Below are 455816 nucleotides of genomic sequence, written 5' to 3'. Positions count from 1 at the left end.
AGCGTCGATTCCGCTGGACGACGATCCTCGCAGATTCGATCGCGATGACCAGATGCAGCCCTGGTTCCTCCAGAGGCGGAGCTAGCTGCGGATCGGCCGCCGCCTCTCGATCGGCGCCGCCGGAACTCCGCTTCATCGGTGTCCAAAAAATTTGACACGTCGGGCAAATCACCGGCATATATTCATCATCGCAAAGACCAACAAAGCCCGCGCCGGGAAACCGGCCGCGGGCTTTTTCGTTCCCTGACTTGCCGAATCGGACGGCGGCCGCACGTCATGGCGCCACATCCTCCCATGCACCGCTGCCAGAAGCGTCGCAAGCGGGCCGCCGTCCGAGCCTTGTTGATCTGGTGGATGATCTGTTCGAAAGACGGTTCCCACTATTCTGTTCACGCTTATTTTTTTGCCGGCACGCGCGAACGCGCCGGCACGCGGCGTGGCAAGAGTCCACGCTCGCACGCGGCCCCGCCGCGACGATCCGCCATGCGGATCTCGCTTGGGATACGGTTCGCGCCGGAAATGATCGCTTCAAGCGATCATGCCGCACATTTCATTCATACCGAGGCAGGAGGCCGCATGACCTCATATCTGATAGCGCTCGCACTGGCGGGTCTCGTCACCATCGCGGTGTGGGAGGGATTCCAGTGAGTGCCGAGATCATCCAGTTCATGCCGCGACCGAAACACAACCGCGCGCCGGCCGGTTTTCCCAGGCTGGTCTTTCACTCAATCGCAAGGCCCGAAGATCGCGCCGAGGATCATGCCGACACGTCGCCTTGCGAATATGGCGGGGCAAATCCCGAAGAAATCCGGTTTGAAGATGGCTAAAGCACTCACTGAAATCCGCTCGCTGGCGCGAAGCCACACCCGAACCGCGCTCAACGTGCTGGTCGGCGTCATGCGCAGCAAGGATGCCACGGCAGCGGCGCGCGTCTCCGCGGCCAACGCCATTCTGGATCGCGGCTGGGGCAAGGCGCCTCAGGCGATTCAGAACGGCAACGACGGCGCGTTTGAACTGATCCACAGAATCGAGCGTATCATTGTCCATCCTGAAAATCCCGACAGCTAAGATCTTCGAGCCGCTGCTCGCGCCCGCCCGCTACAAAGGGGTATACGGCGGACGCGGCTCGGGAAAATCGCATTTCTTCGGTGAATTGCTGGTCGAGACCTGCCAGGCTGAGCGCGGCACGCTGGCGGTCTGCATTCGCGAAGCGCAAAGGACGCTGACGCAATCTTCCAAGCGGCTGATCGAGAGCAAGATCGTTCGCCTGGGCCTCGGTCACCAATTCCGGGTATTCAGCGACAAGATCGAGACGCCCGGCGACGGCGTCATCATCTTCAGGGGCATGCAGAGTTATACATTCAAGGCCATGATCACAGTGATCGTCACCGGTTTTGTCGGAGCGGTGTGGCTGGGCATCAAGGTCATGCTTGGCAAATGAGCTTGGCGCCCGTCCGGAAACTAGCTGGTGTGCCCCGGCCCCGAATTTCCGGACAACGCTATTTCCGTGTCGCGAGAGCATAGAGGTAGGCGAGGATGGCATCGACGTCCTCGTCGGAAAAGTCGATCTGCGGCATCGCCCTGTGCCTGGAAACCATGCCTTCCCTTAGTTCTGCCTGCAGTTCTCGCGGTGCAAACCGGGCGTAAATATCGCGCATCGGCGGAGCCTGCTTGAGCGGGCTCTCGCCAGCGGCTTCGATGGCATGGCAGCGACCGCAATTTTGCTGAAGGATGGCTCTACCTCTATTCCTCAGCTCGCTGGAATCGGCGGCTTCCGAGCTGGCGGACAAACCCAAAAGGAATCCAACGGCCAGGATCCTGGCCTGATGGGCGAAACGCGGTGTCATGTGTTGGAGCCTCCTTCGTCCGCATTGTCTTCAAAATAGAGAAATTGGGCAAGAAGACTTTATTTGAGGCGGCCTGTCGGATCTCTCGGGGAAGGCACAAAGCGCGACGCGCGTTGGAGCAAAGTGACTTTAGAGGCGAGGGTTTGTGGAGGTCTGGCCAATGTACTGGATACGTGAGGTCGATGGACACGACGATGAAGTCGCGGATACGCTCACCGATCTGCATCGCCTGACATTCTTTGATGGCGCTCCGATACCGGAATTCGAACTCGGGCATTGGTGGCTCGGCTTTCACCAGATGATCCCGATCGCGTTTGCCGGCATGGTTCCATCGACGCGCGCTCACAATTCGGGATATTTCTGTCGGGTCGGTGTGTTGAAGAAACACTGTGGCAACGCGCTTCAGTTGCGGCTGATGCGTGCAGTGGAATCACGCGCTCGTCGCAACGGATGGAGCTCTGTGGTCTCGGATACCACGGACAATCCAGCCTCTGCCAACAATTTCATCCGTGCCGGCTATCGGTTGTACCAGCCGTCATATCCATGGGGTTACCCGAACACGCTGTATTGGCGCAAATCGATCAGATAGGAACGCGGGCCTTCCACGCCTTCCGCAACTGTTTTCCCGCCCGGTGGCCTGACGGCCATCGGGCTTTTTTCGTTTTTGAGTCTGGATGCTTGATGTCCAGCTCCTGGTTGCCGCAGGCCAGCCGTTGGGTCTGACGAGAATTCGAAGCGGCTGGTTTCCTGACTTTGCTGCATAGCAAAATGCAACTGTCGCAAATAGTTCATACGCGGCCTATACTTGGTCAGCCTGCTAGCATTGAAATCGTTCCTGGCGAATATTCTCCCTGGAAATCGGAGCCATCAGCATGAAGACCGTCCGTTTTGCCCTGACATTGCTCATGCTGTCGCTGGTAGCGCCACTGCAAACCGCCAAGGCGGCTGATGTCATTTGCTACAATTGCCCGCCGGAATGGGCGGATTGGGCCTCGATGCTGAAGGCGATCAAGGCCGATCTCAACTACGATATCCCTCATGACAACAAAAACTCCGGTCAGGCGCTTGCGCAGATTCTGGCCGAGAAGAGCAATCCAGTCGGCGATATCGGCTATTTCGGCGTCACCTTCGGCATGAAGGCAAAGGCCCAGGACGCGCTGGAGCCCTATAAGCCCGCCAAATGGGACCAGGTTGCTCCCGGATTGAAGGATGCGGACGGTTACTGGACCACGATTCATTCCGGCACGCTCGGCCTGTTCGTCAACAAGGACGCGCTCGGCGGCAAGCGGGTGCCGGCCTGCTGGAAGGATTTGCTGAAGCCGGACTACAAGGGCATGGTGGGCTATCTCGACCCATCGTCGGCTGCCGTCGGATATGTCGGCGCCGTTGCGATCAACATGGCGCTCGGCGGCTCCGCGGCCAATTTCGATCCCGCGATCGGCCTTCTTCAAGGAACTCCGGAAGAACGATCCGATCGTACCCAAGCAGACGTCCTATGCCCGCGTCGTTTCCGGCGAGATGCCGATCCTGCTGGACTATGATTTCAACGCCTATCGCGCCAAATATTCGGAGAAGGGGAGTTTCGAGTTCGTGATACCCTGCGAAGGATCGGTGACATATCCCTATGTCGTCGGCCTCGTGAAGAACGCGCCAGACAAGGACAAGGCCAAGAAGGTGCTGGACTATCTTTTGTCCGACAAGGGGCAGGCGATCTGGACCAATGCTTATCTTCGTCCGGCGCGGCCGATCGAATTGCCGGAGGCGGTCAAGAAGAAATTCCTGCCGGACAGCGACTATACCCGAGCGAAGAACGTCGACTGGGGCCAGATGGAAACCATGCAAAAAGGCTTCGTCGACCGCTATCTCGCCGAGGTCCGCTGATGCAGTATGGTACCTCGTCTTAGGGGTGCCATTGGTTCATGCGGAATAGATCCTTCGTCTGGCTGTGTTTGCTGCCGCTTGCCGCGCTGACGACGGCGTTCTTTCTGCTGCCGATGGCAAGGCTGGTGGTGACGGGCGCCGAAGGACCGCAAGGAATGGCCGGATACCTGGCCATCCTGACCGAGCCTCGCTACCGGGCCACCCTGATCAACACCGTTCTGCTGGCCGCGGCAACTACGATCGTCACGCTCGTCATCGCGACCGTTGCGGGCATGTTTCTGCAACGCCATCGCTTTCCCGGCCGGGCCGTGCTGATTGCGATGCTGACCTTTCCGCTGGCGTTTCCCGGTGTGGTCGTCGGATTCCTGATCATCCTGCTCGCCGGACGTCAGGGCCTGATCGGCGATCTCTCGAACCGCATGTTCGGCGAGAAACTGGTCTTCGCCTATTCGATCTACGGGCTTTTTCTCGGCTATCTCTATTTCTCGATCCCGCGCGTCATCCTCACCATCATGGCGGCGGTCCAGAAGCTCGACGTCGGCCTCGAGGAAGCCGCGCGCTCGCTTGGCGCGAACCCCTGGGCCGTGCAGCGCGATGTGGTGTTGCCGGCGCTTGGGCCGGCTTTCCTTGCCTCCGGCGCAATTGCCTTTGCGACCGCGATGGGCGCATTCGGAACGGCATTCACGCTGGCGACCAATATCGATGTGCTGCCGATGCTGATCTACACCGAGTTCACGCTTGCCGCGAATTTCGCGACATCGGCTGCCTTGTCGGTCGGGTTGGGGATCGTCGCCTGGGCGATCCTGGCGCTTGCCCGCTCTTTCAGCGGCAGCGCGGTCGCTGCGGCTGGATGAGACCATGCGCGATCGCCTGATATTTGCTGGCCAGCTCCTGTTCACACTGCTCGTCGCCGCATTCCTGGTAGTGCCCGCGATCCTGTCGATCTCCGCCGGAGTCACGGTGAACTATTTTCGCGGCATCCAGTCGGGGGTAACGCTGCAATGGGTGTTTCAGGTCTGGGACTTGTATGCCGGCACTATCCTGCTGTCGTTCCTGATTGCATTCGCAACCCTTGCCGTCACGCTGATTGCGGGGGTACCGGCGGCCTACGCATTGCACGTGCGGGGAGGGCGCCTATCGCGCATCGTCGAGGAAATCATCACGCTGCCGCTGGCGATTCCCGGGCTCGCGATCGCGCTGGCGCTGCTGTTCACCTATCAGGGCTTCAGTGATTTTCGCCGCTCGTGGCTGTTTATCCTCACCGGACATGTCATCTTCACGATGCCCTTCATGGTGCGATCCGTGATGGCGGTGTTTGCAACCGTCGACATCAAGACGCTCGACGAAGGCGCGGCATCGCTGGGCGCGTCGCCCTGGCGGCGCTTTCACGACGTCGTCGTCCCCAATGCCGTGCCCGGCATTCTGGCAGGCAGCTTGATGGTGGTGACGCTCTCGCTCGGCGAATTCAATCTGACCTGGATGCTGCACACGCCTTTGACAAAGACCTTGCCGATCGGCCTTGCCGACAGCTATGCGTCAATGCGCCTGGAAGTGGCTTCGGCCTATACGCTGATCTTCTTCGTCATGATCATCCCGCTGCTTGTCGCGATGCAGATGTTTGTCGATAAGGAGCAATAAGGATGAGTGCAACTGCCGGGCATGGCGCATCGGTGCGCATCGAGACCTGCGGCAAGACGTTTGCCGATGGCACGCGTGCGCTCGAGCCCGCGACCCTCGACATCGCCCGCGGCGAAACGCTTGTGCTTCTCGGTCCTTCCGGCTGCGGCAAGACCACCATGCTGCGCATCATCGCCGGGCTTGAATTGCCGGATGCAGGCGGCCGAGTAATGTTTGACGGTAATGACATAACGTCAGTGCCGATCGAGCGGCGGAACGTCGGTATGGTATTCCAGTCCTACGCGCTATTTCCCAATATGAGCGTCGCCGACAATATCGGCTATGGCTTGAAGATCCGGGGGATCGAGAGGAAAGAGCGCGCATCGCGCGTCGCTGAACTGGTGGCGCTGACCAACATCTCCGGGCTGGAGAACCGTCGCGTCGACCAGCTTTCCGGCGGTCAACGCCAGCGCGTCGCGCTGGCGCGCGCGGTCGCGATCCGGCCGGGCATCCTGCTGCTCGACGAGCCGCTTACCGCGCTTGACGCCGCATTGCGCGACCGGCTGCGCGGCGAACTCAACCGGCTGCTGCGTGCGCTCGGCATCACCACGATTTATGTCACTCACGATCAGTCCGAAGCCATGGAACTCGGCGACCGCATCGTCGTCATGCAGAAGGGGGCGATCGCCCAGATAGGCACGCCGCGCGAGATTTATTTCGAGCCTAGGAACCGTTTCGTAGCGGAATTCATCGGCGCCGCGAACATCATCGAGGCGCCGATCGAAGACGGTCATCTTGTGCTGCCGGGCGGGCGACAGCCGATCGGCGGCGACGCAAGCCAAGCGGCCGCGGTCGCCATGGTTCGCCCCGAAACGATCCGGGTCGTCGAGGAGGGAGCGGCGCCGCTCTCCGGGACCATCGACAGCGTCAGCTTCATTGGCGACCGGCAACGCATGGTGGTCAGCGGGGCGTCCGATAGATTTCTCACCGTCGATGCGCCGAACACCATCGGGGCCCAAGCCGGCGAGCGGGTTGGGCTCTTGATCGCGCCGGAGGCCGTCCGCCTGTTACCGCTCGAAAATTGAAGACAAAGCCGATGACCCAGAACCCCGTTCTCATCGCGCAGATTTCCGATCTGCATATCAAGCCGCCCGGCGGGCTGGCATATGGCCGTGTCGATACGGCAGTGGCGGCGGAGCGCTGCGTGGCCGCCTTGAATGAATTCAGGCCGAGGCCAGACCTCGTGGTGATTTCAGGCGATCTTGCCGACACGCCGACGGTCGAGGAATATGACCACCTCAAGCAGTTGCTGGCACCGCTCGAACTGCCTTTTGTCAGCATTCCCGGCAATCACGACTTGCGCGAGATGATGCGCGCTGCGCTTCCGCAAGGCTACGCCTCTTCGTCGGGAGCGCTCAATCAGCGGGTTGAAGTCGGAGGGCTCGATCTCGTGCTGCTGGATTCTAGCGTGCACGGCAAGCCGCATGGTGAGCTCGATGCGCCGACCTTGCAATGGCTTGAGGCAACCTTGGCATCCTCGGGCAACAGGCCCGCGTTGTTGTTTCTGCACCATCCGCCGTTCAAGGCCGGAATCTGGCATATGGACCGGCAGAACCTCGCCAATGCCGGAGAACTTGCGCCTGTCGTCAGACGCCATCGACGTGTGCAGCTGATCGCCACGGGGCACATTCATCGGGCGACCCTGACGATGTTTGCCGGGGTCCCGACCACAATCTGTCCTGCGCCCAATCACGCAGTGGATCTCGACCTGGCGCAGCTGCGGGAGCCGTCGTTCAAAGTCGAGCCGCCAGCGTTTCACGTCCACTGCTGGTTTCCGGGCGAAGGCTTTGGCACCGTAGTCACCCATCAGGTCCAGATTGGGAATTTCGACGGGCCATATCCGTTTTTTGGACCCGACGGCAAGCTGCTTTAGGCGGGTGGCCGGATCGTTCAGCAGGACGGCTTGGTCACGAATTGCGGAAACATCTCGGCGACGATGGGTCCGTCGGTTCGCCAGGAATAGCAGCCGCCGATGAAGAACGGCCGCTCGGTAATGTTGCGCTGATGATCGAGAGAGCCACCGCCCTCCGGCGTCTTGCCGTAAGACATCGTCTGAAACAGCGCCGTGACGGCCGGGCCAAGCAGTTCCGACAAATGCGTGCAGGTTTCGAGCGGGCCGATCTTCTGCCGGACCAGCGCGCGCCATCCCTTGCCGATGCGTTCGCCGACCAGACGCTGCAGGATCGGTTCGACCTCGATGCAGGTGGGAAACGGCGTCGAACGCATGATCGTCTCGGCTTCGATAATGGTCATGTCGTCATTGACCGCAAGGCGCAGGGCGATGTCGTGAACGGGTTCACCCGGCCTAATCTGGCCACGGTAGCGGTCTTGTTGGGCAAAGGGCTTTGTGTCGATCAGCCGCGCTTCGACTTCCCAGAGCCCGTCGTCGCGCAAATAACCGTCGCATTCGACCGTGCGCTTGTGCATGCGGCGGCGCCGTTCGCCATTTTCTTTGTTCATTTGCGGCAACTGCTCCTGCCTTTGTCTGCTAAATTGCAAGCGCTCGCTAGCTGATCCTGACGACCATCTTGCCGAGCGCCGAACGGCTCTGCATGGTCCTGAATGCATCGCGGAAATCCTCGAACGCAAATATCTTGCCGACGACGGGTTCGAGTTTCTTCTCGGTGAGCCAGGTGAACAGCTGGGACATCACACGCTTGTGCGCCTCCGGCTCACGCCGGGGAATTTGTGCCAGATCGACGCCCAACAGCGCGCCGCCCTTCAGGAGCGGCAAGTTGAATGGCAATGCCGGAATACTGCCAGCGGCAAAGCCGATAACGAGATGACGCCCGTTCCATGCGATCGAGCGGAATGCCTGGAGGGAGACCTCGCCGCCAACCGGATCGAAGATCACATCTGCGCCGTGGCCATCGGTCAGAGCTTTCAGAGTATCGCGCCAATTTGCACGAGTATAATCCACTGTCGCTTCGGCGCCGTAGCGGATCGCGAACTCGCGCTTTGCCTTGGTAGAGGCCGCGGCAATGACACGGGCGCCCAATAGTCTGCCGATCTGGACCGCTGCAATCCCGACGCCGCCGGCCGCCCCCAATACCAGCAGATACTCGCCCTCGCGCAGCGCACCGCGCTCGCTCAACGCATAGAGCGATGTCAGATAGTTTGCGCGGAACGAAGCCGCGACCTCCGGCGCGATGCCGTCCGGCATGACGTCGAGCGCGGCTGCCGGCACGGATATGTATTCCGCCAGCCCGCCAGACCGCGCGATGCCCATGACCGACATGCCCCGCGCCAATCCCTGAACGTCCGCAGCCGCCTCGTCCACGACGCCGGCGAACTCCGTTCCAGGCGTGAAGGGGAGCGTATCCTTGGTCTGATACAACCCCTGCACCTTCAGGCCGTCGACGAAGCCGACGCTCGCAGCCCGAATTCTGACGCGCACCTGGCCGGCCGGCACCCCGGGAAGCGGAACTTGCTTCAGGGGGATGTTGTCGATGAGATCGTAGTTCTCGACCACGACGGCTTTCATTTCTTCCCCTTGTTCGGTGCGCTGAGGCAATGGCCGCTGTTTACCGCCTCTTGCCCACTCCCGTCACCAGCAGCTCCGGAAAATAATTAGACCGGCTGTCCGGATTATAGTAAGTCATGCCGTGCGGCCAATTTGCAAGCGGTAGTCAGGCTTGTTGACGGGATGTCGCCGCTACGCGGCGGCTGAGGAATATTCGCGATCGCGACGATCTCGATACCAGCCATGCCGACAGCGCCGACGTTGCATGAGCTGTCCGAATTGACTTTGAAACCTGCCCCGCGGCAAATGCCGGCAACGATTTCACGGAAGGAAACATCATGGTTGAGGCGCTGATCATCGACGCATGCAGAACGCCGCGGGGCATCGGCAAGGCCGGCAAGGGGGCGCTGGCAGGCATTCATCCGCAGCGCCTCGGCGCGACGGTGCTGCGGGCACTCGCCGACCGCACCGGGATCGATACCGCCGATGTCGACGACATCGTGTGGGGCTGCAGTTCCCAGCGCGGTCCGCAGAGCGGCGATCTCGGCCGGATGTCGGCGCTCGACGCCGGCTACGACGTGCGGACCAGTGGCGTCACGCTCGATCGCTTCTGCGGCTCCGGCATCACCAGCGTCAACATGGCGGCCGCCTCGATCATGTCGGGCTCCGAGGATCTCGTAATCGCTGGCGGTACCGAGATGATGTCGATGGAAGGCCGCCGTGGCGAAGGCCCTTTGATGATGGATGCCGGCAATCTGCACCTGCGGGCAATTCATCCGCAATCCCATCAAGGCGTCTGCGCCGACGCTGTTGCAACGCTTGAGGGCATTACGCGGCAGGATATCGACCGGCTCGGCTTCGAGAGCCAGCAGAAGGCTGCCGCCGCCATCAAGGCCGGCCATTTCAGCAAGAGTCTGGTTCCCGTCTACCATGAGGACGGCAGCCTCGCGCTCGACCGCGAGGAATATCCGAGGCCGCAGACCACGCTCGAAGGGCTGGCCGGTCTGAAGCCGGCCTTTCCGGCGATCGCGGACTACCCGCTCGACGACAAGGGCACGACCTATCGCAAGCTGATCCTGCAGAAATATCCCGACCTGGAGATCGATTTCATGCATCACGCCGGCAATTCATCCGGCGTGGTCGACGGTTCGGCGGCGATCCTGCTGGCATCGCCGAGCTACGCCAAGGCGCACGGCCTGAAGCCCCGCGCGCGCGTCGTGGCCATGGCCAATATGGGCGACTCGCCCACGCTGATGCTGAATGCACCGGTCCCGGCGACGCGCAAGGTGCTGGCCAAGGCCGGTCTCACGCTGGATGACATCGATCTGTTCGAAATCAACGAGGCCTTTGCGGTGGTGACCGAGAAGTTCATCCGGGATCTCGAAATCGACCGCGGCAAGGTCAACGTCAACGGCGGATCGATCGCGCTTGGTCATCCCATCGGCGCAACCGGCTCGATCTTGATCGGCACCATTCTCGACGAACTGGAGCGGCGTAACCTCAAGCGCGGCCTGGTGACCATGTGCGCCGCCGGCGGCATGGCCCCGGCGATCGTTATCGAGCGCGTCTAGTCGCGAAAGTAACGCGGCGGCTGGCGCGAGCGCCCGCCGCCGGTGTCAGCTTGCCTTGGCCATTTCCTCATCTTCCGGCGAGTTCAGATACATGCCAGACATGGTGTCGACCCAGCAGAGATGGTCGTGAACCTTCCTTACGCCGGTGACGTTCTCGGTGGCGACAACGGCGGCCTGCCGTGAACTCTCCTCGGTGATGACGCCGCTCAAATGCACGATGCCGTCGCGCACGATGACGTTCAGGCCGAACGGACACCAGTCGTTCTTCTCAAGGACGTCGATGATGCGATTACGAATGTGGTCATCGTCGGCGGTCGGGTCGGGGACCTGGCGGGCTAGACTCGCGACTGCTTGCAGCAGGTTGGCACGCGCCACGATACCGACGATCTTGTCACCGCGCATCACCGGCAGGCGTTTGATGTTGTTGTTCTCCATGCGCCGCACGATCTCCTCGAGCGGGGTATCTTCGGTGATGGTCACCGGATCTTGCGTCATGATTTCGGCGACCTTGCTGCCGTGCTCGTGAACGAAATCCGCTGCCGCCGCACTCGGGCCGAGTATGAATTTCAGGAATCGGCCGCGCTTGCGCTGAGTGCCGATCTCACTGCGGCGAATGAAATCGCCTTCGGAGATGATGCCAACCAGTTTGCCTGAAGCGTCGACCACCGGCAGCCCGCTGACGTGTTTTTGAAGCATGGTATTGGCGGCTTCGGCGATCGTGGTCTCCGGCGTGACGGTGATGACCGGCCGGGTCATGATCTGATGGGCGCGCATGGGGGCCTCCGCAGGGTTCGAAATTGGGGCTATTTTTTGAATATTATTCCCAATGGCGAGCCACATCTTGATGCAAGTCAAGGACGGACAGGCCCCGCCCGATTGATGCAGCTCAATGCGCCTCCCGGATCAGGTCGTACTATTCAAAAGCTGTAAGATGGGAGGGCACGATGCCTGAGCTTCCTGAACCAGCTGCCATGGTAGTCGAACAATCCGCGATTGACGCATCGGAGCGATTGACTAAGGCAAACCAGCGCGCGCTGGATTTGATGATGGGTGCGCAGAAGGTGATGCTTGAGGAGGTCGTTTTCGCGAGCAACGAGTTGCTCGACCGGGCGAAGACCGAGACGCACCTTTTCTCCGAATTCATCTCGAAAATGGCGGGATCGCATTCGGTCAAGGACCTGAATACGATGTGCAGGGAGTGCGGACAGCATCAGATCGATTTCATCCGCAGGGACAGCGATCGGATTTTCAAACACGGCGAGCGGATGATTGAAGTCACCTCGAAGTTGTTGAGCGGACGGCCCGATAACTGATCCGTCGGCGGCTGTCATGGATTTGAGGCGGAAATATTCTAAGTGAAACAGATGGAATCCGTGCAGCCGATGACGACTCTGCCAAAGGTCGATAGGCCGAGATTGCCGTGTCCGGCGCATGCCCCGGGTTACGGCGAAAACCGAGCCGTCGTTTCGGCCCCTCGCGCCGTACCAGTGTCCGAAACCGGGCAGAAATCCCCGCCTGAGGATCATGAGGCCGACCGCGCCTTTCATGCGATGCTGGCGCGCCTGACCGGCGGCATATCGCCGGTTGCGTTGTCGCTTGCCTTTATCGATTGGGCTACGCATCTGACGGCGGCGCCGCAGCGGCAGATGGATATTTCCCAGGAAGCATTGCAGACGGTGAGGCAGCTGCTCGAATCCTCGCTGCATTTCTCTTCGCCCAACCGGGGGCCGTGGGCCCTGATCAAGCCGCAGCCGCAGGATCGGCGCTTTGCCGCCCCGGAGTGGGAGCGTCCGCCGTTCAATCTGCTCGCGCAGGCGTTTCTGCTGCGAGAGCAATGGTGGCATAATGCGACGACCGGCGTCCGCGGCGTGGCGCCGGCAAACGAGGCGATTGTCGAGTTTTCGGTGCGGCAGGTGCTTGACGTGCTGGCGCCATCCAATTTCGCTGTCACCAATCCCGAGGTGTTGCAGAAGGCGTTCCAGAGCGGCGGCGAGAATTTCGTTTTCGGGCTGCAGAACTGGTACAGTGACTGGATGCGCATGCTGTCCGCCGGCAAGCCGTCCCAGGCGCATCAGGATTTTGTCATCGGCAAGAACGTGGCGACGTCGCGCGGCAAGGTCGTTTTCCGCAATGAGCTGATCGAACTGCTCCAGTACTATCCGACTACGGCCAAGGTGCATCCGGAACCGATCCTGATCGTGCCGGCCTGGATTATGAAATATTACATTCTCGACCTTTCGCCGCACAATTCCCTGGTGAAGTTCCTCACCGACCAGGGCTTCACGGTATTCATGATCTCCTGGCGCAATCCGGGACCGGGGGATCGCGACATCGCCTTCGACGATTATCGCGGGCTTGGTGTGGAAGCCGCGCTCGATACGATCGGGCGGATCGTGCCGGACCGCCATGTTCATGCGCTTGGCTATTGCCTGGGTGGGACCCTGCTTTCGATCGCCGCCGCCACAATGGGAAGAGACGGCGACAACAGATTAAAATCGATCACCTTGCTCGCAGCACAGAGCGATTTCACCGAGGCCGGCGAACTGACCTTGTTCATCAACGAAAGCCAGGTCGCTTTCCTCGAGGACATGATGTGGGAACGCGGCGTTCTCGACACCACGCAAATGGCGGGTGCGTTCCAGTTGCTCCGCTCGAACGACCTGATCTGGTCGCGGATCACGCGCGATTACTTGATGGGAGAACGCGCGCCGGCCAGTGACCTCATGGCCTGGAATGCCGACGCCACGCGCCTGCCGTACCGGATGCATTCAGAATATCTGCGCAAGCTGTTTCTCGACAACGACCTCGCGGGAGGCCGCCATGTCGTGGAAGGAAGGCCGATTTCGCTGTCGGATATTCACACCGCAATGTTCGTGGTCGGGACGCTTCGCGACCATGTGGCGCCCTGGAAGTCCACCTACAAGATTCATTACCAGGTGGACGCCGATGTGACATTCCTTTTGACCAGCGGCGGCCACAATACCGGCATCGTGGCGCCTCCCGGCGAGGAGGGCCACTCCTACCAGGTCAGCTGCAAGCCGGAGGATGCTCCCTATGTCGGTCCCGACGAGTGGCTGAAGACGGCGCCGCACACCGAAGGATCGTGGTGGGCAGAATGGGCCAGATGGCTCACGGCGCGATCCGGCGAGCCTTGCGAGCCGCCCCGGATGGGTGTCGGGCAGGTGGATGGCGGAAGTTTGCCTGATGCGCCCGGTGATTACGTTCATCAATGATTTCCCGCGGCCCCGGTCTCACTCCAGCGCGGCCAGTTTCCGATAGGCCGCGGCCGCAGTTCGTATCAGCCGCTTTTCGCGTTTAGGGCTGAGAAACTGCAAAGGAGCCCGGACGCCGGCTTTTTCCAGATCGACCGCGAGAGAATGACCTCTCGCATCGTCGTTCAACTGCCCGAGGGCTCTTTGTGCCTTGCGCAGGTGCTTCAGCGCAGTCCGTTGCGACGAAAATTTCCGGTCCGGAAACAGGTCTTCGAAGGATTCGATAGAATAGGCCAGCTTCTTGTTCAACAGACGCAGCCGATGTCGCTTCTCCGCCTCCATTTTCGCAAGCCTGTGACTCTTCTTCAGAAGCTTCCGCTGCCACTGCGCCAGTTTGCGCAGGCTGTAGGCGGCGACCGGGGATGCGCGCTTCCGGGCGGCTTCTTTTCCTTTCCTGATCGACCAGGGTCCATGTTCGATCCAGTCGGAGGTATTCTTGACCAGACGCCGATATCTGGCTGAGACGAGCGCTCTTGCCAGAAGTCGATGGGTAGCCGCGCGCTTCGCGGTCCATGCCTGGTGAGAGGGGATGGCCTGCGGCCGCCGTCTATTGGCTGTCTTCAGCCTTTCGATTGCAACGTCGATATCTCGCATGACCCCGAGATGGGCGTTCAGCCACTTCAGATCGGCCCTTATTCGTGTCCGCCTGGAGTCGGAGACCATCGGCGAGAAGAACAGGATGGCCGTGCGCAGATGCGTCAGCGCGATACGCATCTGGTGCAGGGCTGTCGGGTCACCATTGTATGTCGCTTCACGATTTTCGGTCAAAGCGGCGAGGGAGCGGCGCGCTATAATTCGAAATGCGGTATCGCACGCCATCGCAGCATTCAGCCGCGGAACAGGATCGTGGCGCCGTCCCTGCTTAGGTGCGGCGCGGGAAGCGGCTCGACTGCCTGATTTCGGGGATGGTGGCATGGCTGTTTCGCGCTATCGGCCCTGTGCTGCCTCTCCATTAGCGGATCCGGCTTCGGCAGTGTTCCAGAGTTTGCCCGGCTGTTCCAGATGCGTCGATGACGTCCCAATCGATCGCGCCGGTGTCATATTTCTCCTGGAGTCCGGCGATCTCGGGCGTGGCGTCGGACGCATCGCGCTGGCGGCGACCGACGCGGTTTATCCGGGTCGCGAGGTCGGCTACCAGAAAGAAGCCGGCAAACCTGATATTCAGCCTGCGCGCGACATCGTGGATCGCGGCTCGCTCCGTTTCTTGAGCGAATACGGCATCCACCACGACGGAATGACCCTGCGCAAGAACCCGCGCCGCGCGTTGCACGAGGATTTCGTAAATTTGTTCGGTAATTTCCGGCCGGTATGCGCTTTCGGGCAGCCGGTCGGTCTCGTTGGCCTTGAACAGCTGCTTGCGGAGCACGTCGCTGCGCAGCACGACCGCGCCCGGGAGCGGCTTGATATCGGGCGCGAGTGCTCGCGCCAAGACGGATTTTCCGGTTCCGGACAATCCGCCGATAGCAACCAGTATTGGCGCCGGGGGATGGATGATCTGACGCGCCAGCGCGAAATAGGTCCGCGCCGAATGCATGACCTCAGCTTTGCCGTGATTGTTCCGGTCAAGACGGGCGAGCAGCACGTGGGCGCGGATAGCCGACCGCAGCGACATGAACAGGGGAAGCGCGGCGAGCGCATCGAGATTTTCGCTTGCTGCCACCCCAAGATATCGATTGAGCAGCGCGTTCGCCGCCATTTGCCGGCCGTAGCGGATGAAATCCATCATCGGAAATGCAAGATCGTAGAGCACATCGACCGAGGCGATCGTTGCATCGAACTCAATCGCATCGAACAGCACGGGCTTGCCTTCGATCAGCACGATGTTCGCCAGATGCAGGTCGCCATGGCAGCGGCGGATGTATCCCTGTTGGCCGCGCTGTTCCAATAGCCCGCGGACCCGCGCAAACGCAGCCAGAGACCGATCCCTGAGGTCATCGATATCGCCGGCGGGAAGACAGGCTGCGGTACGGAACGCCTCGGCGTTTCCCTCGATGATCGAGGGGATTGACGCGATCCAGGGCTCGGCGGCTGCGCGCGGCGCGACAACATGAGAGGCAGCGATCGCTTCCGCGATGGCGTTGACGAGTGCGGGATCCGGCGGACCGGCTTCGGCCAGATGGTCGATGGTCTGGCGTTCGTCGAAGCGCGTCATTTCGACGGCGAATTCGACCGGAGTGCCGCCACCGTCGATAGCAAGCGATCCATCGACGCCTTGCGTGATCGGAATGACGCGGCGATAGATTTGCGGCGCGAACTGGCGGTTGATTCTGATCTCCTCGTCGCAGGCGGCTTTCCGCTTCTCAAGCGTCGAATAATCCAGAAACGGAAACCGGACGGCGCGCTTGATCTTCAGTGCGCGGTCGCCTTCAAGAAAGACCGACGCCGCATGGGTATCGATCCGATGAACATGCGGGTGCGTCGCGGGATCCGTGAGCAACGCGAACACGCGCTCCTGCAAGCGGGAGTTGGAGGTTGAAGTTGTCATGCGGACCGGGCCTCAGGGTTGGAGAACTGCGGCGCCCAGGATTTGGCCTGTCCGGAGCTTGGTCAGGACGTCGTTGGCTTCAGCAAGCGGAAATGTCGTGGTCTGGGTCCGGATTCCGGCCTTGGGCGCGATCTTGAGGAAATCCAGCCCGTCCTGGCGCGTCAGATTGGCAACCGAAACCAGCTGTCGTTCCTGCCAAAGCAGATGGTAGGGAAAGCTCGGAATATCGCTCATGTGGATGCCTGCGCACACCACCCGCCCGCCCTTGCGCACCGCGCGCAGTGCCGCGGGCACCAATTGTCCGGCAGGGGCGTAGATGATGGCGGCGTCGAGTGGAGCGTCAGGGGTCTGATCCGACGGCCCGGCCCACACGGCGCCGAGCCGTCGGGCAAAATCCTGCGCCGCGATGTCGTCGGCTCGCGTGAAGGCATAGACGGAGCGGCCCTGCCAGCGCGCGATCTGGGCGACGATGTGCCCGGCCGCGCCGAATCCATAGATGCCGAGCCGCGGTGCGCTGCCAGCCATCACCAGTGACCGCCAGCCGATCAGGCCCGCGCACAACAGCGGCGCGATCGATACGTCGTCGCCGTCTTCGCCGAGCGGAAAGGCATAGCGCGCATCGGCGATGGTGTGCGTGGCGAAGCCGCCGTCACGGGTGTATCCGGTGAACTGAGGGCGGTCGCAGAGATTTTCCATGCCCTCTTTGCAGTAGCGGCAGGCGCCGCAGGTGTAGCCGAGCCAGGGGATTCCGACGCGGTCGCCGATCCGGTGCGTCGTGACATTGCGGCCGACGAGATCGACGCGGCCGACGATTTCATGACCGGGAATCACGGGATACTTGATGCCGGGAAGTTCCGCATCGACGACGTGGAGGTCGGTCCGGCAGACGCCGCAGGCGCTAACCTTGACGCGAATTTCTCCGTCGCCGGGGGCAGGGTCCGCGCGTTCCTGCACCTGCAGCGGCTTCCCCGGTGCCGACAGTACCATCGCCCGCATCTGTTTCTCCGGAACCTGCCCGACGAACGAATAGTATGCATATGGCGGCGCGGTCGCGAGCCATTGACCTCAATCAAATGAATTCAAGAGGAATCATCCTATGAATTTAACGATATTTCTGTCGCCCTGGACTAATAATCAACGACGGCGCGACCAAAACAGTCATCGCACTGCCATGTGTTGGGTTATGATGTTTCTTGAGGCGGCCCGGTCACACGCAAGAGCGCGTCAGGAATCATAACACCTAGGCCGGCGTCAGCCGGGCAAATCAACTGATGTCAACCTATCGCCTGAAGAATGTGCTTTCGCCCCGTTCGGTCGCGCTGGTCGGGGCCAGTCCGCGGCCAAGATCCGTCGGGCGGGCCATTCTCGGCAATATTCGCAAAGCGCAGTTCCAGGGTGAATTCGGGATCGTGAATCCGCGCTATGCGGAGATCGACGGCGTTCGCACGGTCGGCAGCCTCGCCAAATTGCCGTTCGTACCCGACCTCGTGGTGATTACGGCGCCGGTAACCGCGATCGCGGGGCTGATCGATGAGGCAGGAAAGCTCGGCACGGCAGGCGCGCTGATTATCACCGCCGGGCTCGGCCATGGTCCGGGCTCGCTGGCGGAGGCGGTCGAGCACGTCGCGCGCAAGTACGGAATGCGGCTGATAGGACCGAATTGTCTGGGCGTGATGATACCCGGCGTAAATCTCAATGCCAGTTTCTCCGCGCATATGCCGGGTCCGGGAAACCTGGCGCTGATCTCGCAGTCCGGTGCCATTGCCGCAGGCATGGTGGATTGGGCGGCGCAGCGCGCGGTGGGATTTTCCGGGATCGTTTCGATCGGCGACCAGCTCGACGTCGATATTGCCGACCTGCTCGATTATTTTGCGCTGGATGGCAAGACACGGGCGATCCTGCTCTATGTCGAAGCGATCAAGGACGCCAGCAAGTTCATGTCCGCGGCGCGAGCCGCTGCCAGGATCAAGCCCGTCGTGGTCGTCAAATCCGGCCGCATGGTGCAAGGCGCGAGAGCGGCTACAACTCACACCGGGGCGCTGGCCGGTTCGGACGCGGTCTACGATGCCGCCTTCCGCCGCGCCGGAATTTTGCGGGTATCCGACCTTCGCGAGTTATTCGATTGCGCCGAAACGCTGGGGCGCGTCGAATCGCCGCCGGGCAAGCGGCTGGCGATCCTGACCAATGGCGGCGGCATCGGTGTTCTCGCGGTCGATCGGCTTGTCGAACTGGGGGGAGTTCCCGCTGCCATCACCCCTGAGACCAGGCAGAAGCTCGACGCCGTGTTGCCGCCGACATGGTCCGGATCGAATCCCGTTGACATCGTGGGCGATGCCGACCCCGCGCGCTACGCAGCGGCGCTGGAAGTCTTGCTGGCCGATGCGAGCATTGATGCAATCCTGGTAATGAATGTTCAAACTGCGATCGCTTCGGCTGACGATATCGCCGCCACGGTAACCGGCTTGGTCGGCAAGTATCGTGAAAAACATCGCCGCTCGGCGAAACCGGTGCTTGCGGTTTGGGTCGGAGCGCGCCACGAGATCGGGGATCTCTTGAGCGGCGCCGGGATTCCCAACTACCCCACCGAGGATGACGCGGTGCGCGGGTTCATGCACCTCGTCAGGCATCGCGAGGTGGTGGCGGAACTGGCGCAGGTTCCGCCGGCCATGCCGAGCGAGTTCGCGCCCGATATCGAGACCGCCCGTGGGATTGTTGCCGCCGCGCTTGCCGATGGCCGCCAATGGCTCGATCCGGTCGAGGTCAAGCGGCTGCTCGAGGCTTATGAAATTCCGATGGTGCCGACATTTGCGGCCGCCGACGCCGAGCAGGCCGTCGCCTACGCTTCGGAGCTGTTCGCACAGGGCGCTACCGTGGTGCTCAAGATCATGTCGCGGGACATCGTTCACAAATCCGATGTCGGTGGCGTCGTCCTCAATCTCACGAGCCCCGAGGCGGTGCGCGAAGCCGCGGCAAGAATCCTCGCACGGGCCAGAGAGCTTCGCCCGGAAGCCCGTATATCCGGCGTCATTGTGCAGGCGATGGTGGTTCGGCAGAAGGCGCGTGAGCTCATTCTTGGCCTCGCCGACGATCCGACATTCGGCACCGTGATCGTATTCGGCCGCGGCGGAACCGCGGTCGAAATCATCAACGACAAGGCGCTGGCGCTCCCGCCGCTCGATCTGCAATTGGCCCGTGACCTGATCGATCGCACCCGCGTTTCGCGGCTGCTGCGCGCCTACCGTGATGTGCCCGCGGTCAAGCAGGACGCCGTCGCGCTGGTTCTGGTCAAGCTGGCGCAGATGGCGGCGGACATTCCCGACATCCGCGAACTCGACATCAATCCACTGCTGGCGGATGAAGCCGGCGTGCTGGCCGTCGATGCGCGCGTCGCCATCGGGACGGTGGCGCGCAAGTTCAAGGGGTCAGGCCCCGGCAATTTTGCGGTGCGGGCCTATCCCTCGCAATGGCAGCGGCACATCGAGGCCAAGGACGGCTGGCGGGTGTTCGTGCGTCCGATCCGCCCCGAGGACGAGCCGTTGATCCACGAATTCCTGCGGCATGTCACCAGCCATGATCTGCGGTTGCGATTCTTTGCGCCGATGAAGGAGTTCACTCACGAGTTCATCGCGCGACTGACCCAGCTCGATTATGCCCGTGCAATGGCCTTTGTCGCGGTCGACGAAACCACCAACGAGGTGCTCGGCGTCGTTCGAATTCACTCGGATTCAGTCTACGAAAGCGGCGAATATGCGATCCTGCTGCGGTCCGATCTCAAGGGCAGGGGACTCGGCTGGGGATTGATGCAACTGATCATCGAATACGCGAAATCGGAAGGGCTCAAGGTGATCGCAGGCGATGTCCTTCAGGAAAACATCGTGATGCTGGAGATGTGCCGGAATCTCGGATTTGAAATAAAGGGCGACCCGCATGAGCATGGCATTTGCAACGTCAAGCTGAAGCTTTGAGCTGGTACCTCTCATTTCGGGGCGCGTCGAAGACGCGAGCCCGGAGTGGCTGGAGGTGTTAGGTCTACAGGTGCGACACCGATACGACCCGGTAGGTGTGCATTTTGTCGCCCTCGTTGATCGAGACATACTCGCCCGACACGAACCGTTCGTCCGCGAAGTGAAATCCCAGCGAATCCGGCTTGTTGGATTCGTAGTGCAGCACCCAGCCGCCGTCCTGACGATGAACGAGATGACCGTGGTCGTTCTCCTCGCCCGGCCGCAATCGCGTGATTCGGCATGCCTCGCGATTCGTTCGCCAGAGAGCCGGATCGATCTTGTCGTTGGAGTCGAGCGGAGCGACGATGACATAGGCGAAACTGGCGTCGCCTTCGGGATGACCAGGTTCGCGGGCAAGCTCGATACGGATCTGCCGGAACTGGGCTGGTAGGGACGTATTCAGGATCGGCTTGGGACTCTTTGACATAAGTGGGTAGCTCCTGGTTGACGATCTGGGGCCAGTCTTGGCCTCGCGATTATTTCTGCTCTGCCGCGGGAGCCGCGGCTGGAGCCGCCGGCTTTTTCAGACTTTTGATGATGATCGTGATAAGCGGCACGATCAGCAACGGCAAGACGCTGTTGAGCGGATGGTGGATCATCCCCGACACCTGCGATTGCATTGCTCTCGCCTCAAGCTGCAAGGCATCGACCGATGATCCATGGATTTCATTGGCGAGTTCCAGTTCGCGGCCGGACGGTGGCCTTCCCGAGATGACGAACAGGATTGCGGCAATCAGGAAATTGACCCCACCGAGGATGGCCGCGGCGGAAATAGCGCTCCAGATCTGCACCAGCGCGAAATAGGCCGACAGCTCCAGCATCAGCAGGCCGAAGGCCGCGATCAGCGCCGCAAACGCCCGTAAGCCCAGGCTAACCAGCATATGCCGCAGCCGGATATCGGCGATAATCCTGTCGGTGCGCCAGAGCACCCGCAGGTTTTTCACGATATTCTCTGTGTTCACGTTAATGCCTCCTCAGCATGAAGCCGATGACGACACCGAGCGCGAATGCGGAGGCCAGCGACGTGATCGGGCGCTCCGAGACGAGCTTCTCGACGTGATCTTCCTGCTCGCTCAGGGTCTCGCCGAGTTCATTCAGCGCCGCCTTGATCTGATCGGCGAGAGCTTCGGCGCGGTTCTTGGAGGTGTCGAAGATTCCTTCGCTTGTGGTATTGAGGAGCCGCGACACGTCACCCTTGAGCGCCAGTAGCTCATCTCTCAGCTCGGTCGAATCGAACATCCGTCTTGCCTTTGTTGCATAATCCGTTGGAAATTCTATGTGAGCCCGTGCCGGGGCTATTGATTTGCGTCAACAGCCCCGGAATCAGCCATGGCTGTCTTGAGGCAGGTCAATTGCTGTGCCGCGTCAGGCCTTAGGAATTGCGGGTCTCGGGAAAGCAAGTGCTTCGATTGAGGAGGAATAAGGATCTTGGCGACCCCACCTCTGCTAACGGCCGTGCCATCAGGCGATGTGCTTGAGTTGCATCCAGGCGGTTCCTGGACCGCGGCCAATGTGACGACCCTCGAGGCACTCTCCGACTCGGTCGCGGCCCAGCTCGACCGCTCCAAGGCCGTCAAGGTGGATATGGCCGGGGTACGCGAGCTCGATACGCTCGGGGCCTGGCTGATCGAAAAGATGTCCCGGCGCGCGACCGCGGCTGGTCATCGTATGGAGGTGGTCGGCGTTGCTGAGAATTATGCGGGGCTGATCGAAGAGGTCCGCCAGGTCAATCGCAGCAACCCTGCGCCGCTGCCTGCGCAAAACCCCGTCGTAGCCAAAGTGAACGAGATCGGCCGCTCCGCGGTCGGCGCGACGGAAGATATCAGCATATTCCTGCAGATGCTGGGTTCGCTTTTTCTGGCCCTCGTCGGCGTGCTGCGCAGGCCGAGGTCGCTGCGGCTAACTTCGTTTGTCTATCAATTATACCGGGTTGGCTGGCAGGCGATTCCGATTATGGCGCTGATCACCTTCCTGATCGGCGCTATCATCGCGCAGCAGGGCTTCTTTCATTTCCGCAAGTTCGGTGCCGATTCCTACGTTGTCGACATGGTCGGCATATTGGTGTTGCGCGAATTGGGCGTGTTGATTGTCGCAATCATGGTCGCCGGCCGCTCGGGGAGCGCCTACACTGCCGAACTCGGTTCGATGAAGATGCGGGAGGAAATCGACGCGCTGTCGACCATGGGCCTCGACCCCGTCGAGGTGCTGATCCTGCCCCGCATTCTTGCGCTGGTTTGCGCGCTGCCGATCCTGAGCTTTATTGGGTCCATGGCCGCGCTCTATGGCGGCGGTCTGGTGGCGCAATTCTACGGTGACATGGGCCCGGCGATCTACATCGCCCGCCTGCATGACGCCGTTTCCGTGACCAGTTTCAAAGTCGGCATCATCAAAGCGCCGTTCATGGCGCTGGCGATCGGGATCGTCGCCTGCAGCGAGGGCTTGCGAGTGAAGGGAAGCGCCGAGTCGCTCGGCAAGCAGACCACGACCTCGGTGGTGAAGTCGATCTTTCTGGTGATCGTGCTCGACGGGCTGTTTGCGGTCTTCTTCGCATCGATCGGAATGTAACGATGCAGCAAACGGCTCCTCAGTTCGCGATACGCGTCCGCGACCTTGTGGTCGGCTTCGGCAAGCAGGTCGTGATCGACCACTTGTCGCTTGACGTTCGCCGGGGCGAGATCCTCGGCCTGGTCGGCGCTTCCGGCGGTGGCAAGACGGTTTTGATGCGAACCATCATCGGGCTGATTCAGCGGCGAAGCGGAGAGATTGAGGTGATGGGGGCCCCAATCGGTGCAACCCAGGATCGCGTCACCCAAAGTGCGGCGGGCAAATGGGGCATTCTGTTCCAGCAGGGCGCTCTGTTTTCATCGCTCACTGTGCGGCAGAACATCCAGTTTCCGCTGCGCGAAAATCTGGTGCTGTCGCAGACGCTGATGGACGAGATCGCCATAGCAAAACTCGAAATGGTCGGGCTGTTGCCGGAGGATGGCGACAAGTTTCCTGCGCAATTGTCCGGCGGCATGACCAAACGTGTGGCGCTGGCCCGTGCGCTGGCGCTCGATCCCGCGATCGTGTTTCTCGACGAGCCGACCTCGGGTCTGGATCCGATTGCGGCGGGCGATTTCGACGCCCTGATCAAGACCCTGCAGAAAACGCTCGGGCTGACGGTGTTCATGGTCACCCATGACCTCGCCAGCCTGAACACGGTCTGTGATCGCGTGGCGGCGCTGGCGGACGGCAAGATCGTCGCCATCGGGCCGATGCGCGAACTGCTTCAATCCGAGCATCCCTGGGTGAGAGCCTATTTTCACGGCAAGCGTTCCCAGATGCTGCAACCCAAAGCGAGTTAGAGAGATGGAAACCCGCGCTCCCTTCGTCGTTGTCGGCGCCTTCGTGCTGGCGACCATCTTCGCCGTGTTCGGCTTCGTGTACTGGCTCCACAACACCGGCGGGCTCGGCCCGCGCGCGACCTATCATGTCCAGTTCGACGGCTCGGTGCCGGGATTGCTGATAGGCGCCGGCGTGCTGTTCAACGGCATCCGCGTCGGCGAGGTGACCGATCTCGGTCTCGCGCCGGACAATCCGCGCCGCGTCAATGCGACGATCTCGGTTGCGTCGACCACGCCGGTGCGATCCGACACCAAGGTCGGCCTGGAATTCCAGGGCCTGACCGGCGTGCCCGTCATTGCACTGGAAGGCGGCACGCTGCTGGCGAATTCCGGCCCGGTGCCGACGTTGATTGCCGAAGCCGGCGCGGGCCAGAGCATGACCCAGGCTGCCCGCGACGCGTTGCGCAAGGTGGATTCGGTGTTGACTGAAAATTCGGAGCCACTCAAGAAGACCATCGCCAATATGCAGACGTTTACCGATGGGCTGGCGCGCAACACCGGCAAACTGGACGGCATCATCGCCGGTCTCGAAAAGCTGACCGGTGGCGGCACGCCGGTGCAGAAGATCACCTACGATCTGCGGGCCCCGCAAGATCTCGGACCGGCAGGCAAGACCCTCAAGGGCCAATTGGCGATCCCGGAACCGACTGCGGTCGCGATGCTCGAGACCCAGCGCATGCTGTTCTCGCCGGCCAAGGAATATCCGGGGTTTGCGGATGTGCTGTGGGCCGACAGCATCCCCAAACTGCTGCAGGCCAGATTGATCGAGAGTTTTGAAAATTATGATATCGCGCATGCCCCGTTGCGCACCTCGGATATCGGGCAGGCTGATTTTCAGCTCCTGATTGATGTCCGGCGTTTCCGGATAGCAGTCGATGCAGGTCCGGCTGCCGAGATCGGATTGTCGGCGCGGATCGTCGACAAGAACGGAAAGGTGATCGCGTCGCGGCTGTTCGAGGAAGGCCAGAAGTTCGACAAGCTCGAGCCGCCGGCGGCCTCCGCCGCCTTCAGCGATGCGTTCGGTCGCATTGCGAAGGATATCGTCGCCTGGACCGTACAGGCGCTGTAGTTGCGGGATTCAGGAGAGCGCGAGTTCGAAGGGCCGGTGAGACTTTGCTGTGGGTATCTGCCGGCATTATTCGAGCGTCTTCAGGAATGACAGAAGGTCATTGATCTGGTCAGGCTCGAGCTGAAATTGCGGCATGGTCGGATGGCCGGTAACGATGCCCTCGGCAAGGGCCTCGGCGAGGGTTTCGATCGGGTACCGATTGTGCAGCGTGCGGAATGGTGGGGCGATCTTCAGCGGGCTCGAGGTCGTCCGGTCGATGGAATGGCAGCGCGCGCAATTGGTGAGGGCGAATGCCCTGCCGCGCTGCTCGGCAGGCGAGGCGGCCAAGGCCGGTCCGGTCAGCATAAGCACGGCCAGGACTTGGCACAGGGTAAGTCGCAGCATTCCCGATCAATCTCTTCCAAAGAAGGCAGGTCTTTGATAATGCAGCAAAACCGGTCGTCTTTGATCTGCATCAACCGCCAAATGGGCGATCCGTTAAGATGCAACCGACCTGCAGGGCTGGCCGCTACGGTTGCAGCCCGCCCGTCTCGGAGTGGTGCATGAAGATTTCCCTGGTTGCAGGCGAGCCGAGCGGGCAAGTCTGCACCGATTGCGCGATACGCCAGTTCAGCCTCTGCGCCGCGCTTGACAAGGCCGAATTGCGGGAATTGGAGCATCTGGGTCGCCATATCCATTTCGCATCCTGCGAGACCGTGTTCGCTCAGGAGGAGATGACGACGTCGTTCTACAATCTGATGGAAGGCGTCATGCGCCTCTACAAGCTGCTGCCTGATGGCCGCCGGCAGATCGTGGGTTTTTCCTTGCCCGGCGATTTTCTGGGGCTGGCGGCTTCCGCGCGGCACAGCCTGTCGGCGGACGCGATCGGCGCGGTTACGGTTTGCCGGTTTTCCAAAGTCCCCTTTGCACGATTCATCGAGGACAAGCCCCATCTCCTGCGCCGCATCAATGAATTGGCGGTTCGCGAACTGAGCCAGGCCCAGGACCACATGGTGCTGCTCGGCCGCCGTTCGGCCGAAGAAAAAGTTGCGACCTTCCTGATCGGCTGGCGCGACCGCCTGGTTCAGCTCAACGGGCCGTCAACGACAGTGGCGCTGCCGATGAGCCGTCAGGATATCGCGGATTTCCTTGGCCTGACTATTGAAACGGTGAGCCGGACCTTTACCAAGCTCGAACGCGATCGTGTGATCGGAATCATGCCGGGAAGCGTGAGCCTGCTGGATCCGGCACGCGCTGAGGCCATGGCCGCGGCCTGAGAGATATCTTATGCGCCCCTGCGAGGTGTCTGGCGAAGTTGATCCGCATCAACGGATAAAACTGCGCGCAATAGCCGGCTTGTAGATGTCCTCCTGTGCCGTGGCCGAGCCCCGTGCGGTGTGCTGCCCGGAAAGTTCATGGTGAGGTCCGATCCGATTGCCGCACCTTCTGGATGTGTTCAATGTAGGCAGCTACCACAGGGGCAACCGCACTCCGCTAAAATTGTCGCCCGATCGTTCTCATCCCGACAACTGCCACCCAGCGCTTGGCTTGCTCGCGCCCGCCCCATCCGCGATAAACGGATGCAAATGCTTGTTCCGCCATGATCTTTCGCTAATCTAAATCGGGTGGACGGAGGAAGACCAGGGTGTCCTGCCAAGTGTGTTTTTCTACCCTGAAGGCTGGCGACCTGTATTGCTCGTCCTGTGGAGCGGTCGTCCCCGACCATCCTCCGAAGCCCGCGGAAGTTCGCGGCCGGATCACCGGCGAGCGGAAATACCTCACTGTGCTCTGCGCCGATCTGCAGCGATCCACCGATTTGATCTCGGAACTGGACCCCGAGGCGGCCATATCGCGGCTTGAGCCGGCGCTGATCGCCATGCGCACCGCGGTGCGCCGCAACCGCGGAATCGTGAGCAAGGAGGGCGGCGACGGGCTGATCGCGCTATTCGGCGCTCCGCACGCCGATGACAATCACGCCGTGATGGCTTGCCACGCGGCTGTCGAACTGGTTCGCCGGGTCAAGCTGCTGAACGATCCGGCATTGCAGGTCCGGGTCGGCGTCCATTCCGGCTATGTGGTCGCCCATGTCATCGAGGCCGACTTCTCCTCGATCTATGAAGCGGGCGGTCCGGCGGTCCATCTGGTCAAGCGACTCGAGAGCGCCGCGCAGGCCGGACAAATCCTGGTCTCGGAATCCTGCCAGAGCCTGGCCGCGGGCCTGGTGACATTCAATGCGTTGCCTCCGAAACGGCTGGAGGGGTTCTCCGCGCCGGTTCCCTGTTACGAACTCGCCGAGATCAGCGGGCTTACCCGTTGGCGGGCCCGCTCGACCAAGGGGCTTTCCTCCTTCGTCGGCCGCAAGGAAGAGACTTCCCTGCTTGAGCGGGCAGCGCGGGAGACCGGTTCGTCCGGGCAGATCATCGCGCTGGTGGGCACGGCGGGCATCGGAAAATCCCGGATGGCCCACGAATTCGTCAGCGCGTTGCGGGAGAAGAACTGGCAGGTCCTCGAAGCGGAAGGCAGCCCGCTGGAGCAGGCGGTGCCATATGCATTGCTGAAGAAGCTGCTGCAGAGCGCGCTGCAGGTAGGCAACCTCACGCCTGCCAATCTGGCTGCCCTCGCCGAAGGGCAGGGACTTGCCCATTCCGACCTGTGGCCCGCGGCCCTCGGCTCCGTTCTCGACCAGCCCATCACCGACTCCCGCTGGCACGATCTCGAACCGCTGTTGCGGCGGCGCGCAATCATCGATGCCGCACGCCATGCGATCGAACAGGTGGTCTCGGCGCGGCCGACGACCCTGCTCCTGGAGGATCTGCACTGGATCGACGGCCAAAGCGAAACTGCCATCGAGGCCATGATGTCGCTGACGGCGAACCATCCGCTGCTGGTGTTGCTGACCTGGCGGACGGAGGATACGCCGGGATGGCTGGCCCGGCTGGACGTTCGCAGGATCTGGCTGCGGTCGCTCGATGTCCCCTCGGCGAACGCGCTGCTCGACGACCTTCTCGGTACCGCGGAGCACCTCGACGATCTCAAGGCGCACATCCTTCGCCACACCGGCCAGGTTCCGCTCTTTATCGAAGAGGTCGCACGGCAGCTCATCAATCGCGGAGTCCTCAACGCCGATCCCGGCCGATTTGCCGCCAATGCGCCGTGGGACGCGCTGGAGATTCCCCCGACCGTCCAAGGGGTCATTGCGTCCCGAATCGATCGCCTGCCGAAAGAGGACAAGGCCCTTCTCCAGCTCGCTTCCGTCGGCGGTCCGCACATCTCACCTCCCTTGATGGCGGCGGTGACCGGGATGCCCGCCGCACAGTTGCAAAGCCGGCTTTGGTCGCTGGAGATTCTGGACTTCCTGGTCGAGTCGCGTTGGCTCGCCGCCCCGGAATACGAATTCGCGCACGACCTCATTCGCGAAGTTGCCTACGATTCCATCCTCCGCCCGCAACGCGAGGAGCTGCACCGGCGGATACTGGCGGCACTGGAGGCTACTACCCTCGGTCACCAGGAGGATGTGGCCGAAGCGCTTTGTCATCACGCAGTCAAGGCGCAGGATTGGGTCAAGGCCGACAAGTACGGGTACATGGCAGCGAAGAAGGCCTTGGCCAGATCGGCGTTCCGGGATGCAACGGAATATTTCCAGATTGCGATGGACGCGGTCGACAAGCAGGCGGCCTCGACGGCGCGTGAGCAGCGCGCGATCGATCTGCGCATCGAGGCCCGGATGGCATTTTCGCCGTTTGGAAAAACGTCGGAATGGCTTGATCTGTGTCGCGACGCGGAAGCGCGCTCCGAGAAGATCGGCGATGAGTCGCGACGGCTTGCTTCGATCGCCGTGAGGGCAGCGGCGCTGAATTTCTATGGAACACCCTATGAAGCGATCGCGGCCGGGGAGGAAGCTGTGGCCTTGGCCAATCGGCTGGCAGATGCGACCTGGCTGGGGTTTGCCGAGTACGGCCTCGGTCAGGCCTATTTCCTCGCCGGCCGATATCGGGATGCGGAAGGGGTCTTGAATCAGGCGAGCGAGCGATTTGCGAATGCGCCCGGAAACGTCCCGCCAGGGACAACGGGATCGAGCCTTCTCGTGCTCTGTCATATGATGAAAGCGATCATCCATGCATCGATCGGCGAGTTCGATCCATCCCAGGAGTGCTCGAGGCAGGCAAGCAGCCTCGCCGAAAAGAGCGGCCTGTCATATGACATGATTGCTGCCGACTACGGCCGCGGCCTGTCGCAGCTGGTGCTCGGTAACCTCGATGAGGCGGAGGGTGCGCTCGATGAAGCCGCGTTCCTTTCGCGCGAGAACGAAGTCCGGCTGTTCTTGCCTCTTGTGTTGTGCGGACTTGGAAACCTCTATCTGCAGCGCGGGCGCGTAAAGGAGGCAAGAGATATCCTGCTTGAAGCGAGGAACGAGGCTGAGGCGCTCGGTCATTCGTCCAGTACCCTGCTGGCGTCGACCTATCTGGCTTCCGCGTATGCGCAGCTTGGAGATATTCCCCGCGGATTGGAGGTCGCGCGTGCCTGCCATGCGGGGGCGAAGCAGAAGGGCTACCAGGGGATCGAAGCCTTGGCTCTCCTTGCCGAAGCGGTCATTCTGTCCCTTCAAGGAGTATCCGTCTCGGCCGAGGCGATCGCACAATTGGAGCGCACGATTGAAATCGCCTCCAGGCTCGGGACCAGACCCCTGCTGGGATTGGCGAAGGGAACGTTGGCGCGTCTGCTGGCAGCCGCGGGCCGGAAGTCCGAGGCCAGGGATGAACTTGGGCAGGCGATCGAGCTTTTTGCCAGGTCGAAAATGACTATCCAACTGGAACGTGCTAAGGCAGCACTCTCCAGGTTCTCGAATTCATGACGATCGCCATCGCGGCACATATCGCCGCCTACCAGTGGAGTGAGACATGTCCGGACTTGTCTATGGTGGAAGATTTGAGCAGATGATGAATGAATTTTGCAGCCCCGCAAACATTGCTGCGACGGCAGCGAAATTCGCGGCGCTGGAAAAGCAGTACGGAACCTATACGTTCGGAAAATTCGTGAAATACTTCCTGCCCAGGCCGGCGGAATTTGCCAGCTGGGATAACGATGCAGGCGGGATATCCGAGCCGGTCCGCAACCGTCTTACCGAAATCATTTCAACCAATCTCAAAGCAGCATCGCCCCTGCCGATGTTGCTGAAGGTCGGCGACAACGTCGATGCTACCCACGACCTGATCGTCAAGACGTTTGCCCATAACGGTTACATCTACATTGGTCTCCACATGCTCTGTCCCAATCCGGAGCTGAAGTGATTGGGAGGCTCATGGGGTTGCCGGAGGCCAGGATTGGCACGTCTCCGGCACCTGCTCCCTGCGCCTATCTAAAATTGTTCGTTTAACATTCACGCCCTTGACGTGTAAGACTTTGAAAGGTCATGGTCATAATCAGGGCCCTTTCTTGCCGTGCGCTGCGCGCGGGAGTATAAATTACAGGTGCGGCGGATGATGGCTCTCTAGCCTTGCATTGAGCGCGACCCGCCGATCAAGGGCAACTCAGCAGATGGTCGTGACCGGCGTGCCCCAGGACGGAAAAGCTGCATCTCGGCCGGTTGCGAGCAGCAAGCTGGCGGTGCTGCGCAAGCATCCGATTTTCTGCGATCTTGACCCTGAGGCGCTCGACCAGCTCTGCCGTTACGCCAAGCACGCGACACTGAAGCGCGGAGCCACGATCTTTTCCAAGGGCGAACCCGGCACCAGCATGTTTGCGGTGATCAGCGGCACGGTAAAGATCAGCACCTCGTCCCCCGATGGCCGCAGCGCGATTCTGAACCTGATCGGCGCCGGCGAGATATTCGGGGAAATCGCCGTGCTTGACGGGCAGGCGCGGACCGCCGACGCGACGGCCAATACCAATTGCGAGATCTTCATCATCGACCGCCGCGAATTCGTTCCGTTCGTGAAGAGCCAGCCGGCGCTGGCGATGAAATTCATCGAGCTGCTCTGCACCCGTCTGCGCTGGACCAGCGAACAGGTCGAGCAGATCATCCTGCAGAACCTGCCGGGCCGGCTGGCCAACGCGCTGCTTCGCCTGACCGAGAAGCACAAGCTCGCGCCCGGCGGCCGCACCATCGCCGTTACCCAGCAGGAAATCAGTGAAATGGTGGGTATGACCCGGGAAAGCATCAACAAGCAGTTGCGGGTCTGGGCCGATCGCAGATGGGTGCGCCTCGAACACGGGGCCATCGTCGTGCTGGATGCCGAGCCGCTGCAGGCCCTGGCCGAAGCGGGATCGGACGACAGCGGCGATTAGCGCCAAGGCGCCGATCGGGATGATCGCGCGGGTTATGCCGTCGCGAGGTTGGCGCCGCGCTCGATCGTGAACTCGACGTCGATCAGCCCGCGCGAATGGTTCATATCGGATTGCGACATCAGAAGCGTGAGGTCCTTGCCCCTGAGCGACGCCAGCACTTCGGACAGCCGCTCGGAAAGCGCCGGCGCTATTCCCTCGAACGGCTCGTCGAGCAGCAGGCATCTGGTGCCGATGGCGAGCGCGCGGCCGAGCGCTACCAGCTTCTGCTGGCCGCCGCTCAGCAGCAGCGCCTTGCGATGGCGCATCTCCGTGAGTTCGCCGATCGCTTCGTAGACGAAGTCGAGCCGGGCCTTGCGGTCGAGGTGCTCGGCGACCCACAGCGGCAGCAGGATGTTCTCCTCGACGGTGAGTTGCGGCACCAGGCAGCGATCCTCCGGCATGTAGCCGATCCCGAGGGCGGCACGGGCGTGGCGCGGACGTGCGGCCAGATCGGCGCCTTCGAACCGCACGGTGCCTTGCGCCGGCTTCAGATGACCCATGATGGAGCGCATCAGCGTGGTCTTGCCGGCGCCATTGCGGCCGACCAGGCTGACCATGGCGCCCCGCGTCACCTTCATCGAGAAGCCCCGCAGCGCCGGCATCGACTGGATCTCGACGACCAGATTGTCGATCTCGAGCAGGGGAGGCGCCGCGTTCATTGTACGCCCCCGGTAACGTAACGGCGCACTTCCGGATCCTTCAAGACGTTGCGCGGATCGCCGTCGGCGAGAATGCGGCCCTGGTAGAACGCCACCACGCGGTCGGCGTAGCGGCTGACGATTTCCATGTCGTGCTCGACGAAGACGATGGTTGCGGCATCCGGCGCAACGGCATGAATCACGCGGTCCATGGTGGCGAACTTCTCTTCCGCCGACACGCCGGAGGTCGGCTCGTCCAGCAGCAGCAGTTTTGGCCGGCGCACCAGCGCCATGGCGATGTCGACCAGCTTGCGGACGCCGCCCGCAAGTTCCGAGATCGGCCGGTCGGCCATCTCGGCCAGTCCGAACCGCCCCAGCAATTCGAGCGCCTTGTCGTGACGGCCGTGCGCCTCCGCGGGCGAAAAGAACGACAGCGAATGCGCGCCGACGCCGGAGATCGCCACCGCCAGGTTTTCGGCCGCCGTGAGCTCGATGAACAATTGCGGAATCTGGAATGAGCGGGAAATGCCGAGCCGCGCCACGTTCCGTGGCGAGCGTCTGCCGATGTCCATTCCCTCGATTGCGATTGAGCCGGAATCGGGTTTGAGATAGCCGGTGACCATGTTGACGAAGGTCGTCTTGCCGGCGCCGTTGGCGCCGATCAGGCTGACCCGCTGGCCGGCAGGGATATCAAGGCTCAGGGCGTCGGCGGCGACCACCGCGCCAAAGCGCTTTTCGACCCCGCGCACGGAGAGGACAGGGGTCACGACGCCGCCCCTTCCTCGGTTGCGACCGACGTTGTGGCCGTTGCGCGGCGCTTTTGCCGCCGGTTCCTGATCCAGAGCGAGCCGATACCGCGGGGCAGAAACAGGATGACGCCGAGCAGGAAGAGGCCGAGCACGAGCTGCCAGGTGTTGGGTAGATACAGGTTCGAGAACGAGCGAACCAGTTCCAGCGCCATCGAAGCCACGAACACCGCGGCGACGCTCTGATATCCCGCCAGCACTGCGACGAACACGAATTCACCCGATGTGGTCCAATAGGCGAATTGCGGATCGATGTGTCGCTGCGCCATCAGGGCAAAGGCGCCGCTGGCGCCGGCGAACACGGCCGCAATGACGAAGTTGATGGTGATGACCCGGTTGGCCGAAATACCCAGATACTCGACCCGCAGATTGTTTTCGCGAACCGCGAGGCTGGCAAGCCCCAGTTCGGAACGGAACAGGATCGTCGCTGCGATGCCGGCGAAGCCGGTGGTGACCACCGAGACCGCATACAGCATGAAATCCGCCTCGCGGGTGTCGGTGAACACCATGCCGAACAGGCTCGGCCGGCCGACGTTGAAACCATCGGAGCCGCCGAGCGCGGTGGTCTTGACCAGCGCGCCGTAGAGCACCATCGATAGCGCCAGCGTCAGCATGCCGAAGAAGATGCCGCTGTAGCGGGCAATCAGGGGGCCGATCACCAGCCCGAGCAGGCCGCCACAGACGGCGCCGATGATCACCTGCGCCACCGCATCGGTTAGGCCCCAGGCGTTGGCGATCAGCGCCACGCCATAGCCGCCGGCGGCAAAGAACAAGCCCTGGCCGAAGGAGACGTTACCGGTGCGCGCCAGCACCACGATGCCGAGCGCGATCAGGGCGTTGGAGGCGGCGATGGTCGCGAGCGACAGCGTCCATGTCGGAAGCACGCGGCCGAACAGCGTCACGGCTGCCACCAGCGCAATCATCACGAGCGGGTGCAAACCTTGCTTCATCAGATTCGCCTCGCGGTTTCGCGCGTGAACAGGCCCTCGGGACGGAACATCAGAACCCCGGTCATGATCAGGTAGATCATGAACAGCTCCGCCTGCGGCATCAGATGCACCGACGCCGCGCGCGCCAGTCCGACCAGGACCGCGCCGACCGCCGCACCCTCGACGCTGCCCAATCCGCCGATTACCACGATGGCAAAACTCAGGATGATGACATCCGAGCTGAGGCCCGGCTGCATTGAGATTTTTGGCGCGGTCAGCGCGCCGGCGAGCGCTGCGAGCAGCACGCCGAAAGCAAAGGCGACCGCGTAAACCCGGTTTACCCTCACGCCCATGCTGACGCTCATTTCCTCATTGTGGATCACGGCCAGCACGATCTTGCCGGTGACGGTGCGATTGAGGCCGAACCAGACCGCAAGCCCGATAACGGCTGAAATCGGTATCAGCACCAGGTCGTAGCCGACGTAGTACAGACCGCCAAAGGCGACGTTGCCGAACAGCTCATAGGGTTGCGTCGCATAGATCGGGTTCACGCCCCAGATCAGCTTGGTGACGTCCTCGAGAATGAGAAACACCGCATAGGTTACCAGCAGCAGCACCACTTCGTCGCGGCCGTAAAACATTTTCAATAGGCCGCGTTCAAGCAGGAAGCCTACTGCTGAGGCGATCAGGGCTACGGAGACCAGCATCGCGACAAAGCCGACGCTGGGCGGAAGGCTGTGCGCCGCCACCATGGTCACCGCGGTCGCCGCGATATAGGCGCCGAGCGCGTAGAAGCTGCCATGGGCGATGTTGAGAATCTTCAGCACGCCGAATACCAGCGTCATCCCGAGGGCAACGATGAAAAGCCAGGACGCCTGAATCAGTCCGTCGACCACGATCGTCAGAAAGAAGTTCATCTGTGATTTTTTCGTACCGGACGTTGCGGGGGCTGACTGGGGAAGCGACAACGCTGATCGGATGCCGCAATAGTGGGGGGAGGGGGCGGCGCGAGCTTCGCACTCGCGCCGCCTCAACCCGCATTCAGATGCGGATACCCGTCAGTTGCACTTGGCGCCTTGCATGCCGCCCTTGATCCAGTCGAGCGACTTGACGCCCGGAGGCGGATTGACGCATTCGGCGGGGAAGTAAAGGACATCGACCAGATCGACCCGCTTCAGGTCCGGATTGTACTTGGTGCGGCTGAACGCGATTGACTGAATCGCCTGATGGCCGTCGGCGAGCTTCATCTGGATGAGCCCGCCGGGCGATTGCCATTCCAGCCCGGTCATCGCCGCGACCAGTTCGTCGGACGAAGGTTTCTTGCCGCCGTTCTTGGCCATGGCCTTCTCGACCGCCGCCTTCAGCCCGAGGATCGACTGCGTGATGCGGTAGGCCGCCTGCACCGGATAGACGCCATTGGCAGCCTCGTAACCCTTGAACAGCCAATCGTTCAGCGGCGACTTCTGCGACATCAGGCCGTAGGCGCCGCGCGCGCCGATGATGGTGCCGTCGGGCATCTTGTCGCCGAGCGGCGGCAGCACATGGTCGGCGGCGCTGAACACCAGTTGACTGCGCTTGGGCAGACCGCGGGGAGCAGACTGCAGCACGAAAGCCTGCAGATCGCCGCCCCACAGGCTCGAATAGACCACGTCGGAGCCGGCACCAACCAGTGCGGAGATTTCGGTGCCGTACTGGCCTGCGCCGAACTTCGGCAACAGGTCGGTCGCGAGCTTGACGTTGGGATAAAGTTGTTGGGCTGCGGCGACGAAGTCGGCCCGGCTGTCCTGGCCCCAGGCGTAATCCTGGTTGATGGCCGACAGCGTGTCCATCTTGACGTTCTTCGCCTTCATGTACCTGACGAGGCCGACATTATCCATGGTGGCGTGCGAGGCGGTGCGAAACACATAATTGTATTTCGCTTCCTCGAAAATGCGTGGCGTGCCGCAGTCCATCAGCACCAGCAACTTCTTCAACTCTTCGGCAATCGGCGCGACTGCAAGGCAATCGCCCGAGCTGATATAGCCGAGCACGGCATCGACATTGTCGCGCTGATAGAGGTTGCGCAGTTCCTGGACCTGCTTGGTGGCGCCGCCGTTCTCGTCGATGATCACGGGCTCGATCTTCAAGCCGCCGAAGCCGACCTTCTGGTAAGGAGCGGGGGCCGCACCCTTGTTCAACTGGTCGATAACGAACTGGCCGCCATTGCGGGCCGGCACGCCGAAGCTGTCGGCGGCGGGCCCGGACAGGAACGTCACGATGCCGAGCTTGAAGGTTTCTTGGGCGGATGCCGGCGCCGCCAGGGCGAGCGCAGTTGCGGTAACAGCAGTCAGCAGTGTGGCAGCGCGGTGAATCCGCGAAAATTGGTCCATGATTCTCTCCCTTTTTATTGCCGGCGGTTGAAGCCACCCGTTCGACCGCGCCGATTGTCCCCGGCGTCGGCGGTTATGGCCGCGAGTTTAGGCGGGCTTTTCCGGCGCGTCTATGGAGGCCGCCGGTTCAAGAGGTTTACCGGCTGCGGCATCTAGCCGTCGAGGATCGCCACCGCCCGGGTCCAGCCCGCCGAGGCTCGCTCGATCTTGACCGGAAAGCACGACACGGTGAAACCGGTCGATGGCAATTGCTCCAGATTGTGCAGCTTTTCGAGATGACAGTAGCCAATGTGCCTACCAGCCTTGTGGCCTTCCCAGATCAGGCTGGCGTCCTTGGTTTCAGCGTATTTCTTCGCGGTATAGATGAACGGCGCATCCCAGCTCCAGCCGTCGATGCCGGTCAGCCGTACCCCGCGCTCGAGCAGGTACATCGTCGCCTCGTAACCCATGCCGCAGCCGGAAGTGACGTAGTCCGGCCTGCCATATTTGGCGCCGGCGCTGGTGTTGACCACGACGATCTCCAGCGGCGACAGCGTGTGGCCGATGCGCTTCAGCTCGTTTTCGACGTCCTTTGCGGTTGCGACATAGCCGTCCGGTAAATGACGGAAGTCCAGCTTCACGCCGGGCTGCAGGCACCACTCCAGAGGCACTTCATCGATGGTCCATGAGCGCTCGCCGCGGTTCATGGTCGGGTGAAAGTGCCAGGGCGCATCGAGATGGGTGCCGTTATGGGTGGAGAGCTGCACTTGCTCGACCGCCCAGCCCTGTCCATCCGGCAAATCCTCAGCCTTCAGTCCGTCGAAGAACTGCAGCATCCGCGGCAGCCCCTGCTGGTGATCGATGTACTGGATGGTGGGGTGTCCTCCAGGAGGATCGGCCGGCACGTCGTTCTGCAGCGGCACGGAAATGTCGATCAGCCTTCGCGCCATGGCGCTTCCTTTCGGTGTTCTTGTTGTCCGAATTGTCGCGTCGTTAGTTCCGGACGTCAAGAAAGCCCGCTTCGATGCGCAATTGGCGCGCATCGACCGCCGTCAGCAAGTCAATCAGGCGCTGCGCTTGTGGTGCCGCAGCGGCCCGCGTAGTAACCGCCGCCGTATACACGGTCGCGAGGTCGCAGCCCATTGGCAGCGATCCCGACAGGGTGACGCCCTTCGTGCTGATAATCTCGGTCGATTGCGTGCAGCCGATCGGCCTCGCGGCGTCGGATAGAGCCAGATGGCGCATCGCGGTAGCGCCGTTCGGAAAGATCCTGAGCCGGGAGGCCACCTCATCGGCAATGCCGAGTTGCTGCAGCACTTTGGCGACATGGATCCCGGCCGTCGACGCCTTGGTGTCGGGGACGAAGATCGCATCCGCTGCAAGCAGCGCGGCGCGCAAGCCCGCGGCATCATTGACCGTAACCAAGGGATCGCCGGACCGCACGGCGATCGCGGTTTCGACCAGACCGATGTCGGATATCGAGGCGGGGACCAGCCAATTCTCCTGCGCCAGTTTGGTGACGATAGCCGATGTCAAAATGACGATGTCGGCCGGCATGCCCTGACGCAGTTTGTCGGCCATGGCGCCGACCGCGCCAAACTCGCCCGCGATGTCGAGACCGGTCTGCGCCTCGAATTTCGGTGCAAGGCTTGCGACCAGGCCCTGCGCCGCGCCGCCGCTGAGAACGTTGAGTGCCATGGCGTCAATTGCGCGCTCGGCCTGCATCTGCCTTACCTCCAGATATTTGCTTGGGCAGAAATAACATGAAACAGGTAAAGGGGTGTTTGACCTGACAGATATTTTGTTTGACTATTTCTTCCCACAACTCGGGCGAACGATATCCATCGTGAATATTGCCGACGCTTTTCAGTTCCAGGCATTCTATCATCCGACCTCGCTCGCCGTTTGCGTGCCCGGCTCGCACTACGGACCCGTCAGCTTTGGGCGCCTGCAGGCGATGTCCAACGCGATCGGTTGGCGCTGCCTCGCAGCAGGACTGAAGGCGGGCGAGATCGCTGCAATCCTGTCGAACGATCCGGTCTTCCATCTGGCCACAATCCTCGCGCTTGAGCGAATCGGCGTAGTGTCGGTCTCGACGGGGCAGCCGGACCTGCCGGACGAATTCACCATCGATGCGGCAATCACGGATACGCCGCAAGAGATCATTGGCTGCGGGCGGGTGTTGAGAGCGGATTGGAGCTGGACGATCGGCGACGACAGGTCTCTTCCCCGACATGACGACGTCGGAGGATACGGCACCGCGGCGGCGCGCATTGTCTTGACGTCGGCGACGACCGGCGATCCCAAAGGCATTGCGCTGACCCAGGAAATGCTGGTCAGACGTATTCATGCATGCGACGCCATTTTCGGCGACGTCGTTCCGACTTGCGCGCGCATTTTCATCGATATCGGGCTCACCACAAGTTGGGGCTATTTGTGGGCCATGAAGGTCCTGACGCGCGGCGGTGCGGTATTCTTTCGCGGCTCGGATCCCGCAGAGACCCTGCAGGCCTTCGGGCTTTACCAGGTCCAATGCATGATCGGTTCGCCTGCCAGCGCCGCCGAGTTCGTCGGCTATTATGAGAACTCTCCGGATTTTATCTGCCCGTTTGAAACCATGCTGTCTTCGGGGGGCATGCTCTCGGCGACGCTGTCGGAACGCATTCGCAGGCGGATGTGCACGCATCTGATTGCCACCTATGCTGCGACCGAAATCACGCCGCTAGCCTCCGCGCCCGCGCACCGCATCGCAGATACCAGGGGTGCCGTCGGCTACATTGCCCCATGGATTGGCGCGGAAGTGGTCGACGACGCCGACCAGCCCGTGGGGGCAGGCGAGCAGGGGCACCTCCGTTTTCGTGGCCACACATGTGTCTCGGGCTACGTTGGTACGCCTCGTAATGCCAAAGGAGTCTTCAAAGGCGGATGGTTTTACCCCGGCGATATCGGCATGATTACGCCCGAACGCCTGCTCGTTATTGCCGGACGGGAAAAAGCGATCATCAATGTTGGCGGCAACAAGATTAATCCGGAAGCCATCGAGTCCGTCCTGTTATCGTATCCGGGGGTGGTGCATGCCGGAGCGTTCTGTCGCACCAATGTTGCGGGGGTCGATGAAGTATGGGCCGTGGTGGCAAGCCAGGCGGATGTCGACATGCAGGGATTGCGGGCGCATTGTGCACAGATGCTTCCTCCATTATTCGTTCCGGTCCACATCGTGAGGGTCGCCGATATTCCACGTAACGATATGGGTCGTATTGTCCGAAACAAACTCGACGGGATCGTGCCCGCCCATTCGTAGGCTCACCCGCGACAGGAGGGTCATCATGTTTCCGCGGCGTCTGCTTTGCGGTATTTTTTTCGCTATCGCCGTCTCGACCGTTTCGGTCAGTTTAGCCGACCCGCAGCGCGCGGCGCTCCAGCCGATCACGATCGTGGTGCCTTTCCCGCCGGGCGGGTCGACTGACATCGTGGCCCGGGTGGTTGCCGAGCACATGAGTTCGTCGCTGGGCACCAGCGTTATCGTCGAGAACGTCTCGGGCGCCGGTGGATCCGTCGGTCTCAGCCGGGTGGCGCGGGCTGCGCCCGACGATCGAAGGACATGGCTCGTCGTCAGCAACTGGACGAGCCATATTGGAAGTCCGGTCCTCTATCCGGTGCAGTTCGATATCGAGAAGGATTTCCAGCCGGTAGCGCGCCTGACGAGCGTGCCGCTGATGATGATCGGAAGTCCAAAAATGCCGGCGCAAGATCTGAAGGCTGCGATCTCGTGGCTCAAGGGACATGCCGACAGTGCAACGGCAGCCACCGTTGGTGTCGGCAGCGCATCGCAATTGTGCACCATCGATTTCCAGAACAAGACACAGACCAGTTTCAAGCTGGTGCCCTATCGGGGCAATGCGCCGGCCGTCCAGGACGTATTGGGGAGCCAAGTCGATATCATGTGCGGTGAGGCGTCCGGCATGTTGCCCCATGTCCGAGCTGGCACAGTGAAGGCATATGCCGTTATGGCCGAGAAGCGTTGGTTCGCGGCGCCGGATATTCCGACGAGCGAAGAAGCGGGTGCGCCGGGCGCGGGGATTACCTTCTGGCACGGCCTGTGGGCTGCCAAGGTTACTTCCCGCGAGACCGTTCTGCGCCTCAGCCAGGCCGTCACCGAGGCCCTCGCGGATCCGGTTGTGACACGCCGGCTAACCGATGCGGGGCACGAAATTCCGGCGAGCGATCAGCAAAGCGCCGCCGCTTTGGATACTCTCTTTCACAGAGAGGCCGCGAAATGGTGGCCCATCATCAAGGCAGCCAACATCAAGGCGCAATAGAGCGCAAACCGGCTTGGCACTTACCAGCGATAGCTGAGGGCCAAACGTCCGATATTGGCGGTGTTCTTGAATTCTGTCGTAAATGTTCCGGCTGGTCCGCAGCAAAACGGTTGGCTCGTAATGGTGCTACGCGAAGTGCCGAGATCAACATGCATCGCCTCGGCGCGTACGGTCCATTTTGACATCAGCATCAGCTCAATGCCGCCGCCAAACACGTAGCCCGCCTTTGTGCCGCTCGTGCTGAATTGGGAGTCGCTGAACCTCGCATCGCCCCAGCCCCAATGGTTGTCAACCTGTCCGACGGCTAGGCCGGCCGTGCCAAAGATCATGATTTGGTCGAACGCGATGCCGACGCGTCCGCGATAGGTCGATAGCCAAGTCAGATCGTTGGTGGCCGAAACGCGGCAAGCCGGTCCGCAATTGATGGCAAGCGTATTGGGCGGCGTAAAGGTGCTTGATGAACCAATGTAGTTCAGATCAGTCTCCACGCCGAAGACAAATCTGTTGATCTGCCAATTGTAGCCGGCTTGGCCACCAAAGCTGGCGGTGGCCTTGTTCGAATTGAACCAAGGTGAGACATAGGGCGTGCCGCTCGAGCCCCAGCCGTTGAGGTCGGTTGTGGTGGCCTCGTGAAAAGCGCCGCCAATGTTGGCGCCAACATAAAAACCCGTCCACGAGACCGGGGGTGCCCCAGCGGCCTGCGCGTTGGTCACGCCCGCAAGAACAACCGTCGAGGCCGTGGCCAAAACCCAAGGATTTCGCACAATAAATTCCTCCAATAACTTTTTAAGCTACGTGCCGAATCTGAGATCGTCAAAGGGCAGGTTCCGGATTTTATGAGGGTGTTGCATTAGGGCATCATACCCAATTGGGTCGCGCAAGGGCTGAGGATCGTCGTCTCGACGCCATTGAGGCGGAAATGAACGCCAGGCATCGGGCTTGCGGCCTATTGCGGTTTGTCGGCTAATTTCTTCACAACATCGGCCCACTTCACAATATCGTCGCGCAGATATTTGTCGAACTCTTCGGGGCTCATCGACATCGCCACCGCGCCCTGTTGAGCCCAGAGCTTGACGATATCCGGCCGCTTGATCGCGGCGTTCACCGCGGCATTCAGTTTGTCGATGATCGGCTTCGGTGTGCCCGCGGGTGCCATCAATCCGAGCCAGATCGTCGTCTCGTAGCCGGGGACGCCGGCCTCGGAGGCCATCGGCAGATTCGGTAGCACGCTCGATCGTGACTTGCCCGTCGTGGCGAGTGCGCGCACCTGGTTTCCAGCGACATTTGGGGCCATCGCCGGGACCGCGTCGATCATCATCTGCACCTGTCCGCCGATCACGCCGCTACGCGCTTCGCCGCTGTTGCGAAAGGGCACGTGCACGACATCGATGCCGGCCATGGCTTTGAACAACTCGCCGGCCATGTGGTACGGCGTGCCCTGGCCGGACGAAGCGTAGTTCAGCTTTCCCGGCTGCGATTTGGCGAGCGCGATGAATTCGGCCAGCGTCTTGGCCGGAACTTGCGGATGCACCACGATCACGAGGTCGGAGTAGTTGACCGGCGCGATCGGCGCGAGATCGCGCATCAGTTCATATTTGCGGGTCGGCACCAGGGATTCGTTCGCGGTCTGGGTGTTCGACATCATCAACAGCGTATAGCCGTCGGGCGGCGACTTGACGGCTTCGACGGTGCCGATCACCCCGCCGGCGCCAGTGCGGTTCTCGATCACGAAAGGCTGGCCGAAACTCTCCTGCAGGATGCTGCCGATCTGGCGCGCCGTCACATCGGCCGGGCCGCCAGGACCGAAGGGAACGATGATCTTGACCGGTCGCGTCGGATAATCCTGCGCCACGCATTGCGTCGCAACAAGAACGGGGATCACGAGCAGAGCTGCCGCCAGCGCGAGCGCATACTTTCGGCCCGTCATTTCAACCTCTCAACCTCCCGAAATCGATCTTGTTCTGTGTTGGCCAAGTCTAATCTAATCTGATCAGGTCTGGCGGCAATGGCAATGAGCTTCCCGCAATAGACTCAATATGCGCTCCAGGAATAAAAGAGCAGATCCGGTGTACGGACGTCATCCCGAACCTGCGGATAGAATGAGCCCATGAAAATCCGTATCAGCGGCCAGGCGATCCACGCCAATGGCTGGGCCTATCTCGGCGCGTAATGCATGGCCCACGCGCGGTTTTTGCCGGCGCTTGCCGGATAAATGCGCTCGGCGCTCCCGATTTTTGATGCTAGCAATCGGGACATGAACCAGCAGACCAGAATCGACATCCGGCATTCCACCTGTCCGCACGACTGCCCGTCGGCCTGCGCGCTCGACGTCGAGGTGATCGATGGTTCCTCGATCGGCCGGGTGCGCGGCTCCAAGCTGCAGACCTATACGGCGGGCGTCGTCTGCGCCAAGGTCGCGCGTTACGCCGAGCGCATCCATCATCCCGAGCGGCTGACGCATCCGCTGCGCCGCACCGGGCCGAAGGGTTCCGGCCAGTTCGCGCGGATTTCCTGGGACGATGCGCTGGACGAGATCGCCGATCGCTTCAACGCGGCCGAGCGCGAATTCGGCGCCCAGTCTGTCTGGCCCTATTACTATGCCGGCACCATGGGGCTGGTGATGCGCGACGGCATCAACCGTCTGGCTCACGTGAAGAAGTATTCCCGCTATTACTCGACGATCTGCGCCAACGTCGCCCGCGTCGGATTTGCCATCGGCACCGGCAAGATCGCCGGCGTCGATCCGCGCGAGATGGGCGTCTCTGACCTGGTGGTCATCTGGGGCACCAACCCCGTCAACACCCAAGTCAATGTGATGACGCACGCGATGCGCGCCCGCAAGGAACGCGGCGCCAAAATCGCGGCGATCGACATCTACAACAACGACACCATGAAGCAGGCCGACATCAAGATCATCCTGCGGCCCGGCACCGACGGCGCCTTTGCCTGCGGCGTCATGCATGTGCTGTTCCGTGAAGGCCATGCCGACCGCGACTATCTGGCGCGGTACACCGATTGTCCCGGCGAACTCGAGGCCCATCTTGAGACCCGCACGCCGGAATGGGCGTCGTCGATCTGCGGCGTGCCGGCTACGGAGATCGAGGCCTTTGCCCGCGCCGTCGGGCAGACCAAACGCACCTTCTTTCGTCTCGGCTACGGTTTCACCCGCAGCCGCAATGGTGCGGCGCAGATGCACGCGGCGCTGTGCATTCCGGCGGTGACCGGCGCCTGGCAGTACGAGGGCGGCGGCGCGTTCTTCAACAATTACGCGATCTGGAAGTTCAACGAATCGATCATCGAAGGGCACGACGCCATCGACCACTCCACGCGGGTGCTCGACCAGTCCAGGATCGGGGCCATCCTGACCGGCGACCCGGAAGCGCTTCACAACGGCCCGCCGGTCAAGGCGATGCTGATCCAGAACACCAATCCGATGACGGTGGCGCCGGAGCAGGCGCTGGTGCGGCAGGGTTTTGCGCGCGAAGACCTGTTCATGGCGGTGCACGAGCAGTTCATGACCGAGACCGCCGCCATGGCCGACATCGTGCTGCCGGCGACGATGTTCATGGAGCACGACGATCTCTATTACGGCGGCGGCCACCAGCATATTTCGGTCGGCGCCAAGCTGATCGAGCCGCCCGGCGAATGCCGCTCCAACCATGAGGTGCTGCAGGGGCTCGGCCGGCGTCTCAATGCGGTGCATCCCGCCTTCGACATGACGGCGCGCGAATTGATCGACGCTACGCTCAAAAAGAGCGGCCATGGCGACATTGCGACGCTGGAGGCCGAGCTGTGGCGCGATCTGCAGCCGGATTTCCGCACCTCGCATTACCTCGACGGTTTCGCGCACAAGGATGGCAAGTTCCATTTCAAGGCGGACTGGGCGAACCCTCCGTTCGGCATCAAGGGTATGGGGCCGTGGCAGCAGATGCCGTCGCTGCCGGACCACTGGACCATCATCGAGGAGGCGGACGCGGCGCATCCGTTCCGGCTCGCCACCAGTCCGTCGCGGAGCTTCCTCAATACCAGCTTCAACGAAACGCCGTCGTCGATCGCGCGCGAAGGCGCGCCCTCGGTGATGATCCACCCGCAGGATGCGGCTGCGCTCGGGATATCCGACGGCGACGCCGTCACGCTTGGCAATACGCGTGGCGAGACCACGCTGACGGCGAAGCTGTTCGACGGCCTGCGCCGCGGCGTGCTGATCGCGGAATCGATCCAGCCCAACAAGGCCCATATCGGCGGCCGTGGCATCAATATGCTGACCGGCGCCGAAGCGGTGGCGCCGATCGGCGGCGCGGCGTTCCACGACAACAAGGTCTGGGTAAAGAAGGCGGCGCCAGCCACTGCGCGCAAGAGCTGATCTCGCTTGCAGTCCACCGCTATACTGCCGCAAATGTTTGTGAGCACATGAGCGAAACAGGCGAGTGGGACAATGACCGACAATACCAGCGTGATACGCGAGAAGCGCGGACAGGCGTTCTGGATCACCATCAACCGGCCCGACAAGCGCAACGCCCTCAATGGCGACGTGATCGCCGGCATCGCCAGGGGCTATCGGGAAGCGCATGACGACAAGGACGTCCGCGTCATCGTCCTGACCGGCGCGGGCGACAAGGCGTTCTGCGCCGGCGCCGACCTGCAGAACAGCGGCGCCGCCTTCGCGATGGATTTTTCCCGGCCCAACGTCGATTACGCCGATCTCTTGCGGCTGTCGCAGAACGCCACCAAGCCGGCGATTGCGCGGGTAGGCGGCGTCTGCATGGCCGGCGGCATGGGATTGTTGTGCATGACCGACATGGCGGTCGCCGCCGGCAATGTGATTTTTGGATTGCCCGAGGTGAAGGTCGGCGTGTTCCCGATGCAGGTGATGGCACTGTTGCAGTCGATCGCGCCGCGCCGCCTTGTCAACGAGTGGGCGCTGACCGGCGAGCCCTTCGACGCGCACACTGCGCAGGCTGCCGGGCTTCTGAACTACGTGGTGCCGGCAACCGAGCTCGACGCCAAGGTTGACTGGCTGATCGGCCGCATCACCGACAAGTCGCCGACCGCGATCCGGCGCGGCAAGTACGCCATGCGCGCGATCGCCTCGATGTCGTTCGACGAAAGCATCGCCTATACCGAAAGCCAGATCGCGCTGCTGGCGATGACCGAGGACGCCAAAGAGGGGCTCAAGGCGTTCGGCGAAAAGCGCAAGCCGTCCTGGCCGGGGAAGTAGGGGGAGTTGCGATGCTGGAATAGTGCCGGTGATTTGCCCGACGTGTCAAAATGTTTTCACGGGCAAAGGATCCATCCCGGCGACCCCTTCTTACTTTGCATGGGGTTGTTTTCGATATTTTTGCTTGGGAGCGGGAACCGCGCCGGCCTTGCGGCCGGGAAGCGTGGCTGGCCGAGCGGTGGCTCGCGCGCAGCAGGGCGTTTGCACCCGTTGAGCGATCGCACCTTGCGCCGAGTCCAGTTTGGCCAAAGGCCAGTGAGTAGTCTAGTCTGCTGTAGTGGCAAAATCGCCTGCCGGGGAGGGGAAACATGGATCGCCGTAATTTCATGGCCGGGTGCGCCGGTCTGGCGTTGTCAGCCAGAGCGGTCGATGCGTTCGCCCAGTCGGGGCCGCTGACCAGGATCGTCTTTCCCTTCGCGGCCGGCGGCGGCGGCGACGCGCTTTGCCGGATCGTGGCCCAGCACATCGCCCCGCTGCTCGATCGCAACGTCATTGTCGAGAACCGCACCGGCGGCGACGGCCTGATCGGAATCAAGTCGGTGATGAACGCCAACCCCGATGGCAGCACGATCCTGGTCACCACCGGTCCGACCATGTACCTGCTGCCGATGGTGGAGACGGTGCCGAGTTTCAATACGGCGAAGGATTTCGTGCCGGTCTCGCAGCTCGTGCGCTTCGAGTTCGGCGTCGTCGCGAGCCCGACCATCGGTGCCAAGGACTTCAAGCAACTGGTAGCCTGGCTCAAGGCCAACCCGGACAAGGCCACCTATGGCGTGCCGAGCAACGGCACCATTCCGCATTTCACGGGATTGAAGCTGGAAGAAGCACTCGGCATGAAAATGACCCGCGTGCCCTATCGCGGCAGCGCGCCGATCATCAACGACCTGATCGGCGGCCATCTGCCGTTCGGCGTCACCACCATCGCCGACGCGATTCCGCAGCACCGCGCCGGCGGCGTCAGGATTCTGGCGGTGAGTAGTGCTGCGCGTTCGCCGTTCCTGCCCGAAGTGCCGACGCTGAAGGAGAATGGCATCGAGCTGGTCGCAGACGCCTGGTACGGGATGTGGCTGCCGGCCGGAAGTTCGCCTGTCTTTGCCAAGAAGTTGAGCGAGGCGGTGGCCACCGCGCTCGCCAAGCCCGAGGCCCGGGACAAGCTGCTGGCGATCGGCCTGATTCCGGTCGGGACCACGCCTGAAGGCCTCACCCAGGAACTCGCCGCCAACACCGCGTTCTGGCAACCGATCGTCAAGGCCTCGGGTTACAAGATCACCAATTGAGCGATCCTAGGCGGGCGGGACGCCGATCTTCTTCCGGATCGCCGACAGCTCCGCTTCATCCCAGATTCCGATCAGAATGCCGTTCCTGACCTGGAGCTGTTTCTCCGCATAGGCAGCGATCTTCTCAGTGCTGGTGGTGATGTGGCCCTTGGGGTGCAGCGCCCATTCGAACAGTGCCGACTGCAGCCGGGCGATCACACCGGCGCAGGACGGATCTTCGCCGCGGTCGGTCAATTCCTGCGGATCGTCCTGGAGGTCGTAGAGCATCGGCCGGAAGCCGGAGGCGTGGACATATTTCCAGCGGCCGTCGAACACCATGAACAGCCGGCACTGCTCGATCGGCTGGTTCAACTTCAGCCGGACATCCTGCATGCAGTAGTCATATTCCGAGAAGACCACTTTGCGCCAATCCGGCGGCCGCTCGCCGCGTAGCAGCGGCATCAGGGAACGGCCTTCCAGAATATGATCCGGCGGCTTGCCGCCGAAATAGTCGATGAAGGTCGGCGCCAGGTCGATCGCCTCGATCAGCGCATCGCACACCGTGCCTCGCGTGGCGTCGGCCGCGGTGGACGGATCGATCACGATCAGCGGGATTTTCGCGGAAGCATCGTGGAACAGGTCCTTCTCGCCCATCCAGTGGTCGCCGAGATAATCGCCGTGGTCGGAGGTGAATACGATCATGGTGGTGTCGAGCAGGCCGCGGGCTTCGAGAAAATCCATCAGCACGCCCATCTGGTCGTCGATCTGCTTGATCAGGCCCATATAGGTCGGAATGACTTTTACCCGCGCCTCGTCTCGCGACATGTTGCGGGAGTAGCGCATGTCCATGTAGGCGGCGAACACCGGATGCGCGGATTGCTTTTCCTGCTCCGAGCGCACCGCCGGCAGCACGTCGCCGGGCCCATACATGCTGGCATAGGGCTCGGGCGCAATGTAGGGCCAGTGCGGCTTGATGTAGGACAGGTGCATGCACCATGGGCGCCCGTCCGCTTCCGCCTCGGTGATGAAATCCATCGCGCGGCGCGTCATGTAGGGCGTTTCGGAATCTTCCTCCGCGACGCGGGCCGCCTTGTCGGCGTGCACCAGCAGCCAGCCGTTCTGCAAGCTACCGTCGTCGTCCGCGCCGGAATTGGCCCAGTGCTCCCACGGGTTGGGCGCTTCATAGCCGCGCTCGCGCAAATAAGCGTCGTATTTCGGGCGCGGCCTGCCGGTCGGATGCAGGCCGTCGTCGCGCTCATAGGGCTCGAAGCCGCATTCGGCCACATGCACGCCGATGATCGAGTCCGGCGCGATCCCCAGCATCTTCAGGCCTTCGAGGTCCGGCGTCATGTGGGTCTTGCCGACCAGCACGTTACGCACCCCGATTTTCCTCAGGTGATCGCCGAGCGTCGGCTCGCCGACGCGCAGCGGCCAGCCGTTCCAGTGCGAGCCGTGCGAGCGCATGTAGCGGCCGGTATAGAACGACATCCGCGAGGGGCCGCAGATCGGCGACTGCACATAGGCGTTCGAGAACCGCACGCCGCGTTTGGCCATCGCATCGATATTCGGCGTCTTCAGGGTGGGATGTCCGGTGCAACCCAGGTAATCATAGCGAAGCTGATCGCACATGATCCAAAGGACGTTCTTGGGAGGTGACATGGTCAGATACTTCCGCGGCTTCAGACGCCACGATGCTGCGATATTGCAGGCGAAATGACAATCTGCCTCAGGAATTTGGCTGCGCGTGAAATCTTGAGCCGTACGCGGGAGGGCGGCTGGCTGGGGACCGTAACGGCGATCGTTCGCGGGACCGGAATTTCTCGAGCGTCATCGATCGGAGCGCGGTTTGCTGCGGAATCATGAGATTAAATCAACCTGCTCGACAGGTAAGCCGAGTTGACGAGGGTCGGCGACGGCGATCAAGGGCAGGCACGTCCATCCCAGCCTGACGATTTGGGGGCGCGCCAAGTTGAAATCGATGTTGACCCGGTCTGCTTCGATCGACAGCTGGCTGGATGAAATGCGCGCGCCATCGATGTAAAAGCGAAAATCGGATCTCGCGTCCGTCAGGTCACGGACCGGAAGACAATCAATGCGTACTTTATGTCGCCCCGCGGGAGCGGAAATAACTACGGCCGCCGCCGTTTCGCTCCATCGAAACTGAATTCCCTGATGTCGCTCCAGTGGATAAAAGCCGGTGGCCTCAAGCGTGAAGGCATCAAGGCCAAATCCGACGTAGCCCGGCCGTAACGTCGCCTGTTCTTTCCGGTGTTGCGTCTCGATGGTCGCGAGTCGTTGAGCCCTGATCAGCGCCGTGACATACTTCGTGAATCGGTGGTTCAGCCATTTCCTGGAGCCGATCCAGATCGCGAGCAGCAGGACTATCCGCGCATATGCAGCGGCTGCCGCCGCGGAAACCCGCGCAATCCTGTCGCCAAAAATTGCGGGAATGATCCAGCGTCCGATCCGGATCATCGACCTCGGTAAATCGCGATATGACTCTCGAAGCGGCCACAAGCTTTGCACCGCAATGCGCACCACGGCGCGTGCCGTATCGCGGTCGAAATTTCCCTGGCAAATCCATTCTGGCGGAATCTCGAAGAGTCGGCTATCGCGGCCGTCGTGCTCCCGGCCAAAATAGCGCATTTCTCCGGTCACGAAATCGAGCGTGAAGGCCTTCAGATCGCTTAGCGATCCGGAATAGTAGTGATGGAATCTTGCCTTCGGAAAGTAGCCGAGTTTGTAACCGTGCTGAAAATAATCGGCGGCAAGCAGCCATTCGGCGAAATGTCCAAGGCCGCTTTGGAAGCCACCGCAACGTTCGTAAGCGTCGCGGTCGGTTACGAAGCACTGGTCGAGGATTTTGCGCCATGGATGAACTTGCATGGCATACGCGATATCTGCCTCGTACATACCTGCTTCGGCTTCGGATAGCCAGTTGTGGGTGGTCGGTATCGATAGGCATGAGAATCCGACCCAGTCGGGATTGGCATCAATAGCCTCCTGACAGAGTTCGAGCGCGTCCGGTTCCGGCCAGCAGTGCGCCTCCGTGAAAACCAGGTATCTTCCGCGCGCTCTCGCCGCGCCTGCAACGCACAAATCCATGTCATGTGTGCCGGACGAGAATTCCAGACGACATCCAGAAAGCTCATTCAGGAGCCCTGGTTCCTGAAAATAGTGGGGGACGACCAGAATGATTTCGTAGATGGATTTGTCGACGGTTTGAGCATTCCAGGCTTGCCAGCACCGCTTCCACTGGCCACGGTGAAATTCCAACGGGATGATGATTGAAAATAGCGGATCCAATGGGTCAGGCTCCTCCCGCGGGTGGTCGCACATGATCTGCGCTCTTGGGACGCGACACCGCCTAAACTCCGGACTTGTTGCCGGGACCAGCGCACTCAAAGCCAACGGAAAACAGCGGTAGCCCGAGACGGCGGCCATGCGCGTTATCGGCGGGCGGCTCGGCCAGCTCTTGCACGATGACGACGATATCGATTTCGCCGGGCGGTGGCGTTGGAGCCTTGATAACGATCTTCAGGTTTCCGGCCTCATCGAGCGCGATATCCTGTGGCGACAGCATCCGTCCTCCGGCCACAACAACGATGTCCGACACATTGATACCGGGGCGGACATTTCGTGTTTCGAGGGCCAACACTCCCTTGCCGGCAACGAGTGCAAGGCGCAGCAGGAAAACCGGCTGGGTCCAGCGAAAACCCTCTTCGCCAGGATGCTCCAGGGCATGCAGGCCGACAATGGCATGCTGACCGATCGTGGCGATCGGCCACCTTCGCTTGCCGACCCGGGTTTGCAGGGATGGCAATGGATTGCGCGCTATCCAATACATCTGCTCGGTGCGAATGAGGCGGCTATGGGCCGCAAGAAACCGTGTCCACCGTATCCCGTCCGTAACCGGCAGGCGCATCACCACTGTTTCATCTGCACGGGTTCGCATGGCGAGCAGCCTCGCCCGGCCTCGCAAGCCCATCGATGCTGCCGGCCAAAGGGCGCAGGTCTGCTTTAACAGCTGGAAGGCCTCGCGCGGCCGGTGCAGCGCCGCCACTACCAGACCAGCGATCATGCTGCGCGCTTGCCGCGCCGACACGATCATGTCTGGACCCTGACCCGGCGAGGGGCCGAAATATCTCTCGAAAAAGGCGGGATCGTTCGCTGTCCGTGCAGCCATCTCCCCGCGCACGTAGTTCGCCGTATCGTCGTGATGAGCTGACATCTCCCGCGCGTCGTCATGCATGATGACGGAGGTCGGGATCGCGGAAATGACATGACCGGACTGGTCCATGCGGGCGGAAAGCAGCGGCGGCGCAAACTGCCCGTATTCCGCCTCAAAAGGTCCGATCTCCTCGAAGACGTCGCGCCGAATTGCGAACGCCGTACGATGGAGGCGCGGCCACGTCGATCGGGCGGCCCAACCGGACTGGATATCGGCAAACCATCGCCGCATGAGGCCGGCGACCAGATGACCGTTGATGTTTTCGATCCGGAAATTGCAGGCTTCGCCGTCGGGGTTTGCCGAAATCCAGGCGGCGAGGGCGGACAGACTGTCGCGTTGGGGCACGCCATGAGCCTCGACAAAGAGCAGCCAGGGCGTCTTCGCTTCGCGCGCTCCGGCGTTCCAATGATCGGCCTCGCGTCCGGTGCCCGGCACGCGCAGAATGGCATCCTGGCTTCGGAGCCCCCTTTGCAGAGATGCCTCGTCGAGGTCCGCGTCGGTGTCAGCAACCACCACGACGCGGTATAATTTGCCGTCTAGGTCCTGCCTCTCGATCCAGTGCCGGACGCGCTCAGCGACATCGCCGCGGACATCGAAGACGGGGAAAATGACCGTGAACAACGGAGACGATTCCATATGCGCTGCAGCGTCGCGCGCGGCATCCGGCAGGGATTCCCCCGTTGTCGTCGACTGGTCGGCCGGTGGCGTTTCTCCGGCCAGCCAGGTGCCTGTGGCGGCCAGCAGCTTGCGCTTGTTGTCAATTCCAACCGTCCAGTTTGCGTGGAACACGAACGGCAGAAGCTCACCTTCCATCGGACACGGACACTCGCCGGCATTCTGCAAATTTCGGTAGCCAAGCCCATTCAGGAATAGCGCCTCGGGCAGGAAATACATATCGCGCAGCCATGTGACGTCGTCTTCGATGAGCTGTTGGCAGGCGGCCTGATCGTCGAGGCTGGCGCCGCCGCCGAGCTGTGTGGAGCGAAGCGCGATCAAAGCATCGAGAAAGGCGAACGCCGTTTCAGTTTTCGCAAGCGACACAAATCCCAGGCACAGCGCAGGCGGGAATCGAGGTAACCCTTCGGTCTGGATGGCGATTGGATAGACCATCGCCACCTGAATGAGATACGGAAGCGGATTCCTCATCCAGGAAACGTCCAGGTCCGCATAGACCACACGCGGGTGAATCCCAATCAATTGCCGAAGGAAAAGTATCTTCCTCCATGAAATATCGGTAAATGGACGCGATCCGAAGCGGGAATACTCCGTCATCCCGCCCGCGTTCCCGGAGAGTTCCTGGCTGGAGATTACCTGAATATCGGAGGAATGCGATCTTGCGACGCTCTTCACCGATCTCTGCGCATTGAGGGGGCAACCAACATGGATTTGACTGGCCTCGACGCCTGTCTGCAAAATTCCCTTAATGGCGTTTGACAGGAAATCTTCCATCCCGCGCGTGCAGAACAAGGCGACGACAGGCCTAAAATCCGTTGGGTGAACAGCGCCAGTCATGTAGTCTTTCCCAGTCCGTCAACAGCCGCAGTCTCGTTTCTTTCAAATCACTGGATCCGATGATTCCGGCCGTGTTGACCGGATGCCTGCATTCAGACCGATGTTCGTATCATCTGCAACCTGGATATGCGATGGCCGAAGAAAGAGACTGCGGCGATGGCGCCGCCGAGGCGGATGCGCGGGGTTATTGGAGCTGCTCTGTCGAGGTGATACCGGTATTCTTTCGACCTCAGCAAGCTTACTCGGGCCGGTATTGCTTGTGGTAGGATAGATTTTTGTTTCAGGGATCCGTGGTTGTGCTCGAAAAACGAAACCCAACCAGCCAGTTTAATCTCGCGATCGCCGACTTCGTGACCGCCATCAAGCTGCGGCCGCTTTGGATCAAGCTTGGCTGGAATGACATCCTCTATCGATACCGACGTTCCACGCTGGGGCCGTTCTGGTCAACGGCGAACACGGCGATCACGGTCATTGCACTGGGGGCGATCTACTCGCAGCTATTCAACATGCCGATCCAGCAGCTGTTGCCATATGTCTGTGCTGGACTGATTGTCTGGGGCTTCATCAGTTCGATCCTGGTAGACGCCGGCACGCTGTTCTCGAGCTCGGAGAGTTACATCAAGCAGATCCGCTTGCCCTATTCGCTTCACGCCTTCCGCTTTGTCTTCAGCAAGGCGATCCTGTTTGCGCATGATCTGCCGATCTACATCGCGTTGATCCTGTATTTCGAGGTTTGGCCGGGAGCGGTCGCGCTGTACGCCATTCCGGCATTTCTGCTGCTGGTGTTCAACGCTCTGCTCGTCAGCCTTGCCATCGGAATGGTTTCCGCGAGGTTTCGCGATATCCCCCGCATCATAACCAGCCTCATCCAGATGGCGTTCCTGATCACGCCCATCATCTGGGCTCCGGAATTGCTCGGCTCGCGTGTATATCTTGCCTACGCAAACCCGCTGTTTCACCTGATCGAGAGCGTGCGTGCTCCCTTGCTCGGCTCCCTGCCGTCCGCGCAAACGGTCATGGCGACGCTGGCGATGACGGCGGTAAATCTCGTTGCGACAACTCTGGTCTTTGTCCGTTTTCGCGCCAGGATTGCTTACTGGATATGAGTTCGATGATGTCTGTAGGAGAGCGCGAGCCGATCGTCAGCCTGGACCGGGTGTCGGTTTCGTTTCCGGTCTATCAGGGAGGTTCGCGTTCCCTGAAGAAGCGTGTGCTCTTCCATGGATCGGCGGGCAAGATCGGGCGCGACGCGAATCACAAGATCATTATCGAGGCGTTGCGCGAGGTGTCGCTTTCGCTGTCGGCGGGAGATCGGCTGGCGCTGATCGGGGCCAACGGCGCCGGAAAGACCACGTTGTTGCGGACCATGGCGGGAATCTACGAGCCCATCGAAGGCCGTGTCGTCACGCACGGGCGGATTTCCCCGATGTTCGACATCAGTCTCGGAATCGATGCAGATCTGAGTGGCTATGAGAACATTCGCCTGCGAGCCCTTCTGCTCGGGTTGTCGCCCGGCGCGATCGAAGAGCACCTGCCGGACATCGTCAAATTCACCGAACTCGGCGATTACCTCGACATGCCGGTGCGGACCTATTCGACCGGAATGATACTGCGGCTCGGTTTTGCGGTCGCGACGTGCTTCAAACCGGAAATTCTGCTGATGGATGAATGGATCCTGGCCGGCGACGCGCATTTCATGGGCAAGGCCGAAGCGCGGGTCCAGAATTTCATTGAGCGCGCCAGCGTGATGGTGCTGGCTTCGCATGATCTCAAGCTGTGCAGCCGCTGGTGCACCATGGGCGTCTGGCTGGATCAGGGCCGCGTCAGGGAGCTGGGGCCGATCGGCAATGTCATCAAGCAATACACGGAGTCGGTTGCCGAAGGGCAATAGCGCCGATCAATGTCTCAAAAGACCGAGCCGGTAGCTCCAGTGACAAATAAACTGACGTAGCAAATAGGGCGCGATCGCACGGGATATTTCGAGCTGGGATGGGACGTAGCCGAGGTTTCTCAAGCGCAGCCTCTGCATCTCCTTTCGTCCGAGTTCGTAGTTCTTGGTCGTCTTCTGGGCGTCATGCACGCGAAAGCAGGCGAGAAATCGTCGCGCTCGCGCGAACTTGAATCCTGCGGCTTGCGCCCGCAACATGAAGTCCCAGTCCAGCGCATAGTGAAAGTTGCGGTCCATCGGTCCGACGGCGTCCCACACCCGGCGGCGCCAGAACATGGTTTCCTGCGGAACATAGCCGGCATAGCGCAGCGCCTCGATACTATGCGCCGGCAAGATGGCGCGACCGATTTCAGAGCCGGCATAGTCGATAAAGATGCGATGCCCGTAAACAACGTCGATGTCGGGTCGCTCTGCGAAGAATTTGGCGACATAGGTCAATGCGCCGGGGAGCAGGATATCGTCGCTGTTGAGGTACGCCATGATGTCGCCGTCGACGCCGGCGAAGCCCTGGTTGATCGCATCGGACTGTCCCTTATCCGGCTCGCTGCGCCAACTGATCTTGTCAGCATAGCCTTTCAGGATAGCCACGGTGTCGTCCTCGGATCCGCCGTCCTGAACATGGTATGACAGCGCCGGATAGTTTTGGCCGATCACGCTGTCGATTGTCGCTGCCAGGAACTGGCCGTGATTGAAACTCGGAGTCACGACTGCGATGGTGGGAACGTGTTTTGGCAGACTTGGTGGCGCTGGTAGTGAACGCAGGTCGAGCGGGCGAGGGGAGTGCTGTTCGAAGGTCCACATCGGCGGACGCAACCAGAACCTGCGGAGGTGCGCTCGAGACCTTGCGTATGCCTCCTGCAGCTGGCTCTGGCTGGTGTCCAGGCCGTCCAGCCGCTCCTCGATCGCTTTCAGTCTTTCCAGCAATTCACGCTTGAATTCGTCGTCCATTCACTCAGTGTCCAGGAAATAAATACAGAATAACCATGAATAATATGATGAATCACATAGCCAGGCTACGGCCTGTGCGGCATCTTAGAGGCTTTCCAATAGGCAATCGATCTTGGCTCGCAAGACGCGACGGCCAAGCGTAACCAAAGGACGTGTGCCTATGGAGCGAGCCATCGCCTCCGGTTGACGGCGCGTATCGGATCGGCACGACAGCCGATCGTTCTTGCGGAAATTGCAGAGGTGCCGTCTATCCCGCGTTGGCCTTCAAGCCGGCGGCCTCGATGCCCGCGATCGCGCAGATCTCGTCATTGTCAGATGTGTCGCCGCTGACGCCGACTGCGCCGAGCAGGGTGCTACCGTCCTGGACCAGAACCCCGCCGGGCACCGGGATCAAGCGGCCCTGCGCCATCGTATTCACCGCGCTGATGAAATAGGCCTGCTCCTGCGCGCGCTGGAACAGCGCCCGTGAACCCATACCCATCGCCAGTGCGCCGTAGGCCTTGCCATGGGCGACCTCGCTGCGCAGCAGGCTGGTGCCGTCCTGCGCCGCTGAGATTTTCACGCATCCGCGCGCATCGAGGACGGTGATGACCAGCGGTTTCAGTTTCTTTTCGATGGCCTTGGCAAGCGCCGCATCGAGAATCTTGCGGGCGACATCGAGGGTCAGTTCAGCCATGGATCGGATCCTTTGTGATCGGCGAGGAATAGGGGGTGGAGCGCGCGTTGTCGAGGCTCATCGCCAGCACGCGCGCGACATGCAGGGCGCCGCGCCCGGCGCCGTCCTTGATCTGGTGCCGGCACGAGGTGCCGTCGGCGACAACAAGCGTTGCGGCGTCGGCGCGCCTGACGGCGGGCAGCAGCGACAGCTCAGCCATCTCCATCGAGGCCTGGTAGGTCTCGGCGCCGTAGCCGAACGCGCCGGCCATGCCGCAGCAACTGGATTCGATGGTCTCGACATTGAGGTCGGGAACCAGCCGAAGCACCTGCTCGACCGGCTTGAACGCGCCGAATGATTTCTGGTGGCAGTGGCCGTGTACGATCGTCTTCGCGGCGACCGGTCCGAGCGGCAGTTGCAGCCGGCCGGCCTCGGCCTCGCGCACCAAGAATTCCTCGAATAGCAGCGCATGTGCGCTGATGCCCCTGGCGGTGTCGTCGGATCGCAGCGACAGCAGTTCGTCGCGCAGGGTCAGGAGGCAACTCGGCTCAAGGCCAATGATCGGCATGCCGCGCGTGGTGAACGGCGCATAGGTCGCAACAAGCCGGTCCAGCTCAGTGCGGGCCTGATCGACCAGCCCGGCCGAGAGGAACGTCCGCCCGCAGCACAGCGGCCGGCCGTTATCAACGGGTTTCGGAATGTGGACGCGGTATCCGCCCGCGACCAGCACCCGCAGCGCGGCGTCGAGGTTTTCGCGCTCATAGGCGCGGTTGAAGGTATCGGCGAACAATACGACTTCGCGGCCATCGGCCGGGCCGACCGTCTCGGCATCGGACCGGAACATGTCGCGCCGCCATTCGGGCAGGGCGCGCCGCGCGCTGATGCCGGCGAATTTCTCGAACAGCTTTCGCAACAGGGGACTGTTGTTGCGAAGATTGGCGAGCGGGGCGAAGCGCGAGGCCAGCGCGGCGTAGCGGGGGAGATAGCCCACCAGCCGGTCGCGCAACGAAAGCCCTTGCCGGGCTGCGCGCGCCGCCAGCACCTCGATCTTCATCTTGGCCATGTCCACGCCGGTGGGGCATTCGTGGCGGCAGGCCTTGCAGGACACGCAGAGCTTCATCGTGTCCATCATCTCGTCGGAGGCGAGCGCATCCGGACCCAACTGGCCGGAGATCGCCAGCCGCAGCGTGTTGGCGCGCCCGCGCGTGACGTCCTTCTCGTTGCGGGTGGCGCGATAGGACGGGCACATCACGCCGCCCTCGAGCTTGCGGCAGGCGCCGTTGTTGTTGCACATTTCAACCGCGCCCTGGAAACCGCCGCCGGCGCCGGGATAAGTGGACCAGTCCAGCGCCGTCTTCAGCTCAGGCACGCGGTAGTCCGGCGGATAGCGAAACAACGTGCGATCGTCCATCTTGGGCGCATCGACGATCTTGCCGGGATTGAGCACATTGTCCGGATCGAAGCGGTGCTTGACCTCGCGGAAGTCGGCGATGATGCGCGGGCCGAACATCGCCTCGTGGAATTCCGAGCGCACCATGCCGTCGCCGTGCTCGCCGGAATGCGAGCCCTTGTACTCGCGCACCATCGCAAAAGTGTCTTCGGCGATGGCGCGCATCGCCGCGACGTCTTTCTCCAGCTTCAAATTGAGTACCGGGCGCACATGCAGGCAGCCTTCGGAGGCGTGCGCATACATGGTGCCGCGGGTGCCGTGCCTGGCGAAGATCTCGTTGAGCCGGGCGGTATAGTCGGCGAGGTGCGGCAGCGGCACCGCGCAGTCCTCGACAAAGGAGACGGGCTTGCCCTCCTGCTTCATCGACATCATGACGTTGAGGCCGGCGGCGCGGAATTCGGCGATCCCTGTTTGCAGTGCGGGCTCTGTGATCTCGACCACGCCGCCCCATTTGCGCTGCGGGTTGTTCCAGCCGAAGCCGAGGTCGCCCATCAGCCCGCCGAGTTGTTTCAGGCGCCTGATATTCTCGGCCTGGTCCTCCTCGGCAAACTCGACGATCAGCACCGCATCGGGATCGCCGCGCACCGCGGTGCCGATGATCGGCTGGAACATCGCGATCTCGCGGCCCAACGCCAGCATAGTGCGGTCGACCAGTTCGACCGCGATCGGGCGCAGTTTCACCAGATGCTGAGCGGCGTTCATCGCCTCGTAGAAACTGCCGAAGTGGCAGACGCCGAGCACCTTGTTGCGGATCACCGGCCACAGTTTGAGCTCGATCTGGGTGGTGAAGGCCAGCGTGCCTTCCGAGCCGACCAGCAGATGCGCCAAGTTGTTGGGTGCATTGCGCGGCACCAGCGCATCGAGATTATAGCCGCCGACGCGGCGCTGCACTTTCGGAAATTTCTCGGCGATCTCGGCGGCCTCGCGCGCGCCGAGATCGAGCATGTCGCGAAACAGATCGGGGCCGTTGTCGCCGGGACTGACCTCGCCGAAATGCAGCTGCTTGCCGTCGGCCAGGGCCGCGTCCATCGCCAGCGTGTTGTCGCGCATGGTGCCGTAGCGCAGCGAACGGCCGCCGCAGGAATTGTTACCGGCCATGCCGCCGATGGTGGCGCGTGAGGCGGTGGAGACATCGACCGGGAACCACAGCCCATGCTTTCGGAGCTGCCGGTTGAGGTCGTCGAGCACGATGCCCGGCTCGACCACGCAAGAGCGGCTCTCGACGTCGAGCGAGACGATGCGGTTCAGGTGTTTGGAGAAATCGATGACGATGCCGTGATTGACGGTCTGGCCGCATTGCGAGGTCCCGCCGCCGCGCGGCGTCACGACCCGCCCGTCGTCGCGGACAATCGCGAGCGCCCGCAGCGCCTCGTCCATGGTCCGGGGGATCACGACCCCTGCCGGCATGAGTTGATAAAATGAGGCGTCGGTGGCGTAGCGGCCGCGGTTGAACGGGTCGAAAAATACGTCCCCGGTAATCTCGCGGGTCAGGCGCGCTGCAAGGGCGCTGTTTTCAGCCGAATTTCCAGACTTATCGGTCTGCGTTGCCGCCATCGGTCCAATCTCGTGATGTTTCCATGTCTTGCATTCGGGTCCTGCCTTTGCAAGGAATACCTCTGTGTCCGGCGTCCTCGACGGCCGATGAAGACCTGTCCATCAATCGGCCGGATCGCCATGGGCCCTCTCGAGCAGATCCACGTTGGAGACTCCGGCCACGAACCCGGGCCCGTGCCGGATCGCGTCGTCCGCAGCTTCTGGCACGGCCCGTTCTCACCCTATGAAGCGCTGTGCCTGTCGAGCTTCGTGGCCGCCGGAGTGGAGGTCGAGCTGTTCTCGGAAGCGCCGGTGCCGGGTCTGCCTGACGGCGTGAGGCGTCGCAATGCGCGGGAAATTCTCGACCAAGAGGTTGCTTTCTATCGGCACGAGTTCGACGGACCGAGTCCCTCTCTCCACTCCAATCATTTCCGTTACACACTTCTCGAGAAACTGGGCGGTTGGTGGATCGATACCGACGCGATGCTGATCGCCTCGTCGCTGCCCGCCGCCAACATCTTTATCGCGCGACAGTCGGATCGCGAATTGAACAGTTCGGTGTTGCGTTTTCCGCCCGGTCCTCCAATGATGAAGGCGGCGCGTCAGCGAACGGCGGCGCAGCTGGAGAACGCACGCTGGGGCGAGACCGGACCCAAATTGCTGACCGAACTGCAGCCGGCCTATGCGCCGGATATGCCGATCGCGCCACGCCAGAGTTGCTACGCAATCGGAGCGGAAGAATTCGAGAAGTTCCTGCTTCCGGAAGCGCGGGATGAGGTCGATGAGCGGACGTCGGATTCCACGTTTGTCCATCTGTGGAATGAGATGTGGCGAAAGGCCGGGGTACCCAAGAATATCGCGCCGCCAAAGGGATGCTGGCTCGATCGCATGTTCGAGCGTCTTCAGGTTCCCGTGGTTTGGTCCGATCGGCTGGACGCGACTTACATCAAGCGATGGGCGGCCTTGCGCCGCGACCGCGATCACGCCGGTCACCACAATCTCGTTTTCGACCGGGAATTGAGCCGTCTGCGCGCCGAAAGGGATGCACTGGAAAATGTGCGCAATTTCGGATTCAGCCGAATTGTCGGGGATTTGCGTACTCGCGTGAAGGCGCGCTTCAAGAGGGATCGCGACAATCCGAAATGAAAGGCCTGGCCGTCGCGGAATCGCGTCGTCGGTCGGGCAGGCCGCCGCGTCTGGGCTTCGCCAGCCAGGCTCGACGATATTGCAGTGCAATCATGCACGATTCCAAGGAGATAAAACGTTGATCTCTGTTGGGGACAAGCCTGCCGAATAGTGATATTCGAGCGGCTCGCGAAGCCAGAATACCCCCGGGAAGGACGCCATATGACCCTGCACACTGGTAGGCATTTTCTCCAGATTCCAGGACCGACCAACGTGCCCGATCGGGTGTTGCGGGCCATGGACATGCCCACCCTGGATCATCGCGGTCCCGAATTCGCCGAATTGGGTCATGCCGTGCTGGCGGGTTGCCAGCGGGTTTTCCGGACCAAGCAGCCGGTCATCATCTACCCGTCGTCGGGAACCGGGGCCTGGGAAGCGGCGATCGTCAATACGCTGTCGCCCGGCGACAAGGTGCTGATGGCCGAGACCGGCCAGTTCGCCGTGCTGTGGCGCGGCATTGCCGAGAAATTCAAACTCGACGTCGAATTTCTGCCGACCGACTGGCGGCACGGCGCCGACGTCGAGCAGATCGAGGCCAAACTTGCCGCTGACCGCGAGCACAAGATCAAGGCGGTGTGCGTGGTACACAACGAGACCTCGACCAGCTGCGTCACGCACCCGTTCGAGGTTCGCAAGGCCCTCAACCGCATCAACCACCCGGCGCTGCTGATGGTGGATACCATCTCTGGCCTCGCCTCGCTGGAGTACGAGCACGACGCCTGGGGCATCGATGTCTCCATCGCGGGATCGCAGAAGGGCATGATGCTGCCGCCGGGGCTCGGCTTCAACGCGCTCTCGGAAAAGGCGCTGGCGGCCTCCAAGGCCAACACATCGATGCGGTCCTACTGGGACTGGCACGACATGATCGCGATCAACAAGCAGGGCACATTCCCCTACACGCCGGCAACCAACCTTCTGTTCGCGCTGAAGGCGGCGATTGCGATGCTGGAGGAGGAGGGGCTCGACAACGTGTTCGCCCGCCACATGCGCCATGGCGCGGCCACCCGCGCGGCGGTCAAGGCATGGGGCCTGGATACGGTCTGCCTCGACCCGCATGCTTATTCGCCCGCACTGACCGCGGTCATGGTTCCGGATGGACACGACGCCGACGCCTTCCGCAAGGCGGTGCTGGAAAACTTCGACATGTCGCTGGGCACCGGTCTCGGAAAGCTCAAGGGCAAGGCGTTCCGGATCGGTCATATGGGGCACTTCAACGATCTGATGCTGATGGGCACATTGTCGGGTGTCGAGATGGGTCTCGACCTCGCCAAGATTCCGCACCGCAGCGGCGGCGTGCTGGCCGCCATGGAAGTCCTGAAGGGACGTGACGTGGTGGCGATGCCGAAATCCAAGGCGGCGGTCGCCTGAACGCGCCGAGCTTTCTGCCGTCGTTGCCAACGGGTCGCGCGAATGCGCGCCCGATGATGAATTCCACTGAGCAATTCCGACTTCCGCGCAAAGAGAGATGGATTGCTTCGTCGCTTGCGCTCCTCGCAATGACGCAAGAACAATAGAAAGATCATCCAGCCATGAACGCCCCGGTACCCGCCGCCGAAGACCTGATCTACACGGTCGAGAACGGCATCGCCCACCTGACCTTCAACCGCCCGCAGGCGCGCAACGCGCTGACCTTTGCGATGTACGAGCGCATGGCCTCGATTTGCGAGACCGTGAACGCCGACCGCTCGATCAAGGCGATGATCCTGACCGGTTCCGGCGACAAGGCGTTCGCGTCCGGCACCGACATTTCGCAATTCCGCGCCTTCAAGACCGCAGAGGATGCGCTCGAATATGAGGAGCGGATCGATCGCGTGCTGGGCGCGCTGGAGAAGGTCCGGGTGCCGACCATTGCCGCCATTGCCGGCGCCTGCACCGGCGGCGGGGCGGGCATCGCCGCTTGCTGCGATATCCGGATCGGCACTGCAGCGACGCGGATCGGCTTTCCGATCGCGCGCACGCTCGGCAATTGCCTGTCGATGTCCAATATCAGCCGGGTCGTCGCGCTGGTCGGGCCGGCGCGGACCAAGGACCTGATTTTTACGGCGCGGCTGATCGAGGCGCCCGAGGCGCTGGCGCTCGGTCTGCTCAACGAGGTGGTGCCCGACGTTCCGACGCTGCAGCGCCGCGCCGCCGAAACCGCAAAGCTGATTGCCGGCCATGCGCCGATCACGATGGAAACCGCCAAGGAAGCGGTGCTCCGCATCCGCCGCACGTTGACGCGCGAGGAGGGGCGGGACCTGATCCTGCGCGCCTATATGAGCGAGGATTTCCGCGAGGGCATGGACGCGTTCCTCAACAAGCGCACGCCGAACTGGAAGGGCAAATAGGTCCGCCAGCTCTTTCGCATGGTGCCAAAGTCATGAGCAGGGCCGCAGGGACCTGCTTGAACTCGCAGGCGTAACCCCGCACAATAGCGCCCAACAAGCCATGCCCGGAGTAACCGGGCCGAACGAGAACATAGGGGGATGGAACGTGCGAAACATCATCAGAGCCGCCGCCGCCGTGGCGACCGTGCTGGCGAGCGCGCCGGCGACCGCCGCCTGGGAACCGACCAAGCCGGTTGAAATCGTGGTCGCTGCCGGCGCCGGCGGCGCCTCCGATCAGATGGCGCGGATGATACAGGCCGCGATCCAGAAGAATAACCTGATGAAACAGCCGATGGTGGTGTCGCTCAAGGGCGGGGCCTCCGGCGCCGAAGCGCTGATGTACATGAAATCCGGCGAGGGCGACGCCAACAAGGTGCTGATCGCCTATTCGCTGATCTACATGCTGCCGCTGTCGGCGAAGATTCCGTTCAACTGGCGCGATCTGTCACCGGTGGCGGTGGTGGCGATGGACCAGTTCGTATTGTGGGACAATGCCGCCGGGCCGAAAACCGTGAAGGAATTCGTTGCTGCCGCCAAGGCCGCCCCTTCGCCGTTCAAGATGGGCGGCACAGGCTCCAAGCGCGAGGACCACGTCCTCACCGTGTTCATGGAACAGCGCACCGGCGCGAAATTCTCCTATCTGCCCTACAAATCCGGTGGCGAGGCGGCGACGCAGCTGGTCGGCAAACATACCGAAGCCAACGTCAACAACCCCAGCGAAAATCTCGAGGTCTGGCGCGCCGGCCAGGTCCGCGCGCTCTGCGTGTTCGACAAGGAGCGGATTTCCTACAAGACCAAGGTGACCGACACGCAGTCGTGGAACGATATTCCGACCTGCAAGGAAGAAGGTCTCGACGTCCAGTACCTGATGCTGCGCGCGATGTTCCTGCCGGGCAAGGTGACTGCGGAACAGACGGCCTTCTATGTCGATCTGTTCCAGAAGGTGACGCAAACCACCGAGTACAAGGAATACATGGAAAAGCAGGCGCTGAAGCCGATCTTCCTCACCGGCAAGGACATGCTGAAATTCCTCGAGGAGGACGACAAGCTCAACGCGTCGCTGATGAACGAGGCGGGATTCGTGGCGAAGTAGGTGATGCCGGGATGCCTTGCGACGGCGGGGCATCCGGTATTCCAGGGCGGTACGGACCAACATCGGTCACGCGGCTGGATCCCCGCGCTTTCGCCGATACCCGCCTTCTTCAATGCTTCATCGAGCCTGCAAACGCCTTTTTCTCCTTCCGGCAAACTCATGTCCAATACCGAAATTGAAATTGTCGTCGAGGATCCGACCGCGCCGGAGGCCGATTCGCCCGATGTGGCCAGTATCCGCGTCGTCGATGTTGCGGTGTCGCTGCTGCTGCTGGCGCTGGCCGCGACGCTCGGTTTCGACAACTGGCGCACCGGCATCGCCTGGGATTCCACCGGACCGCAGGCCGGCTATTTCCCGTTCTATCTGTCGGTGATCCTCGCCGGTGCCAGCCTCTATGGCCTCGTCGCCGCTTTCTTGTCGCGCAAGGAGGCTGCGGAAAGCTTCGTGACCCGCGCGCAGCTCCGCCGGGTCCTGCTGGTGTTCGTTCCGACGCTGCTGTTCTGCCTGGCCACGCAGTTCCTCGGACTCTATGTCGCGAGCTTCTGCCTGATCGCCGGCTTCATGCGTCTGGTCGGACGGATCGCGCTGTGGAAGTCGCTGCTGACGGCTTTCGTATTCACCGCCATCATGTTCGTGACCTTCGATATCACCTTTGACGTCATCATGCCGAAGGGACCGCTCGAAGCGGCCCTTGGCCGCTAGCGCCGCGCCAACCGAAACGGATTTTCGATGGAAGCTTTCGGCCTACTCATGCACGGCTTCGCCGTCCTGCTGACGTGGAAGACGCTGGCGCTGATGATGGTCGGGCTCGTGCTCGGCATCTTCGTCGGCGTGCTGCCCGGGCTCGGCGGGCCGAACGGCGTGGCGATCCTGCTGCCTTTGACCTTCACCATGGACCCGACCTCGGCCATCGTGATGCTGTCCTGCATTTACTGGGGCGCGCTGTTCGGCGGCGCCATCACCTCGATCCTGTTCAATATCCCCGGCGAAGCCTGGTCGGTCGCGACCACCTTCGACGGCTATCCGATGGCGCAGCAGGGCAGGGCGGCGGAGGCGCTGACCGCAGCCTTCACCTCGTCCTTCATCGGTTCGCTGGTCGCGGTGCTCCTGATCACGTTCCTGGCGCCGATGATCTCGTCCTTTGCGCTGAAATTCGGGCCGCCGGAATTCTTCTCGGTCTATCTCCTGACCTTCTGCTCGTTCGTCGGACTAGGTCGTGAGGCCAAGCACAAGACCGTCATTTCGATGTCGCTCGGCCTGCTACTCGCCGGCATCGGCATGGATACGGTGTCCGGCCAGCTTCGCATGACGTTCGGCACGAGCGAGCTGCTGCGCGGCGTCAATTTCCTGGTCGCGGTGATCGGCCTGTTCGGCATCAGCGAGATCCTGCTCACCATGGAAGAGCGCCTGGCGCTACGCGGCCACGCCGCCGGCATCAGCCTGCGCGTGGTGCTCAGGGTCTGGATGGACCTGCCGAAGTACTGGGTCACGTTGCTGCGTTCCTCCTTCATCGGCTGCTGGCTCGGCATCACGCCGGGCGGCGCGATCGCGGCCTCGTTCATGGGCTACAACCTGGCCAAGCGATTTTCCAGGGACCCGGAAAGCTTCGGCAAGGGCCGTATCGAGGGGGTGTTCGCGCCGGAAACCGCAGCGCACGCCTCCGGCACCGCGGCGCTGCTGCCGATGCTGGCACTCGGCATTCCCGGCTCCGGCACTGCGGCGATCCTGCTCGGCGGGTTGATGGTGTGGGGCCTCAATCCTGGCCCATTGCTGTTCGTCGAGCACAAGGATTTCGTCTGGGGCCTGATCGCCTCGATGTATCTCGGCAACGTGGTCGGCCTCGTGCTGGTGCTGACGACGGTGCCGGTTTTTGCTTCCATCCTGCGGGTGCCGTTCGCGGCCGTGGCCCCGATGATCGTGGTGTCCTGCGCCATAGGCGCCTATGCGATCCAGAACGCGATGTTCGACATCTGGCTGATGCTCGGCTTCGGCGTCGTCGGCTATGTCTTCAAGAAGATTGGGATTCCGCTGGCGCCGTTTACATTGGCGCTGGTGCTCGGCAACCGCGCTGAAGATGCGTTCCGGCTGTCGATGATCGGCGCCGGTGGCGACCTGAAGGTGTTCTGGTCGAACGGGCTGGTCGGCTCGATCACGACACTGGCGATCGTGCTGTTGTTCTGGCCTGTGATCGACAAGGCGTTCGGCAGTGTCGGGCGGTTGATGCGGCCGGCAAAGGCGCCCGGCTAGAGTGCGGTCGCGTCGGCCGGCGCCAGTTCATCCAACTTCATTGCTAAATCAATAGTTTGGGACGTTGCTCGAATTCTGGCCATGATGCGGCCTGGGTCGAACCCTGCCTTGGCGACCTCGGTCAGGCAGAACGTCGATGGAGGCGTCTCCGGTGGCCAGGTCGGCTACAACTGGCAGGTAAATCCGAAATGGGTGGTTGGCCTCGAATGCTGCTGACGTCCGCTTTTGTGATCATGTGTTGCGGGCGGGCTTCAACTATCAATTTACCTCAAGCCCGGTCGTCGCCAAATACTAGCCGCCGATCGGCGCGAGACGAAAAAGCCCCGGATCTCCGGGGCTTTTTTATTGAATCGCCGCCGCCCTGCGCGGCGTGTCGGACCCTCCCGGCAGCGAAGGCCCACAGATCCGTCTTGTCAAAATTCCTGCAATAAGGCGTAAGGTGCGCCCTCCAAAAGGTGCAGGGACCCTCTCAATGGCTGGACTGATCGGGTTTGCGCCCGTCTATGTTAACGGGGTGCTGGCGCTGCTTTTCGTCACGGTCCTTCCAGGCTTGGTTTTCGTTCGCGCGTTCAGTATCCCGGGTTTCCCGCAGCGATGGTTCGTCATCTTCCTGAGCAGCCTGACGGCCAATCATCTCCTGGTTACGCTGATCGCCGCGCTCCATCTCAACCCGGTCCAGACCTATCGCGCGACCGCGGTCGTCCTGATCGCGGCTCTGATCTTGCTGGCCGCGAGAGACAGAGCCGGATCCGGAACGCCGGGTCACCGAGGCGGATCTACCGTCCTGCTGTCGGACATTCGCTGGCTCGTACTCAGTCTCATCGTGCTCGGATTTGCCTACCTCAATGTCTGGAAGCACGGAGTTCCCAACATATTCGAAGCCGGCGACGTTTCCGTCAGCTGGAACACCTGGACATTGATCTGGTCGCAGGGGAGGTTTCCAACCTTTTCTGTTGGATATGCGCAGTTTATCCCCACGGTTTGGGCCGTCACCTATATCTTCACCGGCTCGCCCGAGCAGTATTTCGCGTTTTACATCTACCTTTTCCTGATCGTCGTTCCGATCGTCCTGCTGATGATGATTTTGGGACGTTCAGGCTGGTGGCAACCGCTGGTTCCCGCCCTCGCTTTGGTCTGGCTGATTGCTGAAATACGTGACCCATGGCTCAAATCCTGCTTGCCGCAGGGCTACCCGGATTGGGTTGCCGCGATTTTTGCCTTCGCCGGCTTCGTACTGTTCGTCTCAAACGTGGGTGAAGGCCGGAACGACAGGAAGGAAACGGCAGTCGATCTGATATCGCTGTGCCTGCTGTCGATCGCCGCAGCCACGAAACCCCATTACGGCCTGTTCCCTGCCGCCGTGCTCGTCAAGATTTGCGTCGATGCCGGGAAGTCTCTGCCGCCGCGTGAACGAACGCGACTTGTCATCGTGGCGATCGGGCTGGTCTCGGCGTTTGCAGCTGCCTACATCGTATATTTTCTGCATCTTGCGATCGTTCGGCTGCCCGAGCAGTCGCTGCCGATGTCGAGACTTGCCCACGCTTCCATGCTTTTCAATTCGAATTTTACGCTGCCGCTTCGAATTGTTGCGCTTGCAGGCCTGGCGATGTGTCCGTTCGTTGTGCGGGTTCGATGGCTGGCGCTGCCGTTGCTTGCAGGCTCCGTGTTCTGGGCAGCCGTGGCGAGCTACGACCTGCGAAACCTTATCGGGTTGTTGCTGATAGCCATTTACATTCCGCTCTTCTTGCTGGCCCGCGCCTATGCGCCGACGATGGTTTTTCACAACGCGCGGCAATGGCGGATTTCAGACGGCGCCGTCGCCGCCGGCCTGGCCGTGCTGTGCGTCGGCCTGACCTCAAGTCTGGCGAAGAGCGACAAGGAACTGGCGCAACGGTTCGCCACCGAGCAACTTACCAAGGGAGCGGGGCTTCAGATCAATCAGAAAATCGAACAGCTTCTTGTTCGCGGTTGCACGATCTTCAACGCCGATGACTATCTTTACACGATTTCCGCTTTCGAGCGGTTTCGAAACCAGATGCCTTCTTTCCATTTCGAAGCCCCGTTGACCGACGGGCTGGTAAATCAGGTCAAGCAAGCCTCCGGCTGCACCGGCTTCTTTTATCCGCCGGAACGCTCCCATGCGTCGATTGTGGGCTTTATTTCCGCGACCGCCACCGCGGGAAATTACACCAGGGTGATCGAGGGCAACGGCATGGAGTTGCTGGTATCGAGCCCAAGCCCGCCCTAGCTAGCGGTCGCGCCGGCGAGGGGGCTGCGTCAGACCACCTTGCCCTGCCGCAACGCGGCGATCTCTCCCGCGCTGAAGCCGAATTCGGCCAGCACCTCGTCGGTCTGCTCGCCGAATTCCGGCGGCCGCGCCGCCATGCTGGTCGGGGTGCGTGACAGAGTGAACGGCTGGCCGACCAGGCGGATGTGGCGGTTCTCCTTATTGGGCACGTCCTGCGCGATGCCGAGATGCTTGACCTGCTCGTCCTCGAACATCTGGTCGATCGAATAGATTGGCCCGCAGGGCACGCCGGCGGCGTTGAGTTCCTTTACCCAGGTGTCGGTGGTCTTCTTCTCGGTCAGCTTGCCGATCGCTGCGTTGAGCACATCGCGGTTCTTCGAGCGCGCCGGCGCGGTGGCATAGTCAGGATTGGTCACGAGTTCGGGCGCGCCGATCGCCTGCGCACAGCGCTCCCAGATCCGCCCGCCCGTGGTAGCGATATTGATGTAGCCGTCGGCGGTCTTGAACACGCCGGTGGGAATGCTGGTCGGATGGTTGTTGCCGGCCTGCTTTGCGACTTCCTTTTCCATCAGCCAGCGTGCGGCCTGGAAATCCAGCATGAAGATCTGCGCCTGCAAGAGCGAGGTCTGCACCCACTGGCCTTCGCCGGACACCTCGCGCTCCAGGAGCGCCGTGAGAATGCCGGTCGCGCACAACAATCCGGCGGAGAGGTCGGCCACGGGAATGCCTACCCGCATCGGCCCCTCGCCGGGGGCGCCGGTGATCGACATCAGCCCGCCCATGCCCTGCGCGATCTGATCGAAGCCCGGACGCTTGTGATAGGGACCATCCTGGCCGAAGCCGGAAATGCTGCCATAGACGATGCGCGGATTGATTTTCCGCACGCTCTCATAGTCGATACCGAGCTTGTTCTTCACGTCGGGGCGGAAATTCTCGACGATGACGTCGGCCTTTTCCGCCAAACGCTTGAATACCGCGAGGCCCTTCGGATCCTTCAGGTTGAGCGTCATCGCGCGCTTGTTGCGGTGCAAATTCTGAAAATCCGAACCCTGCCGCGGGCCGCCCGGCTGTTCGCCGGCGGCGTCCTCCATCAGGGCGTCGATCTTGATGACATTGGCGCCCCAGTCGGCGAACTGGCGCACGCAGGTCGGCCCGGAGCGAACGCGGGTAAGATCGAGTACAGTGAAGCGGGACAGGGCCTGCGAGGCGCGTGGAGAGGGCATTCAGGAGAGCTCCGGTGGCGAGTTTACCTTGATAGCTTCCGCCAGCCGGGTCCGCCAGCCGGTTCTAGATCCGGTCGGGGCGCCGCGAGCCGGGCCCGCAAGGCCCGTTCATAGAACCAGCCCAAATGATGCGGTAGTTCTGCAGGGGATGTGTTGCCATCCTGCCGTTTCGAGCGATGGAACAGCGGCAAGAGCCTTGGCGATGGCGTCCGGCGGTCCAAATGACGGCTTTTTTCAACGATCCACGTTGGGTTGGCGCTTCGACGAGTTGCCCGGGCGCGTTGAACCGGGTATCAGCAAGTATCAGTAGCATCGTCTTGGGCTAAGGTATTGGCAAGACGCGTTTTTGAAGGCTGCAGTCATGCCACTCCTGTCCATCATCATTCCCGCGTACAACGAGGCCGCGACCGTTGCCCAGGTCATTGGCCGAGTCGAGGCTGCCGAATTGCCGGATGGGTTCAGCCGGGAAATCATCGTCATCAATGACGGCTCAACCGATCAAACCGCGGAAGCGCTGAAGCCCTTTGAAGGCCGGCACACCGTTCTACACACCGAAAACTCTGGGAAGGGCGGCGCCTGCCGGCGCGGGCTCGCACTTTGCCATGGAGATTTCATCATCATTCAGGATGCGGACCTGGAGCAAAACCCCAATGATTTTCCGCAACTGCTGAAGCCCATTATGGACGGCGCCGCTGACGTCGTGTTCGGCTCGCGGTTCATGGGAACGTACAAGGCGTCGTCCCCGATCATGGCCATCCACTACTGGATCAACGGGCTGTTCTCGTTCACGACCAACATGATCACCGGCTTTCGCACCACCGACGTCTGGACCGGGTACAAGATGTACTCGCGCAAAGCGCTCAATGTGTTGCTTCCTCATTTGAGGTCGAACGGCATCGAATTCGAACTGGAAGTTGCCGTGCTGCTGGGCAAGTTCAAGATGCGGGTCGTCGATGTGCCGATTTCCTATGTGCCGCGGTGGTACAAGGAAGGCAAGAAAACCGACTGGAAACAGGGGACACGTTCTCTTGGAAAATTGATGGAGTTCAGGCTCCGGAAGATATCCTAGGGAGAATGTGTTGGCACCCGAGGTCGCTTGCTGGAAGATACCCCCAATGGAATTCGGACATGCCCATTCGGCCTCTGTGGCTGAAATCACGCGTTCTGAAACTGATGTTCAGTTGATCACGGGTGGGGGCTGTTATTAAGAGCGTGTTCATTACGGGAGGCAGCGGATTTATCGCGCCTCATCTGCTTCGTGCCCTGGACCCATCGTGCACCGTCACGTTGCACGTCCGGGACGCAGCCAAGTCTGCATCGATGGCGACGTCATTTCCCGGTGTTCATGTCATCTCCGGGCCGCTCACCGAAAGCGGGCTTGCCGCGAAAATTCCCGACGACTGCGAAACCGTGGTTCATCTGGCCGGCGCGGTGCATGGCCCCAGCGTCGAAGCCGTCCTCGACAGCAACGTTACCACCACGAGGAATGTGCTGCGGATCATGGAGCGACGGCATATTCCGCGTCTTATTTTCATGTCGACGGCAGCGGTATGGTCGGACACAGAGGGGGTCAGGTTGTCCGAATCGATGGAGCCCAATCCGCAAACGCTCTATGGATACGCAAAACTGTCCGCCGAACGGCTGATCGCCGATTCCCTTGCGCAAGGCCAAATATCGTCTGCGGTGGTTTTGCGCTGTAACAACACCTACGGTCCCGGCGGCTTTCAGGGCGCGGTGGCCAGCTTCGTGCAGCGCCTTCGTCGCGATTTACCGGTTCAGATCGAGGGCGACGGTTTGCAGATGAGGGAGCCGCTCCACGTCTCCGATACCGTCGATGTGATCAAGAAATCCTTTGCCGGGCGTCCTGGCATGAATGTCTACTCCATCAGCGGACCTGAAGTCGTAACCGTGCTCGCAATGGCTGAAACCATAGCGAAGGTGCTTGGCCGCAAGCTTGAGATTGAGTGGAAACCGCAAAACCCGGACCGTGCCCGGCACATCATCATGAATATTGAAAAAGCCCGTCGCGAGCTTGGCTGGGTCCCTCATACGGGATTTGAGGAAGGCTGCCGCAGGTACGTCGCAGCGTTGTAAGTCGTCCGCTCCGTCGGAGGGGGACACGGCCAGGTTCTCGCCTGGGCGAGCGCTCCAGGCGGCCGAAGTTTTGTTTTTCTGCGGAAACAGACTCCTGCCAATCGATCCCGCCGGTTGCCTGTTTTGTCGGATTGATCCTGGGTCGTAGTGCGAACGCGCGCGCAGAAAGCACCTGCGCGAGATCGCCGGGAGGGCAGGGGATGAGGCAAGCGGATATGGCGTCAGCTTGAGATAGCGACCTTGTCCCCCGCCTGTTGGGCTTGCCATCCTCGAACCTGTCGTCATCCGGCTTTTTCTGTTATTCCTGCAACAATCTGCAAGAGTGGGACTGTTGATGGTTTTTGTCGGTATACTTTTTCTCGAATTGCTTGGTTACACTCTCGCCTTGCGGATTTTCTTGGGCGTTCCTTTGGCCGCAGGCCCCGCCATTTATGCGGCTGCGATCATGGTCAGCCTCTATGTGTTCGATTTCATCGGCAGTCTCAGAATTGCGAGTCAGTTCATTCACGTAGGGGGCCTTGTTGCCTTGGCGGCCTCGGTTGCGATGGTGCTGCGATCGCCTCTTCCCGAATTCCGGATCGACGCGAAAAATATCGCTCGTGGCATTGCGGTTCTGCTGTGCGTCTTCCTCGCTGTTTCCTTCCTGTATCTGATCAACGAACGGGCGAGTTTCAGCAGATGGGACGAGTTCTCCCACTGGGGAACGGTTATCCGCGCTGTCTATGAAGCCGGCACATTCCACTTTCACCCGAACCCGCTTTATTTTCAGGATTATCCCCCCGGCGTTTCGTTGTTCAGCTACCACCTTCTCATATTGACGGGTTATTCAGAGGGGCTTGCATTTTTCTCCTGCGCTCTCTTGTTGCTTTGCTTTTCTTTCGGGGCTCCGGGCGTCGCGCTTCGGCTGGGGATCGCCCCGTTTCTGATCGCCTGCTATTTGGTCGATTACGCTGTCAAGGTGTTTGGCGTTGGTTGGTCGAGCGTTCTGATCGATCATCTGCTCGGTGCTGGATTTGCCGCGTGCGTTCTCACCTATTTCATCGCACGCGAAGCATCGAAGGGGTTGTTCGCCGTCCCGGTCGTGCTGGGGGCGCTCGTCCTCGTCAAGAGCGCGGGGGCAATGCTTGCCGTTCTTGCGGCGACGATCGGTGTGATGGATCTCCTAATCATTCGCTATTCCAGTTCCGGCGGCCTCCGGCAAATGCGGATTTCGGCGCTAGAACTTTCCTGGATAGCCGCGATGTTTGCAGTGCCGTGGGTCGTCAATCGGAGTTGGTACGCCTATGTGGTTTCCGAGGGGCTCGACCTGGGCTGGATCCGCTATTCGCCATTTGACGTCGTTAAGAACGTCCTCTCTTGTTGCAGTACCTCGCGGGAAATCGAGGTTGGCAGCAAGTTCTTCGCTCAGTTCTTCAATGTCAGCCCGTCAGTGCAATCGCCATCATCGTTGTTCGCGTTCTTCATTGATGCGTTGAGCCGGATATCGCTCTCTGGCTCTTTCGGAGGCAGCCAATGGTCGCCTGCCGCGGTCGTGGCAGCGCTGTTGCTGGCAGGAGGTGCCATGGCTGCTGCAGCGCCTAGCCGGCTTTGCAGGCAGCGCATCCTGGCCCTTACGCTGCTTATTTTTCTCGGATTCCTGGGCTACTTGGCGTCGCTGCTGTTAGCTTACCTGTATGCGTTTTCCGACTACGAGGGGCGCATTCTCATGTCATTTCCCCGCTACCTCAATGTATTATTCCTGGGCTGGTTCCTGATCAGTCTTGCCATCGCCGCCATGCTTGCGGCGACCATGTTGCGGTCCAGCAGGCCGCTGGCGCGCTGGGCAGTTGCGGCCTGTGCCGTGCTGGCGATCGGAGTTTCTTTCGCCGTCAACCCGTCGCCCCTTTCGTCACTGTTGACGGGCATGGCGCATCCGCAGGCGGCCGTCGAATCCATCAGAAGTACGGCGCCGGCACGCGCGCCATACCGGACAGAGGTGGCCTCGTTCACTGATCGCATCAAGCCGCAGATTCCCAAAGACGCGAAGGTCTACATCGTTTGGCAGCGATCAAACGGACTTCATCTGTTTGTGGCAAAATATGAACTCCTCCCCCATTTCACGAATCTCTATTGCTGGTCTCTGGGAGAGGCTCCGGACGTGGGCATGAGGCCATGCCAGTGGTCGGTTGCCGAATTGTCCGCCCGGCTGGCTCCATTCGATTATATTGCCGTCGGCAGGGGCCTGGCGGAGCTGCGCCAGCAGTATGGAGATATCTTCTCCGACGGGCCTGCTGACGGCGACAGCGGCCTCTATCGGATCCAGAAGCTCGGCGACCGCCTGTCGCTTGCCTATGTCGCGCCGTGATTTTGGTAATTCGCAGCGGCCTGGTATCGGAAGAGTCGTTTGACACCAGGGACGGATCCTGACGCGGTCCACTATCGACATCTTTCCGTTGGGCTGGTAACTCGCTCTCGATGCCTGAGAGGTCTTGGCCTTGATCGAAGAGCCGGTTGATGTGAGCGGCGCAGGTAGGGCTCCGTCGAAGGATTCTGGCCCGAGCCGGGCGCGGAGGCTGTTCGCGGGGTGGTCCGCAAATCTCTTCCAGATGATCCTGGGGGTTGCCCAGCAGGTCGCCCTTGTTCCGGTTTTCCTGCATTCCTGGACCAGCGAGATTCTGGCGGCGTGGCTCGTCATCTACGCGGTCGGCAGTCTTGTCCCGATCGCCGATAGCGGGCTGCAGTTTCGCGCCATCAATCGCTTTCTCGCACTCAAGTCGAGCGTCGATTGCGACGGCAGAACCGCCCGCTTCTATGCGGCGATGCTGTGGATCTATCTCGTACTTGTTGGATTTCTCGTCGTCCTGTCGCTGGCCGGCGCGGAGTTTCTTTCGCCTTCCGTCGCGCTGGGATTTCAGTCTGTTTCCGATTTTGATGCGGCCTTTAAGCTGATGGCGGCGGGGATGTTGGTGACGCTGCCGTCCGGTCTGGTGTCGGGCCTGTACCGTGCGCGCGGACTCTATGGTCGCGCGGTACGGATCCAGAACTGGGCGATGTTGGCCGCACAGCTTGGCCAATTGGCTGCGATCGTCGCAACCGGAAGTCTGTTGGCCGTGGCTGTTGCGTATGTGGTGCCGCAAGTTCTCGCCACCATCTATCTTGTCACAATCGATGCTCCGCGCCTGTTTCCGTTCCTGCGCGGGGTGGGCGCGAAGCCGTCATGGCCCTGGATTATCGGCCAGTTTCGCAAGGCTGTTCCGTTCGCCGTGGCGGGCACTACCGAGCTGGCATTGCTGAACCTGCCGGTGCTGCTGGTCAGCGCGCTGGTGTCAGATCGCGTGGCCGTGGCGCAATGGGGCCTCACCCGGGTCGTCGCCGGGCTGCTGCGGGCGCTCTGCATTCAGACAGCGCTCCCGCTCGCCGCCGAACTTGGCCACGACTACGCCGTCGGCCTGAAGGACCAGCTGCGGAGCCTCTACGCGCGCGGATCGGTATTCGTGGCCGTGCAGGCGAGCGTCGTGGTCTCCGGGCTGCTGCCGTTCTGGCGGGATTTTTTCGAGCTCTGGACCCATGGCACCGTAGGTTACGATCCGATGCTCGCGATCACGCTGCTGATCGGCACCAGTGCGATCGCGCCATCGATCCTGGCGCTGGGCTACGCCAATTACAGCAACCGCGGGGACCTTCTGGTGCGGACCAAGGGGCTTCAACTGGCCGTTTTCCTGGTGTTGTCGGCCCTGCTGATTCCGCCTATGGGACCGCTGGGCGCGGCAATCGCAGTGGTTGCAAGCGACCTGCTGGTTCAATTTGGCCTGCTAGGCCTCACCATTATCAGGCAAACGCTTCAGCGACCGCTCCAGCACGTCGCTTTTCTGGCAGCGATCATGGCCCTCGTGACCTCGGCAGGTTGGGCGTTGGGGACGGTCATTCGATCATGGGTGCCGGGTACGGGGCTGGTTCGTTTTGCATGCGAGTGCACGCTCTGGCTTGTCGTCGTCGCGCTGCTTGCAAGTCCGCTCGCCCAGGCAAGCGTTCGCAACCGGCTGATCGCGGTCATCCCACGCTAGACTTGCTCGTCACGACAACAAGCCCGCCTGGCGAACGAGATATTGCCCGTAAGCGGTGCCTTCCATCGGCCCGGCAAGCCGCAAAAGCTGCGCGGCATCGATGAACCCCTGGGCAAACGCGACCTCCTCCGGGCAGGCGATCTTCAGGCCCTGACGCTTCTCGACGATGTGAATGAACTGCGAGGCCTCGAGCAGCGATTCGTGGGTGCCGGCATCGAGCCAGGCGTAGCCGCGGCCAAACCGCTCGACGTGAAGTTCGCCGCGTTCGAGATACCATTGGTTCACATCGGTGATCTCGAGTTCGCCGCGCGCCGAGGGTTTCATCTCGCGCACCACGTCGACAACGCGCTCGTCGTAGAAATACAGGCCCGTGACGGCGTAGTTCGACTTTGGCGCCTTCGGTTTTTCGACGATCCGTAGCGGGCGATGCGCGGCATCGAACTCGATAATTCCGTAACGCTCGGGATCGTCGACCCAGCATGCGAATACGGTGGCGCCGCGGGTCTGCCGCGCGGAGTCGCGCAGCAGGGCGCGCAGATTGTCGCCGTAGAAAATGTTGTCGCCGAGGATCAGCGCCGAGGGGTTGCCGGCGAGAAACTCCCTGCCGATCAGGAATGCTTCGGCGATTCCGCCGGGATGTTCCTGGATCGCATAGGACAGCTCAATCCCCCATTGTCTTCCGTCGCCGAGCAGGCGCTTGAACTGCGAGATATCTTCCGGTGTAGTGATGATCAAGATCTCGCGGATGCCGGCAAGCATCAGCGTGGTCAGCGAGTAATAGATCAACGGCTTGTCGTAGATTGGCAATAGCTGCTTCGACGTCGCCAGGGTCAGCGGATAGAGCCGAGTCCCCCGGCCCCCCGCCAAAATGATTCCTTTGCGGTTCATTTGCGTTGCTCTTCTCGATCGCGATGACCCTGAGTTTGGTGCGGCCTCGTTAACACGCGGCATTCCACATCACAAAACGCTTTCATTCCCGATGCGCCGCGGTGCCGCTGGCTGAGCCGTGCCGTACTTTGATCACAGCAAGAATGTAATGATGTCAATAGCTTATGTCGACAGAGGGGCGCATTGCGACCTTGGGGCTGGTACTATACGAATGAACCGTTGCGACGCCCTGGCACCGCAACTTCGGCAGTCACCCCGGTGCGTTCCGCGACTTAACTCCCCCAAGGCATCATGTCAGAGCGCGTTTATTGCACGTACTTCGACCACAACTACCTGTCCCGCGGGCTTGCACTGTATGGCTCGCTTCAACGGCACGCCCCCGGGGCGCGTCTCTGGGTGCTTTGCCTGAGCGAAGCCTGTCATCGAATTCTCACTGCGCTCGATTTGCCCGGCATCGTGCCGGTGCGTCTGGCGGATTTTGAAGCCGCCGAGCCAGAGGTCGCCGCGACACGATCGACGCGCAGCCTGATCGAATATTACTTCACGTGTTCGCCGGCCTGGATGCTCTTCGTTCTCGGCAAGGAGCCGGATGCCGAGTGGGTGAGCTATCTCGACAGCGATCTGTTCTTTTTTGCGCCGCCTGATCCGATCTTTGCGGAAATGGAAGATTCCGCGTTCGGTATCATCCCGCACCGCTTTACCAGCCGGCTGGCGCATATGCGCAGGTTCGGAATCTATAATGTCGGATGGGTCAGCGTCCGTCGACGGGACGAAGGTTTCGCCGCGCTGCGCTGGTGGCGCGAACGCTGCATCGAATGGTGCTACGATCGGGTCGAGGGCGACCGCTTCGCAGACCAGCGCTATCTGGACCGGCTGCCCGAATTGTTCGGAGGCATTCACGTCATCGAGCATCTCGGCGCCAATCTAGCGCCGTGGAACATAGCAAACTATCGACTGGAATGGCGCGACGGATCGGTCAAGATCGAAGGGCGCTACCCATTGCTGTTCTTCCATTTCTATGGGGTAAAGCTTGCGGGGCGATATTATTACAACAGTCACCGCGTGTATCACGCGCCGTTTTCGAGCCTCGTGAGGCACCGGATCTATGAGCCCTATGTCGCCGCGCTCGCAGAAGCTGATTTGACCGTGGCCGCGCATCGCGATGACCAGGAAATCAAGGCAATCCGAAAGCCGAGCGTCCGCAGCTATCGCGATCGCTTACCCAATGCGTTACGCAAAGTGAGAGCAGCGACTATTCGGGGCCTTGATATCGTCACGGGGCGCGCTATTGCGTCTCCGGACAACCAGGGCAGGTAGCCCATGTCCTTGTTGCGAGATTCTTGAATGCGATTGCTGATCCTTGGATATTCGTCAATCGTGCAACGACGGGTGATACCCGCCGCAGCAAAGCTCCAGGCGATCGACGAAATATCGATTGCAAGCAAGAGCCGTCCGGAGCCGAAGGAGGGATGGCCGAAACGCGGTCGCTTTTTCGCCGATTACGACATTGCGTTGCGGGAAAGCCGCTCGGATATCGTTTACCTTTCGCTGCCGAACGCGTTGCATGAACGCTGGGCCCTGGCGGCGCTCGCTGCCGGCAAGCACGTGCTTGTCGACAAGCCGGCGATGACCAGCCGGGAAGCGTGCGAACGTGGCGTCGCCGAGGCGCGACGCGCCAAATGTCTTCTCGCGGAAGCTACCGTGTTTGGCTATCATCCGCATTTCGGGGCGCTGCAGCAGTTCATCGAAGAAAATGCTCCGCTCAGGCTGGTCGACGCCCAGTTCGTCATCCCGCCGCTGCCGATCGCCGATTTTCGCAACCACCGGGAGCTTGGCGGGGGGTGCCTGCTGGATATGGGCCCCTATGCCGTCGCTCTGATGCGGATATTCGGTGGCGGCCCGCCGTCGCACCTCACGGCATTGGCGGGCAGTCGCCATCCCGAGACCGGCGTCGACATGGGCTTCTCGGTGCAGGCGCGGCTCGCAAATGGCGGCATCTTTTCCGGCCATTTCAGCTTTGAGGGCGAGTATCAAAATCGCTTGCTCATCGTGACGGGTTCAGGCTCTGTGATGACGGAACGCGTGTTCAGCCCACCCGCCGATCACCGGATCGAGTGGCGCCGGCGCGTCCGCAATGTCGAGAGTTCGCTGACGTTCGAGCACGCTGACGTCTTCATGGGTTTTCTGGAGGCGGCGGTGAACGCAATCTCGGGCGGTGACCATGAGCCCCTGCACCGGGATCTTCTCGCTGACGCCGAGTGCCGGGACCGGATCGCCGATGCTCTCGAACCGATGCGCCAACAAATGTGAGAAAGTGATGCCGATTAACGTTTGGGACTATCTGCGGGAATACGACGAACTGCGGAATGAGATTCTCGCTGCGGTGGATCGGGTGTTCCGGTCCGGGCGGCTGATCCTGGGGCAGGAGGGCGTCAAATTCGAGCGCGAGATGGCAGCCTATCTCGGCGTTGCCGAGGGCGTCGGCGTCAACAGCGGGACCGACGCCATTTACATTGCTCTGTCGTCATTGGGCGTGAAAGCCGGCGATGAAGTGATCACGGTGCCCAATACGGCGGTGCCGACGGTTTCGGCGATCCGCACCCTCGGCGCCAAGCCCGTCTTTGTCGACGTCCGCCACGAGGACTTTCTGATGGACGTCGATCAGGTCGAGGCGGCGATTACGCCGCGCACCGCCGCCATCATCCCCGTCCACTTGTATGGTCAGTGCGTCGATCTTGATCCGCTGATGGCCATTGCCCGTCGCCATGGGCTCAAGGTGATGGAGGATTGTGCGCAGTCGCAGGGCGCGCTCTACAAGAACCACCAGTCAGGCAGTGTCGGCGACGCGTCGTCTTTCTCCTTCTATCCGACCAAGGTGCTCGGCGCCTATGGCGACGGCGGCATGGTCATGAGCAGCGACGAGGCGGTTATCCGCCTGGCGCGCAGCCTCCGCTTTTACGGCATGGAGACCGTGTATTATTCCGAACGGCACGGCTACAATTCGCGGCTCGACGAGGTGCAGGCGGCGATCCTGTCACTGAAACTGCCGCGGATCGATGGCTGGATCGAGCGCCGCCGTGCGATTGCCGCCCGCTACAACGAGGGCCTCGCCGGCAGCGGACTGGTGCTGCCGTACGAGAACGCGCATAGCCGCCATACCTATTATGTCTATGTCGTCGAGCATCCAACCGACCGCGACGGCGTGCTGGAGCGATTGGCCAAGCGCGACATCAACTGCAACGTTTCGTACCGATGGCCGATCCACATCATGCGCGGCAACGCCGATCTCGGCTATCGCGAAGGGCAATTCCCGGTGGCGGAGCGCAAGGCGCAGCGCATTTTCTCGTTGCCGATGTACCCGCATCTGAAGGACGAGGAAGTCGACACGGTGATCGATGCATTGAGGGAACTGGTCTGATGGCCGAACGCGCGCACCTCGAATGGTTTCGCGAACGCATCGCGGCGTCTTTGGCGATCGAGTCTAGGGATCCGGCGCCGATCCTGGCCTGGTGCGAAGAGCGACGCAGGTCGATCGAATTCAGGGCGGATCTGATCGGGCTGGATCAGGTTCGGGATTGGTCGCGCGACGCGCAGGGCAATGTCCGGCACAAGAGTGGGCAGTTCTTTGGCGTCGAGGGCGTCAGAATCGAGAGCGGAGACCTGCGCGAGGTAAAGTCATGGGATCAGCCGATCTATACGCAGCCGGACGGCGGCATTCTCGGCTTGATCGCACGCGAGACCGCGGAGAATGGCGTCGAATTTTTCCTGCATGCCAAGGCCGAACCCGGAAATATCGGAATCCTGCAGTTGGGCCCGAGCATTCAAAGTACGTGGTCGAACATCAGGCGCGCCCATGCAGGCAAACGCCCTCCGATGGTGGAGGTTCTTACCGCCGAGGCCGGTGTCCGGATCGTTTATCGGGCGGAACACAATGAAGAGGGCGGCCGGTTCTGGCGGAAATCGAACGACAATGTCGTCGCGTTTCTGGACGACGAGCGCGTGATCGAGACCGACACGACCATGTTTTGCTGGGCCAGCCTGAGCCAGATCAGGGAACTGGCGCTGATGGACAATGTGCTGAGCCCGTTCGTCAAGACGATTCTGTTTCCGCTCTAGCAACAACGCGCGACCGCTCGCGGCGATCAGGGCTTCGTTGCCTTCGAGAACAAGTAGGTCTCGGTCGCTGAATGATGCCCCGTTGCCTCCTGCACGTCATACGGGATGCAGGACCATTCACGCTCGAGGCGCAGGCCCGCGTCCTGGCATATCGAGATCAGTTCCTGCTTGTTGAACACCACCTCGACCACAGGCGCTCCATAGGCATATTTCCTCAGAAAGGTAGTTCGATGGGCATCGAATACCGGGACGGTATGGAAAATGCAGTAGCGCGCCGCGACGCGGGCGGCTTCGCGGATGGCGGCCTGATAGTCAATGATGTGCATCAGCGAAACGCCGTTGAAGACGATGTCGAAGGCCCCGTCGGCATACGGCAACCGGGTCGCGTCGGCGACTTCGAAGCTTACCGTCGGGTAGCGGGTGCGGGCGCGTGCGATCATGGCGTCGGAATAATCGATGCCGGTGTACTCCACGCCGCCGGGCAGCAGCGTAGCGAGCACTTCGGAATAATAGCCGCTGCCGCAGCCGACCTCGAGCAGCCGCGGACGAGCGATTTCCGTCGCCGCGACGGCTTCCGCCGCGACGCTGAAATCGAGCCGCGGCTCGCCCTGCTTCATGGCGGCGATCAGATTTTCATAGGCGCGTTGCTGCCGGGCGACGGTGCGCGCGGCAAGCCATCCGCCTGACGATGCAGCGGCAGTCTTCGCCTCGTCGATGCCGCTGAGCACCCGGTAATCGGTCGAGAACAGAATCTGGCGCCGGAGGACCGGTACCGATCGGACCACCGTCTTGGCCACTTTTCGGATGAGGCGGGGAAGCTTCATCGCTTCGTCCGCAGTTGTTCGGCAAAACCCAGAATCTCCCGGGTACGATGACGATAGGTATGCTGCGCCATGGTCCGGGCCTGGCCGGCGCGCGCGATCGCCGCGCGGCCCTGGTCGTCTTCCAGCGCGCGGCCGATGCCGGCAAGGCAGTCATCGTTTCCGCGCCAGACCGCGACTTCGCGATTCGGCTCGAACAGGGTGTGGAGATTGTCCTTGAAGTCGGTCAAGAGAAACGCGCCGACGCCGGTGGCCTCGAACAAGCGCATGTTGCCGGCCTCCCGGCCTGCAAGATCAATATGGGAGTTGAGCGTCACGCGGGAGCGCCGCAAAACCTGATACATGTCGGCGCCCCAGACTTCGCCCTGGAAGCAGCGGTGCAGCGGCGAGCTGGAGGGGAGCGCCTGCGGCCGGCTTCCGAATAATTTGAGATCGTAGCGGCCGGCCACCGCCTCCAGCAAGGCGATGCGCTGCCGGTGATCAGCCGACACCGTGCCGACGAAGGAAACATCGATATCCGTCGCGGGCGCTGCCGGCAGCGCGTCGAGGATTGCGGGTTCGAAGGCGAGGTGGTTGAGTTCCGCGCGAACCCCGAGACTTCGAAAGAAGTTCACCGTGGCCGACAGTTGCGACATCATGAGGTCGTAGACCGGCCAGTCCTCGCCGCGGGACGGCTCGATGCCAACCTGGCCGATCAGGATCGGGCGCCCGATACCCCTGATGCGCCGCACGAGGCCGGTGTTCACATGGAAGGTGTCCTGGTTGATGATCAGGTCGGGCCCAAAGTCCTCGATCTGGGCGAGCAGGATATTCTCGGCCTGGGCGTCGAGCGTGGGGCTCAGGCCGACCTTTCGGGCCAGTGGCCGCAGCAGCGGCTTGAACGGCGTGACGGCGCGCTGCAGCCATCCGGGAAGCGCCCGCGGCGCGGCCGTTCCCGGCGGCTCCGCCGTTTCGACCGCCATACCGTGCTCGCGCGCCCAGGCCGACTGCAGCCATGGATTGTTGACGTGGATCTCCGCCGCGGGATGACCCGATGCGCTGAAATTCCTGGAGTAGAAGTCGGCGACGCCGAACAGGCTGGCGTTTCTCGCCGCCATCTGCCCGGCATAGCCGGCGTCCTCGAGCCCGGGCTGGCGGCGGTAGAGCCAGGCCAGAAAGCGCGGATAGTCCGCGTTGAGCACGAGTATGCGCATGGCTGCCTAGACCGCGATCCGGAAGCTGTAATTCTTGTCGATCCAGGCCTTGTAGGCGCCGCTGGTCACCTCGCGCCACCAATCCTCGTGATCGAGGTACCAGTTGATGGTTTGACCGAGGCCGTCTTCGAAATTGACGCTGCATCGGTTGCCGAGTTCGCGGGCCAGTTTCGTTGCGTCGATGGCATAGCGGTGGTCATGGCCGGGACGGTCGGTCACGAAGCTGATCAGCGAGCGGCAGGATTTCCCCGATGCCGCGGGACATGACGGAAAGCGCGGCGCGAGGCTTGCATCGGTGGCGAAGGCGCGGTCGAGCGCGTCGCAGATCAGGCCGACGACATCCCGGTTGTTGCGCTCGTTGCCGCCGCCGACGTTGTAGGTTTCCCCGAGCCGGCCTCGCTCGATCACGGCCATCAGCGCCGCGCAATGATCGGACACATGCAGCCAGTCGCGGACATTGGACCCGTCGCCGTAGATCGGCAGCGGCTTGCCTTCCAGCGCATGAATGATCATCAGCGGGATCAGCTTCTCCGGATGCTGATAGGAGCCGTAATTGTTCGAGCAGTTGGTGATCAGCGCCGGCAGGCCGTAGGTCTCGACATAGGCGCGCACGAGGTGGTCGCTTGCCGCCTTGCTTGCGGCGTATGGCGAATTGGGACGGTACGGCGACGATTCCAAAAATGCGGGATCCGACGGTCCCAGCGAGCCATAGACCTCGTCGGTCGAGACGTGGAGAAAGCGGCTGTGCTCGATCGTTCCGGCCGCAAGCCATGCCTCGAGCGCGGTCTTGAGCAGTGTGAAGGTTCCGAGCACGTTGGTCTGCAGGAACGCCTCAGGATCGGCGATGGAACGGTCGACATGCGACTCCGCGGCAAGATGGGCGACGCGGGTGAATTTGTGTTCATCGAACAGCCGCCGCATCAGTGCCGCATCCTTGATGTCGCCCTTGACGAAAGAAATGCTTCGATCGGCGATCAGCGGCTCAAGGCTGCGGAGGTTGGCGGCATAGGTCATCGCATCGACGATGACCAGCCGGTCGGACGGCTCGGCTGCACGCCATGCGTGAACCAGGTTCTGGCCGATGAAGCCGGCACCGCCGGTGATCAGAACGCTTTGCATCCGGGCCTCTGGGTTGTCCTGTACTGGAACCTGGTGTGTTGAAGAGGTTAAGGCGTCACCGTTTCCAGTCGGGTTAACGGCACAGGAGGGGTAAAACGTGCTGTTTACCCCCCAACGGCGAAGCCCCTTATATTCGCTGCTTCGTCTGTCGTCACCCGATCTTATTTCCTGCCGAAAATCGCTCGGGGTTTGAATCGTCGATGGCGGGACGAGCGGTCGATCCCGCCGCGGGCAGGCCTATGTCCCGGCGAGGGACGGCTGCTTCGGCTGCTGCTGCTCAAACATCGATCGCGGCGTCAGGTACCACAGCAGAAAAAGAACCGCCGCGCCGTGCGTCAGCAAGGTGGTGGTCAGCGGCACGTTGAGCAGGATATGGGGAAGGATAGCTCCCGAGGTCAGAACGAAGCTCGGCGGCAACCCGGCGGAGAGACGATTGCCAAGCGCGATGACGAGTCCGCATACGAACACCGAGACCGGCGCAAACCACAGGCCGACCGAAGCAATTCCCTCGGTCGCGAGCAAGGACGCGTTGAAATTTCCCATTCCGTAGGTCTGCGACATCACGACTGACAGCGGCTCCGAATAGGGACAGGCAACGAGGCGCTTCAGGAACGATATCTGGCAAAAATATGTGAGGTCGTGTTTGGAGAAGAAGTCATTGTAGATGTCCATCGCAATTGATGGAATTGCCACCATCCGGTGATTGACGATGGACAAGAGCAGCGCGGCCTTGGCCTTGAACAAGACCACCAGAATCAGCACCGCAAGCAGCGGACCGGCGAGGGACAGGATGACGGCGATTCTGGCTTCGAAGAGTTTCGAAAGCAACAGAATGGCAACAAGCCAGAGCGGAGTAAAAAGGGCGAGCTTGCTCAGAGTAATGGGATACAGCAACAGCAGGAGCAGGAGAGCGGCGCCGGCGCCCCACCAGGACCTGCGTACTGCGAATCCCGCAAAGCAAAACGGCAACAATGAACTGGAAGTGATCCCGGTCAGGTAATTCAATATTGCGGGGGATTCCAGCTTGTCCCGGAATTGATAGATGTCTTCGATGGCCACAAGCCGGAAGTCATAGGCCGCGCCAGCGAGGATTGTCGCAGCACCCAGTGCCAGGATCGCCCACAAGACCCGGTCGAATGCCGCCGCCGACAGTGTGTATACCTGCCGGATCGGCGACGAAATGAACAGTGCGGGCAGCAAAAACGCGATGATCGACGCCACGGCGGAAAGCCCGGCCGGCAAGCGGTCGTAGTTCAAGTCGGAAAAGCAACTCAGCCAGAGATACCCAAGGATCATCGTGTAGAAATAGAATCCGACGAAAAAGCCGAAACTGAAACGCGCAAACAGAAAAAAAGCCGAAACAAGCGAAAAGCCCGTTACGACGGCGATGGCGACGTGCAATCGGGCCGGATCGAAGAAGAGATGAAACAACGCGGGTTCGAACGCGATCGCTCGACCTGCATCGGCGAGACGAATCAGAGATGCGCAGCAAATAACGACATGAACGAGTATCAAGGCTCCAAGTCTGAGACGTTCCTTTGCGCGTGGAAGATGATCATCCATATGCGGGTCGTATCATTCTGCGACGGGAGCCTTATGGAAGCGAGATAGCCCAATCGCCATCACCGCACAACCTGGAATTCCCCTGCTTGTCGTGCGCCGGCTCGGTCGATCGTCGCGATCGCGCCAATCAATGCGGCGGAGTGGCAGGGTTATCCAGGTTTTTGCTCGAACATCGAGCGTGGCGTTATGTACCAGAGCAGGAACAGAACGGCCATGCCGTGCGTCACCAGAGTCGTGGTGAGCGGCACGTTGAGTAGAATTTGTGGAAGAATGGCGCCTGAAATCAGGACGAAGTTTGCTGGCAGGCCCGCAGACGAGCGGTTTCCGATTGCGATGATGAATCCGGCCATCAGCGCCGACACCGGTGCGAACCAATTCCCAACCGAGGCAATGCCCTCGGTCGCGAAAAATGACGCGTTCATGTTGCCCAGCCCGTAGTTGTTCGCCATTTCGACCGATAGGGGGATGTCGAGGGAGCAGGGGACGATCGGCTTCAAGATCCAGATCTGGCAAAAATGCGTAAGGTCGTGTCTCGCGAAATATTCATTGTAGAAGTCCATCGCGCTCGATGGGGCGATGAGCATTCGCAAATTGACGATGTTGAAGTAGCGGCGTGAGATTTCGTGAAACGTAACGAACAGAATCACCCCGGCAAGCACGGGCAGCAGCAGGGACAATATGGTTGCTATTCTGGTTTCCGAAAACCTCGCAAGAACCGCAAGCACGACGAGCCATGCCGGCATGAAGAGGGCGACCTTGGTCAAGGTGATTGGATAGAAGGATACCGAGACCAGCAAGGCGGCGCCTGCCCACCAAAGGTTTTTGCGAGCGAGGAAGCAAGCAAACGCATAGGGGAGCAGTACGCTCATGATTACGGCGGTTGCATAATTGATTATTGTCGGAAAACGAAGCTGCTCGCGGTAAGCGTAAATCTCGTCGACGGAGATGAGCCTGAAATTATAGAATGCGCTGATGGCGGCGATGGCGGCAGAAAACAGCAGGATCGAAACCAGCAGGCGGTGCATCGCCCTGTCCGAGAGCGGATAGAACTGCTTGACAGGCGACGTGATGAATAGCGCCGGAAAGAGAAACGCCACCGCGGAAAGCGCTGCCGACGCGCCGGCCAGCTTATGATCGTATTTGAACGGCGAGAAACAGTTCAGCCAGAGATAGCCGAGGATCATCGCGTAGCAATAAAATCCGGCAAAGTAGCCAAAGCTGAAACGGGCAAATATGAAGAGCGGCGAGACGGCTGCAAAGGCCGCCACGGTGGCGATGGCGTAAGGCAGCCGTGCGGGATCGAAGAAAATGTAGGCCATTCCATAGTCGCGTGCGCCAAGCGCGAACGTCAGGCAGCATGCGATGATGAAGAGGCAGATCAGCGACGCGAGCCCGATCCGCCGCCACGATGATTTGTCGTTGGTGGCTATGTCCACGGTAACCATGCTGTCCTGTGCGAACCTGGCGGCTCTCGATCCAATAATATACCAAACGATGCATCGAAAGGCGTGATTGCCGGAAAACCCGGGATATTGTGGGGCGGCCGTAAGAGGCGGCCGCAACGCACGGCCATCATCGGATCTGTTGCGCTGGACCGGCGCCCGGTTGCCGGTGAAACGTAAAGGTCGCCACCCGAGCTTGATTTGCCGGGGCTTTTACTAAATATAGGTCCGGCGAGTGTCAACGAGGTTGAGGCGTCACCCCGGATATCGAGTGTCGCCACCATCAAAATCATTGCCGCATGTCGATGGGGGAATGAGGGCGTTTCATGATCAGATTTGGCTTGCTCGGCTGCGGGCGTATCGCAAAGCGCCACTCCGAGTTGTTGGGGGGCAATCACGTCGACCGCGCCAGTCTGGTCGCCGTCTGCGATCCCATCCGCGCGCGGGCCGACGCCATCGCTTCGAAGTTCAATGTTCCGGCGAGTTACGATATCGACGATTTTCTCGCGCGCAAGGATATCGACGCGGTGGCGGTGCTGACACCGAGCGGCATGCACCCGGAGCATGTCATCGCCTGCGCCAAAGCGGGCAAGCACGTCGTCGTCGAAAAGCCGATGGCATTGCGGCTGCAGGACGCCGACGCCATGATCCGCGCCTGCGACGAGGCCGGCGTCAAACTGTTCATCGTCAAGCAGAACCGCTTCAACGTTCCGGTGGTCAAGGCGCGCGAGGCGCTGGACGCCGGCCGGTTCGGGCGGCTCATCCTGGGCACCGTGCGCGTGCGCTGGTGCCGGGACCAGGCCTATTATGATCAGGACGACTGGCGCGGCACCTGGGCCTATGACGGCGGGGTGCTCACCAATCAGGCCAGCCACCACGTCGATATGCTGGAGTGGTTTTTCGGCGATGTCGTCAGCGTCCATGCCCGCGCGGTCACGGCGCTGGCGAAGATCGAGACCGAAGACACCGCGGTGGCGACGCTGAAGTTCAGGAACGGCGCGCTTGGCATCATCGAGGCAACCACCGCCGCCCGCCCGACCGATCTCGAAGGCTCGCTCTCGATCCTGGGCGAGAAGGGCACCGTCGAAATCGCGGGCTTCGCCGTCAATCAAATCCGGCACTGGCGGTTCGTCGATGAACTGGCGTCCGACAAGGACGTGGTCGAGAAGTTTTCCGTCAACCCGCCGAACGTCTACGGCTTCGGCCATCAGGCCTATTACCAGCATGTGATCGATTGCCTGGTCCATCAGCGGTCGGCATTGGTCGACGGTCTCGAGGGGCGCAAGAGCCTGGAACTGATCTCCGCGCTCTATGAATCGATCGAAACCGGCGAGGAAGTTCAGCTGCACTTCACGCCCCGGCTGTGCCGGCTCGGAGTGGCGTCGTGAACCAGCCGGAGCTGTACCAGGCGGGCATCCGCGACGTCGAATTCGGCGCGCGGGTCAAGCTGGTCGAGCCCTGCAACGTCTACGGCTGCAAGATCGGCGATGACTGTTTTGTCGGGCCCTTCACCGAGATCCAGAAGGGTGTACGGATCGGCGCCCGCACGCGGGTGCAGTCGCACGCCTTCATCTGCGAACTTGTGACGATCGGCGAAGATTGTTTCGTCGGCCATGGCGTGATGTTCATCAACGACACCTTCTCGACCGGCGGCCCTGCCCGCGGGCGCAGGGAGCTGTGGCGCGAGACGGTGATCGGCAACCGGGTTTCGATCGGCTCCAATGCCACGATCATGCCGGTTCGGATCGCCGACGATGTCGTGATCGGAGCGGGTTCGGTCGTGACCGGGGACATCGTGGCGGCGGGCACCTATGCCGGCAACCCGGCGCGCCGGCTCGTCCAGAGCAAGTAAGAAATAGGGAAGACGACGGATGCCGGTGCCTTTCGCGGATCTGCAGCTTCAGTACCAGACCATCAAGAGCGAAATCGACGGCGCGATCGCGGCGGTCATCCGCGACAACGCCTTCATTCGCGGCCCCTATGTCGACGCCTTCGAGCGCGAATTCGCCGCCGTGGCCGAGGTCAAGCACTGCGTGTCCTGCGCCAACGGCACCGATGCGCTCTATCTCGCGATGGCCGCGCTGAACGTCCGGCCCGGCGACGAGGTCATCACCACGGCGCATTCCTGGATCTCCACCTCCGCCATGATCACCCATGCCGGCGCCAGCGTCGTCTTCGCCGACACCGACGACACCACCTTCACGATTGATCCGGCGGCGATCGAAGCCGCGATCACGCCGCGCACGGTCGGCATCATCCCGGTGCATCTCTATGGCCAGCCGGCGGACATGGACGCGATCATGGCGATCGCGCGCAAGCACAAGCTCTGGGTGATCGAGGATTGCGCGCAGGCGCATCTGGCGCGTTACAAGGGCCGGCAGATCGGCACCTTCGGCCAGGCTGCGACCTATTCGTTCTATCCGGGCAAGAATCTGGGCGCGATGGGCGATGCCGGCGCCGTCGTCACCAACGACGGCGCGCTGGCCGAGCACATGACGATGCTGGCCCGCCATGGCGGGCTTGTGAAGCATCAGCACCGCATCGAGGGCATCAACAGCCGGCTCGACGGCATGCAGGCGGCGATCCTGTCGGCGAAACTGCCGCATCTGCCGGACTGGACCAGGGCCCGTCAGGAGGCCGCCAAGGTCTACGACGCCGGCCTCAATCAGATCGAGGACGTCGTGGTGCCCGCCGTCGCGGCCGGCCGCAGCCACGTCTACCACCTCTACACGATCCAGCATCCTCGACGCGACGCGCTGGCGGCGCATCTGAACGCCAACGGCGTGCAGACCGCGATCAACTATCCGACCGCCTTGCCGTTCCTCGCCGCCTACAGCCGGCTCAAGGCCCGCCCGGAGCAGTTTCCCAATGCGCACCGCGCGCAAGGCCGGATCCTGTCGCTGCCGATGTTCGCCGAGATCACGGCGGATCAGCAGCGTGAGGTGATTGACCTCATTCGCGAGTTTTGAGCCGCTCTCTGACGACATCGTTCTCGAATTGACCGGGATGCCCATTTTGGTAGACATTGGTTCAATATTCGAGGGGGCTATCGTCTGCACACTCCCCGATACGTTTCGCTGCTTCATGGGATCGGAGATCGATCTGCTCGTTGCTGGAAATTTCATGTTCCGCGACGGAGGTCAAATGCCGGCACTGAAGTCCGACTGTAAGAACCTTTTCGAGTTAGATTGATGCGAGCATTCGGGACGGCGGTTCTCATAGTTCTGATCAGCATCTTCATGCTCGAGGCGATCTGTGGACTTGCGTACACGATGACGCACGGGCGACACAAACCGCCGATCCTCGGGGGGCCCCCGCTGGAAACGCCCAAATACAAGGACGACTACGATTTCGATACGGTTGCAATCTGGACCAATCTCGAGGTGCCACGAACCGAAGGCCTGTATGCCCGTGAAAAGATCGCCATGCCCCCGAAAGATGGGGATTATTGGGTCTTCCTGGTAGGCGGATCCACCGTGGCAGACGTGCGCAAGCCCTTGGGGGATCGCCTTTCCGATCACATCGAGCGCGGCCTTGGGACGATCGACGGGCGCAAGGTTCGTGTTTTCAATTTCGGAGTGCCTGCCTATTCGACGTTTAACGCCCTTTCTCTGCTTGCAGGCAAGCTAACCGGCCTGAAGCCGGACATGGTGATCGCGTATGACGGTGTGAATGACGCCCACAACGGAGCACTCACGCCTCCAGAAATCTGGCGCGATAATTATTCAGAGACAGCGGAAAACTTCCGAAAGCGGTACACGGTCGATATCAACCTGCAACAGTCCGTAATGGAGCGCTTCACAAGCCTTTTGCACGGTGGCTCCTATGCCATGTTTTTTGCGACGGAGATCACCCAAGGCGCGGCGGTTAGAGCTGCACGCGACCCTGACAAATTCCATCCAAATGAATTCTCGCGGTGGTGGTCAGGATTGAGAGAGAAAGTCTGCTCGGCCCCTGTGGGAGACGCCAAACCCAATCCCGGACTTTCAACCGTCGCTCAGGCCAAGCAAGCGGCAGCCAATGCCTATGCCCGCAATATTCAGACCATGCAGGCCGCGACGGAATCAGTCGGAGCGAAGTTCGTGCACGTGGTGCAGCCGACAGCCCTCAACAAGAGAAAGCTTTTTCCTTGCGAAAGCTTCAGCCTGCGCTGGAACGAGAAGGCTCACGCGAACTTCAGGGTCGAATTGATGCGCCAGTACGCCATGTTGAGCGAAGCAGTTGCAAGAGTTGCCGCCAATCAATCCAGCGGGATATTTATTGATCTGGCGTCATCGACCGACGAGATCGACGAATACCTGTATGACGATTGGCATCACGCATTCGCGACGGGACGCCTGACGGAAATCGTCGGAGGATTGATCGCCAGGAATATCCGGGAGCAAACCAAGTGACTCGTTGTTCGCTGGTTCCATCGGCTGGAGTGGAATTGAGGCTGTCCTGAATCGATCTCGGCCCCTCCTGGAGGTCGTCAGCAGGGACTTATCCGATCGGCAAGGCTCAACATGCCTCTGTTGCCCGGGACGAGTCAGTTAATGCCGGATTAGCAGTTAGTTATCCCGTCTTTTTCCAGTTCGCCGTTCATCCCATGAACACAAAACCCTTGACGTTCACAGCGTGAACGCGGTAATCCGACCGCAACTTTAAGGTGGGGTCATTGGGTGCCGGACACTCTGCAGGATCGGGAGGCGGATAGCGGGATCATCCTCGGGCTTCTCAAGTCCGTGGAGCAGGACGGCGGCCAATCGCAGCGGCGGCTGGCGGCCGAATTGGGGATCGCGCTCGGCCTCGTCAACGCCTACCTGAAGCGGTGTGTCAGCAAGGGGCTCGTCAAGGTCCAGAACGTTCCGGCGCGGCGTTACGCCTATTATTTGACGCCGAAGGGGTTCGCCGAAAAGTCCCGTCTCACGGTCAACTATCTGACCTCGTCGTTCGGTTTCTTCCGGGAAGCCAAGGCCGACTGCCTGGTCATGTTCGAGACCGGCAGGTTGAGGGGCTTCAGGTCCGTGGTGCTGGCCGGCCGCTCCGATCTCGCCGAGATCGCGGTGATCTGCGCCATGGAATGCCAGATCGAAATCGTGGCGCTGGTCGATCCCAAATCGGCGCCGGGTCATTTTCTCGGCGTGCCCGTTGCCGCTTCGTTCGACGAGGTGGCCAAGAGCTTCGATGCGGTAGCTATCACCGATCTCGAAAGTACTTACGAGAGCTGGGATCGCGCCAGGCTGCGCTTTGGCGAAGGCCGCGTGCTGCTGCCCCGTCTTCTGGGCGTCATGAAAAGCCGGGAAAGCGGGGAGCAATGAAGGCGTCCGCGCAGCAATGGTTTGTCGTCCAGACCCAGCCGAATTCGGAGCGCAGGGCGGCGGCGCATCTGGCCCGCCAGGGATTCGAAGTCTACTTCCCGCGTTACCTCAAGCGCCGCAGCCATGCCGGCAAGGTCGATATGGTGGCAGCTCCGCTGTTTCCGCGCTATCTGTTCGTCGCGATCGATCTCGCCAGCCAGCAATGGCGGGCGATCCGATCGACCGTCGGCGTCGCGCAGCTGGTTTGTCATGGCGACCGGCCGGCGGCTCTTGCCGACGACATCATCGCCGATTTGCGCCGCCGTGAGGACGAGCGCGGCCTGGTCCGGCTGGATCGCAGCACCTTCAAGCCGGGCGAGAAGGTTCGGGTGGTCGGCGGTGCTTTCGCCGATCATCTCGGCATGTTCGAGGCCATGGGCGACAGCGAGCGCGTGGCCGTACTTCTTGACCTCCTGGGCCGCAAGGTCCGGGTGGTCATGAATATCAATGTGATCGAAGCGGCCTAGCACCCGTCTTTGCTCGTCGTGTTTGACTCAATTGGGTGAGGCGAGAGCAATCTCGTTTCACCCGAACTGCGGTAGCATGGAAAAATTGGTCGCGGGAGCGCTAAGACGTTGAAACCGACGCAGTGCAAGTTGTGACATCAACAGCAGGGACGATTGGCAATAGGCATGAAGGTGCTTGGACTAATTCCTGCGCGCGGGGGATCGAAGGGGATTCCACGCAAGAATATCAAGGTCATTGCGGGCAAGCCGTTGATCGCATGGACCATTGAGACTGCGTTGAAGTCAACCCTTCTAGCCGCCGTCGTGGTCAGCACGGACGACCAGGAAATTGGCGAAGCTGCCCGCCGTTACGGCGCAAAAATCCCTTTCGTGCGTCCCGCAGAACTGGCGCAGGATGACACGCCTGGGGTCGCGCCGGTGCTTCATGCGCTCGATGCCCTTCCTGAATTCGATGCTGTCTTGTTGATGCAGCCAACCTCACCGCTGCGCACCACCGAAGACATCGACGAGTGTATCCGGTTTGCCGAAGCAACTGACGCGGGCTGTGTTGTATCGGTGACGGAATCCGGCCAGCACCCGCAATGGATGTACCGCCTGGATGCAGAACAGAGATTGCAGCCATTGATTGCGGCAAAGCACGTCACGCGCCGTCAGGACCTTCCGCCGGTTTATGCCGCTAACGGGGCGTTGTATTTCGCCCGCCGGGAATGGCTGCAGCGCCAGCGAACGTTCATCACGACGGAGACTCTCGGCTACGTCATGCCGATCGAACGTTCGGTTGATCTGGACTCGGCGCTCGATTGGAAACTGGCCGAGCTCTTGTTGAAGGAGAGAGCGTGAGCAAGATACTGGTTACAGGCGCAGATGGCTTCATAGGATCCCACCTGACCGAAGCCTTGGTGCGCGCCGGCAGCGATGTTCGCGCTTTCGTTGCCTATAATTCCTTCAATTCATACGGCTGGCTCGACAATTGCGCGCCTGACGTCAAAGGTCATTTCGAGGTTTTTGCCGGTGATGTGCGGGATCCCAACGGGGTCAGGACGTCGATGCAGAATTGCGATGCCGTCCTGCATCTCGCTGCCCTGATCGCGATTCCGTATTCCTACCATTCTCCCGATACCTACGTGGACACCAACATCAAGGGGACGCTGAACATCGTGCAGGCTGCCCGCGATCTGGGTACGGCCAAGATCGTTCACACGTCGACCAGCGAAGTCTATGGAACCGCGCAATTCGTCCCGATCACGGAATCTCATCCGCTGCAGGGACAATCACCTTATTCCGCGAGCAAGATTGGCGCCGACCAGATAGCGATGTCGTTCTATCTGTCGTTTGGAACACCAGTTGCCGTCGTGCGGCCCTTCAATACGTACGGGCCGCGGCAGTCGGCGCGTGCGGTGATCCCGACGATCATTACCCAGATCGCTAACGGCAAGCGCAAGATAGCGCTCGGCGCGACCTCGCCGACGCGCGACTTCAACTATGTCAGCGATACCGTGGCCGGGTTCATGGCCGCGCTGAAATCCAATGGCGCTGTTGGTGAGGTGATCAATCTGGCCAGCAACTTCGAGATATCGATCGGCGATACCGCAGCGACCATCGCTGATCTGATGGAAGCGGAGATCGAAATAACGACGGAAGTGCAGCGACTGCGTCCGGAAAAGAGCGAAGTCGAGCGGCTGTGGGGCAGCAACAGCAAGGCCAGCGAGCTGTTGGGATGGCAGCCGAAATACGGTGACCTGGACGGGCTGCGCCGGGGACTAGGTGAAACGATAGCCTGGTTCACGAATCCGTCCAACTTGTCCCGCTACAAGTCTGACATCTACAACATCTAATTGGCGTTCCCGGCATTTCGGAGGTCATCATGCAAGAAGTAAACCTCGGTGGTCGCAAGGTCGGTCTCGAACACCCGCCGCTGGTGATTGCGGAGATGGGCATCAACCATGGCGGCAGCCTGAAAACCGCGTTCGAGATGGTGGACGCAGCGGCGAAGGCCGGCGTCGAGATGGTCAAGCACCAGACCCACGTCGTCGAGGACGAAATGAGCCATGCCGCCAAGCACGTCATTCCCGGGAATGCCGACGAGTCGATCTACGACATCATGGCGAAATGCGCGCTGAACGAAAGCGACGAGATTGCGCTAAAAAAGTACGTTGAATCGAAGGGCATGATCTTTCTCAGCACGCCCTTTTCCCGCGCCGCAGCCGAGCGCCTTCAGCGAATGAACGTTTCCGCGTTCAAGATCGGCTCCGGAGAGTGCAACAATTATCCACTCCTCAAGCACATTGCCGCTTTCGGCAAGCCCGTCGTTCTCAGCACCGGCATGAATACGATCGAGAGCGTCGCCAAGGCGGTCGATATTTTCGAGGCGGCGCGGATTTCCTACGTCCTGCTGCACACCACCAATCTGTATCCCACGCCGCCGCACCTGGTGCGCCTCGGCGCGATGGTCGAGCTTGCAAATGCGTTCCCACGTGCGGTGGTCGGATTGTCGGATCACACCACCGACAATCTGGCTTGCTTCGGCGCCGTTGCGCTGGGCGCGTCCGTCCTGGAACGGCATTTTACCGACAGCATGGACCGCAAGGGTCCCGATATCGTTTGTTCGATGGATCCGCAGGCGTGCAACGAACTGATCCGGGGCAGCCGCATCATCGCCGTGGAGCGTGGGGGCGAGAAGGGACCGACGGCGGAAGAGCAACCCACGATCAATTTTGCCTTCGCCACGGTCGTGACCATTGCCCCGATCCGCGCGGGCGAGGTCTACACGAAGGACAATATCTGGGTGAAACGGCCTGGCACGGGCGAACTGCTTGCCGATCGCTATGAGGACGTTCTGGGAAGACCCGCCCTGCGCGATCTGGCCGCGGACACCCATCTCTCGCTGCTCGATGTCAGCTGGTGAGATGAAATTGCCGGAAATCGTCGTGACTGGAGCGAGCGGCTTTCTCGGCCGTGCCGTCATGGCTCAATTGAGGCAATCCGGTTTGCCGGTCGTCGGAGTTTGCCGGTCGTCCGCGGCCGGCACGCGCCGGATTGCCGATTATTGCGATACGCCTTCGGCTGATGTTGTCATCCATCTGGCGGAGGAACCCGACCGGGCCGTCGTGAATGGTTCCGATGCGCCGTCTCGTCGGCAATCCGAAGTCGTTCGACGGCTTGTTGTCCGCGCCGGAAAGGTCATCTACGCATCATCCGGCGCGGTCTATGGTGACCGCGGCGGGGCGCCCTTCACCACCGATGATCCGGCAATCGGCTACGATTCCTACAGTCGCCTGAAACTCGCCAATGAGCGCATCGTGCTTGATGCCGGTGGAGCGGTCCTGCGGCTCGCCAATCTCTACGGCGCGGGGATGTCACCCAACAACGTGGTTTCGGATATCGTGCGGCAGATTCCCGGCACCGGCGCCCTGCGCATCAGGGATGACAAGCCGGTGCGCGACTTTCTCGGAGTGACCGACGCAGCCCGAGCCTTCCTGCTCGCCGCCGAAGCCTCTTGTGACGGCATCTTCAACATCGGTTCGGGCATCGGCACATCGATCGGAGCGCTGGCGCGTTTGGCGCTCCAGGCGGCGGACCAGGGACATCGGGAGGTCGTCGTGACCAATCCGTCCGGAAGACCCTCGGTCAATGTCCTGGATGTATCGGAATCGCAGCGGCGTCTTGGCTGGTCTCCAGCGTCCTCGTTGCAGGATTTTTTTTCACAGAGTTTCAGGAGCGAGGTGAAGGTTGTCGAGAGCTAAGCGCAAGGTCGCGGTGTTTACGGGAAATCGCGCGGAATATGGCCTGCAGTTTCCCATCCTCAAGGCCATCAACGAACACCCGGACCTTGAGTATCAGCTGATTGTGTCCGGTGCTCATCTCGATTCCAATTTCGGGCGTACGCTGGAAGAAATTCAGGGCGACGGCTTTCGAATCGACTCCGAGGTCAAGATCGACATGAAGGCCGACGTCCGCATTGCGACGGCGCAGGCCATCGGGTCCGGGGTATTGGGGGTCAGCATGGCGCTGGAAAAACTCTCGCCTGATCTGGTCGTGGTCTATGCCGATCGTTTCGAGGGGTTTGCGGCCGTGATCGCGGCGACGCAGATGAACATGCCGACTGCTCACATCGAAGGCGGTGATCTCACGGAAGGCGGCGCGCTCGACGATTCGGTGCGTCACGCCATGACCAAGCTCGCCCACCTGCATTTTACGACCAACCAGCAAGCTAGTAACCGGATTCTGGCGATGGGCGAGGAGGCGTGGCGCGTCCATACCGTCGGGTTTCCCGCCATCGACCTGATTTCCGACGGGCGCTTCGCCTCCGCCGACGAGGTCGTGAAACGCCTTGGGCTCGACCTCACGAGGCCGGTAGTATTGTTTACGCAGCACTCGGTCACGACCGAGTTTGAATTGGCGGTGCAGCAGGTCGTGCCCTCGCTGCAGGCGATCGAGCAACTGGCGCGCCGGGGCGTCCAGGTGGTTGTGACCTATCCAAACAACGATGCGGGTGGTCGTTCCATCATTGCCGCCCTGGCGGAGTTGGAAGCAAAGCAGCTTCCCAACGTGCAGTTTCATTCCTCGCTCGGGCGGTCGCTGTATCACGGCGTGCTCGCGCTGGCGTGGGACAGGAAACTCCGGATCGCGTGCGTTGGCAATTCCTCGTCCGGGGTCAAGGAGACGCCGGTGTTCGGCTGCCCGACCGTCAATATCGGATCGCGTCAGGAGGGCCGCCTGCGCGGCTCCAACGTGATCGATGCCAGCTATGACGCCGACGCTATTGTCCTCGCCGTTGAACGTTGCCTCCATGACGAGGCATTCCGCGCGACGGCGCATGCGACCGACAACCCTTATTTTCTCGGTGGCGCCGGCAAGAAGATCGCCGCTGTTCTAGCGGACGTGCCGATTGGGCAGAAGCTTCTAAGAAAATCGATGACTTTGAAGGGGGAGGTTCGCGATGGCTGGTATCGTTGATCCTGGCAAGAGAGCTTAACGTGGCAGTCCAGACTGACGATCCCGCCGATCGCTGGAAGAAGACGCTCGTGCCGGCGAACAGCACGATTGTCGAAGTCATCCGGAACCTGGAGCAGTCCGGTTTGCAGATTGCGCTGGTGGTGGCAGAGGATGGTTCGCTGATCGGCACGATGACCGACGGCGACATTCGTCGCGGGCTGTTGCGCAATCTGGACATGAACAGTTCGATCGAACCGCTGATCTATCGTTCTCCCTTGGTCGCTCCGCCCGATCTGGTTCGGGAAACCGTGCTTCAGATCATGCAGGCCAACAAGAAGAACCAGATGCCGATCGTCGACGAGAACCGACGTGTCGTGGGGCTGCATGTCTGGGGCGAACTCATGGCGCCGGTGAGACGGCCGAATTTGATGATAATCATGGCGGGGGGGAGAGGAGAACGGTTAAAGGAGCTGACCAAGGACTGCCCGAAGCCTTTGCTCCCGGTCCGAGGAAAGGCCATTCTCGAGCATATTATCGAGCGTGCCAAGGCTGAGGGGTTTGGCCGCTTCATTTTGGCAGTCCACTATCTAGGTCATATGATAGAGGAACACTTCGGTGACGGCAGCCGGTTTGACGTGCAAATTGACTACCTGCGCGAGGAGTCGCCGCTTGGGACGGCTGGCGCAATCAGCCTGTTTGAAGCCCGTCCCGACGCTGCCTTTGTAGTCTCCAACGGCGACGTCTTGACGGACATTCGCTACGGGGAACTCCTCGACTTCCATTTTCGTCATGCGGCAGCTGCGACGATGGCGGTACAACGCTACGAATGGCAGCATCCTTTCGGCGTCGTTCAGACCGAAGGCGTGGAAATCGTCGGATTCGAGGAAAAGCCCACTGTTCGCACCTACGTGAATGCCGGCGTCTATGTGCTTGATCCAGGAGCGTTCGATGTCCTGGTTCCCGGCGAACACTGCGACATGCCGACGCTGTTCAGCAGGATGAGAGCGCGCGGCCAGCGCACGATCGTATATCCGATGCACGAACCCTGGCTCGATGTCGGTCGTGTCGAGGATCTCGAACGTGCCCGCAACCCGGCGCAGCAGCGCTGACGAGAAAGCAAAGTATGATTGACGGCAATTCAAAATCGGAATTCCTGGCTCGCTTCGATCCGGAGCGTCGAGATCCTGACGCGCTCTACGGGCTGCCAAAACGCGTGATGTTTTGCCGCCACTGCGTCATTTCAAATCAACGGCCGAGCTCGACGGTCGAATATCAGAAAACCTCACAGTCGGCGCAGGAGACGATCCAGTTTGACGGTGACGGCGTTTGCGACGCCTGCCGCTACCAGGAGGTCAAGGCGGGCGAGATCGATTGGGAAAAACGCGAAACCGAACTGGTCGCCCTGCTCGACAGACACCGCAGGACCGACGGAGGCTACGATATCATCGTGCCGGGCAGCGGGGGCAAGGACAGCGCGTTTACCTCGCATGTCCTGAAATACAAATACGGAATGAATCCGCTCACCGTGACGTGGGCGCCGCACCGGTACACCGAGATAGGCTGGAAGAACTTCGAGAACTGGATTCACGTCGGCGGCCTGGACAACATTCTGTTCACGCCCAATGGGCGCCTGCACCGCTACCTGACCCGGCAAGCTTTCTTGAATCTGCTTCATCCGTTTCAGCCCTTCATTGTCGGGCAGCGGATCATCGGACCGTTGATGGCGCTTCGTTTCGGCGTTCCGCTGGTGATGTATGGCGAAAACCAGGCTGAATACGGCAACAACCGCGACGAAAACTTCAAGCCGGCAATGGACCGCAAGTTCTTCTCGGCCGAAGATCCGAATGTGATGGTGCTTGGCGGCAAGACAATCAAGGAAATCATCGCGGAAGAAGGATATAAGTTGAACGATTTCGCGCCCTACATTCCGCCGAAGGCGGAAGAACTCGAGGCGAAGAACGTCGAAGTGCACTATCTCGGCTACTACCTGAAATGGGACCCACAGGAATGCTATTACTACGCTACCGAACATACTGGATTTCAGGCCAATAGCGAGCGCACCGAGGGCACCTACTCCAAGTACAGCAGCATCGACGACCGTATTGATATGTTTCACTACTACACGACGCTGGCCAAATTCGGCATCGGTCGGGCGACTTATGATGCCGCGCAGGAAATTCGCAACGGAAAGATTACCCGCGACGAAGGTGTCCAGCTGGTACGGAAATTCGATCAAGAATTTCCCAAGAAGTATTTCCAGGACTTCATCGAATATATTTCGCTGAGCGAACGCGACTTTCATGCGACCGTAGATAAGTTCCGTTCGCCTCACTTGTGGAAGCACGAGAACGGTGTCTGGAATCTTCGGCACGCGGTCTGGCACGACGATGCGCTGTTGGCAGGCCGATGAAGAACGTTCGTCTCATGGCCCGCCTCGATATCAAGGGGCCCAATCTCATCAAGGGAGTGCATCTCGAGGGATTGCGTGTAATCGGTGATCCGCAGGATTACGCTCGCCGCTACTACGAACAGGGTGCCGACGAACTGATCTATATCGATGTTGTTGCGAGCCTGTATGGGCGAAACAAGTTGACCGACATAGTGAGTCGTGCGGCGCGGGACGTGTTTGTCCCGATGACGGTAGGGGGTGGTATCCGCAATGTCGAAGACGTAACCGATCTGTTGCGCAACGGTGCAGACAAGATTGCCATTAACACGGGTGCGGTTCAGCGCCCGGAATTGATCAGCGACGTTGCCCGGCGATTTGGATCGCAATGCATGGTCTTGTCCATCGAAGCCAAGCAGACGGGACCGGGCCGATGGGAGGTGTATACCGACGGCGGCCGGGAGAAATCCGGACTGGACGCGGTGGAGTGGGCCAAACGCGCGGCGGGACTCGGTGTCGGTGAGATGCTTGTCACTTCGATCGACCGGGAAGGAACGCGGAAGGGTTTCGATGTCGCGCTCACGGCGGCGATATCGCGGGCTGTCGACGTCCCGGTGATTGCAAGCGGCGGTTACGGCGAAATTCGGCACCTGGTGGACGTAGTCAATGAGGGTGGAGCAGACGCTGTCGCGATCGCGGATGCAGTGCACTACAACCGCACGACGTTGACCGACATCCGGTCGGCGGCCCGGGCGGCCGGCATTTCGTTGAGGCAGCTATGACGGCATCGGTTACCGTGATTGACTACGGGATCGGCAATCTCTACAGCGTCAGCCGTGCGCTCGAGCATGTCGGTGGTGATGTTGTGCTGAGCGCGGATCCTCATGTGATCGAAAACTCCGAGCGCTTGATATTGCCTGGTGTTGGCGCCTTCGAGGATGGAATGCGCGGACTGCGCGACCGCGGGCTGGTCGAGCCGATCAAACGGTATGCAGCCAAGGGGCTTCCGCTGCTGGGGATATGCTTGGGAATGCAGATGCTGGCGACGACAAGTGCGGAATTCGGCGAGCATGAGGGGCTCGGTCTCATTGCCGGAACGGTGGTCGCGGTTCCAAGCGCCACGACCGAGGGAGAGAGGCAAAAGATACCGCACATCGCGTGGAGTGCGCTTTCGCCCTCGGCCGGTGCTGAATGGCGGGGTACATTTCTGGAGGATACGCCGCCGGGTACGTCGGCCTACCTGGTCCATTCCTTCCATTTGGTTCCCGACGATCCCGCCCATTTGCTCGCAGATTGCTTCTATGGCAACCACCGGCTCACCGCTGCGGTTCGTGCGGGCAAGGTCTTCGGTGCGCAGTTCCATCCTGAAAAGAGCGGAGCGGCAGGCTTGCAGATGCTGGCTGCGTTTCTGCGGCAATAATTGGCGCCCGATACAAATCAGATGAAAGTCCTGAGTGCTGGTATCATCTACACGATCGGAAACGTGGCTTCGGCTGCAGTGCCGTTTGCATTGTTGCCGTTGCTCACCCGCCTGCTCAGCCCGGTAGAATATGGGAACGTGGTTGCGTTTGCGCTGGTCGTGACGTTGTGCATGCCGTTTGCCGGGCTGAACGTGCATGCGGCGGTCGGAGTGGCATGGTTCAACCGGCCGCGCGAAGAGTTGCCGGCGTTTGTCGGGACGGCACTCGCGATTGGAATCTCAACCACGGTGCTGACCGCGGTCGTGATCGCCACGCTCCTGCCGCTGCTGTCATCGGTGGCATTCGGCCTGGACCCCATATGGGGTGTGCTTGCGACGATCACAGCCGGCGCCAACGTCGTGCTTCAGTGCCGGCTCGGGTTATGGCAAAGCCAGCAGCGACCCGTCCTCAACGTCACGCTGCAGTTTATTGCGAGTACCCTGAACGTGGCGTTGTCGCTTTTCGCCGTCCTGGTCCTCGGCTGGGGCGGTGCAGGGCGCAACGTCGGCATCGCTGTGTCGGCTGTCTTGATGGCGTTGTGCGCCGTCGTTCTGCTTCTGGCGTCGCGCGACGCAATCTGGTCGTTCAGCCGCGATCACATCAAGGCCCTGGTGCTCTACGGTCTGCCGCTGATTCCGCACGTGCTCGGCGGTGTCTTGATCGGCACCGCCGATCGCTGGATCGTTTCCACGCAGCTCGGGTCCGAGATGCTGGGCATCTACGGTGCCGGCGCTCAGCTCGGCATGGTGATGACGATTTTGGCCGACGCATTCATCAAGGCCTACAATCCGTGGCTTTACGCGCGGCTTGGCTCATCGAGCCTCGATGACAAATATTCCGTTGTCGGTGCGATCTATATCGCGGTGCCGGTTTTCCTGTGTGCCGCGGTGATGGTCGGCGCCGGCCTCTATTTGACGAGCAACTTCCTGCTCGGCGCCCAATACCGCGCTGCCACTGTCGTGCTGCCCTGGTTCATGCTTGGCGGCGCCTTCATCGGCATGTACTTCTGCGTTTCCAACCTGTTCTTTTTTTCCGGCCGCACGTCGCTTCTTTCGCTCGTCACTACGTCTTCAGCGGTGCTTGGGACCCTGTTGATCTGGCTGCTTGCCGGGAGATTCGGGATCGAGGGAGCTGCTATGGGATACGCGGCGACTCAAGGATTGCTGGCCTTGATTGCGACTGCGGTTGCTTCCCGGCAATATGATCTGCCTTGGGGCGAGTTGCGTCGGTCCGTGGCCATTTGGTTTCGCGGCACGTTCCTCGTCGCCGCTCATCAGTCCGCAAAAGCTTAGGAAATAGTCTTCAATGTCCGCTCATGCTGCAGGTAAACGGGTCGCCGTAATTGGACTAGGACGAATGGGGTTGCGCCATCTGGAGGCGGTTAGCAAACTTGGCATGACGATCGTCGGCGTTGCGGATACTTCGGAAGTGGCGCGCGAGACGGCTCGTACGCGTTTTGGGGTCGATGAGTCCCAATGCTATGCTGAAGGCACGGAAATGCTGCGCAGCGTGCGGCCTGATGCGGTCGTGGTCGCAACCACAGCGCCGTCGCATGCCCCACTCGTCGTCGATGCAGCCGAAGCCGGCGTGCGCCATATCCTGTGCGAGAAGCCGATGGCAGTTTCGTTGGCGGAAGCGGATGAGATGATGACCGCATGCAAGCGCAGCGGTTCGGTCCTGGCTATCAATCATCAGATGCGTTTCATGGAGCAGTACACGCTGGTGAAGGCATTGATTGGTTCGGACGAACTAGGGCCGTTGGTGAGCGTTTTGGTCGCAGCCTCGAACTTTGGCCTGGCCATGAACGCCTGCCATTACTTCGAGATGTTTCGCTATCTCGGCGATGCCCCGATAAGCGGTATCCAGGCCTGGTTCGATCGGGCTCAGCTGGCTAATCCCCGCGGTCCGGAGTTCGAGGATCGCGCGGGGCGGCTATTGGCGCGAGACCCGGCCGGCCGTTCCATGTTTATTGACTTCTCGATGAATGCCGGGAGCGGCATCCATGTGACGTATATTTGCCGGAACGGACAAATTGTGGTCGACGAAATCAATGGAGACATGCGAGTGGTGGCACGAAAGAGCGAACACCGCGATTTGGCGACGTCGCGCTACGGTGCGTCAGCCGAAGTCCGGACCCAGGCCATCAAGCCAGTGGACGTGGTCGTGCCGACCGTCGATCTATGGTCGGCGATGCTGCAAGGCGAAACCTTTCCTGATGGAAATGCCGGCGCCCACGCCTTGGCCTGTTGCGTTGCAGCCCATGTGTCCCATGAGGCCGGCGGTCGCGAAATATTGCTGGCTGATCCGGCGTTACCGCGCGGTCGTCGGTTCAAATGGGCTTGAGCTGAGAATATGGCCGCGAAAATCTGGGGTATTGCGATTGTCGGTGCAGGCTATATGGCCGAAGAGCACGCGAGAGCACTGGCGTCGCTGCCGAACACCAAGATCGTGGGGGTTTGTGGCCGAACCCGCGCGCGCGCCGAGGTTCTGGCTTCGATCCATGGCACCAAGGCCTTCGACAGCATTGATGCAATGTATCGCGAGACTCGGGCAGACGCAGTCGTGGTTGCGGTGAATGAGCTCTCGATGCCTGACGTTTCCGCCTCTTGTTTTTCACATCCATGGGTTTGTTTGTTCGAAAAACCCGTTGGGGTGGATTTGCAAGTAGCGGAGCAGATTCTCGATCAAGGCCGCCGTGTCGGTGCTCGTGCCTTTGTCGCTCTCAATCGCCGCTCTTATTCGTCCACGAGGCAGGCGTTGCGGGAGCTGGCGAACGACGATGGTCCCCGCTTGATCTCTGTGCTCGATCAGGAAGACCAGGAAGCTGCGCGAGCATCGGGCCAGCCTGAAGAGGTTGTACGCAACTGGATGTACGCCAATTCGATTCATCTCATTGACTATTTCAGCTTCATGGCGCGCGGAGATGTTGTGTCGGTGACGCATGCCGCTCCATGGACGCCCGAGTCGCCACGTTTCGTTGCCGCGACGATCCAATTCTCTAGTGGCGATATCGGGATATATCAGGCTGCCTGGAACGCGCCGGGACCGTGGTCCGTGACCGTGACGAACGGCCATCTTCGCGCCGAGATGCGTCCACTTGAAAGACTCGCCATTCAGCGGCGCGGCGAGCGACGTCTTACGGACATTGTGCCAGACATCGTCGATTCCGAATTCAAGCCCGGATTGCGCTATCAGGCCGAGCAGCTAATCGGGTTTCTGGAGGGGCGGAACGCAAATCTTGCAACGCTGGAGGAAGCGCATCGCTCGATGGCCCTTTGCGCAAGGATTTACGGACTATTCCCGCAATCATGATGAGTGGCGAAGATCGGGCCGCGAAGATCGCGACGTTGTTTGCGCTGGAGCGCAAGCACGACCTCTTTTCATACCGAGTGGATGGTTGGTCGGCATGGCGCGTAATGCGGAATCCGGTCTACTGGATGGTTGCCGACCTGCCGCTGTCAAAGCCGGGCAAGTCGACCTTTGCGCGCATCCTTGAAGCTCTCCGTGGAACCCTGACCTTGGCAAGATTTGTCGCCATTCCAGGCCGGAGAGATCTGCTGATCAAGACCTGCCGATCCGCGCTGCGCATGAAGCGGGGCGCCCATTACGAGGACGTGTATTTCGACAGTTTGCTGCGTCGGGGCTATTCGTGCGTCAAGCTCGAAGAAATAAATAGTCCGGATTTCGAGGTGCAGGCTGCGGCTGCATGGAGGCCTGCCGATCTCAATCCCATCGTATTCACATTCTGGGGAAGTGTTCTTGGCCGCCTCTTTCCGGCCGATGCAATGTCGTTCTGCAAGTTTGTAGCGGAGGGCCTGAAAGATGAGCTCCAGGTGGTTGTCGATCCCCGTTGGTTGTTGATGCGTGTGTCGACGGTCTACTGGCAAGCAAGACTATACGGAATGTTGCTGGCCAGGATCAGGCCTCGTGCGGTTCTGGTGTCGGATACCGGGGAATATGGACTGCGGCTTGCGGCCCATCGCCATGACATTCGGTATATTGAGCTACAGCACGGCGTGTTCGATGCCAGTCAACCGGATGCGGTTCCCCTGTGGGTCGAGGGGGCGGTTGCTGAACTCATCCTTCCCGACGTGTTGGCGGCTCGCGGCGTGTATTGGAGCGAGCAACTGGCCGGTACACGTCAGGGCCGCGACCACGTCGTTGCGGTCGGCGATGCAGTCACTGACTCTGCGCGTGCGCAGCGCCATGCTAGGACAAAGGGCCACGGGGTTCATCTTGTGCTGACATCCCAGGGGCTTGACACGGCAAGACTCGTGGCCTGGATCGAAGATCTGGTGCGTTGTGCGCCGGCCTCGCTCGACTGGCGTTTGTCTATCAAGCTCCATCCGGTTTACGATTTCGATTCGTCGGCCTTCCGGCCCCTGCAGTCCGACAAACGGATCAGGATTGTCTCCGGCGCCGGACAACCCAATGTATTCGAATTGCTGGCGGAAAGCGATTTGCATCTGACTATAGCGTCTGCTTGTCATTTCGATGCCACTGCGGTCGGCGTGAGAAGCATGATCATTCCGCTTTCTGGGCATGAGCTGATATCGGGCACGGTTGATGACAGGTGGTTTTTTCTGGCCCGTGATCAACTGGATGTCTGGAATGTCGCAACAAGTCCGCCTCCGTTTGATCCTGCGCATGCGGATCGCTTTGCCGCTCCCGGCTATGTCGATAACCTGACGGCCCTGCTGCCGAACTCTGCCGTGACCGGCAAGGCGTCCGCCGAATGCTCGATTCCGTGAGGTCTCCCGTGCCTTCCAGCGGTTCGTATGCGGTTGCCAGTCCGTGGGTGCCGAGTCAGCGGCATTGGCCGATGCTGGCATTCGTGACCTTCTCCCTGCTCGTAACCATGTCGCTCTCGCAGACCGAAAGCTTTGTGCGAGGCTCTTTGCAATACTGGCTTGTTGTTGTGCCCGCGGTAGTTTTCCCCCTGTTGGGACTGCCGGACATTGTGAGGACGCTGTTTGGGCGCGGTAAGCTCCTGCTGATCCTCCTACTCTGGGCCGGCGGCTGGCATGCTGCAATGGGAGATGCGAGGGCAACCGTTCAGCTCTGCGCTACCGTACTGGCACTGACGTGGATTTCCACAGATCGCGCCGCAATCAACGTGCAGGACCTGACGCGCCTCTATTTGCTCTTGCTTGTCGTTGGTTTGTCGGTTTCGGCTTTTTCCAATTTCAATCGTTATGGTTTGATCCCCGGTTACTCAGATCCCGTCTATGGCCTTTGGCGGGTATCATTCTTTCCCAACATTGCGTACACCGGCGCACTTTCTTTGGTGATGCTGGTCGTGCTCACCCACAGCAAGGAGCGGGCGAGAAGGCATCCAGTTGTTCTCGCTATCGCGACCTATTTTTTTGTACTCTGTTTTGTGCGCGCGGCGTTGATTGCGGGATTGGTCTACCTCGTGTTGTACTTTTTCTTTTGTCGCAATAGCGCCATGCGACCTGCCCGGATGTTCTGGATAGCATTGGCAGTCGCGGTCGGCTTCAACGTCGCGGTCGTTTCGTCTGCCAATATTTTGTATGCCTTGCAGGACAATGTCTTCGTTTCGACGTTCCTTTTACGCGGCGAGACCAATTTATCGGTCAATGACATTCTCTACCAATTGTATCGGCCATGGTTGTGGAAGGCCCATTTGCAGCTTCTTTACTCAAGTCCGGCATGGATGGGGTGGGGCTCGCCCGAGTTCTATCAGTCGATGCTTGATGCATCAGGTCCGCCGCTGGCGACGATTGGCTCGGAATCTCTTCCGACAAGGCTGCTGGCGAGCTATGGCATCGCCGGTCTGCTGTTTACCTTGTATCTCATACAGCAATTGCGGAGATTGGCCTTTCGTGGTGATCGTTGGGCTTGCGCATGCTTTCCCGCCGTGTTCATCCTCATGATGAACTGGGGTGGCATTTTTCATCCAACCGACGGCATGTTCGCATTGCTGTTGCTGCCAATAACAAGAGGCTCGAACGGCTTCCTCGACGACCAAACAGGTTCTGTCGTGTCGCTGGCAGCGCCGGCAATCCCACCGAAATATGCAGCGTAGAAGAAACAGCGATGTGGCTTGAACCGGAAACCTACATACACCCAACTGCGGTAGTCGATGCGGGGGCCAAGATCGGCGCCTTCAGTTCGGTATGGCATTTTTCCCACCTGGAGGCCGGTGCCGTCGTCGGCGAGAACTGCAACCTCGGACAAAACACCTACATCGGAAACCGTGCCGTCGTGGGAAACGCCTGCCGGCTCGGAAATTCCGTCTCGGTGTTCTCGCATGTCGAGCTCGAGGATTTCGTGTTCTGCGCCCCATTCATGGTGTTCACGCATATCTCGTTTCCGCGCGCGGCCGTTAACAGGCGGGAGATTTTCCAACGAACGCTTGTCAAGACAGGGGCGACCCTCGGTGCAAACTCGACCGTGGTGCCGGGCATCACGGTCGGCGCCGGGACCTTTCTGGGTGCCGGCGCAGTTCTCACCAAGAGCGCGAAGGACTGGTCGTTGATGCTCGGCGCCCCAGCGCGCCAGGTGGGTTGGGTCAGCGCATTCGGCGAACGGGTAGAACTCCCGCTTTCCGGATCCGGCGAGTGGCGATGCCGGCATACCGACGACGTCTATGTTCTGAACGGTAGTGAGTTATCGAGGCGGCCCGGACCTGACGACATCCTGCGTTATGTTCCCGGCAAGAAGCTTGAGAGGCGGCAGGCCTCCTGAGCCTGATCCGAGCCGCTGCTTCAGGGCAAGGAACCGGGGGCACTGACGACGTTGCGAACGCGAATGGGAATTTGATGAAGGTTTTGTATCTGGACAGCGATGGACCGCTTGGCGGCGCATCGCGCAGCCTTTTCGAGGTGGTGAGGCCGCTGTCGCGCGGCGCGGTCGATCCGTATTTTGTCGCGGTGCAGGGGACTGCGCTGGATTTCTATTCGCAAATTGCGAAGGACATGGTGGTGACGCGCGGGCTCACCAAATTCGACAACACGCGTTACAGCTATTATCGGGGCGTGCGCTGGTTGATCCTGATCAGGGAAATCCTCTATTTCCCTTTCACAATCGTGGCGCTGCTGCGGGCGCGGGCCCGCTGGAAGACCGTCGACGTCATTCACATCAACGAGGTTCTGTGCGTCATCCCAGGCCTGATAGCGCGCTGGCTGTTCGGTGCCGCGCTTGTCGTTCATGTGCGCTCGCCAACACGGATGGACGACAAGTCGATAAGGTGCCGCTGGCTCTTCGAACGGCTGCGCAGGAACGCAGCCGCGATCATCGCGATCAATGAAACAACCAGAGCGACCCTGCCTGCATGGCTGAATGTGGACGTTATCCAGAATTCGTTCACGCCGAAGAAGCTGGCCCAGCCGGACGAGGCAATGCAGGCAAAGCTCGATGCGCTGCGCCCGACCTCGCTGAAGATCGGCTTCGTCGGCAACCTGCATCATTCGAAGGGGCTGTTCGATCTGCTGGAGGCGGCAAAGCTGGTGCGGGTGGCCGGCCGCGACGTCGAGTATGTGATCGTCGGCGGTGTAACCGTCGTCGATCGGGGGCTGAAGGCCCGGCTGCTGGCCGCGGCCGGACTTGCGCAGAACGTCCAGGAGGAACTGGCGGTGCGGGTCGCGGAAGAGGGGCTTTCCGATATCTTTCATTTGCTCGGTCCGACCGTCGACATTCAACGCGTCTATGAGCGGATCGACGTTATCGCCTTCCCGTCGCATTTCGATGCGCCGGGGCGGCCGGTGTTCGAGGCGGCATTTTCCTCGGTTCCGTCGATTGTCGCGATCGAAAATCCGTTTCCCGATACGCTCGTCGACGGGGAGACGGGGCTTGCCATTCCGGGCCGGAATCCGCAAAAGCTTGCTGCGGCGATCATGCATTTTGCCGATCACCCCGAAGATGTGCGCCGGATGGGCGCCCACGCCAGGGAACTGGCGGAAAAGAACTTCAATCCCGAGGCGAACGCCAAGAAATTGCTGGCGATCTACACGCGGGTTGTACAGAACAATCGCGCGCGCCCCTGAGATCAACCTTGTCCATCATCGACCGAAGTCAGCCCAGCATGAATGTTTCCTCGAAGCGCGCGTACCAGATCTGCACCAGCTGCATCATGGATACGTCGGACTCTAACATCACCTTCGACAGCCGCGGCTGGTGCGACTACTGCAACAACTACCATCGGAACATCCTGCCGAACTGGCATCCGGATGCGCGCGGCGAGCGCGAGATGCTGGCGGTGGCTGAAACCATCCGCAACCAGGGGCGCGATCGCGATCACGACTGCATCATCGGCGTCAGCGGCGGCGTCGACAGTTCATACGTCGCCTTGCTCGCCAAGGAAAAGCTGGGGCTGCGGCCCCTGATTTTCCACGTCGATGCGGGGTGGAATTCGCAGCAATCGGTCAATAACATCGAGAAGATGGTCGATGGTCTCCATCTCGATCTGCACACCGAGGTGATCGACTGGCAGGAGATGAAGGATCTGCAGCTCGCCTTCTTCAAGGCGCAGGTGCCGCATCTCGATACGCCGCAGGATCATGCCTTCTTCGCCGGCTTGTATAATTTCGCTGCCAGCCACGGCTTCAAATACGTCATAACAGGCGCGAACTATTCCACCGAGTGCGTGCGCGAACCGCTCGAATGGCACTATCACGCCACCGACCTGCGGCAGTTGAAGGACATCCACGCCCGGTTCGGGACCCGCCCGCTGAAGACGTTCCCGCTGACCGATATCTTCACCCACAAGCTTTACTACCGGTTCGTCAAGGGCATGCGGATCGTCAAGCCGCTCAACAACTTTCCCTACATCAAGGAAGACGCGATGCAGGAACTGGCCGACCGGTTCGGCTGGCAGAAATACGCCCACAAGCACTACGAGTCGCGCTTCACCCGCTTCTATGAGGGCTACTGGCTTCCGGTCAAATTCGGCTACGATAAGCGCCGCGCCCATTTTTCAAGCCTGATTTTGACAGGGCAGCTGTCGCGCGATGAAGCGTTGCGGCGGATCGCGCAGCCCGCCTATGATGAGGAGACGATGGCGCATGAATTCGAGTATGTCGCAACCAAGCTCGACCTTACCGTTGGGGAACTCCGCGCGCTGATGAACGGACCCAACAAGAGCTATCGCGACTACAAGTCGAGCATGCCGCTGATCGATCTCGGGACCAAGGTGCTGCGCGCGCTGGGCGTGCAAAAGATGATGGTGCGATGATTGCCATCGTCGATTACGGGCTCGGCAATATCGCGGCGTTTGCGAGCGTCTACAACCGGGCCAACATCAAGGTGGCGGTCGCCAGGACGGCCGGCGACCTGAAGGGGGCGTCGAAGCTGATCCTTCCGGGCGTCGGACATTTCGATCATGCGATGCGGCTTCTTCAGGAGTCGGGGATGCGCGGTGCGCTCGACGATATGGTGCTTGGGGACAAGGTGCCCGTGATCGGGGTGTGTGTCGGCATGCAGATCTTGGCGCGCTCCAGCGAAGAAGGAAGTCTGCCGGGCCTCGGCTGGATCGACGGCGAAGTCAGGGCCTTCAAGTCGACCGAGGCCATGAGGGACATGCCGGTGCCGCACATGGGCTGGAACGATGTGCGACCGCTGTCGCAAAGCAGGCTGTTCGATGAGCTGCATGACAACGCAAGATTCTATTTTCTGCATTCGTACTACATGAACTGCGACCGGCGGGAAGACGCGCTCGCAACCTGCAACTATGGGGCGGATTTCGTCTGCGCGGTGCAGTCGTCCAATATCTACGGCGTGCAGTTTCATCCCGAAAAGAGTCACAGTTTCGGAAATCGTCTATTGCGAAATTTCGCGGGGCTCTGATCGTGCTGCTGCCGAGAATCATACCCTGTCTCCTGGTCCACGACGGCGGGCTTGTGAAGACGGTCGCATTCAAGGAGCCGAAATACGTCGGCGATCCGATCAATGCCGTCAAGATATTCAACGAGAAGCAGGCGGACGAGCTTGCGGTGTTCGATATCGACGCCACCGTCCGGGGCGTCGAACCCGACTTCAAGATGGTTGCCAACCTTGCGGCGGAATGCCGGATGCCTCTGTGCTATGGCGGCGGCGTCAAGACCGTCGCGCAGGCCAGGCGGATCATCGGACTCGGGGTCGAGAAGATCGCAATCAGCTCGGCTGCGATCGAAACACCCGAGCTTGTTTCGGCGGCGGCTCAGGAAATCGGCGGGCAGAGCGTGGTCGTTGTCATCGATGCGAAGAAAGACCCGCGAACCGGCAGCGACCTGGCGTGGACCCACAACGGGACACGCAGTACCGGTCGCCCGGTCATCGATGTGGCGCAGGAGGCCGAGTCGCTTGGGGCCGGTGAAATCGTCGTTAATTCCATCGATAACGACGGTAGGATGAAGGGCTACGACCTGGCGTTGGCCCGATCGGTCAGGCAGGCCGTCAGGCTTCCGGTAACGCTGCTGGGCGGCGCCGGCTCGCTTGCGCATATCGGCGAACTGGTGGCATCGTGCGGCGTGGTCGGTGCGGCTGCGGGCAGCCTTTTTGTATTCAAGGGCCCTTACAGGGCGGTCCTCATTAACTATCCCGAGCCGCCAAAAAAGGATGAGCTTTTTCAGCTTGCTTTGCGGTAGGAATTGCTGGACGAGTTGCCGAGTCAACGCGAGTGACAATGTGCTGTGCAACCAGAAATGGGCGCAATAGGCGAGAGACAGACCCGATATCCGGAATTTCGAATGTTTGATGACAGGGTTCTATTGATAACGGGCGGGACCGGTTCGTTCGGCAAGGCAGTGCTGAAGCGCTTCCTTGCATCCGACATGCGCGAGATCAGGATCTTCAGCAGGGACGAGAAGAAGCAGGATGACCTGCGGAAGAAATATCCGGACCCAAAGCTGAAGTTCTATATCGGCGACGTGCGGGAACCGCGTAGCGTTGCCGCGGCGATGCGTGGCGTCGACTACTGCTTTCACGCGGCGGCGCTGAAGCAGGTGCCGTCCTGTGAATTCTATCCGATGGAGGCTGTCCGCACCAATGTTCTCGGTACCGAGAACGTGCTCGAAGCAGCGATCGCCGCGAACGTGAAGCGCGTCGTGTGCCTGAGCACCGACAAGGCCGTCTATCCCGTCAACGCAATGGGAATGTCCAAGGCCATGATGGAGAAGGTCATGGTCGCGGTTTCGCGCAATCTGCAGGGGACCGTGATCTGCGGAACGCGTTACGGTAACGTGATGGCGTCCCGGGGGTCGGTGATCCCGTTGTTCGTCGAGCAGATCGCCGCCGGCAAGCCGATCACCATCACCGATCCCGCAATGACCAGGTTCATGATGACGCTCGACGAGTCGGTCGAACTCGTGCTGCACGCGTTCACGCATGGGCAAAACGGCGACATCTTCGTCCAGAAGGCACCGGCTGCGACCGTCGCGGTGCTGGCGCGCGCCCTGCTCGAGGTGATGGGGCGGCCGGACCATCCGATACTTGAAATCGGCACGCGGCATGGCGAGAAGCTCTACGAAACGCTGTTGAGCCGGGAGGAGATGAGTCACGCCGAAAGTCGCGGCAATTATTATCGGGTGCCGCCGGACGGCCGCGATCTCAACTACGCGAAATTCGTCGAAGAAGGCGAGCGTCGCATCAGCGCGGGCCATGACTATAATTCCGAGAATACGGTCCAGCTCGACGTGCCCGCGATGAAGGAGCTGCTGCTTCGGCTCGAGTTCGTGCAGTCTATCGCGCGCGGCGAGCCGGTTGATCTGGACGATTGAGCCTGATGCGCATCCTGATTACCGGAGCAGACGGGTTTCTCGGCGCGAACTTGCGGATTCGCCTGCGCGAAGCCGGTTACCAGGACATTGTCGGCATCACGCGTTCCTCCTCGCCACAGGAACTGGTGGCCGGGCTCGCCGCTGCTGATTTCGTTTTTCACCTCGCCGGGGTCAATCGTCCGCAGACTGAGGACGAGTTCGTCCGGGGTAACCGGGATTTCACCGAGCAGCTCTGCCAGGCGCTTCGCAGCGTCGGTCGACGGACGCCGGTGGTGTTTTCTTCATCGTCGCAGGCCGCGCTGGAGAACCCCTACGGACGAAGCAAGCTCGCCGCGGAAAACATCCTGTTGAGCTACGGCCGGGAGAGCGGGGCGCCGGTCCTTCTGTTTCGCCTGACCAACGTGTTCGGCAAGTGGGCGCGGCCGGATTATAATTCGGTCGTCGCTACCTTCTGTCATAACGTGGCCCGGGGCCTGCCCATCCGCGTCGACGATCCGGCCGCCAAGCTCCGGCTTGTCTATGTCGATGACGTGGTGGATGCCATGCTCCGCTGTCTGGCCTCGCCGGGTCCGGCGGCGGGCCTGATGGAGGCTGGGCCCGTCTATGAAACGACGGTCGGCGAAGTTGCGGATATCATCCGCAGTTTCTTCATCAGCCGTTCGACACTATTGACCCCGCCGGTCGGCACCGGCCTGACGAGGGCGCTCTACGCAACTTACGTTACGCATCTTCCCGCAGCCTCATTCGCCTACCAGATCCCGCAATACGACGATCCGCGCGGCACCTTCGCGGAGGTATTGAAGACCCCGGACTGCGGTCAGTTCTCGTACTTCACCGCGCATCCCGGCGTCACCCGCGGGGAACACTATCATCACACCAAGGCCGAAAAGTTCGTGGTCATTCGCGGCAGCGCGAAGTTTCGCTTCAGGCAGATCGTGACCGGCGAATTTCATGAGATAGTAGTGCGCGGCGGCGAGGGATACATCGTCGAAACCATCCCGGGGTGGGCGCACGACATAACCAACGTCGGCGATGACGAGTTGATCGTCATGCTGTGGGCAAACGAGATTTTCGATCGCGCACGGCCCGATACGATAACCATGAAGGTGGTCGCGTGAGGAAACTGAAGGTCGTGACCGTCGTCGGCACCCGGCCGGAGATCATCCGTCTGTCGCGGGTGATGGCCAAGCTGGACATTCACTGCGACCAGGTGCTCGTCCACACCGGGCAGAATTACGACTACGAACTCAATGCGATCTTCTTCGAGGACCTCGGAGTTCGAAATCCCGACCGCTTCTTGGGCTGCGCGGGCGACAGCGCGATGCAGACGATCGGCAATGTGATCGCCAAGGTCGATGATGTGCTGGCCGAGGAGCAGCCGGATGCGATGCTGGTGCTCGGCGACACCAACAGCTGTCTCGCGGTGATTCCGGCGAAGCGCCGCAAAATTCCCATCTTCCACATGGAAGCCGGCAACCGCTGCTTCGATGAGCGGGTTCCCGAGGAGACCAACCGCCGCATCGTCGATCATACCGCCGACGTCAACCTGACCTATAGCTCGATCGCGCGCGAGTATTTGTTGCGCGAAGGTCTTGCGCCGGATCTCGTCATCAAGACCGGCAGTCCGATGTTCGAGGTGCTGTCGCACTATCGCACGAAGATCGACGCCTCGAACGTGGTGACGCAATTGGGGCTGACCCCTGAACAATACTTTGTCGTCAGTGCCCACCGCGAGGAAAATATCGAATCGTCACGCTCATTCGGCAAGCTGGTCGCCGTACTCAACGGCATTGCGGAAGATCACGGTCTGCCGGTGATCGTTTCGACCCATCCCCGCACACGCAAGCGGATCGAGGAGGACGGCACGAAATTTCACGGTCAGATCCGCCTGCTCAAGCCGCTCGGCTTCAGCGATTATGTGAAATTGCAGATGTCGGCGCGGACGGTGCTTTCCGACAGCGGAACGATCAGCGAGGAATCGTCAATCCTGAACTTTCCGGCACTGAATCTGCGCGAGGCGCACGAGCGGCCCGAAGCGATGGAGGAGGCGGCCGTGATGATGGTTGGCCTCGAGATCGGGCGGGTGCGTCAAGCGTTGTCCCTGCTGGAGCAGCAATCCCGCGGGCCGGTCAGAACCGGCCATCTGGTGGGCGATTACGACGTGCCGAACGTCTCGGACAAGATCGTTCGGATCATTCACAGCTACACGGACTATGTGAACCGAGTAGTCTGGCGTAAGTACGATTGAGCGAAGCAATTGCGGATTCTGATCGTCAGTCAATATTTTTGGCCGGAGAATTTTCGTATCAACGAGCTGGTGGCCGAACTCGTCGCGCGCGGACACGAAGTGACGGTGCTGACCGGAGTGCCGAATTATCCCTCGGGTCGAATCTTCGAGGATTTCCGCAAGAACCCCGGATGCTTTTCGCAATATGGCGGCGCGTCGATCGTCCGCGTGCCGCTGATCCCGCGCGGCCAGAGCCGTCTCCAGCTGGCCCTGAACTATCTCAGCTTCGTCATTTCCGGGTCGACCGTCGGCGCCTGGCGGCTCCGAGGCAGGTCATATGACGTGGTTTTTTCCTATCTGGTGTCGCCGATGACGGCCGCCTTGCCGGCCTTGCTGATCGGCCGGTTGAAGCGCGCACCGGTCACGATCTGGGTGCTGGATCTCTGGCCGGAAACCCTGGCCGCGGTTGGCGCGATCCGCTTCAAATTCATGTTGCGTTGGGTCGGCCATCTCATCGGCTTCATCTATCGCCATTCGGCTTGCGTGTTCGTGCAATCGAGGGCGTTCGTTGCCAATGTGGTACGCTATGGGGGTGATGCGACCCGCGTGAATTATCTTCCCGGTTGGGCTGAACAGGTTTTCGATGCATCCCCAGCCAGGCAGACCTCCGTCCCCGAATTCAGTCCATATGACGGAAAGTTCAAGATTCTGTTCGCAGGCAATATCGGCGAAGCGCAGGATTTTCCGTCGATTCTTAGCGCGATTGAAGCGTTGCGCGACAGAATCGACATTCACTGGATCATCGTCGGCGACGGACGGGCGAAAGCGCAGGTCGAAGCCGAGGTCGATGCGCGAGGCCTGCGCGACGTCGTGACGTTGCTTGGCCAGCATCCGATCGAACGCATGCCGTCGTTTTTTCGCGCCGCCGATGCGCTGCTGGTTTCGCTCAAGGCCGGTTCGATCTTCAGTATGACCATCCCCGGCAAGGTGCAGAGTTATCTCGCCGCCGGGGTTCCGATCCTCGGCATGCTCGATGGTGAGGGCGCTCGGGTGATTGAAGAAGCCGGGGCCGGACTGGTCTGTCCAGCCGGCGATGGGCCCGGACTGGTGCGTCAGGTGCGGCGCTTGATCGAAACCCCAGCCGCCGAACGCGCGGCGATGGGAACTCGCGGTCGTGCCTATGCGGGGCGCGAATTCAACCGCGAACATCTTGTCGACAGGCTGGAACAGGCGCTGGCCGAGGTGGTGCAGGCTCCCTGAGCGGGGCCGGGATCGATGGTCGTTTTTCGGCCAACGGGTCGGTCATCAACTTATCAATTGCGGGTTCGGCTGCGGCAAGCCACTATCACCCGGGAGTAGTTAGAATGTCTGGCGCGCTATGAATCAGAATTTCCCATCAACGCAAGGTTCGTTGTCGCAGCAAGAACCGCCCACGAGCGCTGAGGCTGACCCCTGGGCACTATTGCTCGACTCGCTGCTTGTCATTTTGCGACACTGGAAGCTCCTGATCATTGGTCCGCTGATCGCGGGGGCCGTTGCCTATGCCGGCAGCTTGCTGCTGCCGAAATCCTATCGGAGTTATGCCTATGTTGGCCCGCTGGAGGAGGCGATGGCCAAGAGGAGTTCAACGCTTATTCCGTCTCCGGTGGTCGTGGATGCGGTGCTGCGCAAGCTTTCCCAGCGGCAGCCATTTTCCTCGATGCCCCCGGAAGAAGGCAGGAGCTATCTGGCATCAAGAATCCAGTTCAGGCCGGTCCAGGGAGCCGATTCGAGGTCATCCTCGCTTTACGTTCTGGAAGTGTTGGACGCCGAGCCGTCACGCGCGCGCGATATATTGACCGCAACAGTCGATTCCTGGCTCGCCGCAATGAAGCCGCCGCCGGAAAAGCTCGCTTCCCTGCAGCGGCTGAGGGAGGCGCTCGAGGTTCAATCGGCCGATCTATCGACGGCAATTGCGCAGTTGATGGCTCATCCGGAGCTGTTTCGTCCCGACATCAAGACCGGATACGCTCCGGTCAATGTTGCCGATTTGATCAAGCTGCGTACCGATGGAGTCGCCAAGAGCGAGGAATTGAGATCGATCGTCGAAGGGCCGGGTCATGATGCCATCGTTCTGCCGCCGACCATGCCGGTAGATCCGGTTGCGCCGGCCAAAGGCCGGATTGCTCTCGTTGCCGCAGCGATCATGTTCGCCGGACTGGTCGTTATTCTTCTGTTTCGCGAGGTCCTCGTGCCTGCGCTCGCTTGCTCCAAGTATGCACTGGGGCTCCGTCGGCTCGGCGGCTTATTCCGCCGAGAGGAGAGCGCCGTCGGGTGAATCAGAGATCCCTGTGCGCCTGCGTCGAGAGACGGAGCGAATCCCGGTCGGCGTTTCGCCAGGGCGACGATCGCACCTGCATCGTCCAGCGCTGCCGCGGTTGGCAGGATAAACAAGTACGAAACTTCGGCAGCGCCATTCCGGGCCGGCAGCCGGGCGCCTCCGTTACAAGATCATGAGTTGAAAGGCTTGCAGGTGACTGACACACACTCGGAATTGATAACCAAGCTGAATCGGAAAGCCGCCAGGATCGGCATCATCGGACTGGGATATGTCGGTCTGCCGCTGATGCTCCGCTATTGCGAGGTCGGCTATGACGTCATTGGCTTCGACGTCGATCAATCCAAGGTGGACGCGCTGCGTAGCGGCCGGTCCTATATCGAACATATCGATTCCGGGAAATTGTCGCGGTTTGTCGGTCGGAGCCTCGAGCCGACCACAGACCTCACGCGAGTTTCCGAGGTCGACGCTCTCATCCTTTGCGTGCCGACCCCGCTCAGCAAGCACCGTGAGCCCGACCTGAGCTTTGTCCTGAGTACGATCGATTCCGTGCTGCCGTACCTGCACCGCGGCATGGTGCTCTCGCTCGAAAGTACGACCTATCCCGGCACCACGGACGAGGAGTTGAAACCGCGCATCGAGGCCCAGGGCCTCAAGGTCGGCGAGGACATCTTCCTGGTCTTCTCCCCGGAGCGGGAAGATCCCGGAAATCAGAGTTATTCCACCCAGACCATTCCAAAGGTGTGTGGCGGCTGTACAAGCCAGTGCCTGGCGGCCGGGATTGCCCTGTACAATCAGGTCGTCGACAAGGTGGTCCCCGTCAGCTCGACGCGCGCCGCCGAACTGACGAAGCTGCTCGAGAACATACACCGATCGGTGAACATCGGCCTGGTCAACGAAATGAAGATCGTCGCCGACAAGATGGGCATCGATCTTCACGAGGTTATTCGCGCTGCCGCCACCAAGCCGTTCGGTTTTGTCCCCTACTATCCCGGCCCGGGGATCGGCGGACACTGCATTCCGATCGATCCGTTCTATCTGACCTGGAAGGCTCGCGAATACGGCGTTCATACCCGCTTCATCGAACTCGCCGGTGAAATCAACTCCTCGATGCCGGACTATGTCGTCTCGAAAGTCGTCGACGCTCTGAACTCCAGGAAGAAATCGGTCAACGGCAGCAAGATTCTCGTGCTCGGCATCGCCTACAAGAAGAACGTGGACGATTCCAGAGAGTCTCCTTCGGTCGTTCTGATGGAACGTCTGCAAGGCCTCGGAGCATCGATTTCCTACAGCGATCCCCATATTCCGTCGTTTCCGAGGATGCGCGCACATCATTTTTCGCTTTCCAGCGTGGCGCTGACAAGGGAGACCATAGCCAGCTTCGACTGCCTGCTGCTGGCCACCGACCACGACAAGTTCGACTACGAACTGATCAAGTCGACTGCCCAGTTGCTGGTGGATTGCCGAGGAAAGTTTCTGGAGCCGGCTCCGAACATCATCAGGGCTTGAACTGGCGGCGGGCTCGTCTTTCAGGCCGCCAAACCGCTAGCTGCGCTCGTCCACAATGACCTTGCCGTCATTCGGCAATGAACCGCCCGCGACCAAACTAATCGACCCGCCGAGCTTGGTGACTGCGCGCAGTGTCGCGGCGAGTTCGCCGCGCAGCGCCTCGCTGGGCGAGCCGCATTCGGCCCTGAGCGTCATCACGTCGGCCTCGCCCTCGCGCGTCACCACCAGGCGCAGCCGCCCCAGTCCAGGATGGCGCTTGCCGATTTCCGCGATCTGCTCGGGACGCACGAACATACCCTTGATCTTGGTGGTCTGGTCGGCGCGGCCCATCCAGCCCTTGATGCGCATGTTGCTTCGTCCGCACGGACTCGGGCCGGGCAGCGCCGCCGTGAGGTCGCCGATGGCCAGACGAATCCAGGGGTGATGCGGATCGAGCGAGGTCACCACGATTTCGCCGACCTCGCCCCCGGCGACGGGGTCGCCGGTGCCCGGCCGCACGATTTCCATGATCAGGTCCTCGTTGACCACCATGCCGTCATGGGATGAGGTCTCGAAGGCGATCAGGCCGAGATCGGCGGTGCCGAACGCCTGGTAGGCGTCGATACCGCGGGATTTGATCTCGTCCTGCAGCGACTTCGGAAACGCCGCGCCCGACACCAGCGCGCGCTTGATCGAGGAGATGTCGCGCCCGGCGCTGTCGGCCGCGTCGAGCAGGATCTTGAGGAAATCCGGGGTGCCGCTGTAGCCGACCGGGCGATAGGCCTCGATCAGCTCGAATTGCGCTTCGGTATTGCCGGGACCGGCTGGGATTACCGCGCAGCCGAGCGCGCGCGCGGAGGCGTCGAAGATGAAGCCGCCCGGCGTGAGGTGATAGCTGAAAGTGTTCAGCACCACGTCTCCCGGCCTGAAGCCGGCGGCAAACAGCGCCCGCGCGCCGCGCCATGGGTCGGCCCGGGTGGTCTCGGGCTCGAAGATCGGGCCGGGTGATGTAAACAGCCTCCCGAACGAGCCTGGAGGGCCCGGGACGAGGCCGCCGAAGGGCGGGGCGGCCTTGTGCAGGGCAGGGAGGTCGGACTTGCGCAGCAGCGGCAGCGCTGCCAGCGCGGCCCGGTCAGTGACGGAAGCGGGATCGATTCCCCGGAGGCGCTCGGCATAGGTGGGCGCCGCCATCGCCTGGCGCAGCACGTCCGGCAGCCGCGAAAACAGCTCCGCCTCGCGTGCGGCGGGCTCGCGGGTTTCGAGGGCGTCGTAGTGGTTGGTCATATGTCACCTTCGTCATTCCGGGATGGTCCGCAGGACCAGACCCGGAATCTCGTGGTTCCCCGATGCGCATTGCACATCTGAGGTCCGCGCTTTGCGCGCCCCGGAACGACGGGGAAAGAAATCGGCTTCACAGCCACCGCTTCCGCCGCTTGAAGCTTTTCAGGTTCTTAAAACTCTTGCGCTGGTCGCCGGCGCCGCCGAGGTAGAATTCCTTGACGTCCTCATTGTCGCGCAATTCGGAGGCCGAGCCGTCGAGCACCACCTTGCCCTGTTCCATGATGTAGCCGTGGCTTGCCACCGACAGCGCGGCGCGCGCGTTCTGCTCCACCAACAGGATGGTGACGCCGAGATCGCGATTGATCTTGCCGATGATGCCGAACACTTCCTTGACCAGCAGCGGCGACAGTCCCATCGATGGCTCGTCCATCAGGATCATCTTCGGGCGCGCCATCAGCGCGCGGCCGATCGCCAGCATCTGCTGCTCGCCGCCGGAGAGATAACCGGCGAGGCCGGTGCGCTCCTTCAGGCGTGGAAAATAGTCGAACACCCTGTCGATGTCGGCGCCGATCTCGTTGTCGGTTCGGGTGAAGGCGCCGAGCCGCAAATTCTCCAGCGACGTCATGTCGGCGATGATGCGGCGGCCCTCCATCACCTGGAAGATGCCGCGGCGCACGATCTTGTCGGGATCGATGCCGTTGATGCGCTCGCCGTCGAACAGGATTTCGCCGCGGGTGACTTCGCCGTCTTCGGTCTTGAGCAGCCCCGAGATCGCCTTCAGCGTCGTCGACTTGCCGGCGCCGTTGGCGCCGAGTAGCGCCACGATCGCGCCCTGAGGCACCTCGAGGCTCAAGCCCCGCAGCACCAGGATGACGTTGTCGTAGACCACCTCGATGTTGCGCACGCTGAGCAGCGGGGCGACGGCTTGCGCCGCCGCTGCTGACGGGCGATCGATTTCAGTCGCTTCGGTCATGGTCGATCCTGACGTCGTCGTAAAACCACGCTTCGTAGCACCCACTGCCGTCATCCCCCGCTTTCGCGGGGGACCGACGGCCTGAGTGCGTTGGGCCGCCTCTCGGCGACCGCTAGCTTACCAGCCGAGCCATTCGGGCTTCCGCGGCAGGTCGATAGTCTTGACCTTCTCGAGCTTGATCACGCCGTTCTTGGTGAGCTCGTTGAGCGGCGCGTCGGTCGCACCGGCGATCTTCATGCGATACAGATCGACTTTGAGCGTGCCGCGGTGATCCTTGTCGGTAAAGGTCGACGGGTTGCAGACGCCTTCCATGCCGGCCGGCACCCAATCCTTCTTCTGGTAGAAGCCCTTCTTGACGTTCTCGCCGGTCGCGCCGCCGTTCTTGGCGGCCCATTCGACGGCTTCCTTCGTGTAGAGCGCGCTACAGACGCCTGCGATGTAGTGCACCGGCCGATAGGCCGTTCCGGCCGCATCCGACATCTTGGAGATTTCCATCAGGGTTTTCATACCCGGTGCGTTGCCACCCCAGGCCACCGCCGTGCGCAGCGGAAATACCACGCCATTGGCGGCGGCGCCGGCGGCCTTGGCGGCGTTCTCGTCCATGCCCCAGACGTTGCCGAGGAACTGCACGTCGACGCCCGCAGCCTTGCAGGCGTTCAGGACCGAGATGTTCGAGCCCGCGGTGTTGCCGAGATAGGCGTAGTTGGCGCCGGAGCTCTTCAGGGTCAGGCACTGCGCGCTGTAGTCGCCGGGCGTCAACGCGAACACGATCGGCGGCAACAGTTCGAAGCCGAGTTCGGCTGCGATGGCCTCACCCGCCGCCTTCGGCGCGTTCGGATACGGATGGTTGGCACCCATATGAACGAATTTCGGCTTGCCGGGCTTGCCCTTGGCCTTCCAGTCTTCGGCGGCCCAGGTCAGCATGCCGCGAACCGCGTCCGAATAACTCGGACCGTAGAAGAAGTTGTAGGGAGCGGGCTTGGCCTTGCCGCCCGCGCCGGTCGGGTCGGAGAGTGCGGCGGCGTAAGACGCCGAGATGTCGGGAATCTTGTCTTCGGCGAGAAAGCCGGTGAGAGCTTCGGTGTCCGCGGTGCCCCATCCGAGAATCGCGGCGACCTTGTCGCCGCCTGACCATTTCTTGTACTGGGCGATCGCGCGCGGCACCTGATAGCCGTAGTCGACGGTGTCGAGATTGACCTTGGCGCCGTTGACGCCGCCGCTCTTGTTGATCCAGGCGTAAGTGTCGACGATTCCTTGTCCGTAGGGCGTTCCGACGTCGGACGTCGGGCCGGAATAATCGACCAGATTGCCAAGCGGTATCGGCGTCTGGGCCATGGCGGGCGTGACGGCGGACATGCCGCCAAGCATCGCCGCCAAGGCGGCGCTGTTGAGAAGAGCTTTCATGTTCATAAGCATAATCCTCCGGTTTTCTTCTCGAGGTCTTCTTGTTGCCTGCCCGTTCCGACCTCAATGCGAGAACGGGTAGAGTTTCCAGTAAGCCTTGATCTGGCGCCAACGATGCGCGAGTCCATCCGGCTCGAAGACCAGAAAGACGATGATGATGATCCCGATGGCCATCTCGCGCAGGAATGCGATGTTGTTCTTGAGTCCGAGGAACTGGTCGATCGGGCTGTCGCGCAGCGCGACGCTGAGCCACTCCATCGATTCCGGCAGCAGCACCATGAAGGCGGTGCCCATCAGGGTGCCCATGATCGAGCCGAGCCCGCCGATGATGATCATGGCCAGGAATATGATCGAGCGGTCGATGCCGAAACCTTCGTTGGAAACCACTTGATTGTAGTGCGCATAGAGTGCGCCGCCGACGCCGGCAAAGAACGCGGCGAGGCCGAACGACAGCGTGCGATACTTCGTCAGGTTGATGCCCATGATCTCGGCGGATAGATAGTGGTCGCGCACCGCGACCAGCGCGCGGCCGTCGCGCGAGCGGATCAGGTTGGTCACCAGCAGATAGCAGACGACGACGTAGGCCAGCACGACGTAGAAGTATTTCTTATCGCCGCGCAACGAATAGCCGAAGATCGAGAACGGCTCGGCGCTGGCGGGAACGCTGCCGCCGGTGAACCATTCCGCGCGCGCGAAGAAATCGAGCAGGATGTATTGCGCGGCCAGCGTCGCGATCGCGAGATAGAGCCCCTTCAGGCGCGCGGCGGGCAGGCCGAAGACCAGTCCGACCGCCGCGGTGACGATGCCCGCGAGCGGAATGCAGAAGAACACCGGGATCGCGAGCCGGTTCGACAGATAGGCCGACGTGAAAGCTCCGAAGCCGAAGAAAGCGGCGTGGCCGATCGAGATCTGGCCGGTGAAGCCGACGACGATGTTGAGGCCGAGCGCGGCGATGCCGAAGATGCCGATCTGGATCAGGAGGCTGAGGCTGTATTCGTTCAGGAGGTGCGGCGCAAAGCAGATCAGGACGATGCCGGCGATCATCGCATTGCGGCTGGTCCTGGTCGGAAACACGGTGGTGTCCGCCGCATAGGTGGTGCGGAAATCGCCGGCGGGGATGAGGGTCTGGCCTGCCATGATGGATTACACCCGCTCGATGTCTTTGGTGCCGAACAGGCCGTAAGGCTTGATCATCAGAATAATGATCAGCGCATAGAATGGAGCGATCTCGTAGAGATTGCCCCAGTGCAGGTATTCGCTGTCGAGGAAATGCGCGAAGTTTTCCAAGAGTCCGATGATAATGCCGCCGAGCACCGCGCCGCCGACGCTGTCGAGGCCGCCGAGGATTGCCGCCGGAAATACCTTGATGCCGTAGGCTGACAGACCCGCGGACACGCCGTTGACGACGGCGACCACGACGCCGGCCACCGCGGACACCGTCGCCGATATCGCCCATGCCATGGCGAACACGCTCTTGACCGAAATGCCGAGCGACTGCGCCACCTGCTGGTTGAATGCGGTGGCGCGCATGGCGAGGCCGTATTTGGACAAGCGGAAGAACCACGCCATCCCGATCATCATCGCCACCGAGACTGCCAGGCTCATCAGATAGACGGTCTGCACCTGCAGTCCGAGGATGTTGACGTTCTGGGTCTCGAATATCTTCGGGAACGGCTGCAGATTGACGCCGAACATCCATTTCATCAGCGCCGAGAACACCGTGGACAGCGCGATCGTCACCATGATCACCGAGATGATCGGCTCCCCGATCATGGGACGCAGGATCACTACCTGGATCGCGATGCCGAACACGAACATGAAGACCAGCGTGATCGGCATGCCAAGCCAGAACGGCACCTGGTATTTGGTCAGCAGCGCCCAGCATACCCAGGCGCCCACCAGCAGCAGTTCGCCCTGCGCGAAGTTCACGACTTGCGTGGCCTTGTAGATCAGTACGAACGACATCGCGACCACGCCATACAGCGTGCCGACCACGAGGCCGTTGACCAGAAGCTGGATCAGAAGCTGGCTGTTCATTCCGCGGCCTCCGCGACGGGGGTGTCGTGGGTTAGGTCGACGACCTTGAGCGTGGTGCGAATGCGCTGGGTGGTGCCGTCCTGGAAGCGGATCACGGTATCGACCGGGATGTCGCGCTTGCCGCCATAGATCGCGTCGATGATGTCGGCGTATTTCTCGTTGATGACGCTGCGGCGGACTTTTCGCGTGCGCGTGAGTTCGCCGTCGTCGGCGTCGAGTTCCTTGTACAGCAGCAGGAAGCGCGAAATCCGCTGCGCCGGCGGCAGCGTGGCGTTGACGGTCTCGACCTCCCTGCGCAACAGCTCGTACACCTCGGGGCGCGAGGCGAGGTCGGTGTAGGTGGTGAACGAGATCCGGCTCTTCTCCGCCCATTTCGAGATGATCGAGAAGCGGATGCAGATCATGGCCGCCAGCGCGTCGCGGCCGGCGCCCAGCACCACCGCCTCGGCGATATAGGGCGAGAATTTCAGCTTGTTCTCGATGTATTGCGGCGAGAACCGTTCGCCGCGCGCGGTTTCCGCCAGATCCTTGATGCGGTCGATCACCACGAGTTGCTTGTCGGCGTTGAAGTAGCCGGCATCGCCCGAGTGCATCCAGCCGTCCTTGATGTCTTCGGCGGAGGCTTCCGGGTTCTTGTAGTAGCCGAGGAACATGTTGGGGTGACGCACCACGATTTCGCCGACGCCGTGGATATCCGGATTGTCGATGCGGATTTCGATGTTGTCGGCCATCGCCACGCCCGTGGTGTCGGGATCGACCTTGTCGATCGGATGCAGGGTGTAGGCGCCGAGCATTTCGGTCTGGCCGTACAGCGTGCGCAGCGGCACGCCCATGGCCTGAAAGAACTTGAAGGTGTCGGGACCGAGCGCAGCACCGCCGGTCGCCGCCGAACGCAGCCGGGTAAAGCCGAGGCGGTCGCGCAGGGCGCGGAACAGGATCATATCGGCGACCGCCGAATGCTTGCCCTGCGCCAGCGCCGCCAGTCCCGTCTTCATGCCGAGCTCATAGAGGCGCTGCTTGAGCGGGGAGGAGTCCATGACGCCGGCGCGCACGTCGGCCGCGATGGATTCCCAGAGCCGCGGCGCGAACAGCACGAAGGTCGGCGCGATTTCGCGGAAATCATGCATCATGGTTTCGGGCTGCTCGACGAAGTTGATCTTCATCCGGCACAGCAGGCCTTTGCCGAGCACGTAGACCTGTTCCATGATCCAGGGCAGCGGCAGCACCGAGACATATTCGTCGTCCGGCCCCTTGGGGTCGAACGAAAGATAGGTCGCGCAATGCCGCAGCACCCGCCCCGAGGCGAGCATCGCCAGTTTCGGATGCGCCGTCGTGCCCGAGGTGGTGCAGAGGATCGAAACGTCTTCGCTGCGGGTCGCATCGACCAGGCTGTCGTAGAGACCGGGCTCGCGTGCGGCGCGGGCGCGCCCCATCCCGGCGAGCTTGTCGGCTTCCATCAGCCGGGGGTCGTCATATTTCCGCATGCCGCGCGGATCGGAATAGACGATGTGCCTGAGCTGAGGGGCGCGGTCGGCCAGCGCCAGCAGCTTGTCGACCTGCTCTTCGTCCTCGGCGAACACCAGTTTGGCTTCGCCGTAGCTCAGCAGATAGGCGGCTTCTTCGTCCAGCACGTCGCGATAGAGGCCGAGGCTCATGGCGCCGATCGCGTGGGTGGCGATTTCGGCCGACACCCAGTCCGGCCGGTTGTCGCCGATGATGCCGATGACGTCGCCGCGGCCGAGGCCGAGTTCGAGCATGCCGAGCGCGAAATCGTGCACCCGGGTCTGGTAGTCGTTCCAGGTGAACACCTTCCAGAGCCCGAAATCCTTCTCGCGCAGCGCGATCTCGCCACCATGCTCTCTTGCGTTGAGGCGCAGCAGTTTCGGATAGGTATCGGCTTGGGCGGCGCGGCCGGCGTAATCCATCATGCCGCGCACTCCGGGGCGGCGGGCTTGTCGTCGGGGTCGACCAGGACCTCGTCCTCTTCGCCGAGATAGGCGCGCTTGACGTGGGGATCGGCGAGCACCGCGGCGGGATCGCCTTCCGCGATCTTGCGGCCGAAATCCAGCACCATGACGCGGTGGGAGATATCCATCACCACGCCCATGTCGTGTTCGATCATCATGACCGTCATGCCGAACTCTTCGTTGAGATCGACGATGTAGCGCGCCATGTCCTCCTTTTCCTCGAAGTTCATGCCGGCCATCGGCTCATCGAGCAGGATCAGCTGCGGCTCCAGCGCCATCGCGCGCGCGAGTTCCACCCGCTTGCGCAGGCCGTAGGGCAGGGTGCCGGCGGTGGCCTTGCGCACCGACTGCAGGTCGAGGAAATCGATGATCTCCTCGACCTTGCGGCGATGCTCGAGCTCTTCGCGCCGCGCGCCGGTCAGCCAGTACAGCGATCCCGTGATGAAGTTGTTCTTCAACAGGTGGTGCCGTCCGACCATGATGTTGTCGAGCACGCTCATATGATGAAACAGCGCCAGATTCTGGAAGGTGCGGCCGATGCCGAGCCGGGGCCGCGCGTTGGTATTGAGGGTGGTGATATCCTGGCCGCGATAGAACAGCTGGCCTTCGGTCGGCTTGTAGCGGCCCGAGATGCAGTTGACGATCGAGGTCTTGCCGGCGCCGTTGGGGCCGATGATCGAGAATAGTTCGCCGGCCTTGACGCCAAAGCTGACCTCGGTCAGCGCCCGGACGCCACCGAAGCGCAGTGACACCCCGCGCACTTCCAAAGCGTGTTCCACGCATTCCTCCGAGACACGGCGCTTGATGCGCTCTTTCTCTATCGTTTGCGACGACGGTCGCGATCCTATATCGGCCGCCATGGGTAGGCCACCCGACTAAGGGACGCCCCCTGCTCCAAGGATGCCCGCATCCGGCGGATTCGAGCATTTCCGCTGCGCCGGGCGCACCGGACGTAACGCCGCACCCAATCTCCGATTGGTCCATGCCGCGCTACGCGAGGTGGCCCTCAATAGGGTAAAGCGCTAGTTTGAAATGTCTTCTGCCTGACAATTCGTCGGCAAATTTCGCCAGCGGCCACGATTGGCGTTTTGTTGCGAGGCGTTGGCGCTGGGGGAGCAAGTTTTCTATTGCAACGCAACATAAGTATTGCGGACGCCTGGGGTGACGGTTCGACGATCATGATTGCAGCGGATTACCTCAAGCGCATCGCGGCCTGGTCGCGCGAACTGAACGAGCGGGAGTTGGAGATCGCGCGGGCCGGCATCATCGAGAAGTCATACCGCGCCGACGAATTCATCTTCATGCGGGGCGACCGGTTCGAGTACTGGACCGGCGTGGTCACCGGCCTTGCCAGGATGGGCATCGTGTCCCGCGGCGGCAAGGCCACCAGTTTCGCCGGCCTGACCTCCGGTGCATGGTTTGGTGAGGGCTCGGTGCTCAAGAAGGAGCCCCGACGCTACGATGTGGTGGCCCTGCGCGACACCCGGCTGGCGATGATGGACCGCGGCACGTTCTACTGGCTGTTCGAGAATAGCGTGGGGTTCAATCGTTTCCTGGTCGGGCAGCTCAACGAACGTCTCGGGCAATTTATTGGCTTGCTCGAATATGGCCGGACGCTGGATGCAACGGCGCGCCTCGCGCGTAGCATCGCCTCGCTGTTCAATCCCATTCTCTACCCGGACCTCACCATGCATCTGGAGATCACCCAGGAAGAAATCGGGGCGCTGTCCGGTATTTCCCGGCAGAATGCCAACCAGTGCCTGAAGCGGCTGGAGAAGGAAGGCCTGCTGAGGCTCGAATATGGCGGTGTGACCATCGTCGACCTCGAGCGGCTGCGCCGTTACGGCGAGTAGCCGGCCATTTCGGCAATAAATCTGCAATCCGCTGGCCCGGTGCCGGTATGCCGCCGGATGGCTAAGAGACTGATTCCAAACGGCTTTGACGTTAGACTCCGTGGCGGCCGGATGCTATGGCCTGCGCCGCTGGCGCAACGCCCCTTGCGCGCCGGATTTGGCTGGGCGAATGGGGGCAAGGATGGGGTTCCGCCGGTCAGGGCGGCCTCGCGTTAGGAGAAGACATGGCGGCTCAGGATTCGGCGGCTCAGGATTCGAAACGGCGCGTGGCGCTGATTACCGGCGTTACCGGCCAGGACGGCGCCTATCTCGCCGAATATTTGCTCGGCCTCGGCTATACCGTGCACGGCATCAAGCGGCGATCGTCCTCGTTCAACACCGCGCGCATCGACCACCTCTATGAAGACCCCCACCACGGCAACGTGCCGTTCCTGCTGCACTACGGCGACATGACGGATTCCACCAATTTGATCCGGCTGATGCAGCAGATCCGGCCGACCGAGATCTACAATCTCGCGGCGCAGAGCCATGTCGGCGTCAGCTTCGAGAGTCCGGAATATACCGCCAATGCCGACGCGATCGGCGTGCTTCGCCTGCTCGAAGCCATCCGGATTCTCGGCATGGAAAAGGAGACGCGGTTCTATCAGGCGTCCACCTCGGAGCTGTACGGCCTGGTCCAGGAGGTTCCGCAGAAGGAAACCACGCCATTCTATCCGCGTTCGCCCTACGGCGTCGCCAAGCTGTACGGCTACTGGATCACGGTGAACTACCGCGAGGCCTACGGCATGTTCGCCTCGAACGGCATCCTGTTCAATCATGAAAGCCCGATCCGCGGCGAGACCTTCGTGACGCGCAAGATCACGCGCGGCGTCGCCCGGATCGAGACCGGCCTGGAAGAAACGGTCTATCTTGGGAATCTCGAGGCCAAGCGCGACTGGGGCCATGCCAGGGATTATATTGAGGGCATGTACCGGATCTTGCAGGCGGAGGCGCCTGACGACTTCGTGCTGGCGACCGGCGAGACCCACTCGGTGCGTGAATTCATCGAACTGGCTTTCGCCGAAATCGGCCGTACCATCGAATGGCGCGGCAAGGGCGTCGATGAAACAGGCGTCGACCGCAAGTCCGGCAAGACCGTCGTGCGTATCGATCCGACGTACTTTCGTCCCACCGAAGTCGATCTCCTGATCGGTGACGCCAGCAAGGCGCGCGAGAAACTGGGCTGGAAGCCGAAGACGATGTTCGCAGAGCTCGTCAAGGAAATGGTGGCGGGCGACCTTGCGATTGCCCGGCGGGAGGTTGCCAATGGCAAGAACCCCGTTTGAGCTGAAGGGCAAGACCGTCTTCGTTGCCGGGCATCGCGGAATGGTCGGCGGCGCGCTGGTGCGCCGGCTCGAACAGGAAGACGTCCGGCTGCTGACGATCGGGCGCAGCGAGGTCGATCTGCGCGATCAGGCCGCGGTGTTCGGCTGGTTCGCCAAGCAGCGCCCGCAGGCCGTGTTCCTGGCGGCGGCGAAGGTCGGCGGCATCGTCGCCAACAACACGCTGCGCGCCGAATTCATCTACGACAATCTGATTATCGCCGCCAATGTGATCCACGCCGCGCATATCAATGGCGCCGAGAAGCTGATGTTTCTCGGCTCGTCCTGCATCTATCCCAAGCTGGCGCAACAGCCGCTGCGCGAAGATTCCATGCTGACCGGGCCGCTCGAGCCGACCAACGAGCCCTATGCCATCGCCAAGATCGCCGGCATCAAGATGGTCGAAGCCTATCGCAGCCAGTATGGTTCCGACTTCATCAATGTGATGCCGACCAATCTGTACGGGCGTGGCGACAATTATCACCCGGAATACAGCCACGTCGTCGCCGCCTTGATCCGCCGGTTTCACGAAGCGAAGGTTGCCGGCGTCGGCAATGTGGTGGTCTGGGGCACCGGCACGCCACGGCGGGAATTCCTCTATGTCGACGATATGGCGGACGCCTGTGTCCACCTGATGAAGAGCTATTCCGGCGACGATCTGGTCAATATCGGCACCGGCGAGGACATCACCATCGCCGAATTCGCGCGCGTGGTGGCCGCCACGGTCGGATATGCCGGCGAAATCGGCTTCGATGCCTCGAAACCCGACGGCACGCCGCGCAAGCTGCTCGACGTCGGCCGTCTCACCAAACTGGGCTGGCGCGCCCGCACCACGCTCGAAGACGGCATCCGGCTCGCCTATCAGGCGTATTTGAGCGAACAGAAATGATCGACCCTCCGGGCAAGTGTCGTTTATCCAGCTTGTAAGATGCGCCCGGCCGCATGTACGCTCGTGCCACAAGGCATAATGAGCGCGGCCGCATCGTTCCAAAGGGACTGCTGAGCCGCCGGCCAAGGTTTTGTTCGGGGGAGGCGTCATGAGACTACCGCGTCGTCAATTCTTGCATCTGGCCGCCGGGGCTGCCCTGCTGCCGGCCGTTTCCGGAAACGCATGGGCGCAAAGCTATCCATCGCGCCCGATTCGCCTGCTCGTCGGTTATCCTCCCGGCGGTTCGGCTGACATGACCGCGCGTCTGATGGGACAGTGGCTCTCGGAGCGGCTCGGTCAGTCATTCGTCATCGAGAACCGGGCGGGCGCCGGCACCAATATCGCCACCGAGGCGGTCGTGCGCGCAGCGCCTGACGGGTACACCCTCCTGCTCGTGGCGCCGGCAAACGCCATCAACGCCACGCTCTACGAAAAACTCAATTTCGACTTCCTGCGCGATGTCGAACCGATCGCAGGCATCATTCGTTTTCCGAACGCGGTGGTGGTGAACCCGTCGGTTCCCGTCAAATCGATCCCCGAACTGATTGCCTATGCCAAGGCCAATCCCGGCAAGCTCAACATGGCGTCGTCCGGCAACGGCTCGACCATTCATATGTCGGGTGAACTGTTCAAGATGCTCACCGGCATCAACATGGTCCACGTGCCCTATCGCGGCGGAGCGTTGGCGCTCACCGACCTGATCGCAGGGCAGGTGCAGGTCATGTTCGACAACGTTCCGACCTGCGCCGAGCACATCAAGTCAGGCAAGCTGCGCGGCCTCGCGGTCACCAGCACGACACGGTCGGACGTTTTGCCGGACCTGCCCACGGTGGCCGATTTCCTGCCCGGTTACGAAGCCAGCGCCTGGTACGGCCTCGCCGCGCCGAAGGGCACGTCTCCCGAAATCGTCGCGACGCTCAACAAGGCCGTCAACGCGATCCTCGCCGATCCCGCGGCGAAGGCCAGGTTCACCGAAATCGGCGCCATCCTGCTGCCGGGCTCGGCTGCCGATTTCGGAAAGCTGGTGGCGGACGAAACCGAAAAATGGGGCAAGGTGGTGAAGTTCGCGGGGGCCAGGGTGGAGTAGCCGGCAGGCCTTCAGTGGGCTTTGGCCGCGTTGCGCGGCGAAGTCTTGCCTAGTGTCGCCGCCATCGCCGAGATCAGCAGCTTCATGAAGAAGGCGTCGTTGGCGGGATAGATGTCCGTGCGCAGACCTTGGGATTTCAACTCGTCGGACACCACCGGCCCGACCGAGGCGATCGGCGTGCGCGCCAGCGCCTCGCGCAACCGGTCCTCAAATTACGGTGACAGCACTGTCACCGTAATTGCTGTCACCGCAATTGCCTCCACCACAACTGCCTCGAGTACACAAAGCAAGCCAAGTCAGATTGGTATTTTGCGAATATCAACAAATTTTGGATATCGTTTCAAGGGAGAAAAATCGACTTTCCAGATATCTAGTTCAAATAGCGTTCCAGAATCATCGACGTTGATCGTTGCGCTTACCAATACCCCGTCTTCATCGTCAAACTCTGCTTCTGCAATCTTCTTTCCGAATTTTCGAATGCGCCGTTCTGTGTTAGAGAACCGCAGGCTACCCATGCCTCCATCCTTCATGTCTTCAACGAGACGCTCGGACAATGAGCCAACAAGCTGATTCCCTTTGGGGCTCTCGCTTATCATAGCGGTGATCAGTTCTATTTCTTCGCTACGGAGCGGTCTATTCGCGCTCATGTTAGGGACCTGTTATTCTTCCAACATTGATCGTTCCGTCAGGCAGCCCGTAGGATGGGTTGAGCCCTTGCGAAACCCATCGCATGTCGCGATTGCCTCGATGGGTTTCGCTTCCACCTTCGCCGGGTTGAGCTTCAGCGGACGCGGACGCTCAACCCATCCTACGGACTTCAATTATCGAACGGATTTTTAACCTGCAGTCGCGCCAAATATCCCGTTGTCGGGCCGTGAGCATTTAGAAATTGCGTGATGATGCAATAGTGCCGCTGATTTGCCCGACGTGTCAAAATGTTTTCGCGGGATTCAAGGCCTCCAGCGCCCACGTCTTACTTTGCATGGGGTTGTTTTCGCGATTTTTGTAGAGGCCCAGTGGTAGGCGCTGCGCCGCGTCCGGGGCACCAGATCGTGGGTGCTTCGCGCTTGCGGCAAATCGATTCAAGCCCAACCCGTTGTGCTCTATTCTAGCGGGCCGGGTTGCGCGGCGAGGTCTTTCCGAGCGCCGTCGCCATCGCCGAGATCAGCGGCTTCATGAAGAAGGCCTCGTTGGCGGGCGAGATGTCGGTACGCAAGCCCAGCGATTTGAGTTCGTCGGAAACCACCGGCCCGACCGAAGCGATCGGTGTCCGCGCCAGCCCCTCGCGCAATCGCTGCTCACATCCGTGCGCCCGCGCGACCTCGACGAGCCGGCGAACCTGGCCCGAACTGGTCAGCGCGATCGCGTCGACCCGGCCCTGCGCCATTTCGTCGATCGCGGTGACGATGTTGGCGTCGGCGGCCTGTGCGTCATAGACGTAAGGCAGCACGGTATCGACCTCGGCGCCCTGCGCCTTGATCGCGCCGATCAGCGCGCCATGGTCCTTGTCCGGATAGAGCTGCAGGCCGAGGCGATGGCCTTTGAGATCGACGCGCGACAGCATCTCGGCGATGCCTTCCGAGGTCGGCTTCTCCGTCGTCACCTGCGGCTCCAATCCGATCTCGCGCAGCGCCCGGCCGGGCTTCGGGCCGCGTGCGAATTTGCGGGTCTTGCCGAGCGCTGCGATGAATTCCCGCTCGACGCCTATCCGCCGGACGACCTTCATCAGCCGACGCAGGCCTTCGCCGGTCATCAGCACCATGTCGTCGCACGGCTTGTCGATGAAACGGCGAATCCAGGCCTCGACAGGCGCGGAATCCGGCGCGTCATGGATGGTGAACATCGGGCATTGCAACACGTCCGCGCCCTGTTCAGCCAGCAGGCGCGAAAACTGCGCCTCTTCGCGGGTTTCCAGGATGAGAATGCGATAGCCGTTCAGCCTGTCAGCCATGTTCCGCTCTAACGCCGGTCGCCTGTTGTTTGTTCATCATGGCGCCTCGGCCGGGATTGGCGCAAGGGCTCTGCCGGTGATAGAGCAGGGCCCGCAAATCGCGTCCCGCCCTCGTCCCGAGAAGTGACCAAGTCCGCCCATGCCCGATCATCAGTTCGTCTTGACCCTGTCCTGCCCGGATCGTCCCGGCATCGTTTCGGCGGTATCGACGTTCCTTGCCCATAACGGGCAGAACATCCTCGACGCCCAGCAGTTCAATGACGTCGAGACCGGTCATTTCTTCATGCGGGTGGTGTTCAACGCCGCCGATCTCGCGGTCAATCTTCAGGCGCTGCAGACCGGTTTCGGCGCGATCGCCGAGCGCTTCGGCATGGACTGGCAGATGCGCGACCGCGCCACCCGCCGCCGGGTCATGCTGCTGGTCTCGAAATCCGACCATTGCCTCGCCGATATCCTGTATCGCTGGCGCACCGGCGAACTCGAGATGATCCCGACCGCGATCGTCTCCAACCATCCGCGCGAAACCTACAGCAATCTCGATTTCGGCGAGATTCCATTTCACTATCTGCCGGTGACCAAGGAGACCAGGCGCGAGCAGGAGGCGGCGATCTGGAAGCTGGTCGGCGACACCGGAACCGACCTCGTGGTGCTGGCGCGCTACATGCAGATCCTGTCGGACGAGATGTCGGCGAAGCTGTCGGGACGTTGTATCAACATCCACCATTCGTTTCTGCCGGGGTTCAAGGGCGCGCGCCCCTACCACCAGGCGCACGAGCGCGGCGTCAAGCTGATCGGCGCCACCGCGCATTACGTCACGAGCGCGCTCGATGAAGGCCCGATCATCGACCAGGACGTCGAGCGCATCAGCCATCGCGATACCCCCGAGGATCTGGTCCGCAAGGGACGCGACATCGAGCGCCGCGTGCTGGCCCGCGCCATGCGTCATCATCTGGAGGATCGCGTGATCCTCAACGGCCGCAAGACCGTGGTGTTCATGGACTGACTGGGCGGCGCTAAAGCGCGCTAATCGAACACCGGATTGAAGGCTCGCGGATTCCAGCCGAAGTCGCGGACCGCAGGTGTGGAGTCGAAAGTCATGTCCTTCATCATGCGGATACCCATCGCGACATTGGCGCCCGGGAACAGCGGCTTCGCCAGCATGAAACCGGCCCGCCACAGCAGAGGAGGCACCCAGATCGTGCGCCGCGGCAGCCGCAGGGCATCGAACAGCCGACCGATCATCTCCCGGTAGGTGAGCGTCTCGGCGCCCGGCAGCGAATAGAACCTGTTGAGCGCCGCAGGACTCGCGGCGGCGGCGATCGCTCCGATCGCCAGATCTTCCGCATGCACCGGCTGCCGCAAACCGGGTGCCCCGCCTACCAGCGGCATGAATCCGAACCTGCGAATAAGTCGCGACAACGGTGTGATGTTGGTGTCGCGGCCCGGAGCGTAGATCAATGTGGGACGCAATATCGTCCAGCCGACATTGCGCTGCTCGCAGGCGGCGGCGATCTTCTTCTCGGCCTCGGCGAGCTTTCGGATGGTGTCCCGCTCGCTGACGACCTCGGTGTCCTGCTTGGTGAGCACGCTGGTCGAACTGAAGGCGACAATTCGTCGCAATCCTGGATTGAACAATCGGGGCAGTGCTCCGGCGAGTAGCACGGCGTCGGCGGTGCAATACAGCGTGGCAAACGGCGGGAATTGCAGTGTGTCCGGCTTCGCCAGATCGCCGCAAAACCAGTCGACGCCCGGCCTGTTTTGTTGCGACCTCGACAAGGCAAACGGACGTTCGCCACGGCGCACGAGATTTTCGACGATGTAACCGCCGACCAGTCCCGTGCCGCCGATGACCAGACTGCCTGGTTTGCGGTCCTCGTTTTTTTCCAAGTCCACCTGGTCCAAGTCCGTCTGGCCCATCCGCGAGGCAACAATCGAATCGCGCTCTCCTGCAAGAGGAGAATTTGCACTTATAGAAGGTCAGCGCATGCGCACAATTGTTAAGCGGATTTTCGCCGGTTGATCAATTGCGATTGAGAACGTCGATGCGGTCCCGATGCTAACGCACGGGTTCCGATGACGACGTGCCAGCTTTGCCTGTGTCGTCCCTTGCGGCGGCGGGTTCCAGCCGCTTCCTTTCGCGCTCTTGCATGAAAGCGTCATATTCCGCGGTTCCGGGGCGAGGCGGCGCATCCCGCGGCAAGCCACCGGCCCATTGCGGAATTGTGTCGCTCATGCCGGCCGCGAGCTTCTCGTTGATGGTTCCGCAGCCGCCAAGGCTGAGCGCCGGGAGCATAGTGGCCAGGACGATGCCGAGACGGTGAAAGCCAGAACGCATATCTGAGGAACTTCGCATCCTTAAGCGGTGAATTAACGCGGGGTTTAGCCCGGTGCGGTTGATCTCGCGCCGGCAGAATCAACCGGCTTGGGAAGTCATTGATCTGTATTTGTTGCTAAATACACTTCCGGCGATTGCGGTTGTTGACGGAACTACGGAACCTTATCATAGGATGAGTCTTTCCGCTGAGTGAACTTTGGCGGGAACTCTGATTTCAGGACGAGGGATGTCATTTCGAATACTGGTCACCGGCTCTTCGGGCTTCATTGGCTCGGCTGTCACCGCTGCACTGGCAAAGGCAGGCCATAGCGTCAGGGCGGCGTCGCGCCGCCGAACCAAGGTTGCAGATCAAGACCGTATCGAATGGATGCGATTGCCCGATCTGGAGAGCGAGGTCGACTGGGTGCCGTTCCTCGACGGCATCGACATCGTCGTGCATCTCGCGGCCATCGCGCATCGCAGCAACGCAGACAGCGGCGACTATGCCAGGGCCAATCGTGTCGCGACGGCAAATCTGGCGCAGGCATGCAGCCGGCAGGGGATCAAACGCTTGATCTTCATGTCGTCGATCGGCGCGCAGACCGGATCCGCCGCCGATCACGTCGTCACCGAGGACGACGAGCCGGGGCCCATCACCGCCTACGATCGGGCAAAGCTCGCAGCAGAGGAGGAAATCCGGCGCTCGGGCGTGCCGTTCACGATTCTGAGGCCGGTCATTATCTATGGCCCGGGAGCCAAGGCCAATATCGCCCTGATCCTGCGCATCGCGGCCCTGCCGGTGCCGCTGCCCTTCGGCGCCTTCAGAAATCAGCGCTCGCTTCTTTCAATAGAAAACCTGGTGCAGGCGATCATGGTGTGCCTCGACGGCCCCGGGACGCTGAACCAGACTTTTATCGTTTGTGATGAAGAGCCGATTACGCTAGCGGAAATGCTGACGACGTTGCGCGAGGCGGCCGGGCGTCCGCCGCGGCTCATTTCGATTCCTCCCCTGGCGGTCAGGGCGATGGTCATTGCCGCCGGACGCCATGCGCTTTGGGACCGGATCGGCCGGGAACTGGTGGCAAGTTCGGCCAATCTTCGGAAGGCCGGCTGGTCGCCCCGGGTCGAGACGAAAGCCGGTCTGCGTGCCATGGTGAGGGCGTCCCTCAACGACGCTCGAATCGGAGTGATTGAAAAGTGATCGATAGATGAAGCGTTTGATCGACGTCTTGGCGAGCGCTCTGTTTCTTCTGTGTGCCTGGCCAATCCTGCTGATGATCATCGTCGTCATTCGATTCCAGAGTCCGGGGCCGGCGATCTTTGCTCAGGTTCGCGTCGGAAAAGGCGGGCGCCTGTTCACCTGCTACAAATTGCGGACGATGTACGCGGGGACGGCGAACCTCCCGACGCATGAAGTGGAGGCAAGGTCGGTTACGCCGCTCGGCGAACATCTCCGCCGCTTCAAGATCGATGAACTTCCACAGCTCTGCAACGTTCTGACCGGCGACATGAGTCTGGTCGGTCCCCGGCCCTGCCTGCCGTCGCAAACCGATCTCGTCGAGGCGCGGCGAAAGCTGGGAGTTCTCGCAGTGCGGCCCGGCATCACCGGGCTGGCGCAGGTCAACGGCGTCGATATGTCGGACGCCAATCGTCTCGCCGAAATCGATGCGCGATATGTTCGGACCCAAAGTCTTGCAGGCGACCTCAGGCTGATCTGGGCCACCCTGCGCGGGCAGGGCATCGGTGTCGACCAGGTCGTGTCGCACAGCTAGCGGCACGCCGCCAACGGCGGGTGCTTGAAGCGGCACGTGGTTGCCGAAGCGCCGCGGCGTACCATAGTACCTCTGTGCGCCCATGTGACCCCGGCCAGCCTTTGCCGTCGCTCCGGGGAGCGGGGGATGGCGCAGCTACCCATCGTTGCGATTGGAAACGCCGCGCCGCTGGCTCGCCATGCCGTGCCGGTATAAGACGTCATGCCGCGCCGACATATGGTTGCAAAATCTGGGTTATGGTACGGCAAAAGGCAGAGGCTCGGTTCAAAGCACGAAACCGATCAGGGGAGAGCGTTCATGTCCATTCGCAGTCAGATGTTGTCGCAGGCCGCAGCCGGCATTGCCGTTGCCGGCGCGTTTGGTTTGGCGACGGTTTGGGCGCCGGCGCAGGCGCAGGAGAGCGTGAAGGTCGGCCTGATCCTGCCGATGACCGGCGGCCAGGCGTCGACTGGCAAGCAGATCGACAATGCGGTCAAGCTCTACATGCAGCAGAAGGGCGACACCGTCGCCGGCAAGAAGATCGAGATCATTCTGAAGGACGACGGTGCGGTTCCCGATAACACCAAGCGCATCGCCCAGGAGCTGATCGTCAACGACAAGGTCAGTTTCATCGCCGGCTTCGGCGTTACCCCTGCAGCCCTTGCAGTGGCGCCGCTGGCGACGCAGGCCAAGATCCCGGAAATCGTGATGGCGGCGGGCACCTCGATCATCACCGAGCGTTCGCCCTACATCGTGCGCACCAGCTTCACGCTGGCGCAGTCCTCCACCATCATCGGCGACTGGGCCGCCAAGAACGGCATCAAGAAAGTCGCGACGCTGACCTCCGACTACGCGCCCGGCAACGACGCGCTGAATTTCTTCAAGCAGAATTTCACCGCCGGCGGCGGCCAGATCGTCGAAGAGGTCAAGGTGCCACTGGCCAATCCCGACTTCGCGCCGTTCCTGCAGCGGATGAAGGATTCCAAGCCCGACGCCGTGTTTGTGTTCGTGCCGGCCGGGCAGGGCGGCAACTTCATGAAGCAATATGCCGAGCGCGGCCTCGACAAGACGGGCATCAGGGTGATCGGCCCCGGCGACGTGATGGACGATGATCTCCTGAACGGCATGGGTGACGCCGCGCTCGGCGCCGTTACCGCGCATCATTACTCCGCCGCGCATCCATCCGCGATGAACAAGGAGTTCGTTGCCGCCTACAAGAAGGCGTACGGCAATCGTCCGGGCTTCATGGCGGTGAGCGGCTATGACGGCATCCACATGATCTATGAGGCGTTGAAAAAGACCGGCGGCAAGACTGACGGCGATGCGCTGGTCGCGGCCATGAAGGGGATGAAGTGGGAAAGCCCGCGCGGCCCGATCTCGATCGATCCGGAAACCCGCGACATCGTGCAGAACATCTACATCCGCAAGGTCGAGAAGGTCGGCGGCGAACTCTACAGCATCGAATTCGCCACGTTTGAAGCCGTCAAGGATTCCGGCAAGACCAAGAAGTGACCGCAGATCATCCCAGGCGCGGGCGTCAGCGCGAACCCGGGATATCGACATTGTTGCACAAGATTCCGGGTTCAGCGCCGCGCGCTGCCCCGGAATGACTAGAGCGTTTTCAAGCGAAGTGGATACCGGTTCGCGTGAAGAAAACGCGTCAAAACAAAAAAAGATAGAGCCCCGTTCCGATTCAATCGGAACGGCTCTAGTCCAGAGTTTTCCGGCACGCATTCATGACCACGCTGTTTACCATCCTGTTCGACGGCGTCGCCTATGGCATGCTGCTGTTCGTGTTGGCCTGCGGGCTGGCGGTGACGCTTGGGCTGATGAATTTCGTCAATCTCGCGCATGGCGCATTCGCCATGACGGGCGGCTACGTCTGCGCGGTGCTGGTCAATCAATCCGGCTGGCCGTTCTTTGCGGCGCTGCCGCTGGCCTTTGTCGTCAGCGCGGCGATCGGCGTGGCGCTGGAGCGCTCGCTCTATCGTCACCTCTACACCCGAAGCCACCTCGACCAGGTGCTGTTCTCGGTCGGCCTCGTCTTCATGTCGGTGGCGGCGGTCGACTACATCATGGGATCGTCGCGGATCTTCATCAAACTTCCCGCGGCCCTCGAAGGCCAGATCGATGTCTTCGGCGTCGGCGTCGGCCGCTACCGGCTGATGATCATCGTGATCTGCGGCCTCCTGACCGCCGGCCTCCAGCTGGTGCTGGCGCGCACCCGGTTCGGCAGCCGGCTGCGGGCGGCGGTGGACGATCCGCGCGCGGCCAGCGGGCTCGGCATCAACGTGCCGCAGGTATTTGCCTTTACCTTTGCGTTCGGCTGCGGTCTCGCCGGTCTCGGCGGCGCGCTCAGCGCAGAGATTCTCGGGCTCGACCCGTATTTTCCGCTGAAGTTCATGATCTACTTCCTGATCGTGGTCACCGTCGGCGGCTCCTCCAGCATCACCGGGCCGTTTCTGGCCTCGCTGCTGCTCGGGATCGGCGACGTCGCCGGCAAGTATTACGTGCCCAAGATGGGGCCGTTCGTGATCTACACCATCATGATCGTGATCCTGATCTGGCGTCCGAACGGCCTGTTCGGCCGCACGGCTGCGCGATGATGCCGACATGACCGCGCAAGCCGACGTTGGATATCATGCCAGGCAGCACGCGCGCTGGCGCCTGAGCGAGGTCGCGTTCTGGATTCTCGCGCTGGCCAGCGCCTTCCTGTTTCCATCGCGCTATCTGATCATGACCGACATCCTGCGGCTGGCGCTGTTTACGCTGTCGCTCGATCTGATCCTCGGCTATGCCGGCATCGTTTCGCTCGGCCACGCGGCGTTCTTCGGCGTCGGCGCCTATTCCGCCGGGCTGCTGGCGCTGCACGGCATCATCACCGAGCCGGTGGTCGCGCTGGTTGCCGCCGGTCTCGTCGCCACCGTGGTCGGCTTCCTCACCAGCTTCCTCGTGATCAGGGGCGTCGACCTGACCCGCCTGATGGTGACGCTGGGGATCGCGCTGCTGCTGGAAGCGCTGGCGGAGCGCTTTTCCAACATCACCGGCGGCACCGACGGGCTGCAGGGCATCGAGATGCAGCCGATCCTCGGCCTGTTCGCGTTCGACATGTTCGGCAAGGTCGGCTTCTTCTACTGCCTTGCGGTATTGTTCATCCTGTTCCTGCTGGCGCGCCGCGTCGTGCACTCGCCGTTCGGGCTGTCGCTGCGCGCGATCAAGAACAATCCGCTGCGGGCGGCCGCGATCGGCATCCCCGTCAACCGCCGCCTGATCGCGGTCTATACGCTGTCGGCTTTCTATGCCGGGATCGCCGGCGCGCTGTTCACCCAGACCACCGCGCTGGCCTCGCTCGACGTGTTCGCGTTCGAGCGCTCCGCGGACTTGATGCTGGTGCTGGTGATCGGCGGCACCGGCTACCTCTACGGCGGTTTGATCGGCGCCGTGGTATTCAAGATGCTGCAGGAAGTGTTCTCGACCCTGACGCCGCAATACTGGCAGTTCTGGATCGGCCTCGTGCTGGTGGTGATCGTGCTGGTCGGCCGGGCGCGCATGCACCGCTGGGCGCTGTGGCTGCCGAACCTGGTAATCCGGCAATTCGCCGGCCGCAAGGCCGTCGTTGCCGTTCCCGAAAGCGACGCGTCATGACGACTGCGCTGGAAACCAGAGGGCTGGAAAAGAAGTTCGGCGCGCTCCGGGTCACCCGCGAACTGTCGCTCAAGATCGAGCAGGGCGCCCGCCACGCGCTGATCGGCCCCAACGGCGCCGGCAAGACCACCGTGATCAACCTTTTGACCGGCGTGCTCAAACCCGATGCCGGCCGCATCCTGCTCGAAGGCAACGACATCACCGATTTGCCGGTGCATGCCCGCGTGCTGCGCGGGTTGTCGCGCACCTTCCAGATCAACCAGCTCTATGCCGATCTGACGCCGCTCGAGACCATCGGTCTGGCGGTTTCGGAACGGCTCGGCCGCGGCGGCGACTGGTGGCGCCGGATGGGCACCCGCGACGACGTCAATGCCGAGATTGCGGAGACTCTGGCGCGTTTCCGGCTGCTCGACGTGATGAACGACCTGACGGCGACCTTGCCGTACGGCAAGCAGCGCCTGCTGGAGATCGCGGTCGCAATCGCCGCCAAGCCGCGGGTGTTGCTGCTCGACGAGCCCGCCGCCGGCGTTCCCGCCAGCGAGCGCCAGGATATTCTCGCTGCCGTCGCAGCGCTGCCGCGCGACGTCACCGTGCTCCTGATCGAGCACGACATGGATCTGGTGTTCTCGTTCGCCGACCGCATTTCGGTGCTGGTCAGCGGCGGATTGCTGGTGGAAGGCCCGCCGGACCAGGTGGCGCGCGACCCCGCAGTCAAGGCGGTCTATCTCGGCGAGGCGACCGATGCCTGACCTGCTCGCCATCGAAAGCCTGCGCGCCGGTTACGGCGAAGCCGTCGTGCTTCCCGATATGTCGCTGCGTCTCGAGGAAGGCCAGGCGCTGGCGCTATTGGGGCGCAACGGCACCGGCAAGACCACGCTGATCAATTCGATTGTCGGGGTCACCCGCCGTTTCGGCGGCACCATTGCGCTGGGCGGGGTGGACATCACCGGGATGCGGCCGGACCAGCGGGCCCGGGCGGGCATCGGCTGGGTGCCGCAGGAGCGCAATATCTTCCGTTCGCTCACGGTGGAAGAGAACATGACCGCGGTGGCGCAGCCGGGCCTGTGGACGGTCGCCAAGGTCTACGAGATGTTTCCGCGGCTGAAGGAGCGCCGCAACAATTTCGGCAACGAGCTCTCCGGCGGCGAGCAGCAGATGCTGGCGATCGGGCGCGCGCTGACCCTCAATCCGAAGGTGCTGCTGCTGGACGAGCCGACCGAGGGGCTGGCGCCGATCATCGTCGAGGAGCTCTTGAAGGCGCTCGGCACCATTACCCGCGCCGGCGGCATTTGCTCCATCATTGTCGAGCAGCACGCGCAAAAGATTCTAGGGCTTGCCGACCGCGTTGTGATATTGGAGCGCGGCACGATCGTCCATGATGCGGCAAGTAGCACGCTGAAGGCCGATCCGGCGGTACTGGAACGCTTCCTCGGCGTCTCCGGCGCCGCCGCACACTAGTTCGTTCCTGACGCGTATTTCGTCACGCGAGCCGGCATCCAATGCGCTTGAAAACGCCTAAAATTTTCGGGAGTTGAGACCATGCAGCGAACCAAAGCCCCTTTCCGCGCCGATGAGGTCGGCAGCCTGTTGCGGCCGCCGCGCATCAAGGAGGCGCGCGCCAGACTGGAGAAGGGCGAGATCTCGGCCGACGACCTCCGCAAGGTCGAGGACATGGAAATCGAGAAGGTCGTGCACAAGCAGGCCTCGATCGGCCTGAAGCTGGCGACCGACGGCGAATTCCGCCGCTCCTGGTGGCATTTCGACTTTCTCGCCAAGCTCACCGGCTGCGAACTCTTTCACCCCGAGACAGGCATCCAGTTCGCGGGCGTCGAGACCCGGCATGACGCGGTGCGGGTGATCGGCAAGCTCGACTTCCCGGACAATCATCCGATGCTGGACCACTTCCGCTTCCTGAAGAAGCAGTGCGATACCGCTCATGTGATGCCGAAGATGACGATTCCGTCGCCGGCGGTGCTGCACTTCCGCGGCGGCCGCAAGTCGATCTCGAAGGACGTCTATCCCGATCTCGACGCGTTCTTCGAGGATCTCGGCAAGACCTACCGCAAGGCGGTCAAGGCGTTCTACGATGCCGGCTGCCGCTACCTCCAGTTCGACGACACGGTCTGGGCCTATCTCTGCTCGCAGGATGAATTGCGCAAAGCCCGCGAGCGCGGCGACAATCCCGACGGCCTGCAGGAGATCTACGCCCGCATCATCAACTATGCGATCGCAGAGCGCCCGGCCGACATGACCATCACCACCCATGTCTGCCGCGGTAATTTCCGCTCAACCTGGATTTCGTCCGGCGGTTACGAGCCGGTGGCGGAGACCATGCTGGCCGGCACCAACTACGACGGCTACTTCCTCGAATACGATTCCGAGCGCGCCGGCGGCTTCGAGCCGCTGCGCTATCTGCCGAAAGGCAACAAGATCGTGGTGGTCGGCGTCATCACTTCGAAATCGGGCGAACTGGAAAAGAAGGATGACATCAAGCGGCGGCTGGAAGAGGCGAGCAAGTTCGTTCCGCTCGATCAGCTCGCGGTATCGCCGCAATGCGGCTTCGCCTCGACCGAAGAGGGCAACCTCCTCACCGAGGAAGAGCAGTGGGCGAAACTGAAGCTCGCGGTCGATGTCGCAAACGAGGTGTGGGGCAAGTAGCTTCGCGCTCGTCCGGCCCGGCCAGAAACCGGCCATGAACCGGGCATGCCGCGGAGCCTGCATGCCCGAACCGGCCGCAGTCAAACCGCCTTGAGCTTGCGATAGGCGAACCAGACCATCTTCAGGAGCAGCCAGCCGTCGCGAAAGCGCGAGATCTGGGTTTCGCCGAAGGTGCGCGCCTTGTAGTGGATGGGCGTCTCGACAATCTTCAGGTTCTGCTTGGCGGCGCCGAAAATCAAGTCGAAATCGCCGAACGGATCGAAGTTGCCGAAATAGCCGCGCTCCCGCGCCAGCACCTCGTAGTCCTTGCGCAGCAGCACCTTGGTTCCGCACAGCGTGTCGGTCAGGCGGGTATTGACGAGATAGCTGAACAGATAGGCAAAGCAGCGGTTGGCGATGAAGTTCAGCGGGCGCATCGCTTCGTTTTCCATCGGGTAGACCAGCCGGGTGCCGTTGACGAATTCGGCTTTGCCGCTCTCGATCACCGCATGGTATTTCGGCAGCGCTTCCGGCGGCATCGTCAGGTCGGCGTCGAGGATCATCAGCACGTCGCCGGTCGCGGCGGCAAAACCCTTGCGAACGGCGTCGCCCTTGCCCTTGCCGTCCTGCTTCAGCACCTTGATGTCCCAGCTGTCCTTGTAGGCGTCGCGCACGCGCTCGCACTCCTCGAACGTGCCGTCGCTGGAGTTTCCCTCGACGAAGAGGATTTCCTGGGCGGAGCCGAATTTCGGCATGCGCCGGATCGCGTTTTCGATGTTACCCTTCTCGTTGCGGCAGGGAATGAGAATGCTGGCGGAGAATTTCCGGTCCGGAAACGGCCGCACCGGGCGCCCGACCAGGTAGGTTCGCAGGCACAACTGCCGGATGCCCGGCAGCGGCGCGATGAAGCGGTTGATGAACGGGCCGAGCCCGAGCCAGCGCCGCGGCAGCAATTGCCGCTGCTCCTGGCTGATCACCTCGAAATCGGCGAGGTCCATCAGGTTCCTGAAGTCGGCGGTGGCGATGTAGTTGATCTTGGGCTGCTTGCTGCGCAGGCCCATCGCCTCGGCGAGTTTCAGGACCGGCTCCCACAAATGGGAGTAATAGGCGATGATGATGCGCGTCGAAGGCGAGCACAAATTCTGCACGAGCCGTAACGTGCCGTCGATGTCCTCGAACAGGCCGATGGTATCGGCCATCACGATGTATTCGAACGGGCCTTCGATGGCGGCCAGCGTCGCCGGATCTTCGAAGTCGCCGTGGACGAAATTCAAGCCCGGATGCAGCGCGCGCGCCTTCTCGATGGCCTTGGCGCTGAAATCGATGCCGACGCCATAGGACGGCTCGAGCGCGGCCAGCAAATCTCCCCGGCTGCAGCCGAGTTCCAGCACCCGCTTTCCCGGCGGAATCAGGAACCGCATGAACTTGCGGTCGTCGTCGTGATAAGCGGCGTTGAATTCGCGCCAGCGATCCAGTTCCTCGCTGTTGGTCTCGAAATGGTCGAGCAGGTCGCGCTTGCGCTGGCTGGAAAGCTCGACTGAAGCCGTGGGGACGGATCGTGCGGGATTCATGACGGCCTCGGATGGAGTCAAAGTTTGGGGCTCTTGATCAGGGAAGGCGATCGGACAGGCCGCCGCGTTTCGCAAAAAACGCGGCCGCTTTCAATCGATGTCCCGCGTTTTAGACTGAACTGGCTGCAAACTGTACCGGAATTGGTCCCGCGGGGCCCAAAATCTGGCCGGAACCGCGCCGCCGGCCAACCCTCGCTACTTCTCCGCCAGATAGACCTCGCCGAGCAGGGAGGAATTCGACCACGGCACCTGTTTGGCTTTGGTCGCGGCGACGACTTCGGCGCGGACACGCGTCAGCATCTGCTGCACCTCGAGCCCTGATGTGCCGATGTGGCGCGACAGCGCCGCCGAGAACGGGCTGTTGGCGCCTTCGCCGTCGAGCGCGACCTGGCCCGGGGCGGTCGCAAACGCGATCAGCGTTCCCGCGCCCAGCGTCGCGCCGGCACCGAGCGCAGCCGGCGCCGCCAGTCCCGATCCGGCTTCGATGGCGCGGTTGGCTCCCGCAGAGGCAACCTGCGGCTCAAGCGGATTGTTGCGGCAGGCGTCCAGGATCAGGATGTTGGTGCGGACCTGGTCGTCGAGGCCGGCGAGAATCGTATCCATGTCGATCATGGCGTCCGTCATGCTGGCGCCGGCCTGCAGCCTGACATCGACCGGAACCAGGTAATTGCGGCCGTCGATCTGGACGCCGTGGCCGGCGTAATAAACGATGGCGACCTGCGCGCGCGCCGCCTCGCGCAGGAAATCGCGGGTCGTCTTCTGCATCGCCGCGCGGTCGAGATCGACGCCTTCGGAGACGGTGAAGCCGATTTCGCGCAGGCTCTTTGCAACCGAACGCGCATCGCTGGGCGGATTGGGCAGTGCCTTGACGTTGGCATAGGCGCCGTTGCCGATCACCAGCGCGACGCGCCGGCCGGCGAAACCAGCTCCGGCCGCGGCTGGCGGCGGCGCCGACGCCGCCTTCGGCTCGGATGCGGAGGGTGTCCCCGGTGCTGCGCGCGGCGTAGGCAAAGGTGGTGCGACCGGGTCCGACAGCAGCGAGAGGCGGACCTTTGCGGTGGCCTGATTGGCCTTGCTTGCGGCATCGACGGCGACGCCTTCCAGCGTTGCCTTGAAGTCTTCCCGGGCGTGCTCATAGTCGCCCTTCGCCTCATAGGCGAGGCCGCGCTGGACATAGGCCGATATCAGCACGCTGCCCGGCGGCGTCATGATGTTGACCGGCGCCCTGGCCTTGGCGAGCCGAATCGCCTCGGTGCCGTCGGCGATGGCGCGGTCGAAGTCGCCTTTGGCGCGCCAGATCACGGTGCGGTTGTTGAGCGGGGAGGGTAGCGTCGGGTTGATCCGGATCGCCTCGTTGATGTCGGCGAGTGCACCGTCGAGGTCGCCGAGCGCCTGTTTGGCGGAGCCGCGGTTCTGGTAGGTGTACGCATCCTTCGGGCCGAGATTGATCGCCGAATCGTAATCGGCGATGGCTTTCGCGTAATCGCCCTTGGCGCGAAAGGCGTTGCCGCGGTTGTGATAGATGATGCCGCCGGGTGGGCCGATCCGCAGCGCGTCGCTGAAATCGGCAATCGCGATGTCGTACTCGCCCTTGTCGTAATAGGCCGAGCCGCGCAGGTTATAGAGCGCGATATCGGGCTTCAGGCGCAGCGCCTCGGTGGCATCGGCGATCACCTGGCTATAATTGCCCTTCTTGTTCCAGCCCACCGCGCGCCAGAAATAGATCGTCGCCAGTTTCTCGCCGGAGAACACCTTCAGCGCGACGATCTTGTTGCAGGCGTCGATCTGCTGGTCGGCAGGCGTGGTAGCGGTGGTGCAGAGCGGCCCGAGCTGCGAGCGCGCTTGCGCGAGGGCGGGCGCCGACCACGGCATCATTGCGGCCAAGGCGAGCATCGGAATCAAATGGCGCATGAAATCCCCGGGCATCGAACAGCTTGCGCCGGTTTGTTGCCGGGGATGGTCCGGGGGTTCAAGGCGCTCATTCCATCGGTGGGCAGAAGGTGGTAGCAAGCACCCGCAATCCGCCGCTGCCCACCTGTCCGGCCCAAATCCAGCCCGATGAAGAACGACCAGATTCTCAGCCAGATTTCCGAGTTCTGCCGGCAGGCCGACATGGCGGAATCGACCTTCGGCCGCCGCGCCGTCAATGACGGCAAGCTGGTGCACCGCTTGCGCGAGGGCAAGCGTATCACCATCGACACCCTCGACCGGATCCATGCCTATATCGCAGCCGCCATGCCCGGCGGGGTGCCGCCGCCGCGCGGGCTCGAGGTCCCGCCCGAGAAGCGCGATCCCAGAGGCAATTTCCGGTTTTTCGAGAACCGGCAGAAATACCTGCTGTTCGTCCATACCTGCAGCGAGAAGCGGGTGATCGCGGACCGGGTGGGGCTGGAACTTTCCAGCATCCACCCCCGGCCGCCGGCGCTAAGGGTGTTCGATGCCGGTGTCGGCGACGGCACGGTGCTGGCGCGGGTGATGCGGTCGATGCACGGCCGCTTCCCCCATATGCCGTTCTATATCGCCGGTAAGGAGCTCAGCCTCGAGGATGTCCGGCTGACCCTCGACAAGGTGCCGGACCGGCTGTTCGAGCACCCGGCGACCGTTTTTGTGCTGACAAACATGTATTACGCCGAGGCGCCCTGGCTGACCCCGGCCTCGCCCGCGGCCGCCGCCGGGATGATCTGGCACGAGGTGGCGCTCCGGGGGGCTTCCTCGGGCGAATTCGAGGCCCAGATCGCCGAGCTGGGGCCGTTCCTGGAGCAGAACTGGCGGGCCAATGTCAGCCCGCGCTCGGGGATGCCGGTCTATGAGCGGCCGGTCGCCATCGTGTTGTACCGGGAGGACCACCGGTTCCTGCTTGATTCGATCATCCCCCGCGCCGGCCGTTCCGAGGCCAATTTTGACCTTATCATCGCTTCCCAGCCCTACCGGGCCAAATCCTCGGTTAATTTCCGGGCCAAGCGGATCATCGCACCGCTGGCCCGGGCGCTGCGGGCCGGGGGCCGTTTGATCGGAATTCACTCCCATGGCCAGGATCCCGGGATCGAGATCATCCAGGCGGTCTGGCCCGGAGAAAATCCTTTCGCGGTGAGCCGTCATGAGCTATTGCGCGCGGTGAAATACGAGCTGGGGTCTGCGGCCCGCGATCTTAACTTTAATGCGTACGCCGATAACCGTTCGATCTTCCGGTATGATATGGAAGCGCTGCCCAACGAGGTCACCGGCTCGATCGGAACCTCGACGGCCTTTGCAGCGTGGAATGCGGCGGTGTATGTCGCCCAGATCGAAGACGACCGGTTGACGGAAATGACTCAAAGCGGCCGTTACCTCGATGCCACCAGGGAAGTTCTGCGCAAGCATAACGGGCTCTGGTTCTACGACGAATCCTACGTCATCTCGCGCCGTCGCGACTGACATTTCAGGACACATTTCGAACGACCGCCGAGGTCTGGCGGAAACAAGGGGTTCTCTTGATGCGCGCGTCTTATCTGTTCACCTCCGAGTCGGTTTCCGAAGGTCATCCGGACAAGGTCTCGGATCAAATCTCCGATGCGATCCTCGACGCCTTCATCGAGAAGGACGTCAAGCTCGGTATTGCCGATGACAGTCTCGTCAATACCCGGCTCGGCTGCGAGACGCTGTGCACCACCAACAAGATCGTGATCGCCGGCGAAGGCCGCGGCCAGCTGTTCCGTACCATCCACGGCCAGTCGGTGGTCGACCGCGAGCTGATCACGCAGATCGCGCGCGATGTCGTCAAGGACATCGGATACGACCAGAACGGCTTCTCGTACCATGGCGCCGATGTCGAGGTTCTGCTGCACGGCCAGTCGCCCGACATCGCCATGGGTGTCGACGCCAAGAAAAAGAAGAGCGGCGAAGAAGAGGGCGCCGGCGATCAGGGCATGATGTTCGGATATGCCTGCACCGAGAGCGAGGTCTACCAGAAGGGCTCCTACATGCCCGCGCCGATCTACTTCGCGCACAAGATCCTGAAGGTGCTGTCGGAGAAGCGGCGCAACGGCCAGCTCGCCGACCTGCAGCCCGACGCCAAGAGCCAGGTCACGGTGAAATACGTCAACGGCAAACCGGTCGGCTGCACCAAGGTCGTGGTCTCGACCCAGCACAATGAGCGAAGCCGCAACAACAAGAAATATTCGCCGGGCCTGATCAAGGAGATGATCTCGACCGCGGTGGAGTCGGCGCTGCCGAAGGGCTGGATGCCGGCGAAGTCGTCCGACTTCCTGGTCAACCCGACCGGCAATTTCGTGGTCGGCGGTCCCGACGGCGACTGCGGCCTGACCGGCCGCAAGATCATCGTCGACACCTATGGCGGTTACGCCCCGCACGGCGGCGGCGCCTTCTCGGGCAAGGACCCGACCAAGGTCGACCGTTCCGCCGCCTACGCCGCGCGCTACCTCGCCAAGAACGTGGTTGCCGCCGGCCTCGCCGACCGCTGCACCATCCAGGTGGCCTACGCGATCGGCGTCGCCGATCCGATGTCGCTCCTGGTCGATACCCACGGTACCGGCAAGGTCGATGAGAAGAAGCTCGAGAAGATCCTGCCGGAGCTGTTCCGTCTGACGCCGACCAACATCCGTCGCACGCTGAAGCTCAACCGTCCGATCTACCGCCGCACCGCGGCCTATGGTCATTTCGGCCGCTCGCCGGAAAAGGATGGCGGGTTTTCCTGGGAAAAGACCGATCTTGCCGACGCGCTGAAGGGCGCGGTCTGACTTTCTCCGTAATTGTCTTGCGTATTCCGGAAAGCACGAATGCTTTTCGGAATATGCTTTTTTAAGGGATCCATCATATGACCGCCGCCGCCAAGAAGCCCGCCTTTACCGACTACATCGTCAAGGACATCTCGCTCGCCGAATTCGGCCGCAAGGAAATCTCGCTGGCCGAGACCGAGATGCCCGGCCTGATGGCGACGCGCGAGGAATACGGCCCGAAGCAGCCCCTGAAGGGCGCGCGCATCGCGGGCTCGCTGCACATGACGATCCAGACCGCGGTCCTGATCGAGACGTTGGCCGCCCTGGGCGCCGACATCCGCTGGGTCTCCTGCAATATCTATTCGACGCAGGACCATGCCGCGGCCGCGATCGCGGCGGCCGGCATTCCGGTGTTTGCGGTGAAGGGCGAGAGCCTGGTCGAGTATTGGGACTACACCGCCAAGCTGTTCGACTGGCACGGCGGCGGCACCCCCAACATGATCCTCGATGACGGCGGCGACGCCACCATGCTGGTGCATCACGGCCTGCGCGCCGAGAACGGCGACGTGAAGTTCCTCGACAAGCCGGGTTCGGAAGAAGAGGAAGTGTTCTTCGCGTTGATCAAGAAGCTGTTGAAGGAAAAGCCGAAGGGATGGTTCGCGGAGATCGCCAAGAACATCAAGGGCGTCTCGGAAGAGACCACCACCGGCGTGCACCGGCTCTACAACATGGAGAAGGAAGGCAAGCTCCTTTTCCCGGCGATCAACGTCAACGACAGCGTCACCAAGTCGAAGTTCGACAATCTCTACGGCTGCCGTGAATCGCTGGTCGACGGCATCCGCCGCGGCACCGATGTGATGATGTCGGGCAAGGTCGCGATGGTCGCGGGCTTCGGCGACGTCGGCAAGGGTTCGGCCGCCTCGCTGCGCCAGGCCGGCTGCCGCGTCATGGTCTCCGAAGTCGACCCGATCTGCGCGCTGCAGGCGGCGATGGAAGGCTATGAAGTCGTCACCATGGAAGATGCCGCACCCCGCGCCGACATCTTCGTCACCGCGACCGGCAACAAGGACATCATCACCATCGAGCATATGCGCGCGATGAAGGACCGCGCCATCGTCTGCAACATCGGCCACTTCGACAACGAGATCCAGATCGCAGGTCTGCGCAACCTGAAATGGACCAACGTCAAGCCGCAGGTCGACGAGATCGAATTCCCCGACAAGCACCGCATCATCCTGCTGTCCGAAGGCCGCCTGGTGAATCTCGGCAACGCCATGGGGCATCCGTCGTTCGTGATGTCGGCGTCCTTCACCAACCAGACGCTGGCGCAGATCGAGCTGTTCGCCAACAACAAGGACGGCAAGTACCAGAAGAAGGTCTACGTGCTGCCGAAGTCGCTGGACGAGAAGGTGGCGCGGCTGCACCTGGCCAAGATCGGCGTCAAGCTGACCGAGCTGCGCCCCGACCAGGCCGAGTATATCGGCGTCAAGCCGCAGGGCCCGTTCAAGGCGGATCATTACCGATATTGATTTGAGCGTCATTCCGGGGCGCGCGACGCCAAATATCAGGGGCCCCGGAGCGATCCGGGGCCTTCGTTTGTCGGTTGCATTTTCGCCCGGCTTGCTGGTTAAGTGATTGCAACCATACGGCAAGCCGAATTGCCGGAAGATTGTCAGGGAAACGACCATGCCAGCAGAACATTTCGACGTGCTGATCGTCGGCGCCGGGCTTTCCGGCATCGGCGCGGGCTATCACCTGCAGCAGAAGTGTCCGGGCAAGAGCTTTGTCATTCTCGAGGGCCGCGACTGTATCGGCGGGACCTGGGACCTGTTCCGCTATCCCGGCATCCGCTCCGACAGCGACATGTTCACGCTAGGCTATTCGTTCAAGCCATGGACCGAGGCCAAGGCGATCGCCGACGGGCCGCAAATCCTGAACTATGTCCGCGAGACCGCGGCCGAGAGCGGCATCGACAGGAAGGTCCGCTACCATCATCGGGTCAGGCGGGCGTCGTGGTCGACGCCGGAAGCGCGCTGGACGGTGGAAGCCGAACGCATATCGGGCGAGGGCACCACTGAAATCGTGCGCTTCACCTGCAATTTCCTGTTCATGTGCTCCGGCTACTACAAATACGAGGAAGGCTACACGCCGGAATTTTCAGGCCGCGAGAATTTCGCCGGCCGCATCGTGCATCCGCAGAAATGGCCCGAAGATCTCGACTACGCCGGCAAGCGCGTGGTGGTGATCGGCTCGGGCGCGACCGCGGTGACGCTGGTGCCGGAGATGGCCAAGAAAGCCGGTCACGTCACCATGCTGCAGCGTTCGCCGACCTACGTGGTGTCGCGTCCGGCGCAGGACCCGGTCGCCAACAAATTGCGGCGCAACCTGCCCTCGAAGCTCGCCTATCACCTGATCCGCTGGCGCAATGTGCTTTGGGGGATGTATTTCTTCCAGCTCTCGCGGCGCAAGCCCGATCGGGTCAAGCAACTGATCCTCGGCGGCGTCAAGATGGCGCTCGGTCCGAATTACGACATCGCCACCCATTTCACACCGCGCTACAATCCCTGGGACCAGCGGCTCTGCCTGGTGCCGGACGGCGACCTGTTCAACGCGATCAAGGAACAGCGTGCTTCCGTCGTCACCAGGGAGATCGACGGCTTCACCAGGAGCGGCATCAAGCTGAAGGACGGCAGCGAACTCGAAGCCGACATCATTGTCACCGCCACCGGCCTCGTGCTGCAGGTGCTCGGCGGTATGGAAGTCAGCGTCGACGGCCGCGCGGTCGATTTCTCGAAAACGCTGAACTACAAGGGCATGATGTATTCCGACGTGCCCAATCTGGCGTCGTCGTTCGGCTACACCAATGCGTCGTGGACGCTGAAATGCGACCTGACCTGCGAATATGTCTGCCGCCTGATCAACTACATGGACCGGCACGGCTACAAGCAGTGCATGCCGCACAATGTCGATCCCAGCATCACCGAACTGCCGTCGCTGGATTTCTCCTCCGGCTACGTGCAGCGCTCGATCGCGAAGATGCCCAAACAAGGCTCGAAGCGGCCGTGGCGGCTCTATCAGAACTACGCGCTCGACATCGTCACGCTGCGCTACGGCAAGGTCGATGACGGCGTGATGCAGTATTCGTAGGAGGTGCAGCAGGGGTTCGGGGTTTGCGCGCCAACGCCGCATGCGTTGTTTCGCGTATTCGCGCACCCAGGCGAATCGTTCATCGTGGCGACACGGTTAACACCGGATTAACCGGTGACTCCTAGGCTGGCGCGGCTGGGGCTTGAAACCGCATGAGGAAGCCCATGGACGCCCAGAAGATTGCCGTCGATGCCATCGTGGCGCTGACCGATTGCGACCGCGAGCAGGTTGCCGCCTTCATCCGCAGGCTCTACCTCACCGGCGTCAAGGACCCCAAGCGCCTGACCTTCAAGGGCCTGCAGGCGATGGCGCGGGGCTGAGGGGCCGGCAAAGAGGCCGGGCTCACAACGGTTGTTGGTAGACGTAGTGGCAGACCCTGATCGCGCCGCCGGGGCGCTCGCCGGATGACTTCCTACGGAAAGACCCTTCGAACTGGTCTTACGCTGCGACCGGCCAGGGGTGCCTTCTCCGCGCTGAGCCGGAAAACAGACTCGTTGACGTCAAGCTGAACCGAGCGATTGATAAGCGTCACGGGCGCGCGCACCCGGATGACGCAGACGGATTAGATCAGATGGAAGTCGCCGGCATGCAGGCCGGCAAGCGTCTTGTCTTGCAGCGTGATCGTATTGCCCTCATCATGGGCGATCACCACGTTGCCGCGCTCGTCGTCGGCGGCGTCAAAGAGGATCGCCGCAGCGCCTGCGAGAATGCTGTGGTCGATCTGAATGGTGTCCTGACCGGACTCGAAACTGGAGATCGTGTCCTTTCCAAAATTGGCTGCGAACACGAAGGTATCGCTGCCGCCGCCGCCCGCCATCATGTCATTGGCAGATGAACCGGCAATTGTGTTGCCTGCTTCGCTGTGAACTGTGTCGTTCGAGATCGGCGTGTTTGCCGACGCCGTCACCGTCGCGAATGCGGTCGCGGAAAACGTTCCGTGGCTATCGACGGTCTGCAACGCGATCGTGTCGTTGCCGCCCGCCAGGAATGCCCACTGGCTGAGCTGGCCGATCGGGATGCCGAACGCCTGGTTGTCGTTTTGCACGACGCCATTGAAGGTCAGGTGCCCACCGCCCGCCGAGCGGTCGCTGACCCAGACCTGCACCACGGAATCCCCGGCGTCCGGATCGGTCAGGCCGGTGAACAGCGTGCTCAGCGCCACCGATGTTCCGGACGCGACGGTCTGGTTGTTGGGGGTCGGGGTCGCCGGCGGATTGTTCGGCGCCGGCGCCGAGACGCTAACCGACGCGAATGCAGTTGCGGAAAACGCGCCGTGGCTATCGACGGTCTGCAACGCGATAGTGTCGGTGCCGCCCGCCAGAAACGCCCACTGGCTGAGCTGGCCGATCGGGATGCCGAACGCCTGGTTGTCGTTTTGCACGACGCCATTGAAGGTCAGGTGCCCACCGCCCGCCGAGCGGTCGCTGACCCAGACCTGCACCACGGAATCCCCGGCGTCCGGATCGGTCAGGCCGGTGAACAGCGTGCTCAGCGCCACCGATGTTCCGGACGCGACGGTCTGGTTGTTGGGGGTCGGGGTCGCCGGCGGATTGTTCGGCGCCGGCGCCGAGACGCTAACCGACGCGAATGCAGTTGCGGAAAACGCGCCGTGGCTATCGACGGTCTGCAACGCGATAGTGTCGGTGCCGCCCGCCAGAAACGCCCACTGGCTGAGCTGGCCGATCGGGATGCCGAACGCCTGGTTGTCGTTTTGCACGACGCCATTGAAGGTCAGGTGCCCACCGCCCGCCGAGCGGTCGCTGACCCAGACCTGCACCACGGAATCCCCGGCGTCCGGATCGGTCAGGCCGGTGAACAGCGTGCTCAGCGCCACCGATGTTCCGGACGCGACGGTCTGGTTGTTGGGGGTCGGGGTCGCCGGCGGATTGTTCGGCGCCGGCGCCGAGACGCTAACCGACGCGAATGCAGTTGCGGAAAACGCGCCGTGGCTATCGACGGTCTGGAACGCGATATTGTCGGTGCCGCCCGTCAGAAACGCCCATTGGCTGAGCTGGCCGATCGGGATGCCGAACGCCTGGTTGTCGTTTTGTACGACGCCGTTGAAGGTCAGGTGCCCACCGCCCGCCGAGCGGTCGCTGACCCAGACCTGCACCACGGAATCCCCGGCGTCCGGATCGGTCAGGCCGGTGAACAGCGTGCTCAGCGCCACCGATGTTCCGGACGCGACGGTCTGGTTGTTGGGGGTCGGGGTCGCCGGCGGATTGTTCGGAGCCGGCGCCGAGGCGCTCACTGTCGCGAATGCGGTTGCGGAAAACGCTCCGCGGATATCGACGGTCTGCAACGCGATAGTGTCGGTGCCGCCCGTCAGAAACGCCCATTGGCTGAGCTGGCCGATCGGGATCGGTCCATACGCCTGGTTGTCGTTTTGCACGACGCCGTTGAAGGTCAGGTGTCCGTTACCCGCGGTGCGATCGCTCACCCAGACCTGCGTCACCGAATCCCAGGCGTCCGCATCGGTCAGGCCGGTGAACAGCGTGCTCAGCGCCACCGAGTTCCCGGACGCCATGGTCTGATTATGGGGGGTCGGGGTCGCCGGCGGGTTGTTCGGTGCAATCGCAACCGTTTGGTCGTCAAAGGTCAGGGCTTCGACGTTGACCAGCATGTCGACGCCGTCGGAACCGGAAACCTGCACGGCCCCGCTGCTCAGAATGGTCACCTGATACGCCGAGCGTAGTCCAGCGAACACTGCCGTATCGGTGCCGCCGCCGCCATCGATCGTATCGTTCCCGATACCGCCGATCAGCGAATCGTTTCCGCTGCCGCCGTACAGGGAATCGATGCCGCTGCCGCCGTACAGCCTGTTGCCCGCGTCGTTTGCGATCAGCGTGTCGTTTCCGCTGCCGCCGATAGCAATTTCGATGATTGCGTTGAGTGCGATCCCGATGTTGTTGATCAATCCGCCCACCGAGCAAAAACTGCCGGCATGCAGATTGATGGTCTGGGCGGTTGAATAGCCGGAGCAATCCAGAGTGTCGTTGCCGCCGCTGTCGTAGATCGTCAGCGCGGGCGCCTGGGTATAGTTGTTGAAGTCGAATATCGATCCCGCGGTGTTGTGGAAGCCATAAACGGTATCGCCGGCGCGGGTGGTGGCGGCGCCATAGATCGCATTGACTGCGTAGATGTCGGCCATTTGCGGCGTGACCACGTATCGGTACGAGCCGCTGTAACTGTTTTGCGGGAAGTACGACATGACAGAGTACTGCCAGGTGTCGTCGGCATAGATCGCGTCGGTCGAATAGCTCGCGCTGCCGTTGTAGGGACCCTGGTGACCCAGGCCGAGCGCGTGACCGATCTCGTGGATGTAGGTCTGGTATCCGTAGCTGTCGATTCCGGTCCGGCCGTCATTTGCGCCGCCATCGTTCGTGATCCAGTCGGCGCTGATGTTGATGACGGCCCAATGGATGATTCCGGAGCCGCTGTCGTCGTCATATTCATAGGCGGTCATCGTGCCGTTGTGAGTGAACGTGATGTTCGCGGCGCCGGAGGTTTGAACGAAGGTCAGGTTGGCAACTTCGTGCCAGGCATTCAGCGCCGATTGCGCGAGCATCTGCTCGTTGGCGTTGAGGCCGCTGAGGTTGTAGCTGATGGTCGACGAGGCCCAGTGGTGGGCAGACGTGCTGTTGTATTGCCAGAAGCCGTTGATCAGGTAATCGGCGAGCTGCGGGATCGTTGCGACCGGCTTGGCTGCGCTGTTGACCGAATTGACCGTGCCGGCATCAACCGCTGCAGCCGGAGCGAGCGGGAAAGATTCGTCGCCATCGCCGACGGCGCCGAACCAGGACTTCTTCGAGAAGCTGCTCAAGTGACGCCTATCTCCAGATGTCGGACGCTGGAATTTTCCGCCGAATCGGTGCCAATGCCTTTTTCACCATATTACGGATAGCTTTTCGTTTAGAAACCTTTACGGCGGAGGCTTCAATTGCAGCAGAGCCGTCAAATGTGTCCGCAGAATTCCCCTGGCCTCAGCGGCGTACCCCGTAGTTCTCCTGGGGGCAGGATAGAGCGCGGCCGAGCCGGAATCGCCCGCCGCGACGCAAAAAAGGGCCCCGGACCGGGGTCCGGAGCCCTGTTGTCGGCGGCCTGGCCGCAAAGGGCCGGCTTATGCCGCCGGCTTGCCGATCGAAACCTTCAGCGTGCCGACGCCATCGACGCCGCATTCGATCTTGTCGCCGGGGTTGAGCTGGGAGACGCCGGCCGGCGTTCCCGTCATGATGATGTCGCCGGCGGCGAGCGCGACCTGCTGCGACAGCTGCCAGATGATCTCGGGCACGCTCCAGATCAGTTCGGTGAGGTCGCCCTTCTGTTGTTCCTTGCCGTTGACTGTGAGCCAGATCCTGCCCTTGGCGGGATGGCCGATCTTGGCGGCCGGCTGCAGCGCGGAGCAGGGCGCGGAATAGTCGAAGGATTTGCCGACTTCCCACGGCCGCTCTTTCTTGCGCGAAGCGATCTGCAGGTCGCGGCGGGTGAGGTCGATGCCGACCGCATAGCCGTAGACGTGATCGAGCGCCTTGTCGGCCGGTATGTTGAGGCCGCCGCTCTTCATGGCGACGACCAGTTCGACCTCGTGGTGCAGATCCTTGGTCAGCGGCGGATAGGGGATGGTGGCGCCATCCGGGACCAGCATGTCGGCGTGCTTGGCGAAGAAGAACGGCGGCGCCCGCTCGTCATTGCCCATCTCGCGGATGTGCTCGAGATAATTGCGGCCGACGCACCAGATGCGCCGGACCGGATAGGATTTCGTTTCGCCGACGACGGGAAGCGAGGGCTGCGGGGAAGCGGGAATGACGTAGGCTGTTGCGTTCATGACGGTCTCGGCGAGGGTTGAGGGCAGGAGTCGGCAGGTAGCTTTACGCGGTTGCGCTGATCGGCGCCAGCGTCAGCGGCCCCGCTTCGCGATGCTGCAGGCGGAAGAACGACGCATAGCGCCCGCCGCGGCGCAACAGATCGTCGTGCCGTCCGCGCTCGACGATCTCGCCGCCCTCGACCACCAGGATGGCGTCGGCGTGCATGATGGTGTGCAGGCGATGGGCGATGACGATGGTGGTGCGGTTCCGGCAGAGATGTTCGATCGCCTCCTGGACCTGCTTTTCGGACTCTGAATCCAATGCCGCGGTGGCTTCGTCCAGCAGGATGATCGGTGCGTTCTTGATCAGCGCGCGGGCCACCGCAATGCGCTGGCGCTGGCCGCCGGACAGCTGTGTGCCGTGCTCGCCGACCGGGGTGTCGTAGCCGAGCGGAAAGCCCATGATGAACTCGTGCGCGCAGGCGGCCTGGGCGGCAGCCACGATCTCGTCCTGCGTCGCGCCGATCTTGCCGAAGGCGATGTTGGCGCCGATGGTGTCGCGGAACAGGTAGACGTCCTGCCCGACATAGGCGGTCTGCTGGCGCAGCGATTTTCGCGATACGCCGGAAATGGCCTGCCCGTCGATCAGGACGGCGCCGTCGTTCACTTCATAGAGCCGCAGCAGCAGCGCCAGCACGGTGGACTTGCCGCCGCCGGAGGGGCCGACCAGTGCCGTCATCTTGCCGGGCTCGGCGACAAAACTCATGCGGTTGAGCACGGGCTCGTCCGGACGGTAGGCGAACGTCACGTCGCAAAACTCGACCCGCGCGTCGATCAGCTTGAGCGCCGGCTTGTCGTCGTCGACGGGCTCGCTGGAGGGGCTGTCGACGATCTCCAGCAATTTGCGAGCGCCGATCAGGTTGCTGTTGAGCTCGATATTGAGCCGCGCCAGCCGCTTGGCCGGCTCATAGGCCATCAGGAACGCGGTCAGGAACGAGAAGAACTGACCGGGCGTTGCGCCCATCGCGACCACGCTGTAGCCGCCATACATCAGCCCGGCCGCGACCGCGAAGCCGCCCAGCGTCTCCATCAGCGGGCTCGACCGGTTGGAGACCCGCGCCATCTTGTTGGCGTTGCGCTCGACTGCGGCGATCGAGGTGTCGATCCGCTCGCGCATGGTCTGTTCGAGCGTGAACGCCTTCACGGTGCGGATGCCCTGCAGCGATTCCTGCATGATTTCGAGAATGTCGGCGGTGCCGGTGAACTGGTTGTGCGCGAGGCCCTTGATCCGCTTCACCAGCTTGCGCAGCACCAGCATCGCCGGCGGCGCCACCGCGAAACCGAGTAGCGCCATGTAGGGGTCCTGCATCAGCATGACGGCGACGAGGCCGATCAGCAGCAGCAGGTCGCGGCCGAGCGCATTGATCAGGAGGTTGAGCACCTGCGTCACGGAAGCCGCGCCCGCGGTCAGCCGCGCCAGAAATTCCGACGAATGCCGCTCCGAGAAGAAGCCGACGCTCTCGCTCATCAGCTTGGCGAACAATCGGCGCTGGTTGTTGGCGAGAATGGCATTGGAGATCTTCGACAGGATCACCTGGTGACCGTAGGTCGCAACACCCTTGAGGATGAAGATCAGGACGGTGACCCCCGACAGGATCGCGATGCCGCGCACATCCTTGTCGACATAGGCCTTGTTGATGACCTCGCCGAGGATATAGGCCGACAGCGCCGTTGCGCCGGCCGAGACCGCCATCAGCACGAAGGCGAGCAGATAGCGCCGCCAGTAGGTCAGGCCCTGCTCGTTGATCAGGCGGCGAATCAGGATCGCTGCGCCATAGGGATCGTCAGTGATTTTCTTCGGAAATTCGGTCATCCGCGTTCCATTGACAGCGCCGGCAGGCTCCCGCCCGCGCGTCAGGGTTGGCTTGCGAAACGTCCGTCTCCTTGCCCGCTATATGCCGGTTTTTCAAGCCAAATCAGGGCTTGCGCCGCAGGAGATTTCAGGCCGAGTTTAGGCCGATGCCGCCTGCTGCAGGTCGCCATGGCGCTCGTGGAACAGTTTCTCTTCCCACGCCAGCGCATGCCTGGCGATGGTCTCGAGATTGTCGTATTGCGGCGTCCAGTCCAGCATGCTCTTGATGCGGGTGGTGTCGGCGATCATGGTCATGATGTCGCCGGGCCGGCGCGGCGCATATTGAACCGCGAAATTGCGCCCGGAGACGCGCCGAACCGCTTCGATAGTCTCCAGTACCGAATAGCCGCGGCCGTAGCCGCAATTCAGCGTCGCCGACTGGCCGCCGTCACGCAAATACGACAGCGCCGCGCGATGCGCCTGCGCGAGGTCGCTGACGTGGATGAAATCGCGGATGCAGCTGCCGTCCGGCGTCGGATAATCGGTGCCGAACACGTCGACCTTGGCGCGCTGTCCGGTGGCCGCCTCGACCGCGATCTTCAGGAGATGCGTGGCGCCGACGGTGGCAAGCCCGATGCGCGCCTTGGGGTCGGCACCCGCCACGTTGAAGTAGCGCAGCGCGACGTAGTTCATGCCGTGCGCGGTGGCGACGTCATGCAGCATGATTTCGCTCATCAGCTTCGAGAAGCCGTAAGGCGACAGCGGCCGCGTCGGCGCACTCTCGGGAACCGGAACCTGATCCGGATTGCCATACACCGCCGCGGTCGACGAAAAGATGAAGCGGCTGACGCCGCACTTCACCGCCGCGTTCAGCAGGCTGCGCGTGGTCATGGTGTTGTTGCGGTAATAGGCGAGCGGATCGCGCATCGAATCGGGCACCACCACGGAGCCGGCAAAATGAACGATGCTCTTGACGTCGTGCGCCGATATCACGCCCTCGACGAGGTTCTCGTCGCCGGCGTCGCCGATGAACAGCGGCACGCCTTCGGGCACGAATGCGGAGAATCCGGTCGAGAGATTGTCGACCACGACGACGCTTTCGCCGGCTTCCGCCATCGCAAGAACCGTGTGACTTCCGATATAGCCGGCGCCGCCGGTGACAAGCACAGTCATGAGCTCACCCATCTCCCGATTTATCCGCGCGATGCTATCCGGGGCGCGGTGAAGAGTGGGTTTCGGCGCAGGCGAACTGGTCACTATGCTTAATGTTGCGTATAGGAAATCTCGCGAAACGGAGCCCGACGTGGCAAACGAGAACATTTCCGCGGATAATCTGCAGCTGATCGTGCCAAATCTGCACAGGCGCTATTCCGGCGTCACCGCGACCAACCGCATGGTGGCGCCGAAGCTGGCGAAAATGTTCCGCGCCGGCTGGCTCGGCCCCGATGCGCCCGACGGCATCGCGCGGATCGGGGCTGCGGACCTCGTGAAATTATGGCGCCGCCGCGGTTCCCTGATCTGGCATGCACGGCGCAACAACGAGATGATCGTGGGCGTCGTGCTGCGGTCGCTCGGCTGGCCGCTGAAGCTCGTATTCACCTCGGCGGCGCAGCGCCACCACACCTGGATCACGCGCTGGCTGATCCGGCAAATGGACGCGATCATCGCCACCAATGACATCTCGGCATCGTTTCTCAAGGTGCAGGCGACCGTCATTCCGCATGGCGTCGATACCGACGCTTACGCGCCGCCGCGCGATCGCGCCGCGGCGTTTGCGGAGTCCGGATTGCCGGGCCGCTACGCCATCGGCTGCTTCGGCCGGGTGCGCGCGCAAAAGGGCAGCGACGTGTTCGTGGACGCGATGTGCCGGCTGCTGCCGCGCTATCCCGATTTCACCGCAGTCATGGTCGGCGCGATCACGCCCGAGCAAACCGCCTTCGCGGACGACTTGCGCAAACGGATCGAGGCGGCGGGCCTGCAGTCGCGCATCGTTATTTTGGGTGAACTGCCGATCGAGGAGGTGCCGCGCTGGTACCAGCGGCTGACGATCTACGCCTTCACCTCGCGCAACGAGGGTTTTGGATTGACCCTGATCGAGGCGATGTCGGCGGGCGCGGCGCTGGTGGCCTCGCGCGCGGGCGCGGCCGAACTCGTGGTCGAGGATGGCGTCACCGGCGTGCTGACGCCGACGGATGACGTCGATGCGCTGGTGGCCGCGCTGGAGCCGCTGCTGCGCGATCCCGCTTCGGCGATGGCGATGGGCGAGCGGGGCCGCGCGCGGGTGCTGGAGAAATTCAGCCTCGAGGCGGAGGCGAACCGGATCGCGGAAGTCTACCGCGCGCTGGTCTGAGCCATCACGCCGGCGACGAAGGCGTCGAGGTCGCCGCCCTCGAACAGAAATCCCGGAAGCCCTGCGGCCTCCGCCGCCTCGATATCGGTGGGGCGGTCGCCGATGACGAAGCTGCCTTCGTGGCGCACCGGCCAGTGTTCCATCAGGTCGTGGATCATGCCCGGCGCCGGTTTGCGCCAGTGATGATCTTCGAGATAGCCGGCGACCGTGCCCGCCGGATGGTGCGGGCAATACCGGATGTCGTCGACGCGGGCGCCCTGCGCCGCCAGTTCTTCGAGCATCCAGTCGTGCAGCTTGCCGACATCGTCCTCGGTGAAGTAGCCGCGCGCCACGCCGGACTGATTGGTGAAGAAGAATACGAAATAGCCGGCGTCATTGAGGCGGCGGATCGCCTTGGCCGCGTTCGGCATCCAGCGGATCCGCTCCCGTGTGCTCATATAGCCGTCGTCGTGATTGACGACGCCATCGCGGTCGAGGAAGGCGGCGGGGCGAGGCGTCGAGCGGGCGGGATCGGCGCCGCTCATTTTCGAAGCGCCTCGCGCATCATGGTCCGCTCGATCTCGTCGCAGATGCCGTGGGCGACCGCGAGGTGGATCTGCTGCACCACCGGCGTGTCGTCGGTCGGCGCGACCAGCAGGTGATCGCAGAGCGCGCCGAGCGATTCGCCCTTGAGCCCGGTGAAGCCGATGGTGACGAGCCCGATGTCGCGCGCCTTGCGCAATGCCGCCATGATGTTGGGCGAACGTCCCGAGGTGGAAAGCGCCAGCAGCACGTCGCCGCGCCGGCCGAGCCCTTCGACCTGCCGCGCGAACACCTGCTCGAAACCGTAATCGTTGGCGACGGCTGTTAGCACCGAGGTATCGGTGGTCAGCGCCAGCGCGGCGTAGCCGGGCCGGTCCTGCTTGTAGCGGCCGATGATTTCGGCGGCGATGTGCTGGGCGTCGGCGGCGCTGCCGCCATTGCCGATGATCATGAGCTTGTTGCCGGCGCGGAGTGCGGCGATCATGGCGGCCGCGATGGCGCGCGCGGCGGCGAGCAGGCCTGCATCCCTGGTCGCCCGCTCCAGCGCTGCGAGCGATCGGCCGAGATGGGCTCCAATCGGGTCTTTCGAATCTCGCGAATCGTTCGAATCTTGGCTCAACGCGCACCATCAGGGTTGGAATTGGCCATCTTGGTAATGACCGCACAGCGGCTGCGCAAGCGCGCGCTGTCAGCGTGCAACGCCGGCTCCGGCCTCGGCCAGCACACGCCCGGCGATCGCAACCACGTCGGAAGCGGGAATGTCGCGCATGCAGCGGTGGTCGTTCATGGTGCAGACCGGGCGGTGGCAGGGCTGGCATGGCACCGCGGTGCTGGTCTGCACCGTCGCGGCGAGGCCGTTCAGCGGCGCCCAGTGATAGGGGCTGGTGGGGCCGAAAATCCCCATGGTTGGCGTGCCGATCGCCGCCGCAATATGCATCAGCCCGGAATCGTTCGATATCGCGACGCTGGCCGCCGCCATCGCCAGAATGCCGTTGCGCAGGTCGGTGCCGGTGAGGTCGCGGACGCGAGGTCCGCCTGCGGCCACGATCTCGGCCGCCAGCGCCTTTTCGCCGGGGCCGCCGACCACCCAGACATCGAGGCCCCGTTCGGCCAGCAGGCGCGCGGCTTCCGGGTAGTAGGTCCAGCGCTTGGACGCGCCGACCGAGCCCGGCGCCAGAGCCACGGCAGGGCCCGTGCCAAGCCCGTTGGCCTGCCGCCAGCGGGCGCTTTCCTCAGGCGGCACATGGAGCTGCGGCACCGGCCATTCGCTTGGCAGCGGCGCGCCATCGGGTAGCGCCAGGGCCGCATTCTTGTCGATGAAGCGGGGCAGGGCCTTTTCGCCCCAGCGCCATTGGTTGATCAGGCCGAACCGGGCCTCGCCGACGAACCCCACCCGTTCCGGAATGCCGGCCAGCGCTGGCGCAATGGCGGATTTCCAGGTGCGGGGCAGCACCAGTGCGGTGCCGTAGCCCCTGGCCCTCAGCTGCTCGGCCAGGCCCCATTGCCTGGCCAGCGCCAGCCGGCTGCGCGGCAGGTCCCAGACGATCCCGGCGCGCACCCCCGGCATATAATCGACCAGCGGGGCGCACAGCGAGGTGACGAGCAGATCGACCGGCCGGTTCGGCCAGCGCTGCTTCAGCACCCGCACCACGGTATGGCCGCGGACGAAATCGCCGATCCACATATAGGGGACGATCAGGATCGGCCGGGTATCGCCCGGGTCCTCGATCGCCTTATGTGCCGAATCAAGATTCATACTTTGATGGTCGTCCTCGGGAGCATTTCACACCTGTCGGTACCGGCTCCTCCGGGCGAGGTAAAGTCACCGTCCGCGGGAAGCCCTCGTCTTCACCAAGCGGGACGCCCCAAGTTGCCTGCCGGGCCGGACTGGGGCAAAGCTGCCATCCCACATCAAGGGCAGGGTACGGAATGTTGCTGGTGACCGGTGGCGCCGGTTTTATCGGATCGAACGTCGTGGCCGCGTTGAACGACGCAGGCCGCGCGGACGTGGCGGTGTGCGATGTGCTCGGCCATGACGGCAAATGGCGCAATCTCGCCAAACGCCAGCTTGCCGACATCGTGCCGCCGGCGGAACTGATGGGCTGGCTCGAGGGCCGCCGGCTCGATGCCATCATCCATCTCGGCGCCATCTCCGAGACCACGGCGACCGACGGCGATCTGGTGATCGAAACCAATTTCCGGCTGTCGATGCGGCTGCTCGACTGGTGCACGGCCAATGCGACGCCGTTCATCTACGCCTCGTCGGCGGCGACCTATGGCGATGGCGCGCAGGGCTTCCGCGACGACCAGTCGATGTCGGCGCTGAAGACGTTGCGGCCGATGAATCTGTACGGCTGGAGCAAGCATCTGTTCGACATGGCGGTCGCCGAGCGCGCGGCCAGGAGCGAGAAGCTGCCGCCGCAATGGGTGGGCCTGAAATTCTTCAACGTGTTCGGCCCCAACGAATATCACAAGGGCGCGATGATGAGCGTGCTGGCGCGGCGCTTCGACGATATCAAGGCCGGCAAAGTCGTGCAGTTGTTCAAGTCGCACCGCGACGGCATCGCCGACGGCGACCAGCGCCGCGATTTCATCTATGTCGACGATGTGGTGCGGGTGATGATGTGGCTGCTCGCGACACCGTCGGTCAGCGGCATCTACAACGTCGGCACCGGCAAGGCGCGCAGTTTCAGGGATCTGATGCTTTCGGCCTATGCCGCGCTCGGCGCGTCTGCGAATATCCAGTATATCGACATGCCCGAGCAGATTCGCGGCAGCTACCAGTATTTCACCGAGAGCGATGTCGGTCGGCTGCAGCGCGCCGGCTACAACGGCGGCTTCACGGCACTGGAAGACGCGGTCGGGAGTTACGTCAGGGGTTTTCTCGATTCCGCCGACCGCTTCCGCTGACGCGCAACGATAACGAGTTCAGATGTTCGATTTTGAAGCCCTGTCGCATGCGATTGCCAGCCGGACGGTGCTCTGCGTCGGCGATCTCATGCTCGACGAATTCGTCTATGGCGAGGTATCGCGTATTTCGCCGGAGGCGCCAGCGCCGGTGATTGCGGTCCAGCGCAGCGAGATCAATATCGGCGGCGCCGGCAACGTCGCGCGCAACATCGCCTCGCTCGGCGCGCGCTGCATCTTTGTCGGGCTGATCGGCGACGACGATTCGGGGGCGACGCTGCAATCGGCGCTGGCACAGGAAAGCGGAATCGAAAGCGTGCTGGTGTGCGACCCGTCGCGGCCGACGACGCGGAAGGTGCGCTTCGTCTCCGAGCATTTCTCCACCCACATGCTGCGCGCGGACTGGGAGCTGGCGCAGCCTGCGGCAGCCGATATCGAGCAGAAACTGATCGACGCCATCCTGCCGCGGCTCGCCCGCGTCGACATCGTGCTGCTGTCCGACTATGCCAAGGGCGTGCTCACCGCTCGCGTGATCCGCAACGTCATCGACGCCGCGCGCAAACTCGGCAAGCGCGTGATCGTCGATCCCAAGAGCGCCAATTTCGCGATCTACCGCGGCGCGACGCTGCTGACGCCCAACCGCAAGGAATTCGCGGAGGCGACCCGCAGCCGCGCCGATACCGAAAACAGCATTGCCGCAGCCGCGGGGGAAGCGATGCAACTGGCGGACTGCGAAGCCATCCTGGTGACGCAGAGCGAACACGGCATGACGCTGGTGCCGCGCAACGGCGAGGCCATCCATGTGCCGGCGCATCCGGTCAAGGTGAGCGACGTCTCCGGCGCCGGCGACACCGTCGCCGCGGCGCTGGCGGTGACGCTGGCGGCGGGGGCCGATTGGGAGACGGCGCTTAGGATGGCTAATGCGGCGGCCGCGGTTGCCGTCGGCAAGAAGGGCACCGCCAGCGTGACGCCGGCGGAACTGCGGCGCAAGATTCTGCCGCATGCGTTCCTCGCGGCGGAGGAAAAGATCATCGCGGCAGGCGGCGGCCTCGACGCGCAGCTTTCGGATTGGCGCAAGCAGGGATTGCGGGTCGGCTTCACCAACGGTTGTTTCGACATACTGCATCCCGGCCACGTCAAGGTATTGACCGCGGCGCGCGCCGCCTGCGACCGGCTGATCGTCGGTCTCAACAGCGACGCATCGGTAAAGCGGCTGAAGGGCGAGGGACGTCCGGTCCAGGACGAGCGCGCCCGCGCCGAAGTGCTGGCGGCGCTGGAGGCGGTCGATCTCGTGGTCATTTTCGAGGAAGACACGCCGATCGGACTAATCACCGCGATCAAGCCGAGCGTGTTGGTGAAGGGGGGGGACTACAGCCGCGATCAGGTCGTGGGCCACGAGATCGTCGAAGCCGAAGGCGGCGAAGTGCTGCTGGTGGACGTGTTGCCGGGCTTCTCGACGACCTCGCTGGTCAATCGCGCGCGCGGAGACGGGGCGTGAGCGTCGTCGTCAGGGTTCCGGCAGCGGCGGCTGGCATACGCGCGCGGGATGAGCTATCAGCGGCCCCGCAACCGCACCCCGATAGTCCCTGTTCCCGGCCGGCGAAATGACGCGTTTATCAAATCTGACCCTGCGCAACGTGCTGATCGCCACGCACGACGCCCTGGCGACGGCGTTCGCGCTGGTTGCGAGCTTCTATCTGCGCTTCGAGGGCGACGCCTTTTTCGATCGCCTGCCGCTATTGCTGCGGATCCTGCCCTGGTTCGTCGCCTTCAGCGTGGTCGTGAGCTACGCCTTCAATCTCACCACCACGAAATGGCGTTTCATTTCGCTGCCCGACGCGTTGAATATCCTGCGGGTGGCGACCGTGCTGACGATCGGCCTGCTGGTGCTGGACTATATTTTCGTCGCACCGAACGTTCACGGCATGCCGGTGGCGCCGAATGTTCAGGGCGCCTTCTTTCTCGGCAAGATCACCATCATCCTCTACTGGTTTCTCGAGGTGTCGTTCCTGAGCGCGTTGCGCTTTGCCTATCGGTATTTCCGCTACACGCGGGTGCGCCATCACGCGAAGGCGGAAGACGCCTCGGCGACCTTGCTGGTCGGCCGCGCCGCCGATGCCGAAATCCTGTTGCGCGGCATCGAAAGCGGCGCCGTCAGGCGGATCTGGCCGGTCGGCCTGTTGTCGCCGTCGCCGGCCGATCGCGGTCAGACCATCCGGAATATCCCCGTGCTCGGCGGTATCGACGATATCGAGGACGTGATCGGCGATTTCGCACGGCGCAACAAGCCAATCACGCGCGTGGTGATGACGCCATCGGCGTTCGATCCCGAAGCGCATCCCGAATCCGTGCTGATGCGGGCGCGCCGGCTCGGGCTGATCGTCAGCCGGCTGCCGTCGCTGGAGAGCGGAGAGGCGCCGCGGCTGACCAATGTCGCGGTCGAGGACCTGCTGCTGCGTCCCAGCGAAAAAATCGACTACGGGCGTCTCGAAGCGCTGGTGAAGGACAAGGCGGTGATCGTCACCGGCGGCGGCGGATCGATCGGCTCGGAGATCTGCGACCGTGTCGTGACCTTCGGTGCCGCGCGGCTGTTGGTGATCGAACATTCCGAGCCGGCGCTCTATGCGGTGACGGAAACCCTGGCCGCGCACCAAAGCAATGCCGCGATCGAGGGAAGGATCGCCGACATCCGCGATCGCGAACGCATCCTGCGGCTGATGAACGAATTCAAGCCGGATATCGTGTTTCACGCCGCGGCGCTCAAGCACGTCCCGATCCTCGAGCGCGACTGGAGCGAGGGGGTCAAGACCAACATCTTCGGATCGGTCAACGTCGCCGACGCGGCGCTGGCGGCAGGCGCCGAGGCGATGGTGATGATCTCGACCGACAAGGCGATCGAGCCGGTCTCGATGCTGGGGCTGACCAAGCGGTTCGCCGAGATGTATTGCCAGGCGCTCGATCACGATCTGGCGGCGCAGCTCGACGGCAAGCCGCGGATGCGGCTGATCTCGGTGAGGTTCGGCAACGTGCTGGCCTCGAACGGGTCGGTGGTGCCGAAGTTCAAGGCGCAGATCGAGGCCGGCGGGCCGGTCACGGTCACCCACCCCGAGATGGTCAGGTACTTCATGACGATCCGGGAAGCCTGCGACCTGGTGCTGACGGCGGCCACCCATGCGCTGTCGCCGTCGCGCGCGGACGTGTCGGTCTACGTGCTCAATATGGGCCAGCCGGTCAGGATCGTCGATCTTGCCGAGCGCATGATCCGGCTGTCCGGCCTGCAGCCGGGACACGACATCGATATCGTCTTCAGCGGCATGCGGCCGGGAGAGCGGCTGAACGAAATCCTGTTCGCCAGCGAGGAGCCCGCGATCGAGATCGGCGTTGCCGGGATCATGGCGGCCAAGCCCAACGAGCCGCCGATGGCCTCCTTGCGAAAATGGCTGGCGACGCTCGAACAGGCGATCGCCGGGGATGACCGGGCCACCATCAAGGTCGTCTTGAAGGATGCCGTGCCGGAGTTCGGTTCGGGCGCGCCGGCCGAGGCGGCGGCGTCCTCCGCGCCGTCGCTACAGCCCTGATGCCCGGAGCTGGAATATCCGCCTGAGGAAGCGCAGGAAGAACGCGGCGTCGATGACCGGCGCATTCAGATGCGCCCGCCGCGACCGCAGGCATTCCAGGTTTCCGCGCAGCGTGACGCGCCAGCCCTGGGTGCTGATACCGCCCATCTGGAAGTCGGCGATGACCCGGGGGATGTAGCGCACCCTGAAATCGTTCAGCGCCAGCGCCCGCAGCATGTAGTCGTAGTCGGCGGTGGTGACATAGCTCAAATCGTAGTCGCCGACCTTTTGGGCGACTTCCCTTCGCATGTAGAAGGTGGGGTGGGGCGGCACCCAGCCGAGCTGGAACGAATTGCGCCTGAACGTTCCTCCGCGCCATGAGCGCACCAGGCGCTTGGTGCGATGATCCGTCACCATGTTGAGGTCGCCATAGACGATATCGGCGTCCTGCAATGCCGCGGCGATGCCGCTTAGCGTGCCGGAATCGTGAAAGGTGTCGTCGGAATTCAGAAACCCGATGGCGTCGCCCTGAAACAGGCGAAAACCCTTGTTCATCGCGTCGTAGACGCCTTTGTCCCTCTCCGAGAAGACACGGATCGCGTTGGAACCGAAGGACTCGACGATTTTCAGCGTTGCATCGCCGGACGCACCGTCGATCACCAGCATTTCTTTTTCGGGATGGTCCTGCGCGAGGAACGACTCGATCGTAGAGCCAATCGTTGCCTGCGAATTGTAACTGGCTGTTACGACGCTGATCTTCATTGGGATCTCGTGAGGCGTTCACGTTACCGAGGCCGAATGGGCCTGTCAAAAGCATCGGTCTCGCCGGACGCATCGCCTAGCGGCCGTTCAGGTCCGCCAGGTTGCAGGTCGGCGACGGACCTCGCCCGGGGCGTGCATGTTATTCGGAGGCCTCGATCGGCGCAGCGCCTTGCGCCGCCTTCTCGGCGCTGAAAATCCACACCAGCCCGCCGCAGGCGCCGACGATGAAGGATACTGCCCCGAACAGCAGCGAGATGTTCACGCCTTCGCTTGTCACCAGCCCGGCATAGCCGAACGCCAGGCCCATGGTGGCCTCGCGGACGCCCCAGCCGGCGATCGAGATCGGCAGCATGGTGATCAGCATCACCGGCGGAATCAGCTGGAAGATCTGGCCGAACACGACCGGCGCGGCGATCGATTGCACCACGCACCAGGCGATGACGATGGTGAGAACGTGGACCAGCGACGACAGCACCGCGATTTTCGGTCCGCGCTGCCGGCTGAAGATGACGCGGTTGGCGATCACCGAGCAGGCGTGCAGGTGATGCGTGCCCCACCACCGCTTCAGCCACGGCCACGGCAACCTGCCAAGGATCAGGAATCCCGTTCCGCCGGCAAGGGCGGCGAGATCGACGAACAGCAGCGCCGATCGGCCATGGGGATCGCTGATCAGCCTGTAACTCCATGGCAGGCTTGCCACGATGATGACCGCAAGCGCGATCAGGCCGATCGCGCGGTCGACGAAGATGGAGTAGGTCGCGGCGCGCCATCCGGCGCCGGCGCGCGCCAACAGCCACAGCCGCACCGCGTCGCCGCCGATCGAGGACGGCAGCGTCTGATTGAAGAACGTTCCGATGACGTTGTAGCGCATCGCCTGCGCGGTTCCGAGCGGCGCGCCGCACTCGGCGCTGATCTCGCGCCAGCGCAGCACGCCGACGAAGATCTGCAGGAACGACACCGCGATGGCGAGGCCGATCCAGCCCAGGCTGGCGACGTTGAAGCGCGAGGCGAGTTCGTAAAAATCGACCTTGCGGAGCGCGAGATAAAGCAGCGCCGCGGAGATCAGTATTTTTGCCGCTGAAAGCAGTATCCGGCGCATGTCGCTCGCGCTCTCGGGTTTGAGAATGTGTCAGAAGAACGCGATCCGGTGGCCGCGCGTTGCATTTCGACCGCCTTGGTATGTTTTTGAAGTCGATATGGCAATAGCCGGCCAAACGGGTATTGCGGCACCCTCGACACGGCGGGTAAAGAGGGCCGGCCGGAGCGGCCGCAGCTGAAATCGATGCCCTCGAGGATACGATGGCGGATCAAACAATATTGGTCACGGGTGCGGCCGGCTTCATCGGCTTTCACGTTGCCTGCCGGTTGCTGGCGGAAGGCCGCAACGTTTTCGGCCTGGACAACCTCAGCGGTTCCTACGATCCCGCCTTGAAGCAGGCGCGGCTGAATATCCTGCGCGAGAATCCGCGGTTCGATTTCGTCCAGACCGACCTTGCGGATCGCCGGTCGATGGCGTCGCTGTTTCAGCAATACCGGTTCACGGTGGTGGTTCACCTGGCGGCCCAGCCCGGCGTTCGCTATTCGATCGACAATCCCCACGCCTATGTCGACGCCAATCTCGAAGGCTTCGTCAATGTCCTGGAAGGATGCCGGCACAATGGATGCCGTCATCTGATCTATGCGTCGTCGTCGTCGGTATACGGCGTCAACGCGAAGCTGCCGTTTTCCGTCGATGACAGGACGGACCATCCGATCAGCTTCTACGCCGCGACCAAGAAGGCCAACGAAGTGATGGCCTATTCCTACAGCCATCTCTATCGGCTTCCGGTCACCGGCCTGCGGTTTTTCACGATCTACGGGCCGTGGGGACGGCCCGATATGGCGGTTTTCCTGTTCACCAAGGCCATCGCCGAGGGCACGCCGGTCAGGCTTTTTAACCATGGCAGGATGCGGCGGGATTTTACCCATGTCGATGACGTCAGCCGTGTAGTATTGCGCCTTGTCGATCGGGTTCCGGCAAGTGAGGGTGAAACCGGAGTGCCGCCGGCCAAGCTTTACAATGTCGGTAACAATCACCCGGAAGAACTCATGCACGTCGTGTCAATTCTGGAGAAGGAGTTGGGCCGCACGGCGATAAAGGATATGTTGCCGATGCAGCCCGGCGACGTCATGGAGACTTTCGCGGATGTCGAGGACCTGATGCGGGACTTCGGCTTCCGGCCCGAGACGTCCATCGAGGCTGGTCTGCGCGATTTCGTCGCGTGGTATCGCAGTCACTACAAGGTTTGAGGCGCCGATGACCGGACGAATTATTCCCCTGATCATGTGCGGCGGCGCCGGGACGCGGCTGTGGCCGGCCTCGCGCGAGGTTCATCCGAAGCAGTTCCTGCCGCTGTTCGGGCCGCGCTCGACCTTTCAGGATACGATGGTGCGGGTGTCGGATGCGGCGCTGTTCGAGCGGCCGATCGTCATCACCAACACCGCCTACCGCTTCATGGTGCTGGAGCAATTGGCCGAGATCGGGCTCGAGGCCGATGTCGTGCTGGAGCCGATGCGGCGGGATTCCGGGCCGGCGATCGCCGCTGGCGCCGCCTTTGCGCAGATGCGCGACGGCGAAGCGGTCGTGCTGGCGCTCGCCGCCGATCACGTCGTGCGCGACACCAATGCTTTTCTCGCCGCCTGCCGGCAGGGTCTCGCGGCCGCCGAAGCGGGACGCATCGTCACCTTCGGCGTTGCGCCCGAGCGCGCGGCCACCGAATACGGCTACATCAGTCCGGGCGGGGCGATTTCAGGCGAGGTCCGCAGCGTCGCGACATTCGTCGAGAAGCCGGATGCGAAGACGGCGGCCGAATACCTCAAGGCGGGCTACCTCTGGAACAGCGGCAACTTCATGTTCCGCGCGTCGGTGCTGCTCGATGAATATCGCAACGTCGATGCGGACAGCGTGCAGGCCATCACTGATTCCGTGACCAAAGCCGGCCGCGACCTCGGATTCATCACGCTCGATCCCGACGCCTTCGGATCGGCGAAGGCGATCTCGATCGATTATGCCGTGATGGAAAAGACCGCGCGCGCCGCGGTGGTGCCGGTGTCCTGCGGCTGGTCCGATGTCGGCTCCTGGCATGCGGTATGGGAATTGGCGGACAAGGACGCCCAAGGCAACGCCGCGCAGGGCGCCGCCGTGTTCGAGGATTCGCGCAACTGCAACGTCTCGACCGACCGGGCGCTTGTGGCGCTGGAGGGGGTCGACGATCTCGTGGTGGTGGCCACCCAGGACGCCGTGCTGGTGTCGCGGCAAAAGGACGCCAACGGCCTGAAGCGGCTGGTGGCGAAACTCAAGACCGTGGCGCCCGAAGTCACCGAGGATCACATCAAGGTGCACCGGCCCTGGGGGTCATACCAGTCGGTCGACAATGGCGACCGTCACCAGGTCAAGCGCATCATCGTCAAGCCGGCCGGCCGGCTGTCGCTGCAGAAGCATCACCATCGCTCCGAGCACTGGATCGTGGTGCGCGGTGCGGCGCGGGTGACGGTCAACGAAACGGTGAAGACCGTGCACGAGAACGAATCGATCTATATCCCGATCGGCGCGGTGCACCGGCTGGAAAACCCCGGCAAGATTCCACTGGAATTGATCGAGGTCCAGACCGGCAGCTATCTCGGCGAGGACGACATCATCCGCATCGAGGACGATTACCAGCGCTCGTGAGCGGTGGGACTATCGGCGGCGAACCGCGATCCTTGCGGGCTATGCGCGCTGCCTGGGCGGCAGGACGGTGTAATTTTTTGAATCAAAACGTGTCCGGGATCGTCTCTCTGCATTCGCCACGTGTGTGGCGACGTGCTAGGAGATCGGCCGGGATATTCGTGACGTGGGGATACCGGGGTTGAGAATATGAGTGCCAAAGGGGCCGCATCGGGGGCGAAGGCCGAGGCGAAGCGTTCGCTTCGCATTGGCGTGATCGGCGCAGGCGTCATGGGCAGCAATCATGCACGCGTGCTGGCCGGCCTGCCGGACATCACGCTGGTCGGCGTCGTCGATCCCCTGCAGGCCCATCGGACGCGTGCGACGGACCTGACCGGCTGCCGCACCTTCTCGAGCCTGGACGATCTGATCGCGGAAGGCGTCGAGGCGGTGACCATTGCCGCGCCGACCCACCTCCATCACGAGGTTGCGCTCGCCTGCATCGCGCACGGCATTCACATCCTCGTCGAAAAGCCGATCGCGCCCTCGGTAGCGGAGGGACAGGAGATCGTCGCCGCGGCCCGCCGCGCCGGCGTGACGCTGATGGTGGGACATGTCGAACGATTCAACCCGGCGGTCGCCGCCATCAAGAAGGCGCTGTCGGGCGAAGACATTCTTTCGATCGCGATCACGCGCGTCGGCCCGTTTCCGCCGCGGATGTCGAATGTCGGGGTGGTGATCGACCTTGCCGTGCACGACATCGATCTGATCCGCTGGTTCACCGAGTCCGATATCGTCGAGGTGCAGCCGCAGCTTTCCAGCGCCGTCGCCGAGCGCGAGGATATCGCGCTGTTGCAGTTCCGCACCGCCTCCGGCGTGCTCGCGCACATCAACACCAACTGGCTGACGCCGTTCAAGGCGCGCAGCGTCACGGTCGCGACCCGCGGCAAATATGTGATGGGCGATCTCTTGACGCGTCAGGTCACCGAGTGCTTCGGCTTCAAGCCGGACGGCAGCTATTCGATGCGCCATCTGCCGGTCGGCCATGACGAGCCGTTGCGCGCCGAATTGATCGCGTTCATTCATGCCGTGCGCTCCGGCAACGTGCCGGCGGTGACCGGCGATGAAGGCGTCGCCAGTCTCGAAATCGCGATCCAATGCCTGGAAACTCCCGCAAAGCCGACCGCCGCCTCAGCAGCCCTCAAGGGGCCGCGCCGCGTCGTCGGCTAGCAAACGCGCCGATGTCCCACTCTCGATCCCCGCAAGGCTCCATGAACCAGCACCTGCGTCCAGAACCCGTTCCCTTCATCGACATCGCCGCGCAGCGCCGCCGGCTCGGCCCGTCGATCGACGAGGCGGTTTCCCGCGTGCTGACGCATTGCCAGTTCATCAACGGTCCGGAAGTGACCAGGCTCGAGGCTGCGCTCGCCGAGTTCAGCGGGGCAAAGCATGTCGTGAGCTGCGCCAGCGGCACCGATGCGCTGCTGATGGTGCTGATGGCCATGGATGTCGGCCGCGGCGATGCGGTGTTCTGTCCGTCGTTCACGTTTTGCGCGACCGGCGAGGCGGTGGCGCTGACGGGTGCTACGCCGGTGTTCGTCGACGTCGATGAAACGACCTTCAACATGGACGTCGACTCGCTGAAGCGCGGCATCGCGGCCGCGACGAGACTCGGCCTCAAGCCGAGGGCGGTGATTCCGGTCGACCTGTTCGGGCAAAGCGCCGACCATGACGCCATCGGCGGGATCGCGGCAGCCGAGGGCATGTTCGTGCTCGACGACGCGGCACAGGCTTTCGGCGCCACCTACAAGGGCCGCCGCCTCGGCACCGCGGGCCTCGCCACCGCGACCAGCTTCTTCCCCGCAAAACCGCTCGGATGCTTCGGCGACGGCGGCGCGATCCTCACCGACGATGCGAAACTCGCGGACACGCTGCGCAGCGTCCGCGTCCACGGCCAGGGCTCGGACAAATACGACAATGTCCGGCTCGGGCTCACCGCGCGGCTCGACACCATGCAGGCGGCGATCCTGATCGAGAAACTGAAGATTTTCGAGGACGAGATCGCCGCGCGCAACCAGGTCGCCGAGCGCTATGCGCGAGGCCTCGGCAACGTAGTGACGGTGCCGCGTCTCGCCGGCGGTTGCGCCTCGGTCTGGGCGCAATACACCATCCGGCTGCCGAAAGGCTGCGACCGCGACGGTTTCGCGGCCGCGCTCAAGGCGCAGGGTATTCCGACCGCGATCTATTATCCGAAATCCATGCACCAGCAGACCGCCTACCGGCATTTCCCGGTCGCCGACGGCGGCCTGCCGGCGAGCGAAAGGCTTTCGGACGACGTCATCAGCCTGCCGATGCATGCCTATCTCGACGAACCGACGCAGGAGCGCGTCATCAGGGCTGTGCGCGGCGCGGTTGGCGCATGAGCCCGACCGGAAGGGCCGCGTTGGCGCAAAGTGGCATCCGGTTTTCGGAAAAGATCATGCGCAAACAGGGAATCGTCTGATTTCGCCGTTTTGCAGCGCCGCCGCTTGCTGTAGAAGCGGCTGATGCTCGGACGTATCTTCACCGTCGGCGGCTTTACGCTCCTTTCGCGGCTGACCGGCTTCGCGCGCGACATCATGCTGGCCGCGATTCTCGGCGCCGGTCCGGTGGCGGATGCGTTCTTCGTGGCGTTGCGGCTGCCCAATCATTTTCGCGCGATCTTCGCCGAGGGCGCCTTCAATGCGGCGTTCGTGCCGGCCTACGCCCATGTCCACGGCGAGCGCGGCGCGGCGTCGGCGCGATTGTTCGCCGACCGCATCTTCACCCTGCTGTTTCTGACGCAGCTGGTGCTGCTGGTCGTCGCATGGCTGTTCATGCCGCAGGTGATCGCCGTCCTGGCGCCGGGATTTACCGACGATCCGGCCCGCGGCGAGCTCGCGATCGCGCTGACCCGGATCACTTTCCCCTATCTGCTGCTGGTGACGCTGGTGACGCTCTATGGCGGCATGCTCAACGTGATGCACCGCTTCGCCAGCGCCGCGGCGGCGCCGATCTTCCTCAATCTGTCGATGATGGCGACGCTGGCGCTGGCGGCGTTCTTTCCCGGCGCCGGCTATGCTGCGGCGTGGGGCGTGTTGGTCGCGGGCTTCCTCGAATTCTTCCTGCTGGCGGGCGACGCGGCCAAGAGCGGCATCCTGCCGCGGTTCGCGCCGCTCAAGCTCGACGAGGATGTCCGCGCCTTCTTTCGCGCGCTGGGGCCAGCGACGCTGGGCTCGATGGGAACCCAGGTCGCGCTGTTTGCCGACACCATCATCGCGACGTTCCTGCCGGCGGGAGCGCTGTCGGCGCTGTATTACGCCGACCGGCTCAATCAGCTGCCGATCGGTGTCATCGGCATCGCCATCGGCACCGTGCTGCTGCCGGAGATGTCGCGCAGCCTGACCTCGAACGACCAGGCCGGCGCGATGGCGTCGCAGCGGCGCGCCTTCGAGTTCACGTTGTTGTTCTCGGTGCCGTTCGTCGCCGCTTTCCTGACCGTGCCCGACGTCATCATGCGGGCGATGTTCACCCGCGGCGCGTTCACGAAGGCCGACGCCGCGGCGGCCGGCGCCACGCTCGCGGCCTACGCGATCGGGCTGATCCCGTTCGTGCTGATCCGCAGCGCGGTCGCGACCTTCTACGCCCGCAAGGATACCGCGACGCCGGTCAAGGCGGCGCTGACCGGGGTCGCGGTCAATGTCGCGCTGAAGATCGCGCTGGTGGGCGCGCTCGCCCAGGTCGGCCTCGCGCTCGCGACCGCGGCCGGGGCCTGGATCAATCTGTTGCTGGTGGTCGGGTTTGCGGTGCGGGCAGGGTATCTCGATCTCGACCGCGCGCTGATGCAGTCGCTGGCGAAGTTTGTCTCCTGCGGAATCGTATTGGCGGCGGCGCTCTGGTTTGCGGCCTGGTTCGCGACCCCGCAGCTCGCGCATCTGGGCGTGCTGCGCGACGAGGCGGTGCTGCTGTTGCTGGTGGTTACCGGCGCGGTTGTATATGCCGGCTCGATCCTGCTGCTGTTTGGCCGCAATTGGCTGCTGTCGCTGGTTCGTTCTTCATAAATTCACTCGATATTTCAAGTGTATACGACCGATGCCGCGATCGTCCGCCGCACTGGCTCCTTTTTGCAACATTCGCGAGTAAAATGCTGGAGGGTGCAACTCTGCATCCCCTCGACCGGGAATCCCCGTTAAGATCGCGCCAAGTTTCGAGTTGATCTTACGAACAGGGGCTTCCCATGCGCGCTTCGACATTCAAGGCACTCGCGACCGCGGCCTTCGCCGCGATGGCAGCAATTCCGGCAGCGTCCGCGGCGGATCTCGCTCCGCGCTACACCAAGGCGCCGCCTGTCATGGTTGAGGTCTGGAACTGGACCGGCTTCTATATCGGCGGCAACGCCGGATACAGCTGGGGACGCTCGAACTCCGACGTTTCGTATTTCAACACGGCGACCGGTCTGCCGATCGTGCCGCCCGCGGGCTCGATCACCAGCGCCGCCTTCGACATGAACGGCGGTATCGCCGGCGGTCAGGCTGGTTACAACTGGCAAACCGGCAGCTGGGTCTGGGGCGTCGAAGCCGACATTCAGTGGTCGGGCGAAAAGGGAAGCTCACGCTTTCTCTGCGCGCCGCTAGCGCAGCTTGGAGGCGCCTGTCTTCCCGGATTGACGGCTCTCATTCCCGGCGTAACCGGAACCAGCCTCGCTCTGGACCAGAGCCTCGAATGGTTCGGCACCGCTCGGCTGCGCGGCGGTTTCCTGGTGTCGCCTCGGGTGCTGCTGTACGGCACGGGCGGTCTGGCCTACGGCTCCATCAAGACCAGCGGCACGCTCTCCGGCTTTACCCCCGGTGATGTCCCGGTCTCTATCTCCGGCTCGAGCACCGAAACGCACCTCGGCTGGACCGTCGGCGCCGGCATCGAGGGCAAGATCACCCAGAACTGGAGCGCCAAGCTCGAATATCTCTATATGGATCTCGGACGCTACGACAGCCTGACCCTGTCTCTCGCGCCGGCCAGCCTGATTGGTGCGCATGTAAGCTCGCACTTCACGGACCACATCCTGCGCGCCGGCATCAACTACCAGTTCGGCGGTCCGGTGGTCGCGAAGTATTGATCCCGACACTAACGCTGCTCCCGACAATCAAAGCCCCGGCATCGCCCGGGGCTTTTTTGTCGGCTGATTGCAGCGCAACCGGGAGCTGAGCTTGCTCCGGCCGCGGCTTCCCGGCTGAAAGCGGTTTGCGCTGGCAGCCGAACCGCTGCAATATGCCCCGCCTTTCATTTGTAACCGGAGATACGATGGCTGCTCCCATCAAGTTCGGCGTCGGTCAAAGCGTCGTCCGCAAGGAAGACGACGCGCTGATTCGCGGCAAAGGCCGCTACACCGACGATCACGCGCCGCAGGCCTCGATGCATGCGCTGGTGCTGCGTTCGCCTCATGCGCACGCGAAATTCACCATCAACGCCACCCGCGCCAGGAGCCTGCCGGGCATCGGCGCGATCCTGACGGCGGAAGACGTCAAGGATCTCGGCGGCCTTCCCTGCCTGTTCAACCTGGAAGTCAATCCGTTCACCGGCCCGCCTTATGCAATTCTCGCGCGCGACGTGGTGCGCCACGTCGGCGATGCCGTGGCCTTCGTGGTCGCGGACACGGTCGATCAGGCCCGCGACGCGATCGAGGCCATCGAGGTCAACTGGACGCCGCTTCCGGCCACGATCGGCGTCGCCAATGCGGTGAAGAAAGGCGCGCCGCAGGTCTGGCCCGAGCATCCGGGCAATGTGCTGTTCGACGTTCCGATCGGCGACAAGAAGGCGACCGAGGCGGCGTTCGCGAAGGCGCATGCGGTGGCCGAAATATCGATCGTCAATCCGCGGGCGGTGATCAACTTCATGGAGACGCGCGCGGCGGTCTGCGAATACGACGCCAAGCGGGACCACCTGACGCTCACGGTCGGCAGCCAGGGCAGCCACCGGCTGCGCGACATCCTGTGCCAGAACGTGCTGAAAATTCCGGTCGAGAAGATGCGGGTGATCTGCCCGGATGTCGGCGGCGGCTTCGGCACCAAGCTGTTTCCCTATCGCGAATATGCGCTGATCGCGGTCGCCGCGCGCCGGCTGCGTCGCAGCGTCAAGTGGACGGCTGATCGCTCCGATCATTTCGTGGGCGACGCGCAGGGCCGCGACAACGTCACCACGGCGCGGATGGCGCTCGGTCAGGACGGCAAGTTCCTCGGCATGGACGTCGACCTGATGGGCGACATGGGCGCCTATCTGTCGACCTTCGGCCCCTACATTCCGCATGGCGGCGCCGGCATGCTGCCCGGACTCTACGATATCCAGGCTTTCCATTGCCGGGTCCGCACCGTGTTCACCCACACCGTGCCGGTCGACGCCTATCGCGGCGCCGGACGTCCCGAAGCCGCCTATGTCGTCGAGCGGCTGGTCGACGCCGCCGCGCGCAAGCTCGGGATGACGCCGGACGCCATCCGCCGCAAGAATTTCATCTCGCCGCGCGCGATGCCCTACAAGACCGCGACCGGCAAGGTCTACGATTCCGGCGACTTCACCGCGCATATGAAGCGGGCGATGGAAATCGCCAACTGGAAGGAATTTCCCAAGCGCGCCAAGGCCGCGAAGAAGCAGGGTCTGGTGCGCGGCATCGGACTCGGCACCTATGTCGAGGTCTGCGGCACCATGGGCGAGGAGACCGCCAATGTGGCGCTCGATCCCGATGGCGGCGTCACCATCCTGATCGGCACGCAATCGAGCGGGCAGGGCCACCAGACCGCCTATGCGCAGATCGTCGCCGAGCAGTTCGGGCTGACGCCGGATCGCGTTCGCACCCTGCAGGGCGATACCGACAAGATCGCCACCGGCCTCGGCACCGGCGGTTCGGCGTCGATACCGACCGGCGGCGTCAGCGTCGAGCGCGCCACCCGCACCCTGGGTGCGAATTTGCGCGAGATCGCCGCCGAGGCGCTGGAAACCAGCGCCGGCGACCTCGAGATCAGCGGCGGCATCGTGCGGATCGCCGGCACCGACCGCTCGATCACCTTCGCCGATCTCGCCAGGCGGCCGGGCGTCGACCCGTCGAAGCTGAAGGCAAGCGCTACCTTCACCAGCGCCGACGGCACCTTCCCCAACGGCACTCACCTCGCCGAAGTCGAGATCGATCCCGCCACCGGCATCATCCGGATCGTCAGCTACGTGATCGTCGACGACTTCGGGGTGACGCTGAATCCGCTGCTGCTCGCCGGCCAGGTTCACGGCGGCGCGATGCAGGGGATCGGCCAGGCCCTGATGGAACACGCGGTCTATGATCCCAAGAGCGGCCAGCTCGTCACCGGCACGCTGATGGACTACGCGCTTCCGCGCGCCACCGATGGTCCGTCATTCGTGTTCGAGACCCACAACGTCCCCTGCAAGACCAATCCTTTGGGGGTGAAGGGCGCGGGGGAAGCGGGCGCGATCGGCTCCTGCCCGGCGGTCGTCAATGCGATCATCGACGGGCTGTGGCGCGAATACAAGATCGACCACATCGATATGCCGGCCACCCCCGAGCGGGTCTGGATCGCGATCCGCGAGCACCAGCGCCGGCACAGTCTCTGATATTTCGTCGCGCCGCGGGAATGAAAATCGCGGCGCGGGGTTGGGCCATAGTCAGCGCAGTTCGCCGACCGCGGACGGGCGCGCTCAAAGCAGGGGGATTCGACTGATGATGATGCGAACTGTCGTGGCGGTGGGAACGTTGTTGCTGGGTGTGGGCGCGGTGGTGGCGCAGCAGGACCTGGTCAAGCAGGCCCAGACCGAGATGAAGGGCAACGGCAAGAATGCGGGCGCCCTCGGGGCGATGTTCAAGGGCGAGAAGCCCTACGATCAGGCTACCGTCGATAGCGCGCTGGCGCAGTTCGAGGGCACCGCCAAGAAGCTCCCGACGCTGTTTCCGGCAAGCGTCAAGGGCCTGAAGCCGGAAGGCGACTACAGCGCCTCGCCCAAGATCTGGGAAGACAAGGCCGGCTTCGACGCCAAGATCGCGAGCTTCGCCAAGGTGGTGGCCGAGGCCAAGGCCAAGATCAAGGATCTCGACTCGCTGAAAGCGAATTTCCCCGGCATCGGCAAGGAATGCGGCGGCTGCCACGAGACCTTCCGCCTCAAGAACGGCTAGTCCGGGCTTGAACGAACAAAGGGCGGACGCCTGAAGCGTCCGTCCTTTTCGTACTCTTGCGACGAAATTTACTTCACTTCGTCACCTCAGGTGCGAAGTCTTACTTCGTCACCTCAGGTGCGAAGTCCTTACTTCGTCACCTCAGGTGCGAAGTCCTTACTTCGTCACCTGACCGCGGATTTCGCCGGCCGGATTGGCTGCGGTGTGGATGTTGATGTAGTACTTGCCGGCCATCAGGTCGGCGGCTTGGGCGTCGGTCAGGGTGGCGCTGCCTTCGACCGGGCTCTTGGCGGCATTGGGGATCGCCAGTGCGACGCCGCCGTTGGCGCCGGCTGCGGCGGGGCCGTGGAAATGCGCGGCGGTCGCCGGCCCGGAAAGCCCCGAATAGGTCAATTTCCAGCTTAGCTTCTTGGTGGCGGCGTCGTAGTCGATGTCGGCGGTGCCTTTCCCGGCCGAGGTGGTGGCGGGAACCTCGGCTTTTCCGTCGAGGGTCGCCTTCATCTTGTCGGCGAAGGCGGGTCCGGCAATGGCGACGGCTGCGCCCAAAGCAAGGGTGGCAAGCATGGTCCTGGTCTTCGACATGGTTTTCTCCCTGTTGACGCGAGGCGGTAGTGTCAGTTTCAACCGCGGGATTCCGCTATTATTCCCGCAGGCGTGCTCCAACGCCGTAAATTTTCAGGCAGCCTATGGCTGCAATACCGGCCATACTAGCCGATAGATTCAGGCGGTTGATGACGGATCGGCGAATGCTGCGGCGAACTTTCTTTGGCCTTGTCGTTACCGCCGTCATCGGCTGTGCGATTTTCTGGTGGCTGACGATCCCGGCGGTCGTCGCCTCGAATGCGTTGCCCGCTTACACGCCGAATCCGGCCAACGGCCTCACAACGTTCAACGCCGGCGGATGTTCCTCCTGCCACGCTGTACCCGGCCAGCCCGATCGCCTGAAACTCGGCGGCGGCCTCGCCATCCCGTCGCCGTTCGGGACCTTCCGCGTGCCCAACATCTCGCCCGACCCTGCCGATGGCATCGGGCGATGGACCGAGGCGGAATTCGTCACGGCGATGCTGAAGGGTACCTCGCCCGCGGGCGGGCACTACTTTCCGGCGTTTCCCTATGCGTCCTACGAGCACGCGAAGGCCGAAGACGTCCGCGACCTCTTTGCCTATCTGAAGACGCTGCCGCCGGTGTCCGGCAAGGCGCCTGGTCACGATGTGCCGTTTCCATTCAATGTCAGGCGCAATGTCGGGATCTGGAAATTTCTGTTCATGGACGGCAAGCCTTCCGCGCCGGATCCGGCGCGCTCGGCGCAATGGAATCGCGGCGCCTATCTGGTGAACGGCCTTGGCCATTGCGCGGAGTGTCACAGCCCACGCAATCTTCTCGGCGGCATCGTCGCTTCGCAGCGCTTTGCGGGCGGACCGAACCCGGAAGGCGAAGGCTGGGTGCCGAACATCACGCAGAAGCGACTTGGCGAGTGGAGCGCCAGGGACTTCGCCTATTTCCTCGAGACCGGGCAGACGCCGGAAGGCGACACCGCCGGCGGATCGATGGCGCGCGTGATCAGGAACACCTCGCAACTCAAGCCTGAGGATCGCGCGGCGATGGCCGAATACCTGAAGTCGCTGCCGCCGGTGGAGGGACCGCCGAGGCCGAAGAAGGCGGCGAAATCGTAAGCTTCTCCCTCTCCCCGCGAGCGGGGAGAGGTGAGTGATATGGCCACATCGCTAGAACGTATTGACCAGGCCGGCCTTGGCGAGCGCCGCCTTGCGCGCGCTCATCCACTCCTCGGTGAATTTTGCGGGATCGGCCGACGGGCTGCCCTTGTTGAAGTCGGTCCACGCCGCGGCCAGAATCTCCTGCCGCTTGAACAGCGCGTTGTTGTGCTTCTCCTGGTCGTCGCTCCAGGCCCCGGCCTCCTTCAGCGCCTTGACTGCGCCCTTGTGCACCGGCACCGCCCAGTTCTTGGTCTGCCCCTTCACCGCAAGCCCGCTGGCGCCTGGCGCGCCGTCCTTGTATCCGTCATAGCCTTCGATCAGCGCCTTGGTCAGCATGTAGACCTCGTTCTCGGCCTGGCTGCCGTAGACCGTGTAGATCGGATACGGATAGGTGCCGATCTCGATCGGCTTGTCCTTGGAAAATTCGCTGCCGGCGCCGCAGGTGGCTTTGTGCTCGGTGAAGAACGGCCCGACCTTGCGCACGCGATCCCAGCCCGCCTTGTCGGAGTGCGGCAGGGGAGGCCAGACGATACCGCGCGGCGAGGTCTGCAGCTCCTTGGCTGGCCCGGCGATGGTCGATCCGAACATCGCATCGACGTCGTTGTTGTTGGCACCTTTCCACATCGCGTTGTTGCTGGCGAATTCGACGATCTTGACATCCTTGGCCGTCAGACCGGCGAACGCCAGCATCGCCAGCGCATTCTGGTTGAGCGCGGGCGAGCCGACGACGAAGCCGACGCGCTTGCCCTTCAACTCCGCCAGGGTCTTCACCCCGACGTCGCCGGCGACCGCCAGCGAAAGGCCGTTGCAGTCGACCGAACTCAGTGTGATCTGGACCGCCTGCGGTCCCCATTCCCGTGTCGCGAATTCGAACACGCCTTCCTGCGAGAAATAGACGCCGGCGCCCATCGCCGAGATCGTTGCGCGGTTGAGGCGCAGCGGCTGCAGGCGGGCGACGTCGTTGCCGGCGGGCAGGACGCGTGCGTCCGTGCCGTACTTGTCCTTGAACATCTTGCCGATCGCGACGGTGATGTTGAATCCGGACGTGCCGGTGTCATAGGCCGTCATCGTCACGCTTGGCGGCAATTTCACCTGCGCGACCGCGGTCGATGTCGCAACCGCAGTTCCGGCCAGTACAATGGCCGCAAGCTTCATGATCGGATTGATCATTCCATTCCTCCCGTTGGGGCTGACGTTGCAGCCTTGAGACGCTTTTCGCCGAGGCTCGCTCGCCCGCAAAGGACGCCGGCTGCCAAAGGCTCGCGCATTGAAACGGATGCTCGCGGATTTCCGGCTATCCCGCAAGGCGGAAGCGAAACGGGGGAGACGGACCCGCGTCGGCTCGAAGCCGGGACCGAAGCCGCTCGTCCTGTCGCCGGTCGCGCTTTTCTTATGAATTCTCAATTGCCGAACAGTGCGGCAGCCCGGCGCATCACGTCTTCGCGCGCCGTGCTGTTGGCGTCGACCGACTGTCGCTTCTTGCCGGGGTCGTCGAAATTGTGCGTTGCCCCGGCATACTCGACGATCCTGACCGGCTCACCCCTGCTTTCAGCGGAATCGAGCACTCGGTGGCAAACCGCGGGCGAAACCTCTTGGTCGCCGGACGCGAGGAAGACCGTTACCGGCGAGGCAGCCTTGTAGTCCTGCGAGATCAGGGCGCGAGGACCGCAACCCGGATACAATGCGATCGCGGCGCGAAATCCGCCGGAGGGCAGGGAGGTTTGGCGGTACATGACATTGAGTGCCGTGCTCGCGCCGTTTGACCAGCCCTGCAGATAGATTTTCCCGGGTGTCACATCACGGCGCGATTGCAGATATCTCAACGCGCCCTCCGCATCGAGCGGACGGACCGTCCGCTCATTCACGTCGTCGCGGTCCGGGTTGCCGTGACTGAACCGACCGAAACCGTGCGCCTTGTTTCGCGGTCCGAAACTGTCGGGCAGCAACGCGAGATAGCCGCGTCCGGCCCAATAGGTGCCCCACGCCGCGTGACGTTTGGAGAGGGTCGAGGCGTTGCAAGGCGACCCGTTGTCCCTTGCGACTAGCGTGCATCCCCGATGGACGTTGGAGGAATATGGCCCGGCTCTGCCATGCAACATCACGACTGCGGGATGCGGGCCTGCGGTCGGCGGAACAAACAAATAACCTGCAAGCTGGGTGCGGCCGTCGGCGCTGGCAAAGTATACGGTTTCCGGCGCTGCACCGGCACCGGCGGCAACGAGGCTTCCGGCACAGGCCATCATGATCGTCGCGAAAAATTTCCGCCGCGCCATCCGGTCCCTCTGATTGTCGCGAACACTCGGGTCGGGGGCACGGCGGCCCCTTGAAGCGGATGGCGTCCGGGCAGGTCAGGCCCGGTGCAGACGCTAGCCTGGGCCGAACGCCTTGAAGGTGATGATGGTGTGGGTGTCCTGGATGCCGGGAATGACCTGCACCTTCTCGTTGACGAAATGGCCGATGTCGGTGTCGTTGTCGACGTAGAACTTGACCAGCAGGTCGTAATCGCCGGCGGTGGAATAGATCTCCGAGGCGATCTCGGCCTCGGCGAGCGCATTGGCGACGGCGTAGGATTGGCCGAGCTTGCATTTGAACTGTACGAAAAAGGGAACCATCGCTGTCGTCTCCAGAAGGCGTCTCGTTGGTGGCAATATAGCGTTTTCGAGCGACGTGGATACCGCTTCGCGGCAAGAAAACACAGCTGCTGGAAAGAGCCAAATTCAACGGCTCATGGCAAGCGAACTTGCTGGCAATGGCGCGTCGGGTTAGGACAATGCATGCCCACGCTGGACGATCCGGAATTCCCGCGAGCCGAACCATGACAATCCCGATCGCGCTCACCATCGCCGGCTCGGATTCGTCAGGCGGCGCCGGTATCCAGGCCGACCTGAAGAGTTTTGCCGCGCTCGGCGTCTACGGCGCCTCCGTCATCACGGCCCTGACCGCGCAGAACACGCGCGGCGTCACCGGCATTCATCAGGTGCCCGCCGATTTCGTCACCGCGCAGATCGACGCGGTATTCGACGATCTCGAGGTCAGGGCCGTCAAGATCGGCATGGTGGCGGAGCTTGCGGTCATCGACGCCATCGCCGCGGGGCTGAAGAAGTGGTCGCCGCAACACATCGTGCTCGATCCCGTGATGGTCGCGACCTCGGGTGACCGCCTGCTGGCCGCGGACGCCATCGAAGGTTTGCGGACCAAACTCATCCCGCTGGCCTCGCTGATCACGCCCAATTTGCCGGAAGCCGCCGCGCTCTTGAACGAGCCGCCCGCCGCCGGCGAGGCCGCGATCGAGAGCCAGGGCAGGCGGCTGTTGGCGATGGGCTGTCCCGCGGTGCTGATCAAGGGCGGCCACGGGCAGGGCGCCGAGAGCATCGACTATCTCGTCAGGAATAGCGGCGTCATCGCGCTGGCGGCGCCGCGCATCGCCACCGGCAACACCCACGGCACCGGTTGCTCATTGTCCTCCGCCATCGCGGCGGGCCTTGCGAAAGGCGAGGACCTGGAAACCGCGGTGCGCAACGCCAAGGCCTGGGTCAGCGCCGCGATCGCCGCGGCCGACCGGCTCGGCGTCGGCCACGGCCACGGGCCGATCCATCATTTTTACCGGTTTTACTGAACTCTCGTCCTGCGTGTGGTCCCCGAATGCGGCGATTACGGTGACAGTGCTGGACTGTCACCGTAATGCGCGAAGCCACGCCACATCCTTACCTGTCATCACCCGCGAAAGCGGGTGACCCAGTATTCCAGAGACGTCAGTGATTGAACCGATAAGCCGCAGCGTACTGGATCCCCCGCATGCGCGGGGGATGACGACTGTTGTGGTGGCGGACATCATTGGCAACGACCAAAGCCGCTGCGTATGGGGCTCGGATCGCGCTCGCTTGTCCAGGACGACGGATGAAGAGAGGCCTGTCGCTCAATTGTCGTACGGCACTGCTACTTGCCATTCGAACGCACACCATTGATTCGTGTTTGCCCTCCTTCGGATGCCGCATGAACACTTCCGATCTCGACCGCAGCATCGTTGAAACCGCCTATGCGCGGTGGGCGCCGATCTATGACGCGGTGTGCGGGCCGGTCATGGTCAATGGCCGCCGCGCGGCGGCGAAGGCGGCGCGGGCGATCGGCGGCAGGATTCTCGAGGTCGGCGTCGGCACCGGTCTGTCGTTCGACGATTACGATGCGTCCACCGAAGTCACCGGCATCGACCTGTCCGCGCCGATGCTGGCGAAGGCGCGGGCGAAAATGGCGAGTGGGCGCTATCCTTACGTGAAGGATGTGCAGCTGATGGATGCGCACCGGATGGCGTTTGCGGATGCGACCTTCGATTGCGTGGTGGCGCAGTTCGTCATCACGCTGGTGGCTCATCCCGAGCAGGTGCTGTCCGAGTGCCACCGCGTGGTGAAGCCGGGTGGGCGGATCATCCTGGTCAACCATCTCTATTCGGAGAAAGGCGTCGCCGCTGCGGTCGAGCGGTGGGCCGCGCAGCGCACCCGCGGGCTCGGCCTGCGGCCGGAATTTCCGTTCGCGCGGCTGCAGGCATGGGCGGAAGGCAACGACGACGCCATTCTGGTCGAGCGGCGCAAGGTGGCGCCGTTCGGGATCTACACACTGGTCTGTTTCGAACGCGCGGTATCCTCGGCAGCCTAGACTGTCATCGCGCTGTCACGGAGTTCTGTTAGCTGCTCGCGCATGGGAATGACGCTATGAGTGAAGAGTTGCCGGACCGGCGCTTTCGCACTTTGTTTATCTCCGACGTCCATCTCGGAGCCCGCGGCTCGCAAGCCGGCCAGTTGCTGGATTTCCTGCGCTGCCATGACGCCGACACCATCTATCTGGTCGGCGATATCGTCGACGGATGGGCGCTGCAGTCGAGCTGGTACTGGCCGCAATCGCATAACGACTTCGTGCAGAAACTGCTGCGCAAGGCGCGCAAGGGCGCCAAGATCATCTATGTGCCCGGCAACCACGACGAGTTCCTGCGCAACTATTACGGCACGCATTTCGGCGGCATCGACGTCGTGGAAAACACCATCCATACCGGGGTCGACGGCAGGCGTTATCTGGTGATCCACGGCGATATCTTCGATCTCGTGGTGCAGAATGCGCGCTGGCTCGCCCATCTCGGCGACAAGGCCTACGATTTCGCGATCCGGATGAACCGTCTCGTCAACGCCTTCCGGCGGTGGTTCGGCGTGCCCTATTGGTCGCTGTCGCAATGGGCCAAGCTGAAGGTCAAGAACGCGGTCAACTATATCGGCGCCTTCGAACAGACGCTGGCCGCCGAGGCGCGGCGTCACGGCGCCGACGGCGTGATCTGCGGCCACATTCACTACGCCACCATCCGCGACGAGCATGACATCCGCTACATGAATTGCGGCGACTGGGTGGAGAGCTGCACCGCGCTGGCCGAGCACGAGGACGGCCGCTTTGAAATCATCACCTGGACCGATCCGCTGCGGCGGACGGTGCCTGTCGCCGCGGTGGCGGCGCGCGCCGCCTGATGCGCGTCCTGGTCGCGACCGACGCATGGCATCCGCAGGTCAACGGCGTGGTGCGGACGCTGACCATGATGGCCGAGGCGGCAAGGTCGCTCGGCGTCGATGTCGGCTTTCTCACGCCGCAATCGTTCCGCACCGTCGCATTGCCGAGTTACCCGGATCTGCGCTTGGCGTTGCCGTCTCCTGCGACGATCGCCCGCTTGATCGGTGAAGCCCGGCCCGACAGCATCCACATCGCAACCGAAGGCCCGATCGGACTGGCGACGCGGCACTATTGCCGCAAGCACGGCTTGCCGTTCACGACGAGCTTTCACACCCGCTTTCCTGAATACATCTCCGCGCGGCTGCCGATCCCGGAGTCCTGGATCTGGGCGGCGCTACGCTGGTTCCACGGCGCGAGCCAGGCGGTGATGGCGGCGACGCCGGCGCTGGCCAGTGAATTGCGCATGCGCGGCTTCCGCAACGTGGTGCTGTGGCCGCGCGGGGTCGACACCAGCCAGTTTCATCCGCGCGCGGTCGACCTCGGCCTGCCGCGGCCGGTGTTCCTCAGTGTCGGCCGTGTCGCGGTCGAAAAGAATCTGGAGGCGTTTCTCGGCCTCGATCTGCCCGGCACCAAATTGATCGTCGGCGACGGGCCAGCGCGCGCCGGACTCGCCAGGAGATATCCGCAAGCGGTGTTCCTCGGCGCGCGGCAGGGCGAAGAACTGGCCGAGGTCTATGCCGGCGCCGACGTGTTCGTGTTCCCGAGCCGGACCGATACGTTCGGCCTGGTGCTGCTCGAAGCGCTGGCGAGCGGCCTGCCGGTCGCCGCGTTCCCGGTGACCGGGCCGCGCGATGTGATCGGCTCCGCACCGGTCGGCTCCTTGAACGAGGATTTGCAGGTGGCGTGCCTGGCCGCGCTGGCGATTTCGCCGCGGGCCTGCCGCGAATTTGCGGCCGGGAATGGCTGGGAAGCCTCGGCCCGCGCCTTCATCGAGAATATCGCCAATGCCCGCTCGCTCGATCCGAAGGGCGAAGCGGTACAATTTGCGGTGAAAGCGCCGCGTTTGATCGGCTGATCCGCGGTCAAGCGCCTTGCCCGGGCGTCGCGGTACGCGATACAAGTTGGGGGATGAACGCTCAAATCCTGCCTGTCACGTCTGCGGATATCGATGCGGCGGCGCGCGTGCTGGCGCCGTTCGCGGTGCGGACGCCGTTGTTGTCGCCGCCGGTTCTCAGCGAACGCATGGGAACCCGGGTTTTCCTGAAGCCGGAAATGCTGCAGCGAACCGGCTCCTTCAAGTTCCGCGGCGCCTTCAACAAGATGTCGTCGATCCCGCCGGAAAAGCGCGGCGGCGGCGTGGTCGCATTCTCGTCCGGCAACCACGCTCAGGGCGTCGCGCATGCCGCGCAGATCCTGGGCATGCAGGCGACCATCGTGATGCCGTCAGACGCGCCGCTCTCCAAGCGCGAACGCACCAAGGCGTTCGGCGCCGAGGTCGTGCTGTACGACCGCGACCGCGAGGACCGCGAGGCGATCGCCAACGGGATCGCCGAAAAGCGCGGCGCTACCCTGGTGCGGCCCTATGACGATCCGTTGGTGATCGCGGGCCAGGGCACCGTCGGCCGCGAAATCTGCGAGGACATGGCGGCGCTCGGCGTGGCCCCGGATATCGTGATCGCGCCCGCCTCGGGCGGCGGCCTGGTCGCCGGTGTCGCCACCGCGATCAAGGCGCGCTATCCGCAGGCCATGGTGATGTCGGGCGAACCCGAGGCTTTCGACGATCACGCGCGCTCGCTGCGCGCGGGCAGGCGCGAGCCGCACGCTTCCAAGGGCCGCACCATCTGCGATGCGCTGATGGCCTCGATCCCCGGCGAGATCACCTTTGCCATCAACAGCCGGCTGCTGGCGCAGGGCCTCACCGCTTCCGACGCCGAAGTCGGCACCGCGGTCGGATTCGCATTCCGTGAATTGAAGCTGGTGGTCGAGCCCGGCGGCGCGGTCGGGCTCGCGGCGCTGATGGCCGGCCGCATCGATATCAGCGGCAAGAACGTCGTGATCGTACTGTCGGGCGGTAATGTCGACGCGGATATGTTTTCGCGGCTGATCAACTGATCCGACAGGTCACGAGAAGAACGCGATCTTCTCGGCCTGGCTCATGCGCCGGATCGGCGCGAACGGATCGGACGCCGTCATCCTGGGCCGCTGCAGGATGCCGCTGGCGATCAGCGTCGAGCCCAGCGAAGGCTCGGGTTCGGCGGAAGCTTCGGGCGGAGGCTGCAACGGGAATTCAACGGCCTGCGGCTCCACCGCGGCGGCAGCGATCGGCTCCGGTTCCTCGGCGACGATGATGGAGACGGCCGGCGCCAGCTCCGCGACGTGAGTTTCGCCGCCATCCATCTCGAGCGCATCGTCGGCGTCGTAGGGATCCTCCGCGGCCATCTCAAGCGCGATCATGTCGAGGATCGCGTCGTCATGGGCATCGGCGGCTTCGTCCGTGATGACCTCGGCCTCGACCGTTGCGACCGCGGTCTCCGCGACCTCATCGAGCTGTGCTGCCGGGGACGTCATCGCGGCCTCGACGATGTCCTCCGCCATTGCCACCTCGGCGGCGGCGGACATTTCGGCTGTCGGGGCAGGAGCCGATGATGGGGCGGCTGCTTCGACGGCAGGCGCGGTGGTGGTCGCTGCGGCGGCGGCGTCGCCGTCACCGAGCTCCGCGATCCGCTCCGCGATCAGGTCGAAGGCGGCGCCCAGTTCCGTCCGGGGATCGATCGAGGCGATCTGTCCGCAGGCGCCCTCGATGGCGGCGACCTGGCAATCCAGCAGATCGCAGATCCGGCCGTCGGCGCCGATTTCCCGCCAGCGCCAGGAGATCTCTCGGATGATCCGGGCGCCCTTGCGGACCGGGGCAAGCTTGTCCTCGAGCGCCAAGCCATCGAGCGCCGCTGCCGAGGCGCCGCGCGCCTCGTCCACCGCATTCCGGATGGCGGCGAGCGCCTCCGCAAGCCCGTTGTCGGGGGCCGGTTGCGGCTGCCGCTGGGCGGCGAGGCTGTCCTCGATCCGCGCCACCGCGTCGAGCACCATGCGGGTGTCGGCATTGCGGTTGCGCTTGGCGTATTCGCCGAGGAACCAGCGGCCCCGCGAAGTCTCCATGAACGCCTGGCTGATGGCATCATAATCCTCCTCGCTCGGCTGCGCGGCGCGCGCCGAGATCGGGGACAGGGCAAATGCTTCATCAGCCATGCAAGACTCACCGCGCAAATGTCAGCGCGTTGCGTTAACGATCATCACGATATCGAGCGAATCGCAATTGAATTGATGCCGAGCGAATCACAAATCCCCACCGCATCTCAAGCGGCGTCCCGGCGATTCGCGACGCGGCTGGCGCTGTTTTACGGCACGCTGTTCGGCCTCGTCGGCACCCATCTGCCGTTTTTCCCGGTGTGGCTGAAGGCGGTCGGGATCGATGCGTCGTGGATCGGTATCATCACGGCGGTGCCGTCGGTGACGCGGTTCACGGTGCTGCCGTTCATTACCGGCCTTGCCGAAAGGCGTCAGGCGCTGCGCGGCGCCATGATGGTCGCGGCCTGTACGACCGCGCTCGGCTTTGCGCTGGTCGGCACCCAGCAGCAGCCGCTCGCGGTATTCCTCGTCTTCGCCGTCACCGCCTGCCTGTGGACGTCGATGACGCCGCTGACGGATGCCTATGCGCTGCGCGGCGTGGCGCGCTACGGCCTCAATTACGGGCCGCTGCGGCTGTGGGGCTCGGCGGCCTTCGTCGTCGGTGCGCTGGCCTGCGGGCTGCTGGTCGAGGTCATCGCGGCCAGGCACCTGATCTGGGTGATCGCGTCGGTGGCGGCGCTCGGCGCCCTCGTCAGCTTCGGATTGCAGCCGCTCGGTCATCCGAAGCCGGCTGCGGCGACGTCGCACGGCGCCAAGGCGCTGCTGCGCGATCGCGGCTTTCTCGCCATCATCGCGGCGTCGGCGCTGATCCAGGGTAGCCACGCCGCCTATTACGTCTTCGCCTCCATCGCTTGGCAGCAGTCGGGATTGGGCGGGCTGACCATTGCCGGGCTGTGGTCGCTCGGAGTGCTCGCCGAGATCGTGGTGTTCGCGCTGTCGCCGCGGTTCAAGCTGCAGCCTTCGCTGCTGGTCGTGATCGCGGCATTCTGTGCCGTCGCCCGCTGGTCGATCACCGCGCAGGATCCGCCGATCGCGATCCTCGCAATCGTGCAACTGGCGCATGGCCTGACGTTCGGACTGACCATGGTCGGCACCATGAGCCTCCTGGTGCGCCATGTGCCCATTCATGTGATGGCGCGGGCGCAGGGTTATCTGGCGGCCTGCACCGGCATCGTCAGTTCGGCCGCATCGATCTCGTCGGGCGTGATCTTCGCCCGCTACGGCCAGGGCGTCTACTACGTCATGGCCGCGATGGCGCTGTCAGGCGGCATCATCATGTGGCTGGCGCGGCACCGGCTCATAGCGGTTTCGAGCGAAGTGGACGCCGGTTCGCGTTAAGAAACCGCGTCAAAAGCGAATCGCGGATCATCCCCACAGCGCAGCCTCCGGCGGATAGACCACGCTGCCGTCGTAGCGCAGTCCGCCATCGCGGTCGCGCGCCAGCAACAGGGGGCCGTCGAGATCGACGAAGCGCGCCTGCGGCGCCAGTAGCATCGCCGGCGCCATCGCCAGCGAGGTCGCGACCATGCAGCCGATCATGATCTGAAATCCCAGCGCCTGCGCGGCATCCGCCATGACAAGCGCTTCGGTCAGGCCGCCGGTCTTGTCGAGCTTGATGTTGACGGCATCATAGCGCTCGCGCAGTCCGTCGAGCGAGGCGCGATCGTGCACGCTTTCGTCGGCGCAGACGGCCACCGGCCGGCGGATGCGCGCCAGCGTCGCGTCCTGGCCGGCGGGCAGCGGCTGCTCGACCAGCGTGACGCCGGCTTGGGCGCAGTCGGCCAGATTTCGTTCGAGACTGTCCGCCGTCCAGGCCTCGTTGGCGTCGACGATGAGTTCGGATTCGGGCGCGGCCTTGCGCACCGCCGCGATTCGCATCCCGTCGCCATCGCCGCCGAGCTTGATCTTGAGCAGCGGCCGGTGCGCCGCTTTGGCGGTCGCCGCCGCCATCGCCTCCGGCGAGTCCAGCGAGATCGTATAGGCGGTGGTGCAGGGGCGAGGGGCGGGGCGTCCGAGCAGGGTCCAGATGCGTCGGCCGCTGGCCTTGGCCTCGAGGTCCAATAGCGCGCAATCCAGTGCGTTGCGGGCGGCGCCGGCGGGCATGGCGACCTGCAGGGCCTGCCGGTCGAGGCCGCGCGCCAAGGGCGCCTGCATCGCCTGCAGGGCGGCCAGCGTCGCCGCCGGGGTCTCGCCATAACGGGGATAGGGGACACATTCGCCCCGCCCGGTCAGGCCGTCGCGGCTGACCTCGGCCACGACAGTCACCGCCTCGGTCTTGGCGCCGCGGCTGATGGTGAAGGAGCCTGCGATCGGCCAGTGCTCGATTCTGGCGGCCAGGATTGGAGATTTGCTGGAAGTCATTTTAAAATCTGGCAATTTCTGAACCGTGAGCTTGCCCGGCGCAACCAATTATGGCTGGTTAGGGACGTGTTCTACAGGACGGCGGTGACGTGCAGGAACTTTCAATTTCCATGAATAGCGGAGAATCGGCTGAGGTGCTGGCATCGTGAGCGTCGACCCGACATTGGAACGGATTGCCCAGGGCAATGGCCTTGCGCTGTGCGCCGCGGGGTCGTGGACCGCCCGTTTTGCGCCTGATCTCGAGCAGATCGTCGCCGATGCCGAGAAGCTGGCCGGCAGCCGGCCCAACATCTTCATCGATGTCTCGCAGGTCTCCAAACTCGACACCTTCGGGGCCTGGCTGATCGAGCGGCTTCGCCGCAGCCTGACCCAGGGCGGGGTGGAGGCGAAGATCGCAGGCCTTTCGGCCAACTATTCCAGCCTGGTCGACGAAGTCCGCCGGGTGAAGGCGGCACCCGCGCTCGACGCCAGTCCGGTGACGATCACGGGGATGCTGGACCAGGTCGGCCGCAGCGTGGTCGGCGTCGGCGCCACCCTCGTCAGCCTGATCGACATGCTGGGCGCGGTGCTGGCGGCCAGCGGCAGGGTGCTGATCCACCCGAGGGGCTTTCGCCTGACCTCGACCGTGCATCACCTCGAACAGGTGTGCTGGCGCGCGGTGCCGATCATCGTGCTCATCACCTTCCTGATCGGCTGCATCATCTCGCAGCAGGGCATCTTCCATTTCCGCAAATTCGGCGCCGACATCTTCGTGGTCGACATGCTCGGCGTGCTGGTGCTACGCGAAATCGGCGTGCTGCTGGTGGCGATCATGGTCGCGGGCCGCTCCGGCAGCGCCTACACCGCCGAACTCGGCTCCATGAAAATGCGCGAGGAGATCGACGCGCTGCGCACCATGGGGTTCGATCCGATCGAGGTCCTGATCCTGCCGCGGATGCTGGCGCTGGTGATTGCGCTGCCGATCCTCGCCTTCCTCGGCGCAATGGCCGCGCTGTATGGCGGCGGGCTCGTGGCCTGGCTCTATGGCGGGGTCGATCCTGAAGCCTTCCTGCTTCGCTTGCGCGACGCGATCTCGATCGACCATTTCATCGTCGGCCTGATCAAGGCGCCGGTGATGGCGGCGGTGATCGGCATCGTCGCCTGCGTCGAGGGGCTCGCGGTGCAGGGCAGCGCCGAATCGCTCGGCCAGCACACGACCTCATCGGTGGTGAAGGGAATCTTCTTCGTCATCGTGATGGACGGCGTGTTCGCGATCTTCTTCGCATCGATCGGAATGTGACGATGGCGCTGCAACCTTCCGACGCCATCATCCGGGTGCGCGACATTACCGTGCAGTTCGGCTCCACGCGCGTGCTCGACGGGCTCAATCTCGACGTCAAGCGCGGCGAAATCCTGGGCTTCGTCGGCCCGTCTGGGGCCGGCAAGTCGGTGCTGACGCGCACCATCATCGGCCTCGTGCCCAAGCTCGCCGGGCGGATCGAGGTGTTCGGCGTCGATCTCGACGCTGCGGACGCGCGGGCGCGGCGCGGTGTCGAGCGGCGCTGGGGCGTGCTGTTCCAGCAGGGCGCGCTGTTCTCCTCGCTGACGGTGCGGCAGAATATCCAGTTCCCGGTGCGCGAATATCTCGATCTGTCGCAGCGGCTGATGGACGAGATCACCATCGCCAAGCTCGGCATGGTGGGCCTGAAGCCCGAGGTCGCCGACCGGTTCCCGTCGGAACTCTCCGGCGGCATGATCAAGCGTGTGGCGCTGGCACGCGCGCTGGCGCTCGATCCCGAGCTGGTGTTCCTGGATGAGCCGACTTCCGGCCTCGATCCGATCGGCGCCGGCGACTTCGACGAGCTGGTCCGGACCCTGCAGCGTACTTTGGGGCTGACCGTTTTCATGGTAACCCACGACCTCGACAGCCTTTATACGGCTTGCGACCGGATCGCGGTGTTAGGGAACGGTAAGATCATTGCGGCAGGATCGATCGCCGACATGCAGGCCTCGCAGCATCCCTGGCTGAGGCAATATTTCCACGGCAAGCGTGCCCGCGCCGTGATGGGCTAGAGCATGATCCCGAAAAGTGGGTACCGGTTTTCGGAAAAGATCATGCGCAAACGAAAAGACAAACGACGGCTCTGATCGAGCGGAGCTTGATCAGAGCCTAGTACCGGAGTTGGATTGATGGAAACGCGGGCGAATTTCGTCCTGATCGGATCGTTCACGCTGGCAGTGATTGCCGCGGCGTTCGGCTTTGTGCTGTGGTTCCAGAGCCTCCACACCACCAAGGCGCGCAGCCCGATCCGCATCGTGTTCGAGGGTCCGGCCGCCGGCCTGCGCAACGGCGGCAGCGTCAATTTCAACGGTATCCGGGTAGGAGAGGTCGTCTCCGTGAAACTGGACAACCCGCGTCGAGTCGTCGCACTCGCCATGGTCGAGAACAAGGCGCCGATCCGGAAAGATACCTTGGTCGGGCTCGAATTCCAGGGACTGACCGGCGTCGCCGCGATCTCGCTGAAGGGCGGCGAGGAGGCGGCGCCGCCCGTTCCCCTGGACGAGGACGGCATCCCGATCCTGACCGCCGATCCGAACGCGCTGCAGGACGTCACCGAGGCGATCCGCGCCACGCTGCAGAACGTCAACCGCATCGTTGCCGACAATCAGGAGTCGGTGAAGAATTCGCTGCGTAACCTCGAGACCTTCACGGCGGCGCTGGCGCGCAATTCCGAGAAGATCGACAACGTCATGGTTCGGGTCGACGGCGTCATGACCAAGGCCGACAGTCTGATGCTGGGCCTGAACTCGATCGCGGGCGGCAATTCGGGCGGCGAGCTATCGGCGATGGTGAAGGCGATCAAGGACCTCGCCGAAGACTTCGACAAGCGTTCGGGCGCGCTGATGGCGGACGGCCGCCGCACCCTCGGTGATATCAGCCGCGCCGTGAACAATTTCGATCGCAACCCGAGCCGCGTGATATTCGGCGGGAGCAACAACGCCGCGCCGGCCGAGCCTGCCTCAACCGCGCCGAGGTCGGCGCCAACCGCGGCAGCTCCGCCGAAGCCTGCGCCCGCGGCACGTCCTCCGGCCCGTGCGGCGCAATAGAGCAAACGTGCGCCGACAGGCATTGTACGCTGCGGGGAGGCATCAATCCGCCATGATCGACACCGCACAGAAGAGAGCGATACGGAATTATCGGAGGCGGCTGGCCAAGCGCAGCATGGCGCGATTTGATGCCGCCACCGAACCGCCGAGTAAGGGCGGCATCCTCGCCGCATTGCGCCGGTCGCCGCTGGTAGGGACCGATCTCAATTTCACTCGGTCGCGTGATACTGGCCGTAAGGTCGACTTGTGACGCGTTATCGCCTCGACACGGATATTATCCGCCCCACGATTGCGACGCGTTACGCTTGCGCCATTGCCGGTTGCGGCCATCGAGATCGCAAATGAAAATGCGTCGCATTTGGTGGATCATCTTCCCTGTTGTTGCGCTCTGTGCTGCGATCGCAGGCGGCGCTCTATATGTTGGGAATTTCGTGAGTGGTTTTGGTGCATGCAAAACCGTCGTTCGCAGTTCGATACCGTCTCCCGACGAGAGCAAGTCCATCGTGATTTTCGGGAAGGAATGCGGGGCAACCGTTGGGTTCAATACGCAGGCAAGCATAACACCGGCTGGAGGCTCTTTCTCGTCAGAGAAGTACCCCGCCTTCTTCGCTATGTCTGGCCTACAGGCCGTCATGGCCAGATGGCTTGGTGACGACGCTATTGAAATTGCTCTTATTCCGGGAGGCGGTCAGGTCTTGAAGAGCGAACAACGCGTCGGTGACATCAAGGTGATATACCGCTAGCCAGCGGGAAGAATTAGCCAACGGGGTGAATCACACCGCGCTAGTCGATCCAGCCAGGTCGTGAAACCGCAAATCTGCCGGGCTCTCGGCTCGCCAGTGTCCGCTGTGCCCCGATAGCGCGCCAAATTCCGCATCGCAGCCATGGGCCAACACCACACACAAGGCGAATTACCGGGGTGACCGATTGCTACGCCTTAAGTTGGCGAGGTGCGCCCCAAGTGAAGCGCAACGGGTCTCTGCCATTCCATGATCAGGAAGTAGGGCACGCGCCGGTGTAATTCTGCTCTCGGCGGATCGGCCGAAGGAATTGGCATGGGTTCGGCGAAGTGACGAAGTTCCAGCCCCTGATTCAGCAATAGGGACATGTATGTGCTAAGTGGCCGATGCCAGGTGTGAATTCGAACGCCGCGCCAGCTCACCCACTCGACCCGCTCATCGATATAATGATCGATGCAAAAACGTGGCTGTCCGTCCGCGTCCGCACACCAGCCGGCAGGTTGGCCGGCGGTGTTGAAGCTGGTGAGATTGGCGATGAGCAGTGTGCCGCCGTGCTCGAGGACACGGGTCATCTCCGCAATAGCCTTACCTATGTCCGGAATATCGATCATCGATAGGTAGCTGATCACGAGGTCGTAAGAACTGTCGGCGAATTCCAGCTTCTCCGCACGACCAATACGGTAGTCACCGGTTGGATCTTGCTGCCAAGCGTGCTCGATGAGGGCCTCGGTGGGGTCGATCCCAACTGCCTGAATCCCCAACGCGTTGAGCATTCGGCAGAAGCGTCCTTCCCCGCAGCCCACGTCTAGCGCCCGCCGATATCCTTTTCCCGTTACGCGCTCCATCATCGGTGGGTCGAGCACGAATTTTCGGCCAAAGTCACCTTCGGTGCCGATATCGGTGATCCAGTTCGAAGCTGATTCATTCCATCCGTTGGTCATGATTCTCCTCGCATGGGGTCAAGGTACTCACGGCACGACTTGAGGGGGTTGAAACGGGATGCCCGATGATGTCGGGAAGCTCTGATGAGCTGACCGCGCGATGATCGGCGCGCTCGGAAGCCGATCCGACATTCGCGGGGGCTGTTGATTGCTTATCCGCTCTTCGATACAACCTCTGATATATGTATACGGGTGTGGCGGGGCAAGTCTTCAATGCGTTACGGAAAAATGTTCATGCTGGCGTTGCTGGCGCCGGCGCTGGCCGCCTGCGCCACATCGGGAGGGATGACGGTCGGCAGCGGCGCGATTGCCAATCCGAGTCCGAAATACCGCAAGGCGATCGCCGTCCGCTCGGTCAGCGGCGGCCAGGTGATGAATATTCTGACGGTGCCGGGCGTCGCCAACGAGCCGTTCAAGGCAGCGCTTGAGGCGACACTCTCGGCCAACGGCTATCTCGCCACGTCCGGCACACCTAAATTCTATCTCGATGCCGAAATCCGCAATCTGGATCAGCCCTTGATGGGATTGGATCTGACTGTGATCGCAGATGTTACCTACAATATCTCGGGCGTTGGACCGGCTGCGTCATATCCGGTCAAGGCCCAGGCCACCGCGACGTTCTCCGATTCACCGATTGCGGTCGACCGTATTCGCATCGCCAACGAGCGTGCGATGCGCGAGAATATTGGGCAGTTCCTGCAGGCGCTGCGCTGAGGCGAGACGGGCTTCGAACAACCTTGCACAGCCGCATGCCGACCAACGCGCTGCGAGCGAAAGCGAGTTTTGGCGCCCGATAACAAAAACGGAGGCATCGCTGCCTCCGTTTCGATTCCGCAATCGGCTCGAGCCTTACCCCAACCGTCCCGCCGCATGCGCGAGCAGGGTGTAGACCAGGCCCGTCTCCGAGGTGAGGTGGCTGCGCAGCATCGCAGGTCCCCGTTCGTCGCGCGCGACTTCGTCGAGCAGGCGTTCGAACTCGGCGATGTAGCGGTCGACCGTCTGCTTGAAGCCGCGGTCGGCGCGGTACTTGCGGGCGACCTCGTCGAAGGCCTTCTGGCCGGCCGGGGTGTAGAGCCGCTTGGTGAAGGCCTTGCTCTCGCCGCGCTGATAGCGATCCCACATCTCGGCGGCGAGATTGCGATCCATCAGGCGGCCGATGTCGAGCGACAGCGACGCCAGCGGATTTTCGCCTGCGGCCTGCTGCGGTGCGCGGCCGCGCGGGGCCTGGTTGGCGCCGGCATCGGTGCGGCTCAACAGGTCGGAAAGCCAGCCGTCGCGTCCCTGGTCGGAGCTCGCCGGGCTGACCGGCGGGGCTTCGGTGCGGCGCGGGGCCGGCATGCCGAGATCCGGCGGCGGCAGGTTCGAGGCTGAGCCGCGCGACGCGGTACGGGACTGTCCGCCGGCAGCGACCAGCAGCGGCTCTTCCTCGCGCTGCACGCTGGCGCGGCCGGAGGTCGTCATGACGTCCAGCCCGCGGCCGTGATGGGCCACGATCCGGTTCAGTTCGGCCAGGGCCTCGATCTGGTCGACGATCACCTTGCGCATTTGCGCAGTGCTCTCGGCGGCCTCCTGCGGCATCTCCAGCACGCCACGGCGCAGCTCGTTGCGGGTGGCTTCGAGCTCGTTGTGCATCTCCGCGGCCATCTGCTTCATGCTCGCCACCATATGGGCGAACTTGTCCGCGGATTGCTTGAACATCGCGTCGGCTTCCTCCGTGCTCTGCTGATAGAGCGCGGTCATGGTCTCCGCCGTTAGCCGGCGTTCTTCCTCGGCGGTTTCACGAACCACCTCGAACTGGTGGCTGATGGCGGCGGAACCTGCGCCAGCGGTTTCCGCAACCACGCGGGCGATGTCGCGGGCGCGCTCTTCGGCGGCGGCCAGCGATTCATCCAGCAGGCTGGTGAAGCGCGACAGCCGCTGATCGAGATCGGTGGTGCGCAGATCGATGGTGGTGACCAGCGATTCCAGCGCCGACTTGCGCTCGGCGACGGAGGCGGTGGTGCTGCGGTTGGCTTGCTCGACCACTGCGGCTGCCTCGACCAGCGCGTGGCCGTGATGCTCGAACTGGCTGGACAGCGAACCGAGGTCTTCCAGCGCCTTCGACGTCTTGGAGTTGAAGATCGACAACTGGTCTTCCAGGGTCTGGGTGGCGACGCCGTTGCGCGAGGTGACGTCGTTCATGGCGGAGACGAAGTCGGCCACGCGGGTCACCAGAGCACGTTCCAGCGAGTTGAGGTTGTCGTGCGCGCCGGTCAGCACTTCCTGCAGCAGGATGTTGCCTTCGCGCAGCCGCTCGAACAGGGCGACCGTGTCGGTGCGCAGGATCTTGCTGGTTTCCTGCATTTCGGTCACCGCCGCGATCGACACCTGGCGCGACTGGTCGATCGCCGCGCGCGATGCCTGCTCGAGGTCCTTGAGCGACTTGTTGACCGCGCCGGAGGCGAGTTCGCCGGCGGAGGTGATGGTCCGCGCGACGTCGGAGCCGTTGGTCATCATCGACTGCGAGAACGCCTGGCCCCTGGTCTCGATCGATTTCAGGGCATCGGCGGTGACACGGTCGATGTCGATCGTGAGCTGGTTGGTCTTGGAGCCGATCGCCTCAACCAGCGTTCCGCGCTTGCCATCGATGATCTGCGACAGACGATCGGTCTGCTGCTGCACATAGGTGACGATTTCGTCGGTCTTGCCGGTCATGGTGGAACCGAAGGTGCCGCTGGCGGCGAGAACCGTCCGTTCGACTTCAGCCGAGGTCGACTTGACCTTGGAGCTGACTTCGTTCGATGCGGCCACCAGCGCGCTCTGCGCGTTGAGGGCGCTGGCCTGGATATTGTCGGTGGTGTTGGCGGTGACGACGCCGAGCGAACGCTCGATGTCGGTTGCGATCGCCTTGATCTGGCTGGCGGCATCCGCCGACGTCGCCGTCAGCGAGGTTTGCGCCTCGCGCGCACTGGCGAGGATCGACGCTGCGGTGTCGACGCCGACTGCCGTCAAGGTGCGTTCCACATCGATCGCAAGCGACTTGACGTGGTTGGCGGCCTCCGAGGAGGCGGCGACCAGCGTGGACTGGGCCTCGCGGGCGCCTGATGTGACCGCCTCGGCGGTGGAGGTTCCGGCGATCGACAGCGAGCGCTGGACGTCGGCGGCCAGCGATCTGACCTGGTTGGCCGCATCGGTGGAAGCGTTGACCAGCGTGCTCTGGGCTTCGCGCGCGCCTGCGGTGATCGATTCGGCGGTGGAAGTCCCGGCAATCGACAGCGACCGCTCGACGTCGGCTGCCAACGACTTGACCTGGTTGGCCGCATCCGCGGAAGCGGTAACCAGCGTGGTCTGCGCCTCGCGGGCGCCGGAGACGATCGAATTCGCGGTCGTCGTGCCGGCTGCGGAGAGCGTGCGCTCGACGTCGGCAGACAGCGACTTGATCTGGTTGGCGGCCTCGGTGGAAGCCGACACCAGGGTCGACTGCGCATCGCGGGCGCTGGTCAGGATCGAGTTTGCAGCGCCGGTGCCGACAGCGGTGAGGGCGCGCTCGACTTCCGCCGAGGTCAGCTTGAGCTGGGCGCCGACATCGGACGAGACGTTCAGCAGCGACTGCTGCGCGGCGCGGGCGCCGGTCTGGATGGTCTCGCTGGTGTTGACCACGAGGTTGGTCAGCGAACGCTCCGCATCCTCGACGTGGGACCTGATCCCGAGCGACAATTCCTCGGCGCGTGCCATCAGGCCTTCGCTGGCCTGCCGGCCGCTGCTCTCGATGCGGCCTGCCACCGCTTCGACGCGCGAGCCGAGCAGATCCTCGAACTGCGCGACGCGCATGTCGATGTCGCCGGCGACCGCGCCGACCCGGGTTTCGATGCCCTGATGGATTTCCTGGAACCGCGCCGTGATGGTGTCGGTCAGGTGAGCGCTGCGGCCATCGATGGTCTGGGTCACGCTGGCAATGCGCTGGTCGACGGCTTCGATCGCCTGCGCGGCGCCCGACGTCAGCGACGTGGTGAGATGGGTGAGCCGCGAGTCGATCGACTGGATCGCCTGCGCGGTGCCGTCGGTCAGTGAAGAGGTGAGGTGGGCCAGTCGCGAGTCGAGCAGATTGACGGCCTGCGAGGCGCCGTCGGTCAGCGACGAGGCCAGCGTGCCGAGACGGTTGTCGATGGTCTCGGTAACCGACTTCGCCCGGGTGTCGAAATTCTGTTCGAGCGACTTGAGCCGGCCGTCGATCGATTCGTCGAAGGACTTGATCTTGCCGTCGAGCGAAGTGTCGAGATTGGCGACGCGGCTTTCCAGCGTGGTCTCGAACTGCATCAGGCGCTGGTCGAGCGAAGCGGTGATCTCGCCGCCGTTCGAGGTCAGGCGAGTGTCGAAGGTGTCGACATAGGTCTTGAGCGTTTCCGCGATGTCCTGGGTGCGCTGGCCCATGCGGTCGACGATTTCGCCGCCGAAGGTTTTGACGGTGCGGTCGAATTCAGAGATGTGGCGGGTGATCAGGGCGCCCAGCGTGCCGCTGTCGCGCGCGAATTTCTCGGCCAGCTCGCCGCCCTGGTTCTTCACCAGTTCGTCGAACGCGCTCATCTGCAGCGAGAGCGTGTCGTGCGCGGTTTCGGTCTGGCTGACGACCTTCGCCACCAGCGAATTCACGGTGACGTCGAGCGCCTCGCTGGCCTTGTCGCCTGAGGTGAGTATCTGGGTCGCGAGGCGGTTGCCGGCATCGTCGATCTTGTTGACGAGGTCGCCGCTGCGCAGTTCGAGTTCGAGCAGCAGGGAGTCGCTGGAATTCTTCAGCGAGTCGTGAACCTGTTCGGTGCGGTCGGAAATGCCGTCCACGATGGTGGAGGAGCGCTGCTCGAATTCGCTGGTGATGCGGTCGATCCGCTCGTTCAGCATCTCATGCACGCGATCGGCGAGATCGACGAACTCGTCGTGGACGTGGCCGGTCTTGAAATTGAGGCTGGTGGTGAGGCGTTCGCTGGCGTCGAGCACGGCGCGCGTGGTCTCGGCGCTGGCTTCCTCGAGACGGTCGAGCAGGTCACCGCCGCGCTCGCCGAGCGCGAGGATCATGTTGTCGCCGGCATGGCTGAGCGCGCCGGTGATATGCGCGCCGCGTTCTTCCAGGGCGCCGGTGATGCTTTTCGCGACTTCGTCGACGCGCGAGGCGATCGCGTCCGAGATCAGCGCGATGTCGTGACGCAGATCGATCTGCACGCCGGAAATGGCGCTGCGAACCTGTTCGGCCTGTCCGACCAGGTTGTCGCGCTGGTGGGCGATATCCTGCAGCAGGGCGCGGATGCGCACTTCGTTGTCGCTGTAGGCGCGTTCGAGCGCGGAGACTTCGTTGGCGACGAGGGTTTCCAGTTCGCCGGCACGCGCGATGGCGCGTTCGACGCCGTCGCCCATCGCCGCGACCTCGCGGCGGATCGCCTGGCCGACGGTCACCATCGAGTCGGAGGCTGCGCCCTCGGGCTCCGAGAAACGGATCGCGACCTGAGCCATCGACTGCGCGATCATGCGCAACTCCTGGCCGCGCCAGGCCAGGCTCGCCAGGAAGTAGAACAAGAGCACCGGCGCAAAGAACAGCGCGGCAAGGCCGGCCAGCACCAGCGTGCCGCCGGGGCCCTGGCCGATCGCGGCCTGCAGCGAGGCAAAGAAGCTGACGGTCAGAAGCGCGCAGCCGAGCAGCCAGACGCCGGCAAAAAGCGTGGCAAGCGTATAGACGTTGCGGGCGGGGCGGCCCTTCTGAATCGCCTGCAGGATCTGCCCGATGGTTTCGCGGTCGTCATTGGCGGCGCGCCGGGCCGGGCGCGGCTCCTCGATCGGCTCGTAGATCTGGCGGTCGTCGCTGGGGCGGGTGTCGAAGCTGTCGTTGTAGGTCGGCGTCGCGGACGCATTGGAGGGCGCCGCATCGCTGCGGACCGAACCGCGCGCGCTGTCGGGGGCGGGCGCGTCGCTGATGTTGAGCGCTTCCTGAATGGCGGAGAGCGCGACTTCGGTAGGGTCTTTGACCTTTTTGGGATTGTTCGCCATGTTCAGTCTGAGCCCTCGTTCTACTTTTACGCACCCGGGCCGGTCTTGCTGGAACGCCCCCTCGCAAGCTCGAAACCGGTGTCGTGCCCTGCGCGGAGCGAAAGCGCGGCCGTTGCTCGCCTTCTCCGCTAACATCCGCAAACATCCTATTGGCAGAGCGATGCGAATGAAATGCCTGCGATTAATACAATCTTAATCATCGTTAACAGCAGGGCCGCGTAAGGCCTTACGGTTCCACAAAATTCTCGTTTCGGTCGGTTAATTGCGGCAACTCTTCGCCGAAAACAAGGCGAACTTGCGGCGGGTACGCCAAACGTTCCGTTAACCATTTCCGTGATTGGCTGGCGCAAACATCGCCGCCCGGATCGATCGAGCCGGGAGATCTGGGCTAACGCCATGCCGCTTCATCTGCAACGGATTGACTGGATGCCATCGCCGCCGCTCGCTCCCGATGACGGTCCGCTCGATCTCGAACACCTTCGCCGCATGACACTTGGCGATGTCGGCCTCGAGCACGAGGTGCTGGCGATGTTCTCGGCCCAGACCGCCAGCCTGATCGGCGCTCTCGCCGCCATGCCCGCGGATGCCGGCGCCCTGGTGCATACCCTGAAGGGCTCGGCGCGCGCGATCGGCGCGTTCGCCGTGGCCGATACCGCCGCCAGGCTGGAAGCCGCCATCCACAGCGGCGACGATCCGGCAGAGGCGCTTGCCGGGCTCGCGGCTGCGGTGGCCGAAGCGCGCAGCGCCATCGACGCGATCCTGCGCCGATCCTGATCCGGTCCAGATTCCCGGCAGTATGATCGGGCCGCTCCCGGGGCCCGCCAAAACCGCGCCGCAGGTTTTCCTTCCCGGCGCTGGCGCGGAGCGGATCGACCCGTTATAGGACTGCCCGGACCTGTCTTAATCCCCCGACAATACGAGCAATCATGGCCAAGATTCACTTTGTCGACCATAACGGCGAAACCCGCATCATTGACGTTGAGAACGGCGCGACCGTGATGGAAGCGGCGATCCGCAACGCCATCCCGGGCATCGAGGCCGAGTGCGGCGGCGCCTGCGCCTGCGCGACCTGCCACGTCTATGTCGATGAAGCCTGGCGCGAGAAGGTCGGCGCACCGTCGCCGATGGAAGAGGACATGCTGGATTTCGGCTTCGACGTGCGGCCGAATTCGCGGCTGTCGTGCCAGATCAAGGTGACCGACGAACTCGACGGCCTGATCGTTACGACGCCGGAGCGGCAGGCTTAGTCTCTTGTCTTGACGCGTTTTCTTCACGCGAACCGGTGCCCACTTCGCTCGAAAACGCTGCGGGCGCTTCGCCGCCTAGGCTCTGTCGAACCCTCGCCGCAGCCAGGGCTGGAAATTCTTGAGGATATCCTCGGTGAGCGCGGTCGGCTTGCGCGTCGCCTCGTCCAGCAGCACCGATACCGATCGCGCCGAGGCGACGCAGACGCCTTCGGAAAACACCACCTGATCGAACGTCACCGACGTGCGGCCGAATTTCACGACGCCGAGCCCCATCTCGATCGTGCCGGGCCAGCGCAGCTCGGCGCGGAAATGCATGTCGAGCCGCACCATGATCCAGGTGACGCCTGACGGCATCAGGCCGTAACTGCGGTCTTTCATCAGGGTGACGCGGCCGGTCTCGAAATAGGTTGCATATACCGCGTTGTTGACGTGCTGGTTGGGGTCGAGGTCGGCAAACCGAACATTGTCCGCAAGACGGTAGGGGAAATCTTCCAGGCGCGGGGTCGAATCGAGACGGGCAGGAGCGTTCACGGGGGCAGTCTCCGTAGGTTTGGTGCGGTTACAGCCCAGTTATGCAAACCCGGCAAGGGGTTGCCGGACAGCCCAGCCGCCCATTTATGGCTTTCCTCAACCGGCAGCGTTGGCTAGACAGGCGCAGCCAAAAAGCGACCTCTGGCCTAGCGGCGAAGGTTCAACCGAAAAGAAGCAGATATGAGCGAAGCGATCAAAACCGATGTGCTGATCATTGGCGCGGGCCCGTGCGGACTGTTTGCCGTTTTCGAACTGGGCCTGCTCGATATGAAGGCGCATCTCGTCGATATTCTCGACAAGATCGGCGGCCAGTGCGCCGAGCTCTATCCGGAAAAGCCGATCTACGACATTCCCGGCATTCCCTTCGTCACCGGCCAGGGCCTGACCGATGCGCTGATGGAGCAGATCAAGCCGTTCAATCCGACCTTCCACCTCAACGAAATGGTGGAGAAGATCGAGAAGATCGGCGATCCCGGCTTTCGCGTCACCACCGACGCCGGTCAGGTGTTCGAATGCAAGGTGGTCGTGATCTCGGCCGGCGGCGGCTCGTTCCAGCCGAAGCGTCCGCCGGTGCCGGGCATCGAGGCCTATGAAGGCACCTCGGTGTTCTACGCCGTGCGCAAGATGGAGCAGTTCCGCGACAAGGAATTGCTGATCGTCGGCGGCGGCGACTCCGCGCTGGACTGGACGCTCAACCTGCAGCCGATCGCCAGGCGGGTGACGCTGCTGCACCGGCGCGACGATTTCCGCGCCGCCCCGCACAGTGTCGAACAGATGCGCGCGCTGGTGGCATCGGGAAAACTCGATTTGAAGATCGGCCAGGTCACGGGCCTGGAAGGCGAGGGCGGCAAGCTCACCGGCGCCACCGTCAAGGGCAACGACAATGCCGTCTCGAAGATCGCCTGCGATACCATGCTGCCGTTCTTCGGCCTGACCATGAAGCTCGGCCCGGTTGCGAACTGGGGCATTGCGCTGGAGAACAATCTGGTGCCGGTCGAGACCTCGGCGTTCGAGACCAGCGTGCCCGGCATCTTCGCGATCGGCGACATCAACACCTATCCCGGCAAGCTGAAGCTGATCCTGTGCGGCTTCCACGAGGGATCGCTGATGGCGCAGAAGGCGCATCGCTACGTCTATCCGGACAAGCGGCTGGTGTTTCAGTACACGACGTCGTCCTCCAGCCTGCAGAAGAAGCTCGGGGTCAACTGACGGCCTGCAAATGCCGTTCAATCGGGCCGTGCCGGGCCGCCCCGGCCGCCTCCGGTCGCCGGCCGGCAACACTGGAACCATCCGCGAAATGGCCTTAGTCTGGGGCCATTGTTTTGTGGATTGATCAGGTGGTGACGATGCGGACTGCGAAATCCAGATTCATGGCCCTGCCGTTCATTGTCCTGGCGCTGTCGTTCCCGACGATGGCGGCAGGGCAGGTCGCACAGCCGACGGCCGCCGGCCTCTGGCAGAAGATCGAAGACGGCAAGACGGTCGGATGGTTTCTTTTCGTCGATCGCGACGGAATCTTCGAAGGCGTGATCGCCAAGACCTTTCCAAGGCCGGGTGACGATCCCAACGAGATTTGCAGCAAGTGCGTCGACGACCGCAAGAACGCGCCGGTGCTCGGCATTTCCTTCATCAGGGACATGAAACGCGACGGACTGAAATACGACAACGGCAACGTTCTCGATCCGCGCGACGGCAAGATCTACAAGGCCAAAATGACCGTGAGCCCGGATGGGCAGACGCTCACCATGCGCGGCTATCTCGGTATCGCGCTGTTCGGCAAGGACGAGACCTGGGTCCGGTTGCCGGATACGGCGATGGCCCAGCTCGATCCCGGCATCATTGCGAAATACCTGCCGGCGCAGGCCGCAGCGATGAAGCCGCCCGGGAAGCCGCCCGTCGCCCCGAAGAAGACCGGCGCACCGGCGCCGACACCCGGCGCACCAGCACCCGCGCGTTGACGCCGGTCAGCGCGCCGCCGGCTCCGGGTTGATCCCGGATTCGACCGCATCGAGCTGCAGCACCGAGGCCACCGCCGGCAATGCTGCGTCCGCCATCGCGGCGTGTCCCTCGGCGGAGGGGTGAACGGCGCCGCCATACACCGCGGAAAGCACCCCCCAGGTCGCGTCATGGATATCGGTGGGCTGGCTGGAAGCGGGCAGCCCGCCCGGATAGGTCATCGCGGCGAAGTAGCTGTCATTGGCGTCGCGAATCCAGCGCGCGCGCGGAAGATAGGCGCGGTATTCTCCGGCGCTGCGGCCGCACAGCATCGGCTGGCTGGCCGCCGCGACGATGTCGGGATCGAAGCTTTCGCCGGTGGCTGAAAAACACGCCTGGTCGAATTCCGGATCGGTTGGCGCGCGCGCGCAGAAGCCGTGGTTTGCGAATGCCGCCTGATGGGCATCGACGAAGGTCATGCGATCGGCTGCCGGGTCGCGGCACAGGATGCCCGACTGACACAGCGCCAGCGCCTTCAGCTGCGGCAGGAATTCGTTCTGCACATAATCGGAGACGTTGGCGAGGCGCTGCGGCCGCGCGTTGAAGGAGGGGTGAATGTCGAAGCCGGCGCGTCCGCCGGGGCAGGGCGCGCCGCCTTCGGCGAGCGTCGGGTTGGCATAGGAGACATAGACCACCCGCGACATGTCGCCGACCAGCGGCTTCAGCGCCTCGCGCAGTTTGGCGAATCCCTGCGGCAGGTCGCGCGCCATCACCGCGCGGGAATCGTCGACCGATCCGATCACGCCCGAGCGCCGGAACAGCACGCGCTCGGTGGAAGTGTCCACGATCACGTCGGCGACCAGTCCGGAAAAATTGATGTCGTTGGCGCCGACCGACAGCAGCACGAGATCGAGACTGCGCTCGGGCTGCCGGCGCTTCGCCGCGGTAACGGCTTCGCGCAATTCGGCGAGCTGCGCGCTGACCGTGCCGGAGCATCTGGCCCCGGCCTTGGTCGGCGGACATTCGCGTGCGCGCTGCGAGCCGAACAGCCCGTCGGCGATGGTGGCGCCGGTGCATGCGAGCGGCAGATAGGTCACCGCGATGTGCGGATGCTGCACGGCGAGCGCCAGCGCGGTGCGGGTCTGGTAGCTGTACAGCGAGCGATGGCAGGCGGAATTGAACCAGAGCGCGCTCTGGCGCTGCCAATTCTGCACCGTATCCGGCGCCTCGCAGGCCCGTCCGCCCTTATAGCCGGCGCGGCTCGGGCGGTAGTATTGGGCGCTGGCGCTGCTGAGATAGAAGCGGAAGCAGAAGCCCTCATCCGACAGGGCGATCGGCCGGTCCGGATTGCCCTCGCCTGAGGCGATACTGTCGCCGAGGCCGGCGATGAAGATATCGCGCACCATGACCTCGGTGGAGACGCGCTGCGGCGCGTCGGGACCGGAGGAGACCTCCACACTGGCGACGGTGGGCCGGCCGTAGCGGGCGCGGAAATTGACCGGCTCGGCGCAGTCGAAGGTGGATTGCCGCGGACCGTCGCCATCGTCGAGCGTCCAGGCGCAGGTGGCGCCGACCGGAACCTGGCCGGTCAGCCGGAGGGTGACGGGATGTTCCGTCGGCGTCAGGTAGCTTTCCTTGATGCTGTCGCGGGTGCAGGGCTCGCTGACGCGGCCCAACAGGTCGATGCAGAGCCGGTTCACCGTATTGCGGGCCCAGCCGCGGCCGTCGCTCTGCAGCTCCAGCGCCTGTTCGGAAGCGAGAATGCTGCGGCCAGGCGCCGCATCGGTATGGAGCAGGAAATCGCGCTCCTCGCGGAACAGCCGGAAGCGGTTGCGGACCTCCCACGAAATCTGCATCGGTGCATCCGGCGCGCCCTGCGCTGCCGCCGGCGCACCCTGTGCTGCCGCCGGCGCGCTCTGCTCTACCGCTGAGGGGGCGGTCTGCGCCGCCGCCGGTTGCACCGGCAGCGCGGCCGGCGCCGCCGCGAGCAGCGCTGCGAGCACAATGAGGCGGACAGGAGTTCGGGCCATGACGCGTTTGACGTTACCGGTGGGGCGAAAATAAGAGAACCCATAACGGACCGGATAACGTGGCCGTTACGTGGCTATTACCCCTGCGCCTGCCGTTTCCGCACCGGCCGCCGCGCCGCGGCGGAAGCCGTGCAGGCCCCGCTCAGCCGGCGGCGTTCCTGCCAGGGCAGCACGACGCTGAGCCATATCTCACGGGTGCCCATGATCGAGATCGAGATGGCGAAGGGGATCAGGAAGTACAGGATCCGGAACACCACCAGCGTGGCCAGCAGCTGTTCCCTGCCGAATTCCGGCAGCGCCACCAGCATGGCGGCGTCGAACACGCCGATCGAGCCGGGCGCATGACTGGCGAAACCGAGCAGGGTCGCCAGAATGAACACCACCGCCAGCGAGATGAAATCGATGCCGGGCTGCGCCGGCATCAGCAGATACATCGCAAGCGCGCAGAAACCCAGATCGACCACGCCGATCAGGACCTGCAGCAGCGTCAGCCGCGCCGAGGGCAGCACCACCTTCCAGCCGTTCTGCCCGAGCTCGCGGCGTTTTTTGCCGGTCACGAGCCAGACGAAATAGGCGGCGATGCCCGCGAGGCAGCCGAGCGCAATCAGCCGGTTCATGGCCGGCGGCAGCAAGTCCATCGCGGATGCGGCCGATGGATGCCAGGCCATGCCGAATCCCAGCACGAACAGATTGCCGAGCCAGAAGGTGAGCCCGGAAAGGAAGCAGATCTTGGCGACGTCGATGGCGGAGAGGCCGTAATCCGAATAGATCCGGAAGCGGATCGCGCCGCCGGTGAAAACGGTGGCGCCGATATTGTGTCCGATGGTGTAACTGGTGAAGCTCGAAAGTGCTGCGATGCGATAGGGCACGTGCTTCTTGCCGATGGTCCGCAGCGCGAAGAAATCATAGAATGTCAGCGTGCAGAAGGCGCCGATCACGCACAGCGCGGCGAGCGCGATGTTCGCAGGAGGAATCTCGGTCAATGCGGTGAGGATGACGCCGGTATCGACGCCCCGCAGCGTGCGAACCATCGTGTTGATGGCGAAGAAGATGATGACGAGGCTCGCGGCGATTCCAAGCCGTTTCCAGCCGATCCGTTCCTTGAAGCCACGCCTCAGCGCGGTCAGCAGTCGATGCATTCGTCCTCCCGGCAGGGCGGCAACCAGTTGCAGGCCTTTTCGCAGCGATCGATGACAGGCATTACCCCAATCGCCCGATATCCGAAGACCCATAGGGCAAAAAAGCCGCGTTGTGCAGTCCCTTGACAACGCCAGCTTGGTGCTTCGCCGGCGCGGCTGTCACACTCCGTACATATGCCTTAACGCGGAAGATTCGAGTCCCGGCATTGACCGGTGTCAATCGTTCCGGACGGGCGGTGTTCCGGCGTTCCGCCGCGAGGTTTTGGCGAGTGCCAGAAACATCCCGCAGCGAAGGGCCGCGAGGACGAAACGGCGAAGCGTAATCCGTCGGCTCCACTCTGCGCATCCGCGGATTGCACCTTCGGCTTATACGCCCTACACGCTAATCGGCGAACGCCGCGATGGCCTGATCAAAACCGTGTAATTTCCGTTTTTCCCATTCCTCTTCCCGCACAAACATGGCCTTGTAGACAATGCCTTCGGTTCGGGCGGTGGCGTCGGCAACCCATGACTTCAAGCGCTCCCACTTTCGCGGGTCGTCCAGGTCCTCCCGACCTTTTGTCTCAATGACCCAGATTTCTTTCGCGGATCGTTTCAGCAGGAAATCCGGGAAGTAATTAGAGATCGAACCGTCTGCATTCTGGTATTCAATGAACAAGCTCGGGTTCATCTGACGGTCGTTCTTGAGGAAAGACACGATGTCGTCGCAGCCATCCAGATAGCTGGCGAACTTGAGTTCAAAATCGCTGTCGCCGACAACCTTGTTGAAGATCGACTTCTTGGCCAGTACGTATCCTTGTTGCTTGACGGCGTAGGGACGCGACTGGCTCATCTTGATCCGGTCCCGGACTTGCGAATTGCCGCGATCGACCACCGTCAGATCATTGATCGCCTTCTTGAACGTTTCGAAGATCGTCCTCGTCGCCGCGATCTCCGAAAGGTTTCTGAGGATATTCAGCTCCTCGAGGTCGATCGACTTCTCGAAAAGGCGGTCTTGAATGAACGTCTTGATCTTCCCGAACAGAATATCCTGACCGCCGACCAATCGCAGGTCGCGCATGATGGTGCGCGCAAAAAACCCTACGACGTTCTGGTACGTTGGATTAAATCCGATATCCATGCGGGTGATGTGACTCTGATCGCCGGTGTCGAGGTCCGTGAATACGATATCGCGTTGCTCGGCCTCGGAGAAATTCTTCACGGGAAGCCGCTTGTTGCCGAACGTTAGCGGATCGAGTGCATCGAGATTTTTATACTCGCGCTCGATGCGAGCCGTCAGCCGCGGCAATTCGATATCTAGCGCCTCGATATCTTTTGCCTTGTTCTCGCGGTCTACCTCGATGACCATCGGACCGGCGCCTGGTGTCCGGTCTCCCATCGGTCGGTAATCAAGGTCCACGCCTTCGTTTTTGATGCCCTCCACGAAATTGATGAAAGCGTCCGTACCGACAACCGAAACTTTCTCGTCGATGCCTTGGCCCCGGAACATCCGTCGCAATCCGCGCCCTAGTGTCTGTTCGGGCAAAATCTTGGCTTCGCTGGTGTAAGCCCGCAGGCCTACAATGGTCGTGACGTTTTGCACGTCCCAGCCTTCGCGCAGCACCATCACGGACACGACAGCCTTATGCTTGTTGTCCCAGTGGTCGATGGTTTTGCTCTGCTCCCGCAACTGGTTTAGCTGCTCTTTGCTCTTCCCGGACGCGCTTTCCGAAATTTCGCCGTTGTTCTTGGTATGAATGACGAGAACCGCCTCGTTCAATTCTGGGTAACGTGCCTCCAGATGCGCGGCCACCTCATCGCAGTTCCTCGTATCGTCCGTCATTACGAACAGGACGGCCTTCTTCTCCATCTTGGCGAGTTCGTCGTAGGATTTTTTCCATTCGAGGAAGCCGAGATGAAGATAGTCGGCATACTCCTCGGTGAATTTCGATGAAGTGTGTTTAGTGAGCTTCGCCCGCGATGCCGCGTCGGGAAGCACCGGCGTCTTCACCACGTCCTGACGGATCGCCTCCACCAGCGGATAGTCGCTGATGGTTTGCACGAAGATGGACCCGTCGTTGCGACGAGGCGTCGCCGTCAGGTCGAATTGCGCCGACAGGTCGGAGCCCTTCTGCCGGAGTCGCATGGCAATATCTTCAATCGACTTGAACCATGCGCTGTTGGGATCATGCAGATGGTGCGCTTCGTCATTGAACACCACGAGATCGTTCACGTCCCGGATGATGACGCCGAGATCGATGCTGGAATCCGTAGTCTTTGCAACCGGCTTCTTTCCCAGAAAGTAATCCGTCGTGTCTTCGTCGTCGAATGAAGGGTCCTTGCCTCCCTCGTAAACGCGATGAATGTTGCTCAGGAACAAATTACCTTGTTCCGGCACGAACCCGATTTCGTCCTGGATATGCACCGTGAGTTGGAAGTCGCTATCCCAATCTCGCCCTTCGTAACCATCCGGCGGCAACAGCGGATCATCCCGGAATATCTTTCCGCCGTCGAAGTCGGTCCGCAGCCGATCAAGAACGATAATGTTCGGCGCGACGAGAAGGAAATTGGTCGAGAGTGGGGAGTCCGGCTCGTAGAGCTTGTGGAAATAGCACCAGGTCAAAAGCAGGCTGATGACCTTGGTCTTGCCCGCCCCCGTGGCGAGCTTCATCACATAGCGTGCCCAATCCTCGTCGAACATTTGCTTGGAGATAGCGTCCGACGAGTCGTATTTCATCATGGCGTAGGGGCTGCGCGCGCTCTCGATTTCGTAGAGCCAGATTGCGGATTCCACCGCTTCGCGCTGGGCGAAATACCAGCGGAAGGGACCGATCGTTCCGTCCGCCTGGGGCACAAGATGCTCCTGCTGAAACCAGAAGCGGAGCAATGCCCGCGTCGTTTCCGATCCGCCTGTATAACCGCTGTCGCGCCACGCCTTTACGCCCCGGCGGACTTTTTCGACCAGCGGCGGGATCAGCTTTCCACGGAGTTCGGTCAGCAGCAATTCGTCGCCGGGATACCAGCGTATCGCGGGATCGAGAATGACGTATGGATCGGTGGGGAAATGCTCGCTTAGCGGCATGAAAAGGTACGTAAGGTCACGATGTTAGCTTGGCTATTTGAGGAAGCTTCTTCTCCAATTGTGACCAAGTCAGAAAGCGGTGTCTCTTGAGTGATTTTCCGGAATACCAGCGTAGCCCGCCCTTGCTGACAACAAGCCTGCCAATCCGGCCGTTGTTATTGTCGGCCCAAAACGTAATCGGCCTCTGTTCCTTGCGAAGCTCGTGAGCTGATGTCTGGAATGTAACCGCCGCCATTGCTCTCTCCCTAGATGCTAACCTCTACGACCTTCGTGGTGTCATTGCCGAAGATATCGATTACTTTGACTGCAATCTTGTACTTTCCCTTTGCTGGGTATTCATATGAGGCGCTTTCAAGCTCGAGCTTGCGATCGCGCCGCGTCCGAAAGCTCTGCCATTCATTCTCGAAGATGAACCCACCGGTGCGTTGAGGCCGGTCGACCATTCGGCCAGTGGCATCCGGCATTGTGACGATGATCGTCTCCGGCCGGGAATGATAGTCGAAATCGACCGCCCAATAATCGATCCAGTCTTCCCACTTCTTTGTAAGGGTATCGCGTTTGATAATGCCGGCCTTGTCTTTGGTAATCTTAACTACTTGACCATCTGCGATCGTGACCTTGGTGCCGGCCTTCATCTCACCCGCTAACACGTCGATGTCGTCTTGGCGGTATGAAACCCCGAAATCCTTAAGCTTCACCGTTACTTTGCGCCCTTTCACGACCGGCTGTACCTCGACGTAGGCCACGTCGTAAAACGCCACCTGGTTCTTATCGACTGCGCGTTTGTCAAAAACCTCCTTGGGAATATAACGCAATGCCAAGCTGACGCCTTTGGCCTTCGCTTCATCTACGCATTTCGGGCTAAGCCCCATTTCAAATTCGAAACCAAGGACGTCGAGGCGCGAAGACTTCAATTTACGACAGGCTTCCACTGCTTCTTCGATCTGGAAACGCGTTACCGGCGCGTCGAGCGGACCCACAATGATAAAACTGCTGCCCTTGCGCCCGTGGAACGGTGGCGACTGGAACACGCGTTCGGCCTTATATGCGAACAGAATAAGAGAAACGTAGTGTTCCTCCTTCTGTGTGGAAAGTGCAATGCGCTCGGCGTCCGGTAACGTGGGATCGATGCCTACAAAATATTGTCGCTCGTACTTGCCGAGATTGAGAATTTCGAACGACCGATAGGGCTTGCCTACAGCTTTCAGCTCACGCTGCACACCTATCAACCGCTTGCGGGCCGTATGAATGGCAAAGCGACCAAGGTCACAACCGATCCATTTGCGCCCGTGTTCCTCGGCAACAGCTAGAGTGGTGCCAGAGCCACAAAAGAAGTCAGCAACAAGGTCACCAGGATTCGAGGAAGCTTTCAGGACGCGCTCTAGCAGAGCTTTTGGCTTTTGGGTGTCGTAGCCTGTGTCTTCTGAAGCTTGCGAGTTTACAGGATGAATATCTGCCCAAATACTTCCGATTGGAATGCCGGGCATCTCATCCAAGAAACGCCGCAAGCGAGGTCGTCCTCCTTCTTTCTTCGCCAGTTCAATACGACCTTCCGCAAAGAGTCGCTCCATCGTCTGGAGCTCATATCTCCATCCCAAGCGAGGCGGCTTATGACCGCGCCATTCATACATCATGTTCGGACGTGGATTGGGACTGGTCATGTTATCAAGCATGTATCGCCGTCCATCCGAAGTAACGTTGCTGTACTTGTCCTTTACGTATTCTGGTGAGTATGGCTCGAACTGGGGATTCCAAATAAAGTCGTCAGATTTGGTTTTCCAAATAATGTAGTCGTGAATAATGCCCCATCGCTTACTATCGCCGTGCGCCGTGACACGTTTCCAAGCGATCTCAGCCGATGGGCTATGAGTGCCAAAAAGCTCGTCTAACACTATGCGGACCAATGGACCGATGTTCGGGCCAATGTGGACGTAGATGCTTGCATCAGGAGCCATCAGGTTCGCAATGATGGATAAGCGCTCATAGATCATTGTCAAATAAGAGTCGGCGCCGCGCCCCCAAGTATCGCGGTATGCTAGCTCTTCAATGATACTCGGCTCTTTATGCAAACGATCCGACTCGCCAATTTCAAGATCAAAGGAAAAATCAGCGCCAACATCGAACGGCGGATCGATATAGACGAGCTTTAGACCACCTGCCTTCTCAATCTCGCGTCGCAATGGGCCATTCTTGAGCGATGAAAGAACAAGCTTGTTGTCTCCCCAAATAAGCTTGTTGGTCCACCCGCCGCTTTGTCGGCCGGTCGCACGGTCCATTTGAAACAGGTCGGATTGCGCAGCAGCGGTGCCTGAACGAGGCTCGTCGATCTGTTCGATCGACTGGAACGGAAGCACGACGTTGGTGACCTCGTGCGTCTTTCCGGGCCAGATCAGCTCTGCCTCGTGAGGCTCTGCGAACAGCAGGTGCCGGTACTTGGCCGGCAAAGATTCGCCGCGGTCGATCAGATCCTTGAGTTCTTGTTTTTCTTTGTCCGAAAGTTGCACGTCAGGTTACTCCCCACGCAATCAAGCCCGATTCAGCGGGCAAATGCAACGAAGCGGCGCAACCAAAATCCGGTACAACCGATAGGCCTGTGGGGACAATCGCCAGGAATGAATGGGGGCCGGGGATGCGGTGGACGCGGCGGCGCGCGAGACGGGCGTGCAGCTAGCGGACGGCGAAGCCGTGTGGTCCTGACTGCCTCAGGGTTGGCGTCAAGTCGGCGGGCAACTGCCGGCGACGGTGACAATCAAATCCGGATCGCCGGGGAGCGCGGAGTAAGCCGTAAAACCATTGTGCAGGGAAGGCCGGGATGCTCCCGCTGAACCTGTATGCTCGTGTGCGTGTTCTTTATGTGCATTTGCACACGAGACCGCGGGTGCAGCGCGCACCCGGTCTTCCCTGCGCCCTCTGAATGGAGGGCCGAGGAATTTCGATAGCAAACCTCGGGCGAATCGCGCCGCGAGATCGCGAAGCCGTGTCTGCGGACACGCGTTGTTTGAAATTCGAATCCCCTTTCGTCGTCCCTGCGAACGCACTATTGCATGCACACATCTTTTGGTTGGCTCGCCGCATCCGAGAAAAGTGCGAGTCTTTTCAATGATCCCCGCGCAACCCAGCCCGAGATCGGTCCAAAACAGGGGGCATCTAAGTCCCTGTTCTAGATTCGGCTTTTGAGATGTGTGCATGCAATAGTGCGAACGCAGGGACCCATAACCCCGGGCGGTTATTGTGACGACACGCTGGTTCAACAAGTCCTTTCGCACCATCCACAACATCGACGGCACGGCGTATGGGTCCCTGCGTTCGCAGGGACGACGACTTGTGGTGGAGCGAGCGCCGGGCGACGACAGGTGAGTGTGAACTGCGCTCATTCTCACCCCCGCGCAGGAGATGGCGCCTCAAGCCTTGCGCAACGCGAAATACGCGCCGCAGAACGCCATCGCCGCGCCGAGGCACAGCGCGGCCAGGCCTGCGAGCACGCCTGAGATCGACGGGATCGGGCTGGGCGCGGAGGCCGCCTGGCCCGCGCCTGCCAGCACCAGCACGCCGACGGCGATCAGGAACTGCCGCATCCGCTGCGGGATTTGCCCCGATACGGCGCTGTCCATCAGCGTCGCGGTGAAATAGCCGCCGGAGAAGCCGACGGTCGCAATCAGCCACCAGGCGATGGCGGCTCCCGCGGGCATGAATTCCCTGATGTCGGAGCGCCACAGGCCGCCGAGGTCGAGGCCGTAGCGTGCGCCCAGCATGTGCACGGCGAGCGCCAGCAACACGCCGGAAATCATCGCGCCGGCGAGGATCAGGCGGCGCGGAAAATAGGTCGTCTCGGCCATGGCTCGCTTGTAAGATAAAGCCTGCGGTGCGCGCAAGCCGACGTAACCAGCTACGACCGGGATTTATCGAATTGCCAGAACCGCGCCAGGACCATCTAACGACGTCGCAGGACGAAGCTCCCGTCACCCGTTACGCCTACAAGGCGTCGCTGATCGGCAGTGCCCATCAATTCGAACTGACGGATGAGGGGCTTAAGTGGAAGGTCGGCAGCAGGTCCGGCGTCTGGCCCTATGCCGATATCACAGCGGTGCGTCTCACCTATCGGCCGATGTCGATGCAGCCGCGCCGGTTCCGCGCCGACATCGAACGCAAGGACCGTCAGCGCGTCGCCATCCTGTCGACCAGCTGGCAGACGGTGACATTGATGGCGCCGCAGGATCGGGAATACAGCGCCTTCATCGCCCAGCTGCATGAACGAATGAAACAGGCCGGCAGCAAGGCCGCGCTGATCGGCGGCATCAAGCCCGGCCTCTACGCCGCAGGTGTCGCGCTGGTGGCGCTGGTCGCGGTCGCCATCACCGGGCTGCTCGCGCGCGCGATCGCTACCGGCGAATACGGCGGCGCCTTGTTCCTGGTCGGATTTGCCGCGCTGTTCGGCTGGCAGATCGGCGGCTTCATCCAGCGCAACCGGCCGCAGAGCTATACGTTCGACCATTTGCCGCAGGCATTGCTGCCGATAGGCAAGTAGCCGGCAGCCCAGACTTCGCGATGCAAGTTGAACCTCATCCTGAGAGTCTGACCGAAAAAGCAGCCAGTGAAATAGGCCTCTCAAGCAAAGCTCGTCATGCCCGGCCTTGTGCCGGGCATCCACGTCTTAGCTGCGTCCAAGCAAGTAAGACGTGGATGGCCGGGACGAAGCCCGGCCATGACGGAAAGTGAGAGCCTGAAAATATTGGCTGCTTTTTCGGTCAGACTCTGAAGAGCCGCGCCCTTGCGCGGCGTCTCGAAGGATGGGCTGCTGTACCGATTTATGATTCCGGGTGCCAGCGCTATTCGGTGGAGTCGAAATCCTCTTCCTTCGAACGCAGAATTCCCGCAAGCGTGCGCAGCGCCGTATCGAGTTGTTCGATCGGAGGCGCCGCCAATGCCAGCCGCACGGCGTTCGGTGCATGGCCGGGGCTGACCGCAAACGTCGTCGATGGCGTGAGCGCGATATCGCGCCGGGCCGCGGCCGCGACGAAGGTCTGCGACCGCCAGTGCGAGGGCAAGGTCAGCCAGAGATGGTACGATTTGCTGCTGGTCTGGATCTCGAAACCGGAGAGGCAGGCGACCGCAATCTTCTGACGTTCCTGCGCATCGATCCGCTTCAACCTGGCAAGCTCGGCCGCCGTGCCGTCGCCCATCAGCTGTTGCGTGGCCGCGAAGGCAAATCCCGACGCGGTCCAGCCGCCGGAGCGGACTGACGCCATGACGCTTTCGCGCAGGCGAGGCGGCGGAACGACGAAGCCGAGCGACAGCCCGGGCGCCACTTTCTTGGAAAGGCTGTCGAGCACCACGCAACGATCCGGCGCCAGTGCGGCCAATGGCGGCGCGTCGTCGAGAAACCCGTAGACCATGTCTTCGATGACGGTGAGATCGAGCTTCTCGACGACGCGCAGGAGATCGGCGCGGCGCTCAGGCGGCATGGTGATGCCCAGCGGGTTCTGAATGACGGGTTGAATGTACAGCCCGGACAGATGCGCCTCGCGGTGCGCCTTCTGCACCGCATCCGGACGAACGCCGTCTTCATCCATCGCCAGCGGCACCAGTGTCACGCCGAGCCGGGCGGCGATGCCCTTGATGAACGGGTAGGTGAGGGTCTCGACGCCGCAGCGGCCTCCGGCCGGCACCACAGCGGCAAGTGCGGCGGCGATGCATTGCCGGCCGTTGGCGGTGAACACCATCTGCTCCGGCCTGGGCGACCAGTCCCGGTTTTGACGGGTGAGATAATCGGCGGCGACATTCCGTACCGCCTGGGTTCCGATGCTGGTCGCCTGCCGCAATGCGCCATCGAGCGCCTCGGGCCGGTTCAGTCCCTCGAGGCTCCTTGCGATCAGCGCGGATTGCTTCGGCAGCAGCGGATAGTTGAACTCCAGGTCGATGCGCGCGCCGCGCGGCTCGGTCGGGGCGGCGATGCCGCGGCGCGCTTCTCCGGAAATGAACGTGCCGCGTCCGACTTCGCCGACCACGAGGCCGCGGCGCAACAGTTCGGTGTAGACCCGGCTCGCCGTCGAGACGGCGATCCGGCGCTCATAGGCAAAGCTGCGTTGCGGCGGCAGCCGGTCGCCGGGCTTGAGCGCGCCGTTTTCGATCTCGGCGGCAACGGCGTCGGCAAGCTTCAGATATTCGAACTTCGACATTATTGCACCGAGAGCAATGTTTCACTTGCACCGATACACTTACAGGAGCATTTGGAGCTCATCAAGTCCACGATTGTACCGAGGAAAGCGAAAGCAATCCGAGGTCACGAAACGCGTGCAGCCGCTGCGACCAGCGTCTCGCGCGAACGGCCGCGCCTTGCCGCGCGGAAGCATTGGAGAAGAAAGATGACCATGTTTTCCCCGAGCACCATCCAACCCGCGATGTCAGGCACGTCGGGCGGATTCGTCCGCTGGATCGGGATTTGGGCGCACGCTTTGGCCGCTTTTTGGGTGCGCCGGGCCGCGATCAAGGCGCTCCGGGAACTGGATGACCGCGCGCTGCGCGACATCGGGCTGCACCGCAGCCAGATCGAGTCTGCGGTCGGCGGCGCGTTCAATCCGGATATGGGACGGATGCGATAATTCTACTTTGCATGGGGTCGTTTTCGCGATTTTGTGTAGGCGCTCAGTGCCGCACCACCAGCACCGAGCATTTGGCGTAGCGCACCACATGCCCGGCGTTGGAGCCGAGGAAATAGGTCCGCATCGCCGGCCGGTGCGACGTCATCACGATCAGGTCGGCCTTCATCGCCGCGGCTTCCTCGAGGATCTCGTGATAAATGCCGCCCTGACGCACCACGGTCGAGATGCGCGACGGCTCGATGCCGGATTCCCGCGCCACGATGGTGAGCGCCTCCTCGGAGGCTTCGCGCTGCTGGGTATCGAAATCGGCGGGCACATATTCCGCCAGCATCACCGGCGTCATCGGCAAGACGTTGAGAAGGCGGACCGCGCCGCTCCAGGTCTGCGACAGCGTCGCCGCCGTCGCGATCGCGGGTTTCGCCAGATCGGTATCGGCGAGATCGATCGGCACGAGAATGGACTTGAACATCTGCCCCTCCATTTCCGCGATCAGCCTAGCATAAAAACGCCTTGTGTCCGGCTCAGTCGCCCGAAGTTTGCTTCAGCAGCTTCGGGCTGACGAATTTCGCCAGCCGTCCGCGGCGGAAGGCCACGTCGCCCCAGTCGTCGACCTCGAAGTCGAATATCGCAAGGCCGGATGTCGGCAGATTGTCCGAGAGCGCCTTGCGCCCCGCGGCGTCGCCGCTGCCGGCAAGCATCAGCGCCAGTTCATGCATTCCGGGATTGTGTCCGACCATCAGCAGGACTTTCGGATCGGTTGTTGCCGCGGCGTGAACGGCTTCCAGCAGTTGCGACGGTTCGGCGCCATAGAGCTCCGGCGAGAGCTCGACCTCGGGCTGTGGCGCCAGAGCCTTCATCGCCTCCCAGGCGATGTCCCAGGTCTGGTTGGCCCGAACCGCCGTCGATACCAGCACGAAATCGGGGAACGGCGGATGCCGGCCGATCCAGCCGCCGATTTCGGCGGCATCGTTCCGGCCGCGGTTGTCCAGCCGGCGGTCCTGGTCGCGGCCCGAGGGCGCGTCGTGTTCGGTCTTGGCGTGACGCAGCAGCATCAAACGGCGCATGGCGCTATCTCGATTCGTTTCAGGCATCGCGGATTAATGTACAAGCTCATGCCCGGGACAAGGTGACAAGCGCCGGATCGGTCCGTAAGAAAACGACATGAGCGAGACTTTCACAAGCGCGACCAACGGAGCCGATGCCGCCGGGATGCCGGCGCGCTCGCGGCTTTCGTTCGATCTGGATGTCGATATCTGCGTGGTCGGGGCGGGGCTTGCCGGCCTCACGGTGGCGCTGGAGGCCGCCCGGCTCGGCGCCAGCGTCGCCGTGCTCGAGGGCCGGCATATCGGCTGGAACGCGTCCGGCCACCAACTCGGCACGGTCATGCCGGGTTACAGTCTTCCGATCGGCGAGCTGATCGCGCGTATCGGCCTCGATGATGCCCGCGAACTGTGGTCGCTGTCGAAGGAAGGCGCCGAATATGTCCGGGCCAATGCCACCGAGGAGCAGATTCCGGGCATCGCGCTGAGCGAGGGGGCGCTGGAGGTCTCCAATGTCGAGGCCGGCGACGCGTTGATCAGCCGGCTGCAGATGCTCGGCGGGGACTTCGATACCGAAGTCGAGGGCTGGCAGGTCGACCGCGTGCGCGCCGAGCTCAAGACCGATCATTATTTCCACGGTGTGTATTATCCGAGGGCGTTCCAGCTCGACGGCCGCAAATATCTCCACGGTCTTGCCGAGATGGCGCGACGGGCAGGGGCGCGGATCTTCGAGGACACCCCGGTGGTCAGCATCGATCCTTCGGGCATCCGCAAGCGGATCGTGACGCCATCGGCGCGGCTGCGCGCATCGCATATCGTGCTCGCCGGCAACGTCCATCTCGGTGCGCCGCTGCGGCGGCTGTCGGAGACACTGCTGCCGGTCTGGCGCTACGCCGCGGTGACCGAGCCGCTCGGCGGGCGCCTGGCCGATGCCGTGACGTTCCGGGGATCGGTGAGCGACAGCGACGGCATCGACCATTTCCGGATCGTCGAGGGCGACCGGCTGATGTGGGCCAGTCCCGAAACCACCTGGGCGGCGCGGCCGGAGCGCTTTGCGCCGGCGATCCAGCGCCGGATCCAGACCATCTTCCCGCAACTCGGAAAGGTCGGGATGTCAGAGGTCTGGGGCGGCGTGGTCGGGGAGACCGTGCATGGCATGCCGCAGATCGGCCAGTTGCGTAAGGGGCTGTGGGTCGCCAGCGGCTTCGGCCGCCAGGGCTTGAACACGACGGCGATGGCCGGACTGCTGGTGGCGCGAAGCATCCTGTGGGGCGACGAGCGCTGGCGGCTGTTCTCGCCGTTCGAACTGGTCTGGGCGGGCGGCGCCACCGGCCGCGCCGCCGGATATGCCATCGGGCTGTGGGGGCGGGGAAGTGCCGCCGCCGCCGGTGCGCTGGCCCGTTACCGGGAGAGGGCGCGGCTCAAGGAGCAGCTGCGCGAGGCGCGTCTGGCCGAGGCCAACCGGCAGGCCGGGACCCGGCCGCCTCGTCCCCGCCCGCCGCCGGGCCGACCGCGTCCGCAGCCGCCGCCTGCAGCGAATGCCGCCGACGCCGAGGGATCTCCGCCCTAGAATTCCCGCGCAAGCCGGAGAGGGTGGGATCCTCGCAACAAAGTGAGAAATTTCGTTCGATATCCGTGTAACTTCCGCGGGCGCGCGCCGTATTTAGCAGCGAACCGCCATTTCGCTTCGCACGGAGACCATCATGATCGACCGCCGTATCCTGCTCGCATCCGTCGCCAGTTTGCTCGGCCTCGCCGCCTTCCGCTGGCTGCGAGCCTCGCCCGCACAGGCCGCCGAAAAGTTCGAGATCGAGAAGACCGATGCCGAATGGCGCGCGCAGCTGACGCCGCAGCAGTACGAAATCCTGCGCAAGCATGGCACCGAGCGCCCGGGATCTAGCCCGCTCCTCAAAGAGCACCGCAAGGGCATATTCGCCTGCGCCGGCTGCGACCTTCCGCTGTTTTCCTCGGAAACCAAGTTCGAGAGCGGCACCGGCTGGCCAAGCTTCTATCAGCCGCTGGAGAACGCCCTCGGCAAGACCGAAGACCGGGCCTACGGGATGTTGCGGACCGAAGTGCACTGCCGCCGTTGCGGCGGCCATCTCGGCCACGTTTTCGACGACGGCCCGAAGCCGACCGGCCTGCGCTACTGCATCGACGGCTTCGGCCTGGTGTTTCATCCGGCCGCAGCCTCGGCGACCTGATCCCGAGGGCCGTGCGCCCGGCAATTGTTGCCCGCCCCGGCAATTGTGCCCCGGTCTCTGGACCGGGGCTTTTTATTTAAGCAGCTGATTCATATCGATTTTTAATCTGGCATAGCGCTTGCGACACTTTCCTTCGATTGCGGCCATGGTTCAAGGGATCGGCGGGCCGCCCGGATTGAATTTGGAGAAAGTGTCATGGGTATTTTCGGCGCTCTTACGACCTCCGTCTCGGGCCTGCGCGCGCAGTCCTATGCGCTGGAAAACATCTCCGGCAACATCGCCAACTCGCAGACCACCGCTTTCAAGCGGATCGACACCAGCTTCCTCGATCTGATTCCGGACACCGGCGTCAACAATCAGCTCGCCGGCAGCGTCACTACCGGATCGCGCGAGACCAACACGGTGCAGGGCGACGTGCAGAGCGCGTCGGTGTCCACCTACATGGCGATCAACGGCAACGGCTTCTTCGTGGTGCAGAAGCCCGGCAGCTTCACCGACAACCAGCCGGTATTCTCGGGCGTCGACAACTACACCCGCCGCGGCGACTTCGCGCTGGACAAGAACGGCTACCTGGTCAATGGCGCGGGCTATTATGTCGAAGGCGTCGGGATCGATCCGGCGACCGGCAACATGACCGGCAGCGTGCCGCAGGTCTTGAAGTTCGCCAACGACTTCCTGCCGGCAGTGCCGACATCGGTGGTGAATTATCGCGCCAACCTGGCGAGCTATCCGCTGACCACCAGGCACGACAATTCCGTTCCGGGCTCGGAATTGCTGCGGCCGGCGGATTTCGCGTCCGGCAATCCGCGCTCGCTCGGCACGCCCGCAGCGCCTTACGTCGATGCGACGACTACGGGCGCCGCCAGGAATAACAAGGCGGCGATCCCGGCGGCGAACACCGCCGCGACGTTGTTGTCCGGTGCGATCGGCACGGATTCGCTGACAACGAATTTCGTCGCCGGTGACACCATCACGGTCAACAGCATCGTCATCACCTTCGTGGCGGCGGGCGCGGTCGGCAACCAGCTGAACGTCACCGACAACATCGGAACGCTGCTGGCCAAGATCGATTCGATCACCGGCACGGCAACTGCGTCGTCGATCAACGCCAGCGGCGCCATTACCCTGCACACCGGCATTACGTCCGATCTGAGCGTCACCAGCTCCAACACCACGGCGTTCGGGGCACTCGGCCTGAACAGCCCCGTGAACGTGTTGCGCAGCGGCGGCGGCACGGCTGGCACCGGACAGGTGCTCGGCAGCGATCTCCAGGCCTTCATCAACGAATCCGTCAGCGGCGGAGCGGTGACGGCCTACGACATCTCCGGTTCGCCGGTCAGCCTGCAACTGCGCTGGGCCAAGGTCGACACTTCGTCGCTCGGCGCCGGCCACACGGATACCTGGAATCTGTTCTACCAGGTCAATTCCAACGCCACCGGCGCCAATCTCGCCTGGCAGAACGTCAACACCGACTTCACTTTCTCGCCGAACGGCCAGATGAACCCGGCGATCGCCGGCATCACTCTGACCGCGCCGACCATCGGCGGCGTGCCGCTCGGCAACATCGCGATCAACTTCGGCGCCGGCGGTGTCACCCAGTTCGCCGACTCCAACGGCAACGTGAAAGTCAACCAGATCCAGCAGGATGGCTTTCCGGCGGGGTCACTGCAGACCGTGTCGATCGGCGAGAACGGCCGCGTGGTCGGCAACTACTCCAACGGCCGCAACATCGATCTGGCGCAGATCTCGGTCGCGACCTTCAACGGCACCAACTTCCTCAAACGCATCGACGGCGGCGCGTTCGAGGCGACGGACCAGTCCGGCTCGGCGCTGTACGGCAGCGGCGGGACGATCGTCGGCTCGTCGCTGGAAAGCTCCAACACCGACATCGCTGACGAGTTCACCAAGCTGATCGTCACCCAGCAGGCCTATTCGGCCAACACGAAGGTGATCACCACAGCCAACTCGATGGTTCAGGATCTGCTGAACGTGATGCGATAGGTCGCGTACATGGACGGTCTGATCCGACAGGGAATTGAAACGGGAAGCTTGTCATGAGTCTCAGTCAAGCCCTTTCGATTGCCATGTCGGGGCTGCGCGCCAACCAGCTTGGGCTGTCGCTGACCTCGTCGAACGTCGCCAATTCCGACACGCCTGGCTACATTCGCAAGACCGTCAACCAGGTGCAGACGGTCTCCGGGGCGATCGGTGCCGGCGTCAGCGTCACCGGCGTCAATCGCGAACTCGACCTGTATCTGCAGCAGCAGATACGCACCGAGCAGTCCGGCGCGTCGTACGCCGACCTGCGCTCCTCGATCCTGAGCAGCCTGCAGTCGATCTACGGCGCCCCCGGCAACACCGGAACGCTGGAAACCGCGTTCAACAAGCTGGTCACCGCGGTGCAAGCGCTTTCGACCAGCTCCGACAGCCAGTCGGCGCGGATCGGCGTGCTCAATGCAGCGCAATCACTGACGCAGCAGCTCAACAGCATGTCGGGCGGCATCCAGTCGCTGCGCAGCCAGGCGGAATCCGGGCTCAATTCGGCGGTCAGCACCGCCAACACCGCGATGCAGCAGATCGCCGATCTCAACGCCCAGCTTCAGAGTGGTAACACCACCGATGCCGCGGCCGCGGCCCTGAAGGACCAGCGCGACCAGTATGTCAATCAGTTGTCGCAACTGATGGACATCCGCGTCATCGACAACGGCAACAATCAGATCCAGATCTTCACCAATTCCGGCGTGCAACTGGTCGGTGCCCAGGCCTCGACGCTGTCGTTCAATCCGCAAGGCACGGTGACACCGAACACCCAGTGGGACGCCGACCCGACCAAGAGCACGCTCGGCACCCTCACGCTCAATTTCCCGAACGGCGGTTCGCTCAACCTGATTCAGACCAATTCGATCCGCTCCGGCACCATCGCCGGCTATCTCGAGCTGCGCGACAACACGCTGGTGCAGGCGCAAACCCAGCTTGACCAGTTTGCCGCCAACATGTCGAGCCTGTTGTCCGACAAGACCACGGCGGGTACTGCGGTGAGCTCGGGGCCGTCGAACGGCTTCGATCTCGATCTGTCCGGCCTGCAGAACGGCAATGTAATCCATCTCACCTATACGGATGCCAGCAACGTCCAGCATCAGCTGTCGCTGCTGCGGGTCGACGATCCGTCGGTGCTGCCCTTGTCCAACAGCGTCACTACCGATCCCAACGATCAGGTGATCGGTATCGATTTCTCCGCCGGCATGGCTTCGGTGACGAGCCAGCTCAATGCGGCGCTCGGCTCGGCCGGCCTGCAATTCTCCAACGTCGGCTCGACGCTGCGGGTGCTCGACGACGGCACCGGGACGGCGACCGTGAACGCCGCCTCCGTGACGTCGACCACATCATCGCTGCTGGGTGGCAGCGGCGAGGTGCCGTTGTTCACCGACGGCAACAGCCTTTATACCGGCGCCATCACCGCGGCGGGCCAGCAGTCGGTGGGGCTCGCGGCGCGCATCCGGGTGAACAGCCAGATCGTCGGTGATCCGTCGAAGCTGGTGCAGTACAACGCGACGACGCCGTCCGGCGACACCATGCGACCGGATTTCCTCTACCAGCAGCTCACCACCGGCAAGTCGCTGTATCCGGCGTCGACCGGTTTTGGCACCTCGGCGACGCCGTTCCAGGCGACGCTGTCGAATTTCTCGCAGCAGATCGCCAGCGCCCAGGGCCAGGCGGCGGACACCGCCAAGCAGATCGCCGACGGTCAGGACGTGGTGCTGAGCACGCTGCAAGAGAAGTTCAACACCCAGTCCGGCGTCAACATCGACGAAGAAATGGCGCACTTGCTGTCGCTGCAGAATGCATATGCGGCGAACGCGCGGGTGATGTCGACCGTCAAGCAGATGTTCGACGCGTTGCTGCAGATCTAACGTTATGTTTTGGAGTAGGACATCATGACGGTCAGCGGCGTAGGCATCAAGACATCAATTCTGGCATCGCGAATCCTGAATCTGCAAAGCCGGTTCGACGATCTGCAGACTCAGCTGGCCACTGGCAAGAAATCGAACACCTATGCCGGCATGGGCGCCAACCGCGGCTTCGCCATCGGGTTGCGTGCGCAGATCAGCAACATCGACGCTTTCGCGGACACGATGACCAACGTCAGAACGCGCATCGACGTCGCCAACGCAGCACTGACGCGGATTGTCGGGATCGGAACCACGGTGCAGGGCGCGGCGACGACGTCCTCGACCCAGATCACCAGCAATGGCCAGACCATTGCCCAAGGTACGGCACGCAGTTCGCTCGACGAGATGCTGAGCCTGCTGAACAGCCGGTCGGGCGATCGCTATCTGTTTTCCGGGCGCGCCACCGACACGCCGGCCGCGGCGGCGACCGACGACATTCTCAACGGCGTCGGCGCGCAGGCGGGCCTCAAGCAGCTGATCGCGGAGCGCAAGCAGGCCGACGTCGGCTCCGGCACCGGTCGGCTGACACAGGCGACGCCGACGGCGACGTCGATTTCATTGACCGAGGACGCCGGTCCGTTTGGCCTGAAGCTCGTCGCGATCACCTCGTCGGCCGCAAGCGTCACGATCACCGGGCCGGCCGGCTCGCCGGCCACCGAGTCGCTCGATCTCGGCGCGACCAACCTGAACGCTGGCGACACCATCACGCTGGCGTTCAATCTACCGGACGGCACCACCGAAAACGTGCAGTTGACCGCGACCACGACGACGCCGCCGCAGGCCGGCCAGTTCCTGATCGGCGCCAACTCGACCGCGACCGCCGCCAACCTCAACACTGCGTTGACCACCGCCGTCGACGGCCTCGCCAACGGCGCCCTGGTCGCGGCGTCCGCGATGAAGGCGTCCAGCGAATTTTTCAGCGGCAGCCCGGTGCCGCGCGTCAGCGGTCCGCCGTTCGCCACCGCGACGGCGCAGGTGCCCGGCACGGCTGCGAATACGCTCTCCTGGTATAGTGGTGAAACCGGCACCGACTCCGCGCGCGGCACCGCAGTGGCACGCGTCGACGACGCCATCACCGTGCAATATGGCGCCCGCGCGAACGAGCCGGCGCTGACGGCGCAATTGCAGACCATCGCGGCCATGGCCGCCATGACCACCACGACCGGCGACCCGAACGCCAGCGCCCAGATCGGCGCGCTTTATCAGCGGGTCGCGACAAAACTTCTGGTGCAGACCGGCCAGCAGAGCGTCCAGGACATAGCGGCGGATTTTGCCGGTGCGCAAACCGCGATGAAGTCGGCAGCAGATCGCCAGACCCAGACCCGGAACACCGCGGAGACGATGCTGCAATCGATCGAAGGCGTCACCGACGCGGAGGTCACGGCGAAACTGCTCGCCGTGCAGAACAGCCTCAACGCGTCGTACCAGACGACTGCGATGCTGTTCCAAACCACGCTGCTGAGATACCTCTAGGGTGTGCTGTCCGGCCTAGGTTTGCTCGGCGCATCGGGCGGGCCATTTGGGGTGGCGCGCAGACCCGCGCTTCCAGCGTTTTCGGCCTTCACGCCCGGCAACGACGAACAACAGGATCGTCTGCGCTTTCCCGGGGATTGAAAAGCACGACACGTTTCCAGCCTGCGCCGAAGTGCGAGCGAAGGGCGCCTCAGGAACGGCGCCCCACGCGCAATGTTCGGATTTGCTTAAGACCTGAACGCCGGCTCGCCCGCCGATGGCTTCGGATACTCCCCACCATCTTCACCTTTTCTTCACCATGATTTTGGAACCGGCGCGGTAGCACCGTATATCTGCCGGGTCCGATTCATTTTTCATTGATCATTTGGTTTCAGGGTGCCCGGGTGCGGCCAAGAAGGCCGCGCTGTTGCGTAACACCAGAAAGGTTGTGTCCATGTCTCTCTCCAACATTACGCTCTCGTCTTCGGTTCGCCAGAACCTGCTCTCGCTGCAGGACACCGCGAACTTGCTCTCGACCACGCAGACCCGCCTCGCCACCGGCAAGAAGGTCAACAGCGCGCTCGACAACCCGACCAACTTCTTCACCGCCGCCGGCCTCGACGCCCGCGCCAGCGACATCGGCAACCTGCTCGACAGCATCGGCAACGGCGTCCAGGTGCTGCAGGCCGCCAACACCGGCATCACCTCGCTGTCAAAGCTGGTCGATACCGCGAAGTCGATCGCCAACCAGGCGCTGCAGCAGCCGGGCGGCTACAGCACCAAAGCCAGCCTCAAAACTGACGCGCCGTCCGGCGCCGGTGCGCTCGCCACCCCAGGTACCGCCACCGATCTGACCAACGCCGGCACGAACTCGCTGCAAGGTAAGACGCTGATCTTCAAGACCTCAGCGACCGCGACGACTACACTGACCATCAGCAATGTGGCCGGTGCCGGCAATGTCAACTCGATCGACGCGATCAACACGGCGCTTTCGACGGCTGGCGTTCAACTGACCGCAAGCGTTGACACTACGGGTGCGATTACCTTCACGTCTTCCAACGATGCGGCTTCGCAGACCATCACCAAGACCGGCGCCTTCGCTGCGCCGCCCGCTGGTTCGTCGAGCTCGGTGGATATTTCCGGCACGGTTGGCACCACTGCGGCGGTTACCGCGGCGGTCGCCGACGTCAACTCGCAGAACACCCGTGCGGGTCTCGTTGCTCAGTACAACCAGATCATCCAGCAGATCACGACGACGGCGCAGGACGCGTCCTTCAACGGCGTCAACCTGCTGAACGGCGACACGCTGAAGCTGGTGTTCAACGAAACCGGCAAGTCGACGTCGACGATCGCAGGCGTGACCTTCAATCCGAACGGTCTCGGCCTGGGCGCGGCCACCGTGGGCACTGACTTCATCGACAACGTCGCCACCAACAAGGTGCTGACCGCGCTGAACACCGCCAGCACCACGCTGCGCTCGCAGGCCTCGGCCTTCGGTGCCAACCTCTCGATCGTGCAGATCCGTCAGGACTTCTCGAAGAACCTGATCAACGTGCTGCAGACCGGGTCGTCCAACCTGACCTTGGCCGATGCCAACGAGGAAGCGGCCAACAGCCAGGCGCTGTCGACCCGCCAGTCGATCGCGGTCTCCGCGCTCGCGCTCGCCAACCAGTCGAACCAGAGCGTTCTGCAACTCCTGCGCTGATTTCAGCGAACTATTCGATCCATCACGGCGGCGGGGCTTCGGCCCCGCCGTTTTTTTGTGTCTGAGGTCCTGGCGCCGAAAACCGGCGCGAGCGGGGCATTAACCATGCCCAATAAGGTACCGTTAACCACCTTTTAAAAGCTTTCGTTCATAACGTCTCTGGGTGAAGTCACGTAGTCCGTTGGCGCGGGAGAAGTCGCCGGCGATGCACACTTGAGGAAGGCGTTGAATATGTCCGATATCGTCCTGACGGCGGCAGTCCGCCAGAACCTGCTGTCCCTGCAGAACACCGCCGATCTGCTCTCGACCACGCAGACCCGCCTCGCCACTGGCAAGAAGGTCAACAGCGCGCTCGACAACCCGACCAACTACTTCACCGCCGCCGGTCTCGATGCCCGCGCCGGCGACATCAGCAATCTGCTCGACAGCATCGGCAACGGCGTGCAGGTGCTGCAGGCCGCCAACACCGGCATCACCTCGCTGCAGAAGCTGGTCGACACCGCCAAGTCGATTGCCAACCAGGCGCTGCAGCAGCCGACGGGCTACAGCACCAAGTCCAGCATTCAATTCACCGGCACGGGCGTCGGGGCCGCCCCCGCAGGTCCGGCGACTGCCGCCAACCTCGCGAGCAGCAAGCTCAACGGTGGTGTTTTCACCTTCACCAATTCCGCGGGCACCGCTGTGACGATCACTGTCGGCACGGCTGCCGCGGCCTTCGATCCCACGACCAAGACGGCGACCGTCAAAACTCTCGACCAGCTCAACACGGCGCTGGCAGTGGCGGGCGTCAACCTGTCGGGTTCGATCACCGGCCCGGACGATCTGACCTTCACGTCCACCAACGATGGTGCGGGTCAGACGATCACCGGCACTGCGGCTCCAACCGCGCCGGCGGCGCTCGACGCGATCAACATCAGCGCGAACGCGCTCGGTGGCGGCGCCGGCGGTGCAGTCGTTGCAGCGGTTCCCGATGCGGTGTCCCAGAATGCGCGCGCCACGCTCGTCGCGCAGTACAATCAGGTCATCCAGAACCTGACGACCACGGCGCAGGATGCATCGTTCAACGGCATCAACCTGCTGGACGGCAACTCGCTGAAGCTGATCTTCAACGAAACCGGCAAGTCGACGTTGACGATTGCGGGGGTCAACTTCGACCCGAACGGCCTCGGACTCGCAACGCTCACCGCCGGCACCGATTTCATCGACAACGTGTTGACCGGCAAGGTGCTGACGGCGCTCAACGCCGCCAGCGCCACGCTGCGCTCACAGGCCTCGGCGTTCGGCGCCAACCTCTCGATCGTGCAGATTCGTCAGGATTTCGCGAAGAACATCATCAATGTGCTGCAGACCGGTTCGTCCAACCTGACCTTGGCCGACTCCAACGAGGAGGCGGCCAACAGCCAGGCGCTGTCGACCCGGCAGTCGATCGCGGTCTCCGCGCTCGCGCTCGCCAACCAGTCGCAGCAGAGCGTGCTCAAGCTCCTGCAGTAGACCGGAGCAACGTTCGAGCCATCAAAACGGCGGGGCAGGGTCCCGCCGTTTTTCATTGAAGCCGCGACGGAGCCGGCCGGCAACACCCATAACTTGCTCCGTTGATGAAGCAAAAGCCTTTTTTTTGATGCAGTTTTGCATTCGAATGTTCGGGTATTGTTCCTGATGATTCGTGAAATCGTTTCCGGACACGCGCTCTGCGACGCTGCGGTTTGCAAGGGATGAGGCGATGGCGCTGAAGATTGAATTGAGGCCGTTCGAGCGGATCATTATCGGCGAAAGCGTCATCACCAATTCGGAGACGCGAACCCACTTTTTTATCGAGGGCGAAGCGCCGATCCTGCGCGAGAAGGATATCTTGACGGCGGAGACGGCCAATTCCCCGGTGAAGCGGCTCTATCTCTGCGTACAGATGATGTATCTGGAGAAGGACATCCCGAAGTACCAGGAGCTTTATATGGGCTTCGTCAAAGATTTGCTGGAGGCGGTGCCGAGCTTCAGGCCGCAGATCGAGGCCTCAAGTAAGCTAATTTTAAGCGGCTCGCTTTACAATTCGCTAAAGGAAATCCGCAAGCTTATCAAGCTGGAAGAGGAGTTGCTGAGGTGACGAATGTCTAGTGCTGCCGCCAAGGCCTACTCACGTGTTGCGACCACCACCGCCTCCCCCCGTGATATCGAAGCCCAGGCCCTGCTGAAGGCGGCGAACAAGTTGCAGGCTATCGTCACCAATGAAAATGCGACGATCGAGCAGACCTCCGAAGCGCTGATGTTCAATCGCAAGCTGTGGGCGATCTTTCTCGGCGACGTCTTGCGCGACGAAAACCAGCAGCCGGTGGAGGTGCGACAGAACATCGCCAACATCGGTATCTTCGTTCTGACCCAGACCATGGCGCTGCAGATCAGCCCGCAGGTCGAGCACATCGAGCCGCTGATCGAGATCAACCGCAATCTCGCGGCCGGCCTCAGCGGCCGCATGTGAGTCGCAGCGGGCATCAAGCCGGAAGGTTGAGCTATGGGTGACATCTTCAGCGTTCTCGCGGCTGGCTACACGGCCAAACCCCCGACGCCCCCGTCGCACACGACCTACGTGCCCGTCGATGCCACGCTGTGGGAAGGAACCTGGAAGGGGACCTATTCGACGGGCGAGAAGTTTTCCTTCACGGTGTCCAACGTGGAGGGATTTCGCGCGAAGGTGAGATATCAGAGCGGCAACGGTCCGATCAAATACCAGGACGTCCTGATCAAGGACAACGCCTTCAGGGTGGGCGACTCTAAATTCTTGCTGTCGAAGGCCGGCCACGGCACGATCAAGACCGTGGTCACCAATCCCGCCACCGGGCAGTCGACCCTTAACTCGGCGCCGGTCGATAGAACCTGATTGTTGCGAACTTTGCTTCGGCGCGATCAACATCACGACCACCAGCGATCGAATGCGGCGGGGAAAACTCCGCCGCTTTTTTTTGGCTCCACGTAGCGAGCAAGGCCGCCAATGCCCGGATTCCGTCACATTTGGTAACCGTTGCTAACCATATTTAAAGGCACGGATTGTATGAAAGTTGGGCAGTTTTGAAGTTCCCCAGCGGTCCTGCGAACCGCTCCATTGAGGTCGTGAATGTCCAATGCCGCCCAAGCCTACGCGCGTACGTCACATGCGACGGCATCTCCCCGTGAAATCGAGGCGCAGGCGCTCCTGAAGGCTGCGAGACAGCTTCTGGACGTCCAGGCCAACTGGACCGGTCCCGACAAGAACATGCACGACGCGCTGCTCTTCAATCGCCGGCTGTGGTCGATCTTCATGAGCGCGGTCGAGACAAACGACAACCCGCAGCCGCTGGAAATTCGTCAGAACATCGCCAATATCGGCGTGTTCGTGATGAAGCAGACGGTCGACATGCAGCTGAATCCGGATCCGGCAAAACTGAAGTCGCTGATTGACATCAATTGCAACCTCGCCGCGGGTCTGTCAGGCAAGGTCTGATGGCTGGAGGGCTTTGGTAAGGAGCGGGATGGTCGATCCTGCTTTATCAAGGCAACTGGACCGGTTAGTTCGCCAACGTCGAATCGTTCGAGATCGCGATCTTGAACGTGCCCCCTTGGATCAAGCCTTGCGGTCGGTGGCGAGTAGCCGCGTCGGCGCCCCCCTCGTCAGGTCGAGGGTGCGGAAATAGGCGCGGCGGCGCAGGATCGCCTCGTCGGGAAATTGCCTCACCACCAGGCTCGTTTTTTCGTCGACCACTTGATAGACGATCGACGCCGCGGCGCGATCGATCACCACCTGATGCGACATCGAAGAGTTGGCGACGTCGGAATCGATCCGCGCACGCAGGCTCGCGTCCACCACCGTGACGCTTTGCGCCTGCGGCAGTTCGGTCGCGACCGCCTGGTCAGCCGCTTCGCTGACGGGCGGCGCCACCGGTGTGGCAACCGGCGCCCCCACCGGTCTGATGTTGAAATCCATACTCATGGCAGCCTCCTGGCTTCCCTCGAGTCAAATCCCAACCCCTCTCTGGGCGCAACTATGCCCGGTACCTCTCAACACTGAGTTAGAGAATGCGATGAATGCGGCGCTGAAATCGGCGCGTCAGTTTGATGAAAATTGTCGGTATTTGGCGCCGCGAGCTGCGGCTTGCTCAGAGTGAGCGGCTGACCGTCAGCGGCGTGATGTTGCGCGGTCCCGGAGTCGCGCGCTGTCCGGAAGCCGTGTAGGTGCTGGGAATGTTGCGGCGCTGAATCTCGGTATTGACGCCGCGCACGATGCCTTCGGACACCGCGTGCGCCGTCGCCAGCACCGTGAGGTTGACCTGCAGCATGGCGCGAAATGTATCGTGATGACGATGCAGCGTGGTCAGAAGCTCGGGTGCCTTTTGCGTGAGATAATGCTGGCTGGCCTTCAGATGCGCGACCGCGCCGAGATAGCAGCGGGACAGCTCGGCCTTCTGCGCTTCGAGCGCGATCGCTTCGCGCACCTTGCCGGCGCGAACCAGCTCGGTTTCGCGCTCGATGACGGCGAGCAGCGCGTTCATGGCGTCCATCAGGCTCTCGGCAAGCTTGCGGGCCTCGGCGGGGGACGATGCCACCGGAATCGGCGCGGGCGCCTGCTGCCATTGAGGTTGCGCATTCATGTCGGTATCCCTTTCGATCAGCCGGCGCGCTTGGCTTGCTGCAGGATCAGCGTGCGATAGACGTCGGTGGAAATACCGATGCCGCCGGCCTTGGCGAAACTCTTCGAATATTGTTCCGTCAGCATCGAGCGCCAAACGCCGGTGCCGGTCGTGCTGCCGAACGGGCCTTCACCCTTGATGCCGCTGGTCATTTGCGCGAACATCGAATTCAGGAACACCGCCTCGAAGTCCTGCGACGAAGCCTTGGCCTTGGCCTGCGCCTGCGGCGAGACCTTCGTCAGCGCCTCGGCGAGCTGGTAATCCGGACGGCCGTAGCGCATCGGCATCGCTGCCTTGGCGGGCGTCGCGCCGGTGGCCGGGTTGATCAGGCTGGCCGGCATCACATCACCTCGATGTCGGCCTGGATCGCGCCGGCGGCCTTGATCGCCTGCAGGATGCCGATCAGATCGCGCGGGCCGATGCCGAGGCCGTTGAGGCCGTCGACCAGCTGCTGCAGCGATACGCCGTCCTTGACGACCGCGAATTTCTTGCCGTCCTCGGAGACGCCGACGCTGGTTCGCGGCGTCACCACGGTTCGTCCGCGCGAGAACGGATTGGGCTGGCTGACCTGCGGGCTTTCGGAAATCGTCACGGTGAGATTGCCCTGCGCGACCGCGACGGTGGCGACGCGGACGTCGCGGCCCATCACGATGATGCCGGAACGTTCGTCGATCACGATCTTGGCGGCGAGATCAGGATCGACCTGCAACTGCTCGATCTCGGTCAGGAAGGCGACGACATTGCCCTTGAATTCCGAAGGGATCGCCAGCTGCACGGTGGAGGGATCGATCGGCTCGGCGGTCTTGACGCCGAGAAAGTCGTTGACCGCCGCGGCGATGCGCTTGGCGGTGGTGAAATCGGCATTGCGCAGCGCCAGCCGCACATTGGGCAGGCGGTTGAGCGCGAATTCGATCTCGCGCTCGATGATGGCGCCGTTGGCGATGCGGCCGACGGTCGGCACGCCGCGGACGATCTTGGCGGCCTCGCCCTCGGCCTGGAACCCGGAGATCGCGAGCGAGCCCTGCGCCACCGCATAGACGTTGCCGTCGGCGCCGAGCAGGGGGGTGACCAGCAGGGTGCCGCCCTGCAGGTTCTTGGCGTCGCCGAGCGCGGAGACCGTGACGTCCATCCGCGTGCCCTGGGTGCCGAAGGCGGGCAGGTTGCCGGTCACCATCACGGCGGCGACGTTGCCGGTTCGGATGGTGGCGCCGCGGATATTGACGCCCATGCGCTCGAGCATCGCCTGCAGCGACTGCTTGGTGAAGGGGATGTTGTTGAGGGTATCGCCGGTGCCGTTGAGGCCGACGACGAGGCCGTAGCCGATCAGCTGATTCTGGCGCACGCCCTCGATGTTGGCGAGATCCTTGATCCGCGAGGTCGCGCCCGCGGGCATGGCCGATAGCGCCAGCGCCAGCAGCGCGGCGCAGGCCACTCCAAACACGGTGTTCGAACGGACGCTTGGCATCCTCTGCTCCCCACGAGGTCTTCGGCTGGACCGCCTGGCCACTCCCATGACGGCGATCCGGCATTAACTATGCGAGCTCCGTGCCACGCCCTGCTTATCTCGTAAGATATTGATATATAATAATAATCGTTACGCGTTCGACGCGCCTCTGCGCCGCCGCAACGGCGAAACTGCCGCATCCCGGCAGATTCTGCCGGGTGATTTACGCTTCGTTAACCACAAGGGGGCGAAGCTGCCGCCTACACCCGCGAGACAGCACGATGCGCATCTACGGACCGAACGGCACCACAATCGGGTCTCAGACCGGCAATACCAAGCGCACCTCCTCGACCGGTTTTGCGTTGCCCGACACCAATCCGACCGCGGAGACCCGTTCCGCTGCGCCGCCGAAGGCAGCCGGGAACATCGATGCGCTGCTGGCGCTGCAGGGCGTCGAGGACCCGGTCGAGCGTCGCAAACGTTCGGTGCAGCGCGGTAGAGGCGCGCTTGACGTGCTGGACGACCTCAAACTGGGGCTGTTGTCCGGCAATTTCGACGCTTCCACGGTGAGCCGGCTGCGCGACGCCGCCGCCAACCTCAAAACCTCCTCCGGCGATCCCGGCCTCGACGCGGTCCTGTCCGAGATCGAGCTGCGGGTCGAAGTCGAACTGGCCAAAGCCGGGCAGTTCTGACCCCGCCCAGGCCGGGGCGGCGCTTTTTCACAGGTTCCTGCGCGAAACCCCGGGAAACCCTTGCGCCCGCAGGCTTTCCCGCTTCGGGCGATATTGTCTGTCACAACACGTCGCTATATAAGGCGCGCGCGGACGGACCATTTCCGCCCGCCTTGCACGTGAAGATGGGCTGGCCTTGGAAAAGTTGAAGAATTATCGACCCTCCGAAAAAGAGCCTTTCATGAACGACCGCCAGCGCGATTATTTTCGCGCCAAGCTTCTGGCGTGGAAGGACGAAATCCTGCGCGAATCCCGCATCACGCTGCAGACGCTGCAGGAAGAGAACGTCAATCACCCCGATCTCGCCGACCGCGCCTCGTCGGAAACCGACCGCGCGATCGAACTGCGCGCCCGCGACCGCCAGCGCAAGCTGATCTCCAAGATCGACGCAGCGCTGCAGCGCATCGAGGACAACACCTACGGCTATTGCGAGGAGACCGGCGAGCCGATCTCGCTGAAGCGGCTGGAAGCGCGCCCGATCGCGACGCTCTCGGTGGAAGCCCAGGAGCGCCACGAGAAACGCGAGAAGGTCTATCGCGACGAGTAATTGTGGCCGCCGCGTGCGGCCATTTTGTTGTCTCGTTTGCGGACCCGTTTGGCGGTTATCGCTTCGTTTCCCGATCGGCGCGAAGGTCGGTCTCGTAGTCGCGTCCGGCATAGGCAATCGTCACGATTTCTACCCGCGTTTTCAGCACCCGATAGGCGATGGTCACGCGCCGTTCGAAGGCAACCGTGCGTAGCCCCGGCGTGAGATCGTCGCGCCTGGTGCCCCGATTTGGAAACGTTCCCAGCGACGTGCAAGCAACCTCGATGCGGTCGATGTAGCCGCCTGCATTGGCCAAACCGGATGCTTCGGCGATGTAGCGATAAAGCGCGAGCAGGTCCGCTTCGGCTTGTGGCCGAAAGAAGACCTTAAGTGCCACGCTTGCTCGTCTTCATCGTCCTTCCATGAACCGCCCGCAGACGTTTGAACACGTCAGCTGCAGGAACGCTCTTCCGAGGATCGGCAAGCGAAGCAGCCACCTTGGTACGGAGGTGGTCTTCGATAGCCGCTTCTTCCCGGTCGAGCGCCCGCAGTGCCGAACGCAGTATTTCACTGGCGTTGTCATAGCTACCTGACTTGAGCCGCTTTTCGAGGCTCGCCTGCATCGGTCCGAGTGTAACTGTGATAGGCTTGCTTGTACGCATAGTCTGGTTCCCTGTTCACCAACGAGTTTAGCATATGAGTATGACGATGTCATACAGTTGACCCAAAAAGGCCTTGTCCGATGGACAAAATTCTCGCGGCCGCAAAGGCCATCGCTACCGCCCGCCGCAATCGAACGCCGCTCGCCGCGCTGCCGCCCGACATCGCCCCGCGGGACGAGGCCGAGGGCTACCGCATTCAGCGCGCGCTGCACGATCTATTGTTGCCGCATGCCGGCGCCATGGTCGGCTACAAGATCGGCTGCACCTCTGCGGTGATGCAGCGATACCTCGACATCCCGCACCCCTGCGGCGGCGGCGTGTTCGCCAAGGGCGTGCACGACAGCGGGACGCGGCTTGCGGCAAGCGACTACGTTCGCGTCGGCGTCGAATGCGAGATCGCGGTCAAGCTGGCGCGCGACCTGCTGCCGACGGAAGCGCCTTTCACCGCGGAGTGGGTGGGCGAAGCGGTCGAGGCCTACTACCCCGCGATCGAGATCGTCGACGACCGCTACGTCAAATGGGAAACCATGGGCGCGCCCACTCTGGTGGCCGACGATTTCTTCGCCGCCGGCTGCGTGCTCGGCGAGGCCGTGGAGCGAACCAAAGCGCCCGACCTGCTCAAGGTCACCGGCCGCGCCGTCATCAACGGCGTCGAGGCCGGCCGCGGTACCGGCGACGACGTGCTCGGCCATCCCCATAATGCGCTCGCCTGGCTCGCCAATCATCTCGCCGCCGAGGGCAGGGGACTCCATGCCGGGCAGATCGTGCTGACCGGGAGCCTGGTGAAGACGGTGTGGCTCAAGGCCGGCGACAGCGTGACGATGGAGCTGGCGGGGCTGGGGAATGTGGAAGTCGCATTCACCTGACACGACGATGACGCGATCCCGGGCCGGCGAAAGGATTTCTTAACCGGGAACCCCGTTGTGATCGGCGACATCGGTCGATCCGGCCCGGCATTTGATATTCGTTTAGGGTTCTCCGCGTTGATGGCGCAGGTGTCCGCGCGTCGCGAGGCGGGCGGCATCGGAAAGCGCACCGATCCTCTGCGAGCGAGAGCCCACCGATGGACGATTCAGTTCAGGTCCACTGCACCCGCTGCAGGAACGTGTTCCGGGATCGGGCGCGACGGCTTCAGAACGGCTATTCCAGACAGTGCCCCTGTTGCGAGGTGGTGCTGTTCTTCGAGGAAACCTCCCCCGACAAGAATATCAAGCGCGCGATGACCTCGGCGCGCGGCGTGCGCAAGGCGTTGCGCGAAGAGGAAATGGCTGGCCCGCCGAAGGCCGTTCGCGGCACGCGCCGGTCGTATTGAGAGGCCTCGCTTCGACGTCATTGCTTTGCGAGGAGGGTCGCGCGAAATCGCGCCCGATGACAGGCTCCGCGACGCAATCCAGCTCTCGTCCCTAATTCGCCTTGCCCGTCTGCCGCTTGAGTTCCCCGATCAGCGCCGCCAAATTCCGGTCTTCCGGCGTGAGGATCGCGAGCTGTTCGGCGTAACCGAGCGCGGCGCCGGCATCGCCGGCGGTGCGGCTGAACGAAACCAGCGCCCCCAGGATGTCGCGATCGTTGGGGTGGCGCTTCAAGGCTTCCTTCAAAACGGCCATCGCTTCGTCGCGGCGTCCGCCGGAATTGAGCGCGACGGCGTGGACATAAGCGTAGCGCGCTTGATCCGGCTCGAGCTCGGCCGCCTTGCGCAATTCGGCGAGCGCGTCATCCGGCCGCATGAGCCGGCTCAAGGTCAGGCCGAGGGCGTGATGCGCGGCGGCATCGCGCGGCGACGCACCGAGCGCGGCGCGCAGCACGGCCTCGCCGTCGGTGTCACGACCGCGTTGCCGATAGAGGTCGGCCAGATTGATCGCCGCCGTCGCATATTGCGGGCTGAGTTTCAGCGCGGCCTTGTACTCGGTCTCGGCATCGTCGCTCCGCCCGCGCTGGGCGAGAAAATTTGCCAGCGAGGTGCGGGCTTCCGGCCGCTCGGCATTGGCGCGCTGCGCCGCGATGAATTCCGTGGCCGCCTGGTCGAAGCGCGCGCGATCCGCCGGCGGCTGGCTTGCGGTGGGGACGGCCGCGAGCAATGAGGCCGCCCTGATCCGGACGCCGCGCACGGGATCGGCGAGCAGCGGAGAGGCAATCGGCCAGATCTGATTGGCCGGCACGTTCTCCAGCATGTCGAGCGCGCCGATCCGCGCCATCGGATCGGGATCGGCAAGGGCTGCTCGCGCGGTCGCGATGTTGGCCGGGGAGATGCGGGAGGCGAGTTCTGAAAGCGCGCCGGCGCGCGCGACGGCCGGCGCATTCTTGTCCGCGGCGATCACGCCGAGCAGGGCTGCGGCATCGGCCGCATCGGTTCGCGCGGCATGGAACGCCGCGCCATAGTTCTGCAAGCCCTTGCGGTCGGGACCGAACCATCGCTCGACCGCGGCGGCGGCCCATTGCGCCGGCTTGTCGCGGTGGCAGTCGTTGCAGGCGTTCGGCGTCCCCAGCGTAACCGACAGATCGGGACGCGGCACGCGAAAGGCGTGATCGTGCCTGATATCGACCACCATGTAGGTGCGGGCCGGCATGTGGCACGAGATACAGGTCGGGGCTGCGTCGGCGCTGGCGTGACGGCGATGTCCGGCGTCGGCATACTTGTCGGACGCATGACATTGCAGGCAGACGCCTTCGCCTGAAGCGCGAAGCTTCGCGCTGTGCGGCTCGTGGCAATCGCTGCAGGTGATGCCGGCGGCGAACATCTTACCCTGCTTGAACGGCGTATAATTATACGGCTCCTCGACGTCGCGAAGCTGGCCGTCGGCATGATAGGTGGTGCGCGCCAGCGCTTCGACCGCGTGGGTCTGCGACAGCCACTGGCCGGGCACCCAACCGGCGTGGAACGCGGCGCGGCGCGCGTGGCACAGGCCGCAGGTCTCGACTTCCTTGCGCAGCGTCGCCGGCGCGAGGCTGCGCCGTGCGTTTCCGGTCTGCGCGTCGATCGGCCAGGCGACGTTGCGACGCTCGTCGAAACGCACCAGCAATCCCTTGCTCGAATCCTGCTGCTTGCCGAACGGCCACCAGCTCTGCCGGCCGCGCGCCCATGCGGCGTGATGCGAGCCCTGGCCATGGCAGGCCTCGCAGCCGACGCTGATTTCCGCCCATGTGGTGGCGAAGCGATCGGCCTTGGCGTCGTAGTTTTTGGCGACACCGGTGGAGTGGCACTCCGCGCACATGAAATTCCAGTTCTGGTTCAGTTTGGTCCAGTGCAGGATATCGTCGTGACGGATTTCCTCGTTGGGTGAGAGGTGAAACCAGCGGCGGCCGCCTTTGGCTGACGGCCTCGAATCCCAGGCGAGCGACAGCGCCTGGATGCGTCCGTCAGGGAATTCGACGAGATATTGCTGCAGCGGATCGATGCCGAAAGTGTATTTCACCTCGAACACGGCGAGCTTGCCGTCGGGGCCGTCGGTCTCGACGAGAAATTTGCCATCCTTGCGGAAGAAGCGCGAACGCACGCCGAAATAGTCGAAGCTGGCGTCGTTGAAATCGCCGAGCACGGTCTTGTCGGTGGCGTGCTGCATCGCGGCCTTGTGCTGCGAGGCATTCCACAGCTTTGCCTCCGCCTGATGGCAGCCTGCGCAAGTCTCGCTGCCGACGAAGGTCGCGACGGCAACGGTGGCAGTTTCGGGACGGGTTGGCGACGGTTTGCCATTGAACCACGATTGCCATAACAGGCCGCCGGCGAACACAGCCATGGCAACGGCAGCGACCGCGAGTACCATGGCGCGCATTGTGAACGGCTTTGCAACGCCGTCCGGCGTCTCCCGTTTTGAAACCGCGGAGTTAGGCTCGGAGCGCTTAATCGAATCTTTGCCGCTGCGAGAACGTCGGGATTTTGCCAAGCGAACAGTCCTTCCCGGCGCAATCTAGGACAACTAACCCAGGGAGGCTATCTCGATCGAGATGCCGCGCAGCCGAGTCGGGGATTCCCCGGGGCAATGCTCGCCAGGTCGCCAGACGAAAAAATGGCCGCCGCCGGGGGAGCGGCGACGGCCCTTCGTCCAGATTGCTCATGGGGGAGAGTGTAAGATACTCTGGACGACGTAATTGCCTGAGGGATCTAGTCGGCCAACGCTTTCTTGATGACAGCTTCCTTTCGGGCTTTATCGGCGTCGTCGCGATCGGCCTTCTTCATTTCCTTCAATTCAATCGTGACCTTGCCGATCTTTCCGGTGAACTTGAAGGGCACCTTGTAGGCTTCGGTGACGGGTGTGCCCTCATCCGCGCCGACGTCTGTGCCGTCATCCGCAGAGAAGAAGCAGCACTGGGTACGATCGATGCGGCCGGTGGCGACGGTTTTCCCGTTGAACAGTATCGTGCCGACGCCGCCCTTGCCGAGACCGCCGCCGTCATAGGCGAACTCGAAGCGCAGCGTCCCTTTCCCGGCAGGCAGCGCCTGCTTGGCGGCTATCGTGTAACGCTGCAGGCCGAGAAAATTGTAGGTGTAGGTCGGCTTGCCGTCCTTCAGATAGAGACTCCAGCCGCCGAACCGCCCGGCCTGGGCAATGATCGCACCGTTGGCGCCGGTCTTCGGGACTTCCACGTCCGCTGTAATCGTGTGGGACTGGTTCTTCAGGTTGATGAAGACATTCTCCGACATGCCGAGCATTCCCTGGTAAACGGTCAAGGAGGTGCGGCCCGCCATCAGGTCGGGGCGTCCTACGAGCAAGGCGTTGGTACGCTCCAGGGTCCGGTCGTCGAGCGGCAGAACGGTATATTTGACCGCTTCCTTCAGGAAGAGTTCCTGCATTTCCTTCAGCTTGTCGGGATTCCTGGCAGCCAGATCATTCCTCAGGCTGAAGTCCGACCGCGTATCGTAAAGTTCCCAGATATCCTGTTCGAGCGGCCGGCGCGGCTTGGTTTCCCACGCCGCCCGGTGAACCGTGCCGGCCAGCCAGCCGTCACTGTAGATCGCGCGGTTGCCGAAGATCTCGAAATACTGCGTGGTGTGAGTGCTCGGCGCCTTCGGATTGGCGAAGGTATAGGCCATGCTCGCGCCTTCGATGGGAGTCTGCGGCGTTCCATTGACGCTCTTCGGTTCGGGCAAGCCAGCCGCTTCGAGGATCGTCGGCGCGATGTCGATGACGTGATGCCACTGCGAGCGCACCTCGCCCTTCGCCGCGATTCCCTTTGGCCAGTGAACCACCATGCCGTTGCGGGTGCCGCCGTAGCTGGAGGCGACCTGCTTGGTCCAGGTGAAGGGTGTGTCGCCCGCAACCGCCCACCCGGCGGCGTAGTGACCGTAGGTCGAGGGGCTGCCGAGTTCGTCGTAATGCTTGATGATGTCCTGAACGGTCTCTTGCACGCCATTGAAATAGGTCATCTCGCTGAACAACCCGTTCATGCCGCCTTCGGCGCTCGCGCCGTTGTCGCCGACGATGTAGAATACCAGCGTGTTGTCGAGTTGGCCGGTCGCCTTGATGGCGTCGATCAGGCGGCCGATCTCGGTGTCAGCGTATTCGCCAAAGCCGGCGAACACTTCCATCTGCCGGGCGAACAGCTTCTTCTCGTCGGCGCCGAGCTTGTCCCAATCCTTGATGGCTTCGGGCTTGGGCGCGAGCCTGGTGTCCGGGGGCACCACGCCGAGCTTGATCTGGCGGGCCAGCGTTTCCTCGCGCAGTTTGTCCCAGCCCTGGTCGAACTTGCCCTTGTACTTGGCGATCCATTCTTTCGGCACCTGATGCGGCGCGTGGGTGGCGCCGGGCGCGAAATAGATGAAGAACGGCTTATCCGGCGTCAGCGACTTCTGGTACTGGATCCAGTCGATCGCCTGGTTGGTCATATCATTCATGAAATGATAGTTCGGGTCCTGCGACGGTTCGACCAGGGTCATGCCGTCGTAGAGCAGCGGCGCCCATTGGTTGGTCTCGCCACCGATGAATCCATAGAATTTGTCGAAGCCGGAGCGGGTCGGCCAACGGTCGGTCGGGCCGGAGGGGCTGACCTCCCAAGCCGCGGTCTCGTGCGACTTGCCGAACGCAGCAGTGCTGTAGCCGTTGAGCCGGAGCATCTCCGCGACCGGCGCGACGCTATTGGGGCGCTGCCCGGTCTGCCCGGGGAAAGCGGTAGCGGTCTCAGTAATCGAGCCCATGTTGTTCATGTGATGATTGCGACCGCTGAGCAGCGCGGCTCGTGTCGGCGAGCAAAGTGCCGTGGTGTGAAACTCGTTGTAGCGCAGACCCTCGTTGGCGAGCTTCTCCACCGTTGGCATCCTTACCGGCCCGCCGAATGCGCTCGATTGTCCGAAGCCCATGTCGTCGATCAGCACAATGAGAACGTTGGGCGCGGCGGCTGGCGCCTTGACCTCGAATCGCGGCGGCGGCGTCGCATTGCGTGCGTCAAACACGGTGCTGTGCGGATACTGGGGTTCTGGAATTGGCAGCACCGAGCGATCGGTCGGCAAGACGACGGCCGCGGGCGCGGCCTGCTGGGCGTTTGCGGAAAACCCGAAAGACGTCATCAAGGAAAGTGTCAGGACGAACAAGGCTGATCGTTTCATAATGACTTCCCCTATACGAGAATCGCAAAGCGCCTTCCGGCAACGAAGGTAGTCGATGAAGGTAGTTAAAGATGACGACCGCAGAGCGACAGCCTTTCGAAATCAGCTACCCTGACAGTCACCTCGAAACATGATCCAATCAGCGCCTGCCGACGCGATTGACCGGACCGCCGCGATTCATCGGCGTGCCACGGACGCCGACGCCGGGAGTCACCACGGCTCGCGCGACCGGCCGCGGCCGCAGCACGACGCCCGGCCTGACGATGCAACCGACGGGGTACTCGATGTATTGGCAGTAAACCACGGCGCTGGCTTGTTTGGTGCCAGCAGCCATGAACCCGGTTACCAGCAGTGCCGATAATGCTATCGAAAGCTTCATGTCGGTCTCCGTTGTTTCAGAAGTCCCAAATGACCCCAACAGGATGACCTGCTCGTTGATGCAGGTCAATGTGTCAGCCGTAGGCCTGAGTGAAAGGCGCGAACCGTCTGTGACGGGGTCGGAAGATCGGCGAGGTGGGATCCTATCTGCGGCATTTGAATAGCACCGCTTGAGCTGACGCATCTCATGCGCGTCATTTGCTATTTCGGTTTTTGCTCGCGCCTCGGAGCTTAGGCGCGGGAGAAAGCAACTTGGCCGCGTCTGCCATTTGCATGCAAGTAAGAAGGTCGACATAGCTGTCGCTTCCGGCTGCCGTCGCCTCGCCCTCGCATTGGTCTCTGATCTCGTTGGAGTTCGAGAGCCAAACGGAATTCAGCTGTTGTTGCGCGTCATTCTCGTCGCGCATGCAATCCTCGTAGCTCTGGGGCAGGGCGAGGCCCATCGCCTTGTCGGCTGCGACCGTCGCCCTGCATGTCGCCTCGACATTGAGTTTGGGAACGCGATCGCTGACAGGGATCGCCACTTGACCGCCAATCATCGCCATCGATAACAGCGCAATCTTCATCAGAGCCTCCTCCGAAAAGTGAGAAGCATATCAGACGGATGGTTACGACGGTACGCTTGATTCAGCTCAACGATCCCAAATCGTCCATGGCTTCCGTCAGCGTCAATATCGCTGACACAGATGAAGCAAGATCATCGACATGTTTGCAAGGGGTTTATGCAATCACGCGTTCGTCATTCACGCTTGATACAAATCAAACCGCTTTACGAGTTGAAGGGGCATAAGTTTTTTGCATTCTGCAGGAGGTGGTTCATGAATTGCTCTCCCATTATTCGTACGATGATTATCGCTGGTGGTCTTCTTTGTGTGCCGGCTTTGGCATTGGCCCAGGGAACGCCCGCTGCCCCGCCGCATGTTCCGCTGCAAAAGACGATCGGCGGGCAGGCCAAGCCCGAGGTCGTGCCGTCGCTGATTGTCTTGAATTCGAAAGGTGTGAGCCTGCAAGGCAACAAATTGGTGTTGACCGGAGTGGCGCCGAATTCCATCGTCTTCGCCGATCGCCCGGTGCGCGCCGCCGGTCATGATCTCACCACGCACATCATCGACGATTGGGCCAAGGGCAGCGATAACTTCGCCAAGGATCCGCCGAACGCCACGGTTTCGGGATTTACCAAGGACGGCTCCGGCGTAAAGGATGTCGTGGTCGTGCTGAAGAGTCCCAAGCTCGAGGGCGAACAGTTGACATTCGACGTCGATGTGCTCGAGGGCGACTTGAAGGGGGCCGATGGCGCCGCCTCTGTCTTCATCGACATTATCGGCCGGCCGTTCACCCCGATGTCGTTCGCGGGCGTCGCGCGCCGTACCGCCTATCGCGGGGCCTACTATGCCGGCGCGGCGGCGGTGGGAGCCGCTGCGGTCGGTGCCGCCGCTTACGGCCCGTATGCGCGCCCCGCATGCGGCTATTACCCCTATCCACCCTGCTATTGAGCCGAAGAACGTAGCGACCGTTCCGCACGAACCGCGGGGCGGTCACGAAAATCCAATCGTCCGATATTTGACCTGAATCGAGAGCAAACGCGCCATCGTCTGCCATCCTGTAATTGTCTGCTCCACGCGATGAAAATACATGTCTCAAATGTTGCCGCAGCTTCAGGCGGCGTTCGATCGTACCGGGAGAGCTTCATCATGAAATCCTATCAATCGGTTTTCGCAGCATTGAGCGTGTCGTTGCTGGTTTCCGTTTCGGCAGGCGCGCAACAGATCACCGGCGTTCCGGGCTCGCCCAGCGCTACGACAACCATTCCCGGCGATCAGCTTCCGGCGCCGCCGGAGAAATTCGGCGGCAAGATCGAGCGCGAGGCGACCAAGTCGACGCCCTATTGGCCGGCGCGGATCGTGCCGCCGAAGGGCGCGCCGAACGTGCTGCTGATCATCACCGACGATTCCGGCTATGGCGTGCCTTCGACCTTCGGCGGCGTGATTCCGACGCAGGCGCTCGACCGCATCGCCAGGGACGGTCTGCGCTACACCAATTTTCACTCGACTGCGCTGTGTTCGCCGACCCGCGCCGCGCTGATCACCGGCCGCAACCATCACTCGGTCGGCTACGGCGTGATCGCCGAGCAGGCCACTGGCTTTCCCGGCTACGACAGCGTCATCACCAAGGACAAGGCCACGATCGGCCGCATCCTGCAGGACAACGGCTACCACACCGCCTGGTTCGGCAAGAACCACAACACCCCGGAATACCAGGCGAGCCAGGCAGGCCCCTTCGATCAGTGGCCGACCGGGATGGGCTTTGAATATTTCTACGGCTTCATGGGCGGCGACACCAATCAGTGGGAGCCGGGCAATCTGGTCCAGAACACCACGCCGATCTATCCCTACGTCGGCAAACCCGGCTGGAACCTGATGACGGCGATGGCCGACGAGGCGATCGACTACGTCAATCGCGTTCATACATTGTCGCCCGAGCAACCCTTCCTGATCAAGTTCGCGCCGGGCGCCACCCACGCGCCGCACCATCCGACGCCTGAGTGGGTCAAGAAGATCAGCGACATGAAGCTGTTCGACCAGGGCTGGAACAAGCTGCGGGAAACCATCTTCGAAAACCAGAAGAAGCTCGGCGTCATTCCGCAGAACGCCAAGCTGACGCCGTGGCCGAAGGACCTGATCAAGGAATGGGACCAGCTCAACCCCGACGAAAGGAAGCTGTTCATCCGGCAGGTCGAAATCTTCGCCGCCTACGTCGCCTACGCCGACAATGAAATCGGCCGCGTCATCCAGGCGATCGACGACCTTGGCAAGCTCGACAACACGCTGGTGATCTACATCAACGGCGACAACGGCACCAGCGCCGAGGGCCAGCCGAACGGCACGCCGAACGAAGTGGCGATGTTCAACCAGGCCAACCCATCGGTCGAGGAGCAGCTGAAATATTTCTACGACGTCTGGGGCACCGACCGCACCTACAACCATATGTCGATCGGCTGGGCCTGGGCATTCGACACGCCGTTCTCCTGGACCAAGCAGATAGTGTCGCATTTCGGCGGCACCCGCCAGGGCATGGCGATCTCGTGGCCGAAGGGGATCGCCGACAAGGGCGGCATCCGCCATCAGTTCCATCATGTCATCGATGTCGTGCCGACGATCCTGCAGGCAGCCGGCATCAAGCAGCCGGCCATGGTGGACGGCATCAAGCAGAGCCCGATCGAGGGCGTCAGCATGATGTACACCTTCGATGCCAAGAATGCGAACGCGCCCTCGACACACAAGACGCAGTATTTCGAGATGTTCGCCGACCGCGCGATCTATAATGACGGCTGGATCGCCTCTACCAAGGTCATGCGGCCGCCGTGGGTGACGGTTGCCAAGCTGCCGAGCCCGCTCGACTATCCCTGGGAGCTTTACGATCTCAAGAACGACTGGACGCAATATGAGGATGTCGCGGCCAGGAATCCGGCCAAGCTGAAGGAGATGCAGGAGCTGTTCTGGAAGGAAGCGCAGAAATACCAGGTGCTGCCGCTCGATTCGTCGATGGCCTCGCGGATGATCACGCCACGGCCGAGCCTGAGCGCCGGCCGCACCTCCTTCACCTGGATCCGCCCGCTCACGGGAACGCCGAACGGCGACGCGCCGAGCCTGCTCAACGCCTCCTACAATTTCAAGGTGGACGTCGAGGTTCCGCAAGGCGGCGCCGAGGGCATGCTGATCACGCAAGGCGGGCGGTTCGGCGGCTACGGCCTCTACGTGCTGAAGAACAAGCCGGTGTTCACCTGGAACCTGGTCGACCTCAAGCGCGTGCGCTGGGAAGGGCCGGAGCTGACCCCCGGCAAGCACGTGATCGAGTTCGATTTCAAGTATGACGGTCTGGGCGCCGCGACGATAGCGTTCGGCGACTACAGCGGCATCGGCAAGGGCGGCACTGGCGAGCTCAAGGTCGATGGCAAGATGGTCGCGACCGAGAAAATGGAGCATACGCTTCCCTTCATCCTGCAATGGGATGAGTCGCTCGATATCGGGTCGGACACCGGCACGCCGGTCGACGACAACGACTACAGCGCGCCGTTCGCCTTCACCGGCACACTGAACAAGATCGCGCTGACCATCGACCGGCCGAAATTGAGTCCCGCCGACATCAAGCGTCTGCAGGACGCGGCGCGGGCGGCCGGCGACGGACCGTCAGCCGATGCCGGCGGTGCCTCGGCTGAGGCCGCCGCGCCGCAGGTTTCGAGCGGTGTCGGCCTGAGCCTGCTTCAGAAGGTGGAGTTGCGCCTGGACAAGCGTGAGGGCTGCCGCAAGCAGGCCCAGGCGCTGGCCCTCGGGCTTGTCGAACGAGTCCAGTACGTCCGCAACTGCATGAAGTGAGATGCGGCCGAACCGGCGGTCGCGTGAAGACTCGGTCTCGTGCAGCGCGCAATAATCGAATTGCGCGCTGCCGGGATGTGGCATCAAAGCCTCACGCGGGATAGATCGACGCCTTCGGGCCATTTTCATCTTGCGTCGCGAAATCTCCAGGAATCAACTGGCTTTGCCATCGAACTTGCGGGGACCGCCAATGCAACCTGAGATATCGGTATTGAGATCCGGCATTTTGCGGCGAAAGTTGAGCGCCGGCTTGGCCGCCACCGTGCTTGCTGCGCTTTCTCCTCAAATCGCGCGTGCCGACGAAAGCGGCGTCTCGTTCTGGCTTCCGGGATTGTACGGCAGCCTCGCCGCCACGCCGGCCACGCCGGGCTGGTCGGTCGCCGCGATCTACTATCATACCTCCGTGGGCGCCTCGGGGGCGGCGGCCGCATCGCGGGAATTCCAGGTCGGGAGATTTTCGCCGACCGTCAACATCGATCTCAATGTGGCCTTGCGCGGCCAGGCCGACCTGGTGCTGATCGCGCCGACCTATACTTTCGCGACGCCGGTGCTCGGCGGCCAGTTGTCGGCGACGCTCGCCGGCGTCTACGGCCGGAATTCCGCGAGCCTCGACGGCACGCTGACCGTGGGGGCGGGGCCGATCGTGACCACGCGCAATGGATTCCTCGAAGACGCGCTCGTCTCCTATGGCGATCTCTATCCGACCTTGAAGCTGAAGTGGAACAACGGCGTCCACAACTACATGGTCTACGGCGCGGGCGACATTCCCGTCGGCGACTACAATCCGAACCGGCTGGCCAATATCGGCATCGGTCACGGCGCCATCGATTTCGGCGGCGGCTACACCTATTTGAATCCCGCGACCGGCACGGAATTCTCCGGCGTCGGCGGCTTCACCTACAATTTCAAGAACCCCGATACCCAGTACCAGAGCGGCATCGATTTCCATTTCGACTGGGGCGTGTCGCAGTTCCTGTCGAAGCAGGTCTTTGTCGGCTTCGTCGGCTACGCCTACCAGCAGATCACCGACGACTTCGGTCAGCCCGCCATTCTCGGCGGCTTCCGCTCGCGCGTTCTCGGCGCGGGCCCGCAGATCGGATATATCTTTCCGATCGGCAGCAACCAGGCATTTCTCGGCCTGAAGGGATATGGCGAGTTCGACGCCGCCAACCGGCCGTCCGGCTGGAATACCTGGCTGACATTCTCGATCTCGGAGGCCGCACCCGCCAGCACGATGACGCCGACCAGACATATCGTGCGGAAGTAGGCCGGCGGCGTTTATCGGCCGTCGCCCGGTAGCGCCGGAAACAACCACGGCCTCCGCCAGGGGAGCTGACGGAGGCCGCGTTGGAACACTTCATCGCGCCTAGGTTCGCAATGAGGTGTGGGAGCTCTTGAAACGAACGACTAGAACGGCAGCAACACGTCCATCACCTGCTGGCCGTATCGCGGCTGCTGGACGTCGGTGATCTGGCCGCGGCCGCCATAGGCGATGCGGGCCTGCGCGATCTTCGAGGAGTCGATGGTGTTGTCGCTCTGGATGTCCTCCGGGCGCACGATGCCGGCGACGATCAGTTCGCGGATTTCGAAATTGACCCGGATCTCCTGCTTGCCCTCGACCACGAGATTGCCGTTCGGCAGCACCTGCGTGACCACGGCGGCGACGCTGGTCTGCAGGGCTTCCTGGCGATTGACCGAACCCTTGCCGTCGCTGGAAGACGTGGAGTCCGTGGTCAGGAGGCGGCCGGGCAGGATCTTGTTGGGCTGCGTGATCGTTTGGGAGCCGATGAAGTCGGTGATGCCCGAATCTTCCTTGCTGGTGCGGCTGCGCTGGGTCTCGTTGGCGATATTGGCCTTGTCGGTGAAATTCACGGTCACCGTGAGCAGGTCGCCGATCCTGGCGGCGCGCTGGTCCTTGAAGAAGGCCCGGGAGCCGTTGCGCCACAATGAATTGGCGTTGTAGGAGGCGGTCTCCGGCTTCGGCATCGGCATCTGCACCGGCTTGTAGCCCGGCTGCGCCGTCGGATTCTCGATCTCGGTCAGCTTCGGCTTCTCGCCGATCTGCGACAGCCGGTCGATCGACGAACACCCGCTCGCAAGGGCTGCGGTCGCCAGCAGCGTGCCGGTAACGATGAAGCGATGGATACGGGAAGCGTACATCTACATTACTCGGCTTTTGGAGACACGGGCGTATTGGCGTTGGCGGCGGCGACCGCGACCGGCGCTGCGTCGATGGCGGAGGTCGCGTCTGAGGTGTCGGGCAGCCGGGGCGTCGCGACCGTGATCGATACCTGGCCGCGGCCGGTGACGACGCCGGAAATGGTGCGCTTGGATTGCAGGTTGAGCACGTTGACGACATCGCCTTCGGTGCCGCTCTCCAGCGCCTTGCCGCGGATGGTGAGATAGAGTCCGGCGGCCTGGTAGGTCAAAGTGACGCTCTGGTCGCGCTGCACCAGATCGGGCTTGGCGAGATCGGCGAGCCGCACCGCCTGGCCGGCGCGCAACTGCCGGCGCGCCTGCATGCCGACCGCGCGGTCGCGGCGGGCGGCGTCGTTGCCGACCTCGGCCTTCGGCCGGCGCTCGATCACCACGTCGGAGGCTTTCAGCACTTCATTGCGCTCGACGCCGCGCGCCAGCACCGCGGCCTCGACGGTCTCGATCACGGTGCCGGCGAAGCGCAGCTTGACCGGGGCCGCGCCGCCGTCGTTCGATATCTCGAGCGTCACGTCGAAGCGGCCGTTGCGCGCGTCGTAGCGCACCGAAGCGGGGTGCAGCGCGCCGCTGTTGGCGGCGTCCAGCCTGACATCGCCGGCGTCGCGGTCGAAGGTCAGGCCGAGATTGGCGGCGTCGCCGAGGCCGTTCCGGCGCTCCAGCGCACGGGCGACGGCGAGCTCGATGTCCTTGCCCTCCAGCGTCCGCGCCAGCCGGGTGACGGAAATCTCCCTGAGGTCGCGGGTGTCGACACCGATCACCTGGTGCGCGCGCAACGCGGTCAGCACCCGGTCGACCGGCAGCGTCCCTGTCGTGCCGAGATCCGGCGCGCGATAGATCGCGATTCCCGCCGCGGGGCCGGCGTTGTCGATGACGTCGCCGATCCGCACCAGGTCGCCCGATACCGTGACATTGGCGCGCAGCACCGGCGTCGCGATGGCGCCGTCTCGGGTCTGGCCCAATGCGGCCGCGGATGCGGCGGCGAGCAGGGCGATGGCGAGGGAAAGCGAACGGACGAACATTTTCAGCGTCCTCAGCGGAACATGTTGGAAGTGGATTGCAACATCTGGTCGGCGGCGCTGATGACCTTGGCGTTCATCTCGTAGGCGCGCTGCGCCGCGATCAGGTCGGAGATCTCGGAGACCGGATCGACGTTGGCCTGTTCGAGGTTGGACTGCTGCATGTCGCCGAAGCCATCGGTGCTGGCGATGCCGTCCTGCGGCGTGCCCGAGGCCGGGGTGTCGGTGAACAGATTGTCGCCGATCGGCTGCAGGCCGGCCTTGTTGATGAACCGCGTCAGCCCGATCTGGCCGACGGTGGTCGGCGTGGTCGATCCCGGCAGCGTCACCGTCACCTGGCCCTGCGAGTTGATAGTCAGGCCGGAGGCGCTCTGCGGTATCGTGATCGTCGGCTGCACCGGATTGCCCTGCGCGGTGACGACGCGGCCCTGCGCGTCCATCTGGAATGAGCCGTCGCGGGTATAGGTGTAGGTGCCGTCGGGCATCTGGATCTTGAAGAAGCCTTCGCCGCGGATCGCGATGTCGAGTTCGTTGCCGGTCGGCAGCAGCGAGCCCTGGCCCATCAGCCGGGGCGTGCCCACCGTCTTGACGCCGCCGCCGAGATCGATGCCGACCGGCAGGATGGTGCCCTGGTCGGAGGCCTGGGCGCCGACCCGGCGGACGTGGTCGTAGATCAGGTCCTGGAACGCGGCGCGTTGCTTCTTGTAGCCGGTGGTGCGCATGTTCGCGATGTTGTTGGAAATCACCTGAACGTTGAGTTCCTGTGCCGCCATTCCGGTCGCTGCGGTGTAAAGAATGCGCATGGTTGGTTCTCCTTACGCCGGAACGTCGGCGAGCCGGTCGAGAGCGGTTTTGCGCAGGTCGCCCTGCTGCTGCAGCATGGACGAGATCTGCGTGTAGGTACGCGTCACCTCGATCATGCGGCTCATCTCGGCCACGGAATTGACGTTGGATTTTTCGATGAAGCCCTGGCGCAGCTTCGAGGCGGTGTCGGGCTGCGCCGCGGTGCCGGCGCCGGCCGAATAGAGGTTGGAGCCTTCCTTCACCAGCTTCTGCGCGTCGGCGAACGAGACCAGCCGCAGCTTGCCGCGCACCGAGTCGATCCGGTTGTTGCCCTCGACGACCGTGACGTTGCCGTCGCCGGCGATGGTGACTGCCTTGTCGGTCTGCTGAATCACGATCGGGCCGCTGGCGCCGAGCACCGGGTAGCCGGAGACGTTGACGATCTGGCCGAGGTTGTTGATCTGCAGTCCGCCGTCGCGGGTGTAGCGCTCGCCGGCCGGAGTCTGCACCACCAGGAAGCCGTTACCCTCGATCGCGACATCGAGCGGGTTCTTGGTCTGCTCGACCGGTCCCTGCGAGAAATCCTTGAAGGTGCCGCGGTCCTGCACATAGCTGACCCGGCGGTCGCGTCCGACGAAATTGTCTTCATGCGCGCGCGAGTTGAGGAATTCCTCGAACAGCGAGCGGTCGGCCTTGTAGCCCGTCGTGTTGACGTTCGCGACGTTGTTGGCGACGACATCCATCTGTCGTTCCAGCACCATCTGCCGCGATAGTCCGATGAGAAGCGTATTCTCCATCGGTGGTTCTCCCCTGATCGATCCGAAAGAGGCTCTCCCAAGCCGTTCGCGGATCCTGCCGAACCGAAGGCTCTCCCAAGCCGCGGTTCGCCATACTCAGAGCGAAAGCCGTGCCAGTTGGGAAAATCTCCAGTTTGGAATGGCTTAGGTGTTTCGGAGAGGGCCCGGAGGGGCGGCAATAAGGTCTTGTTGACCATGTTTGCCCGGCAGTTTTTTCCTACCCGTTGGGCAAAAGAAAGGTTCCGTTAACCATTATTACCTTAGCGTCACCATCCAGAGAGCGCGTGTGCGCTGGGGGCATTTGTATCGCGTCATAGCCTGCCTCACGGCATCGGGTTGGTTTCCTAATACTTCGGCGGGCGGGCGATGGCAGACAACGATCAGATGGAAGGCGGCGCTGACGGCGGCGAAGCCGCGGCTCCGGCCCCGAAGGGCAAGCTCAAGCTGATCATCGCGGTCCTCGGCCTGTTCGCCATCATCGGCGGCGGCGCCGGGGCCTGGTTGCTCTTCTTCAAGGGCGGCCACGGCGAGGAAAAGCACGCCGAGGCTTCGCCGGCGGCGAAGCCGGCCGTGTTCATGGATGTGCCGGACATGCTGGTCAATCTGGTCGGGCTGCCCGGTGAGCGCGTGCAATACCTCAAGGTCAAGGTCGTGCTCGAGGTCAGGGAAGAAAAGCAGGTCGAGGCGATCAAGCCGGCGATGCCGCGCGTCACCGACATCTTCCAGACCTACCTGCGCGAGCTGCGGCCGGCCGATCTCTACGGCTCCGCCGGCCTGTTTCGCCTCAAGGAAGAACTGACCAAGCGGGTCAACGTGGCGGTCGCGCCGAATACGGTCTCGGCCGTGTTGTTCAAGGAAATTGTCGTCCAGTGACCAGACGGATCTAGCATCATGGCGGGCAATCCACTCGACGACCAGGACGCAATCGCAGCCCAATGGGAAGCGAGCCTGGATTCCGAGGATCCGGCGGAAGCCGCGGCCGCGGCCGCCGCCAACGAAATCTCCGGCACCATGGCGCTGCAGTGGGCCGCGATGGTCGAAGATGGCAGTCGCGACTTCGGCGGCGGCAAGAACGGCGGCGAGCGCGTCCTGTCGCAGGAGGAAATCGACAATCTGCTCGGCTTCTCCGTCGGCGAAGTCAATCTCGACGACAATTCCGGCATTCGCGCCATCATCGATTCGGCGATGGTCTCCTACGAGCGTCTGCCGATGCTCGAAATCGTCTTCGACCGCCTGGTGCGGCTGATGACCACTTCCTTGCGCAACTTCACCAGCGACAACGTCGAAGTCTCGCTCGATCGCATCACCTCGGTGCGGTTCGGCGACTACATGAATTCGATCCCGCTGCCGGCGGTGCTCAGCGTATTCAAGGCCGAGGAGTGGGAGAATTTCGGCCTCGCCACGGTGGACTCGAGTCTGATCTATTCGATGATCGACGTTCTGCTCGGCGGCCGCCGCGGCCAGACCTCGCTGCGCATCGAGGGCCGGCCCTATACGACGATCGAAACCAATCTGGTCAAGAGGCTGGTCGAAGTCGTGCTGGCCGACGCCGAGCAGGCGTTCCGGCCGCTGTCGCCGGTCAAGTTCACGATCGACCGGCTGGAAACCAATCCGCGCTTCGCCGCCATCAGCCGGCCCGCCAATGCCGCGATCCTGGTGCGGCTGCGCATCGACATGGAAGACCGCGGCGGCAATATCGAACTGCTGCTGCCTTACGCGACCATCGAACCGATCCGCGCCGTTCTGCTGCAGATGTTCATGGGCGAGAAATTCGGCCGTGATCCGATCTGGGAAGGACATTTCGCCACGGAAGTGGCGCAGGCGCAGATCTCGGTCGATGCCGTGCTCTATGAGGCCGATATCCCGCTCAAGCAGCTGATGAAGCTGAAGGTCGGCGACACCCTGCCGCTCGAAATGCGCGCCGACGCGCTGGTCGCGGTGCGTTGCGGCAGCGTCACCCTGACCGAAGGGCGGATGGGGCGCGTCGGCGATCGGGTCGCCATTCGCGTCACCAAACAGCTCCGCAAGCCGAATACCACCTTCGCGATGTTCGAGAAGGCCGATGAGCAAACCAAGTTGATGGAGGCCCAATGAGTCATTCATTTGGAATTGTGATCGAGAGCCTGGTGGCGGTGCTGCTGCTGCTGACGATCGGCTATTGCATGCTGCTGAACACCAGGCTGAAGCGGCTGAAGGCGGACGAGCATTCGCTGAAGGCGACGATCGGGGAACTGATCACCGCCACCGAAATCGCCGAGCGCGCCATCGGCGGCCTCAAACACACCGTTCGCGACGTCAACGAGAATCTCGGCAACCAACTGACCGCGGCGGCCCAGATGTCGCAGCAGCTGAAGAAACATCTCGCCGAAGGCGACAACGTCATCCGCCGACTGTCCAAGATCGCGCTCGCCGCAAGGCCGTTGTCCGAATTGGAACCGGTGGCGCCGGCGGCTCCCAGGGTATCGTCGGCCAAGGCGGTTGCCGCGGCGGCGCAGGCGTTCTCCGAGCGCAGAAGGTCTGATGGCCTGGCTGCATGAAATCCTTTCGTGACATTCGCGTTATCCCGGTCGTCCTGATCGCGATCCTCGGCCTTGCCGTGCTCAAGGTCGCCGGACTGGTGATCGATGGCGGTTACGTGTTCGACTATCAGCCGCACAGCACCCAGAAATCCTGGGCGCAGGAAACCCTGAACTTTCCGGTCGGAGGTAAATCCGATCCCGCCGACATCACCGGTTCGGTCGCGGCGAAGAAGGAGGAGGCTCCCAAGCCCACCGCCGCGCCGCCGGAAGTGACCAAGCCCGACGGCGTCGCAGTCCGTCCGGAACAGAGCGCGCCGGTGTCGGCATCGGAGCGCGCGATCCTTGAACGGCTGCAACAGCGCCGGCAGGAACTGGAGGCGCGTGCGCGCGAAATCGACATTCGCGAGAGCCTGCTCAAGTCAGCCGAAAAGCGGATCGAAACCAAGGTCGAGGAGCTGAAGGCGGTCGAATCGCGGATCAGCACCGCAGCCGGGCAAAGGAGCGAGGCCGACGCCGCCCGTTTCAAGGGCATCATCACCATGTATGAGGGCATGAAGCCGAAGGATGCCGCCAAGGTGTTCGACCGGCTCGAGATGGGAGTGCTGTTCGAAATCGCCTCGCAGATCGCGCCGCGCAAGATGTCCGATATTCTCGGCCTGATGCAGCCGGAAGCGGCCGAGCGGTTGACGGTCGAACTGGCGCGCCGCGCCGGATCGGACAAGTCCGCCGCCATGACCGAATTGCCGAAAATCGAGGGCAAGATGCTGCAGCAAAAGTCCAATTAGCAGGAATAATTAACAGCCTCTTAATTCGCCAATTCTAGGATTCGAAAGCGCGGGGTGAGGGCGTCCCGTCGATACAACAGATGGTCGAAGCTGAAAGACTCCTTGAAATGGCGCGAACGGCTGCCGCTGGATTCTGGTCGCGACGCCGTGCTTGCGCGCGGACGGCGCGGCGTTGTCCCGGCCGGACGTCATGGCTCGCCGCCGGGCTGGTCCTGTTCGGCCTGACCTCGCCCGGTCTGGCCCAGACCGAGCCGGTGAGGGGAGCCGCGACGTTTTCGGCTGCCGGCGGCTACGCCCGGCTGGTTCTCAAGCTCGCCGAGGACGTCGAGTCCGACGTGTCCACCGCCGGCTCCATCCTCGTGATCCGGTTCAAGCGCCCGGTGGATATTCCGGTCGAAAAACTGTCCGACGCGGTGCCCGATTATGTCGGGTCGGCGCGGCGCGATCCCGATGGCTCGGCGATCCGGCTGTCGCTGGCGCGGAGGGTGACCATCAACACCATGACGGCGGGTGAGCGGGTGTTCGTCGACCTGTTGCCCGACACATGGACCGGCCCGCCGCCGGCGCTGCCTGCCGAAGTGGTGCGCGAATTGTCCGAGCGCGCGCGGGCCGCCGAGCGCGCTCTGCGCCAGCAGCGCGCGGCCGCGCTGGCCCAGAAGCGGTCGCCGATTCGCGTCCGCGCCTCGGTGCAGCCGACCTTCGTCCGCTTCGTGTTCGAAATGCCCGACGGCGTCGGCGTCTCCAGCGTGCTGAACGACCAGAAACTGTCGCTGCTGTTCAACGCCGCACTCAACTTCGATCTGGCGGACGCCAAGCTGGCGGCGCCGTCGAACATCGCCTCGATCGATCAGAAGGTCGAAGGCGACACTTCCGCGGTGCAAGTCACGCTGATCGGCGACGTCGACGTTCATTCCTTCCGCGAGGAGAAGAACTACATCATCGACGTTGCTTTCCAGCAGCCGCAAACGCCGCCGGCGCCGGTCGCCGATACCTCGCATGCTCCGGCGACAGCCGCTCCGGCGACAGCCCCCCCGGCCGCGAAGCCCGTCGAGCCTCTGGCGTCCCGGCAGGCGAGCGAGATCGTGCCGCCGACGTCGGAGATGATCGCGAAGCAGGCGAAGATCGAAATCAATCCCGAGGCGGCGCCGAAGAGCGTGCCCGCGCCGGAATCGCCGCAGCCCGCGCCGCCATCGAATGAGATGCCCAAGGAGGCGCCGGCTCCCGCCGCCGAAGCCCCGGCCATAATGGCGCCCGTTGCTTCCGGACCGGCGCCGGAGATCAAGGCGCCGCCGGCAATTCAAGCACAGCCGGTCGTTCAGGCCCCGCCGGCCGTGGCGGCCGGCGAAGCGGCTGCGACCGTCAGCGCCAGGCGGGACAGCGATGGCCTGCGGCTGACGTTTGCCTTCGCCACGGTGACGCCCGCGGCGGCGTTTCGCCGCGCCGACACCGTCTGGCTGGTGTTCGATACGACGAAGCCGATCGACATCGCGCCGATCCGCAGCAAGGGCGGGGCGCTGCTGGGCGATGTGAGCCGGATCCCGCTCGACAAGGGACAGGCGATCCGCATCCGCCTCAGCCGCCCGCAAATGCCGTCGCTGAGCGGCGACGATCAGGGCGGCTCGGGCTGGACGCTCACCTTCGCCGATACGATACAGGCGCCCCCGCAGCCGCTGGTGGTGGTCCGGAACATCACCGATCCAGCGCTCGCCAATGTCACCGTTCCCTTGTCCAGGCCCGGCCTGCTGCATCGGCTTACCGATCCGGATGCCGGCGATACGCTGCTGGTAGTCACCGCGCCGCTGCCGGTCCGCGGCTTCATCAAGCGGCATGATTTTGTCGAGATGTCGCTGCTGGAGTCGATCCACGGCGTCGCCATCCATCCCAATTCCGAAGACGTCCGCGCCGAGGTCGCGCCCGACAAGGTCATCATCGGCAGGCCCGGCGGCCTGACGCTGTCATCGGCCGACTCCGCCGCCGAGCGGGCGACCACCGCGGTGCGGCCGATTTTCGATGTCGCCGAATGGCGGAAGAACCAGGCGGAGGACTTTATCACGCGCCGGGATGCGCTGATCGCCGCGGCAGGTGCGCTCGAGCCCCATCGGCGCACGCAGGCCCGGCTCGACCTTGCCCGCTTCTACATGTCGCGCGGGATGTATCCGGAGGCCAGAGGTGCTGCCGATCTCGCGCTCGCCGACGTCAAGTCGGGATCGGAAGATCCGATCGCTTTGATGGTGCGGGCGGTCGCGAGCATCGCGATGGGCCGCCCCGAACAGGGCCTGAAGGAACTTGCCAATCCCGTGATCGGATCGAATTACGATTCGCAGCTGTGGAAGGCGCTCGGCCTGGCGCGGCAGGGCAAGTGGTCGGAAGCGCGGGAGAAATTCAAGAACGTCGAATTCGCCATCACCTCGCTGCCGATCGAACTGCAGCGCATCGTGATTTCGGAGGCGATGCGGGCTTCCCTCGAGGTCAGGGATTTTTCCGGCGCCGCCAAACGCGGCAGCGATCTGCAGGTGGTCGGCATCCCGCCCGAGATGAAGCCGGCGATGGCGGTGCTGCACGGCCGGCTGGCCGAGGCTCTCGGCCACGACAAGGATGCCGAGGGCGAATACAAGGCCGCGATCGAATCTTCCGACCGCGCCGCCGCGGCCGAAGCCAGGCTGCTCAATGTCTTCCTGCGCCAGCGGCGCGAGGAGATCAGCCAGGCCGACGCCTTGCGTGAACTCGAGACGCTGTCGGTGACGTGGCGCGGCGACGCGGTCGAGATCCGGACGCTGCAGATGCTGGCGCGCATCTACACCGATACCGGCCGCTACGGCGAATCGCTGGCGGCGGCCAAGACCGCGACCAAGATGGAGCCGAATTCGGAAATTTCGCGGGCTGCGCAGGATGCGGCGGCGACGCTGTTTGCGCAGATCTATCTCAGCCCGAAGGGCGACGATCTTCCGCCGGTCGACGCGCTTGCGATGTTCTACGAATTCAGCGAACTGACACCGATCGGACGGCGCGGCGACGAGATGATCCGCCGGCTCGCCGACCGGCTGGTCGGGGTCGACCTGCTCGATCAGGCCGCCGAACTCCTGCAATATCAGATCGACAAGCGGCTGGAGGGCGCGGCGCGCGCCCAGGTCGCGGCGCGTCTGGCCATGGTCTACCTGACCAACCGCAAGCCGGATCGCGCGATATCGGCGCTTCACACCACGCGGATCGCGGACCTTTCCGGCGAACTGCGCCAGCAACGGCTGCTGTTGGAGGCGCGCGCCCAGAGCGACGTCGGCCGCCATGACCTGGCGCTCGACATCATCTCGAACATCAGCGGCCGCGAAGCGATCCGGCTGCGCTCCGACATCTACTGGGCGTCGCGGCGCTGGCGCGAGGCCTCCGAGCAGATCGAGCTGTATTACGCCGATCGCTGGCGCGACTTCAAACCGCTGAACGCGGTGGAGAAGGGCGACGTGATCCGCGCGGTGGTCGGATACGCGCTGGCCGACGACGCCATCGGCTTGGCGCGCTTCCGCGAAAAATATGCGCCGCTGATGAGCGGCGAAGCTGACCGGGCCGCGTTCGAGACCGCCAGCACGCCGGCCGCCGCCAGCAGCGCGGAATTCGTGGCGATCGCGAAAATGGCGGCCAGCGTCGACACGCTGGACGGCTTCCTGCGGGAAATGAAGGGCCGCTTCCCGGATGCGACCGCACGGGCGCCGTCGCCGCCGGGAACCGCGAAGGGAGAGCCGGTCCACACCGGTTCGCTGCCCCGGATCATCGGATTGACGCGGGCCGACGCCAAGCGGTGGTAGAGCGTCGATTTTCTTTCCCCCCGGGCGTTCAATGAGGGTGACTGCTTCGACAAGGGTGATTATAAGTCGCCCCCCGAAACCGATTCCGCCTACCGACGTAGCTCCGGGATACCAAGAACGGAGAGATGCCGGTGGACGCCCAGAGCGGAAATAATCGCACGCATCGGGTGCCGGCGGCGACCGCTGCGGTCCTGGCCGCCATTGGTATTGCATCCTTCCTGTTCGCGCATTTCGCTTCGAAAGCGGATGTTTCCACCGGCGGCATCAGCATGACCTCGACAGCGGTGGTCGAGCGGGCGGGCGCCACGCTGATTCCGACCAAGCCGCGGGCTCGGCCGGGCAAGCCGGAAATCTCCGCCGCGTCCCGGCCATCGGCGGATTGAATCGGGCGCGTCGGCTTTGCAGGAATATTGCGCCGCCGCCGCGATCCCCTCGACAGATGCCCGCCGAAGCGGCAACCTGCGGCAAACCAACATCCGGAGGAAGCCGTCGCCATGAGCAAGCCCGTCAAGACCGAAGCAGAACTGATCGCGATGGCGAAGGCCGAACTGAAAGTCCACGCCGAGGGTCCGGATGGAATCGTCATCTCCGTGCTGCGCGACGGCGACAGCTGGGAGTTCCGGGCTTCCGCCGACGAGGCGACGATTGCCAAACCCGGCTATCCCGAGCGTGTCGCGATGCTGGTGCAGATCGGCGACCATCTCAGCAAGCAGTATGACGTGAAGGGGTGAGAGCTTCTCGAGCGGAAATAGCGCGGGAATAGCGGAAGCTACCGGCTGTACCGCGCAACGCCCTTGCCCGCGCAGGAGCGGGCGACATCCGCTACCGTGCGTCGTACTGGTCCGGTCCCATCGCCCAGTCCCATTGCTCATGGCCATGCGCGTAAGTCTGGTTGGTCACGGCCGGGTTGCGGTTGACCAGCGGCCGCAGGTACATCGGATGGGTGGCGCTGCGCACCTCGTGCTCGACCGTGAACAGCTTCCTGCCGTCGGCGGGATCGACGATGTTGCGAAAGCGGTACTGGTATTGGTTGTCTTCCTGGGAGACCAGGCCGTGCTGCTGCAGCTTGCGGTAGGGGCCGGAAAAATCCGTGATGTACATCTGCACGTGGTGGCCGTCGTAGTCCGGCAGCGCGCGGTCGGTCTCGCGGAATAGCAGATACTGGTCCTTGCCCATCCTGGCGCGCGCCACCGTGCCGTCGCCGTTGTCGAGTTCGGCCGGGATGCCCATGATCTCGGGGTAGAAGGCGGCAATGCCCTTCGCCGTCCCGGCCGGCACGTCGAACGCGACATAGGGGATGCCGAGCGTGATGCGCCCGAAGCGCGCGGCGTCCGGCTCATGGCAGCGCACCCGATTGCCCCACGGACAGATCGCCTCGACGTAGTCGTTGTGTTCGCTGAAGGCGAAGGCGGTGCCGGCGAGCTTCTTGGCGACGGAGGTGAGCCGCTCGAGCAGCGCCGCGCGGCCGGCGATGACGAGGCCGGTATGGCCGCGCAGCACCTGCGCCTTGCCGGTCGGGAGATGAAACTGGCTGCGGCCGACATTGACCCACATATTGGTGTCGGACACCATCAGGTAGGGGTCGCGGGTCAGCCCGAGGCCTGCGACATAGAACAGGGTGGCCAGCCGCTGGTCGGGCACCTGGACGTTGACGTGTTCGAGATGGATGGCGTTGCCGAGGTCTTCGGCAGCGCGGTCGAATGACGGCTGCATGGAGGCGCTTCCTGAATGCGTTCCGGCGCATCATAGTGAAGTGCGATGCCGTAATCCAATCGTTCCAATCAAGGTTGCGGGAGGAGACATGGTGCAGCTTTCGAAACGGATTGTTGCGGTTGCGTTGGTGCTCGTCGCCATGGCCACGCCGGCGGCCGCACAGGAGTGGCCTGGCAAGACCATCACGCTGGTCGTTCCATTCTCTGCCGGCGGCGGCATCGACGCCAGTGCGCGCCTGCAGGCGGTGGCGCTTGGCGAAATCCTGGGACAGACGATCATCGTGGAGAACGTTGGAGCTGCGGCCGGGACCGTCGGCAGCGCCCGTGTCGCCAAGGCGGAGCCCGACGGATACACATTGTTGATCGGCAACACGGGCACCCACGCCTACAGCCAATCGCTTTACAAGAAACCGCCCTATGACGCCGCCAAGGATTTCGAGCCGGTTGGGCTGGTTTCGGAATCGCCGCGGATTTTGGTCGTACGCAAGGATCTGCCGGTGAACAACCTGCAGGAATTCATCGCCTACGCGAAGGCAAACCAAAGCAAGATGCAATATGGCTCCGCCGGGGTGGGCTCCGGCACGCATCTGCCTTGTGCGCTGCTGAATATGGCGATGGGCGTCGACATCACGCACATACCCTTTCGCGGCGCCGGCCCGGCGATGCAGGACCTTATCGGAGGACGCATCGATTATATGTGCGACACCATCCAGACCGGGGTGGCGCAGGTCAGGGGCGGTACGGTCAAGGCCATCGCCGTCATGTCGCCAAAGCGCGTGCCGATCGTTCCCGACCTGGCGACGACCGGTGAACAGGGGCTCCAGGACGTCGAGGCCACGGTCTGGAACGGCTTCTTCTTTCCGAAGGGGACACCTCAGCCGATCGTGCGCAAGATGAACAAGGCGCTGGGTGACATGATCGCCCGCGCCGATATGCGGCAGAAGCTGGAGGCTCTCGGACTTTCGATCGTTCCGCCCGAGCAACGCACGCCGGAATATCTTGCAAGGTACCTGCCGCAGGAGATCGAGCGCTGGGGCAAGGTTATTCGGGCCGGCTCAATCAGCATGGATTAGGACGCTTCCCCTCGTTCCCGCCTACCCCCCGTAACTCTGCACCAAACTCCCTGCCACCAGCGACCAGCCGTCGACCAGCACGAAGAAGATCAGCTTGAACGGCAGCGACACCACGACCGGCGGCAGCATCATCATGCCCATCGACATCAGCACCGAGGCGACCACGAGGTCGATGATCAGGAAGGGGAGGAACAACAGGAAGCCGATCTCGAATGCGCGCTTCAGTTCGGAGATCATGAAGGCCGGCACCAGGATGCGCAGCGACAGGTCTTCCGGCGTCGCCGGCGGCGGCTCGCGCGACAGGTCCATGAACAGCCGCAAATCCTTTTCGCGCACGTTCTTCTGCATGAAGCCGCGCAACGGCACCGAAGCGCGCTGCAGCGCGTCCTCGACCCCGATCTGGTTGGCGACGAGCGGCTTGATGCCGTCGTCATAGGATTTCTGCAGCACCGGGCCCATCACGAACGCGGTCAGGAACATCGCCAGCGCAATGATCACGGAGTTCGGCGGCGCGGTCGCGGTACCCAAGGCGGTGCGCAACAGCGACAGCACCACCACGATCCGGGTGAACGACGTCATCATGATCAGGATCGACGGCGCGACCGACAGGATGGTCAGCAGCGCGATCAACTGGATCGCGCGCTCGGTGACGCCGCCGCCACCGCCGCCGAGATTGATGCTGATATCCTGCGCCAGCGCCGGATCGATCAGCGATCCGGCGGCGATCAAGCTTGCAAAAAATAGAACTCTACGCGGGACTGTCGCCGATCTCACGAAGGAGACTTTGGACGGCCCAGCAGGGACGCCATCTCGTCTTCGAGATTCTCGAAGCCGCTCTTTGCAGGCGCCGGCGGCTGCTCGCTGCGCGGGGCGCGGGGCGCGGGCGGCGGTTCGGGCGCGACCGGCGGCGCCACCGTGTCGGCGGCCGGCCGGCGCAGCGCTGCTTCCAGCCGCTGCGCCATCTCGGCGAGATTCTGGTCGGCGCTCGACTGCGCCGGGGGAGGCGGTGGCGGCGGTGGCGCAGCGGCACGTTCGGGCGCGCGCGGCGGTGCCTTCGGCGGTTCGGGGCGGGGCGGACGCGGCATGACAGGTTCGCTGCGCGCAGCGGTCCGCGACGGTATCGGTTCCGGCCGCGGCTCGGGGCGGGGTTCGGGCCGGCCGCCCATCGGCTCCGGCGCAAAGCCTGCGAGAGGATCGGCGCGTTCGGCGCGCGGCATCGGCGGGGTCGGGCGGCGCACTTCGTCGGCAAAAGAGGGACGGGTCGGCCGTGGCGGCGGCTCGGGCATCTGCGGCTCGGCGTGGTCGAATTGGCCTTCCTCGGCCCAGCCGGCGTCGGGCAGCGGCGCAATCCGGGGCGGCGGTTCCGCGCCGCCGACGGCGGGCCGCTGCGGCATCTGTTCCCGTCCGGGCATGGCGCGGACGATGTTGGGTTCCACCACGATGTCGGTCGGGCCGCCGATCATCAGGAGATGCTCGATATTGTCGCGCCGGACCAGCACCAGGCGCCTGCGGCCGTCGACCGCGGCGGCGTCGATCACCGCCAGACGCGGCATCCGCCCGCGATTGGTGTTGGCGCCGAGGCGATTGGTGGCGAATCGGCGCACCAGCCAGGCGGCGACGCCGATCAGGGCCAGGACGGCGACGAATGCGAAGAAGAATGTAAGTGCCTGCATACTCTCAGTCCCCGGCCAATAAAGCCCGCTTCAGGCTTCGATCCCGGCGAATCCGGACCGCAGTCGATCCATCGGACGGCAAACGAAGCCCAAGATCAGCCTTATTTCTTAAATTCCCCACGGCAAGAAGTGCCGCCCAGCCATCTTAATAAACCAAGAATCGCTTGAGCCAAAACGACTTCTGAGCGCCCGCAGTTCATCCCCTCGATTGGTTAACGCAGCTTTCGTGGCAAAAATGCGCTCGTCCCGTCGCCGGATGCGCGATTCACGGCCCGTATTGGCCGGTTGTCCACGGCATCGGATGGAATCTTAACCGGCTGTTAACCATACACGCGGCAAATTCTGCCTACCTCAGCGGCGGCATGCCCCGGAGGCAACGGGGCGGATGCGATGGCCATCAACGATCTTCCGGTATTGTCGGCGCTGCGCACCAAGATGCAGTGGCACCAGGAGCGCCAGCGCGTGCTCGCCGAAAACATCTCCAATTCCGATACGCCGAATTTCAAGCCGCGCGACCTGGTCGAACCGAAATTCGACCGCAACGGCGCCAACCCCGCCGCGGCGCAGGGTTCGCTCGCGATGATGCGCACCAGCGCCAGCCATATCGCTCCCGCGGGCGGCGGCGGTGACAGCTTCGCGCGCGACGGCAAGCCTGATTTCCACACCCGTCCCGCCGGCAACGCGGTCAACCTCGAGGACCAGATGCTCAAGGTCTCCGCCAACCAGATGGACTACGCCGCGGCCACTTCGCTCTACAGCCGCAGTCTCGGCCTTCTGAAAACCGCCATCGGCAAGCGCTGACGCGCAGTTAGGAAAACCCGGTCATGGCCAATGATGGAAGTGATTTCGCCCGCTCGATGAGCATCGCGACTTCGGGCCTGCGCGCGCAGGCCGGGCGGATGCGGGTGATCTCGGAAAATATCGCCAACGCGGATTCCACGGCGGCCACCGCCGGCGGCGAACCCTACCGGCGCAAGATCCCGACGTTTTCCTCTGCGCTTGATCGCTCGCTCGACGCCAAGGTGGTGGCGCTCGGCAAGGTCAGGCCCGACCAGTCGTCGTTCCGCGTCAAGTACGAGCCGTCCAATCCGGCGGCGGACCAGGCCGGCAACGTCAAATACCCCAACGTCAATCCACTGGTCGAAATGACCGACATGCGCGAAGCGCAGCGATCCTACGAAGCGAACCTCAACATCATCAGCGCCACGCGCCGGATGATCCAACGCACGCTCGACATCCTCAAGGCCTGAACAGGAAAGCTTGAACCATGGCATCACCCACAGTCGCCGCAAATGCCTATGCCAGTCTCGCCCGCATGGTGGAATCCGGCGGCGCCGGCAAGGGAGCCGCTGCAGGCGGCCAGTCCTTCAGCGCGCTGCTCAAGGACGCGCTCGGCAGCGTGATGGATGCGGGCCGCAAGTCCGACGCGCAGACCGTGGCGATGACCTCGGGCAAGGCCAATGTGATGGACGTGGTGACGGCGGTAGCCGAAACCGACGTCGCGGTCTCGACGCTGGTGTCGGTGCGCGACCGGGTGATCCAGTCCTACGAAGACATCATGAGGATGCCGATCTGAGCGCTCCATCCTGAGGAGCCGGCGCAGCCGGCGTCTCGAAGGATGACGAGGCGTTTACGGCCTCATGGTTCGGGACGCGCGCAAGGCGCGCTCCTCCCCACGAGGGTGAAAAGGAAGCTGAAAATGACCGGTGCCGAGACCCTCGACGTGGCGCGCGATGCGATCTGGACCATCGTGGTGGTGTCGTCGCCGCTGATGGTGGTCGGCCTCGTGGTCGGCGTCGTGGTGTCGCTGTTTCAGGCGCTGACGCAGATCCAGGAACAGACGCTGGTGTTCGTGCCGAAGATACTGGCGATCTTCGTAACGCTGTTGCTGGCGCTGCCGTTCATGTCGGACTCGCTGCACGGCTACATGATGCGGATTTCGTCGCGAATCATAGGCGGCTGATGCACTATGGCTAGGTCATGCGCATCGACGTTTCACTGCTGCCCGCGCTCGCTGCGGCCTTCATGCTGGTGTTCGCCCGCATTGGCGCGATGGTGATGCTGTTGCCGGGGTTCGGCGAGACCAACATTCCGGTTCGCATCAAGCTCGCGATCGCCCTGCTGCTGACGCTGATCATCCTGCCGCTGCACCGCGCCGCCTACCAGGTCGACATGGGGTCGATGGCGCCGCTGTTGGTATTGATGATGCACGAGATCGTCATCGGCGTCGTGCTGGGGGCGACCGCGCGGGTCACGCTTTCGGCGCTGCAGGTCGCTGGCTCGGTGATCGCCCAGCAGCTCGGCCTCGGTTTCGTCACCGCCGTCGATCCGACCCAGGGCCAGCAGGGCCTCCTGATCGGAAACTTCCTCACCGTCCTCGGCCTGACGATGCTGTTTGCCACCGACAGCCATCATCTGGTGATCGCGGCGCTGAACGAAAGCTACAGGATCTTCGCGCCAGGCGAGTTGATGTCGAGCGGCGACGTTGCAGCACTCGCCACCCGCGCCTTTGCCGCCGCGTTCAAGATCGGCATGCAGCTTTCGGCGCCGTTCCTGGTGTTCGGCCTGGTCTTCAATATCGGGCTCGGGGTATTGGCGCGGCTGATGCCGCAGATGCAGGTCTATTTCGTCGGCGTGCCGCTGTCGATTCTCGCAGGCTTCCTGATCTTCGCGCTCGTGATCGTCACGATGATGGGAACATTCCTCGAATATTTCATCGGCGTCATGCACCAGCTGATACCGCAGAGGTGAACGATGGCCGACGAGAATGACGCATCGGACAAAACAGAGGACCCGACACAAAAGCGTCTGGATGACGCCCATGAAAAAGGCGACGTCGCCAAGAGCCAGGAGGTCAACACCTGGTTCGTGATCGCCGGCGCGACGCTGGTGCTGTCGTCGTTCTCCGGATCGATCGGCGGCGGGGTGCTGATGCCGCTGCGCAATCTGGTGGCCAATTCATGGATGATCCGCGCCGACGGGCCGGGCCTGATGGCGCTGACGCAGAGCCTCGGCTACGCGCTGATCGCGGCGCTCGGCGTGCCGTTCCTGATGCTGATGCTGGCGGCGATCGCGGGCAACATGATCCAGCACCGGCTGGTGTGGTCGGCCGAACAGCTGAAGCCGAAATTCAGCAAGGTGTCGCCGGGGGCCGGCTTCAAGCGGGTCTTCGGCAAGCAGGCGATCGCGAACTTCGCCAAGGGACTGTTCAAGGTGATCGCGCTCGGCATCGTGATGATGGCGGTGCTGTGGCCGGAGCGGCACCGCCTCGACGCGATGGTGCGGTTCGACCCGGCGGCGATCATGGGCGTCACCACCGGCCTGACCCTGAAACTGCTCGGCGCCGTGGTGGCGATGCTGGCTGCGGTCGCGATCGCGGACTATTTCTTCCAGTACCGGACGTGGTTCGAGCGGCAGAAGATGTCGCTGCAGGACATGAAGGAGGAATTCAAGCAGTCCGAAGGCGACCCGCATATCAAGGGCAAGCTCCGGCAATTGCGGATGGAGCGCATGAAGAAGCGGATGATGGCCGCGGTTCCCAAAGCCTCCGTGATCATCACCAACCCGACCCACTATTCGGTGGCGCTGCGCTACGAACGCGGCATGGCGGCCCCGGTCTGCGTTGCCAAGGGCGTCGATACCATCGCGCTCAAGATCAGGGAAATCGCCGGCAAGCACGATATCCCGATCGTGGAAAACGTGCCGCTGGCGCGGGCCCTTTACGCGACGGTGGATATCGACGAGGAAATCCCGGTGGAGCATTATCATGCGGTCGCCGAGGTCATCGGCTACGTCATGGGCCTCAAGCGCGGGCTGGCCAGCCGGCAGGCATGAGCCTGAGGGGGCGGTTTCCCCTCGCGAATGCGCCGGAAACGGCCGTAGCCGGCGAAATAGCCGTCTGACGGCCTTGCGCTTGCATGCCCGATTCAGGCACTCAGGAGCGGCGCGAAAAGCGCGTAACATCTAGTCGACAGGCTGTATCCCCCGGTATGACCGCCGAACTTGACAACGATCCGCCACCAGAGCCGTTCGCCGCCCATGAGCCGGTACGGCGCAACGGCAGCATCGTGCTGGTGCTGCTGGTGGCGTTCGGGATCGTCGCGGTGGCGGTCGCGCTGATGACCATCGGCCGGGCGCAGGCGCAGCCCTATATCCTCGGGCTATTGGCGCTCCTGGCGATGGTCGGGCTGTTCAACCTGTTCGCCTTCGCCGCCGGCATCATCCGCTTCGCCGATCGCGCCGCCGACGATCCGGTCATCAGCCGGATCGCCGATCATGCCCATGACGGACTGGCCGTGACCGATTCCCGCGGCCATGTCGTCTATTCCAACGCCGCCTATCTGGCGCTGACGGGTGCTGCGACCGCGGCCGATGTCCGCCCGGTGGAGCGGGTCTTCATCGGCAATCCCGATGTGTCGGAGGCGGTGTTTCGCCTGCTCAAGGCGGCGCGCGAGGGCAAGCGGCAGCAGGAAGAAGTCCGCATCGCGGGCACCGACGGCAGCCATGGCCGCTGGCTGCGGATGCGGGTCCGGCCGCTCGGCCAGGGCAAGCGCGAGGCGAAATATGCGGTGTGGTCGATCGCCGACATCACCCGCGACCGCGAACGGCAGGAGGACGTGTTCCAGGAACTGCAGCACGCCATCGAATATCTCGACCATGCGCCGTGCGGGTTCTTCTCGGTCAATGCGGGCGGCGACCTCGTCTATGTCAACGCCACGCTGGCGAACTGGCTCGATCACGATCTTGCGGAAATCGGCAATGGCGGACTGAAGCTGACCGACATCGTGTCCGGCGACGGCGCCTCGCTTTTGACCTCGATCGTGGCGGTGCCCGGCGAGGTCAAGACCGAGGTGTTCGACATCGACTTGCGGATGCGCAGCGGCAAAACCATGCCGGTGCGGCTTTATCACAAGCTGGCGTTCGGCGCCGACGGCGTGCCCGGCGCCTCGCGCACGCTGGTGATCAGCCGGGCGCGCGACGAGCATTCCGATCCGCAGCGCGCCGCCGAAGTCCGCTTCATGCGCTTCTTCGATCACACCCCGATGGCGATCGCGACCGTGGACCGCGCCGGTGCGGTGGTGCGCGCCAATGCCCGGTTTGCAAAACTGGCGCAAAGCCTCGGCGCCGACGGCGCCGCCGGCAAGTCGATCTTCCGCGCGGTGAATCCGCGCGATCGCCACCTCCTGATCGCGGCCATCAACCAGGCGGCCGAGGGGCAGGGCGACATCGCGCCGGTCGAGGCCATGCTCGACGGCGCCAAGGAGCGCTGGGGCCAGTTCTTCGTCACCGCGGTCGAAGAGGACGAGCGCGAGACCGAGGCTGCCATCGTCTACCTGCTGGAGACCACCGAGCGGCGGACGCTGGAGAACCAGATCAACCAGTCGCAGAAGATGGACATGGTCGGCCAACTCGCCGGCGGCATCGCCCACGACTTCAACAACGTGCTTTCCGCCATCATGATGGCGAATGACTTCCTGCTGAACGCGCACAAGCCGACCGATCCGTCGTTCCAGGACATCATGCAGATCAAGCAGAACGCGACCCGCGCCGCGACGCTGGTGCGGCAGCTGCTGGCATTCTCGCGCCGCCAGACCTTGCGGCCGCAGGTGCTCGATCTCGGCGACGCGCTTTCCGACCTCACCATGCTGCTGCGCCGGCTGATCGGCGAGAAGGTCAAGCTCGACCTCGTGCACGGCCGCGATCTCTGGCCGGTCAAGGTCGACGTCTCGCAGTTCGAGCAGGTGATCGTCAATCTCGCCGTCAACGCCCGCGACGCGATGCCCGACGGCGGCAAGCTGACGGTGCGGACCGCCAACGTCACCGCCGAGGAGGCCGGGCGTCTCACCTACAAGGGCATGCCGGCGGCGGACTATGTGCGGATCGACGTCGCCGACACCGGCACCGGCATTCCCGCCGATATCGTCGAGAAGATCTTCGAGCCGTTCTTCTCGACCAAGGAAGTCGGCAAGGGCACCGGCCTCGGCCTGTCGACAGTGTACGGCATCGTCAAGCAGACCGGCGGCTTCATCTATGTGGACTCCGAGGCCGGTAAGGGCACCTCGTTCCACATCTTCCTGCCGCGGCACCATCCCGAGCAGGAGGTCCAGCCCGAGGCCGCGGCCGCCAACGGCGCGGCCAAGGCGGCGGCGGGCGAAGCCAAGCCGCGGGCCGACCTGACCGGGCAGGGCACCATTCTCCTGGTCGAGGACGAGGAGGGCCTGCGCTCGCTGAATGCGCGGGGGCTGCGCTCGCGCGGCTACAACGTGATCGAGGCCTCGAACGGCATCGAAGCGATGGAAGCGCTGGATGAAAAGAACGGCGCCGTCGATCTGGTGGTTTCCGACGTGGTGATGCCGGAAATGGACGGGCCGACGCTGTTACGGGAGATGCGGATCCGCAATCCCAACCTGAAGATCATCTTCGTTTCCGGCTATGCGGAAGAAGCCTTCGACAAGAGCCTGCCGGAAAACGAGCAGTTCGCCTTCCTGGCCAAACCCTTCGCGCTGAGCGCGCTGGTCGCCAAGGTCAAGGAGACCATGACGCCGACGTGAGGCATCCTCAAACAAAGAGATGAGATCATGATCCGATTCGACCTAATCGGATCATGATCTAGACGACGAACACCGGCGCAAACCCGCCGCCCGGCGTCCGGAAATTCGTGGTCTGGCCCTGGTACAGACGCGCCGCGGTGAGCAACACCTGGCCGTCGTAGACGTACAATCTGACATCGGTTTTCCGCGGCTCGGAGCATCCGTCGAGCTGGACCATGCGTTCGCTGGGCGCGGCGAATTCCTGCGCGACATATCCGCCGCGAAGGATCTCCGCCCATACTCCCTTGGTGACCTTGTCGCCGCGATAGACCGCCTTGCTGCCGTAACCGCCCGCCGGCTTGAAGAACAATGACTTCCGCCTCTGCCACAACTCCTGTGCATTACCGGAAGTGACGAGCACAGTGTGCGGCACGCCTCGGAGATCAGCGAGCATCTGCGCCGACGCTCCCCAGGAACGAAGGGTCGAGTGATCGGACAGCAACGCCAGATTGCGCTTGTCGGCGTAGAGTGCATGTACACGCGGGTTGGGCGTGACGACGACGGCGTCGTCGAGATAGGCCGCGCGCAGATCCCGGTGTTCGGGATCGTCTAGAGAAAAATCGACCAGCCGGTTGTAGACGAGATCGATCGGCGCTCCGTCGGCGAGCAGTTGACCGCGCTCGTAGCGGAGCTGATGTCCATCGACGACCGTCGCGTCGATGCCGTTCTTCTGAAAGAAGCGCTGAGCCAGTAGGAACTCCGGATAGAGATATTGCTCTGCCGGCCGGTCGTCGACGATGGCGATCCGCCGCGGAATTCCCTGCCGGTTCTGCAGTTCCCACTCGTGGGTGAACATGCGCATGACCGCCGAATCGAAATCGCGGGTCTTTGGCTTGCCCAGGGCGACCTCGACTTCCGCGCAGCAGGCCCGTTGCGCCTTGGCCAGCAGCGCATTCAGGAAAGCCCCGCCGGCGTTGGTATTCACCTCGATCAGCTTGGGGCCATCGGCGGCCAGGTGGAAATCGTAACCCATGAACACGCCGAGCGGTCCGAAATCGCGTCGGGCGATCTCGGGAGCCCAGGACAGCGCCGCCTCGCGATAGCAGGGCAATCGGGTCGCGGCCTCGACCGCATGGACGATCCGAAGCATCGCGCCGACATTGGCTTCCGACAGGAAAACCGGCACGTTCGAGAACAGATTGGTCTTCGGGCCGATCAGGGTCCTGCAGAACTCCGGGTCTCCGGCTTCCCGTTCGAGCGCCCGGCACAGGACGTTCCGGTCCAGGGTGATGCAGAAGCATTCGTGGTTCAGAAACTCCGAGACGGATCGAGTTTCGGACGCGGCGGAAACGGGCAATGGAGCGTCCATGCGTTCAACCTCACGCTAACCGTTGCGGAATTCCGGCTCGCCGGTCGGGTTTCATAGGTGGCAAAATAGGTTCGATTCCGGAAATCGTCAACGGTATTTCTAGAATAATAGAAATAAAGGGTTCCGCGGATCCGGCCATGCTGCGCTGCGTCCCGGACCCAGGAAGAACCAGCCTAATTGACGCATCCCCGCGACCGAGGGCCGCAGCCGCAATGCCCTTTAGTGGCTTCACTTTTGGGCAACCCTGCCCATGTTAGGGGCGCTTTCCCCCTGCCGGGGACATTGAGGAAACAGACATGAAATTCACGCAGCGCACGCGCGGCATCGTTCAGGCCATCGCCGTCGTCCTATCGCTGGCGGTACCGGTGATGTTCGCGATCTCCGCGGCCGACGCCCGCGTCGGCGGCGGCGGCAGCTCGGGTTCCCGCGGCGGCCGCACGTTCTCGGCGCCGCCCTCGACCTCCACCGCGCCGGGTACGGCGCAACCGATGAATCGCACCATGACCCAGCCGGGCAGCCCCGGAATGGCCGGTCCCGCAGCCGCGGGTGCTGCCAGCAAGGGCGGCTTCTTCAACCGGCCCGGCATGGGCATGCTCGGCGGCCTCGCCGCGGGCTTCCTCGGCGCCGGCCTGCTCGGCATGCTGTTCGGCGGCGGGATGTTCTCCGGCCTCGGCGGCCTGTCGTCGATCATCGGCCTGGTCCTGCAGATCGGCCTGATCATCCTCGTGGTCCGGCTGGCGATGTCGTGGTGGCAGCGCCGTAACGCGACCGCGTCGGCCTATGCCGGCCCGACGCCCGGCGCCGCTGTCGGCCCGGGTGCGCAGACCAGCTTCCGCACCGGAACCGGCTTTGGCTTGGGATCGGGCAGCGCGCCGCTGGAGATTCTCCCCGCCGACTACGAAGCCTTCGAACGGCTGCTCGGCGAGGTCCAGGCCGCCTGGTCGAACGAGGACGTCGAAAAGCTGCACACGCTGGCGACCCCCGAAATGGTGTCGTATTTCAGCAAGGACCTCGAGGAGAACAAGGCCCGCAACGACGTCAACAAGATCACCGACGTGAAGCTGTTGCAGGGCGACCTCGCCGAAGCCTGGCGCGAGGGCGATACCGACTACGCCAGCGTGGCGATGCGGTTCTCGCTGGTCGACAAGACGCTGGAGCGCGGCACCAGCCGGCTGGTCGCGGGCAGCGACACGCCCACCGAGGCGACGGAGGTGTGGACCTTCGTGCGGCCGCGCGGCGCCAACTGGGAACTCTCGGCGATCCAGCAGACCAACTGATCGCCCCAAAACGATCATGACGAAAGGCGCCGCGGTTCACTCCGCGGCGCCTTTTCATTTGGCTTTGCGGCGAATTGAGATTTCGCTGGCGCGTTGGCGTCGAAAATATAGTTTTACTCCGGCGGAGCGATGTCCTCGTCCGCCGGAGGGACGCCGATGCGATATGAGCTCTATTACTGGCCGGGGATTCAGGGCCGCGGCGAATTTGTCCGGCTGGCGCTGGAAGAGGCCGGCGCCGATTATGCCGACGTCGCGCGAGAGCGCGGCATGGGCGCGATGATGAAGATGATGGAGGGCGGCGGCACGCCGCCGTTCGCGCCGCCGTTTCTGAAAGCGGGGAAGCTCGTGATCGGGCAGACTGCCAACATCCTGCTCTATCTCGGGTCGCGCCACGGCCTGGCGCCGAAAACGGAAGCCGGCAAATTATGGGTGCATCAGCTGCAGCTGACGATCACGGATCTGGTGCTGGAAATTCACGACACCCATCACCCGCTCGGGCCGACACTGTATTACGAGGACCAGCGCGCGCCGGCAAAGAGACGCACCGGGGAATTCTGGAAAGAGCGGGTGCCGAAATATCTGGGTTATTTCGAGGGATTGCTGGAGAATACGGGCGGTCCCTGCGTCACCGGCCGCCGGCTGAGCTATGTCGACCTCTCGCTGTTCCAGATCGTGGAGGGGCTGCGCTACGCCTTCCCGAAGCGGATGAAAGCGTTCGAGCGCGACATCCCCGGCCTGGTCGATCTGCACGACCGCGTTGCCGCAAGGCCGAACATCAAGGCTTATCTATCGAGCGACCGCCGCATTCCCTTCAACGAGGAGGGAATTTTCCGGCGGTACAAGGAATTGGATTCGCAGCTTGTGATCTAGCAGTTCCGCCCGTCGATCGGCGTCATCGCCAGCCTGGCGAGATCGATGCCGCCTGTCACCAGCTATATCGGATCCCACCTTTTCCGGCATAGCTGCGTGTGATGGCGGAGAACTCACCTTCAAAAGCCGCCGTCGCCGACCAGCCGTTGCGCCAGATGATCTCGGCGGATGCCGTGGTCAGTGCAGAGTCCGCGGCCGGTCGCGCGCCGTTGACGACGAAGGCAGAGCCCGGCAGGGCCTGGAACACGGCCGCGACGTTGCGATCCCGGTTGAAGTCATGCGCCCAGGCGAGGCGACTCCGCAGGGCCAGGGTCGTGTCGCCAAGGGCCATGGCGTTCTCGGTCCGCAGGCCTATTTCGGAACGCGTGGCGGTGACATCCTTCGAATTGTAGGCGAGCGCAAAGGTATTCGTCCCGAAGACCACCTGCTCGGAATAGGACGGCAGGCTGAAAGTGGTGAACTGGCCGGCCGCGTAGGGCGTGAAGTCGGTTACTTGCGTGCTGAAACGATAGCCTGCCTCGATCCGTCCCGAAAACGCGTTGGTATTGAAGCGGGCGCGGAGCTGGTCGGCGCCGGCTATGTTGAGGGTGCGGTTCGTGGTCACATCCTGCCAGCCATAGGCCAACGCGGCGTCGACATAGGCGGCACCCTGGTTGTGACGGAAAAATGCGCCGAGCTGGAACAGGTCGGAGCTGCCGCTACCGCTGTTGGTGACGTTGAAATTGGTGCCGCCGCCGGCCAGCGCGAAACCGGCAACCGTGCTGGGCGAGAAGTGATAATCGGCCCCCGCTGCTGCGCCAAAGATCCTGCTGGCGGCTTTGTTGGAGCTGAGCGCGTCGTCGCCGTCTGTGTTCTGCGATCCGCCGAAGCCGGCTGCCCAGATGCTCCAGCGCGGGGTGAACAACTCCGCCGGCAGCGGAGCCTTGCTCGAGATCGCCGCAAAGGCATCGCTGACGCGGCTGCGCGAAGAGGGGGCATCATCAGCATATCTCGCTACGCCGCTCGCCGGCGTGGCTGGACCGCCGCGCCCGGCCAGGTTCGGGTCGGTCATCAGGCCCATGAACATGTTCATGGCGTGGAAGGTGGCCTGCTGGGTGCCGGTCGCCGTCTCGCCGGAAATCTGGGTCAGTCCGGCGGGCGACAACGCGCCGAACACCAGCGGAATGCCGCCCGCGGTATTGAACGAATTGATCAGTGCATTGGCGACGTTGCGCTGGTTGACGCTGAGGCCGTTGCCAAAATCGAGCAGGCCCAGCTTCAGGTTGAGAAAGACGTTGTTGGCGTCGTAGCTGAGAGAGGACTCGAAGTTTGTCGGCAGGTTCGTGTTGGTCAACGCGCCAAAAGTGCCGCTCACGCCGCCGGCCGCATGGAGGATGGTGTACTGCTTCGTCACATAGCTGCCGGGCGCGAAGTTGGCCGCCACCGTTGCGCCGCCGAGCGTCGCCGTTCCCGTCACATTGGTGCGGCTTGCATTCGCCGGCGAGACCTGAATGAGGTAAGTCGAGGCTGCGGTGAAGGAGAGATTGGCCGGGGCGTTGCCTTGGACGGTCAATGTGCCGATGGCGGTGGCACCGCCACCCGGCGCCAGAGTGCCGCCGGCGACCGTGGTGTCGCCCACGGTGCCGGAGCCGGCCAGGGTGCCGCCGGTATTCACCGTGACGAACGACGCGCCGATCGAACCATCGACTGCGAGCGTGCCGCCGTTGACCAATGTGGGGCCGGAGTAGGTGTTGGCGCCCGACAGGGTGAGCGTGCCGGTGCCCTGCTTGATTAGCGAGCCGCCGGTGATGCTGGCTCCGATCACGCCAGCGAACGTCGTCGACAGATTGTTGCTGCCGACGGTGAGGGCTCTGTCCCCGAGAGCGACCGTGCCGGTCCCCTCGATAGAGCCGACCGTAGTCCCGGTCGTGGTCAGAAAAGAGATATCGAACGCGCCATTGTCGATGACAAAGCGAGCGGTCCCGCCGCTACTCGAATTGAAGAAGAACACTCTGCCACTGCTGGTGATCGTCGCGTTTGCCGCCGTGGCATTCTGGAGGAAGTTGATCGTCCCATCGCTCGTGATGGTGGCGTTCGCCGCCGTGCTGGATTGGTGGAACTGGATGCCCACTCCGCCCGTGATGGTTGATCGATCGGCGGATGAGGTGTCGAAGAAGTCAATCTGGAGTTGGCTGTTGATCCGGGCGGTGCCGGCGGTGCCGGCGTCGGCAAAAGTCAAAGAGCCGTCATTGTTGATTGTCGCTGCTCCTGCCGTACTCGACGCAAGAAATCTGAGAATGCCGTCGGCATTGGGGTTGTTCAACGTGACGCTGCCGCCATTGATGACGACGCCATCGCCCGAAAAGCTGACCAACCCGTTGGCGCCGATCGTGAAAGAGTAATTGGCCGCGTTCGCATTCAACAGCAGCCCGCCCAGGAACGTCGGCTGGGTGAAATCGATGGCGGTGGTATTGCTGGCGCCGAACGTCGCTGTGCCGTCGGGGGTTGCCGGGTTCCAGTTGACCGCGTTGTTGAAATTGCCGTTCGCGGGGGCGGCGAGCCATGTCGCATCGACCGCATGCGCGGTCGTGGGCAACGCGGCGGAGACCAGCGCGGAGGAGGCCAGCAGGATCGCGCGCAGGCGGATGCCGCGCACGAGCGACGGCTTTGTTCTCCGGCCTGAATTGCGAAGTGGTGAATGCGCGCCTCGAGCTGTCATGGCTGTCCCTGGAATCGAGCCGAGCAAGTCTCATAACTCGCGCAGGGACTACGAGCATCGCCCGGTCGGAGGAGGGCGTTGCGTTTGATTGGCGTTGTTGATTTTTGACATCATCATCCGATTGGACGATGGGCGACTTGGGGATGGCTCGCTACCTGTTCCGCCCGTCGATCGGCGTCATGGTCAGCTTGGCGAGTTCGATGCCGTCGATGCAGCTGACGTTGAGCGCCACCACCTCGGTGCCGTCAGGCTTGGTGCCGTTGGCGAACACTTCCACGCCGCAGTCGATACAGGACTGATGCCGGATCGCGTGCTTGTTGAAGAGGTATTCCTTCAGATTATCCTCACCGGCGCGCAGCACGAAACTCTTCGGCGCCAGGAAGGTGAAATGCAGGCCCTTCTTGGTGCAGATCGAGCAGTTGCACGCGGTGACCATGGCAAGGTCGCTGGTGCATTCGAAGCGCACCATGCCGCAATGGCAGCCGCCGGTGTAGGTCTTGGTGTCGGGCATCGGTATCGCATCCGTGAGTGGCCGATGCCGGCAGTATAAGCCCCGCCACAACCCCGGCGCCATACGTCAATGCAAGGCGCATTGCACGGGGGGGCGTGGCGCCCTCACGCGATCTGGTCGATCCGCCTGCCCTGGCCCGGGGGAAGGGGGGCAAGGCCCGTCGGCTTGGGCAGGCCGGCGCGGTCATCCTCGGGTTTGACTTGCGGCGGCTTGGGCTCGCCGGCTTCCGGCGCCCTCACCGGGATGGAGACGCTGACGGCAGAAACGTTCATCTGGGAGATCCTTGGCTTCGTTGCCGCCGACTGTGAGGCGGCGGAACCGAATGCTTTATGAATCCGCGGCAGCGATCGCGCGCCATCAAGGCCATTCCCGCCGGATGGTGAACGGCAGGCTCCAAACTCCCTCAAATTGGCCGGTATTTTATCGAATGCTCTGCCCGCAGAGAGGCCCGCTCACTCATCCTTGCCGCGGGTGATCGCGATCGACGCCTCGGTCTTGGTGCGGCTGCATTCCATGTTGAGCCGGCGGAAGCGCATCTTGACGGTGTCGCCGCGCAACAGGCCCATCCGCTTGATGCAGCGGGTGGCGCCGGTGAGCACATCGGGCTTCGGAATGGTGAAGACGATGGCGCCGGCCCTGGCGACCAGCTCGTAGAATTCCGGCTTCGGCTTGCGGCTGTCGGCCTTGGCGTAGAGCTCGTTGGAGTAGCTGGCGCCGCGGCAGCCCAGCGAGAGCTCCCTCGCATGGGGATGCGACAGATAGACTATTCTGGCGGCGGTGATGCCGATCTTGAGCCCGTCGATCTGGCTCTTGAGCTGGTTGGCGATATCCTCGCAGCGGTCGGCGCGGGCGGGGGAAGCGGAAAACGCGACGATCCCGGCCAGCGCGGCGGCGAGCAAGGTCGGGCGGCGAAACGGTCGTCGTGATGTCATGCGTGAATGCCCCTTTGGGCCATTGAAGCTGGCGCGGGCGGTTCCTGCAAGAGCCCCATTCGAAAGTCAACTTCATCTGAGGTGTTTTCCCGGCGATACCCACCCCGTTCAAGCCGAGGAAGCGGCCTTTCAAGCCATACTTTGCTATGGTAGAATATCCATATCTGGATGGTCAGGACCGATGTCCGATTTCGAATGGGACGCCGCATCGGCCGGGTTGAGGGCGCCATCATGACGGTGCGCTTCACATGGCGAAACAGGAAGATCAGGATTTTCGGGGCGGGCTATTGGCGCAAAGGAAAGGCGATCTATGAAAAAGCCAACAGTTAAATACAGCAAGGGCGAGATCGGCCGTGTCAGGGTCGTCGAGGACTTCCTGCCGTCGCCGGACCGGCTGGTGCTGCGCGAGGAAAATGTGAAGGTGACGCTGAGCCTGTCGCAGCGCTCGGTGGCGTTTTTCAAGCGCGCCGCCCGCCAGCGTCGCGTGCCTTATCAACGCATGATCCGCGCGCTGGTCGATGCCTATGCGGAGAAGCAGCAAGGGAAGGGGTGAATGAGGGTCCGGTCGCGGCTGGTAGCCATTCGGAACCTTCCTTTTATCCAAAAAGTGCTTAGAACGGTTCGATCGCCGGGCGTCTCAAGACAGACGCTTTCGGTTCCGAAAACCTTGCGAGTCCCCCATGAACGCCCCCACCGCCTTTCCCGACCAGAAGCCCGTCCCGCCCTACAAGCACACCCCGCTGTTCCCGCTGGGGCCGGACACCACGCCGTACAAGAAGATCACGGCCGAGGGGGTGCGGGTCGAGAAGGTGCTGGGCAAGGACATGCTGGTGGTGTCGCGCGAGGCGCTGCGGGCGCTCAGCGAGGCCGCGTTCGGCGATATCAATCATTATCTGCGGCCGGGGCATCTGAAGCAGTTGCGCGCGATCCTCGATGACAAGGAGGCGAGCCCCAACGACAAGTTCGTGGCGCTGGATTTTCTGAAGAACGCCAACATCGCCGCCGGCGGCGTGCTGCCGATGTGCCAGGACACCGGCACCGCGATCATCATGGGCAAGAAGGGCTGCAACGTCATCACCGAGGGCGACGACGAGGCCGCGCTCTCGGAAGGCGCGCGCGACGCCTACCTGCGCCGCAATCTGCGCTATTCGCAGGTGGCGCCGCTGTCGATGTATGAGGAGAAGAACACCGCCAACAACATGCCGGCGCAGTGCGAGATCTATGCCGAGGGTGATGACGCCTACAAGTTCATGTTCATGGCCAAGGGCGGCGGGTCCGCCAACAAGAGTTTTCTGTTCCAGGCGACGCCGTCCGTTCTCACCAAGGACCGTATGCTGGCGTTCCTGAAGGAGAAGGTGCTGACGCTCGGCACCGCGGCGTGCCCGCCCTATCATCTCGCGATCGTCATCGGCGGCACCTCGGCCGAACTCTGCATGAAGACGGTGAAGCTGGCCTCGGCTCGCTATCTCGACGCGCTGCCGACCCATGGCTCGCCTGACGGCAACGCCTTTCGCGATCTCGAGATGGAGCAGGAAATCTTGAAGATGACGCAGTCGCTCGGCGTCGGCGCGCAGTTCGGCGGCAAGTATTTCTGCCACGACGTCCGCGTGATCCGCTTGCCGCGCCACGGCGCCTCGCTGCCGATCGGGCTCGGCGTATCCTGTTCCGCGGACCGCCAGGTGCTCGGCAAAATTACCAAAGACGGCGTCTATCTCGAGGAGCTCGAGCATAATCCCGCGCAGTATCTGCCCGCGGTGGAGGAGGCGCTCGGCGGCGAGGTGGTGAAAGTCGACCTCAACCAGCCGATGCAGGACATTCTTGCTACGCTCTCGAAGCATCCGATCAAGACGCGGCTGTCTCTGACCGGCACCATGATCGTGGCGCGCGATTCAGCGCATGCCAAATTGCGCGAGCGGCTGGAGAAGGGCGAACCGCTGCCGGATTATTTCAAGAACCATCCGGTCTATTACGCCGGTCCCGCCAAGACGCCCGACGGCTACGCCTCCGGCGCTTTCGGCCCGACCACGGCGGGCCGCATGGATTCCTTCGTCGACCAGTTCCAGGCGGCGGGCGGATCGATGGTGATGGTGGCCAAGGGCAACCGCGCGGTCGCGGTGCGCGAGGCCTGCAAGAAGCACGGCGGCTTCTATCTCGGCTCGATCGGGGGGGCGGCGGCCAATCTCGCCGAGCACTGCATCAAGAAGGTCGAGGTGGTGGAATATCCCGAACTCGGCATGGAAGCGATCTGGCGCATCGAGGTCGTGGATTTTCCGGCCTTTATCATCATCGACGACAAGGGCAACGACTTCTTCAAGGAATTGAATCTGGGGTAGGTTGTCGTCCCGGCGAACGCCGGGACCCATAATCCCGGGCGTTCATTGTTGAGGGGAAGGCCGGCGACCATCGCGTCCGACAACGGCCGCCACGGCATATGGGTCCCGGCGTTCGCCGGGACGACCAAGATGAGGCGCTTACGCCCGCGTTCCCGTGAACGGGAAGCTGCCCATCGGGCCGATGCCCATTTCGCCGGACATGCTGTCGCCGGCGACCTTGCCGGAGAACGCCAGCGTCAGCGGCATCGGGTTGGTGATTGAGATCTTCCAGGCGACGTCGTCGCCGGAGACGGTGCCGTCGAAGATTTCGCCGGAATTGCCGTCGGCGCCCTGCGTGCCCGTCAGCGTGCCGCCGGCGCTTTTCAGGGTCAGCGTCGCCTTGCGCTCGCCCATCGGGGTGGTCATGACGATATTCCAGTTTCCGTCCACGGCCATCTCTAGGTCTCCTCACGTTCTCTTCGCAAAACCGGAATGGTTCTGGGATTGGGTTTGGCTCGGGCGGCGGTATAGCGCATCTTTCGGCCCGTGCACATTGATCTCGGTTAGCCGCGGCCTTTTGCCGTGACGCGTCTTGTTCGCGCGGACCGGCGGTCAGGCGCGGGCGGCGGCGCGGATCCGGCTGCTGACCAGCAGGCGGAAGGCGACATACTGGATCGCGAACGCCGCCACCTTGGCGCCGATCAGGACCACCGACACATAGAGCGTCCACAGCTTCAGATCGCCGGTCGCGGCCACCGCGATGGTGCCAAGCCCGAGCACGAACATCAGCGCCGCCCAGGCGTAGCCCGCCGCCGTGACATATTGCGGAATGGTTTCGGTCACGATCGGAGGCAGGTAGCGCAGCAGCCAGCCGCGCTTGAGCATGATGGCGCCGACGGCGAAATGCCCGATCGCGGGCTTGGCCAGCACGAAGCGCGGATCGTGGGTCAGGAGCGTGGCGCTGCCGAGCACGATCACGAGGCCGAGGCTCGCCCAGGTCATGTAGCCGAGCGGCTCGCCCCTGACCTTGCTGTAGATCACCTGCGCTACGGCGCCGGCGATCGCCACCGACGTCGCCAGCACCACATTGTCCGTGATCAGGTACACCGCGAGAAACACGATGGTGGAGAAGAAGTCCTGCGCGAGTTTGGCGAATACGTCCTTCATCGTCGTGCTCCCTGGGGGCCTGCCATTTGCGACGGGTGCCATGACGGCGGCCGCACCCGTTCGATTGGTGAATACGGTCAGATTCCGGATAGCGCCTTGGCCGGCGCAGGCCCGTGCTTCGCCTTGCGGTATTCGGGATACCATTTGGTAAAATAGACCGCGCTGTTGCGGGCAGCAAACGCGATCAGCAGGCCGAGCCAGAGCGGAAGGCCCGGCACATAGATCAGCGCGATATTGCCGATCATCATCAGCAGGAAGCAGGCGGACCACGCCCAGGTGATGATGTAGTTCGCCCGCATGAAGCCGGGCTGTTCGGCGGTTTCGGCGTCCACCACTTCGAGCGCATATTGCAGCGTGAACGGCTTGCGGACCGCCAGCGAGCCGAGCGAGATCGCGAGCACGCCGATATCGATCGTCAGTTTGACGGCGGAACTGCTCAGGGTGTCATCGACCAAAGTGAGGTAGAAGCCGATGGCGAGGAACAGCACGACGGTACCGGCGCCGAGGATCTTGAGCGAGCGGCCGCGAGCAATGTCATAGGCGATCGCCAGCAGGCAGATCGCGGCGGCCGCGAACAGGCTGGCGGCGGCGGACGTCACCAGCATCAGCAGCGTGAACACGCCGTAGGGGGCAAGGATCAGGAATATCGTCATGGCCGCCTCTCAGGCTTATCTTTACAGTGGAAAGATAAATACGGGGAGAGGGCGGAAGCGTCAAGCGAAATCTTTACAGTGTCAACATAATGTGAGTTATTCGAAAATGGTGGTTATTTTATAATTATTCGAACGGAGTCTTGTGGTTCGATTGCCGGCAAAGTCCCGAGCCTATGCAGCCAGAGGTTTTCTTAATGCATCTCTGGCACTATGCCGTGCATGAAGTTCGGCTTGTTTTTCATGTTCGTATTCCCCTTGTTGGGAATTCCACTCGCCTGCCTTGCGCTCATAGAGCCACCGGAGCGAAGAACGCTCTGGATTTCAATGGCTATGAGTGCCGTGGCCACGATTGCTACGTGGATCCTCTGGGACGTCTTTCGAACGCAACACTATCTCGTTTACGCGCACGTTGTGCTGATTGGTATCTGGATCGCCACTTCATTTTGGCTTCGATCGGTCACTTGGATGCTCGGTCCAATTGCTTACGGGTGTCTGGCTCTCTTCGTTGCTTTGATACAAATTCTGATATTCGGCGAACCGAGATCAGAATTCGCATTTCATTATCTGCCGATGCCGCTCTCGATGGCGATCGGCGCGATGTTCATTTGACGGGACCGGTTCAACAGCCGATTCACATGGCCCCCACCCAATTGCCATGAAAACCGTCGGGCACGCGATGTCCGAGTTGCACCAGCGCCACCGGGCCGGCGGCGACGTCGGTGGCGTTGAATACCGCGAGATCGCTGCGGTTTTCGCGCGCGCGCCACACCGCCGCGAGCAGCCAGCCGTCGCCCTCGGCGGCGTCCTTGCCGCGCTCGACGAACACGGCTTCCGAAATGGTGTCGCCTTCCGGCAGCAGATAGTTGCCGAGCCGCGAGCCCTTGCCGTCGACATGCACGATGCCGCAAAGCGCACCGACGAACGGCAGATCGGGATTGGCGCAGGCGTACCAGCCGTGGCGAGAGGCAAGCCCGGCGCGGCGGTCGTCGATGCGCGGGAATTCGCCGGTCATGTCGTCGAGATAGGTTTGCGTGAAGCGGTCGGTATTCCCGGCGAGATCGAAGGTCCAGCGGCACAACCGCGCCCGCGACTTCCTGGGGTCGGTCGGCGAACCGTCGGGATGGGGGAACAGCGGCGCTTCCTCGAACTGCATGACGTCGGCGATGATGCGGTCGCCTTCTTCCCAGGCATTCATGACGTGGAAGACGTAGCAGGTCTCGGCGCGAAACCAGACGATGTCACCGGGCGAGCCGTTGCGCCTCATGGCGCCGACATAGCCGCCCTTGTCCGGCTCCCAGGCGTAAGGCGGCTGGCCGCGCATCGCCCGCTCCATGCTGCCGGTGATCGGCAGGATCGGAAACAGCATGTGATTCTCGGTGACGATGAAGTCATGCACCATGCTGGCATAGGGCGCTTCGAAGCGGTCGAACCGCGTCACCACGCCGGAGGCATTGACGGATCCGAAGGAGAGGGCAGGGGTCAGCGGCCCGGCGGCATTGTAGCCGAAGAACACCATCTCGCCGGTGACGGGATCGATCTTGGGATGCGCGGTGAACGGCCCCGAGATGCCGCCATTATAGTCGCAGTAGCCTGTTCGCTTGAGCGTGCCGGGCTCGATCTCGGTCGGCAGATGACCTTCCTCCAGCGCCAGCAGCCGTCCGGCGTGAAAGATGATGTTGGTGTTGGCGACGCCGCCGTCAGGGGTCACCGAGGCCGGCGTATCCGGCAGCTTGCGGCCGAAGCCGCCGAACAGCGCGCGGCCGGCATCATGCTCGGCCTGCCATTTCGGGGTGCGGACCCAGCGGTTGCGGTAGCTGGCGCGGCCGTTTTCGAGATGGAAGGCGTGCAGCATGCCGTCGCCGACGAACCAGTGCGCGCCCGGCGCCTCGAACTGCGGATTGGGGCCGTTGCGGTAGAGCGTGCCGTTGAGTTCGCGCGGCAATTCGCCGACGACCTTCAGAAACGGCGCGTCGCATTCAAACGGGATCGGCGCCAGATTGGTCCGGGCCGCCTTGGTCGCTGCTTCCTGCTGCATCATTCGCTCCCTGGATTTATCTTTACATCGTAAAGATATGAATACAGAGCATGGCAGCCATCGTCAAGCAAAATCTTTACAGTGTAAAAATAGGGGCTATAAGAATGAGATGGCAAGAAAACCCGCTGCACTGAAGACCCGCGCCCGGCCTGCCGCCAACAGGGGCGCTCCGGCGCGCTTGCCGCGGAAACGGCCGGCGCCGCGCGCCGCAGCCGCGGGCGAGGATACGCCGTACCACCACGGCGCGCTGCGCGACGCCCTGCTCACGGCGGCGGAGACGGTGCTGGAGCGCGACGGGCTGGCCGGCCTGACGCTGCGCGCGGTGGCGCGCGAGGCCGGCGTGTCGCATGCCGCGCCGACCCATCATTTCGGCGACCTGACCGGCCTCGTCAGCGAACTCGCCGCGATCGGGTTCCGCCAGTTCAACGCGGCGATGGCGGCCGCGGGCGCGGTCGATGCGCCGCCGCTGCTCAGGGCGCTGGCCCGCGCCAAGGCCTATGTCGCCTATGCGCAGGCGCATCCGGGCATGTACGGGCTGATGTTCCGCACCGAGCGGCTGGATATGGCGCGGCCATCGCTGCACGAGGCCGCCAACGCTTCGTTCGCCGGCCTCGCCGGCGCGATCGGGGTCAGCCGTCAGGAGCAGATTTCCGACCAAGCGCTGTCGCTGGAACAGGCTGCAGCCATTGTGAAGGCGTGGTCGCTGGTCCATGGCTTCACCATGCTGCTGCTCGACGGGCGGCTGACCGACGTCCTGCGGCGGCTGCCACCAGGCAACGATGCCGAGACCCTGCTGGACGCCATGCTGAGGTCGACCGTGGCCCGGCCGCCGGGGCCATAGATCAGCGTTGTTCAGCGCCGCTTCGCCAGCTCCACGGCGCGGCCGCTGGCGCCGATTACCTTCACCTCGTCCTTGCCGCACGTGAAGCCGCGCGCGATTTCATCGGCGGCCTTGCGGGCGAGTTCGTTGGCATCGGGGTTGGCCTTCACGTCGACATAGGCGACATGGCACACCGCCCCCGGCGGCAACCGCGTTACCGCCAGCAACGGCTTTGCGATCGGCCGGCCGTTCTTGTCCTCGTCGGCATTGTCGGCGATGTGCCAGCGCTGGATGATGGCGAAGGGTTTGCCGTCCACGGCCCGCCATTCCACAGTGTGGGTGGTCGAGTTGAACGGCCCGAAGGAAGTCTCCGCCGCCGGCTCCCGGTCCGCCGCGGCGCGGCTGTGGCCGACCGAGACCGCCTCGCGCAGGTCATCCTCGCTGATGACGACCACGAGCCCGGCCTTGCCCGGGCAAACCCGTACCGTGGAATCGTCGACGCCGTTGCCGGCGCTCTTGACCCGGCAATCCCTGGGGGCGGTCGAAGTGTAGCTACTGCCGAATGTTTGGGCGCTGGCCGGCGGAATCAGGGCGAAGCAGGCCCAGAACAGCGCCGACAGGGCCATTTGCGGCATGACCGGCACGCCGGGGACGAGGAGGTGAGGGACGCGCTTCATCCAGCCGCCATTTTGATTGCGGAACCGCTGATGCTTCGACGTGCGCAATCTGGGGAAGGTTCACGCGAAATGCGCGAAAGGCCTGACATTGGCCCGGAATCATCCTAGAACAGCGGCTTCGCAATCCCCTCCATAGCGTGTCAGTTCAAGTCGATCATGTCTGCCATTCCGTCGAATAAACCGTACCGCGTCGGCCGTTCCCGCACCGGGCTTGGCCTCTTCGCCACCAAACCGATCAAGAAGGGCGCCAAGATCATCCGCTATTTCGGGCCGCTGCTGGATTCCCGGAAGAAGGAAGAGGACGCGATCGAGAACAAATACCTGTTCGAGCTGAACAACCGCTGGACCATCGACGGTTCGGTGCGCAAGAACATCGCCCGCTATATCAACCACGCCTGCAAGCCGAACGCCGAATCCGACGTCAAACCGCGCAAGCGCAAGGTGTTCATCCGCGCGATCAAGAACATCGAGCCCGGCGAAGAGATCAACTACGATTACGGCACCGACTACTTCAAGGCCTATCTGAAGCCGATCGGCTGCAAATGCGCGGCTTGCGAGAAGAAGCGCAAGAAGCAGCGCGCCGAGGCGAGGGCCGAGAAGGCGCGGCTGAAGGCCAAGGCCGAGCGCAAGGCCCTGAAGCAAGCCGAGAAGCTGGCGGCGAAGGCCGAAAAGCTGAAGCAGAAGCTGAACGGCGCCAAGACCAATGGCGTTAAGGCGACCGGCGTTAAGGCGAACGGCATCAAGCTGAACGGCAAGCTGATGAACGGGCACGGCGGAAAATCCGCCGCCGGCAAGGCGACGCCGGTAAAATCCGGGATCCTTGCGGCGGCAAAAGCGAAGCCGGGCCGGGAACGCCGCGCCTCGGCTTAAGCCCCGGATTAGCCGGCCTTCACGAATGCCAGATTGGTCCAGGTGACGCCGGCGGCGCGGTTTTGGTCCTGACTGGATTCGTTGCGCAGATTCAAAACGGGCTGCAAGCCCTGTATCCGCGCAAGCTCGATCGTCTCCTCGGGCGAAATTTCGAACATGCGCCGTCCCGGTGGAACCGGCCCATGCCGGATTTTCATGATGACGGCGCCGCCGCTTCGTACCAGGGACGCCAGGTTTGGCATCGCGCGCCGGCGTTGCGGCCCGTCGAGATGCATCCAGACCGCGGTCAGCATGACGAGATCGAAGCTGTCGTCGCGGAGCCGCAGCCGGGCCAGATCCGGCAGGCTGTCGTCGAGCCATTCGATCCGCGGCGAGCGATGCAGCGCCATGGCCCGGAGGCGCAGCGCATCGGTCGGTTCGACCGCGACGATGCGATGTCCCTGTGCCGCGAACCAGGCGGCATCGCGCCCGGTTCCGGAGCCGATATCCAGGATGCGGCCCGGTGCCGCCGGAAGCAGATGCAGAACCGCCCGGTGGGCATCGGCGGCTGGGATGGCTTCATAGCGCCGGAAAAGCTCCTCGGCCTCGTCGGCATATCCTTCGGTACCGCTCACCTTCACGGACGTCATACGGCGCCTTCTGTTGCCCTCGGATGCTAGCACCCGGCCCCGGATGCGCAATCGCGCACCGGAGTTCGATGCTTCGCACCGCCCCGGAATGACATCGGGCTACCCGCCGGGTTTCCGGACCGATTTCGGCAGCGGCGCATCGCCGAAATCGAGCGTCGAGCGTTGCAGGATCGCGCCGGCTTCGTCGACCACGACACGAAATCGCCGGTGCTCGGAGAAGAAGGTCAGGCGATAGCGGCCGCTGTCGGCATCGACGCCGCGCTCGGAGAGGCCGGTGATCTTGCCGGCGCGCATCTGCTCCCTGAACAGCGGCAGCGCAATGCCGAGCCCCTCGGCGATCACAGAGGCGTCGATCGCAACGGCGCCGTTCTCGAATTCAACCGGTTTCATGGCCTGTGCCCAACTCTCATGCGATGCCTGCCGCCTTTCTTGACCGGGCGGGATAGGCGCATTCCGCCAGCGTGGTGGCGTCGAGCTCCCGCATGAAGGCTTCGCGCGCGGCGGCAAGGCGGGCCTTCAGGCGGCAGCGCGGCTTCAGCACGCAAGTGCCGCCGTCGTCGCGAAAACACTCGACCAAAGCGTGGCGATCCTCGAGCGCCCGCACCACTTCGCCGAGCGTGATCGACTGCGGCGGCCGCGCCAGCATGAAGCCGCCGCCGGCGCCGCGCTGGGTGCTGATGAAGCCGCCATCGGCGAGGTCGCGCACCACCTTGGCCAGATGATTGCGCGAGATGCCGAACTCGGTGGCGATCTCGTTGGTCGCGAACGACCGCGCCGGCTCGCCGGCCAGCCGCATCAGCGCGCGCAACGCAAAATCCGTAAACGACGTCAGGCGCATGGGATCCCCGAAAAAAGGCCTTGCAAACCGACTATAGCCGTCTAAATAGGTATTTGAAATACCTATTTGAGGAGATCGTCGTGACCCCTGCAGAACGGCGCGAAAGGATCACGGCCGAGATCGTCGCCCGGACCGGCATCACCGAGCCGCTGATCGAGCGGCTGGTGCGCGGTTTCTACACCAGGGTCCGCAGCGATGCGGTGCTGGGACCGGTCTTCGAAGCGCGAATTCACGACTGGGAGCCGCATCTGCAGCGGATGTTTGCGTTCTGGTCGTCGGTGGCGCTGATGTCGGGCCGCTATCACGGCACGCCGATGGCCAAGCACATGCCGCTGCCGGTCGATGCCGATCATTTCGACCGCTGGCTGGCGCTGTTCGAGGAAACCGCCCGGGAGGTCTGTTCCCCGGAAGCCGCCACCCATTTCGTCGAACTGGCGCGGCGGATTGCCGCCAGCCTCGAACTCGGCATCGCCGGCGCGCAGGGCGTGTTGCTCGGCAACGGCGAAAGGTTCCGGCGTAGCGGGGCAGGAGAGATGGCGGGATGATCGCCGCCGTAATCCGGAGCTGACGGAAACGGATCGGCCGCCGCCAGGCTTCGAGGCCTCTGCGGCAGCCGTTGTTTTCGGGTGATGCAGCCGCGGCTCACGCCGTGACCGCGCCGCCGCTCTTGCGCAGGCCGACATATTGCAGCTCGGCAAACGCGCCGACCGCAATCGCCTGCGCCGCGACCATGATCTCGCCGAGCAGATTGGGGTTGACCCATCCAGAGAACAGCAGCGCGATGCTGGCGAGCGTCCACGCGGCATTGCCGGCGACCACGATCGCCACCAATGCTTTCGGCATCGTCTGCCGCGTGCCGAGCCAACCGACCAGCGCGGCATAGGCGATCAGGAACAGGCCGGTCTCGCGCAACAGCGTCTCGGGCAGGCTGAGCCACGGCGCGAGCACGCCGGCGCCGAGCGTGAGCAGCACCGCCGAGACGCCGCTGAAGATGGCGTCGGCGAGGATGGCGCGGCGAAGAAACAGGGATGGCTGGATCATGGCAGTTCTCCTTTGCAGAGGGGTGGACCACAGTGATGCGAAGATGATCCGGCCGGGGAGGGAATTCGATTACGTCGGAGGTAATGGAAGCCGCGAAATTCGCATGGTAGGTTTTCGCACCATGAACGCACACACCGCCACGGCCCGCGCCGAGAACACCCAGCCCGTCCATATCGGCGATCACCTGCGCGAATGGCGGCAGCGCCGTCATCTCAGCCAGCTCGATCTCGCCGGCGACGCAGAGATATCCGCGCGGCATTTGAGTTTTGTCGAGACCGGCCGCGCGGCGCCGTCGCGCGAGATGGTGCTGAAGCTCGCCGAACGGCTGGAGGTTCCCTTGCGCGAACGCAATGTGCTCTTGGTGGCGGCGGGCTATGCGCCGGCGTTTCCGCAGCGCTCGCTCGACGATCCCGCGCTGAAACCGGCGCGGGCGGCGATCGACCTGGTGCTGAAGGCGCATGAGCCCAATCCGGCGCTGGCTTATGACCGGCACTGGAACCTGGTCTCGGCCAACCGCATGGTCGCTCCGCTGCTGCAAGGCATTCCGCAGCGGCTGCTCGGCCAGCCCCTCAACATCCTGCGACTCGCCTTTCACCCCGAAGCGCTGGCGCCGCGCACCGTCAACCTCGCCGAATGGTCCAGCCATCTGCTGGAGCGGCTGCACCGCCAGTGCGAGGCCACCGCCGATCCCGAACTGCTGAAGCTCTATTCGGAGCTGAAGGGCTATCCGATGCCGGCGCGCCCGGCGCCGCTGTCGTCGGACAATGTCGCGATCCCCTTCAAGCTGCGGCTTGACGGCGACGTGCTGAGCTTCATCTCCACCACCATGATCTTCGGTACGCCGGTCGACATCACGCTGTCGGAACTGGCGCTGGAGACGTTCTTCCCCGCCGACGAACTGACCGCCGAGCGGATGCGGAAGCTGGCGGCGAATTTGAAGTAGGCGCGGCGTCGTGGCGGTCATGGCCGGGCTCCGCGGTTCAGGTCCTGATGCGTAGTTACGAATCCGGAGCCGCAACCACAATAACCCCGGAGGTTATGTGGTGCGGGGCATGCGGCCCACGCCCTTGTTTCGCGCCCCGATCGGCCTATTTTGCAAACATCATTTCACGAAAGGCTGGCCTGATGAGCACCCTGAAACCGCTTCAGATCGACATCGTCTCCGACGTGGTGTGCCCGTGGTGCTATATCGGCAAGCGCCGCATCGAGAACGCGCTGGCGCTGACGCCGGACGTGCCGGTCGAGATCAACTGGCGGCCGTTCTTCCTCAATGCCTGGGTACCGCGCGAGGGCATCAGCCGCGACGAATATCTCACCGCGAAATTCGGTTCGGTCGAGGCCTATAAGGGCATCGCCGGCCGCGTCGTCGCCGCGGCGAGCGAAGAGGGCCTCACCTACCGGCCCGAACTGGTCAAGCGGCAGCCCAACACGACAGACTGCCACCGGCTGATCTACTGGGCCGATGCGCAAGGCAAGTCCGCCGAGATGAAGCAGCGGCTGATGGAATTGTATTTCCGCGACGGCGGCGATCTCACCGACGTCGATGTGCTGGTGCAGGCGGCGGCCGACGTCGGCCTCGATGCCGGGGACGTGCGCAAGCGCCTGGCGACCGACGAAGACGTCGACCTGATCTCGGCGCAGGCCAAGGACGCCTCCGACAAGGGCATCTCCGGCGTACCGACGTTCGTGTTTGCGCAGAAATACGCGGTGTCCGGCGCGCAGCCGGCCGAGCAGCTTGCCCGCGCCATCCGTCAGGTATCGGCGGAAGTGAACGCGCAGGCGGCGGAGTAGGGGCCTCAGCAAGGCTTGAATTCGTCGGCTGTCCGCGCGACAGTTCGATCTGGAGATCGCCAATGAAAATCAAGATCGTCATCCATGAGGCTGAGGAGGGAGGCTTTTGGGCCGAAGTCCCCGCTATTCCCGGTTGCGCCACGCAGGGCGACAGCATGGATGAACTCATAAAGAATCTTCATGAGGCGATCGAGGGATGTCTTTCGATTGAAGTCGCCCCGCCCGAGCCCGGTGGCACCGAACGGATGCTGGAATTGCCTGCATGAAATCAATAACCGGCCGCGAGTTTGCTCGTCTCGTCGAGCGGCGCGGTTGGTCATTGCTTCGCGTTAGCGGCAGTCACCATATTTGCAGCAAGAGCGGCAGCGTCGTGCGGCTGTCAGTTCCAATTCACGGCGACAAGCACTGAAGACAGGTCTGTTGCGACATCTGATGAAGCTCGCTGATCTTTCAGATCAGGATCTTTAGTGCCGCGCATCGGCGCCGAACATTAGGCCCGCATGAGCCGCGATGCCGGTGATTGGCCGCCTCGTTATCCGCGAACCGAAGCCGGTTGAGGATCAGCGATGATCCACGCCGACGTCCGGTCGGAAAAGGGAGGCTCGCTTGCGGGCCTCCCAAACTACGGTTGTGGACAGATCTAGCTAGCGAGTTCGTCGGCGGGCTTCGATCGCATCGCAACATAGGACGGTAGACGCTTGACAAGCCTTATGGACAACCTGAAGCTGTTGTTTTTGGGGGATATTGGCGGATGACGGCCTCAGATGGAGATCGGCTGTTTAATGCAGTTCGAATAGCGATCTCTCAGACTCTCGAACAGTTTCAAATCTCTGGCACTTCTCAAGAACTATCGACAACTTTCGCCAGCTGTTTCATTAAGGAGTATTATCACCAAAACAGTTACTTGTTTATCTTGCGCTATGGCTGTGGAGTGACTTCGCTGGGCTACGGCGAACTACGAGACTTGCTCCGATACTATGCCTTGCCTCGCAGCCGATCCGAAATAAATGTTTCGTTCCATTCTTCGCGGGCGCTTGAATTCGAACTGATTGCCATTTGGGATACCCTTGTCGCTCCATTGAATGAGTTTCAGACCATCTCGTCCACGATCGGCGACCTCTACCTCACCAGTAACAGCCCCGCTAAATTTGCCGAGCTTTACTTACAGATCTGTGAGTCTGCGCAGCACCAAACCGACATTAAAGATCTCCTCGGCAAGGCACCGAAGCAAATCTGCGATCTTCACGGCGCGAGCCTGCGCGGACTGATAGTGTTGGACGCGTATTATGCAACTTGCGCAGTATCCATTTCCGATGATCTCAAAATTGACCTCCCCAGCATCGTCGGACGATCGGGGTACGTCCATTCGGCCGGCCCACTTCTATACATCCGCAACACAGGAAAATTTGAAAGGTCGGCGCTACTTTCGAGGATGAGCACTTATCATGCTGGTCTGAGACTGGCCGCAAAAGACGACGGCAAACTGCCTCTCTTCCTTGTCGCCAATGAACATCTAGATCTTTATGACTCGGCGCGCGCCGAAGGCGACAGCGGACGAGGTGTCTTTCAAATTCGGATACCGAAAGACAAGTTCTTCATTGGCGGGCAACCTGCCCCGGATTTCTGGGATTCCCTTATTGCGGATAATGAGCTGAATAAGATCGTGACTCCGATGCCGGGATTACAGGATCCTCATCATGAGATCGAAGCTTTCGCGGCGGAAGGACAACCTCTTGCCCACCAAGCGCTCTTTCTCTTCCGAGATTTTGGAGTCGACGAGCAGCACAATCGCTCGAGTGAACAGTACATCATGTTGTATGCGCGAGTTTTTCGTAACTCATCTCCATTCTTTATCTTTGACGAGACAAAACCCGGCTGGTACGCACCGGTGACGGCCCCGCATACGATGACTAGCGCGATGCTGAACCTTTGTTTGGCCGGTCGAACAAAAAGTCGTGGGACCACGGTTATCTGCGATCCCTTTGTTGGATCGGGCACGTCAGCGCTGGAAGCTCTGAGATTTCCTGGCAAAGTAAGATTCGTAGCCGGAGACCTGTCGAAGCCCGCTGGGATAGCGCGAGCCGACAACTTCGCCTTTTTCTCACTGCCGCAATTCGCGCATGGAGAAACGTCGCCGAAAATCAAGCACCACCTGTCATCTGAAGTTTCTTCAATCCCCCTTTCGATCAACGGCTTGGCAGGGCTGCTCAGGGGTCTTACCGGGCCTGCTATGGAAGAACTCGTAAAGAGGGCAATCGAGGGGGCAACCTCGATTTCTGTACGACGGCCTAAGCCAAAACCCCCAGTCGCTATCGAAGCAGGCCTTGAATGGTCCCTGACTGCTATGCTGATGTTGCTGGTACAAAACGCTCCTGAAGCGTCAAAGACGCAGGCTGGCGTCCGGCAGCTTCGCGAGTACGACTTCAGCCCTGCTCTTCTAGCCTTTAGTGAGCCGGAGTTCTTGCCGCTGAGAGTGCTTACCTATCTTTGCTGGAGAGCAATTCTGCGAATCGGCTATGCTCTGTACAAAGAGAAGGACAAAGTAGCCATTCTTACAAAGGCACTCCTGTTTGAGTTCGAGTCTTTTGCGTTACGTTGCCAACTACTGGCCGATATTCGCAGTCTCAGACCTGATCAAGACGTGAAGCCTCTTAACGAGCGACTCCTCATTCAAAAGGGCTGGTACAGCCCAGAGATCATCGTGCCTCTGGAGGCCGTGCAAATACAAGGCACGAGCTTTGAGTTTGACGACAAGCTTCACATTGATGCACTGAGTTTGCTTAAGTCCCTCCGGAAGGAGGTTGACATTCTGATCACGGATCCCCCTTACGCATTCAACACGGACAACTATGAAGAAAACGTGGAACTCTATAAGGGGCTGCCGACGGCCATTGTGCAGTGCCTAAAAGACAATGGCCAAGCCGTAATCTGCCTACCCGAGCAGTCTCACAACGGCCAAAATATTCCCTCATACGCACGGAAGTCGTGGTTCGTACGCGCGTTCTTGGCTGCGGCCGCGCGCGACAAGGCGCAGGTCGTTAACCTTGCGGAAACTCGACCCGCGTATGACCCGTTATTTGATCCGCCTCACTACTGGCGAAGCAACCGGGCATTGACAAGATCCGTCTTGCACTTCACGTTGCATAGGAATTAAATCTTAGTCTTGGAGCTCACGTCATGAAAGAGTTCAATCCCTTAGCAATGCAAGATCCTTCTTGGGACGAAAGATTCCGCAGGGGCCGCGACGAATACGAGGCCGCCGTACGGAAGGAACAGGCTGCTGAAGCGGGTGCGAAACTGCAAAGGTACCTGTCGTCCTCTGAGCAAAGCCCTCAAATGAAGAGCCACAACTAATATAGGATTAGTTGATCAAGCGAAGTAAGAGGTCCCCCGCGGGGGCTTTGCTTTTTTGAACTTCGACTTTGTATCAACTGAAGCAATCACTACATTAGTCTTCAAGGACAACAGCGCGCCTATACATCGGCTGCGCCGACATGGGTGCACCGCGTCGTTCAGTCATTTCACGAACCTTGCCCTCGGCGAGATGGTCAAGGCGTCGAGCACCGTGTCCCGCGATATTCGCAAGGACGATTACGGCAAGCTCGAAGGCTACTGGTCGACCGAGATCGGGCCGCTCAATCAGGTCATGCATCTTTGGAGCTACGCCGACTTCAACGAGCGGGCGAGACTGCATGGCGAACTCGCTAAAAACCCGCGCTGGACCGACGAGAACATTCCGCTGATAGTGCGTCAGGATGCCCGCCTGCTCAAGGTGGTGCGGGCGCCGGTGCCCCCCGCAACGACGGGCCGACTTGAACGCGCGCGCCAAGGCGCGTGCCAGCGCCCATGAAAGATCCGGCATGGCAGGAATTTCTCGGCAAGAGCGGGCCGATGCCGAAGAGATGCATTCGACGATCATTCTGACGGCGCCGCACTCGCCGCCGAAGTAAGGCGGTTCGGGAACGGGAGCGATACAGGCCCCGAAATTCGTGTTGGGGCGCGCACGCACTGCGCTTATCGCAATGACGACGTTGCGGCTTCCGTGATTTGGCCGTCCTTGCATCGCGCGGTCTCCGTCGCAGAAATTTTCGTCGAACAGCCCGTGCACGTAAGAGCCGATTTGTTCAATCGATTCAACCAATCGACCCGACGGGCAAATCACGCAGAAGTCTGTAAAGCCCTCTTCGCAAAAATATTCTGATTTTCCGAAATAGCAAATCGGTCTATATCGATCGCATCCCGTCCCATCAGAGGGGCGTTTCGCGAACGTCACGGACGTAGGGGCGGGATGCGGTGGACGCGGGCGGCGCGCGAGACGGGCGTGCAGCTGGCGGACGGCGAAGTCGTGTGGTCCTGACACCCCGACGCTGGTGTCAAGTTCGCGCTAGGGAGCGCGGGCGACGGTGGCAAGAAAGCCCGGTCGCCGGGGAGATCACGTATAAGCCGTAAAACCATTGCGCAGGGAAGGCCGGGATGCTCCCGCTGAACCTGTATGCTCGTGTGCGTTTTTTTCGCACATATTTGCACACGAGACCGCGGGTGCAGCGCGCACCCGGTCTTCCCTGCGCCCTCTGACCGGAGGGCCAAAGGAAATTCGATGGCAAGCCTCGGGCGAAACACGCCGCGAGATCGCGAAGCTGCGTTTGCGCGTACGCTGTTTGAAATCAAAATCCGTTAGGGCGTTTTCCAGCTTGCTCGAACCAGTACACTTCTCGCGGGGCCTCATGGTTCGAGACGCGCGAAGACGCGCTCCTCACCATGAGGGACTGAGACCTCATCCTGAGGAGCATCGCCAACGGGTCGCGCGAATGCGCGCCCGATGACAGGCTCCGCGATGCGTCTCGAAGGATGGAGCATCTGAAGTGGAAATGGCTTTAGCGCAGGCCGATCGGCTCGACGCCTCACGCGTCCTTCAGATAATAATTGGCCCGCTTGCCGAGCGCGATCCGCCGCAATACGCGGCGCATCGCGAGCGAGCCGCGCAGCGGTCTGATCGCGGCGATCACGGTGCGATAGAAGGCAAGCTTGAGCACATCGCGCACCGGCTGGCGGCCCGGCGGCTGTTGCGGCAGGCCGATGCCGCGCAGCATCGAATTGAAGAAGTGCAAATCGTTGACGCGGCGCACCTCGCGGGTCTTCCAGGTGATCGCCATCGAGATCGAATGGCTGTCGGCGGTGCGCACCCAGTGCGGCCACTGATACGGCACATAGCAGCCGTCGCCCGCGAACATGTGGAATTCGGTGCCGCGCGACGCAAAACGCTCGTCATATTTCAGGTTGCGGTGCTTGGTCATCGAGCGCTCGATCTCCTCGTCGGAGACGATGGCGCGGTCGTTGTTGTCGTAGATCGTGAAGAATTTCTCGCCGTGGATCTGGACGAAGAAATTGTCTTCGCTGTCGAGATGGAACGGCGTGGTCGAATTCGGCGAGGACACGAAGATGAAGCCCTCGACCTGCTCGAAGCCGGCGTCGAGCAGGCTGTTGAAACCGCGCGCCCGCGCCACCGACAGCAGCGTGTCTTCCAGCAGCCTGCGATATTCCGGCGCGTTCTCCACGCGCTTGAGCACCATCCAGGCGCCGGCGGTTTCGATGCGCTTCACGACTTCCACGGGATCGAGATCGACCGATGGAATCGCATCCGGGTCCTGGCTGATCGCGACCTTGCCTGAATTATATTCGATCAGGTCGCGCGGCAATTCCGAAGCCAGCTGCGCGATGCGCGGCAGGTTCAACAGCGGATGGCCGGCGAGGCGGTGACGGATCGCGAACGGCTTTAACGGAAAGTCGCGCTTCAGCGCGTGATTCTCCGCGGTCAGCACCGGCGCAAAGGCGGTGACGGTGGTCATGACGGTTTCTCCTGGCGTTTCCGGATCAAATGAACGGCATGGCGCAGCGGCTCGCGGATCAGCTGGCGAAGCTTCAAGGCGGCGCGGACCAGCGGCACCACGGGATCGTGCGGCCGCAGCGGAATCAGCACGTCGCCGATGGCAAGGCGCCCGCGCCAGATCGGATTGATCATCGGATGATCGGCGCCGGCGGTGGAGTCGACCAGCCTGATCGTGGGATCGGCGCAGAGATGCCGCGTCAAATCGAGCGTCAGCTGCACGCCGGGTGAGAATTTCGCATAATGCTCGTCGACGCCGAGCTTGAAGTAGAACGCGCGGTCCTGGTGCCGCAGCACGACCGCGGCCGCGACTGGCGTTTCGCCCGACGACAGCGTCACGATCTCGCATTGGCGGAATTCGGCGAGTGCGGTGGTGGCGCGGCGGACAAAGCCGGCATCGCCGTCATGCTGCAGCAGCGCGGTGCCGCGCTGGCCTTTCCAGCCGGAAGCTTCCAGCTGCAGGAAAATCTCGACTGCGGAGGCGACCGCTTGCGGCGTGCTCGCGACCTCGAAGCGGACCTCGCCGTGCTCGGCGAGGCGGTTGCGCTGGCGGCGCAGTTCCTTCAGCTTCTTCGGCCCCAGCGCATCGCGCAGGCATTCATCGGCATCGCGCGTGGCGTCGAGACAGGCGCGGAGGTGGGATTGCAGCAGACGCGGACGCATGCCGCCCTGCCGCAGCACTTCCCTGAACGCCTTCATGGCCGCGCCGTCGAGCGACATGTCGCGCAGGATCAGCGCATGGGCGCCGGCCTTCCGTGCCTGCATCATCAGCCCGGCGGCGGCGTCCTCGGCCAAGTCGCGATCGAGAGGCGGGGTGCCAAGCGTGCCGTAGGGATCGGCGCTTACCAGAACCGGCAGCGGGATCTTCCAGGCGCGCCACATTGAAATCGCGGGCAGGAGCCCGATCAGCCGCGCCGCGCCGCCGTTTGCCGCCGCAGGTTGGCTCCACGCGGACAGCGCCGCGACGCCGGTACGGCCGCGCGCGGAGGCGTTCACCGCCAATTCCCAGTCGGGGAGGTAATAGCCGTTCGGCTCGTTGGCGCGTTCGGCAAGCGCGCGCCACTGGCTCGTGGCCACGGCCGTGAGCGGCGCAAGGCCATCGCCGCCACGCGAAGCCGCCTCCGCCGGCGGCCGCTTGCCGGCGATTACCGAACTGCCGCGCACCAGCGCTGTATCAGCTATCTCGACCACGTCCCCGTTTCCCCGTTCGCGACGACCGTAGCGGGCGCGTGCGCCGCCTCCTGCATTGCGTTGACGGGGACGCTAACGGAAAAGATTGGAAAAACCCGCTGGAGCGGAGATGCAATTCGAGCGGTGGTGTTAACCGGCTGTTCATGATGCGGACGTCGTGAGCGGCGTGTCCGCGGCGCTCGAGGTGGAGCGCTATCGCAGCGAACCGATCTTTTCCAGTTCCGCAAGGTTGGAAACCCTGAGCATGCCCTCGGACATTGCGAGAATGCGGCGTTCGCGAAGCTGGCTGAACACCCGGCTGACATGGACGGGGGTCAGCCCGACCGCGTCAGCGATGTGCTGCTGGCGCAACGGAAACGGGTAGCGCTGTTCACGGATCACGTTCCTCGCCGCTACTCGCGACATCAAGTGCAACAACAGATAGGCGATGCGTTCTTCGGCCGAAAGCTGGCCCAGCACGGTTACAAGCTCGGTCGCCTCGCGAGTTTCAGCGGCGCAGGAATTTGCCACGGCCCATCGGATGTCGGGGCTGGCGGCGCACCTCGTGAGGATTTCGGAGCGCGCGATTCCGCTCACCTGGACCTCGGTCAATGCCTTGACCGAGAAATGGTACGCTGTCTCGAAAATCGCAGTAGGAGAAAAGAAGTCTCCCGGCAGCAGGAATTTCAGAATTTGCCTGCGGCCGTCGGCAAGCTGAAAGTAGCGGAAGGCCCAGCCCGTGCAGAGTACGAATATGTCGTTGGATGGCTGATTTCGGTAGGCGATCTGCTCGCCTGCCCGGGCCGCAGCGAAGTGCTGCCAGCCGACCGGCCGGTCTGCCTCCGGGGTTTCCGAGGGCGACCCGAGCAGCGTCCCGCAAAAGCCGGTTTCGCGGTGAGGGCAGGTTACGCAAATCGACGCAATGGACATATCAGAGTGTTTGGCCAAACGGGCTCACATAGGTTCTACGTTAGGTTGTGTATGAACTTTCCTCCCGTCGCGGGGAGGAAGTTGCATCTGCATCTATCAGAATTAGCTAATTGAGCAAAACCAAATTGTAATTAGCTTTAATGCCTGCGGCGCCATCGGCCGCAGTCATGGCTCGAGCGGCGGCAGCTTGAAGGCTCCGGCGCCGCGTTTGCTCGCGTACACTTGATGTAGATCAACAACCTGGATCAAGTTATCGAGCTCGGAGTTTTTCAGAGAATCAATCTATTTTTTTTGATGGTGAAGAAACCACATTATCCGGCCCTGCCGGGACGCGGGGCTTGTGTCGAAAAATTTCATTAGGCATCCATTTGAGGAAATGTTCATGACGGAAGCAACTCTTGCCGACAGCAGCCAGGATCGCGAAATCAGGATGCGCTTCATGCGCATCGACGCCACGACCGGCGAACTGCTGCGCGAGTTCTGGAAGATAGTCGAGCCGGCGCTGCCGGAGGTGCTCGAAGGCTTTTATCGGCATGTCACCAGGGAGCCGCAACTCGCGCGCCTGATCGGCAGCGACATTCCCCGCCTCAAGGCCGCCCAGCGGTCGCACTGGGCGCGGCTGTTCAACGGCCGCTTCGATCATGAGTACATGCAGGGTGTCCGCACGATCGGTCTGATCCACAACAAGATCGGGCTGGAGCCGCGCTGGTACATCGGCGGATACAATTTCGTGCTGGGCCAGCTCGCCGCGCTCGCTGTTCGCCACTACCGATGGAAGCCGGGTCATCTCGCGGCGGTGCTGACCGCCCTGAACTGCGCGGTGCTGCTCGACATGGACATCGCGATTTCGGTCTATCAGGAAGCGATGCTGGCGGAGCGTCAGAAACATCAGGACAAGATCACTGCCGCGATCCGGGATTTCGACGGCCAGATGAAGATCGTGTTGAAGACGGTCGGGGGCTCGGCGGAAAATCTGCAGAACGCCGCCAATACGCTCGCCGCCAATGCCGAACAATCCACCAGGCAAACGACCACGGTGGCCGCAGCCTCGGAGGAGGCGTCCGCCAATGTGCAGGCGGTGGCGTCGGCTACCGAGCAACTGACGTCGTCGGTCAGGGAGATCGGGCGTCAGGTGACGGAGTCCACCAGGATGACGGGCAAGGCGGTAGAGCAGGCCGGCCAGTCCAGCGCCGGCATGCAGGGCCTCGCGGAAGCGGCGCAGCGGATCGGCGCCGTGGTCGAACTCATCAACAGCATCGCTGGGCAGACCAACCTGCTGGCGTTGAACGCCACTATCGAAGCGGCGCGGGCCGGCGATGCGGGCAGGGGATTTGCCGTCGTCGCCTCCGAGGTCAAGGCGCTGGCCGAACAGACCGCGAAGGCGACTGACGAAATCAGCCAGCAGATTCTCGCGATCCAGACCGCAACCCGGCAATCGGTCGGTTCGATCGAGGAAATCGGAACGACGATCGCGTCGGTCAACGAGATTGCGACGGCGATCGCGGCGGCCGTCGAGCAACAGGGAATGGCGACGGCCGAGATCGCGCGCAACATTCAGGAGGCTGCCCGCGGCACCCACGACGTTTCCAGCAACATCAGCGGTGTCAGTCAGGCCGCGAGCGAAACCGGCCAGACCGCAACGCAATTGCTGTCTTCCGCCAACGAGCTCTCGCAGCAGTCGGAGATGCTGCGCAACAATGTCGAAGGTTTCTTCGCGATGATCCGGGCTGCCTGATGCGGATGGCGCGTCGGCGCAAGAATGCGTTCGCGTTGCGATCAGCGCAGTCGTGGTTTGTACCGAGAAAAGTCTCAGGCGCACACTTCAAGGAGGCCGCATGTCAACTCTATCAGATCGCCCGTCCGATGAATTGATCTTCCAGCACCTTGGCGCAGCCATCGTGCTGTGCTGGGCGCAATTGCCTCTCGGGGCGAGAGACCAGATCCTGCGCCAGGCCGACGATGTGATCGGGCTGGCGCCGATCCCCGAAATTCGAAGCGAGATCGTGAAGCTGCTGTTGCGCCACGCCAAGGCGCAGTGGGCGGCTACCTTCCTGTCGGTCACGGCGCCCCGGAGTAATTCTCCCTTTCGGGGGCACTGATCCCGACGGATCGGCGTGAAGCCGACTTCGAGGGTTGCGTCAGATCGGCTCGTAGCTCTCGGATGCGCAGTTGTCGTCGGACTCGGCGCGCCGGCGATCGAGGATCAGGCCGCGGCTGATGACGAGGCGGTAGGTCTCGGCGCCCAGTGGCTTGCCCATGACAGAGGTGAGCTCGGCCCTGACGCATGCGGTCCAGCCCGCGCCCCTGACCTCGCGGTGCGGCGGCGAGACCTGCACGTGGCGCGGGTTCGACGCGGCGAGAAAGACCGAATCCAGTTTTTCGCGCACCAGCCGCTTGACGTCGGGCGGCGGCTCGGGCGGCGGTGGCTCGGCGGCTTGGTTGCGCATGAACTCAGGCACCGGCGAGCGGCTGTCGGCCATGCCGCAGCCCGCCAGCACAAATGCCCCGCCCGCAATCAACGCCAACCGAACAACGACCCGCCGCATTCGCCCACTTTATCCCGTGCCGGTTAAAATTGCCCACAATTGCGGATAATTTGCCCTTTCAGCCATCACCAATTGCTGAAACCGCTTCCACAGCCAGGCCGGCGCCTTGCCATGTCGATGGGGTTCACCCCCCGGAATCTGCCAGGAAGCCAAATTGCCAGGAAACAAAACGGGGTATTCGCGGCCGGGGCTTGAACCTCCGCGCGAGGACGACTGACCTATGGGGAAGCCTGGAGGTGTCCCATGATCCGCCCCGTCCTTCGCCATACCTTTCTCGCAGCGGGAATCTTGCTGGGCTCGCACGCGGCGCTCGCTGAAAATCGCGTCGCGCTGGTCATCGGCCAGTCGAACTATCGCGCCGTGGTTCCGCTCCCCAATCCGGCCAACGATGCCAAGGCCATGTCACAGATGCTGACCGAGTCCGGCTTCGAGGTGCTGACCGCTGCCGATCTGTCGCAGAACGAGCTGCGGACCAAGGTCGGCGACTTCGCGGCGAAGGTCGCCGCGAAGGGCCCCGATACCGTGGCGCTGGTGTTTTATGCGGGCCACGGCCTGCAGATCGACGGCGAGAATTTCCTGGTGCCGGTTGATGTCGACCCGAAGCGGGAAACCGACATTCCGCTGCAGGCGGTCCGTCTCAACGACGTCCTGAACACGCTTGCCTCGGTGCCGAGCAAGACCCGCATCCTGCTGCTCGATGCCTGCCGTAACAACCCGTTCCCCGACATCAACAAGACGGCAGGCCGCGGGCTCGCGATCGTCGATGCCAAGACCGGCGCTCCCGGCACCTTCATGTCCTTCTCGACCTCGCCCGGCGCCGAAGCCGAGGACGGCAGCGGCGCCAACAGCCCCTATACGTCGGCGCTGCTGGCCGCAGCGAAGGAGCCCGGGCTTTCGATCGAAGATACCTTCAAGCGCGTGCGTGTTGCGGTCAACAAGGCGACCGCGGGCCGCCAGACACCCTGGGACAGTTCCTCGTTGACCGACGACTTCAGGTTCGTCGGTCCCGCCATTGCCGGCCCAAAGCTCGCTTCCGTCAAGAAGACGGTCGATGAGTGGAAGCGCGACTTGAAGGGCAAGCCGGCCGAGGCCGCCAACGAATTGATCGTCGCCGACGGCACCGACGAGGCCTATGAAGCCTTCGCCGTCCTCTACGCGCAAACACCGCTGGGTTTGCAGGCGCGCGACTGGCTCGATCGTCACCGCCGCATGGTGGCATGGAACAACGCGGTGATCATCAATACGGCGGCCGGCTATCGCGCCTTCATTGCGCAGTATCCCGACAGCGATCTCGCCCCGACGGCACGCAAGCTTGAAGAGCGTCTGCGCAATCGTCCGAACTTCGTGGCGACCATCGCCACCGCCGGCGGCGCGCCGAACGCGTCCGGCGCGGCCGCGTCAGGCCCGGCAGCCGGCCAGCCGACCAACGCTTCGCTCGGCCCGACCTGTCCCTGCACCACGCCGACCCTGCCGCTGAAGAAGGTCGATACGCCGCCGAAGAAGCGCACCGAGCCCGATCCGCCCAAGCGCGTCGACCGTGCGCCGCCGAAACGTTATGTCGTGCCGGAAGACGATGTCGTGGTCTATCGTCGCCCGCCGCCGCGCGACTATTACGAGCCGCGCGGACCGTCGATCGGCATTGGAATAGGTATTGGCGGGTTTGGAGGAGGCGGTGGCTACGGAGGCGGTGATCGTAGCGGCGGTCACCAGGGCACATCGAGGAGCGGATACTGAAGGCAGACCCTTGCAGCGGCTTCGCCAGCGTCATGCCCCCTGAGCGATGATCGTGCTGCAGGGGAGGGCCATGCAGAAAATTCTCGTGCTGTTCGCGCTCGCCGTCCTTGCTGCAGCGCCCGCGCTGGCCTGGGAGCATTATGCGGTTTTCGCCGCTCACCCAGATCACACCGGCCAATGTCGGCGATCTCGACAGCTGCGCGCCGGCGGTGATGGCGCGGATGATGGTCGCGGTCGACCTGAGGGCGGGGAAGATTCTCTGGCAGTCGTCGGTTGGCACCGTGGAGGACCGCGCGCCGCTCGGGGTCGCACTCTCCTTCGGCACGCCGCTGGTCAACGGCGTGGCGATCACGGCAGGCGGTCTGGTCTTCACCGGCGCGATGGACGCCTATTTGCGTGCCTATGATGCGAAGTCGGGCGGGGAACTCTGGCAGGGCAGGCTGCCGGTCCCCGGCGTCGCCAATCCCATGACCTATCTCTGGAAGGGCGAGCAATATGTCGCAATCAGCGCCGGCGGCCATTCCGAATCCGGCACCACGATCGGCGACAGCGTGGTGGCGTTTCGCCTGGCGCGGCCGGGCGAAGCGCCCTCGCTATGGTCGCGCACCATCGACCGGCCCGGCGGGCGGTTCCTGGGCAAGGTCATTGCGCTCATGCTGCTGATGATGCTGGCGGCGAGCGTGTTCTGGCGCTGGCGCCGCCATTCAAGGCAGGGCCGGACCGGGCTATCCGGCATTCCCCGGTAGTTGGAGGCGGCTTACGCTTGCAAATCCGCCCACCACAGAACGCCTGCGAACACCGCAAACATGGTGACGACACCGACGGAAACCAGGATCGAATCGAGGGGCATTGCTGAATCCTTCAAAAAGAAGGCTCAAACTGGCAAAGCGCCGCTGGTCGTTTCATTGATCTGGATCAATGACAGCCATTTCGGCCGTTTGTCCTTGGCCGAAGCAAGCCGCGCCAGACTGCGCGTGGCCTGCAATTCCTTGCTGTGGCGCGCGCATGGCCAAGCTTATGAGCGGACGGACTTGGCGGGACGCTATGGCGGAACCAAAGTGTCGGCTACCGCGCCAGCCGGCGATTCGAGCGCGCCATCCCGCAGCGAATAAATGTGGTCGAATCGATCGAAGATCTTCTCGTCATGGGTGACGACGATGACGGCGGTTCGGTGCTCCGCCGCAACCCTTCTCAACATGTCCATGACGGTGCCGGCACGTTGCGAATCGAGTGCCGCGGTCGGCTCATCGGCCAAAATGATGCGTGGATCGTTGGCCAGCGCGCGGGCAATGGCAACCCGCTGCGCCTCTCCACCTGAAAGCTCACCGGGCATGGCGTCCTTGCGGCGCTCGATACCGAGGTAGGTCAGAAGTTCAAGCGCCCGACTCTTGGCTTGCGCCGGGCTTACGCCGGCCAGGATGCGGGCGACAGCGACGTTCTCCCAGGCATTGAGAAACGGCAGAAGGTTATGGGACCGGAAGATGAAGCCGATCTTCTCGAGCCGCAACCCGCGCAGGTCGGCGCGCAGCCACTTGCCGTCATAGACCAGTTCGCCGTTGAGCCGCATGCTCCCGGAATTTGGTTCGAGAATGCAGCCGATCACGTTGAGCAGCGTGCTCCCGATCCCGAAGACGCGGACTTCAACATTCTGTTCGGGTGCAGCCGTCCGCACCGGAATTTCGCGCATGAAGTGCCAATAATAGCCGCCGCCCACCACGATAAGAGCGGTAAGCAGCCCAGCCGCCAGTCTTAGAGCACGCGAACTCATTCCGGAGGCTTCGTTGGGAAGTCGACGCGTGCGCCAGCGAGTACAACTGCCAAGCCGCGCGTTCAATCAAGCGCATGGTGCAGATCATATCGTTCTTCCTGACCAAAAAAATATAATTGCCCGGGAGCGCTTGATCGGCGTTGCGATAGATCAAGCTGGCCTTGGGACGCGCTCCGGCTCGATTACGGTTGGCCGATTGTCCGCGGCGATACCGCCAGCAATCCGGCGCTGATAAATGCCAGCAGGGCCGCAAGCTGAAAGGTCTGGTGGAAGGCTTCGAAGAATTCGTGCTCCGATTGCAGGATGTCGAACACCATCAGGACGAGCGAGGCCGCGGCGACGGTGCCCAGCGTTCGCGTCAGCAGCGCGAGGCTGCCCGCAACCCCGCGCTCGCGAAGCGGAAGCGCTGCGGTCACGATATCGGTATAGGCGAGCTGGAACAGGCCGAGCCCGACGCCCTGCACGATCAGCCCTGCGACGCGCAAGGCCGTCGTCGTCTGTTCGGTCCATGCGCTGAGCATGAGGAGACCGGCGCCGATTCCGGCGGCACCGGCCATGGCGAGCCGCTCGGCGGAGATTCGGTGCCCGATCAGGCGGCCGCCGACCGGCGCGGCCAGCACCGCGCCGAGCGCGCCCGAAGCCAGAATGGCGCCGCCTTCGGCAAGCGCATAGGAACTCACCCGGGCGAGATAATAGGGCACCAGCAGCCAGACCGAAAACGCCGCGACATTGGCGAGCACGCTGACGAAATTCAGCATCGCAAAGCCCGGCAGGCGAAACACCTTGAAATCGATGATCGGCCGCGCCGCGCGGGACTGGCGGAAGATGAATCCCGCAAGGGCCAGGGCCGATAGCAGTCCGAGCCAGACGGCGGAGAACTCGCGAATGCGGTTGAGCGCCATCAGCATCGTCACCAGGCCGAGCGCCAGCGCGATGCCGCCTGCAATGTCGAAGGGTTCGCGTGCCGCGCGCGGCTGCGATGCCGGCAGCCCGCGCAACAGCAACAGCGCTGCGATTGCGATCGGGATGCGAAACCAGAACACCGCGGGCCAATCCCAGATCGCCACCAGCGCGCCGCCGAGCAGGGGACCGAGCATCAGGCCAAGCGCCATCATCATGGTGTAGATGCCAAGCGCGCGGCCGCGCCGCTCCTCGCCATAGAGGCTCGTCACCAGCGCCGCACCGCAACTCAGCACCAGTGCTGCGCCGATGCCCTGCAGGCAACGAAAGGCCAGCATCGCGCCATAACTTGGCGCGATGCCGACGAGCAGGAACGTCGCTGCGCTCCAGATCAATCCGGTCCGGTAGACGATGGCATGGCCGACGGTGTCGCCGATCCGCCCCAGTGCCAGCAGGAGACTGGCATAGGCCAGCACGTAGCAGATTACCACCCACTGGATGTCGCCGATCGCGAGGTCAAATCCCCGGGTGATGGCCGGGAAGGCGATGTTGACGGCGGTGTCGAGCTGCGTCGTGGCCGTGCCGAGCCCGATCATGGCGATCTGCAGGGGTCTTGAACGGAGCAGGCCGGCCGACACGTGGGGGGAATCGGGTTCGGTTGATGACGGCACCTTGGTCCCTTCGGACGGAAACCTTGAAGCAAGCGGCCCGCGGCCGCCGCTATCCATGCCTCAACCCGATGCGCCGGGAAAGAGCCTGCGGCTGCCGAGGCGGTGAGCCCTCAAGAGATCAGTCGCGGGAGGGATGGCGGACGCAGCGCCGACCTCGATGTCCGGCGGTGAGGCGGCGCGCCCCGCGCCTAGTCGAAGGCGAGGCCGATCCGCCTGTCGTTGCTCCAGACCGCATGGCAGCGGCGGATGAACTGGTCTTTTTCGATCACCAGCATGAACGATGACGGCAGGCTGACGCAGCTGGCGAGGTCGACCGCGGCGCCGTTCGGCGACAGATTGCGCACGGTGCAGGTGATGATGCCGCTGCCATCGAATGCGATGGCGCCGCCCTTCAGCACCCGGAATCGCGGCGCCGCTCTCTTCTCGACAATATGCTCGCTCATCGCCGCAAATCCGAAAATGCCGCCTCGCTGACTTCAGTCCAAAGTAGCAGAGCGGAATTACGGACGATTGAATCGAATACCCGTAAAATTTGATGCCGGATTCAGGTTTCGTTTACGCTGGCGCGGCGTTGCAGAATCTGTCCATGCTGCAACTTCACACTGCAACGGAGATCACGATCATGAAAACGACGGGCGCGCTGCTGTTTGCCGCCGGCCTTCTGCTTTCGGCGGCGCCGGCCCATGCCGTCGTGGTCGACCTGTCGACCATGACCTGCAAGCAGTTCGTCGAAGGCAGCCAGGACGAAATCAAGATGGTGTTGACCTGGATGGACGGCTGGTACAAGGGCGATTCCGACGAGGCGATCATCGATACCGACGTGTTCGTCGAGAACGCCAAGAAGTTCGGCACCTTCTGCGGCAAGAATCCGACCGTCAGCATCGTCACCGCCGCCGAAAAGATTCTCGGCAAGTGATCCGCTGACCGGCAGCGGGCTTTCGCACGAAAGCACTATGTCAGCATCGCGAAAGCGCTCGATACCATCGCCACAGGCTTGTTGTCGTGGGCGCTGGACAGGGTGACATGGCCGAAGCTCATGGTGCGGCCCATGCGGACCACCCGCGCGTCCGCCAGCACGTCGGATGCGGTCGCGGCTCGCATGAAATGCGTGGTTTGATCGACCGTCGTCATCGGCCGGTAGCCGCGGTTGGCCGCGAGGTTGGCAATCACCATTGCGGTGTCGGCGAACGCCATCAACGCCTGGCCGCAGACGATGCCGCCGTTCCGGCACAGCCGCTCGGAGAAGGGCATGCGCAGGACCGCACCCGGCTGCCAGCCGGCGGCGGCAGTTTGCGGCGGCTCGTAATCGATGCCCTCGATCGAGAGATTGAGATCCTGCACCCACGGCGCAAACACATCGCCGAGCACGCGCCTTGCTTCCTCGATATCGAATTTCCTTGGGTGCTGTTGGTCCTGTTTCAACGTCGGTTCCCCCCGTTTCATATGGTTTCCTCGCATTCTTAAGTGCGTCCGACCCAAATGAACACTCTCCCTGCGCGGCTTGAAAATGTCTGACTTCCAGCCGTAGGATAGCCGGGTAGGGAGAGCAGGGTGACCATGTTCAGGCGATTGGCACTGATTTTCAGCGTGGTCGCCCTAGGTCTCGTGCTCAATGGTTGCACCAAATGCGGCCCGGTCTGGGACGATTGGACGCAATCGCCGAAATCCTGCAAGTCGGACCGGTATTGAACCTGAAGGCGGGCGCGCTTGGCGTTGCGGCGGGTGCGGTGATATATAGCCTTCGAAAATCCAGGGAGTTTCCCCGATGAGAATTCTTGGCGCGGCCGCCGTCGTCGCGTTGCTGGCAGGGACGGCTTACGCGCAGACCCCCAACATCAACCTGATCCCGGAGTTGCAATCCAAATCTCCGGAGGAAAAGGAAGCCGAGGCGGAACGCGACAAGAAATACAAGGATTCGCTGAAGAAGATTCCGGACGCCAAGGTCTCCAACGATCCCTGGGGCGGCGTGCGCAGCGCCGATGCGCCCAAGACATCCACATCCAAGACGCAGGCTCCCGCGAAGCCGCGGACCAAGACCGGCAGCACCGCCAACTGAGGCGGTGCGCCTCGATCAAGCCAGTGCGGCCGACTGATCGAGCAGCGTCTCGTAGCATTCGCAGGACATTTGCATCAGTGCGGTCCGGTCCAGGATCCTGATTACGCCACGCGAATAGCTGATCGCGCCGGCGGCCTGCACCTTGCTCGCGACTTCCGTCACCGAGGTGCGCCGCACCCCCAGCATTTCCGCGAGGAATTCCTGCGTCAGCGCGACGGTGTCGCTGCCCGCATGGTCGGCGCTCTGCAGCAGCCAGCGGCAGAACCGGGCCTCGATCGAGTGCAGCGCGTTGCAGGCGGCCGTCACCCGCGCCTGCGACAGCAGCACCTCGTTGTAGCGGATGCAGAGATTGCGAATGGGTTCGCTGGTCGCGGCGATGGTCCTGAAATGGGTGGCGGCGATCCTGCTGCTGGCCATCGGCATCTGCACCACGACGCGAACCAGCGACTTGTACAGGCCGAGCCCGGCCATCGCGCCGACCACGCCTTCGCGGCCGACGGTCGCGGTCTCGATCGCCTTGCCACCGCGCAGCACGGCGAGCAGCGACAGCATGCCGTTATGGGGAAAGTAGACGTGGTCGACCTCGCCGCCGGCTTCGCCCAGCACGAGCGCCTGCGGCAGAGACACCGACGACAGATGCGGAAGCAGCCGGTCGAAATCATGACGCGGCAGCGCAGCGAGCAGTCTGTTGTCAGAGGGTAGTCCGATGTCGACGGGCGCTGCCACTGCGATGTCCTGCCCGGTCGGTTGGCCGAGTTACCGCAGGAGTGAGAAGAGCGCTCCGAGAGGGCGATCCGCGGTTTGCCGGCGACTGGGGATCGTCGCCGATGCTGAATTGTAGCAATCCTAGGTCGAAGAGGCGACTCAATTCCCGGCATTCGGGTAGGGGGACTCGGATTGGCCGCCGCCCACCCTATATTGAGCCGGTCGTCATCTGTTGGAGTTGCGACATGGCCTCGCGCCCGCGCGATCTCGCCGACCGGATGGCCGCCCGGCGCAAGCCGGACGACGGCTTTCTGCGCGAGACCTTCACCTTGCCCCGTGAGGCGGCGCGGACGAAGGCGCGGGACTTCCTCACCCGCTTTCCCAGGGCCGCCTATATGAGCGGGGTCGAAAGCTGGCGCGAACTGCCTGACGGCGATATCGAATTCACCATGCGGCGGCTGCGCAGCGCCGACTGACGGTTCCGGATCAGGGGGGCGGTGTCGTTCCCCCAACTATCTATGAATATTGAGATTCTTCCCACGGGGGACATTCCGGCGTCGTCGCATGGCTTCCGCCAGAGGCGGGAACGATGGCTGGACAGAGCGGCTCAAGCGCGGTCGGAAACCACGTGATCGCAGGCGTAGCAGCGGAAAACCTTGATGGCGGCGTGGGTCGACAGCGCGGGGAGTTCGCCCAGCCGTTTCATTTCAGCGCCGCATCTTTCGCAACGGCGCGCGGGGCTGTCCTGATCCGCCGGATCGGGCGGAGCGTTCCCGTCGCCAGACGCCATGATGGCCGCCCTCGCGCTTTTTTCCGAATCGGTGACAGTCAGCCTGCCACATCTGCGTGTACAGCATAGTGCCAGCTCAACTCAAGCTTGTAGGTGGGGCGGGGCTTACCGGAGGCGGGGGCTATTCTTCTTCCGCTCCCAGCAGCTTGCCGCTCGTCCGGTTGATGAAATGGAGGCGACTGCAGGCCTGGCAGACCACGGTTTCGTAACTGGAGGTTGAATCGTCGGCCCCGGGGTCGTCAGCCAGCCAGTGCTGCACATTCATACCGGTTCGCGGACACTTGAAGATAATATTACCCATAAGTGAGGCATTCTGGCCTCCAGAAGGTTTTTCCGAATTGATCCGCGTCAATGTTTTCGGACGGACGATATGCCAGCGAGCCCCGCCGCCGCGAATCGGGGCCGGTAAGGGCTCAATTCGGCGCGCAGGATCCATCGAAAAGGCGGAGCCCGAACGATCCGCTCGCCGGGCTCCTGGCAGATGCCGGAACGGCGCCCTCGCGGGGCCACTCGGTAGGTGCTGATGTATCAATGATCCAGGCCGCAACAGCGCGCATTGATCCAGGGCAAAGGCGCGAGGCCTTATTCGGCGGCATTGCCGCATCCATGGGAAAGGAAAAACTGAGCCTCGCCCGCCGGCCTCAATCGAACGCGACGCCGATCCGTTTTTCCTTACGCCAGATGACGTGGCAGTGGTGCGGCGAGCCATCGGCGAACAGCGTGAAATGCGCGGGGATGCCGACCGGGCTGGTCACGTCGAGAGCCGCGCCCGCAGCCGATAGATTGCGGATCATGCAGTCGATCGCGCCGCCGTGGAACTCGATCGTTCCGGCCTTCAAGACGCGGTGCCGTGGAGAAGTCCGCTTCTCGTCCATGGAATCCACATACACCCAAATCCTAAGAATTCGATAACCGCCCGGCGGGCGGGATACCCCGTGGGACCACGAAAGCGGCTGCCAAACCGAGGCGGGGCTAATACGGCTCCGACGCGATGTTGTTGCATGAGTGGCAGCGGAAAATCCGGACCGCAGGCCGTGCCCGGACCTGCGGCAGTTTGCCGAGGGCATTCATGTCGCCTCCGCAATCCTCGCACTTGCGGGGTGGGGGCTCCTGCTGTGGCTCGCCGGTTCTGGTCATTTGCCGAACGGTTGTAGTGGAGGACGACTGCCACCGCCACTCAAGGCACGACAAAACAGCCGTCTGCGTAGTCCTACGGGGCGTTGTTGGTGTTCTGATGACGAAACTGCCCTGCGAGCTTCAGGGCGAAGAATGACGAATGAAAGAGGCCGCCAACCGAGGCAGCCTGATCCGTAATTTTACGGTTTCCGTTAACGGAACGTGTATTCGCGATCCGTTCTGGAGAATCAAAATAGGCCCGTGCTCATTTTCGATTTGGGTCACTCGCTAAGGGAAACAGGCCAGGCATCCCGCGAAAGAAAAGAACATATTGCGAACTTGGAACAAATGGGGTACATTTTCGTCATCGCCCGTTTCAAGGTCAGCCGCTCGTTTGTCCCTCTAGCGAATCCCCTTCATAAGGAGCACCACCAATGGCCGCCCCCACTACCGCCCTGCGTATCGTCGAAGGATCCTCCATGGACAAAACCAAGGCCCTGTCCGCCGCGCTCTCCCAGATCGAGCGCCAGTTCGGTAAGGGCTCGGTGATGAAGCTGGGCAAGAACGACCGCTCGATGGATATCGAGACCATTTCCTCGGGTTCGCTCGGGCTCGATATCGCGCTCGGTGTCGGCGGCCTGCCGCGGGGCCGGGTGGTCGAAATCTACGGGCCGGAATCCTCAGGCAAGACCACGCTGGCGCTGCACACGGTGGCCGAAGGCCAGAAGAAGGGCGGCATCTGCGCCTTCATCGACGCCGAACACGCGCTCGATCCGGTCTATGCCCGCAAGCTCGGGGTCAACATCGACGAACTCCTGATCTCGCAGCCCGACACCGGCGAGCAGGCGCTGGAAATCTGCGACACCCTGGTACGATCAGGCGCGGTCGACGTGCTGGTGGTCGATTCGGTGGCGGCGCTGGTGCCGAAGGCCGAGCTCGAGGGCGAGATGGGCGACGCGCTGCCCGGCCTGCAGGCCCGTTTGATGAGCCAGGCGCTGCGCAAGCTCACCGCCTCGATCAACAAGTCCAACACCATGGTGATCTTCATCAACCAGATCCGGATGAAGATCGGCGTGATGTACGGCTCGCCGGAAACCACCACCGGCGGCAACGCGCTGAAATTCTACGCCTCGGTCCGCCTCGACATCCGCCGCATCGGCGCCATCAAGGAGCGCGACGAGGTGGTCGGCAACCAGACCCGCGTCAAGGTGGTGAAGAACAAGCTGGCGCCGCCGTTCAAGCAGGTCGAATTCGACATCATGTATGGCGAGGGCGTCTCCAAGATGGGCGAAATCCTCGACCTCGGCGTCAAGGCCGGCATCGTCGAGAAGTCCGGCGCCTGGTTCTCCTATGACAGCCAGCGATTGGGCCAGGGCCGCGAGAATTCGAAGGCGTTCCTCAAGGCCAATCCCGACATGACCGCGAAGATCGAGGCGGCGATCCGCCAGAACTCCGGCCTGATCGCCGAGCAGATTCTGGCCGGCAGTCCCGAGCGCGACGCCGACGGTGACGAGCCGGCGGAGGATTGAGCATGATCCGGAAAAGTGGGAACCGGTTTTCCGACTAGATCATGCTCAGACAAAGAAACGAGGTCATGATCCGATTCATTCGGATCATGACCGAGAGAATTTGTCGGGCCTTGGTCGCCTGACTTAAGGTTCGACATGAGCGGGCGCTGAGGACGTTGAGTTGCCGACGTCCCCAGTGCCCGTTTTGATTTTGGACGAGCCCGCGAAGGCGGCGTTTTGTGCGCGCGACCGATCCGGAATCGCGAGAGTTTGAAAGTGCTTAGAGTCGTGAGCGGAGATTTATGATCCGCTCACCTGGCGTGGCACTTGAAGTGGTGGAGCCGTCATTTCGGACGGTACGTGGTCGCGGTACAAGGCACGAGCCGGCGGTGATGTACGATGAGAATTATCAATGCAGTCGCGTGGGCGACGATCTCTTTCCTGAATTCGGTCAGCGCCGGGCTTGCCCAGGAAGACTGTATCAAGTGCACCCAAATTCAGCATTACATATGCACCCAAAATTACGGCCAGTGCGCGGATGCCTGCAACAGCATCGGAACTGCCGATAGAAACGCGTGCCGGCGGAGATGTGCCACGCGCCATGAAGGGTGCAACGACAGAACTGCCGTGAAATGCGGAACCTGTACGTCAGCGAAATTCCCTACTCCGCCGCCTCTGCATATGCAGTAACCGGCGGGCAGGAGCAGACCAGGTTGCGGTCGCCATAGACGTTGTCGACCCGGCCGACCGGCGACCAGTATTTGTCGGCGCGCGAGGTGCCGGCCGGGAAGCAGCCCTCGGCGCGGCCATAGGCCCGCTGCCACAGGTCGTCGGCGATGTCGTGCACGGTGTGCGGGGCGTGGCGCAGCGGCGAGGCCTCGACCTTCCAGCGGCCGGACTCGATCTCGGCGATCTCCTGCCGGATCGCGACCATGGCGTCGCAGAAGCGGTCGATCTCGGCTTTCGATTCGGATTCGGTCGGCTCGATCATCAGCGTGCCCGGCACCGGGAAGCTCATGGTCGGCGCATGGAAGCCGTAGTCGATCAGCCGCTTGGCGATGTCGTCGACGGTGACGCCGCTGGACGTCTTCAGCGGGCGGGGGTCGACGATGCATTCATGGGCGACCCGGCCTTTGGCATTGCGGTACAGCACCGGGAAATGCGGATCGAGCCGGCTTGCGATGTAATTGGCGTTGAGGATCGCCATTTCGGTGGCGCGGGTCAGGCCTTCGCCGCCCATCAACAGGATGTAGATGTAGGAGATAGTCAGGATCGACGCCGAGCCGAACGCCGCCGCCGACACCGGCCCGACCGCCGAGGGCGCCGCGCTGTCCGGATCACCCGGCAGGAACGGGGCGAGATGCGCCCGGACCCCGATCGGGCCCATGCCGGGACCGCCGCCGCCATGGGGGATGCAGAAGGTCTTGTGCAAATTGAGATGGCTGACGTCGGCGCCGTAGTCGCCGGGCCGCGACAGCCCGACCTGGGCGTTGAGGTTGGCGCCGTCGAGATAGACCTGCCCGCCGTGGCCGTGCACGATGTCGCAGATCTCGCTGATATGCTCCTCGAACACCCCGTGGGTGGAGGGGTAGGTGATCATGATCGCGGCGAGGTCCTGCGAATGCTTTTCGGCCTTGGCGCGCAAATCAGTCACATCGACATCGCCCCTGCTGTCGCAGGCGACCACCACGACCTCCATGCCCGCCATATGGGCGGAGGCCGGGTTGGTGCCGTGCGCCGAGGAGGGGATCAGGCAGATCTTGCGGTGCGGCTCGCCGCGGGCGGCGTGGTAGCCGCGGATCGCCAATAGCCCCGCATATTCACCTTGCGCGCCGGAATTCGGCTGCAGCGAGACCGCGTCATAGCCGGTGATGTCGCACAGCCATCGTTCCAGCCGGTGGAACAGCGCGTGATAGCCTTTGGCTTGGTCGCGAGGCGCGAACGGGTGCAGTTCGCCGAATTCGGGCCAGGTCAGCGGGATCATCTCGGTCGTGGCATTGAGCTTCATGGTGCAGGAGCCGAGCGGGATCATGGCGCGGTCGAGCGCGAGGTCGCGGTCGCTGAGCTTGCGCATGTAGCGCAGCAGCTCGGTCTCGGAGCGGTGGGCGTGGAACACCGGATGGGTGAGGAAGGCGGTCGCCCGCTTCAGCTCCGCCGGCAGCGCCTCGCGCGCGCCGGCCTCGACTTCCGCGTAAGCCAGCTTGCCGCCGAACGCCCGCCATACCGCCTCGACGTCTTTCGGGCTCGTGGTCTCGTCCAGCGCGATCCCGAGCGTACCCTCACCGAGCCGCAGGTTGATCCTTTCCGCCAGCGCGCAGGCGGCGATTTCCCCGACCCTGGCGCCGGCGTCGACCGTCAGGGTGTCGAAGAAGGCGGCCGATTGCGGCGCAAAGCCGAGCTGGCGCAGTCCCGCCGCCAGCACGCAGGCGCGGCGGTGCACGGTCCGCGCGATGTGGGTCAGGCCCTCCGGGCCATGATAGACCGCATACATCGAGGCGATCACCGCCAGGAGCACCTGCGCGGTGCAGATGTTGGAGGTCGCCTTTTCGCGGCGGATGTGCTGCTCGCGGGTCTGCAGCGCCAGCCGATAGGCGGGCTGCCCCCGCGAATCGATCGACAACCCGACGATGCGGCCGGGCAGCGAGCGTTTCAGCGCGTCGCGCACCGCCATATAGGCCGCGTGCGGTCCGCCATATCCCATCGGCACGCCGAAGCGCTGCGCCGATCCGATCGCGATATCGGCGCCGAGTTCGCCCGGCGACGCCAGCAGCGTCAGCGCCAGGAGGTCGGCGGAGACCACGGCCAGCGCGCCTCTGGCGCGCAACCCCGCGATCGCCGGCCGCAGGTCGCGCACCGCGCCGGAAGTGCCGGGATACTGCAGCAATCCGCCGAACACCTCGGCCTTGTCGAGATCACAGGCGGGATCGCCGACGATCAGTTGCCAACCCAAAGGCTCGGCGCGGGTGCGCAGCACGGCAAGGGTCTGCGGGTGGACCTCGTGGTCGACGAAGAAGGCCTTGGTCTTGCCTTGCGCGGCGCGCTCGGCCAGCGCCATCGCTTCCGCCGCGGCGGTGGCTTCGTCCAGCAGCGAGGCATTGGCGACGTCCAGCCCGGTGAGGTCGCAGATCATGGTCTGGAAGTTGAACAGCGCCTCCAGCCGGCCCTGGCTGATTTCGGGCTGATACGGGGTGTAGGCCGTGTACCAGGCCGGGTTCTCCAGGATGTTGCGCTGGATCACCGCCGGCAGCACCGTGCCGGAATAGCCTTGACCGATCAGCGAGGTGAACACCTGGTTCTGCGACGCCAGTTCGCGCATATGCGACAGCGCCTCGGTCTCGCTCAGGGGCGTGCCGAGGTCGAGCGGCGCCTTCTGCCGGATCGATGACGGCAGGGTCTCGGCCATCAACGCGCTAAGGCTCTTGGCGCCCACGGTCTCCAGCATCGCCTGGATGTCGCGGGGCGAGGGGCCGATGTGGCGGCGCACGAAGGTGGTGGCGGCCTCGTCAGCGGATCTGCGGTGCGCGGTCATGGGCTGTTCCTCTATTGCTCGTCATGCCTCGCCACCGGGTCTCGCCTTCGGCGAGCCCGATGACAGGCTCCAGCGGGCGCAAAATCGCTTCATTCAGTCACGCCGTATGTGCCTTGTAGGCGGCCTCATCCATCAGGCCGCCGAGTTCGCTCTTGTCCGATATCTTCACTTTGAAAAACCACGCCTTGCCGGCGGCGTCGGAATTGACCAGCGCCGGTTCGGCCGCGAGCGCGTCGTTGACCTCGAGCACTTCGCCGGAAATCGGCGCGTAGACGTCGGAGGCGGCCTTCACCGATTCGACCACGGCGGCGGCTTCCGCCTTTTTCAGGCTGCGGCCGATCTTCGGCAGTTCGACGAACACGACGTCGCCGAGCTGCGACTGCGCGTAATCGGTGACGCCGACGGTGGCGACATCGCCCTCGATGCGGAGCCATTCGTGGTCGGCGGTGTACAAGGTCGTCATGGCAATTCCTTCAGCGTTTGCAGATTCAGCGCTTGTAAGTGTTGGGAACGAAGGGCATGGCGGCGACCCGCAGCGGCAGCCGCGCGCCGCGCAACTCGGCGAACACCAGCGTGCCCGTGGCCGCCTGCGACGGCAGGTAGCCCATCGCGACCGGCGCATTGAGGCTGGGGCCGAAACCGCCCGAGGTGACGGCGCCGATCTGTTCGGAGGACGTTTCACTGGCGAACAGCGGCGCGCCTTCGCGCACCGGGGCGCGGCCTTCCGGCCTCAGTCCGACCCGGCGGCGCGGGGCGCCTTGTTCGAGCTGCGAGAGAATCTTGTCCGCGCCGGGAAAACCGCCGGTGCGCGCGCCGCCCTGGCGGCGGCTCTTCTGGATCGACCATTCCAGCGCGCCCTCGACCGGCGTGGTCGTGGTGTCGATATCGTGGCCGTAGAGGCAGAGCCCGGCCTCCAGCCGCAGGCTGTCGCGGGCGCCGAGCCCGATCGGCAGCACGTCGCTGTTTGCCAGCAGGGTCTTGGCCAGGGCTTCCGCCCGCTCGGCCGGAACCGAAATCTCGAACCCGTCCTCACCGGTGTAGCCCGAGCGCGAGACGAAGCAGTCGATGTTGTCGACGCGGCGCGGCCCGGCGTCCATGAAGCGCATCGCCGTTACGTCCGGGCACAATTTGGCCAGGGCCGATTCGGCCTGCGGACCCTGCAGCGCGATCAGCGCGCGATCGCCGAGCGGCTCGATGATGCAGTCGCCCGAAAGCTGCGCGCGCAGATGCGCCTCGTCCTCGGTCTTGCAGGCGGCGTTGACCACCAGGAACAGGTGGCTGCCGAAATTCGCCACCATCAGGTCATCGAGGATGCCGCCCGCTTCATTGGTAAACTGCGCATAGCGTTGGCGGCCCGGCGCAACCGCGACGATATCCTGCGGCACCAGCCGCTCCAGCGCCCTGGCCGCATCCTCGACCCGGCCGGATTTCGCCCGCAGCGCGATCTGGCCCATATGCGAGACGTCGAACAGGCCGGCAGACTTGCGGGTATGCAGATGTTCCCTGAGTACGCCGGCGGCGAATTGTACGGGCATGTCGTAGCCCGCGAACGGCACCATTTTGCCGCCGCAGGTGGCATGCAGCGCATGCAGGGGAGTGGTTTTCAGTGGCGTCTCGGCTTCGCGCGCAAGCATCATGGGGCCCTCGCGGTTCTCGAGGACAATTCCTCGAAAACCGGTCGAAGCCCCATCTGTCGCTGTGCCTGAGAGTATTATCCCGTCGGCGGACGCGTCCCGGAACCGGCCCGGTGGCGTCTCTTTCCAGATGCTAGCAAGTCACGCGGTCCGTTTGCCTGAGAGTTTCCGGGGCGGTTGCTCCTTCGGCGCCGGCGCTTAAGCCGATCTCTCCCGACGTGACTGTCTTGAACAGATAGGAGGAAAACACAGCCGCGCCAAGGCTGTCAACGCACCCGCAGCATCTATCAACGGTTCCTGTGCTGGTGCGGCAAGCCCCTGATCTCCTGCACACTTTCTGGACACCGCCATCCCCCGCGTCTAAAAGCGTTGCGCCGGGAGAAATGGGCCAATCCCGGGCAATAATGCGATTGGACGGACATGAGCGGCGTTAACGAGATCAGGTCGACTTTTCTGAAATTCTTTGCCGACAACGGCCACGAAATCGTGCCGTCGTCGCCGCTGGTGCCGCGCAACGACCCGACGCTGATGTTCACCAATGCCGGCATGGTGCAATTCAAGAACGTCTTCACCGGCGTTGAAAAGCGGCCCTATCAGCGCGCCACCACCTCGCAGAAATGCGTGCGCGCCGGCGGCAAGCACAACGATCTCGACAATGTCGGCTACACCGCGCGGCATCACACCTTCTTCGAGATGCTCGGCAACTTCTCCTTCGGCGACTATTTCAAGGACCGCGCCATCGAGCTCGCCTGGAATCTCGTCACCAAGGAATTCGGACTGCCGAAGGACAAGCTCACCGCGACCGTCTATGTCGACGACGACGAGGCCTTCAATCTCTGGAAGAAGATCGCCGGCCTGCCGGAGTCCCGCATCATCCGCATCGCGGGCTCGGACAATTTCTGGCAGATGGGCGATACCGGTCCGTGCGGGCCGTGCTCGGAAATCTTCTACGATCACGGCGACAAGATCTGGGGCGGCCCTCCGGGTTCGGCCGAGCAGGATGGCGACCGCTTCATCGAGATCTGGAATCTCGTGTTCATGCAATACGAGCAGCTCGAAGGCGGCGTGCGCAATCTGCTGCCGAAGCCCTCGATCGACACCGGCGCGGGGCTGGAACGCGTCGCCGCCGTGTTGCAGGGCCAGCATGACAATTACGACATCGACCTGTTCGTCGCGCTGATCCGCGCCATCGCGGAACTGACCGGCGCCGATCCGAAGGGCGAGCAGAAGGCCTCGTTGCGCGTGATCGCCGACCATCTGCGCGCGTCGTCGTTCTTGATTGCCGACGGCGTGCTGCCCTCGAACGAGGGCCGCGGCTACGTGCTGCGCCGGATCATGCGCCGTGCCATGCGCCACGCGCAGTTGCTCGGCGCCAAGGACCCGCTGATGCATCGGCTGGTCTGGGCCCTGGTGCGCGAGATGGGCCAGGCCTATCCCGAACTGGTGCGCGCCGAAAACCTGATCGAGGAAACGCTGCGGCTGGAAGAGACCCGGTTCCGCAAGACGCTGGAACGCGGCCTGACTATCCTGGAGGAGAAGAGCGAGAGCCTGAAGAAGGGCGACATGTTCGACGGCGATACCGCGTTCACGCTGTACGACACCTATGGCTTCCCGCTCGACCTTACCCAGGATGCGCTACGCAACCGCGGCATCTCGGTCGACCTCGCGTCGTTCACCGACGCGATGGACCGGCAGCGGGCGAAGGCGCGCGCGGCATGGGCCGGCTCCGGCGATACCGCCAGCGAGAACGTCTGGTTCCCGCTGCGCGAGAAGCTCGGCGCCACGGAGTTTTTGGGCTACGAGACCGAGACCGCCGAAGGCGTGGTCGCGGCGCTGGTGAAGGACGGTAACGATGTCGAGAGCCTGAAGGCGGGCGAGAGCGGCGCCGTCGTCCTGAACCAGACGCCGTTTTATGCGGAGTCCGGCGGCCAGGTCGGTGACACCGGCATCATGACCGGCGAGGGCGTGCGCTTCCGCGTCACCGACACCCAGAAGAAGGCCGGCGATCTCTTCGTGCATCTGGGCCAGGTCGAGCAGGGCACCCTGAAGCCGGGGACGGCGCTGGCGCTTGAGGTCGATCATGTCAGGCGCTCGTCGATCCGTGCCCATCACTCCGCGACGCATCTGCTGCATGAAGCGTTGCGCCAGGTGCTCGGCGATCACATCGCACAGCGCGGCTCGCTGGTGGCGCCGGATCGCCTGCGTTTCGACTTCGTGCATCCGAAGCCGATCAGCCAGGACGAACTCGCCCGCATCGAGGACATCGCCAACGAGGTGGTGCTGGAAAATGAAGAGGTCGTCACCCGGCTGATGGCGGTGGATGACGCCCGCGACGCCGGTGCGCGCGCGCTGTTCGGCGAGAAATACGGCGACGAGGTGCGCGTGGTCTCGATGGGACGGCAGGCGCGCGAGCACGGCAGCAACGCGCTCGGCTGGTCGGTGGAATTGTGCGGCGGCACCCATGTCAGGCGCACCGGCGATATCGGCCTGATTTCGGTGACCGGCGAAAGCGCGGTCGCCTCCGGCGTCCGCCGCATCGAGGCGCTGACCGGCCGCCATGCGCGCAAGCACGCCAATGACAGCATCGCGCTGGCGAAATCCGCGGCCGGCGAACTGCGCACGTCGATCGATGAGATGCCGGCGCGCATTGCGGCCTTGATGGAAGAGCGCAAGAAACTGGAGCGCGATCTGTCGGATGCGCGCAAGAAGCTCGCGATGGGCGGCGGCGCTTCCGGTTCCAACGGCGCGGCGGCTGCCGCGGGCATCCGCGAGGTCGGCAACGTCAAGCTGATGGCGCGCGCGGTCGAAGGCATCGAGATGAAGGACCTCAAGAGCCTCGCCGACGACGGCAAGAAGCAGCTAGGCTCCGGTGTGGTCGCCATCGTCGGCGTCACCGGCGACGGCAAGGCCGGCGTCGTGGTCGGCGTCACCAGCGATCTCACCTCGCGCTTCAACGCTGTCGATCTCGTCAAGATTGCCTCCGAAGCGCTCGGCGGCAAGGGCGGCGGGGGGCGGCCCGACATGGCGCAGGCCGGCGGTCCCGATGGCGCCAAGGCGGGTGCCGCACTATCGGCGATCGAAAAAGCGATAGGCAGTGCCTGAGCCCATCCACCCGGGGGAGAGCGCGATGCAAGGTTACGATCTGCGCCGCCGGGTTTATGATCTGCTCGAGCACGACAACATTCCCTACACGCCGAGCGCGCGGCTCGCGCATGTGATCATCGGGATCGTCGTCGTCAATGTGTCGGCGATGGTGCTGGCGTCGGTACCGCAGATCGATGCGCGGTTCGGCTGGCTGCTCAGCGCGGTCGAGGCGGGGTCGCTCGCGATCTTTGCCCTCGAATATGCCGCGCGGCTCTGGAGCGTTGCCGGACATGCGCCGTATCGGGAGATGAGCCCGTGGCATGCCCGCTTTCACTACGCGACCTCCAGCCTCGGCATCATTGATCTGTTGTCGGTGCTGCCGTCCGGCGTAGCGCTATTCAGCAACGAGCGTCCGATGCTGGTGTTGTTCGGCATGCTGCCGTTCTTCAAGCTGGTCCGCTATTCGACGGCGATGCGCTCCTTGCTGGCGGCAGTGCATGCCGAGCGGCGTACGCTGTTCGGATGTCTGGTGATCCTGGTCGGCGCGGTGCTCACCTTCGCGACACTGCTGTACGCGATCGAGCATGAGGTCCAACCCGACAAGTTCGGCACCATTCCGCAGGCGATGTGGTGGGCGATCGTGACGCTCGGCACGGTCGGCTATGGCGACGTGATTCCGGTAACGCCAATGGGCAAGGCCGTAGCCAGTTTCGCCATCGTCGGCGGGTTCGTGATGATCGCGCTGCCGGTGGCGATCATTTCCGGCGCCTTCGCCAATGAAGTCCGCCGTCACGACTTCATCGTGACCTGGGGCATGCTGGCGCGGGTGCCGCTGTTTGCGCATCTGCGCGCCACCGAGATCGCCGACATCATGCGGCTGTTGCGGACCCAGACCGTCGAGACCGGCGAGATCCTGGTGCGGCGGGGCGAGCCGGCTTCGTCGATGTATTTCATCGCCGCCGGCGAGGTCGAGATCGAGCTGCCCGCCCAGAAGATACGGCTCGCCGATGGCAGTTTTTTCGGCGAGATCGCGCTGTTGCAGCGGACTCAGCGCAGCGGCACCGTCACCGCGCTACGCAAGTCGAACCTGCTGGCGCTGGACGCGCAGGACTTCCATGCCCTGATCGCGCGGGCGCCGAAGCTTGCCGCTCACGTCCAGGAAGTCGTCAAGGCGCGCCTCGCCGAAACGGCGGTGGCGCAGAAGGGCGACATTGCCGCCGACGAGATTGCGCAGGCGATGCATGACGACAAGCCGTCGGAGGAGTAGACTCTCCGTGCGGGCCCGCGAGTTCATGGGGTTGGAAAGCGGATGAAACTTCCACGTCGACAATTCATCAAACTGGCGGCAAGCGCTGCCATTTTACCTAGCCTGCCGCTGCGCCGCGGACTGGCGCAGCCGGCGCCCAATCCCGCCGGCGTCCCCGAGCCGACCCCGTCCGAGCGCGCCGCGATGGCGCGGCGCGCGCGTGCCTTCATGCAGAAGTATGACGTGCCCGCGCTCTCGTTTGCCGTCGGCTACGCCGGCGAGATCGTGCATCGGGACGCATTCGGGGTGGCCGACCGTGAACGCAACGAGGCGGCGACCCCGGAACACTTCTTCCGTATTGCCAGCGTGAGCAAAATGGTCACCTCGGCGGCGATCTTCGGGCTGATCGAGCAGGGCCGTCTCAAATTGGCCGACAGGATCTTCGGTCCGGGCGCCATTCTGGCGACCGATTATGGGCCGCGGCCATATAATCCCGGCATCAACGAAATCACCCTCGGGCAGCTGCTGACTCACACTGCCGGCGGCTGGACCAATGACGGCCGCGACCCGATGTTCGGCCATCCCAGGATGGATCATTCCGAGCTGATCGCATGGACCTTGAGCAATCGGCCGTTGGACAATCCTCCGGGTAAACATTACGCCTATTCCAACTTCGGCTACTGCGTACTGGGGCGCGTGATCGAAAAAGTGACCGGCCGGCCTTATGCCGATCATGTCAAGGTCGAGGTGCTCAGCCGTTGCGGCGTGACCGAAATGAGGATTGCCGGCAATACGCTCGAAGAGCGTCAGCGCGGCGAGGTCAAGTATTACGGGCAGGGCGATAATCCCTACACCATGAATGTCGCCAGGATGGATTCGCATGGCGGATGGATCGCACGGCCCGCGGCCATTGTGCGATTCATGATGCATGTCGACGGTTTTGAGAAGCCGCCCAACATCCTTAAAGCCCAAACCATTCGCGCCATGACGACCGGCTCGTCGGCCAATCCCAACTACGCCTGCGGCTGGAATCTGAACAAATCAGGCAATTGGTGGCACGACGGCAGCCTGCCCGGCACCAGAACCGTCGCCGTGCGGACCCATAGCGGCTTCTGCTGGGCCGCATTCACCAATGCCAGCAGCGCCAAATCGCAGTTCGATGGCGATCTCGACCAGCTCAATTGGGATATGGTCGGCGAGGTCAAGGGTTGGCGGGCGTAGGGCGGGCTGCGATGCCGAATCGAAGCGCTATTTCTCGTCCAGGAACGGCGCGACCACTTCCCGCGTTTCCTTGCTCGGCACGACCGGCACGATCTCGAAGGTCATGCCGAGGCCCTGACAGTTCAGGATCCATTCCTGCAGCAGCCGCGCATCGTCGCATTCCATCAGCTGGAAGCAGCGGTCGAAATTGGGTTCGATCCAGCTGCCGACATAGGTCAGTCCTTCCGGGAACTTGATGCCAGGATCGCGGACGCGCCGGTAGACCGGAATCGGGTCGCGGTCCTTGAAGCGCTCGATCACCATGAACAGCACGGGTCATCTCCGTCGGAAGCGGCGGCCCTTTATCATTCCCGGCGCGGTAGTCGCGCCGGGAATGTTTCGCAAGCTGTGGCTCAGGCGGCCATCGCCTTGGTCAGGTTTTCGGCGACCTTGTCGAGGAAGCCGGTGGTCGACAGCCAGCGCTGATCGGCGCCGACCAGAAGCGCGAGGTCCTTGGTCATGAAGCCGGCTTCGACGGTATCGACGCAGACCTTTTCCAGCGTCAGCGCAAATTTTTCCAGTTCCACGTTGTTGTCGAGCTTGGCGCGATGCGACAGGCCGCGGGTCCAGGCAAAGATCGAGGCGATGGAGTTGGTCGAGGTCTCCTTGCCCTTCTGGTGCTCGCGGTAATGCCGCGTCACCGTGCCGTGGGCGGCTTCGGCCTCGACCGTGTTGCCGTCCGGCGTCATCAGCACCGAGGTCATCAGGCCGAGCGAGCCATAGCCCTGCGCGATGGTGTCGGACTGAACGTCGCCGTCGTAGTTCTTGCAGGCCCAGACGTAACCGCCCGACCACTTCATCGCGGCGGCGACCATGTCGTCGATCAGGCGATGTTCGTAGGTGATCTTCTTCGCCTCGAACTTGGCCTTGAACTCGTTGTCGTAGATCTCCTGGAAGATGTCCTTGAACCGCCCGTCGTAGACCTTGAGGATGGTGTTCTTGGTCGAGAGATAGACCGAATAGCCCTTGGACAGGCCCTGGTTCAGCGAGGCGCGGGCAAAATCGGCGATGGAATCGTCGAGGTTGTACATGGCGAGCGCGACTCCGGCGCCGGGGGCCTGGTAAACCTCGCGTTCGATCACCTTGCCGTCGTCGCCGACGAATTTCATCGTCAGCACGCCCTTGCCGGGAAACCTGAAATCGGTGGCTTTGTACTGGTCGCCGAAGGCGTGGCGGCCGATGATGATCGGCTTGGTCCAGCCCGGCACCAGCCGCGGCACGTTCTTGCAGATGATGGGTTCGCGGAACACCACGCCGCCGAGGATGTTGCGGATGGTGCCGTTCGGCGACTTCCACATTTCCTTCAGACCGAATTCCTTCACCCGGGCTTCGTCGGGGGTGATGGTGGCGCATTTGACGCCGACGCCGACCTTTTTGATGGCGTTGGCGGCGTCCACGGTGACCTGGTCGTTGGTCTTGTCGCGGTATTCCATCCCGAGGTCGAAATACATCAGGTTGATATCGAGGAACGGGTTGATCAGCTTGTCCTTGATGTATTGCCAGATGATCCGGGTCATCTCGTCGCCATCGAGTTCGACGACGGGGTTGGTCACCTTGATTTTTGCCATGACAGATCGGGCCTTTTTGGAACAGCGCGTTTCGGATGGGGTGGGAAGGTAGCTGGGTCGCTATAGCACCCGGAAACGCAGGCTGGAAGGCGAATGGGCCGCGCCCGAACCGATTTCAGACCGGCCTGAAACGGCGCTCCAGCGCGGCCCTCGCCTTGCCCGCCGGCATCGCCGCAATCACCTCCGCCGCGGCGCCGGGACGGCGCGCCTCCCGGACCTCGGCGATGTGGCGGTACAGTCGTGCCGCGCGCCAGTGATGGTCAGGGTTGCACCAAGCGCGGATCGTCCGCCAGACCGGTCCAGCGAAGGCGTCGTCCATCGAGTCGCAGCCGCTCCACAGGCAGTGCAGGGCGAACACGCGCGAAGCGCGCGGCTCGACCTCGGGCGCCAGCTCGATAACCCGCTCGAGTTCGCGCCGGGCATAGGCCCGGTGCCCGCGGGACCAGGCGGCCCGGAGCGGCCAGGACATCACGGCCACGGTGTTGTAGGCGTCGGAACAGTCGTAGGCGGCGGCGACGGCCTCATTCAGAATCCCGGCGACGCTCGGTTCGCCGATATGCTCGGCGACGAAGGACAGCGCCTGGGCACGATACCAGGCATCGGGAATGGCGTGGGCGAGAGCCAACGCCTTGGCCGGGTCCGTTGGCGCGATCCGGCTGACCTCCGCGCGTCCGTGGACTGAGGCCATCGAGGGGCGGGCAGGCACCAGCTTGCTGCGCAGATACTCGGGCATACGGGTTGGTCGCAGCCGGCCGCCTGCGGGTTCGCAAAGCCGCGCGCTAATCACGGCAATTTGGCAACCGGGGCTAGAAAGCCGCCTGCGTCGCCGTGCCGGCCACGACGTACCAGGTGACGAACATGCCGCAGATGAGGGCGCCGGGGAGGCTGGAGCCGGTGCGCCGCCAGGTGAAGGTCGCGATCACGGCTGCGATGGCCAAGAGCGGCACGAACTGGATGGCGATGATGGTGGAGAGCGGCACGAAGCCGGGATCGGGCAGCGGGTTGAACAGTTTTCCGCCGAACCAGAGCAGGCCATATTGCAGCGTCAGGAGCACAATGAAGCCGAGCGTGAGCGCGAAAATATTGGTGAGGTAGAGCGCGCCGCGGCCCAAAGCCATGGTCGAGAAATTCCGGTGCAGCACATGCAGCGCAATGACGAAAAAGGCCGTGAACGGAACCAGATAGCTCAGGAAGATGAGAAATTGCTTGGCGCTCATCAGCTTCAAGGCGACGATCCAGAACCGGAAGTCGATCTTGAAGACGAGATCGGCCAGCCATAATGCGGCATAGCCGGCGATCACGGTCAGGACCGCGATCACCACCGACTGCAGGACAATGCCGCCGCGGCTGGCGCGCTTCGGCGCGAACGGCATCAGCGCCAGCGCGATCAGGGCGTTGATGACGACCCAGACCAGGATCTGGTTGGTGATGCCCTGCGGCAGCCAGGCCGACGGCTTGACGAAGGTGCCGCCCAGCGCAAACGCTGGATAATAGGTCAAGGCCGGAATGAAGGCGGACAGGATGAACGCCATGGTCCAGCGGCGGCCGGAGGCGGCGACATGCTCCGGCATGGTGCCGTCGGCAATCTCGGGCAGCCGGAGGCGGGTAAACATCTTGGCTTCCAGCAGGCCGTCGAAGGCGCCGATCACGAGCGCGACAAAACCCAGAAACGCGATCAGGGTGCCGATCTCCTTGCGGAACCAGATCTGGTCGTCGGCCGGCTTCGGCGTACCGCCCTGCAAGGTCCTGGCAAACCAGTCGAGGCTGTAGCCGATCGCCTCGTGTGAAATATGCTCGGCCGGATGGATGATTGCGGGCGTGTAGAGCACCCGCGCGGTGCCTTGCGCGATGTCGCCATAGACCTTGCCGGGTTCGACCGCGCCCTGGGTGCCGAACAGCGCCCAGAGTTTCGGGCTCTTGGTGACGTCGCGGGCGAGGTCGACGCCCCACATCAGATTGGAGAATTCCTCGTATTGCGCGAACACCAGCGCGGCATTGCGCGGCCAGTTCGCGGTACCCTCGGCGGCGAACGGCTTGCCGGTGGAGGAGCCCTCCAGCACCATCGACTTGTAGTCGTTGGGCATCGCGGTGGCGGCAGCCAGTACGGTCCAGCCGCCCATCGAATGGCCCTCGAGCCCGATACTGTTCTTGTCGACGATGTCGAGGCTGCGCAGGTGCGCCAGTCCATCCGGCCCGCCGAAGCCGTTGGCGAAAGCCGGCGGATCGCTATAGCCGTGGCCGGTCTGGTCGAGCGCGAGCACGACATAACCGCGGCGGGCGAACTCGATGGCAAAGCCGTCCTGGGTCTCGCGCGAATTGATGTAGCCGTGGACCGCGAGGATGCCGGGGGCGGGGGTCTGCGCGGTTGCATTGGGCGGGATGTAGAGCAGGGCGCTCATGGTGTTGCCCTTGGCGCCCTTGAAGCGGACGTCCTGGATCTTGATTCCGCCTGATGTCTGGGTGAAGTGCGCGAGCAAGCCGCCGGCGAGAATCAGCACCACGCCGGCAATCGCCAGCGACCATCTGCTGCGCATCGTAGCCTCCCTTGTGCCCTGGCCGTTCGACGGCTTTACAGGTTCGTTTCGATTGTGATTGATAGCGTATCCGAAACCGGAACGCGCGCAAGCTGCGGTTATGCCGATACTACCTGAGGTTTTGGCCGAGAGTTAGATAACGCCGCTAACCCTGTTATTTGACTTGAGAAATCCTGCCCGTCAGGCAATCCAGTACGATCGATCGTGAGGTCTTGGGTGAGGTTCCCCGGAACTTCGTCCAAAACCTTCAGATGTAGAATGAGAAAGTGAAGTGAGATGTCCGGTTCGGGCACCGACAAGACTAAGACCGGCCGTGACCTTGCGGGTCCCGTTGTCATTCTGGTCGAACCGCAGCTCGGCGAGAACATCGGCATGGCTGCGCGCGCGATGGGCAATTTCGGGCTGACGCGTTTGAGGATCGTCAATCCGCGCGACGGCTGGCCGAACGTGCACGCCCGCCGCGCCGCCTCCGGCGCCGACCATATCCTCGACCATGTCGAACTGTTCGACACCGTCGAGCAGGCCGTTGCCGACTGCACGCTGTTATTCGCGACCACCGCCCGCGCCCATGACCAGGCCAAGCCGGTGGTGGCGCCTGAAGCCGCCGCGCGCGAGATCGTGGGCGGCATTGCCGGCGGCGGCACGGTCGGCATCCTGTTCGGCCGCGAGCGCTACGGGTTGCAGAACGAGGAGGTCGCGCTCGCCAACCGCGTCATCACCTTTCCGGTCAATCCCGGCTTCGCCTCGCTCAACCTGGCGCAGGCAGTGCTGCTGATCGGCTACGAATGGTTCAAGCTTTCGACCGCAGGCGCGCTGCCGTTCGCGATGCCCGAGCGCTCCGAGCCCGCCTCGCAGCACCAGATGCAGGCGTTCTTCGACAATCTGGTGCGCGAACTCGACAAGGTCGAGTTCCTGCGCCCAGCCGAGAAGCGCGAGACCATGCTGGTCAATCTGCGCAACATCTTCACGCGCATGGACCCGACCAAGCAGGACATGCACACGCTGCACGGCGTGGTGATGGCGATCGCCGAGGGGCGGAAAGGTCCCGCCAAAGGCGGCGTGCTCGACGGCGAACAGGCGACGCGACTGCGCGCGCTGCTCGCCGAGCACGGGCAGGGCGCGCTGCCCTCGGAGAGCGGCACGGTGCGGGGGCTGGCGCGGCTGTTGCGGCGAAACCCGACCGACGCCGAGCGGATCCTGTGGCAGGCCTTGACCACCGACCGCCGCTTCGCCGGCCAGTTCAAGCGCCAGACTCCGGTCGGCCGGCATATTCCGGATTTCGTCTCCTTCGTGCACCGGATCGCGATCGAGCTGGTCAACCCCGACGAGACCGAGGTGATCGCCAAGGACCGCGCGATGCGGCAGGCATGGCTGGAGGCGCGCGGCTACCGGGTGGTCAACATGGCCTCCGCTGAGGTCGAGAGCGATCTGGCCGCGCAACTCGGCCGGCTGGAGTCGAGCGTGGCGGAAGCGCGTTAGGGTTGTCGTCATTGCGAGCGAAGCGAAGCAATCCATCGATGGATTGCTTCGTCGCTTCGCTCCTCGCAATGACGGCAGGGCGGAGCCTTCGCTCAGACCGCCATCAGCTGCACCGGCGCCGCGCGTTTCGGCTTCTTCACCTTCGAAGGCCCGAACAGCGAACCGGCGGCAAGGGCGGCGGTGTCGGCGACGTCGGGATTGCGCGACACCATCGCGGCGACGATGGCGCCGTCGATCAGCAGCGCGAGCTGATGGGCGAGCACATCCGGCTCCGCCGCGCCCATCTCGGCCGCGAGTTTCTCCAGATGCGCCAGCACCACCTTCTTGTGGCGCATCGCGATGGCGCGAAACTGCTTCTGGTCCTTGTCGTGCTCGCCGACCGCATTGATGAAGGGGCAGCCGTAGAAGCGTTCCTCGCCGAACCAGTCCTTCAGCGCCGGAAACATTCGCGAAAGCTTGGTCTGCGGGTCGCCGCCGCCTGATTCCATCGCGCCGATGAACCATTCGCGCCACTGCTTGCCTTCGGTCTCCAGCACGGCGTGCACCAGATTGGTTTTCGAACCGAACAGTTTGTAGAGCGTGGTCTTGGCGGTGCCGGCCTCGTTGATGATGGCGTCGATGCCGGTTGCGTTGATGCCGTTCTTGCAGAACAGCCGCGTCGCGGCGCTGAGCAGGCGTCCGCGCGCCGACTCGTCATCACCGGCTGCGAGACTTGCCGCGGTTGAACGCTTCTTCGAAGCAGGTTTGCGCATGCGCTCAGTTAATCGAAATGCGGCGCGATCATCAAGCCGCATCTTGTGCTGCTCAAAATATCCGCGACGAGGCAGCAATTGCATCCGATTTGAGCAGAAGGCTACCGATCGGTTTTCAAGGCCGTGCGGCCTAAGCGGTTTCAGGACTTCGGGTTTTGGCATCTGCCGCGGTCTGGCATGCTTCGTGCAGGAAACAGACCGTTCGGTATCCTGACCCTCTAGGGAGAAAACCAATGACCGCGGTCGCTCAAAAAACAGTACTGACGGGCTGCCTTGCCCCGATCGACAAGGACGGGCTGGAACAGCTCATCGTCACCAGCAAAGCCAACCCGAAGGTCATCAAGACCTTAAAATGCAAGACCGTGGCCGAAGGCAAGTTCCGTCACGCCAACTACATCCGCAACCTGCCGCCCTACATCGTCGACGAACCGCCGGGCCTGCTCGGCGACGACACCGCGCCGAATCCGTCGGAGGCTTCTTTGGCGGCGCTCGGTTCCTGCCTTGCGGTCGGCCTGCACGCCAACGCGGTGCATCGTGGCTGGATCGTCAACAAGCTCGAATTGCAGCTCGAGGGCGATCTCAACATCACCGCGGTGTGGGGCACCGGCGACGTCAGCGAGAAGCCGGTCGGCTTCACCGACGTGCGGGTCAAGGTCGACATGGTCTGCGAGGGCGTTTCGCAAGCCGAGATCGACGCGCTGGTCACTCACGTCAAGAAATGGTCGCCGGTCGCCAACACCTTCACCCGGCCGGTCAATCTAGAGGTCAGCGCGTAGAGGCAACCAGCTTGCAATCGCTTCCCAGAAAGCCGGTGCGGAGATTCCGATGAGTCCAGTGGCTGTATCACGTTTGCCGGTCGACGAAGTCGGCGACCCTTCGCTGGCGTCTGTCGTCGAAGCGGTTGCCTCGATTGCACGCAAGGACCTCGCGCCGCTGGCCTCTGCGATCGACGAGGGGACGGTCTATCCGGCCGAACTGCTCCGGCGTCTCGGCGACGCGGGGGCCTGGGGCAGTCACCGCCCGAGGGATGGCGCGGCCGATCTGTGCTGTGCCATCCAATCGATCTCGGCGCTCGGCGAGGTGTGCGGCGCCACCGCCTTCATGGCGTGGTGTCAGAACACGCTGGCCTGGTATGTGACTAATTCCGGCAATCCCGCGCTGGTCGCGCGGCTCGCCGACGGCGTTTCGTCGGGCAAGATTCTCGGCGGCACCGGCCTGTCCAATCCGATGAAGACCTTCTACGGCATCGAGAAGCTGAAATTGAAGGGACGTAAAGTCGACGGCGGCTATGTCGTGCGTGGCGCGCTGCCCTGGGTGTCCAATCTCGGACCCGACCATCTGTTCGGCACCATCTTCGAGCTCGAGGATAAGCCCGGCGAGATCGTGATGTTTCTGGCCGACTGCTCCGATCCCGCGGTCACGCTGACGCCGTGCAAGCCGTTTCTTGCGATGGACGGCACCGGCACCTATGGCGTGCAGTTTCGTGATGCCTTCGTGTCCGACGATTTGATCCTCGCAGCACCCGCCGGTCCGTTCGTGAAGAAGATCCGCGCCGGATTCATTCTGCTGCAGGCGGGCATGGCGACCGGCCTGATCCGGGATTGTATTGCCATCATGAACGAAGTCGCAGCACCGCTTGGTCACGTCAATCGCTTCCTGCCGCAACAACCGGTCAATTTCCAGGAACTGCTGACCGAGCTTGAATTGGAAACTATGCAACTGGCGCGTGATCCCTACAACGCCGACGACAGCTATTGGCGCCGCGTCGTGGCGCTGCGCCTGAGGGCGGGCGATGCGAGCGTCGCCGCCGCGCATGCGGCGATGCTTCACTGCGGCGCGCGCGGCTACCTGAAGAGCCATCGGGCCCAGCGCAGGCTGCGCGAAGCCTATTTCGTCGCCATCGTGACGCCGGCCACCAAGCAGCTGCGCAAGATGATGGCAGAGGCCTGAGTCTTGCAGGCAAGCTTTGCGGGAGTGTTTTGCAAGAGAGGTGTGCAGACAGATTCCTAGAGGACATCGGATCGACCCTAACTTTCAACGACGAAAACAGGAGAGGCCTGACATGACGGACGTTCTGATTTCTGCCGGCGAACTCGCCGATCTCGCCACCAAGGAGCCGTGCGTGATCATCGACACGCGCAATCCGGAAGCCTACGGCGCGGGACACATCCCCAATGCCGTCAACGTGCATGAAATCTTCACTTACCTCGCCACCTCCACGCCCGAGGGCATGAGCGACTTGAAGACAAAGTTCGCCGACGCATTCGGCAAGGCCGGGCTTTCCGGCAAGGAAACCGCCGTCATCTACGAACAGTCGATGAATTCCGGCTTCGGCCAGTCCTGCCGCGGCTATTTCCTGCTGACCATGCTCGGCTATCCCAAGGTCAAGGTGCTGCATGGCGGGTTCGACGCCTGGGCTGCCAAGGGCATGCCGGTCACGACGGAAGTTCCGGCCCCGAAGCCGGCCTCGTTCAGCATCGTGCCGGAGGCGGGCGACATCCTGATCGACGCCAAGACCATGCTGGCCGCGGTCGGCAAGCCCGGCATTGCCTTGCTCGATGTGCGCGATGTCGATGAATGGATCGGCGACAGCTCCTCGCCCTATGGCAAGGATTTCTGCCCGCGCAAGGGACGCATTCCCGGCGCGGTCTGGCTCGAATGGTATCGCATGATGAAGCCGACCGCCGAGGGCCCGCGCTTCAAGTCCAAGGACGAGATCCTGGCCGAATGCGCCACCGTCGGCATCACCCAGAATACCCCGGTCTACCTCTATTGCTTCAAGGGCGCACGGGCCTCCAACACCTTCCTCGCGCTGAAGAATGCCGGGGTGAAGGACGTGCGGATGTATTTCGGATCCTGGAACGAATGGTCGCGCGATCCGGCGCTGCCGATTGAAGAAGGCCTGCCGACCGAAGTCAGGCTGACGGAAAAGGCGGCATAGAGCCTGCAAGTCGTCGCATCGCCCGGCCGCGCGCAAGCGGCCGGGCGGTGAATGCGCCCAGGGCGGCGCTCCGTATTTTGATCATCCCGGTACTACAAAAAGGAATGGGCATGTCCACCTTCGATGATCCGTTCGATGCCGATCGCAGGCTGTCACGGTCGGGCTGCGTCTGCGGTCAGCACGGCTCCGCAGCCGAGCACGATGCTGCGCTGACGCCGCGCTGCGAGCCGGCGCCGACGGAGGAACAGCGCTACGAGGGCGTCGTGGCCTCCGCCGTGATGCGCGCGATGTTTCCCAAGGACGCCGCGCGGCGGGCTTTCCTGAAATCGGTCGGGGCTTCGACCGCGCTTGCCGCGATCTCGCAATTCTTTCCGCTTCAGGCCGCGACCGAGGTTTTCGCGCAGGCCGGCACGCCCGAGAAGAAAGACCTCAAGGTCGGCTTCATCCCGATCACCTGCGCGACGCCGATCATCATGGCCGCGCCGCTCGGCTTCTATTCGAAATACGGTCTCAACGTCGAGGTGGTGAAGACCGCCGGCTGGGCCGTGATCCGCGACAAGACCATCAACAAGGAATACGACGCCGCGCACATGCTGGCGCCGATGCCGATCGCGATCTCGCTGGGTCTCGGCGCCAATGCGATTCCCTTCACTGTGCCGGCGATCGAGAACATCAACGGGCAGGGCATCACGCTTGCCATGAAGCACAAGGACAAGCGCAACCCGAAGGACTGGAAGGGCATGAAATTCGCCATTCCGTTCGACTACTCGATGCACAATTACCTGCTGCGGTATTATCTCGCCGAGCACGGCCTCGATCCCGACACTGACGTTCAGCTGCGTTCGGTGCCGCCGCCGGAAATGGTCGCCAACCTCCGCGCCGACAACATCGACGGCTTCCTTGCGCCCGACAACATCTGCCAGCGCGCGATCTATGACGGCGTCGGCTTCCTGCACATCCTGTCCAAGGAGATCTGGGACGGGCATCCCTGTTGCACCTTCGCGGCGAGCCGGGAGTTCATCACGCAATCGCCGAACAGCTTTGCGGCGCTGACGCGGGCGATCGTCGACGCCACCGCCTATGCCTCGAAGGCCGAAAATCGCAAGCAGATTGCGGAAGCCATTGCTCCTGCGAACTACATCAACGCCCCGGTCACCGTGCTGGAGCAGGTTCTCACCGGCACCTATGCCGACGGACTCGGCGGCATCAAGACCGACCCCAGGCGCGTCGACTTCGATCCGTTCCCCTGGCAATCCTTCGCGGTCTGGATGCTGACGCAGATGAAGCGGTGGGGCCAGATCAAGGGCGACGTGGACTACAAGTCGGTGGCGGAGCAGGTTTTCCTTGCGACCGATACGGCCAAGGTCATGAAGGAGATGGGCCTGACGCCGCCGGCAAGCTCGTACAAGTCGTTCTCGGTGATGGGCAAGGCCTTCGACGCCGCCAAGCCCGACGATTACCTCGCGAGCTTCAAGATCAGGAAGTCGTCGTGAAGGATACGCAGTCTCTCGAGTGCTAGCTAGACCGGGCGCGGCTCAAACACCCGCCTGCCGCGAACGGGCAGGCGCGATCCCGAGCGCCTTCATGCGGGATGCCAGCGTGGTCGGCTTGAGGTCGAGCATCGCGGCGGCGCCGCCTGCGCCGAACACCTTGCCGTTGCAGGCCTCGAGGGCGGCCAGGATGTTGGCGCGCTCGTGGTCGCGCATTTCGGCGGACGTCATGACGGCCGGCGGTGGCTCCACCTGTTGCCGGCCGGAACCGGACGGCGTGTGCGGTCCGGGCATGTCCGGCAGATCGATGCGCAACCGTCCATTCTGCGCAAGGATCGCCGCGCGCTCGATCACGTTCTGCAGTTCGCGCACGTTGCCAGGCCAGTCGTAGCGCGACAGCCGCCGCGCGTCGCCTTCGGACAGCCGCAGATCGGATTTCAGCTCCTTGCTCTCGCTCGTCAGGAAGTGCTGGGCGAGCAGCGGAATGTCCTCGCGGCGGTCGCGTAGCGGCACGGATTCCACCGGAAACACATTGAGCCGGAAATACAGATCCTCGCGAAACCGGCCGCGCTGCACTTCCTGCTTGAGGTTCCGGTTGGTGGCGGCGATCACGCGCACATCCACGGTGCGGGTGCGCTCCTCGCCGACCCGCTCGAAATTGCCTTCCTGCAGCACACGCAGCAGTTTGCCCTGCAATTCCAGTGGGATTTCTCCGACTTCGTCGAGAAACAGCGTGCCGCCGTCGGCGAGTTCGAACCGGCCGATGCGGTCGCGCACCGCGCCGGTGAAGGCGCCCTTGACGTGTCCGAAGAATTCGCTTTCGAACAGTTCGCGCGGAATGGCCGCGCAGTTGACGCGGATCAGCGGCCGGTCGCGGCGGCCCGAGGCCTCATGAATGGCGCGTGCGATTAGCTCCTTGCCGGTGCCGGATTCGCCGGTGATCATGACAGCCGCGGCGGTCGGGGCGACGAGCTTGACCTGGCGCAGCGTCTTCTGGATCGCCGCGCTCTGGCCGATGATCCCGCGCGGATTGGTCTCGATCCGGATTTCTTCCTGCAGATAGGCGTTTTCCAGTTCCAGCCGCTCGCGCAGCCGATCGACTTCGGCGAGCGCGGCGTGCAGCTTTTCATCGGCCTCGCGGCGCTGGCTGACGTCGCGAAACACGATCACGGCGCCGACCACCATGCTGCGGTCGCGGATCGGCGTCGAGGTATATTCGACCCACACCGGCGAGCCGTCCTTGCGCCAGAACACCTCGCCATCGACGTTGTGCACGGCGCCGTCGCGGAACGCGGCATAGATCGGGCAATCCTCGTCGGGGTAGTGACTGCCGTCATGGTGGCTGTGGTGGACGATCGGATGGATCGTCTTGCCGACCAGTTCCTCGGCGGCCCAGCCCAGTATCCGCTCGGCGGCGGGATTGACGAAGGTGGTCTTGCCCTCGGCATTGACGCCGTAGATGCCTTCGCCGGCCGCGCGCAGGATCAGCTGGTTCTCCCGCTCGATATCCTGGAACACCCGTTCCACCCGCTGCCATGCGGCGAGCCCGCTGCGCATATGGTCCTCGGCGGTGGCATCGACATATCGGCGGCGCCGCTGGTCGAGGTCGCTCATGGTGAGCAGCACCAGCGAGCGCCCGTCATGCGGCAGCAGCGATCCCATATATTCGAGCCGCAGCGGCTGGCTGGTGGCGTGGCGCGGCGTCAGCGCATTGGTCCAGTACGCGCCCTTGTCGAGCACGGCCTGGGTGAACACGATGAGCGCGGGCAGCTGTCCGGCGTGCAGGGCGCTGATCTTGGTTTCGCGCAGCAAGGCCCGGTCGTAGCCGAGCAGGGTGCAGGCGGCCGGATTGGCATCGATGATCTGGTCGGCGTGCGGATCGAGCAGCAGCGTCGGTTCGACCAGGTAGTCGAAAGCCAGGGTGCGCAGATCGGCGTCGCGGACGGCTCCGGCAAATGGTTGCGGCGCCAGCTCCATAGGAAAAATACTCCGAAAATTCGTAATTCTTCTACGATTTTTCGTATATCACGAATTTTCGTAATAGCCAACGATTCAGCGAAATGCCTGCTTCAATTGGACAATTGCCGAAATCAGCGCATGGCACGCTCCTTGCCCCTTCTGCCGCAGCTTTAGGCAGGAGGGCTTCATGTCCACATTCGACAATCCGTTCGATCCCGACCGCAGGCTACGCGCCGGTGGCTGCAGCTGCGGCCACCATGGCAGCGAAGCCGAGCATCAGGCCGCAGCCCAATTGCAGATCCAGGCGTCGATCGAGAGCGAGCAGAAGCGCTACGAGGGCGTGGTCGCTTCCGCCGTCATGCGCGCGATGTTTCCGCAGGATATGGCGCGCCGCGCCTTCCTCAAATCGGTCGGGGCCGCGACCGCAGCCGCGGCATTGTCGCAATTCTTCCCGCTGAAGACCGCGACCGAAGCCTTCGCGCAAGGCGGACCGCTGGAAAAGAAGGACCTCAAGGTCGGCTTCATTCCGATCACCTGCGCGACGCCGATCATCATGGCGGCGCCGATGGGGTTCTATTCCAAGAACGGCCTCAACGTCGAAGTGATCAAGACCGCCGGCTGGGCGGTGATCCGCGACAAGACCATCAACAAGGAATACGACGCAGCGCACATGCTGTCGCCGATGCCGCTCGCCATCACCATGGGTGTCGGCTCCAATCCGCTGCCCTACACCATGCCCGCGGTGGAAAACATCAACGGCCAGGCGATCACGCTGGCGGTCAAGCACAAGGACAAGCGCAACCCGAAGGACTGGAAGGGCTTCAAGTTCGCGGTGCCCTTCGACTATTCGATGCACAACTACCTGCTGCGTTACTACCTCGCCGAGGCCGGCCTCGATCCGGATGTAGATGTGCAGATCCGCGCGGTGCCGCCGCCGGAAATGGTGGCCAATCTGCGCGCCGACAATATCGACGGTTTCCTCGGGCCCGATCCGATGAACCAGCGCGCGGTCTATGACGGCGTCGGCTTCATCCACATCCTGACCAAGGATATCTGGGAGGGCCATCCGTGCTGCGCCTTCGCCGCGTCGAAGGAATTCGTCACCACGATGCCGAATACCTATGGCGCGCTGCTGAAATCCATCATCGAGGCCACCGCCTTCGCGCACAAGGCCGAGAACCGCAAGCAGATCGCAGAAGCCATCGCGCCGGCGAACTACCTGAACCAGCCGCAGATCGTGCTCGAGCAGATCCTCACCGGCACCTTCGCTGACGGCCTCGGCAATATCGTCAAGCAGCCGAACCGTGTCGATTTCGATCCGTTCCCCTGGCAGTCGTTCGCGATCTGGATCATGACGCAGATGAAGCGCTGGGGGCAGGTCAAGGGCGACATCGACTACGCCGGCATCGCCGCGCAGGTCTATCTCGCCACCGACGCCACCAAGCTGATGAAGGAGGCCGGACTGACGCCGCCGACTACCACGACCAAGAGCTTCTCGGTGATGGGCAAGACCTTCGATCCGGCGAAGCCCGAGGAATATCTCAACAGCTTCAAGATCAGGAAGGCCAGCTGACCATGTCGGCCTCGCTCCGGCTTCGCGCCGCTATCGTGTCGATCGCGCTGTTCCTCGCCTTCGTCGGCATCTGGCATATCGCCACGCGCGGCACCGGCACCGTCGCCACCATGAGCCCGGAATACGCCAAGCTGATGGGGCTGACCGCGACCGCCGGCAAGTCGGCGATGCCGGGCCCGCTCGATGTCGGCACCAAGCTGTGGGAACACGTCAAGCGTCCGTTCTACGACAACGGGCCGAACGACAAGGGCCTCGGCATCCAGCTCGGCTATTCGATCGCGCGAGTAGGGCTCGGTTATTTTCTCGCGGTCATCGTCGCCATCCCGCTCGGGTTCCTGATCGGGATGTCGCCGCTGATCAACAAGGCGCTCGACCCGTTCATCCAGATACTGAAACCGATCTCGCCACTCGCCTGGATGCCGCTGGCGCTCTACACCATCAAGGATTCCGGGCTGTCGGCCATCTTCGTGATTTTCATCTGCTCGGTGTGGCCGATGCTGCTCAACACCGCGTTCGGCGTCGCTGCCGTGCGCAAGGAATGGATCAACGTCGCGCGAACGCTGGAGGTCGGCACCGTCAGGCGCGCCTTCACCGTGATCCTGCCCGCCGCAGCGCCGACGATCCTGACCGGCATGCGGATCTCGATCGGTATCGCCTGGCTGGTGATCGTGGCCGCCGAGATGCTGGTCGGTGGTACCGGCATCGGTTACTTCGTCTGGAACGAGTGGAACAACCTTTCGATCACCAACGTCATCATCGCCATCCTCCTGATCGGCGTGGTCGGCATGCTGCTCGACCAGATTCTCGCGCGGTTCACGCGCATGGTCACCTTCCCGGAGTGATGCGATGACCGACAAATTCATCTCCATCGAAGCCATCGCCAAGCGCTATCCCGGCGCGGGCGGTAGCGAAATCGCGGTGTTCGAGAATCTCTGGCTGTCGATGGGGCGCGGCGAGTTCGGCTGCGTGATCGGCCATTCCGGCTGCGGCAAGACCACGGTGCTGAACATCCTCGCCGGGCTCGACGAGCCGAGCGAGGGGACCGTGATCGTCGACGGCCAGGCGATCGAAGGCACCAGCCTCGACCGCGCCGTGATCTTCCAGAGCCACGCGCTGTTGCCGTGGCGCACCGTGCTCGGCAACGTCGCCTACGCCGTAACCTCGAAATGGCGCGACTGGGACCGGGCGAAGGTCAAGGCGCACGCCCAGACCTTCATCGATCTCGTGGGTCTCACCGGCGCCGAGCATAAGCGGCCGTCGGAACTCTCCGGCGGCATGAAGCAGCGCGTCGGCATCGCGCGTGCGCTCTCGATCACGCCGAAGATCATGCTGATGGACGAGCCGTTCTCGGCGCTGGACGCGCTGACCCGCGGCACGCTGCAGGACGAGGTGCGCCGCATCTGCATCGAGACCGGGCAGACCGCATTCATGATCACCCACGATGTCGATGAAGCGATCTATCTCGCCGACAAGATCTTCCTTATGACCAACGGCCCCGGCGCGGTGCTGGCCGAGATCGTCGAAAACCCGCTGCCGAAGGATCGCGTCCGCGCCGACCTGCACCGGCATCCCCTGTACTACGCGCTGCGCAATCACATCGTCGATTTCCTGGTCAGCCGCAGCAAGACCTTTGCCGCCGACGTGCCCGGTCACGATCCGCGCAATGTGCCGTTGGTGCGGATCGGCTTGAACGAACCAACCATCGTGTCGGCGTCGAAAGGCATCGAAACCGGTCCGACGCAGGCGATCGCGCGCTAATCACCAAAGGAGACGACAAAAATGAAACGATCCGACCTCACCGAGAAGCTGCTCGACATCAAGCGCGAGAAGGGCTGGAGCTGGAAGCACATCTGCGAAAAGATCGGCGGCTATTCCGAAGTGCTGATCGTCGGCGCCATCCTCGGCCAGATGAAGCTGACCAAGCCGCAGGCCGCCAATGCCGGCGAGCTGTTCGGGTTGTCGAAATCGGAAGTGGCGATGCTGAACGAGACGCCGATGCGCGGCGAGGGCACGCCGATGCCGCCGACCGATCCCCTGATCTACCGGTTCTACGAACTGGTGATGATCAACGGCCCGGCCTGGAAGGCGCTGATCGAGGAAGAGTATGGCGATGGCATCATGTCGGCGATCGATTTCGACATGGTGATGGAGCGCCTGCCCAACCCCAAGGGCGACCGCGTCAAGATCACGATGTCGGGCAAGTTCCTGCCGTACAAATATTACGGCGCCAGCGGCAACGTGCCGGAATACGGCTTCAAGGAAGGGTGAGGCTTCATCGTCGTCATTCCGGGGCGCATCGAAGATGCGAACCTCAGATGTGCAATTGCACATCGGGGAATCTCGAGCTGAGCAAGAATCACTTCCGGTTTCCGGATCGCCGCTGCGCGGCGTCCGGAATGACAGGAGCGGCGAGGTCGCCCCTTACGTCCCGGCCTTCACCTGCTGGATGGCCTGCGCCATCAGCTCGTCCATCTTTACGCGAAGCTGCGGCTCGGTGATGGCGACGCCCTTGGCGGTGAGGTCGGCCAGCACCTTGCGGACCACGTCGGCGTCGCCGGCTTCCTCGAAGTCCGAGGCCACGACGTCCTTGGCATAGGCCGTGGCGGCCTCGCCCGTCAGTCCGAGCTTCTCCGCTACCCACATTCCGAGCAGCCGGTTGCGGCGGGCTTCCGCCTTGAACTTCTGTTCCTCGTCGAGGGCGAACTTCTTCTCGAAACCCTCCTCACGCTTGTCGAATGTGCTCATTCCCGGGTTCCGATCCCTGTGCCAAAAATGGTTAAAACGGCCTCATTGCGGCCGCCGGCTCGCGCGCTTAGATAACGGTAGCCATTCGTTAAAACAACCGGCTTTAAGCCGCAGGGAGAGGGGTAAAACTCGCCCCAAACGGACCGGATCGATTGTGCTCGATAGGCCAATCGGATAGGTTGCCTGCAGGCCCGGTTCTTGTTCTGTTTCCCGTTCCTGGCCTTCACGGCAGCTCCGTCGTGGGTCGCAATCCCTATGTCATCCGGAGCACACCAAATTCATGGATTTCAACAACACACGGTACATCCCAATGAGCCGTCGACGCCGCATTTATGAAGGCAAGGCCAAGGTCCTTTACGAAGGCCCGGAGCCTGGAACCCTGATCCAGCACTTCAAGGACGACGCGACCGCGTTCAATGCCAAGAAACACCAGGTGATCGAGGGCAAGGGCGTCCTCAACAACCGGATTTCGGAGTACCTGTTTCAGCACCTCAACGACATCGGGGTGCCGACCCACTTCATCCGCCGGCTCAACATGCGCGAGCAGCTGATTCGCGAGGTCGAGATCGTGCCGCTCGAGGTGGTGGTGCGGAACGTGGCGGCGGGGTCGCTGTCGCAGCGCCTCGGCATCGAGGAAGGTACCCAGCTGCCGCGCTCGATCATCGAGTTCTATTACAAGAACGACCAGCTCAACGACCCCATGGTCTCGGAAGAGCACATCACGGCGTTTGGCTGGGCCACGCCGCAGGAAATCGACGACATCATGGCGCTGGCGATCCGCGTCAACGACTTCCTGACCGGACTGTTTCTGGGCATCGGCATCCGGCTGGTCGATTTCAAGATGGAATGCGGCCGGCTGTTCGAGAACGACATGATGCGAATCATTGTCGCCGACGAGATTTCGCCCGATTCGTGCCGGCTGTGGGACGTCAAGTCGAACGAGAAGCTCGACAAGGACCGCTTCCGCAGGGATCTCGGCGGCCTGTTGGAGGCCTATACCGAGGTCGCGAAAAGGCTGGGCATTCTGATGGAAAACGAGCGGCCGGTCGGCTCCGGTCCGGTGCTGGTCAAGAGCTAGAGGTCGGAAGTGAAAGCGCGCGTCACCGTTACACTGAAATCAGGCATTCTCGATCCGCAGGGCAAGGCTATCGAAGGGGCGCTGAAATCGCTCGGCGTCGACGGCGTCGCCAGCGTACGCCAGGGCAAGGTGTTCGACATCGAGATGTCGGGCTCCGACAAGGCCAAGGCGGAAGCCGCGCTGAAAGCTGCCGCCGACAAGCTGCTGGCGAACACCGTGATCGAGAATTACCGGGTTGAACTTCTCTAGGCCTTCGATGAAATCCGCTGTCCTCGTTTTCCCCGGAATCAATCGCGAGCGCGACATGGCGCGCGCGCTGAAACTCGCATCGGGCCATGAAGCCGCGATGGTCTGGCACGCCGAGACCGCGCTGCCCAAGGGCACCGACCTCGTGGTGGTGCCGGGCGGGTTTTCCTACGGCGATTACCTGCGCTGTGGGGCGATCGCGGCGCGCGCACCGGTGATGGACGCGGTGCGGGCGTTCGCTGCCGATGGCGGCTTGGTGCTCGGGGTCTGCAACGGCTTCCAGATCCTCTGCGAGGCAGGGCTTCTGCCCGGCGTGCTCATGCGCAATGCGCGGCTGAAATTCATCTGCCATGATGTGTATCTGCGGGTCGAGCGCTCCGACACGCCGTTCACCCGCGGCTACAATGCCGGCCAGATCATCCGCGTGCCGGTCGCCCATGGCGAGGGCAATTACGAGGCCGACGAAGAGACGCTGAAGCGGCTGGAAGGCGAGGGGCGGGTGCTCTATCGCTACTGCTCCGCCGAGGGCGTGGTCGACGAAGCCTCCAACATCAACGGCGCCGCCAACTCGATCGCCGGCATCGTCAACAGCAGCGGCAACGTGCTCGGCATGATGCCGCATCCGGAAAATCACGTCGAAGACATCATGGGCTGTACCGACGGCCGCGGCCTGTTCGCAGGGCTGGTGGCGCATCTGGAGCGAGCTGCGTGACGCCATAGCGTTTTCGAGCGAAGTGGGGACTGGTTCGCGTGAAGAAAGCGCATCAAATTAAAGTCAGGGAGCGGCTGCTTGCAGTCGTCGCGGTGCTTTCGTTCGCCGCCACCACCCCAGCCCACGCTCAGGACTACCCGAAACGTCCCATCACCATGATCGTGCCGTTCGCGGCCGGCGGCACCTCCGACGTGATCGCGCGCGCCGTCGCCGAACAGATGGGCGCATCGCTCGGGCAGACCATCGTGATTGAGAATATCGCCGGGGCCGGCGGCTCGACCGCCTTGACGCGGGCCGCGCGGGCCGAGCCCGATGGCTACACCATCGCGATCGGCAACGCCGGCACCAGCGCCGCCTCCTACACCATCTACCCGAAGTTGCCGTTCACGCCCGACTCCTTCGCGCCGATCGCGATGGTGGCGAAGACTTTCGGCATCGTGGCGTTGCGCAAGGATTTTCCGGCCAAGGACCTCAAGGAGTTCATCGCCTACGCCAGGAGCAATCCTGGCAAGACCAATCTCGGCCATGCCGGCGTCGGCTCGTCGAACTTCCTGATCTGCAAGAGTTTCGTGCAGGCGGCCGGCATCGATGTGCAACTGGTCGGCTATCGTGGTGCTGCGCCGGCTCTAACGGATGCGATCGGCGGCCAGATCGACGGTGTCTGCGACGCCGCAGCTTCCGTTTCCCAGCCGATCGGCGACAAACTGGTGAAGGGGTTGGTGGTCGGCTCGACCGTGCGGCTGGCGACGTTGCCGGACTTGCCGACCTCGGCCGAAGCCGGGCTTCCCGAATTCGAGGCGCAGGGCTGGAACGGCCTGTTTGCGCCGAAGGGGACGCCGCCCGAGATTATCGCCAAGCTGAACGCATCTGCGCGCACGGCGGTGGAGAGCGAGCAGGTCAAGAAGCGCTTTGCCGATCTGTCGACGGTCGCACCCGACGCCAACGAGCACGCGCCGGAAGTGCTGCAGCAGCTGGTCACGCGCGACGTCGAGAAATACCGCAAGTTGCTGGAAGAAAAGAAGTAGGGCGCCGTCAGCCGGCGTTTGAACCGGTTGCGGCCCGCCATCTCGACAGGCTGGCCGCGGGCCAAATCTCTTCCCTGACATAGAATTCTTCGAAGGCGGGCACATCGGGCGACATCACGATCCAAGGCTGCTTCGACATCGTGAAAATGTGAACGTCCGGCGGTAGCGCATCCGGCGTGTCGAGCGTACCGACGCGAACGAAGCGGAAGCGATCGCCCGAACCCGCGAAGTTACTCCAGACCGCGATGCGGCATTGTGGGCATCGTGAAATCTTCTGGCCCTTGCCGCTGAGAGAAGGAGTCACGACGATTTCAGGCTCGCCGGAGAGTAGTTCGACCCGGTCGGCCTCGATCATGGCATTGAGCGCAAACGATGCACCGCTTTCGCGCTGGCACCAGCGGCAATGGCAGCAGTGAACGAAGAGGGGACGCTCCGTCATGTGGTAGCGGACGTTCCCGCACGTGCAGCCACCCTCGATTGGGAATGTGCTCATGACCATGTTCCACCGGGGCTTCGTCGTTGAGGCAGGCAACAGAGATTTGCAGTCAGGTTAGCGAATGCCTGATGCTGCCGTCAAACCTGCCAGGCGAGCTCCTGGACATGCTTTCGGCAGCAGCCATCGGAAAACAGCTATTGCCGCCAGCGCGCCTGCGGATTCGGCGGCAACGAAGCCGGCGACATCCGACGGGCGGATGCCGGCGAACGTATCGGTGAGGGCGCGGGCAATGGTCACCGCGGGATTCGCGAAGTCGGTCGCCGTAAACCAGAAGGCGCCGCCGATATAGGCGGCAACCGCGCCCGCTACCGAAGAAGGGCGCGTTAGCGAGCATGTCCAGACAATGCCCACCAGACCAAAGGTCGACACGAATTCGCTGAGCAACTGCGATGGCCCGCTTCGCACATGTCTCGACAGGGAAAACACCGGCACGTCAAACATCAGGTGCGCGACACCCACTCCGATCACGGCCCCGGCTATCTGGATCGGGATATAGGCCATGGCGGCGCGGCGCGAGATGTCGCCGCGGATAGCCATCGCAAGTGTGATCAGCGGATTGAAGTGCGCGCCCGAAAGCGGCGCAAGCCATTCGATCAGGGAGAACAAAGCAGCTCCCGTTGCCAGCGCATTGGCAAGCAGCGCAATTGCGGTGTTCCCGGCAGAGAGACGCTCTCCCAGAATTCCGGAGCCGACCACCGCAACAAGCAGGAATCCCGTCCCGAACGCCTCCGCCACCAGCCGGCGCCGGAGCGGTAACAAGTGGACTGCGCCGCGCACATCGGTGGCGTTTGCGACATTGATGGCATGAAGGATCTCGGTGGATCGCTGCTGCGTCTTGCCGGCCATGCTTTCTGTCCTTTAGGTGACCTGAAAGACTCTGTAGGCAATTCCGCCTTCCACCAGATAGCCCGACCCGACGCAGACAATGTCGTTCAGCCAGGCGTATGGCTTCGCCCCCGTTTCGAACAGCGGGGTGGTCCGGAAGTAGTAGCCAGCGGGATCGACCTGATATCTCCTGACGGGATCGGCCATGTCGGCGCGCAGTTCGGGCGGCGTGATCCAGCGGCCACCATAGGTCATGTACACCAGCGCGTCGTCGTGGGTGCGCAGGGTCACCCGGACATCCAGCGACATCGCTCCGTCGGCGCGAAACAACGCCCAGTCCCCGCCACCCGGCAACACCTCGCCGCGCAGCCGCTCGCCTTCGAAGGATCCGCCGGCGGCGCCGAAAAGGATCCGCCGGCCCAGCGGGCCATCGCCGATATTCAGCCGAGGATTCAAGTCGAAAACGAGGTCGAATAGATGCGTCGTCTTGATCTCGCCGACGGGTTTCACGCGCGGGTCCAGTGCCATGTGTTATTGCCTTTAATTGTGAGGGAGGTGAGGTCTATTCGGCCGCGATCAGCGGAGCGGTGGCGTCGCCAAACAGCTTGCGCCGGACCGCGTCGGTCGAGACGCCGGATTGGGCGCACAGCGCCGACAGGTCGAGGAAGAACCGTTCGCCGGCAATCAGGTCGTCCTCGAAGGCGAACTGGATGAATACCGGCAGCTCAGCTCGTCTGCCGTTGGGGACCACGCCGAACCGATCGCCGGTCATGGTCATTTGCACCGTGCCCCCAGCAGATCAACGCATCGTCGTTGCTGGCGTGACCTTGCAGGGCGACGTTGTAGTCAGGAAAGGATGCGAAGAACCTGGTCAGCGCCTTCTCGTTCTCGGCGAGGCCTTGCGCCATCGTCCCGAAGGTCGGGCTCTCGAGCCGCATATCGTTGTGGAGAAGTTTCAGTGCCGCAGGCACGTCCTGCCTGCTCTTGGCGACCGCCAGCGCCTGCGCCAGTTCGAACATCCGATTGCCGTTCATGCGATCCTCCAATCTGCGGCATGCCACGCTCATTCCGGACTGCCGGGGGCAGTTGGCATAATGCATTCATTATATTTTTTACATAACCTGTGTATGTAATATATTGAATGACTAGGTAGCGTCAAGCGGTATGTTTCCTTCATGGACAAGAGCAAACCTGAAAGAAGTCGACGCGAGGAGTACACGGAGGCAACCCGGCAGGCGCTGCTGACGGCCGGCCGTGACGTGTTTGCGAGGGAGGGCTATCAGGCGGCTGGAATCGAGACGATCTCGCGGGCGGCGCGGGTGACGCGGGGCGCCTTCTATCACCACTTCGATGACAAGAAGGCGCTGTTCGACGCCGTCGTCGTGTCGCTGCAATCGGAGGCGGCGGCCAAGATCGGCGAACGGGCCCGGGCACAGCGGAAGATATGGGATCGCCTGAGCGTCGGCATCGACGCGTACCTGGACGCCTGTCTTGAGCCGGCCTACGGACGCATCGTCATCCAGGAGGCGGCGGCGGTGCTTGGCAACGAGCGCTATCGGGAGATCGAAGAGGCCTATCCGATGGCGCTTCTCACCGCGACCCTGAACGCCCTCAAGCGCGAGGGCGAGCTCGATTTTGAGGACATCGATCTTCTCAGCCGCATGGTAGATGCCATGATCTGCAAGATGGCGCTCATGCTGCCGGAGGCGGACCACCCGAAGAAACTGCGAGAGCAAGGACAGAAGATCATCGGCAGCCTGCTTGGCGTCTTTCGCCGGGGATGATTGGCGTCCGGCCTCATTCCTCCGCGGCTGGCCCGGACTTGCGTCCGTTCAGTCTTGCTCGAAACTGGTCGATCCGCTGTCCGTAGCCGCCGCCGGGGACGGTCATCGCCGCGACGCCGGCCATCACCAGCAGCAGTCCAAGCGCCAGGTTCGACGGCACGGTTTCGCCGAGCAGCACGACCGACAGGCCGACGCCGATCGGAATGCGCAAATAGCCCTGCGCGTTGGTGGTCAGCGTGCCCAATCGCGTCAGGCACATGTAGAACAGCATCAATCCGAGCGCACTCGAGAAAATCCCCATGGTGACGGTGGCGGCGAGCGCTTCCGGCGTCGGCCGCAAGGTCCAGGGGTGCTCGACGATCAGCGCCGCCGGCAGCAGGATGAGACCGCCGAACAACAGCGAGCCCGCCGCCACCACCATCGGGTCGTATTCGGTCAGCCGCAGCCCGAAGATCGTGGCGCAGGCAAAGGAGACGGTGGCGACCAGGATGGCCATCTCGGCGAAGATATTGCCGCCGAGTCCGCCGAGCGAGTCGAGGCCGATGATGACGGCGGTTCCGGCGAGCCCCAGCACGGCGCCGGCGAGTTTCAGGAGCGTGGCCGGTTCATGCCGGGTGATGCCCCAGGTGATGAGGAAGGCGAAGATCGGCGTGGTCGACGCCAGCACCACGGTCGGCGCCGCCGCCACATATTGCTGCGCCCAGGTGATCATCAGGAACGGAATCGTCGAATTGATGGTTTGCTGCTGGGCGAACAGCTTCCAGGCCCTGGCATCGGCCGGAATTCGCATGCCCCGCGCGCGCAGGATCATGAGCAGAAAGCCGGCGGCGATCAGCGAGCGCGCCGAGATGAAGGTGATCGGAGGGATCGAGCCGAGGCCGATCTTGGTCAGCGGATAGGTCGAACTCCAGCAGCACGCCAGCGCCAGCAGCAGCGCGTAGTCGCGCCAGCGGTGAGGGGCCCTTGGAGACCGGGCTGGATCCGGTGGCGCGGGTGGTGGGTCGCTCTCGGTCGCTGCCATGTTCTTGAGCAACTCAATTCTCCCGGCGCGCCGGGCGCTCACAAGTCAGGAAACGCCGGGGAAGAGAGAGGCCGGGTCGAATCAGGTGGCAACCGCGCCCGCCTTTGCCGGCGGCTTCCACTTCACCCGCTTGATGGTGCCGGAAAAGGTGAACAGCGTGCGCTCGCCGGCTCTCAGCACGCCGCGCAGGAAGATCATCGAGCCGCCGGCCCGCATGATCTCGCCGGTACCTTCGACCAATTCGCCCTCGCGCGCGCCGTCGAGAAATTCGCAGCCAAACGACACCGTCACCCCGGGCCCCTGCAGCACGGGTGCGGCAAAGGCGAACAGGCAGTAATCCGCAAACGTCATGTAGCAGCCGCCATGGACGTTGCGCATGCCGTTGAGGTGCTTCTTCTCGACCCGGAACGCGCAGCGCACGCTGCCGTCGTCCTCCATCCGGTGCCAGAATGGCCCAGTATGGGATTCGAAGTGGTCGCGGATCCAGGTGCGCCAGCCGGCGAATTCGCCCTCGGTTTCGACGTGCAGGTCGGGGCGGTGGAGGAATGCGGATTTGGTGATGTCGTCCAAGTGAAAAGGCCTTCAATTACGGGGTTTGAGTCCTTAAATCCGATCCAGAACGGATGTGCAAACCCCTGCAATGCATGGACCGCCCGCAAATCTATGGACAGCGGGAAAATGCGCCCAAAAAGGCCTTTTCCGTACCCTCCGATCTCCCTAATAAGGGACCTCAATCGCCCAAAGAGCCTCATGAACCAGCCCCAGATCACCCCCGAACTCGTCGCCAGCCACGGCCTCAAGCCCGACGAGTATGAGCGCATTCTCGAGCTGATCGGCCGGGTGCCGACCTTCACGGAGCTCGGGATTTTCTCGGCGATGTGGAACGAGCACTGCTCGTACAAGTCCTCACGGCTGCATCTCAAGGGCCTGCCGACCAAGGCGCCTTGGGTGATCCAGGGGCCGGGCGAGAACGCCGGCGTCATCGACATCGGCGATGGCCAGGCCGTGATCTTCAAGATGGAGAGTCACAACCATCCGAGCTATATCGAGCCCTATCAGGGCGCGACCACCGGCGTCGGCGGCATTTTGCGCGATGTGTTCACGATGGGCGCCCGCCCGATCGCCTGCCTCAATGCGCTCTCGTTCGGCGCGCCGGAACATCCCAAGACCCGTCATCTGGTGTCGGGCGTCGTGGCCGGCGTCGGCGGTTACGGCAATTCGTTCGGCGTGCCCACGGTCGGCGGGCAGGTACGTTTCCATACCCGCTATGACGGCAACATCCTGGTCAATGCGATGGCGGTCGGGCTCGCCGACAGCGACAAGATCTTCTATGCGGCGGCTTCCGGCGTGAACATGCCGATCGTCTATCTCGGCTCCAAGACCGGCCGCGACGGCATTCACGGCGCCTCGATGGCGTCGGCCGAATTCGACGACGACTCCGCCGAGAAGCGACCGACGGTGCAGGTCGGCGATCCCTTCGCCGAAAAATTGCTGCTGGAAGCCTGCCTCGAAATCATGGAAGCCGATTGCGTGATCGCGATCCAGGACATGGGCGCGGCGGGGCTGACCTGCTCGGCGGTGGAGATGGGCGCCAAGGGCGACCTCGGCGTCGATCTCGATCTCGACGCGGTGCCGACCCGCGAAACCGGCATGAGCGCCTATGAGATGATGCTGTCGGAAAGCCAGGAGCGCATGCTCATGGTGCTGAAGCCCGAAAAGGAAAAGCAGGCCGAGGCGATCTTCAGGAAATGGGGGCTGGATTTCGCCGTGGTCGGTTACACCACGCCGAGCAAGCGCTTCGTGGTGAAGCATGGCGGCGACGTCATGGCCGATCTGCCGATCAAGGAACTCGGCGACGAAGCGCCGCTGTACGACCGGCCGCACGTGCCGTCGCAGCCGCTGCCTGTCGTCCACGCGCGCGACGTGACGCCGCCGATCGGAATCGTGCCTGCGCTGGAAAAACTGATCGCGACGCCCGAGCTGTGTTCGAGGCGCTGGGTGTGGGAACAATACGACCACGTCATTTTGGGCAATACCGTGCAGCGCCCCGGCGGCGACGCCGCGGTGGTGCGGGTGCAGGACGGGCCGAAGGGGCTGGCGCTGACCGTCGACGTGACTCCGCGCTATTGCGAGGCCGATCCTTATGAAGGAGGCAAGCAGGCGGTGGCGGAGGCCTGGCGCAACATCACCGCGGTCGGCGGTCGGCCGCTTGCGATCACCGACAATCTCAATTTCGGCAATCCGGAGCGGCCGGAGATCATGGGCCAGTTCGTCGGTTGCCTGAAGGGCATTTCGGAAGCCTGCCGCGCGCTCGACTTCCCGGTCGTGTCCGGTAACGTCTCGCTCTACAACGAGACCAACGGCCGCGGCATCCTGCCGACGCCGTCGATCGGCGGCGTCGGGCTGCTCGACGACTTCACCAAATCCGCCACATTGGCGTTCAAGGCCGAGGGCGAAGCGATCCTTCTGATCGGCGAATCGCATGGCTGGCTCGGGCAATCGGTCTATCTGCGCGACATCTGTGGCCGCGAAGAGGGCGCGCCGCCGCCGGTCGATCTTGCGGCCGAAAAGCGCAACGGCGACGTGGTGCGCGGCATGATCCACGCCGGCACCGCCACTGCGGCGCACGACCTTTCCGATGGTGGGCTGTTGATCGCGCTCGCCGAGATGGCGATCGCAAGCGGCATCGGCGCGAAGCTGTTGGCGGCGCCGGGCGCGATCGTGCCGCATGCTTATTGGTATGGCGAGGACCAGGCGCGTTACATCGTGACGGTGCCGGAGGAACAGGCCGGCCTGGTGCTGGCGAAGATGCGGGGTGCCGGCGTGCCCTGCGCGCGGATCGGAACCACCGGCGGCGACGCGATCAGCATCGTCGGCGAGGCGCCGGTGACGGTAAAGAGCCTCGAGCACCGTTTTGAAAGCTGGTTGCCGGCTTACATGAACGGAGCGGTGTGAATTTCTTGTAACCCGGATACGCTTACAGCACCTTCGACGCGCCCGGGATCTGCCGCAACGCCCGCGTCACTGCCCAGCTGAAGATAACGGTGAGCACGAACGCGACCAGCGCCTTGGCGATCGCGGGCAGGTCGTAGTCGAACAGCCCGTATTGCAGCCAGAGCACGATCGGATAATGCACCAGGAACATGCCGTAGGCGTCGGCCTGCATCGGATCGAGCATGCTGAAGCCCGATCGTTTGAACCGCAGGAAATACGCCAGGATCGCCAATATTATCGCCGCGCTGAAGGCGACGAAGAACAGGCCGTAGCTCGCTTCGTACCAATTGGGCAGGACGACGGGATTGTCCAGTATTTCGCGCTTGATGGCGATCAGCCCCCACAACAGGCAATACGGAACCAGCGTCACGGCCACCCAGCCCCAGCTGCTCCTGGCCAGCCGTCCGTCCTCGCTCAGCACGCCGCGCTCGACATTTGCAGCCCCGACGCCGGCGCCGATGAAGAAGTAGGCGGCATACAGCAACACGCGGCTGGCCTGGATGTCGAACGGTCCCAACTCGAACCACTTGCCCGGTCCGAAATGGACCCGCGCCGGGATATAGAGGATGGCGGTGACCGCGGTGAGAAACAGGAAGAAGCCGGCCGGCCGCTCGAAGGCGCGTTGCGACAGGCGGTTGATCGGATCGTCCATCCTCGGCGAGATCCGGTACAACAGGCTCGCGGTAAGATCGAACGCCAGCAGCACCCAGATGAACCAGACCGGGCCGCTTGGCCAGGGACCTGACGTGACCGTCTTCCACCAGAATGCCGAGAAGGCGAGGCCGGGATTCTGCCGCAGCGCGATGGCGTAGTAGGCGATCGGGATGATCGTGAACGCGGCCACTGCGAAGGGCAGGCCGAGCCGGAGCAGGCGATCGCGGAAGAAGGTGCCTGGCGACTTGTGCCCAAGGCCCGGCCACACGAACAGTCCGGACAGGAAGAAGAACATCGCCATGAAGAAGCTGTCGGTGGCGAGCACGACCATGTCGAAGCCGATGAACGACTTGGCGTCGGTATGACCGAAATAGGTGTAGGGAATGACGGCATGGTGGAGCAGCACCACCAGGGTCAGGAAGGTGCGCGCGCGGTCGAGCGAGGCGTTGCGCGCGTTGGCTTTTGGCACTGCCTGGACTTCGGCGGTTGCCCCCGTGTGGGAGATCGTGGTCATGCACGCCCCGGCAAGGGTGATGATTGAACGATGTTGCTGCCGGGAACCGGACTCACTGGTGCTGCTCAGCCCACTTCCTCGATCGTGACCTTGTCCGGATAGAACGCCAGATGACTTGTTATTTCCGCCATGGCGGGGAACGGTGCCTCATAGGTCCAGATCGCATTTTCCAGCGTCGTGCCGTTCGCCTTGATGCTGAAATAGTTCGCATCCCCCTTGTAGGGGCAGTGCGTTACCCGCTCGGTGCGCGCCAGCAGCGCCATATTGGCGTCGCTGCGCGGCACATATTGCACGGCGGGATAGCTTGCTTCCTTCAGCGTCAGGGCCTGGGTGGTGTCGGCGATAACGACGCCGCCGGCGGTGACGCGGACGCGCCTCGGGTTCGCCGTGATGGTGATGGGGTGGTCGGGGCCGGGGAGTTTCATCGAGAGTAGCCTTTTCGGTCAGCCGGTTGTGATCGCGAGCCGCGATATCAAGGCCTTTGCAGCGAATGGATCGGGAATATAGTGGCACGGGGCGTGACGTAGAAGGGCGGCCGGGCTAAGTTCCGGCATCGCCGCAGCGAAGCCGGCGGCGATTCGAAATGCCGGATTTGGAGAGATTTTGGATGCCGATGGACGCCCACGATATCGAATCGATGATCAAGGCGGCAATCCCCGACGCCGAGGTGACGATCCGCGATCTGGCCGGCGACGGCGACCACTATGCCGCGACCGTGATCTCGGAGTCGTTCCGCGGCAAATCCAGGGTCCAGCAGCACCAGATCGTCTATCAGTCGCTGCGCGGTCAGATGGGCGGCGTGCTGCACGCGCTGGCGCTGCAGACCGGGGTACCTGGCGGACCCGGGGTACCGGAAGGCTAGGCCCCGGGGTAGCACTGCCATGGCGGGGGACGATCAACGCGGCGCGCTGTTTCGTCCGCTCGTGCCGAACCAGCACAGCCGCGTCACCTACGCCGAACTGTTCTTCGACCTGGTGTTCGTGTTCGCGGTCACGCAGATCTCGCACACGTTGCTCGGCCGCTTCACCCCGCTTGGCGCGGCGCAGACGACGCTGTTGTTTCTCGCGGTCTGGTGGGTGTGGGTCTACACGTCCTGGATCACCAACTGGCTCAATCCGGAAACGACGCCGGTCCGGGTCATGCTGTTCGTGCTGATGCTCGGCGGGCTCGTGCTCTCGACCTCGATTCCGCAGGCGTTCGAATCGCGGGGGCTCTGGTTCGCCGTCGCCTATGCCGCGATGCAGGTTTCGAAGACGGTGTTTCTGCTGGTATCGACGCCGCCCGCCCGAACCCTGGCGCGCCTGAATGCAGTGCGCATCACGACATGGCTGTCAGTCTCGGGCGTGTTCTGGATCGCGGGCGGCTTTGCCGAAGGGCAAGCGCGGCTGGCATTCTGGGCGGTGGCGCTGGGAATCGAATATCTCTCGCCCGCGGTGCGGTTCTGGATCCCGAAATACGGCGCGTCCTCGATCGAGGACTGGACCGTCGAGGGCGGCCACATGGCCGAGCGCTGCGCCCTGTTCGTCATCATCGCGCTCGGCGAATCCATCGTCGTCACCGGCGCGACCTTTGCGGATCTCACCTGGACCGCCGAAACGCTTGGCGCCTTCGCGTCGAGCTTCATCGGCAGCCTCGCGATGTGGTGGATCTATTTTCACAGGGGCGCGGAGGCGGGGTCCGAGCTGATTTCGAGATCGAGCGAGCCGGGGCGGCTGGCGCGGCTCGCCTACACCTACCTGCACATGCCGATCGTGGCCGGCATCATTCTTTCGGCGGTCGCCGACGAACTCGTGCTCAAGCATCCCGGCGGCCATTCCGACCTCAAGACGGTGTTGAGCGCGATCGGCGGGCCGCTGTTGTTCCTGCTCGGCACCATCCTGTTCAAGCACACCATTCGCGGCTGGCTGCAGCTTTCACACGGCGTCGGCATCATCGCACTCTGCGTTCTCGTCTGGTTCGCCGGCGGGATGTCGCCGCTGCAGCTCTCGATCGTGACCACCGCGATCATGATCGTGGTCGCGACGTGGGAGTCGATTTCGCTGAAATCGGAGGCCGCCAAGCCCCGGCGTCAACGGCCTCGCTCCGAAGCCGGCAGCGTGTAATCCGGCAGAGCAGATCGCTCGTCAGTCTTCCCCGAAATGCGCGGGGTCGGCAACGACGCCCTTTTCGCAAAACTGCTGGAACGATGCCAATCGCGAAGCGAGCCCGGACAGGCTGATGGCGTAGCTTTCGCCGGCCAGCGTCAATTCCATATCGCTGGCGGTCCCGACCGACGCCAGCAGCGCCGGGCTGGCCTCGGCGTAGTGAATATCCGCATCCCAGTCCATGTTGCGCGACAACAGGGTCTTCGACTTGTAGAGGTTGCGGAACGTCAGCGCGACAGGCGGGGCGCCGCCCGGCGCATTCTCCGTGCGCACCAGGACCGTGCCGGATTCGGCATCGCGCAATTTGCGCGACGGCTGAACCAGCAGCAGATAGTAATTCGATTTCAGGCAGACGAACTCGATCTGGCCGATCCCGGCATTGAAACCGTTCTGCTCCTTCGGCAGGAGAGCAGGCAGGTCCTTGTACTGCTTGCTCGGCTTGTGGATGTACCAGCCGGACGTTTCGATCCTGACCGGTTCCCGGGCATCGGCGGCAGCTGGCTGCGATGCGAGAAGGCTCACGACAAGCGCGTGCCGCAGTGATCTCGCCCTGTTTCGAAGCCTGCTTGTCGTATTCATCATCGCCTCATCGCGGTCTCATGATCGTGCAACGACCGGCGTCGCGAAGCGGCTTCTTGACGATGAAGGCATCGCCCGGCAGCAAGTCGCCGCTGATCGTCACCTGATGTCCCTCGAAGGAACCAAGATCGACCTCACGGCCATCTGCATGCCTCGGATGTATGTCATAGCCGTCGGACGAGACGAAGGTCCCGCTGAACACGCATCCGGTAATTGTGCGTGGCACCGGTTTCGACGCCGTCGCCGGTGCGATCAGAAGCAATCCTGACGCTGCCGCGAGGATGGCGATGAGACCGTTGGTGAACGGACGGCGATTGACGGACATCGTGGTTCCCATGGCGCCTGGCTTGTTCCGCTGCGAACATGTCATCCCGACCCTCGATCGATGGTTCATTCCGCGAAGGCGATGCTCGAGAGGGCGCGCTCCAACACGGCTGCGTATTTCGGATAAAGCGCGGTCGGCGCATGCAGCTGCACGAAATAGAAGTGGTCGTCCTTCTCGATGTAGGCGAAGGTCTTGCGGAATTCGCCCATCGGCATTGCAACCAGGATCGCCGGGTGCTGGCCGATGCGCGCCGCGCCCTGCGAAACGTTCTTGCGCGAGGGCGCGTCGAGCTGGGCTCTCTGCTCCCCGACCTTGCGCTCCAGCGTGTCGCCGGCGCGGCGCGGTTCGACAATGAACGCCAGCACGATCTCGCCGCCATAGCCGGGATGGCGTCCGGCAAAGAACAGGGAATCGCCGTCGGCCCCTTGCGTCATCGACCAGTCGGCGGGTACGTCGACGGCGAAACCGACCTTGGACTTTGTCCCGGCGAGGTGAAGGCCGAGCCCAATGCTGTCGATGTGGCGATAGCTGAAGCCGCCGGTTTGAGCCGACGGGGATGGCTTCTCGGCGCCGGTCGAGGCCGGCGGCGGAGGCGTGGCCGGCATGGCCGGGGTGGAGGGCACGGCGTCACGCGCCGCCCTTTCGGGAATCGCGGGATCGACGCGGAAACTCTTGACCATGCGCGCGACGATCGGCTCGAACGCCGCGGCGGCAGCCTTCGGATAGGCGATTTCGAGGCGGTGAACCATGGTCCCGTCTTCGCTCAACAGTACCCGGCGCAGGATGGTCTCGGCGCCTTTGGCGGCCACGATCTCGTACCAGTCCCGGCCGCTTTGTTTGACGGCGGCGGCGTCGCCGATGTCGAGCACGTCCTCGGCCTGCAATTCTGCAACGGAGAGGTTCAACGCGTTGGCATGGCTGTAGATGAAGAAGCGCGCGCCGGCCTGCGTCGCCGTAAATTCGCGCCCGGCATTGTCCGGCGGCGGCGGCTGGATGGCGAACAGATCGGCGGGATAGTCGATCATCACGCCATAGCGGATGTTGGTGTAGCTCTCCCAGCGGTTTGCGACGATCGGCCTGGCGGCGGGCGGCGCTTTCTCGGCGGTGACAGGCTTTGATACCGTCGGCGCCTCGCCGGGGCGCATCAGCAACAGCGTACCGAACAGCACGGCCACGCCGGCGACGACCAGCGCAATGACAGCGCCCTTGCGGCGCCGGTCGAAACTTTCGCCTGGCGCCCCGGCAGCTGGCGCTGCGCTTGCGGCAACCGCAGCGCCGGGCGCAGGCGCGTCCGGTCCGACGGTCCGAGCCTCCGATGCGATCGCGACGGCGCTCCCGCATCTGGTGCAGAACTTCGCGTCGGGCTTCAACGCGGTACCGCAGCTACGGCAAAAATTAGCCATCGGTCCCCTGGTTACCTTCTCAGCGTCCCGCTCCGCCGCGCGCCTGTTGTGATGCAGCCGGGACGGCTATCGCGGGGATCAGGGCAGCCACCCGTCGGACGCGGACCAGGAGGCCGAGCGTATTGCCGACGGTGAGTCCGGCGCCCGCCAGCATCAGCAGCGTCATCGCGGATGGCGTGTGCCCGAACACGACGGCGCCGATCTGGTTGATTGCGAATGTCAGTCCCCAGATCACGAGATGCCAGGCGGTGCCGCGTCCGCGGATCTGGTGGTTGTCGATGAAAAGCAGCGTGGTCAACGACCAGCCCGCGCCGATCAATGCGCCGGCCAGACAGGCCGCCAGTGAGATCGATAGCGGCGGCGCACGCCCGCCGAACCAGAGGCTGACCAGGGTGCCGATCACGGTGACGGCAAGCGACAGCAGCAATGCCACCGGTTCGATCGCCTTGGCCCTGCGGAAGGTCAGCACCATCGTCACGATCGACAGGATCAGCATCGCCATGCTGGCGACCGCGATGAGCCGAAAGAAGACCTGCAGCGGATTTGCAAACAACGCCGAAACGGCTGCCAGGATGGCCAGTCCGCCAAGGAGCATCCCGCCGGTCTTCACCAGCCCGAAAATCTCGCGTTTGAGTTGCGATCCGGCATCGTGCGTCATGGAATAACCAATGCGGCGATGGACGCCGCCCTGTTATTGTCATTCTTCATTGCACCAGCCCCGCAGCCGGCTTGTTGACGTACGTCAACCCCGGGGTCGGCCCCAAAGCCGGACGCGCCAGTCGGGGACCGGAGTCTGCCGGCAGAATCGACCTGGTATTGGGGGGCCGGCCAATCGAAGCCGGCGGGCCCGGCAGCCTCAAAGAGTGGCTGCTATTGGTGCTTGATCCGGCCCGGTGATACAGTCAAAAGAGGAGTTGTGCTCACGCCGGGACGCGTGCTGGTGTGCGCCACAGGCGGGAACATCAACGCCAAATCCTGAAAAAGTCATATTGGGGGAGGTCATCGGTTCATGGCGCTGTCGGTTGCTGCCACGACGTATTTGCATCGGCTGTCGGCGCTGCTGTTCGCCATGGCGCTGACGGCATCGTTTGCGGCCGCCGAAGGTACGACGAAGGGGACCGATTATGTCCGCGTTGGCCCCGACCAGATGCACCAGCTCGAGATCGTCAAGGTCAAGCCCCACGCATTTCTGGATCAGCGGTTGGCGATCGGCCAGATCGCGTTCAACGAAGATGCCAGCACGGTCGTTCTGACACCGTTCTCCGGCCGGGCCACCCGGCTGATTGCCAAGGTCGGCGACCAGGTCAGGCGCGGCGATCCGCTGCTGGAAATCGACAGCCCCGAGCAGGTGCCGCCGCAGAACGAATTCATCGCCGCCCAGGCCGCCAGAAACAAGGCGCGCTCGCAGCTCAACCTGGCGCAGATTGCCGAGAAGCGGGTCCGCGATCTCTATGAGGGTAAGGCGGCGCCGTTCAAGGAACTGCAGCAGGCCGAGGCGCAGCTTGCCGCTGCCGAGAGCGACATGCGCTCGACCGACACGGCGTTCGAAGCTGCCCGTATCCGTCTGCGCATCCTTGGCCGCACCGATGCGGAGATTTCGGACCTCGAGCAGAACGGCACGATCAGCCGCGTCACCCGGATTACGGCGCCGATCGACGGCACCGTCATCTCGCGCAAGGTCGGGCCGGGACAGTACGTCAAGGCCGATTCCGGCGATGCGCTGTATACTATCGCCGACCTGTCGACGATGTGGCTGAAGGCGCAGATCTTCGAGCAGGATATCGCGTTTGTGCGAATCGGCCAGGAGATCGAGGCGAGGGTGGCGGCCGCGCCGAACCGGACCTTCAAGGCGCGCATCGCCAATATCAGCTCGGCGTCGGACCTGACCACGCGCCGTGTCATGGTGCGCTCGGAGATCGGCAATCCGGACGGCTTGCTCAAGTCCGACATGTTCGCGAGCTTCCGGATCGGGTCCGAACAGCCATCGGCCACCCCGGCGGTGCCGACCGACGCGGTGATCCGCGAAGGCGACGTTGCGACGGTGTGGGTCGAGACCGAACCGATGCTGTTCAAACGCCGCGTCGTCGACATCGGCATTCAGCAGAACGGCCTGACGCAGATACGCCGCGGTCTCGATGTCGGGGAACAGGTGGTCGCGCGCGGTGCGATCTTCGTCGATAACGAGTGGCGTCAATGACTGAATGTGCCGGAGCCGTTCATGCTGCGTAGTCTCATCGCGTTCTGCCTGTCCCGGCGGCTCCTGGTGCTGGTGGCGTTCGCCGCCTTTCTCGGGCTCGGCTATACGGCTTTCCTGGCGCTCAACATCGAGGCCTATCCCGATCCGGCGCCGCCGATCATCGAGATCATCGCACAGCAGGCCGGCCAATCTCCCGAGGAAGTCGAGCGCTACATCACGATCCCGATCGAGGTCGCGGTTGCCTCCACGCCGGGCCTCAAATTCATCCGCTCCAACACCGTCTACGGGCTCGGGTTCATCCGCCTGCAGTTCGAGTATGGCCGCGACTATCATTTCGTGCGTCAGCAGACCATCAACCGTCTGAAGGACGCGGTACTGCCGGCCGGCGTGACGCCGGTGATCTCGCCGGCGGGGGGCATCAGCGAGATCTTCCGCTACGAGCTGGTAGGCCCGCCGGGCATGGACGTCATGCGGCTCAAGGCGCTGCAGGACTGGGTGGTCGAACGCAAGCTGCGCATCGTGCCCGGGGTCGCCGACGTCGCCGTGCTCGGCGGCAAGACCAAGGAGTTCCAGGCCGAGATCAATCTCGATCGCATGATGGCCTACGGGCTGACGCTGCCGCAGATCATGACCGCGATCTCGGCGAGCAATTCCAACGTCGGCGGCCGCACCATCGCGATCGGCGAGCAGTCGGTCAACGTCCGCAGCATCGGCGTCATCACCTCGATGGAGGATATCGGCAACATCGTGCTGACCCAGCAGGGCGGCGTGCCGGTGCTGGTGTCCGATGTCGCCAAGGTGCAGATCGGCTACGCGCCCCGGCTCGGTCTCGCCGGCCGCGACGACAAGACCGACGTCGTCACCGGCATCGTCCTGATGCAGAAACTCGAGCGCACCATGGACGTGGTCAAGCGCGTGCGCGCGGCGGTCGAGCGGATCAACGCCGACGGATCGCTGCCGCCCGGCGTCAAGATCGTGCCGTTCTACGATCGCGGCGACCTGGTCGCGATCACCGTGCAGACGGTGCTGCACAATCTGCTGTTCGGCATCGCGCTGATTTTCCTGATCCAGTGGGTCTTTCTCGGCGATCTGCGTTGCGCGCTGATCGTCGCGGCGACGATACCGGTGGCGCTGTTTCTGGCGGTGATGATCACCGTGATGCGCGGCGAATCCGCCAACCTGTTGTCGGTCGGCGCCATCGATCTCGGCATCATCGTCGACGGCACCGTGATCATGGTCGAAAACATCTTCCGTCATATCGCCCATCACACGCCGGGGGTATCCAGGGATCGCCCGGCGCGGCTCAGCGACAAGCTGCACCGGATCCTGACCGGGGCCGTTGAAGTCGACAAGGCGATCCTGTTTTCGGTCATCATCACCATCGCGGCCTTCCTGCCGCTATTCACGATGCAGGGCGTGGAAGGTCAGATCTTCGGACCGATGGCGCGGACCTATGCTTACGCGCTGCTCGGCGCCGTCATCGCCACCTTCACTGTGACGCCGGTGCTGGCCTCGATCCTGCTGCCGGCGCATGTTCAGGAAGTCGAGACTTTCGTGGTCCGCCACATCCGCGGCCTCTACCAGAGCGTCCTGGTTCGGGCGGTCCGCAACTATCGCCGCGCGGCGGTGATTGCGGCGGTGTTTCTCGTGCTGTGCCTCAGTCTCGGTTTGCGGCTCGGCACCGAGTTCCTGCCCAAGCTGGAGGAGGGCAACCTCTGGATCCGCGCGGTGATGCCGCCGACCATCACGCTGGAGGCCGGGATGGACACGGTGGCGAAGATCCGCGCCGTGATCTCGGGCTATGCGCCGGTCCAGACCGTATTTTCCGAGCAGGGACGCGGCGACGAAGGCACCGACCCCGACGGTTCGTTCCTCGCCGAATTCTTTGTGCCGCTGAAGCCGTTCGACGCGTGGCCGAAAGGACTGACCAAGGAGCACATGGTCAAGCAGATGAGCGAGCGGCTCAACCGCGAATTCGTCGGCATCGATTTCAATTTCTCGCAATATATCCAGGACAATATGGAGGAAGCCGTTTCCGGCGTGAAAGGCGAGAATTCGATCAAGATCTTCGGTCGCGACCTCATCGAGCTGGAACGGCTGTCCAAGTCGGTGAAGACCGAAATCTCTGAAGTCCGCGGCGTCGCCGATCCCGCCAGTTTCAATCTGCTCGGCCAGCCCAACCTGGTCGTCCGGATCGATCGCGCCAAGGCCGCGCGCTACGGCTTTTCGATCAGCGACATCAATTCCGTGGTGCAGGCGGCGATCGGCGGCCAGGAGGTTTCCAAGGTCTATGAAGGCGAGATGATCTTCGCGCTCACGGTCCGTCTGGCGCCGGAATTCCGCACCGATGTCGAAGCCATCCGTACCATCCCGGTCGCGCTGCCGAATTCGGATGCGAAGGCGCCGACCGCCTATATCCGGCTCGGCGATCTCGGCGAGGTCAAGCTGGTCAGCGGCGCGGCCTATATCTACCGCGAGAACAGCCAACGCTTCATCCCGTTGAAATACAGCGTCCGCGACCGCGATCTCGGCTCCACCGTGGTCGAGGCCCAGAACCGCATCCAGAAGAACGTGCCGCTGCCGCAAGGCTACTCGCTCGAATGGTCGGGCGAATACGGCGCCCTGGTCGACGCCAAGAAGCGGCTGGCGCTGATCGTGCCGTTGAGCCTGCTGCTGATCCTGATGCTGCTCTACAGCCTGTTCAATTCGATACGGGACAGCCTGCTGGCGCTGTCGGGCATTCCGTTCGCGGTGGCCGGCGGAATTCTCGGGCTCTACGTCGGCGGCCTGAATTTCAGCGTATCGGCCGCGGTCGGATTCATCTCGCTGTTCGGCGTGTCGGCGATGGATGGCATCCTGCTGATATCCTATATCCGCCGCGACCTCGACGAGGGGATGGGAACGGAGGACGCGATCATCCGCGCCTCCGAAACCCGGATGCGGCAGATCTTCATGACCGGCCTGTCGGCGTGCATCGGCCTCGTGCCGGCGGCGATTTCGACCGGGATCGGCTCACAGGTGCAGCAGCCGCTGGCCTGCGTCATCGTCGGCGGCATGCTGCTGTCGCCGATCTGCAGCCTGCTGGTGATCCCGGTGCTGGCGAGGCTATGGATGCCGACGATCAAGAAAACCGGGCTTGACGACGCGGTGCTCGAGCATTGATCGCGGCCGGTCCTTGGGACTGAAGAGCCTCAGTCCGAGGCTACCAATGCGTGAACCGAAAACATCCCGGCCGCGTCGGTCCACGACTCCACCGGCGTCCAGCCCGAGCCGCGCGCCAGCGCGGTGAAACGGTCGAGGCTGTATTTGTAGCTGCTCTCGGTATGAATGGTTTCGCCGGGGCGGAATGAAAAGCTGCGGCCGAGCACCCGGACGGACTGCGCCTTCTTGCTGATCAGGTGCATCTCGATGCGATGCCGCTCGCGATTGTAGATCGCGCGATGGATGAACGCGCCGGTGTCGAAATTGCCGCCGAGTTCGCGGTTGATGCGGACCATGACGTTGAGATTGAAGCGCGCGGTGACGCCGGCGGCATCGTTATAGGCGTCGTACAGCACGCGCTCGTCCTTTTCGAGGTCGACGCCGATCACCATCTGCGCGCCTTGTCCGAGAATCTCGCGGGCGCTGCGCATGAAGGCACTTGCTTCATGCGGCTCGAAATTGCCGAGCGTCGAGCCCGGGAAGAATCCGACCTTGGGCATCTGCCTGACCGCGTCCGGCAGCGCGAACGGCGCGGTGAAATCGGCCGTCACCGGATAGACCGACAGCGCGGGAAAGTCCCGGCGCAGCCCGTCGGCCTGGGCTTTGAGGAAATCGCCGGATATGTCGACGGGGACGTAGGCGCTGAGCGCGCATTGGTTCAGGAGCAGCCGGACCTTGGTGGTCGCGCCGGCGCCGAATTCCACCAGTGCGGCGCCGCTCGGGATGATCGAAGCGATCTCGCAGGCGCGGTCGTGCAGGATCCCGAGTTCGGTGCGCGTCGGGTAATATTCCGGCAGCACCGTGATCTGTTCGAACAGCTCGGAGCCGGTGGCGTCATAGAAATATTTCGGCGACAGCCGCTTCGGAAATTGCGACAGGCCCTCGATGGCGTCGTGGGCGAATGCCGATGTCTGTTCGTCGAAACGATGCGCTTTGGCCAAAGCGGCGGCGTGCACATTCATGATGCTCTCCAGAGCGCGCTTTTCGGCGCGATTGAATTTGAAAAATCAGGTGGCGTAGTCGGCAAGCCGCAGTCCCGTGAATTGCCAGCGATGGTGCGGATAAAAGAAGTTACGATAGCTGATACGGCTGTGGCCGGCAGGAGTTGCAAGCGAGGAGCCGCGCAGCACCAGCTGGTTGACCATGAACTTGCCGTTATATTCGCCGAGCGCGCCCTCGATCGCGCGGTAACCGGGGTAGGGGCTGTAGGCGCTGCGGGTCCATTGCCAGACGATCCCGAAAGCGTCGTTGAGTTGCCCGGCGCGGGCTGCGACCTCCCATTCCATTTCGGTCGGCAGATGCCGGCCGCGCCAGCGCGCAAACGCATCGGCCTCGTAATAGCTGACGTGGCAGACCGGCGCTGACGGATCGATGGCCTGAAGTCCGGCCAAGGTCATGATCTTCCATTCGCCGTCGACCTGACGCCAGTGACCGGGCGCCTGCCATTCTTCCCTTTCGACGGTGGCAAAACCGTCCATCAGCCAGAGCGTCGCCGTCGCGTAGCCGCCGTCCGCCATGAAGGCGAGCCATTCGGCATTGGTGACGAGGTTGCGCGCCAGCCTGACCGGCCCGACCAGGGCGCGATGTGCGGGCTTCTCATTGTCGAAATGAAAGCTGTCATCGGTGTGTCCGACGGTGTGGATGCCCTCGTTCAGCTTCACCCATTCTTCGCCGGCGCGAACTTCGTCGCCGGCGCGAATTTCGTCGCCGCTGCGGGTCGAGGCGGGAAAGCGCCACGCCGGATCGTAAGCCGGCGGGATCGGGTTTTGCGCGAAGGCATGCAGGATGTCGGTCAGCATCAATTCCTGATGCTGCTGTTCGTGGTTGAGGCCGGTCTCGACCAGCGGCGCGATCGCCCGCAGCGCGTCCTCGCCGGCCTCGTGGAAGAATTTCACCACCGCCGCATCGACATGCCGGCGGTAAGCGGTGATGTCCTCGGCGCCGGGGCGGGTCAGAAGGCCGCGCTGGTGGCGGGCGTGCCTGGGGCCGGCGCTGACATAATAGGAATTGAACAGGAAGGCGTAGTCGGGGTGGAAGGGCTCGTAGCCCTCGCAGTGTTCGCCGAGCAGGAATTGCTCGAAGAACCAGGTGGTATGGGCGCGATGCCATTTCGCGGGGCTGGCGTCCGTCATCGACTGGATCTGCTGATCCTCGGGCGACAGCGGGGCGGCCCTGCGCTCGGTCTCGTTGCGGACCGTCAGATAGGCTTCCACCAGATTCTGGGCGAGGCTGCCTGAATCGGAGAATAATGACGGGCAAGGGGCGGCGATGGCGGGCGCAGCGGATGCTGGTTTCGTCACTGGTGTCTCCGGTTGGGGAGAGAACGTCGATCCGGCAGAGGGGTTCCCCGGGAACAGTCTGTCCTAGATAGGGGTTTCCGGCGGGGATAAAAGCCTCCCCGGGCTATGATGTCGCTGCCTTCCGGCTATGGCCCGCCCTTCGCCACGCGCCTTGGGGATATCCGGACGGCGGAGAGCCGGCGCATGCCAGCTCCCCGCCATTTTACTTTGGATGCACAACGGTTTGAGGTACATATATAGGTAGTGTCGGGCTTACGGGTCGACGCCAGCCCGGGAAGGTTATGCCGCAAAAGGACGCCAATATGAGCATCGAGCAATTCATCGACAACGAAGTGAAGTCGAACGACGTCGTACTGTTCATGAAGGGAACGCCGCAGTTTCCGCAGTGCGGTTTTTCCGGTCAGGTGGTGCAGATCCTCGACCACGTCGGGGTCGGCTACAAGGGCCTCAACGTGCTGGAATCCGCGGACCTGCGTGACGGCATCAAGGCCTATTCGAACTGGCCGACCATTCCTCAGCTTTACGTCAAGGGCGAGTTCGTCGGCGGCTGCGACATCGTCCGCGAGATGTTCCAGGCCGGCGAGCTGCAGCAGCTCTTTGCCGACAAGGGTGTCACCGTCAACGCCGCGGCCTAGGCCTGAGCTTGGCCGCGCGCCAGATCGGTACGGCGCGTCTCGAAGTCATTGTCGCCGACATCACCACCTTGAGCGTTGACGCCATCGTCAACGCCGCTAATGCGTCCCTGCTCGGCGGGGGCGGCGTCGATGGCGCGATCCACCGCGCGGCGGGGCCCGAGCTGCTCGCCGAATGCCGCACCCTCCATGGCTGCGAGCCCGGCGGCGCCAAGATCACCAGAGGCTACCGGCTTCCGGCGCGGCATGTGATTCATGCCGTCGGCCCGGTCTGGCGCGGCGGCAACGCCGGCGAAGATGACGCGCTGGCGTCGTGCTACACCAGCGCGATCGACCTCTGCCAGGCCCACGGCCTTGCCTCGATCGCCTTTCCCGCCATTTCCACCGGCATCTATGGCTTCCCCGCCGGTCGCGCGGCGCGGATCGCGGTGGCAGCGACGGCTGCAGCGCTGCCGGCGGCGCCGGCGCTCAGCCGCATCATCTTCTGCTGCTTTTCCGGGCAGAGCGCCGCCCGGCATGCGCAGGCGATGGCTGAATTCGGCAGCCCTTGTGCCGATTGAGACGGCCGGTAAAATGCACCGGCCGGCGATGCAGAAACGGATCGATGACGCGACGGAGAACTGACGGCTTCGGGCGGAGGCGCCCGGTTGCAGCCGTGCTTGCGCTGCTGCTTCTCGCGGTCGTCATTCGGCCGAACACCGCCGCTGCCGAATCAACGCCTGCCGACCGGTCGAGCTTCTCGCCCGACAAACTGGCGCGCGTCGGCGACTTCATCCGCAACGAGGTCGCAACCGGCAAGATCGCGGGCGCGGTCATGCTGATCCAGCAACACGGCCGTGCCGTCTTTCTCGAAAGCTTCGGGGTCCGCGACGTCGAAAGCCGGCATCCGATGACCGCGGACACCATCTTCCGGATCTATTCGATGTCGAAGGCCGTCACGTCGGTGGCGGCGATGCTGCTGGTCGAGGACGGCAAGCTCGGGCTCGCCGATCCCGTGTCAAAATACATCCCCGGCTTCGCCGACGTGAAGGTCGGCGCCGAAAGGCGCGATGAACGCGGCGAGCCGGTGCTGGTGTATGAGCCGGCCAACCGCCCGATTACCGTCAAGGACCTGCTGCGCCACACCTCGGGCCTGACCTACGGCTTCTATGGCGACAGTCCGGTGCGAAAACGCTATGCGAATTCGGATCTGTTCGACGGCGATTTCGACAACGCCGCGTTCGCCGAGCGTATCGCCAGGCTGCCGCTCGCCGAACAGCCGGGAATGATGTGGGACTACGGCCATTCGACCGACGTGCTCGGCCGCGTCATCGAGGTCGCATCGGGGCAATCGCTGTTTGCATTTGAAAAGCAGCGGCTGCTCGATCCGCTGGGCATGACCGAAACCGCTTTCTACCTCGCCGATGAGGCGAAGCGGCCGCGCATTGCGCAGCCGATGCCGAACGATCGCTTTGGCGGTCCCGTCGCCGGCATCCGCGATCCGATGCTGCGGCGGCGCTGGGAATCCGGCGGCGCCGGCATGGTCGGGACGATCGGCGACTATGCCCGTTTCGCACAGATGCTGCTCAACGGTGGCACCGTGGACGGCAGGCGCTACCTCAAGCCGGAAACGATCGCGCTGATGGCGTCCGATCATATCGGCCCGGAAACCGGGATTGCCCGCGACCAGTTCTATTTTCCCGGCGAGAGCTCCGGCTTCGGGCTCGGCTTTGCGGTGCGCACGTCGGTGCCGCCGAACACGTCGTGGCCGTTGGGCGAATTTCGCTGGGACGGGGCCGGCGGAACCTTTTTCTTTATCGATCCGCGCGACGACATGTTCGCGATCTTCATGATGCAGGCGCCGTCGCAGAGCGGACGGATTCAACTGGCGCTGAAGACGCTGATCTACGAGGCGCTCGGTCGCTGACGGCGGATGAGGTCCACGTCGCGCCTCTGCTGCGATGCGAAGCGGGATCGGGTTCGCTCCAGCGCCGGCTGGTGGGCGCAGGCAAAGCTGCTATCATCGCTGCCATAACAATAAACGGAAGGAAGCATCGCCATGGACGCCGTGACGCCGAAGGGCCCGCAGACCGCCGATACGCATTCCCACCTCGTTCGTCCCGACAGCATGGAGTGGCAGAAGACCCGCTTCCCCGGCTGCGAAGCCAAGACGCTATTGTTCGATCACAAGACCGGCCTGATGACCGCCTTGATGCGGTTCGCACCGGGCGCGGTGCTGCCGGACCACGAGCACGTCAACATCGAGCAGACTTATGTGCTGGAAGGCAGCCTGGTCGACAAGGAAGGTCCGGCCAAGGGCATCGAATGCAAGGCCGGCGAATTCATCTGGCGCGAGGAGGGCAGCCGCCACGTCGCCTGGTGTCCGCAGGGCGGGCTGATGCTCGCGATCTTCCAGGTCCCCAACAAGTTCTTCGAAGCCGACGGCCGCGTCATCGACGCCGCGGGCCAGGACTGGGACGAGACCTGGGGGCATACACGGAAGGGGTGAAGGCCCATCGCGTTCGCCGCTGTAAACTGTGCGGTGGCACTCTTCGGGTCTACCGCTTCATTGCGGGACCGCGTTCGTGGGAGGCCGCAGATGGAAACGGAAGATGGCGAAGATGTCTTGCTTGAACCTTCGCCGCGCAGCTGACCGACAGGGCCGTTTTGAATCAGTTTGGTACGGCGAATAAAGGCTGAGTTGCGGTCGTCTCGTTGCCCCACGCGCCGCCTGCATGGCCGCCGACATAGATGCCTTCCCAGGGATTCGACGGTAATTGCCGTGGCCCGGATTTCGGCTTTTGACTGCTCGCGACGGCAGTTTCAGGCGGAGAGAACCGCCAGCTCAACCCGACCGTGACCACTTGAAATTGCGCATGCACGCTTGCGTTTGATCCAACGGGTTGAAAGGGACCCTGCGGTATCGAGGTCAGGCTTGCCGATCCGAGATCCACGTACTGGTACGCGAAATTCAGGATCAAGTTTCGATTCAGCATATAGTCGATACCGCCGCCCGCAACCCAGCCAACCTTCGTCGACGATGTCTGAGACGACGTCTGCAAATTGGCAACTACAAAGTTCAGAGGCGTTGCGGTGACCGCGGGAATCGCGGAATTGGTTTGGCTGAGGTCAACCTTGCCATAGGCCAGGCCGCCGGTGCCGTAGAACAGGAATGAACCTGCAGCAAAGGCCAAACGCGCGCGGACGGTGCCGTACCAGTCGATGCTCGCGTTCGTGTTGTCCGGGGATGCTAAGGGGGCCACAAAGAGGGGTTGCAAGCCGGCAGCGAATACATTGGCAGGTGGACTGGTGATTTCACTCTTAAGATGCATCGCTGATAGATCGGATTCAAACCCGTACACCAACGAACCGCGCTGCCAATTGTATCCGAACTGAGCGCCGCCGACCCAACCGCTTGCGTTCGCGGAAACCGGTCCGGGTGGAGCTGGCGCCAATTGGGCAAAGGCCGATCCCGTCAGCATCAACAAACAAGCAGCTGAAGCGAAAATCTTCATCTTTGGCGCGTTTCGACATCTTGGCCGTGCACTCCGCTGGCCGGAGATGCCTTGGCCCATCGGATCAAACGTTAGGCAGTTGCTGAATAGACGGCCATACGAGTCTGGATCCACACAGGCGTTTGATGCCAAATGTTGCATTGGCGCCACACTTTCAACCGCGATACTCGCGGAGGTCCGCGGCGACATCGCAAGGCCGGCCCAACCATCCGTTTCGCCAGCCGATCTCTGAGGATAGATCGCCGGTCCTACGCCCCCCGCACGATCTGGCGCACCAGCCCGACCGTCTCCTCGATCATCCCTGCGGTAACATCGAGATGGGTGCAGGCCCTGATCCGGCCGTCCATCATCGCGAGCAGCACGCCGCGCCGGCGCAAGCCCCGGACCATGTCGTCGCCGGATACGCCGGCGCCATCGGGCTTGAAGAACACGAGGTTGGTCTCGGGCTGCTGCACCTCGATGCCCTGGATTTGCGACAGGTCCCGCGCCAGCGCGCGGGCGTTGGCGTGATCCTCTGCCAGCCGGTCGACGTGGTGGTCGAGCGCATAGACGCAGGCTGCGGCGCAGATGCCGGCCTGGCGCATCGAGCCGCCCAGGCGCTGCTTCCAGCGCCAGACCTCGTCGATGAAGTCGCGGCTGCCGGCGATGGCGGCGCCGACCGGCGCGCCCAATCCCTTGGAGAAATCGATCCAGGCCGAGTCCCAGCCCGCCGCCATATCGCGCGCGTTGATGCCGGTGGCGACGCAGGCGTTCAAGAGCCGCGCGCCGTCCATGTGGGTGGCCATGCCGTTCGACCTGGCGATTTGCACGACCTCGTCGAGGTCGGCTTTCTTCCAGATCGTGCCGCCGCCGATATTGGCGGTTTGTTCGACGCTGACCACGGTCTGCGGCGGCTGGTAACGCGAGCGCGGGTGCAGTGCGGCACGAAGGGCGTCGGGCGTAAATTGTCCGTCGGCGCCCTTGAGCGGCGTGATCTGGAAACCGCCGAGCGCGGCATGGGCGCCGCCTTCGCGGGCGATGATGTGCGCGCTCTCATGCGCCAGGATCTCGTCGCCGGGCCGGCAATGCACCAGCGTCGCAGTGACGTTGCACATGGTGCCCGATGGCAGGAACACGGCGGCCTCCTTGCCGAGCAGGTCCGCCACCCGCTCGCACAACAGGTTCACGGTCGGATCGTCGCCGATCTGCTCGTCGCCGACCTCGGCGCGCGCGATCGCCTCGCGCATGCCTGAAGTCGGGCGGGTCTGGGTATCCGACAGCAGGTTGATGCGGACTGGGGGCGCTTTCGGATCCGGCGGGGCAGGGGTGTAATAGGTCATGGGAAGGTCTCGTCATTTACGACGTCATGGCCGGGCTTCGTCCCGGCCATCCACGTATTGCTTGGCTGGTGCGACCATAGAGACGTGGATGCCCGGGACAAGCCCGGGCATGACGAAACAAAAAGGCCCCGGCAAAACCGGGGCCTTTGATCTCTTGACAGCGCCGAGGAGAAAATCAGCGCGAATAGAATTCGACGATCAGATGCGGTTCCATCTGCACCGCGAACGGCACGTCTGAGAGCGCGGGGATGCGGGCGAACTTCGCAGTCATCTTGCCGTGATCAACTTCGAGGAAGTCGGGCACGTCGCGCTCGGAAAGCTGGCTCGCTTCGAGAACCACGGTGAGCTGCTTGGAGGATTCCTTGACCTCAATGAGGTCGCCTACCTTGACCTTGTAGCTCGCGATGTTGACGCGGCGGCCGTTCACCTTGACGTGGCCGTGATTGATGAACTGGCGCGCGGCGAACATGGTAGCCACGAACTTGGCGCGGTAGACCACGGTGTCGAGACGGCGCTCCAAAAGGCCGATCAGGTTTTCACCGGTGTCGCCCTTCATCCGGCCGGCTTCGACGTAGATGCCGTGGAACTGGCGCTCGGAGATGTTGGCGTAGTAGCCCTTCAGCTTCTGCTTGGCGCGCAGCTGCACGCCGAAGTCGGAGAGCTTGCCCTTGCGGCGCTGGCCGTGCTGGCCGGGGCCATATTCGCGGCGGTTCACGGGGCTCTTCGGGCGGCCCCAGATGTTCTGGCCCATACGGCGATCGATCTTGTATTTCGCCTCACTGCGCTTAGTCATCGCGTCCTCTTTAAAGGTTTGAGTTTTGAGGAAACGCGCCCTCCTGTGCGCCGGGAAGTTCCCGGTGCCGACAGGCCCAACCCCCAAAGCTTGAAGGGACGGGCCACGGGTCGCGAAACGCAACGCGGGCCGAAACCGGCCCGCGAGCAGGCGTTTTCTAGGGAGAAACCACCGTCCTGTCAATCAAAAGGCCCGGGGTTGCTGGGGGCCAAAACGGACCTATTGGCCGGGCCGCGGGGGCAGGGCCGTCAGGTCGCGACCGCCCGGACCGGTTTTTGCTCGGCCTGCTGGCTCTGGCCGCTCAATTCGGCTGCGATCTCGCTGTTCAGCACCTGTTCCAGGCGGGTCAGGGTCTTGGCGATCAGGGCCGCGTCGGTGATCCGGTGATCCCAGCGGATCACGACATTGATGGTCTGGTCGGGCTCGACCACGCCGTAGCTGAGGATGAACGGCCCCGGGCTCAGCGCGTGCAGCTCACCCGCCCCGTAGGCGGCCACCGAGGTCACGCCAAAACTGCCGAACCAGTTGGCGCGCTGGCGGCCGAAATTCAGACCCACCAGCCACATGAACCGCCGCAGCGGCAGCGGCAACCGCGTCACCCGCAATATCTTGCGAAAGGCCGGTACCTCGCCGACCGGCGCATTCTTGGCGTGCCGGATCTGCGCATCGATCTCGCTTAACGGCGATGCGTCCGCCGAGGGGACCTTTTGCGGCAAGACACAATCGCGGCCGTCCTCGACGCGCGCGATGGCAACCATCGCGATGCTGCGCGGCAGTTCGTAGAAACTCGGCCACGGCCATTTGGCGTAGAGCGTGCGCAGGACGGGCTCGTCCTTCGCCACCAGCGCGAACGCCTTGACGAAGATCGCGGCCCAGCCGGGCGGCTGCACCGCGAGCGCGCGGGCCTCCAGCAATGGCCTGACGTCGAGGGCGCGGGTGAGCGAAACGAAGGGTACGCCGATCGATGCGTGCATGAGGTCAGCGACGAGGCGGCGCGGCATTGAAATTTTTCGAACCGTTCCGCGCATCGTTCCACTCGGATTCCCGCAACAGCAAAGAGGAGCCGGACCGCCTCGTCCGCCAAGCCTCCATCTAGCACGAACAGACGGACCTAACGCCAGTCTTTGATATCAATCAATCATAGCTACTTCGGCGCCTCTTATCATAGCTAGCTTGAATGTGCTTGAGATTCTGGCGTGGACCGGTGGCCTCAGGCACATTGCAGGCATCCCTTTGGGTGCGGTTTTATTGGACCGTCGGACGATAGAGCCACGGCGACCATGCCGCATCCGATCCGGGGCGAATCTGGGTTGGCCCAGCCGCTGCGCGTGCACCTGGGCCGTCAGTGCCGGTGAAACAATGGATGATCTCGCCAAGGCGGGACGACCCAGGGAAATACTCCGTTCGGCCGCCGTCGCGCTGGCGGTGACGATTGCCACCCTGGCGGCGCTGGAAATCCTTCTCCGCATTGCCGATTTCCGGGAGTTGCGGGAGGGCGTCAACGAGCGTTCGCTGAGCTATCGCCACGACGCGGAGCTCGGATGGTTTCCGGCGCCGAATTCGAGTTCTGTCGTCACCAATGCACGTACCTTTCACGTGCAACATAACAGCCTTGGTCTGCGCGACATCGAGTTCGTTCCCGATGCCCGACCGACCATCATGTTCCTCGGCGATTCCTTCGTTTGGGGACTGGATGCCGAGGCCGATCAACGCTTCAGCGACTTGTTGAGAAAGCGCGTCCCCGGTCACAACATCGTCGCCGCGGGTGTCTCGGGATTCGGCACCGACCAGGAGTATCTGCTGCTGCAGCGGCTATGGCCGACGATAAAGCCTGCCGTGGTGGTGCTGATATTCTGCACCCAGAACGATCGCCAGGATAACAGCACCAACATTCGCTATGAGGGCTATCAGAAGCCCTATTTCGTCACGGCGGCGGATGGCTCGCTGGTGCTCCGCGGACAGCCGGTCCCCAAGTCGCGTCTGCAGGTCATCAAGGAAGACTGGCTGGTGCGCCATCTGTGGCTTGGCCGGCTGGTGTCCGCGGTTTACCTCAAGGTCCGGCATCCCTTGCTTTCGGTGCCGGACCCGACCGAGCGGCTTGTCGGCACGATGCGTGATTTCGTGCAGGCGAATGGCGGCAAGTTTCTCGTCGGCCTTCAATACAGGGATCCCGAACTCATTCGGTATCTGCAGGCCGAGCGAATCCCCTTTGTCAGCTTTGACGGCGCCGGTTTCTATCCGGGCGCATCCGAAGGCACGCATTGGACGCCCGAGGGCCACAAGCTTGTCGCCGAACGCGTTCTCGGCCTGCTGTCCGAAAACAACATCGTATCGGCGGGGATTCGTTCGCCGGAATGATGACGCCGGCTGAAGGCCGTAAGGTTCTGTCTATGGCGCCGGCGAGGCCAGTGGCCTGGTCTTGTCAACGACATAGATCCCAAGCACTTTCAATGCCTTGTCGCCGTGAACTTTGGCGTCATGGATCGCGCCTGCCGGGATCGAATAGGAATCGCCGGCCTTCAGGTGCAGGTCCGGCTGGCCATCGATCAGAAGGTCGGCTTCGCCTTCCAGGAGGTAGCCGGTCTCGATACCGGGATGGGTATGACGTCCCGCGCGGCCGCCCGGCTGGATCTCGGCGATCGCTGTCACGGTGGCGTAGCCTTCCGGAAATTCGATTCGCTGCAGCGGCGTGCGCTTGATGCCGCCCTGCTGGGCGATGGCGCCGCCGGTGCAGGCAATAACGACGATGGTCAGTCCGAATACGATCTTCTTGATCATGTTTTCTTTTCTCCCTGTGCAGGGAGACTAGCAGCGCCGCGGTCGAGGCAAAAGCGCGCGCGAGATGCGTTGGCCGGTGCGGCGCACTTCAGCGCTTGATGCCTTCGAAACTCGCCGCGATACCGCGCTGAAACAGCGACCAGTCGAAGCCGAGCGCCAGAGCCAGATAGCCGCGATCGATCATCGCATTGGCTTGTTCGGCGGTGCGCGCGACGCCGCCGATCGGCACGCCGCTGTTGAGAATGCCGGCCTCGGCCCGCGCCATCAGGGCCTGGACTTCGGGATCGTCAATGCGGCCGCGCTTGTTGATGGAGGTCGCGAGGTCGCCGGGGCCGATCACCGCGACGTCGATGCCGGGGGTAGCCATGATCTCGTCGATGCGCTCGACCGCATCGACATGCTCGATGGTGATCATGCAGATCATGTCGTCGTCGGCGGTCGCCATGTAGTCCTGCATCGAGACGCCCCAGCGGAACGGCGCGTGGAACGGTCCCCACAGACGGTCGCCGCGCGGCGGATAGCGCACGCTGCGCACGGCTTTTTCGGCGTCCCCGCGGCTGCAAATCATCGGAAAATTGATGCCGAGCGCGCCGATGTCCATCGGCGCCTTCGCCAGCCAGGGTTCGTTGGATGCAATCCGCGCCAGCGGGATACAGGGCGTGCCCGAGGTGGCCGTGATCATGGCATGCGCGGAGCCGAGATCGATCGGGCCGTGCTCGAGGTCGACGATGATCCAGTCGAGCCCCGAATGGGCCATGATCTGCACGGTCTGGATGCTCGGAATGGTCGCAATGGCTCCGAAGGTGGGACGTCCCTCCCGCCACAGTTTGCGGAGGCGGTTGAGGGGCGCGGGCGTCGGGGACGTCAAATGCGAAGCTCCATCGTGATCACGCCGGGACGCGGCCGCCGAAAAACGGCGTCAGCGCCCGGCTCAGAGTGTGCGGACGGCCGGAGGTGAAATTCATTTCGGCGCCGGCGTGATCGGCCTCGCTGCCGGGAGGCCCGAGCAAATCCGACACCCGCCGCGCGATCGCGGGTGCGGGATCGATCCAGTCCACCGGCCACGGCGCCAGCCTTTTGAGGCGATCCAGCAGCAGGGGATAATGGGTGCAGGCCAGCACCACGGTGTCGGTGCGGGCCGGATCACTTGCGCCGGCCCCGACAAAGCACGGCGCGATCTCGGCTGCGATCGCGGCATCGCCTACCGCTTCGCCGCTCAACGCCGTTTCCGCCAATGAGGCGAGCTCCGGCGACCCCACCAGCGTCACTTCGCAGCCTTGCGCGAAGTCGCGGATCAGCGCCCTGGTGTATTCGCGCTGGACGGTGCCCTTGGTACCGAGCACCGACACCCGCTTGGTTCTGGAACTGGCGCAGGCCGGCTTGATCGCGGGCACCGTTCCGACAAAGGGCACCTGGTATTCGGCGCGCAGATGCGACATCACCAGCGTGGAAGCGGTGTTGCAGGCGATCACGACCAGGTCGGGGGCGCGTGCGGCGATCAGTTCGCCGATCAGCGGCACCACCCGCGCGATGATCTGCTCCTCGCTGTGGTGCCCGTAGGGAAAGAACGCATCGTCGGCGACATAGACATAATGCGCGTCGGGCCGCGCCCGGACGATCTCACGCAAGACCGTGAGCCCGCCAAGGCCGGAATCGAAGACCAGAATCGTCGGAGGCGCTGACACGGTCGCAATCTTAGCCGATCCGGGGTTACCATTCAGTTGTTATTGCTGGGCTGTGAGGAAGGCGCAGGGCGGGGCGGGGGAGCCGGCCCGAAGCCGCCGGCGAGTTGCGGCCAAGTCCTTAGAATTGCTCCAAATTAGAGCGAGTCTTTTTGCGTCATAGCCGCGCAGCGGCTAACAGCGGCCTGATATCAGCCCCCCATGAAAGAACGATCATGTTTGCCTCGCCCATGCTTTCGAAAACCGCGTTTTTCGTAGCGCTGTGCCTTGCATCGGTATCTGCCATGTCGACCGCCGGCGCGCAGACCGCCACCGAGATCCAGCTCAGCTACAAGGACAAGAAGTTCGAGCCGGCCGAGATCAGCGCGGCCGCCAACACGCCTGTTGTGATCAAGCTGAAAAATCTCGACGCCAAGGCGATGGAATTCGAGAGCAAGACACTGAAGGTCGAGAAAGTGGTTGCCGGCGGCGGCGATGCGATCATCAATGTCCGCGCGCAAAAGCCCGGCCGCTACGAGTTCTTCGACGAGTACAATGAGAAGACGGCCCGCGGCGCGTTGGTCGTGAAGTAAAAGGGGCGTCGTGCTCGCTGCGCTGATCATAGTCTTCCGCGAGGTTTTCGAGGCCGGTTTGATCATCGGCATCGTGCTCGCGGTCACGCGTGCCGTTCCGCACCGCAATCGCTGGATCGGCGGCGGCGTGCTGGCGGGTGTGCTGGCCGCCTGCGTGGTCGCGGCGTTCGCCGGTGCGCTCTCCAATCTGTTTGCGGGGATGGGGCAGGAACTGTTCAACGCGGCGATCCTGACCGTCGCCGTCGTGATGCTGACCTGGCACAATGTCTGGATGGCGCGTCATGGCAGCGAACTCGCCGGCGAACTGCGGTCCGCCGGACGGGCGGTGGTCGAGGGGTCGAAGTCGCTGTTGGCGCTCGCGGTCGTGGTCGGTGTCGCCGTGCTGCGCGAGGGTAGCGAAGTGGTGCTGTTTCTGTACGGCGTGCTGGCGGCGGGGGACGATTCGGCCTGGAGCGTGGCGCTCGGCGGCTTCGGCGGACTTCTGCTCGGCGCGCTCGTCTGTGTGCTGACCTATGCCGGCCTGGTCCACATTCCCATGCGCGCGCTGTTCGCCACCACAACGGTATTGATCGCGCTATTGGCCGCCGGCATGGCGGCACAGGCGACCCACTTCCTCGAACAGGCCAATTGGCTGACGGCGATGGACAAGGTGGTCTGGGACTCCGGCTGGCTGCTGTCGGATTCCAGTTTCCTCGGCCGCGCGCTGCACACGCTGATCGGTTACACCGATCAGCCCACTGCGATGCAGCTTGCGGTCTATCTCGCCATCCTGCTGGTGACCTTCGTATTGATGCGGATCTACGGCTCGGCCGCCAAGGCGATGCCGGAGCCGGCGCACGGTTGAAATTCCGGCCCAGGCTTTCGGCAGTTCGAGGCGGGTAGCATCGCCCCGCCGCACGCCGCCGTTCGCGACAACGCGGCCTGTCGCGACGCTTCGCGTCACGCTTCGCCGAACACGCGCCTGAAGATCGTGTCGACGTGCTTGAAGTGATAGCCGAGGTCGAACTGTTCCTCGATCTCGGCATCGCTGAGGTACTTCTTCACCTCGGCGTCCTTTTTCAGCAGCGTCTGGAAATCGCCCTGGCCGCGCCACACCGGCATCGCGTTGCGTTGAACGAGTTTGTAGGATTCCTCGCGGCTGCAGCCCTTTTGCGTCAGCGCGATCAATAGCCGCTGCGAATGCACGAGGCCGCCGAGGCGGTCGAGGTTCTTCTGCATTTTCTCGGGGTAGATCAAGAGCTTGTCGACCAGGCCCGCCAGCCGATTGAGCGCGAAGTCGAGCGTGACCGTGGCGTCGGGCGCGATCATGCGTTCGGCCGAGGAGTGCGAGATATCGCGCTCGTGCCACAAAACGACATTCTCCATCGCCGGGGTCACATAGGCACGCACCATGCGCGACAGGCCGGTGAGGTTTTCCGACAGCACCGGGTTGCGCTTGTGCGGCATCGCCGAGGAACCCTTCTGCCCCTCGGAGAAGAACTCTTCGGCCTCCAGCACTTCGGTGCGCTGCAGATGCCGGATCTCGGTGGCGAGCCGTTCGACCGAGGCGGCGATGACGCCCAGCGTCGCGAAATACATCGCGTGGCGGTCGCGCGGGATCACCTGCGTGGAGATCGGTTCGACCGCAAGTCCCATCGCCTTGGCGACATGGGCCTCCACGCGCGGATCGATCTGCGCGAAGGTGCCGACCGCGCCGGAGATCGCGCAGGTTGCGACTTCCTTGCGGGCGACCACCAGCCGCTCGCGGGCGCGGGTGAATTCCGCATAGGCATAGGCGAGCTTCAGCCCGAACGTCACCGGCTCGGCATGGATGCCGTGGGAACGGCCGATGGTTGGCGTCATCTTGTGCTCGAAGGCGCGCTTCTTCAGCGCCGCCAGCACCTTGTCGACGTCGGCAATCAGGAGGTCGGCGGCTCGGGTCAGCTGCACATTGAGGCAGGTGTCGAGCACGTCGGAGGAGGTCATGCCCTGGTGCACGAAGCGCGCCTCGGGGCCGACGATCTCGGCCAGATGCGTGAGGAAGGCGATGACGTCGTGCTTGGTTTCGCGCTCGATCTCGTCGATCCGATCGACGTTGAAGGTGGCATTCTTGGCCTTGGCCCAGATGGTCCTGGCGGCCTCTTTCGGGATTACCCCGAGTTCGGCCAGTGCGTCCGCCGCATGCGCCTCGATCTCGAACCAGATCTTGAAGCGTGTCTGGGCCTCCCAGATGGAGGCCATTTCCGGGCGGGTATAGCGGGGGATCATCGACGACTCTGACGTTTCAGGGGTTACGCCGCGCTTTAGCAGAGCCGCCCCGGTGAGACAAACGCCGCCCCGGCGGTCCGTTGCGCCGCCGGATGGCCAAGGATAACCGCTCACGAAATATTGACTGACAGATACTGAAATCTGTCAGCGAGATAGGCTATATAGCCTTCGACGCCAATATTGCGGCGTCAGCTTCGCCCGCCGGCCGATCGACCGCGGGCCAGCTGATTTGCAGAGGACTTCGCCATGACGATCGAGATCTTTCATCTGACCCAACAAATCACACGATGGCTCAATGCCCAGGTTGCCCGCCACCTTGAAGCGCAGGCCAGCCGGTTAGCCCGTTAAGAGGGCGGCGTGGCCGCCCCCCACAACGACTGGAAGCAGACGGTACGCGCATGAACGAGAATGTAGTTCTGACCCCCGAGCGGATCCTCGAAGTCACCGAGGACGTGCTGCGCCGCTACGGTTTGGCGAAGGCCACCGTGGTCGACGTCGCCCGCGCGCTCGATGTCAGCCATGGCAGCGTCTACCGGCATTTTCCGAGCAAGGCCTCGCTGCGCCAGGCGGTGGCCAAACGCTGGCTCGACCGCTTCAACGCGCCGTTGCAGAAGATCGTGGACGAGTCGGGACCGGCGCCGGCCCGGCTGGAGCGCTGGCTACGCACGCTGTTTGCGAACAAGCACAAGAAACTGTCCGACGATCCCGAGATGTTCGCGACCTATCTGGCGCTGGCTCAGGAAGCCTGTCAGGCGGTGAGTTCGCACAAGGAATGCCTCTGCGATCAGGTCGAACGTATTCTGGCCGACGGCGTCGAGCAGGGCGTGTTCGAGATCGCCGACGTCAAGGCAACTTCGCGTGCGGTGTTCGACGCCACCATCCGTTTCCATCATCCCGCCCATTCCGAGGAATGGAACGATGCCGGGCTCGCAGCAAGAATCGACGCCGTGCTGGCGCTGCTGCTCAAGGGGCTGGAAGCGCCGGGCAAGCGATAAATTTCTCTGCGCGCGAATCGCCGCAGCACACCAACACACCGTATCTGCCGATCCGATCGCCGCCATCAGCGCGATTGCGGGACGGCCTCGCCGTGTTGTTTGATATCCCTCAATTCGTGCACCGGCGCGGCCGATATCATGCGGACGGAGGAAATTGTGCTGCTGGCTGTCTTTGCGGATATCCATGCCAACCGGCAGGCGTTCAGCGCCTGCCTCGATTATGCGCGGGCGCGCGGCGCGCAACGGCTCGTTTGTCTCGGTGATTACGTCGGCTACGGCGCCGATCCGGAATGGACGGTCGAGACGGTGATGGACCTCGTCAACAGCGGGGCGATGGCCGTGCGCGGCAACCACGACAACGCCATCAGCACGCCTTCCGAGACCATGAACGCCGAGGCCCAGGCCGCGATCGAATGGACGCGCGGGCGGCTGAATGCGGCACAGCGGCGCTTTCTGGCGGAACTGCCGCTGACGCAAAAGGAGGACGATCGCCTCTACGTCCATTCCGAGGCCTCCACGCCCGTGCGATGGCGCTACGTCCAGAGCACGGCGGACGCCGCGCGCAGCCTGGTGGCGACCGACGCCCACGTCACATTCTGCGGCCACATCCATCAGCCGTCGCTCTACTCGATGTCGGCAACCGCCAAGATGACGAGTTTCATCCCGACATCGGGGGTGCCGGTTCAATTGCTTGGCGGCAGGCGCTGGCTCGCCGTTCTCGGCTCGGTGGGGCAACCGCGCGACCGCAATCCGGCGGCTTCGTTTGCGATGCTTGATACCGCAACCGGGGAAGTCACCTATTGCCGCGTGCCCTACGACGTCGAGGCGGCGGCGCGGCGGATTCGCGAAAACGGGCTGCCGCTCTGGCTGGCCGACCGGCTCAAGGTCGGGAGGTAGGCGATGGTCAAGACGCTGGTTGAGCCCGGCGCCGTCATCGACGGCTTCACGGTCGGAGAGCGCGTCCATAGTGGCGGCATGGCGACGCTGTGGAGCGTGACCTGGCCCGACAGCGACACGCCGATGCTGATGAAGGTGCCGCGGATTTCCGAAGGGGAAGATCCCGCCGCCATCGTCGGCTTCGAGATGGAGCAGATGATCCTGCCGCGGTTGTCGGGCCCGCACGTGCCGGCCTGCTTCGGGGCAGGCGACTTCGCCCGCCAGCCCTATGTCGTGATCGAACGCATTCCGGGCAAGACGCTGTACGAGCGCCTGAGCGAACTGCCGATCTCCTACGAAGAGGCGAGGGCGATCGTCGGCAAGATCGCCACCGCGCTGGCCGACCTGCACACGCAGAACGTCATCCATCACGACATCAAGCCGAGCAGCATCATGTTTCGTCACAGCGGCGAAGCCGTGCTGATCGACTTTGGTTTGTCGCATCACAACCAGTTGCCGGACTTGCTGCAGGAAGAATTCCGCCTGCCCTATGGCACTGCGCCCTATATGGCGCCGGAGCGGCTGCTCGGCGTGCGCGACGATCCGCGCAGCGACCTGTTTTCGCTGGGGGTGCTGCTCTACTTCTTCACCACGGGCGAACGGCCGTTCGGCGAGACCGAAACCCTGCGCGGCATGCGACGGCGGCTGTGGCGAGATCCGCACCCTCCGCGCCGGCTGCGGGCGGATTATCCGCCCTGGCTGCAGGAGATCGTGCTGCGCTGCCTGGAGATCGAGCCGGTCTGGCGTTATCCGACGGCGTCGCATCTGGCGTTCGATCTCGGCCATCCCGGCCAGGTCAAGCTGACCGCGCGAGCGGAGCGCCTGGTGCGCGATCCCCTCAGCACGGTCTGGCGCCGCCGTTTCAATCGCGGCCTGACGCATCCGAAGCCGAAAGCCGATCTGGCGGCGCAACTGGCTTCATGCCCGATCCTGACGGTCGCGATCGACACCACGGAGGGATCGGAGCAGCTCAATGAGGCGCTGCGCGTCACCGCCCAAAGGATTCTCGCCACTTTGCCTTCCGCGAGGCTGGCCTGCCTGAACGTCCTGAAACTCGGCCGCGTCACCATCGACCGGACCCTCGACGAAGAGGGCAACAACAAGCACATCGACCGGATGGTCGCGCTCAAGCACTGGGCATCGCCGCTGAAGCTCGACGAGGACCGGCTCACGGTGCATGTGCTGGAAGCGATCGATCCAGCGACGGCGATCCTCGAATTCGCCGAAGCCAATCATGTCGATCACATCGTGATCGGCGCGCGCCAGAATTCGCTGGTGCGCACGCTGCTCGGCAGCGTCTCCGCCAAGGTGGCGGCGGAAGCGCCGTGTAGCGTGACCGTCGTGCGGCCGCCGCGGCAGGCGCCGCTGCAGGAGCTGGAGGGAACCAGCAAGGAGCCCGGGGAGGCAATGTTCTAGCTGCGCTCCACTTTCGGGCGGCTGCCCTCGATCGGTTGGTCGGCCAACGCTGGATGGCGCGGTTGCGCGGGATGGCGTAAGGTTCGGCGCGGGGGTTCTGCCGTTCGTGAAGGAGGATTTCCCATGTACGCCGCCATTCGTCAGGGCAAGGCCAAGGCCGGCATGGCCGAAGAGCTGACACGCAGGATCAAGGAAGGCGCCATTCCAATCATCAGTGATGTCGAAGGCTTCATCGCCTATTACGTGGTCTATGCGCCCGACGACACGGTGACGGCGATCAGCATCTTCAACAATTTCGCAGGCGCGGAGGAGTCGAACAGGCGCGGTGTCGCCTGGATCGAGCAGAATCTGACGCCGCTGCTCACCGGGCCAGCCACGGCCGTCGCCGGACCGGTGATCGTTCATACGCTGGCATGACCGCGTCCTCGCGCCCGCTCGAGAATATCCCGTACGGCCGAGGCGTCGCGAATGCAGCGAAAGCCGTAGCGGCCGGTGTAATCGGTGTCGGGAGAACGGGTCGAAACCCCTGAGGCGAAATTCAGGTGGCCGGCGCCGCGGCCGATGTCGAGAATCTCGAACGTGGCGTCCATGTCCGCAAAGGCGGTTGCGGTCATGGTCCGCTTGCCCCAGGCCGTGCGCAGGATCAGCGCGCGGCGATTGGTGATCACGCACAGCGTCTGCAGGTCGTGCAACAGCATCACCGGCGGCGCCGCAACCATCGTGGCCCCGGACAGCAGAAGGAATGGCGTCGATTGGTCGATCCAGCCCCGGGAGATCGCGAACGCCGTGACGAGCAGCCAGGGAAATCCGATCCACCACAGAAAGCGCCACATCATCATGTCGGCAACGCCGTCGGGCTGGCCCTGCCACAGCACGCGCTCGCCGGGTTCAAGCGTTTCCGAAAGCAGTCGCCGCAGCCCTGCCGAAAACAACGTCGATCGCAATTCGTCCATGGTCATGTTCGTTGGTCGCGGCAGCGCAGGAATGCGTTCGACCAGGAACGACCAGGATGCGTCAGATCGCTTCGCCGCGCGCCAGCGCCGCCGCGTTGCGGATCGCGGAAATATTGGCCTTGTAGCTTTCCGTGGTGCCGCCCTTGAACACCGCGGAGCCGGCGACAAAGGCATTGGCGCCGGCGGCGGCGAGCTGGCCGGAGACATCGGGGCTGACGCCGCCATCGACCTCGATGTCGATCGGCCTGCCTGCGGTCATGGCGCGCAGATCCTGGATCTTGCCGAGCGCCGAGGGGATAAAGGCCTGGCCGCCGAAGCCGGGATTGACCGACATCACCAGCACCAGGTCGACGAGGTCGATGACATATTCGATTGCCGAGATCGGCGTGCCCGGATTGAGCGAGACGCCGGCCTTCTTGCCGAGTGAGCGGATCGCCTGCAGCGAGCGATGCAGATGCGGGCCTGCCTCGGCATGCACGGTGATCTGATCGCAGCCAGCCTTGGCGAAGGCCTCGAGGTAGGGATCGCAGGGCGAGATCATCAGATGCGCGTCGAACACCTTCCTGGTGTGCGGCCGCATCGCCTTGATGACGTCGGGACCGTAGGAAATGTTGGGCACGAAATGGCCGTCCATCACGTCGAGATGGATCCAGTCGGCGCCGGCCGCATCGACGGCGCGGACCTCTTCGCCGAGCCTGGCGAAATCGGAAGCCAGGATCGACGGCGCGATGACCAGGGGGCGGGGAGCAAATTGCTGAGACATGTGCGCTGTTTCCGGGCCACTTTGCCAGCGTGCAGAACGGGAAGCGTGCAGAACGGTTTTCGCGTAACACGCGCCAAGCCCGGGGGCAATGCGGGCAGGCGACGCTTGGGAAGTGGAAAATTCTGCCGTTGGCGGCATCAATTGCCGGGCAACGGCGGATCGCCCGGGACGAAGAGCCGCTGTCTTATTGGGTTTTCGCGGTGGCACGGCGTTTGCTCAATGTTCAGCATGGAAGTGAAGGGCCGCGCCATGCGGCCAATGTCGGAGTTCTGCCATGCTGCTAGGTCTCGCCGCCGCGTCATCCGCTCTCGGCGCACTGCAGTCGCTCACTGCAAGGAAGTCGACCTCGACCACCGGTGTCGCGCAGAACAGGCAAACGCCGGATTTCTTCGGCAGCACCGAAAACCCGGGTTTGTTGTCCAGTTCGAGTGCGACGCCGAAGGGCTCCTCCTCGAAGTCCGGCGCGCTGTCGCCCGAACTGATGAGCGCCTTGCTCGCTGGGCTCGGCCAGACGGATTCTTCGACCGGCGGGTCCGCCGGCGCTTCGTCATCAGACGGGTCCAACCCGCTGAAGGATCTGTTCTCGCAGATCGACGCCGACGGCGACGGCAAGCTCAGCAAATCGGAATTCGAGAAGTCGCTCGGCGCCGGCGGAACCAATACCGCGCAGGCAGATGATGTGTTCAGCAAGTTGGACAAGGATGGCGACGGTTCGGTCAGCCTCAACGAGATGATGTCGGCGCTGCAGGGCAAGGTTCACCGCCACCAGCATCAGGCCGGCGAGTCCGGCGCCGCGGCCTCGTCCTATAATTTCAACGAGCAGATGATTGCGCGGCAGGTTAAGGCGATTTCGTCCGCAACGACCGCCTCGCTTTCGGTCAGCGCCTGACTCCGCCAAACGCGCGCGGGTGAAATCCTGCCGCAAGAGCCATTTTCACCTCAGATGCTCCATCCTTCGAGACGCATCGCTTCGCGATGCTCCTCAGGATGAGGTCTCAGTCCCTCATGGTGAGGAGCGCGTCTTCGCGCGTCTCGAACCATGAGGCCCCGCGAGAAGCGTACTGTTCGGGTAAGCTGGAAAACGCTCACATCTAACCGAAGCGGTCTTTCCACGCCGGTAGCGCGCCGGGGAAGGGCAGGGCTGTTGCCTCGTAAACGCCGCGCGCGATGGCGCGGGCCACGACATTGGCCGCGACCATGCCGAGCTCGGTGAGGCCGGCAAGCGGATCGATCGGCTTTTCGCCGGTGGCTGCGGCGAACACCACGTCGCCGTCGAGCGGCGCATGCACAGGATAGATCGCGCGCGCAAATCCGGTCTGCGCGATCATCGCCAGCCGCTGGGCCTGGGGCTTTGTCAGCGCCGCGTCGGTTGCGACCACCGCCAGCGTCGTATTCTCCACCGCGGTCGCGGCCGCGCCGCCCTTGATCCGCATCGCCAGCATCTCGGGCGTGAACTGCGGCGGCCATCCGCGGCCGCCCAGTTCACCGCCGCTTTCGAAGGGCGCAGCCCAGAACCACGGCCCGTCGCCGACGGTGACGCTGCCGACCGCATTGACCACCGCAAGGGCCGCGACCTTGACGCCACTACGCGTCGCCGCCGACGCCGAGCCGATGCCGCCCTTGTAAGGGGCGGTGGTGGCGCCGAGCCCGGCGCCGGCGCTGCCGAGCGCGAAATCTTCGCCCGCCGCTACGGCAGCGGCGTAGCCGAGATCGCGGTAGGGCGGGAAGCGGCCCCAGCCCTTGTCGCCGCCGTTCAACAGATCGAAACAGATCGCGCCGGGCACGATCGGAATCAGCGCGCCGCCGACCGCAAAGCCGCGGCCTTGCTCGGCGAGCCAGGCCTGCACCCCGCCGCCGGCCTCGAGCCCGAACGCCGAGCCGCCCGAAAGCGCGATGCCGTGGATCTGCTCCACGGTATTGGCGAGGTCGAGCACCGCGCCCTCGCGGATACCGGGACCGCCGCCGCGAATGTCGATCGCCGCCACTGCCGGCGTATCGAAGATCACGGCGGTGACGCCGGAGGCCAACGTGGCGTCGTCGGCGTGGCCGACGCGGACGCCGGCAATATCAGTGAGGAGATTTTTCATGCGACGTTCCCTGCGGAGCGCAGATGAGCGCAGGGCCGCGCTCCGGTCAACCGCGCCGCACGCAGCGATGCTCCCATCGGCTCGCTACCAACAAAAAAACGCCCCGGCGAACCGGGGCGTTTGATGTCCTGATGGAACCTGCCGAGACTTACGAACCCTTCGGGTTGATCTCGACGTAGTTGCCCTTGGCGTCCCACTTGTAGACGACATAGTCGAGTACCTTGATGTCGCCCTTGGCGTCGAATTCAAGCTTGCCGATCACGGTGTCCCATGCGCCGGCCTTGATCGCGTCCATGACCTTCTTCGGATCGGTGCTGCCAACCTTCTTCACCGCCTGCGACCAGACCTGCATCGCGGCGTAGGTGTAGAGGGTGTAGCCTTCGGGATCGATGTTCTTGGCCTTGAACTTCTCGACGATCGCCTTGGCAGTCGGCTTGTTGCGCGGGTCGGGTCCGAAGGTGAACAGCGTGCCTTCGCCCGCGGGACCGGTGATCGATGCAAACTCCTTGTCGGCCAGCGCGTCGCCGGCCATCAGGGTGGTCTTCAGGCCCTGGTCGCGCATCTGGCGCACCAATAGTCCGGATTCCTGATGATAACCGCCGACATAAACCAGGTCGATATTGTCGCGCTTCATGCGTGAGACGATCGCGGTGAAGTCCTTGTCACCCTTGTTGTAGGACTCGAACATCTTCTCGGTGAAGCCAGCCTTGTTGAGCGCCTTCTTGGTCTCGTCGGCGAGTCCCTTGCCGTAGGTGGTCTTGTCGTTGAGGATGGCGACGTTCTTGCCCTTGTAGTTCTTGGCAATGAATGCGGCGGCGACCAGGCCCTGCTGATCGTCACGGCCGCAGACCCGCGCCACGTTCCAGAGCTTGCGCTCGGTGAACAGCGGATTGGTCGAGGCCGGGGTAATCTGCAGCACATTGCCGTCGGCATAGGCTTCCGACGCCGGGATCGACGACGAAGAACAGTAGTGGCCGGCGACGAACGGGATTTTCGCGCTGGCGAACTTTTCCGCTATCGAACGGGCCTGCTTGGGGTCGCAGGCATCGTCACCGACCTGCAGCGCGAGCTTCTTGCCGAGCAATCCGCCCGCGGCGTTGAGATCCGCCACCGCCTGCTCGGCGCCGTTCTTCATCTGCCGGCCGAAGGCGGATTCGCCGCCCGTCATCGGGCCCGCTACCCCGATGGAGATGTCCTGTGCCAGCGCTGCCGTCGACAGCGCGAAGGTCGCGCCCAATGCCAGGCCGATGAGTTTCAGTGATTTCATGGTTGGTCCTCGCGAAAATCGCTACGGTAGGGACCCGGCCCCTCGCCGGGTTCGAGAAGAGGCTGGCATTGTCGACTGAATTTGGTCCGAAGTCATCGGCAATTTTCGGGCAAATCCACCATTCATTCGCCGCATCTTGCCGCAGCCGGTCGCGCCACGGGGGCTAACTCCGCCGGCCGCCTTCCAGATAGGCGGCGCGGATTTCCGGTCGCTGCAATAGTTCGCCGCCAGTACCTTCCAGCGTGATCAGGCCGTTGACCATGACGTAGCCGCGATGGGCCAGCTTGAGCGCATGATTGGCATTCTGCTCGACGATCAGCACGGTGAGGCCGTCCTGCCGGTTCAGGGTCCGGATGGCGTCGAAGATCTGCCGCGCGATCAGCGGGGCGAGGCCCAGCGACGGCTCGTCCAGCATCAACAGGCGGGGCCGGCTCATCAGCGCGCGGCCGATCGCCAGCATCTGCTGCTCGCCGCCGGACAGCGTGCCGCCGCGCTGGGCCATCCGCTCCTTGAGCCGCGGAAACAGCGTTAGCACGCGTTCCAGCCCGGCGGTGCGGTCGGTTTCGCTGCTCTCGGTCGCGTCGGCGCCCATCTGCAGGTTTTCCGCCACGCTCATGCGCGGAAAAATCCGGCGGCCTTCGGGCGACTGCGCGATGCGCAGCCGCGCGATCTCGTGGGTCGGCACCGCGGTGATGTCGTGGCCGTCGAACAGGATCTGGCCCGAGCGGGCGCGCGGCCGGCCGAACACCGTCATCATCAGCGTCGATTTGCCGGCGCCGTTGGCGCCGATCAGGGCGACGATCTCGCCGGGGTTGATGGCGAGATCGACGCCTTTCAGCGCCTCGATCTTGCCGTAGGCAGCGCGCAAGGACCGGATCGTGAGCAGGGGCGTGGCGGACGGCGCGGTCACGTTCCGCTCTCCATCACCGCGATCGCCTCGCTCTCGTCGGCGCCAAGATAGGCTGCGATCACCTTGGGATCGTCGCGGATCCGTTGCGGCGTGCCTTCCGATATCTTCACGCCGTAGTCCATCACCACGACATGGTCGGAGATCTCCATCACCACCGACATGTCGTGCTCGATCAGGAGGATCGAGGTGCCTTGTTCGGCGCGGATCGAGAGCAGCAATTCGCTCAAGGCGGCGCTTTCGCGCGCATTCAGTCCGGCGGCCGGCTCGTCGAGACAGAGCAGCGCGGGTTCGGTGCACATCGCGCGCGCAATTTCGAGGCGGCGCTGGTCGCCATAGGGCAGGTTGCCGGCGGCGTCGTCGGCGCGGTCGATGAGCCCAATGCGTTCGAGCCAGAGCTTTGCCAGGTCGATCGCACGCTTTTCCGCCGTGCGCCAGGACGGCGCGCCGATCAATCCGAGGAAGGTCAGGCCGGAGGCCAGCATCAGCGCGTTGTGCTGCGCGACCATCAGGTTTTCCAGCGCGGTCATGCCGGGAAACAGCCGGATGTTCTGGAACGTGCGCGCGACTTTGGCCTGTTTGGAAATCCGAAAATCGTTCAGCCGCTCGAGCCGGATCTCGGCGCCGCCTTCATGCTGCAGCCGCATCGTGCCGTCGCTCGGCTTGTAGAAGCCGGTGATGCAGTTGAACACCGTGGTCTTGCCGGCGCCGTTCGGCCCGATCAGTGCGGTGATCTTGCGCCGTCCGGCGCCGAACGACAGATCGTTGACGGCGACGATGCCGCCGAAGCGCATCGACAGGCGGTCGACGGTGAGAATGCTGTCGCCGCTCATCCATGCCCCTCCTTGACGAGGTCGGATGATATGGCCTGGCTATGGTGCAGGAACACGGTCGGGGCGCGATGGCCGATCAGCCCGCGCGGCCGCCAGATCATCAACAGCACCATCGCCAGTCCAAATACCAGCATGCGATACTGGTCGAGGCCGCGGAACAGCTCGAAGCCGCCGATCATGGTCAGTGCAGCAAGCGCGACGCCGAGTTGCGAGCCCATGCCGCCGAGCACGACGATCGCCAGCACCAGCGCCGATTCCTGGAAGGTGAAGGATTCCGGGCTGATGAAGCCCTGCCTGGTGGCGAAGAATGCGCCGGCGAAACCGCCGAACATGGCGCCGGTCGCGAATGCCGTCAGTTTGGTGGTTGTGGTGTTGATGCCGAGCGCGCGGCAGGCGACTTCGTCCTCGCGCAGCGCTTCCCAGGCGCGGCCGATCGGCAGACGTCGCAGCCGGATCGTCACCCAGTTGGTGAGCAGCGCCAGCGCCAGGATCAGATAGAACAGAAACACGATGCGGTGGGTCGGCGAGAATTCGATGCCGAGTTTCGCCGCGAGGCCGTCTTCGCCCGGCGTCAGGGGAATGCCGAACAGGCTCGGCCGGGGAATGCCGGTGACGCCGTTCGGGCCGCCGGTCAGGCTTTGCCAGTTGATGATGACGAGGCGGATGATCTCGCCGAACGCCAGCGTCACGATGGCGAGATAGTCGCCGCGCAGCCGCAGCACGGGAAATCCCAGCAGCACGCCCCAGAATGCCGCGAGGATGCCGGCGAGCGGCAGGCAGACCCAGAACGACAGTCCGAAGTTCGTGGCCAGCAACGCGTAGGAATAGGCGCCGACGGCATAGAACGCGACATAGCCGAGGTCGAGCAGCCCGGCGAGCCCGACCACCACGTTCAATCCCCATCCCAGCATCACATAGGTCAGCACCAGAATGCCGAGGTCGAGGATGTAGCGCTCGTTATAGAAAATCACCGGCACCAGGAAGGTGAAGACCAGCAGCACCGGCGCGATCCATCGCCCCGCGGTCGCCAGCGCGGTCTGCACGGGTTGCGGCACAATCCTGACGGTGCCGACCGGTCCCCACCACTGCCGCAGCAATTCGACGACGATGCTGCCGCCGAACACGGTGGCGACCATGGCGGCGAGATCGCCGAACCGGGTCCAGTAGATCAGTTGCCCGGAAGGTCCCGCCTCGGTGCGCACGCCGATCATGAGCGAGAACAGCACCAGCGCGACCAGCGCGCTGATCAGGGCTTTCTTGAAGATGAAGGCTGCGCCGGGGCCCGGCGATACGGCAGTTGCCTTGGGCGCGGGTGTTGTCACGCCGTCCATCAAACTTTTTCGACTTCGGGACGGCCGAGCAGGCCGGTCGGCATGAAGATCAGCACGACGATCAGGATCGAGAACGCGGCGACGTCCTTGTATTCGACCGAAAAATACGCCGACCACAGTGTCTCGATCAGGCCGATCGCGAGCCCGCCCAGCATCGCGCCGGGCAGCGATCCGATGCCGCCGAGCACGGCGGCGGTGAAGGCCTTGATGCCCGCGACGAAGCCCATGAAGAAATCCACCAGCCCGTAATAGAGCAGGTACATCATGCCCGCGACCGCGGCGAGCGCGGCGCCGATCACGAAGGTCATGGAGATGGTGCGGTCGACGTCGACCCCGAGCAGCGCCGCCATGGTCTGGTCCTGTTCGCAGGCGCGCATGTCGCGCCCGAGCCGGGTCCGCGCCACCAGCCAGGTGAACAGCGCCAGCAGCACGACGGTCGTGACGACGACGATGATCTGGATGTTGGAGAGCTGCACCACGAAGCCGCCGGCGCCCTCATGCAGCGTGTAGCCGCCGGTGATGATCGGTGGCACCGGCTTGACCCGGGCGCCTTGCGCCACCTGCGAGTAGTTGGTCAGCACGAACGACATGCCGATCGCCGACAGCATCGGCGCGAGGCGGAACGAGTGCCGCAGCGGCCGGTAGGCGATGCGCTCCACCGTCCAGCCATAGAGCGCGGTGATCGCCATCGATACCAGCAGCACGATCAAGAGGATCACGGGAACGACGGTGAGGCCGAACGAGACCAGGATCAGGAACGAGATCAGCGCGATGAAGCCGCCGATCATGAAGATATCGCCATGGGCGAAATTGATCATGCCGACGATGCCGTACACCATGGTGTAGCCGATGGCGATCAGGCCGTAGATCGAGCCGAGCACGATGCCGTTGATGAGTTGCTGGGCGAAATAGTCCATGCGCTGCCGTTGTTTCGATGACGCGGCGGTGGCCCCGGCAGCCGGTACGACGCGTCGTGTCATTTTCTAACAGTAAGGAACCGGGTGCGGCAACAGCGCGGGGCGCGGCTTGAAGGGCTTGTACAGTGGTCATTTTGCGGTCGGGGTTCCCGGAGGGGCCGCGGCAACGCGCCTCTGCAGGGCGATGATCCCGCCGGAACCGACCCTTCCGGCGCAACCAAAATCGGTTTTGCGAGTTACCCGCCGGTTAGGTTCAACAAGGGAGATCCCGATGTCCAACCAGAACCGGAAGCCGGGCCAGCAGAACCAAAACCCGGGTCAGCAGAATCAGAACCCGGGTCAGAAGCCCGGCCAGCAGCAGGGCGGCGGCCAGAAGCCCGGCCAGCAGCAGCAAGATCCGGGCCGTCAGGGCCAGAATCCCAACCCGGGCCAGCGGGCAGGTCATTAGTTCTGACTTGATGTCAGCGCGAGCAGGAAGGGTCCGCCGTGAGGCGGGCCTTTCTTGTTTGCGGGACGGGGTGACCGCCCCAAGACCAAAATATCGAAAACAACCCCATGCAAAGTAAGACGAGGGGGCGCTGGCATGGATGCCGGAGCGGACACATTTGTCCCGATTACGGCTCTCTCCCTCCGCCCTGCCAGCCATTAAGGTAAACAAAGGGTTTAAATTGCCCGCCCCAGTTTAAGCGAGTTAGCTCGCCCGCAAGCCGCGGCTCCGGTCCGGAGCCGGCGGAACAAGCGGGAAGCGGCATGTCCACAAACTGGCGGATCAGTTCATTCAACGGCGCGCTGCTGGCGGCCTATTTCGTTCCGACCTGGACCATCGTCGCCCTCAAGATCGTGATTTCGCCGATCCACGGCCTCTACGAGCGGCCGAACATATCGGTGGCGCTGTTCATCAGCGATTACCTGCAGCTGGCGGCGCTGAACACGGTGCGCTTCGCCTGGCTGGTGGCGTTCGGCAAGCTCACGGTCGCTGCATTTTTTGCGCTGTTTGTGGTGCTCCTCACCCGCCCCTCGGTCCGCAAGAGCGGCGGCTGCGACGAAGCGCTCGGCATCGCGCTCGCCATCGGCAGCGTGATCAGTTTTGCCAGCATGGTGATGGCCTCGCAGGTCGGCGAAACCGCAGCCCTCAGGCTGCATGCGACGGAGCTGTTGCTGCTGCTCGGCGCCGCCATCGTGCTGGTGATCGAACGTCCGGCACAGCCGCAAGTCGCGAGCAGCATGACCGTACCCGATCTGTCGCTCCAGCAGGCCCAGCTCCCCCACAACCGCTGACGCCGCCCTGGCGGACGCGGCCTAGCGCTGCGTCAGGAAGCCGACCACCGCGTCGGTGAAGGCGTGCGGCTGTTCGACATTGGAAATATGTGCGGCGTCGAGAATCGTTAAGGAGGCGCCGGGGATCTGGCTGCGGATGTACTCGCCGGCCGCGATCGGCGTCGACATATCGTGACGCCCGGCGATGACGAGCGTCGGGCTCTTGATCTTGGGCAACAGTGCGCGCTGATCGAGCGTGCTCAGCGCTTCGCAGCAGGCGAGATAGCCCTGCACCGGCGAGGCAATCAGCATTGCCTTCAAATTCGCCGTTATCTGAGGCTCGCGCTCGCGGAAATCGGCGGTCAGCCAACTGGCGATCACGGTGTCCGCCACCGCGGCGATACCGCCTTCCTTCACCGCCTTGATGCGGTTCAGCCAGTTGGTCGGATCGGGATAGTGGCAGGCGGTGTTGGCGAGAATGATCTTGCCGAACCGCTCGGGCGCGTTGGCCCCCAGCCATTGTCCGACCATGCCGCCCATCGACAGCCCGCACCAGTGCACCTTCTCGATGTTGAGGTCATCGAGGATCGCCAGCACGTCGCGGCCGAAGCGCTCCATCGAATAGGGGCCGGGCGGCACATTGGACTTGCCGTGGCCGCGCCGGTCGTAGCGGATCACGCGAAACACCTGGGTGAGCGCCTTCATCTGCGGCTCCCACATCTGCAAGGTTGAGCCCAGCGAATTCGACAGCATCAGCGTCGGTCCGCCGTCGCGGCCTTCGACGGATACATTGAGCAGGCAACCGTCGGCATCGATCATCGGCATCAAGATTCTCCGGAGCGGTCCTGTTCTTGTCGGCGAGCGAAGCGGGCAGCCGGGCTTTCGAATAGCCTTGATAGGCTATCGGTCCAAACAATGCAGCGATTCTTTCCACGCTGAAGCACGCGGCGGCCGCGGCCTCCCGCCCGGCTCTGGCAATCCCGAGGCATCGGAGCAACTCTGTTGCGCTGCGAATATGCATCGCTTGTGATCGGTTCGGCCTCTTCCTTTTGGCCCGGGCGTGCTTTACTTGGGGACAACAGGCAAAGCGACCGGGGAGGCACCACGATGGCCATGACGATGAACGGCGAAGTCCAGCTTGCGGCGCTGCGCGAAGCGGTGTGGACCAAGTTGAACGACCCGGAAGTGCTGAAAGCCTGCATCCCCGGCTGCGAGGAACTGGAGAAGACCGAAGACAACGGCTTTCGCGCGGTCGCCAAGATGAAGGTCGGGCCGGTGTCGGCCCGCTTCAAGGGCCGGGTGATGCTGAGCGATCTCGATCCGCCCAATGGCTACAGGATTTCAGGCGAAGGCGAGGGCGGGGTCGCCGGCTTCGCCAAAGGTGGCGCAACCGTGGCGCTGGCAGAGAAGGACGGCGGCACGCTGTTGACCTACAACGTCGAGGCGCAGATCGGCGGCAAGCTGGCCCAGCTCGGTCAGAGGCTGATCAATGGCGCGGCCAAGAAACTGGCCGATGAATTTTTCGCCAATTTCGCCAAGGCGGTGCAAAACTAGTCTCGAGGACCCGATCCCTCGACAGGCGGGTCCCGCCCAAGTCCGCATAGGTCACATCTGGCCATGCCCCAGCTGAGGTTGCTCATTGCCGGGATGGCCCATATTATGGCTTTGGAATTACTTTAAATGACTGTCCTGCTGTGCAATGCAGCAGGACAGATGAAGAGAGTGCTGAATGGCCAAGATTTCGCTTGTTGTGAACGGTAGTCCCGTCAACGCCAATGTCGACCCCCGCACCCTGCTGGTGCAGTTCCTGCGCGAGAATCTGCGCCTGACCGGCACCCATGTCGGCTGCGACACCTCGCAGTGCGGCGCCTGCGTCGTGCATCTGGACGGCAAGGCGGTCAAATCCTGCACCACGCTGGCGGTGATGGCTGACGGCCACGAAGTCAGGACCATCGAGGGCCTGGCCGCCGACGGCGCGCCGCTGCATCCGATGCAGGAGGCGTTCCGCGAGAATCACGGCCTGCAATGCGGTTTCTGCACGCCCGGCATGATCATGACCGCGGTCGACCTCGTCCACCGCAAGGGCCACGATCTGACCGACCATACCATCCGGGAAGAACTCGAAGGCAATCTGTGCCGCTGCACCGGCTATCAGAACATCGTTCAATCGATCGCGGCCGGCGCCAAGGCGATGGCGAAGTCCGATCTCGCGTAACGCACGTCCCGCACGGCGATCAGGAATAGCTCATGTACGAATTCAAATATCACCGTCCGGCGACCGTGCGGCAGGCCGCCAATCTGCTGGTGAAGAACGAAGACGCCAAGGTCATTGCCGGCGGTCACACGCTGCTGCCGGTCATGAAGCAGCGGCTCGCCAGCCCGCCGCATCTGGTCGACCTTTCCCATATTGAGGGGCTCGACGGCATCGAGATGAAGGGCCGCTCGCTGGTGATCGGCGCCACCGCCACCCATAACGCGGTCGCCACTTCCGCCATCGTCGGCGAGGCGATCCCGGCCTTGGCCGAACTCGCAGGGTTGATCGGCGATCCCGCGGTGCGCCACAAGGGCACCATCGGCGGCTCGCTCGCCAACAACGATCCGACCGCCGATTATCCGGCGGCCTGCATGGCGCTCGGCGCCACCATCGTCACCAACAAGCGCCGGCTGAAGCCGGAGGAATTCTTTCAGGGCCTGTTCACGACCGCGCTCGAGAGCGACGAGATCATCACCAAAGTGATGTTCCCGCTGCCGAAGAAGGCCGCCTACATCAAGTTCCGCAACCAGGCCTCGCGCTATGCGCTGGTCGGGGTGTTCGTCGCCAAGCGACCGTCGGATGTCCGCGTCGCCGTCACCGGCGCCGGTTCCGGAGGCGTGTTCCGCCTCACCTCGTTCGAGGAAGCCCTGAAGAAGCGCTTCTCGGCGAAGGCGCTCGACGGCCTGACGGTACCTGCGGACGGATTGAACAGCGACCTGCACGGCAGCGCCGAATATCGCGCCCATCTGATTGCGGTGCTGGCGCGCCGGGCCGTTGAAGCGGCAACCGGCAAAGCCTGACATTGCCGATTCCTGACGCATCGAGATTGGCGTTCCCATGACCGCATTGGCGCTGCCCACCTCCGTCGATGCGATGCTGGAACTGCTGACCTCGCGCGGCTATCTCGCCGAGCGCTCGCTGGCGACGGTGACCTATCTGTCGCTGCGGATGGGCCGGCCGCTGTTCCTCGAAGGCGAGGCCGGCGTCGGCAAGACCGAAATCGCCAAGGTGCTGTCGGCGGCGCTGGGTCGCAAGCTGATCCGGCTGCAATGCTACGAAGGCCTCGACGTCGCCTCCGCGGTCTACGAGTGGAACAGCGCGGCGCAAATGATCGCGATCCGGCTCGCGGAAGCGGCAGGGGATACCGACCGCGCGCAGCTGTCGTCGGACATCTTTGCCAAGCGTTTTCTGATCGAGCGGCCGCTGTTGCAGGCGCTGGAGCCCGATGTGGCCGGCCCGCCGGTGCTCCTGATCGACGAACTCGATCGCGCCGATGAGGCGTTCGAGGCCTATCTGCTGGAAATCCTCTCGGACTTCCAGGTCACGATTCCGGAATTCGGCACCATCAAGGCGCCGCACCCGCCGATCGTCATCATCACCTCGAACCGCACCCGCGAGATTCACGACGCGCTGAAGCGCCGCTGCCTCTATCACTGGGTGGACTACCCCTCCGCCGAGCGCGAGCTCGCGATCGTCAAGTCGCGGGTGCCCGGCATATCCGCGAAACTGTCGCAGCAGGTCGTCCGTTTCGTGCAGGCGCTGCGCGACCAGGATTTCTACAAGTCGCCCGGCGTCGCCGAGACGCTGGACTGGGCCACCGCGCTGACCGAACTCGACGCCCGCTCGCTGACCCCGCAGGTGGTCGGCGATACCCTCGGCGCGCTGCTCAAGTATCAGGACGACATCGCGCGGATGCAGGGCGACACGCTGCAGAAGGTCTTGAAGGAAGCGACGAGCGAGAACTAGGTCGCGTCGTAACAACGGCGGTAGTGCGTCGTAGATCGGGTTATCCGATGGCCATCAATCATCTCTCGCCCCCGACCGGCCAGATGGCCGACAACGTCGTCGGCTTTGCCCGCGCGTTGCGCGCCGCCGGCATTCCGGTCGGGCCCGGCGCCGTGATCGATGCCATGAACGCGCTGCAGGCGATCGAGATCGGCAATCGCGGCGACGTCTTCACCACGCTGGAAGCGATCTTCGTCAAGCGCCACGAGCACGCGCTGATTTTCGCGCAGGCGTTCGACCTGTTCTTCCGCGCCGCCGAAGAATGGAAGCACATGCTGGATTCGGTGCCGCTGCCGGACCACGCCAGGAAGAAGCCGCCGCCGGCCTCGCGCCGGGTCCAGGAGGCGCTGGCGCAGCCGCAGATGAGCGAGACGCCGCAGGCCCAGGAGCAGGAGTTGCGGCTGTCGGTGTCCGACAAGGAAGTGCTGCAGAAAAAGGATTTCGCGCAGATGAGCGCGGCCGAGATTGCGCAAGTCACCCGCGCGATTGCGCAGATGAAGCTGCCGCAGGCCGAATTGCGCACCCGCCGCTACCAGCCGGACGCGCGCGGCTTGCGGCTCGACATGCGCCGCACCCTGCGCGGCTCCCTGCGCACCGGCGGCGACATCATCGACATCCATCGGCTCGGGCGGATCGACAAGCCGGCGCCGATCGTGGCGCTGCTCGATATCTCCGGCTCGATGAGCGAGTACACGCGGCTGTTCCTGCATTTCCTGCATGCCATCACCGATGCGCGCAAGCGCGTGTCGGTGTTCCTGTTCGGCACCCGGCTGACCAATGTGACGCGGGCTTTGCGCGCGCGCGATCCCGATGAAGCGCTGGCGAGTTGCTCCTCGACGGTGGAGGACTGGGCCGGCGGCACCCGGATCGGCACTTCGCTGCATACATTCAACAAATTGTGGGGCCGCCGCGTGCTCGGGCAGGGCGCCATCGTGCTGCTGATCTCCGACGGGCTGGAGCGCGAGGCCGACGCCAAGCTGGCGTTCGAGATGGACCGGCTGCACCGCTCCTGCCGCCGCCTGATCTGGCTCAATCCCCTGCTGCGCTTCGGCGGCTTCGAGGCCAAGGCGCAGGGCATCAGAATGATGCTGCCGCATGTTGACGAATTCCGCCCGGTACATAATTTGAGTTCGATCGAGGGGCTGATCGCGGCCCTTTCGTCGGCGCCGCCGCCGCATCACCGCAGCCTGATAAGGTCCGCAGCTTGAAAGAGGCTCCCATGCTCAATCGCGACCAGGACATTCTCAAAGCGGCTGAGGACTGGCAGAAGGCCGGTCACGGCGTGGCGCTGGCGACCGTGGTCGAGACCTGGGGCTCGGCGCCGCGGCCCGCGGGATCCAGCCTCGTCATCAACGACGACGGCACCTTTCTGGGCTCCGTCTCCGGCGGCTGCGTCGAGGGCGCCGTGGTCACCGAGGCGCTGGACGTGATCGCCAGCGGCAAACCGAAAATGCTCGAATTCGGCGTCGCCGACGAGACTGCGTGGAATGTCGGCCTGTCCTGCGGCGGCACCATCCGCGTGTTCGTCGAGAAGGTGGGTTAATCGTGAAACTCGAGGTCCTCAAGCAAGTCAACGCCGAGCGCGCCGCGCGCCGGCCGGTCATCCTCATCACCGACACCGAAAACGGCGAGCAGCGGCTGGTCAAGGCCGCCGACATATCAGCCGATCCCTTGCGCGCCGAGCTTTCCAAACAGTTGCGCATGGGCAAGAGCGGCACGGTCGAGGCCGGCGGCAAGAAGCTGTTTCTCAACGTCTACGCGCCGACCGCCAGGCTCGTCATCGTCGGCGCGGTCCACATCAGCCAGGCGCTGGCGCCGCTGGCGCGCTCGCTCGACTATGACGTGACCGTGGTCGATCCGCGCACCGCCTTTGCCAGCCCCGAGCGGTTTCCGGATGTGCCGCTGATCGCCGAATGGCCCGACGTGGCGCTGCCGCCGCTCAACATCGATCACTACACCGCCTTCGTGGCGCTGACGCATGATCCGAAAATCGACGATCCGGCGCTGCTGCACGCCTTCGAACGCGACTGCTTCTATATCGGCGCCCTCGGCTCGCGGAAGACCCACGCCAAGCGCGCCGAACGGCTGAAGGCGCAAGGCGCGCGGGATAGCGACATTGCCCGCATCCACGCCCCGATCGGGCTTTCGATCGGCGCGGTATCGCCGTCCGAAATCGCGGTCTCGATCATGGCCGAGATCACCGCGCAGTTGCGGCTGCCTCCGAAAGAAAAAGAAGCCGCGGCATGAAGTTCGGCCCCGCCAGTCCGGCCGACGCGGTCGGCGGCGTCACCGTCCACACCCTGCGTCAGGGATCGCTGGTGCTGAAGAAGGGCACCACGATCGGTCCCGCCGAGGTCGAGGCGCTCACCAGGGCTGGTGTTGCGGAAATCGTCATGGTGCGGCTTGAGGAGGGCGACGTCTCCGAGGACACAGCTGCCGCCAGCATCGCGCAAGTGGTGGCCGGCGACGGCGTCAACGTCGAGCGCGCCTTTACCGGCCGCGCCAATTTGTTCGCTGGCCGTGCCGGCGTGCTGGTGGTGGATCGCGCCAGGGTCGACCGCATCAACGGCGTCGATGAGGCCATCACCTTTGCGACGCTCGCCGCCTTCAAGCCGGTGGTCGAAGGCGAGATGATCGCCACCGTGAAAATCATTCCGTTCGGCGTTGAGGCGAAACTGCGCGATGCCGCGGTGGCGGCGGCCGGCGGCGGCGCGCTGCGGATCGCGCCCTATGTCATCAGGCGCGTCGGCGTGGTCTCGACCCTGCTGCCGGGACTGGCGCCGAAGGTGGTCGAGAAGACGCTGCGGGTGACGGCGGAGCGGCTGGCGCCGGCCGGCGCTACCATCATGGCCGAGCGCCGCGTGCCGCACGACGAGGCCGCTTTGGCGGCGGCGATCAGGGAATTGCTCGGCCTCGGCGCCGAACTCGTGATCGTGTTCGGCGCCTCGGCGATTGCCGACCGGCGCGACGTGATCCCGGCGGCGATCTCGGGGATCGGGGGTTCAATCGAGCATTTCGGCATGCCGGTCGACCCCGGCAATCTGCTGCTGATCGGCAATGCCGGCGGCGTGCCGGTGCTGGGCGCCCCCGGCTGCGCGCGCTCGCCGGTGGAAAACGGCTTCGACTGGGTGCTGATGCGCCTGCTGGCAGGCCTCAAGGTCACGCGCGCCGAATTGACGGGCATGGGTGTCGGCGGGCTGCTGATGGAAATCGTCACGCGGCCGCAGCCGCGCGAAAGCCTGGTGACCGACAGCAATCGCAATATTTCCGCGGTCATTCTCGCCGCCGGGCGTTCGACCCGGATGGGCGGTCCGAACAAGCTGCTGGCCGAACTCGGCGGCAAGCCGCTGGTGCGGATCGTGACCGAACAGGCGCTGGCCTCGAGGGCGTCCGGTGTGACCGTGGTGACCGGACATCAGGCCGAGCAGGTCGAGAAGGCGTTGGCCGGGCTGAAGGTGAAATTCGTGCGCAATCCGGATTTCGCCGAGGGGCTGGCCAGTTCGGTCAAGGCCGGCATCGCGGCGGTGCCGCCAAATGCCGATGGTGCTGTGATCTGCCTCGGCGACATGCCGCTGATCTCGGCCGACCTGATCGACCGGCTGATCGAGGCCTTCGCGCCCGATCGCGGCAACCTGATCGCGGTACCCGTCAGCGACGGCAGGCGCGGCAATCCGGTGTTGTGGTCGCGCCGCTTCTTCAACGAATTGATGACGCTCGACGGCGATATCGGCGCGCGGCATCTGATCGCGAAACACAGCGAGGCGGTGGCCGAGGTGCCGGTCGAGGGTCATGGCGCCTTCCTCGACATCGACACCCCGCAGGCGCTCGAGGAAGCGCAGCGGGGATAGCCCGCGCAGCGATTTTCAACCTCCCGTTCACCAAGTTGAAACGTCCCCCGGATAGATTCGCCGCCGATTGCCTCGGGGGAGGGGATATTGATCGTTTCGACTGCGAAAGCCCAACGCCGGGCGCTGTTCGTTCTTGTGCTGACTCTGCTGGTCGGTGCGTCGCGCCTGGTGACGGAGAGTTGGGCGGCGGGCGCGTTTGCGGTCGGCAAATGCGGCGCCTATGGCCAGGCCTTTGACTATCCCGCCGAAGCGGCGGCGCGCGCCGCGGCGCTGAAGCAATGCAAGGGCGCGTGCACTGCCGTCACCATGAAGCGCGCCTGCGCGGCATTTGCAGTCGACATGGCCAATCCCTGCGGCGCCCACGGCTATGCGGTCAAGCCGCGGATTTCGAGCTCGCTGAACGCGGCGACCAAAAAGTGCTACGAATTCGGCGGCAAGGAATGCGTGATCCGCGCCTGGGCCTGCGACGCCAAGGGGTAGCTATCTGTCATTCCGGGGCGCGCGGTAGCGCGAACCCGGAATCCCGGTGTTATTTGATCTTGAGATTCCCCGATGCGCAATTGCGCATCTGAGGTTCGCGTCTTCGACGCGCCCCGGAATGACGCTGTCTCACCGGAGCCATTCAAGCAATTCGACTCCAGGATCGCGGTCGTGAGCGCAAGGTGATCGGCAAGACCGTCGACGGGCTGACGTTTCACAGCTGATCTAGATCAAGCCGACGCCCCGGGGCTGTGTCGTACTTATTCAATGAACCGAACAGCCCGGCGAAGCGGTGGGCAGGGCAGGGAACATGACGGCGGTCACCAAAATCGTCTTTATCGGCGCAAGCAGTGCCTCGTTCGGCATCAGCATGTTCCGGGACCTGTTCTCCACGCATGATCTGGCCGGCAGCACGGTGGTTTTGGTCGGCAGGAATGCTGAGCGGCTGGCGCGGGCCGGGCGCGTCGCGAAGCTGCTCAACGAGAAAACCGGCGCGGGATTGAAGATCGAGTGCACCACCGATTGGCGGGCCGCGCTGGACGGTGCGGAGTTCGTCGTCCATTCCACCGCGATCGAGCGCAACCGGCTGTGGAAGCTCGATTGGGAGGTGCCGCGCAAATACGGCATCCGTCACACCCTCGGCGAGAACGGCGGCCCGGGCGGGTTGTTCTTCACCCTGCGCACCCTGCCGGTGGTGTTCGATTTCGTGCGCGAGATGGAGCGGCGTTGCCCGAACGCGCTGTTCCTCAATTTTTCCAATCCGGAAAGCCGCATCGTTCTGGCGCTCGGACAATACAGCAAAATCCGCACCGTCGGTCTCTGTCACGGCATTTTTCTGGCGCGCGATGCGGTCGCCTCGATCATGGGCTTGTCTTCCGAACGGGTCGACGTGTGGGGCGCGGGGCTCAATCATTTCCAGTGCCTGACGCAGATCCGCGATCGGGCGACCGGCGCCGACCTCTATCCGCTGCTGCGCGAAAAGGAGAGGGATTTCGACCCGAAGTTTTCGCCGCTGACGCGCAATCTGTTTCGGGCCTTCGGCTATTGGCTCGGCTGCGGCGACGGCCATGTCGGAGAATACATGGCGTATGGCTGGGAGGCCGGCGAGGGCGGCTTCAATTTCGATTGGGACGAAGGCGAGCGGGCCAAAACCGAAAAGACGATCGACGACGTGCTGGCGGGAAGGGCGGAGATTCCCTGGTGGTGGCTGACCGAATCGGGCGAGCGCGCCGTCACCGTCATCGCCGCGGTGCTGCACAACCGCAAGCAACTGATCGAATCCGGCGTGGTCTATAATCAGCAGGTCATTCCGAACCTCCCGGCCAATGCGGCGGTGGAAGTGCCCGTGATGGCTGACACGGCCGGCATTCATCCGGTTTCGCTCGGCCCGCTGCCCGATCCAGTCGCCAAGCTCATGGCCGTCCAGGTCAATGTGCAGCAACTCGCCGTCGAGGCGGCGGTGCATGCCTCGAAGGAGCTGGCATTGCAGGCGCTGCTGATCGATCCCGTGGTCAATTCCGTCGCCGCCGCGCGCAGCCTGCTCGACGAACTCTGGGAGATCAACCGGCCCCATATCCGCAAGTGCATCTAGCGCGTTTTCCAGCTCGCCCGAACCAGCACGCTTCTAGCGGGGCCTCATGGTTCGAGACGCGCGAAGACGCGCTCCTCACCATGAGGGACTGAGACATCCTGAGGAGCATCGCCAACGGGTCGCGCGAATGCGCGCCCGATGACAGGCTCCGCGATGCGTCTCGAAGGATGGAGCATCTGAGGTGGAAATGCTTTAGCAAAATCGTGCCGCGAGAAGGCGGACGCTGTTAGACCGTGCCCCGATCAGCCGGCGTGCCTTTGCCGGTCACGCGCATGTGAAATTCGAACGTTCCAATCGAAATTGACAATGACTGACCGGTCAGTCATAATTGTCCTATGTCGAACCCAAAGACCAGACCCGGGAAAGCAGCCCCATCGAAGCCGGCCGGCCGCGGGCGCGCGGCAAGGGCCGTCACAGCCGAGGCGCCGGAACCCGCTGTGTCAAAGACCGCGCCGCCCAAGGCTCCAGCCAACCGGGCCGAGCGCGCGGCGGAACGGCGCGCGGCCATCGTCGAGGCGGCGCTGGACGAGTTCATCGCGCGCGGATTTACCGCGACGCGCCTCGACGACGTCGCGAGAAGGGCCGGGGTCGCCAAGGGCACGATCTACCTGCACTTCAAGGACAAGGAATCGATGTTCGAGGAACTGATCCGGACCGCGCTGGTGCCGATGATCAACCGGCTGCATGGGCCGCCGCCGATCGGCGGCTCGGTGCGCGACGTGATCGAGGGCTTTGCCCAGAATTTCATCCGCGAAGTCGCGACCACGCGCCGCGGCGATATCGTCCGCCTGATTGTCGCAGAAGGTCCGCGCTTTCCGGCGGTGGCCGACTTCTACTACCGCGAGGTGGTTTCGCGCGGCCTTGCCGGCATGCGCGCGCTGATCGAACTCGGCATTGCGCGCGGCGAAATCCGGCAGAAGGGCCTGGCGCGCTTTCCGCAGATCATGGTGGCGCCCGCATTGATCGCGGTGATCTGGCAGAGCCTGTTCGCCAGGCATGCGCCGCTGGATGCGACCGAGATGTTTCGCGTCCATCTCGACCTGATTTTTGGCGAACGGAGGACGGCATGACCCCGTCGCGAACGAGACTGTCCATTCTGGCGGCGCTGGCCCTGGCCGCGGTGCTGGCCGGCTGCAACGAGCGCCGCGATCCCGGCTACCAGGGCTGGGTCGAAGCCGACATGATCTTCGTCAGCCCCGATGAATCCGGCCGCGTGACCAAACTGAACGTGCGCGAGGGCGACGAGGTCAAGGCTGGCGCGCCGCTCTATTCCGTGGATGACGATCTGCAAAGGGCCGATCTCAACCAGACCAACGCCACGCTCGCCAACGCGCAGCAGACCTACGACCGCGCCGCCTCCCTGAGCAAGACCGGCTCGGGGACGCAGGCCAATCTCGACGCCGCGGTCTCCGCGCTGCGGGTGGCGGAAGCCCGGGTCAACACCTCGCAGACACGGCTGGCGCGGCGCCGCGGCTTTGCGCCGGTCGGCGGCACCATCCAGCAGATCTACTTCCGCGAGGGCGAGATGGTGCCGGCGCAGCGCCCGGTGCTTTCGATCATGCCGCCCGGCAACATGAAGCTGCGGTTCTTCGTGCCGGAGACCGATCTGCCGAAGCTTGCGGTTGGCGACGAGGTCCGCGTGACCTGCGACAACTGCGCCGCCGATCTCACCGCAAAGATCTATTTCATCGCGACCCAGGCCGAATACACCCCGCCGGTGATCTATTCGCTCGAGGAGCGCAACAAGCTCGTCTACCTGATTCAGGCGCGGCCGAACCGGCCCGACAGCTTGCGCGTCGGCCAGCCGATCAGCGTCTATCTCGGCGCCAGGACGCCGGTGGCGGACAAACGATGACCGCGGCGCCCGTCCACGCAGCCGACGTCGCGATCGACGTCCACGGCCTGTCGAAATCCTTCGGCGGCCGCGAGGTGGTGCATGACCTCTCGATGCAGGTCAGGCGCGGCACCATCTACGGCTTTCTCGGTCCCAACGGATCCGGCAAGACCACCACCATCCGCATGCTCTGCGGCCTGCTGACGCCCGACAGCGGCGAGGGGACTTGCCTCGGCTACGACATTCGCCGCGACGCCGACAAGATCAAGCGCCAGGTCGGCTACATGACGCAGCGTTTCTCGCTGTACCAGGACCTGTCGGTGCGCGAGAATCTGGAATTCGTCGCGCGGCTCTATGGCATGGCCGATGCACGCGGCTCTGCGGCCGACATGATCAAGCGGCTCGGCCTCAACGGCCGCGAGGAGCAGCTCGCCGGCAACCTCTCCGGCGGCTGGAAGCAGCGGCTGGCGCTCGGCGCCTGCACGCTGCCCAATCCGCAACTGCTGCTGCTGGACGAGCCGACCGCCGGGGTCGACCCCAAGGCGCGGCGCGATTTCTGGAACGAGATCCACGCGCTGGCGGCCGACGGTCTGACGGTGCTGGTCTCCACCCACTACATGGACGAGGCCGAGCGCTGCCACGAGATCGCCTATATCGCCTATGGCTATCTGCTGGCGCACGGCACCGTCGATGAGGTGATCGCCAAGTCGGCGCTGTCGACCTGGACGGTGTCGGGCGACGACCTCAATGGGCTTTCGTCGGAACTCGCCGGCAAGCCCGGCGTCGACATGGTGGCGCCGTTCGGCACCTCCTTGCATGTCTCCGGCCGCGACAAAGCGGCGCTCGAGGCCACCATCGCGCCGTACCGCGACAACAAGGCATTGAACTGGCAGCACAGCGAGCCGTCGCTGGAGGATGTGTTCATCGAACTGATGACCCGCTCGAAGGACAATTTCCAATGAGCGTCGCCGAGGCCCCCGACCACAGCCGCGACAGCAAGGAGCCAAGGTTCGGCTTCTGGCGGCGCAGCTTTGCGATGGTGGTCAAGGAATTCATCCAGCTCAGGCGCGACCGTGTCTCGTTCGCGATGATCGTGATGATCCCGGTGATGCAGCTGTTGCTGTTCGGCTTTGCCATCAACACCACGCCGCGCAACCTGCCGACCGCGGTGCTGTTGCAGGAGGACAGCGACCTCGCGCGCTCGATCCTGAAGGCGCTTGAGAACACCGCCTATTTCCGCTTCACCCGGGAAGTGCACGATGTCGCCGAGTTCGACAACCTCTTGCTGTCGGGCAAGGTGCTGTTCGGCGTGGAAATTCCGCGTGGTTTCGAGCGCGCGGTGCGGCGCGGCGACCATCCGGCGCTGTTGGTTGCCGCCGACGCCACTGACCCGGTGGCGGCGGGCTCGGCGATGTCGGCGCTCGGCATCGTGGTGCAGACGGCGCTGCAGCACGACCTGCACATCGGCGATCCGGCATCGCCGCCGTTCGAGATCCGCACCCATGCCCGTTACAACCCGGCGGCGTCGTCGCGGCTGAATATCGTGCCCGGGCTGGTCGGCACCATCCTGACCATGACCATGCTGATCTTCACGGCGCTGTCGGTGACGCGCGAGACCGAGCGCGGCACCATGGAAAGCCTGCTGTCGATGCCGATCACCCCGGTCGAGGTGATGCTCGGCAAGATCCTGCCCTATGTGCTGGTGGGCTTCATCCAGGCCATCCTGATCATCGGCATCGGCGTGCTGCTGTTCGGCGTGCCCGTCAACGGCAGTCTGACGCTGCTGGCGCTGCTCTCGACCCTGTTCATCACCACCAATCTGGCGATCGGCTACACCTTTTCGACCATCGCGCAGAATCAGCTGCAGGCGATGCAGATGTCGATCATGTTCTTTCTCCCCAGCATTCTTTTGTCGGGCTTCATGTTTCCCTTCGCCGGCATGCCGGTATGGGCGCAATATATCGGCGAAGGCCTGCCGCTGACGCATTACTTGCGGATCGTGCGGGCCATCATGCTGAAGGGCGCGACCCTGCCGAATCTGCAATACGATGCCATCGCGCTGCTGGCGCTGATGCTGCTGGCGATGACGATCGCCGTGTTGCGCTTCCGCCGCACGCTCGATTGATGCAGAATGCTGATTGTCATTCCGGGGCGACGCGAAAGCGTCGAACTACGATGTGCAATTGCACATCGGGAGAATCTCGAGATTCCGGGTCCGGTCCTTCGAACCATCCCGGAATGACAACGGAAAATGGGCGCGATGTCATTGTGGGCAAGATGGACAAGCAACAACCGGCGGTGTCGGCCGACTTCGAACAGGCGCTGACCCGCGAAATCCTGCTGACCGAGCGGCTCCGGGTCAAGGCGATCCTCGTCACCATTTCGCTGCTGCTGGTAATGCTGACCGCGGCCTATCTCATCGCGCCCGACGCCATCGGGCGGATCTGGCATGGCCATGTCCCGATCCTGCCATTGTATGCCGTCTTTCTTGCGTTCGCGCTGTTCGAACTGTCGGTGCTGCGCGTACTCGGCCAGCGGCTGGCGCAGGGCCGCGACGTGCCCCATGCGCGGCGCTATCTCGGGGCCCTGATCGAAACCAGCCTGGTCACCGTTGCGCTGTACCTGCAGATGAAGGCGATGGGGCCGGCGCAGGCATTGGCCTTCGTGATACCGCTGGTCTATTTCATCTTCATCATCCTTTCGACCCTGCGGCTCGATTTCTGGCTCTCGACCTTCACCGGCTTCGTCGCGGCGGCGGAACTGTTCGCGATGGCGATGTTCTATCGCCCGGAGCAATTCGCCACCGAGCCGGCGCCCGATCTCGCATTTCATCTCGTCCGCGGCCTCGTCATTCTGGTCTGCGGCATGCTGGCGGGCGCGGTGGGGATGCAGCTGCGCCGGCAGTTCGAGGCCAGCATCGTCGCTGCGACCGCGCGCGACCGCATCACCAACCTGTTCGGCCAGCATGTCTCGCCGCAGGTGGTCGAGCGCCTGCTGACGGAGGGCGCCAGGACCGACAGCGAAATCCGCCAGGTCGCCGTGATGTTCGTCGATTTCCGCAGCTTTACCGCCGGCGCACGGTCGCGCTCGCCGCGCGAGGTGGTTGAGCGTCTCGACGGCGCGTTCGGGGTGCTGGTCGATATCCTCGATCGCCATGGCGGCATCCTGAACAAGTTTCTCGGCGACGGCTTTCTGGCGCTGTTCGGCGCGCCGCTGGAGGCGCCCGACGCCGCGCACCGCGCGGTCGCCGCCGCCCGCGAAATGCTGGCTGCGAACGAGCACATCAACCGGGAAACCAGCTGGCCGCTGCGGATCGGCATCGGCATTCACTTCGGCGAGGTCGTCGCCGGCAATATCGGCTCGCCCCGGCGCAAGGAATACACCGTGATCGGCGATACCGTGAACTTCGCGGCGCGGCTGGAAGCGCTCAACAAGGACTTCAATTCGCAGTTCCTGATTTCGGCCGACGTTCGCGACGCGCTCGGCGATGACGGCAGCGATGCGGTGCCGCTCGGCGAAGTCGCAATCAGGGGCTACGAGCGGCCGATGGCGGTGTGGCAGTTGGGATAGCGTCTGATCTGGTAGATTCTAGACCTGCCTCGCCGTCAGGTTCTCCACCTTCACCCCGTCACGCTCCTCGATGATCTCGGCGATCCACTGCCGGTGGCATTCGCGGTGATCGCGCTCGTAGCAGAGGATGCAGACCGGCCCGGATTTTTTCACCAGCGCCGACAGCTCGTCGAGCTCCTCGCGCGCCTGCGGCGTCTTCAGGTGCCTGGCATAGATCTTGTGCAGCGCATCAAACTGGCCGCTGCGGGCTGCCTCGCGGCCGTCCTTGGGCGTGCCGAGCCCGCGCAGATGCAGGTAGGAAATGCCGCGCTCGTCGAGCCCAGCGGCGAGCTGGTTCTTGGAAAAGCCGGGGCGGCGGGAGGCCGCGACCGCGCGCACGTCCACCAGCAGCTTCACGCCGGCCTGCTCGAGTTCGTCGAGCACCGCCTTGGCCGGCGTCTGTTCATAGCCGATGGTGAAGAGGCGGTTGGTCTTGCGTGCCAAAGCTTTGCGTACCATGTCGGCGTCCCGGCGTTTGCTGTGATCGGCGGAAGGCTATGCCACCGCCCGCCGGATTTCCATAACCGCCGAGGTTATGCATCCATTGTCGCCGGCCGCGGCATGTCGCATAGTCCGCTCCGAAATAAGAGCCTGTCGAAGGCCGGTTTCTATCGGGGGGAATACGATGATCCGATTTCGCCGATCGCTGGCATGGATCGCCGCCATGCTTGCGCCGCTCGCGCTCGGTGCAGCGGCGGCGCAGGCGCAAGGCAGCTATCCCGACCGTCCCGTCAAGATCATCGTGCCCATCGGCCCGGGCGGCAGTTACGACCTGGTCGGCCGCTATCTCGCCGACGTGCTGTCGAAACGCATGGGTCAGACCTTCGTGGTCGAGAACAAGCCCGGCGCCGGCACCGTGGTCGGGACACAGGCCGCGGCCCAGAGCGAGCCGGACGGCTACACGCTCTTGGTCGGCGGGCTCTCCAACATGGCCTTCAACTCGGCGCTTTATTCCAAGCTCGGCTACCAGCCGCTGAAGGATTTCGTGCCGGTCGCGCTGGTCTACAAGTTCGGTTATGTGATGGTCGGCCGCAAGGACCTGCCGCAGGCGAGCCTCAAGGACATCATTGCGGCGGCGAAGGCCAAGCCGGGCTCGATCACGGTGGCGACCGCGGGCGTCGGCACCGGCCAGCATCTGGTGGCGGCCGCCTTCATGAAGGCTGCCGGCGTGAAGTTCCTGGAAGTGCCTTACAAGGGCTCGCCGCCGGCCTTCACCGACCTGCTCGCCGGCCGCATCGATCTGTTCTTCGATTCGATCGCGGCAGGCCTGCCCTACGTGCGGTCGGGGCAAGCGAGGGGCATCGCCGTGCTGTCGTCGAAGCGCAGCCCGCTCGCGCCCGACGTGCCGACGATGTCGGAGGCCGGCGTGCCCGGGCTCGATGTCGATTCCTGGCTCGGCATTTTTGTTCCCGCCAAGACCCCGCCGGAAGCGATCGCCAGATTGCGCAAGGAAATTCGCGCCTCGTTGCCGGATCTCAAGGAGCGTTTCGAAAAGAGCGGCGGCGAGGTGTGGGACCTGCCGGACGACAAGCTCAACGCCTTCGTCGCCTCCGAATACGAGACCTGGACCAGGCTGATCCGCGAGGCCGGCATCAAGCTGGATTGAAGCGGACCTGCACGGCCACATGGTTCGAGACGCGCGGCGTAGCCGCGCTCCTCACCATGAGGGTCTAACAACCTCGTCCTGAGGAGCCGCGCAAGCGCGGCGTCTCGAAGGATGAGGCCACGGTGCTGGAAGTGCTCCAACGCAGCGATCACTTCAACCGCGCGATCAGTTCCATCGCGCCGGCCGGTGCGCGCACCTTGCCCTCGTGGATGACATAGGCGAACACGTCGCGCGGCGTTTTCTTCGCAGGCTTGGGATCGACCCGCGGCAGGTCGTCCGGCTCGCCGCCGCCGGCCCAAATCTGGAAGCGCTTGGCCCAGGCGTCGAGTTGTTTCGGCGGGTAGCAGGTCTTCAGCTCGTCATTGCCCTTCTGCAGCCGGGCATAGACGAAATCGCCGGTGATATCAGCGATCGCCGGATACTTGCCGTGCTCGGCGAACACCACGGGCGTTTCGAACCGGCGCAACAGCGCGATGAAGTCCGGCACGCAAAAACTGTCGTGCCGCACCTCGACCACATGGCGCAGCGCGCGGCCTTCGAGGCTGCGCGGCAGCAGCTCGAGGAATTTGCCGAAATCGGCCTCGTCGAATTTCTTGGTCGGCGCGAATTGCCAGAGCACCGGACCGAGCCGGTCGCCGAGCTCCAGCACGCCGGAATCGTAGAACCGTTTGACCGAATCGCCGGCTTCCGCCAGCACCCGCCGGTTGGTGGCGAAGCGCGGCCCCTTCAGCGAGAACACGAACCCGTCAGGCACCTCGCGCGCCCATTTGCGGAAGCTTTCCGGCTTCTGCGAGCCGTAATAGGTGCCGTTGATCTCGATCGAGGTCAGTTTCGATGCGGCATATTCCAGCTCCTTCGCCTGCGTCAGCTTCTCCGGATAAAACACCCCGCGCCACGGCGCAAAGGTCCAGCCGCCGACGCCGATGTAGATATGGCCGGAGGATTTTGAGGCGGACTTCGGGGATTTGGTCACGGGGAGTCTCGTCGGGAAAGAGGGAAGAAACCTGCCGCATCGACTCTAATTAAGTGAGCCCTGATTGGCCAGTTCACCGTGAGTGGGCCGCGCCGCCGGCGCAGGCTCCCGTCTTGTAAGCCCGCTCCGTCCGGCTAGGATGGGCGATGGCTGGCGACGATCGAACGGCTGCGGGCGAGGCGGCCGAAGTCAATGAACGGCTGAGACGCTTTCTGGAACGTAAGAAACAGGCTTAAGATACCGGCGGCGATGGACGGGCAGGACCGGCGCGTTGCCGATCGACCGGCCTCGGTGAGGCGACCAGGGAAGTAGCAGGATGGACTCGGAATCGATCGCAAAACTGTTGGGCGGAATCATCGCAGCGGTGGTGCTGGTGATCGCGTTCGTCTTTGGACCGGTCGGGCAGATGGGCAAGCCGGCCAAGGAGGCGCAGAAGATCGAGGCGCCGAAGGCCGCGGTTCCGGCCGCACCCGCCGTCCGCGGGCCGGTTGTGCGGGAAGTGCCGCAGTAGCCAGCCCACAGGGGGCCGCGGAGCAGCGGGATTTAGCGCGCCGCCGGCGGCGGCTTCGAAGGCGTGAACGCCTTCATGACAAGGTCGCTGTAGAGTTCGCGAATCTTCCGCGAATCCGCAGTGTAGGTCTCGTAAGCCTGCCTGGCGAATTCGCTCTGGATCTCGAGCGCCTTGTCGAGCGAGCGCACGCCGGAGAGCTTCTCGACAAAGCACCGGGCCTCTTCGAGGGACTTCATGGTGTAGTCGCTGTAGGCCGTCGCGATCGTCTGCAAGCCGATCGGGGGAGTGTTCGCCGGCGCGACCGTACCGGTCGGCGAGGTGTCGGTTGGCGCGGCTGCTGCTTCGACCGGCTCCTTGGCGGCCTGCTGCGGCTCCAGGTTCTGGCTCCGCTGCTGTTGCGCCTTCCGGTTCCGCCGGCCGGACTTTCCCCCTGACTTGTTCTGGTCTGCACCCGACATTTCCTGGATCCCCCGTTTTCCAAATCAAACCAAAGTCGCAAAGTTCGTCATGTTTGCGCTGGAATCGCGGTTCCGGATTGTCCCTTGCGGGGCGCTGGCGTGGTGACATTTGGAAATTCGCATGACCCGGCGCGCGCCTCTGCCCCCTTGCAGAACGGCCCGACCGTTCCTATCTAGTTTCTAACGGCGACGTCGATGCTTCATAGCTCCGGCGCTGGGACGACCACGGAATAGTAAGGCAGCGCCGGATGTACGCGCGCCCTCTGTTCGTGGTCGTTGGCATTTTTGGGCCTGTTTTGGCCCGTTTTGAGCCCCCGGACCGCGCTTTTTCGGCCCGTCGCCCTGGGGCCTCCCTTGGCCTCCCTTGGCTTCCCCCGACGCTATCGGATATACGCTGGCGGCATGAATGAAGCCATCAGACCGGGCCCCGAAACCCAGCCGCAATCAGCTGTTGCGCCCCGGATTTCGGTCATCGTCCCCACCTTCAACGAACGCGACAACGTCACCACGCTGTACCGACGGCTGGAGGCGACGTTCGCCGGCATTCCCTTCGAAGTCATCTTCGTGGACGACAATTCCCCCGATGGAACCTGGGAGGTGGTGCGCGGCCTGGCGCGGGCCGATACCCGCGTCCGCTGCATCCGGCGGATCGGCCGGCGCGGCCTGTCCGGCGCCTGCATCGAGGGCATCCTGGCTTCCAGCGCGCCGTGCGCCGCCGTGATCGACGCCGACCTGCAGCATGACGAGACGCAATTGCCGAAGATGCTGGCGCTGCTGCAAAGCGGTGAATTCGATCTCGTGGTCGGCAGCCGCTACATCGAAGGCGGCAGCGCCGACAGTTTCAACCGGCAGCGGGCCGGGGCCAGTCAGCTTGCCACCGAAGTCGCCAAACGGGTGCTGCGGGTGAAGATCGCCGATCCCATGAGCGGCTTCTTCATGATTCGTCGCGACCGCTTCGAGCAACTGGCGCCGCAGCTCTCGACCCAGGGCTTCAAGATACTGCTCGACATCGTCGCCACCGCGCGCGGCGAACTGCGGGTCAAGGAAATTCCCTTCACCTTCGGCACCCGGCTGCACGGCGAGAGCAAGCTCGATTCCATGGTGGCGCTGGATTTTCTCGGCCTCGTGCTGGCGAAGCTGACCAACGACGTGGTGTCGCTGCGCTTCCTGCTGTTCGCGATGGTCGGCTCGATCGGCCTCGTCGTGCACCTGGCAACGCTGAAGATCGCGCTCGACGTTTTCAACGTGCCGTTTCCGCACGCGCAGGCGGCCGGTGCGGTCGTCGCCATGACCAGCAATTTCATCCTCAACAATTTTCTCACCTATCGCGACCAGCGGCTGAAGGGTTTTGCGATCCTGCGCGGCTTGTTGCTGTTTTATCTGGTCTGCAGCGTCGGCCTCGTCGCCAATGTCGGCGTCGCGTTCTCGGTCTACGATCAGGAGCCGATCTGGTGGCTCGCGGGTGCCGCGGGCGCGCTGATGGGTGTGGTATGGAATTACGCGATGTCCGGGTTGTTCGTCTGGCGCAAGCGATGATCGGAAAATGAGTTCGAACGAGGCGCGACTCGCCCGCAACACGGCGCTTACGGTGCTGGCGCTGGTGGTGTTGCGGCTGGTCGCCGCCGCCTGGACGCCGCTGACCTTCGACGAGGCCTATTACTGGATGTGGTCGAAGCATCTGGCCTTCGGCTATTACGATCATCCGCCCGCGGTGGCGTTCGTGATCCGCGCGGGCACCATGATCGCGGGCGACACCGAACTCGGCGTGCGGCTGGTTTCGATCCTGCTGGCGCTGCCGATGAGTTTTGCGGTGTACCGCACCGCCGCGATCCTGTTCGGCGGCCAGCGGGTGGCGGCGACCGCCACCGTCCTGCTCAACCTCACTTTGATGGCCGCGGTCGGCACCCTGATCGTCACGCCGGATGCGCCGCTGCTGGTGGCCTCGAGCTTCGTGCTGTTCTTTCTGGCCAAGGTGCTGGAGACCGGGCGCGGCGCCTGGTGGCTCGCCGTCGGTGCTGCGGTCGGCACCGCGCTGCTCTCAAAATACACCGCGATGTTTTTCGGCGCGGCGATCTTGATCTGGCTCGCGGCGGTTCCGAAATTGCGGCGCTGGCTGGTCTCGCCCTGGCCCTATCTCGGCGGGCTCGTGGCACTGGCGGTCTTTTCCCCCGTGATCCTCTGGAACGCCGATCACCACTGGGTCTCCTTCATCAAGCAGATCGGCCGCGCCAGGATCGAGGATTTCCGGCCGGCCTTCATCGGCGAATTGGTTCCGACCCAGGTCGCGTTCGCGACGCCGCTGGTATTCATCCTCGGCGCGATGGGGCTTCACGCCCTGGTCTGGCGCGATGCCGGAGCGTTCGCGGCGCGGATGCTGGTCAACACCATGTTCTGGACCATCGTGGTGTATTTCATCTGGCATTCGCTGCATGCCCGGGTCGAGGCCAACTGGTTCGCGCCGGTCTATCCGGCATTTGCGATCGCCGCCGCAGTCGCCGCGCATCTGACGCGATGGGACCCGCGCCGCCAGCGCCTCGCCGATTTCTGCCTGCGCTGGGCGGCGCCGTCGGCGATCCCCATGTTCGTGCTGCTGATCGTGCAGGCCGATACCGGCGTGCTCACGGGCTATCGCCGCGACGCTACCGTGCGCAGCGTCGGCGTCGGCTGGCGCGAACTGGCCGGCGAGATCGAGGCGGTGCGCGTCCGCACTGGCGCGACCTGCGTGCTGGCGCCGGACTATGGCACCACCGGATGGCTCGCCTTCTATCTGCCCAAGGGAAGTTGCGTGGTGCAGCCGACCCAGCGCATCCGCTGGGTCAACATGCCCGAACCGTCCGAGGCGCAGTTGTCCGGCAAGCTGCTGTTCATCGACGAGGCGCGGCCCGCCGGCCGGCGCTATTTGCAGCAAAATTACGCGAGGGCCGAGAAGGTCGCCGAACTCACGCGCAAGCGCGGCCCGCTCACCATCGAAACCTATTCGCTCGAGTTGCTGGAATCCCCGAAGGGCAGCGTGCTCGACCGCTCGCCGCCGCCGGAACTGCAGTAGGGGCGGGGGCCTTTTGCGGCTCGTCATTGCCGGGCTTGACCCGGCAATCCATCTTCTTCGCAAGAGTCTCTTGAAGTCGGATGGATACGCGGGTCAAGCCCGCGTATGACGACCGGAAAATATTTCTTCCATCCCGTCGGTTCGATGCCTCCCCGAACGTCTTATAGCAAACCCCACTCGAACGGAGGTCATGCCATGAGCAGTTCCACTCTGAAGGTCGCCGGCCATTCCAGCCTGAAACCCGCCGCTGAACTCGCGCGCGCCAGCGGCATGCGTTTTCCCAACGAGAGCGCCGAATATCGCCGCGCCCGCGAGGCGCTGTTGGCCGAGGAGATCGAGCTCCGCCGCCACATCGAGCGCGTGGCCGCGCAGCGCCGCGCACTGCCGCCGGGCGGCGAGGTCAAAAAGAACTACGCCTTCGAGGGCGAGAGCGGCAAGACGTCGTTCGCCGGCCTGTTCGGGGACAAGGATACGCTGGTCGTCTACAGCTACATGTACGGCCCGCAGCGCGAGCGGCCGTGCCCGATGTGCACGTCGCTGTTGTCGGCGTGGGACGGCGAGGTGCCGGATATTGCGCAGCGCGTCGCACTTGCCATCGTCGCGCGCTCGCCGATCGCGCGGCTGGTCGCATTCAAGCGCGAGCGCGGCTGGCATCATCTGCCGCTCTATTCCGATATCTCAGGCGAATTCAGTCGCGACTATCATGCGCTGACAACGGACGGCGGCGACGATGCGGCGTTCAACGTGTTCACGCGGCGCCAGGAAGGGAACGGTGTCACAATCAGGCATTTCTGGGGCGGCGAGATGAACGGCGCATCCGCCGATCCCGGCCAGGATCCGCGCGGCGCGCCCGATCTGATGCCGCTGTGGACCATCCTCGACGTCACGCCCGAAGGCCGCGGCGCCGACTGGTATCCGAAGCTGAATTATTGAATTCGGAACGTCGTAAAACCGCATGAATATGCGGCCGATTCACTGAATCGGCCGCGCCGTTAACCATGCCCAATAACCGCCCACACTTAATCCGCATTTAACTAAAAGTCGCCTTAATGACGCTCCGCGCCTCTGCGAAACGCTCTGCCGGAACTTTCGATCCGGTGCTGCGAAGAGGAAAAAAGTGGAACTTGTCTGGGTACGAGGCGAATGAGTTATAGTACGAGTGCGTCCAGCCAGTTCGCGGCCTCGAAGCGAAAAAAATCCCGTAAAGCTATTCCTAACCATGTTTTCGGAAGCGCCGCGGTCGCGTGCCTGGTGGTCGGCTGCGCCTGGAATCTCTATACGCATGTTTTCGGCGCCAACATCTATCCGACCATGGCCGGCGGAAATTTCGATGCGCCGGTGATCCGGCGTCCGCAGGCCGTCGCGGCCCCGACCCCGCAAGCGATCGTCAACACCGTGTTCGCCGCCTTGCCCGAACCGACGCCGGTCGTCTCCGCACCTGCTGCGATCGCATCCGCCACATCGCTGATGTTCCGCGATCGTTTCGCAGCCGCTGCGCCGCAGTCGGTCGAGCCGCAGCCGCAGCCGCAAGCCGAGACGATGAAGCTCGCTTCAGCGTCACAACAGGTCGAAGCGGCGAAGCCGAAACCAAGCGCGCCGGCGCCTGCCAAGGTTGCCGCACTGGCGCCGGCGACGGATCCCATCGAAGCCAAGCCGGCGAAGGGCGCGGCGGCCTCCGTCAAGGACATGACGCAGCGTGCCAAGGCGGCTGTGATGTCGATTGCTTCCGGCGGCAAGCCCAGCATGGTCGAGAAATTGTGGGGCAAGGAACCGTCGCGCGGATCGCTGCTGTCCTACGCTTCCGCCGATGTCAGCGCGACCGGCAGCCTGCCCAGGGAACAGAACCCGATGCTCGGGGGATCGGCGCCCTACGATCGCTCGACCGCAGTCTACGACATTGCGGCGCGCAAGGTCTATCTGCCCGACGGCACCGTGCTGGAAGCGCATTCCGGGCTCGGCGCCAAGATGGACGACGTGCGTTACGCACATGTGCGGATGCAGGGCGTGACGCCGCCGCATATCTATGAACTGACCCCGCGCGAGGCACTGTTCCACGGCGTGCCGGCGCTTCGGCTCAATCCGATCGGCGGCGAGGACAAGATCTTCGGCCGCACCGGGCTGCTCGCGCATACCTACATGCTCGGCCCCAACGGCGACTCCAACGGCTGCGTGTCGTTCAAGGACTACTACGCATTCCTCGACGCCTACCGCAACCGCGGCATCAAGCGGCTGGCGGTGGTGGCACGGGTGGAGTGAGGGGGCGCGGCTACGGCAGCTTCTTCATCCCGGCTACGCCAGCGCGTCGCCCTCGCGGGCGATGATCGCGAAGCGGTCGGATAGCTCGACCAGCGCCACGTCGTGAACCGTTGCGGCGGCAATTGTACCGCCGCGGCCGTCGGGAAGGTCGCGCGTGGCGCAGCTGTTGGCGTCGATGGTGACGCGAAAGCCGAGATCGAGCGCCGCTCGCGCCGTGGAGCTGACGCACATATGCGTCATCAAGCCCACGAGGATGATGTTCTTGCGCCCGGTCGCGGCTAGGCGCGGCTGCAGATCGGTTCCCGCGAACGCATTGGGCAATTCCTTCTCGACCACCGGCTCGCCATCCAGCGGAGCCAGCGCGGATACGATCGCGCCACGCTCGGCGGCGCGGTCGAACAGGCTGCCGGGCCGTCCCTTGTGCGCGACGTGAAAGATCGCGGCCCCGCTGTTCCGCGCCCGCGCCAGCAGTTTTGCGGCGTTTGCGATCGCCGCATGGGCATCGGGCAGAGCGAGCGGGCCTGCGAGATATTCGTTCTGCAGGTCGATCAGAACGAGGGAGGCGTCGCTCAGCTTGGGAAGGCTGAGGTCGGCGCCGGCGAGCTGAAGCAGGGTCTTGGCGACGGTCATGGTTGCAGGATTCCCGATTGCGGGTTGCCGATGGCCGAACATAGCGTAATGGAGCCTGCTTTCACGCAGGAAATGCGCGACCCATGGCTGCAATATTGCAGGAAGGGGCGGCGTCGTGATAACGCAGAGCATGAACTGGGATGATCTCCGCATCGTTGCCGCGGTCAGGGACGAAGGCACCTATGCCGGCGCCAGCGCGCGGCTGCGGATCGACGAGACGACGGTAGGCCGGCGTCTGGCGCGCATCGAGCGCGCGCTGGGCCTGAGATTGTTCGAGGCCGTCGACGGGGTGCGCAGGCCGACGCGGCAATGCGAGGCGGTTCTCGCGCATATCGAGGCGATGGCGGCGCACGTTGCCGACATCGGCAAGGTCGGCGAGAGCTTGGCCGGTCTGACCGGGCGCTTCCGGATTGCGTCCACCAGCGCCATTGCGGAGGAACTGCTGGCTCCGCGCGCCTGCCGTTTGCTGGTGGCGAACCCGGGCCTGACCCTGCATTTCCTTACCTCCAGCGAGAACGTGAAATTCTCGCGCTGGGGCGCCGATCTTGCCATTCGCCTGCGAAAACCCGACAAGGGCGATTTCACGATTTCGAAGCTTGCTGAAGTCAGGCTGTATTTTTTCGAGCCGGCCGCCGCGCCCGATTTCGAGCCGGCGATCTGCAGCTATCCTGATGACCTCGACCTCACTCCGGAATCCCAGTTCCTGAAGGCGAGGGGACTGCAACAACGCGCGCGCTGCATCACGGACAATGTCCGCATCATCAAAACGCTGATCCAGAGCCATCAGGCCATCGGCATCCTGCCCGAACATTCCTGCGAGGATTTGCTGTCGGACCGCGGCCTGCGCGCCACGCTGCTGCCGCGGCGCCGCGACGTTTGGCTCCTGGTGCAGAACCACCTCAAGCGCGATCCCGCGGCGCGCGCCGCGATCGATTGGGTTCGCGGCTGCTTTGAGGAATTTTCGAAGGCGTAGGCGGGAACGCGCGGGCCGTCATTCGCGATTCCGGGGCGGCGCCAAACAACGCATTTCATGCACATGTACGGATGCAGGGCGTGACGCGGCGGCATATCTATGAACTGACCCCGCGCGAAGCTGGAATGTCTTGAACGGCTGGTGAAGAAGGTTAGCCGCATCGACCTTCGCGCGAGCGACGAGCAGAGTTTTGATGCCATGCTCACCAGGCGGGTCTGCCTGAAGCCCGCGGAGACGGGGCGGACATTCTGCAGTCCGAAAATCGAATTCATCAAGGATTCATGCGCGCGAACCACAGCGATCGGCCGGTCACCGCCAGTGTTACCCAAATCACATTTCCCGACCTCTGTTCATGATCGTCTGCACTCACCCGCGATGCGGGCGAACATGAAAGGAAGTCAACATGCGACACTCGATCGTTAAATTTGTGATCGCGGCTTTGATTGCGGTTACCGCGACCTATGCCGGTATGTCGGCCGGCTCGGCCCGGGGCAACATGGACGGCACCGGTGGCATGACCGGAATGGGAGACGGTAGCGGCGGCGGCATGGGCGGCGTCAGGAAGTAGCCCAGCTGCTGATCCCAGCCGAAGAGTGACGTCGCATAAAGCAATCGAACGCGGCGTCATCTGAGGTGACACCGGAAAGCCCCGGTGCTCAAGCACCGGGGCTTTCTTGGAAGCACGCTGAAACGATCCCCATCGCGCGACCTTTGGACGAGTGGTTGCGCTCCGCCCGTGTCGAACGGGCATTTTACCGATACCTGAAAGGGATGAACATGACCGTATTTGATCGCACGATAGGCCAGGCGCCGAAAGCAATTGCCTCCGACAGTTTGAGGCTGGCGACCTTCATCGCTGCGATTTTCGCCAGCGCGGCGCTGCTGTTCTCGGTGGAGCCGATGTTTACGAAGATGGTACTTCCGCGATTGGGGGGCTCCGCTGCGGTCTGGACGACGGCGACCGTGTTCTTTCAGGCGATGTTGCTGGCCGGCTACGTCTACGCGCACCTGCTGATGCGATTTGTGCCGCTGCGGCTGGCGCTCGTCATTCATGTGATCGTCACGGCAGCGGCCTGCGCGGCGCTGCCGCTTCACATTGCCGCCGATTGGGGCCGTCCGCCCGCGGAGGGCGAAACATTCTGGCTGATTGGGCTCTTCACCGCGTCGATCGGATTGCCGTTCTTTGCGCTCAGCGCCAACGGACCGCTGCTTCAGGCGTGGTTTGCCCGCACCGATCATCCTTCTGCGCAGGATCCCTATTTCCTTTATGTCGCGAGCAACATCGGCAGCTTCCTGGCGTTGGTTTCGTATCCGTTCGTGGTCGAGCCGTTTGTCGGGCTTGGCGCCCAGACCTGGTTCTGGACCGTCGGCTTTTATGGCCTGATCGCGCTGATTGGCGGCTGCGCAACGCTATCGCTACGATCGCGGGTTTTGCCGAGCCACACAGTTACGGTCGAGGCGCTCGCCGCGCCGCCGAGCTGGCGCAATGTGGCATCCTGCATCGGGCTGTCGGCGGTGCCCTCGGGTCTCTTGCTGGCTGTAACCGCGTATATGTCGACCGACGTGGCCGCCGTACCGCTGTTCTGGGTGCTGCCGCTCGCGCTTTATCTGTTGAGCCTGGTCATCGCCTTCCAAACCCGCCCCCTCATACCGCATTGGCTGGTGGTCAGGGCATTCCCGGCCTTCATCCTGTTGCTGGTCGTCTTCGTCAGCATCAATCCGGTCGAATGGCTGATCAGCTCGCTGAGCGTCCATATCGCTGCGTTCTTCGTGACGGCGCTGATGTGCCACGGCGAATTGGCCCGCCGGCGGCCGGCGGCGCGCTATCTGACCAATTTCTACATCTGGCTTTCGAGCGGCGGACTGATCGGCGGTATCACGACAGGACTGGTGGCGCCGCATCTGTTCACTTGGGTCGCGGAGTATCCGATCCTGATCGTGCTGGCAATCCTGTGCGTCCCGCCGGCCACCGCCTCGATAGGCAGGGCCTTGACCGACAGCGCTATGCGGAAATTGCTGCTCGTCGCGCTCACGGCGGCGGCGCTCGCTGTGTTCGTCCTGAAGTGGGTTGACATCCAGTTCGACACCGCGTCGATCATCGTCATGAACGGGTTATTGCTCGGCGCGACGGTCTACTACTGGCGTGCGCCAGTTTCTTTTGCGGCGATCATCGCCTTCATCTTCTTCACCAACGCGTATGGTTTCCACTACGGCCGGGAAGGTTACGTCGTCCGCAATTTCTTCGGCGTCCTCAATGCCGCTGAAACCAGCGATGGCCGGTTTCGTGTGCTCTGGCACGGCACCATCGGCCAAGGTTCGCAACGAATCCGTGACGACCTCGGCGTTCGCGTGACGGGTCGCCCCGAGATGGTGGCGGAGTTCTTTGACGGCGCTGGCATTGCGCAAACCGTCGATGCGGTTCGCGCCCGGGTCGGAGGTCCCATCAAGATGGCCGTGATCGGACTTGGCACGGGAGCGCTGACCTGCCGCACCAAGCCCGGCGATAGCGTGACATTCTATGAGATCGATCCGGACGTCATCCGCGTCGCTCGCGATCCAAAACTGTTCAACTACATTTCGGAGTGCGGGCCGGGGACGGAGATCGTGCAGGGTGATGCGCGGCTGACGCTGTCGGATGCTTCCGCCGAGCCCTACGACCTGATCTTCATCGACGCATTCCTCGGTGCAGCAATCCCGATCCATCTGCTGACCCGTGAGGCCATGGCGATGTACTTTGGCAAGCTCGCTCCGAACGGCATCGTGGCCGTGCACGTCTCGAACCGCAACATGGAACTCGCCTCCGTTGTGGCCGGCGTCGCCGAAGCCAATGGTGCTATCGCGCGCTACTATCGCGGCGGCGACGTGCAAGAGAGCGTTCATGAAAACAAATGGGTGCCGAAGGTAGTGGCGGTGGCACGCGGCGAACAGGATTTTGGTGGGCTGGCGAAGTCGCGATACTGGCCGGTCCTGCATCGTGACCCGGCGCAGGATGTCTGGTCGGACGACTATTCCAACGTGCTGGGTGCCCTGATGCGCAAATGGAATGAACGAGCAGGATTGGCGGCGATATCGCTCAATAAATAGCGGCCCGAAAGAAAAACCCCGGCATCGCTGCCGGGGTTTTGCATTCCTGTGTAGTCGCCTTGAGTGGCTGGACTTAGAAGTCCATGCCGCCCATGCCGCCGCCCGGGGGCATGCCGCCGCCGGCCGGAGAGTTCTTCTTCGGCAGTTCGGCGATCATGGCTTCGGTGGTGATCAAGAGAGCCGCAACCGAGGCTGCGTTCTGGATCGCCGCGCGAACCACCTTGGTCGGGTCGATGATGCCCTTGGTGACCAGGTTGCCGTATTCGCCGTTCTGCGAGTCGAAGCCGTAGGCGTACTGATCCTTCTCGAGGATCTTGCCGACGATGACGGAGCCGTCTTCGCCCGCGTTGATTGCGATCTGGCGGGCCGGCGCGGACAGCGCCTTGCGCACGATCTCGACGCCGGTCTTCTGGTCGTCGTTCTGGGTCTTGATGCGCTTGAGCTGCTCGGAGGCGCGCAGCAGAGCGACGCCGCCGCCCGGCACGATGCCTTCTTCGACCGCCGCACGGGTCGCATGCATCGCGTCATCAACGCGATCCTTGCGCTCCTTGACCTCGACCTCGGTCGCGCCGCCGACGCGGATCACCGCGACGCCGCCGGCGAGCTTGGCCAGACGCTCCTGCAGCTTCTCGCGGTCGTAGTCCGAGGTGGTTTCCTCGATCTGTGCCTTGATCTGATGCACGCGGGCTTCGATGTCGGCCTTCTTGCCGGCGCCGTTGACGATGGTGGTGTTCTCCTTGTCGATCATCACCTTCTTGGCGCGGCCGAGCATCTGCAGGGTCACGTTCTCCATCTTGATGCCGAGGTCTTCCGAGATCGCCTGGCCGCCGGTCAGGACAGCGATGTCCTGCAGCATGGCCTTGCGGCGATCGCCGAAGCCCGGCGCCTTGACGGCGGCAACCTTGAGGCCGCCACGCAGACGGTTGACGACGAGGGTGGCGAGAGCTTCGCCTTCGACGTCTTCCGCGACGATGACGAGCGGCTTGCCGGTCTGCACCACGGCTTCCAGCAGCGGAAGCAGTTCGTTCAGGTTGGAGAGCTTCTTCTCGTTGATCAGGATGTAGGCGTCGTCGAATTCGACGCGCATCTTGTCGGCGTTGGTGACGAAGTAGGGCGAGATGTAGCCGCGGTCGAACTGCATGCCTTCGACGACGTCGAGTTCGGTCTCGAGCGACTTGGCTTCTTCAACCGTGATGACGCCCTCGTTGCCGACCTTCTTCATGGCGTCGGCGAGGAACTTGCCGATTTCGGAGTCGCCGTTGGCGGAGATGGTGCCGACCTGGGCGATTTCCTCGTTCGAGGTGACCTTCTTGGAGTTCTTGACGAGGTCGGCGACCACGGCTTCGACAGCCAGATCGATACCGCGCTTCAGGTCCATCGGGTTCATGCCGGCGGCAACCGACTTGGCGCCTTCACGGACGATCGCAGCCGCGAGCACGGTCGCGGTGGTGGTGCCGTCGCCGGCAGCATCCGCCGACTTCGAGGCCACTTCGCGCACCATCTGGGCGCCCATGTTCTCGAACTTGTCCTCGAGCTCGATCTCCTTGGCGACGGTGACGCCGTCCTTGGTGATGCGGGGAGCGCCGAACGACTTGTCGAGCACGACGTTGCGGCCCTTGGGGCCGAGCGTGACCTTCACCGCGTTGGCGAGGATGTCGACGCCGCGCAGCATGCGATCGCGGGCATCAACGCCGAATTTGACTTCTTTAGCTGACATTTATTTGTCTCCGTTTGAACTGGATCCTCATCCTGAGGAGCCCGGAGGGCGTCTCGAAGGATGAGATGAGTTGAGCATGGGGCTCATCCTTCGAGACGCCGGCTGCGCCGGCTCCTCAGGATGAGGGAACGGACGCGGCTTACGCGGCCTTCTTCTTGGTGGCGGGAACGTCGGTGAGGACGCCCATGATGTCGCTTTCCTTCATGATCAGCAGTTCCTGACCATCGAGCTTGACCTCGGTGCCGGACCATTTGCCGAACAGCACGCGGTCGCCGACCTTGAGGTCGATCGGGATCAGCTTGCCGGCTTCGTCGCGGCCGCCCGGGCCGACGGCGGTGATTTCGCCCTGCGAGGGCTTTTCCTTGGCACTGTCCGGAATGATGATGCCGCCTGCGGTCTTCTCTTCGGCGTCGATGCGCTTGACCACGACGCGGTCGTGAAGCGGACGGAATTTCATGCAGTCCTCCTAAGATTTTGAAGATGTTAGAGTTTTTAAAAAATTAGCAGTCCCGTCCAGCGAGTGCCAGCGGGGCGCTCTGGACATAGGGCTGGTTTGTTGCGGGGACAAGGGCTTCTAGCAGAAAAACTGGCACTCAAATATGGCGCCTGCCAAAATCGTTCATCATCATTAATTCCGGCGGCCAAACCGGCGAAAGCCATATTAGCACATGCGGTAAGCTGCTGCTAACGCGGCCTTTTTCAACAAATCGTTAAACATTTAGGCTTGTGATGGGCGGGTCGCGTGCGTCACATTTCTCTCATGTGAGCGCATCTCCGCCGGGGTGGCTCCGGTTGGTGGCCACCACGTGAATGCGCTCCAGCAATGGAGGTTGGCATGGTTTCGCGGGTTGGAGTTGTTTCCGACGACTTTCGGAAGCAGGTGCTGGGTTACGGGCTGACGACGGCGCAGATCCTGTATCGGATGCCGGATCATCCGTCGCTGCTGCAGACCTACGTCTGGCAGAACTACGATCTGTTTCCGAAATTTCCGGCGCTGAAGGATTTCCTCGTCTTCTGGCAGGAGAGGCTCGAAGGCCCGCTGTTCTCGGTCACGGTGGCGCATTCCAAGCTGATCAAGCCCGCCGAGCTGCGCGCCGTCGACGGCGTGTTCCGGCTGCATTGACACGGGGCAGGGTGGGCGCGGCGCGAGCGCGCTTTGGCCCACCCCGCGAAGCCCAAATTGTGCTAGCCTCTTTCCTCCATTCGGAAAGGGAGAGCACCAATGGCCCAGAAGAAGCCGAAATCGCGCGCCGCGTCGAAGACCGCCGCGTTGAAGAAATCGCCGGCGCGCAAGACCGCCGCCAAGAAGACAGCGGCCAAATCCACCGCGCGAAAAACCATCAAGGCCAAGGACCGCAAGACCAAGGCGCGCGCGGTGCCTGCCGCCAAGCGCGCCCGCCCGAAGCAGCGCGTCGCCGTCAGCCATCATCGTGAAGAAGATTTCAAGGCCGATGGCTTGCGCGCCTATGCGAAATACCGCGATCTCGGCTTCGCCGATGCGACCCAGGGCCTGGCGCAGGCGCATGTGATCCGGCTGGTCGGACCGTGCGATCCCGATGAGGTTTCGAAACTGCACTTCCACGATGTCGAATTCCAGATGGTCTATGTCCTCAAAGGTTGGGTGAAGACCTACATGGAGGGACAGGGCGAGACCCTGATGGAGGAGGGCAGCGCCTGGATCCAACCACCCCGCATCAAGCACCTGATCATGGATTATTCCGACGACGTCGAACTGCTGGAAGTGATCCTGCCGGCGGAGTTCGATACCGTCGAACTGACGGCGTAAGCCGTCATTCCGGGGCGGCGCGAAGCGTCGAACCTCAGATGTGCAATGGCACATCGGGGAATCTCGAGATTCCGGGTTCAGCCCGGAGCCTGTCATCGGGCGGCGCGAAAGCGCCGACCCGTTGGGGCTGCCCCGGAATGACGACAACTAATTCAACACCCCGACGATCGCGCCCATCAGGCAGGTCGTCAGCGTGCCCGACACGATCGACTTCAGGCCGAGCGCATTGATCTCGCCGCGGCGCTCCGGCGCCATGGTGCCGAGGCCGCCGATCATGATGCCGAGGCTGCCGAAGTTGGCGAAGCCGCACATCGCGTAAAGCATGATCAGCCGGGAGCGGGGATCGAGCGCGTCGGGGCCGAGCTTCGACAGATCGACATAGGCGATCAGCTCGTTCAGCGCGGTCTTGATTCCCATCAGGCTGCCGGCGGTGACCGCCTGCGGCCACGGCAGGCCCATCAGCCAGCACACCGGCGCCATGACATAGCCGAGCACCCGCTGCATCGAGATCTCGGCGCCGCCGATGGTGGGCAACAGGCCGAGGATGGCGTTGGCGAGATAGACCAGCGCCACCAGCACGATCAGCATCGCGATGATGTTGAGCAGGAGTTCGAGCCCGGCGGTGGTGCCCTTGACGATCGCGTCCATGGTGGAGGAGGCGTGGATGTCGGGATCGATCAGCCCGCCGCCGGTGCGCTTGTCCGAGGTCTCCGGCACCATGATCAGGCTGATCAGGATCGCCGCGGGCGCGCCGAGCACCGAGGCGATGACGAAATGCACCGCGGCATCCGGGATCAGCGGCGCCAGCAGGGTGGCGTACAGCACCAGCACGGTGCCGGCGATGCCGGCCATGCCGCCGGTCATCACCAGAAAAAGTTCGCTGCGCGTCAGCCGCGCCAGATAGGGCCGGATGAACAGCGGCGCTTCGACCATGCCGAGGAAAATATTGGCGGCGGTGGAGAGCCCGACCGCGCCGCCGACCCGAAGCGTGCGCTCCAGCAGCCACGCCATGCCGCGCACGACCGGCGGCAGGATCCTCCAGTAGAACAACAGCGTGGTGAGCACGCTCATGACCAGCACGACCGGCAGCGCCTGGAACGCCAGGATGAAGGCGGCGCCCGGCGCCTTCGGGTCGAACGGCAGCGCGGCCCCGCCGAGATAGCCGAACACGAAGGAGGTCCCGGCGCGGGATGCTGCGGAGACGGCGCCGACGGCGTCGTTGATGACGCCGAAGCCATGCGCCACGAACGGCAGCTTGATCAGCGCCAGTGCGGTGAGAAAGGTCACGGCGAGCCCGATCGCCGCCTGCCGCAGCGACACCGCGCGGCGGTTCTCGCCGAACGCCCACGCGATCAGAAGCAGCGCCAACACGCCGAACGCCGATTGCAGCTGCAGCATGATTCCCCCGCGGCCCCGGGGGGATTATGGGGGCAGGGCCGTCAGGTGTGCAATGCCGTTGGTTAGTGTGTCATTGCGAGCAATGACGGGGTGAGCGCGCTGCTTACCCCCGCCCCACGAACGGCATCTTCGTCGCCATGACCGTCATGAACAGCACGTTGGCGTCGAGCGGCAGCCCGGCCATGTAGGCCACGGCGTCGCCGACCGCCTTGGCGTCCATCCGCGGCTCCGGGATCTTGCGGCCGTCGGGCTGCAGCACGCCGGCGACCATGCGGTCGGTCATCGGGGTCGCGGCGTTGCCGATGTCGACCTGACCGACCGCGATGTCGTACATGCGGCCGTCGAGATTGGTCGCCTTGGTCAGGCCGGTGATGGCGTGCTTGGTGGAGGTATAGGCCGCCGAGAACGGCCGCGGTGCGTGCGCCGAGATCGAGCCGTTGTTGATGATGCGGCCGCCGCGCGGGGTCTGGTCCTTCATGATCCGGAACGCATGCTGCGTGCACAAAAACGGCCCGGTCAGATTGGTGTTCACCACCGCCTGCCATTGCTCGAGGCTCAGATCCTCGAAGTTCACCGGCGGCGCGCCCATACCGGCATTGTTGAAGAGCACGTCGAGCCGGCCGTAGGTGTCCATCACCTTGGCGAACAGCGCTGCGATCGAGCCGGGATCGGTCATGTCGGCGGACACGCACAGGCTCTTGCCGACATTGTCGCCGAGCTTTTTGGTTTCTTCCAGCATTTCCATGCGGCGTCCGGTGAGCACCACCGTGAAGCCCGCGTTCATCAGCGCCAGCGACGCCGCGCGTCCGACGCCGGTGCCTGCGCCCGTCACCACTGCAATCTTGTCGGCCATTGGTTTCCTGCCCTTGTGTTTTATGTTTTTGCGTCTGGTTCGGTCTTGTAGGGTGGTCTCGGAATATTCTGGTGCGCCGCGCGCAGCGCCGCCGACCAGCGCGAGCGCAAATCGTGGAAATACGGCTCGCCCGCCTCGATGCGGTGATTGAGATCGGCGTCGCAGACGTCGGCGCGCACCACCAGCACGTCGATCGGCAGGCCGACGCCGAGATTGGAGCGCATGGTCGAGTCCATCGAGATCAGGCTGGTCTTGAGCGCCTCGTAGAGTTCGACGTCATAATGCATGGCGCGGTCGAGCACCGGCTTGCCGTATTTGTGCTCGCCGATCTGCAAATAGGGCGTGTCGGTGGTGCATTCGATGAAGTTGCCGGCCGGGTACACCATGAACAGCCGCATCCGCGAGCCCTTGATCTGGCCGCCGAACAGGAACGAGACGTCGAAATTGATGTCCTCGGACTTCAGCGCGACGCCTTCTGTGGCGTGCACCGCGCGGATCGCCCGGCCGATGCGCTGCGCGGCCTGGAACATGGTCGGCGCGTTCATCAGCGTCTCGATCTCGCCGGTGTGCGGGTCTTCCAGACCCTCGGTCAGGGTCGACAGCACCGACTGGCTGATCGCGAGATTGCCGGCGCTGGCGATCGCCATGATGCGCTCGCCAGGCTTGTTGAAGATGTGGAGCTTGCGAAAGGTCGAGACGTTGTCGAGCCCGGCATTGGTGCGGGTGTCGGCGATCATCACCAGCCCGTCCCGCACCAGCACTCCGCAACAATAGGTCATTCCCAGTCCCCGGAACCATCCGCGATGATCGACGGGAAACGTGTAGCCAATTTCAGGGGGCCATCCAACCCCAATTCCCCTTCATTCCCCTTGGCGCAGCCATCCCCGAACGGGTAGAAGACCACGGTTCAATCCGAAGCGGGGCGGCCATGCGAAAACCAGTTGTGATCGGCGGCATGATCGTGGCCGCGCAAATTTGGGGTATCTCGGCCGCCTGCGCAGGCCCCTGGGAAGACGGCATGGCGGCCTATAACCGCGGCGATTACGTGCCGGCGATCCGGCTGTTCCGTCCGCTCGCCGAGACCGGCAACGCCAGGGCGCAGCACCTGGTCGGTGTGATGTACCAGAAGGGGCAGGGCGTCGCGCGCAACTCGGCCCGCGCCTTCATGTGGCTCAGCCTCGCCGCCAGGCGCGGCGACGCCAGGGCCAAGGCGGAGCTGCAGCAGGTATCGCAAGCCATGAGCCCGCAGGAAATTTCACAGGCGAGCGAAATGGCGCAGGCCTGCGAGACGTCGAATTACCGGGCTTGCGAGTATTGAGGGCGGAGTCAATTCGCGGTGCTCTGGTTGGCTCGCGCGTTTCAAAACCGGGAAGGCCGTGGCTCCTGAGGGCTAGGCGGCGGCCACGTCGCCATCGACGTCCTTTTCCGTGGCCGTCTTGTTGCGGCCGGACTGTTTCGCTTGATAGAGCGCGCGGTCGCAGCGCTCGATCATGGCCTCTGCCGATTCTGCCATCCGGAATTGCGCGACGCCGATTGAAACCGTGACGCTCGATATCTCTTCGCCGGTGGCGCGTCGGGTCAGCCGCGCTTCCGAAATGCGGCGGCGAATGCGTTCAGCCACCGCTACACAAGAAGTGAGGTCGGTTCCCGGAAGTACTGCGATCAGCTCCTCGCCGCCGTAGCGAGCCGCATGATCGACGTCACGGACGTTGTCCTGCATCACCTTGGCCACCAGCCGGAGAACCTGATCCCCGACCTGGTGTCCGAAGCTGTCGTTGAATTTCTTGAAATGATCGATGTCGATCATCAGGGTGCTGAGCGGCTCGCCCGTCTCCATCGCGGCAATCAAAGCCGATCGAAAGAACTCATCCAGCGAACGCCGGTTGGCCAGCCCGGTGAGTTCATCGGTGTTCGAGCGTTGCTCTGCGAGCTTCAGCGAGTCGCGGATCTTGTCCAGTTCGTGCGACGTCTCGGCGAAATTGGCCTCCAAAGCCGAGGCCCGCGTCGTCGCCTTTGACAATTCGGTTACCAGCTTTTCGATGATCGATCTCGGATCGCTGGTTGTCTCGACTTGTGACGAGACCTCGCCGAGCGCCTCGATCTGTGTGCGATTGTCGGAAATGGCTGCCGCAAGGAATTGCCTGGCGCTGGATATCACCCCTTGCAGCTGTTCGGGAAAATCACCGGCGGCGGTACCGGCATTGGACTGCGGGTTGACATAGGTCACGTAGAGTTCGTGATTGATCGCGGAATCGAATTTGCGTTTGTTGCCGATCAGAATATCGATGGTCTTTCTAAGCGCCGGCGAGGTGCCCATCGCATAGTTGAACCAGACCGCGAAATTGTTAGGCGTTGCAGGTACAGATTGTAGCGACATCGACCGGATCGCGCGGTCCGCAACAGTGGTTGCATATTCCACATCCATGTCGTTGAGGATGTCGTCTGCCATGAGTTGGTGCCAGCGATTCAGCGGAATGCCGCCTGTATCTAAGGCAACCGAATTAAACTTTCACTAATCCTTTGCCGGCAGGCAATTCAGATGCCGGGTCTTGCATCTCGTTCGCAAATATCGTTGCTCGCGCTCTGGAAAGGACTGCGTGGTCCCTCGAACTCTCTTCGTTCGCGGTTGAAATGCATGTGGGCAGGCGCTTGAGGCCGTGTCCCGGGCGTCGTGCCGCTCAATGGAGCATCAGCATCGCCGAATGATTGTTCTTGTTGGCAAGCCAGATCAGCACGTAATTTTCCGTGCAGGCTTTATTTGGAAATGACTCTGTCCGCGCTTGTGTCGTACGGTCAGGCAATGCGCATCTGGGGCCACCAATGGGCGGCCTGCCAATGCCACGCTTCAGGAGAGCTTCGATGGGTCTAACACGTCTGGCGATCAATCGCCGCACCGCGCTGATGACCTCGGCTGCGATTGCCGCAAATGTCCTCAATCCGATGCGGGCGTTTGCGCAGGAAACGCCGCGCAAGGGCGGCGTGTTCAACGTTCACTATGGCGCCGAACAGCGCCAGCTCAACCCCAGCATTCAGGCATCCACCGGCGTCTACATCATCTCGGGCAAGATCCAGGAAAATCTGGTCGATCTCGACGCCAACGGCAAACCCGTCGGCGTTCTCGCGGAAAGCTGGGAGGCCTCGCCTGACGGCAAGACCGTCACCTTCAAGCTGCGCAAGGGCGTCACCTGGCACGACGGCAAGCCTTTCACGTCGGCGGATGTCGAATTTACCGCGATGCAGATGTGGAAGAAGATCCTGAACTACGGCTCGACGCTGCAGCTGTTTCTCACCGCGGTCGACACGCCCGACCCGCAGACCGCCATCTTTCGTTACGAGCGGCCGATGCCGCTCAACCTGTTGCTGCGGGCGCTGCCGGACCTCGGCTATATCTCGGCCAAGCATCTCTATGAGTCCGGCGATATCAGGCAGAACCCAACCAATCTCGCTCCCGTCGGCACCGGTCCCTTCAAGTTCGTCAAGTATGAGCGCGGCCAATACGTCATCGCCGACCGCAATCCGGACTACTGGCGCCCCAACGCACCCTATCTCGACCGCATCGTCTGGCGCGTCATCACCGATCGCGCGGCGGCGGCAGCGCAGATGGAGGCCGGCGAACTGCACTACAGCCCGTTCTCAGGGCTCACCATTTCGGACTTGGCGCGGCTGGCCAAGGACAAACGCTTCGTCGTCTCGACCAAGGGCAACGAGGGCAATGCCCGGACCAACACCCTCGAGTTCAATTTCCGCCGCAAGGAACTCTCCGACATCCGCGTCCGCCGCGCCATCGCGCACGCCATCAACGTGCCGTTCTTCATCGACAATTTCCTCGGCGATTTCGCCAAGCTCGGAACCGGGCCGATCCCGTCGACTTCGACGGATTTCTATCCGGGGGCCAACACGCCGCAATATCCCTACGACAAGGCCAAGGCGGCGGCGCTGCTAGACGAGGCCGGATACAAGTCCGGCGCGGGCGGAACCCGCTTCTCGCTGCGCCTGCTGCCGGCGCCGTGGGGCGAGGATATCTCGCTGTGGTCGACCTTCATCCAGCAATCGCTGTCCGAAGTCGGCATCACCGTCGAAATCGTGCGCAACGACGGCGGCGGCTTCCTCAAGCAGGTCTATGGCGAGCACGCCTTCGATCTGGCGACCGGATGGCACCAGTATCGCAACGACCCGGCGGTCTCGACCACGGTGTGGTACCGCTCCGGCCAGCCCAAGGGCGCGCCCTGGACCAACCAGTGGGGATGGGAAGACAAGACCGTGGACAAGACCATCGATGACGCGGCGACCGAAATCGATCCGGTCAAGCGCAAGGCGCTCTATGCCGAGTTCGTCAAGGAGGTGAACACGGAGCTGCCGGTCTGGATGCCGATCGAGCAGATTTTCGTGACCACTATCATCGCGAAGGCGCGCAATCACTCCAATACGCCGCGCTGGGGGTCGTCGAGCTGGCACGATCTTTGGCTTTCCGCGTGACGTAAACTCCGAAAAGATGTCCCGATGCGCATCTTGAGACTGGCGGGGCGGCGCCTGGCCGCCTCGATCCCGACATTGGCCCTGATCCTGATCGGCGTATTTCTGCTGCTGCAGTTCGCGCCCGGCGACACCGTCGACGCCATGATGGCCCAGATGGGCGGCGGCGACGCCGCCACCGCGCGGGAACTGCGGAAATTCTACGGCCTCGATCTTTCTATACCGGCGCAGCTTGGCAACTACCTCTGGCGGCTGATCCGGCTCGATCTCGGCTTCTCCTCGATCTATGGCAAGCCGGTCGCGTCCGTCATTCTGGAACGGCTGCCGCCGACCATCCTGCTGATGACGGCGTCGCTGTCGTTCGCCTTCTTCTTCGGGATCGTGTTCGGTGTCATTGCCGCGCGCGGCGTCAACAAATGGCCCGACACGGTGATTTCAATCCTTGGCCTGATCTTCTACGCCACCCCGTCATTCTGGTTCGGGCTGATGGCGATCGTGGTGTTCTCGATCTATCTGCAGTGGCTGCCGGCCGGCGGCTTCGAGGACATCGGCGCGCTGCAGACCGGCATCTGGCGCACCCTCGATATCGCCCGCCATCTCGTTCTGCCCACTCTGACGCTCGGGCTGATCTTCCTGGCAATTTATCTCCGCATCATGCGCGCATCGATGCTCGAAGTCCTCAATCTCGACTATGTCCGGACCGCGCGCGCCAAGGGGCTTGACGAGACGCGGGTGGTGATCCGCCATGTACTGCGCAACGCGCTGTTGCCCATGGTGACGCTGATCGGACTGCAGGCCGGAACGATGCTGGGCGGCTCGGTGGTGGTCGAGAGCGTGTTTTCGCTGCCCGGCCTCGGCCGTCTCGCTTACGAATCCGTGGTGCAGCGCGATCTCAATACGCTTCTAGGTATCGTTTTTGTCTCGGCGCTGCTCGTTATCACCGTGAATTTCGCCGTCGACCTGATCTACGCGCGGCTCGATCCGCGCATCGCGGCCGAGGGTTAGCATGGACGCGGTCAAACGATATTTTCGCAGTCCCGCCGCCGTCACCGGGCTGGTGCTGCTCTTGATCGTGGTGGCGATGGCGGTCAGCGCCAGCTGGCTCTATCCGAAGGAGCCACTTGCTCTGGCCGGACGACCGTTGATCTGGCCGTTTTCGAATCCGCGGTTCCTGCTCGGCACCGACAATTCCGGCCGCGACATCGCGGCGCAAATCTTCTACGGCGCGCGTATTTCGCTGCTGATCGGCGGGGTCGCCACCGCAATCGCGATTGCGATCGGCATTCTGATCGGCGCCTTTGCCGGTTACTATGGCGGCTGGGTCGACACCGTCTTGATGCGTATTACCGAAGCGTTCCAGACCCTGCCCAATTTCGTGCTGCTGCTGGTGCTGGTGGCGGTATTTGGCTCGACGCTGACCACGGTCACCATTGCGGTCGGCGTGGTGTCGTGGCCGGCGCCGGCGCGGCTGACCCGCGCCGAGTTCCTGTCGCTGCGCAACCGGGAATTCGTGCAAGCGGGGCGAACGCTCGGCATGCGGGACATTCAGCTGATTCTGGGCGAGATCCTTCCCAATGCTCTGCCGCCCGTCATCGTCTACGCCAGCGTCATCATGGCGGTCTCGATTCTGCTTGAAAGCGCACTGGCCTTTCTCCGCCTCTCGGATCCCAACGTCGCGTCCTGGGGCAATCTGATCGGCTTGGGGCGCGACGTGCTGCGGGTGCAATGGTATGTGTCGGCGATCCCCGGCATCGCGATTCTGGTCACGGTCCTGGCGGTGTCGCTGGTCGGGCAGGGGTTGAACGACGCGCTGAACCCGAGGCTCAAGGGCCGATGAGCGAACCAGCGCCTTCCATCCTGACCCTCGAAGGGCTCGGTGTGCGGCTGCCTCCGGGCGCGGACCGCTCGCATGCGGTGTCCGGCGCATCGCTCTCGGTTGCCGCCAACGAAATCCTTTGCGTAGTCGGCGAATCCGGCTCCGGCAAGTCGATCATGGCGAACGCCATCATGCGGCTGTTGCCGAACGAGGTCAGCATTGATGCCGGCCGCGTGATGTTCGAGGGCAGGGATCTGGCGTCCGCCACCGTGACCGAGATGCGCCACGTGCGCGGCGCCGGCATCGCCATGATCTTCCAGGAGCCGATGACGGCGCTCAATCCGCTGCGGACCATCGGCGACCAGATCGGTGAGATGTTCTCGATCCATACCGATCTTTCTGGGGCCGCCATCCGCGCCAGAGTGCTGGCGCTGCTGGAAGACGTGCGCATTCCCGATCCCGCGAGCGCAGCAAGGGCCTATCCGCACGAACTGTCCGGCGGCCAGCGCCAGCGCGCCATGATCGCCATGGCGCTGGCGCTCGATCCGAGGGTCCTGATCGCGGATGAGCCCACCACCGCGCTCGATGTCACCACGCAGGCGCAGATCCTGACGCTGATCCGGGATCTGCAGAAGCGGAAGAAGACGGCGGTGCTGTTCATCACCCATGATTTCGGCGTGGTCGCGGAGATCGCAGACCGCGTCGCGGTCATGCAGCAGGGCTCGATCGTGGAGCAGGGCGATGCCGCCTCGGTGCTCAACCACCCGCAGCATCCCTACACCAAGCAACTGATCGCGGCGGTGCCGCCCCTGACCGCGCCGCCGCCGCGGCAGCTGTCCGACGACATCATCCTGACCATCGACAACGTCTCGAAGACCTACCGCACCGGCGGATTTCTCGGACGCGGCGCCCGCGTGACGCCGGCGGTGAGGAACGTCTCGCTGAAGCTGCCGCGCGGCGCGACGCTCGGGATTGTCGGCGAATCCGGATCTGGAAAATCGACGCTCGCCCGCTGCATCGTCCGGCTGATCGATCCCGAACAGGGTTCGATTGTGCTTGAAGGCAAGGACTGGGCAAAGCTGACGCGCGAGGAGGTTCGCCGCGAAACCCGTCATATCCAGATGGTGTTTCAGGACCCGTTTGGGTCGCTCAACCCGCGCCGCAAGGCCGGAGACCTGGTCGCCCAGGGGCCGATCGTCCACGGCACGCCGCCGGCCAAGGCCATCGCCGACGCGAAGGATCTGTTTGCGCTGGTCGGGCTCGATCCGTCGGCCACCGATCGCTTTCCGCACGAATTCTCCGGTGGCCAGCGTCAGCGCATCGGCCTTGCCCGCGCGCTCGCGCTGCATCCGGAGGTTCTGGTCGCCGACGAGGCCGTCTCGGCCCTCGATGTGTCGGTGCAGGCACAGGTGTTGAAACTGCTCGCCGGCTTGCGCGAGCGCCTGGGTCTCTCCATCATATTCATTACCCATGACCTCCGGGTCGCGGCGCAGATTTGCGACCTCGTTGCCGTGATGAAGGACGGCGAGGTGGTGGAGCAGGGGCTGGCCGGCGATGTGTTCGGCCGTCCCCAGCATCCCTATACCCAGGCGCTGCTGGATTCGATTCCCGGCGGCGAGTTCGCCCGGAAGCACGAGACGTCATTGTTTGCATGACGGGCGGCGTGAGCCTCAGGCGATTTCCCGTGCGTCGCGCCGCCGGTAGACCATCAGCATCAGGGGCGCGAGCTTGCGCAGCAATCCGTGGGCCATGATCGGGGCAGGATCGGTGAACGGCAGCGCGAGATCCCTTTCCGGCACGCCCCGCACCGCCTTGGACAGTTCATCGCCGAGCGCGATCGCGAGCGCGACCGCGCGGCCGTTGCAGCCGGTCCAGCCATAGGCGTCGGGTCCGAGCCGATGAATGCGTGGCAGGAAATCCGTGGTCATCCCGACATAGCCATTCCAGACATAGTCGAATTTGACGGGTCCGATCTGCGGCCAGAGCCGCTGCAGGCGCTCGCCGACACGCTGCTTGATCCTCTCCGCCTTGTTGCCGGGACCGATCACGGCGCCGCCGGTGATGAGGCGGTGTCGTGCATCGTAGCGGGAGAAATAGAGCTCGCCGTGGGTATCGGACATCGCCTGCCGGCCGGGAATGATGGTCCGCCGCGCCGCTTCGGAAAGCGGCTGCGTCGCCATCTGCCAGGACAGCACCGGCATGACTTCGTGTGCAATGTCAGGCATCAGCGATTTCGAGAATTCGCCGGTGTAGGCGTTGGTCGCCAGGATCAGGGCCCGGCCGCTGATCTCGCCCTTTTCGGTCCTGACCACCCAGCGGCGTTCCCGCCGTTCGAACGAGCTTGCAGGCGAGCGCGCGTAGATGCGGCCGCCGCGCTCCAGCACCACGCGGGCGAGACCGCGCGCCAGCGCCAGCGGATTGATGTGGCCGCCGGTCTTGTTCCAGAAGCCGCCGAACCAGGCATCCGATCCCAGCATCTCCCGTGTCTGGTCGCGGGACAGCAGTTCGACCGCAGCACCGAATTTCGACCATTGCCGTACCCGCCGTTCGGCGATCTTGATGCGTCCGGGCGAATGCACCGGCTGCACCCAGCCGGTCTGTTCGTGCTCGGCCTCGATCTGATAGCGCCGCGTGACATCGAACAAGGTCGAAGCGCTGTCGCGCAGCAAGGCGACGAAACGTTCTCCGGCGGCGCCGTGCTTCGCAATGATGTCCTCCGGATCGGGCCGCGACAGGGTCGGAATCACCTGTCCGTTGTTGCGCCCCGAGGCGCCCCAGCCCGGCTCCACGGCCTCGATGATCGCGACGTCAACGCCGGCTTCGCGCAAATGCAGCGCGGTCGATAGCCCGGTGAAGCCAGCGCCGATCACGATGACGTCGGCCGTCGCGGAGCCTGCGAGCTCCGGCAGCTCCGGACCGGGCGGCGTCGCCGCGGCCCACATCGAGTTGGGCCAGCGGACAGTTGCGGTATCCATCATCATCCTTCCTTCTCGATCGATGCCGGTGGTTGCCTTGCGGACGCCGGATCGATCTGATTAGCTTAGTGACCAATTCATGCCGGGGAAACATAAGAGTGACACTCAAGAATGTCATCGGAATCGATCATGCCGTGGTCATGGTCCGGGATCTCGACCAAGCCGCCGCGAACTGGAAGCGGCTCGGCTTCACGATATCCCCGCGCGGCACCCACAGCGCCAAGATGGGATCGGGCAACTACACCATCATGCTCGATCCCGATTACATCGAATTGCTCGGCGTGCTGGCCGAGACAGAGCATAATGCGCCGGCGCGCGCCTTCCTCGCCAAGCGCGGCGAAGGCATCGAGCGCATCGCCTTTACGGCGGTGGATTCGGCTGCAGGCGCCGAGGAGATCCGCGCGCGTGGTTATGCGGCCGTCGGTCCGACCGATTTCGAGCGGCCGGTGACCATGCCCGACGGCACGCAGTCGGCGGCCAAGTTCAGGACCTTTCAGTGGCCGATTGAGGAGGCGCCCGCGGGAGTCCGCATCTTCGCCTGCCAGCACAAGACCCGGGAAACCGTCTGGATTCCCGAACTGATGAAACACGCCAACGGCGCGAAACGGCTGAACCAGGTTCTGATCGTTTCAACCGAGCCTGCGAAAGATGCCGCGCATCTCGGACGCCTGATCGACCGCGACGCCAGGGCAGAGCCGGATGGCGCGGTCGCGGTGCCTTCCGGTTCGGACCGCGCCGATTTCGTCTTCCTCACCAGGGAACAGGTGGCCCGGCGTTATCCCGCGGCCTCGCTCACGGGACTACCCGAGCGCGGCGGCGCCGGCCTGGTGATTGCGACATCCGATCTCGCCGCCGCGGAGAAGGCGGCCGGCGGCTCGGCTGTCCGCAGCGGAAACGCGCTGTGCGTTCCGCCTGCGACGGCCAACGGCACGCTCTTGGCGTTTGTCGGGGTGTAGGCGCGATCCGCATTGCGGCCTCATGGTTCGAGACGCGCGGCGGTGCCGCGCTCCTCACCATGAGGGTGGTAGACCTCATCCTGAGGAGCGCGCCCTTGCGCGCGTCTCGAAGGATGCAGCCACCGAACTGGAAGGAACCCGCGCTACGCCTTCCGCAGCGTCTTCACCCTGTCGATGATGCTGCCCAGGATGCCCTTGGGCAGGAAGATGATGAAGACCACCAGCAGCACGCCGTAGACGAGGTTGTCCCAGCCGACCGCCTTGGTGCCGAAACCGATGCGCAGGATTTCCGCGAGCAGGATGGTGATGACGGCGCCGACCGTCGGCCCGAGCGAAACATAGAGGCCGCCGACGATGACGGCGAACACCATCTGCAGCGACACCGAGATGCCGCTCACCGTGTCGGGCGAGATGAACATCTGGTATTGGCAGTAGAGCGCGCCGGACAGCGAGGTCATCAGCGCCGAGATGATCGTGATCTTGAGCTTTTCCCAGGTCACGTTGACGCCGGCAGCAGCCGCGGCGTCTTCATCCTCGGAGATCGCCTCCAGCGCATAGCGGTCCATGCTGCGGTCGACCCAGTTCCAGATCAGGAGCCCCACCGCCCAGACTCCGAGCGCGATCAGGTACCAGGTCAGCTTGTCGTCGAACTGCAGCGCCCAGAGATGGTTGCCCTTGGTGCGGTCGGGCGTGTAACCGAGCGAGCCGCCGGTATAGTCGCGCGTCGCGGTGATCACCTGCAGCACGATGCCGGACAGCGCCAGCGTCACCAGCACGAAATAATGGCCGGTGATGCGGAAGCGGAAACAGGGATAGGCCACGATGACGGCCAGCACGGCGGCGGCGAGCATCGCGATGGGAATGCCGAGCCACGGCGACAGCCCCATGTGGTTCCACAACAGCGCCGTCACATAGGCGCCGACGCCCATGAACCCGCCATGGCCCAGCGACACCAGCCCGAAGCGGCCCATCATCGACCATGACGTATAGGCGAACGACCAGATCAGGATCAGGATCAGGATGTGGAGATGGTAGGGATCGCGATAAACGAAGGGCAGCGCGATCAGCGCTGCGCCGGCGATCCAGGGCAGGGACTGACGCATGGTCACGAGCGCCTCGCCAGCAGCCCGGCGGGCCTGATGAACATCATGACGATGAAGAAGGCGAAGGCCAGCACGTAGCCCCACTCCAGATCGGAGAACAGGCCGCCGAGCGAGATGATCTCGGCAAACACGAACGCCGCGACGAAGCCGCCTACGAAATTGCCGAGCCCGCCCAGCACGCAGATCAGGAAGGTGATCGGTCCGAACGACAGGCCGACGAAGGGGTGGATGTCGTATTGCAGCACCAGCAGGCAGGAGGCGAGGCCGGCGAGCGCGCCGCCGAGCGCCGAGGTGATGAGGTAGATCCGTTTGGTATCGACGCCCATCAGCGCCATGATCTGGCGATCCTGCGAGATGGCGCGGATCGCGGTGCCGATATAGGTCCGCTTCATGAAGAAATAGACCAGCAGCATGCCGATCAGCGCGGCGGCGAATGCGAGCAGGCGCGAATAGCTGAAATGCATCTCGGCGAATTTCAGCACCGGCATCCGGATGCCGAGGTTGCGGAAGTCGATGCCGAACGCGACGGTGGCGAAGCTCTGCAGCACGAACAGCACGCCGCCTGTGGCGAGCAACTGGTTGATCGGCGGCGCCGAGAGCAGGGGAGCGATCACGAGCCAGTGCAGCAGCGCCCCAAGTCCCGCCACCAGCAGGATGGTGAAGGGTGCGGCAACGTAATAGGGCAGCCCGAAGACCTGGACCAGGTAATACATGCCGTACATGCCGATCATGACCAGTTCGGCGTAGCAGATCCAGGTCACGTCGATGACGCCGAAGATCAGGTTCAACCCCAGCGCCAGCAGCGCCAGCACGCCGCCGAGCAGGATGCCGTTCACCATGGCCTCGAGCAGGTAGATATCGAAAATGTCCGTCATCGTGTTACCTACACTCCGAGATAGGCTTGGCGGATGGTGTCGTCGGCGAGCATCTCGCCCGATGTGCCGGAGGCGCGGATCGAGCCCGCCTCCAGCAGGTAGGCGCGATCGACCACCTTCAGCACCTGCTGCACGTTCTGTTCGACGATCAGCACGGTGAGGCCTCCGGCGCGGATGCGTTTCACCAGTTCGAACACCTGCTGAACGACGACCGGCGCGAGGCCTGCCGAGGGCTCGTCGAGCAGCAGCAATTTCGGGTCCGACATCAGCGCGCGGCCGATCGCGCACATCTGCTGCTCGCCGCCGGACATGGTGCCGGCCATCTGGTGGCGGCGTTCCTTCATGCGCGGAAACAGGTCGAACACGAAGTCCAGCCGCTCGGCATAGCGCGCCCGGGCTTCCGGCATGAAGGCGCCCATCTTGAGATTGTCCTCCACCGTGAGGCGGGGAAACAGCCGGCGATTTTCCGGCACATGGGCGATGCCGAGGCTGACGATGCGATGCTCCGGCGTTTTCAGGACGTCGGCGCCTTCCATGGTGATGGTGCCGGCGCGGGGCCGGATCAGGCCGGAGATCACCCGCATCAGGGTGGTCTTGCCGGCGCCGTTGGGACCGATCACGCCGACCGCTTCGCCCGCCCTGACGTCGAGACTGACGCCGAACAGCGCCTGGAAGGTGCCGTAACCCGCATTGACCGATTTCAGTTCCAGCATGCGCGCTACCCCTTACCGACGCGCTTCGGCGGCTGCGGCCTGCGTCGCATCGGCATCGGTGCCGAGATAGACCTCGACCACCCGCGGATCGTTCGACACCTCGCTCGGCAGCCCTTCCGAGATCTTCTCGCCGTGATCCAGCACCATGACGCGGTCGACCACGCGCATCAGCACGCCCATGATGTGCTCGACCCAGATGATGGTGATACCGAGTTCGTCGCGGATCTTGCGCAGCATGTCGGCGGCCTGGTCCATCTCGGTCTCGTCGAGCCCGCCCAGGCTTTCGTCGGCCAACAGCAGTTTCGGGCCGGTCGCGAGCGCCTTGGCAAGCTCGAGTTTCTTCAGCCCGGCGGCGCCGAGCCCGTCGACCGCAGCGGCGCGGTCGATCGGCAGCCCGACCATGCCGAGCGCGCGCTCGGCGGCTTCCTCGGCCTTGACGCGGCTGTGCTTGCCCTGGCCGAAATAGCCGGCCAGCGCCACGTTCTCGAACATCGTCAGGCGGTGGAACGGCCGCGGGATCTGGAAGGTCCGGCCGATGCCGCGATTGATGATCCGGTGCGGCGCGAGACCGGAGATTTCGGCGCCGTCGAATTTGATCGAGCCCGCTGACGGCTGGAACGTGCCGGAGAGCATGTTGAAGATCGTGCTCTTGCCCGAGCCGTTAGGACCGATCAGGCCGAGAATCTCGCCCTCATCGACCTTGAACGATACCTGGTTGACGGCCGTGAAGCCGCCGAACCGCTTTACCAAGCCCTGGACTTCCAGCACGACGATCCCTTTGGTGCGTCAGGAACACGCGTCAAGACAAGAGACTGGAGCCTCGGTTCCGAATTCGATCAGAACCGAGGCTGCAGGGATCGCCTATTTGTCGCTGTAGGTCGTGCCCGCCGGTAGCGGCAGCACGGCCTCGCGCTGTGCCTGGCTCTTCGGCCACACCACATAAGATTTGTCGTCGACATACTGGATGACCACCGGGAACGAGCGCTCGTTCTGCCCGGCCATCGGCGTTCCTTCGCCGTGGAACTTGACGCCGAAGCCGAGCATGGTGCCGCCTTCGGGAATGTCGACTTCCAGCGACGCCTTGCGCAGCGCTTCGGGATCGACGCCGCCGTATTTCTTGATGGCGCGCGGCAACACTTCGGTCAGGAAGACGTAAGTGTTCGACGCGGCCATGCCGACATGCGCCGAGCGGATGGCAATGCCCGGCTTTGCCTTGTCGAACTCCTCACCGACCATCTTGATGACCGGCGGCAGCTTGGGGTCCATGGTCTTCTGGTTGGCGAGCCAGATCGAGATCGGATCGACGTTGAAGAAGTGGTTGACGTCGCCGCCGAGGCCTTCCTTCAGCTTCTCATAAACGCCGTAGCCTGCGCCATGGCCGACCAGGGCGCCGAATTTCAGGCCCTGTTCGCGCGCCTGGCGCAGCAGCAGCGTGATGTCGGGATTGTAGCCGGTGTGGAAGATCACGTCGGGCCGGGCACGCTTGAGCTTGGTGACGAGCGCGGAGAGATCGGGCGCGGTCGCCGAATAGCCTTCCTTCATGACGACGTTGAAGCCGGCCTTCTTGGCGCCCGCCACATTGCCCTTGGCCACATCAACGCCGTAGGCGCCATCCTCGTGGATGATGGCGACGCGCAGGTCCTTCGGCTCCTTGCCGAACTTGGCCTTGGAATTCTTCTCGATGAAGTCCATCGCGATCATGCCGAACTGATCGCCGCTCGCCTGTGGGCGGAAGATGTATTTGAAATTCTTGTTCTCGAGCACCGCCGAGGAAATGCAGGTGGTGATCCACATGAATTTCTTGAGCTGCTCGACGCGGGCGGCCACCGGCACGCACTGCGCCGACGAGAAGAAGCCGAGCAGCATGTCGACCTTTTCCTGCTCGATCAGCCGGACCGCCTCGTTGATGGCGACATCGGGCTTGCTCTGGGCGTCGGCGTAGACCGCCTCGATCTTGTAGCCTTCGACCTCCTTCTTGGCATAGGAGTCGAGCATGATCTTGGCGCCGGTATATTGCAGCTCCGAACCGCCGCCCGCGAGCGGGCCGGTCAGGTCGTAAATCACGCCGATCTTGATTTTCTTTTCCTGGGCGTCGGCGGAAGCCACCATCCCCAGCGCCGCGACCGCGGCAATCAACCCACCAAACACACGAGCAGCTTTACGCACCGGCATCGAAATCCTCCCCTGGAAAATTGTGCATTGCGCTTCTTAGTTATTGTGCATTGCGTTTCTTGGTTTTTGTTGTCGCCCATCACAGAGGCAGGGCTGACGGATGTCAAGCGCCAAGCGTCGTTCGTCCGACACGAGAAGGCCGGACGTCATGCCAGGTGACGAAAAGCTGCACGCCCGCCGCCGTGCCATCGCGCGGGGCGGCAAATCAGGAAAATTACGACTGGCTCTGCCGCCCGGCCTGTTCGACCCTGACCGCCACCGACAGGGTTTCCATGCCGCCGCCGTAGCGGGTGCCGCGCACCGGTGCGGCGCCGAGATAATCCAGCCCAATGGCGACGCGGGCGTGGGCGTCGGTGGTGCAGATGGCGTTGGCCGGATCGAACCCGACCCAGCCGAGATCCGGCACGAAGGCCTCGGCCCAGGCGTGGCCGGCCTGCTGATGGACCATGCCGTCGGAACGCAGGAAATGTCCGGCGACGAAGCGCGCCGGCACGCCGCCGGTGCGCGCGCAGGCGATGAAGACATGCGCGTAGTCCTGGCACACCCCGCGCTTCAGCGCGAAGGCTTCCGCCGCCGAGGTGCCGCTGTTGGTGGGGTCCTCGTCGAAGGTCATGTGCTCGTTGATCTGCATCATCAGCGCATGCAGGAAGCCGAGCACGTCGGCTTCGGACTCCGAGCGCAATTCGCGCGCAAACGCTGCCATCGCCGGATTGACCTCGGTCAGCGAGGTCGAGCGCAGGAACAGGCTCGGCGGAAACCGCTCGTCGGTGCCGCGGAGCACGCCGCCGGTGTCGTGGGTCTCGATCAGGCCTTCGACATTGATGGTGAGTTCGGCGATCGGCCCCTCGGTCAGCACATGCGTGACGTTGCCGAAGGCGTCCTGATGCACCTGGAGCCGTGAATCGGTGGAGACGTCGATCTGCCATTCGGCGACATATTGCCCGTCATGGCTGCCCGGCGTCATGCGCAGGATCTGGATTACCCCGGTGGCCGGAGGCTCATAGCGATAGAGGGTGGAATGGGCAATTCGCAGGCGCATGACGGACCAGTAGAGCTTGAGTTCGGGCGAGGTGTTCGGGGGATCGTCATGCCCGGCCTTGTGCCGGGCATCCACGTCCTTCCTATCTCTTATCACTTCTCAATCGAGACGTGGATGGCCGGGACAAGCCCGGCCATGACGGTATCCTTCTCAGATCAGATACTGCTTGGTGATGATTTCGCCGAGCCTCGAATTATCCGCAAGGAATTCCTGGATGAACTCGTGCACGCCGTGCTGGAAGATGTCGTCCATGTGGCTGTGTTCCAGCCGGTTGCGCACGCCGCGGGCATGGCGCTGGGCGGCGCCCTGGCGGCCATAGGCGACGCCGATCTGGTCGAGGTTGCGCACCAGGTTGCCGTAGCAGCTCGCCAGTGAGCGCGGCAGCGAGTCGTTGAGGATCAAGAGGTCGGCGATCAGCCACGGTTTCAGCGTCTCGCGATAGACCCAGTGATAGGCGGTCAGCGCCGAGACCGAGCGCAGGATCGAGGTCCACTGGTAGTAATCGAGCGGGCCGCCGACATGCTCCTCCTCGGGCAACAGCACGTGATACTTGACGTCGAGGATGCGGGCGGTGTTGTCGGCGCGCTCCAGGTGCAGGCCGAGCCGCGAGAACCAGTAGGCGTCGTTGCGCAGCATGGTGCGGTAGGCCGAGCCGTCGAAGCGCAGCGAGGTTTCCTGCACGAAGCGCAGGAATTTCGTCAGTTCCTCCCGGGTCTTGGTGCCCTTGCCCCAGACTTCCTGCAGGTCGATCCAGGCCGAGTTGATGGTGTCCCACATCTCCGATGTCAGCGCGGTCCGCACCGAGCGCGAATTCAGCCTGGCGTTCTCGATGCAGTTCTTGATCGAGGAGGGATTGGCCGGCGAAAACGAAAGATAGTCGACGACGTTGTGCTCGTCGGCTTCGTCGTAGAGTTCGTAGAAACTGGCGCTGACGCCGGCGGTCAGCAGCGCGGAGTCCCACTCGTTGGTCTTGCCGATATAGGTGTTCGGCAGCGCGGTGACACGCAGCGTCGCCTCGATGGTGCGCGCGAGATATTCCGCGCGTTCGACATAGCGGGCCAGCCAGTACAGGTTTTCGGCAGTGCGCGACAGCATGCTTGATCTACTCGTCCAGAATCCAAATCCTACTCGTCCAGTATCCACGTGTCCTTGGTGCCGCCGCCCTGGCTGGAATTCACCACCAGCGAGCCTTCCTTCAGCGCTACCCGCGTCAGCCCGCCCGGCACGATGGTGACGTGGTTGCTGCCGGTCAGCACGAACGGCCGCAAGTCGACATGGCGCGGCGCGAGGCCGGACTCGGTGCAGGTCGGGCAGGTCGACAGCGCCAGCGTCGGCTGGGCGATGAAACCTTCGGGCTCGCGCTTGAGTTTGTCGCGGAACGCCTCGATGGTGGCCTTGGTCGCGGCCGGCCCGATCAGCATGCCGTAGCCGCCGGAGCCGTGCACTTCCTTGACCACCAGTTCGCTTAAGTTGTCGAGCACATAGGACAGATCCTTCGGCTCGCGGCAGCGCCAGGTCGGCACGTTCTTCAGGATCGGTTCCTCGCCGAGATAGAACTTCACGATCTCCGGCATGTAGGAATAGACCGCCTTGTCGTCGGCGATGCCGGTGCCGACAGCATTGGCGAGCGTGATGTTGCCGGCGGCATAGGCCGACATCAGCCCGGGTACGCCGAGCGCCGAATCCGGGCGGAAGGTGAGGGGATCGAGAAAGTCGTCGTCGACGCGGCGGTAGATCACGTCGACCCGTTTCAGGCCCTCGGTGGTGCGCATGAACACCTCGTCGTTCTTGACGATGAGGTCGCGGCCCTCGACCAGCTCGATGCCGAGCTTGTCGGCGAGAAACGAATGCTCGTAATAGGCGGAATTGTAGACGCCGGGCGTCATCAGCGCCACCGTCGGCTCGGCCGAGGCGCCGAGCGGCGCCACCGAGCGCAGCGCCGACAGCAATTCGTCCGGATATTTTTCCACCGGTGCGACACGGTGGCGGGCGAACAGGTCCGGAAACAGCCGCATCATGATTTCGCGGTTTTCCAGCATGTAGGAAACGCCGGAGGGCGTGCGCGCATTGTCCTCCAGCACGAAGAACTCTTCCGGATTGACGCGGACGATGTCGATGCCGGCGATGTGCACATAGACGTCGTGCGGCACGTCCTGGCCGTTCATTTCCGGCCGGAACACTGGATTCTGGAAGATCAGGTCGTCGGGAATGATGTTGGCGCGCAGGATGTCGCGGCCGTGATAGATGTCGCGCAGGAACATGTTGAGCGCGCGCACCCGCTGTTTCAGGCCCTTTTCGAGGATGGCCCATTCCTTGCCCGACAGGATCCGCGGGATCACGTCGAAGGGGATCAGCCGCTCCTGGGCCTCGGCGTCGCCATAGACGGCGAAGGTGATGCCGATCCGGCGGAACAGCAACTCCGCCTCCTGGCGCCGATATTCCAGCGCGTCCGGCGGCGTCTCCTTCAGCCAGCGAGCCAGCTCCCGGTAGGCCGGGCGGAGGTCGCCGCCGGGCCCATTCATTTCATCGAACGCAACTGCCATATAACCCGACGCTTTTCCAAGGTCATTCCAGAGACCATGCGAGACAGTGCATGACTGAAAGGGATGGTAGCAAGGGCCGGGCCAGCGCGATATGCATTCACACGCGGCATTTGGTATGGGTGCTCGCGGCATTGCCTGAAAAAACGGCGGCCGGGTGCTTATTTCGACAGCAAAACCCCGTGACTTCAATGCGTTGCTTGCGCAAAGTCAGGATAGAGGGCGAGGAGAGGTTATGAGCGAGATCGTCACCGCGGGAATTCTTGTCATCGGCGACGAGATCCTGTCCGGGCGGACCAAGGACAAGAATATCGGCTTTATCGCCGAGTACCTGACCAATATCGGGATCGACCTCAAGGAGGTCCGCGTCGTCGCCGACGAAGAAACCGACATCATCGCGGCGCTGGACGCGCTGCGCCATCGCTACGATTATGTCTTTACCACCGGCGGCATCGGGCCGACCCATGACGACATCACCGCCGACGCCGTCGCCAAGGCGTTCGGGGTCGGCATCGACCATCATCCCGAGGTGGTGGCGCGCTTCAAGGAGCGCTGGAGCGAACAGGACCTGAACGAGGCGCGGCTGCGCATGGCGCGGATTCCCGACGGCGCCGACCTGATCCAGAGCGCGACCATTCTCGCGCCGGGCTTCAAGATCGGCAATGTCATCGTGATGGCAGGCGTCCCCACGATCATGCAGGCGATGATGGACATCGTCGCGCCGAAGCTGAAATCGGGTGTCCGGATGCTGTCGGAATCGGTGCGCGCCAATGCGCGGGAAGGCGACGTCGGCGGTCCGTTGCGGGAAATCGCCAAGGCGCATCCCGACACCGTGATCGGCAGCTATCCGTTTCTCGACGACGACAAGAAGCCGAACACCAATCTCGTCGTCCGTTCGCGCGATCCCGAGAAGCTGACGGCCGCGATGAACGCGGTGAAGGAAATGCTGGCGGGACTGAACGTCACCACCCGCTAGAGCATGATCCGGAAAAGTGGGAACCGGTTCTCCCTCGGGACAAACGCGAAGCGTTTGCCCGGAGATCATGCTCAAAGAAAGAGATGAGATCACTGAAGACGGAGCGAGAGCAGCGTGGTGAATAATCATTCGGAACCGGGCGCGCTGGAGCGGGCCGGCAAGCCATTCCCGGTCTCCTGGGACCAGTTTCACCGGGATTGCCGGGCGCTGACCTGGCGGCTCAACGAGGTCGGGCCGTTTCACGCCATCATCGCCATTACCCGCGGCGGGCTGGTGCCCGCGGCGATCGTCGCGCGCGAACTCGGCCTGCGCGTGATCGATACCGTTTGCGTGGCGAGCTACGATCACGACCAGCAGGGCGAACTGAAGGTCCTGAAAGGTGTTTCGGCCGATATCGCAAGGCTCGGCGGCGGCACCGGCAAGGGGCTGTTGATCGTCGACGATCTCGTCGATACCGGCAAGACCGGGCGGCTGGTGCGCCAGATGCTGCCGGATGCGCATTTCGCCGCTGTTTACGCCAAGCCGCAGGGCCGGCCGCTGGTCGATACCTTCATCACCGAAGTGTCGCAGGACACCTGGATCCACTTTCCCTGGGACACCGCGCTGTCGTTCCAGCCGCCGATCCGCGACGGCGCGGCGTGAAGTAGCGAATAGCGAATTGGGAGTAGCGAATAGGGGAGATATGCTATTCGCCATTCGCCACTCACCATTCGCGACCGCACCATGCCGCTGCAAAACCGGGTCACGCCGACAGGCGAAATCATTGCCACCCCGCATCGCGGGATGTTCACCGGCAATCGCGGCATCATTCACGATCCCGGGACCAAGACACTGACGCGGCGCTGGGCGAGCCGGGCGTGGCTCACCTGTTCTTGCGAATTCCGGGGGCGGCGGCGCGAGGTGATGGGCGGCCGCAGCTGGACCGAACTGTTCTTTCTGGATGAAGCCACCGCGCTCGCGGCCGGGCATCGCCCCTGCTTCTACTGCCGCCGTGACGACGCCAACCGGTTTCGTGCGGCGTGGGAGCAAGGCAACGGCGTCGGCCGTGTTCTCGCCCGCGATATCGACGCAGTGCTTCACCGCGAGCGGCTCGACGGCGGGGCCAAGCGGCGGCACGAGCTGCCGATGCCGCCCGACCAATTGCCCGACGGCGCGATGTTGCAGGAGGGCGCGCAGATCCATCTGATCGTCCAGGGCCGGGCGCTGGCGTGGACGCCGGGCGGCTATCGCGAGACCGACACCGAACTCGAAGGCGCGCTGCTGCTGACTCCGCCTTCGACATTGCGCACGCTGGCCGCCGGATATGCCCCGGTGCTGCATCCGAGCGCGGTGGAGTCGATGGCGTGAGCTACGATACTCTCTATCAATCGTGATGCCCGGGCAAAAGCGCGAAGCGCGTCTTCGCGCTAGATGTCCCGGGCATCCACGTCTTTCTTCTCTAACGGTGACCAAGACGTGGATGGCCGGGACAAGCCCGGCCATGACGGTCGAAAAGGTGTCGCGCTTCTCACCCCAGCTCCCGTCTTGCCAATTTCGCCCCCGCACCGAGCGCCATCAACTTCGCTTCCGCGATATCGCGATGCATCGGCGCCATGCCGCAATTGGTGGTCGCGACGATGTTGCTGACGGGCACGAATTTCGAGACCGCCTCGATCACCTTGACCACGTCCTCGGCGGTCTCGACGGTGTCGCTGGCTACATCGATCACGCCGGCCTGCACGATCTTGCCCTTGAGCAAAGCGAGCAGCTCCAGCGGCACCCTGGAATTGCGGCATTCGATCGCGACCTGCTGGATCGGGCTTTTGGCGATCGCCGGGAAGATATCCTCGTACTGCCGCCACTCGGCTCCCAGCGTTTCCTTCCAGTCGGTATTTGCCTTGATGCCGTAGCCGTAGCAGATGTGCACGGCGGTGGCGCAGGTCAGGCCTTCGGCGGCGCGCTCCAGCGCTTTTATGCCCCAGTCGGAGACCTCATCCATGTAGACGTTGAAGGCGGGCTCGTCGAACTGGATTACGTCGACGCCATCGGCCTGCAAGGCTCTCGCTTCCTCGTTGAGCAGTTCGGCAAAGGCGAACGCCATCTTGACGCGGTCGCCGTAATACTGGTCGGCGATGGTGTCGATGATGGTCATCGGGCCGGGCAGGGTGAATTTCAATTTCCGCGTGGTGTGGGTGCGGGCGATTCGGGCCTCGTCGGCATGGACGCGGCCCTTCAGCCGCAACGGCGACACCACCTGCGGCACCATCGCCTTGTAGCGGTCCTTGCGGATTCCCATCTCGACCTTGTGGGCGAAATCGATGCCTTCGATCTTCTCCAGGAAGCCATGGACGAAGTGCTGGCGCGACTGCTCGCCCTCGGTGAGGATGTCGATGCCGGCGTCTTCCTGCAGTTTCAGCACCAGCAAAGTGGCGTCGCGCTTGGCCCGCGCCAGTTCCTCACCCTTCGATTTCCAGGGCGCCCACAGCGTATTGGGCTCGGCCAGCCATTCCGGCTTCGGCAGCGAGCCGGCGATCGTGGTTGGAAACAGCATGGTGGGCCTCCCGGGCGGTTATCGTTTGCGCCTGTGTGCCATGTTCGCTAGGCGCCCCACAAGACCGCCTTGATGACTGGAAGGGGCTGACGTCGCGGGCTAGGATGTGGGCCGTTTCCCTCAGGACGAGCCCATGATCGATCTTCACTATGCGCCGACGCCGAATGGCTGGAAAATCACGATCATGCTGGAGGAACTCGGGCTTCCCTACACCGTGATTCCCGTCAACATCCGCTCCGGCGACCAGTTCAAGCCGGAATTTCTCGCCATCAGCCCGAACAACCGGATTCCCGCGATCGTCGACCATGCGCCATCCGACGGCGGCGAGCCGTTCTCGGTGTTCGAGACCGGTGCGATCCTGATCTATCTCGCCGACAAGACCGGGCGCTTCCTGCCGAAGGAGATGCGCGCCCGCTCCAACGTCATGCAATGGCTGATGTGGCAGATGAGCGGGCTCGGTCCGATGCTCGGCCAGCACGGCCATTTCGCACTCTATGCAGCTGAGAAAATCCCCTACGCGATCGAGCGCTACCGCGACGAGGCGGCGCGGCTCTATGGCGTGCTCGACCGCGAACTGGGCAAGACCGGGGCTTACGTCGCCGGCAGCGACTATTCGATCGCCGACATCGCCTGCTTCCCCTGGGCCATGACGCACAAGGCGCGGCTTCACACTCGACGATTACCCCAACGTCAAACGCTGGTACGCTGTGGTCCGCGCCCGGCCGCAGGTGCAGGCGGGGCTTGCGATCGGCAAATTCGTCAAGGAGCCGTTCGACGAGGAATCCCGCAGGATCATGTTCGGCCGGGCCGCGAAGGAGCTGGCGGGGAGGAAATGAGATGTAACCCCTCATGGTGAGGAGGCGCGAAGCGCCCTCTCGAACCATGAGGCTGCCGACGGGACCTCATCCTTCGAGACGCGCGCCAAAAGCGCGCTCCTCAGGATGAGGATCGATAAATCAAATAGCAAAGGGAAAACGCCACCATGATCGAAGTTTTCTTCGACTGCTCCAGCCCCTGGACCTATCTCGCCTTCCACAACATCCAGCCGATCGCCAAGGAATTCGGCGTCGAGATTTCGTGGCGGCCGATCCTGGTCGGCGGCATCTTCAACACCGTCAATCCCAGCGTCTACGCATCGCGCGAAACGCCGGTGCCGCTGAAGGCGCGCTACATGAAGAAAGACCTCGCCGACTGGGCGCGTTCCGCCGGTCTTGCGATCAAGATGCCGCCGACGGTGTTCCCGGTGAACAGCGTGAAAGCAATGCGCGGCTGCATCTGGCTGGGCAAGGACATGGTGCCGTTCGCGCGCGCGGTATTCGAGGCCTATTGGGGCGCCGACAAGGACATCTCGAAGGACGAAGTATTGACCGAGATCTGCAAAGGCGTCGGCGTCGATCCGCAAAAATTCTTCGCCGGCATCGGCGAGCAGGCGATCAAGGATCAGCTCAAGGCGAATACCGATGAAGTGATGGCGCGCGGCGGGTTCGGCTCGCCGACCATCTTCATCGACAAGGCAGACATGTATTTCGGCAACGACCGGATGCCGCTGATCCGCGAAGCGCTGCAGCGGCTCAAGGCGCGGGCGGCCTGATGCCGAAGAAAGTCGTCTGCCGCGAGCTCGGTCCGCCCGAGAGCTTGCGCCTGGAAACCTTTGCCTCCGCGCCGCTGGCGCCGGGCGAGGTGCGCGTCGCCATCCATGCCGCCGGGCTGAATTTTCCCGACATCCTGATGGTGGCGGGCGAATACCAGCTCAAGCCGCCGTTGCCGTTCACGCCGGGAATGGAAGCCGCCGGCGAGGTCGCCGAGGTCGGCGCCGATGTCGGCGGTGTCGCGGTCGGCGACAGGGTGATCGTCAAGATGCGGCACGGCGCCTATGCCGACGAGGCCGTGGTGGCGCCGTCGCAGCTGACGCCGATGCCCTCGACTTTTGATTTTGCCGAAGGCGCGACCTTTCTTGCCGGCCATGGCACCGCCTATCACGCGCTGATCGATCGCGGCAAGGTTCAATCAGGCGAAGTGCTGCTGGTGCACGGCGCCGGCGGCGGCGTTGGGCTCGCCGCGGTCGAGATGGGCAAGATGCTAGGGGCGACCGTGATCGCGGCGGCGTCATCCGAAGAGAAGCTCGCGGTCGCCAAGGCGCGCGGCGCCGATCACCTGGTGCTCTACAGCCGCGAGCCGTTCCGCGACGCCGTCAAGCGCATTACCGACGGGCGCGGCGCCGATGTGGTGTTCGATCCCGTCGGCGGCGAGGTGTTCGAGAACAGCATGCGCTGTATCAACTGGGGCGCGCGGCTATTGGTGATCGGCTTCACCGGCGGCATCGGGCTTGCCCGCACCAATTTGTTGCTGATCAAGGGCGCCAGCGTGCTCGGCGTCCGCGCCGGCGAAGCGGTGCGGCGAAATCCTGAACTGGCGGCAGTGCGGTTGAAGGCTTTGGTGGAATGGGCCGAGGCGGGGAAAATCCGTCCCAACGTCTCGCACCGCCTGCCGCTGGAAGACTATGCGAAGGCGATGCGGCTCCTGATCGACCGCAAGGCGATCGGGCGCGTGGCGCTGATGATGGGGTGAGCTTGTCATTCCGGGTCTGGTGCTTACGCACCATCCCGGAATGACCGCTTCGCCTTCACTTATACTCCCGCTCGCTCCACCACGGGAAATAGTCGGGCATATCCGTCGACACCTTGTTCTTGAACACCGCCGGGCGCTTTTCCAGGAATGACACCACGCCCTCCCTGACGTCGTCGGAGCGGCCGCGGGCGTAGATGCCGCGGCTGTCGATCTTGTGGGCTTCCATCGGATCGTCGGCGCCCAGCATGCGCCACATCATCTGCCGGATCAGCGCCAGCGAGACCGGCGCGGTCTTGGCGGTAATCTCCTTGGCCAGCGCGCGCGCCGTCGGCAGCAGGTCGTCCGGCGGCACCACCTTGCTGACGAGGCGGCCGGCCAAGGCTTCCTGCGCCGGAAACACCCGGCCAGTGTAGCACCACTCCAGCGCCTGGGCGATGCCGACCAGGCGCGGCAGGAACCAGCTCGACGCCGCCTCCGGCACGATGCCGCGCTGGGAGAACACGAAGCCGATCCGGGCATTCTCGGAGGCGATGCGGATATCCATCGGGAGCAGCATGGTGGCGCCGATGCCGACCGCCGGGCCGTTCACCGCGGCAATCACGGGCTTCAAGCATTTGAAGATGCGCAGCGTCACCGTGCCGCCGCCGTCGCGCACCTGGGGGTCGCTGTAGTCGACCTTGCCGTTGGCCAGCCGCTTCACCGGCCCGCGCCGCGCGTCGCGATCGAAGGTGTCGGCGCCCGACGAGAGGTCAGCGCCGGCGCAGAAGCCGCGCCCCGCGCCTGTCACGATGATGGCCCTGACATTGTCGTCCTTGTCGGCGGCATCGAAGGCGTCGATCAGTTCCTGCTGCATGGTGCCGTTGAAGGCGTTGAGCTTGTCCGGCCGGTTCAAGGTGATCGTGAGAATCTGTTCGTCGACCTCGTATTTGATGGTCTCGTACGCCATTGGGGTGTGGTTTCCTCTCGGTTGTTATTTTGATTTCATACCGTCATTGCCGGGCAAAAGCGCAAAGCGCGTCTTTGCGCTAGGTGACCCGGCAATCCATCTCTTGAAGAGGATGGAT

428 protein-coding genes, 4 pseudogenes and 1 riboswitch (1 of these 433 running past the window's edge) are annotated in these 455816 nt (G+C 63.2%); of the genes and pseudogenes, 253 read left to right on the top strand and 179 right to left on the bottom strand.

Annotation, left to right across the window (positions count from 1 at the left end; translation table 11 throughout):
• The 4 genes from KMZ68_RS19430 to KMZ68_RS19415 form a co-directional block, all read left to right on the top strand.
• Positions 1-85: the 3' end of a hypothetical protein gene (locus tag KMZ68_RS19430; RefSeq protein ID WP_215612789.1), read on the top strand. 1322 nt of this gene lie to the left of the window's left edge; 85 of the gene's 1407 nt are visible here — the last part of the coding sequence; its start codon lies beyond the left edge, outside the window; the stop codon is at positions 83-85.
• A gap of 53 nt (positions 86-138) precedes the next feature.
• Positions 139-648 (top strand): hypothetical protein, encoded by a 510-nt coding sequence (locus KMZ68_RS19425; RefSeq protein ID WP_215612788.1) that lies wholly within the window; start codon positions 139-141, stop codon positions 646-648.
• Between the two features lie 171 nt (positions 649-819).
• Positions 820-1068 carry a hypothetical protein gene (locus KMZ68_RS19420; RefSeq protein ID WP_215612787.1) on the top strand — a complete coding sequence of 83 codons (249 nt, stop codon included), beginning with the start codon at positions 820-822 and terminating at the stop codon, positions 1066-1068.
• Positions 1040-1441: a phage terminase large subunit gene (locus KMZ68_RS19415; protein WP_249779409.1), complete on the top strand. Its 402-nt coding sequence runs from the start codon at positions 1040-1042 to the stop codon at positions 1439-1441. The genes KMZ68_RS19420 and KMZ68_RS19415 overlap by 29 nt, the downstream gene beginning before the upstream one ends.
• 58 nt (positions 1442-1499) lie before the next feature.
• On the opposite strand, the gene KMZ68_RS19410 is transcribed toward KMZ68_RS19415, so the two are convergent.
• A complete protein-coding gene (locus KMZ68_RS19410) occupies positions 1500-1847 on the bottom strand; it encodes a c-type cytochrome (RefSeq protein WP_215612786.1) in 348 nt (115 codons plus the stop codon).
• A gap of 160 nt (positions 1848-2007) precedes the next feature.
• Here KMZ68_RS19410 and KMZ68_RS19405 point away from each other — a divergent pair, with 160 nt between their 5' ends.
• The 6 genes and pseudogenes from KMZ68_RS19405 (at position 2008) to KMZ68_RS19380 (ending at position 7278) form a co-directional block, all read left to right on the top strand.
• Complete coding sequence (locus tag KMZ68_RS19405) at positions 2008-2436, top strand: GNAT family N-acetyltransferase (protein ID WP_215612785.1); 429 nt, start codon at positions 2008-2010, stop codon at positions 2434-2436.
• Between the two features lie 283 nt (positions 2437-2719).
• Positions 2720-3728 (top strand): annotated as a pseudogene (locus KMZ68_RS19400) (ABC transporter substrate-binding protein).
• Between the two features lie 38 nt (positions 3729-3766).
• Positions 3767-4582 (top strand): ABC transporter permease, encoded by an 816-nt coding sequence (locus tag KMZ68_RS19395; protein WP_215612784.1) that lies wholly within the window; start codon positions 3767-3769, stop codon positions 4580-4582.
• Between the two features lie 4 nt (positions 4583-4586).
• Entirely contained in the window at positions 4587-5366 is a 780-nt protein-coding gene (locus KMZ68_RS19390; RefSeq protein ID WP_215612783.1) for an ABC transporter permease, read from the top strand.
• 2 nt (positions 5367-5368) lie between these two features.
• The gene (locus KMZ68_RS19385) at positions 5369-6430 is read left to right on the top strand and encodes an ABC transporter ATP-binding protein (RefSeq protein WP_215612782.1); all 1062 of its coding nucleotides are present in this window, start codon (positions 5369-5371) and stop codon (positions 6428-6430) included.
• A gap of 11 nt (positions 6431-6441) precedes the next feature.
• Complete coding sequence (locus KMZ68_RS19380) at positions 6442-7278, top strand: phosphodiesterase (RefSeq protein ID WP_215612781.1); 837 nt, start codon at positions 6442-6444, stop codon at positions 7276-7278.
• A gap of 17 nt (positions 7279-7295) precedes the next feature.
• Here the strand turns inward: KMZ68_RS19380 and KMZ68_RS19375 are convergent, their stop codons facing one another.
• Both KMZ68_RS19375 and KMZ68_RS19370 read right to left on the bottom strand, forming a co-directional pair.
• Positions 7296-7865, bottom strand: a complete 570-nt coding sequence (locus KMZ68_RS19375; RefSeq protein ID WP_215612780.1) for a DUF2889 domain-containing protein — start codon at positions 7863-7865, stop codon at positions 7296-7298.
• 46 nt (positions 7866-7911) lie between these two features.
• A complete protein-coding gene (locus KMZ68_RS19370) occupies positions 7912-8889 on the bottom strand; it encodes an NADPH:quinone oxidoreductase family protein (protein ID WP_215612779.1) in 978 nt (325 codons plus the stop codon).
• 317 nt (positions 8890-9206) lie between these two features.
• On the opposite strand from KMZ68_RS19370, the gene KMZ68_RS19365 reads away from it, so the two are divergent.
• Positions 9207-10439: an acetyl-CoA C-acetyltransferase gene (locus KMZ68_RS19365; RefSeq protein WP_215612778.1), complete on the top strand. Its 1233-nt coding sequence runs from the start codon at positions 9207-9209 to the stop codon at positions 10437-10439.
• Positions 10440-10484: 45 nt separating this feature from the next.
• Here KMZ68_RS19365 and KMZ68_RS19360 read toward each other — a convergent pair whose 3' ends face one another.
• Positions 10485-11213 carry a CBS domain-containing protein gene (locus KMZ68_RS19360; RefSeq protein ID WP_215612777.1) on the bottom strand — a complete coding sequence of 243 codons (729 nt, stop codon included), beginning with the start codon at positions 11211-11213 and terminating at the stop codon, positions 10485-10487.
• 170 nt (positions 11214-11383) lie between these two features.
• On the opposite strand from KMZ68_RS19360, the gene KMZ68_RS19355 reads away from it, so the two are divergent.
• Positions 11384-11752, top strand: coding sequence for a hypothetical protein (locus KMZ68_RS19355; protein WP_215612776.1), 369 nt, complete (start codon positions 11384-11386; stop codon positions 11750-11752).
• Positions 11753-11989: 237 nt separating this feature from the next.
• Positions 11990-13672 (top strand): PHA/PHB synthase family protein, encoded by a 1683-nt coding sequence (locus KMZ68_RS19350; protein ID WP_249779653.1) that lies wholly within the window; start codon positions 11990-11992, stop codon positions 13670-13672.
• 18 nt (positions 13673-13690) lie between these two features.
• On the opposite strand, the gene KMZ68_RS19345 is transcribed toward KMZ68_RS19350, so the two are convergent.
• Genes KMZ68_RS19345 through KMZ68_RS19335 form a run of 3 tightly spaced genes read right to left on the bottom strand, consistent with a single transcriptional unit; the run spans position 13691 to position 17192 of the window.
• Positions 13691-14626, bottom strand: a complete 936-nt coding sequence (locus KMZ68_RS19345) for a CHAD domain-containing protein (protein ID WP_215612774.1) — start codon at positions 14624-14626, stop codon at positions 13691-13693.
• Positions 14627-14663: 37 nt separating this feature from the next.
• Positions 14664-16196, bottom strand: a complete 1533-nt coding sequence (locus KMZ68_RS19340; protein WP_215612773.1) for a bifunctional aminoglycoside phosphotransferase/ATP-binding protein — start codon at positions 16194-16196, stop codon at positions 14664-14666.
• A gap of 12 nt (positions 16197-16208) precedes the next feature.
• A complete protein-coding gene (locus KMZ68_RS19335) occupies positions 16209-17192 on the bottom strand; it encodes a zinc-dependent alcohol dehydrogenase family protein (RefSeq protein ID WP_215612772.1) in 984 nt (327 codons plus the stop codon).
• Positions 17193-17467: 275 nt separating this feature from the next.
• Here KMZ68_RS19335 and KMZ68_RS19330 point away from each other — a divergent pair, with 275 nt between their 5' ends.
• Positions 17468-20161 carry a bifunctional acetate--CoA ligase family protein/GNAT family N-acetyltransferase gene (locus KMZ68_RS19330; protein WP_215612771.1) on the top strand — a complete coding sequence of 898 codons (2694 nt, stop codon included), beginning with the start codon at positions 17468-17470 and terminating at the stop codon, positions 20159-20161.
• Between the two features lie 64 nt (positions 20162-20225).
• Here KMZ68_RS19330 and KMZ68_RS19325 read toward each other — a convergent pair whose 3' ends face one another.
• Genes KMZ68_RS19325 through KMZ68_RS19315 form a run of 3 tightly spaced genes read right to left on the bottom strand, consistent with a single transcriptional unit; the run spans position 20226 to position 21439 of the window.
• The gene (locus tag KMZ68_RS19325; protein WP_215612770.1) at positions 20226-20627 is read right to left on the bottom strand and encodes a hypothetical protein; all 402 of its coding nucleotides are present in this window, start codon (positions 20625-20627) and stop codon (positions 20226-20228) included.
• Positions 20628-20676: 49 nt separating this feature from the next.
• Positions 20677-21162 carry a phage holin family protein gene (locus tag KMZ68_RS19320; RefSeq protein ID WP_215612769.1) on the bottom strand — a complete coding sequence of 162 codons (486 nt, stop codon included), beginning with the start codon at positions 21160-21162 and terminating at the stop codon, positions 20677-20679.
• A 1-nt stretch (position 21163) separates the two neighbouring features.
• A complete protein-coding gene (locus KMZ68_RS19315) occupies positions 21164-21439 on the bottom strand; it encodes a DUF883 family protein (protein ID WP_215612768.1) in 276 nt (91 codons plus the stop codon).
• A 189-nt stretch (positions 21440-21628) separates the two neighbouring features.
• Between KMZ68_RS19315 and KMZ68_RS19310 the strand changes: the two genes are divergently transcribed.
• The 3 genes from KMZ68_RS19310 to KMZ68_RS19300 are packed head-to-tail and all read left to right on the top strand — an operon-like array spanning position 21629 to position 24655.
• Entirely contained in the window at positions 21629-22765 is a 1137-nt protein-coding gene (locus tag KMZ68_RS19310; RefSeq protein ID WP_215612767.1) for an ABC transporter permease, read from the top strand.
• Positions 22766-22767: 2 nt separating this feature from the next.
• A complete protein-coding gene (locus KMZ68_RS19305) occupies positions 22768-23547 on the top strand; it encodes an ABC transporter ATP-binding protein (RefSeq protein ID WP_215605741.1) in 780 nt (259 codons plus the stop codon).
• 4 nt (positions 23548-23551) lie between these two features.
• Positions 23552-24655 (top strand): ABC-type transport auxiliary lipoprotein family protein, encoded by a 1104-nt coding sequence (locus KMZ68_RS19300; RefSeq protein WP_215612766.1) that lies wholly within the window; start codon positions 23552-23554, stop codon positions 24653-24655.
• A 66-nt stretch (positions 24656-24721) separates the two neighbouring features.
• Here KMZ68_RS19300 and KMZ68_RS19295 read toward each other — a convergent pair whose 3' ends face one another.
• Positions 24722-25039 (bottom strand): c-type cytochrome, encoded by a 318-nt coding sequence (locus tag KMZ68_RS19295; RefSeq protein WP_215612765.1) that lies wholly within the window; start codon positions 25037-25039, stop codon positions 24722-24724.
• Between the two features lie 158 nt (positions 25040-25197).
• Between KMZ68_RS19295 and KMZ68_RS19290 the strand changes: the two genes are divergently transcribed.
• The 4 genes from KMZ68_RS19290 to KMZ68_RS19275 all read left to right on the top strand — a co-directional run bounded on the left by KMZ68_RS19290 (position 25198) and on the right by KMZ68_RS19275 (position 30919).
• Positions 25198-25911: a helix-turn-helix domain-containing protein gene (locus KMZ68_RS19290; protein ID WP_215612764.1), complete on the top strand. Its 714-nt coding sequence runs from the start codon at positions 25198-25200 to the stop codon at positions 25909-25911.
• A 368-nt stretch (positions 25912-26279) separates the two neighbouring features.
• Positions 26280-29486, top strand: coding sequence for an ATP-binding protein (locus KMZ68_RS19285; RefSeq protein WP_215612763.1), 3207 nt, complete (start codon positions 26280-26282; stop codon positions 29484-29486).
• Between the two features lie 46 nt (positions 29487-29532).
• Entirely contained in the window at positions 29533-29922 is a 390-nt protein-coding gene (locus KMZ68_RS19280) for a hypothetical protein (protein ID WP_215605746.1), read from the top strand.
• A gap of 247 nt (positions 29923-30169) precedes the next feature.
• Complete coding sequence (locus tag KMZ68_RS19275) at positions 30170-30919, top strand: Crp/Fnr family transcriptional regulator (RefSeq protein WP_215616401.1); 750 nt, start codon at positions 30170-30172, stop codon at positions 30917-30919.
• A 32-nt stretch (positions 30920-30951) separates the two neighbouring features.
• On the opposite strand, the gene KMZ68_RS19270 is transcribed toward KMZ68_RS19275, so the two are convergent.
• The 7 genes from KMZ68_RS19270 to KMZ68_RS19240 all read right to left on the bottom strand — a co-directional run bounded on the left by KMZ68_RS19270 (position 30952) and on the right by KMZ68_RS19240 (position 37404).
• Positions 30952-31617, bottom strand: coding sequence for an ATP-binding cassette domain-containing protein (locus KMZ68_RS19270; RefSeq protein ID WP_215612762.1), 666 nt, complete (start codon positions 31615-31617; stop codon positions 30952-30954).
• Positions 31614-32363 carry an ABC transporter ATP-binding protein gene (locus tag KMZ68_RS19265; RefSeq protein WP_215612761.1) on the bottom strand — a complete coding sequence of 250 codons (750 nt, stop codon included), beginning with the start codon at positions 32361-32363 and terminating at the stop codon, positions 31614-31616. Before KMZ68_RS19265 ends, KMZ68_RS19270 begins: the two co-directional genes overlap by 4 nt.
• Positions 32360-33352, bottom strand: a complete 993-nt coding sequence (locus tag KMZ68_RS19260) for a branched-chain amino acid ABC transporter permease (RefSeq protein ID WP_215612760.1) — start codon at positions 33350-33352, stop codon at positions 32360-32362. The genes KMZ68_RS19265 and KMZ68_RS19260 overlap by 4 nt, the downstream gene beginning before the upstream one ends.
• Entirely contained in the window at positions 33352-34248 is an 897-nt protein-coding gene (locus KMZ68_RS19255; RefSeq protein WP_215612759.1) for a branched-chain amino acid ABC transporter permease, read from the bottom strand. The genes KMZ68_RS19260 and KMZ68_RS19255 overlap by 1 nt, the downstream gene beginning before the upstream one ends.
• Positions 34249-34389: 141 nt before the next feature.
• Positions 34390-35700, bottom strand: a complete 1311-nt coding sequence (locus tag KMZ68_RS19250; protein ID WP_215612758.1) for an ABC transporter substrate-binding protein — start codon at positions 35698-35700, stop codon at positions 34390-34392.
• Between the two features lie 152 nt (positions 35701-35852).
• Positions 35853-36629, bottom strand: a complete 777-nt coding sequence (locus KMZ68_RS19245; protein WP_215612757.1) for a cyclase family protein — start codon at positions 36627-36629, stop codon at positions 35853-35855.
• Positions 36630-36672: 43 nt separating this feature from the next.
• Complete coding sequence (locus KMZ68_RS19240; protein ID WP_249779408.1) at positions 36673-37404, bottom strand: molybdate ABC transporter substrate-binding protein; 732 nt, start codon at positions 37402-37404, stop codon at positions 36673-36675.
• 55 nt (positions 37405-37459) lie between these two features.
• Between KMZ68_RS19240 and KMZ68_RS19235 the strand changes: the two genes are divergently transcribed.
• Positions 37460-38980, top strand: coding sequence for a class I adenylate-forming enzyme family protein (locus KMZ68_RS19235; protein WP_215612756.1), 1521 nt, complete (start codon positions 37460-37462; stop codon positions 38978-38980).
• Between the two features lie 25 nt (positions 38981-39005).
• The gene (locus KMZ68_RS19230; protein WP_215612755.1) at positions 39006-39998 is read left to right on the top strand and encodes a tripartite tricarboxylate transporter substrate-binding protein; all 993 of its coding nucleotides are present in this window, start codon (positions 39006-39008) and stop codon (positions 39996-39998) included.
• A gap of 20 nt (positions 39999-40018) precedes the next feature.
• Here the strand turns inward: KMZ68_RS19230 and KMZ68_RS19225 are convergent, their stop codons facing one another.
• Together KMZ68_RS19225 and KMZ68_RS19220 are read right to left on the bottom strand one after the other, a co-directional pair.
• A complete protein-coding gene (locus tag KMZ68_RS19225; protein ID WP_215612754.1) occupies positions 40019-40744 on the bottom strand; it encodes an outer membrane protein in 726 nt (241 codons plus the stop codon).
• 200 nt (positions 40745-40944) lie between these two features.
• Complete coding sequence (locus KMZ68_RS19220; RefSeq protein ID WP_215612753.1) at positions 40945-41925, bottom strand: Bug family tripartite tricarboxylate transporter substrate binding protein; 981 nt, start codon at positions 41923-41925, stop codon at positions 40945-40947.
• A gap of 327 nt (positions 41926-42252) precedes the next feature.
• Between KMZ68_RS19220 and KMZ68_RS19215 the strand changes: the two genes are divergently transcribed.
• The 3 genes from KMZ68_RS19215 to KMZ68_RS19205 all read left to right on the top strand — a co-directional run bounded on the left by KMZ68_RS19215 (position 42253) and on the right by KMZ68_RS19205 (position 46493).
• The gene (locus tag KMZ68_RS19215; RefSeq protein ID WP_215612752.1) at positions 42253-44361 is read left to right on the top strand and encodes a molybdopterin oxidoreductase family protein; all 2109 of its coding nucleotides are present in this window, start codon (positions 42253-42255) and stop codon (positions 44359-44361) included.
• A gap of 72 nt (positions 44362-44433) precedes the next feature.
• Complete coding sequence (locus KMZ68_RS19210) at positions 44434-45216, top strand: enoyl-CoA hydratase/isomerase family protein (RefSeq protein ID WP_215612751.1); 783 nt, start codon at positions 44434-44436, stop codon at positions 45214-45216.
• 308 nt (positions 45217-45524) lie between these two features.
• Positions 45525-46493 (top strand): Bug family tripartite tricarboxylate transporter substrate binding protein, encoded by a 969-nt coding sequence (locus KMZ68_RS19205; RefSeq protein ID WP_215612750.1) that lies wholly within the window; start codon positions 45525-45527, stop codon positions 46491-46493.
• Between the two features lie 6 nt (positions 46494-46499).
• Here KMZ68_RS19205 and KMZ68_RS19200 read toward each other — a convergent pair whose 3' ends face one another.
• From KMZ68_RS19200 to KMZ68_RS19190, 3 genes are all read right to left on the bottom strand, one after another.
• Complete coding sequence (locus KMZ68_RS19200) at positions 46500-48131, bottom strand: alkaline phosphatase family protein (RefSeq protein WP_215612749.1); 1632 nt, start codon at positions 48129-48131, stop codon at positions 46500-46502.
• Between the two features lie 198 nt (positions 48132-48329).
• Positions 48330-49778 (bottom strand): glycosyltransferase family 2 protein, encoded by a 1449-nt coding sequence (locus KMZ68_RS19195; RefSeq protein WP_215612748.1) that lies wholly within the window; start codon positions 49776-49778, stop codon positions 48330-48332.
• Between the two features lie 61 nt (positions 49779-49839).
• Positions 49840-52215 (bottom strand): putative nucleotide-diphospho-sugar transferase, encoded by a 2376-nt coding sequence (locus KMZ68_RS19190; RefSeq protein ID WP_215612747.1) that lies wholly within the window; start codon positions 52213-52215, stop codon positions 49840-49842.
• Positions 52216-52490: 275 nt separating this feature from the next.
• Here KMZ68_RS19190 and KMZ68_RS19185 point away from each other — a divergent pair, with 275 nt between their 5' ends.
• Positions 52491-53321 (top strand): ABC transporter permease, encoded by an 831-nt coding sequence (locus tag KMZ68_RS19185; RefSeq protein WP_249779407.1) that lies wholly within the window; start codon positions 52491-52493, stop codon positions 53319-53321.
• The gene (locus KMZ68_RS19180; protein WP_442780719.1) at positions 53318-54106 is read left to right on the top strand and encodes an ABC transporter ATP-binding protein; all 789 of its coding nucleotides are present in this window, start codon (positions 53318-53320) and stop codon (positions 54104-54106) included. Before KMZ68_RS19185 ends, KMZ68_RS19180 begins: the two co-directional genes overlap by 4 nt.
• Positions 54107-54112: 6 nt before the next feature.
• Here KMZ68_RS19180 and KMZ68_RS19175 read toward each other — a convergent pair whose 3' ends face one another.
• The 3 genes from KMZ68_RS19175 to KMZ68_RS19165 form a co-directional block, all read right to left on the bottom strand.
• Positions 54113-55111, bottom strand: coding sequence for a glycosyltransferase family 2 protein (locus tag KMZ68_RS19175; protein WP_215612746.1), 999 nt, complete (start codon positions 55109-55111; stop codon positions 54113-54115).
• Positions 55112-55358: 247 nt separating this feature from the next.
• A complete protein-coding gene (locus tag KMZ68_RS19170) occupies positions 55359-55787 on the bottom strand; it encodes a GlcG/HbpS family heme-binding protein (protein ID WP_215605764.1) in 429 nt (142 codons plus the stop codon).
• Positions 55780-58770 (bottom strand): FAD-binding and (Fe-S)-binding domain-containing protein, encoded by a 2991-nt coding sequence (locus tag KMZ68_RS19165; RefSeq protein ID WP_215612745.1) that lies wholly within the window; start codon positions 58768-58770, stop codon positions 55780-55782. Before KMZ68_RS19165 ends, KMZ68_RS19170 begins: the two co-directional genes overlap by 8 nt.
• Positions 58771-58944: 174 nt before the next feature.
• Between KMZ68_RS19165 and KMZ68_RS19160 the strand changes: the two genes are divergently transcribed.
• From KMZ68_RS19160 to KMZ68_RS19130, 8 genes are all read left to right on the top strand, one after another.
• Positions 58945-59895 (top strand): hypothetical protein, encoded by a 951-nt coding sequence (locus tag KMZ68_RS19160; RefSeq protein ID WP_215612744.1) that lies wholly within the window; start codon positions 58945-58947, stop codon positions 59893-59895.
• A gap of 201 nt (positions 59896-60096) precedes the next feature.
• Positions 60097-61302 carry a pyridoxal-phosphate-dependent aminotransferase family protein gene (locus KMZ68_RS19155; RefSeq protein WP_215612743.1) on the top strand — a complete coding sequence of 402 codons (1206 nt, stop codon included), beginning with the start codon at positions 60097-60099 and terminating at the stop codon, positions 61300-61302.
• Positions 61303-61463: 161 nt separating this feature from the next.
• The gene (locus KMZ68_RS19150; protein ID WP_215612742.1) at positions 61464-62261 is read left to right on the top strand and encodes an enoyl-CoA hydratase/isomerase family protein; all 798 of its coding nucleotides are present in this window, start codon (positions 61464-61466) and stop codon (positions 62259-62261) included.
• A 145-nt stretch (positions 62262-62406) separates the two neighbouring features.
• On the top strand, positions 62407-63393 hold the full coding sequence (locus tag KMZ68_RS19145) for a tripartite tricarboxylate transporter substrate binding protein (protein WP_215612741.1): 987 nt from the start codon (positions 62407-62409) through the stop codon (positions 63391-63393).
• Between the two features lie 159 nt (positions 63394-63552).
• Positions 63553-64095 carry a tripartite tricarboxylate transporter TctB family protein gene (locus KMZ68_RS19140; RefSeq protein WP_215612740.1) on the top strand — a complete coding sequence of 181 codons (543 nt, stop codon included), beginning with the start codon at positions 63553-63555 and terminating at the stop codon, positions 64093-64095.
• Positions 64096-64122: 27 nt separating this feature from the next.
• Positions 64123-65640: a tripartite tricarboxylate transporter permease gene (locus KMZ68_RS19135; protein ID WP_215612739.1), complete on the top strand. Its 1518-nt coding sequence runs from the start codon at positions 64123-64125 to the stop codon at positions 65638-65640.
• Between the two features lie 81 nt (positions 65641-65721).
• Positions 65722-65856 (top strand): hypothetical protein, encoded by a 135-nt coding sequence (locus KMZ68_RS26155; RefSeq protein ID WP_256443684.1) that lies wholly within the window; start codon positions 65722-65724, stop codon positions 65854-65856.
• Positions 65857-66112: 256 nt separating this feature from the next.
• On the top strand, positions 66113-67888 hold the full coding sequence (locus tag KMZ68_RS19130) for a hypothetical protein (protein WP_215612738.1): 1776 nt from the start codon (positions 66113-66115) through the stop codon (positions 67886-67888).
• 29 nt (positions 67889-67917) lie between these two features.
• On the opposite strand, the gene KMZ68_RS19125 is transcribed toward KMZ68_RS19130, so the two are convergent.
• Positions 67918-69111, bottom strand: a complete 1194-nt coding sequence (locus KMZ68_RS19125; RefSeq protein WP_215612737.1) for a CaiB/BaiF CoA transferase family protein — start codon at positions 69109-69111, stop codon at positions 67918-67920.
• A 361-nt stretch (positions 69112-69472) separates the two neighbouring features.
• Here KMZ68_RS19125 and KMZ68_RS19120 point away from each other — a divergent pair, with 361 nt between their 5' ends.
• The 4 genes from KMZ68_RS19120 (at position 69473) to KMZ68_RS19105 (ending at position 75248) form a co-directional block, all read left to right on the top strand.
• Positions 69473-70180, top strand: a complete 708-nt coding sequence (locus KMZ68_RS19120) for a glycosyltransferase family 2 protein (protein ID WP_215612736.1) — start codon at positions 69473-69475, stop codon at positions 70178-70180.
• A gap of 122 nt (positions 70181-70302) precedes the next feature.
• The gene (locus tag KMZ68_RS19115; protein ID WP_215612735.1) at positions 70303-71205 is read left to right on the top strand and encodes an NAD-dependent epimerase/dehydratase family protein; all 903 of its coding nucleotides are present in this window, start codon (positions 70303-70305) and stop codon (positions 71203-71205) included.
• 331 nt (positions 71206-71536) lie between these two features.
• A complete protein-coding gene (locus tag KMZ68_RS19110; RefSeq protein ID WP_215612734.1) occupies positions 71537-73549 on the top strand; it encodes a hypothetical protein in 2013 nt (670 codons plus the stop codon).
• Between the two features lie 124 nt (positions 73550-73673).
• The gene (locus KMZ68_RS19105; protein WP_215612733.1) at positions 73674-75248 is read left to right on the top strand and encodes a hypothetical protein; all 1575 of its coding nucleotides are present in this window, start codon (positions 73674-73676) and stop codon (positions 75246-75248) included.
• A gap of 9 nt (positions 75249-75257) precedes the next feature.
• Here the strand turns inward: KMZ68_RS19105 and rfbA are convergent, their stop codons facing one another.
• Complete coding sequence (gene rfbA, locus KMZ68_RS19100) at positions 75258-76136, bottom strand: glucose-1-phosphate thymidylyltransferase RfbA (RefSeq protein WP_215612732.1); 879 nt, start codon at positions 76134-76136, stop codon at positions 75258-75260.
• A gap of 291 nt (positions 76137-76427) precedes the next feature.
• Here rfbA and KMZ68_RS19095 point away from each other — a divergent pair, with 291 nt between their 5' ends.
• From KMZ68_RS19095 to KMZ68_RS19080, 4 genes are read left to right on the top strand one after another with little or no spacing between them, the layout of a single operon-like run.
• Positions 76428-77453, top strand: a complete 1026-nt coding sequence (locus tag KMZ68_RS19095; RefSeq protein ID WP_215612731.1) for a hypothetical protein — start codon at positions 76428-76430, stop codon at positions 77451-77453.
• A 27-nt stretch (positions 77454-77480) separates the two neighbouring features.
• Positions 77481-78446: a Gfo/Idh/MocA family protein gene (locus KMZ68_RS19090; protein ID WP_215612730.1), complete on the top strand. Its 966-nt coding sequence runs from the start codon at positions 77481-77483 to the stop codon at positions 78444-78446.
• A gap of 7 nt (positions 78447-78453) precedes the next feature.
• Complete coding sequence (locus KMZ68_RS19085) at positions 78454-79554, top strand: DegT/DnrJ/EryC1/StrS family aminotransferase (protein WP_215612729.1); 1101 nt, start codon at positions 78454-78456, stop codon at positions 79552-79554.
• Positions 79554-80252, top strand: coding sequence for an NDP-hexose 2,3-dehydratase family protein (locus KMZ68_RS19080; protein WP_215612728.1), 699 nt, complete (start codon positions 79554-79556; stop codon positions 80250-80252). Before KMZ68_RS19085 ends, KMZ68_RS19080 begins: the two co-directional genes overlap by 1 nt.
• A 26-nt stretch (positions 80253-80278) precedes the next feature.
• On the opposite strand, the gene KMZ68_RS19075 is transcribed toward KMZ68_RS19080, so the two are convergent.
• From KMZ68_RS19075 to KMZ68_RS19055, 5 genes are all read right to left on the bottom strand, one after another.
• Positions 80279-81076: a class I SAM-dependent methyltransferase gene (locus KMZ68_RS19075; RefSeq protein WP_215612727.1), complete on the bottom strand. Its 798-nt coding sequence runs from the start codon at positions 81074-81076 to the stop codon at positions 80279-80281.
• Positions 81073-82266 (bottom strand): CgeB family protein, encoded by a 1194-nt coding sequence (locus KMZ68_RS19070; protein ID WP_215612726.1) that lies wholly within the window; start codon positions 82264-82266, stop codon positions 81073-81075. Before KMZ68_RS19070 ends, KMZ68_RS19075 begins: the two co-directional genes overlap by 4 nt.
• Positions 82267-82272: 6 nt before the next feature.
• Positions 82273-83385, bottom strand: coding sequence for a dTDP-glucose 4,6-dehydratase (gene rfbB, locus KMZ68_RS19065; RefSeq protein WP_215612725.1), 1113 nt, complete (start codon positions 83383-83385; stop codon positions 82273-82275).
• Positions 83386-83622: 237 nt separating this feature from the next.
• Positions 83623-84948: a hypothetical protein gene (locus KMZ68_RS19060; RefSeq protein WP_215612724.1), complete on the bottom strand. Its 1326-nt coding sequence runs from the start codon at positions 84946-84948 to the stop codon at positions 83623-83625.
• 149 nt (positions 84949-85097) lie between these two features.
• A complete protein-coding gene (locus KMZ68_RS19055; protein ID WP_215612723.1) occupies positions 85098-86384 on the bottom strand; it encodes a hypothetical protein in 1287 nt (428 codons plus the stop codon).
• 332 nt (positions 86385-86716) lie between these two features.
• Here KMZ68_RS19055 and KMZ68_RS19050 point away from each other — a divergent pair, with 332 nt between their 5' ends.
• The 8 genes from KMZ68_RS19050 (at position 86717) to KMZ68_RS19015 (ending at position 94031) form a co-directional block, all read left to right on the top strand.
• Positions 86717-87778: a Gfo/Idh/MocA family protein gene (locus KMZ68_RS19050; protein WP_215612722.1), complete on the top strand. Its 1062-nt coding sequence runs from the start codon at positions 86717-86719 to the stop codon at positions 87776-87778.
• Positions 87775-88242, top strand: coding sequence for an acyltransferase (locus KMZ68_RS19045; protein ID WP_215612721.1), 468 nt, complete (start codon positions 87775-87777; stop codon positions 88240-88242). The genes KMZ68_RS19050 and KMZ68_RS19045 overlap by 4 nt, the downstream gene beginning before the upstream one ends.
• 19 nt (positions 88243-88261) lie before the next feature.
• Positions 88262-89359, top strand: coding sequence for a DegT/DnrJ/EryC1/StrS family aminotransferase (locus KMZ68_RS19040; RefSeq protein ID WP_215612720.1), 1098 nt, complete (start codon positions 88262-88264; stop codon positions 89357-89359).
• A gap of 222 nt (positions 89360-89581) precedes the next feature.
• Entirely contained in the window at positions 89582-90784 is a 1203-nt protein-coding gene (locus tag KMZ68_RS19035) for an SGNH/GDSL hydrolase family protein (RefSeq protein WP_215612719.1), read from the top strand.
• A 267-nt stretch (positions 90785-91051) separates the two neighbouring features.
• Positions 91052-91690, top strand: a complete 639-nt coding sequence (locus tag KMZ68_RS19030; protein ID WP_215612718.1) for a winged helix-turn-helix transcriptional regulator — start codon at positions 91052-91054, stop codon at positions 91688-91690.
• Positions 91687-92196 (top strand): transcription termination/antitermination protein NusG, encoded by a 510-nt coding sequence (gene nusG / locus KMZ68_RS19025; protein ID WP_215612717.1) that lies wholly within the window; start codon positions 91687-91689, stop codon positions 92194-92196. Before KMZ68_RS19030 ends, nusG begins: the two co-directional genes overlap by 4 nt.
• Positions 92197-92361: 165 nt before the next feature.
• Positions 92362-93036 (top strand): acylneuraminate cytidylyltransferase family protein, encoded by a 675-nt coding sequence (locus KMZ68_RS19020; RefSeq protein ID WP_215612716.1) that lies wholly within the window; start codon positions 92362-92364, stop codon positions 93034-93036.
• Positions 93033-94031, top strand: a complete 999-nt coding sequence (locus KMZ68_RS19015; RefSeq protein ID WP_215612715.1) for an NAD-dependent 4,6-dehydratase LegB — start codon at positions 93033-93035, stop codon at positions 94029-94031. The genes KMZ68_RS19020 and KMZ68_RS19015 overlap by 4 nt, the downstream gene beginning before the upstream one ends.
• Here the strand turns inward: KMZ68_RS19015 and KMZ68_RS26270 are convergent.
• Positions 94028-94246 carry a hypothetical protein gene (locus KMZ68_RS26270; RefSeq protein WP_442780726.1) on the bottom strand — a complete coding sequence of 73 codons (219 nt, stop codon included), beginning with the start codon at positions 94244-94246 and terminating at the stop codon, positions 94028-94030. The two genes, KMZ68_RS19015 and KMZ68_RS26270, sit on opposite strands and share 4 nt — an antisense overlap.
• On the opposite strand from KMZ68_RS26270, the gene KMZ68_RS19010 reads away from it, so the two are divergent.
• From KMZ68_RS19010 to KMZ68_RS18900, 23 genes are all read left to right on the top strand, one after another.
• Positions 94169-95101 carry an N-acetylneuraminate synthase family protein gene (locus KMZ68_RS19010; protein ID WP_442780725.1) on the top strand — a complete coding sequence of 311 codons (933 nt, stop codon included), beginning with the start codon at positions 94169-94171 and terminating at the stop codon, positions 95099-95101. The two genes, KMZ68_RS26270 and KMZ68_RS19010, sit on opposite strands and share 78 nt — an antisense overlap.
• A gap of 7 nt (positions 95102-95108) precedes the next feature.
• On the top strand, positions 95109-95939 hold the full coding sequence (locus tag KMZ68_RS19005; RefSeq protein WP_215612713.1) for an NAD-dependent epimerase/dehydratase family protein: 831 nt from the start codon (positions 95109-95111) through the stop codon (positions 95937-95939).
• Positions 95926-97152: a UDP-N-acetylglucosamine 2-epimerase gene (gene neuC / locus KMZ68_RS19000; RefSeq protein ID WP_215612712.1), complete on the top strand. Its 1227-nt coding sequence runs from the start codon at positions 95926-95928 to the stop codon at positions 97150-97152. The genes KMZ68_RS19005 and neuC overlap by 14 nt, the downstream gene beginning before the upstream one ends.
• Before the next feature lie 20 nt (positions 97153-97172).
• Positions 97173-98240, top strand: a complete 1068-nt coding sequence (locus KMZ68_RS18995; RefSeq protein WP_215612711.1) for a nucleotidyltransferase family protein — start codon at positions 97173-97175, stop codon at positions 98238-98240.
• Positions 98241-98254: 14 nt separating this feature from the next.
• Positions 98255-99541 (top strand): N-acetyl sugar amidotransferase, encoded by a 1287-nt coding sequence (locus KMZ68_RS18990; protein WP_215612710.1) that lies wholly within the window; start codon positions 98255-98257, stop codon positions 99539-99541.
• 14 nt (positions 99542-99555) lie between these two features.
• The gene (hisF, locus tag KMZ68_RS18985; RefSeq protein WP_249779406.1) at positions 99556-100299 is read left to right on the top strand and encodes an imidazole glycerol phosphate synthase subunit HisF; all 744 of its coding nucleotides are present in this window, start codon (positions 99556-99558) and stop codon (positions 100297-100299) included.
• Positions 100296-100937 carry an imidazole glycerol phosphate synthase subunit HisH gene (gene hisH, locus KMZ68_RS18980; RefSeq protein WP_215612708.1) on the top strand — a complete coding sequence of 214 codons (642 nt, stop codon included), beginning with the start codon at positions 100296-100298 and terminating at the stop codon, positions 100935-100937. Before hisF ends, hisH (KMZ68_RS18980) begins: the two co-directional genes overlap by 4 nt.
• Positions 100938-100958: 21 nt before the next feature.
• The gene (locus KMZ68_RS18975) at positions 100959-102269 is read left to right on the top strand and encodes a lipopolysaccharide biosynthesis protein (RefSeq protein WP_215612707.1); all 1311 of its coding nucleotides are present in this window, start codon (positions 100959-100961) and stop codon (positions 102267-102269) included.
• Between the two features lie 13 nt (positions 102270-102282).
• Positions 102283-103320 carry a Gfo/Idh/MocA family protein gene (locus KMZ68_RS18970; RefSeq protein ID WP_215612706.1) on the top strand — a complete coding sequence of 346 codons (1038 nt, stop codon included), beginning with the start codon at positions 102283-102285 and terminating at the stop codon, positions 103318-103320.
• 9 nt (positions 103321-103329) lie between these two features.
• Complete coding sequence (locus tag KMZ68_RS18965; RefSeq protein ID WP_215612705.1) at positions 103330-104289, top strand: Gfo/Idh/MocA family protein; 960 nt, start codon at positions 103330-103332, stop codon at positions 104287-104289.
• Positions 104289-105728 (top strand): hypothetical protein, encoded by a 1440-nt coding sequence (locus KMZ68_RS18960; protein WP_215612704.1) that lies wholly within the window; start codon positions 104289-104291, stop codon positions 105726-105728. Before KMZ68_RS18965 ends, KMZ68_RS18960 begins: the two co-directional genes overlap by 1 nt.
• Positions 105729-105799: 71 nt before the next feature.
• Positions 105800-107026, top strand: a complete 1227-nt coding sequence (locus KMZ68_RS18955) for a hypothetical protein (protein WP_215612703.1) — start codon at positions 105800-105802, stop codon at positions 107024-107026.
• A gap of 11 nt (positions 107027-107037) precedes the next feature.
• On the top strand, positions 107038-107688 hold the full coding sequence (locus KMZ68_RS18950) for an acyltransferase (RefSeq protein ID WP_215612702.1): 651 nt from the start codon (positions 107038-107040) through the stop codon (positions 107686-107688).
• Positions 107689-107762: 74 nt separating this feature from the next.
• Positions 107763-108986 carry a glycosyltransferase family 4 protein gene (locus tag KMZ68_RS18945; RefSeq protein ID WP_215612701.1) on the top strand — a complete coding sequence of 408 codons (1224 nt, stop codon included), beginning with the start codon at positions 107763-107765 and terminating at the stop codon, positions 108984-108986.
• A gap of 38 nt (positions 108987-109024) precedes the next feature.
• The gene (locus tag KMZ68_RS18940; protein ID WP_215612700.1) at positions 109025-110173 is read left to right on the top strand and encodes an N-acetyl sugar amidotransferase; all 1149 of its coding nucleotides are present in this window, start codon (positions 109025-109027) and stop codon (positions 110171-110173) included.
• Positions 110170-110784, top strand: coding sequence for an imidazole glycerol phosphate synthase subunit HisH (hisH, locus tag KMZ68_RS18935; RefSeq protein WP_215612699.1), 615 nt, complete (start codon positions 110170-110172; stop codon positions 110782-110784). The genes KMZ68_RS18940 and hisH (KMZ68_RS18935) overlap by 4 nt, the downstream gene beginning before the upstream one ends.
• A 2-nt stretch (positions 110785-110786) precedes the next feature.
• On the top strand, positions 110787-111563 hold the full coding sequence (locus KMZ68_RS18930) for an AglZ/HisF2 family acetamidino modification protein (protein WP_215612698.1): 777 nt from the start codon (positions 110787-110789) through the stop codon (positions 111561-111563).
• 102 nt (positions 111564-111665) lie between these two features.
• Complete coding sequence (locus KMZ68_RS18925; RefSeq protein ID WP_215612697.1) at positions 111666-112694, top strand: polysaccharide biosynthesis protein; 1029 nt, start codon at positions 111666-111668, stop codon at positions 112692-112694.
• Between the two features lie 5 nt (positions 112695-112699).
• Positions 112700-113812 carry a UDP-2-acetamido-2,6-beta-L-arabino-hexul-4-ose reductase gene (gene wbjC / locus KMZ68_RS18920; protein WP_215612696.1) on the top strand — a complete coding sequence of 371 codons (1113 nt, stop codon included), beginning with the start codon at positions 112700-112702 and terminating at the stop codon, positions 113810-113812.
• Complete coding sequence (locus KMZ68_RS18915) at positions 113809-114942, top strand: UDP-N-acetyl glucosamine 2-epimerase (RefSeq protein ID WP_215612695.1); 1134 nt, start codon at positions 113809-113811, stop codon at positions 114940-114942. The genes wbjC and KMZ68_RS18915 overlap by 4 nt, the downstream gene beginning before the upstream one ends.
• 9 nt (positions 114943-114951) lie before the next feature.
• Complete coding sequence (locus KMZ68_RS18910) at positions 114952-116181, top strand: glycosyltransferase family 4 protein (protein WP_215612694.1); 1230 nt, start codon at positions 114952-114954, stop codon at positions 116179-116181.
• Positions 116182-116299: 118 nt separating this feature from the next.
• Complete coding sequence (locus KMZ68_RS18905; RefSeq protein ID WP_215612693.1) at positions 116300-117238, top strand: hypothetical protein; 939 nt, start codon at positions 116300-116302, stop codon at positions 117236-117238.
• A 189-nt stretch (positions 117239-117427) separates the two neighbouring features.
• Positions 117428-118747 (top strand): nucleotide sugar dehydrogenase, encoded by a 1320-nt coding sequence (locus KMZ68_RS18900; RefSeq protein WP_371741357.1) that lies wholly within the window; start codon positions 117428-117430, stop codon positions 118745-118747.
• Positions 118748-118783: 36 nt separating this feature from the next.
• Here KMZ68_RS18900 and KMZ68_RS18895 read toward each other — a convergent pair whose 3' ends face one another.
• The 7 genes from KMZ68_RS18895 to KMZ68_RS18865 all read right to left on the bottom strand — a co-directional run bounded on the left by KMZ68_RS18895 (position 118784) and on the right by KMZ68_RS18865 (position 127167).
• On the bottom strand, positions 118784-120010 hold the full coding sequence (locus KMZ68_RS18895; RefSeq protein ID WP_215612691.1) for a phenylacetate--CoA ligase family protein: 1227 nt from the start codon (positions 120008-120010) through the stop codon (positions 118784-118786).
• Between the two features lie 127 nt (positions 120011-120137).
• Positions 120138-120980 (bottom strand): ABC transporter ATP-binding protein, encoded by an 843-nt coding sequence (locus tag KMZ68_RS18890; protein ID WP_215612690.1) that lies wholly within the window; start codon positions 120978-120980, stop codon positions 120138-120140.
• A gap of 117 nt (positions 120981-121097) precedes the next feature.
• Positions 121098-122390, bottom strand: a complete 1293-nt coding sequence (locus tag KMZ68_RS18885) for an ABC transporter substrate-binding protein (RefSeq protein ID WP_215612689.1) — start codon at positions 122388-122390, stop codon at positions 121098-121100.
• A 57-nt stretch (positions 122391-122447) separates the two neighbouring features.
• Positions 122448-123521 carry a branched-chain amino acid ABC transporter permease gene (locus KMZ68_RS18880; protein ID WP_215612688.1) on the bottom strand — a complete coding sequence of 358 codons (1074 nt, stop codon included), beginning with the start codon at positions 123519-123521 and terminating at the stop codon, positions 122448-122450.
• A 6-nt stretch (positions 123522-123527) separates the two neighbouring features.
• A complete protein-coding gene (locus KMZ68_RS18875) occupies positions 123528-124421 on the bottom strand; it encodes a branched-chain amino acid ABC transporter permease (RefSeq protein ID WP_215612687.1) in 894 nt (297 codons plus the stop codon).
• Positions 124418-126349, bottom strand: coding sequence for a long-chain fatty acid--CoA ligase (locus KMZ68_RS18870; RefSeq protein ID WP_215612686.1), 1932 nt, complete (start codon positions 126347-126349; stop codon positions 124418-124420). The genes KMZ68_RS18875 and KMZ68_RS18870 overlap by 4 nt, the downstream gene beginning before the upstream one ends.
• Positions 126346-127167 (bottom strand): ABC transporter ATP-binding protein, encoded by an 822-nt coding sequence (locus tag KMZ68_RS18865; protein WP_215605792.1) that lies wholly within the window; start codon positions 127165-127167, stop codon positions 126346-126348. The genes KMZ68_RS18870 and KMZ68_RS18865 overlap by 4 nt, the downstream gene beginning before the upstream one ends.
• Positions 127168-127566: 399 nt before the next feature.
• Here KMZ68_RS18865 and KMZ68_RS18860 point away from each other — a divergent pair, with 399 nt between their 5' ends.
• The 4 genes from KMZ68_RS18860 to KMZ68_RS18845 all read left to right on the top strand — a co-directional run bounded on the left by KMZ68_RS18860 (position 127567) and on the right by KMZ68_RS18845 (position 131617).
• Positions 127567-128241, top strand: coding sequence for a Crp/Fnr family transcriptional regulator (locus KMZ68_RS18860; protein ID WP_215612685.1), 675 nt, complete (start codon positions 127567-127569; stop codon positions 128239-128241).
• 224 nt (positions 128242-128465) lie between these two features.
• Positions 128466-129566 (top strand): GDP-mannose 4,6-dehydratase, encoded by a 1101-nt coding sequence (gene gmd, locus KMZ68_RS18855; protein WP_215612684.1) that lies wholly within the window; start codon positions 128466-128468, stop codon positions 129564-129566.
• Positions 129547-130491 carry a GDP-L-fucose synthase gene (gene fcl, locus KMZ68_RS18850; protein WP_305853265.1) on the top strand — a complete coding sequence of 315 codons (945 nt, stop codon included), beginning with the start codon at positions 129547-129549 and terminating at the stop codon, positions 130489-130491. Before gmd ends, fcl begins: the two co-directional genes overlap by 20 nt.
• A 148-nt stretch (positions 130492-130639) precedes the next feature.
• Entirely contained in the window at positions 130640-131617 is a 978-nt protein-coding gene (locus KMZ68_RS18845; protein ID WP_215612683.1) for a Bug family tripartite tricarboxylate transporter substrate binding protein, read from the top strand.
• Between the two features lie 11 nt (positions 131618-131628).
• Here KMZ68_RS18845 and KMZ68_RS18840 read toward each other — a convergent pair.
• The 3 genes and pseudogenes from KMZ68_RS18840 to KMZ68_RS18830 all read right to left on the bottom strand — a co-directional run.
• Positions 131629-131826 (bottom strand): annotated as a pseudogene (locus KMZ68_RS18840) (uroporphyrinogen-III synthase); the annotation flags it as partial.
• An 87-nt stretch (positions 131827-131913) separates the two neighbouring features.
• Entirely contained in the window at positions 131914-132264 is a 351-nt protein-coding gene (locus tag KMZ68_RS18835; RefSeq protein WP_215612682.1) for a DUF6984 family protein, read from the bottom strand.
• A gap of 461 nt (positions 132265-132725) precedes the next feature.
• Entirely contained in the window at positions 132726-133568 is an 843-nt protein-coding gene (locus KMZ68_RS18830) for a uroporphyrinogen-III synthase (protein ID WP_215612681.1), read from the bottom strand.
• Between the two features lie 139 nt (positions 133569-133707).
• On the opposite strand from KMZ68_RS18830, the gene purU reads away from it, so the two are divergent.
• The gene (gene purU / locus KMZ68_RS18825; protein WP_215612680.1) at positions 133708-134571 is read left to right on the top strand and encodes a formyltetrahydrofolate deformylase; all 864 of its coding nucleotides are present in this window, start codon (positions 133708-133710) and stop codon (positions 134569-134571) included.
• 20 nt (positions 134572-134591) lie between these two features.
• On the opposite strand, the gene KMZ68_RS18820 is transcribed toward purU, so the two are convergent.
• Positions 134592-135461: an SDR family oxidoreductase gene (locus KMZ68_RS18820; protein ID WP_249779404.1), complete on the bottom strand. Its 870-nt coding sequence runs from the start codon at positions 135459-135461 to the stop codon at positions 134592-134594.
• A 638-nt stretch (positions 135462-136099) separates the two neighbouring features.
• On the opposite strand from KMZ68_RS18820, the gene KMZ68_RS18815 reads away from it, so the two are divergent.
• The 8 genes from KMZ68_RS18815 to KMZ68_RS18780 all read left to right on the top strand — a co-directional run bounded on the left by KMZ68_RS18815 (position 136100) and on the right by KMZ68_RS18780 (position 143936).
• On the top strand, positions 136100-137083 hold the full coding sequence (locus tag KMZ68_RS18815; protein WP_215612678.1) for an NAD-dependent epimerase/dehydratase family protein: 984 nt from the start codon (positions 136100-136102) through the stop codon (positions 137081-137083).
• Between the two features lie 7 nt (positions 137084-137090).
• Positions 137091-137654 carry a sugar transferase gene (locus KMZ68_RS18810; RefSeq protein ID WP_215612677.1) on the top strand — a complete coding sequence of 188 codons (564 nt, stop codon included), beginning with the start codon at positions 137091-137093 and terminating at the stop codon, positions 137652-137654.
• A 297-nt stretch (positions 137655-137951) separates the two neighbouring features.
• The gene (locus KMZ68_RS18805; protein WP_215612676.1) at positions 137952-139145 is read left to right on the top strand and encodes an ABC transporter substrate-binding protein; all 1194 of its coding nucleotides are present in this window, start codon (positions 137952-137954) and stop codon (positions 139143-139145) included.
• Between the two features lie 224 nt (positions 139146-139369).
• Complete coding sequence (locus tag KMZ68_RS18800) at positions 139370-140239, top strand: branched-chain amino acid ABC transporter permease (protein WP_215612675.1); 870 nt, start codon at positions 139370-139372, stop codon at positions 140237-140239.
• Between the two features lie 7 nt (positions 140240-140246).
• Positions 140247-141278, top strand: a complete 1032-nt coding sequence (locus KMZ68_RS18795) for a branched-chain amino acid ABC transporter permease (protein ID WP_215612674.1) — start codon at positions 140247-140249, stop codon at positions 141276-141278.
• Positions 141275-142027, top strand: a complete 753-nt coding sequence (locus tag KMZ68_RS18790; RefSeq protein ID WP_215612673.1) for an ABC transporter ATP-binding protein — start codon at positions 141275-141277, stop codon at positions 142025-142027. The genes KMZ68_RS18795 and KMZ68_RS18790 overlap by 4 nt, the downstream gene beginning before the upstream one ends.
• On the top strand, positions 142020-142736 hold the full coding sequence (locus tag KMZ68_RS18785) for an ABC transporter ATP-binding protein (RefSeq protein ID WP_215612672.1): 717 nt from the start codon (positions 142020-142022) through the stop codon (positions 142734-142736). Before KMZ68_RS18790 ends, KMZ68_RS18785 begins: the two co-directional genes overlap by 8 nt.
• 81 nt (positions 142737-142817) lie before the next feature.
• Complete coding sequence (locus tag KMZ68_RS18780; RefSeq protein ID WP_215612671.1) at positions 142818-143936, top strand: cobalamin-independent methionine synthase II family protein; 1119 nt, start codon at positions 142818-142820, stop codon at positions 143934-143936.
• A gap of 80 nt (positions 143937-144016) precedes the next feature.
• Here KMZ68_RS18780 and KMZ68_RS18775 read toward each other — a convergent pair whose 3' ends face one another.
• Together KMZ68_RS18775 and KMZ68_RS18770 are read right to left on the bottom strand one after the other, a co-directional pair.
• The gene (locus tag KMZ68_RS18775; RefSeq protein WP_215612670.1) at positions 144017-145486 is read right to left on the bottom strand and encodes a glycosyltransferase; all 1470 of its coding nucleotides are present in this window, start codon (positions 145484-145486) and stop codon (positions 144017-144019) included.
• 195 nt (positions 145487-145681) lie between these two features.
• Complete coding sequence (locus KMZ68_RS18770; RefSeq protein WP_215612669.1) at positions 145682-147397, bottom strand: caspase family protein; 1716 nt, start codon at positions 147395-147397, stop codon at positions 145682-145684.
• Positions 147398-147544: 147 nt separating this feature from the next.
• Between KMZ68_RS18770 and KMZ68_RS18765 the strand changes: the two genes are divergently transcribed.
• The 5 genes from KMZ68_RS18765 (at position 147545) to KMZ68_RS18745 (ending at position 153668) form a co-directional block, all read left to right on the top strand.
• Entirely contained in the window at positions 147545-148900 is a 1356-nt protein-coding gene (locus KMZ68_RS18765) for a hypothetical protein (protein ID WP_215612668.1), read from the top strand.
• Between the two features lie 59 nt (positions 148901-148959).
• Positions 148960-150222 (top strand): methionine adenosyltransferase, encoded by a 1263-nt coding sequence (gene metK, locus KMZ68_RS18760; RefSeq protein WP_215605809.1) that lies wholly within the window; start codon positions 148960-148962, stop codon positions 150220-150222.
• Between the two features lie 77 nt (positions 150223-150299).
• On the top strand, positions 150300-151730 hold the full coding sequence (ahcY, locus tag KMZ68_RS18755) for an adenosylhomocysteinase (protein WP_215612667.1): 1431 nt from the start codon (positions 150300-150302) through the stop codon (positions 151728-151730).
• A 157-nt stretch (positions 151731-151887) separates the two neighbouring features.
• Positions 151888-153348 (top strand): flavin-containing monooxygenase, encoded by a 1461-nt coding sequence (locus KMZ68_RS18750; RefSeq protein ID WP_215612666.1) that lies wholly within the window; start codon positions 151888-151890, stop codon positions 153346-153348.
• A gap of 164 nt (positions 153349-153512) precedes the next feature.
• Complete coding sequence (locus KMZ68_RS18745) at positions 153513-153668, top strand: hypothetical protein (RefSeq protein WP_215605812.1); 156 nt, start codon at positions 153513-153515, stop codon at positions 153666-153668.
• A gap of 242 nt (positions 153669-153910) precedes the next feature.
• On the opposite strand, the gene KMZ68_RS18740 is transcribed toward KMZ68_RS18745, so the two are convergent.
• The 4 genes from KMZ68_RS18740 to galE form a co-directional block, all read right to left on the bottom strand.
• Positions 153911-157171: a M10 family metallopeptidase gene (locus KMZ68_RS18740; RefSeq protein WP_215612665.1), complete on the bottom strand. Its 3261-nt coding sequence runs from the start codon at positions 157169-157171 to the stop codon at positions 153911-153913.
• A gap of 297 nt (positions 157172-157468) precedes the next feature.
• Positions 157469-158173 (bottom strand): fumarylacetoacetate hydrolase family protein, encoded by a 705-nt coding sequence (locus KMZ68_RS18735; protein WP_215612664.1) that lies wholly within the window; start codon positions 158171-158173, stop codon positions 157469-157471.
• A 43-nt stretch (positions 158174-158216) separates the two neighbouring features.
• Positions 158217-160025 (bottom strand): ABC transporter ATP-binding protein, encoded by a 1809-nt coding sequence (locus KMZ68_RS18730; protein ID WP_215612663.1) that lies wholly within the window; start codon positions 160023-160025, stop codon positions 158217-158219.
• Positions 160026-160163: 138 nt separating this feature from the next.
• Complete coding sequence (gene galE / locus KMZ68_RS18725) at positions 160164-161177, bottom strand: UDP-glucose 4-epimerase GalE (protein WP_215612662.1); 1014 nt, start codon at positions 161175-161177, stop codon at positions 160164-160166.
• An 85-nt stretch (positions 161178-161262) separates the two neighbouring features.
• Between galE and KMZ68_RS18720 the strand changes: the two genes are divergently transcribed.
• Entirely contained in the window at positions 161263-162354 is a 1092-nt protein-coding gene (locus KMZ68_RS18720; protein ID WP_215612661.1) for a glycosyltransferase family 4 protein, read from the top strand.
• On the opposite strand, the gene KMZ68_RS18715 is transcribed toward KMZ68_RS18720, so the two are convergent.
• The 3 genes from KMZ68_RS18715 to waaF form a co-directional block, all read right to left on the bottom strand.
• Positions 162336-162878, bottom strand: coding sequence for an HAD family hydrolase (locus KMZ68_RS18715; RefSeq protein WP_215612660.1), 543 nt, complete (start codon positions 162876-162878; stop codon positions 162336-162338). The genes KMZ68_RS18720 and KMZ68_RS18715 overlap by 19 nt on opposite strands.
• A complete protein-coding gene (locus KMZ68_RS18710; RefSeq protein WP_215612659.1) occupies positions 162875-163495 on the bottom strand; it encodes a D-sedoheptulose 7-phosphate isomerase in 621 nt (206 codons plus the stop codon). Before KMZ68_RS18710 ends, KMZ68_RS18715 begins: the two co-directional genes overlap by 4 nt.
• 69 nt (positions 163496-163564) lie before the next feature.
• Positions 163565-164632 carry a lipopolysaccharide heptosyltransferase II gene (gene waaF, locus KMZ68_RS18705; protein ID WP_215612658.1) on the bottom strand — a complete coding sequence of 356 codons (1068 nt, stop codon included), beginning with the start codon at positions 164630-164632 and terminating at the stop codon, positions 163565-163567.
• 173 nt (positions 164633-164805) lie between these two features.
• Here waaF and rfaD point away from each other — a divergent pair, with 173 nt between their 5' ends.
• The 3 genes from rfaD (at position 164806) to KMZ68_RS18690 (ending at position 169361) form a co-directional block, all read left to right on the top strand.
• Positions 164806-165786, top strand: coding sequence for an ADP-glyceromanno-heptose 6-epimerase (gene rfaD / locus KMZ68_RS18700; RefSeq protein ID WP_215612657.1), 981 nt, complete (start codon positions 164806-164808; stop codon positions 165784-165786).
• A 22-nt stretch (positions 165787-165808) separates the two neighbouring features.
• A complete protein-coding gene (gene rfaE1, locus KMZ68_RS18695; protein ID WP_215612656.1) occupies positions 165809-167281 on the top strand; it encodes a D-glycero-beta-D-manno-heptose-7-phosphate kinase in 1473 nt (490 codons plus the stop codon).
• A 106-nt stretch (positions 167282-167387) separates the two neighbouring features.
• A complete protein-coding gene (locus KMZ68_RS18690) occupies positions 167388-169361 on the top strand; it encodes an SDR family NAD(P)-dependent oxidoreductase (protein ID WP_215612655.1) in 1974 nt (657 codons plus the stop codon).
• Here KMZ68_RS18690 and KMZ68_RS18685 read toward each other — a convergent pair.
• The gene (locus tag KMZ68_RS18685; protein WP_215612654.1) at positions 169350-170102 is read right to left on the bottom strand and encodes a glycosyltransferase family 2 protein; all 753 of its coding nucleotides are present in this window, start codon (positions 170100-170102) and stop codon (positions 169350-169352) included. The genes KMZ68_RS18690 and KMZ68_RS18685 overlap by 12 nt on opposite strands.
• A gap of 139 nt (positions 170103-170241) precedes the next feature.
• The gene (locus KMZ68_RS18680) at positions 170242-171201 is read right to left on the bottom strand and encodes a lysylphosphatidylglycerol synthase transmembrane domain-containing protein (RefSeq protein ID WP_215612653.1); all 960 of its coding nucleotides are present in this window, start codon (positions 171199-171201) and stop codon (positions 170242-170244) included.
• Positions 171202-171401: 200 nt separating this feature from the next.
• Here KMZ68_RS18680 and KMZ68_RS18675 point away from each other — a divergent pair, with 200 nt between their 5' ends.
• The 8 genes from KMZ68_RS18675 (at position 171402) to KMZ68_RS18640 (ending at position 181969) form a co-directional block, all read left to right on the top strand.
• Positions 171402-172391, top strand: a complete 990-nt coding sequence (locus KMZ68_RS18675) for an SDR family NAD(P)-dependent oxidoreductase (RefSeq protein ID WP_215612652.1) — start codon at positions 171402-171404, stop codon at positions 172389-172391.
• 7 nt (positions 172392-172398) lie between these two features.
• Positions 172399-173811, top strand: a complete 1413-nt coding sequence (locus KMZ68_RS18670) for a mannose-1-phosphate guanylyltransferase/mannose-6-phosphate isomerase (protein WP_215612651.1) — start codon at positions 172399-172401, stop codon at positions 173809-173811.
• A gap of 186 nt (positions 173812-173997) precedes the next feature.
• Positions 173998-175017: a Gfo/Idh/MocA family protein gene (locus tag KMZ68_RS18665; protein ID WP_215612650.1), complete on the top strand. Its 1020-nt coding sequence runs from the start codon at positions 173998-174000 to the stop codon at positions 175015-175017.
• A gap of 41 nt (positions 175018-175058) precedes the next feature.
• Entirely contained in the window at positions 175059-176210 is a 1152-nt protein-coding gene (locus tag KMZ68_RS18660; protein WP_215612649.1) for a DegT/DnrJ/EryC1/StrS family aminotransferase, read from the top strand.
• 123 nt (positions 176211-176333) lie between these two features.
• Entirely contained in the window at positions 176334-177866 is a 1533-nt protein-coding gene (murJ, locus tag KMZ68_RS18655) for a murein biosynthesis integral membrane protein MurJ (protein WP_215612648.1), read from the top strand.
• A 176-nt stretch (positions 177867-178042) separates the two neighbouring features.
• Entirely contained in the window at positions 178043-178918 is an 876-nt protein-coding gene (locus KMZ68_RS18650) for an outer membrane protein (RefSeq protein ID WP_249779402.1), read from the top strand.
• A 185-nt stretch (positions 178919-179103) separates the two neighbouring features.
• A complete protein-coding gene (locus tag KMZ68_RS18645; protein ID WP_215612647.1) occupies positions 179104-181413 on the top strand; it encodes a xanthine dehydrogenase family protein molybdopterin-binding subunit in 2310 nt (769 codons plus the stop codon).
• A gap of 109 nt (positions 181414-181522) precedes the next feature.
• Positions 181523-181969: a c-type cytochrome gene (locus KMZ68_RS18640; RefSeq protein WP_215616395.1), complete on the top strand. Its 447-nt coding sequence runs from the start codon at positions 181523-181525 to the stop codon at positions 181967-181969.
• Positions 181970-182125: 156 nt separating this feature from the next.
• Here the strand turns inward: KMZ68_RS18640 and KMZ68_RS18635 are convergent, their stop codons facing one another.
• Positions 182126-182551, bottom strand: a complete 426-nt coding sequence (locus tag KMZ68_RS18635; protein WP_215612646.1) for a CHRD domain-containing protein — start codon at positions 182549-182551, stop codon at positions 182126-182128.
• A 164-nt stretch (positions 182552-182715) separates the two neighbouring features.
• Between KMZ68_RS18635 and KMZ68_RS18630 the strand changes: the two genes are divergently transcribed.
• Complete coding sequence (locus KMZ68_RS18630; protein WP_215612645.1) at positions 182716-183642, top strand: c-type cytochrome; 927 nt, start codon at positions 182716-182718, stop codon at positions 183640-183642.
• Between the two features lie 51 nt (positions 183643-183693).
• Here the strand turns inward: KMZ68_RS18630 and KMZ68_RS18625 are convergent, their stop codons facing one another.
• The 3 genes from KMZ68_RS18625 to KMZ68_RS18615 all read right to left on the bottom strand — a co-directional run bounded on the left by KMZ68_RS18625 (position 183694) and on the right by KMZ68_RS18615 (position 186296).
• Positions 183694-184854 (bottom strand): TAXI family TRAP transporter solute-binding subunit, encoded by a 1161-nt coding sequence (locus KMZ68_RS18625; RefSeq protein ID WP_215612644.1) that lies wholly within the window; start codon positions 184852-184854, stop codon positions 183694-183696.
• Between the two features lie 230 nt (positions 184855-185084).
• Positions 185085-185957 carry a dienelactone hydrolase family protein gene (locus KMZ68_RS18620; protein ID WP_215612643.1) on the bottom strand — a complete coding sequence of 291 codons (873 nt, stop codon included), beginning with the start codon at positions 185955-185957 and terminating at the stop codon, positions 185085-185087.
• 93 nt (positions 185958-186050) lie between these two features.
• Positions 186051-186296 carry an Lrp/AsnC ligand binding domain-containing protein gene (locus KMZ68_RS18615; RefSeq protein ID WP_027541873.1) on the bottom strand — a complete coding sequence of 82 codons (246 nt, stop codon included), beginning with the start codon at positions 186294-186296 and terminating at the stop codon, positions 186051-186053.
• Positions 186297-186499: 203 nt separating this feature from the next.
• Here KMZ68_RS18615 and thiD point away from each other — a divergent pair, with 203 nt between their 5' ends.
• From thiD to KMZ68_RS18590, 5 genes are all read left to right on the top strand, one after another.
• A complete protein-coding gene (gene thiD / locus KMZ68_RS18610) occupies positions 186500-187300 on the top strand; it encodes a bifunctional hydroxymethylpyrimidine kinase/phosphomethylpyrimidine kinase (protein WP_215612642.1) in 801 nt (266 codons plus the stop codon).
• 377 nt (positions 187301-187677) lie between these two features.
• Positions 187678-188334 carry a class I SAM-dependent methyltransferase gene (locus tag KMZ68_RS18605; protein ID WP_215612641.1) on the top strand — a complete coding sequence of 219 codons (657 nt, stop codon included), beginning with the start codon at positions 187678-187680 and terminating at the stop codon, positions 188332-188334.
• Between the two features lie 56 nt (positions 188335-188390).
• On the top strand, positions 188391-189188 hold the full coding sequence (locus tag KMZ68_RS18600; RefSeq protein ID WP_215612640.1) for a UDP-2,3-diacylglucosamine diphosphatase: 798 nt from the start codon (positions 188391-188393) through the stop codon (positions 189186-189188).
• The gene (locus KMZ68_RS18595) at positions 189188-190243 is read left to right on the top strand and encodes a glycosyltransferase family 4 protein (protein WP_215612639.1); all 1056 of its coding nucleotides are present in this window, start codon (positions 189188-189190) and stop codon (positions 190241-190243) included. Before KMZ68_RS18600 ends, KMZ68_RS18595 begins: the two co-directional genes overlap by 1 nt.
• 53 nt (positions 190244-190296) lie before the next feature.
• A complete protein-coding gene (locus KMZ68_RS18590; protein WP_215612638.1) occupies positions 190297-191280 on the top strand; it encodes a threonine/serine dehydratase in 984 nt (327 codons plus the stop codon).
• 9 nt (positions 191281-191289) lie between these two features.
• Here the strand turns inward: KMZ68_RS18590 and KMZ68_RS18585 are convergent, their stop codons facing one another.
• Positions 191290-192411 (bottom strand): hypothetical protein, encoded by a 1122-nt coding sequence (locus tag KMZ68_RS18585; RefSeq protein WP_215612637.1) that lies wholly within the window; start codon positions 192409-192411, stop codon positions 191290-191292.
• 75 nt (positions 192412-192486) lie between these two features.
• Between KMZ68_RS18585 and KMZ68_RS18580 the strand changes: the two genes are divergently transcribed.
• Positions 192487-193689 (top strand): MFS transporter, encoded by a 1203-nt coding sequence (locus tag KMZ68_RS18580; protein ID WP_215612636.1) that lies wholly within the window; start codon positions 192487-192489, stop codon positions 193687-193689.
• Positions 193690-193716: 27 nt separating this feature from the next.
• On the opposite strand, the gene dgcA is transcribed toward KMZ68_RS18580, so the two are convergent.
• On the bottom strand, positions 193717-194712 hold the full coding sequence (dgcA, locus tag KMZ68_RS18575; RefSeq protein WP_215612635.1) for an N-acetyl-D-Glu racemase DgcA: 996 nt from the start codon (positions 194710-194712) through the stop codon (positions 193717-193719).
• A 145-nt stretch (positions 194713-194857) separates the two neighbouring features.
• Between dgcA and KMZ68_RS18570 the strand changes: the two genes are divergently transcribed.
• The 5 genes from KMZ68_RS18570 to KMZ68_RS18550 all read left to right on the top strand — a co-directional run bounded on the left by KMZ68_RS18570 (position 194858) and on the right by KMZ68_RS18550 (position 198542).
• The gene (locus KMZ68_RS18570; protein WP_215612634.1) at positions 194858-195991 is read left to right on the top strand and encodes an ABC transporter permease; all 1134 of its coding nucleotides are present in this window, start codon (positions 194858-194860) and stop codon (positions 195989-195991) included.
• 2 nt (positions 195992-195993) lie between these two features.
• Entirely contained in the window at positions 195994-196764 is a 771-nt protein-coding gene (locus KMZ68_RS18565) for an ABC transporter ATP-binding protein (protein WP_215612633.1), read from the top strand.
• Between the two features lie 117 nt (positions 196765-196881).
• Positions 196882-197799, top strand: a complete 918-nt coding sequence (locus KMZ68_RS18560) for an MlaD family protein (RefSeq protein ID WP_215612632.1) — start codon at positions 196882-196884, stop codon at positions 197797-197799.
• Between the two features lie 52 nt (positions 197800-197851).
• Positions 197852-198049: a hypothetical protein gene (locus KMZ68_RS18555; protein ID WP_371741353.1), complete on the top strand. Its 198-nt coding sequence runs from the start codon at positions 197852-197854 to the stop codon at positions 198047-198049.
• Positions 198050-198140: 91 nt separating this feature from the next.
• A complete protein-coding gene (locus KMZ68_RS18550) occupies positions 198141-198542 on the top strand; it encodes a hypothetical protein (protein ID WP_215612631.1) in 402 nt (133 codons plus the stop codon).
• Positions 198543-198736: 194 nt separating this feature from the next.
• Here the strand turns inward: KMZ68_RS18550 and KMZ68_RS18545 are convergent, their stop codons facing one another.
• Positions 198737-199480, bottom strand: a complete 744-nt coding sequence (locus tag KMZ68_RS18545) for a class I SAM-dependent methyltransferase (RefSeq protein WP_215612630.1) — start codon at positions 199478-199480, stop codon at positions 198737-198739.
• Positions 199481-199624: 144 nt separating this feature from the next.
• Here KMZ68_RS18545 and KMZ68_RS18540 point away from each other — a divergent pair, with 144 nt between their 5' ends.
• A complete protein-coding gene (locus KMZ68_RS18540; protein ID WP_215612629.1) occupies positions 199625-200194 on the top strand; it encodes a hypothetical protein in 570 nt (189 codons plus the stop codon).
• A 135-nt stretch (positions 200195-200329) separates the two neighbouring features.
• Here KMZ68_RS18540 and KMZ68_RS18535 read toward each other — a convergent pair whose 3' ends face one another.
• Positions 200330-205492: a hypothetical protein gene (locus KMZ68_RS18535; protein WP_215612628.1), complete on the bottom strand. Its 5163-nt coding sequence runs from the start codon at positions 205490-205492 to the stop codon at positions 200330-200332.
• Between the two features lie 426 nt (positions 205493-205918).
• On the opposite strand from KMZ68_RS18535, the gene KMZ68_RS18530 reads away from it, so the two are divergent.
• Positions 205919-206266: an Hpt domain-containing protein gene (locus KMZ68_RS18530; RefSeq protein WP_249779401.1), complete on the top strand. Its 348-nt coding sequence runs from the start codon at positions 205919-205921 to the stop codon at positions 206264-206266.
• Between the two features lie 152 nt (positions 206267-206418).
• The gene (locus tag KMZ68_RS18525; protein WP_215605887.1) at positions 206419-206739 is read left to right on the top strand and encodes a 2Fe-2S iron-sulfur cluster-binding protein; all 321 of its coding nucleotides are present in this window, start codon (positions 206419-206421) and stop codon (positions 206737-206739) included.
• A gap of 75 nt (positions 206740-206814) precedes the next feature.
• Here the strand turns inward: KMZ68_RS18525 and KMZ68_RS18520 are convergent, their stop codons facing one another.
• The gene (locus KMZ68_RS18520; protein WP_215612626.1) at positions 206815-207270 is read right to left on the bottom strand and encodes an acyl-CoA thioesterase; all 456 of its coding nucleotides are present in this window, start codon (positions 207268-207270) and stop codon (positions 206815-206817) included.
• Positions 207271-207450: 180 nt separating this feature from the next.
• Between KMZ68_RS18520 and KMZ68_RS18515 the strand changes: the two genes are divergently transcribed.
• Together KMZ68_RS18515 and KMZ68_RS18510 are read left to right on the top strand one after the other, a co-directional pair.
• Positions 207451-208479: an NAD(P)/FAD-dependent oxidoreductase gene (locus KMZ68_RS18515; RefSeq protein WP_215605889.1), complete on the top strand. Its 1029-nt coding sequence runs from the start codon at positions 207451-207453 to the stop codon at positions 208477-208479.
• Between the two features lie 137 nt (positions 208480-208616).
• Positions 208617-209228 carry a DUF2147 domain-containing protein gene (locus tag KMZ68_RS18510; protein ID WP_215612625.1) on the top strand — a complete coding sequence of 204 codons (612 nt, stop codon included), beginning with the start codon at positions 208617-208619 and terminating at the stop codon, positions 209226-209228.
• A gap of 6 nt (positions 209229-209234) precedes the next feature.
• Here KMZ68_RS18510 and KMZ68_RS18505 read toward each other — a convergent pair whose 3' ends face one another.
• From KMZ68_RS18505 to KMZ68_RS18480, 6 genes are all read right to left on the bottom strand, one after another.
• Positions 209235-211061, bottom strand: a complete 1827-nt coding sequence (locus KMZ68_RS18505; RefSeq protein ID WP_249779649.1) for a hypothetical protein — start codon at positions 211059-211061, stop codon at positions 209235-209237.
• Positions 211062-211312: 251 nt separating this feature from the next.
• Positions 211313-212374, bottom strand: a complete 1062-nt coding sequence (locus KMZ68_RS18500) for a lysylphosphatidylglycerol synthase transmembrane domain-containing protein (RefSeq protein WP_215612623.1) — start codon at positions 212372-212374, stop codon at positions 211313-211315.
• A 382-nt stretch (positions 212375-212756) separates the two neighbouring features.
• Entirely contained in the window at positions 212757-215435 is a 2679-nt protein-coding gene (locus KMZ68_RS18495) for a DEAD/DEAH box helicase family protein (RefSeq protein WP_215612622.1), read from the bottom strand.
• Positions 215436-215451: 16 nt separating this feature from the next.
• Positions 215452-215670 (bottom strand): hypothetical protein, encoded by a 219-nt coding sequence (locus KMZ68_RS18490; protein ID WP_215612621.1) that lies wholly within the window; start codon positions 215668-215670, stop codon positions 215452-215454.
• Positions 215671-215680: 10 nt separating this feature from the next.
• The gene (locus tag KMZ68_RS18485; protein WP_215612620.1) at positions 215681-217939 is read right to left on the bottom strand and encodes a site-specific DNA-methyltransferase; all 2259 of its coding nucleotides are present in this window, start codon (positions 217937-217939) and stop codon (positions 215681-215683) included.
• 897 nt (positions 217940-218836) lie between these two features.
• On the bottom strand, positions 218837-219271 hold the full coding sequence (locus tag KMZ68_RS18480) for a hypothetical protein (RefSeq protein ID WP_215612619.1): 435 nt from the start codon (positions 219269-219271) through the stop codon (positions 218837-218839).
• Positions 219272-219342: 71 nt separating this feature from the next.
• Between KMZ68_RS18480 and KMZ68_RS18475 the strand changes: the two genes are divergently transcribed.
• Positions 219343-219960 (top strand): hypothetical protein, encoded by a 618-nt coding sequence (locus KMZ68_RS18475; RefSeq protein ID WP_215612618.1) that lies wholly within the window; start codon positions 219343-219345, stop codon positions 219958-219960.
• A gap of 301 nt (positions 219961-220261) precedes the next feature.
• Here the strand turns inward: KMZ68_RS18475 and KMZ68_RS18470 are convergent, their stop codons facing one another.
• Positions 220262-221611 (bottom strand): aminotransferase-like domain-containing protein, encoded by a 1350-nt coding sequence (locus tag KMZ68_RS18470; RefSeq protein ID WP_215612617.1) that lies wholly within the window; start codon positions 221609-221611, stop codon positions 220262-220264.
• 186 nt (positions 221612-221797) lie between these two features.
• On the opposite strand from KMZ68_RS18470, the gene KMZ68_RS18465 reads away from it, so the two are divergent.
• Positions 221798-222034 (top strand): DUF1127 domain-containing protein, encoded by a 237-nt coding sequence (locus KMZ68_RS18465; protein ID WP_215612616.1) that lies wholly within the window; start codon positions 221798-221800, stop codon positions 222032-222034.
• 43 nt (positions 222035-222077) lie between these two features.
• Here the strand turns inward: KMZ68_RS18465 and KMZ68_RS18460 are convergent, their stop codons facing one another.
• The gene (locus KMZ68_RS18460) at positions 222078-222503 is read right to left on the bottom strand and encodes a universal stress protein (RefSeq protein ID WP_215612615.1); all 426 of its coding nucleotides are present in this window, start codon (positions 222501-222503) and stop codon (positions 222078-222080) included.
• A gap of 52 nt (positions 222504-222555) precedes the next feature.
• Positions 222556-223098, bottom strand: coding sequence for a SixA phosphatase family protein (locus tag KMZ68_RS18455; protein ID WP_215612614.1), 543 nt, complete (start codon positions 223096-223098; stop codon positions 222556-222558).
• A gap of 97 nt (positions 223099-223195) precedes the next feature.
• On the opposite strand from KMZ68_RS18455, the gene KMZ68_RS18450 reads away from it, so the two are divergent.
• The 11 genes from KMZ68_RS18450 to flaF (KMZ68_RS18400) all read left to right on the top strand — a co-directional run bounded on the left by KMZ68_RS18450 (position 223196) and on the right by flaF (KMZ68_RS18400) (position 235854).
• Positions 223196-224644 carry an NAD(P)/FAD-dependent oxidoreductase gene (locus KMZ68_RS18450; RefSeq protein WP_215612613.1) on the top strand — a complete coding sequence of 483 codons (1449 nt, stop codon included), beginning with the start codon at positions 223196-223198 and terminating at the stop codon, positions 224642-224644.
• 133 nt (positions 224645-224777) lie between these two features.
• A complete protein-coding gene (msrB, locus tag KMZ68_RS18445; RefSeq protein ID WP_215612612.1) occupies positions 224778-225278 on the top strand; it encodes a peptide-methionine (R)-S-oxide reductase MsrB in 501 nt (166 codons plus the stop codon).
• 195 nt (positions 225279-225473) lie between these two features.
• Positions 225474-227279: a flagellar hook-basal body complex protein gene (locus KMZ68_RS18440; protein WP_215612611.1), complete on the top strand. Its 1806-nt coding sequence runs from the start codon at positions 225474-225476 to the stop codon at positions 227277-227279.
• A gap of 53 nt (positions 227280-227332) precedes the next feature.
• The gene (flgK, locus tag KMZ68_RS18435) at positions 227333-229189 is read left to right on the top strand and encodes a flagellar hook-associated protein FlgK (RefSeq protein ID WP_215612610.1); all 1857 of its coding nucleotides are present in this window, start codon (positions 227333-227335) and stop codon (positions 229187-229189) included.
• A gap of 24 nt (positions 229190-229213) precedes the next feature.
• Complete coding sequence (locus tag KMZ68_RS18430) at positions 229214-230701, top strand: flagellar biosynthesis protein FlgL (protein ID WP_215612609.1); 1488 nt, start codon at positions 229214-229216, stop codon at positions 230699-230701.
• 433 nt (positions 230702-231134) lie between these two features.
• Entirely contained in the window at positions 231135-232385 is a 1251-nt protein-coding gene (locus tag KMZ68_RS18425; protein WP_215612608.1) for a flagellin N-terminal helical domain-containing protein, read from the top strand.
• 231 nt (positions 232386-232616) lie between these two features.
• Positions 232617-233876 carry a flagellin N-terminal helical domain-containing protein gene (locus tag KMZ68_RS18420; RefSeq protein WP_215612607.1) on the top strand — a complete coding sequence of 420 codons (1260 nt, stop codon included), beginning with the start codon at positions 232617-232619 and terminating at the stop codon, positions 233874-233876.
• Positions 233877-234105: 229 nt separating this feature from the next.
• Positions 234106-234483, top strand: coding sequence for a flagellar biosynthesis repressor FlbT (flbT, locus tag KMZ68_RS18415; RefSeq protein ID WP_215616393.1), 378 nt, complete (start codon positions 234106-234108; stop codon positions 234481-234483).
• A 3-nt stretch (positions 234484-234486) separates the two neighbouring features.
• The gene (flaF, locus tag KMZ68_RS18410; RefSeq protein ID WP_215612606.1) at positions 234487-234855 is read left to right on the top strand and encodes a flagellar biosynthesis regulator FlaF; all 369 of its coding nucleotides are present in this window, start codon (positions 234487-234489) and stop codon (positions 234853-234855) included.
• A gap of 33 nt (positions 234856-234888) precedes the next feature.
• Positions 234889-235254, top strand: a complete 366-nt coding sequence (locus KMZ68_RS18405) for a hypothetical protein (protein WP_215612605.1) — start codon at positions 234889-234891, stop codon at positions 235252-235254.
• A 234-nt stretch (positions 235255-235488) separates the two neighbouring features.
• Positions 235489-235854, top strand: a complete 366-nt coding sequence (gene flaF, locus KMZ68_RS18400; RefSeq protein ID WP_215612604.1) for a flagellar biosynthesis regulator FlaF — start codon at positions 235489-235491, stop codon at positions 235852-235854.
• A 120-nt stretch (positions 235855-235974) separates the two neighbouring features.
• On the opposite strand, the gene KMZ68_RS18395 is transcribed toward flaF (KMZ68_RS18400), so the two are convergent.
• From KMZ68_RS18395 to KMZ68_RS18380, 4 genes are all read right to left on the bottom strand, one after another.
• Positions 235975-236340 (bottom strand): hypothetical protein, encoded by a 366-nt coding sequence (locus KMZ68_RS18395; RefSeq protein WP_215612603.1) that lies wholly within the window; start codon positions 236338-236340, stop codon positions 235975-235977.
• Positions 236341-236506: 166 nt separating this feature from the next.
• A complete protein-coding gene (locus KMZ68_RS18390) occupies positions 236507-236998 on the bottom strand; it encodes a hypothetical protein (RefSeq protein WP_215612602.1) in 492 nt (163 codons plus the stop codon).
• Positions 236999-237015: 17 nt separating this feature from the next.
• Entirely contained in the window at positions 237016-237324 is a 309-nt protein-coding gene (gene flgJ, locus KMZ68_RS18385; RefSeq protein WP_371741479.1) for a flagellar assembly peptidoglycan hydrolase FlgJ, read from the bottom strand.
• Positions 237325-237377: 53 nt separating this feature from the next.
• Positions 237378-238502, bottom strand: coding sequence for a flagellar basal body P-ring protein FlgI (locus KMZ68_RS18380; RefSeq protein ID WP_215612600.1), 1125 nt, complete (start codon positions 238500-238502; stop codon positions 237378-237380).
• A gap of 260 nt (positions 238503-238762) precedes the next feature.
• On the opposite strand from KMZ68_RS18380, the gene KMZ68_RS18375 reads away from it, so the two are divergent.
• Together KMZ68_RS18375 and dksA are read left to right on the top strand one after the other, a co-directional pair.
• On the top strand, positions 238763-239173 hold the full coding sequence (locus tag KMZ68_RS18375) for a flagellar assembly protein FliX (protein ID WP_215612599.1): 411 nt from the start codon (positions 238763-238765) through the stop codon (positions 239171-239173).
• A 220-nt stretch (positions 239174-239393) separates the two neighbouring features.
• Positions 239394-239759 carry an RNA polymerase-binding protein DksA gene (dksA, locus tag KMZ68_RS18370; RefSeq protein ID WP_100382788.1) on the top strand — a complete coding sequence of 122 codons (366 nt, stop codon included), beginning with the start codon at positions 239394-239396 and terminating at the stop codon, positions 239757-239759.
• 55 nt (positions 239760-239814) lie between these two features.
• Here dksA and KMZ68_RS18365 read toward each other — a convergent pair whose 3' ends face one another.
• Both KMZ68_RS18365 and KMZ68_RS18360 read right to left on the bottom strand, forming a co-directional pair.
• The gene (locus tag KMZ68_RS18365) at positions 239815-240135 is read right to left on the bottom strand and encodes a type II toxin-antitoxin system RelE/ParE family toxin (protein ID WP_215612598.1); all 321 of its coding nucleotides are present in this window, start codon (positions 240133-240135) and stop codon (positions 239815-239817) included.
• Positions 240125-240400 carry a ribbon-helix-helix domain-containing protein gene (locus KMZ68_RS18360; protein ID WP_215612597.1) on the bottom strand — a complete coding sequence of 92 codons (276 nt, stop codon included), beginning with the start codon at positions 240398-240400 and terminating at the stop codon, positions 240125-240127. The genes KMZ68_RS18365 and KMZ68_RS18360 overlap by 11 nt, the downstream gene beginning before the upstream one ends.
• A gap of 80 nt (positions 240401-240480) precedes the next feature.
• Between KMZ68_RS18360 and KMZ68_RS18355 the strand changes: the two genes are divergently transcribed.
• Positions 240481-241266 carry a 2-keto-4-pentenoate hydratase gene (locus tag KMZ68_RS18355; protein ID WP_215612596.1) on the top strand — a complete coding sequence of 262 codons (786 nt, stop codon included), beginning with the start codon at positions 240481-240483 and terminating at the stop codon, positions 241264-241266.
• Positions 241267-241463: 197 nt separating this feature from the next.
• A complete protein-coding gene (locus KMZ68_RS18350; protein ID WP_215612595.1) occupies positions 241464-241712 on the top strand; it encodes a hypothetical protein in 249 nt (82 codons plus the stop codon).
• A gap of 91 nt (positions 241713-241803) precedes the next feature.
• Here KMZ68_RS18350 and KMZ68_RS18345 read toward each other — a convergent pair whose 3' ends face one another.
• From KMZ68_RS18345 to KMZ68_RS18330, 4 genes are all read right to left on the bottom strand, one after another.
• Positions 241804-244167 (bottom strand): tetratricopeptide repeat protein, encoded by a 2364-nt coding sequence (locus KMZ68_RS18345; RefSeq protein WP_371741352.1) that lies wholly within the window; start codon positions 244165-244167, stop codon positions 241804-241806.
• A 329-nt stretch (positions 244168-244496) separates the two neighbouring features.
• Positions 244497-246935, bottom strand: coding sequence for an arylsulfatase (locus tag KMZ68_RS18340; RefSeq protein WP_215612594.1), 2439 nt, complete (start codon positions 246933-246935; stop codon positions 244497-244499).
• Positions 246936-247074: 139 nt separating this feature from the next.
• Positions 247075-247314: a hypothetical protein gene (locus KMZ68_RS18335; protein WP_215612593.1), complete on the bottom strand. Its 240-nt coding sequence runs from the start codon at positions 247312-247314 to the stop codon at positions 247075-247077.
• 193 nt (positions 247315-247507) lie between these two features.
• Positions 247508-247879 (bottom strand): hypothetical protein, encoded by a 372-nt coding sequence (locus tag KMZ68_RS18330; RefSeq protein WP_215612592.1) that lies wholly within the window; start codon positions 247877-247879, stop codon positions 247508-247510.
• 252 nt (positions 247880-248131) lie between these two features.
• On the opposite strand from KMZ68_RS18330, the gene KMZ68_RS18325 reads away from it, so the two are divergent.
• The 3 genes from KMZ68_RS18325 to KMZ68_RS18315 all read left to right on the top strand — a co-directional run bounded on the left by KMZ68_RS18325 (position 248132) and on the right by KMZ68_RS18315 (position 252953).
• On the top strand, positions 248132-248806 hold the full coding sequence (locus KMZ68_RS18325) for a hypothetical protein (protein ID WP_249779399.1): 675 nt from the start codon (positions 248132-248134) through the stop codon (positions 248804-248806).
• Between the two features lie 198 nt (positions 248807-249004).
• The gene (locus KMZ68_RS18320) at positions 249005-251686 is read left to right on the top strand and encodes an arylsulfatase (RefSeq protein WP_215612591.1); all 2682 of its coding nucleotides are present in this window, start codon (positions 249005-249007) and stop codon (positions 251684-251686) included.
• Positions 251687-251876: 190 nt separating this feature from the next.
• Positions 251877-252953: a SphA family protein gene (locus KMZ68_RS18315; RefSeq protein ID WP_215612590.1), complete on the top strand. Its 1077-nt coding sequence runs from the start codon at positions 251877-251879 to the stop codon at positions 252951-252953.
• 140 nt (positions 252954-253093) lie between these two features.
• On the opposite strand, the gene flgH is transcribed toward KMZ68_RS18315, so the two are convergent.
• Genes flgH through flgF form a run of 4 tightly spaced genes read right to left on the bottom strand, consistent with a single transcriptional unit; the run spans position 253094 to position 256496 of the window.
• Complete coding sequence (flgH, locus tag KMZ68_RS18310; protein ID WP_215605917.1) at positions 253094-253846, bottom strand: flagellar basal body L-ring protein FlgH; 753 nt, start codon at positions 253844-253846, stop codon at positions 253094-253096.
• Between the two features lie 5 nt (positions 253847-253851).
• Positions 253852-254919 carry a flagellar basal body P-ring formation chaperone FlgA gene (flgA, locus tag KMZ68_RS18305; RefSeq protein ID WP_215612589.1) on the bottom strand — a complete coding sequence of 356 codons (1068 nt, stop codon included), beginning with the start codon at positions 254917-254919 and terminating at the stop codon, positions 253852-253854.
• An 11-nt stretch (positions 254920-254930) separates the two neighbouring features.
• The gene (gene flgG, locus KMZ68_RS18300) at positions 254931-255719 is read right to left on the bottom strand and encodes a flagellar basal-body rod protein FlgG (RefSeq protein WP_215612588.1); all 789 of its coding nucleotides are present in this window, start codon (positions 255717-255719) and stop codon (positions 254931-254933) included.
• 12 nt (positions 255720-255731) lie between these two features.
• Complete coding sequence (gene flgF / locus KMZ68_RS18295) at positions 255732-256496, bottom strand: flagellar basal-body rod protein FlgF (protein ID WP_215612587.1); 765 nt, start codon at positions 256494-256496, stop codon at positions 255732-255734.
• Positions 256497-256862: 366 nt separating this feature from the next.
• Here flgF and fliL point away from each other — a divergent pair, with 366 nt between their 5' ends.
• The 7 genes from fliL (at position 256863) to KMZ68_RS18260 (ending at position 264328) form a co-directional block, all read left to right on the top strand.
• Positions 256863-257369, top strand: a complete 507-nt coding sequence (fliL, locus tag KMZ68_RS18290; protein WP_215612586.1) for a flagellar basal body-associated protein FliL — start codon at positions 256863-256865, stop codon at positions 257367-257369.
• Positions 257370-257387: 18 nt separating this feature from the next.
• Positions 257388-258590 (top strand): flagellar motor switch protein FliM, encoded by a 1203-nt coding sequence (fliM, locus tag KMZ68_RS18285; protein ID WP_215605922.1) that lies wholly within the window; start codon positions 257388-257390, stop codon positions 258588-258590.
• Positions 258587-259033, top strand: a complete 447-nt coding sequence (locus tag KMZ68_RS18280; RefSeq protein WP_215605923.1) for a DUF6468 domain-containing protein — start codon at positions 258587-258589, stop codon at positions 259031-259033. Before fliM ends, KMZ68_RS18280 begins: the two co-directional genes overlap by 4 nt.
• On the top strand, positions 259030-259800 hold the full coding sequence (locus tag KMZ68_RS18275) for a MotE family protein (protein ID WP_215612585.1): 771 nt from the start codon (positions 259030-259032) through the stop codon (positions 259798-259800). The genes KMZ68_RS18280 and KMZ68_RS18275 overlap by 4 nt, the downstream gene beginning before the upstream one ends.
• 107 nt (positions 259801-259907) lie before the next feature.
• A complete protein-coding gene (locus KMZ68_RS18270) occupies positions 259908-263597 on the top strand; it encodes a tetratricopeptide repeat protein (RefSeq protein WP_215612584.1) in 3690 nt (1229 codons plus the stop codon).
• Positions 263598-263728: 131 nt separating this feature from the next.
• Positions 263729-263980, top strand: coding sequence for a hypothetical protein (locus tag KMZ68_RS18265; protein WP_215612583.1), 252 nt, complete (start codon positions 263729-263731; stop codon positions 263978-263980).
• Positions 263981-264091: 111 nt separating this feature from the next.
• Positions 264092-264328 carry a hypothetical protein gene (locus tag KMZ68_RS18260; RefSeq protein ID WP_215612582.1) on the top strand — a complete coding sequence of 79 codons (237 nt, stop codon included), beginning with the start codon at positions 264092-264094 and terminating at the stop codon, positions 264326-264328.
• Positions 264329-264419: 91 nt separating this feature from the next.
• On the opposite strand, the gene KMZ68_RS18255 is transcribed toward KMZ68_RS18260, so the two are convergent.
• Positions 264420-265310: a hypothetical protein gene (locus KMZ68_RS18255; RefSeq protein WP_215612581.1), complete on the bottom strand. Its 891-nt coding sequence runs from the start codon at positions 265308-265310 to the stop codon at positions 264420-264422.
• On the opposite strand from KMZ68_RS18255, the gene KMZ68_RS18250 reads away from it, so the two are divergent.
• Positions 265309-266382 carry a Bug family tripartite tricarboxylate transporter substrate binding protein gene (locus KMZ68_RS18250; RefSeq protein WP_215612580.1) on the top strand — a complete coding sequence of 358 codons (1074 nt, stop codon included), beginning with the start codon at positions 265309-265311 and terminating at the stop codon, positions 266380-266382. The two genes, KMZ68_RS18255 and KMZ68_RS18250, sit on opposite strands and share 2 nt — an antisense overlap.
• A gap of 21 nt (positions 266383-266403) precedes the next feature.
• Here the strand turns inward: KMZ68_RS18250 and fliP are convergent, their stop codons facing one another.
• A complete protein-coding gene (gene fliP / locus KMZ68_RS18245) occupies positions 266404-267156 on the bottom strand; it encodes a flagellar type III secretion system pore protein FliP (RefSeq protein ID WP_215612579.1) in 753 nt (250 codons plus the stop codon).
• Positions 267153-268055: a flagellar biosynthetic protein FliO gene (locus tag KMZ68_RS18240; RefSeq protein ID WP_215612578.1), complete on the bottom strand. Its 903-nt coding sequence runs from the start codon at positions 268053-268055 to the stop codon at positions 267153-267155. Before KMZ68_RS18240 ends, fliP begins: the two co-directional genes overlap by 4 nt.
• A gap of 390 nt (positions 268056-268445) precedes the next feature.
• On the opposite strand from KMZ68_RS18240, the gene flgB reads away from it, so the two are divergent.
• From flgB to cckA, 7 genes are all read left to right on the top strand, one after another.
• On the top strand, positions 268446-268856 hold the full coding sequence (gene flgB, locus KMZ68_RS18235) for a flagellar basal body rod protein FlgB (protein WP_215612577.1): 411 nt from the start codon (positions 268446-268448) through the stop codon (positions 268854-268856).
• Between the two features lie 23 nt (positions 268857-268879).
• A complete protein-coding gene (gene flgC, locus KMZ68_RS18230) occupies positions 268880-269305 on the top strand; it encodes a flagellar basal body rod protein FlgC (protein WP_215612576.1) in 426 nt (141 codons plus the stop codon).
• 17 nt (positions 269306-269322) lie between these two features.
• Positions 269323-269631, top strand: coding sequence for a flagellar hook-basal body complex protein FliE (gene fliE / locus KMZ68_RS18225; RefSeq protein WP_215612575.1), 309 nt, complete (start codon positions 269323-269325; stop codon positions 269629-269631).
• A gap of 123 nt (positions 269632-269754) precedes the next feature.
• Positions 269755-270018: a flagellar biosynthesis protein FliQ gene (fliQ, locus tag KMZ68_RS18220; RefSeq protein WP_215605934.1), complete on the top strand. Its 264-nt coding sequence runs from the start codon at positions 269755-269757 to the stop codon at positions 270016-270018.
• A 17-nt stretch (positions 270019-270035) separates the two neighbouring features.
• On the top strand, positions 270036-270806 hold the full coding sequence (gene fliR / locus KMZ68_RS18215) for a flagellar biosynthetic protein FliR (protein WP_215612574.1): 771 nt from the start codon (positions 270036-270038) through the stop codon (positions 270804-270806).
• 3 nt (positions 270807-270809) lie between these two features.
• The gene (gene flhB, locus KMZ68_RS18210; protein WP_215612573.1) at positions 270810-271889 is read left to right on the top strand and encodes a flagellar biosynthesis protein FlhB; all 1080 of its coding nucleotides are present in this window, start codon (positions 270810-270812) and stop codon (positions 271887-271889) included.
• 155 nt (positions 271890-272044) lie between these two features.
• On the top strand, positions 272045-274606 hold the full coding sequence (cckA, locus tag KMZ68_RS18205) for a cell cycle histidine kinase CckA (RefSeq protein WP_215612572.1): 2562 nt from the start codon (positions 272045-272047) through the stop codon (positions 274604-274606).
• Positions 274607-274664: 58 nt separating this feature from the next.
• Here cckA and KMZ68_RS18200 read toward each other — a convergent pair whose 3' ends face one another.
• Positions 274665-275954 (bottom strand): hypothetical protein, encoded by a 1290-nt coding sequence (locus tag KMZ68_RS18200; protein WP_215612571.1) that lies wholly within the window; start codon positions 275952-275954, stop codon positions 274665-274667.
• A 296-nt stretch (positions 275955-276250) separates the two neighbouring features.
• Between KMZ68_RS18200 and KMZ68_RS18195 the strand changes: the two genes are divergently transcribed.
• Positions 276251-277231, top strand: a complete 981-nt coding sequence (locus KMZ68_RS18195; RefSeq protein ID WP_215612570.1) for a Tim44 domain-containing protein — start codon at positions 276251-276253, stop codon at positions 277229-277231.
• A 156-nt stretch (positions 277232-277387) separates the two neighbouring features.
• Entirely contained in the window at positions 277388-278101 is a 714-nt protein-coding gene (locus KMZ68_RS18190) for a glutathione S-transferase (protein WP_215612569.1), read from the top strand.
• A 55-nt stretch (positions 278102-278156) separates the two neighbouring features.
• On the opposite strand, the gene KMZ68_RS18185 is transcribed toward KMZ68_RS18190, so the two are convergent.
• From KMZ68_RS18185 to KMZ68_RS18170, 4 genes are all read right to left on the bottom strand, one after another.
• Complete coding sequence (locus KMZ68_RS18185; RefSeq protein ID WP_249779398.1) at positions 278157-280736, bottom strand: autotransporter outer membrane beta-barrel domain-containing protein; 2580 nt, start codon at positions 280734-280736, stop codon at positions 278157-278159.
• 214 nt (positions 280737-280950) lie between these two features.
• Positions 280951-281310: a GFA family protein gene (locus KMZ68_RS18180; protein WP_215612567.1), complete on the bottom strand. Its 360-nt coding sequence runs from the start codon at positions 281308-281310 to the stop codon at positions 280951-280953.
• Positions 281311-281414: 104 nt separating this feature from the next.
• Entirely contained in the window at positions 281415-281582 is a 168-nt protein-coding gene (locus KMZ68_RS18175) for a hypothetical protein (protein ID WP_215612566.1), read from the bottom strand.
• A 180-nt stretch (positions 281583-281762) separates the two neighbouring features.
• Positions 281763-282242: a hypothetical protein gene (locus KMZ68_RS18170; RefSeq protein ID WP_215612565.1), complete on the bottom strand. Its 480-nt coding sequence runs from the start codon at positions 282240-282242 to the stop codon at positions 281763-281765.
• A 310-nt stretch (positions 282243-282552) separates the two neighbouring features.
• Between KMZ68_RS18170 and KMZ68_RS18165 the strand changes: the two genes are divergently transcribed.
• Positions 282553-282795, top strand: a complete 243-nt coding sequence (locus KMZ68_RS18165) for a hypothetical protein (protein WP_215612564.1) — start codon at positions 282553-282555, stop codon at positions 282793-282795.
• A gap of 127 nt (positions 282796-282922) precedes the next feature.
• Positions 282923-284575, top strand: a complete 1653-nt coding sequence (locus tag KMZ68_RS18160; protein WP_215612563.1) for a fumarate hydratase — start codon at positions 282923-282925, stop codon at positions 284573-284575.
• 138 nt (positions 284576-284713) lie between these two features.
• On the opposite strand, the gene KMZ68_RS18155 is transcribed toward KMZ68_RS18160, so the two are convergent.
• The 3 genes from KMZ68_RS18155 to KMZ68_RS18145 form a co-directional block, all read right to left on the bottom strand.
• On the bottom strand, positions 284714-285010 hold the full coding sequence (locus KMZ68_RS18155; protein WP_215612562.1) for a hypothetical protein: 297 nt from the start codon (positions 285008-285010) through the stop codon (positions 284714-284716).
• 156 nt (positions 285011-285166) lie between these two features.
• Positions 285167-285721, bottom strand: a complete 555-nt coding sequence (locus KMZ68_RS18150) for an inner membrane-spanning protein YciB (RefSeq protein WP_215612561.1) — start codon at positions 285719-285721, stop codon at positions 285167-285169.
• A 77-nt stretch (positions 285722-285798) separates the two neighbouring features.
• The gene (locus KMZ68_RS18145) at positions 285799-286374 is read right to left on the bottom strand and encodes a hypothetical protein (protein ID WP_215612560.1); all 576 of its coding nucleotides are present in this window, start codon (positions 286372-286374) and stop codon (positions 285799-285801) included.
• Between the two features lie 231 nt (positions 286375-286605).
• Here KMZ68_RS18145 and KMZ68_RS18140 point away from each other — a divergent pair, with 231 nt between their 5' ends.
• Positions 286606-286983, top strand: coding sequence for a hypothetical protein (locus KMZ68_RS18140; RefSeq protein ID WP_215612559.1), 378 nt, complete (start codon positions 286606-286608; stop codon positions 286981-286983).
• A 22-nt stretch (positions 286984-287005) separates the two neighbouring features.
• Here the strand turns inward: KMZ68_RS18140 and KMZ68_RS18135 are convergent, their stop codons facing one another.
• A complete protein-coding gene (locus tag KMZ68_RS18135; RefSeq protein ID WP_215612558.1) occupies positions 287006-288409 on the bottom strand; it encodes a carotenoid oxygenase family protein in 1404 nt (467 codons plus the stop codon).
• 109 nt (positions 288410-288518) lie between these two features.
• Here KMZ68_RS18135 and KMZ68_RS18130 point away from each other — a divergent pair, with 109 nt between their 5' ends.
• A complete protein-coding gene (locus KMZ68_RS18130) occupies positions 288519-289250 on the top strand; it encodes a TetR/AcrR family transcriptional regulator (RefSeq protein ID WP_215612557.1) in 732 nt (243 codons plus the stop codon).
• 11 nt (positions 289251-289261) lie between these two features.
• On the opposite strand, the gene KMZ68_RS18125 is transcribed toward KMZ68_RS18130, so the two are convergent.
• Positions 289262-289864, bottom strand: coding sequence for a hypothetical protein (locus KMZ68_RS18125; protein WP_215616390.1), 603 nt, complete (start codon positions 289862-289864; stop codon positions 289262-289264).
• Between the two features lie 198 nt (positions 289865-290062).
• Between KMZ68_RS18125 and KMZ68_RS18120 the strand changes: the two genes are divergently transcribed.
• Positions 290063-290776: an SET domain-containing protein gene (locus KMZ68_RS18120; RefSeq protein WP_215612556.1), complete on the top strand. Its 714-nt coding sequence runs from the start codon at positions 290063-290065 to the stop codon at positions 290774-290776.
• A gap of 8 nt (positions 290777-290784) precedes the next feature.
• On the opposite strand, the gene KMZ68_RS18115 is transcribed toward KMZ68_RS18120, so the two are convergent.
• From KMZ68_RS18115 to KMZ68_RS18105, 3 genes are read right to left on the bottom strand one after another with little or no spacing between them, the layout of a single operon-like run.
• A complete protein-coding gene (locus tag KMZ68_RS18115; RefSeq protein WP_371741351.1) occupies positions 290785-291456 on the bottom strand; it encodes a class I SAM-dependent methyltransferase in 672 nt (223 codons plus the stop codon).
• Between the two features lie 48 nt (positions 291457-291504).
• Positions 291505-291795: a DUF6522 family protein gene (locus tag KMZ68_RS18110; protein ID WP_215612555.1), complete on the bottom strand. Its 291-nt coding sequence runs from the start codon at positions 291793-291795 to the stop codon at positions 291505-291507.
• A 16-nt stretch (positions 291796-291811) separates the two neighbouring features.
• Positions 291812-292243, bottom strand: coding sequence for an RrF2 family transcriptional regulator (locus KMZ68_RS18105; RefSeq protein WP_215612554.1), 432 nt, complete (start codon positions 292241-292243; stop codon positions 291812-291814).
• 80 nt (positions 292244-292323) lie between these two features.
• On the opposite strand from KMZ68_RS18105, the gene KMZ68_RS18100 reads away from it, so the two are divergent.
• Positions 292324-292788, top strand: a complete 465-nt coding sequence (locus KMZ68_RS18100) for a group III truncated hemoglobin (protein ID WP_215612553.1) — start codon at positions 292324-292326, stop codon at positions 292786-292788.
• A 97-nt stretch (positions 292789-292885) separates the two neighbouring features.
• On the opposite strand, the gene KMZ68_RS18095 is transcribed toward KMZ68_RS18100, so the two are convergent.
• Positions 292886-293284 (bottom strand): hypothetical protein, encoded by a 399-nt coding sequence (locus KMZ68_RS18095; RefSeq protein ID WP_215612552.1) that lies wholly within the window; start codon positions 293282-293284, stop codon positions 292886-292888.
• 121 nt (positions 293285-293405) lie between these two features.
• Here KMZ68_RS18095 and KMZ68_RS18090 point away from each other — a divergent pair, with 121 nt between their 5' ends.
• The 6 genes from KMZ68_RS18090 (at position 293406) to KMZ68_RS18065 (ending at position 298925) form a co-directional block, all read left to right on the top strand.
• Positions 293406-294227 (top strand): helix-turn-helix domain-containing protein, encoded by an 822-nt coding sequence (locus KMZ68_RS18090; protein WP_215612551.1) that lies wholly within the window; start codon positions 293406-293408, stop codon positions 294225-294227.
• Between the two features lie 182 nt (positions 294228-294409).
• Positions 294410-295075, top strand: a complete 666-nt coding sequence (locus KMZ68_RS18085) for a DsbA family oxidoreductase (protein ID WP_215612550.1) — start codon at positions 294410-294412, stop codon at positions 295073-295075.
• A 62-nt stretch (positions 295076-295137) separates the two neighbouring features.
• Positions 295138-295341: a type II toxin-antitoxin system HicB family antitoxin gene (locus KMZ68_RS18080; RefSeq protein WP_215612549.1), complete on the top strand. Its 204-nt coding sequence runs from the start codon at positions 295138-295140 to the stop codon at positions 295339-295341.
• Positions 295338-295484, top strand: coding sequence for a type II toxin-antitoxin system HicA family toxin (locus KMZ68_RS26250; RefSeq protein WP_215612548.1), 147 nt, complete (start codon positions 295338-295340; stop codon positions 295482-295484). Before KMZ68_RS18080 ends, KMZ68_RS26250 begins: the two co-directional genes overlap by 4 nt.
• Positions 295485-295826: 342 nt before the next feature.
• The gene (locus KMZ68_RS18070; RefSeq protein ID WP_215612547.1) at positions 295827-298229 is read left to right on the top strand and encodes a hypothetical protein; all 2403 of its coding nucleotides are present in this window, start codon (positions 295827-295829) and stop codon (positions 298227-298229) included.
• Positions 298230-298484: 255 nt separating this feature from the next.
• Entirely contained in the window at positions 298485-298925 is a 441-nt protein-coding gene (locus KMZ68_RS18065) for an NIPSNAP family protein (RefSeq protein WP_249779397.1), read from the top strand.
• A gap of 1051 nt (positions 298926-299976) precedes the next feature.
• Here the strand turns inward: KMZ68_RS18065 and KMZ68_RS18060 are convergent.
• The 3 genes from KMZ68_RS18060 to KMZ68_RS18050 all read right to left on the bottom strand — a co-directional run bounded on the left by KMZ68_RS18060 (position 299977) and on the right by KMZ68_RS18050 (position 303059).
• Positions 299977-300921 (bottom strand): JmjC domain-containing protein, encoded by a 945-nt coding sequence (locus KMZ68_RS18060; protein WP_215612546.1) that lies wholly within the window; start codon positions 300919-300921, stop codon positions 299977-299979.
• Complete coding sequence (locus KMZ68_RS18055; RefSeq protein ID WP_215612545.1) at positions 300918-302150, bottom strand: GNAT family N-acetyltransferase; 1233 nt, start codon at positions 302148-302150, stop codon at positions 300918-300920. Before KMZ68_RS18055 ends, KMZ68_RS18060 begins: the two co-directional genes overlap by 4 nt.
• A gap of 192 nt (positions 302151-302342) precedes the next feature.
• Positions 302343-303059, bottom strand: a complete 717-nt coding sequence (locus tag KMZ68_RS18050; protein WP_215612544.1) for a Crp/Fnr family transcriptional regulator — start codon at positions 303057-303059, stop codon at positions 302343-302345.
• A gap of 382 nt (positions 303060-303441) precedes the next feature.
• Here KMZ68_RS18050 and KMZ68_RS18045 point away from each other — a divergent pair, with 382 nt between their 5' ends.
• Both KMZ68_RS18045 and KMZ68_RS18040 read left to right on the top strand, forming a co-directional pair.
• Entirely contained in the window at positions 303442-304794 is a 1353-nt protein-coding gene (locus KMZ68_RS18045) for a globin-coupled sensor protein (protein WP_215612543.1), read from the top strand.
• Between the two features lie 100 nt (positions 304795-304894).
• A complete protein-coding gene (locus tag KMZ68_RS18040) occupies positions 304895-305158 on the top strand; it encodes a hypothetical protein (protein WP_215612542.1) in 264 nt (87 codons plus the stop codon).
• 39 nt (positions 305159-305197) lie between these two features.
• On the opposite strand, the gene KMZ68_RS18035 is transcribed toward KMZ68_RS18040, so the two are convergent.
• Positions 305198-305605, bottom strand: a complete 408-nt coding sequence (locus tag KMZ68_RS18035) for a hypothetical protein (RefSeq protein WP_215612541.1) — start codon at positions 305603-305605, stop codon at positions 305198-305200.
• 243 nt (positions 305606-305848) lie between these two features.
• Between KMZ68_RS18035 and KMZ68_RS18030 the strand changes: the two genes are divergently transcribed.
• Both KMZ68_RS18030 and KMZ68_RS18025 read left to right on the top strand, forming a co-directional pair.
• Positions 305849-307339 carry a caspase family protein gene (locus tag KMZ68_RS18030; RefSeq protein WP_215612540.1) on the top strand — a complete coding sequence of 497 codons (1491 nt, stop codon included), beginning with the start codon at positions 305849-305851 and terminating at the stop codon, positions 307337-307339.
• Between the two features lie 224 nt (positions 307340-307563).
• Positions 307564-308085, top strand: a pseudogene (locus tag KMZ68_RS18025) (outer membrane protein assembly factor BamB family protein); the annotation flags it as partial.
• A 296-nt stretch (positions 308086-308381) separates the two neighbouring features.
• On the opposite strand, the gene KMZ68_RS18020 reads toward KMZ68_RS18025, so the two are convergent.
• The 3 genes from KMZ68_RS18020 to KMZ68_RS18010 all read right to left on the bottom strand — a co-directional run bounded on the left by KMZ68_RS18020 (position 308382) and on the right by KMZ68_RS18010 (position 311121).
• Positions 308382-309173 (bottom strand): ABC transporter ATP-binding protein, encoded by a 792-nt coding sequence (locus tag KMZ68_RS18020; RefSeq protein WP_249779396.1) that lies wholly within the window; start codon positions 309171-309173, stop codon positions 308382-308384.
• 116 nt (positions 309174-309289) lie between these two features.
• On the bottom strand, positions 309290-310678 hold the full coding sequence (locus KMZ68_RS18015) for an MFS transporter (RefSeq protein WP_215612538.1): 1389 nt from the start codon (positions 310676-310678) through the stop codon (positions 309290-309292).
• A 188-nt stretch (positions 310679-310866) separates the two neighbouring features.
• Positions 310867-311121 carry a PilZ domain-containing protein gene (locus KMZ68_RS18010; protein WP_215612537.1) on the bottom strand — a complete coding sequence of 85 codons (255 nt, stop codon included), beginning with the start codon at positions 311119-311121 and terminating at the stop codon, positions 310867-310869.
• A 179-nt stretch (positions 311122-311300) separates the two neighbouring features.
• Here KMZ68_RS18010 and KMZ68_RS18005 point away from each other — a divergent pair, with 179 nt between their 5' ends.
• On the top strand, positions 311301-311594 hold the full coding sequence (locus tag KMZ68_RS18005) for an HdeA/HdeB family chaperone (protein ID WP_215612536.1): 294 nt from the start codon (positions 311301-311303) through the stop codon (positions 311592-311594).
• A 35-nt stretch (positions 311595-311629) separates the two neighbouring features.
• On the opposite strand, the gene KMZ68_RS18000 is transcribed toward KMZ68_RS18005, so the two are convergent.
• Positions 311630-312121 carry a PaaI family thioesterase gene (locus KMZ68_RS18000; protein ID WP_215612535.1) on the bottom strand — a complete coding sequence of 164 codons (492 nt, stop codon included), beginning with the start codon at positions 312119-312121 and terminating at the stop codon, positions 311630-311632.
• A 322-nt stretch (positions 312122-312443) separates the two neighbouring features.
• On the opposite strand from KMZ68_RS18000, the gene KMZ68_RS17995 reads away from it, so the two are divergent.
• Positions 312444-312734 carry a hypothetical protein gene (locus tag KMZ68_RS17995; RefSeq protein ID WP_215612534.1) on the top strand — a complete coding sequence of 97 codons (291 nt, stop codon included), beginning with the start codon at positions 312444-312446 and terminating at the stop codon, positions 312732-312734.
• A gap of 15 nt (positions 312735-312749) precedes the next feature.
• Here KMZ68_RS17995 and KMZ68_RS17990 read toward each other — a convergent pair whose 3' ends face one another.
• Complete coding sequence (locus KMZ68_RS17990) at positions 312750-313460, bottom strand: Crp/Fnr family transcriptional regulator (protein ID WP_215612533.1); 711 nt, start codon at positions 313458-313460, stop codon at positions 312750-312752.
• Between the two features lie 224 nt (positions 313461-313684).
• On the opposite strand from KMZ68_RS17990, the gene KMZ68_RS17985 reads away from it, so the two are divergent.
• Positions 313685-313915, top strand: coding sequence for a hypothetical protein (locus tag KMZ68_RS17985; RefSeq protein WP_215612532.1), 231 nt, complete (start codon positions 313685-313687; stop codon positions 313913-313915).
• Between the two features lie 435 nt (positions 313916-314350).
• On the opposite strand, the gene KMZ68_RS26245 is transcribed toward KMZ68_RS17985, so the two are convergent.
• Both KMZ68_RS26245 and KMZ68_RS17975 read right to left on the bottom strand, forming a co-directional pair.
• Entirely contained in the window at positions 314351-314665 is a 315-nt protein-coding gene (locus KMZ68_RS26245) for a hypothetical protein (RefSeq protein ID WP_371741350.1), read from the bottom strand.
• Between the two features lie 205 nt (positions 314666-314870).
• Positions 314871-315104: a PilZ domain-containing protein gene (locus KMZ68_RS17975; protein WP_215612531.1), complete on the bottom strand. Its 234-nt coding sequence runs from the start codon at positions 315102-315104 to the stop codon at positions 314871-314873.
• A gap of 675 nt (positions 315105-315779) precedes the next feature.
• Here KMZ68_RS17975 and recA point away from each other — a divergent pair.
• Positions 315780-316874 carry a recombinase RecA gene (gene recA / locus KMZ68_RS17970; protein WP_215612530.1) on the top strand — a complete coding sequence of 365 codons (1095 nt, stop codon included), beginning with the start codon at positions 315780-315782 and terminating at the stop codon, positions 316872-316874.
• 640 nt (positions 316875-317514) lie between these two features.
• Here recA and gcvP read toward each other — a convergent pair.
• From gcvP to gcvT, 3 genes are all read right to left on the bottom strand, one after another.
• On the bottom strand, positions 317515-320382 hold the full coding sequence (gcvP, locus tag KMZ68_RS17965; RefSeq protein WP_215612529.1) for an aminomethyl-transferring glycine dehydrogenase: 2868 nt from the start codon (positions 320380-320382) through the stop codon (positions 317515-317517).
• A 97-nt stretch (positions 320383-320479) separates the two neighbouring features.
• On the bottom strand, positions 320480-320845 hold the full coding sequence (gene gcvH / locus KMZ68_RS17960) for a glycine cleavage system protein GcvH (RefSeq protein ID WP_215605986.1): 366 nt from the start codon (positions 320843-320845) through the stop codon (positions 320480-320482).
• A 25-nt stretch (positions 320846-320870) separates the two neighbouring features.
• Positions 320871-322016, bottom strand: a complete 1146-nt coding sequence (gene gcvT / locus KMZ68_RS17955) for a glycine cleavage system aminomethyltransferase GcvT (RefSeq protein WP_215616386.1) — start codon at positions 322014-322016, stop codon at positions 320871-320873.
• Positions 322017-322153: 137 nt separating this feature from the next.
• Positions 322154-322242: riboswitch (glycine riboswitch) on the bottom strand.
• 194 nt (positions 322243-322436) lie between these two features.
• On the opposite strand from gcvT, the gene alaS reads away from it, so the two are divergent.
• From alaS to KMZ68_RS17940, 3 genes are read left to right on the top strand one after another with little or no spacing between them, the layout of a single operon-like run.
• Positions 322437-325118: an alanine--tRNA ligase gene (alaS, locus tag KMZ68_RS17950; RefSeq protein ID WP_215612528.1), complete on the top strand. Its 2682-nt coding sequence runs from the start codon at positions 322437-322439 to the stop codon at positions 325116-325118.
• 25 nt (positions 325119-325143) lie between these two features.
• Positions 325144-326367, top strand: a complete 1224-nt coding sequence (locus KMZ68_RS17945; RefSeq protein ID WP_215612527.1) for a cyclic nucleotide-gated ion channel — start codon at positions 325144-325146, stop codon at positions 326365-326367.
• 42 nt (positions 326368-326409) lie between these two features.
• Positions 326410-327567: a serine hydrolase domain-containing protein gene (locus tag KMZ68_RS17940; protein ID WP_215612526.1), complete on the top strand. Its 1158-nt coding sequence runs from the start codon at positions 326410-326412 to the stop codon at positions 327565-327567.
• 27 nt (positions 327568-327594) lie between these two features.
• Here KMZ68_RS17940 and KMZ68_RS17935 read toward each other — a convergent pair whose 3' ends face one another.
• From KMZ68_RS17935 to KMZ68_RS17920, 4 genes are all read right to left on the bottom strand, one after another.
• Positions 327595-327879 carry a DUF3303 domain-containing protein gene (locus tag KMZ68_RS17935; protein WP_215612525.1) on the bottom strand — a complete coding sequence of 95 codons (285 nt, stop codon included), beginning with the start codon at positions 327877-327879 and terminating at the stop codon, positions 327595-327597.
• A gap of 80 nt (positions 327880-327959) precedes the next feature.
• Complete coding sequence (locus tag KMZ68_RS17930; RefSeq protein ID WP_215612524.1) at positions 327960-329174, bottom strand: NADP-dependent isocitrate dehydrogenase; 1215 nt, start codon at positions 329172-329174, stop codon at positions 327960-327962.
• Positions 329175-329289: 115 nt separating this feature from the next.
• Positions 329290-329907: a hypothetical protein gene (locus tag KMZ68_RS17925; protein WP_215612523.1), complete on the bottom strand. Its 618-nt coding sequence runs from the start codon at positions 329905-329907 to the stop codon at positions 329290-329292.
• Positions 329908-329980: 73 nt separating this feature from the next.
• A complete protein-coding gene (locus KMZ68_RS17920) occupies positions 329981-331708 on the bottom strand; it encodes an alpha/beta hydrolase (RefSeq protein ID WP_215612522.1) in 1728 nt (575 codons plus the stop codon).
• 276 nt (positions 331709-331984) lie between these two features.
• Between KMZ68_RS17920 and KMZ68_RS17915 the strand changes: the two genes are divergently transcribed.
• Positions 331985-333187: a TrmJ/YjtD family RNA methyltransferase gene (locus tag KMZ68_RS17915; protein ID WP_215612521.1), complete on the top strand. Its 1203-nt coding sequence runs from the start codon at positions 331985-331987 to the stop codon at positions 333185-333187.
• 92 nt (positions 333188-333279) lie between these two features.
• Here KMZ68_RS17915 and KMZ68_RS17910 read toward each other — a convergent pair whose 3' ends face one another.
• A complete protein-coding gene (locus tag KMZ68_RS17910; protein ID WP_215612520.1) occupies positions 333280-333939 on the bottom strand; it encodes a TetR/AcrR family transcriptional regulator in 660 nt (219 codons plus the stop codon).
• A gap of 233 nt (positions 333940-334172) precedes the next feature.
• Between KMZ68_RS17910 and KMZ68_RS17905 the strand changes: the two genes are divergently transcribed.
• The 4 genes from KMZ68_RS17905 to KMZ68_RS17890 all read left to right on the top strand — a co-directional run bounded on the left by KMZ68_RS17905 (position 334173) and on the right by KMZ68_RS17890 (position 338373).
• On the top strand, positions 334173-334715 hold the full coding sequence (locus KMZ68_RS17905; protein ID WP_215612519.1) for an OsmC family protein: 543 nt from the start codon (positions 334173-334175) through the stop codon (positions 334713-334715).
• Between the two features lie 49 nt (positions 334716-334764).
• The gene (locus KMZ68_RS17900; RefSeq protein ID WP_215612518.1) at positions 334765-335889 is read left to right on the top strand and encodes an acyl-CoA dehydrogenase family protein; all 1125 of its coding nucleotides are present in this window, start codon (positions 334765-334767) and stop codon (positions 335887-335889) included.
• A gap of 112 nt (positions 335890-336001) precedes the next feature.
• Positions 336002-336880 (top strand): sulfurtransferase, encoded by an 879-nt coding sequence (locus KMZ68_RS17895; protein WP_215612517.1) that lies wholly within the window; start codon positions 336002-336004, stop codon positions 336878-336880.
• Between the two features lie 110 nt (positions 336881-336990).
• Positions 336991-338373: a CmpA/NrtA family ABC transporter substrate-binding protein gene (locus KMZ68_RS17890; RefSeq protein ID WP_215612516.1), complete on the top strand. Its 1383-nt coding sequence runs from the start codon at positions 336991-336993 to the stop codon at positions 338371-338373.
• A gap of 42 nt (positions 338374-338415) precedes the next feature.
• Here KMZ68_RS17890 and KMZ68_RS17885 read toward each other — a convergent pair whose 3' ends face one another.
• A complete protein-coding gene (locus KMZ68_RS17885; protein WP_215612515.1) occupies positions 338416-340347 on the bottom strand; it encodes a sigma 54-interacting transcriptional regulator in 1932 nt (643 codons plus the stop codon).
• Positions 340348-340516: 169 nt separating this feature from the next.
• Between KMZ68_RS17885 and KMZ68_RS17880 the strand changes: the two genes are divergently transcribed.
• Genes KMZ68_RS17880 through cynS form a run of 4 tightly spaced genes read left to right on the top strand, consistent with a single transcriptional unit; the run spans position 340517 to position 344170 of the window.
• Positions 340517-341902, top strand: a complete 1386-nt coding sequence (locus tag KMZ68_RS17880; RefSeq protein WP_215612514.1) for a CmpA/NrtA family ABC transporter substrate-binding protein — start codon at positions 340517-340519, stop codon at positions 341900-341902.
• A 2-nt stretch (positions 341903-341904) separates the two neighbouring features.
• Positions 341905-342744, top strand: a complete 840-nt coding sequence (gene ntrB / locus KMZ68_RS17875; protein WP_215612513.1) for a nitrate ABC transporter permease — start codon at positions 341905-341907, stop codon at positions 342742-342744.
• A 4-nt stretch (positions 342745-342748) separates the two neighbouring features.
• The gene (locus KMZ68_RS17870) at positions 342749-343660 is read left to right on the top strand and encodes an ABC transporter ATP-binding protein (protein ID WP_215612512.1); all 912 of its coding nucleotides are present in this window, start codon (positions 342749-342751) and stop codon (positions 343658-343660) included.
• Between the two features lie 21 nt (positions 343661-343681).
• Entirely contained in the window at positions 343682-344170 is a 489-nt protein-coding gene (gene cynS / locus KMZ68_RS17865) for a cyanase (RefSeq protein ID WP_215612511.1), read from the top strand.
• Between the two features lie 153 nt (positions 344171-344323).
• On the opposite strand, the gene KMZ68_RS17860 is transcribed toward cynS, so the two are convergent.
• A complete protein-coding gene (locus tag KMZ68_RS17860; protein WP_215612510.1) occupies positions 344324-344647 on the bottom strand; it encodes a DUF1476 domain-containing protein in 324 nt (107 codons plus the stop codon).
• A gap of 310 nt (positions 344648-344957) precedes the next feature.
• Between KMZ68_RS17860 and purC the strand changes: the two genes are divergently transcribed.
• Genes purC through KMZ68_RS17840 form a run of 4 tightly spaced genes read left to right on the top strand, consistent with a single transcriptional unit; the run spans position 344958 to position 347708 of the window.
• The gene (gene purC / locus KMZ68_RS17855) at positions 344958-345725 is read left to right on the top strand and encodes a phosphoribosylaminoimidazolesuccinocarboxamide synthase (protein WP_215606004.1); all 768 of its coding nucleotides are present in this window, start codon (positions 344958-344960) and stop codon (positions 345723-345725) included.
• A gap of 9 nt (positions 345726-345734) precedes the next feature.
• On the top strand, positions 345735-345974 hold the full coding sequence (purS, locus tag KMZ68_RS17850; protein ID WP_215612509.1) for a phosphoribosylformylglycinamidine synthase subunit PurS: 240 nt from the start codon (positions 345735-345737) through the stop codon (positions 345972-345974).
• A gap of 7 nt (positions 345975-345981) precedes the next feature.
• On the top strand, positions 345982-346683 hold the full coding sequence (gene purQ / locus KMZ68_RS17845) for a phosphoribosylformylglycinamidine synthase subunit PurQ (protein WP_215612508.1): 702 nt from the start codon (positions 345982-345984) through the stop codon (positions 346681-346683).
• Positions 346684-346721: 38 nt separating this feature from the next.
• Positions 346722-347708, top strand: a complete 987-nt coding sequence (locus tag KMZ68_RS17840; protein WP_249779394.1) for a tripartite tricarboxylate transporter substrate binding protein BugD — start codon at positions 346722-346724, stop codon at positions 347706-347708.
• A gap of 7 nt (positions 347709-347715) precedes the next feature.
• Here the strand turns inward: KMZ68_RS17840 and KMZ68_RS17835 are convergent, their stop codons facing one another.
• From KMZ68_RS17835 to KMZ68_RS17815, 5 genes are all read right to left on the bottom strand, one after another.
• Entirely contained in the window at positions 347716-348147 is a 432-nt protein-coding gene (locus KMZ68_RS17835) for a GFA family protein (protein ID WP_442780724.1), read from the bottom strand.
• Positions 348148-348258: 111 nt separating this feature from the next.
• Positions 348259-349050: an aquaporin gene (locus KMZ68_RS17830; protein WP_215612507.1), complete on the bottom strand. Its 792-nt coding sequence runs from the start codon at positions 349048-349050 to the stop codon at positions 348259-348261.
• Positions 349051-349062: 12 nt separating this feature from the next.
• A complete protein-coding gene (locus KMZ68_RS17825) occupies positions 349063-349557 on the bottom strand; it encodes a DUF3237 domain-containing protein (RefSeq protein WP_215612506.1) in 495 nt (164 codons plus the stop codon).
• Between the two features lie 34 nt (positions 349558-349591).
• Entirely contained in the window at positions 349592-349801 is a 210-nt protein-coding gene (locus tag KMZ68_RS17820) for an ester cyclase (RefSeq protein ID WP_215612505.1), read from the bottom strand.
• Positions 349755-350063 (bottom strand): nuclear transport factor 2 family protein, encoded by a 309-nt coding sequence (locus KMZ68_RS17815; RefSeq protein WP_215612504.1) that lies wholly within the window; start codon positions 350061-350063, stop codon positions 349755-349757. Before KMZ68_RS17815 ends, KMZ68_RS17820 begins: the two co-directional genes overlap by 47 nt.
• A gap of 141 nt (positions 350064-350204) precedes the next feature.
• Between KMZ68_RS17815 and KMZ68_RS17810 the strand changes: the two genes are divergently transcribed.
• The gene (locus KMZ68_RS17810) at positions 350205-350813 is read left to right on the top strand and encodes a TetR/AcrR family transcriptional regulator (RefSeq protein WP_215612503.1); all 609 of its coding nucleotides are present in this window, start codon (positions 350205-350207) and stop codon (positions 350811-350813) included.
• A 13-nt stretch (positions 350814-350826) separates the two neighbouring features.
• Here KMZ68_RS17810 and KMZ68_RS17805 read toward each other — a convergent pair whose 3' ends face one another.
• Positions 350827-351834, bottom strand: coding sequence for a DMT family transporter (locus KMZ68_RS17805; RefSeq protein ID WP_215616383.1), 1008 nt, complete (start codon positions 351832-351834; stop codon positions 350827-350829).
• A gap of 81 nt (positions 351835-351915) precedes the next feature.
• The gene (locus KMZ68_RS17800; protein WP_215612502.1) at positions 351916-352404 is read right to left on the bottom strand and encodes a PaaI family thioesterase; all 489 of its coding nucleotides are present in this window, start codon (positions 352402-352404) and stop codon (positions 351916-351918) included.
• Between the two features lie 180 nt (positions 352405-352584).
• On the opposite strand from KMZ68_RS17800, the gene purL reads away from it, so the two are divergent.
• Positions 352585-354789: a phosphoribosylformylglycinamidine synthase subunit PurL gene (purL, locus tag KMZ68_RS17795; RefSeq protein WP_215612501.1), complete on the top strand. Its 2205-nt coding sequence runs from the start codon at positions 352585-352587 to the stop codon at positions 354787-354789.
• 22 nt (positions 354790-354811) lie between these two features.
• Here the strand turns inward: purL and KMZ68_RS17790 are convergent, their stop codons facing one another.
• Both KMZ68_RS17790 and KMZ68_RS17785 read right to left on the bottom strand, forming a co-directional pair.
• Positions 354812-355996 carry an acyltransferase family protein gene (locus tag KMZ68_RS17790; protein ID WP_215612500.1) on the bottom strand — a complete coding sequence of 395 codons (1185 nt, stop codon included), beginning with the start codon at positions 355994-355996 and terminating at the stop codon, positions 354812-354814.
• Between the two features lie 65 nt (positions 355997-356061).
• Positions 356062-356421 carry a DUF427 domain-containing protein gene (locus tag KMZ68_RS17785; RefSeq protein WP_215612499.1) on the bottom strand — a complete coding sequence of 120 codons (360 nt, stop codon included), beginning with the start codon at positions 356419-356421 and terminating at the stop codon, positions 356062-356064.
• 182 nt (positions 356422-356603) lie between these two features.
• On the opposite strand from KMZ68_RS17785, the gene KMZ68_RS17780 reads away from it, so the two are divergent.
• Both KMZ68_RS17780 and KMZ68_RS17775 read left to right on the top strand, forming a co-directional pair.
• A complete protein-coding gene (locus tag KMZ68_RS17780) occupies positions 356604-356858 on the top strand; it encodes a BolA family protein (RefSeq protein WP_215612498.1) in 255 nt (84 codons plus the stop codon).
• Positions 356859-356877: 19 nt separating this feature from the next.
• A complete protein-coding gene (locus KMZ68_RS17775; RefSeq protein WP_215612497.1) occupies positions 356878-358098 on the top strand; it encodes a low temperature requirement protein A in 1221 nt (406 codons plus the stop codon).
• A 21-nt stretch (positions 358099-358119) separates the two neighbouring features.
• On the opposite strand, the gene KMZ68_RS17770 is transcribed toward KMZ68_RS17775, so the two are convergent.
• From KMZ68_RS17770 to KMZ68_RS17755, 4 genes are all read right to left on the bottom strand, one after another.
• On the bottom strand, positions 358120-358662 hold the full coding sequence (locus KMZ68_RS17770; RefSeq protein WP_215612496.1) for a DUF1176 domain-containing protein: 543 nt from the start codon (positions 358660-358662) through the stop codon (positions 358120-358122).
• A 64-nt stretch (positions 358663-358726) separates the two neighbouring features.
• Entirely contained in the window at positions 358727-359044 is a 318-nt protein-coding gene (locus KMZ68_RS17765) for a hypothetical protein (RefSeq protein WP_215612495.1), read from the bottom strand.
• Positions 359045-359109: 65 nt separating this feature from the next.
• Positions 359110-360414: a hypothetical protein gene (locus KMZ68_RS17760; RefSeq protein ID WP_215612494.1), complete on the bottom strand. Its 1305-nt coding sequence runs from the start codon at positions 360412-360414 to the stop codon at positions 359110-359112.
• 52 nt (positions 360415-360466) lie between these two features.
• Positions 360467-361105, bottom strand: a complete 639-nt coding sequence (locus KMZ68_RS17755; protein WP_215612493.1) for a hypothetical protein — start codon at positions 361103-361105, stop codon at positions 360467-360469.
• Between the two features lie 351 nt (positions 361106-361456).
• Between KMZ68_RS17755 and KMZ68_RS17750 the strand changes: the two genes are divergently transcribed.
• Both KMZ68_RS17750 and KMZ68_RS17745 read left to right on the top strand, forming a co-directional pair.
• On the top strand, positions 361457-362644 hold the full coding sequence (locus tag KMZ68_RS17750) for an efflux RND transporter periplasmic adaptor subunit (protein ID WP_215612492.1): 1188 nt from the start codon (positions 361457-361459) through the stop codon (positions 362642-362644).
• Positions 362645-362665: 21 nt separating this feature from the next.
• Positions 362666-365806, top strand: coding sequence for an efflux RND transporter permease subunit (locus KMZ68_RS17745; protein ID WP_215612491.1), 3141 nt, complete (start codon positions 362666-362668; stop codon positions 365804-365806).
• Between the two features lie 29 nt (positions 365807-365835).
• Here KMZ68_RS17745 and egtD read toward each other — a convergent pair whose 3' ends face one another.
• Together egtD and egtB are read right to left on the bottom strand one after the other, a co-directional pair.
• Entirely contained in the window at positions 365836-366807 is a 972-nt protein-coding gene (egtD, locus tag KMZ68_RS17740) for an L-histidine N(alpha)-methyltransferase (protein ID WP_215612490.1), read from the bottom strand.
• 45 nt (positions 366808-366852) lie between these two features.
• Positions 366853-368145, bottom strand: a complete 1293-nt coding sequence (gene egtB / locus KMZ68_RS17735) for an ergothioneine biosynthesis protein EgtB (RefSeq protein ID WP_215612489.1) — start codon at positions 368143-368145, stop codon at positions 366853-366855.
• A gap of 302 nt (positions 368146-368447) precedes the next feature.
• On the opposite strand from egtB, the gene grxD reads away from it, so the two are divergent.
• The 4 genes from grxD (at position 368448) to KMZ68_RS17715 (ending at position 371265) form a co-directional block, all read left to right on the top strand.
• A complete protein-coding gene (gene grxD, locus KMZ68_RS17730; RefSeq protein ID WP_215606018.1) occupies positions 368448-368780 on the top strand; it encodes a Grx4 family monothiol glutaredoxin in 333 nt (110 codons plus the stop codon).
• Between the two features lie 2 nt (positions 368781-368782).
• Entirely contained in the window at positions 368783-369337 is a 555-nt protein-coding gene (locus KMZ68_RS17725; protein ID WP_215616382.1) for an O-acetyl-ADP-ribose deacetylase, read from the top strand.
• 44 nt (positions 369338-369381) lie between these two features.
• The gene (locus tag KMZ68_RS17720; RefSeq protein WP_215612488.1) at positions 369382-370683 is read left to right on the top strand and encodes a serine hydrolase domain-containing protein; all 1302 of its coding nucleotides are present in this window, start codon (positions 369382-369384) and stop codon (positions 370681-370683) included.
• Between the two features lie 132 nt (positions 370684-370815).
• The gene (locus tag KMZ68_RS17715; protein ID WP_215606020.1) at positions 370816-371265 is read left to right on the top strand and encodes a cupin domain-containing protein; all 450 of its coding nucleotides are present in this window, start codon (positions 370816-370818) and stop codon (positions 371263-371265) included.
• A 163-nt stretch (positions 371266-371428) separates the two neighbouring features.
• Here the strand turns inward: KMZ68_RS17715 and KMZ68_RS17710 are convergent, their stop codons facing one another.
• The 4 genes from KMZ68_RS17710 to KMZ68_RS17695 all read right to left on the bottom strand — a co-directional run bounded on the left by KMZ68_RS17710 (position 371429) and on the right by KMZ68_RS17695 (position 375411).
• Positions 371429-372271, bottom strand: coding sequence for an outer membrane protein (locus KMZ68_RS17710; RefSeq protein ID WP_215612487.1), 843 nt, complete (start codon positions 372269-372271; stop codon positions 371429-371431).
• Positions 372272-372519: 248 nt separating this feature from the next.
• The gene (locus KMZ68_RS17705) at positions 372520-373590 is read right to left on the bottom strand and encodes a threonine aldolase family protein (RefSeq protein ID WP_215612486.1); all 1071 of its coding nucleotides are present in this window, start codon (positions 373588-373590) and stop codon (positions 372520-372522) included.
• A 175-nt stretch (positions 373591-373765) separates the two neighbouring features.
• Entirely contained in the window at positions 373766-374383 is a 618-nt protein-coding gene (gene rpsD, locus KMZ68_RS17700) for a 30S ribosomal protein S4 (RefSeq protein ID WP_215606026.1), read from the bottom strand.
• 248 nt (positions 374384-374631) lie between these two features.
• Positions 374632-375411, bottom strand: a complete 780-nt coding sequence (locus tag KMZ68_RS17695) for an acyltransferase (RefSeq protein WP_215612485.1) — start codon at positions 375409-375411, stop codon at positions 374632-374634.
• Between the two features lie 145 nt (positions 375412-375556).
• Between KMZ68_RS17695 and KMZ68_RS17690 the strand changes: the two genes are divergently transcribed.
• Entirely contained in the window at positions 375557-376741 is a 1185-nt protein-coding gene (locus KMZ68_RS17690) for an SGNH/GDSL hydrolase family protein (RefSeq protein WP_215612484.1), read from the top strand.
• Between the two features lie 30 nt (positions 376742-376771).
• Here the strand turns inward: KMZ68_RS17690 and KMZ68_RS17685 are convergent, their stop codons facing one another.
• The 3 genes from KMZ68_RS17685 to murI form a co-directional block, all read right to left on the bottom strand.
• On the bottom strand, positions 376772-377161 hold the full coding sequence (locus tag KMZ68_RS17685; protein ID WP_215612483.1) for a cupin domain-containing protein: 390 nt from the start codon (positions 377159-377161) through the stop codon (positions 376772-376774).
• A gap of 88 nt (positions 377162-377249) precedes the next feature.
• Positions 377250-378029 (bottom strand): HpcH/HpaI aldolase family protein, encoded by a 780-nt coding sequence (locus KMZ68_RS17680; protein ID WP_215612482.1) that lies wholly within the window; start codon positions 378027-378029, stop codon positions 377250-377252.
• Positions 378030-378048: 19 nt separating this feature from the next.
• Positions 378049-378846, bottom strand: coding sequence for a glutamate racemase (gene murI, locus KMZ68_RS17675; protein ID WP_215612481.1), 798 nt, complete (start codon positions 378844-378846; stop codon positions 378049-378051).
• Positions 378847-379058: 212 nt separating this feature from the next.
• Here murI and KMZ68_RS17670 point away from each other — a divergent pair, with 212 nt between their 5' ends.
• On the top strand, positions 379059-379415 hold the full coding sequence (locus KMZ68_RS17670; protein ID WP_249779391.1) for a cupredoxin domain-containing protein: 357 nt from the start codon (positions 379059-379061) through the stop codon (positions 379413-379415).
• A gap of 10 nt (positions 379416-379425) precedes the next feature.
• Positions 379426-380259 (top strand): FTR1 family iron permease, encoded by an 834-nt coding sequence (locus KMZ68_RS17665; RefSeq protein ID WP_215612480.1) that lies wholly within the window; start codon positions 379426-379428, stop codon positions 380257-380259.
• Positions 380260-380354: 95 nt separating this feature from the next.
• On the opposite strand, the gene purB is transcribed toward KMZ68_RS17665, so the two are convergent.
• Positions 380355-381662, bottom strand: coding sequence for an adenylosuccinate lyase (purB, locus tag KMZ68_RS17660; RefSeq protein WP_215612479.1), 1308 nt, complete (start codon positions 381660-381662; stop codon positions 380355-380357).
• Positions 381663-382060: 398 nt separating this feature from the next.
• Here purB and KMZ68_RS17655 point away from each other — a divergent pair, with 398 nt between their 5' ends.
• From KMZ68_RS17655 to KMZ68_RS17640, 4 genes are all read left to right on the top strand, one after another.
• Positions 382061-382657, top strand: a complete 597-nt coding sequence (locus tag KMZ68_RS17655; RefSeq protein ID WP_215612478.1) for a TetR family transcriptional regulator — start codon at positions 382061-382063, stop codon at positions 382655-382657.
• A gap of 156 nt (positions 382658-382813) precedes the next feature.
• The gene (locus tag KMZ68_RS17650; RefSeq protein ID WP_215612477.1) at positions 382814-383554 is read left to right on the top strand and encodes a metallophosphoesterase family protein; all 741 of its coding nucleotides are present in this window, start codon (positions 382814-382816) and stop codon (positions 383552-383554) included.
• Positions 383555-383557: 3 nt separating this feature from the next.
• On the top strand, positions 383558-385009 hold the full coding sequence (locus KMZ68_RS17645) for a serine/threonine protein kinase (RefSeq protein WP_215612476.1): 1452 nt from the start codon (positions 383558-383560) through the stop codon (positions 385007-385009).
• Between the two features lie 123 nt (positions 385010-385132).
• Entirely contained in the window at positions 385133-385426 is a 294-nt protein-coding gene (locus KMZ68_RS17640; protein WP_215612475.1) for an antibiotic biosynthesis monooxygenase, read from the top strand.
• On the opposite strand, the gene KMZ68_RS17635 is transcribed toward KMZ68_RS17640, so the two are convergent.
• A complete protein-coding gene (locus KMZ68_RS17635; protein WP_215612474.1) occupies positions 385411-385962 on the bottom strand; it encodes a hypothetical protein in 552 nt (183 codons plus the stop codon). The genes KMZ68_RS17640 and KMZ68_RS17635 overlap by 16 nt on opposite strands.
• 61 nt (positions 385963-386023) lie before the next feature.
• Entirely contained in the window at positions 386024-386725 is a 702-nt protein-coding gene (gene rpe, locus KMZ68_RS17630) for a ribulose-phosphate 3-epimerase (RefSeq protein WP_215612473.1), read from the bottom strand.
• 274 nt (positions 386726-386999) lie between these two features.
• Between rpe and KMZ68_RS17625 the strand changes: the two genes are divergently transcribed.
• Positions 387000-387614, top strand: a complete 615-nt coding sequence (locus KMZ68_RS17625) for an EF-hand domain-containing protein (RefSeq protein ID WP_215612472.1) — start codon at positions 387000-387002, stop codon at positions 387612-387614.
• Positions 387615-387816: 202 nt separating this feature from the next.
• Here the strand turns inward: KMZ68_RS17625 and KMZ68_RS17620 are convergent, their stop codons facing one another.
• The 6 genes from KMZ68_RS17620 to KMZ68_RS17595 all read right to left on the bottom strand — a co-directional run bounded on the left by KMZ68_RS17620 (position 387817) and on the right by KMZ68_RS17595 (position 394067).
• Positions 387817-388812, bottom strand: coding sequence for a P1 family peptidase (locus tag KMZ68_RS17620; RefSeq protein ID WP_215612471.1), 996 nt, complete (start codon positions 388810-388812; stop codon positions 387817-387819).
• A 148-nt stretch (positions 388813-388960) separates the two neighbouring features.
• Positions 388961-390079, bottom strand: a complete 1119-nt coding sequence (locus KMZ68_RS17615; protein WP_215606042.1) for a branched-chain amino acid ABC transporter substrate-binding protein — start codon at positions 390077-390079, stop codon at positions 388961-388963.
• Positions 390080-390242: 163 nt separating this feature from the next.
• Positions 390243-390989: an ABC transporter ATP-binding protein gene (locus KMZ68_RS17610; protein ID WP_215612470.1), complete on the bottom strand. Its 747-nt coding sequence runs from the start codon at positions 390987-390989 to the stop codon at positions 390243-390245.
• Positions 390986-391819: an ABC transporter ATP-binding protein gene (locus KMZ68_RS17605; protein ID WP_215612469.1), complete on the bottom strand. Its 834-nt coding sequence runs from the start codon at positions 391817-391819 to the stop codon at positions 390986-390988. The genes KMZ68_RS17610 and KMZ68_RS17605 overlap by 4 nt, the downstream gene beginning before the upstream one ends.
• Complete coding sequence (livM, locus tag KMZ68_RS17600) at positions 391816-393150, bottom strand: high-affinity branched-chain amino acid ABC transporter permease LivM (RefSeq protein ID WP_249779390.1); 1335 nt, start codon at positions 393148-393150, stop codon at positions 391816-391818. The genes KMZ68_RS17605 and livM overlap by 4 nt, the downstream gene beginning before the upstream one ends.
• The gene (locus tag KMZ68_RS17595) at positions 393150-394067 is read right to left on the bottom strand and encodes an ABC transporter permease subunit (protein ID WP_215616380.1); all 918 of its coding nucleotides are present in this window, start codon (positions 394065-394067) and stop codon (positions 393150-393152) included. Before KMZ68_RS17595 ends, livM begins: the two co-directional genes overlap by 1 nt.
• Before the next feature lie 271 nt (positions 394068-394338).
• Between KMZ68_RS17595 and KMZ68_RS17590 the strand changes: the two genes are divergently transcribed.
• Positions 394339-394515: a hypothetical protein gene (locus tag KMZ68_RS17590; protein WP_215612468.1), complete on the top strand. Its 177-nt coding sequence runs from the start codon at positions 394339-394341 to the stop codon at positions 394513-394515.
• Between the two features lie 302 nt (positions 394516-394817).
• Positions 394818-395345: a hypothetical protein gene (locus tag KMZ68_RS17585; RefSeq protein ID WP_215612467.1), complete on the top strand. Its 528-nt coding sequence runs from the start codon at positions 394818-394820 to the stop codon at positions 395343-395345.
• 21 nt (positions 395346-395366) lie between these two features.
• On the opposite strand, the gene pcaD is transcribed toward KMZ68_RS17585, so the two are convergent.
• Positions 395367-396149 carry a 3-oxoadipate enol-lactonase gene (gene pcaD, locus KMZ68_RS17580; RefSeq protein WP_215612466.1) on the bottom strand — a complete coding sequence of 261 codons (783 nt, stop codon included), beginning with the start codon at positions 396147-396149 and terminating at the stop codon, positions 395367-395369.
• Positions 396150-396431: 282 nt separating this feature from the next.
• Between pcaD and KMZ68_RS17575 the strand changes: the two genes are divergently transcribed.
• The 15 genes from KMZ68_RS17575 (at position 396432) to KMZ68_RS17505 (ending at position 410686) form a co-directional block, all read left to right on the top strand.
• On the top strand, positions 396432-396878 hold the full coding sequence (locus KMZ68_RS17575) for an SRPBCC family protein (RefSeq protein ID WP_215612465.1): 447 nt from the start codon (positions 396432-396434) through the stop codon (positions 396876-396878).
• 175 nt (positions 396879-397053) lie between these two features.
• Positions 397054-397539 (top strand): (2Fe-2S)-binding protein, encoded by a 486-nt coding sequence (locus KMZ68_RS17570; RefSeq protein WP_215612464.1) that lies wholly within the window; start codon positions 397054-397056, stop codon positions 397537-397539.
• Positions 397540-397571: 32 nt separating this feature from the next.
• Positions 397572-398378, top strand: a complete 807-nt coding sequence (locus KMZ68_RS17565) for an FAD binding domain-containing protein (protein WP_215612463.1) — start codon at positions 397572-397574, stop codon at positions 398376-398378.
• 37 nt (positions 398379-398415) lie between these two features.
• Positions 398416-399324, top strand: coding sequence for an AAA family ATPase (locus KMZ68_RS17560; protein WP_215612462.1), 909 nt, complete (start codon positions 398416-398418; stop codon positions 399322-399324).
• Positions 399325-399371: 47 nt separating this feature from the next.
• Positions 399372-400571, top strand: coding sequence for a vWA domain-containing protein (locus tag KMZ68_RS17555; protein WP_215612461.1), 1200 nt, complete (start codon positions 399372-399374; stop codon positions 400569-400571).
• A gap of 11 nt (positions 400572-400582) precedes the next feature.
• Entirely contained in the window at positions 400583-400906 is a 324-nt protein-coding gene (locus tag KMZ68_RS17550; protein ID WP_215606053.1) for an XdhC family protein, read from the top strand.
• 2 nt (positions 400907-400908) lie between these two features.
• Positions 400909-401610: an XdhC family protein gene (locus KMZ68_RS17545; protein WP_215612460.1), complete on the top strand. Its 702-nt coding sequence runs from the start codon at positions 400909-400911 to the stop codon at positions 401608-401610.
• Positions 401607-403211: an NTP transferase domain-containing protein gene (locus tag KMZ68_RS17540; RefSeq protein WP_215612459.1), complete on the top strand. Its 1605-nt coding sequence runs from the start codon at positions 401607-401609 to the stop codon at positions 403209-403211. Before KMZ68_RS17545 ends, KMZ68_RS17540 begins: the two co-directional genes overlap by 4 nt.
• A gap of 90 nt (positions 403212-403301) precedes the next feature.
• Positions 403302-403691, top strand: a complete 390-nt coding sequence (locus tag KMZ68_RS17535) for a DUF4189 domain-containing protein (RefSeq protein ID WP_371741478.1) — start codon at positions 403302-403304, stop codon at positions 403689-403691.
• A gap of 310 nt (positions 403692-404001) precedes the next feature.
• Entirely contained in the window at positions 404002-405282 is a 1281-nt protein-coding gene (locus KMZ68_RS17530) for a family 4 glycosyl hydrolase (RefSeq protein WP_215612457.1), read from the top strand.
• 335 nt (positions 405283-405617) lie between these two features.
• Positions 405618-406352, top strand: a complete 735-nt coding sequence (locus KMZ68_RS17525) for a TetR/AcrR family transcriptional regulator (protein ID WP_215612456.1) — start codon at positions 405618-405620, stop codon at positions 406350-406352.
• Positions 406349-407137, top strand: coding sequence for an HlyD family secretion protein (locus KMZ68_RS17520; RefSeq protein WP_215612455.1), 789 nt, complete (start codon positions 406349-406351; stop codon positions 407135-407137). Before KMZ68_RS17525 ends, KMZ68_RS17520 begins: the two co-directional genes overlap by 4 nt.
• A complete protein-coding gene (locus tag KMZ68_RS17515) occupies positions 407134-408078 on the top strand; it encodes an ABC transporter ATP-binding protein (protein WP_215612454.1) in 945 nt (314 codons plus the stop codon). The genes KMZ68_RS17520 and KMZ68_RS17515 overlap by 4 nt, the downstream gene beginning before the upstream one ends.
• Positions 408075-409241, top strand: a complete 1167-nt coding sequence (locus tag KMZ68_RS17510; protein ID WP_215612453.1) for an ABC transporter permease — start codon at positions 408075-408077, stop codon at positions 409239-409241. Before KMZ68_RS17515 ends, KMZ68_RS17510 begins: the two co-directional genes overlap by 4 nt.
• A gap of 113 nt (positions 409242-409354) precedes the next feature.
• A complete protein-coding gene (locus tag KMZ68_RS17505; RefSeq protein WP_249779388.1) occupies positions 409355-410686 on the top strand; it encodes an adenylate/guanylate cyclase domain-containing protein in 1332 nt (443 codons plus the stop codon).
• 18 nt (positions 410687-410704) lie between these two features.
• On the opposite strand, the gene KMZ68_RS17500 is transcribed toward KMZ68_RS17505, so the two are convergent.
• Positions 410705-411184 (bottom strand): DUF488 domain-containing protein, encoded by a 480-nt coding sequence (locus KMZ68_RS17500; protein ID WP_215612452.1) that lies wholly within the window; start codon positions 411182-411184, stop codon positions 410705-410707.
• 166 nt (positions 411185-411350) lie between these two features.
• Between KMZ68_RS17500 and KMZ68_RS17495 the strand changes: the two genes are divergently transcribed.
• Entirely contained in the window at positions 411351-412331 is a 981-nt protein-coding gene (locus KMZ68_RS17495) for a Bug family tripartite tricarboxylate transporter substrate binding protein (protein WP_215612451.1), read from the top strand.
• A gap of 148 nt (positions 412332-412479) precedes the next feature.
• Here the strand turns inward: KMZ68_RS17495 and KMZ68_RS17490 are convergent, their stop codons facing one another.
• Positions 412480-413304 (bottom strand): DUF72 domain-containing protein, encoded by an 825-nt coding sequence (locus KMZ68_RS17490; RefSeq protein ID WP_215612450.1) that lies wholly within the window; start codon positions 413302-413304, stop codon positions 412480-412482.
• Positions 413305-413620: 316 nt separating this feature from the next.
• On the opposite strand from KMZ68_RS17490, the gene KMZ68_RS17485 reads away from it, so the two are divergent.
• Positions 413621-413815, top strand: a complete 195-nt coding sequence (locus tag KMZ68_RS17485; protein ID WP_215612449.1) for a hypothetical protein — start codon at positions 413621-413623, stop codon at positions 413813-413815.
• A gap of 32 nt (positions 413816-413847) precedes the next feature.
• Here KMZ68_RS17485 and KMZ68_RS17480 read toward each other — a convergent pair whose 3' ends face one another.
• Complete coding sequence (locus KMZ68_RS17480; RefSeq protein ID WP_249779647.1) at positions 413848-414192, bottom strand: phasin family protein; 345 nt, start codon at positions 414190-414192, stop codon at positions 413848-413850.
• A gap of 483 nt (positions 414193-414675) precedes the next feature.
• Here KMZ68_RS17480 and KMZ68_RS17475 point away from each other — a divergent pair, with 483 nt between their 5' ends.
• The 4 genes from KMZ68_RS17475 (at position 414676) to KMZ68_RS17460 (ending at position 419575) form a co-directional block, all read left to right on the top strand.
• Positions 414676-415809, top strand: coding sequence for a glycosyltransferase family 2 protein (locus KMZ68_RS17475; protein WP_215612447.1), 1134 nt, complete (start codon positions 414676-414678; stop codon positions 415807-415809).
• Positions 415810-415816: 7 nt separating this feature from the next.
• Positions 415817-417319, top strand: coding sequence for a glycosyltransferase family 39 protein (locus tag KMZ68_RS17470; RefSeq protein ID WP_215612446.1), 1503 nt, complete (start codon positions 415817-415819; stop codon positions 417317-417319).
• 195 nt (positions 417320-417514) lie between these two features.
• Entirely contained in the window at positions 417515-418252 is a 738-nt protein-coding gene (locus tag KMZ68_RS17465) for a DUF899 family protein (protein WP_215612445.1), read from the top strand.
• A 210-nt stretch (positions 418253-418462) separates the two neighbouring features.
• The gene (locus KMZ68_RS17460; protein ID WP_215612444.1) at positions 418463-419575 is read left to right on the top strand and encodes a DUF2778 domain-containing protein; all 1113 of its coding nucleotides are present in this window, start codon (positions 418463-418465) and stop codon (positions 419573-419575) included.
• Positions 419576-419608: 33 nt separating this feature from the next.
• Here KMZ68_RS17460 and KMZ68_RS17455 read toward each other — a convergent pair whose 3' ends face one another.
• Positions 419609-420205, bottom strand: coding sequence for a cysteine hydrolase family protein (locus tag KMZ68_RS17455; protein ID WP_215612443.1), 597 nt, complete (start codon positions 420203-420205; stop codon positions 419609-419611).
• 130 nt (positions 420206-420335) lie between these two features.
• On the opposite strand from KMZ68_RS17455, the gene KMZ68_RS17450 reads away from it, so the two are divergent.
• The 3 genes from KMZ68_RS17450 to KMZ68_RS17440 all read left to right on the top strand — a co-directional run bounded on the left by KMZ68_RS17450 (position 420336) and on the right by KMZ68_RS17440 (position 424262).
• Positions 420336-421178 (top strand): LysR family transcriptional regulator, encoded by an 843-nt coding sequence (locus KMZ68_RS17450; protein WP_215612442.1) that lies wholly within the window; start codon positions 420336-420338, stop codon positions 421176-421178.
• A gap of 403 nt (positions 421179-421581) precedes the next feature.
• Complete coding sequence (locus tag KMZ68_RS17445) at positions 421582-421746, top strand: hypothetical protein (RefSeq protein WP_215612441.1); 165 nt, start codon at positions 421582-421584, stop codon at positions 421744-421746.
• A gap of 65 nt (positions 421747-421811) precedes the next feature.
• Positions 421812-424262: a fused MFS/spermidine synthase gene (locus tag KMZ68_RS17440; protein ID WP_249779387.1), complete on the top strand. Its 2451-nt coding sequence runs from the start codon at positions 421812-421814 to the stop codon at positions 424260-424262.
• Between the two features lie 73 nt (positions 424263-424335).
• On the opposite strand, the gene groL is transcribed toward KMZ68_RS17440, so the two are convergent.
• Positions 424336-425979, bottom strand: a complete 1644-nt coding sequence (groL, locus tag KMZ68_RS17435) for a chaperonin GroEL (RefSeq protein ID WP_215612440.1) — start codon at positions 425977-425979, stop codon at positions 424336-424338.
• Between the two features lie 139 nt (positions 425980-426118).
• Complete coding sequence (locus KMZ68_RS17430) at positions 426119-426436, bottom strand: co-chaperone GroES (RefSeq protein ID WP_027539690.1); 318 nt, start codon at positions 426434-426436, stop codon at positions 426119-426121.
• A 378-nt stretch (positions 426437-426814) separates the two neighbouring features.
• On the opposite strand from KMZ68_RS17430, the gene KMZ68_RS17425 reads away from it, so the two are divergent.
• Positions 426815-427102: an usg protein gene (locus KMZ68_RS17425; protein ID WP_215612439.1), complete on the top strand. Its 288-nt coding sequence runs from the start codon at positions 426815-426817 to the stop codon at positions 427100-427102.
• A gap of 99 nt (positions 427103-427201) precedes the next feature.
• Positions 427202-427765 (top strand): cupin domain-containing protein, encoded by a 564-nt coding sequence (locus KMZ68_RS17420; protein ID WP_215612438.1) that lies wholly within the window; start codon positions 427202-427204, stop codon positions 427763-427765.
• Between the two features lie 147 nt (positions 427766-427912).
• On the opposite strand, the gene KMZ68_RS17415 is transcribed toward KMZ68_RS17420, so the two are convergent.
• From KMZ68_RS17415 to KMZ68_RS17405, 3 genes are all read right to left on the bottom strand, one after another.
• A complete protein-coding gene (locus KMZ68_RS17415; protein ID WP_215612437.1) occupies positions 427913-429163 on the bottom strand; it encodes a NupC/NupG family nucleoside CNT transporter in 1251 nt (416 codons plus the stop codon).
• Between the two features lie 103 nt (positions 429164-429266).
• Positions 429267-430016, bottom strand: coding sequence for an SDR family oxidoreductase (locus tag KMZ68_RS17410; protein ID WP_215612436.1), 750 nt, complete (start codon positions 430014-430016; stop codon positions 429267-429269).
• 20 nt (positions 430017-430036) lie between these two features.
• Positions 430037-430795, bottom strand: a complete 759-nt coding sequence (locus KMZ68_RS17405) for a proteasome-type protease (RefSeq protein WP_215606080.1) — start codon at positions 430793-430795, stop codon at positions 430037-430039.
• Between the two features lie 149 nt (positions 430796-430944).
• Here KMZ68_RS17405 and KMZ68_RS17400 point away from each other — a divergent pair, with 149 nt between their 5' ends.
• On the top strand, positions 430945-431334 hold the full coding sequence (locus tag KMZ68_RS17400) for a tetratricopeptide repeat protein (protein WP_215612435.1): 390 nt from the start codon (positions 430945-430947) through the stop codon (positions 431332-431334).
• A gap of 72 nt (positions 431335-431406) precedes the next feature.
• On the opposite strand, the gene KMZ68_RS17395 is transcribed toward KMZ68_RS17400, so the two are convergent.
• Positions 431407-432393: a GGDEF domain-containing protein gene (locus KMZ68_RS17395; RefSeq protein WP_215616376.1), complete on the bottom strand. Its 987-nt coding sequence runs from the start codon at positions 432391-432393 to the stop codon at positions 431407-431409.
• Positions 432394-432875: 482 nt separating this feature from the next.
• Here KMZ68_RS17395 and KMZ68_RS17390 point away from each other — a divergent pair, with 482 nt between their 5' ends.
• Genes KMZ68_RS17390 through KMZ68_RS17375 form a run of 4 tightly spaced genes read left to right on the top strand, consistent with a single transcriptional unit; the run spans position 432876 to position 437960 of the window.
• On the top strand, positions 432876-434492 hold the full coding sequence (locus KMZ68_RS17390) for an ABC transporter substrate-binding protein (protein ID WP_215612434.1): 1617 nt from the start codon (positions 432876-432878) through the stop codon (positions 434490-434492).
• A 24-nt stretch (positions 434493-434516) separates the two neighbouring features.
• Positions 434517-435494: an ABC transporter permease gene (locus tag KMZ68_RS17385; protein ID WP_215612433.1), complete on the top strand. Its 978-nt coding sequence runs from the start codon at positions 434517-434519 to the stop codon at positions 435492-435494.
• Position 435495: 1 nt separating this feature from the next.
• Positions 435496-436326, top strand: a complete 831-nt coding sequence (locus KMZ68_RS17380) for an ABC transporter permease (RefSeq protein ID WP_215612432.1) — start codon at positions 435496-435498, stop codon at positions 436324-436326.
• A complete protein-coding gene (locus tag KMZ68_RS17375) occupies positions 436323-437960 on the top strand; it encodes an ABC transporter ATP-binding protein (RefSeq protein ID WP_215612431.1) in 1638 nt (545 codons plus the stop codon). The genes KMZ68_RS17380 and KMZ68_RS17375 overlap by 4 nt, the downstream gene beginning before the upstream one ends.
• A 15-nt stretch (positions 437961-437975) precedes the next feature.
• On the opposite strand, the gene KMZ68_RS17370 is transcribed toward KMZ68_RS17375, so the two are convergent.
• Positions 437976-439280, bottom strand: a complete 1305-nt coding sequence (locus KMZ68_RS17370; protein ID WP_215612430.1) for an NAD(P)/FAD-dependent oxidoreductase — start codon at positions 439278-439280, stop codon at positions 437976-437978.
• A 98-nt stretch (positions 439281-439378) separates the two neighbouring features.
• On the opposite strand from KMZ68_RS17370, the gene KMZ68_RS17365 reads away from it, so the two are divergent.
• The gene (locus tag KMZ68_RS17365; protein ID WP_215612429.1) at positions 439379-440236 is read left to right on the top strand and encodes a VOC family protein; all 858 of its coding nucleotides are present in this window, start codon (positions 439379-439381) and stop codon (positions 440234-440236) included.
• Between the two features lie 143 nt (positions 440237-440379).
• Here KMZ68_RS17365 and KMZ68_RS17360 read toward each other — a convergent pair whose 3' ends face one another.
• The 8 genes from KMZ68_RS17360 to KMZ68_RS17325 form a co-directional block, all read right to left on the bottom strand.
• The gene (locus tag KMZ68_RS17360) at positions 440380-441339 is read right to left on the bottom strand and encodes a branched-chain amino acid ABC transporter permease (RefSeq protein ID WP_215616375.1); all 960 of its coding nucleotides are present in this window, start codon (positions 441337-441339) and stop codon (positions 440380-440382) included.
• Between the two features lie 2 nt (positions 441340-441341).
• Entirely contained in the window at positions 441342-442214 is an 873-nt protein-coding gene (locus tag KMZ68_RS17355) for a branched-chain amino acid ABC transporter permease (RefSeq protein WP_215612428.1), read from the bottom strand.
• A gap of 8 nt (positions 442215-442222) precedes the next feature.
• On the bottom strand, positions 442223-442927 hold the full coding sequence (locus KMZ68_RS17350) for an ABC transporter ATP-binding protein (RefSeq protein ID WP_215612427.1): 705 nt from the start codon (positions 442925-442927) through the stop codon (positions 442223-442225).
• A gap of 12 nt (positions 442928-442939) precedes the next feature.
• Entirely contained in the window at positions 442940-443695 is a 756-nt protein-coding gene (locus KMZ68_RS17345) for an ABC transporter ATP-binding protein (RefSeq protein WP_215612426.1), read from the bottom strand.
• Between the two features lie 93 nt (positions 443696-443788).
• The gene (locus KMZ68_RS17340) at positions 443789-445099 is read right to left on the bottom strand and encodes an ABC transporter substrate-binding protein (RefSeq protein WP_215612425.1); all 1311 of its coding nucleotides are present in this window, start codon (positions 445097-445099) and stop codon (positions 443789-443791) included.
• 214 nt (positions 445100-445313) lie between these two features.
• Positions 445314-446138, bottom strand: a complete 825-nt coding sequence (locus KMZ68_RS17335; RefSeq protein WP_215616374.1) for a transglutaminase family protein — start codon at positions 446136-446138, stop codon at positions 445314-445316.
• Positions 446139-446288: 150 nt separating this feature from the next.
• Entirely contained in the window at positions 446289-447233 is a 945-nt protein-coding gene (locus tag KMZ68_RS17330; protein ID WP_215612424.1) for an alpha-E domain-containing protein, read from the bottom strand.
• A gap of 29 nt (positions 447234-447262) precedes the next feature.
• Positions 447263-448681, bottom strand: a complete 1419-nt coding sequence (locus KMZ68_RS17325) for a circularly permuted type 2 ATP-grasp protein (protein WP_215612423.1) — start codon at positions 448679-448681, stop codon at positions 447263-447265.
• Between the two features lie 232 nt (positions 448682-448913).
• Between KMZ68_RS17325 and KMZ68_RS17320 the strand changes: the two genes are divergently transcribed.
• The 3 genes from KMZ68_RS17320 to KMZ68_RS17310 all read left to right on the top strand — a co-directional run bounded on the left by KMZ68_RS17320 (position 448914) and on the right by KMZ68_RS17310 (position 451001).
• Positions 448914-449654: a competence/damage-inducible protein A gene (locus KMZ68_RS17320; RefSeq protein WP_215612422.1), complete on the top strand. Its 741-nt coding sequence runs from the start codon at positions 448914-448916 to the stop codon at positions 449652-449654.
• A 114-nt stretch (positions 449655-449768) separates the two neighbouring features.
• Positions 449769-450296 carry a xanthine phosphoribosyltransferase gene (gene gpt, locus KMZ68_RS17315; protein WP_215612421.1) on the top strand — a complete coding sequence of 176 codons (528 nt, stop codon included), beginning with the start codon at positions 449769-449771 and terminating at the stop codon, positions 450294-450296.
• 81 nt (positions 450297-450377) lie between these two features.
• Complete coding sequence (locus KMZ68_RS17310) at positions 450378-451001, top strand: hypothetical protein (protein WP_215612420.1); 624 nt, start codon at positions 450378-450380, stop codon at positions 450999-451001.
• Positions 451002-451161: 160 nt separating this feature from the next.
• On the opposite strand, the gene KMZ68_RS17305 is transcribed toward KMZ68_RS17310, so the two are convergent.
• Positions 451162-452184, bottom strand: coding sequence for a methionine synthase (locus KMZ68_RS17305; protein WP_215612419.1), 1023 nt, complete (start codon positions 452182-452184; stop codon positions 451162-451164).
• A gap of 133 nt (positions 452185-452317) precedes the next feature.
• Here KMZ68_RS17305 and KMZ68_RS17300 point away from each other — a divergent pair.
• The 3 genes and pseudogenes from KMZ68_RS17300 (at position 452318) to KMZ68_RS17290 (ending at position 454752) form a co-directional block, all read left to right on the top strand.
• A pseudogene (locus KMZ68_RS17300) lies at positions 452318-453020 on the top strand (glutathione S-transferase C-terminal domain-containing protein).
• Between the two features lie 146 nt (positions 453021-453166).
• A complete protein-coding gene (locus KMZ68_RS17295) occupies positions 453167-453775 on the top strand; it encodes a 2-hydroxychromene-2-carboxylate isomerase (RefSeq protein ID WP_215612418.1) in 609 nt (202 codons plus the stop codon).
• Complete coding sequence (locus tag KMZ68_RS17290) at positions 453775-454752, top strand: NADPH:quinone oxidoreductase family protein (RefSeq protein ID WP_215612417.1); 978 nt, start codon at positions 453775-453777, stop codon at positions 454750-454752. The genes KMZ68_RS17295 and KMZ68_RS17290 overlap by 1 nt, the downstream gene beginning before the upstream one ends.
• Before the next feature lie 55 nt (positions 454753-454807).
• On the opposite strand, the gene KMZ68_RS17285 is transcribed toward KMZ68_RS17290, so the two are convergent.
• Complete coding sequence (locus KMZ68_RS17285) at positions 454808-455698, bottom strand: crotonase/enoyl-CoA hydratase family protein (protein ID WP_215612416.1); 891 nt, start codon at positions 455696-455698, stop codon at positions 454808-454810.
• Between the last annotated feature and the right edge of the window lie 118 nt (positions 455699-455816).

Source organism: Bradyrhizobium sediminis, assembly GCF_018736105.1.
Classification (GTDB): Bacteria; Pseudomonadota; Alphaproteobacteria; order Rhizobiales; family Xanthobacteraceae; genus Bradyrhizobium.
This window is presented reverse-complemented; position numbering and strand designations above follow the sequence as displayed.

Excerpts from the sequence above, each read along its gene's own strand:
- KMZ68_RS19420 (WP_215612787.1), top strand. The coding sequence starts at position 820 with ATGGCTAAAGCACTCACTGAAATCCGCTCGCTGGCGCGAAGCCACACC.
- KMZ68_RS19410 (WP_215612786.1), bottom strand. The coding sequence starts at position 1,847 with ATGACACCGCGTTTCGCCCATCAGGCCAGGATCCTGGCCGTTGGATTC.
- KMZ68_RS19405 (WP_215612785.1), top strand. The coding sequence starts at position 2,008 with ATGTACTGGATACGTGAGGTCGATGGACACGACGATGAAGTCGCGGAT.
- KMZ68_RS19395 (WP_215612784.1), top strand. The coding sequence starts at position 3,767 with ATGCGGAATAGATCCTTCGTCTGGCTGTGTTTGCTGCCGCTTGCCGCG.
- KMZ68_RS19390 (WP_215612783.1), top strand. The coding sequence starts at position 4,587 with ATGCGCGATCGCCTGATATTTGCTGGCCAGCTCCTGTTCACACTGCTC.
- KMZ68_RS19385 (WP_215612782.1), top strand. The coding sequence starts at position 5,369 with ATGAGTGCAACTGCCGGGCATGGCGCATCGGTGCGCATCGAGACCTGC.
- KMZ68_RS19380 (WP_215612781.1), top strand. The coding sequence starts at position 6,442 with ATGACCCAGAACCCCGTTCTCATCGCGCAGATTTCCGATCTGCATATC.
- KMZ68_RS19375 (WP_215612780.1), bottom strand. The coding sequence starts at position 7,865 with ATGAACAAAGAAAATGGCGAACGGCGCCGCCGCATGCACAAGCGCACG.
- KMZ68_RS19370 (WP_215612779.1), bottom strand. The coding sequence starts at position 8,889 with ATGAAAGCCGTCGTGGTCGAGAACTACGATCTCATCGACAACATCCCC.
- KMZ68_RS19365 (WP_215612778.1), top strand. The coding sequence starts at position 9,207 with ATGGTTGAGGCGCTGATCATCGACGCATGCAGAACGCCGCGGGGCATC.
- KMZ68_RS19360 (WP_215612777.1), bottom strand. The coding sequence starts at position 11,213 with ATGCGCGCCCATCAGATCATGACCCGGCCGGTCATCACCGTCACGCCG.
- KMZ68_RS19355 (WP_215612776.1), top strand. The coding sequence starts at position 11,384 with ATGCCTGAGCTTCCTGAACCAGCTGCCATGGTAGTCGAACAATCCGCG.
- KMZ68_RS19350 (WP_249779653.1), top strand. The coding sequence starts at position 11,990 with ATGCTGGCGCGCCTGACCGGCGGCATATCGCCGGTTGCGTTGTCGCTT.
- KMZ68_RS19345 (WP_215612774.1), bottom strand. The coding sequence starts at position 14,626 with ATGCCACCATCCCCGAAATCAGGCAGTCGAGCCGCTTCCCGCGCCGCA.
- KMZ68_RS19340 (WP_215612773.1), bottom strand. The coding sequence starts at position 16,196 with ATGACAACTTCAACCTCCAACTCCCGCTTGCAGGAGCGCGTGTTCGCG.
- KMZ68_RS19335 (WP_215612772.1), bottom strand. The coding sequence starts at position 17,192 with ATGCGGGCGATGGTACTGTCGGCACCGGGGAAGCCGCTGCAGGTGCAG.
- KMZ68_RS19330 (WP_215612771.1), top strand. The coding sequence starts at position 17,468 with ATGTCAACCTATCGCCTGAAGAATGTGCTTTCGCCCCGTTCGGTCGCG.
- KMZ68_RS19325 (WP_215612770.1), bottom strand. The coding sequence starts at position 20,627 with ATGTCAAAGAGTCCCAAGCCGATCCTGAATACGTCCCTACCAGCCCAG.
- KMZ68_RS19315 (WP_215612768.1), bottom strand. The coding sequence starts at position 21,439 with ATGTTCGATTCGACCGAGCTGAGAGATGAGCTACTGGCGCTCAAGGGT.
- KMZ68_RS19305 (WP_215605741.1), top strand. The coding sequence starts at position 22,768 with ATGCAGCAAACGGCTCCTCAGTTCGCGATACGCGTCCGCGACCTTGTG.
- KMZ68_RS19300 (WP_215612766.1), top strand. The coding sequence starts at position 23,552 with ATGGAAACCCGCGCTCCCTTCGTCGTTGTCGGCGCCTTCGTGCTGGCG.
- KMZ68_RS19295 (WP_215612765.1), bottom strand. The coding sequence starts at position 25,039 with ATGCTGCGACTTACCCTGTGCCAAGTCCTGGCCGTGCTTATGCTGACC.
- KMZ68_RS19290 (WP_215612764.1), top strand. The coding sequence starts at position 25,198 with ATGAAGATTTCCCTGGTTGCAGGCGAGCCGAGCGGGCAAGTCTGCACC.
- KMZ68_RS19280 (WP_215605746.1), top strand. The coding sequence starts at position 29,533 with ATGTCCGGACTTGTCTATGGTGGAAGATTTGAGCAGATGATGAATGAA.
- KMZ68_RS19275 (WP_215616401.1), top strand. The coding sequence starts at position 30,170 with ATGGTCGTGACCGGCGTGCCCCAGGACGGAAAAGCTGCATCTCGGCCG.
- KMZ68_RS19270 (WP_215612762.1), bottom strand. The coding sequence starts at position 31,617 with ATGAACGCGGCGCCTCCCCTGCTCGAGATCGACAATCTGGTCGTCGAG.
- KMZ68_RS19260 (WP_215612760.1), bottom strand. The coding sequence starts at position 33,352 with ATGAAGCAAGGTTTGCACCCGCTCGTGATGATTGCGCTGGTGGCAGCC.
- KMZ68_RS19255 (WP_215612759.1), bottom strand. The coding sequence starts at position 34,248 with ATGAACTTCTTTCTGACGATCGTGGTCGACGGACTGATTCAGGCGTCC.
- KMZ68_RS19250 (WP_215612758.1), bottom strand. The coding sequence starts at position 35,700 with ATGGACCAATTTTCGCGGATTCACCGCGCTGCCACACTGCTGACTGCT.
- KMZ68_RS19245 (WP_215612757.1), bottom strand. The coding sequence starts at position 36,629 with ATGGCGCGAAGGCTGATCGACATTTCCGTGCCGCTGCAGAACGACGTG.
- KMZ68_RS19240 (WP_249779408.1), bottom strand. The coding sequence starts at position 37,404 with ATGCAGGCCGAGCGCGCAATTGACGCCATGGCACTCAACGTTCTCAGC.
- KMZ68_RS19230 (WP_215612755.1), top strand. The coding sequence starts at position 39,006 with ATGTTTCCGCGGCGTCTGCTTTGCGGTATTTTTTTCGCTATCGCCGTC.
- KMZ68_RS19220 (WP_215612753.1), bottom strand. The coding sequence starts at position 41,925 with ATGACGGGCCGAAAGTATGCGCTCGCGCTGGCGGCAGCTCTGCTCGTG.
- KMZ68_RS19215 (WP_215612752.1), top strand. The coding sequence starts at position 42,253 with ATGAACCAGCAGACCAGAATCGACATCCGGCATTCCACCTGTCCGCAC.
- KMZ68_RS19210 (WP_215612751.1), top strand. The coding sequence starts at position 44,434 with ATGACCGACAATACCAGCGTGATACGCGAGAAGCGCGGACAGGCGTTC.
- KMZ68_RS19205 (WP_215612750.1), top strand. The coding sequence starts at position 45,525 with ATGGATCGCCGTAATTTCATGGCCGGGTGCGCCGGTCTGGCGTTGTCA.
- KMZ68_RS19200 (WP_215612749.1), bottom strand. The coding sequence starts at position 48,131 with ATGTCACCTCCCAAGAACGTCCTTTGGATCATGTGCGATCAGCTTCGC.
- KMZ68_RS19190 (WP_215612747.1), bottom strand. The coding sequence starts at position 52,215 with ATGACTGGCGCTGTTCACCCAACGGATTTTAGGCCTGTCGTCGCCTTG.
- KMZ68_RS19180 (WP_442780719.1), top strand. The coding sequence starts at position 53,318 with ATGAGTTCGATGATGTCTGTAGGAGAGCGCGAGCCGATCGTCAGCCTG.
- KMZ68_RS19175 (WP_215612746.1), bottom strand. The coding sequence starts at position 55,111 with ATGGACGACGAATTCAAGCGTGAATTGCTGGAAAGACTGAAAGCGATC.
- KMZ68_RS19170 (WP_215605764.1), bottom strand. The coding sequence starts at position 55,787 with ATGGCTGAACTGACCCTCGATGTCGCCCGCAAGATTCTCGATGCGGCG.
- KMZ68_RS19165 (WP_215612745.1), bottom strand. The coding sequence starts at position 58,770 with ATGGCGGCAACGCAGACCGATAAGTCTGGAAATTCGGCTGAAAACAGC.
- KMZ68_RS19155 (WP_215612743.1), top strand. The coding sequence starts at position 60,097 with ATGACCCTGCACACTGGTAGGCATTTTCTCCAGATTCCAGGACCGACC.
- KMZ68_RS19150 (WP_215612742.1), top strand. The coding sequence starts at position 61,464 with ATGAACGCCCCGGTACCCGCCGCCGAAGACCTGATCTACACGGTCGAG.
- KMZ68_RS19140 (WP_215612740.1), top strand. The coding sequence starts at position 63,553 with ATGTCCAATACCGAAATTGAAATTGTCGTCGAGGATCCGACCGCGCCG.
- KMZ68_RS19135 (WP_215612739.1), top strand. The coding sequence starts at position 64,123 with ATGGAAGCTTTCGGCCTACTCATGCACGGCTTCGCCGTCCTGCTGACG.
- KMZ68_RS26155 (WP_256443684.1), top strand. The coding sequence starts at position 65,722 with ATGATGCGGCCTGGGTCGAACCCTGCCTTGGCGACCTCGGTCAGGCAG.
- KMZ68_RS19130 (WP_215612738.1), top strand. The coding sequence starts at position 66,113 with ATGGCTGGACTGATCGGGTTTGCGCCCGTCTATGTTAACGGGGTGCTG.
- KMZ68_RS19125 (WP_215612737.1), bottom strand. The coding sequence starts at position 69,111 with ATGCCCTCTCCACGCGCCTCGCAGGCCCTGTCCCGCTTCACTGTACTC.
- KMZ68_RS19120 (WP_215612736.1), top strand. The coding sequence starts at position 69,473 with ATGCCACTCCTGTCCATCATCATTCCCGCGTACAACGAGGCCGCGACC.
- rfbA (WP_215612732.1), bottom strand. The coding sequence starts at position 76,136 with ATGAACCGCAAAGGAATCATTTTGGCGGGGGGCCGGGGGACTCGGCTC.
- KMZ68_RS19095 (WP_215612731.1), top strand. The coding sequence starts at position 76,428 with ATGTCAGAGCGCGTTTATTGCACGTACTTCGACCACAACTACCTGTCC.
- KMZ68_RS19090 (WP_215612730.1), top strand. The coding sequence starts at position 77,481 with ATGCGATTGCTGATCCTTGGATATTCGTCAATCGTGCAACGACGGGTG.
- KMZ68_RS19085 (WP_215612729.1), top strand. The coding sequence starts at position 78,454 with ATGCCGATTAACGTTTGGGACTATCTGCGGGAATACGACGAACTGCGG.
- KMZ68_RS19080 (WP_215612728.1), top strand. The coding sequence starts at position 79,554 with ATGGCCGAACGCGCGCACCTCGAATGGTTTCGCGAACGCATCGCGGCG.
- KMZ68_RS19075 (WP_215612727.1), bottom strand. The coding sequence starts at position 81,076 with ATGAAGCTTCCCCGCCTCATCCGAAAAGTGGCCAAGACGGTGGTCCGA.
- KMZ68_RS19070 (WP_215612726.1), bottom strand. The coding sequence starts at position 82,266 with ATGCGCATACTCGTGCTCAACGCGGACTATCCGCGCTTTCTGGCCTGG.
- rfbB (WP_215612725.1), bottom strand. The coding sequence starts at position 83,385 with ATGCAAAGCGTTCTGATCACCGGCGGTGCCGGCTTCATCGGCCAGAAC.
- KMZ68_RS19060 (WP_215612724.1), bottom strand. The coding sequence starts at position 84,948 with ATGGATGATCATCTTCCACGCGCAAAGGAACGTCTCAGACTTGGAGCC.
- KMZ68_RS19050 (WP_215612722.1), top strand. The coding sequence starts at position 86,717 with ATGATCAGATTTGGCTTGCTCGGCTGCGGGCGTATCGCAAAGCGCCAC.
- KMZ68_RS19040 (WP_215612720.1), top strand. The coding sequence starts at position 88,262 with ATGCCGGTGCCTTTCGCGGATCTGCAGCTTCAGTACCAGACCATCAAG.
- KMZ68_RS19035 (WP_215612719.1), top strand. The coding sequence starts at position 89,582 with ATGCGAGCATTCGGGACGGCGGTTCTCATAGTTCTGATCAGCATCTTC.
- nusG (WP_215612717.1), top strand. The coding sequence starts at position 91,687 with ATGAAGGCGTCCGCGCAGCAATGGTTTGTCGTCCAGACCCAGCCGAAT.
- KMZ68_RS19020 (WP_215612716.1), top strand. The coding sequence starts at position 92,362 with ATGAAGGTGCTTGGACTAATTCCTGCGCGCGGGGGATCGAAGGGGATT.
- KMZ68_RS19010 (WP_442780725.1), top strand. The coding sequence starts at position 94,169 with ATGGTGGACGCAGCGGCGAAGGCCGGCGTCGAGATGGTCAAGCACCAG.
- KMZ68_RS26270 (WP_442780726.1), bottom strand. The coding sequence starts at position 94,246 with ATGGCTCATTTCGTCCTCGACGACGTGGGTCTGGTGCTTGACCATCTC.
- KMZ68_RS18990 (WP_215612710.1), top strand. The coding sequence starts at position 98,255 with ATGATTGACGGCAATTCAAAATCGGAATTCCTGGCTCGCTTCGATCCG.
- hisF (WP_249779406.1), top strand. The coding sequence starts at position 99,556 with ATGGCCCGCCTCGATATCAAGGGGCCCAATCTCATCAAGGGAGTGCAT.
- hisH (WP_215612708.1), top strand. The coding sequence starts at position 100,296 with ATGACGGCATCGGTTACCGTGATTGACTACGGGATCGGCAATCTCTAC.
- KMZ68_RS18975 (WP_215612707.1), top strand. The coding sequence starts at position 100,959 with ATGAAAGTCCTGAGTGCTGGTATCATCTACACGATCGGAAACGTGGCT.
- KMZ68_RS18970 (WP_215612706.1), top strand. The coding sequence starts at position 102,283 with ATGTCCGCTCATGCTGCAGGTAAACGGGTCGCCGTAATTGGACTAGGA.
- KMZ68_RS18965 (WP_215612705.1), top strand. The coding sequence starts at position 103,330 with ATGGCCGCGAAAATCTGGGGTATTGCGATTGTCGGTGCAGGCTATATG.
- KMZ68_RS18960 (WP_215612704.1), top strand. The coding sequence starts at position 104,289 with ATGAGTGGCGAAGATCGGGCCGCGAAGATCGCGACGTTGTTTGCGCTG.
- KMZ68_RS18955 (WP_215612703.1), top strand. The coding sequence starts at position 105,800 with ATGCTGGCATTCGTGACCTTCTCCCTGCTCGTAACCATGTCGCTCTCG.
- KMZ68_RS18950 (WP_215612702.1), top strand. The coding sequence starts at position 107,038 with ATGTGGCTTGAACCGGAAACCTACATACACCCAACTGCGGTAGTCGAT.
- KMZ68_RS18945 (WP_215612701.1), top strand. The coding sequence starts at position 107,763 with ATGAAGGTTTTGTATCTGGACAGCGATGGACCGCTTGGCGGCGCATCG.
- KMZ68_RS18940 (WP_215612700.1), top strand. The coding sequence starts at position 109,025 with ATGAATGTTTCCTCGAAGCGCGCGTACCAGATCTGCACCAGCTGCATC.
- hisH (WP_215612699.1), top strand. The coding sequence starts at position 110,170 with ATGATTGCCATCGTCGATTACGGGCTCGGCAATATCGCGGCGTTTGCG.
- KMZ68_RS18925 (WP_215612697.1), top strand. The coding sequence starts at position 111,666 with ATGTTTGATGACAGGGTTCTATTGATAACGGGCGGGACCGGTTCGTTC.
- wbjC (WP_215612696.1), top strand. The coding sequence starts at position 112,700 with ATGCGCATCCTGATTACCGGAGCAGACGGGTTTCTCGGCGCGAACTTG.
- KMZ68_RS18905 (WP_215612693.1), top strand. The coding sequence starts at position 116,300 with ATGAATCAGAATTTCCCATCAACGCAAGGTTCGTTGTCGCAGCAAGAA.
- KMZ68_RS18895 (WP_215612691.1), bottom strand. The coding sequence starts at position 120,010 with ATGACCAACCACTACGACGCCCTCGAAACCCGCGAGCCCGCCGCACGC.
- KMZ68_RS18890 (WP_215612690.1), bottom strand. The coding sequence starts at position 120,980 with ATGACCGAAGCGACTGAAATCGATCGCCCGTCAGCAGCGGCGGCGCAA.
- KMZ68_RS18885 (WP_215612689.1), bottom strand. The coding sequence starts at position 122,390 with ATGAACATGAAAGCTCTTCTCAACAGCGCCGCCTTGGCGGCGATGCTT.
- KMZ68_RS18880 (WP_215612688.1), bottom strand. The coding sequence starts at position 123,521 with ATGGCAGGCCAGACCCTCATCCCCGCCGGCGATTTCCGCACCACCTAT.
- KMZ68_RS18875 (WP_215612687.1), bottom strand. The coding sequence starts at position 124,421 with ATGAACAGCCAGCTTCTGATCCAGCTTCTGGTCAACGGCCTCGTGGTC.
- KMZ68_RS18870 (WP_215612686.1), bottom strand. The coding sequence starts at position 126,349 with ATGATGGATTACGCCGGCCGCGCCGCCCAAGCCGATACCTATCCGAAA.
- KMZ68_RS18860 (WP_215612685.1), top strand. The coding sequence starts at position 127,567 with ATGATTGCAGCGGATTACCTCAAGCGCATCGCGGCCTGGTCGCGCGAA.
- gmd (WP_215612684.1), top strand. The coding sequence starts at position 128,466 with ATGGCGGCTCAGGATTCGGCGGCTCAGGATTCGAAACGGCGCGTGGCG.
- fcl (WP_305853265.1), top strand. The coding sequence starts at position 129,547 with ATGGCAAGAACCCCGTTTGAGCTGAAGGGCAAGACCGTCTTCGTTGCC.
- KMZ68_RS18845 (WP_215612683.1), top strand. The coding sequence starts at position 130,640 with ATGAGACTACCGCGTCGTCAATTCTTGCATCTGGCCGCCGGGGCTGCC.
- KMZ68_RS18835 (WP_215612682.1), bottom strand. The coding sequence starts at position 132,264 with ATGAGCGCGAATAGACCGCTCCGTAGCGAAGAAATAGAACTGATCACC.
- KMZ68_RS18830 (WP_215612681.1), bottom strand. The coding sequence starts at position 133,568 with ATGGCTGACAGGCTGAACGGCTATCGCATTCTCATCCTGGAAACCCGC.
- purU (WP_215612680.1), top strand. The coding sequence starts at position 133,708 with ATGCCCGATCATCAGTTCGTCTTGACCCTGTCCTGCCCGGATCGTCCC.
- KMZ68_RS18810 (WP_215612677.1), top strand. The coding sequence starts at position 137,091 with ATGAAGCGTTTGATCGACGTCTTGGCGAGCGCTCTGTTTCTTCTGTGT.
- KMZ68_RS18805 (WP_215612676.1), top strand. The coding sequence starts at position 137,952 with ATGTCCATTCGCAGTCAGATGTTGTCGCAGGCCGCAGCCGGCATTGCC.
- KMZ68_RS18800 (WP_215612675.1), top strand. The coding sequence starts at position 139,370 with ATGACCACGCTGTTTACCATCCTGTTCGACGGCGTCGCCTATGGCATG.
- KMZ68_RS18795 (WP_215612674.1), top strand. The coding sequence starts at position 140,247 with ATGACCGCGCAAGCCGACGTTGGATATCATGCCAGGCAGCACGCGCGC.
- KMZ68_RS18790 (WP_215612673.1), top strand. The coding sequence starts at position 141,275 with ATGACGACTGCGCTGGAAACCAGAGGGCTGGAAAAGAAGTTCGGCGCG.
- KMZ68_RS18785 (WP_215612672.1), top strand. The coding sequence starts at position 142,020 with ATGCCTGACCTGCTCGCCATCGAAAGCCTGCGCGCCGGTTACGGCGAA.
- KMZ68_RS18780 (WP_215612671.1), top strand. The coding sequence starts at position 142,818 with ATGCAGCGAACCAAAGCCCCTTTCCGCGCCGATGAGGTCGGCAGCCTG.
- KMZ68_RS18775 (WP_215612670.1), bottom strand. The coding sequence starts at position 145,486 with ATGAATCCCGCACGATCCGTCCCCACGGCTTCAGTCGAGCTTTCCAGC.
- KMZ68_RS18770 (WP_215612669.1), bottom strand. The coding sequence starts at position 147,397 with ATGCGCCATTTGATTCCGATGCTCGCCTTGGCCGCAATGATGCCGTGG.
- KMZ68_RS18765 (WP_215612668.1), top strand. The coding sequence starts at position 147,545 with ATGAAGAACGACCAGATTCTCAGCCAGATTTCCGAGTTCTGCCGGCAG.
- metK (WP_215605809.1), top strand. The coding sequence starts at position 148,960 with ATGCGCGCGTCTTATCTGTTCACCTCCGAGTCGGTTTCCGAAGGTCAT.
- ahcY (WP_215612667.1), top strand. The coding sequence starts at position 150,300 with ATGACCGCCGCCGCCAAGAAGCCCGCCTTTACCGACTACATCGTCAAG.
- KMZ68_RS18750 (WP_215612666.1), top strand. The coding sequence starts at position 151,888 with ATGCCAGCAGAACATTTCGACGTGCTGATCGTCGGCGCCGGGCTTTCC.
- KMZ68_RS18745 (WP_215605812.1), top strand. The coding sequence starts at position 153,513 with ATGGACGCCCAGAAGATTGCCGTCGATGCCATCGTGGCGCTGACCGAT.
- KMZ68_RS18735 (WP_215612664.1), bottom strand. The coding sequence starts at position 158,173 with ATGAACGCAACAGCCTACGTCATTCCCGCTTCCCCGCAGCCCTCGCTT.
- KMZ68_RS18730 (WP_215612663.1), bottom strand. The coding sequence starts at position 160,025 with ATGACCGAATTTCCGAAGAAAATCACTGACGATCCCTATGGCGCAGCG.
- galE (WP_215612662.1), bottom strand. The coding sequence starts at position 161,177 with ATGACTGTGCTTGTCACCGGCGGCGCCGGCTATATCGGAAGTCACACG.
- KMZ68_RS18720 (WP_215612661.1), top strand. The coding sequence starts at position 161,263 with ATGCTTAATGTTGCGTATAGGAAATCTCGCGAAACGGAGCCCGACGTG.
- KMZ68_RS18715 (WP_215612660.1), bottom strand. The coding sequence starts at position 162,878 with ATGAGCGGCGCCGATCCCGCCCGCTCGACGCCTCGCCCCGCCGCCTTC.
- waaF (WP_215612658.1), bottom strand. The coding sequence starts at position 164,632 with ATGAATCTTGATTCGGCACATAAGGCGATCGAGGACCCGGGCGATACC.
- rfaD (WP_215612657.1), top strand. The coding sequence starts at position 164,806 with ATGTTGCTGGTGACCGGTGGCGCCGGTTTTATCGGATCGAACGTCGTG.
- rfaE1 (WP_215612656.1), top strand. The coding sequence starts at position 165,809 with ATGTTCGATTTTGAAGCCCTGTCGCATGCGATTGCCAGCCGGACGGTG.
- KMZ68_RS18690 (WP_215612655.1), top strand. The coding sequence starts at position 167,388 with ATGACGCGTTTATCAAATCTGACCCTGCGCAACGTGCTGATCGCCACG.
- KMZ68_RS18685 (WP_215612654.1), bottom strand. The coding sequence starts at position 170,102 with ATGAAGATCAGCGTCGTAACAGCCAGTTACAATTCGCAGGCAACGATT.
- KMZ68_RS18680 (WP_215612653.1), bottom strand. The coding sequence starts at position 171,201 with ATGCGCCGGATACTGCTTTCAGCGGCAAAAATACTGATCTCCGCGGCG.
- KMZ68_RS18675 (WP_215612652.1), top strand. The coding sequence starts at position 171,402 with ATGGCGGATCAAACAATATTGGTCACGGGTGCGGCCGGCTTCATCGGC.
- KMZ68_RS18670 (WP_215612651.1), top strand. The coding sequence starts at position 172,399 with ATGACCGGACGAATTATTCCCCTGATCATGTGCGGCGGCGCCGGGACG.
- KMZ68_RS18665 (WP_215612650.1), top strand. The coding sequence starts at position 173,998 with ATGAGTGCCAAAGGGGCCGCATCGGGGGCGAAGGCCGAGGCGAAGCGT.
- KMZ68_RS18660 (WP_215612649.1), top strand. The coding sequence starts at position 175,059 with ATGAACCAGCACCTGCGTCCAGAACCCGTTCCCTTCATCGACATCGCC.
- murJ (WP_215612648.1), top strand. The coding sequence starts at position 176,334 with ATGCTCGGACGTATCTTCACCGTCGGCGGCTTTACGCTCCTTTCGCGG.
- KMZ68_RS18650 (WP_249779402.1), top strand. The coding sequence starts at position 178,043 with ATGCGCGCTTCGACATTCAAGGCACTCGCGACCGCGGCCTTCGCCGCG.
- KMZ68_RS18645 (WP_215612647.1), top strand. The coding sequence starts at position 179,104 with ATGGCTGCTCCCATCAAGTTCGGCGTCGGTCAAAGCGTCGTCCGCAAG.
- KMZ68_RS18640 (WP_215616395.1), top strand. The coding sequence starts at position 181,523 with ATGATGCGAACTGTCGTGGCGGTGGGAACGTTGTTGCTGGGTGTGGGC.
- KMZ68_RS18635 (WP_215612646.1), bottom strand. The coding sequence starts at position 182,551 with ATGTCGAAGACCAGGACCATGCTTGCCACCCTTGCTTTGGGCGCAGCC.
- KMZ68_RS18630 (WP_215612645.1), top strand. The coding sequence starts at position 182,716 with ATGCTGCGGCGAACTTTCTTTGGCCTTGTCGTTACCGCCGTCATCGGC.
- KMZ68_RS18625 (WP_215612644.1), bottom strand. The coding sequence starts at position 184,854 with ATGATCAATCCGATCATGAAGCTTGCGGCCATTGTACTGGCCGGAACT.
- KMZ68_RS18620 (WP_215612643.1), bottom strand. The coding sequence starts at position 185,957 with ATGGCGCGGCGGAAATTTTTCGCGACGATCATGATGGCCTGTGCCGGA.
- KMZ68_RS18615 (WP_027541873.1), bottom strand. The coding sequence starts at position 186,296 with ATGGTTCCCTTTTTCGTACAGTTCAAATGCAAGCTCGGCCAATCCTAC.
- thiD (WP_215612642.1), top strand. The coding sequence starts at position 186,500 with ATGACAATCCCGATCGCGCTCACCATCGCCGGCTCGGATTCGTCAGGC.
- KMZ68_RS18605 (WP_215612641.1), top strand. The coding sequence starts at position 187,678 with ATGAACACTTCCGATCTCGACCGCAGCATCGTTGAAACCGCCTATGCG.
- KMZ68_RS18600 (WP_215612640.1), top strand. The coding sequence starts at position 188,391 with ATGAGTGAAGAGTTGCCGGACCGGCGCTTTCGCACTTTGTTTATCTCC.
- KMZ68_RS18595 (WP_215612639.1), top strand. The coding sequence starts at position 189,188 with ATGCGCGTCCTGGTCGCGACCGACGCATGGCATCCGCAGGTCAACGGC.
- KMZ68_RS18590 (WP_215612638.1), top strand. The coding sequence starts at position 190,297 with ATGAACGCTCAAATCCTGCCTGTCACGTCTGCGGATATCGATGCGGCG.
- KMZ68_RS18585 (WP_215612637.1), bottom strand. The coding sequence starts at position 192,411 with ATGGCTGATGAAGCATTTGCCCTGTCCCCGATCTCGGCGCGCGCCGCG.
- KMZ68_RS18580 (WP_215612636.1), top strand. The coding sequence starts at position 192,487 with ATGCCGAGCGAATCACAAATCCCCACCGCATCTCAAGCGGCGTCCCGG.
- dgcA (WP_215612635.1), bottom strand. The coding sequence starts at position 194,712 with ATGACTTCCAGCAAATCTCCAATCCTGGCCGCCAGAATCGAGCACTGG.
- KMZ68_RS18565 (WP_215612633.1), top strand. The coding sequence starts at position 195,994 with ATGGCGCTGCAACCTTCCGACGCCATCATCCGGGTGCGCGACATTACC.
- KMZ68_RS18560 (WP_215612632.1), top strand. The coding sequence starts at position 196,882 with ATGGAAACGCGGGCGAATTTCGTCCTGATCGGATCGTTCACGCTGGCA.
- KMZ68_RS18555 (WP_371741353.1), top strand. The coding sequence starts at position 197,852 with ATGATCGACACCGCACAGAAGAGAGCGATACGGAATTATCGGAGGCGG.
- KMZ68_RS18550 (WP_215612631.1), top strand. The coding sequence starts at position 198,141 with ATGAAAATGCGTCGCATTTGGTGGATCATCTTCCCTGTTGTTGCGCTC.
- KMZ68_RS18545 (WP_215612630.1), bottom strand. The coding sequence starts at position 199,480 with ATGACCAACGGATGGAATGAATCAGCTTCGAACTGGATCACCGATATC.
- KMZ68_RS18535 (WP_215612628.1), bottom strand. The coding sequence starts at position 205,492 with ATGGCGAACAATCCCAAAAAGGTCAAAGACCCTACCGAAGTCGCGCTC.
- KMZ68_RS18530 (WP_249779401.1), top strand. The coding sequence starts at position 205,919 with ATGCCATCGCCGCCGCTCGCTCCCGATGACGGTCCGCTCGATCTCGAA.
- KMZ68_RS18525 (WP_215605887.1), top strand. The coding sequence starts at position 206,419 with ATGGCCAAGATTCACTTTGTCGACCATAACGGCGAAACCCGCATCATT.
- KMZ68_RS18515 (WP_215605889.1), top strand. The coding sequence starts at position 207,451 with ATGAGCGAAGCGATCAAAACCGATGTGCTGATCATTGGCGCGGGCCCG.
- KMZ68_RS18510 (WP_215612625.1), top strand. The coding sequence starts at position 208,617 with ATGCGGACTGCGAAATCCAGATTCATGGCCCTGCCGTTCATTGTCCTG.
- KMZ68_RS18505 (WP_249779649.1), bottom strand. The coding sequence starts at position 211,061 with ATGCAGATTTCGTGGGAGGTCCGCAACCGCTTCCGGCTGTTCCGCGAG.
- KMZ68_RS18500 (WP_215612623.1), bottom strand. The coding sequence starts at position 212,374 with ATGCATCGACTGCTGACCGCGCTGAGGCGTGGCTTCAAGGAACGGATC.
- KMZ68_RS18495 (WP_215612622.1), bottom strand. The coding sequence starts at position 215,435 with ATGCCGCTAAGCGAGCATTTCCCCACCGATCCATACGTCATTCTCGAT.
- KMZ68_RS18490 (WP_215612621.1), bottom strand. The coding sequence starts at position 215,670 with ATGGCGGCGGTTACATTCCAGACATCAGCTCACGAGCTTCGCAAGGAA.
- KMZ68_RS18480 (WP_215612619.1), bottom strand. The coding sequence starts at position 219,271 with ATGGCCGAGACGACCTATTTTCCGCGCCGCCTGATCCTCGCCGGCGCG.
- KMZ68_RS18470 (WP_215612617.1), bottom strand. The coding sequence starts at position 221,611 with ATGTCGAAGTTCGAATATCTGAAGCTTGCCGACGCCGTTGCCGCCGAG.
- KMZ68_RS18465 (WP_215612616.1), top strand. The coding sequence starts at position 221,798 with ATGACCATGTTTTCCCCGAGCACCATCCAACCCGCGATGTCAGGCACG.
- KMZ68_RS18460 (WP_215612615.1), bottom strand. The coding sequence starts at position 222,503 with ATGTTCAAGTCCATTCTCGTGCCGATCGATCTCGCCGATACCGATCTG.
- KMZ68_RS18455 (WP_215612614.1), bottom strand. The coding sequence starts at position 223,098 with ATGCGCCGTTTGATGCTGCTGCGTCACGCCAAGACCGAACACGACGCG.
- KMZ68_RS18450 (WP_215612613.1), top strand. The coding sequence starts at position 223,196 with ATGAGCGAGACTTTCACAAGCGCGACCAACGGAGCCGATGCCGCCGGG.
- msrB (WP_215612612.1), top strand. The coding sequence starts at position 224,778 with ATGATCGACCGCCGTATCCTGCTCGCATCCGTCGCCAGTTTGCTCGGC.
- KMZ68_RS18440 (WP_215612611.1), top strand. The coding sequence starts at position 225,474 with ATGGGTATTTTCGGCGCTCTTACGACCTCCGTCTCGGGCCTGCGCGCG.
- flgK (WP_215612610.1), top strand. The coding sequence starts at position 227,333 with ATGAGTCTCAGTCAAGCCCTTTCGATTGCCATGTCGGGGCTGCGCGCC.
- KMZ68_RS18430 (WP_215612609.1), top strand. The coding sequence starts at position 229,214 with ATGACGGTCAGCGGCGTAGGCATCAAGACATCAATTCTGGCATCGCGA.
- KMZ68_RS18425 (WP_215612608.1), top strand. The coding sequence starts at position 231,135 with ATGTCTCTCTCCAACATTACGCTCTCGTCTTCGGTTCGCCAGAACCTG.
- KMZ68_RS18420 (WP_215612607.1), top strand. The coding sequence starts at position 232,617 with ATGTCCGATATCGTCCTGACGGCGGCAGTCCGCCAGAACCTGCTGTCC.
- flbT (WP_215616393.1), top strand. The coding sequence starts at position 234,106 with ATGGCGCTGAAGATTGAATTGAGGCCGTTCGAGCGGATCATTATCGGC.
- flaF (WP_215612606.1), top strand. The coding sequence starts at position 234,487 with ATGTCTAGTGCTGCCGCCAAGGCCTACTCACGTGTTGCGACCACCACC.
- KMZ68_RS18405 (WP_215612605.1), top strand. The coding sequence starts at position 234,889 with ATGGGTGACATCTTCAGCGTTCTCGCGGCTGGCTACACGGCCAAACCC.
- flaF (WP_215612604.1), top strand. The coding sequence starts at position 235,489 with ATGTCCAATGCCGCCCAAGCCTACGCGCGTACGTCACATGCGACGGCA.
- KMZ68_RS18395 (WP_215612603.1), bottom strand. The coding sequence starts at position 236,340 with ATGAGTATGGATTTCAACATCAGACCGGTGGGGGCGCCGGTTGCCACA.
- KMZ68_RS18390 (WP_215612602.1), bottom strand. The coding sequence starts at position 236,998 with ATGAATGCGCAACCTCAATGGCAGCAGGCGCCCGCGCCGATTCCGGTG.
- flgJ (WP_371741479.1), bottom strand. The coding sequence starts at position 237,324 with ATGCCGATGCGCTACGGCCGTCCGGATTACCAGCTCGCCGAGGCGCTG.
- KMZ68_RS18380 (WP_215612600.1), bottom strand. The coding sequence starts at position 238,502 with ATGCCAAGCGTCCGTTCGAACACCGTGTTTGGAGTGGCCTGCGCCGCG.
- KMZ68_RS18375 (WP_215612599.1), top strand. The coding sequence starts at position 238,763 with ATGCGCATCTACGGACCGAACGGCACCACAATCGGGTCTCAGACCGGC.
- dksA (WP_100382788.1), top strand. The coding sequence starts at position 239,394 with ATGAACGACCGCCAGCGCGATTATTTTCGCGCCAAGCTTCTGGCGTGG.
- KMZ68_RS18360 (WP_215612597.1), bottom strand. The coding sequence starts at position 240,400 with ATGCGTACAAGCAAGCCTATCACAGTTACACTCGGACCGATGCAGGCG.
- KMZ68_RS18355 (WP_215612596.1), top strand. The coding sequence starts at position 240,481 with ATGGACAAAATTCTCGCGGCCGCAAAGGCCATCGCTACCGCCCGCCGC.
- KMZ68_RS18350 (WP_215612595.1), top strand. The coding sequence starts at position 241,464 with ATGGACGATTCAGTTCAGGTCCACTGCACCCGCTGCAGGAACGTGTTC.
- KMZ68_RS18345 (WP_371741352.1), bottom strand. The coding sequence starts at position 244,167 with ATGCGCGCCATGGTACTCGCGGTCGCTGCCGTTGCCATGGCTGTGTTC.
- KMZ68_RS18340 (WP_215612594.1), bottom strand. The coding sequence starts at position 246,935 with ATGAAACGATCAGCCTTGTTCGTCCTGACACTTTCCTTGATGACGTCT.
- KMZ68_RS18335 (WP_215612593.1), bottom strand. The coding sequence starts at position 247,314 with ATGAAGCTTTCGATAGCATTATCGGCACTGCTGGTAACCGGGTTCATG.
- KMZ68_RS18330 (WP_215612592.1), bottom strand. The coding sequence starts at position 247,879 with ATGAAGATTGCGCTGTTATCGATGGCGATGATTGGCGGTCAAGTGGCG.
- KMZ68_RS18325 (WP_249779399.1), top strand. The coding sequence starts at position 248,132 with ATGAATTGCTCTCCCATTATTCGTACGATGATTATCGCTGGTGGTCTT.
- KMZ68_RS18320 (WP_215612591.1), top strand. The coding sequence starts at position 249,005 with ATGAAATCCTATCAATCGGTTTTCGCAGCATTGAGCGTGTCGTTGCTG.
- KMZ68_RS18315 (WP_215612590.1), top strand. The coding sequence starts at position 251,877 with ATGCAACCTGAGATATCGGTATTGAGATCCGGCATTTTGCGGCGAAAG.
- flgH (WP_215605917.1), bottom strand. The coding sequence starts at position 253,846 with ATGTACGCTTCCCGTATCCATCGCTTCATCGTTACCGGCACGCTGCTG.
- flgA (WP_215612589.1), bottom strand. The coding sequence starts at position 254,919 with ATGTTCGTCCGTTCGCTTTCCCTCGCCATCGCCCTGCTCGCCGCCGCA.
- flgG (WP_215612588.1), bottom strand. The coding sequence starts at position 255,719 with ATGCGCATTCTTTACACCGCAGCGACCGGAATGGCGGCACAGGAACTC.
- flgF (WP_215612587.1), bottom strand. The coding sequence starts at position 256,496 with ATGGAGAATACGCTTCTCATCGGACTATCGCGGCAGATGGTGCTGGAA.
- fliL (WP_215612586.1), top strand. The coding sequence starts at position 256,863 with ATGGCAGACAACGATCAGATGGAAGGCGGCGCTGACGGCGGCGAAGCC.
- fliM (WP_215605922.1), top strand. The coding sequence starts at position 257,388 with ATGGCGGGCAATCCACTCGACGACCAGGACGCAATCGCAGCCCAATGG.
- KMZ68_RS18280 (WP_215605923.1), top strand. The coding sequence starts at position 258,587 with ATGAGTCATTCATTTGGAATTGTGATCGAGAGCCTGGTGGCGGTGCTG.
- KMZ68_RS18275 (WP_215612585.1), top strand. The coding sequence starts at position 259,030 with ATGAAATCCTTTCGTGACATTCGCGTTATCCCGGTCGTCCTGATCGCG.
- KMZ68_RS18270 (WP_215612584.1), top strand. The coding sequence starts at position 259,908 with ATGGCGCGAACGGCTGCCGCTGGATTCTGGTCGCGACGCCGTGCTTGC.
- KMZ68_RS18260 (WP_215612582.1), top strand. The coding sequence starts at position 264,092 with ATGAGCAAGCCCGTCAAGACCGAAGCAGAACTGATCGCGATGGCGAAG.
- KMZ68_RS18250 (WP_215612580.1), top strand. The coding sequence starts at position 265,309 with ATGGAGGCGCTTCCTGAATGCGTTCCGGCGCATCATAGTGAAGTGCGA.
- KMZ68_RS18255 (WP_215612581.1), bottom strand. The coding sequence starts at position 265,310 with ATGCAGCCGTCATTCGACCGCGCTGCCGAAGACCTCGGCAACGCCATC.
- KMZ68_RS18240 (WP_215612578.1), bottom strand. The coding sequence starts at position 268,055 with ATGCAGGCACTTACATTCTTCTTCGCATTCGTCGCCGTCCTGGCCCTG.
- flgB (WP_215612577.1), top strand. The coding sequence starts at position 268,446 with ATGGCCATCAACGATCTTCCGGTATTGTCGGCGCTGCGCACCAAGATG.
- flgC (WP_215612576.1), top strand. The coding sequence starts at position 268,880 with ATGGCCAATGATGGAAGTGATTTCGCCCGCTCGATGAGCATCGCGACT.
- fliE (WP_215612575.1), top strand. The coding sequence starts at position 269,323 with ATGGCATCACCCACAGTCGCCGCAAATGCCTATGCCAGTCTCGCCCGC.
- fliQ (WP_215605934.1), top strand. The coding sequence starts at position 269,755 with ATGACCGGTGCCGAGACCCTCGACGTGGCGCGCGATGCGATCTGGACC.
- fliR (WP_215612574.1), top strand. The coding sequence starts at position 270,036 with ATGCGCATCGACGTTTCACTGCTGCCCGCGCTCGCTGCGGCCTTCATG.
- flhB (WP_215612573.1), top strand. The coding sequence starts at position 270,810 with ATGGCCGACGAGAATGACGCATCGGACAAAACAGAGGACCCGACACAA.
- cckA (WP_215612572.1), top strand. The coding sequence starts at position 272,045 with ATGACCGCCGAACTTGACAACGATCCGCCACCAGAGCCGTTCGCCGCC.
- KMZ68_RS18200 (WP_215612571.1), bottom strand. The coding sequence starts at position 275,954 with ATGGACGCTCCATTGCCCGTTTCCGCCGCGTCCGAAACTCGATCCGTC.
- KMZ68_RS18195 (WP_215612570.1), top strand. The coding sequence starts at position 276,251 with ATGAAATTCACGCAGCGCACGCGCGGCATCGTTCAGGCCATCGCCGTC.
- KMZ68_RS18190 (WP_215612569.1), top strand. The coding sequence starts at position 277,388 with ATGCGATATGAGCTCTATTACTGGCCGGGGATTCAGGGCCGCGGCGAA.
- KMZ68_RS18180 (WP_215612567.1), bottom strand. The coding sequence starts at position 281,310 with ATGCCCGACACCAAGACCTACACCGGCGGCTGCCATTGCGGCATGGTG.
- KMZ68_RS18175 (WP_215612566.1), bottom strand. The coding sequence starts at position 281,582 with ATGAACGTTTCTGCCGTCAGCGTCTCCATCCCGGTGAGGGCGCCGGAA.
- KMZ68_RS18170 (WP_215612565.1), bottom strand. The coding sequence starts at position 282,242 with ATGACATCACGACGACCGTTTCGCCGCCCGACCTTGCTCGCCGCCGCG.
- KMZ68_RS18165 (WP_215612564.1), top strand. The coding sequence starts at position 282,553 with ATGAAAAAGCCAACAGTTAAATACAGCAAGGGCGAGATCGGCCGTGTC.
- KMZ68_RS18160 (WP_215612563.1), top strand. The coding sequence starts at position 282,923 with ATGAACGCCCCCACCGCCTTTCCCGACCAGAAGCCCGTCCCGCCCTAC.
- KMZ68_RS18155 (WP_215612562.1), bottom strand. The coding sequence starts at position 285,010 with ATGGCCGTGGACGGAAACTGGAATATCGTCATGACCACCCCGATGGGC.
- KMZ68_RS18150 (WP_215612561.1), bottom strand. The coding sequence starts at position 285,721 with ATGAAGGACGTATTCGCCAAACTCGCGCAGGACTTCTTCTCCACCATC.
- KMZ68_RS18145 (WP_215612560.1), bottom strand. The coding sequence starts at position 286,374 with ATGACGATATTCCTGATCCTTGCCCCCTACGGCGTGTTCACGCTGCTG.
- KMZ68_RS18135 (WP_215612558.1), bottom strand. The coding sequence starts at position 288,409 with ATGCAGCAGGAAGCAGCGACCAAGGCGGCCCGGACCAATCTGGCGCCG.
- KMZ68_RS18130 (WP_215612557.1), top strand. The coding sequence starts at position 288,519 with ATGGCAAGAAAACCCGCTGCACTGAAGACCCGCGCCCGGCCTGCCGCC.
- KMZ68_RS18125 (WP_215616390.1), bottom strand. The coding sequence starts at position 289,864 with ATGCCGCAAATGGCCCTGTCGGCGCTGTTCTGGGCCTGCTTCGCCCTG.
- KMZ68_RS18120 (WP_215612556.1), top strand. The coding sequence starts at position 290,063 with ATGTCTGCCATTCCGTCGAATAAACCGTACCGCGTCGGCCGTTCCCGC.
- KMZ68_RS18110 (WP_215612555.1), bottom strand. The coding sequence starts at position 291,795 with ATGAAACCGGTTGAATTCGAGAACGGCGCCGTTGCGATCGACGCCTCT.
- KMZ68_RS18105 (WP_215612554.1), bottom strand. The coding sequence starts at position 292,243 with ATGCGCCTGACGTCGTTTACGGATTTTGCGTTGCGCGCGCTGATGCGG.
- KMZ68_RS18095 (WP_215612552.1), bottom strand. The coding sequence starts at position 293,284 with ATGATCCAGCCATCCCTGTTTCTTCGCCGCGCCATCCTCGCCGACGCC.
- KMZ68_RS18090 (WP_215612551.1), top strand. The coding sequence starts at position 293,406 with ATGAACGCACACACCGCCACGGCCCGCGCCGAGAACACCCAGCCCGTC.
- KMZ68_RS18085 (WP_215612550.1), top strand. The coding sequence starts at position 294,410 with ATGAGCACCCTGAAACCGCTTCAGATCGACATCGTCTCCGACGTGGTG.
- KMZ68_RS18080 (WP_215612549.1), top strand. The coding sequence starts at position 295,138 with ATGAAAATCAAGATCGTCATCCATGAGGCTGAGGAGGGAGGCTTTTGG.
- KMZ68_RS26250 (WP_215612548.1), top strand. The coding sequence starts at position 295,338 with ATGAAATCAATAACCGGCCGCGAGTTTGCTCGTCTCGTCGAGCGGCGC.
- KMZ68_RS18070 (WP_215612547.1), top strand. The coding sequence starts at position 295,827 with ATGACGGCCTCAGATGGAGATCGGCTGTTTAATGCAGTTCGAATAGCG.
- KMZ68_RS18060 (WP_215612546.1), bottom strand. The coding sequence starts at position 300,921 with ATGACCACCGTCACCGCCTTTGCGCCGGTGCTGACCGCGGAGAATCAC.
- KMZ68_RS18050 (WP_215612544.1), bottom strand. The coding sequence starts at position 303,059 with ATGTCCATTGCGTCGATTTGCGTAACCTGCCCTCACCGCGAAACCGGC.
- KMZ68_RS18045 (WP_215612543.1), top strand. The coding sequence starts at position 303,442 with ATGACGGAAGCAACTCTTGCCGACAGCAGCCAGGATCGCGAAATCAGG.
- KMZ68_RS18040 (WP_215612542.1), top strand. The coding sequence starts at position 304,895 with ATGTCAACTCTATCAGATCGCCCGTCCGATGAATTGATCTTCCAGCAC.
- KMZ68_RS18035 (WP_215612541.1), bottom strand. The coding sequence starts at position 305,605 with ATGCGGCGGGTCGTTGTTCGGTTGGCGTTGATTGCGGGCGGGGCATTT.
- KMZ68_RS18030 (WP_215612540.1), top strand. The coding sequence starts at position 305,849 with ATGATCCGCCCCGTCCTTCGCCATACCTTTCTCGCAGCGGGAATCTTG.
- KMZ68_RS18010 (WP_215612537.1), bottom strand. The coding sequence starts at position 311,121 with ATGAGCGAGCATATTGTCGAGAAGAGAGCGGCGCCGCGATTCCGGGTG.
- KMZ68_RS18005 (WP_215612536.1), top strand. The coding sequence starts at position 311,301 with ATGAAAACGACGGGCGCGCTGCTGTTTGCCGCCGGCCTTCTGCTTTCG.
- KMZ68_RS18000 (WP_215612535.1), bottom strand. The coding sequence starts at position 312,121 with ATGAAACGGGGGGAACCGACGTTGAAACAGGACCAACAGCACCCAAGG.
- KMZ68_RS17995 (WP_215612534.1), top strand. The coding sequence starts at position 312,444 with ATGAGAATTCTTGGCGCGGCCGCCGTCGTCGCGTTGCTGGCAGGGACG.
- KMZ68_RS17985 (WP_215612532.1), top strand. The coding sequence starts at position 313,685 with ATGGCCTCGCGCCCGCGCGATCTCGCCGACCGGATGGCCGCCCGGCGC.
- KMZ68_RS26245 (WP_371741350.1), bottom strand. The coding sequence starts at position 314,665 with ATGGATCCTGCGCGCCGAATTGAGCCCTTACCGGCCCCGATTCGCGGC.
- KMZ68_RS17975 (WP_215612531.1), bottom strand. The coding sequence starts at position 315,104 with ATGGACGAGAAGCGGACTTCTCCACGGCACCGCGTCTTGAAGGCCGGA.
- recA (WP_215612530.1), top strand. The coding sequence starts at position 315,780 with ATGGCCGCCCCCACTACCGCCCTGCGTATCGTCGAAGGATCCTCCATG.
- gcvP (WP_215612529.1), bottom strand. The coding sequence starts at position 320,382 with ATGACCGCGCACCGCAGATCCGCTGACGAGGCCGCCACCACCTTCGTG.
- gcvH (WP_215605986.1), bottom strand. The coding sequence starts at position 320,845 with ATGACGACCTTGTACACCGCCGACCACGAATGGCTCCGCATCGAGGGC.
- gcvT (WP_215616386.1), bottom strand. The coding sequence starts at position 322,016 with ATGCTTGCGCGCGAAGCCGAGACGCCACTGAAAACCACTCCCCTGCAT.
- alaS (WP_215612528.1), top strand. The coding sequence starts at position 322,437 with ATGAGCGGCGTTAACGAGATCAGGTCGACTTTTCTGAAATTCTTTGCC.
- KMZ68_RS17945 (WP_215612527.1), top strand. The coding sequence starts at position 325,144 with ATGCAAGGTTACGATCTGCGCCGCCGGGTTTATGATCTGCTCGAGCAC.
- KMZ68_RS17940 (WP_215612526.1), top strand. The coding sequence starts at position 326,410 with ATGAAACTTCCACGTCGACAATTCATCAAACTGGCGGCAAGCGCTGCC.
- KMZ68_RS17930 (WP_215612524.1), bottom strand. The coding sequence starts at position 329,174 with ATGGCAAAAATCAAGGTGACCAACCCCGTCGTCGAACTCGATGGCGAC.
- KMZ68_RS17925 (WP_215612523.1), bottom strand. The coding sequence starts at position 329,907 with ATGCCCGAGTATCTGCGCAGCAAGCTGGTGCCTGCCCGCCCCTCGATG.
- KMZ68_RS17920 (WP_215612522.1), bottom strand. The coding sequence starts at position 331,708 with ATGCGCAGCAGATGGTCGCTGGCGATTGCCGGCGTGGTGCTGATTCTC.
- KMZ68_RS17915 (WP_215612521.1), top strand. The coding sequence starts at position 331,985 with ATGTCCGGTTCGGGCACCGACAAGACTAAGACCGGCCGTGACCTTGCG.
- KMZ68_RS17910 (WP_215612520.1), bottom strand. The coding sequence starts at position 333,939 with ATGCGCAAACCTGCTTCGAAGAAGCGTTCAACCGCGGCAAGTCTCGCA.
- KMZ68_RS17905 (WP_215612519.1), top strand. The coding sequence starts at position 334,173 with ATGACCGCGGTCGCTCAAAAAACAGTACTGACGGGCTGCCTTGCCCCG.
- KMZ68_RS17900 (WP_215612518.1), top strand. The coding sequence starts at position 334,765 with ATGAGTCCAGTGGCTGTATCACGTTTGCCGGTCGACGAAGTCGGCGAC.
- KMZ68_RS17895 (WP_215612517.1), top strand. The coding sequence starts at position 336,002 with ATGACGGACGTTCTGATTTCTGCCGGCGAACTCGCCGATCTCGCCACC.
- KMZ68_RS17890 (WP_215612516.1), top strand. The coding sequence starts at position 336,991 with ATGTCCACCTTCGATGATCCGTTCGATGCCGATCGCAGGCTGTCACGG.
- KMZ68_RS17885 (WP_215612515.1), bottom strand. The coding sequence starts at position 340,347 with ATGGAGCTGGCGCCGCAACCATTTGCCGGAGCCGTCCGCGACGCCGAT.
- KMZ68_RS17880 (WP_215612514.1), top strand. The coding sequence starts at position 340,517 with ATGTCCACATTCGACAATCCGTTCGATCCCGACCGCAGGCTACGCGCC.
- ntrB (WP_215612513.1), top strand. The coding sequence starts at position 341,905 with ATGTCGGCCTCGCTCCGGCTTCGCGCCGCTATCGTGTCGATCGCGCTG.
- KMZ68_RS17870 (WP_215612512.1), top strand. The coding sequence starts at position 342,749 with ATGACCGACAAATTCATCTCCATCGAAGCCATCGCCAAGCGCTATCCC.
- cynS (WP_215612511.1), top strand. The coding sequence starts at position 343,682 with ATGAAACGATCCGACCTCACCGAGAAGCTGCTCGACATCAAGCGCGAG.
- KMZ68_RS17860 (WP_215612510.1), bottom strand. The coding sequence starts at position 344,647 with ATGAGCACATTCGACAAGCGTGAGGAGGGTTTCGAGAAGAAGTTCGCC.
- purC (WP_215606004.1), top strand. The coding sequence starts at position 344,958 with ATGAGCCGTCGACGCCGCATTTATGAAGGCAAGGCCAAGGTCCTTTAC.
- purQ (WP_215612508.1), top strand. The coding sequence starts at position 345,982 with ATGAAATCCGCTGTCCTCGTTTTCCCCGGAATCAATCGCGAGCGCGAC.
- KMZ68_RS17835 (WP_442780724.1), bottom strand. The coding sequence starts at position 348,147 with ATGACGGAGCGTCCCCTCTTCGTTCACTGCTGCCATTGCCGCTGGTGC.
- KMZ68_RS17830 (WP_215612507.1), bottom strand. The coding sequence starts at position 349,050 with ATGGCCGGCAAGACGCAGCAGCGATCCACCGAGATCCTTCATGCCATC.
- KMZ68_RS17825 (WP_215612506.1), bottom strand. The coding sequence starts at position 349,557 with ATGGCACTGGACCCGCGCGTGAAACCCGTCGGCGAGATCAAGACGACG.
- KMZ68_RS17820 (WP_215612505.1), bottom strand. The coding sequence starts at position 349,801 with ATGACCGGCGATCGGTTCGGCGTGGTCCCCAACGGCAGACGAGCTGAG.
- KMZ68_RS17815 (WP_215612504.1), bottom strand. The coding sequence starts at position 350,063 with ATGAACGGCAATCGGATGTTCGAACTGGCGCAGGCGCTGGCGGTCGCC.
- KMZ68_RS17810 (WP_215612503.1), top strand. The coding sequence starts at position 350,205 with ATGGACAAGAGCAAACCTGAAAGAAGTCGACGCGAGGAGTACACGGAG.
- KMZ68_RS17805 (WP_215616383.1), bottom strand. The coding sequence starts at position 351,834 with ATGGCAGCGACCGAGAGCGACCCACCACCCGCGCCACCGGATCCAGCC.
- purL (WP_215612501.1), top strand. The coding sequence starts at position 352,585 with ATGAACCAGCCCCAGATCACCCCCGAACTCGTCGCCAGCCACGGCCTC.
- KMZ68_RS17790 (WP_215612500.1), bottom strand. The coding sequence starts at position 355,996 with ATGACCACGATCTCCCACACGGGGGCAACCGCCGAAGTCCAGGCAGTG.
- KMZ68_RS17785 (WP_215612499.1), bottom strand. The coding sequence starts at position 356,421 with ATGAAACTCCCCGGCCCCGACCACCCCATCACCATCACGGCGAACCCG.
- KMZ68_RS17780 (WP_215612498.1), top strand. The coding sequence starts at position 356,604 with ATGCCGATGGACGCCCACGATATCGAATCGATGATCAAGGCGGCAATC.
- KMZ68_RS17775 (WP_215612497.1), top strand. The coding sequence starts at position 356,878 with ATGGCGGGGGACGATCAACGCGGCGCGCTGTTTCGTCCGCTCGTGCCG.
- KMZ68_RS17765 (WP_215612495.1), bottom strand. The coding sequence starts at position 359,044 with ATGTCCGTCAATCGCCGTCCGTTCACCAACGGTCTCATCGCCATCCTC.
- KMZ68_RS17755 (WP_215612493.1), bottom strand. The coding sequence starts at position 361,105 with ATGACGCACGATGCCGGATCGCAACTCAAACGCGAGATTTTCGGGCTG.
- KMZ68_RS17750 (WP_215612492.1), top strand. The coding sequence starts at position 361,457 with ATGGCGCTGTCGGTTGCTGCCACGACGTATTTGCATCGGCTGTCGGCG.
- KMZ68_RS17745 (WP_215612491.1), top strand. The coding sequence starts at position 362,666 with ATGCTGCGTAGTCTCATCGCGTTCTGCCTGTCCCGGCGGCTCCTGGTG.
- egtD (WP_215612490.1), bottom strand. The coding sequence starts at position 366,807 with ATGAATGTGCACGCCGCCGCTTTGGCCAAAGCGCATCGTTTCGACGAA.
- grxD (WP_215606018.1), top strand. The coding sequence starts at position 368,448 with ATGAGCATCGAGCAATTCATCGACAACGAAGTGAAGTCGAACGACGTC.
- KMZ68_RS17720 (WP_215612488.1), top strand. The coding sequence starts at position 369,382 with ATGACGCGACGGAGAACTGACGGCTTCGGGCGGAGGCGCCCGGTTGCA.
- KMZ68_RS17715 (WP_215606020.1), top strand. The coding sequence starts at position 370,816 with ATGGACGCCGTGACGCCGAAGGGCCCGCAGACCGCCGATACGCATTCC.
- KMZ68_RS17710 (WP_215612487.1), bottom strand. The coding sequence starts at position 372,271 with ATGAAGATTTTCGCTTCAGCTGCTTGTTTGTTGATGCTGACGGGATCG.
- KMZ68_RS17705 (WP_215612486.1), bottom strand. The coding sequence starts at position 373,590 with ATGACCTATTACACCCCTGCCCCGCCGGATCCGAAAGCGCCCCCAGTC.
- rpsD (WP_215606026.1), bottom strand. The coding sequence starts at position 374,383 with ATGACTAAGCGCAGTGAGGCGAAATACAAGATCGATCGCCGTATGGGC.
- KMZ68_RS17695 (WP_215612485.1), bottom strand. The coding sequence starts at position 375,411 with ATGCGCGGAACGGTTCGAAAAATTTCAATGCCGCGCCGCCTCGTCGCT.
- KMZ68_RS17685 (WP_215612483.1), bottom strand. The coding sequence starts at position 377,161 with ATGATCAAGAAGATCGTATTCGGACTGACCATCGTCGTTATTGCCTGC.
- KMZ68_RS17670 (WP_249779391.1), top strand. The coding sequence starts at position 379,059 with ATGTTTGCCTCGCCCATGCTTTCGAAAACCGCGTTTTTCGTAGCGCTG.
- purB (WP_215612479.1), bottom strand. The coding sequence starts at position 381,662 with ATGATCCCCCGCTATACCCGCCCGGAAATGGCCTCCATCTGGGAGGCC.
- KMZ68_RS17655 (WP_215612478.1), top strand. The coding sequence starts at position 382,061 with ATGAACGAGAATGTAGTTCTGACCCCCGAGCGGATCCTCGAAGTCACC.
- KMZ68_RS17645 (WP_215612476.1), top strand. The coding sequence starts at position 383,558 with ATGGTCAAGACGCTGGTTGAGCCCGGCGCCGTCATCGACGGCTTCACG.
- KMZ68_RS17640 (WP_215612475.1), top strand. The coding sequence starts at position 385,133 with ATGTACGCCGCCATTCGTCAGGGCAAGGCCAAGGCCGGCATGGCCGAA.
- KMZ68_RS17635 (WP_215612474.1), bottom strand. The coding sequence starts at position 385,962 with ATGGACGAATTGCGATCGACGTTGTTTTCGGCAGGGCTGCGGCGACTG.
- rpe (WP_215612473.1), bottom strand. The coding sequence starts at position 386,725 with ATGTCTCAGCAATTTGCTCCCCGCCCCCTGGTCATCGCGCCGTCGATC.
- KMZ68_RS17625 (WP_215612472.1), top strand. The coding sequence starts at position 387,000 with ATGCTGCTAGGTCTCGCCGCCGCGTCATCCGCTCTCGGCGCACTGCAG.
- KMZ68_RS17620 (WP_215612471.1), bottom strand. The coding sequence starts at position 388,812 with ATGAAAAATCTCCTCACTGATATTGCCGGCGTCCGCGTCGGCCACGCC.
- KMZ68_RS17615 (WP_215606042.1), bottom strand. The coding sequence starts at position 390,079 with ATGAAATCACTGAAACTCATCGGCCTGGCATTGGGCGCGACCTTCGCG.
- KMZ68_RS17605 (WP_215612469.1), bottom strand. The coding sequence starts at position 391,819 with ATGAGCGGCGACAGCATTCTCACCGTCGACCGCCTGTCGATGCGCTTC.
- livM (WP_249779390.1), bottom strand. The coding sequence starts at position 393,150 with ATGGACGGCGTGACAACACCCGCGCCCAAGGCAACTGCCGTATCGCCG.
- KMZ68_RS17595 (WP_215616380.1), bottom strand. The coding sequence starts at position 394,067 with ATGGACTATTTCGCCCAGCAACTCATCAACGGCATCGTGCTCGGCTCG.
- KMZ68_RS17590 (WP_215612468.1), top strand. The coding sequence starts at position 394,339 with ATGTCCAACCAGAACCGGAAGCCGGGCCAGCAGAACCAAAACCCGGGT.
- KMZ68_RS17585 (WP_215612467.1), top strand. The coding sequence starts at position 394,818 with ATGTCCACAAACTGGCGGATCAGTTCATTCAACGGCGCGCTGCTGGCG.
- pcaD (WP_215612466.1), bottom strand. The coding sequence starts at position 396,149 with ATGCCGATGATCGATGCCGACGGTTGCCTGCTCAATGTATCCGTCGAA.
- KMZ68_RS17575 (WP_215612465.1), top strand. The coding sequence starts at position 396,432 with ATGGCCATGACGATGAACGGCGAAGTCCAGCTTGCGGCGCTGCGCGAA.
- KMZ68_RS17570 (WP_215612464.1), top strand. The coding sequence starts at position 397,054 with ATGGCCAAGATTTCGCTTGTTGTGAACGGTAGTCCCGTCAACGCCAAT.
- KMZ68_RS17565 (WP_215612463.1), top strand. The coding sequence starts at position 397,572 with ATGTACGAATTCAAATATCACCGTCCGGCGACCGTGCGGCAGGCCGCC.
- KMZ68_RS17560 (WP_215612462.1), top strand. The coding sequence starts at position 398,416 with ATGACCGCATTGGCGCTGCCCACCTCCGTCGATGCGATGCTGGAACTG.
- KMZ68_RS17555 (WP_215612461.1), top strand. The coding sequence starts at position 399,372 with ATGGCCATCAATCATCTCTCGCCCCCGACCGGCCAGATGGCCGACAAC.
- KMZ68_RS17550 (WP_215606053.1), top strand. The coding sequence starts at position 400,583 with ATGCTCAATCGCGACCAGGACATTCTCAAAGCGGCTGAGGACTGGCAG.
- KMZ68_RS17540 (WP_215612459.1), top strand. The coding sequence starts at position 401,607 with ATGAAGTTCGGCCCCGCCAGTCCGGCCGACGCGGTCGGCGGCGTCACC.
- KMZ68_RS17530 (WP_215612457.1), top strand. The coding sequence starts at position 404,002 with ATGACGGCGGTCACCAAAATCGTCTTTATCGGCGCAAGCAGTGCCTCG.
- KMZ68_RS17525 (WP_215612456.1), top strand. The coding sequence starts at position 405,618 with ATGTCGAACCCAAAGACCAGACCCGGGAAAGCAGCCCCATCGAAGCCG.
- KMZ68_RS17520 (WP_215612455.1), top strand. The coding sequence starts at position 406,349 with ATGACCCCGTCGCGAACGAGACTGTCCATTCTGGCGGCGCTGGCCCTG.
- KMZ68_RS17515 (WP_215612454.1), top strand. The coding sequence starts at position 407,134 with ATGACCGCGGCGCCCGTCCACGCAGCCGACGTCGCGATCGACGTCCAC.
- KMZ68_RS17510 (WP_215612453.1), top strand. The coding sequence starts at position 408,075 with ATGAGCGTCGCCGAGGCCCCCGACCACAGCCGCGACAGCAAGGAGCCA.
- KMZ68_RS17505 (WP_249779388.1), top strand. The coding sequence starts at position 409,355 with ATGACAACGGAAAATGGGCGCGATGTCATTGTGGGCAAGATGGACAAG.
- KMZ68_RS17500 (WP_215612452.1), bottom strand. The coding sequence starts at position 411,184 with ATGGTACGCAAAGCTTTGGCACGCAAGACCAACCGCCTCTTCACCATC.
- KMZ68_RS17495 (WP_215612451.1), top strand. The coding sequence starts at position 411,351 with ATGATCCGATTTCGCCGATCGCTGGCATGGATCGCCGCCATGCTTGCG.
- KMZ68_RS17485 (WP_215612449.1), top strand. The coding sequence starts at position 413,621 with ATGGACTCGGAATCGATCGCAAAACTGTTGGGCGGAATCATCGCAGCG.
- KMZ68_RS17475 (WP_215612447.1), top strand. The coding sequence starts at position 414,676 with ATGAATGAAGCCATCAGACCGGGCCCCGAAACCCAGCCGCAATCAGCT.
- KMZ68_RS17470 (WP_215612446.1), top strand. The coding sequence starts at position 415,817 with ATGAGTTCGAACGAGGCGCGACTCGCCCGCAACACGGCGCTTACGGTG.
- KMZ68_RS17465 (WP_215612445.1), top strand. The coding sequence starts at position 417,515 with ATGAGCAGTTCCACTCTGAAGGTCGCCGGCCATTCCAGCCTGAAACCC.
- KMZ68_RS17460 (WP_215612444.1), top strand. The coding sequence starts at position 418,463 with ATGAGTTATAGTACGAGTGCGTCCAGCCAGTTCGCGGCCTCGAAGCGA.
- KMZ68_RS17455 (WP_215612443.1), bottom strand. The coding sequence starts at position 420,205 with ATGACCGTCGCCAAGACCCTGCTTCAGCTCGCCGGCGCCGACCTCAGC.
- KMZ68_RS17450 (WP_215612442.1), top strand. The coding sequence starts at position 420,336 with ATGAACTGGGATGATCTCCGCATCGTTGCCGCGGTCAGGGACGAAGGC.
- KMZ68_RS17445 (WP_215612441.1), top strand. The coding sequence starts at position 421,582 with ATGCGACACTCGATCGTTAAATTTGTGATCGCGGCTTTGATTGCGGTT.
- groL (WP_215612440.1), bottom strand. The coding sequence starts at position 425,979 with ATGTCAGCTAAAGAAGTCAAATTCGGCGTTGATGCCCGCGATCGCATG.
- KMZ68_RS17430 (WP_027539690.1), bottom strand. The coding sequence starts at position 426,436 with ATGAAATTCCGTCCGCTTCACGACCGCGTCGTGGTCAAGCGCATCGAC.
- KMZ68_RS17425 (WP_215612439.1), top strand. The coding sequence starts at position 426,815 with ATGGTTTCGCGGGTTGGAGTTGTTTCCGACGACTTTCGGAAGCAGGTG.
- KMZ68_RS17420 (WP_215612438.1), top strand. The coding sequence starts at position 427,202 with ATGGCCCAGAAGAAGCCGAAATCGCGCGCCGCGTCGAAGACCGCCGCG.
- KMZ68_RS17415 (WP_215612437.1), bottom strand. The coding sequence starts at position 429,163 with ATGCTGCAGCTGCAATCGGCGTTCGGCGTGTTGGCGCTGCTTCTGATC.
- KMZ68_RS17410 (WP_215612436.1), bottom strand. The coding sequence starts at position 430,016 with ATGGCCGACAAGATTGCAGTGGTGACGGGCGCAGGCACCGGCGTCGGA.
- KMZ68_RS17405 (WP_215606080.1), bottom strand. The coding sequence starts at position 430,795 with ATGACCTATTGTTGCGGAGTGCTGGTGCGGGACGGGCTGGTGATGATC.
- KMZ68_RS17400 (WP_215612435.1), top strand. The coding sequence starts at position 430,945 with ATGCGAAAACCAGTTGTGATCGGCGGCATGATCGTGGCCGCGCAAATT.
- KMZ68_RS17395 (WP_215616376.1), bottom strand. The coding sequence starts at position 432,393 with ATGTCGCTACAATCTGTACCTGCAACGCCTAACAATTTCGCGGTCTGG.
- KMZ68_RS17390 (WP_215612434.1), top strand. The coding sequence starts at position 432,876 with ATGGGTCTAACACGTCTGGCGATCAATCGCCGCACCGCGCTGATGACC.
- KMZ68_RS17385 (WP_215612433.1), top strand. The coding sequence starts at position 434,517 with ATGCGCATCTTGAGACTGGCGGGGCGGCGCCTGGCCGCCTCGATCCCG.
- KMZ68_RS17380 (WP_215612432.1), top strand. The coding sequence starts at position 435,496 with ATGGACGCGGTCAAACGATATTTTCGCAGTCCCGCCGCCGTCACCGGG.
- KMZ68_RS17375 (WP_215612431.1), top strand. The coding sequence starts at position 436,323 with ATGAGCGAACCAGCGCCTTCCATCCTGACCCTCGAAGGGCTCGGTGTG.
- KMZ68_RS17370 (WP_215612430.1), bottom strand. The coding sequence starts at position 439,280 with ATGGATACCGCAACTGTCCGCTGGCCCAACTCGATGTGGGCCGCGGCG.
- KMZ68_RS17360 (WP_215616375.1), bottom strand. The coding sequence starts at position 441,339 with ATGCGTCAGTCCCTGCCCTGGATCGCCGGCGCAGCGCTGATCGCGCTG.
- KMZ68_RS17355 (WP_215612428.1), bottom strand. The coding sequence starts at position 442,214 with ATGACGGACATTTTCGATATCTACCTGCTCGAGGCCATGGTGAACGGC.
- KMZ68_RS17350 (WP_215612427.1), bottom strand. The coding sequence starts at position 442,927 with ATGCTGGAACTGAAATCGGTCAATGCGGGTTACGGCACCTTCCAGGCG.
- KMZ68_RS17340 (WP_215612425.1), bottom strand. The coding sequence starts at position 445,099 with ATGCCGGTGCGTAAAGCTGCTCGTGTGTTTGGTGGGTTGATTGCCGCG.
- KMZ68_RS17335 (WP_215616374.1), bottom strand. The coding sequence starts at position 446,138 with ATGCGCCTGCGAATTGCCCATTCCACCCTCTATCGCTATGAGCCTCCG.
- KMZ68_RS17330 (WP_215612424.1), bottom strand. The coding sequence starts at position 447,233 with ATGCTGTCGCGCACTGCCGAAAACCTGTACTGGCTGGCCCGCTATGTC.
- KMZ68_RS17325 (WP_215612423.1), bottom strand. The coding sequence starts at position 448,681 with ATGGCAGTTGCGTTCGATGAAATGAATGGGCCCGGCGGCGACCTCCGC.
- KMZ68_RS17320 (WP_215612422.1), top strand. The coding sequence starts at position 448,914 with ATGAGCGAGATCGTCACCGCGGGAATTCTTGTCATCGGCGACGAGATC.
- KMZ68_RS17310 (WP_215612420.1), top strand. The coding sequence starts at position 450,378 with ATGCCGCTGCAAAACCGGGTCACGCCGACAGGCGAAATCATTGCCACC.
- KMZ68_RS17305 (WP_215612419.1), bottom strand. The coding sequence starts at position 452,184 with ATGCTGTTTCCAACCACGATCGCCGGCTCGCTGCCGAAGCCGGAATGG.
- KMZ68_RS17295 (WP_215612418.1), top strand. The coding sequence starts at position 453,167 with ATGATCGAAGTTTTCTTCGACTGCTCCAGCCCCTGGACCTATCTCGCC.
- KMZ68_RS17290 (WP_215612417.1), top strand. The coding sequence starts at position 453,775 with ATGCCGAAGAAAGTCGTCTGCCGCGAGCTCGGTCCGCCCGAGAGCTTG.
- KMZ68_RS17285 (WP_215612416.1), bottom strand. The coding sequence starts at position 455,698 with ATGGCGTACGAGACCATCAAATACGAGGTCGACGAACAGATTCTCACG.